Raw genomic sequence first — 459339 nt, 5'->3', positions numbered from 1 at the left:
CTGCTGCGGTGCCGGACGGCCTTTCTTCGTATTTCAGAGCAACAGCTCAAACGACCCGATCATCAGCGGCATGGTCAGGATGGAAAGCAGCGTGCTCAGGACATAGATCGCACTGGAATGAGAAGCATCGCGGTCATAGAGCTGAGCCATGGAGGTAACAGTAGCACAGGCAGGGGTGATGGCGGCAAGGTAGACCGTCATCAGGATGTTCTTGCCGTCCGGTATCCAAAGGGATGCGTGAACTGCCCAAAGCAGCAGAACGATGACCAGCGGAACACCCAGCAGACGCAGAAATACCGGCAGATAGTTGCGCGGGGTGCAGAAAACCTTTTTGAGGGGGACTTCCGCAATGGCCATGCCTGCCAGCAGCATTCCCATGGGGCCGATCATATTGCCGACACTGCTCAGTGTGCTGGTGATCGGGGCAGGCAGCGAGATGTGCAGCAGGTACAGCAGTGCACCGGCTGCAATGGCAATCAGGTTGACATTGGTAAGGAGCTTGCGCCATTCCAGCTGTGCAGAGCCCTGCAGGCAGGCACTGGCATGGGTCCAGAGCAGCACCAGCTGTACAATGACAAAGGCGCAGGAGTAGACAACATATTCCTCCCCCAGCAGGGCCTGCACGATGGGAATGACCAGCGCGGCGGCATTGCTGTAAATGATATTGACCTGCTCCACGGCGTCCAGCTTGAGAGCTTTGCGGAACAGCGCATTCAGAAGCAGAAATACAACGTGCATTCCAACGGCGATGCCCATGGAATAAAGCAGCCCGGTGCGGATCTCCGGTGTATCCTTGATCTGAAAGGCGTTCAGAACGACACAAGGCATGACCAGATAGACAAAGACCACAGACAGCACCTTACTGTCCGATGCCTTCAACAAGCCGGTTTTCACAACGGCATATCCCATCAGCAGGATCAGGAACAGCTGCGCAATCTGCTGCATCAATAAAAGGCTGATTTGCATTTAGATCTCCTCTTTTGCAATTCGTTTTTGCAGCACCATCCTACTCCATTGGAGGGACATCGTCAAGAGAATCCAGAGAAAAAACGTGTTTCAGAAGGCTGGCATAGAGCATTTTTATGCTCAAAGCAAAAGGCAAAGGGAGTTCTGCCCGGACATTTGTCCGCGACAGAACTCCCTTTTTGATTCGCAGAGTAAACCACAAGCGATGCTTGTGCATTAAAAACACAAACTGCTATAAACTACTTCATTCTCCTTTTTTTTCGCTGTTTACAATAGCCTGTACCTTGGTGGGCAGACCATAGATGCTGATAAAACCGGTAGCATCACTCTGCTTGTAGTCGCCGCCGGCAGCAAAAGTTGCAATGTCCTCACGGTAGAGGGAATACGGAGACCAGACACCGGCATTGATCATGTTGCCCTTGTACAACTCCAGACGCACCTTACCGGTAACGTTTTCCTGCGTGGAGGTGACGAAGGCACTCAGAGCTTTGCGCAGGGGGCTGAACCACTGGCCGTCATAGACCAGTTCACCAAATGTGATGGCCAGCTCGCGCTTTTTGTGGGCAGTGAGCTTATCCAGAGTCAGAGTTTCCAGCACCTCATGAGCCTTATAGAGAATGGTACCGCCGGGCGTCTCGTACACACCGCGGCTCTTCATGCCCACCAGACGGTTCTCCACCACATCGTACAGGCCGATGCCATTGCGGCCGCCGATCTCATTCAGCTTGGCAATGAGGACGGCGGGCTTCATCTTTTCGCCGTTCAGGCTCACCGGCACGCCCTTTTCAAATGCCAGCTCCACGAACTCGGACTTGTCCGGTGCGGTCTTGGGGCTGACACCCAGCTCCAAAAAGCCCGGCTTATCGTACTGCGGCTCGTTGCCCGGGTCCTCAAGGTCAAGGCCCTCATGGCTCAGGTGCCACAGGTTCTTATCCTTGGAGTAGTTGGTCTCGCGGTTGATCTTCAGCGGGATGTGATGTGCCTCGGCATAGTCGATCTCTTCGTCACGGCTCTGGATATCCCACTCACGCCACGGAGTGATGATCTTCAGGTCCGGTGCAAAGTGCATGATGGCCAGTTCAAAGCGCACCTGATCGTTGCCCTTGCCAGTGCTGCCGTGGCACACGGCATCTGCACCCTCGGCACGGGCGATCTCCACCACACGCTTTGCCAGAATGGGTCGTGCAAAGCTGGTGCCCAGCAGATAGCCCTCGTAATCGGCCCCGGCCTGCATGGTGGGGATGACGTAATCCTCCACAAATTCATCGGTCAGATCTTCTACGTACAGCTTGGAAGCACCGCTTGCCTTGGCGCGCTCTTCCAGACCTTCCAGCTCGCCCTTCTGGCCCACATTGCCGCACACTGCAATGACCTCGCAGTTGTTGTAATGCTCTTTCAGCCATGGGATGATAATGGAAGTATCCAGACCGCCGGAATAGGCCAGCACGACCTTTTTGACCTCAGACATAGGAACTGCCTCCGTTCAAACCAACTTATATACTTTTCGATTTCCCTCGTGCAATTTCATGATTGCAGTGTCCATTATCCGGGCACTTGGAAAATGTGTAAAAAGTGTTCTGCATATAGCAGCAATATGAAAGCAGTATTTCACAGTGTGGCATTATGAATCTATAATAGGTAGCTGGAAATAAACAGAAAGAGGGTCTTTTTGATGGCAACGATATTTCCAAGAGAAGAAAAGGCAGAGGCACTGTTCGGGGAGATCCTGAAAAATCCAGAAGCCTGCCACCGCCTGATGGATACCTTCAACGACTCGCTGGACATGGCAGACGTACTGGATGCGCCGGCCGTGAGTGCACAGCAGTTTGCCGCAGCACTGTTCAATGCCTACGAGAACAAGGATCTGTCTGCCTTTCTGATGGCGATCTGCCAGCACAGTATGTTTGACCTGCTACGGAACGCTGCCCTGATCCCGTTCAAATTCAACGCCGATGGTCAGCCGAACCCGGTGATCCTGACGGATGATGCCGGCGTTCTTTTGCCGAACAACAAAGTTGCCGTGAGCAGCAAAGTATACGACCGGTTCATCCGGGTGTTCCAGAAGCAGGAAAAGGTAAAAATGTACCTTGCCAGCGGCTACTGCAAGTATCACGGCTACGACGAAGGCTCGATGGATGTGGTGGAGTACCACTACAACCAGCATTTGGGGCTGCTGCTGATCTACGAACTGCCGGACACCGTGAAGCAGAAGGTAACGGAAGCGGAGGCCTACTCCACCGTCTGGGATATCCAGATGAAACTGCAGCACGCACTGCCCCGTTCCGTGGTCTACTATGGACAGGATACGCTCAAGGACGGAGGAACCCGCTACGATGAACTTGGCGTTTTTCTGCCGCTGGAACACTTTGCCGACCGGCTGGAACGCCATGTGGAAACTGCTACCAAGATCGTTTACGGCGAGTAAACGCCCTGTAAACGAACTCCTTTTATAAGTGCATCACAGCAAAACAAAACGCAGCGAACCGTTAAAAGATTCGCTGCGTTTTGCCTTATATGAGAGAATGGAAATGCTGCACATCAGGTGCAATAACGGAAAGTCTTGTCAGTGACAATACGGGCGAAGATCAGCCCTAACGGCAGTGCCACGATGATGAGAATGGCATCTGCAAACCATGTGGCGGAGTCCATCAGAGACAGGATGCCCAGATTATAGATGGCACGGTAGAAATACAGTCCCGGTACCATGATAACGATGGACGGCACGGTGACGGAGATGCGGGGATAACCGGCGGCGCTCTTCAGGCAGGAGGCCAGCAGTCCGGACAGCAGTGCGCCCAGAAACGCTGCAACAGCGGGCGGAAAGCCCGCAAGGCTCACCAGCTCCAGCCGGAACGTGTTCGTTACCGCACCGATAAGGGCGGCGCAGACTGCCAGGTTCCGGGGACTGTTGAACATGAGCGAAAAGCCGAACACACCGCCAAAACTTGCCAGCAGCCGGAACACGATCTCTTCCGGGAGTGTCAGGCTCAGGGCAGGGAACTGCACCGGCTGCAAATGCAGCAGCAGTGCCATGATCCAAGCCGTCATGGTTGCCACCAGAATGATGAGGACGGCGTAGGCCAGACGTTCCAGCCCGGAGCGCATATCCAGCTTGGCAAGGTCGATGCCGCTGGTAATGAACGGAAAGCCCGGAATGATGAAGAGCATGGAGCAGATATACCCCGCCTCGTGCTGCGCCGATACGGCAAACAGCACCTCTGCCAGCTTCAGCAGGATGGCATACACGAGGCTTGCTGAACAGACCGATGCCGTAATGCCCAGAAACAGGGTGAAATGGTGCTTTGTCAGCTTGCATCGTACAAAGTTGCCGATGCCTGCACCGCAGAAGGCACACAGCATTTCCACAATGCCGCCGCCCAGCAGAAAGGTGAAGCAGCTGCAGGCCAGTGCAGCTGCAAAGCCCAGTGCGATGGGCGAATACAAGCCGTGGATGCGCTCGATCTCATCGAGGTGGCTGTGCAGTTCTTCGCCGGTCATAAATTTTCCTTCCCGGTCGAAGTCGTTGACGAAATGCTCCAGTCGGTTCAGCCGGGAGGTATTCACGCCCGTATTTGTCAGACAGAGTGACTGGGTATAACACTGGTCACCGTCAAAGCAGGTGAACTCAATGGACAACAGGCCGATGTCCGCTGTTGTTGTGACTCCCAGCTCCCGCGAAAGGGTGTTCATGGAGCTTCGGACACGCCATGCGCCGGTGCCGCATTCCAGCAGCATCAGCCCGGTGCGTCCAATGACGGAGGCTTTTTCCACAAGCCCTGCCTCGGTAATGGGGACGCCCTTGCTGGCCGACGCATAGTCGTGCCAGTAGACTTCCATGTGATTTTTGATGATCTCACTTTGCCGTTGTCCCATACCGGAAAGCCTCCTTTGTGATATGGGAATGTTGCAGCCGTTTCAAGACTGCGGTGCTATTATAAGGGAAATTGCAGGGCGGGTAAAACGTATCTTGGATATGCCGGCAATGTTCGTTTGGTATTTCAAAGAAGAAAATACGTTGCGTTTTAGAAGTCGCATAGAAAGACATCCCGTCTGAGGGCAAAGCGAAGGTTTTGCTTTTAGGCGGGATTTTTTTTGCGTTTTCGAGGGCGTTGTATACAATACATGGACTAAGAGGGCGGGTAACTTGGACTACGAGTCCATAAACTTTTCTGCGAAAATACGATACAATTATGTCACGGAAACGGACCGGGCCCGAGAGGGAGAGGAAACCGGAGCCGACGAACCTTGAAAATTGAATATGCAGCTTCAGGTACTTCCAGACAATGAAACTTCCGTAATTCGCGGCCCGGCCATAAAGAAGGCGGGGTGGCCGAGAGGCCAATGGAGTGGTGCAAATCCACCGCCTGAATGTTTCCCTTTCTCAGGGGTGCCGGGGCAAATTAAGAGAGACCATACAAAACCTTTTCCAAACGCCGTTCAGGGGGAACCCGGACGGCGTTTTTTATATATCAGCGAAAAGGAGTATGCAAATGAACCGCAGAAATATCAGACAGGTGGACGAATCCACACTGACGACCCTGTGTGCGGTCTGCCGGGGAGCCTTTCAAAGTGCAAAAACCGTTCAGCTCCGCAGGGCAAACCCCAGACAGGTAAACAAGGATGTCTGCACCTATTGCCAGACACGCTACGGGTTTGACTATTACGTTTTGCCCGTTGTCCGCAGCCCGAAAATGACCGGAAGGAGGGAATACCGTGAAACTGAGCCATCTTAAGATCGACCCGGAGTTCCAAAGCAAGATCCCGCCGCTGCAATTCGAGGAAGAGCAGCAGCTTGAGCAGAACATCATTACAGAGGGCAGGCTCCTGAACCCCATCATCGTGTGGAATGGCTACATTCTGGATGGGCACACCCGCTACCGCATCCTGAAAAAGCATGGCTTCATCAAGTACGAAGTGGAGGAGATTCAGCTTGCAAACAGGTACGAAGCCCTTGCATGGATCTGCAAAAATCAGCTTGGCCGCCGGAACCTCAGCCCGGAACGGAAGAAATTCCTTCTGGGCAAAGAGTACGAATCGACAAAGCTGGCAGTGGGCGGGCAGCCCGGAAATTGCAATCCTGTAAAACGATGTGGTCAAAATGACCACATCGTTTCGGAAAAACGTACTTGTGAACGCATTGCTTCCGAGCACGGCGTTGGAGAAAAGACGGTGCGACGTGCCGAAAAATACTCGCGGGGTATAGATGCCGCTGAGGAAGCAGTGCCCGGAGCACAGGAGGAGATTCTGACCGGGCGCATCAAGGCAACGGATGCACAGATCGCTGCTTTGCCTGCGATCCCCAAGGAAGAACGTCCGGCCATTTTGGAGGAGCTTCGGAAAGGAAAAGACAAACGGAACGAGGCATTGCTTTCCAGATTGAAGCCGGAGCGTCCGCCGCCAAAGCCTGCGCCGCCGAAACCTCCGGAACCGCCGGAACCTCCGCGGAACGAGGAACCCGCAGCACGGGAGCCGGTGACACCCTCCCCACCGGAAGAGGAAATCGAACCTGCCAGCAACGGACCACCAAGTTTTCTTCAGAAGATACAGGGACACAAGCGCCATCTCTCGGAGGAGGACATGGTACGGTTGAAGGCATCGGTGGACAGCCGGTACCGAGACCGCATTGCAAAAAGTGGTTCCATCATGCTGTGCGAGCTGCAAGGCGCAGCAGAGGATTTTATGTTCCGATGGGGCGTTGTTTTTCAGAACTACCCGGATGTTTTATCCAATGAAACCAGCAGGGAAGAAGTTTCTGCACTGATCGACCGAATGACGACCTACCTGAACACTGTAAAGGAGATGTAAATATGTTGAATTCCAACCTGAACCTCAGCACCCTGCCCGAATGCACCTTTACCTACCAGATCGTGAACAGCGCATTGCTCTTCCCCTGCATGGAATACCAGCGCCTTCTGCACACGGAGAAGGTGGCATCCATTGCGGAGAACTTCTCGGAGTACATTGCAAATGATCCGAAGGTCAGTTTCCGGGATGGCCGCTATTACGTTTTTGATGGTCAGAACACGGTGGAGGCACGTCGGGCCTGCAACGGCGGTAAGGACCTGCCCATCCGCTGCAAGGTTTTCCTTGGTCTGAGCAAGGAGGACGAGGCAACGCTCTTTGCGCTGCAGACCGGCATTTCCAGCTGCCTGACGGCGGGCGAACGGCTGCGTGCCAATCTGGTGGCAAGAAACCCGGATGCGATCCACTTTGTGAGAGCCACCGTAGATACCGGTGTGGAGTTTGCCTACGACGGCATCCGGGCAGCCTGGAAGATCTATTGCATCGAAACAGCATACGAACTCTACAAGCAGTACGGCAGGGAACGCTACATTGAGATGTTGAACATCATCAACGAGGCGTGGAGGGGCAATGTGGATGCCTACCTTGCCGGGGTGATCCGGGGCGTGACTCGTTTTATCTCCGTCTATGAGGGCGAATACGACCGGGAGCGTCTGGTGCAGCAGTTGGCACGGACCCACCCCAAGACCATCACCCAACTGGCGCAGAAGGATACCGGCAGCTCTGCTAACCGTCATATGCGGCAGATTCTCCGCCTCTATAACGGTGCCAGCCGTAGATCGAGCCTGCCGCTGAAAAACTGACGATTTCATTCTACCTCCTGAACGACAGCCGTCGCTGGCACCAGCCTGCGCCGGCTGTTTCTTACATAAAAAGAAGGAGGTTGATTTTATGTTACCGAACAATTGGAGATATCTCAGGGGGGGGACATCTACTATGCAGACATGGAGCCGCGTATCGGCTCGGAACAGGGCGGGAAACGCCCTGTGGTAGTTCTGCAGAACAACATTGGAAACCGTCATTCGCCTACATTGATCGTTGCAACTGTTACCACCCGGACGGAAAAGAAGAAAAACCAGCCCACCCATGTGCTGGTGGATTCCAACCCGGCCTTTGAAGAACCGTCCATGATTCTTCTGGAGCAGATCTTCACGATCGATAAATCCCGCATCGAACGCTTTATGGGCTATGCCAGCAAGGCTGAAATGCTCCGCATTGATATGGCTTTGCTGGTCAGTCTGGCTCTGAACGTTCTGAGCGGAAACCACAGCGAATAGCGGACAACCAGTAACCCGTAAAAATGAGGTGATAGCGATGTAACCGGAGGTGAGTGAGCCATGCGAAAGAGTGCCCCCATTGAAGTGGTGGTACATTACCCCAAAACGAAAGAGGGATGGGACGAACTCGGAAAACGGGTCGCAACCGCCCACGCCAACTATGTGATCGAAAAAATCGACCGTCTGAACTGCCCCACATGGCAGAAGCTGGAACTGTATCAGGCAGTCATTGATACCACCAAGGGTACCTATAAGCCCAAGGAACACCAGAAGCCCGGCCGATAAGAAAAGCCCAACACAGGTGCTTTCTCATGGAACGTTCGTTGGGGAGAGGATAGCAAATGAGCTTCGGATGCACTTCCGGAGGGAGCGGAAAAGCGGGACCACCGTGTCGTTGCAGGAAACGCTGGAGGCGGGCAAGGACGACACGGCGCTGACCCTCTCGGACGTGCTGCAGGACAGCTTCTGCATGGAGGACAGCTGTGAGCAACAAGACGAGGCCCGGCGGCTGCGGCAGCTCATCGAAGGGCTTCCGGCGCGGGAACGGAAGCTGATCCTGCTGCGGTATGGTCTTTCCGGCCAGCCGCCGCTGACCCAGCTGGAAACTGCAAAACTGCTGGACATCAGCCGCAGCTATGTTTCCCGTCTGGAAACTCATGCGCTGGAACTTCTGCGGGAAGGGTGGGGCGGATGCCGGTAAAAATTTTGACCTTCATCGCGGAGTGCTTTCACACCGAGGCGAAAAACGCCGCCTGGAACGCATCCAATTCCTCGAACCGGTACAGGCGGTTCAGCGCTTCCACCAGCTCCTTTTTGGAAAGACGCGGCGGCAGGCCCAGGGCGTTGAGCAGCGCATATTTCCGCTCGGCGCTGCCCGGCCTGCCGGAAATCCCCCACTCGTAGAGGTCGGTATAGGTGATGGCCCGGCCCTCCGGGCGGGGGCAGCTGCACCAGCCTCGGCACCGAGGGCGTCTTTGAGCGCCTGCAGCACGATGGCATCGTCCACGCCCTCGACCCCCAGCAGGCCCTCCTTGCCGGGCTGCTCCTTGCGCTTTTCCTTGCCGTGGATCGCGGGCACATAAGCCTGAACCACATTCTTTTCTCCCACCAGATTGGTGATGTAGGTGCGGATGCGGAAGCCTGCTGCGTCCGAATCCGTGAGCAGGATCAGGCCGTTTTTCTGCGCCAGCGCCTTGAACAGCTGCTGGCGCTTTTTATCCTTATAAATGCCGAATCCGTCGGTCAGAAGGATCAGCGCGTCCGTCAGGTGGGAAAGGCGGGCCGCATCGTATTTGCCTTCCACCACCAGCACCCGGTCGGTGTGGAGAAGTTCTCGTTCACTCATCGTCCGCTCCCCGCCAGCGCCAGACGGCAGAGAGCTGCTTCCAGTAGTACCTCCGCGTCTACGGGCTGGCTTTTCAATGATCTGTCCAGATCCAGCAGGACCTGCAAGCAGGCTTCCAGCTGGCCGAGGGTGTAGTGGCTGGCGGTCTCGGCCGACCGCTTGAGCCGGTAATCACTGCCCTTATAGCCAAAATCCTTGAATACCGTGCTGTAGCTCTTGCGTCTGGCGCTGCCCAGCTTGACCCGGTACAGATCCACATAGCTGCCGATCATGGCCGCTGTAATGGCAATGGGCTCCTGCTGCAGCCGGAGCAGAGCCTGTAATTTTTTGCAGGCCCCGGTGGCGTTTTTGGCTGTGATCATCCGGGTCATCTCGAAGACATCAGCCTCCAGGCTCACGGTGCCCATCTCAGCCACCATGGCCGCAGTGACGGTCTGGTAGCCAGAGAGGGCGCAGAGTTTGTCCACCTCGTTTTCCAGCAGGAAGGGGTCCTCGCCGCAGCGTTCCAGCAGGGCAGTGGCGGCGCCTTCGGGCAGGGTAGCACCCTGCGCTTTGGCCCGCTCGATCATCATCACCTTGAGTTCATAGGGCTTGGGTTTGGCCAGCTCTTCGGCATAGCCGAGCTTTTTGCAGGCAGCGGTGAGCTTCTGCGCCCGTTTGCCGGTCTTGAGCTTGCCGCGCTCCAAGGGAAACACGCTGCCCAGCACCACCACAGCATTTTCCAGACTGGAAAGCGTTTCGCACAGCGCATCCAGATCTTTGTCGCTGTAGGCGGCGGGGTCCAGTTCGGGCAGGACCACCACACGCCGGGTACCAAAAAATGAGATGGTGCCCGCCGCCATGATGAGCTGTTCCAGCTCCGGGGCGGCACCGTCCAGCACGGTGGCTTCTTCGTCGCTGTCGGCCGAGAGCAGCCGCACGGCAGCCGCCACGGCCTGCCGCACCAGATACCGTTCACTGGAATAAAAATAGTAGACCGGACAGCCGCTTTCTGCCAGCTGCCGGAGCTTTGCTTCCGTTGCCAAAAGGGAGACCTTCTTTCGTTTTTGCGGGGGATCTTCTGCCCCGCAGATGCCGGGATATTCGATACCCATAGTGTAGCGGAGTTGCGGAGCGTTGTCAATGCGCAGTGCACAGGGGCCGGGCAAAAAATGCTGCCTGCCCGGACGCAAAAAATGCCGGGGCGGGGCTTTTCGGGAACGGAAAAACATGATATACTGAAAACGCTTTTCTCAAACATTCGGCAAAGAGGAAACGAACGGAAATGCAGGGTGCCGACCCTGCCGGAAGTAAAAAATGCCCGGCCTCCGCGGGCCGCGAAAGGATGAAGCCATTACGAAACGTGCCAAATTTACGTTGCAGCTGCAGTACAACTCCCCGGTGATCCTCACATTTTTCCTGCTGTCACTTCTGGTGCTGTTCCTCGACCAGTGGACGGACGGGTGGACGACGATGCATCTGTTCTGTGTCTACCGCTCCTCGCTGAAGGACCCGCTGTTCTACATCCGGCTGTTCGGCCATGTGCTGGGCCATGCCAGCTGGGACCACTTTCTGAATAACATGCTCCTGCTCCTCGTCATCGGCCCACCGATGGAGGAAAAATACGGCAGCATCCCGCTGCTGGAGGGCATCGTCTTCACGGCGCTGGTGTCCGGTGTGCTGCAATGCGCACTCTTCCCCCGCACGGCCCTGCTGGGCGCGTCCGGCATCGTGTTCATGCTTATCATGCTTTCGTCGCTGGCGGGCTTCTCCGGCGGCATCCCGGTCACCATGCTGCTGGTTGCAGCGCTGTACTTTGGTCAGCAGGTGTACGATATCATTTTTGTGCACGACAATGTAGCAAACTTCATGCACATTGTGGGCGGCTTATGCGGCACGGGGTTCGGCTACTTCTACGCCCTGCGCCCCCAAAAACGCCGCAAGGCGTCCGGGGCAAAGCCGGGCCTGAAATTTGAAAAGACCTCCCGGCACAGGAGCCGGTAAAGCAAAAGATCCCCTTCCGCGCGGCAGGACCATGCGGAAGGGGATTTTTGTGCAGATGCGTTACAGTGTCTTGCAGAACTCCTTCAGGTAAGCGCGGAATTCTTCGCCGATCTCCGGATGCTGCAGGGCCAGCTCCACCTGTGCCTCTACCACCTTGAGCTTGTTGCCCATGTCGTAGTGCTTGCCGGTGAACTCTACGGCCGTCATGCCGCCGCGGGTGCGGGCATACTCGGCCATGGCATCGGTCAGCTGGATCTCGCCGCCTGCGCCGGGCTTGGTGTGGGCAAGGATCTCGTAGATCTCCGGGGTCAGCAGCACGCGTCCCAGAATGGAGTAGTTGCTGAACTCCTGTCCCTTCTTGGGCTTCTCGATCATGTCGTCCACAAAGAAATAGTTGTCGTGGATGGGGGTGGTCTTCAGGCTGCAGTACCGGCTCACATCTTCCCATGGCACTGCGGAAACGCCTGCCGCCGGGCGGCCGAACTCCTCGTAGGCGCGGATCAGCTGAGCACACACCGGGTCCTCGCCCCAGATTACGTCATCGCCGTAGATGACAACGAAGGGATCGTCGCCGGTAAAGGCTTTTGCCATGCTCACGGCGTGGCCAAGGCCCAGGGTCTGCTTCTGGCGCACAAAGAGGATGTTTGCCATGTTGGCGATGCCAAGGCACTCTTCCAGCGCCTTTTCCTTGCCGGGCTTTGCCAGCTTTTCTTCCAGCTCAGGGCTGCGGTCGAAGTGATCCTCGATGATGCTCTGGTTGCGGCCCAGAATGATGAGGATATCGGTGATGCCGGAACGGACGGCCTCTTCCACCAGATACTGGATGGCGGGCTTGTCCACGATGGGCAGCATGCCCTTGGGCATGGCTTTGGTGGCGGGCAGCACGCGGGTGCCAAGACCGGCGGCAGGGATGACGGCTTTGGTGACTTTCTTCATGATTCAAAACTCCTTCGTAGAACTATCGCAGGCTGGGTGCATCAGCCGTAGACCAGATTGAGCAGGGCGTCCACATTGGGGCCCAGCAGCAGGGTGCTGGCGCTGCCGATGACCATCAGCAGCAAAAAGCAGCCGAACACCGCCGCAAAGCTGACGCCGCCCTGTGCGGCCAGAACGGCCTTGCGCTGGGCTTCGTCCGGGAATTCGGAGCGGATCTTCCGGATGCGGTCTGCCGCGCTCTTGCGGTAAAGCCACTTGCCGTACATGCCGCGCACGACCATGAGCAAAAAGCTCAGGGCCGAGCACAGGCGGGCCAGTATGACCATCGTGGAATCGCTCAGAGCGGGGGCCATGGTGCTGCCGGTGAGCTGCATCAGCTGCAGCAGGGTGGGCACGGCCAGCAGCAACTCAGCTGCCAGAAAGCCGAACGCGGGCTTCCATGCCTTGCGGTAAAAGAAATAGAACGGCCCGAACAGCAGTGCCGAAAAACTCATGGAGATCTTGCTGTGCGCCAGCTGCATCCGGCAGTAGGTGCTCAGGTAGGCGGGGGACGCAGGGCCGATGTAGCTGGCCCAGTCCTTGCAGGGGATGCCGTCCAGCATCTCGTCCTTGCCAAAGGCGGCCTCATAGGCCTGCCGCATGGGGTCCTGGGGCATGGAGCCGGTCTCCTGATACTGGCGGTACAGGCTGGAATAATCAAAATTGCCCTCGCCGGGGCCGGCCGTGCGGTCGGCAGGCTCTTCGGCCCCTTCCGGCGGAAGAACGGCACCGCAGCAGCGGCAGCGCTCTTCGGTGCGCAGGGTGCGTTCGCCGCAGGCAGGGCAGGTGCACAGCTCGGATTCCTGATACGGGAACTTCCATTCGTATCCGGCGGCATGAGCCGGGCTGTGGATGCAGCGGCCAAGCTTTTCGTAGCACTCGCGGTGATAGGGTGCGCCGCAGTCCGGGCAGACCACGATATCATCGGTCAGCGCCAGCGGTCTGCCGCAGCCTTCGCAGGGACAGCCATAATATTTCGGCATAACTTCCTCCCATAAATGGTACTTGATGCTATTATACTCCCATCCCGGAGAAAAGAAAAGGTGAAAATCTTCAAAATTCCAGCAGGATAATCCATTTACCCCTTTACTTTAGCATAGATTCTCGGTATACTAATGAAGTATCTGTGTATAAACTGTGTCTTTTTGTAGCCCTCTCAGCCATCGCTGCGCGATGCCAGCTCTCCCGCAGGGAGAACCCCTGGCGGCCGGCTTTTGTGTTTGCCAGAATGCAAAGCGCGATGGACCCATGAGAAATAAGGGCGATACTTCTTATTTTTGAGAGGATATTGAGAATGATCACGATTGACGAACTGAAGGTGCAGCTTGCCGATTACGGCAAGGCGGTCAAGGACTTGGAAGAAGCCCTTGCCATTGATGCCTCCCGCAAGCGCGTGCAGGAACTGGAGCACACCATGAGCCGCCCCGGCTTTTATGATGATGCAGACCTGAGCAAGAAGGTCTTTGACGAGGTGGGCGACCTGAAGGGCAAGCTGAGCCGCTTTGAAAAGCTGCAGGGCCTGTACGATGATGCCGAGACCATGCTGGAAATGCTGGATGAAGAATACGACCCCGCCATGATCCCCGAAGCAGAGGAGTCTGTGAACGCTGTGGGCAAGGCAGTGGATGAGCTGCAGCTGATGACCATGCTGAACGGTGAGTACGACCACAGCAACGCCATCCTGACCTTCCATGCCGGTACCGGCGGCACCGAGGCACAGGACTGGGCCGAAATGCTGTACCGCATGTACAATAAGTGGGCTTCCAACCACGGCATGACCGTGGAGGTCCTGGATTATCAGGACGGTGATGAAGCCGGCATGAAGAGCGCCTCCATGATGGTGAAGGGTGCCAACGCCTACGGCCTGCTCAAGAGTGAGAACGGTGTGCACCGTCTGGTGCGCGTGTCGCCCTTTGACGCCAACGCCCGCCGCCAGACCAGCTTTGCTTCGCTGGAAGTGATGCCCGAGCTGGATAACACCATTCAGGTGGATATCCGCCCCGAGGACATTGAGATGCAGGTGTACCGTTCCTCCGGTGCCGGCGGCCAGCACATCAACAAGACCTCTTCCGCTGTGCGTCTGATCCACAAGCCCACCGGCGTCGTGGTCAGCTGCCAGACCCAGCGCAGCCAGTTCCAGAACCGTGACTACGCCATGGAAATGCTGAAGGCAAAGCTGTATCAGATCGCAAAGCAGCAGCACATGGATAAGATCGACGACATCAAGGGCGTGCAGAACGAGATCGCATGGGGTCATCAGATCCGCAGCTATGTGTTCATGCCCTACACCATGGTCAAGGATCACCGCACCAACTACGAGACCGGCAATGTGGATGCCGTGATGGACGGCGATCTGGACGGTTTCATCTTCGCATACCTCAAGGCCGCAAGCCGCGGGGAATTGCAGGACACCTAAATCTTACCGATAAGCAAAAAAGCCACGCGAAAGCGTGGCTTTTTCTTTTGCATGTCTTACGCCAGATCCGCCAGGATGTCCGGCCAGAGAGCCTGCTCCTGGTGCATGACGGCAAATGCGCAGTCAAGAAACATCTTGTTGACGGCGGCGATGATGGTGCTGCGGAGCAACAGCTTCTCCTCTCCGGCGTCCGCGGCCAGATCCCGGATGGTGTGGGTCAGGCCGAACACATAGGGCAGGCAGTTTTCCACTTCCTCGCAGAAATAGTCGTAGGCCTGCGCGGCAGAGTAGTGCTGGCGCTGCATTTTGAAGAGGGTGTCGATGTTTTCCATCGAGAGCACCGTTTTGGAGACGACGATGTAGATCAGGCCGGCCAGCTGCTCACGGGTGTATTTTTTCTTGATGGGGTGGCCGATGATCCCTTTCTTGACGTAGTTGCTCACCATGGAAGCCGTGAGCTCCACCCCTGGAAATGCACGAAAATACCCATTGACGTACTGGACGGTCTGGTCGAGATACAGCCCGACGGAAGGCAGTTCTGCGTACCGCGGCAGGGCAAAATCCACGGCGCAGGCCGCTATGCGGCGGTTGGATTCATTGTTCATGCGGATAGTATAGCGTATTTTTCCGGCAGGGTCAACCGTCTTATGAAAACTTTTTGAAGATTTCCAAGAAACGGTTGACAGGTTTTTGAAAAACTGATATCATAGCTTCGACAACATGAAAAATGCGGCGGATTTTGCCGCTGGAATGGAGATACTGCTTATGAAGACCCGGATCGTTGTGGATTCTGCCGCAAGCCTGTATGCACTGGATGGCGTGGATTTTGCCTGTGTGCCCCTGAAGATCATCACCGATCACGAGGAATACCACGATGACGGCACGCTGGATGCGGTGGGCATGGCCACGACCCTGCGCACCTATAAAGGAAAGACCTCGACTTCCTGCCCCAACGTCGGCGACTGGCTGGCTGCTTACGAGGGAGCCGATGAGGTGTACGCCATCACCATCACCGGTACGCTGTCGGGCAGCTGCAATGCGGCCCAGCTGGCGGCGGAGGAATACCAGCAGGAGAACCCCGGCAAGCGGGTCTTTGTTCTGGACAGCCTGTCCGCCGGGCCGGAGCAGGTCCTGCTGGCCGAGCATCTGCGGGATGAACTGGCTGCCGGCAAGGAGTTTGACGCCGTCTGTGAAGAGATGCTGCGCTACCACAAGCACACACATCTGCTGTTTTCGCTGGAATCGCTGGCCAATCTGGCCCGCAATGGCCGTGTGAAGCCTGCTGTTGCCGCTGTGGCACGGATGCTGGGCATCCGGGTCATTGGTCAGGCCAGTGAGAGCGGCGAACTGGAGGTGCTGTGCAAGACCCGCGGCGAGCACGGTGCACTGGAGCGCATCGTGCTGGAGCTCAAGGAGCACGGCTACACCAACGGCAAGGTGAACATCTCCCACTGCGGCAACCCTGCCGCTGCCGAGCGCCTGAAGCACATGATCGAGGCCGTCTTTGAGGGGGCCAGAGTCGTGGTGACGGAGTGCGGCGGCCTGTGCAGCTACTACGCTGAGCAGGGCGGCCTTCTGATCGGATACGAGGACGGAGAGGCTTGAAAAATCACCCGGACCGCGCTATACTAACTCCATCTTAAAGGGCCGCGCAGCGGCGGGGGAGGTACAGCGTGTTCAGACTGCCGATCGTTAAATTTTTCAGCCGCATTCTGAACCGCGTCACCATCACGGTGGTGTTGGTGGCATTGCAGCTGCTGTGGCTGCTCTGGGCGTTCTGGGCCTTTACGGCGGGCCGGGTCTGGCTGAACGGCCTGCTCAAGGCGCTGAGCATCGTCATCGTGCTCTACCTCGTCCGGAAAGACGAGAACAGTGCCTATAAGATCGGCTGGATCGTCCTCATCGGCCTGCTGCCGCTGCTGGGCGGTGCGCTGTATCTGGCCTTTGGCAACAAGGCTCCGGCCAAGGGGCTCCGCACCCGGATGCGGAAGGTGGAGCAGGCCCACATGGCCGATCTTACGCCCCGGCCGGACCAGACCGACACGCTGGACCGCGTGGAGAAAAACCTGAGCCATTACGTGGAGACCTACGGCCCCTACCCGGCGTGGAAGCACACCGCCACTCACTATTTCCCCTGCGGCGAGGCCATGTATCCCAGGCTTCTGGAAGACCTGGAACGGGCGGAAAAATTTATCTTTCTTGAATTCTTCATTGTAAAGTCGGGCACGATGTGGGACGGCATCGAGGCCATCCTCAAGCGGAAAGCCGCCGAGGGCGTGGATGTGCGCCTGATCTACGATGATTTTGGCAGTCTGCTGGGTCTGCCCAGCGACTTCGTCATCCGGATGGAGCGCAGCCATATCCGCTGCATCCCGTTCAACCCGGTGATGCCGCTGCTCTCGCTGGTGATGAACCACCGCGACCACCGCAAGATCGTAGTCATTGACGGTACGGTGGCCTACACCGGCGGCGTGAATCTGGCAGATGAGTATATCAATGCGGAGCAGCGCTTTGGCTACTGGAAGGACGCCGCCATCCGGCTGGAAGGGGCGGCGGTCTGGAATTTTACCGTCATCTTCCTCAACTTCTGGAACGCCTTCCGCCCGCAGGAGACGGACTACGCACCCTTTGCGCCGACCCACCTGCCGGAAAGTTCGGACGGCATCGTGCAGCCCTACGCGGACAGCCCGCTGGACGAGGAACCGATGGCCGAGACGGTGTACCTGAACATCCTTGCGCAGGCACAGCGGTATGTTTATATCTACACGCCCTACCTTGCCGTGGGCGAGGAAATGCTGGACGCACTGAAAAACGCGGCCAAGCGCGGGGTGGACATCCGGCTGGTGCTGCCGGGCATCCCGGACAAAAAGCTGGTGTTCCGGCTGAGCCGGTCGTACTATCTGCCGCTCCTCCGGGCGGGCGTCCGCATCTACGAGTACACCCCCGGCTTCCTCCATGCAAAATGCTACGTCAGTGACGACCATCTGGCCGTAGTGGGCAGCATCAACATGGACTACCGCAGTTTGTTTTTGCACTTTGAGTGCGGGGCGCTGCTTTACAGCAACAGTCAGGTCATCGCCCTGCGGGACGATGTACGGGCCACGCTGCCGCAGTGCCGGGAGGTGCAGCTTTCCGACTGCCGGACTTCTCTGCCGGGTACCCTGCTGGACAGCATCCTGCGGCTGCTGAGCCCGCTGCTGTAAAACCCTCTCCGTCAACGCCTGATGGCGAGCGAAGCGAGACGGAGAGGGGAAAACTACTGACGAATAAGAAGGGCCCTGCCGGATATACTACTTCCAAACCCATCGGGAAAGGGAGCGTATCTATGAAAAAAAGCAAGGCTCTTTGGGGCTGTGTGCTGGCAGCAGCCCTGCTGCTGGCCGCCTGCGGAAAACCGAACGCCGGGTCGTCCGGCTCTGGAAGCATGAGCGGGAGCGGCGCGGCCTCGCAGACGACCGCCGCCTGGAAGACCGGCCTCGGTGTCGTCGTGGAAACGGAAGACGAAGACCGCACCGGGAGCATCCGGCTGGCGGCTGCGGCAGTGCTGCTGGATGGCGACGGCAAGATCGCAGACGTGGAGCTGGATGAGCTGGAAACGACCATCGGGGCCGACGGCACCGGCGCGGTGCACCTGCCCACAGATTACCGGACCAAGCGGCAGAAAGGGGCGGACTACCCGCTGGCAGAGGCCTCTTCGCTGAAAAAAGGCTGGGCGGAACAGGCGGATGCCTTCGCGGACTACCTGACCGGCAGGACGCCGGAGCAGGTGTCCCTGCTGAAACTGGACAACGACGGCAAGCCCACAGACGCTGACCTGCTGGCCGGCTGCACCATCGCGGTGGACCGTTACCGCGACGCGGTGGTCAAGGCCTGCACCAATGCCAGGGGGCTGGGCGCGGCCAAAGGCGACCGGGTGTCGCTGGGCGTGGAGGCGGTGAATGGCTCTTCGGATGTGACTGCGACCGATGACCGGGACGTCAACGCGGAAATCGACATCAGCCTTGTGGCCCTGACGCTGGACGCCGAGGGCCGTGTGACCAGCGCCGTGGCAGACATGGCTGAACCGGCCCTGACGGTGGCGTCCGATGGCGGCATCACTGCGCCGGACAAGGTGGAGACCAAGGTGGAACTGGGCGACAGCTACGGGATGCGGGGCGCTTCCTCCTTAAATAAGGAATGGTACGAGCACAGCGAGGGCTTTTGCGGCTACCTCAAAGGAAAGACCCGTGCGGAGGTCGCCGCCATCCCGGCAGACGGCTCGGACGCCGACCTGATGGCGCTGTGCACCATCTCGGTGACCGACCTCCAAAAGGCCGCGCTGGACGCGATGCGAACCAAATAACGCTGCAAAGCACTTCACAAGAGCTTTTTCCGGAAGGGAAAGGCTCTTTCTGTTTGCGCGATTCGCACAGAAAGCACACCGGAAAGAGAACGTATTCCGGCATTGTGCGAAAAATCGGCCTTCCCCCTTGCAAAATCGTGCCAAATGCGGTATCCTAGATGCACAGTTTAGCTCTTTATCATGGTAAAGCGATAAAACAAGGGCGCTAGAGGAGGACTTTGGGATGAGAATGAAACGATTCCTTTCGATGTTTGTGGCGGGTGCGATGGCACTCAGTCTGGCAGCCTGCGGCGGGGCCGCATCCACGTCTGCGGCTGCTTCGGCTTCCGGCTCTGCGGCAGGCTCTGCTGCATCCGCTTCGGCCGACAGCGACCTGGCCTACATTCAAGGCAAGGGCAAGATGGTCATTGGCTACACCGTCTATGAGCCGATGAACTACACCGATGCCGACGGCAACTTTACCGGTTTTGATACCGAGCTGGCAACTGCCGTGTGCGAAAAGCTGGGAGTCGAGCCGGAGTTCGTGGAGATCAACTGGGATACCAAGGTGGTGGAGCTGGATGCCAAGAGCATCGACTGCATCTGGAACGGTATGACCCTGACCGATGACATCATGGCCAACGCCGCAACCACCAAGGCCTACGCCAAGAACGCACAGGTCGTGGTCGTGAAGGACGGCACCGACTACAGCTCCACTGCGGATCTGGTGGGCAAGACCGTGGTTGCCGAGGCTGGCTCTGCCGGTGAAGCCGCCATTGAGGGCGACGAGAACCTTGCACAGGCCGATTACGTCTCCAAGAGCGTGCAGACCGACTGCCTGATGGAAGTTGCCGCAGGCACTGCTGATGCCGCTGTGCTGGATCTGACTCTGGCCAACGCCATGATCGGTGAGGGCACCGACTATGCAAGCCTGAAGATCGTGGACGAGCTGAACGCTGAAGAGTACGGCGTGGCCTTCCGCAAGGGCAGCGATACCGCCGCAGCTGTGGATGCCGCCTTTGACGAGCTGAAGGCTGACGGCACCATGCAGGCTCTGGCCGACAAGTACGATCTGGCTCTGGCCGACTGAGTTCTATAAGAATGTAATTACTCCTTCCGTCATCGCTGCGCGATGCCACCTCCCTCGGTGAGGGAGGCTTTTTGTTGCCGATATGCGTGAGGCTCCCTCATTGAGGGAGCTGTCACCGAAGGTGACGGAAGAAGTTCAAAAAACGGATTGATGGGTGTGTTCTTGTGTCTGTGATTCTGAGTCGCCTTTCCGGCGCGTTTCTGCTCAACTGTGAGCTGTTCGCTCTGACCCTGCTGTTTGCGCTGCCGCTGGGTCTGGTGGTGGCTTTCGGCTCCATGAGCCGGTGTAAGCCGCTTTCCGGCGCGGTAAAGACCTTTGTGTGGGTCATCCGCGGCACGCCGCTGATGCTGCAGATCATCGTGATCTACCTTGGCCCCGGCCTGCTGGGCATGAATAACCCGTGGCCCTCCGGCTCCGGCGGACGCATGGTGGCGGCGGTGGTGGCTTTTGCCATCAATTACGCCTGCTACTTCTCCGAGATCTACCGCGGCGGCATCGAAGCCGTTCCCAAGGGCCAGACCGAGGCCGGTCAGGTGCTGGGCATGACCAAGACCCAGATCTTCTTCAAGGTGACGCTGCTGCAGGTGGTCAAGCGCATTCTGGCCCCCATGGGCAATGAGGTGATCACCCTCGTCAAGGATACCTCGCTGGCAAATACCATTGCCAACAAGGAGATCATCATGATGGCCAAGGAGTACAGCGCAAAGGGCTTGATCTGGCCGCTGTTCTCCACTGCCATCTTCTTCCTGGTGTTCGTGGGCGCACTCACCCTGCTGTTTGGCTGGGCCGAAAAGAAACTGGATTATTTCCGCTGATGAAAGGGAGGAAATTGGATCATGGCACTGCTTGAAGCCTCCGGCATCGGCAAAAACTTTGGCGATACCAAAGTACTCAAGGATATCTCACTCACGCTGGAACAGGGCGAAGCGCTGGCGATCATCGGCTCGTCCGGCTCCGGTAAGACCACCCTGCTGCGCTGCCTGAACTTTCTGGAACGGCCGGACACCGGCATCATCAAGGTGAACGGCGAGACCATGTGGGATGCTGCCGACCCCGCCACCCAACGGGAAAGCGAGATCCGCAAAAAGCGGCTGCACTTTGGTCTGGTATTTCAGAACTTCAACCTCTTCCCGCAGTACACCGCCCTGCAGAACGTAATGCTGGCGGGTGAACTGCTGGCGAAGGAGCGCCCGGACTACAAGGCCAACAAAAAGGCCATCCATGCCGAGCTGGAACAGCAGGCACAGGAACTTCTGGCCCAGATGGGCCTTTCTGCCCGGGCAGGCCACTACCCGCACCAGCTTTCCGGCGGTCAGCAGCAGCGCGTGGCCATTGCCCGCGCACTGGCTCTGCACCCGGACATCCTTTGCTTCGACGAGCCGACCTCGGCCCTCGACCCGGAGCTGACCGGCGAGGTGCTGCGCGTCCTGCGCGACCTTGCCGACCGCAAGACCACCATGATCATCGTCACCCACGAGATGCACTTTGCCCGTGATGTGGCCGACCGCATCATGTTCATGGACGGCGGCGTGGTGGTGGAGGAAGGCCCCGCCAAGCAACTCATTGAGCACCCGCAGGAGGAGCGCACGAAGCAGTTCCTCGCCCACTATTCTGAATGACCGCATCTGCCCCCGGAGAGGTTGCCTTTCCGGGGGCTGTTTTGCTATAATAGATTCGAACAGGAAGGAGGGAGTTCCGGTATGACGACAAAACGAGAACAGGCTATGCGCAATGCGGTGGCGTCTGCGCGGATGGAGGGGCTTCCGGTCTCCAAACAGACGGAGCGCGATTGTGTGCGCTATCTGGAAGGACGAATCGATACGGCGACCCTTGTGCAGGAGATCCTGAACCGGCAGCGTGGGCAGGACCGGCCAGCCCGGAGGTGAAGCATGGGATATACCATTGATGCAACGGAAAGCGGCTGCTATCCGGGAACAACGGTTCTGGTCAACAAATTCGATCTGCGCAGTCAGAGCGAGCTGGATGCGGTCGAGGCTGCGCTTGTGACGGCAAAGGCGATCCAGTGGGAAGAGGCACCTTTGTGTGACAGCTTCGATTTTGCGCATTACAGAGCAATCCACAAACATCTGTTTGGGGAGCTGTATGATTGGGCGGGGCAGGTGCGGACCATCAATATCTCCAAGAAGGGGACGCAGTTCTGCCCGGCAGAAGAACTGCCGCGCGTTGGCGAGGCGGTTTTTGCGCGGGTGAGAAAAGAACACTTCTTCTGCGGTCTTTCGCGGGAACGTTTTGCAGAGGAGCTTCTGGACCTCTATGAACGGACCAATGAGCTGCATCCGTTCCGGGAAGGGAATGGGCGGACACAGCGTGTGTTTCTGGCCCAGCTGGCGCAGAACGCAGGCTATCGGCTGGATTTTTCCTGTGTGGATGCCGATGAGCTGATGATCGCAACGATATACGCCGCACAGGGTATCGACCTGCCGCTGAAAGATGTGCTGGACAAGATCATAAAAGAATGACCGCATCTGCCCCCGGAGAAGTTGCCTTTCCGGGGGCGGTTTTGCGCAGGTGCGCGGATTCTACTGCTGGTCGGTTGCGGGTCTGCGGAATTTCTGCTACACTGGAGCCAACAAGACCGGACAGGGGAGGACGACACGATGGAGCAGAACTTCGAACTAAACAAGCAGGCGTTCGGGGCGTTCCTGGCGCAGCTGCGGCGGGAAAAGGGCTGGACGCAGAAGGACTTGGCCGAGAAGCTGTATGTCTCGGACAAGGCAGTCAGTAAATGGGAGCGGGGAGTTTCCCATAGTTAAAGATACCACACCAAATATGATGAACCCACGCTTATACACTACCAGCTATAATAAACCGCAAGGACAGCAATTTGATGATACTGCTGTCCTTTCTTTTATAAAATTGCAGTACACATAAAAAAGCTGTAAAATGATAAATATATTTGTCCTTGTAACAATTCTCGGACATTTGCCTGTTATACTATCTGCAAAAAGCAAAGGAAGTGAGAATATGGAGCAGATTTTAATTGTCGAGGACGACAGTTTTTTGAATAAGATGTTAGACTATAACCTGACCGCAGACGGCTACGGCGTGACTTCTGCCCTAAATGCCAGAACCGCAGCCGAAGCCATCCGCCAGCGGGAATTTGATTTAGTGCTGCTGGACATCAACCTGCCGGACGGGAACGGTTTTGAACTGTGCAAGCTGATAAAGCCCCAGCACCCGGACACCATCGTAATATTCCTGACCGCCAACGATCAGGAGAGCGACCAGATACGGGGCTATGAGGTGGGCGCGGTGGACTACATCACAAAGCCCTTTGTAATCGGGGCCTTGCAGCGGAAGATCAAAGCCATGTTCGCCATGCTGGAACACCACAAACCGGCTAAGGACATTTACGATGACGGACGGCTGTTTCTGGACTTCTCGGAGCAGACGGCTTCCCTAAACGGCAAGCCCCTGACCCTATCCCCGATGGAGTACAAAATGCTGAACCTGTTTCGTAAAAATCCCCGGCAAGTGCTGACCCGTGGGCAGCTTTTGGAAAAGCTGTGGGATATAGACGAGAGGTTTGTAGACGAACACACCCTGACAACCTCCATCAGCCGGATTCGCAGCAAGATCGAATCCGACGGCGGCGCACCCTACATCAAGACTGTTTACGGCATGGGCTATCAATGGACGGGAGGCGAGGCAAAATGAAGGTTCAAAACCTCTCGGTAAAGCGGCTGTTTGGCCGGGTGGCAATAGGGCTTGTCCTCTCCATGTCCGGGATCACCATAGTCCTGTTTTTTGTGACAAAACAGACGGCGGTGCTGCTGACAGGCGGGGCGCTGCTGCTGTGTGCCCTTGTGGGGATTTTCGTACTGACGCAGGCGTTTGGAAAGCGGCTGTCGCAGTTTACCGCTGACCTGTGCCAGACCTTAGACCACATGATCGCCGGGAATGAAGCGCCCCAGCGCCCAGAGGACAGCGAAACCCAGCTTGCCAGAATTGGGCACCGTCTGGCAAGGCTCTACCAGATCATGCAGGAGAACCGCCGCCGGGTGGACGAGGAACGGCAGGAGTTACAGACCCTTGTATCGGATATTTCCCATCAGGTGAAAACGCCGGTAAGCAATCTGAAAATGGCGACGGACACCCTGCTGGAAAAGCCTATGGCCGAGGCAGAGCGCACCGACTTTATCCGGGGAATCCGCAGCCAGACGGATAAGCTGGACTTTCTCTTTCAGGCCCTTGTGAAAACCTCCCGTCTGGAAACAGGCGTGATCCAGTTGGACAAGAAACCGGGCCGCCTCTTTGATACCGTGGCACAGGCCATGAGTGGGATCGTGTATGCAGCGGAGAAAAAGGAAATCGCCGTGTCCGTGGACTGCCCGGAGGATTTGACCGTTTCCCATGACAGCAAGTGGACATCGGAAGCCCTCTTTAACCTGCTGGACAATGCGGTGAAGTACACCCCGGCAGGCGGGAAAATCGCTGTGTCTGTGGTGCTGTGGGAAATGTATGTGGAAATCAAAGTAGCCGACACCGGCAAGGGCATTTCCGAAAGCAATCAGGCCGCCATCTTCCGGCGCTTCTATCGTGAGGAAGAAGTACACGAACAGCAGGGCGTGGGCATTGGCCTGTATCTGGCCCGCGAGATCGTAACACGGCAGGGCGGCTATATCAAAGTGGTTTCGGAGCCGGGCAAGGGTTCGGAATTTTCCATTATGTTGCCGACTAAATAAAGCACACTTATAACAGGAGAAAACACCATGAAAAAAATCAATTTTTGCAAAGCAACAACAATCATCTTAATAATCAATGTTATTTTATCTATTGTTTTATTTTTCGTTGTTCCTGATAAAATAGCAATTCAATGGGTAGGTACATCCCCCAGCAATGCAGTAGATTCTTACTATGTATTTTTGGTGCCGGTATTGTCAGTGCTTTTTGCTTTTACGGGAAAACCTATTTTTACAATGTTCCTGTTTAGATTGTGGAATAGAACTAACGAGCATTTAGTGACATACTTAAATTTGTGTCTGCAAGTTGTATTTCTTACTTGTGAAATCTATATCGGATTATATAACCTATGTAATTTTAATGTTGCCATTAGTATAATTCTCATTGTGGAACTTATGATAGATGTGGTGATTGGATTGAAATTATTTCACAATCAATCTATCTAAAAGATTGTGTAGTATGATTCGGCGGACGACCATTTCCGGCTGTCCGCCGTGAATTTTTTGAAATGTCCGAGTGTTGTAACATTTCACCCCGATTTTCAATGAAATTTTTTGGCCGCTGTAACATTTCGCGGACATTTGGGTTTTACAATAGCCTTATCAACAAAAGCGAGGAGGCGACGCAATGGAACTGACCCCGACATTGATTTTGAATCTGGCGCTGCTGATCGTCCCGCCCGCTGTCCTTGTGCTGGTGTTCCGGCAATGGCTGGCCCGGCACATCCGCTGGACGGTTGCCTTGACTGCTCTCTGTGATGTTCTCCTGTTTTGGGATGAACTGTTCTACTATGAGAGCTTCGGCCTGTTCGCTGGGCTGATTCTGGTACAGTTGGCGGCCACCGGCGCGGCAGCGTTCCGCATTTACAACAAACAAAGAAAGGATTGAATTTTATGAGTATTTTACAGACTATCGACCTGAAAAAGTATTACGGCACAGAGACGAACATTACCCGCGCCCTTGACGGCGTGAACTTCTCCGTGGAGGACGGCGAGTTTGTGGCCGTTGTGGGAACCTCCGGCAGCGGCAAGTCCACCCTGCTTCACATGATGGGCGGGCTGGACACCCCCACCAGCGGAACTGTGATCGTCCGAGGCGAAGAACTGGCAAAGAAGAACGACGAACAGCTTACCATCTTCCGCCGCCGCAACATTGGATTTATCTTCCAGAACTATAACCTTGTTCCTATCCTGAATGTGTATGAGAACATCGTCCTGCCGGTGGAGCTGGACGGGGACACGGTGGATCAGAAGTTTTTGGACGAGATCGTTCACCTGCTGGGGCTGGAAGATAAACTGAAAAATATGCCGAACAATCTTTCCGGCGGACAGCAGCAGCGTGTGGCTATCGCCCGCGCCCTGATTACCAAACCGGCTATTGTGCTGGCCGACGAGCCGACTGGCAACCTTGACAGCAAGACCAGCGCCGAGGTGCTGGGGCTTATCAAGCGTACCAGTGCGGAGTTCCGGCAAACTGTTGTGATGATTACCCACAACAACGACATTGCCCGCCTTGCAGATCGGATTGTCCGCATTGAGGATGGCAAGATTGTGGAATAAGGAGGTGGCAGGCTATGACATGGCCTTTTGAAAATGATACCAGCGCCATTACAAAGAAGCTGGCAAAGAAAAGTTTGCAAAGCGAGAAGCGCCGGAATCTGATGGTAGTGATCGCCGTTGCGCTGGCGGCATTTCTGATCTGCTTTACGGGAATTGTAGCTACTTCCCTGACACAAATGCAGCGCAATCAGGTTGTCGATACTTATGAGGCGGTCTGGCTGGGCGTAGAGGAAAACGACATTGAAACCCTGAAAGGACTGCCGGAGTTTGAGCGCGTAGGCGGCTACTATATGCTCGGTGAGGAACTTTCGGAACAGGGCTATCATGCCTCTTATGTATATAATGACGCAGAAATGATGGAGATTGGGCGCGACCAAATGAAGCTATTGGAGGGGAATCTGCCCCAAAAAGCAAATGAAGTTGTCGTAAGCGAATACTTTCTCTCCACCTATGGAAACAATGCCAAGATCGGGGACAGTGTGACCTTAGATACCGAGAGTTTTCATGGTGATTATGTCGTTACCGGCATTATGGACAGCGTAAATGAAAAAGAAGCGAATACCTGCGCGATCATTCTTTCCAAAGCTGCCCTGACAGAATGGAAAGGGTTTGATCCGGCTGGGTATCGCGCCTATGTCCATTTCAAAAACAGCGACCAGTTGGGCGAGGAACTGATAACCTCTTATTGCAGGGAGATTGCAGAGGAATATCAGCTTCCTAATCCCAGCATGAACAACAAGTATTTTGCTTATGCTTCTAAATCCTTTGATTTTTTACCGATTGTTGGTGTGATTGTTATTGTTCTGATCGGCGGCTATATTGTGATTCAGAGTATCTTCCGTATCTCCATCAATGACAAAATCAGGAGCTACGGACAGCTTCGGACGATTGGTGCAACGCCAAAGCAAATCAAGCGGATTGTAAAGCGGGAGGGACGCAAACTCGGCAGTATCGGAATTTTGGTTGGTACAGTGCTGGGCGTATGCTGCGGTTTTCTTCTGTTTTCCAAGGGATTTAACGCTGTTTCCTATGTCGTTATGGTTTCCCTGACACTCATAAGCAGTTGGATCATGGTGTCTATTTCCATCCGTAAGCCGGTGAAAATCGCGGCAGGGATTTCCCCCATTGAAGCCGTCCGTTTTACCCCGGTGCAAAAGGACATCCGCAGCCGGAAAAAGAATATCAAGCTCAATCCTGTTTCAATGGGAATTGCGAATTTTAAGCGTGACCGCAAAAAGACAATCAGTATTGTAGCATCTTTGAGTATCGGCGGAATTTTGCTGATGGTGGTATCTTCCATTGTTTTAGTGCGCTCACCAGAACAAATTGCGAGATTATATTTTCCTGACAGCGATTACAAAATATATCTCCAAGATCTATCGGAAGAAATGTTAGTAAAAGGTAATCCGCTAAACGAGGAACTAAAGCAGGAAGTTTTATCTGTTGATGGTGTTACGGATATAATCGTAGCCAGACAATCGCTCCATACCAGCATTAAAACAGATGCTAACCAAAATTCAGGAATATGTGATACGCTGACCGACCAGAACTATGCTATGGTTGAGGCTGCATTGACAGAGGGAACGATGCCGACAGATTCTCATAGTATCGTAATTCACGACCAGATTGTAGCGTATTTTGAAGATATGGGCGTCGGTTCCACCGTTAAATTTTCTTCAATGGATGGTAAGCAGTCCATCCCTGTTACAATATCGGGAGTGTTTTCCCTTTCAAAAATGCCTGTGATTTTCGGGCATGGACGCGCTCATACAGATGGCTCTGTTTTCTTTGCTCCAAAAGATTTATTCTACGAACTGTACCCGGAAATTACTACCTTTGATTACTCATGGAGCATTGTAAGCAATCCGAAAAAAGCTGAAACTGTAAAAGCTGAACTGAAAAATATTGTAGCCGAACACAGTAACCTTGCTTTAGATGAAATAGATACAGCGATTGCGGCTGAAAAATCACAAAATTCTGCGGTGTTTGGTAGTATGCAGGTTCTTTCATGGTTGGTGTTCCTCTTTGGCGTTATCAACCTCATCAATACGACCCTCTCTAATCAGATGTCCAGAAAACAGGAAAACAGTGTTTTGCGTTCCATTGGTCTGACACAAAAACAGTTATGCAAAATGAATATATGCGAGGGTCTGTGCTATGCGTTCTTTGCAACATTGGCAATCCTGATTGTCGGATTTCCTATTTCTATTGTTGCAAGTAGAGAAATAAGTATAGCTACTTTTGGCGGAAATGTAGTACCTTACAAATTCCCAGTTTTGGAAATGGGATTGTTCATTCTGGTATTATTCGGAATGGAACTGATCTTGTCTGTATGGACAATCCGCAGACAGAAAAAACAATCCCTGATTGAACAAATGCGGGCAATGGAATAATCGTATGGGATCGGCGGGGCGGCGTGTGCTGCCCCGCTTTTTCCGCCATTTCTCAAAAAAATTTTTGAAATGTCCGAGCGTTGTAACAATTCAGCCTGTTTTTCTGTCGAAATCAAAGGCACCTCGGACATTTATAGTTCTTCCAAAAGTTTGATGATAATATTACCATTCATGGAAGAAGCAATCTGTTATTGCAATAATGCGAAATTGACGATAGAAAGTTTTTCATATCTCGGTCAGCTCAACAATTACATTACTCTGCTGATACAGCCAGTCCGTAAATTCTTTCGGGCTGGCCGTTCCTGTTTTTACAGCCTTTTTTCTCTGTAAGGCTTCTTTCTTAAAGTCGGAAAAGGAAGCCTGTATTTTTTCCAGACGGTCAGCCGGAAAGCCTGCGGTATTTTTTACCCGGTTTATTTTGTTGCGCCAGTTCTGGCATTCATTTTTATAAAGCAGGTCATAGTTATTTTCTCTTGACCTCTCGTCAAATTCCCGCTTGTTTTGAAGCGCCTGTGCTTTTCGGCACTTGTCGCTGCACAGCTCATACCGCTGGCTCTTTGCCAGAAAATATTTTCCACAAACCTTGCACCGCCGGAAGCAAAGCCCCCAGTCATTCAGCCTGTTCAGATAATAGGTAATCAACGGGTAGAGGGACGCATAGGCAGACACACATTCTTCTGTGCGCCGGTTGTCCGGGAACCAGAGGTCAAGCCGGGTATCTTCTGACGGTGCGCCTTTGAAATAAAGGCTGCCAGCTTGAAAATGTTTCGGTTTTCCTGTCTCCCTGTCAAAGCTCATGGTTTCGTTATGGAATACCCCGGTCAGGCTGCTCATTTTATCCATGAAGCGGTCACAGGCAGCGTTACGGTCACGGGGTTCTCTGGCAAGCAGATAGCTGTTCCAGATACGGAACGCTACATACATTTTCAGAGGATCGTTGCTAAGATATTTTCCCCAGAGAAATTCGCTTGCCGCCTGCTCCAGCTCCGGCTGTTTCCATCTGTTGGAGTGGAGGGCTTGCCGCAGCGGAGAAAGCCCATATAAGTTCCAATCTCTGTCCGTGTCATGCTCAAAGTTTATCAAAAAAGTTCCCAGTGGGCGTGTCATATCACAAAGCACCTCTGCGTTTTGGCTCCCGTTCAGCCGGAAGCGGATCTGCTGTTCTTCCCCAATCAAAATCCGCTCTTTCATTTTCTTCCTGTCCAGCGTCAGGACAAACAAAATCCTCTCAAAACATGGCTCATGCCGTATAAACTGATTCTCCATCCCTATCCCCTGCCTTTGTTTATGGTAATTATATAATTCAGTTATATCCGTTACACTCATGGTATCGCAGAAGTATTGTTTTGTCAAGGATAGTCCGCTATGATGATTGCAGTTGGTAATTTCGTGCCACACAGTACCTTGACAAGTGAATGACCGTCCAAAAGGGATATGACCGGCAGGAGAAGTGACGCATTCGGCGCACCAATGCAGGGAAACACCGCAGGAATGGGGCAGGAAAACGGCTTTTGGGGAGAACGGCAACAGGAAGCATTTTAACCTATTTGATTTATGGGAGGAACAGAATGAACGATAAAAAGAGATTGAACAGCTACGAGGATTTACCGCTGGTTCTGGATGTGGCGGACATTCAGCGGATTATGGGAATTTCAAGAGCGAGCGCCTATGAGCTGGTACACACACCCGGCTTTCCAGCGTTCCGCAGGGGCAGACTTATCAAGGTCAGCAAAATTGCTTTCTTTGAATGGATGGCAAAAGGCTCCGAAACCGTACCGGGAAGCGACAAATAAGCGTGAGGTATCATTCCCTGACTTGCAATACTGCCGCACTTTCCAAAGGGGCATACAGAGGGAAAAAAACTTAAAAATGATACCGAGACGCTACATCAAAACAGCCTATCTGCGTACATCAGATAGAAACGGAGAAAGGAGCCGGTTATGGCAAGAATGAGTAACAAGCGGCGGTTGGAATGGTCTTTCTTCTTAAATGACCGCAGCCGTATCACTTACAACGAACTGTGCCGGAAATGCCAGCACGAATGTAAACAGAGCTTCCGGGCGGTTGTGGTTGACTGCCCGAAGTATCTTTCCAAGCGTTCCAAGAAAAAGGACAAGACTGCCGGAAACGGCAAAATCCCTTAGGAACTAAGGGCGCACTTCTATACATAGTCTAAAGACCATGTATCGTGCGTCCTGCGGAGCTTACCTCTGCCGCTGATAAAATCAGCAATCCGAGGTCTGCGTTCGCTTCGCTCCGACAAGGTGGCTACACCCCCTTGCGCCGCTAAAGCGGCTATCCCCTGTGTACCCGCCGCAAAGAGAAATCCGCTCTGCGGTTTTCCCTTTTCATCGGGTTTTATAGAAGCACTGACACACGGACTGTCTGCGGATGGTCTTTCTTTATCTTATCAGCAAAGGATGTGAGAACATGGAAAAATCTTTGGAACAGTTGAAGCAGGAATATGAAAAAACCACTGTCCTGCTGGAACAGGAAAAACGGAAAATGCAGCGTTTGAAAAACCGGCAGGCGTATCTGGAAAGCGGTTCCCGGAAACAGAGGACGCACCGGCTGATTACCCGTGGGGCAGCTATTGAGAGCATTGCACCACAGACAAAGGAGCTATCCGAAGCGGAATTTTATTCCCTCATGGAAAGCATTTTGAATCTGCCGCAGGCGGAGCATTTCATCCGGTCTGCCACAGAGAACCACGCCCGTATTTCCGGGCAGGAGAAAGGCGGTGACTAAGGATAGCACTTTATCATTTTTCAATCGCACAGATCAAGCGCAGCGCCGGTCAGAGCGCCATTGCCAGCGCAGCCTATCGAGCCGGGGAGCGTCTTTACAGCAGCTACTATGGAGAAGTCAGCGACTACACCAAAAAGGGCGGCGTGATCGCTTCGGAAATCATGCTGCCGCCCCATGCGCCGGAAATATATCTTGACCGGGCGACCCTCTGGAATGCTGTGGAGAACTGCGAGAAACATCCAAAAGCACAGCTTGCCTATTCCTTTGATATTGCCATGCAGAATGAATTGACGCTGGAAGAAAACATGGAGCTGGCGAGGAAGTTCGTACAGGAGCAGTTTGTGACAAAAGGCATGATTGCCGACCTTGCTTTTCACAGCCCGGAGAAAGAGGACGGCGGCATCCCTAACCCGCATTTTCATGTGATGACAACCATGCGGCCTTTGAACCCGGATGGCACATGGGGACAAAAACAGCGTCGGGAATATCTTCTTGATGAAGATGGAAACCGAATCCGGGATAAAAACGGCGATTATATGTTTAACGCTGTCCATACAACAGACTGGCATGAGCCGGAAACGCTGGAACACTGGCGGGAGCAGTGGGCGGCTGCCGTTAATACAAAATTTGAGGAAAAAGGGCTGGATGTGCGTATCGACCACCGTTCCTATGTGCGGCAGGGGCTTGACCTGATACCTACTGTCCACGAGGGAGCTAATGTCCGGCAGATGGAAGCAAAGGGCATCCGCACCGAGAAAGGGGAACTGAACCGCTGGATTAAAGCCACCAACCGGCTCATGCAGGATGTGAGGAAGAAGATCAAAGCCCTGTTTGTCTGGATGGCAGAGGTAAAAGAAGAACTTTCCAAACCGCAGACACCGAGCCTTGCCGACCTGTTGATCGCTTATTACAACCAGCGCAACGCAGGGGCATGGAGCAATAAAGCCAGAACCGGAAACTTAAAGCAGTTTGCCGAAGCCGTCAATTATCTGACGGAAAACAAGCTGCTCACATTAGAGGATTTGCAGGAGCGTCTTTCCTCTGTCAACGAAGAATTTGAAGCGTTAAGCGACTCCATGAAAAAGAAATCTGCCCGGATAAAGGAATTGCAGGAATTGATACGGGAGGGCGAGAATTACCAGCGGCTAAAACCTGTTCATACGGAATTGAACAATATCAAGTTTAAGAAACAGAGGGAGAAATTTGAAACATCCCACGATGCGGAGTTACGGCTGTTTTATGCCGCCCGCCGTATTTTGAAAGAAAAACTGGACGGAAAACCCATTGCCCTGAAAGCATGGAAACAGGAATACGCACAGTTAAAAACAGAGTATGCCGAACTGTCTCCGCAGCACAAGCCACTCCGGGAGGAAGTCATACGGCTACGGCAGGTGCAGAACGCCGTAGATACCGCACTGCGCCGGAGGGAGCAGCCACAGGCAGTACAGAGAAAGAAACATGAGATGGAGCTATGATATAACCGGCAGCTTTACCGCTACCAGTATTTTTATGGAGGGAGCATTTGAATGTATTTGAAGCGGTGAAACAGTCTGTTACCACCCGGCAGGCTGCTTCATTCTATGGAATCCGGGTGGGGAGAAACGGCATGGTCTGCTGTCCATTCCACAATGACCGCACGCCCAGCATGAAAGTGGACAGCCGCTTTTACTGCTTCGGCTGCGGGGCTTCCGGGGATGTGATCGACTTTGCCGCTTTGCTGCATGGATTGGGGAAACGGGAAGCTGCGGTCAGGCTTGCGGAGGACTTCGGCGTTTCCTATGAGAAATCCGGCAATGCGCCGCCAGATAGGAAGCGTCACAACAGGTCACAGCCCCGACAAAAATCAGCGGAGCAGAGATTTCAGGAAACGGAACGGTATTGTTTCCGGGTGCTATGCGATTATCTGCGCCTGCTGGAGCATTGGAAAACAGCACACGCCCCACAGCCGCAGGATGCCATCTGGCATCCTCTTTTTGTGGAAGCGTTGCAGAGGATAAGCTACACAGAATACCTTTTGGATATTTTGTTATACGGAGAAATAGAAGAAAAAGCGGCATTGATCGCCGCACAGGGAAAGGAGGTGTTGCGGCTTGAACAGCGAATTTCAGAGCTTGCCGCCGGAAACGCAGGAAGCGGTCAAAAGGACGATGGACACAATGGAACCGGCGCAGACACCGGCAGAAATCCGGGAAACATTAGAGGGGACGCAGAAAGGCGGCGTGAAGAACAGCATCCGAAACTGCCTGACGGTGTTCCAGCGTGACCCTCTGTTTCGCGGGGCGCTGCGCCTGAACCTTTTGACGGAGCAGATTGACATTGTGAAGCCGCTGGGCTGGGAGCGCACCAGTACCACGCTGACCGACATGGACATGAACTACCTGCTTTTGTATCTGGAAGAAAATTACGGGCTTACCAGCGAGAAAAAGGTGCAGAGCGCCATCAAGATTGTTGCCAATGAAAACCGCTACCATCCAGTCAGGGATTACCTGAACAGCCTGCAATGGGACGGCACAGAGCGCATCCGTTACGCCCTGCATCACTTTCTGGGAGCCGATACGGACGAATACACCTATGAAGCCTTGAAACTGTTCCTGATGGGAGCCATCCGGCGGGTATTCAGACCGGGGAGCAAGTTTGAGGTCATGCTCTGTCTGGTTGGTGGTCAGGGAGCCGGGAAATCTACCTTTTTCCGGCTGCTGGCAGGCAGGGACGAATGGTTTTCAGACGATTTGAAAAAGCTGGATGATGAAAATGTGTACCGCAAAATGCAAGGGCATTGGATAATCGAGATGTCGGAGATGATAGCCACAGCCAATGCAAAGAGTATTGAGGAAATCAAGTCCTTTTTGAGCAGACAGAAAGAGACCTACAAAGTCCCCTATGAGACACATCCGGCAGACCGGCTGCGGCAATGTGTATTTGGAGGGACGACCAACCGGCAGGACTTTTTGCCCCGTGACCGCACCGGCAACCGGCGCTTTCTCCCCGTGACGGTGTACCCGGAACGGGCGGAGGTTCACATACTGGACGATGAAGCGGCGGCGAGGGCGTATATCGAACAGATGTGGGCGGAAGCCATGACGGTTTATCGCAGTGGGAAGTATAAGCTGTCATTCAGCATGGAAATGAACCGATACCTGAACGCCCACCAGCAGGACTTTATGCAGGAAGACACACAGGCCGGCATGATCTACGCCTATTTGGAGGACTACACCGGCGACAGGGTATGTTCCAAGCAGCTTTATGAGGAAGCGCTGGGGAACTTAAATTCCCCGGCAGACTGGGAGACACGGGCAATCTGCGAGATTATGAATACCGGCATTGCGGGCGGCATCATACAGGGCTGGGTAGCCTACAAAAGCCCGAAGCGGTATAAGAAATACGGTTCTCAAAAAGGCTGGGAGCGTGTCAACCAAGCTCCGCCGGAGGGGGACGGTTTTCAGGAAATCACGGAAGAAGAAGCCCGGCAAATGGAACTTCCATTCTGAAAAGCCACCGGTTGACAGTTTGGTTGACGCTTTGGTTGACAGCCGGTTGACGGGGAAAAGCCTGATATTTGGGGCATTTCTCTCCTTTGTCAACCATGTCAACCAAGAAATCAAAGAAAAAGTAAAAAGTAATAATAGAGCGCCTATGGATTGTTTTCAAAGTCTTTTCTGCCGGTTGACACGGTTTGGTTGACACGGAGACAGTCTGCGGCTGTACACCTGTCTGACATTCCCTTGTCGGGCATATTTCATTTATGGAGGTAACTGCCTATGGCAAAAAGCAAAAACGAGAGCAATAACAAAAACAGCGGCACCCTGCTTACCGAAAAAGACGGCACCCAGTATTTTGTCATGGGGAAAGTCCGTATCAAGGTATCGGAGCATTTCGCACAGGATGGGAAGCCGCTTGACAGCCTGCTGGAAGATGTGATCCAGCACGCTGCCGCCGCTTCCTGAAAAAATACGGAATAACGACTGTCAATCAGCCCACGCTTATGATATACTTGTACCAGCGAGTATTGTATAAGCGTGGGTTGTTTCTTTTAGAAGGAGGATTTTTAACCGTGAAACAACCATACAATACAACGATTTATAACACTGCACTATATTTGAGATTGAGCCGTGACGATGAATTACAGGGGGAAAGCGGCAGTATCCAGACCCAGCGCATGATGCTTAGACAGTATGCCGCAGAGCATGGGCTGACCGTTGTAGACGAGTACATTGACGACGGATGGAGTGGGACAAATTTCGAGCGTCCAAGTTTCCAAAGGATGATTGATGACATCGAAGACGGGAAAATCAACTGCGTTGTCACAAAGGACTTATCCCGTCTGGGAAGAAACTATATCCTGACCGGTCAGTACACGGAAATCTATTTCCCCAGCAAGGGAGTACGCTACATTGCCATCAATGACAATGTGGACACCATCAACGGAGAAAGCGAGCTTGCACCGTTCTTAAACATCCTGAATGAAATGCACGCCCGACAGACCAGCAAAAAGGTCAAGGCTGCCATGCACACAAGATTTGCCAATGGCGCACACTATGGAGCCTATGCACCGCTGGGCTATGTAAAAGACCCGGACAAAAAAGGTCATCTTCTGATCGACCCGGAAACACGCTGGATTGTAGAGAAGATTTTTGACCTTGCTGTACACGGGCGTGGAGCCGCCAGCATTACACGGATTCTGGTGGAGGAAAAAGTACCTACCCCCGGCTGGCTGAACTATGAAAGATACGGGACTTTCGCCAATATCTACGCCGGTGCGCCCGCAGAAAAAGCCTATGCGTGGACGATAGCACAGGTCAAGAGCATTTTGAAAGAGGAAACCTACATCGGTCACAGCATTCACAACAAGCAGAGCAACATTTCATTCAAGAACAAGAAAAAGGTGCGGAAGCCGCAGGAAGAATGGTATCGTGTGGAAAATACCCACGAAGCCATCATTTCTGAAGAAGTGTTCCAAAAAGTTCAGGAGCTGATTGCAAGCAGACGCAGGAAACGCAGAAACGGTACGACACAGATTTTCGCAGGATTGATAAAATGTGCAGACTGCGGATGGTCTTTAGCCTATGGGGAAAACAAGCAGAATAAGAACCCATACGGGTACTACCATTGCAGCAAGAACGGGCAGGGATTACGCCAGTGTTCCATGCACTATATCCGCTATGATGTACTGTATGCCTATGTGCTTGCAAGACTGCAATACTGGTCTATGCTGGCACAGAAAGACGAGGACAAGCTGCTGAAACGCCTGCTCAATGCCAGCGACAGGGAAAGAAACTCTGCGAAGAAAAAGCAGGCTGCGGAGCTGAAAAAGGCAGAGAAGCGTAAAGCCGAGGTTGACGGGCTGTTTGCTAAAATGTATGAGGACTGGTCTGCCGGACGCATAACCGAGTATAACTTCAATATGCTGTCCGAGAAGTACCAGAACGAGCAAAAGGAGCTTGAAACAAAAATAAGACAGCTTCACGAAACGATGGAAGCCGCCGTACAGACCGCAGCGGATGCTGAAAAGTGGATTGCCCTGATGAAACAGTATGTCAACCCTGTGGAGCTGACCGCCGAACTTCTGAACACTCTAATTGAAAAAATAACCGTCCACGAAGCTGTCAAGGGCGAGGACGGAAGCCGTGAGCAGGAAGTAGAAATCTACTACCGCTTCATCGGCAAAATCGACTGACCTTTCTTTTTTACCCAACAATATCTTTAATTAAGGGAGACGGGCCTGAGTGTGCCGGACGTTTCGCTGCTGCTGCCGCTGGCCGAACTGCTGGGCGTCTCGGTGACAGAATTGTTGGAGGGGCGGCGGCTGGAAGAAGCGGCCATCCCGGCCGACGAGGTGGAAGTGCTGGTGAAAAAGGCACTGACCCTCCCAACGGAACCGGCGGAAGTGAAACAGGAACGGGTGAAGAAATATCTGCCGGTGTATCTCGCCTGCAACGTGCTGGGTGCGGTAGAAGCACTGATGGTCTGGAATCTGGGGTGGATGGAAGAAAAGATGCAAATGCTGCTGTGGATGAGCTGCGGTTTTGGATTCCTTTTCGGGGCGTACTTTTTCTTTACAGAGGAAGTGCTTCCGGGTTACTATGATGAAAACCGTATCAACTACGTTACACAAGGGATTTTCCGAATGAATATTCCGGGGGTCTATTTTAACAACCGGAATTGGCCGGTCATTTTAAGATGGGGACGTATTTGGACGGTCGTGACGGCGGTGGCAATGCCGTTATTGCTTGCGCTTGGCACATGGGCAGGGAAGATGGTTGGAAAAGAACTTTGCCTGATGATCTGGTTGGTATATTTGGTGAGCATGGCATTTGCAATCATCGTTCCGGCACGGAAGTATGAATTTGGTGCACCGAAGAAAAAATGACCACATCTGCCCCCGGAGAGGTTGCCTTTCCGGGGGCGGTTTTGCACTCCATGCAGGAAAATCGCCTGGACGACCGTTTTATGGAGTGAAAGGATGTGGAACTCGATGAAACGGAAGCGTTCTGTGCGGAACCGCCGGGCACGGCGGTGTCTGTTTTTGATCTTGCTGGCTCTGCTGGCGCTGTTGCTGATATGGCCCCGGACGGTCCATCTGGAGGGGCTGGTCAGCCCGTATGCCATTCTGGTGGATGCCGGCAGCGGAGAGGCAGTGGCAGAAAAAGAGGGGGATGTGAGCATCTACCCGGCCTCGATGACCAAAGTGATGACGGCTCTTCTGGCCCTTGAGGCAAACCCAGACCTGGAACAGCCGGTGACGCTGCCGGAGGACATCTTCCCGGAATTGCGGGCCGAGGGCGCATCGATGGCGGGGTTTCGGCCCGGTGAGACGGCCACCGTGCGGGACCTGTTATACGGTGCGCTCCTGCCCTCCGGCGCGGAGTGCTGTGAGGCGCTGGCGCGGGAAGTGAGCGGTTCGGAGGAAGCCTTTGTGGAGTTGATGAACCAAAAGGCGGCAGAGCTGGGGATGCGTTCCACCCACTTCTGCAACCCCACCGGCCTGCACGACCCGGAGCATGTCTCCACCGTGCGGGATATGGCCCGGCTGCTGCGGGCTGCGATGCAGAATGAGACCTTCCGTGCCATCCTGAGCGCCGGGCGCTATGCCGTCCCGGCGACGGACCTGCATCCGGAGGGCTTTACAATGACGAGCACTTTCTGGGCAGAGCTGGGCGATGTCTCCCTGTGGAGGGGGCAGTTCCTGGGCGGCAAAACCGGCTACACCAGCGCGGCGGGGCTTTGTCTGGCCAGTGCCGCACAGGTGAAGGGAAAACGGTACATTCTCGTCACGGCGGGTGCGAAGGGGAACCACGGCACCGAGCCTTACCATATCGAAGATGCTGTCCGGGTCTACCGCCAGCTGACTCGCTGAGATATGAGCAGAATCACTAATTTTTATGATGAATCTTTGTTGAAGCTTATCAAAAGGAGACTCTTGAAAAATTACCGCAATCTGATATAATCACATTCGTGAAAACCACAACGTCCTGCCCTTTTTCCGGCAGGGCGTTTTTGTCGGAAAAAAATCGGTTTTGTTGCTTTTGATGACCCCCAAAGGAGGGCACTGACATGACAAAGGATATGACCCAAGGCAGTCCGCTCAAGCTGATCCTTGCGTTTGCGGTGCCGCTGATGCTGGGCAGCCTGTTCCAGCAGTTCTACAATCTGGCCGATACCATCATCGTGGGCCGCTTTGTGGGCGTGGAAGCGCTGGCCGCTGTGGGCAGCGTGGGCGGTTTGAACTATCTGGTGCTGGGTTTTGTGAACGGCATCGCCTGCGGTTTTTCCATCCCCATCTCGTGGACTTTCGGCGCAAAGGACTACAAGGAGATGCGCCGCTACACTGCCAACACCGTGTGGCTTTCCATCTTCTTTGCGGTGGTGCTGACCATTGTCACTGTGGCGCTGACCCGCTCGGTGCTGGTGTGGACGAACACCCCGGAAAACATCATCGACCTTGCGGATATCTATATCCGCACCATTTTTGCAGGCATCCCCTTCACTCTGCTTTATAATGTGACCAGCGCCCTGATGCGTGCACTGGGCGACAGCAAGCGCCCGCTGTATTTCCTGCTGGTGGCAAGCTTTTTGAACATTGGGCTGGATCTGGTGTGCATCATCATGTTCCATATGGGGGCATTCGGTGCGGCATTTGCCACTGTGGTCAGTCAGGCCGTGGCGGGTCTGGGCAGTCTTTTGTACATCCTGCGCCACTACCCGGAGCTGCGCTGGAGCAGGGAAGAGGGCTGTTTCAGCCTGACCCACTGCGCAAAGCTGTGCAGCATGGGCATTCCCATGGGCCTGCAATGCAGCATTACGGCCATTGGCAGCGTGGTGCTGCAGGGTGCGGTGAACGGTCTGGGCAGCGACATCGTGGCCGCGCAGACCGCCGGCGGCAAGGCGGCGCAGTTCCTGTGCGTGCCGCTGGAGAGTATCGGCACCGCCATGACCACCTATGCCAGCCAGAATATGGGCGCAAAGGACCTGAACCGTGTGGACCGGGGTGTGTACACCGCCCTCGGCATCGGCTGCGTATACAGCATTGCGTCCTTCCTCATCCTGCGCGTGACGGATAAGCTGCTCATCGGCCTGTTCCTGGATGCCAGCGAGACCGCCATCATGGCCAATGCCCAGAGCTTCATCTTCTGGAACAGCGTATTCTACATCCCGCTGGCGGTGCTCATTATCTACCGCTACACCATTCAGGGTCTGGGCTTCTCCGGCCTTGCCATGTTTGCCGGTGTGGCCGAGATGATCGCCCGCGCCATGGTGGGCTTCTGGTTCGTGCCGCTGTGGGGCTACTTTGCGGCCTGCATCGCAAGCCCGGTGGCATGGTTCTTTGCCTGCTTCTTCTTGATCCCGGCCTACATCGTGGTGTACCGCCGCCTGAAAAAGGAAAAGCTGGTGCCTCACGCAAACCTGTAAGACTCAAAAGAAGCGTTTTGCGATGACTGCATTGCAAAACGCTTCTTTTTATATTATACTGATTATAATTATGCCACAGAAAGGGCGGTGGAGCCGATGGAGCAGGAACTGGAACAGATCGAGGGCACCGTGGAGGACATCATCTACGAGAACACCGACAACGGCTACACCGTCTTTGAAATCTCCGGCGGCGGTGTGGTCACGGTGGTGTGCGGCATTGTGGGTGAACTGCACGCGGGCGAAAGCGTGGTCTGCCGCGGCCGCTACGAGAACCACGCCACCTATGGCCGCCAGTTCCACGCACAGGAGTGCGAGACCGACATGCCCAAGGATCTGGAAGCGGTGTACGCCTTCCTTGCCAGCCGGTCACTGCCGTACATCGGGGCCCGCACGGCCACGAAGATCCTCGACAAGTTCGGGGCACAGGCACTGGAGATCATTGCGAACGACCCGGCCCAGCTGACCACCATCTCCGGCATCTCGGCGGACAAGGCCGACCGCATCCAGCAGGAGTTCAAGCGGATGTTCGGCATGCGGGAGCTGATCGCCTATCTGGCGCAGTTCGAGATCAGCCCGCGCCGCGCGATGGAGGTGTTCCGCACCTTCGGCCCCGGGGCCATGCAGGCCATTGCGGCAAATCCCTATCTGCTCTGCGGCGAACCGCTGCAGCTGGATTTCCGCCACGCGGACAGCATTGCCCAGTATTACCACATGGAAGGCGACTGCGCCCAGCGGCTGGAAGCGGCCCTGCTGCGCACCCTGCGCCACAACGCGGGCAACGGCCACACCTGCCTGCCGCGCACCCAGCTGCTGGAAACGGCATCCAATTTTATCCATCAGCCGCCGGAAAAGCTGGCCAAAGCGCTGGACCAGTGCATCGAAACGGACGAACTCAGCGTCCGGATGTTTGAGGGCACACCCTACATCTACCTGCCCGACCTGCTGGCCGCCGAACAGGACATCGCCGACCGGCTGGCCCTGCTGGCCAAGCGGGAGAAGCAGACCGTCCGCGATCTGGACAAGAACATCCAGATATTGGAGCTGACGCAGGGCTTTGCCTATGCGCCCCTGCAGAAGGAAGCCATCCGCAAAGCCATGACCGAGAACTGCCTTGTGCTCACCGGCGGCCCCGGCACCGGCAAGACCACCACCGTCAACGCCATTCTGCAGCTGCTGGAAGATCAGGCGGAACGGGTGGCCCTGTGTGCGCCCACCGGCCGCGCGGCTAAACGGCTGAGTGAGCTGACCGGCCGCAAGGCCAGCACCATCCACCGTCTTTTGGAGGTGGACTACACCGGCGGCGTGGTCAGCTTTATCCACAACGACAAGAACCTGCTCAAGTGCGATGTGGTCATTCTGGACGAAATGAGCATGGTGGATGTGAAGCTGTTTCAGGCCCTGATCGCAGCGCTGCGCTACAGCTGCCGCATTATCATGGTAGGTGATGCCGACCAGCTGCCCAGCGTCGGCCCCGGCAATATTCTGGGCGAGATCATCCGCTCCGGGCTGGTGCCCACCGTGTGCCTGAACGAGATCTTCCGGCAGGCAAAGCGCAGCCTGATCGTGGAGAACGCCCACCACATCATCTCAGGTGAACCGCTGCAGAAGGGTGGTAAGACCGACGACTTCTTCTTTTTGGAATCAGACGGCGATGCGGCCCAGCGGTTGGTTTGTGATCTGGTCACCACCCGCCTGCCGCGCAGCTACGGCTTCGATCCGATCCGGGACATTCAGGTGCTGTGCCCCACCAAGCTTGGCCCTACCGGCACACAGGCACTGAATGTGGAACTGCAGAACCTGCTGAACCCGGAACAGACGGGCAAGCCCCAGCTGCAAAGCGCCGCCCGGGTGTTCCGCGTGGGCGATAAGGTGATGCAGGTGCGCAATAATTACGAGATCATCTGGAACCGCATTGGCGGGGAGCAGGGCGTGGGTGCCTACAATGGCGACATCGGCATTGTGGAGAGCATCAACACGCGGGATCGCTCCATGGTGGTGCGCATGGATGACAAGCGGCTGGTCTACCCGGCAGAGAACCTGGGCGAGCTGGAGATCGCCTATGCCATCACGGTACACAAAAGTCAGGGCAGCGAGTTCCCGGCGGTGATCCTGCCGGTGGCGCAGGTGCCGCCGCGGCTGTGCTACCGCAACCTGTTCTACACCGGCGTTACCCGTGCACGGAAGCTGTGCATCGTGGCGGGCCGCAGGGACGTTGTGAACCGCATGATGGGCAACATCCGCCAGAACCTGCGCTACAGCGGCCTGTGCATCCTGCTGCAGCAAGCCCTGCCCGCTGAACAGCAGAAACTTGAGGAATGACGCAGGATGCCGCCGTTTCGTGCAAGAACGCGGGTGTACTTTTCCGCACGGTTATGTTATACTATAATGTGTTTGATTACCCGGCCGGGGAGCCCGGCATTCAGATAGGAACAGGGAAAGCAGAGAAAGGATCTTCGTATTATGGCACAGAACGATATCGGTATCGATCTTGGTACCACTACCATTATCATTGCGCAGGAGGGCAAGGGCGTTGTGCTCAACCAGCCCAGCGTTGTGGCAATGGATACCCGCAAGAAGACCGTGCTGGAAGCAGGCGATAAGGCCCTTGCTATGGTGGGCCGCACCCCGAACTATATTTCTGCCATCTTCCCGCTGAAGGACGGTGTGATCAGCGACCACACCATGACCCGTGAGCTGATCTGCCGTTTTGTCAAGCAGGTGTACAGCTCCCACATGGTCAAGCCCCGCGTGGCCGTCTGTGTGCCCGCCGCCATTACCGGCATTGAAAGCGATGCTGTGGTGGAGGCTGTGGTGGCCGCTGGTGCCCGTCAGGTGTACCTGATCGACGAACCCATTGCCGCTGCCCTTGGTTCCGGCATCGACATCACCCAGCCGGAGGGCCGCATGATCATTGATATCGGCGGCGGCACCACCGATATTGCAGTGCTTTCTCTGGGCGGCAAGGTCAAGGCCACCAGCGTGCGCGTGGCCGGCAACCACTACGACGAAGAGATCCTCAAGTTCGTGCGCAACAAGTACAGCGTTGCCATTGGCCAGCGCACCGCCGAAGAGCTGAAAAAGAACGTGGCCTGCTGCCCCCAGAAGACTGATTTCCACGAGACCATGGAGATCAAGGGCCGCAGCCTGCTCACCGGCCTGCCGGTGCGTGTGAATGTTTCCACTGACGACCTGTACGACCCGGTCATGATGCTCAGCGAGCAGATCGGCACCGCGGCCCATCAGGTGCTGGAAAAGACCCCTCCGGAACTGGCAGGCGATATCTTCCGCAATGGTGTCATGCTGACCGGCGGCGGTGCACAGCTGCACGGCCTTACCGAGTACCTGAGCCAGGAACTCAAGGTCAACGTGGAGGTCTCGCCCGATCCCGTCAACTGTGTGGCACTGGGCACTGCCATGAGCCTGAGCGTGCGCGACCGGCTGGAGACCGGCTTTACGGACGCGACTCCCCGCATCGGCCGCCGCTGAGCGAAAAGACGTACTTCACGGCTTTGAAAAAATTGCGATATTTTTTGTTCATCGTTGTTGAATCGGGCCGGAAAATATTGTATAATATTTTCAAATCGGTTTTTGCGGGCGGAGCCATGCGCTTTGGCCGCAGAAGAATAAATGACTAGGAGGAAGAACATGAATCTGGGTTCTGATGTGGTTATCACCATTACCGGTATCGTATTGGTGTTTGCCATCCTTGTCCTGCTGATGGCGATCATCACGCTGGAGGGCAAGATCTTCGACGGCATGAATGTCAGGAAGGCAGCAGCAAAGGCTGCACCCAAGGCTCCCGCTGCAAAGCCGGCCGCACCTGTTCAGCAGGCTGTTGCTCCTGCTCCTGTGGTGGAAGAGGGCATTCCCGGTGATGTGATCGCCGCCATTATGGCAGCAATCCATGCAATGGGCAACGGCAAGTACACCCTCAAGGCTGTGCGCCGCAGCAAGAACGGCTGGGGCAATGCGGGTGTAAACGACACCACCGCACCGTTTTAACAGAGGAGGAAGAGCATGACACAGTTTATTGATACTCTGGTCGGTATTTTCCAAAGCTCCGGCTTTGCGAAGTTTGGCGAGCCGGGCGGCTACCTGTACGCAGTTATGATCTGCGTGGGCTGCTTTTTGCTGTACCTGGCCATCGTCAAAGAGTTTGAGCCGCTGATCCTGCTGCCCATGGCATTCGGCATGATCCTGGCAAACCTGCCCGGAAGCGGCGTTATCCACATGCAATATTTCGTCGGTGACGGTCTGGAACACCCCATGTGGGTGGAGATCCTGAACAACGGTGGTCTGGCCGATATGCTCTACATGGGCGTTAAGCTGGGCATCTACCCGCCGCTGATCTTCCTGGGCATCGGCACCATGACCGACTTCGCACCCCTGATCTCCAACCCCAAGAGCCTGCTGCTGGGCGCTGCCGCTCAGTTCGGCATCTTCGGTACTTACATGGGCGCTCGCCTGCTGACCGCTACCGGTCTGGTGGACTTCACCCAGAAGCAGTCCGCTGCTATCGCCATCATCGGCGGTGCAGACGGTCCTACCGCTATCTTCGTTACCTCCCGTCTGGCTCCTGAGCTGCTGGGCTCCATCGCTGTGGCGGCCTACAGTTACATGGCGCTGGTGCCTGTTATCCAGCCGCCCATCATGAAGGCACTGACCACCAAGAAGGAACGTACCGTCGTGATGAAGCAGCTGCGCACCGTCTCCAAGACCGAGAGGGTCATCTTCCCCATCATGGTCACCATCATCGTTTCCCTGATCGTTCCGGATGCCGCCGTTCTGGTGGGTATGCTGATGCTGGGCAACCTGATGAAGGAGTGCGGCGTGGTGGATCGCATCCAGAAGACTGCCGGCAATGAGCTGATGAACATCATCACCATCTTCCTGGCACTGTCCGTTGGCTGCACCACCTCTGCAAACACCTTCCTGAACACCCGCACCCTGTTCATCATCGTGCTGGGCCTGATCGCATTCTCCTTCGGCACTGCCGCTGGTGTGCTGTTCGGCAAGCTGATGTATGTGCTGACCGGCGGTCAGGTGAATCCGCTGATCGGTTCCGCAGGCGTTTCCGCTGTGCCTATGGCCGCTCGCGTTTCCCAGAAGGTTGGTCAGAGCGAGAATCCCTCCAACTTCCTGCTGATGCACGCAATGGGTCCCAACGTGGCCGGTGTTATCGGCTCTGCCGTTGCTGCTGGTATCCTGATCAACATTTTCAGCTAAGCCCTGCTTTGGCAAATTGAAGATTCCAAACCGCCCATCTGTCGGCACTGCGCCGCAGATGGGCGGTTTTTTATGCGGTAAACTCTGTGCAATAGGGATGAAATGTGATATACTATATCTTAGTGATTCATGGAAAATAGCTTAAAGAACAGGTGAAACAATGGCAATTGATCTCAGGCAGGAATTTTGCGCTCTGCGCGATACCTATATCGAAAAACAGTTTGGCCGCCTGAACGATATGCAGCGGCAGGCAGTGTTTACCACCGATGGCCCGCTGCTCATCCTTGCTGGTGCAGGCAGCGGCAAGACCACCGTGCTGGTAAACCGCATTGCAAACCTCATCCGCTTTGGTGCGGCGCACGGCTCCCAGTGGGTGCCCCGCGAAGTGACCGAGGACGACGTCAAGGCGCTGCGGATGGCCATCATGACGAACACCGATGCCCCTTCCTGGCTGGACGGGATGCTGCGCCAGAACGCTGTGCGCAGCTGGAACGTGATGGCCATCACCTTTACCAACAAGGCAGCAGGGGAGCTGAAGGAACGTCTGCGCCGGATGCTGGGCGGCGAGGAGGGCGACGAAGTGTTCGCTTCCACCTTCCACTCGGCCTGTGTACGCATCCTGCGCCGCTGGGCGGAGGAGATCGGCTACCCGCGCAGCTTTACCATCTACGATACCGATGATTCCCAGCGCGTGATGAAGGCTGTCTACAAAGACCTGAATGTGGACGATAAGTTCCTGCCCATCAAGGCTGCGATCAACCAGATGAGCCGCTGGAAGGATCAGCTGGTCAGCCCGGAACAGGCCCTTGCCAGCCCCGCAAAAGATACCAAAGGCGCGCTGACGGCCCGCATCTACGCGGCCTACGAAAAGCGCCTGAAGGAAGCCGGAGCATTCGACTTTGACGACCTGATCTACCAGACTGTGCAGCTGCTGGCCGAGCACAAGGATGTGCGGGATTTCTACCAGAACAAATACCGCTATCTGCTGGTGGACGAGTATCAGGACACCAGTGTGGCGCAGTTCCGTCTGGTGAGCCTCCTCACCGGCCCGGAAAAGAACATCTGCGTGGTGGGCGATGATGACCAGAGCATCTACCGCTTCCGCGGCGCTACCATTGAGAACATCCTTAATTTCGAGCGCATTTACCCGGGCACCAAGACCATCCGTCTGGAACAAAATTACCGCTCTACGTCCAATATCCTGAACGCTGCGAACTGTGTCATTCAGCACAACACCGAGCGCAAGGGCAAGACCCTGTGGACCAGCAATGGCGAGGGCGATAAGGTGCAGGTGTACACCGCCGAGAACGAGCAGGACGAGGCCAGCCACATCGCGGATGTGATCGGCCAGCACCTGAAAGAGGGCGGACATCTGGCCGACCACGCCATCCTCTACCGCATGAACGCCCAATCGGCCCCCATCGAAAGCTACTTTACCCGTGCAGGCATCCCCCACAAGATCGTGGGCGGCCAGCGCTTCAACGACCGCAAAGAGGTCAAGGATATCCATTCCTACATGTCCATCGTGGCGAACCCCCGCGATGATGTGCGCCTGCGCCGCATCATCAACGAACCGGCGCGGAAAATCGGCAACACGACCATCGAGGTCATCGCAGACCTTGCCGCGCAGGAGAACACGAGTATGCTGGAGATCATCAGCCACGCCGACCAGTACGCGCGGCTGGCCCGCTCCATCATGCCGATCCTGAAATTCTGGCAGATCTACGAGAAATTGCAGGAGTCGCTGGAAACACGGACGCTGGATGAGTTCGCGTCTGACGTCATTGAGCTGAGCGGGTACAAGGCCATGCTCGAACAGGAGATCGCCAAGGGCCACGAGGATGCGGCTGACCGCCTGCAGAACCTTGGTCAGCTGGTGAACAACGTCAAGAACTACTGCGACCAGCACGGTGAGGAAGCCACGCTGGAAGGCTATCTGGAAGATATCGCCCTCATCAGCGATATCGACAGCTATAACGAGAGCGCCGATCAGGTGGTGCTCATGACCATCCACTCCGCCAAGGGTCTGGAATTTCCGTATGTGTTCCTGATTGGCATGGAGGAGGGCGTGTTCCCCAGCGAGATGAGCAAGTATTCCGAGGCTGATCTGGAAGAGGAGCGCCGCCTTGCCTACGTGGGCATCACCCGCGCCAAGAAGGAGCTGTATATCTCCAACAGCGTTTCCCGGATGCTGTATGGCCGCACCCAGCGCAACGAACCGAGCCGCTTTTTGCGGGAGATCGAGCCGGAGTATATCGAGGAGACCCGCAGCCCGGTGCTGGAGCGCCGCTCTCAGCTGGGCGGCTGGGGATCGGCTTACAGCGATACCGTGCCGGGCGGCGCATCGGGCTACTCCGGTGCCTCCGGCTGGGGCCGGACCGTTCCGGCGGTTCCGGTTCCGGCAGCCGCTCCGGCTACCTGAATGCCGAATACAACGGCGGCAGCCGGGGCTTTGGGTCTGACTATGCCGGGCGGGGCGCGTCCGGGTCCGCCAGCATGGACAGCCGCAGCCGTTCGGGCGGTTTTGGCTCCGGTTATGGCCGCGCCGCAGCCCCCAAGGCTCCGGCGAAACCGGTGCAGTTCACCGGGGCACCGGCGGCAAAGCCTGCCGCCAGCACCCCGAAACACTACGAGCCGGGGGATATCGTAGAGCATAAAGTGTTTGGCCGCGGCAAGGTGCTCAAGGTCAAGCCTGCCGCCGGAGATCAGATCGTGGAGATCAACTTTGAAAAGGTGGGCATCAAAAAGACCATGGCCAATTTTGCGCCCCTGACCAAAATCACTGCGGAGGAATAACACACTTATGATGACTGTTCGTTTGATCGCACATACCCCGGAACCGGAAAAGGTGGTGGCTGCAGCGGCAAAGCTCTGCTATTCCGATGCCCACATCACCGACCTGCTGGACGGCCTGACCGAGGAAAAGACCGCGAAGTTCCTGACCATGCTCAGCGATCTGGGCCATGCCAGCCCCATTGAACATGCCAGCTTCACCTTTGGCATCGAGGGGGTCAGCCGCACTTTGCTGGCGCAGATCACCCGCCACCGCATTGCATCCTTCAGTGTGCAGAGCCAGCGCTATGTGCGGCTGGACGATTTCCGCTATGTGGTACCGCCCGAGATCGAAGCCATCCCGGAAGCAAAGGAAGCTTTCCTTGCCAGCATGGAAGAGGACGCAAAGCGCTACCTCGACCTTGCCCACAAGCTGGAAGAAGGCCACACCGCCCGCCTGATGGCTGAAGGAATGCCGGAAAAGCAGGCCCGCGCCAAGGCCAGCAAGCAGGCCAACGAGGATGCCCGCTTTGTACTGCCCAACGCCTGCGAGACCAAGATGGTGGTCACCATGAATGCCCGCAGCCTGCAGAACTTTTTCCACCTGCGCTGCTGCAACCGCGCCCAGTGGGAGATCCGGGAGCTGGCCGAAAAAATGTTTGAGCTGGTGTACCCGGTGGCACCGCATATCTTTGCAAAGTCCGGCCCGGCCTGTGTATCCGGCCCCTGCCCGGAGGGAAAAATGTGCTGCGGGAAAACCGCTGAGGTGCGGGCGCAGTACGCCGCTTTGAAGGGGGAACCCGTATGAGCCACGGAAAACTCATCGTGCTGGAAGGACTGGACGGCAGCGGCAAGGCCACGCAGGCGAAGCGTCTGGCCGCAGCACTGGCCGCCGAGGGCAGGCTGGTGCGGGAGATCACCTTCCCGAATTATGCCAGCGATTCGAGCGCGCTGGTCCGGATGTATCTGGCCGGGCAGTTCGGCGCGAGACCCGACGACGTGAACGCATACGCAGCATCGAGCTTTTATGCGGTGGACCGCTATGCCAGCTACAAAAAGGACTGGGGCAGTTTTTACGAGAATGGCGGCATCGTCATTGCCGACCGCTACACCACCTCCAACGCGGTGCACCAGTGCTCCAAGCTGCCGCCGGAAGAATGGGAGCAGTTTCTGCACTGGCTGTTCGATTACGAGTTCCATCTGCTGGGTCTGCCCGCACCGGACTGCGTGATCTACTTACAGGTAGACCCCGCCGTGAGCCAGAAGCTTATGACCCAGCGTTACCACGGCGACGAGAGCAGGAAGGATGTGCACGAGAAGGATACCGAGTATCTTGCCCGCAGCCGCAGAGCGGCTGAGTTCTGTGCCGCTCACCTGGGCTGGCAGACTGTGCCCTGCACCTGCGGGGACGGGATGCGCAGCATTGAAGAGATCGGGCAGGAGGTCCGCCGGCGGGTGGACGCGGCCCTTGCGGAATAACGCACAATCGACCTGTGCCGGGCAGGCGCAGGGATACCCATGCGTAGGAGGTAGGTGTTTTTATGTACCGTTTGATGCAGCCGTCCGACCGGGCGGAGATCCTGGCGCTGTGGCAGCGCGAACATGGGGAGGACGAAACCTTCCTCACCAACGCCATCGAGCGCTTTGCCGGGGAGCAGAATGTCTATGTAGCGGAGGAAAATGACCACATTGAGGCCGTGGCCATGGCAGTGCCGGTCTCGCTGCAGGGGCGGCCCGGCTGCTGCCTGTACGGCCTGACCGGGCAGGGCAGCCTGATCCTGGCGGGCCTGGTAGATCACCTGTGCACCCAGCAGAAACTGAAAGGGGCCGGGTTCGTGGTCGTTGTGCCCAGCGGGAATGAGCAGGCGGCGCTATTGCAGGATAAGGGCTTCCAGTGGGCCTTCGCCCTGCGCTGTCTTCCCCGCGAGGTGGAGCGCAACCTGTGGAGCCAGGCGGAGTTTGACTCCGTCACCGCCAAAAAGCTGTGTGAGCTGCGGGAGCGCTTCTGGCCCGATACCGTGCAGCTGACCCCGGAGCGCATGGCCGTGGTGCTGGGAGATCTGTACTCCTCCGGTGCCACCATCGTTTCCAGCGCCCACGGCTATGGTATTTATTTCCGCAAGGAGGATACGCTTTACTTTGTGGAGATGATGGCCACCGGCGACCGCGCCGCAGAGATTTTGATGGAAGCCGCCCGCGAAAAGGAAGTCATTGTGGAAAAGGCGGTCATTACCGTGGGCGCATCCCAGCCGCTGTTCCTCGGCGAGGGCACCCGGCAGGACTACGGCATGATCCGCTTTGATGCCGAACCCTTTGATGTGAGCGAGAGCTATATGCGGCTGATGTTGGACTGAAAGGAACATGCAGATGGCAACTAACCATACCAGACCCCGCAAAAAAGGCGGTGCGCTGAAGATCCTGCTCGTGCTGCTGGTGCTCGTGCTGGCGGCGGCGGGCGGCGCATTCCTGCTGGCAAAGCGCGAGATCGACGGCGGCACCCGGCAGGGCGCCGTGACCGTGGAGATCGCGCAGGGCAGCGGTGTGAGCACCATTGCCCGGCAGCTGAAGGAAGCGGGCGTCATCCGGTTTCCGCAGCTGTTCCGCTGGTACGTCGGCCACAAAGACGCGGCGGCGAAGCTCCAGTATGGCGAATTTTCGCTGGAACCCGGCAGCTCCTACGATGCGCTCATCGAGGCGCTTTCTGAATATGCCAAGGCGGAGAGCGTCCGCCTGACCTTCCCGGAGGGTACGACAGCCATCGCCATCGCGCAGAAGATGGAACAGGCCGGGCTGTGCACCGCAAAGGAGTTTCTCGAAGAGGCCAACACTGGCGATTTCAGCGAATACACCTTCTGGCAGTACGTGCCGGACGATGCCGACGCGCCGGACCGCTTTATGAAGTGCGAGGGCTATCTCTTCCCGGAAACCTACGAATTCCTCGCGGATGATACGGTGCACAACTACGTTGCAACGTTCTATTCGCATTTTGACCAGCAGTTCACCGACGCGATGTACAAGGAGCTGGACCAGCAGGGCCTGAGCCTTTCGGAGGTCATCACGCTGGCTTCCTTCGTGCAGGAGGAGGCCGGAAACGACCAGGACAACAATGTGGCACAGGTATTCCGCAACCGTCTGGCAGAAGGCTCGCCCTACCCCAAGCTGCAGAGCAACACCTCCAGCTATATCCAGAGCGACAGTGACAACAATTACCTCTGGAACTGGGTGGCACCCTACTATGGCGGCTGGGAGAAGATCCCCGAAAACATCCGCAATGCCTACGACACCTATACCTGCACCGGCCTGCCTGCCGGGCCGATCTCGAACCCCGGTCTGGCCGCCATCCGGGCTGCACTGGCCCCCCAGCCCGATGCGGAGGTCCAAGACTGCTACTTCTTCGTGACCGACCTCAGCGGCCAGTATTACTACGCCCGCACCTATGCGGAGCATCAGACCAACTGCCAGAAGGCAGCGGATGTGAACCGCTCGATCGCGGCAAAAAAATGAGAGCGAAGCCCTTGTGCTGACGGAAAACGCAATGGTTGACCGGTTTGCCAGGGGCGCTCCCTTTGGGAGAGGGTAAGCTCGTTTAGGAGAATGATTATGTTACAGATCCCGGAACTGCTGGCCCCGGCAGGCGATCTGGAACGCCTGCGCTATGCCATCAACTACGGTGCCGATGCCGTTTACTGCGGCCTGCCTGAATTTGGAATGCGGTCTGCTCCGGCCAACTTTACGCCGGAACAGCTGGCCGAGGGTGTCATCTACGCTCACGCCCGCGGCCGCAAGGTCTACCTGACCATGAACACCCTGCCCACCAACGAGGAAGCCGACCGCCTGCCGGACGCCATCCGGAGCGCGGCCGCAGCGGGCGTGGATGCCTTTATCGTGGCAGACCTTGGTGTGCTGGATGCCTGCAAGACCTTTGCACCGGACATCGATGTGCACATGTCCACCCAGACAGGCATCACCAACTGGGCTGCGGCCCGCGCCGCCTACAACATGGGCGCAAAGCGCGTGGTGCTGGCCCGTGAGCTGACCTTGCAGGACATTGCCACCATCCGGGATAAGACACCGCCGGAGCTGGAGATCGAAGCCTTTGTGCACGGTGCTATGTGCATGAGCGTTTCGGGCCGATGCCTGCTTTCCAACTACATGGCGGGCCGCGACGCGAACCGCGGCCAGTGTGCCCAGCCCTGCCGCTGGAAATACTATCTCAGCGAGGAGACCCGTCCGGGCCAGCTGTACGAGATCGGCGAGAACGAGAACGGCAGCTACATCCTCAACGCCAATGATATGTGCACCGCGCCTTTCCTTGATCTGATCTGCAAGGCCGGTGTGGACAGCCTGAAGATCGAGGGCCGTGCCAAGACCTTCTACTATGTGGCAAGCGTTACCGCCGCCTACCGCAGGGCGCTGGACGCTTATCTGGCCGACCCGCTCAACGACAACTTTGAGTTGCCGGACGAGGTGCTGGCCGAGCTTACCCGTACCAGCCACCGCCACTACTCGCCGGGCTTCTACTTTGGCCGCGAGCAGGCCAGACAGGCCACCGACAGCGCTACTTACATCCGCGAGTGGGAGTTTGTGGGCACGGTGGACGGCTGGGAGAACGGCGTTGCCTCCTGCCAGCAGCGCGGCAAGTGGAGCCTGGGCGACACTCTGGAAGCCCTCTGCCCGGATGGCCGCAGCATTCCGCTGAACCCTGAGTGGATCCGGAACGAGGCGGGGGAGAAGGTAGAGTCCACGCCCCATGCCATGGAAAAATACACCATTCCCACGCCGGAGCTGCCGCCCATGAGCCTGCTGCGGCGCAAGGTCTGAGATTTCCGTTCCATACAGCAAAAAAATCCCGCCATTTGGCGGGATTTTTTTCGTCAGAGCGTATCCAGAACGTTGCGCGCCTTCCGGATGGTCTCTTCGCTCGTCTGCCACAGCTCGAACTCGGAGAAGCCGGGCAGGCCCATAGGGACGCCTTCCCGGCGGAAGGTCATGCGGCTTTGCAGCACCTGCTTGCCGGAAAGGTGGAAGCTGTGCGCACCGGTCTGTTTGGTCAGTGCAGGGAGGTTGGCCGGGGAGACGCCTGCGCCCACCAGAATCTCGATGCGCCCGGCGGCGCAGTCCACAAGCTGCCGGAGCAGGGGTGCCCCGGCGGGGGCGCTGGCGGCCTGGCCGCTGGTCAGAATGGTGGAAAGCCCCAGAGCACAGGCCGTGTCCAGCGCCGCGAAGGGGTCGCGGCAGACGTCAAAGGCGCGGTGGAGGGTGAGCGCAACGGGGCGGCCCGCTTTGGCAGCGGCTTCGCGGGCGGCCTCGTAGATGGGGCGCAGGGCCTCTGCATCCAGCGCACCGTCCGGGGTCAGCACACCGGTCACGATGCCGTCTGCCCCGGCGGCGACGAGTGCGGCGGCAGATTCTTTCATCTGCGCCAGCTCCCAGCGGTCGTAGCAGAAATCACCGAAGCGGGGGCGGAGCAGGGCGCGGACGGGCAGGCCGGTGGTCTCCTTGACCTGACGCACCAGCGCAAGGCTGGGCGTTGTACCGCCCACGATCAGGTCGGCGCAGAGCTCCAGCCGGTCGGCTCCGCCGCGCTGGGCCGCAAGGGCACTGGCGGTGCTGTCAACACAAACTTCTAATGTATAGGGCATGAAAAACCTCCTTTGATACAGCTGCCGGAATGGTCCATCAACAAGACCCGTCAACAGAAACTGCTGACGGGTCTTGTTCAGGAACAACAGGTCACTTTACGGATTCGAGGAACCGCACAAAGCCTGCGCGGCCAGCCTCGTCCATTTTATAGACACCGGCATCGGCCAATACCTGAGCGAACACATGGCCCACCTCGTCCTGCAGGATGAGGTGCACGGTGTCGCCGTTCAGTTCCGGGTGACGGGCAAGAATATCCTCGGCCCAGGCAGCGTGTTTTTGCAGGGCTTCGGGGTAGTCGGCCGTGGGCACATGCGCGGTCAGCAGGTCGGCCAGCTCAAACAGCTCCTTTTTCAGGCGGCTGGGCAGCACGGCAAGGCCCATGACCTCGATCAGGCCGATGTTTTCCTTTTTGATGTGATGCAGCTTTGCATGGGGATGGAACACGCCCAGCGGATGCTCCGGGGTGGTGATGTTGTTGCGCAGCACCAGATCCAGCTGATACTTGCCGTCCCGCATCCGGGCAATGGGGGTGATGGTGTTATGTGGCTCGCCGTCGGTCTCGGCAAAGATGAAGCATTTTTCGTCCGAGTAGCCGCGCCATGCGGTCAGAATTTTATCGGCCAGCTCCACAAGACGGGCATCATCCTCGCTGGTCAGGCGGATGCAGCTCATGGGCCAGTGCACGATACCGGCATCCACATCCTCAAAACCGGGGAAGACCCACTTTTTCTCGACGGGAGCCTTTGCCATAGCGAATTCATAGTGGCCGCCCTGGAAATGGTCGTGGCTGAGAATACTGCCGCCCACGATGGGCAGGTCGGCGTTGCTGCCTACGAAATAGTGGGGGAACAGGCCCACGAAATCCAGCAGCTTGCGGAAGGTAGCACGCTCGATCTTCATGGGAGTGTGCTGGTTGTTGAACACGATGCAGTGCTCGTTGTAGTAGACGTAGGGGCTGTACTGCAGGTTCCAAGCGCTGTCGTTGATGGTGAGAGGGATGATGCGGTGATTCTCGCGGGCGGGGTGGTTCATGCGGCCTGCATAGCCTTCGTTCTCGGCGCAGAGCTGGCACTTGGGGTAGGCGCTCTGGGGAGCCAGTTTGGCGGCGGCAATGGCCTTGGGGTCTTTTTCGGGCTTCGAGAGGTTGATGGTGATATCCAGATCGCCGTAGGGGGTCTTGGTGACCCATTTCAGGTCGCGCTTGATGCGGTAGCGGCGGATATAATCGGTGTCCTGACTGAATTTATAGAACCAGTCGGTCGCGGCCTGCGGGCCTTCGCTTTCGTAGCGTTCCTCGAAATTGGCGCGCACGATGCTGGGCCGCGGGGTCAATACGCCCATGAGCTTTGTGTCGAACAGGTCGCGGGCGGTGGAGTTGTCCTCGCACACACCGCGGGCAACGGCATCATCTACCAGCGTTTTGAGGATGCTTTCCAGATCGGTATAGCACACCTCGTCCTCCGGCGCGGTAAAGTCGTCCAGCTGCATGGTCATAAGCAGCTGGTTGCGGATGTAAATTTCATCATCGGGCAGGATAAGACCGGTGTCCAGCCCGTAATTCACAAGCTGCTGAATGGCGGTGGAGATCACAGCACTGCGCCTCCTTCCGGGCGGATGGAGAGGATGTGGCAGCGGCCCTTGCCGAGGATGGCCTCCATCTCAGCCTTGAAGGAATCGAGCCGGGTCAGCGGTACAAAGGCCTGCACGGTGCCTGCGAAGCCGCCGCCGTGCACGCGCACAGCGCCCTTGCCGTTCAGATAATGCTTGGCAGCTGCAATGGTCACGCCCATCTCCTGATGCTCCTTGTAACCGGCGGGGATCACGTTCTGCAGATACTCCCAGCTGCTCAGACCGGACTCGGTGACCAGCGCAAGGAAGGTCTCGAAGTCGTCCGCGCGGAGGGCGTCCACCTGCTTTGCGACCCGGTCGTTGTCGGCGTAGACGTGGAAAGCGCGCAGAACGGCGCGGTCGCCGCACTGCTTGCGGCACTCCGGAAGCTTTGCAAGGAAGGTCTCAAACGGCACATCCCGCAGCACTTCGCCGCCGCACACAGCAGCCACGGCGCGGCACTCGGCGGGCACCGCGGCATATTCGTCGGTCAGGTCGGCATGATCTGCGCAGGAATCCAGAATGCACAGGGCAAGGCCTGCCTTGGAGAAATCGACCTGTACAGGCTCGACCACGGGGTGGGCCGGATCGGCAAAGTCGATGGTAATGATGTTGCCCACGCTGGAAGCCATTTGATCCATCAGGCCGCAGGGCTTGCCAAAGTAGACGTTCTCTGCCCACTGGCCGATCTGCGCGATCTCGATGGGGGAGACTTTATCGGTCATGAAGCAGTCATTCAGGATCACGCCGATCAGCACTTCAAAGGCGGCGGAGGAAGAAACGCCGCTGCCCTTGGGCACGTTGGAGGAAATGTACACATCCAGACCGGAGAGGCTGGCCCCGCGCTCCTGGAAGGCCTTGCACTCGCCGCGCAGGATGGCGGCGCTGGTGTTTTCCTCTTCCTTGCGGGCAGCAAGGTCATCAAGGCCGATCACACACAGGTCGTAGCCTTCGCTCTGCACGCGCAGCTGGTTCAGGGTGTTGGGCGCGGCGGCAGCGATCATATCAATATTCACGCTGCCGGCCAGCACGCGGCCATGCTGGTGGTCGGTGTGGTTGCCGCCGATCTCGGTGCGGCCGGGGGCACTGTACAGCCCGGCCTCGGTGTGGGCACCAAACGTCTTTTCCAGCCCGTCCAGCACAGCAGCGTAGCGGGCTGCCTGTGCGGGGGTCTGTTCGGGGGCGCAGCAGTACAGCGAGGCCAGACGCTCGGTGTGGGCGCCGCCTGCCAGCTCCTGCTTCCAGACAGAAACGGATTTCATCATGGCGAGTTCCTCCTCTGAACAAATCGTGCAAACTTCGTCACAGCCCATGCGGCGGGCCGTGGTGGATCTTTCGATACTCCTATAATAAAGAATCTGTGCCCAAAAGACCATGTGTTATTGTTGCATCTGGATGAAAAGTTGCCAGAAAATCCGGCACGAAATTTGTGCAGAAATTCCTGCAACAGAGCTGAAAAAATCCTCCAAACCGGAAAAGCATTGGCCACAACCCACAAAGAACGGTCGGCTGCGGGTCAATCAGGGCCAGAGTTCCGATATGGAGGATTGGATTTTGCCAGCTGGTCAGTGGAAGTCCGGGCCGGTGAGGCCGTCGAGATTCAGCATCCCTTCCAGTGCGGCCACATCTGCCGAAACGTCCAGTGCGTCGGACTGGAACAGCTTGTCCAGCTGATTTTCAAAGGCGGTCACCAGCAGGTCCATGCTGCGCTCGATGTTCTTTTTGGCATCGGCGATGTTTTCCCCCTGCACATCCTGCGCAGGAAGGCTGGGCGTAGGTGTTCAGCAGCTTGAGGGCGGTGGGCAGATAGTAGTCCATGAATTTCTGCAGCTGGGCTTTTTTATCCGGGTCTTTCTTGGCCAGAGCAAAGATGCGGGCACTGACCGCTTCCAGACGGCTGATCTTGGTGGTCATCACGGGGTCCGGGATGGCATCGTTGGCGCGGCGCAGCTGCTGCTGAAGGGAGGCGTACAGGTCTTCCGGTTCCGCTTCCGGCTCCGGCTGCGGGGCCTTGGGCGGCTGGGGTGCGGCTCCGCGCACGACAAGGGTGTCGGTGCGGTAGTCGATGTAGGCATCGGCCCCGAAATAGCCGTGGTCGATGGCGTGTTCCACCGCAGCGCGGCCACGGACTGCGTCGATGCCGACCGCCGCGAACAACTCGCCCAGCGCGATGTTGTCCCGGTCGCCGACGATCTTGTCGAGCTTGCGTTCCAGCTTGCGGGCGCGGTCCATCCGCAGGCCGGTGAAAAGGGCTGCGCCGCCGCCGATGGTCTGGGCCAGCGCCGTCAGCAGCTCACCCCAGTCGGTCTCATGGCCCCAGAGTTCCTCCATGGCATCGGCCAGGTCGCCGATGCCCACCAGCAGGAAGATGGCACCGAAGATGGTGCACAGGGTGGTGAGGGTCTTGTGCCACTGCTTGGCGCTCTTCTGCTCGGCAGTGGGGATATCCTGGTCGGAGGCCATCTCGCTGCGCTGGCCGGGGGTGGCGCTCTGTGCGGTGCGGGCGTCCTCTGCGTGGCCGTCGCGGGCGGGGTCGGCGTTGGTCTGCTCCTTTTTCTCGGCATCCCGGTCGATGGCGCGCAGGATGAAGAACAGGATGCCCAGCCACGGCGACATGGCGAACAGCACCAGCAGAAGGATGGTGGGGAGATGGGCAAGGAAATGGTTGCTGCGTTTTGGCTCCATGGGGCAAATTCCTCCTAAAATGAAAAGAACCGTGTTCCACCTTATTATAGCGGAACACGGCTCTTTTGTTAAGGGATAATTTATCTGGGAGTAAAAGCCTTATTTCATCAGGCTGCAAACAGCTTCGGCATACGCGGCGGGATCATCCACCGGCAGGCCTTCGATCAGCTGAGCCTGTGCGTACAGCAGAGCACTGTACTTCTTGAGCTTGTCGGTGTCACCGGCCTCCTGTGCGGCCTTGAGCACGGCAAACACGGGGTGGTTGACATTCAGTTCCAGAACCTTATCGCTCTTTACGCCTTCGCTGCCGGGCTGCTTGGACAGCACTTTTTCCATCTCAATGGACAGCGGGCCGTCAGCACTCAGGCACACAGGGTGATCCTTCAGGCGGGTAGAGACCTTGACCTCTTTCACCTTGCCGTCCAGTGCGTCCTTCATGGCATCGAACAGGTTCTTGTTCTCAGCGGTAGCGTCCTCGGCGGCCTTCTTCTCTTCCTCGGTCTCAAGGCCCAGATCACCGCTGTTGACATTCTTGAACTCCACGGTGCCGTCCTTGCCTTCGGCATCCTTGCGGGGATAGGTGCGCAGGATCTGCAGGCAGAACTCATCCACATCCTCGGTCAGCAGCAGGACGTCATAGCCCTTATCCATGACCAGTTCAGCGGCGGGCAGCTTTGCCAGACGGTCGGTAGAATCACCGGCAGCGAAGTAGATATACTTCTGCTCAGCGGGCATCTTGTCTACATACTCCTGCAGAGTGACCATCTTCTGCTCCTTGGCAGACCAGAACAGCAGCAGGTCGCGCAGCAGCTCGGCGTGCATGCCGTAGTCGGAGTAAGCACCGAACTTGATCTGACGGCCGAACTCTTTCCAGAATTCCTCGTACTTCTCGCGGTCATTGGCCAGCATGGCGTGCAGCTCGTTCTTGATCTTTTTTTCCAGAGCGTTGTGGATCAGCTTGAGCTGGTTGTCCTTCTGCAGCATCTCGCGGCTGATGTTCAGGCTCAGATCCTGACTGTCCACAATGCCCTTGACGAAGCTGAAGTAATCGGGCAGCAGGTCGGCGCACTTCTCCATGATGAGCACGCCGGATGCGTACAGGGCCAGACCCTTTTCATAATCCTTGGTGTAGAAGTCGTAGGGACGGTGGCTGGGCACGAACAGCAGGGCATTATAATTTGCAGTGCCCTCGGTGCGGCTGACGATGACGCGGGCGGGGTCGGTATAATCGCCAAACTTTTCCTTATAGAAGTTCGCGTACTCCTCGTCGGTCACTTCGCTCTTCTGCTTTTTCCAGATGGGCACCATGCTGTTCAGAGTTTCCAGCTCGGTGTAAGTCTCCCATTCGGGCTTATAGTCCTCCGGCTTGGGATCGGGTTCCGGCTTCTGGCGCTCGTGCTGGCGCTCCATCTGGATGGGATAGCGCACATAGTCGCTGTACTTCTTCACGATGGCCACGATGCCGTACTCATCGAGGAAGTTGTCGTAGTGGTCCGTCTCAGTATCCGGCTTGATGTGCAGGATGATCTGGGTGCCTGCGGTGTCCTTCTGGGCGGGGGTCATTTCGTAGCCGTCCACACCGGAGGACTCCCACTGCCATGCTTCATCCGAGCCATAAGCCTTGGAAATGACGGTGACTTTATCGGCTACCATGAAGGAAGAGTAGAAGCCGACACCAAACTGGCCGATGATATCGATGTTCTCGTCCTTGTTGTCCTTCTTGAAATCCAGAGAACCGGAGTGAGCAATGGTGCCCAGATTCTGCTCAAGTTCCTCTTTGGTCATGCCGATGCCGTTATCCTCAATGGTCAGGATGCGGTTCTCCTTATCGCGGGTGATGAGGATGCGGAAATCGCCCTTGTTCATGCCCACAGAAGGATCGGTCAGGCTCTTATAATAGAGCTTATCGATGGCATCCGATGCGTTGGAGATCAGCTCGCGCAGGAAAATTTCCTTATTGGTGTAGATGGAGTTGATCATCATATCCATCAGCTTTTTGCTTTCAGCCTGAAATTCTTTCTTAGCCATAATGCAAAACCTCTTTTGTTCAGATTCGGTGCCAGAAAGCCGGAGTTCGGGATGACGGCTTAGCACTCGTAACTTTCGAGTGCTAATATACACCGCTTCGCATCAAAAATCAAGGGCTTTCATAAAAAGTTCAGAAATGTTTGCGGTTCTCTTTGCATTCCGGCTCCAAACCCATTATAATAGTCCCGCCAAAGTTGGAAAGGATGACTTCGATGCAGTTTGAAATGTGTGCGCTTCCCGGTGGAGGGAAGCTGGAACTTTATCTGCGCAGCCCGGACCCGGCCATGCCGAACGCGCTGCGCCGTCCGCTGGTGCTGGTGGTGCCCGGCGGCGGCTATACCCATGTGAGTGCCCGCGAGGGCGACCCGGTGGCGCTGCAGTTTGCGGCGGCGGGGTACCACACCGCTGTGCTGACCTACAGCGTGGGCGAGGGGGCACGGGATCACCAGCCGCTGCGCCAGCTCCGCGCGGCCATCGGGCTGCTGCGGCAGAACGCAGAACGTTGGGGCATCCTGCCGGACCGGATCGCCGTGTGCGGCTTTTCAGCGGGCGGCCACCTGGCCCTTTCCGGTGCTGTGCTCGACTGCCCCGGCGAGGCGGCAGACCGCAGCCGGAAGCCGGATGCCGTGCTGCTGGCTTATCCGGTCATCACGGCGGGGGAGTATGCCCACCGGGGCAGTTTCGTGCAGCTTTCGGGCAGCGAAGACCGGGCGGAGCACCAGAGATTTGGGCTGGAAGGGAAGATCACGCCGGATACGCCGCCGGTCTTCGTCTGGCACACGATGGAGGACGCCACCGTCCCGGTGGAAAACACCCTGCTCCTCCTTGCAGCGCTGCGGAAGAACCATGTCCCCTGTGAGGCGCATCTGTTTGAGAAGGGGGTCCACGGCACCAGCATCTCCACCGCAGAGGTGGATGCCGCCAGTGCCCACCGCGCCCATTGGGTGCAGCTGGCGGTGGAATGGCTGAACGACACCTTCGACTTCCATCTGGAATAAACTGGATTTGTACAGTTCTACAAAAAATTCATGAAAAAATAGTTGACCTGCAACAAATTTTAGCGTATACTGGTCAGCGAAAACAAACGCCGGGCATACCGCCCGGAAGGAAGAGGGAACATTTATGGCAATGCGGCCGGAAATTTCTGTCAAGAACCTGATGATGCAGGCATTCCTGACGGGCTGGGAGCTCTCCGACAAGAGCATCTCGCAGGATGAATATCTTCAGAGCGCCATTCAGGTGATCGAAATGCTGCAGGTGGAACCGGAAAACCTTTATGCCGAAGAAGGCCTTGGCCTGCCGGACGGCGAAGAAGTGGATCATCTGGACGACTGGCTGCGTGCCGACGGCCAGTGGCTGTACTACGGTGTAGAGGAAGAAAATTTCTTCCTGATCCAGTGGTACCCGGATGTGGAGTCCGCCAAGGCCAAGCTCGCGGAGCTGGACGCCATGGGCGACGGCAGCCGGCAGTATCTGGTGGACATGAGCCTGAAGCGCGAGAACCCCAGCAGCGCCGAGAACTTCGGCAATTCCAATCCGGTCCAGCTCCGCTCCTGATGTTGATTTTTAAGAGGAAAGGGACCCCAAGCAATGCAGCTTTCTCAGACTGAACGTGAGCAGCTTTACACCATTCTGGAACAGTACGACCACCATCCCAAAGTGCAGGAGATGCGGGAGTACATCCAGCACGGCTCTGTCACCACCTACCAGCATTGCAAGAATGTGGCGCTGGTGAGCTTCTGGCTCAACCGCCGTCTGCATCTGCACGCTGACGAGACCTCGCTGGCAGTGGGTGCCCTGCTGCATGATTTTTATCTGTACGACTGGCACAAGACGAACAGCTTCCGTGGCATCCGCCGCCTGTTTGAGATGCACGGCTTTTCGCACCCCGGCTCGGCCTGCGTGAATGCGGAGCACTACTTCCACATCACGAAGAAGGAGCAGGACATCATCCAGAGCCACATGTGGCCGCTGACCTTCCGTCATGTGCCCACCTGCCGCGAAGCAGTCATCGTCTGTCTGGCCGATAAGTACTGCGCCGTGGTGGAAAGCATGTTCCGTCGCGCCAAAGTCGCCACCACCGTGGGTGCGGATGGGGCCGACGACACTGAGTGGTAAAATAGAAAACCCTCTCAGCTTCACTTCGTTCACCAGCTCCCCCGAAAGGGGGAGCTTTTCTTGTGCCGTAAAATACAGCACAAGACCTCGCCCATCGGGAGAGGTGGCATTGCGAAGCAATGACGGAGAGGGTCTTTCTTTTTCAGCGGCTTATTCCGACCGCAGGGCCTTGACGGGGTCGGAACGGGAAGCGCCCTTGGCGGGGATGAAGCCGCCGAGGATGGTCAGCACGGTGGCCAGAACGATCAGCACAAGGGCTGCGTTCAGCGGCAGGCGGGCGACCACGTTGGTGCCGTTGGAGATCTTCTGGATGAGCATGTTGCCGGGGATCAGCAGGATCTCGCTCAGCACGACGCCGATCACGCCGGAGCACATTCCGATAATGAAGGTTTCGGCATTGAACACCTCGGAGACATTGTGCTTGGATGCACCGATGGCACGCAGAATACCGATCTCCTTGCGGCGTTCCAGCACGCTGATATAGGTGATGACACCGATCATGATGGAAGAAACCGCCAGCGAGATGGAGACGAAGGCGACCAGCATGTTGGAGATCATGTTGATGATCTCGGTCACGGAGGTCATCAGGGTGCCGACGACGTCGGTGTACTGGATGACCTTGTCGTCCGCGCCCTGGGACCGCATGTTGTCGTTATAGGCGTCGAGCTTGGCCACGACGGACGCCTTGTGGTCAAAGTCCTGCGGATAGATCTTGATCTGGCTGGGGGCGTCGAGGTCGGCATAGCCCAGCGTCTGCAGGTTGCTGTCATAGGTGGCGGTGGAGGAGAGCATGGCCGACTTCATCAGGTCGGTCAGGTCGTCCTCGCTCATGTTGAACTGGATGGCCTTCTGGAAAGCAGCAGCGTCGATCTTCAGCGCGCTCTCCATCTGGCTGCCCAGCTGGGAAAAGCTCTGCTGCATCTGACTCTGGATGTTCTGGCTCATCTGGGTCATCAGCTTGGTCATGGCCGTCTGCATCGCGCTGCCCAGCTGGGTTTGCAGCGTCTCGGAGATCTGCGACGAGTAGCTTTCCATGAGGGTGGACATCGCCGTCTGCATGGCCTCCGAGAACTGGGCCTGCAGGGCGTCCTGGTCGAACAGTTCGCCCATGGCGTCGTTCATCAGGGTCTTGAAGGCATCGCTCTTGAGGTACTGGGAGAAGCTGATCTTGTTCAGGTTCAGGATGCCGTTCCCGATGACATAGTCCTTGTAGCCGACCAGAACCTTCTGGGCCAGCTCCTGCATCTTGTCTTCGGAGACGGAAAGGTCCATGTTGGCAAAGAGGTCGGTCAGGGTGCTCATGTCCAGATCAGGCGTTTCGGTCAGGTCCAGATCCAGCTGGAAATCGTCGGGGTCGAGCAGCGAGCCGAGATCGACCGAACCGTTGTCCAAATCGAATGCACCGCTGAGGTCGAAATTCAGCTTGCTGGTGTCGAACTGGAAGGCGCTCTTGAGCATGTCGGTGTCGATGCGGAACAGGCTGCTCATATCAAAGGCGGAAGCGTCTTCGGTGCCGAAGGGTTCGCCGTTCATCACATTGATGGCAGGGGAGGCCAGCTGGTCTTGGACCATCTGGGAGTCGGCTGCGGTGGCGATGACGTGCTGGGTGAGGGCGGCCGGATAGGCGATGCCGGAGGACAGCATGGAAGCAGAGGCATCCTCTTTGGGCTGCACGACGCCCACCACGGTCAGGGTCTCGCTGGATGCGACAAGGCTCTTCATAAAGTCCTTGTCGTCGGATTTGTCCACCCAGGCGTTGTGGTCGTCGTCGCGCAGATAGCGGTCGGCCGCGTTGACCAGTTTGAACTGGATGCCGATGAAATCGCTGTACCGATAGGTCTTGAAGTCGGTGGGAACATCGACGTTCTGGTTCTGGGCGAACTGCTGGATCATCTTGTCCAGCTCAGCGCTGTCCCGCAGGCCGAGGGCGTACAGCGCATAGTCGGTGATGGTGCCGTCGGCACCCAGCACGGCAACGCATTCGTTGTACTTCTCCGGCCAGCGGCCCGCCTTGACCTCGTACTGGGAGTTGTAGAGTTCATCGCTTTCGGGCAGCTGATAGAACACGCTGGTGTTCATCATGGAGGACATCATGCTGTTGGTGGAGCTTGTGGAGCTGATGCCCAGGCTGGAGAGGGAGGAATCCGGGTTCACCTGACGGATGGAGCCATCGGCGTCTTCCCGGTAGATCTGGGGCTGCACATTATAAGAATACTCGATGGAGGTGGCATCCTCGGCAATGGTGCAGTCGTCGCTTTCGAGATAGGTCTTGAGGGACTTCAGGTCGTTGGAGGTGATGCCCGCCACCATCTGGGTGATGAGCTGCCGCACCGGGACCATCCCTTCCTCGGCGGTCGTGCCGGAAGCGGACGTCGGCGAGCCGGAGGTGAGCATCGAGGTCAGGTCCATGCCGCTGCTGAGAATTTGCAGCGGATATTCCGAAAGGGTGGAGCGTTCGGTATCGTCGATATACTGGTTGACGCCTGCCGACAGGGAGATGATGAGCGCAATGCCGATGATGCCGATGGAACCCGCAAATGCGGTGAGCAGGGTGCGGGTCTTTTTGGTGAGCAGGTTGTTGAAGCTCAGGCTCAGCGAGGTGAGGGGAGACATGGACGAGCGGCCCATGCTCTTGTGCACCGGCGGGGCAAGCTGGGCGGCGTCCGGCTCGAAGGGGTCGGTGTCGGAGCGGATGACGCCGTCCTTCAGCTGGACGATGCGGGTGGCGTACTGGTGGGCCAGCTCCGGGTTATGGGTGACCATGACCACAAGGCGGTCTTTGGCCACCTCCTTCAGCAGCTCCATCACCTGAATGCTGGTGTCGCTGTCCAGTGCGCCGGTCGGCTCGTCGGCCAGCAGGATGTCGGGGTTATTGACCAGTGCGCGGGCAATGGCCACACGCTGCATCTGGCCGCCGGACATTTCGCTGGGGTGCTTGTGCAGCTGGTCGCCCAGACCTACCTGCTCCAGCGCCTTGGTGGCCCGGCTGCGGCGCTCGGCACCGGAAATGCCGGAGATGGTCAGCGCCAGCTCCACATTGGAAAGCACTGTCTGGTGTGGGATGAGGTTATAGCTCTGGAACACAAAGCCAATGGTGTGGTTGCGGTAAGAGTCCCAGTCGCGGTCGGTATATTTTTTGGTGGAGATGCCGTTGATGATCAGATCACCGCTGTCGTAGCGGTCCAGACCGCCAATGACGTTCAGCAGGGTGGTCTTACCGGAACCGCTGGGGCCGAGAATGGCGACGAACTCGCAGTCGCGGAGATTCAGGCTGACCTTGTCAAGGGCTGTCTGGACCAGGTCGCCGGTCTTGTACTGCTTGTGGATCTTTTTGAGTTGAAGCATGGATTCTGCCTTTCTGCAAACACGGCTGAGGGGAGTGCCAAAGCCGCCGGAACAAAAATATCACTTTATTTTATCAGAAAAATGTGAACAAATCGTGGCATCCCGACGGCTCCCGACAGGGGAAGTTCTGGAAGATAAGAGAAAATTACGGTCCCTTGCTTTTGGGCGGAAAAGGTGGTATCCTTGACAAAGAAAAGCAGTTTCCATCGGCTTTTCTCTGGCGAAAAACGCGAGGTGAACCGGGCAGAGCAAACACCAAAACGACACATTTTGACGCTTTTTAGGGGATTGCATCTCTCTGTGCTGCTCTATAAAATAGGAATGAAAAGCCATAGACCGGAAGATTATGGCAACCACAGCAGCAAGGAGGAGTCTTTTATGGAACGAACGTATGCCCCGTTGATCCGGCAGTTCTCGTCGATCAAGGGCTATCAGGCCGCGTATACGCTGGTCTACGCGCTGGATGCGTCAGAAGGCGGCTGCCACCTGACGCTGGACCGGAAGGGCGAGCGGGAACAGCAGGTCAGCGAGTTTGTTCCGCTGCATCCGGAGGCAGGCTACCGGCTGCTGCAATATCTGTGTGAAAATGCCGTGTAGCCAGAGATCTGGGGCGATGTGATCGCAGACTGGCTCCCGGTGCTGGAAGCAGAGCAGAACGGAGGTGCCGCAGGTGCCCGGTGAGCGGGATGCGGAGAACCTGCGCGTCGCTCTGATGAGCTACGACGACCGGGAACTCCGCATCCGGAAGTTTTATCTGGAAGAGCAGAGCACCATCATCCGATGCACCTGCTTCCAGAGCGGGGAGCCTGTCCTGCAGGCGCTGCGGCAGGAGCGGTGCTTTGATGTGCTGGTGCTGAGCAGCCAGCTGGAGGATATGGACAGCCTGACCTTCCTCGAAAAGCTCAACCGCCTGCCCAGCCACCCGCCGCTCCTGTTGCAGGGCGACGGCTGGGCCGACGACATCACCGCCGCCCACCTGCAGCCGGGCAGCCGCTTTTACGGCGTCGGGCACGACCATCTGCGGGATCTTCTGCGGGGGCTGCTGGGCGTCCCCGGCCGGAACTCGATGCAGATCGAGCGGTTCTGCACCCACCTGTACGAGCTGTGGAAGCTCCCGCAGCCGGACACCAATTGCGAATACCTCACGCTGGCGGTACAGATCGCCTGTTCAGCCGATGGAAAACTGGCGCTTCGCAAAGAAATTTTGCAGGGCGTCGCGGAACAATATCACATCACGGTGGCCGCTGTGGACAGCGGCCTGCGCCGTCTGGTCGAAGGGCTGGAGACACGGCACCCGGTGGAATGGGAGCACTTCAAGGCGGAAAACGGCCTGACCGGGCTCAAAGTCACCACCGGCAGGCTGGTCTACTCGCTGCAGCAGACCGTGCTGCGGCGCGGCATCATCGTGCGGGAACAGCGGTAAGGAGGAACGGTGGATATGTGCAGGCAGGACGAAGCGGGATTTCCGCAAAAACAGTTGGAAACAGCGTTTCTGCACTCACTGCGCCTGCTGGAACAGAACCGGGAATATTTACAGATGCACTTGCAGCCGCTGAAGGATGCCCGCACGGCTCAGGCGCTGGAGGACATGGAGCAGGAAACAGCCCGGCTGGAACGGACGTTCCGGGAGTTGATGGAGCTTTCGGCTCCGGAGGAACCGGTGCAGAAGCGGCCGGTGGACCTGTGCCGCCTGCTGGCGCAGCTGGAAGGGCTGCGCGGCGAGATCGACGCCCAGAGCAGCACGAAGCTCACCGTAGACTGCGGCGGGCTGGAGCAGTGCCTTGTCTGGGGCGACCGGGAAATGGCCGAACAGATCTGCTTTCACCTGCTTTCGAACGCCCTGCGTGCCGCCGCGCCCGGCGGGAACATCCAGGTGTGCCTGCGGCAGACCGGGCAGGACATCCGCCTGACCATCGAGGACGATGGCTGCGGCCTGCCGGAAGGGGAGGGCTGGCTCGAAAACCGCCGCCGCTTTCTGGGCGGTGCGCAGGCGGGGCTGCTGCTCTGCCGCCGGTATTGCCGCCAGCTGGGCTGGGAGCTTGCCCTGCTGCCCCGCACACCGCAGGGTGTCCGGGCAGAGCTGACACTGCCGCTGCCCACCCGGCCGTTCCCCATCGAAACGACGGTCGAGTTCCGCTCGCAGCCGTCCCACCCGGACGAACACAGCACCACCGCGCTGCAGCATCAGCTCCGCCGCGAGCTGTATCTGCTCACCCGCAGGCACTCAGGGAATTGACCGCAGATTCCAAAGCCGTCCTGGGGCGGCTGCTGGACAAGGCGGTAGAAGAATATCTTGCAATGTGATTATGAACGCGCTGCGCATCGGGCGGGATGGACTGCCCACCGATGCGCAGCGCGTTTTGTCTGCCAAAATCCACTCTCAGTAAAGAATCTTAGCTGTTTTATGGAAAAATGCGGCCGAAAGTTCCGTGAAATTAACAAAATGTTTAACTTTTTGAGCGGAAAATACTATTTTTTCTGTGTAAAATGGGGAACACTAATTGATTGTTTTCGCATTTTTGAGTATAATACAACTGTATGCGAGTCCTGCAGATGATTCGCTAACGAACTACTTTTCGGGCAGAGCATGGCAGAGCGGCCCTGCCCGAAAACTGGCAGGAAGTTCCTTCAGGAGGAAAGAAAAACGTGAGAGTAGGTCTTGACATCGGCAGTACCACCATCAAGTGTGTGGTGCTGGATGAACATGATGCGCTGCTGTATTCTACATACGAACGGCATTACAGCCATATTCTGGAAAAGGCGCAGGAGCTGCTGCGCCGCATCGATGCCGAGCAGCTGCACGGTCAGAAGGCGCTGCTGAGCATTTCCGGTTCGGCGGGCATGGGTCTGGCCGACAGCTGCGGCGTGCCCTTTGTGCAGGAGGTATTCTCCACCCGCGTGGCGGTCAAGCGCTTTGTGCCTGCCACCGACTGCGTGATCGAGCTGGGCGGTGAGGATGCCAAGATCCTGTTTCTGACCAACGGTACCGAGGTGCGCATGAACGGCAGCTGTGCCGGCGGCACCGGTGCCTTCATCGACCAGATGGCCACCCTGCTGAAAATGGGTGCCGACGAGATGAACAAGGCAGCAGAGAACGCACAGCGCACCTACACCATTGCGTCCCGCTGCGGCGTGTTTGCCAAGAGCGACGTGCAGCCCCTGATCAATCAGGGTGCCCGTACCGAGGACATTGCTGCCAGCATTTATAAGGCTGTGGTCAACCAGACCATTGCAGGCCTTGCACAGGGCCGTCCCATCAAGGGCAATATCCTGTATCTGGGCGGCCCGCTCACCTTCAGCAGTGTGCTGCGCAAGAGCTTTGACGAGGCGCTGAACGTGACTGGCACCTGCCCGGAGAACAGCCTGCTGTATGTGGCACTGGGCGCTGCCCTCTATGCCGACAAGGCTTTCGTTCTGTCTGAGGTGGCCGATGCGCTGGATCGGTACGCTGCCACTGCCACCTATGCCAGCGAGCCGCCGCTGTTCGCCAGCAAGGAAGAATACGAGGCCTTCCACGCCCGCCACATGTCCCACAGTGTGCCGCGTGTGCCGTTCAGCGCGCAGTGCGGCCCGGTGCATATCGGCATCGACTCCGGTTCCACCACCGTCAAGCTGGTGGTGGTGGACGAGAAGAGCCAGATCCTCTACACCAACTATCAGCCGAATCTGGGCAACCCGCTGCCCCTCATCCGGGAGCAGCTGCTCAAAATTTACAAGGAGCACCCGGGCCTGCAGGTGGCCAGCGTGACCACCACCGGCTACGGCGAAGAGCTGGTGAAGAACGCATTCCGCTGCGATTACGGTCTGGTGGAAACGGTGGCGCACTTTACCGCTGCAAAATACTTTATGCCGGATGTGGATTTCATCATCGACATCGGCGGTCAGGATATGAAGTGCTTCAAGATCGAAGATGGTGCCATCAGCAACATCTTCCTGAACGAAGCATGTTCCTCCGGCTGCGGCAGCTTTCTGCAGACCTTTGCACAGGCACTGGGCTATGACGTGAAGAAATTTGCAAGCCTTGGCCTGTTTGCAGACCGCCCGGTGGATCTGGGCAGCCGCTGCACCGTGTTCATGAACAGCTCGGTCAAGCAGGCCCAGAAGGACGGCGCAAGCATCGAGAACATCTCGGCTGGTCTGTCCATCAGCGTGGTCAAGAACGCACTGTACAAGGTCATCCGCGCATCCAGCCCGGAAGAGCTGGGCCGCAAGATCGTGGTGCAGGGCGGTACCTTTTATAATGAAGCCGTGCTGCGCGCCTTTGAAAAGGAGATGGGCGTGGAGGTCATCCGCCCGGACATTGCCGGCTTGATGGGCGCTTACGGTGCGGCTCTGTTCGGCCTGCGCCAGAGCGCCAGGAACCACAGAGAGACTTCCTCCGTGATGACGCTGGAGGAGCTGAAGAGCTTCGACCAGAAGGTGGTCAGCGTCAAGTGCGGCGGCTGCGGCAACCACTGCCAGCTCACCGTCAACACCTTTGCGGATGGCCGCAAGTACATCTCCGGCAACCGCTGCGATAAGCCCGTGACCGGCAAGAGCGCCGACGACAGCCTGAACCTCTACGCCTACAAGCAGCAGCTTCTGGCCGAGTACAAGCCGGTGGCCGGCAAGCGCGGCTCCATCGGCATCCCGCTCTGCCTGAATATGTATGAGATGCTGCCGTTCTGGCACACCTTCTGGACAAAGCTTGGCTTTGCCGTGCACACCAGCCCAGTGTCCAGCCGCGGCCTGTACCTCGCCGGTCAGGCTACTATCCCCAGCGATACCGCCTGCTTCCCGGCAAAGCTGAGCCACGGCCACATCAAGGCCCTGAGCCAGATGCAGCTGGACGCTATTTTCTACCCCTGCCTGACCTACAATGTGGACGAGGGACTGGGCGACAACCACTATAACTGCCCGGTGGTGGCCTACTACCCCGAGGTTCTGGCAGGCAACTGCCCGGAGCTGGAGGGCACCAAGTTCATCTATGACTATGTGGGCATCCACCGCCCTAAGGACTTTGTGCACAAGATGGCAAAGAACATCCTGCCCAAGTACTTTGGCGGTATCTCCGAGAAGGAAGTGCAGGCCGCAGCGGATGCCGCCTATGCGGAATACGAGTCCCACATGGCAAAGATCCGCGTGAAGGGCAGCGAGATCATCGATGAAGCCCGCCGTCAGGGCAAGCGCATCATCGTGCTGGCAGGCCGCCCCTACCATGTGGACCCCGAGGTGAACCACGGCATCGACCGCCTCATCACCCGCCACGGTGCTGCCGTTGTTACCGAGGACAGCATTTCCAACCGGGTGCAGAAGTTCCCTACCAGTGTGCTGAACCAGTGGACCTACCACAGCCGCCTGTATGCCGCCGCCAAGTACTGCACCACCCAGAAGGATATGGATCTGGTGCAGCTGGTGTCCTTCGGCTGCGGCGTGGATGCCATCACCACCGACGAGACCCGCGAAATTCTGCAGGAGGGCGGCAAGCTCTACACCCAGCTCAAGATCGACGAGATCACCAATCTGGGTGCCGTGAATATCCGCCTGCGCAGTCTGTTTGCTGCTCTGGACGAGCGGGACGAGGTGGCCGCAGAAAAGGCAGAATAAAATAGAGATAGAGCAAAAAGCTTTTTAAGAAAGCAACATAGGAGGAACCTATGGAATACAATTATCCCAAATTTACCCCGGAGATGAAGAAGACCCATACCATCCTCATCCCCAACATGGCCATTACCCAGTTCCGCCTGCTGGAGTACGCCCTGCGTTACGACGGCTACAAGTGCGAAATTCTGGGCAACTGCGGCAGTGCCGTGGCACAGCTGGGCCTGAAATACGTCCACAACGACACCTGCTACCCGGCTCTGCTGGTCATCGGTCAGTTTCTGGATGCGCTGAACAGCGGCAAGTATGATCTGGATCACACCGCCCTGCTCATCACCCAGACCGGCGGTGGCTGCCGTGCCTCCAACTACATTCATCTGCTGCGCAAGGCACTGGTCAAGGCAGGCTATCCGCAGATCCCGGTGGCCAGCCTGAACTTCTCGGGTCTGGAAAAGGACAGCGGCTTCCAGATGACCCTGCCGCTGGCCCGCCGTGCGCTGGCCTGCATCTTCTACGGCGATATGCTGTGCGCTTTGCGCAATCAGGTGGCACCTTACGAGAACGAGAAGGGGGCTGCCGATAAGATGGTAGACCTGTGGGTGGAACGCTTGGGCCGCGTGCTGCTGGCAGGCAAGGGCTACACCTCCAAGGAGATGAAGCACACCTTCCCCCTCATCGCAAAGGACTTTGCTGCCATCCCCGTTACCCGGGTGCCCAAGGTCAAGGTGGGCGTGGTTGGCGAAATTTACGTCAAGTACAGCCCGCTGGGCAACAATGACCTGCAGAAGTTTCTGGAAAGTCAGGACTGCGAGGTGAACTTCCCGGGCCTGATGGGCTTTGTGCAGTACTGTGCCTTCAACATGGGCGAGGATCATGTACTGTACGGCGGCAAGCTGGCTGTGAAGATCGGCATTGACCAGTTCCTGAACTGGCTGGACGGCATCGAGCGCGCCATGCTCAAGGCTGAGGCCGACGCAGGCTTCTACGCCCCCGGCCCCTTCAAGGAGCTGGTGGAAAAGCCCAAGGGCATCATTTCGCTGGGTGCCAAGATGGGCGAGGGCTGGCTGCTGACTGCCGAGATGATCGAGCTGGTGCAGGGCGGCTACGGCAATATCGTGTGCGCCCAGCCCTTCGGCTGCCTGCCCAACCACATCGTGGGCAAGGGTATGGTGAATAAGATCCGCGCCCTGTACCCCAGTGCCAACATCACCCCCATCGATTACGACCCCAGCGCCACCAAGGTCAATCAGGAAAACCGCATCAAGCTGATGCTGGCAGTGGCCAAGGAGCGCCTGAATGCCCCGGTGGAGGCAAAGCCTCTGACGGCAGAGGAAATCGCAGGCGGCGCACCCAAAGTCGGCGCGGCGGTCTGATGTTCTAAAGCGGAAAATACCGAAATGCAAAAAGCCCGTCCGGGCCTAAAACTCGGACGGGCTTTTATCATGCCTTGAGAAAAATCAATGCAGGAGAGATCACTTCTGATTCTTCATGTAGATGTGGTGGGGCAGACCGGCAATGTACAGCGGGGTCAGCTCGGCCTGGATCAGCGGGCGGGCATAAGCCAGGAACTCATCGGTCATCTGGGTGTGGTTGGCGTTCATCCAGCTCAGCGGCACCTTCTTTTCGAGGTTTGCAACTTCGCTGATGGGGTGCAGCTCGGTGGTGCACTGGTACGGGCTGTTGGAGATGCGCTTCAGGGCCACCATCTGGCCGGTAACGCCCTCAAAGGCAGCCTTGGCGGCAGCACCGCCCACCTGATAGGCTTCGGTGATGTCGGTGCGGCTGGTCAGATGGCCTGCGCAGCGCTGCAGGGTGGAAAGCTCGATGCAGCGGGTCTTTGTGTCCAGATTGCGGGCCACCACATTTGCCAGATACCGTGCGGTGCCGGTCAGGGCCTTATGGCCGAAAGCGTCCACTGCGTGCACATCGTCGGCCAGCTCACAGACGTAGCGGCCATCTTCCAGCTTCACGCCTTCGGAAACGGCGATCACGATGCTGGGCTTCTTCTCCTGCATCACGCGCACCTTCTCAATGAAGTGTTCCACATTGAAGGGCACTTCGGGCAGGCAGATCATGTCTACACCTTCGCAGTCGTCACTCTTTGCCAGAGCGGCGGCAGCGGTCAGCCAGCCGGCGTTGCGGCCCATGATCTCCACCACGGTGACGTACTTGGTGCCGTACACGGTGGCATCGCGGATGATCTCCTTCATCACCACGCCGATGTACTTGGCAGCAGAGCCGTAGCCGGGGGTGTGGTCGGTGACCATCAGGTCGTTGTCGATGGTCTTGGGCACACCCATAAAGCGGATGTCGCTCTGGATGCGTTCGCCGTACTCGGCCAGCTTGCCGATGGTGTCCATGGAGTCGTTGCCGCCGATGTAGAAGAAGTAGCCGATGTTCAGCTTTTCCAGAATGGCGAACAGCTTTTTGTAGACGGTCTCGTCCTCATGCCAGTCCGGCAGCTTGTAGCGGCAGCTGCCGAGGAAGCTGGACGGGGTGCGCTTGAGCAGCTCGATGTCCAGATCGTCCGTCAGCACGGTGGAAAGATCCACCACCCGCTCCTCCAGCAAACCGGCAACGCCATTGCACATACCGTAAACGATCTCTGCGCCGCGGTTCTTGCAGCTTTCAAATACGCCTGCAAGGCTTGCATTGATGACGGAAGTAGGACCGCCAGACTGACCAACGATTGCATTTTTACCCATGATGATTTCTCCTTTTTTGTTTTTCTGTTTCGGCAATATAATATTACGTGCAGGATGCACGAAAACAGACGCGGGAAAAGGGATTACAGACGGATGTGGCGCGGGGTGCCGTTGACATAGACGGGGGTTACCTCGTCCAGGATCAGCGGGCGGGCATACTCCTCAAAGGCAGCAGTCACCTGCATCCCGTCGGGGCTGATCCAGTCCAGCGGCACCTTCTTTTCAAGGTTTGCCACCTGCTGCACATCCACCGACTCGGTGATGCACTGGTAGGGATAAGCGGAAATGCGCTTGAGCGCGATCATGCGGCCGGTCTCGCCCGCAAAGGCGGCGGCTGCTGCGGCACCGCCCACAGCGTAGGCTTCGTTCACATCCGTGCGGCTGGCCAGATGGCTGGCGCAGCGCTGCAGGGTGGAAAACTCGATGGCACGGCTCTTGCAGTTCAGCTTGTCGTGGATGAGGTCGGAGAGATAACGGCTGGTGCCGCTGAGCACGGCCTTGTGGCCAAAGGCATCCAGCTGGCCTGCGGTGGACACCAGATCGCATAGATAGGTGCCGTCGGCGGTCTTTACGCCCTCGCTGGCCGCAATGATCACATTGGACTTGCGGCGCTGCAGCTCGTCCACCTTGGCAAGGAACTTGTCCTGATCGAAGGGCACCTCCGGCAGCAGGATCAGATCCGGGCCTTCGCAGTCGTCGCCGCCCGCAAGGCAGGCCGCACCGGCAAGCCAGCCCGCATGGCGGCCCATGATCTCGGCCACGGTCACGCTGCGGATGTCATACACGGAGGAATCCCGGATGACTTCCTTTAAAATAGTGGCAATGTACTTGGCGGCAGAGCCGTAGCCGGGGGTGTGGTCGGTCAGGCACAGGTCGTTGTCGATGGTTTTGGGCACACCGATGAACCGCACGCTGCTGCCCACGCGCTCACCGTAGCGGGAAAGCTTTGCGATGGTGTCCATGGAGTCGTTACCGCCAATGTAGAACACCGCGCAGATGTCGTACTTGTCAAACAGGGTGAACAGTTTGATGAAGGGTGTGGAGTCCACATCCGGGTCCGGCAGCTTGTAACGGCAGCTGCCAAGGTAGCTGGAAGGCGTGCGCTTGAGCAGTTCAATGCTCATGCGGTCGTCCAGCAGGACGTTCAGCTCCAGCATTTCTTCCTTGAGCAGACCTTCGATGCCGTATTTCATACCGTACACCTTGTCTGCACCCAGGCTGCAGGCGGCTTTGTACACGCCTGCCAGACTGGAGTTGATCACGGCGGTAGGGCCGCCGCTCTGGCCGATGATGACGTTTTTCGCCATGAGAACCTCCTTCTTATCCAAAAAAACGGTTACGTCCCGCAAAACGGACGGCTGCGTTTTGAAACTGTTTCGGGTGCCCTGCACTGCTCCCGGAACAAGCGCAGCCATTCGCCGCAAGTCGTACAAAAAGAATGCAGGATGTGCAAGCACTTCAATGAAAACGGCACAATTCCTGCTACTCTTCTATTGTAAACCATTTGCCTGTTGTATGCAAGACCTAATTGGTTGCACAGGCAAAAAAATTATGATAAAATAATGGTCATATGGCACAAAAAACGGTGCGATCCCGGAATGCGATGCAATTTTTGAGGGATACTACCCGTAAATATAAAAAAGGCAAGGGGAACGACGATGGGAATTTCACACGAATATCATTCGGCGCATGGCCGCGCCAGGCGCAGCCGTGCAGGGACCGGGCTGCGGCTGGCAGGGGTCATTGCAGCCATTCTGCTGCTCTCGCTGGCCGTGACGGCCATTCTGGAAAACGGTTCAAAGGAGAGCGAGCAGCCGCAGACTGCGACTTCCAGCGGCATTGCCGAGAACATTCTGGCACCGCTGCCCATGCAGGGCGAAGCGGCCGACAGCACAGCGGGGGAGAGCGGGGAGACCGCCGCGGACTCCGGCAGCGCGGGCAGCACGGCGGACTCCGGAGCCGCGGCCGTGACGCTGGAGACCTTCGGCCCGGCCCGGCAGACGGCGGGCGGCTACACGGTCAAGGCGCACGACAGCAGCACCATCCGCCAGCCCAGCTGCGGGCAGGTGGACTTGAGCTACTTTGCGGACGCAGCCTTTCTGGGCGACAGTCTGACGGTGGGCTTCTCGGATTACCAGATCAATCTGGACGGGGCACTCATCTGCGGCTATACCGGCGTTGGCCCGGATGCCATTGTGAACCGCAGCGCAGTCAAAAGCCCCACCCGCGGGCAGGAGGTAGCGCTGGATGTGCTGGCCGCTGCCCGGCCCAAGAAGCTGTATATCCTGCTGGGCACTAACACCCTCACCACGCTGGGCGCTTCGGACCGCTTCCTTGCCTACTATGGCCAGATGCTGGATATGCTGCGCGAGGCTTTGGGCGAGGACTGCGTGATCTACGTGCAGTCTATCCCGCCGGTGCGCCCGGCCGCTGCGGCGGAAAAGCCCGGCCTTGTGTCGGACGTCATCCGCTCGGTCAATGAGCAGCTGGCCCTGCTGGCAGCGGACAAGGGATGCGTTTACCTTGACCTGTGGGAGACCCTTGCCGACGGCGAGGGCAACCTGAAAGAGGTGTTGGCCGCTCCGGACGGCATCCATTTCTCGGCAGGCAACGGCTACGGCGCATGGGTCACCTACCTGCGCAACCACGCAAAGTATTCGGCTGCCAATGCCTGGACGCAGGGCAGCGCCTACGCGGCAAATTAAGCACAAAAAGGAACGGCACACCGTCTGGTATGCCGTTCCTTTTTTGCGCCTGTTTATTCGGCCCAGAACACCCGGCCGTCCCGGCGGGGTGCGGGCTGCGGGGCTTCGCCGTCGATGGTACCGACGACGCAGTGGCCGATGCCTTCCCACTCGCCCTCGACGCCGAGGTCTTTGAGCAGCTGCTTGTACTCCGGGCGCTCGAACTCCTCCTTGGCGCGGTGGATCCAGATACTGCCCAGGCCCAGCGCGTGTGCGGCCAGCATCAGGTTGCCCATGACAAGGCTGCCGTCGTAGATGCCGGTGGGGCAGCTCTTGTCTGCCAGCACGATGAGGACCGCCGGGGCACCGTAGAAGGGGTCTTTGCCTTCCGGGAAGCCGCCGATCTCGCGGTTCAGGGCGGAGAGCCTGTCGCGCAACTCCCTGTTGGTCACGGCCAGAATGATCGCGCCCTGTCGGCCTCTGCCGTTGGCGGCGTAAAGACCGGCCTCGATGATCTGCTGAAGATCTTCCTTGCGGGGCATGTCGGGCTTGAACTGCCGGATGCTCCGGCGGGTCTCCATGGCCTGAATGATGTCGTTCATAACAAAACCTCCCTGTTTGTGTCTTTCACGCGGCACAGCGCCGCAGTGAGATGGAGTTTTCTTTATTATACAGAGAATGGAGCCGGTTTGCAAATATAGCAGTTTGCGTTTTTAATGCACAAGCAACATCCGCAAACTGCATATCGCAAAGATGCCGTTTTGATTGGCACTATTTTTGAAAATTGCGATAGAAAGGCAGACAAACACAAAAAACGGCACCGCAGGCCGTGGGGCTTGCGGTGCCGTTGAGCTGTTTTGGAATGGAAGAAGGGGAGCGCTTATTTCAGCTTGCTCTTGGCCTTCATGCGCTGCTCGTGGTTCAGGATCTGCTTGCGGATGCGCAGATTTTCAGGAGTGACCTCCAGCAGCTCGTCCTGTGCCAAGAATTCCAGGCAGCCTTCCAGGCTGAGCTTGCTAATGGGGATCAGGCGCAGAGCATCATCGGAGCCGGATGCACGGGTGTTGGTCAGGTGCTTGGTCTTGCAAACGTTGACATCCACATCCTCGCCGGAAGCGGTGTAGCCAATGACCATGCCTTCGTAGACCTTTTCACCAGCGCCCACCAGAAGGGTGCCGCGCTGCTGAGCATTGAACAGACCGTAGGTGACAGCCTCGCCGGTCTCAAAGCTGACCAGAGAACCGGTGGAGCGGTTGGCAATCATGCCAGCCCAGACATCGTAACCGTCGAAAATCTGGTTGATGATGCCTTCGCCGTGGGTATCGGTCAGGAACTGGTTGCGGTAGCCGAACAGGCCGCGGCTGGGCATACGGAACTCCAGACGTACGCGGTCGGTGCCCAGAGATTCCATCTGCTGCAGGATAGCCTTGCGCTGGCCCAGACCGGTCATGACAGCGCCCTGATACTGGGTGGGCACATCGATGACGACATGCTCCATAGGCTCATAGGTCTTGCCGTCGATGACCTTGGTCAGAACGTGCGGGGGAGAGACCTGCAGCTCATAACCTTCACGGCGCATGGTCTCGATCAGGATGGACAGGTGCATCTCACCACGGCCCATAACGCGGAAGGAATCGGTAGTGGCGGAATCCTCCACCTTCAAAGCGACATCCTTCAGCAGCTCCTTCTGCAGACGGTCACGGATCTGACGGCTGGTAACATACTTACCCTCGCGGCCGGCCAGCGGGCTGTCATTGACGGAGAAGGTCATTTCCACGGTGGGGTCGTTGATCTTCACGAAGGGCAGCGGCTCCACATTGGAGGGGCTGCACAGGGTATTGCCGATGGTAACGTCGGGCAGGCCGGAGAATGCCACGATATCGCCGGCGGTGATGTTATCGCACGGCTGACGGCCATTGGCCTGGAAGTCGTACAGCTTGGTCAGACGGCCGCGCATCTTCAGATCCTGATTGTGCCAGTCACAGACGACAACTTCCTCGCCCACCTTGGCAACGCCGTTCTGGATGCGGCCAATGCCGATGCGGCCCACGAAGTCGTTATAGTCCACAGAGGACACCAGCATCTGGAAGGGAGCCTCGGGGTCGCCCTCAGGCGGCTTGATGGTGCTCAGCAGAGTATCGAACAGGGGGATCAGGTCGGTGCCGGGCACATCCGGGTCCAGGCTTGCGGTGCCATCACGGCCGCAGCAGAACAGCATGGGGCAGTCCAGCTGCTCATCGGTAGCGCCCAGATCCATCAGCAGGTACAGAACTTCGTCGATGACTTCCTTGATGCGGGCATCGGGGCGGTCGATCTTGTTGATGGCCACCACCAGACTCAGGTTCTGCTGCAGAGCCTTCTGCAGCACAAAACGGGTCTGGGGCATGCAGCCCTCGGCGGCATCCACCAGCAGCAGAACGCCGTTGACCATCTTCAGCACGCGCTCCACCTCGCCGCCAAAGTCGGCATGGCCCGGAGTATCGACAATATTGATCTTGACACCCTTGTAGGTGCAGGAGCAGTTCTTGGCCAGAATGGTAATGCCACGCTCACGCTCGATATCGCCGCTGTCCATGACGCGCTCAGCCACGACCTGATTATCGCGGAATGCGCCGCTCTGACGCAGCATTGCGTCCACCAGGGTGGTCTTGCCGTGGTCAACGTGAGCGATAATGGCAACGTTGCGCAAATCGTTACGAACCATAAAATTCAACCTCTCTATTATTAAAACTCATAAAATACGAACGAACGTCATACAAGTTTAAGTTTATAACAGGAAGGGGTGGTTTGTCAAGATTGTATAAAAAATTTTTCAACCTTTCGGCAAAATGCCTGAGAAAAGCCATGCGATTTGTGCGGCGTGTACCTTTAGAATATGCTATACTAAGGATACAGAAGAAATAAAGCCGGAGGTGTTTTTATGAAGATCACATTTCTGGGCGCGAACCATGAGGTCACCGGCAGCTGCACTTTGATCGAAGCGGCTGGGCAGCGCTTTTTGATCGACTGCGGCATGGAGCAGGGCAAGGACGTATACGAGAACCAGCCCATCCCGGTGGCACCCGGCGAGATCGACTGGGTGCTGGCCACCCATGCACACATCGACCATACCGGTATGCTGCCGCTGCTGGTGCGCAACGGCTTCCGCGGCAAGATCTATGCCACGAACCCCACGGTGGAGCTGTGCGGCATCATGCTGCGGGACTCGGCCCATATTCAGGAATTTGAAGCGGAGTGGAAAAACCGCAAGGGCCAGCGCTCTGGCGCAGAACCGGTGGAACCGATGTATACTGTGCAGGATGCTGAAGCAGCCATGAAGCTGTTCCGGGGCGTGGATTACAACACGAAACTGGAACTGGCCCCCGGCCTTGTGATCGAGTTCGTGGATGTGGGCCATCTGCTTGGCTCGGCCAGCATTGCGATCTGGGTGACGGAGAACGGCACCACCACCAAGCTCGTCTTCTCCGGCGACATCGGCAACCAGAACCAGCCCCTCATCAAGGACCCGACCTATTTGACCGATGCCGATTATGTGGTGATGGAGTCCACCTACGGCGACCGGCTCCACGGCCCCCGCCCGGATTACATCGGCGAACTGGCCAGAATATTGCAGCGCACCTTTGACCGGGGCGGCAATGTGGTCATTCCCAGCTTTGCGGTGGGCCGCACGCAGGAGATGCTCTACTTTATCCGTGAGATCAAGGAAAAGGGCCTTGTGAAGGGGCACGGCAACTTCCCGGTGTACATTGACAGCCCGCTTGCCATCGAGGCGACCCGCATCTTTAAAGATACCGACCCGGACTGTTTTGATGAGGCGACCCGCGCCCTGCTGGCCCAGGGCATCGACCCCATCCAGTGCCCCGGCCTGCGGGTCAGCGTGACCAGTGATGAATCCCGCATGATCAATGCAGACCGCGTGCCAAAGGTCATCCTCTCGGCCAGCGGTATGTGCGAGGCAGGCCGCATCCGCCACCACCTCAAGCACAATCTGTGGCGGCCGGAGTGCACCATTCTGTTCGTGGGCTATCAGGCGGTGGGCACGCTGGGCCGCACCCTCATTGAAGGTGCTACCGATGTCAAACTGTTCGGCGAGGCCATCGAGGTGCGGGCGGAGATCTGCCAGCTGACCGGTCTGTCCGGCCACGCGGACAAAAACGGCCTACTGGCGTGGATCAACGCCTTTTCGCCCAAGCCCAAGCGGGTCTTCATCGTCCACGGCGACGACGAGGTGGAGAACATCTTCGCCCAGACCCTCACCGACGAAGGCTTCACTGCCTGCGCACCCTACAACGGCGCACAGTGGGCCATCGGAGCCGAGGGAGCCGTCTGCCTGCAGGAGGGCACCAGAGTGCGGGTCGAGTGTCGGACCAGTGAGGGTGCCAGCCGCGCCGCCACGGTTTTCCAGCGGCTGGTCAGCGCCGGCAAGCGCCTGCTGCGGGTCATCGAGCACAACGAGGGCGGCGCAAACAAAGACCTTGCCAAGTTTGCCGACCAGATCAATGCCCTGTGCGATAAGTGGGACCGATAAGAAAAAACAGCAAAAGCCACGCGAAAGCGTGGCTTTTGTCTTACGTGGAAGGACGGTAGCTGTCCTTTTCCACAACATCATAAATGCTGCGCCCGGCAAGCTGCTCAAAATGGGCTTTCAGGGCAAGGTTCATGTCCCATTTGTTCTGGGGGTAATCGCCGTAGCGGCGCTTGACATCAGCCATCCGCTCCTCGATATCCACGACGCCGGTCGCATCCGCCAGTGAGTCGCAGAGCTGAATGAGCCGGTCGTAGTCGTCGTAGACCATGGTGGCGAGCTCCCGCTCAATAAGGGCCGTTTCTTCGGGTGTGGTGTCCCTGTGGCCGACATAGCTGGCAAGGGATTGGTCGTTGAACGAGTGGCTCATGCAGACACGGGCCACTTCGTCATAGCCCAGCTCCATCATATAGATGTAGCCGTCCGATACATGGCCGAGGTGCCGCTTGCCGTAGCGGCGGCCAATGTCGTGCAGCAGGCCCAGCACGAACGCCTTGTCCGGGTCCAGCCCGACGGCTGCGGCGATCTTCTCTGCGCAGTGGGCGGCGGTGCGGCTGTGGTCGCCCCAGGGACCGGGGGTGTGCGGCTCGGCCTCCGCCAGCAAGGCAATGGCTTCTTCACGGGTGGGGTACATACGCAGCCTCCTTTTTCACGGCTCCAGCGCGTCGATGGACGCCTGAAGCGTCTGGTAGAATCTGCCGAGGTGGATGCCATCGAGGAAGCGGTGATTCACCTCTACCGACATCCCCAGCGTCTCGCGGCCTGCGCCGTCCGGGACGTACTTTCCCCAAGCGATGCGGGGGATGTTGTCGTCGCGGTCAAAATCGCGCTCGTTGGTCAGGGCCGTGAGGTCGAACCAGGGGGTGCAGGAAAAATAGATGAGGGCATCCAGCTCTTTGTCGTCCTGGTCGAGGAAGTGGGCCTGTGCCTCGCTGCGGGCCTTGGCAGCGGCGCAGAACTGCTCCAGCGTTTCTTCCTGCGGCAGTGTGACGATGTGGAACTGCTCACTGCCGGGCTTCAGGTCGGTCAGGCTGGGGATGCGCTTATCCAGCAGCCAGACCTCGCCGTCCCGGATGGTATAGCGGAAGTTCTCCACGGCATTGACGGCGTTCGTCGCGAGATACACGAGCGCATAGTAAAACGAGAGCCCGCGCTGCTTGGTGTAGGCGTGGAGATTCGTTACGTCCACCCGGAAGGTGACACTGTAAAACGGTTGGGACACCGCCGAGAAAAAGCCGAACTTTTCCGCGCGGGGCCAGGTGGAACGGTCGATCTTCTGCATGGCAATGCTCGCTTTCTCTTAAAAGGCGTACCGCTCCATCGTCTCCGGGCTGCGGAACTCGTGCTTTTCGTAGTAGCCGATGAGGGTGCCGTCGGCGTCCCGCAGGGCGACCATGTAGACGTCCTTGTTCTGCTTTTCGTTGTGATAGGTGTAGATGATATTGTGCTCCGGGCTGGCCGCGAACCAGTCCACGACTTCCTGAATGCGGCTGTTCGAGCTGGCATTGTGGCAGTGGAGCAGGCTGCGGCCGATGAGCGCCGCGCCGCCGTGCTTGGCGTAATTGCGGATGGCGGCAGGGTTCATGTAGACGATGGTATGGTTCAGGTCACACAGGACGACCGATGCGGTGTCCTGGTCGATGACACTTTTGAAATAGGCGTTCAGGTTTTCCATGGAGAGTCTCCTTTTATTCTTTGCTCCGATCCAGCGCGTCGAACTGCTTTACGATCTGGGGGTCCTTCAGCTTGACGACCTTGCCGGAGAGATAATGCAGGGTGTTTTCCTCGGGAATATCAAGGAAAGTGACCCGCACAGCGCACAGGGCCTGCGTTTTGGTGCCGGTGCGCTCGTTCATCTTGCGGTTGCCGTACTTGATGTCGCCCAGAACCGGCTTGCCGAGGTAGGCGAGGTGGGCGCGGATCTGGTGGGTGCGGCCGGTGACAAGGCCGATCTTGCACAGGGCGAACGGCCCGGCGGTGCGCAGTACGTCCACGTCCGTAATGATCTGCTTGCGGCGCTCGTCCTGCGACTGGTGTGCATGGATGCTTACCTTGTTGTTCTTCTCGTCGTGCTCCCACCATGCGGTGAACCGCCCGGACTGCGGGATACCCACCGTGATGGTGTAGTACTCCTTTTTGAGTAGGTCAGTGCGGATGATCTCGTTCATGTCCCGCAGGGCGGTGTAGCTCTTGGCGGCGATCACAAGGCCCTCGGTGCCGCGGTCCAGCCGGTTGCAAATGCCGGGCTTGAACCGGTTCTCGCCGTGGGGGTCGTACTCGCCTTTTTCGGCCAGATACTGGGTAAAAGCATCCACAAGGTTCGCATCGCCGGTGCGGTCACTGTGGCACAAAAGGTGGGTGGGTTTGTACAGCACAGCAATGTTTTCGTCCTCATAAATGATATTGACCTTGGGCTGATTGGGCTGCTTTTTGGGGGCTTTCGGTGCGGGCTTCGCCCCTTCCGGCGGGAAAAACTCGTCGTTGATGTACAGCTCGATCAGGTCGCCTGCCTGAATGCGGTACTCCGGCACGCCTTTTTTCCGTTTACCTTCACGCGCTTATTGCGGAAGCTCTTGTACAAAAGGCTGGTGGGAAAATCGCGGGTCACGCTCTGCACAAAGCGGGAAAGACGAACGCCGTCGTCGTTGGCGGTTGCGGTATATTGTTTCATTCTTGTTCTGTTCCTCATGTTGAAGCGCGGATGGGCCGCGCATGGATGCGATATCCCTATAATAAACTACTCGTTTTCTGAAGTCAACGCGAAAATTTAGGCCGGGCCCTTGTGTTTTGCAGAAAATCGGGTACTATTAAGAGGAGAAAGCGCGCGAAAGGAGCCGACTTATGGCGGAAGATTCAAAGATCCATACCGGGCACCGCAGGCGGATGCGCAGCCGAGTGGCAGAGAACGGCTTTTCCAGCCTGGAACCGCACGAGGCGCTGGAATGCCTGCTGTACATCACCAACGCGCGGAAGAACACGAACCGGATGGCCCACGAGCTCATCGACCGCTTCGGTGATTTTGCCGGGGTGCTGGATGCCTCGGAAGAAGACCTGATGACGGTGGAGGGCGTTGGCCCGGCCACGGCCCGGATGCTGCATCTGATGCCCGATGTCTGCCGATACTATACCCAGTGTCGCACCGGCAGAAACGGCTGCCTGAAGACGACGGAACAGCTGGCGGAACACCTGATGGGCCTGTTTGCCGGGGCCGCGCAGGAGCGCGCCCTTCTGCTGGCGCTGGACAGCCGCAGCCGGGTCCGGGCGACGCTCTGGCTCAAGGACGGCACCAGCGACCGGGTGAGCCTTGCCATCAAAGACGTGGTGGCGGCAGCCTTGAAGGGCGGCACCGACCGGGTCGTGCTCTGCCACAACCACCCAAACGGCGTGGCGCTGCCCTCGCGGGAGGACATCCAGGCCACCGAGAACATCGTCCGGGCGCTGGGGCTCGTCCATGTTCTTCTGCGGGACCACATCATCCTGACCGAGACGGAGTATTTCTCCATGCGGGACGCAAACCGCCTGCCGTTCTACGACCTTGCGACCGGGGAGATGTTAAGGCCGTACTGAGATGCAGGAAAACTCCCCTCGTGCGGCAGGGGCAGCTGGCAGGATGTCGGGTGGTCTCCCAAGCAAGTGTCCGACGGGTGGGACCCTGTTGCCGAAGGCAATAGGGCGGGGTATGGAATCCCCGTCTCACTTGCGGGGAGACTGCCCGATGTCCTGCTCTGTTCAAAAAACTTCTTGTTTACTTTATAAAATAGTTGTGCTATACTGAACACGAAAAGCACAACTATTTGTGGTTCCATGACAATCGAAAGGAGAGAGCGGCATGGCAGATGAAACCTTCCATCTGGTCTCGGACTATGCCCCGACGGGCGACCAGCCGCAGGCCATCCAGCAGCTTGTGGAGGGTGTGGAGCGGGGCGACCGCTGCCAGACCCTGCTGGGTGTTACCGGCAGCGGAAAGACCTTTACCATGGCAAATGTTATTGCAAAATGCAACCGGCCCACGCTGGTTCTGGCCCACAACAAAACGCTGGCGGCCCAGCTGTGCACCGAGTTCCGGTCGTTTTTCCCCAACAACGCGGTGGAGTATTTCGTCTCCTACTACGATTATTACCAGCCGGAAGCCTATATCCCCAGCACGGATACCTATATTGAAAAGGACAGCGCCATCAACGATGAGATCGACCGCCTGCGCCATTCGGCCACGGCGGCGCTTTCGGAGCGGCGGGACGTGATCATTGTAGCATCGGTTTCCTGCATCTACTCGCTGGGCGACCCCATCGACTACCGCAGCATGGTCATCAGCCTGCGCCCCGGCATGCAGATGGAGCGCGATGCGCTGTGCCAGAAGCTGGTTACTCTGCAATATGAGCGCAACGACGTGAATTTTGTACGCAACAAGTTCCGTGTGCACGGCGATATCGTGGACATCTACCTTGCCTATATGAGCGAGCTTGCTATCCGGGTGGAATTTTTTGGGGACGAGATCGACCGCATCACGGAGTTCAACCCTCTCACCGGGGCCAAACAGAATGTAGTCAAGCATGTAGCCATCTTCCCGGCCAGCCACTATATCGTCAGCGCCGAGAAGAAGGCGGTAGCGCTGGAAAAGATCCGCGCCGAGTGCGACGCGCAGGTGAAGCAGTTCACCGCCGAGGGCAAGCTGATCGAGGCGCAGCGCATTGCCCAGCGCACCAATTACGACATTGAGATGCTCAACGAGGTGGGCATGTGCAAAGGCATCGAGAACTATTCGGCGGTGCTTTCGGGCCGTGCGCCGGGCAGTATGCCCACCACTCTGCTGGATTATTTCCCGGATGATTTTCTGCTGTTTGTGGACGAGAGCCATGTTACCCTGCCGCAGGTGCGCGCCATGTACGGCGGCGACTATGCCCGCAAAAAAACGCTGGTGGAGTACGGCTTCCGCCTGCCGTCCGCCTTCGATAACCGCCCGCTCAAGTTCGAGGAAGTGGAGTCCAAGCTGAACCAGATGATCTTCGTTTCGGCTACGCCCGGCGACTACGAGCGGCAGAACAGCACGCAGGTGGCGCAGCAGGTCATCCGGCCCACCGGCCTTTTGGACCCGCTCATTTCGGTTCGCCCGGTGGAAGGGCAGGTGGTAGATCTGTTGGGCGAGATCAATACCCGTATCCAGCGGCACGAACGCGTTCTCGTGACCACGCTGACCAAGAAAATGGCTGAAGACCTGACCGACTACCTTACCGAACAGGGCATCAAAGTCAAGTATATGCACCACGAGGTGGACACCTTTGAGCGCATGGAGATCATCAAGGACCTGCGCCTTGGCTCCATTGATGTTGTGGTGGGCATCAACCTGCTGCGCGAGGGTCTTGACCTGCCCGAGGTGAGCCTTGTGGCCATTCTGGATGCCGACAAAGAGGGCTTTCTGCGCAGCGAGACCAGCCTGATCCAGACCATTGGCCGCGCGGCCCGCAATGCCGAGGGCCTTGTCATCATGTACGCAGATGTCGTCACCGACAGCATGGACCGCGCCATCACCGAGACCGAGCGCCGCCGCGCCATCCAGATGGCCTACAATAAAGAACATGGCATCGTGCCAAAAACCATCGTCAAGGCCATTGCAGACAGCATCGAGATCAGCGATAAAGCGGAGAACGCTAAGCTGAACACCCGCCGCATGGGCAGGATGGAGCGGGAGGCCGCCATCGAGCGCCTGACCCGTGAGATGAAGGAAGCGGCGAAGCTGCTGGAGTTTGAACACGCGGCCTTCCTGCGTGACCAGATCGACCGACTGCGCCGGGGCGAGAACCCGACGGTGGACTCTGCGGCAGAAACGGAGCGCAAACAGAATCATTCACAGACACAACGAAAAGGGAGAAAATACCTTGGCAAACGATAAAATCGTCATCAAAGGTGCCCGCGAGCACAACCTGAAAAATGTTAACCTGACCCTCCCGAGGGAAAAGCTGATCGTCATGACCGGCCTTTCCGGTTCGGGCAAGTCGAGCCTTGCGTTCGACACCATCTATGCCGACGGCCAGCGCCGCTATGTGGAAAGCCTTTCCAGCTACGCACGCATGTTTTTGGGCCGCATGGACAAGCCCGATGTGGATGAGATCACCGGTCTGTCACCGGCAATTTCCATCGACCAGAAAACCACCAGCCACAACCCGCGTTCCACCGTGGGCACCGTGACGGAGATCTACGATTATCTGCGACTTCTGTACGCCCGCGTGGGCGTGCCCCACTGCCCGGTGTGCGGGCGGGTGATCAGCCAGCAGACCGTGGACGAAATGGTGGACGCGGTACTCAAACTGGACGAAGGTGCGAAGTTTCAGGTGCTGGCTCCTGTGGTGCGCCAGCGCAAAGGCACCCAGCAGAAAGAGCTGGATGCTGCCCGCCGCGGTGGCTATGCTCGTGTGAAGATCGACGGCAACCTGTATGATCTTGACGAAGAGATCAAGCTGGAAAAGAACATCAAGCATACGGTGGAAATCGTGGTGGACCGCCTTGCCATGCGCAAGGGCATCCGGGGCCGTCTGGCAGATTCGCTGGAAACCGCGCTGGCGCTTACCGGCGGCATCGCCGAAGTGGACGTGATCGGCGGCGATTGTATGACCTTCAGCCAGAACTTTGCCTGCCCGGAGCACGGCATTTCCATCAGCGACCTGTCACCCCGGCTCTTCTCCTTCAATAACCCGCTGGGAGCCTGCGAAAAGTGTACCGGCCTTGGCACTTTTATGCGAGTGGACGAGGAACGCATCCTGCCCAACCGGAACCTTTCCATCCGTGAGGGTGCCATCAAGGCCAGCGGCTGGTACTATGCCGAGGGGTCTGTATCCGAAATGTATTACCTTGGCCTTGGCAAAAAGTACGGCTTTACGCTGGATACGCCCATCAAAGAGATGAGCACCGAAGCTGTCAATGCGTTGCTGTACGGAACCAATGGCGAAAAAATTGAGATGCATCGCACGAATGAGTTCGGAAGCGGTGTGTATTATAATACCTTCGAGGGCATCGTGGAGAACCTTGAGCGCCGCTTCCGCGAGACCAACAGCGAGTGGATGAAGGAAGAAATCGGCAGCTTCATGTCCGGCGTGGAGTGCCCGGACTGCCACGGAAAGCGCCTGAAACCCGTGGTGCTGGCTGTGACCATCGGGGATAAGAACATCAGCGATTTCTGCGAAATGTCCATCCGGGACGAGCTGAAATTCATTGCCGAGAACGAACCGAACCTGACCGAAAAACAGAAGCAGATCGGCGGCCAGATCATGAAGGAGATCCGGAACCGCCTGCAGTTTTTGCAGAGCGTGGGTCTGGATTATCTCACGCTGGCCCGCTCAGCAGGCACTCTTTCCGGCGGCGAGAGCCAGCGCATCCGCCTGACCACTCAAATCGGCAGTGCGCTTTCCGGCGTGCTCTATGTGCTGGACGAGCCGTCCATCGGCTTGCATCAGCGCGATAACGACAAGCTCATTGCCACCCTGAAAAATCTCCGCGACCTCGGCAACACAGTCATTGTGGTGGAGCACGATGAAGATACCATGCGCAGCGCGGATTATATCGTGGATGTAGGCCCGGGCGCAGGCGTGCATGGCGGTGAGATCGTAGCCGCTGGCAGCGTGAAGGACATCTGCAAGGCAAAGCGCAGCATCACCGGCGATTATCTCTCCGGCCGCAAACGCATTGCCGTACCGCAGACCCGCCGCACCGGCAACGGCAATTACCTTACTGTACGGGGTGCACGGGAAAATAACCTGCACAATATCGACGTGAAATTCCCGCTGGGAGAGTTTATTTGCGTTACCGGCATTTCCGGCTCCGGCAAGTCCAGCCTCATCAACGAAATTCTGTATAAGACGCTTGCCTGCGAGCTGAACGGTGCGCGTTCCCGCGCAGGCAAATGCGATGGGGTAGAAGGGCTGGAATTTGTGGATAAGGTCATCGGTATCGACCAGCAGCCCATTGGCCGTACGCCGCGCTCCAATCCGGCCACTTATACCGGTGTGTTCAATGATATCCGCACGGTATTCTCCCAGACACAGGATGCCAAAATGCGCGGTTACGGCCCGGGGCGTTTCAGTTTTAATGTCAAGGGCGGCCGCTGCGAAGCCTGTGAGGGCAACGGTATTCTGCAGATCGAGATGCACTTCCTGCCGGATGTGTACGTGCCCTGCGAGGTATGCAAGGGGGCGCGTTACAACCGCGAAACGCTGGAAGTGAAGTATAAGGAAAAGACCATCTCCGATGTGCTGAACATGACCGTGGAGGAAGCAGTGGTATTCTTTTCCAACCAGCCCAAAATCGCCCGCAAACTGCAGACCCTGCTGGACGTGGGTCTTGATTATGTAACACTGGGCCAGAGCGCCACCACCCTTTCCGGCGGCGAAGCACAGCGCGTGAAGCTGGCCAATGAGTTGGCCCGCCGCAGCACTGGCAAGACCGTGTATATTCTGGACGAGCCTACTACCGGCCTGCATATTGCAGATGTGCACCGCCTGATCGAGGTGCTGCAGAAGCTGGTAGATGCGGGCAACACGGTTATTGTCATCGAGCACAATCTGGATCTTATCAAGTGCGCCGACCATATCATTGACCTTGGCCCTGAAGGCGGTAGCGCAGGCGGCCTGGTCATCGCAGAGGGCACCCCGGAGCAGGTGGCCGAAGCAGAGGGCAGCTTCACGGGCCAATATCTCAAGCCGCTGCTGGAAAAGGATAAGCTGCTGCGCCAGCAGGAGGCCGAGGCAGCACAGAACGCGCCCGCCGCAAAGAAATCAAAAAAGAAAGAACGTACTCCAGAGGATTTTACAAAAATATAAAAAATCTTCAAAAAACTGTTGACAAACACCCGTGATTCGCGTATAATATCTCATGTCGCCACGCTTCGGTAGGGAAGCGGCGGTCGATATCCGGGTGTAGCGCAGTTTTGGTAGCGCGCTTGAATGGGGTTCAAGAGGCCGTGAGTTCGATTCTCGCCACTCGGACCAAACAAAAATAATCCGAACTTGTTTCCGATAGGAGATGGGTTCGGATTATTTGTTTTCTTCGGAAAACTCAATATGGGTGTCCGTGGAAGATGAAATCCGAAATCATAGATTGACCGACATAAGCCACAACATGATTTCAGGAGGACATGAACGTGAAGTACGATGCAAGAGCTTGCCATTTCAACATGGACACCGGATGCGTGGAGCTGCTGCTCCGGGATGGAAGAAAAATTTCCATCGACTGCACCGGGGTCGAGGATGCGTTGAATGTGACCATGGCGCAGAGGTCAGAACTGGATTACCTCATCTACAATGACCCACTGGGCTATGCCGATTTGATTCTGAATGGCGATCCGGAGGAATATTTGAAAGGAGTATTAGGAAGTCGCGAATTAGAAGATTAACAAAATAGTGGCTACTGCAAAATGATTTCCTGAAAAGAATTGAATAAACCCCGGAACCTTTTAGCGTCAAGTTTGCTTAAATAGTTCCGGGGTTCTCTTTTTATCTTAGTCCTTCGCGAAAAAAGTTCTTTATTTGCATTCTAAATCCTTGATATGAGGATTTAGCGATATAAACTTTTTACAGTCGTTCTTCATTAGTTCTGAAGCATTATCCCAAAATGCAAGAGTATATTGCTTCCCCTCCTCAAGAATAGCTTCTGCTACGGGATGATGATCGCTATCTCCAACAACCAGAATAATTTCATCATCAGGCCCAATTACGCCCTTATATAAATCTTTCAAGACTTCTTTATCAAAACCTGTGTCAACACGCTTTTCTTTATTGCTCGCATTACGAGGGGGTGTGAAAACTTCAAATCCTACTTTTTTAGCAGCATTCCAAAGACTGTCGTTATCTGTAGGCCTAGAACCGTATAAAACAGCTCTCTTAATATCGGAGATATCACCATCACAAACAATATTAAGCAATTTACCAAAGTCGTAAGCCCACGGCATGTCACAAATTCTGTTATCATGTGCTTCATAAACATCTGCAACCATACCCTTAGAAACGGCAGAATGGTATTTACCCTCAATCCAAACATTAGAATTGTCAACGTAAACGCATTTTCCCATTTGAGATACCTCCTATTACTTCTATGTGTTCAATATATCATAGGATAGAAGATTTTACAAGGTTAAATGGGAAAGCCGTAGTGAGTCAATAAATGGAAAAACAGGGTGCGCCCACCCGGACGCACCCTGCCAAAAGCCACAGACAACAGCGATATGTACAGCAGGGAGCTCCCCAGAGCAGAGTTCCCATAAAACAGTATTTGCAAAAGTTCCCTAAATGGGGAAGATTTGGCGTGACTTCGGTCACGCCTTTTCTTTTGCTTCCAGTTCATCCAGAGGGATGTACCCCAGCCCGTCGTACTTGATATGGATGTGCTGCACCCGCTTTCCGCTGGACTTATCCGGGGCATCTACATAGATAGCCGACACCAGTTCACGGAGAGCATAGGGAGTGAGTTCTTCAATATGAACGTACTTGTGCGCTTTCTGGACGAATTTTTCAATATTCTCGATTTGCTGTTCCTGTACTTCGATTTCCTGTTGGATAGAGAGGGATTCCTCTTCCAGCTGCTTCTGTTCGGCATCGTAGCTCTGGCTCATCATGTCGAAGCGGTCATCGCTCAGCTTTCCATTGGCGTTGTCCTCGTAGATTTTCATGAACAGCCGTTTGAGGTCTACAATCCGCTTCTCATTCCGGGCAAGCTGCTTCTTCAGGACGGTCAGCTTTTCGCTGCTTTCCACACGAAGCTGCTCCTCCATGACCTTGCGGAAGTAGTTTTCATGACGGAGAATGTAGTCCGTCACCCGCTGAACATGACTCAGCACACGTCCTTCCAGAACCTTTACCCGGATGAAATGTCCCTTGCACTTGCTCCCGTTCTTCTTGTGCAGAGAGCAATCAAAGAAGTCTTGACTGAAGTCCCTGTTATTGGACGAACCATATTGCATCTTGGAACCGCAGTCAGCGCAGTAGACCATACCGGAGAAAATGCTGCTCTTGCCTGTTCGGGTCATACGGTGACGCTGGCTGCGAATCTCCTGAACCTTTTCAAACACATCATCGTCAATAATGCGCTCATGTGTATCCGGGAAGATAGCCTGATTTTCCACAGGATTCAGATGTCTCTTTTTATCCCAGATAGAGTTAGTATAGGTCTTGAAGTTGACTGTGCAGCCAGTGTACTCCCGGCGTTCCAGAATCAAACTTACTGCTCTTTTATCCCAGCGATAAGGGTCTTCCGGGGCAGGTGCGTTTGTGCTCCGGCCATGGCTCAACTTGTAGGCGGTAGGAGTCAGAACTTTATCTGCCCACAGTTGGTTCGCAATTTGGGTCGGCCCACGTCCCTCCATGCACATGGAGAAGATGCGCTTCACAATCGCAGCCGCTTCCGGGTCAACAAGCCAATGCTTCGGGTTCTCCGGGTCTTTTACATAGCCGTACGGAACATTAACCGTCAGCGGTACTCCACGCTCTCCCTTGGCCTTCTGAACGGCCCGAATCTTGCGGCTGGTATCGCGGGCGTAAAACTCGTTGAACCAGTTCTTAATGCCCGCAAAATCGTTGTTTACGCTGTTCGGGTCAATGGTGTCGTAGTTGTCGTTAATGGCGATGTAGCGAACGCCATACTGGGGAAAGGTGAAGTTGGTGTACAGACCAGTCAAGGCAGAATTGCGCCCCAGTCGGGACAAATCCTTCGTGATAACGATTCCTACACGCCCTGCTTCGATCTCGACCAGCATACTCTGAAAGCCGGGACGGTCATAGTTCGTGCCGGAGTAGCCATCATCCACAAAGAACACCGGGTTCGGGAAGTGGTTCTTTTTGGCGTATTCCAGAAGGATGACCTTCTGGTTCTCAATGGACAGGCTTTCGCCGAGCCGTGCGTCCTCTTGCGACAGTCGGCAGTAAAGTGCGGTGATTTTATTCGTTGCTCCAGACATTGTTGTGTCCTCCTTATTCTGTGGAGCAACTGTCAGTACAGGATTGGTTACCGGATCAAGTATAGCAGAATTGGACGCAGTTGTCATTCGTCTGCACCCTCATCTTCAAATTTTTGCTGGGCGTTCTTGGCAACAATGCGCTCCAGTTTCTTCAAAAAGGATTCCTTGCCCTCATAGCTGCCGGTCACGGTGTAGGTGGTGTGACCGACTTTCTCCGTGGTGGTCAGTTCAGGAATCCAGAATGCAGACAGGTTCTTGACATGGAGATTGCCGTTCTCATCTACATAGGAGCCGTGCTTCTTCTGCTCTTCGGTCAAGGGCTGCCGCTTGAAATAGATTTCGTTTTCGGAGATGCTTACGGTTTCGCTGGCTTGCTCCTTCGGGGCATCGTCATACAGCTGGGCAAAAAATGCCAGTGCATCTTCGGGTGAGTCTTCCTCCATGAGCTGCTCGAAAACTCGCTGTTCCTCTGCCGAGAGGTTATTCCATGCGGCTTCCAACTCCTGCTCGTTGGCTGCGTTGACGAAGGCTTCGATCTCTTTTTTCATGGTGCATCCTCCTTTGGCTGCGAAAAGCGGATTTTCAAAAAGTATGGGTTTTCGTGAGAGCAAGAATCGTCCCGTGGCCACAAATTTTCAATTCTTGAAAATTCTTGCCACTTTGGGACAGCTTCTTGTTGGGGCGTGCCTGCCCCAAACCCTGCTTAGGAGTGAGTGCGATATACTAGGAATTTATTTATTGCTTGCATCGGTTTTGTCGTTTCCCTTTTTCTTACGAGACAAACCTAAACAAAGATGCGTCGAGCCAAGGCAAAGAAATGATGAACCAAGACACAACCATACAACAGCCATAGAATTATCATTTCCACTTATGAAGCTAATAAGTGAAGCCATATATAACAGAGCAGAAGCTGCATAGAATAAGATAGATTTCTTGGTTTCTTTTTTCATAAATAATCGCCTCCACAAATCGATTTGTTGAGTCAATTATACCACGTTCTTTATCGAAATTACACCCTCTACATGGGAGAACTTGGCCGATTTACTGCGTACGTGCGTACCCATCTTCCGTATACACGTATGCGGCGATTTGCCCGAAACGCACTCTATACAGCCGTTCCCCCTCGGAGAGCCCACTACACTTTGCAGACCACAGGGATGAAAGTGTCATAGTGGGTTATTACACTTCCGCAGAAGTGCCTTCTCCTCGCCGCAGACAGCCGGGTGTGCCTTTTGTGAGAGCTTTCTGTGCGGCGAATCTACATCGCCCACAGGCGATGTAAGCAGGGATTCCAAAGGGGCGCAGCACCCTTGGCACACGACTTTGGTACAAAGTCTAGTGTGTTACACCTTTCCAGAGGTGTATACGTTCCTGAAATGCAAAAAGCCCCATACCCAACACCTTAACGGTGCGGACATGGGACTTGATGCTTCCTCGGCCTAGCCGGGTACTCCGTAACCAATCCTGACAGGCAGTTGCCGTGTCATTTTTCGAAAACTGTTTTACGGATACCCAGCAAGCGGGAACTTCCTGTTTTTCGTTGTTTGCATGATGAGCCTGCTCCGCCTGCCATGCGGCAAACTCCCGCTGTCCTTCCTCGCTGTTCCAGCAGGCAAGGATGGCCGGGTAGAATGCCCGTGCCAGACGGTCGATGACTTCATCGGGATAAGGGGAAGTGTTTGTGGACTTTTTCTTTTTGTTCAAACGCACGCTCCTTTGATCGTCCCACCGCAGCAAAGTCGGGCGAGAAAATCAAAGTTCCAATTTTTATCAGGCGCAAGGGCGCGGATGCTTTCCGCCCTGCACTTGCGGCTGGTGGCTCGTTGATGGCTTACAAGTGCCTGTCGTTATGCGATTTCTTCATCATTCAGCATTTCTTCAAACTGTGCCATATACGCCTTGTGCTGCTTGAGGATTTTTAGCGTTTCAGTTTTGGCGTAGGAATCGTCCGGTAGCTTAGGCAAGTATCTCATCAAAAAATCAAAGTCCTGCTGAATCCGCCGGACGGCGACTTCCAGCGCGGAGTAGTTGATTCCAGAGTAGTGTGAGTAGCTCGATTGCGGAGCGGGACGGTCTTCCGGGTGCAGAATCTCGTGCACAATCTGCTTGCGGTTCGGAAAATCGGCTCTGGCAAGGCGGTGCATATCAGCATCACGGACTTTGAATTGCCCGGACAGGATCTTTTCTTTTGTACCGGGCATCATCTGCTCCATGATCTCCACGCCCCGCATGAACTTTTCAGAACGGGCAACGTAGGATTCGCTGACATTGTTCCGCTCTGCAATCTGCTTACGAACGCTTGCGTCTGTGGCAGTGGGAGGAATTGTGTCAAATTGACACAATTCCTCCGGGGCGGTTTTCTTGGCAGCAGCCGTGTGCTGGTTGTTGCCGTTTCCACCGGGCTTCCGATGCTCCACACTGTACTGTTTTCCAATGAGGAACTTCTTCTGCTCCGGTGTAAGGTTGCGCCGCCCCAGCTGATTCTTGCAGATCCATGCGAGGACTTCTTCTCTGCTTTCAAATCGGAGCGGCATGGTGGAAAAGCAAATCTCCGGGTGCTTCTGGAGAATTGCATAACGATTGTGGCCGTCAACGAGGGTGTTGTTCCAGACGATCAAAGGAGAGAGCAGCTTGCCTTCCTTGAGGATGTTTTCTTCAAGCTGCTTGAATTCATCATCGGTCAGAGGCGGAATCTGAGACTGGAACTCCGGGTCGATTTTCAGATTGATCATACGCACACTCCTTTATCTCTCCTGCTGCGCCGGTTCTTCCTCCCGGAAAAAGGACGCAACATTCTGCTTTGCGGTTTTCAGCTTGAGCAGCTCGTTCTTGGCTTCCTTGTACTGCTCGTAGAACTGTGCCTTTTCGGATGCCAGCTGCGCATACTCGGCTTCCAGCTTCTTCGGGCTGGGCAGCTTGGTGATGTCGTTTGCCTTGAAATAGGCTGCTGCTGCCCGGTATGCTGTCAGCTCTGCACGGTGCTGTTCTTCAAAGGCTGCGGGTCGTTTGGCAGCTTTCCGTTTCTGCGCGAGCGGTCGGTACTGCTTGTAGGCAGTAGCGTGACTGCGCAGATTCTTGTTTTCTGCCATGCGGGTTTCGAGGTCTTTCACCACCGCCAGCGAGTCGTGATACTTGGTTTCCAGTTCAGCGATGCGCTGGTTCAGGGCGTCCTCGTCGGTCAAGCCCTTTTCCTGCAGAAGCTTCACGGCTTGTGCCATAACTTTGAGATTGTGTTTCGTGAGCCAACGCTTATAGCCGATGCCCTTGTCCTCGGTCATCCTCGACTGGATGTCGATCAGTTTCCCGATGGTATCCTGCTTGAACTGCGCCGTGGGCTTGCGTTCGGCTTTTGCCTGCAACGTGGCAAGCACTGCTGCCTTATCGAACTTGTCACCGAGATGTTTCGCTCGGATGAACTTTGTTCTTCCAGCAGGCAGATAACTTAGGCATCCGCGACTTTCCTTGACGGTGATGCTATACTGCTGCATGAGCCTGTCGGAAAAATCCTCAAAGCTGGTAGCACGGTACAGCACCGAAGAAATCTGTTTCCGCAAGATGTCCTTTACGGTTTCAAACTTCTTCTGCTGGGGTGGTTGTCCGGCTGCGGCAAAGGCTGCGTTTGCAAGGTCGAGCTTCTGCTGCCCACGCCGCCTTGCCCAATACTCAGCTTCGCTTACGCGCTCTTTCGAGCCGTTGAGCAGGTCGATCTGGTACAGTCCGGCACCTTCGCACAACTCCATGACCTCGACACGCAAGTGCCGCATGGTCTGGGCAGTGCTGGAGTGCTTCATACCCTCACGCCAGTCGCGGGGCTTCTGCATATAGGGCTTGCGTTCCACTTCTCGCATTCGGATGCTGCCGATCACGATGTGGACATGGATGTTTCCCGAATGGTTGTGCCCATCGGGGTGAGTGCAGACGATGGCGGGATGACCGGGAAAGTTTTCTTCGCAGAATTTCAGACCAAGGGCCTGTGCCTTTTCCATGGTCAGCCCGTTGTCGGCTGCATCTCTGGGGTCAAAGCTGATGATATACTGGTGGCTTTTAATATCACCATGCTGGGTGTTCTTACCATACTTGCGGTTTGCCAGCAGACAGGCCGTTGCAAATGAGAAATCACCGCACTCAAGGGTGTCGAGCAGGTAGGATTCCCGCAGCTTCGGCTTGCCCTGTTCATCCAGAAGCTGCTTTCCGGTGAACTCATCGTGTTGGTAGATCAGGTACGCTTCAATGGCGGTGTAGTCCGAGTTCTTAGAGGCGATATGCTTGAGCGTTGCCATACAGTTCACCCAGAACTTTCTCGGCGCTGAGCCGGAATGCGGTCAGGTCTGCAAGTTCGTCAAGGATTTTCGCTCGAATCTGCTCGGTGTCTGCACCGCCGGAGTTGAAGTGCCTTGCAAGCTGGTTGAGGTTGGTGCCCACCTTGCTGCACTGAGCAAGCAGGGTGGAAACGGCGGTCAAGGCTTCTTCTCCGCCGTCGGCAACGATGACTGTTTTCTCGATCTTGACATTGTGGATGGCACGGCGGATAAAAGTGGAGAGGGAGAGATTCAGGAGTTTTGCAGTACATTCGAGTTCCAGTTTTTCATTTTCCGTTACCCGGAACTTGATGACGTGCGTTTTGATGTTCGGCGTGTCGTGGTGCTGGGAATTGCTAGGGGTCGATTGAACATTCGTTTTGGTCATTGTACCTCCTGTCTGTTCGATAACTCCTCGGTGAAGTTATGTAAGCACGACACGCCGTTGCTGTTCGCACCGTCAGGTGCGAACCATGAGCAGGGTTTGGGGCAGGCACGCCCCAACAAGATCACTTCGGAAATGCAGACGCATTGTAGAAGTGAAGTCCCGGATGGACAGAAAATTTTCAAGAATTGAAAATTTGTGGCCACGGGACGGTTCTTGCCCTCTACCGCTGCGCTCAAAACGTATTTTCAGTGATTGTTTCCGAATTGTTAAGACGCAAAAATAAGTAGAGAGTTCCGCTGCTCGTGTATGTTGATCACCGTTTGCTCCGAACGAAGTTCCTGCCCCTGTTTGTGCAGCGGCGTTGACGGAAAGTCGGTATCACGTTCGGTCGGCTCATGAAATTTTCAAGGTACAACTCCCGTAAAGAAAAATACCACCCTGCAAGACAGGCGAAAATTTTGTCGGGTGAATCGGCGGCAAAATGAATCGGGTGTGTTGCGGGGCGGTAAATCTTTCAGGGATAATCCACGGTGAGGCAGTGTTCAAAATGAACACGACCACATTTTGTGGGTGGCTTCAAACCAATCCACAAAGACGGTGGGATTTGTGACAGAGAATATCATGGTTTGCAGGGTGCGTCAAGATGGTTTTGTAAAATTTATTGTGCTAAAGCGGTAATAGTAGGACTTATCTACTGGAAATTGAAGCATCTTGCAAAGAATTTATGCGCACAAATTGGAAAATCGAGCTATCTGTGTTATACTCAAGTCAGAATTTGTTGAGCAAAACGGAGGTACTGAGCTATGGCAGAGAAAAACACCGCCGACATTGGATTTGAAAAACAGATTTGGAATGCGGCCTGTGTACTTCGGGGCAACATGGATGCTTCGGAGTATAAGGGCGTTGTTCTTGGTCTGATTTTCTTGAAATATATTTCGGATCGTTTTGAAGAAAAGTACAATCAGTTAGTTGCAGATGGTGATGGTTTTGAGGAAGATCGTGACGAGTACACATCGGAGGGAATCTTCTTTGTGCCTGCTGGTGCGCGTTGGAGCGATGTTTCTGCAAAGGCACATGACCCGGAAATCGGTCAGGTAATTGACGATGCAATGCGCGCTATCGAAAAAGAAAACGCGCGCCTAAAAGATATTCTGCCAAAGAATTTTGCGCGTCCGGAACTGGATAAACGTCGGTTGGGCGAAGTCGTTGACCTGTTTACGAACATCAAAATGATTGAACATGGCAGCGAAAAGGATATTCTGGGACGCACTTATGAATACTGCCTGTCTATGTTTGCAGAACAGGAAGGCAAGCGCGGCGGCGAGTTCTTTACGCCGTCCTGCGTTGTGCGGACGCTGGTAGAAGTGCTGCAACCGTTTAAGGGACGAGTGTATGACCCTTGCTGCGGCAGTGGTGGTATGTTTGTTCAGTCTGCAAAATTTGTAGAGAACCATAGTGGAAATATCAACGATATCTCGATTTATGGACAGGATTCCAACCCGACCACATGGAAACTGGCACAGATGAACCTTGCCATTCGTGGCATTGAACCCGACCTTGGCAAGTATGCAGCAGACACATTCCTCGATGATCAGCATCCGACCATGCGGGCAGACTATATTATGGCGAATCCCCCTTTTAACCTGTCGAATTGGGGCGCAGAGCAGCTCAAAGATGATGTACGCTGGCAGTATGGTATGCCGCCTGCAAGCAACGCGAACTTTGCATGGCTTCAGCACATGATTTATCATCTTGCACCGGGCGGCCGCATGGGTATGGTGCTTGCAAATGGTTCTCTTTCCTCTCAGTCTAGCGGTGAAGGTGACATCCGCAAAAATATTGTGAATGCTGACCTTGTGGATTGCATCATTGCCATGCCGACACAGCTTTTCTATACCACACAGATTCCGGTTTCGCTTTGGTTTATCTCCAAGCGCAAGAAACAGGCTGGTAAAACGCTGTTTATTGATGCCCGGAAGATGGGCGTTATGGTGAGCCGTAAGTTGCGGGAACTAGCCGATGAGGATATTAAAAAGATTGCCGATACCTACAATGCTTATGTTAGTGGTACACTGGAAGATGTAAAAGGTTTCTGCGCAGTTGTTGATACGGAGAAAATTGCAGAGCAGGATTATATTTTAACGCCGGGTCGTTATGTTGGTGTTGAGGAACAGGAAGATGATGGTGAATCGTTTGAAGAAAAAATGGCTCGGCTGACTTCTGAACTTTCGGATTTGTTCAAGCAGTCACATAAGCTGGAAGCAGAAATTAAGGAGAAGTTGGGGGCGATTGGGTATGAGTTATGAAACGTATCGCGTTGCCGACCTAATTGATGAAATTGCGATGGGTCCATTTGGCTCAAATATTAAAGTATCTTGTTTTGTGGACAGTGGAGTGCCTGTCTTAAATGGCAGCAATCTTGAGGGCTTTTCTTTGTCTGAAAAGGCGTTCCGCTATGTCACAGAGGAAAAAGCTGATTCTCTTAACAAAGCGAATGCACATCGCGGAGATATTGTAATAACACATAGAGGAACGCTTGGACAGATAGTTTTTATTCCGCAAGATTCAAGATATGACCGGTATGTGATTTCGCAATCTCAGTTTAGGGTTAGATGCAATGATAAAGTTTTGCCTGAATATCTTGTCTATTACTTTCACACTCCGATAGGGCAGTATAAACTTCTTAGCAATGCCTCACAGGTTGGTGTCCCTGCACTGGCAAGACCGTCTTCAACTTTTCAACAAATCGAAGTTACGCTACCTGAACTGAGTATTCAGAAACGTGTGGTCGAGATTATCACCACAATTCAAAGAAAGATTGAGAATAATCAGGAGTTAAACGATAATTTAGCAGCTTAGAGCTGAACGGAAGAGACGTCAATCTCACCAGACATTAGCTTGGGCAACAGGAAATCCCGTAGTGTTGAAAGCCGCAAGTTTTCGATGCTATTGTTAAGCATCTCCTGAAACATTGGCTCTGCAACACAGAGAAACGCTTTAGCATCATCATCAGATAGCTTCATGATTTGCTCTGAATCAAAATCTCTAGTGGTAATCGCATCAAATACAGCTCCACTTGCTTTATGCTTAAGTCTATCAACAGCTTTGAGGGTGTAAAAATAGACAAGAAGCTGATGTGTTTCCTTGCCGACAAGTGCATAACAGGATTGATTCATAGCCATCGGAATTCCGGACAGACCAACTTTGCCAACAGTACCTCTTGCCGTAACGAAAACTGTATTCACAGGATATAGTCGGCTATTGCAATGTGAAAGTCCCTCTTCTGTAATAGTCTTTTCTGTGATAAATGTATATGGTGTGCCAACATCTTTTGGAGTAAAGAAAGCAATATTACCGTTCCAATACGCGGTTTCGCCTGTCTTGGGGGTTCCACCGCCGAGTATTTGTATTAAATCGGTGTATCTAACCTCAGTATTTGATCGATTATAGAGGCTTGAAAACAATGCGGCGGCTTGCTGCTCTAAATTATCGTTTATCATAATTTTAATAACTCTCACCAGTGGCGGGAGATTCTATGGAGAAACTGCCACTGCCGCCGTTCTCTGAAATCGTAATAAGGAGATACGGCGATGAAAAATCAGATTATCAACGAGATACAGCGAAAAATGCTGCCGTATCTCAATAACGAACAGTTGCTGCATTTGAAAGCAGTGCTGGAAGCGTCATTTCAAGGTGTCACAATTGAAATGGGTGAAGAACAGCCAAAGGCTGAGGAACAAGATTCGGCAGTAGCGTTTATTACGGCAAAACGGATAGAGGGCTGTTCCGAGAAAACATTGACCTATTATTCAAAAACTATTGCAGCGATGCTGAATGGTGTGGGAAAATCACCGCAGCAAATTACAACGGATGATTTGCGAAAATATCTGATGGATTATCAAACACGGCGGCGGTCGAGCAAAGTTACGATTGATAATATCCGGCGTATTCTTTCCAGTTTCTTCTCGTGGCTGGAAGATGAAGATTTTATTGTGAAAAGCCCTGTTCGTAGGATTCACAAAGTAAAAACTGCGAAAATCATCAAGGAAACGTATACGGATGAAGCGTTGGAGCTGATGCGTGACAACTGTTCAACAGTACGAGATTTGGCGATTATTGATTTGCTGGCATCTTCTGGAATGCGTGTCGGGGAATTGGTGACACTTAATCGGGAGGATATCAATTTCAACGAGCGCGAATGTGTTGTATTTGGTAAGGGCAACAAGGAACGATTGGTATACTTTGACGCACGGACGAAGATCCACCTTCAAAATTATCTGGATGAACGGTCAGATAGCAATCCAGCACTCTTTGTGACGCTGAAAGAGCCGCACGAACGATTGATGATCGGTGGTGTGGAAACGATGCTTCGTGAATTGGGGCGGCGATTAAAGCTAAATAAGGTGCACCCGCACAAGTTCCGGCGTACATTGGCAACATCAGCAATTGACAAGGGAATGCCGATTGAACAGGTGCAGCAGCTTTTAGGACACCAGAAAATTGACACAACGATGCACTATGCAATGGTAAAACAACAAAATGTGAAATTGGCACATAGGAAATTTATTGGTTGAGGTACAAACATGGCAATATGGAAAATAGATGAGCTTGGAGAATTTGTTACCCTGAAAAGAGGATATGACTTGCCCCAGCAAAAGAGGAAAAATGGCGAGATTCCAATCTTTTCCTCTTCCGGTGTAACGGGAACACATAATGAAGCAATGGTTGAAGCACCGGGAGTAATTACAGGACGATATGGAACGATCGGAGAAGTTTTTTTTGCAGAAACATCTTTTTGGCCATTAAACACAACTCTGTACGTGGAAAATTTTCATGAAAACGATGAAAAATTCGTGTACTATTTTTTGAAGACACTTGAATGGAAAAAATTTGCATCAGCAAGTGCAGTTCCTGGAATCAACCGAAACACTGTGCACAAAGAAATTGTTCGTTTTCCAGATTTTGAAACACAGCAGAAGATTGCATCTGTTTTATCAACGATAGACAAGAAAATCGCAGTAAATAAAGCGATAAACGATAATTTAGAGCAGCAAGCCGCCACCTATTTTCAAGAATTATTTATCAACAATGCAAATCCCATGTGGCAAATCAGCACAATAAGTGACCTTGGAACTGTTGTGGGCGGTAGTACGCCTTCAAAAACCAAGCCTGAATACTATACCAATAATGGTATTGCGTGGATAACGCCAAAAGATTTATCTATCAACAAGTCCAAATTCATATCTCATGGCGAAAATGATATCACAGAACTTGGTTTGAAGAACAGCAGTGCAACAGTCATGCCCAAAGGTACAGTATTGTTTTCATCACGTGCTCCCATCGGATATATTGCAATTGCATCTAATGAAGTTACAACCAATCAAGGCTTTAAGTCTGTTATACCTTACTCGGAAATTGGAACAGCGTTTGTATACTTTTTCTTGAAACACAGTCTTCCGGTTATTGAGAGTGCAGCATCAGGCTCGACATTCAAAGAAATTTCAGGAAGTGCCATGAAGAATATCCCCGCCATCATTCCTGATCGGAACACACTTGACCAATTTAATAGTTTCTGTGCGCCAATCTTTGCGCAACAAAAAATCTTGGAAGAGCAAAATCATTCACTTGCTATGCTAAGAGATAGTCTGTTACCTAAACTAATGTCTGGCGCAATTGATATCGCGAGTATTCAGCTTTAAGCCGCTAAATTATCGTTTATAAAAGAAATGAAGGGATAATATGGATAATTCGGACAAAACACGAACCAGTAGCCATGACAGTTGGGTTGTCTGGGATCTGAATGGCTATTTGGACGGAATTTCGCTGATAAAGAATGAAATGGCTAATGTGGAACCCGAAGAGAGCGCGAAGCATTATTTCTTTCGAGGACAAGCCAGCTATGATTGGAATGTTATGCCGGGAATATTTCGTAACGGAATGTTGGCGCACGAGTATGATATGATTCGTGCTGCGTACATACGGAACCCAAGAGACTTCGGCGATACGATAACGGCGTTTGAAAAGCTTGCAAAGTTGCAGCATTACGGACTGCCAACAAGACTATTGGATGTTACAGAAAATCCATTGGTTGCTCTGTTTTTTGCGTGCCAGACCAATCAAGATATATCGATTTCAGATGGGAAGACTGTGTTGTTGCCGCCAACAGACGGACGCGTTTATTTTAAGCAGGAGTATGGAAAATCGTATGACGATGACGAGATTAAGGTTCTGTCCTATTTGGCAACAGAAAAGATAACAGGAAACTTCAAGTTGGAAACGTTACTCGACAAGCTTCAGAAGGAAGGCATCTATTCAAAAGCTGATGCGGTCAATTGCAGAAAAAATGGATATAAGAGTATCATTGAAATCATTCAGAACAACTATTTTGTTTTATCAAATCTTAATAACGAACGTTTGAAAAGGCAAAATGGCTCATTCTTGATCTGCGGACAATATAATATTCAGATCGCAGGAGAGGGGGCTGGAGAATACATTATAAAAAGAGCCTATAAAAATGTTCGGGACGAATTTGATGAATTCAGCTTTAGGATCCCGGCAGAATCAAAAGAGCACATTCTAAGGGAGTTGGATTTTTACAATATAAACGAAGGAAGCTTATTCCCTGAATTGGAACACCAAATGGCGTATATAAAAGATGTTCATGTAAACATGCCATCCCTACAAGATGAGCCATTTGAAATGTTTGATGTGGCTTCAATGAATGGTGATACTGCAACACTGGAGAAAACACCACATGTCGAAGATAGTCAAATCGTTAGAGACATTTTGAAAAAGAAAATCAATCCGATTCTTTTTGATGAATGTTATGTTGCAGTTCAGGAAAGCTTGATTCCTGATTGGTACAACAAAGAAATTGGGCAGAGTAAGGCACGAAAAGCCTTAGCAGATACCTTACAGAAATATTCATCGATGGAACGCCCTATGGCAAAAACTGTGTCAAAGTCAATCATTGACGATATAGTTGATGCCATCACAAAAGAGCTCGAAAAAAATCAAGATTGATTTATTGGTGGAGAAAGAATATGCTTTTCAATGAAGACACCTTTGAACAAGCCATAATCGAATTGTTTGAGAACATGGACTACACCCACATTTATGCTCCTGATATGAACCGGACGGATTACAGCCGCCCGCTACTGGACGATGTTTTGCGGGATTGTCTGGTGCGGCTGAATCGCAGCCTTCCGGCTGTGGCAATTGATGAAGCCATCCTGAAACTGAATGATTTTGATGCAGGAAGCCTATTGCAGAAGAATATTATTTTTATGGACTATCTGCAAAACGGCATCACTGTCAAATATGCAGTCAAGGGTGAAGAACGGTCTTCGGTAGTAAAGCTGATTGATTATGCAGATGCAGACAAAAATGATTTCTATGTGGTAAACCAGTATACCTTCGTGGAAAATGGAAACAACCGCCGCCCGGATATTATTTTGTTTATCAATGGCTTGCCGCTGGTTTTGATGGAACTGAAAAGTCCTTCCAAGGACGAAGTGGGCGCAGAAAACGCATACAACCAGATTCGGAACTACATGAAGGACATCCCTTCGATGTTCTATTATAATGCAATCTGCGTAATCAGCGACCTTTCGACCAATAAGGCGGGAACAATCACTTCTGGACTTGACCGTTTTATGGAGTGGAAAACAAAGGATGGCGATTACGAAAATACGGCGTATGCGCAGTTTGATACCTTCTATGAGGGGATGTTCCAGAAAGCCCGGTTGCTAGATATTCTGAAAAATTTTATCCTGTTTTCCGGCGATGGGCAGAAGCCGATTAAAATTTTGGCTGGATACCACCAGTATTTTGCAGTGCGAAAAGCTATCGAAAAGGCCAAGATTGCCACTAAAACGGATGGCAAGGGTGGTGTGTTCTGGCATACGCAGGGCAGCGGGAAATCGCTGTCGATGGTATTCTACGCCCATTTACTGCAAGAAGCTTTGGATAGCCCCACCATCGTTGTGATGACGGACCGCATTGACCTTGACGATCAGCTCTACACGCAGTTCGCCAGGTGCGCGCCGTTTTTGCGCCAGACACCTGTACAGGCAACCAGCAAGGAAAATCTAAGCAAGCTGCTGGATGGCCGAGAAGCAAACGGCATCATCTTCACCACGATGTTCAAGTTCGAGCGTGGCGAGAAGCCGCTCTCCGAACGGCGGAATATTGTGGTGATGGCCGATGAAGCCCATCGCGGACAATATGGTTTTGATGAGAAAATTGTCATCAAAGAAAATGAACAGGGTGAAAAAGAAGCACATACAGTGATTGGAAATGCCCGAATCATCCATGATGCCCTGCCGAATGCAACCTACATAGGCTTTACGGGAACGCCGATTTCGGCAAAAGATAGAAATACGCGTGAAGTTTTTGGTGATTATATCGATGTTTACGATATGACACAGGCGGTGGAAGATGGTGCAACGCGTCCGGTTTACTACGAGAGCCGTGTTATCAAACTCCACCTCGACCAAAATACGCTGGCCTTGATTGATGCGACCTACGATGCGCTGGAACAGCAATCGGACGCTGCAACGATTGAAAAAAGCAAAAAGATGCTGGGGCAGATGGAGAGTGTGCTGGGGGCAGATTCTACCATTCAATCCCTGTGCGAAGATATTGTCAACCATTACGAAAAGTACCGCGCTAATCTTTTGACGGGCAAGGCGATGATCGTGGCGTATTCGCGCCCGATTGCGATGAAGATTTATCGAAAACTTCTGGAGCTGCGCCCGACATGGAACGAAAAAATCGGCGTAGTTATGACGGGTGGCAACAATGACCCGGAGGATTGGAAGGAAATCATCGGTACAAAATCTCACAAAGAAGAACTTGCCCGGAAATTCAAAGACAACGATGACCCGATGAAGATTGCCATTGTTGTGGATATGTGGTTGACAGGTTTTGATGTGCCTTCACTGGCTACGATGTATGTTTACAAGCCAATGCACGGATACAATCTGATGCAGGCCATCGCGCGTGTCAACCGCGTGTTTAAGGACAAAGAGGGCGGCTTGATTGTAGATTACGTTGGCATTGCATCTGCCCTCAAAGCCGCTATGAAGGAGTATACCAAGCGTGACCAGTCCCGATATGGCGATATGGACATTGCCAAAGTTGCTTATCCAAAGTTTCAGGAAAAGCTTCAGGTGTGCAAAGATTTGTTGCACGGCTTTGATTTCAGCGGATTTATTGGCGGTTCTCCGTTGATGATGGCAAAGCTGGTCACTGGCGGCGTAAACTTTGTTCTGGACGCAAAAGCACCCAAGCGCAAAGATCTGTTCCTGCGAGAAGCTCTGCTGCTGAAACAGTCGCACTCTCTGTGCTCTAGCATGACCACGGAGCAGGAGCGACATGAAGCGGCCTATATGGAAGCAGTCCGTTCTACGGTGGTGAAGATCACCTATGGTGGGAGTGGCGGCAAGACACTTTCTTTGAAAGAAATCAATGCTCAAATCAATGAGTTGCTAAAGGCGAGTATCCAGAGCCAAGGCGTTATCAGCTTGTTTGACAGCAAGCAGGCGGATGAAAATATCAGCCTGTTTGACCCGGCGGTGTTGGATGAAATTTCAAAAATGAAGGAAAAGAACATTGCCGTAGAAATTTTGAAAAAACTTATGGCAGAGCAAGTTTCACTGTATAAACGGACAAATGTTGTGCAGTCTCAGAAGTTTTCAGAAAAGATTACACAGTTGATGAACTCTTACTACAATGGCTTGATTACAAACGAGGAGGTCATCAAGGAACTTCTGAAAACGGCACAGGAGATTACAGAACTGTATAACAACGGTAAAAAGCTGGGCTTGACGCAGGAAGAACTGGCTTTTTACGATGCTCTGACAAAGCCGGAAAACATAAAGGACTTCTATCAAAATAATGAATTGATTGACTTGACCAGAGAACTTACGGAAATGCTGCGCAAAAATCGGACGATAGACTGGCAGAAAAAAGAAACTGCCCGTGCGAGTATGCGTAAGATGGTGAAGCACTTGCTGAAAAAATATAAGTATCCACCGGAAGATTATGATACGGCAATCAGCACGGTCATTAGCCAGTGTGAGATGTGGACTGACAACATGGTAGTATGAATTGTATGAAATGTCGTTGATTTGTGCTTGACAATCAGATTTCCTTCCTGTAAAATAATTTTAGAAAATACTATTATTGAAAATACGAAAGGTTGTTTTATGGGAAAGATGATTTTAGATGACCTCCGCAAGCGTCTGGAACGTCTGGACGAAGACGCAGACCTGATGATCGACAATAACGACCGCTATCAGATGGTGATTGTGGGTGGCAGTGCGTTTATTTTGTTGGGCAAGCTGACCCGCGCTACCCATGATATTGATGCCTTGAGCGTTCCAAAAGAACTGTACAGCTTGCTCGGTAAGTACGACATCAACACCGATGTGGAAGCCTATATCGACAATTTTCCGTACAACTTCCAAGACCGGCTGCAGCCGCTGCCCTTTGGTGGCACAAAGGTGCAGTTCTACACACCCAGTCTGGAAGACTTAGTGATTGCAAAGCTCTGCTCTTTCCGGGACACCGACAAGGTAGACGTAGAGAGCGAAGCTGTGCGGAACTCTTTGGATTGGGCCTTGCTGGAACACCTTGCAACGGATGAAGATGAACTGAAAGCCAGCATCTTGAACGACTGGCGATATCGGGATTTTTATATCCGCTATCAGGAGTATGTGGAGAGGTGGAGACCATGCGAAAGCTGACATTCGAAGGCTTTTTGAAGCAGTATGTGGCAGAGCTTGCCGGGGTGCAGACGGCAAGCGTCCATAAGCTGGCAGATTGTCTGAGCGAGAATCCTCGCCTGAAAGAACCGCTGTTTCTCTATACGCTGACCTTTGATAAAGTGGATTTGTTGCTCCGCTATACCGCAAATAGTGCTGTTGCTGCGGAATATGAGCAGCTTTCCAACCGCTACTCGCTGGCGCAAATGCTGCTGCTTTTAGAAAACCAGTCCCATGAACTGCCGGAAGGCTATTTGAAGGTTTGGCGCAGCTATTGTTCGGTGCGGGATGCCGTCCTTGCAGACAATGATACAAAAGAGCTAATCCATCGCCGGGTATTGGAGCTCCAAGAAAAAAAGAAACTGACGAATTATCGCCTTTACACAGACTTGAAGCTGAATCCGGGCAATGTGAATGCATGGCTCAAACACAACGATTCCAGCAAAATGAGCCTTGACTGTGCACGGCAGATTTACAAGTATGCAAAAAGCTACCCGTCTGTTCGATAAGAAAAAGGAAGTGAGCCTATGACCGCCGTAATTTACGCCCGCTATTCATCGGATAACCAGCGCGAAGAATCCATCGAAGGACAGATTCGGGAATGCACGGCCTATGCGGAAAAAACGGTATCACGGTCATCAAACACTACATTGATCGTGCATTCTCCGCCAAAACAGACAATCGCCCGGAGTTCCAGCAGATGATCAAAGACAGCGGCAAGAAGCTGTTTGATGTTGTTCTCGTCTGGAAATTTGACCGCTTTGCCCGAAACCGTTTTGATAGCGCAAATTACAAGATGATCCTGAAAAAGAACGGTGTCCACCTGATTTCCGTTATGGAACCCATTGCTGAGGGTTCACAGGGCATTCTGGTGGAAACGCTACTGGAAGGCATGGCAGAATATTATTCGGCAGAGTTGTCCGAAAAGGTGATCCGTGGTCAAACTGAGAACGCTCTGAAAGGGAAGTGCACCGGCGGTACGGGAACCATTGGCTATAAAATCGACGATGACAAGTTTTATCATCTTGACCCGCTGACCTCGCCGTTAGTGCTGGAAGCCTTTCAGAGGTATGACAACGGCGATAAAATGGTGGAGATCGTAAACTTTCTCAACGACAAGGGTGTCCGCAATATGCTGGGCGGCAAAATGACCCACAGCAGCGTGAATACCATGCTGAAGAACCGCCGGTACATTGGAGAATTGTCTTTCCGGGATATCGTTGTGCCGGGAGCGATTCCGGTTATTGTTCCGAAAGACCTGTTTGACCGGGTGCAGAAGCGTCTGGATAAGAACAAGCGTGCCCCTGCCTGTGGCAAGGCAGACGAGGAATATCTGCTGACCACCAAGCTGTTCTGCGGCAAATGCGGTGCGCTGATGTTTGGCGAAAGCGGAACCAGTGCCACCGGACGCACCTACTATTATTATAAATACGCCAACGTCAAGCGGCGCAAGGGCTGCAACAAAAAGACCGTGCAGAAGGATTGGCTGGAAGATCTGGTCGTCCGGGAGACCATGAAGCTGATTCAGGACGATGCGGTGATCGACAAGATCGTTCAACTGGTCATGGATGTCCAGAATCAGGAGAACACCACGATCCCGCTGCTGGAAAAGCAACTGCGAGAGGTTAACAAAAAGCTGGACAACCTGATGAAGGCGATCGAGGACGGCTTGTACACCCGGACAACGAAAGAGCGTCTGGAAGCACTGGAAATCCAGAAAGATGAGCTGACTGCAAAAATCGCAGACGAAAAGTTGAAGAAGCCTAGCTTCAATGAGGATTTCATCCGATTCTGGCTGATGAAATTTAGAAAGTTCGATATCTCGCAGAAAAAGCAACGAAAAGCGTTGATTGAAATTTTTGTCAATGCCATTTTCCTGTACGATGACCGGATGCTGATCACGTTCAACTACAAGGATGGCACCCAAACCGTCCGTTTTGAGGACGCTTTGACGGCTGATTGCGGAGAAAAAAGTTTGCGTTTGCGAAGCAACGAAAGCCCCAGTGGGGCTTTTGAGCAACAGAACGGTCTTGCGCAAGCAAGATGGAGGGGCCGTGCCCCGACAAGTTCGGATTTGTCCAGCTCTGCTGGACCATAAATCCAACGATTTCACGTTAGAAATCGTTGGATTTTTTTGTTTATAGGCTGGCCTCATTTGGTTTTGACCACAATTTTGACCACAATGCCAAAGATTTTATCTGGTCTAATTAGTGCCGTTCCGTCCAATTTTCAGGCCGAAAACGCCTCGCTGAACAACTGGACCGCACTCTGCCGAATGGATTCCTGAACATGGAGATAGCGTGAACGCTCGTTGCTGGCGTGTTCCATGCGGTGGGAATCGTAGATAACCTCCGCAATCTCGGCAGAAACAGTAATATTGACACTTTCACCAGTGACAAACTCGTAGTGAAGAATGCGAGAGTCCATGTGTAACCTCCCAATTTTCGATAAAACGTGAAATATCGAAAATTGGGAGATACTACGGATATTTCGCCGCTTGGGGTAGCCATGAAAAGAGGGCAAACATAAAACCTGCTCCTTTTCGGGAGCGGGCTTATCTGAAGCTATAAAAAATAGCCGGACAACAGCCGACTGAGGGATTCTCAAGCGAAAATCTCTCAATTGAGCTGTTGCCCGGCTATTTGGTGCTACGTTTCATACATCACCCGGAGGTGACGGCCCGTTGCTCGGTGCGAACAGTCCATATTCAGGGTGCAATGCGGCAGTATTCATATCAACCGTTGCGCTTTTATCTATGAAAAGGTCTTCTACGCTGATGTCCAGACCCTTGCAAATACGTTTGCGGGCAATCATCAGATGCCACGGAACGTAAAGGTGAACTCCACAGGCTTGGTTACATCAGGAATATACTCCGGGTGGACATTGGCACCCCAGCTGTCATCGCCGCCAACGCCCATCTGCTCGCCCATAGCACGGATGACCGTGTAATGGACCGGGGGCAGCTCGTAAGGATGCTTGGCACTCTCCATTTCATGGGGAGTGTAGGGCAGCGCAGAGAAGAACATGGGCTTTGCGGCATCTGCGGTAAACAGCAGCCCGCGACCCTTGCGGTCCACTACCTTTGCCCAGCGCACAGCGGTCTTTGCACCGCACTCCTGCGGCACAAGGTACTGTGCCATGTTGTCTGCGACCTTGTTCTGGTAAATGCCCAGCTTTGCACCATGCTGACGATCCCAGTAGGTCTCCGCAGGGCCGTTTCCGTACCACTCCACCGTGTCGTAGTCAGCGTCGATCTTGAACAGTACGCCGAACTCCGGCATTGCTGCAAGTCCTTCCACCGGGTCATAGTGCAGGGTGGTCTGGATGCGGCCATCACCGAACACGCGGTACTGCAGGCTGCACTCTGCTGCGGGGCTGGTCTGGAGGTTATAGAGATAGGTCACGACCACGCTGTCGGCTTCCACCTCGCAGGTGGGGTTCTGGAGGATGGTGCCGCCATGAACAGACGGGATCTCCTTGCCGATGCCCTTGGCGGTAGCGTACAGGCTTGCCAGCTTCCACTGACCGCGAACGCCGCCCATGTTGTTGCCGCAGTCGTTGTCGGTGGGAGCGCGCCAGAAGTTGGGCCGGGGGATCTCCTGAATCATCTCCTTGCCGGCATAGCGGTAGGAAGTCAGGCCGCCGTTCAGATCGGAGAACAAAACATCGAAATTCTCACCCCGGACACCGATGTTGTGTGTACCGTGCGTAACGGTAAACGGCGTGACCTTCTTGCTGGGAATGGAACGAACCACAGCGATCACACCCTGTCCAAAGGCGACTTCATGACCTTTCTTTGCCCAGCTGGTGTCCTCCTTCAAACGGAAGCTGATGGTCACTGCATATTCACCGGGGAGCGCAGGGACCATAAACGGCAGCGGGAAGCTGGAACGCTCTTCGGGAGCAACATCAATATTGGTCAGTTTCTGCTGCTGATACAGCTTTCCATCACGATGCAGCAGTGCAACGCAGTCGAAAGCATCCGTAGAGGTGAACAGGTTCTTGTTCCAGACTTCAAAGCCAGAGTTGTCGATGGAAACGGCGATGTTCTGATAGCAGAACTTGACCTCCTGCATCTTGGGAGAAGGAGCACGGTCACCACCATAGGCAATGCCGTTTCCGCTGAAATTATAGTCGGTAGGACGCTCACCGAAGTCGCCGCCGTAGGCTTGGAACCACTTGCCGTAGCGGTCTTTTTTCCAGATGGACTGGTCGATATAATCCCAGATGAAGCCGCCCTGATAGCCGCAGTTCTTCTGGTCGGCAAGTTCCGTGTACTTGTGCAAAGCACCGTTGGAGTTGCCCATAGCATGAGAATATTCGCACTCGATATAAGGCCGCTTATCGCCCTGTGCCAGATACTCTTTAATGTCCTTCACCGTGCTGTACATGTGGCTCTCGATATCGGTGGTTTCGAGGAAGCGGGGATCATTGACCACACCTTCGTAATGCACCAGACGGGTGTCATCAAAGCGGCGGACCATCTCTGCCATCTGGAGCAGGGTCTCACCGCCAAACGATTCGTTGCCCAGAGACCAGATCAGAACAGCAGGATGATTTTTGTCACGCTGGTAAGTGGAATTCATGCGGTCAAACAAGACAGCTTTCCACTCCGGCTTATCATTGGGCAAAACGCCCTCGATGCCGCGAATGCCAGCCTGATGAATATCCCATGTGCCATGGGATTCCAGATTGTTCTCTGCGATCAGATACAGACCATACTCGTCGCACAGGTCGTACAGTGCATCCTGATTCTGGTAATGGCTGGTACGGATGGCATTGATGTTGTTCTGCTTCATGGTGATGATATCCCGAAGCAGTTCCTCATGGGTGTGTACGCCCACAGCACGACCCGTAATGGAGCTGAAATCATGACGGTTGGCACCCTTGAACACGATGCGCTTGCCGTTGAGCAGCATCCGATTGTTCTTCAGCTCGAACTTGCGGAAACCGACTTTCTGCCCGGTCACCTCTGCCGGATGGCCTGCATCGTCCAGCAGCTCGATTTCCAGTTCATACAGAGCCGGGTCCTCTGCACTCCACAGGTGGGGGTTCTCCACCGCATGGCTGAACAGAGCAGAGCCGCCGTTCAGTGCGATTTTTTCGGAGAACACTTCCAGTTCACTGCGGCGCAGGGTCAGACGGGCTGCGCCCTTACCCTCCACCTGCAATGCAACTTCCAGTGTGGAATGAGTAAAATCATCCCCGGCAAACAGCGTTTTGACGGATATATCTTCCAGATGCACGGTGGGGATGGCGTACAGCCACACGCTGCGGAAGATGCCGGAGAAGCGGAAGAAGTCCTGATCTTCGCACCAGCTGGAGGAAGTCCACTTGAACACCTGCACGGCAAGTTTGTTCACGCCCGGCTGGAGATAGGGAGTCAGGTCGAATGCGTGTGCGGAGAAGCTGTCCTCGGTGTAACCCACATAAGACCCGTTCAGCCAAAGAGCCATGCCGCTTTCCACACCCTCGAACTCGATGTGGACGGGCTTGCCCTGCATGGATTCCGGCAGCTCGAAGTATTTTACATAGCTTGCCACCGGATTGAACCGCTGCGGGATCTCACCCGGCTGTACTTCTTCACGGCCATCCCACGGATACTGAATATTCGCGTACTGGGGAATGTCGTAGCCCTCCATCTGGATGTGTGCCGGAACATGAATGTCATCCCAGCCGCTGCAATCGTAATCTGTCTTTTCAAAGCCGGGGATGGCACTGGTGTAGTTCTTTGCGTAGGCGAATTTCCAGATACCGTCCAGCTTCAGCGCCAAAGAAGAGGAGCCTGTCCGATATTCTTCGCGGGAAGCGTAAGTACGGAAACTTGCATGAGCATTCAGCACGTTTTCCTTGAAAAAGGTGGGGTCTTTTACTTTTGCAAAATCAAATGCAGCCATAGTATTTCCTCATTTACCTTTTATAATTTTATAATATTTCTCCAGCCTCCCCGGAGGAATCGCTGGATTCCTCCGGGGAACAGCAGATGAAGGAGAAATGATAATGACTTGTTATCAGACTGCTGCACGCAGTTTTTCATTTGCTTCTTCAACTTTCAGATGAGACAGAATGAAGGTGATGATGGCATCCAGAGCAAACGGAATCACCAGATACATGATCTTCAGCATCGAGATGCAGGATTCGGGCTGGACAGCCAGCGCACTATCGAAATGGCTTGCAGCCAGCAGCCAGCCGGTGATGGCAGTACCCAGACCGCCGCCCAGCTTCACACCGAGAGAAGTGCAGGAGTACATCGTGCCATCCACGCGCTTATGCTTCGTCAGCCAAGTATACTCAGAGCAAGCAGCAATCACAGCGTTCATATCGCCCTGCCAAGGACCCTGACCAAGAGCTGCGATTGCAGTAAAGAGCAGCATCAAGGTCACATTGCCGCTGCCCATGTAACCAGCTACAGCAACCAGTGCACGAGAAATCGTTGCCAGAGTATAGCTCATTACATTCAGCTTATACATTCCATTCCACTTTGCAACCAAGGTCGGGGTGAACACCAGTGCGATGATCAGAGGAATGTTGATTGCCCAAGAGAATACACCGAACAGATTCTGGTTGCCAAGGATGTAGGTTGCATAGTAGGTGCCCATGCTGATCATGGCACCGTAGATCTGCTGCAAAATGTAGGTGACGCAGATCATCATATAATATTTGTTACCAGCAAGCAGCTTTGCAGCCTGAACCAGATTGTACTTTTCGTCCTGCTCGATTTCCTTTTTGTTGGTGGTATCCACCAATTCGCCTTCCGGCAGTTCCTTCACGGAGAAAACGGAGAGGGTGTTGACAAGCAGACCGATGATGGCGTAGATGATTGCAACAGTGCGCCAACCGGCAGCACCACCGCCCAATGCCGTAACAGCACCCAGCGTGATAGACTGGATGAGCAGGCTGGTGGCAAAGGCGAACATGAAACGCCAAGAACCCATCTCGACCTGTTCGGCACTGTTCTTCGTGACGAGAGCAGTCAGTGCAGAGTAAGCAATGTTGTTGGCAGTGTAGAATACAGCGTTCAGCAGAGTATATGCGATCAGAAACCATGCGTACTGTGCAAACTGTCCCAGATTGGTCGGGATGGCGAAAATTGCCACCAGCGTAATGGCACAGCCAATGTAGCCGTACAGCATCCAAGGACGGGCTTTGCCCATCTTAGAATGCGTTTTGTCAATCAAAGAACCAAAGAAAATGTCCGTCACACCGTCCAGCAGTTTGGAAACTGCAATCAGAGTGCCGACAATACCGGGGTTCAGGCCAACGGTGTTGGTCAGATAGATCATAACGAAGGAGGACAGGAATGCATACACCACGTTGCCTGCAATATCGCCTGAACCATAGCCGATTTTATTATACCACTTTAGATAACGTTTCTCAGTCATTGTGCTTTCTCCCATCTTGCTTGTTTTGTGTGGGCGCGACCAATCTGCTGCGCACTTCAGACTGGAATTCTCATTACGCAAGTTGCCCAAATCTCTTGCGTTCCGTCTGAAAATATTATAGAATCTAATGGAACGAAAAGATATAGACAAGATGGAACAGAATATGCACAAAATCAAAGAGTTTGTAATTTTTTGATAGAACATTTACCAAATCGCTGTAAAATCTCTGAAGATGAGGAGGACGCAGGGATGTATTTCAACTCAGGATATTTGAACAACTCCCGTTTGGATTTCAAAGACTACTCAAAGCCGCTGGTCGTAGGCAGCTGCGGCACTTATCGCTTGAAAAAACGCCCTAAGCTACCTACTTTTTGGGCAAAGGGTCGCAGAGACTATCAAATCCTCTATGTGGCATCTGGTAAAGCACACTTCTGGTTCGATGGTGTTGAGGAAGTGGTGACTTCTGGACACATGGTGCTTTATCAGCCGAAAGAAATCCAGAAGTATGTCTACTATGTAGAAGATCATCCAGAGGTGTTCTGGATTCACTTTACAGGATACGATGTCAAAAACATCCTGAACTATCACGGAATACCATTGGACAAGCACGTTTTTTACAGCGGCACACTGCCGGATTACAAAATGCTGTTCCGAAAGATCATCCGGGAACTGCAACAATGTGAATATGGCTATGAAGACTATATTGCTTCTCTCTTCAACATCATTCTGCTTTTAGTAAGCAGGCAACAGCAGGAAAGCGAAAAAACAACTACAAGCATCCCGGAAGAAATCGAAGCCGCCGTTGCCTACTTTAACGAGAATTATAATACAAAGGTCAGTGTGGACGATTACGCAGAATCGCTGCATATCAGTACGAACTGGTTTATCCGTAATTTTAAGCTGTACATGAAAATAAGCCCTGCACAATACATCCTGTCCCTTCGGATGGTAAATGCACAAAGCTTATTGGAGAACACCGAATACAATATTGGAGAAATTGCAGAGATCGTAGGGTATGATAACCCACTCTATTTTAGCCGGGTATTCAAGAAAGAGTATGGTGTCAGTCCGGCACAGTACCGAAAGAATCTGGAAGAATCTACTGAAAAATGAGAAAGATTCCTTATAAATAAGGAGAGTAGAACCATGCCGATAAAAAATGCGATCCACAGCCAACAAGTCTACGACCCAACGGATGAATCCATCATGGCAGAGCAGGAACTTTGCATGGAACGGCTATTGGAACAGCTCCCGAATGGATACAGCGACCATTATGTGCCGGATGGCTTTGTACGAGATTAGAGTGTATACAAGGAGGTCTCTTTATGTTAGAGCATTTTTTCAAATCGCTAGTTGCAACAGTTTCTGACCCTTACCAATGCAATCGCATCACGGATGCGTTGGCGGCAGCTGGAATTAAATTCTATTGTAAATCCAAAGATGTCAATCGGCATAACACATTTGATCAAGCAAGAATTGGAACCCTCGGCATAAAACCGCAGTATGTCACAGAGGTGTTTGTGGACAAAGAAAATGCTGATATGGCTCTGCACATTATACATACCCTGTCATAAGCCCAGAGTTCCCCTGCGAACAAAATATTCCGATATAAAAAGGACGCTGCCGCCTCTGGGTGAGAGGTTGCAGCGTCCTTTTGGCATCAGAGGGCGAATGACCTGTCAGACCGAACGGCTTCCAACGAATAATATACTTTCAGCTTGCGTCTTTCTGTTCGTCAAGAATGCGCCAGCCGTCCATCAGGTCTGAATTTTCCATAATAAAGGTGTGGGCAGTATCCTGTCCCCACGAGTTGTCGTATTTCAGCATCAGATAATCGCTCAACTCGGTCCGATTTTTGAACTTCAACAAGCGATACGGCTCCTGAAAAGCGACCTTTTCGACGAAATATACCGCATCCGATGTGGGAAGCATAACGCCGACATGACCGATCATAAGAGAATTGTCCGTTTCAGAGAACTGATCGTGCAGGACTACGGAGACGAGACGGATCTTATCATCTTCTACGAAGGAGAGACCGCGTTTCTTCCATTCCTGCTGAATCGTTTTCAAATGGGTAGGAATATCGGTCGTATTAGTGGTTTTAACCGGGGCAAAAAGCGCATCAAACTTTTGCCGTTCGTCGCCGCAAAGGGATTCTGGATCGGAATCCAGTGTTTCATAGTCCATAAACAGGGTGTCCTCGGCTGAGTCAAGGTCTGCCTTGCCCGTGACAGTGATAAAATCACCGAACAGCCCACAAGCAGTGATCCGACAGTTCCAGCCGGGGAAGGTGTCATATTTTTCCGTCCATGCGTCCTGCATGGAGTAAGGATCGTATTTCAGATCCGAAGGCTTGGCATTTTCAAACCCTGTGGTGAGCCATGCCGGGTCCACAGCATTGTTGAACTTTTGCACATGATCAAAGAAGGTCTGTATCCGCAGGTCGGATACGCCGGCATCCTGCAAAAGCTTGGAAAGAAGAGCTTGTGTATCCGAATCTGCCAAATTGGAGTATTCAATTTGCTGAAGGACGGGCTGAGAAGTTTTTTGAGTGCAGCCTCCTGCCAGAAGCGCACCGCAAAAAAGTGCAGCGGTGCAGACAAGAAAAGTTCGACGTTTCAAAAATGGTCACCTCGTTGTGTTTTTCGGAAAATTTCTTTGAGTGCCGGAGTCTCCACCATAGGCGAAGATAGCAACGCCGTTGGTCTCGTAACGAATGGTATCACAGATAAACAAAGAAAATCAATGACATCTGTCGTATTTGACCATATATAATGTTGCAGTATCCATATCCCATACGGCTAACGCCCATTTGGGGAAAGACAATGCGGCAGTTTTCTGAACGATTTTCTTCATGTCGGACACAACAGGAGTATACCCAAGTTGGAATAAGAATTTTCCGTTTTTTCCGAATGGAAGGTTCAAATCGCTTTCCAGATAGACGGAGGATACCAACTTGCGAAGTGCGGCACGGCAATCCCATAGATTTCCCCATGCTGCAGTGTGAGAATGAAGAAAAGTCTCGTCCATATTATAATAGGCCGTAATTGCGATGTGTGTGTGGCTTTCCTCCATATAGGATTTGAAGAGCCAGGAAGACCGATAGGACATCTTTTCCAGACCGATTTCACATAGATAATGCTGCTCCTCAGAGATGGGGTTCTTCTTTTTTATACATTCCCTCGCTTGTATAATGCCGGGCAGATGTTCTTCGGCGGGACTTCTTCCAAGAAAAATCACTCGTGAAGATTGAAACGGGAGCTTTACGGTACGCAGTGTCAGCAAGCAATGCAGACGTATATACATCTGCTTATTTTGCTTTGCAAAACGCTTGTTGGGAACACCCAAACCCTTGAACTACATCCCGTGGATGCAGGCTGTTTTAAGCAAACAAAAAGGGAAAACTGTTTTACTTCTTGCGGAATTCCCCATACAGCCACTCTGCCAATGCCGACATAATAGCCTTATACTTGCTGGTGTCCTCAAACAAGGAAGAGAAGGTGTCCTGCGCTTCGAGATAGCTGTCCTGTGCGGCAGTATCAAAAGCCTTGGGGAAGATGCTCTCGGTAAAGATCTGCGGGTCGGAGCTGCGCGCCAGCTTTGCCAGCTTCGGGTCGGCCAGCAGACGGTCATGCAGGGCAGTAAGCAGCACCCGGTCGGCGTTGGTGAACTCGCCCTTGAACTTCTCGTTGATCTTCAAAATGATCTCGTCCAGCGGCTCCTTGGGGTCGTGGCCGAGAGCACCCTTCTGGGTGACCGGCTCGTAGACGCCTTTGGCGTGTTCCAGCTCGATGGCACCGGCAAAGGTCTTTTGCAGCTTGTAATACTCCAGCTGCAATTTGCCCTCCAGATCCAGCGGAGAGACCTCGTCCGGCGGCAGCAGTTTGAGCAGGTAAGCGCAGAATACGTTCTCCTTGTGCAGCTCTTCATCGAACATCCGTGCCACCTGCGAAACGTAGCCGTACCACTTGACAAGGCTGCGCAGCAGGCGGCGGAACTGGTACCGCTCGGCCTGCGTTTTCTGGTTGTAGCGGTCTGCCACCGGCTTCAAGACGCTGCTCATGCGGCCCACGGCGTTTTTATCCTGCTTGGTGCTGCGGAAATACTCCTTAGCAAAGGCTTCCACGTCTGCATCGGAATAGACGGCAAAGCTCCGCAGCTCCTTCTGGGTCTTGTAAATGAGGTCGGTGTTGACCTCCTGCTCCAGAAACGTCTCCTGATAAAAGGGCTGAAATGCCTCCCGGATGTCCTCTGCCTTGTTCACAAAATCCAGCACAAAGGTGTCGGTTTTGCCGGGGCAGGTGCGGTTCAGGCGGGAGAGGGTCTGCACCGCCTTGACGCCCTTCAGCTTTTTGTCCACGATCATGGTGTGGAGCAGCGGTTCGTCAAAACCGGTCTGGTATTTTTCTGCCACGATCAGCACATTGAAGTTGTTATGGAACTCCTTTTTGGTCTGGCTCTCTGCAATGTGGCTGCCATCGGCGCGGACGTTTAGGGACTGCTCCGTGTACTCCACGCCGCCGTCCGGTACGGCACCGGAAAACGCCGCTAAGATCTGCACATCGTCATAGCCCTGCTCGGCAATGTAGCGCTTGACCTCGTGAAAGTACCGCACCGCCGCCAGCCGGGAGGAGGTGACTACCATCATCTTGCCCCGCCCGCCGATCTTGTGGCTGGTGGTCTCCCGGAAGGTCTCTACAATGATCTTTGCCTTCTGGCTGATGTTGTAGGGGTGCAGCTCTTCATACTTGCGGATGAGCTTCGCCGCCCGGCTGGCGGGCAGGTCGGGGTTGTCCGGGATGGTCTTGGCGATCTTGAAGCAGGTGGAATAGGTCATGTAGTTTTGCAGCACATCCAGAATGAACCCTTCTTCAATGGCCTGCCGCATACTGTAAATGTGGAAGGGGTGGTGGCTGCCGTCCGGGTACTCGGTGCCGAACAGTTCCAGCGTAGCGGCTTTTGGGGTGGCGGTAAAGGCAAAGAAGGACAGGTTCTTGTGCCGTCCGTGGGAGGTCAACTCCTTCACCAGTGCATCCTCCGGGTCGATCTCGTCCTCCGCTTTGCCTTCCAGCTCGGCATATTCCCGCAGCGCATCCTCGGTGTCGGCAAGGGCTGCTTTCAGCTTTAAAGCGGAGGTGCCGGTCTGGGAGGAGTGCGCTTCGTCGATGATAACGGCATAGTTCTTCCCGGCGGTCTTGTTCACCTCGGTGTAGATGACCGGGAACTTTTGCAGCGTGGTGATGATGATGCGTGCGCCGTTGTTGATGGCATCCCGCAGGTCGCCGGAGTTTTTGTCCTCGCCGATGGCCTCCACCGCACCCAGCGTATGGTCGAAGCCGGAGATGGTCTCCTGCAGCTGTGCGTCCAGCACGGTGCGGTCAGTCACCACGATGACGCTGGCAAACACCGGCTTGTTCTCGGTGTTGAACAGGGAAGCCAGCCGGTACGCTGTCCATGCAATGGAGTTGGACTTGCCCGACCCGGCGCTGTGCTGGATGAGATAGTGCTGCCCGGCACCCTTCTGCCGCACATCTGCCACCAGCTTGCGCACCACGTCCAGCTGATGGTACCGGGGAAAAATCAGGGTCTTGCCATCCTGCAGGCTCATGAACTTTTGCAGGATGTCCATCATGCTGTCCTTCTGGAACACTTCTTCCCAGAGGTAGGCGGTAAGGTAGCCGTTGGGGTTGGGCGGGTTGCCTGCGCCGCCGTCACGCCCGGCACCGTTGGAGCCCTGATTGAAGGGCAGAAAGCGTGTGTCCTTGCCTGCCAGCCGGGTGGCCATCCACACCTCGGTCAGGTCTACGCAAAAGTAGCCCAGAATGCGCTTATTGAACTGGAAACACACCTCCCGCGGGTCCCGGTCGTGCATCCACTGCTGCTTGGCGTTCTCCACGGTCTGCCCGGTGAACTGGTTCTTCAGCTCAAAGGCGAACACCGGGATGCCGTTTACTGCCAGCGCCATGTCCACCGAGTTGTGGGTGGTGTCAGAGTAGAACCACTGCCGGTTGCAGGTGATCTCGTTTTGGGCGTAGCGCTGGGCGTCCTTCTGGTTCAGCGCGGACTCCGGCTGAAAATAGCACACCCGGAACCGCCGTCCCCGGTGCTTGAACCCATGCCGCAGCACCGAAAGCAGCCCATCCGCATCGCAGGCATTGTTAAAGGCCGTGCAGAACTTCCGCACCGGGTTTACCGGGTTCTGCTTTTCAAAAAATGCCCACTCGTTGGGCTGGGTCTTTTGCACAAAGCGGATCAGGGTATCCACAAACAGCCCCAGCTTGGGGTCGTAGCAATCCCCGTTGCGGGTGTAGCCCCCGGCAGGGGAGAGCAGCGCCGCTGCAATGTCCGATTCAAACTGCTTTTCGGTGGTGTTGAGGGGCATGGTTAGACCTCCTTTTCAATTGCGAAGATTTTTGATTTTAAAGACATTCTTTTTGCCATACTGTAATTGATATCTACTTTGCTTGAATTCTTCTATAAGCCCCTGAAGTATCATTAGGGCAGTAAATGCCGGATAGATTGCTTTTTCACAAGTGTCAAGAGTTTCTTTTGATACATAAAAATCAATGGAGCATTCCTTTTTGATTTGATTATCGGCATCAGAAATAGCGCGTTCAGCTTGTTCAATATCGGATAGTGTAAACGTGAAACATTTAGGACGATATGGAAGAATTTTGTCTAAATATTCAAGAAAATTGAGGATGACAAAGGATGTATTGGAAACAAAATGCCAAGCGTCAAAACAATCCTCAAATCTTTCTTGTTGAAAGTATATGCTGACTTTATTGCAGTATTGGAAATAGGCATCGTGCATATTTTTGTATTTGCGCTCTAAATCTGGAATAATATCTGAATAAAAAGCTGCGTTTCTGTCTTTTATCGTGGTGAATATTAACAGGACAATACTGGCGACTAAGCCAATGGAAAAACTCATGGATAAATTACTGAGCCAGTTCAAGAACCAAAAACTAAAACGTTCGTAGAAATATGAGCAAATAAATGACAGAAGGAGAAAGAGTGTAACTAGAACTGTACACCAGAAAATCATTTTTCGTTGACTAAAAGGTTTTGGAGTGTTGGTATAAGGACTTTCTTCTGGAATGGAATCGAGGGGAGATTCAACATCGCCTAAATATTTCTGAAACCATTCTTCATAGTCGTGTTCACTAGTTAGCATAGTTTACACCTCCCTCTTCCCCGTTACAACCTCATAAATCAAACTTTTCTTATAGCTTTCCAGTTCCTTCACCAACTGTTCTTTTTTCGCAATCAGCCTGTCAATTTCGGCGCACTTAGAACGGATATAGGTTGCAATCTCCTGCTGCTCTTCAAGACTGGGGAGTGGAACCCAAATGTTTTGTAAATTCTCTTGACTGAGTTTAGGCTGTGCAGAACCGGTAATATAAGGGTTGATATCCAACCCTTCAAGAGCATAGAACAAATAATAAAAATCAACTCGTTCGGTTGGTTTGAGGATGTGTGCATGATTGTTGATCCATGCTTTACCATTGACTTCGTACATTAACGGCAAATTACGCATTCGTAGATTTGCACCATCTTCACCAATCAACATGACATGATCGTCAATCGTGTAATCATCAATTTTATCGATGGCACCGGATGCTCCATAATAATCATAGAGAACGGAACCAGATTGACTGCGCTTATCAGCAGAAATAGGCTTTCGGTATTGGTCTAAGATAGAACAGATGTATTTTAGTTTAATGAGTGAAAATCTATGATTGATTTCCCCGATCCACTCAACCCCGCTTTCTTTCATCTCCCGCTCACCGCGCACGCCTTTGGTAACAGCTTGCGTAATAACTGCCTGCTTGAGTTTTTTGTATTCTTCAATGCTGGAACGGGATTTGGACAGCAAATCGTCAATTTGCTTGCACTCCAAATCAAGAAAAGAAACAATCTTGGATTGAATATCTTGAGGTATTACGGGAATTGGCAATGCGATGAATTTTTCTTTTGAGAAATGAGCTATCGTTGCCTTGTTGCAAATGAGATCAATATAGCCGTATGATTTTGCAGTCATAAGCCAGTACCGCAAGAACGCAACGCTTTCATTATGCAAAGGACGAACGCGATGTAAGGCGTTTTGAAAGAATAGGTTTCGAACAGGAGTTTCAATGATAGCACAGCTTGCAACATCTCCGCCTTCGACTACGAGTAAATCTCCCTCTCTTAAATCAAATTGATGCTTTTCAGTTTGGGAAAACCACATGGTTTTAAGCGTATCAAGGGACAAACTGTTCTTTCCAACATTAGCAGCACACAGATACTTTTCTTCTGTGTCTGTTTCGGATTTCTTTTGGGGTTGGAGCATTTTTCCTAATTGAACTTCGTAGAAATATGAAACTTTACTGATTTCCCACCCCTCCGGAATCTCCCCAATCCATTCAATGCCGCTGTCTTTCATTTTACGCATTTCCAGCACCATGCTTTCCGTATTCTGCAACCAGATAGTTGACGATTGCACTGCAAGTAACCATCATGAATTTAGCTTCTTCAAATGTAACAGTACTTTCAGTTTCACGCTCAGCATGACGAATACCACCTTCATCAGAAGCATAGCCATATAAAGCCAAAATAGCAGATTTTAGACTGCCATGAATATTCATGCCATTTGATATTAAAGATTTTAAGGCTTTACCTAATTCGGCTTTTGGATCGTTAGCAAGCACCTTGCAAACAGATTCTACTGCACTAATGCTTTCTTTTACGCAGTTTTTGTAATCAGGATGTTCTCTGTCAGATAGAAAACCAAGAGCCTTTTGAAGTTGGGTGCGGGCACCGTCAAAAGGAGTATGGCAGGCTTGTTCAATTTCTTTCGCTTCATTTTCGTCTGTAATAGGAACAATCTTTCCAGCTACAAAGCGATAACCTACATATTCTCGTTCAAATAGTGTATTAAAAGATTCATAGATGGTGTGCATTACATCAGTTGCTGTTATATGGTCTGATATCCAGTGGCATATATACCAGACAAGGTCTAATACTTCATTGTAAGGAGCATCAGAGATAATCTTTACAATGGTGTCATAATTTTTCTCCCATTCATAATATGCGTTAGAGGGAAGATGAACCGGTACATTCATAACTTCAGATAGAATGTCTTTGTAAAAATCACTGCCCATTTCTTTACTTGGAGCATCGTAAAAATCACGATAGCAACGAATACCAATGGAACGGGCTTGAGAAAAAACAGTACAAAGAACATTATATAGATGATTTCCAATAAGTGTCCGAGTTCTACTATCAAATTCGTTGAGTTGAATTTGAGTTGTACAAGTATTAAAGCCTATTTGTTCACTGAATCCTCCACGAACTTTAATCATACTTTGGTGTATTGGCTTTTCATTTACAGAATGTTTGTTTTTTCCTAAGAAAAACATATAAATTAGCCCTCCTTATGGAACAACTCTGCCAGCCCGGCGGAGATATCCTGTTCCAGTGCGGTGATGCGCGTCACGATATCCTCCACGGTTTCCGGTGCCTGATACTCGTAGAAATAGCGGGTCATGGGGATCTCGTAGCCCACCTTGGTCTTGCTGTGGTCGATCCATGCGTCGGGGGCGTAGGGCAGAACTTCGCGGGCAAAGTAGGCGTCAATATCCTGCACCAGCGGCACATTTTCGGTGTCCCGCAGGCTGGTGTCCGGCACAGGCTTGCCGCGCTTCAGGAGGATGTTGCCTGCTTCGTCCCGCTGGGGGCATTCCACAACGATTTTGTTGTAACCGAACTCCACGCTCTCGAACACCTTGCTCTCGCAGTAGATGCCGTTTTTGTCGCCGTACACCTTGCCGTTGGCAAATTCGCCGTAGGCGGTGACGATCAGTTTCCGGCAGGCATCGGTGATGTCGTTGCGCTTGGTGCCGATGCTCTTGCGGCGTGGCTCGAAGCAGTGGCTGGCGTCAATAAGCTGCACCTTGCCCGCACGGTGGGCGGGCTTATCCTTGCTGAGCACCCAGATGTAGGTGGAGATGCCGGTGTTCATGAACATATCGGTGGAAAGCTGGATGATGCAGTCCAGCCAGTCGTTTTCCAGAATATACTGCCGGATGTTGCTGGGCCCGCTGCCGGCGTCGCCGCTGAACAGGGGAGAGCCGTTCTGGATAATGGCCATCCTGCCCTTGTTTGCCAGCTTGGCAAGACCGTTCAGCACAAAAAGCTGCTGCCCATCGCTGATCTTGGGCAGACCGGGGGCAAAACGCCCCATCTCGCCGCGGGCGGCCTCGGCTTCCACCGCCTTCTGCTCCCGCTTCCAGTCAATGCCGAAGGGCGGGTTGGAGATGATGTACTGGAAGGTGAATCCGGGAAATTGATCCTCCGACAGAGTATCACCGAACCGCATATTGTTGGGGTCGCCGCCCCGGATCATCATGTCTGCCTTGGCAATGGCGAAGGTGGAGGGATTGAACTCCTGCCCGAAGCAGGTCACCTCAATGTCGCTGTTCAGCTCGTGGATGCGCTCCTCCATGCAGCTGAGCATCTGGCTGGTGCCCATGGCCATATCGTAAACGGTCATGCTGCTGGTGTCGAGGTCGGCTTCGGACAGCAGCAGGTCGGTCATCAGATAGATGATATCCCGGCTGGTGAAGTGGGCTCCGGCTTCCTCCCCAAAGCTCTCGGAGAACCGTCGCACCAGGTCCTCAAAGATGTAGCCGCAGTCCACGGCGCTGATCTTGTCCGGGCCGAGATAGCCCTTCTCAGAGCCGAACTCCTTGATAACGAGGTAGAGGGTGTTGCTCTCTACCATCCGCTTGATGATGTTGTCAAAGTCGAACTTTGCCAGCACATCCTGTGCGTTGGCAGAAAAGCCGGACAGGTAATCCCGGAAGTTGGACTCAATGTTGTCCGGGTCTGCCAGCAGGGTCTCGAAGGTGAAGCGGCTGGTGTTATAGAACTGGTAGCCGGAGGCCTTCTGCAAAAAGCCGTCGATGACCTGCAGCTTTTTCACCTTTTCGTAGGTGTCCAGCACTGCCTGATGGGTGGGCAGCAGGCAGTCGTGGAACCGCTTCACCACGGTCATGGGCAGAATGACCAGACCGTACTCGTGGGGCTTGAACGGCCCACGCAGCATATCGGCTACGTTCCAGATCATGGCGGCTTTTTCGGCAATGTTGGCACCTACGGCGGTGATCTTATCGTTTGGCATACGTTGCTCCTTGTTTTTTGTGATAGGTGGACATCCTGATTTTACAACAATGGGTGTACCATAAATTGGACGGAAGACTGCTTTTCCTGAAAAATGATTCTTGCATCTATTGTACCACGATAAAAATAGAAACACCATATTCCAACAAAAGAAAATGCCCGCCTGAAAATCAGACGGACATACTGTAAATCAAATCATCTGAAAATGCTTTAATGCTTCCACAATCGCATCCTCTTTTTCCTTCGGACACTTGGGCTGCTTCGCATTTTCATTTTTCGCTTTATGGTAATTCTCTCGCTCAATAATGCCGCGTTTCTGCTTCACCTGTGCGATATAGAGATTGGATACCTTCAACTGATGGTGTTCCCACACATAATCCCGAATCTCGTTGTAAGTCGCCTTGCTTTCTGCAGCAGTCACATCCAGTTCATCCATGCTGACGTCCACTTCGATGTGCCGCTCGACATTGAGTTTGGTCAAAAGGAGAACCGCTTCGACATGCTTCGTCCTCGGAAACAGATCCACCGGCTGGACCTTCTCGGTGCGGTAGCCTTGTGTTTCCAGCCACTTGGCATCTCTTGCGGCGGTGGCGGGGTTGCAGCTGACGTAGACCACCCGGCGGGGAGACATGCGCACGACAGCGGAAAGGGTGGCTTCGTCGCAGCCCTTGCGGGGCGGGTCGAGGACGATGACGTCGGGGTGGAGGCCCTCGGCGGCGAGCTGAGATGCGGCTTTGCCCGCGTCGGCGCAGAAGAAGCGGCTTCTGGCGGCGACGGCTTCGCCCATGCGGGCCGCGTTGGCCTTGGCGCTGTCGATGGCTTCGGGGACGATCTCCACGCCGATGAGCGAACGGCAGCGGTCCACCATCGAAAGGCCGATGGTGCCCATGCCGCAGTAGAGGTCCAGCAGCAGGTCGTCCGGGGTAAGCTGAGCATACTGGGCGGCAATGCCGTAAAGATGCTCGGCAGCAAGGGTATTGACCTGATAGAAGGAAAGCGGGCCAAGCTGCACCGGAACACCGCACAGGGTGTCCTCGATGAAGCCGGGGCCGCAGAGGGTGTGGGTCTCTGTGCCCAGAATGACGTTGGTGTTCTTGGGGTTGACGTTCACGAGGACGGTGGCAATGTCCGGGAACTGTGCGGTCAGCTGCTCGACGAGTTCGGCGCTGTGGGGGAGCTTTGCGCGGGTGCAGACAAGGCAGACCATGATCTGGCCGCTGTGCGCACCCCGGCGCAGGAAGATGTGCCGCACCAGGCCCTTGCCGGAAGCCTCATCGTAGGGCTGGATGCCGTGTGCACCGAAAAAGCTGCACAGTGCGTTGCCGATGTCGTTCAGGATGCCGGGCTGGAGCTTGCAGTCCGGGCAGGGGACGATGCGATGGGTGCGCCCGGCGTAGAAGCCGATACAGGGCTTGCCGCTTTTGTCCACGCCCACCGGGAACTGCACCTTATTGCGGTAGCGGTTCACTTCGGGGGAGGGGAGGGCGTCCAGCACCGGCACATCCAGCCCGCCGATGCGGCGGAACGCATCGACGACGTTTTCCTGCTTGGCGCGCAGCTCGGCAGCATAGTCCAGATGCCGCAGGCTGCAGCCGCCGCAGGGGCCTGCCACGGCGCAGTCTACAGGGATGCGGTCCGGCGAGGGGGTGCGCAGGGTGTCCAGAATGCCGAAGGCATAGCGGCCGCAGTCCTTGACGATGCGGATGTCGGCTTCGTCGCCGGGGGCAGTGCCGGGCACGAACACGGCCTCGCCGTCCGGCGAGTGTGCCACGCCGCTTCCGTCGTTGGAAAGCCGCTCGATGGTCAGGGTCAGCACCTGATTTTTCTGTAAGGGCATGGGGATTCTCCTTTTGTGGTGGGGTTATTCCGAGGCTTCGGGGGCGTCGGTCTGGGACGCCAGATACTTGCTGGGCGGCACGCCCTTGGCGCGCTTGAATACCCGTGAGAAATAGAACTGGTCAAAGAAGCCTACCGACACCGCGACCTCGGCAATGGAAAGGTTGCCTGCGCGCAGCAGCTTGCAGGCTTCGTTGATGCGGTATTCGGTAAGATAATCGATGGGGCTTTTGCCTACGTTCAGCATGAACACGCGGTACAGGTGACTGCGGGAGACACCTACGCTTTTTGCCACATCATCAATGGAAATATCGTGTGAATAATTGAACTGGATGTACTTGATGGCGTTGAGCACATACTGGCTGGAAGAGGAAGCCGTGTGCGGTTTGCCAGCGCTGGTCTCCTTCATCAGAGAAGCGATGAAGAGATAAAGGTAGCCCACCATGGCGGCTTCATCCTGCGGCTGCAGCCCGCGGGAGGAATAAATGTTGGTCAGGGCCGTCCGCATCCCTTCGGGGTCGCTGGTGTGGTGGACGGGGCGCTCGTCTGTAAAGGGGAGCTGCGCGGCCAGTTTGTGGGCACACGCACCGTTGAAGCCTACCCAGCTGTACTCCCAAGGCTGCTGCTCATCGGCAGTATACCGGATCAGCTGGCTTGGCCGGGCAAAGAAGAGGTCGCCGGGGACCACCTCAAACGTATGACCGCCCACCTCAAAGGTTCCCTTGCCGGAAAGTACCAGATGGATCAGGTAATGGTCGCGGATACCCGGCCCCCATGTTTGGCCCGGAGCACACCGCTCCAGGCCGCAGTTAAAGATGGACAATTCGATGTTGTTGGTGTAATTCTGCTTGAAGGACTGTTTGTAAACGTCTGCCATGTGGCTCTCCTCCCATCCGCTGCATTCGTAGCTCCAGTATATCATAATTGAACCTGCAAATTCAACAAAAGTACATCCGAATCTTTGACTTTCGCGCCAAAATTTGTTTTTTTGCAAAATCAAATTGCAAAATGGGGACGCTTCGATTACAATAGAGTTATCTTTTACAAACAGACTGCGGGTTTTCTTTGGGGAGGAACAGCCATGGCGACCAGTATGCAGCTCAGACGGGAGATCCTGGCAGGCGGGCGCGACGCCGCACTTGCCGCACTGTATGGAGCAGACCCGGCGGTGTTGGCGCGGCAGCGGCAGCGCTACGCGGACGCGCTGGAACAGTTTGAGCTGTACTTTGGGCCGGGCAGGCAGGTGCAGGTTTATTCGGCACCGGGCCGCGCAGAGCTGGGCGGCAACCACACCGACCACCAGCACGGTTATGGCCTGGCGGCAGCTGTGATGCTGGACCTGATCGCTGTGGCGTCCCCCAGTGACGACGGCTTCATCCGGGTCAAATCCCGCGGGTTCAACAAGCTGGATGTGATCGACCTGACCGTGGAGGGGCCGCAGGAAGGGGAGAGCACCCACTCGGCCAGCCTGATCCGCGGCATTGCCGAGGGCTTCCGGGCCAGGGACAGGGCCGTGAATGGTTTTGATGCCTACACCGCCAGCGATGTGCTGCGGGGGTCGGGCCTGTCCAGCTCAGCAGCGTTCGAGATGGGGATGGCCGTCATCCTGAACGGCGAGTACGGCTGCGGCCTGCCGACGCCGGAACTGGCAAAGATCTGTCAGTATGCGGAGAATATCTATTTTGGCAAGCCCAGCGGCCTGCTGGATCAGCTGACCAGCGCAGTGGGCGGCATTATCTTTGCGGATTTTGCCGACCCGGCCCAGCCGGACATCGAGAAGATCCACGCCGACGGCCTGCTGCCGCCGGGCATGAGCCTGTGCGTTACCGATACGCGCGGCAGCCACAGCGAATTGACCGGTGAGTTTGCAGCCATCCGGCAGGAGATGGAGGCGGTGGCGTCGCAGTTGGGGGCTAAGGTTCTGGGGCAGGTGCGGGAGGCCGACTTCTGGGCGGCGCTGCCCCGCCTGCGCACTGCCTGCGGCGACCGTGCCGTGCTGCGGGCCGCCCACTACTTTGAGGAGAACGCCCGCGCACTGGTCCAGCGGGATGCGCTGCGGGCTGGGGACTTTCCGGTCTTTCTGAAGGCCATTGCGGCCAGCGGCCATGCCTCCTACACCCTGTGCCAGAACGTCTACTGCAGCACCGATGTGCGGCATCAGGGGCTTTCGGTGGCACTGGCGCTGAGCCAGAGTATCCTGCAGGGCAGCACGGGAGCCTGGCGGATGCAGGGCGGCGGCTTTGCAGGCACCATTCAGGCCTTTGTGCCGCAGCGGCTGGTGCAGATTTACCACGACGCCATGGAAGGTGTCTTCGGCAAGGGCAGCTGCTACATTCTGCGTCTGCGGGAGCAGGGGGCAGTCCGCGTCATCTGAAATGTGCAAAAAAAGAAAGTGCTCTGCTGCCAAAAACAGCGGAGCACTTTGCTTTTGGAATAGAAAACGGACAGGTTCAGCACGGGTGAACTGACGCCGAAGGCGGCTCTGAGAAGGCTCAGACCCCGCGCTCCTGGCGCTTCTGGCGCATATCGTCGGTGTAGCTTTGCAGTGCCGACAGGGTGTCGTCGTGGAAGCCGAACCAGTTGACGAGGTTGTTGTAGGTGTTCTCTGCGAAGTCGTAGGCCGAGCGGAACACATGGAACAGCAGCATCGGCACGAATGAGAAGGACAGCGAGAGCACACCGCCGCTGAAGAAGAGATCGTCCAGACGGAGCCGGTCCGTGAAGTCATTCCACGCATCGGCCAGCTCACCGCCGCCAACAATCTGAAACTGCTCTGCTTCCGGGATGCGTCCGTAGGAAGCGGGCATCTGCAATTCTTTCATAGAAAAGCTCCTTTCTGTGTCAGAGTCGGGTGGTCAGGCAAAGGATCAGGCCGCCGTCAGCGCGGCCGTGGAGGCTGCGGTGGGGTCGGTCGTGGTGGTGCCGGTGGAAGAACCATCGTGGTAGTAGTTGTCCTTCACGTCGGTGTAAATGCCCAGTGCGGTGTTGATGAGCTGGACGGCATAAATGTAGACCGCATAGCCTGCAAAACCGGTGAAGAGCACCGTAGCAGCCTTGCCAACGGTGGTCTGGCGGCCCCAGTAATGCTTGATGGAACCGCCGACGGTCAGGCCGTCGTTGCGCATGTTGATGAGGCCGGTGACGGCACCGGTGAGGGCAGCCTGACCCAGCAGGCGGATGAGGTTGGTGACGAGGTTGTATGTAAACTGCTGCGGCGAGATGACATCGGCACCGCCCTCGATGTAGATCATTTCATCCTCGGAGATGGGAGCATAGGCTGCCGGAAAATGCAGCGAAGTCGAACTGGTATATTCCATGGCGGGAAAACTCCTTTCGTACATCAGAACCGCCGGAAAGCGGATCATAAACTAAGTGGATTATAGCATATTCCACCAAAAACAACAAGAGAGCGAAGGTTTGAAAGCTATGGGGGTTTTGTGAACGGTTTCAAAGCAAAACTCAAAAAACAAACGCAGGGAAGCGGAAAAACAAAAGCGCACATCCCAAGACCCTGGTGAAAAAATGTTGTGTGAAATTTGTGCCAAAAAGGAACGGCGGGCCAGATGCAGTGCCACAATGCAGGGCACCGCACGGCTCGCCGTTCGGGATGGGGAAGCTATCAGAAGGAGAAAAACGCTTACTCTGCCGCCGGGGCCCGGTCATACAGGACCGTCAGATCGGCGATGTGGTCCGCCAGTAGGCTCGTCAGGGGCGTGGTCAGACGCCACTGCCAGTTGGAGCCTTGGGTGCTGGGAGTGTTGATGCGGGCTTCAGCACCGAGGTGGAGCCAGTCCGCCATCGGGATGATGGCCATGTCCGACACGCAGGAAAGGCAGGCCGCGATCATGGCTTCGGTCAGGTCTTTGGGGGCGCAGCGCAGATACCGGCAGGCGTAGTGGACATCCTCCGGGCTGGCAGTCGCCCGCCAGCCTTCGGCGGTCACATTGTCGTGGGTGCCGGTGTACACCACGCTGTTGCGGTGGTAGGTGTGGGGCAGGTAATTGCCGGATTCCCGGCTGTCAAAGGCAAACTGCATGATCTTCATGCCCGGGTAGCCGCTGGCGGAAAGCATGGCCTTGACCTCCGGGGTCAGGTAGCCAAGATCCTCGGCAATGATGCCGCCCTCGCCAAGGTTTTCGTGCATGGCGTTGATAAAATCGCGGTCAGGGCCTTTTTCCCAGTGACCGCCCGCCGCCGTTTTGTTCCCGGCGGGAATGGAGTAATAGCTCTCGAAGCCGCGGAAGTGGTCGATGCGCACCACATCGTAAATGGAGGTGGCGTGCTTCATGCGCTGCTTCCACCACGCAAAGTGCTCGGCCTCGTGGCGGGGCCAGTCATACAGGGGGTTGCCCCACAGCTGGCCGTCTGCTGCAAAGGCATCCGGCGGGCATCCGGCAACCTGCGTCAGGTGCATCTGGCCATCGGTCTGGAACAGTTCCGGGTGGGTCCACAGATCGCTGGAATCCGGGCTGACATAGATGGGAATATCGCCCACCAGACGGACGCCCTTGCCGTTGGCGTAAGCCTTCAGGGCGTTCCACTGGGTGTAGAAGAAGAATTGCACCGCCTTGTAGTAATCCACCGCATCGGCCAGCCGCACACGGGCGGCGGCCAGAGCCGAAGGCTCACGGGTGCGCAGCGCGTCGGGCCAGTCGGCCAAACCCGCCTGCCCCTGCTCAGCTTTCAGAGCCATGAATAGGGCGTAATCCTCCAGCCAGAAGTCCTGCGCGGCGCAGAAATCGGTGTAGGCTTTGCTGGGCTCGGCCAGAAGCCGGTCTGCGGCCCGTTTCAGGATCACAGGCCGCTCGTTGTACAAGGCACCGTAATCCACGGTGCCGACCGGCACCGGAGCGGGGACCTCATCGGAGGTGAGCCAGCCGTCCTCGGCCAGCAGGCGGTAGTCAATGAAGTAGGGGTTACCGGCAAAGGCGGAAAAGCTCTGATAAGGGCTGTCGCCGTAGCCGGTGGGGCCGATGGGCAGGATCTGCCAGTAGGTCTGTCTGGCGCGGGCCAGAAAATCCACGAATGCAAAGGCCTCCGCCCCCAGAGTGCCAATGCCGAAGGGACCGGGCAGGCTGAACACGGGCATCAGGATACCGCTTGCGCGCATGTGAAACCCCTCCTCTTAACCCTTGACAGCACCTGCCACAACGCCCTCAATGATGTACTTCTGGCAGGTCATGTACAGGATGATGATGGGGATAATGGCAATGATGATGCAGGCCATCATGGGAGCCAGCTCCACACGGCCGTAGCCGCCGCGGAAGTACTGGATGGCCATGGGAATGGTGCGGTATTTCTTGATGTCCAGCACCAGAGTGGGCAGCAGGTAGTCGTTCCACACCCACATAGTCTCGAGGATGGCGGTGGAGATCATGGTGGGCTTGAGGATGGGGAATACGACCTTGAAGAAGATCTGAATGGGGTTGCAGCCGTCGATCATGGCCGCTTCCTCAATTTCCATGGGCACGCTCTTCATGAAGCCGGTGAACATGAACACGGCCAGACCGGCACCGAAGCCCAGATAGATGATGCAGATGTTCCACGGGGTGTTCAGATTGAGCTGGTCAGCGGTCTTGGACAGGGTGAACATGACCATCTGGAAGGGCACGACCATGGAGAACACGATCAGCAGGTTCATGAACTTGCTCAGCTTATTGTTCACGCGGGTGAGGTACCAACCGGTCATGGAGCAGCACAGCAGGATCAGCGCCACACTGGTAACGGTGATGACAAGGCTGTAGCCAAGGCTGGAAAGGAAGTTCATCTTGAAGATGCCGTAGGTGTAGTTCTCCAGGCCGACAAAGGTCTCCTTGGTGGGCAGTGCGAAGACGGTGGAGGTGGTGAAGGTGCCTTCCTTCTTCAGACTGTTGATGAAGATCAGGGCGATGGGGTAGACCCACAGCAGGCAGAGCAGAGTCATTATAACGGTGAGCGCATTGTCCCACATATGTTTACGTTTGATCATTACTGCTGCACCTCCTTGGAACGGGTAAAGTGGAGCTGGATCAGAGAAATGACCACGACGATCAGGAAGAACACCACAGCCTTCGCCTGACCAATGCCCTTCCACTGGGCACCGGAACGGCCATAGAAGGTGTTGTAGATGTTCAGGGCCAGCATTTCACTGGCGTTGGCGGGTTCGCCTGCGGTCAGGGCAACGTTCTGGTCGAACAGTTTGAAGCTGTTGGTCAGGGTCAGGAAGGTGCAGATGGTCACGCTGGGCATGACCATGGGAATTTTGATCTTGAACAGGATCTCGCGGTCGTTGGCACCGTCGATCTTGGCGGCTTCGATCAGGTCGCCGGGCACGCTCTGCAGGCCGGCAACGTAAATGATCATCATGTAGCCGATCTGCTGCCAGCACATCAGGATGACCAGACCGACGAAACCGGCCTTGGCATCCAGCGCCAGCAGAGGTTTCTGCAGGTTGGCCAGCACACCGTTGAGCAGGATCTGCCAGATGTAGCCCAGCAGGATGCCGCCGATCAGGTTGGGCATGAAGTAGACGGTACGGAAGATGTTGGTGCCGCGGATGCCGCGGGTGAGCACCAGCGCAATGGCAAAGGCGCAGACGTTGATGAGCACGGTGGATACTACAGTGAACGCTGCGGTAAAGCCGAAGGCGTGCAGGAAGGTGGAATCCTGAAATACGTTGATGTAGTTCTGGATGCCCACAAAGGTGGTCTTGCTAACAGTAGTGAACCGCTGGAACGAAAGGTAAATGCCCCAGATGAAGGGCCAGATAAAGCCGATGATGAACGCGAGCAGCGTGGGCAGCACGAACACCGGCCAATATTTGCTGATGGCTTTTTGCATGATGTACCTCCTATATGCGGAGTGGTTAACAAAAAAGGGGAGGCGGGGCGAACTTCTTCGCCCGCCTCCCTGTTCAGTTCTTTTTTATAGACCGATCAGGAGCTTAGCCGTTTGCCAGCTTGTATTCCTTAGCCCAGCCATCGACGAAGGCGGTCACAACGCCGTCCCAGTCGCCGGTGCCTGCTGCGTAAGCGGTCAGAGCGCTGCCCAGGCCGTTCTTCCACTCCTCGGAAGGCATGGTGGAGAAGCACCAGTCCACACTGGTCTTGCCGTCGGCCACATACTGGTTTGCAATGCCGATCAGGGGGTTGGTGGAGTCCTTAGCCTTCTTGAAGGGGATGACGAAGCCCATCTTGTCAGCCATCGCGCTGGTGCCGGTCTCAGAGGTGACACACCAGTACAGGAAGTCCAGAGTAGCCTGAATGTCGGCATCAGAAGAATTGTTGTTCACGCACCAGAAGTTCTCGGAACCGGTGCACAGGCCCTGATTCTCCTCGCCATCCACGCCGATGTAGATGGGCAGCATACCCAGGTTGTCGTCGCCCAGATCCTTCACGTCATTGTAAGCCCAAGTGCCGTTCTGGTAGAACACAGCCTTCTTGCCCACAAACTCAGCCACAGCGTCGTCGCCGGTCTTGGAAGCCAGCAGGGTAGGATCGCAGGTGGAATCGGTGATGTACAGATCCCAGATCTGCTTATAGTTGTCCAGATAGGTGCCCTTGATGGCATCGGTGGAGCCGATGCCGTCTGCCTTGTACTCGTAGTAGATGGGCAGGTTTGCCAGATGGGTCTTGAAGCGCCAGTCAGAAGAACCGTCCATGCCAGCGGAGGTGAAAGCACCGTCCACACCCAGCTCAGCCTTGCGTGCCTGAATATCGTCAGCGACCTTCTTCAGATCAGCAAAGCCCTTGATATCGTCCTGCGTGTAGCCGGCGGCGCTCAGCAGTTCCTTGTTATAGATGATGCCGTAGGTCTCGATGACATATGCGATGCTGGTAACAGCGTCGCCATCCTTCAGTGCGAAGGAATCGCTGGTCAGCTCACCGTACAGCTGGCTGCCGGACAGATCGTAGCAGTAATCCTTCCAGTTTGCCAGACCCACAGGGCCGTTCACCTGGAACAGGGTGGGAGCCTCGCTCTTCTCCATCTCGCTCATCAGGGTGGTCTCGTACTGGCCGGAAGCGGCGGTGACAACGGTCACAGGCACGCCGGTCTCCTTGGTGTACTCAGCGGCCAGATCCTGCCAATCCTGATCCTGCTCGGGCTTGAAGTTCAGGTAGTAGACCTTGCCGCCTGCCTTTGCAGCGGTGCTGGAAGCAGCGGTAGAACCGGCAGCAGAGGAAGCGGTGCTGCTGGAGGAGCCGCCGCAGGCAGCCAGACCCAGAGCAGCGGCGGAAACGCCAGCGGCCTTCAGGAAGTTACGACGAGTGATCATTTTCTTCATAATAAGTTCTCCTTCTTATTGATTGCTTATCTATCGCACCGCCCCGATGGGCGGAGTTAAACGGATTCAAACCGGCGGCGGCAGGGGCAGACGCTTTCGCCCTGCTGCAACTCCGGCTGCAAGGTGATGGTCTGGGCCGGTGCACCGTGCTCGATCTGCCGCACCAGCAACTCAATGCTCTGCAGCGAGATCTGTTCACTGGGCTGCACAACGGTAGTCAGAACAGGCACACAGTAACGGGACATCGTGATGCCGTCAAAGCCGATCACCGAAACATCCTCCGGCACCCGCAGCCCGGCGCTCGCCAGCGCGCGGATGGCACCTAAGGCAATCACATCGCTCATGGCGAACAGGGCGGTGAAGTCGGCCCGGCGGGCCAGCAGGCTGTTCACGGCGTGATAGGCAGACTCAAAATCGTAGTTGGACAGGCCGTACAGCTTGTTGTCGAAGACGAGGCCCGCATCCTCCATGGCGTCCTGTGCGCCCAAACGGCGCATCCGGCTGGGGAAACTTGTGGCCGGGCCGCCCAGCACAGCGATCTTGCTGTGCCCCTGTGCAATGAGGTGGGCGACCGCAGTGCGGGCAGCCGCCCGGTCGTCCACGCCGACCATCGACAGATTGGGGAAGCTCAGGTCGTGGGAAACGAGGGTGGCCAGCACCGAAGGAACGGTGATGTTGGAAAATCCATTCTGGAAGTTGCTCACGCTGCCGCCCAGAAAGATCATACCTTTGGGCTTGATCTCCCGCAGGATCTTTTCGGCGGCATCGATCTCGTTGGCGTTTTCATCCAAATAGGAAACGATGCCATTGTAGCCATACAGGGTGGCGGCCCGCTGCAGCTGGACTAAGAAGTCCGAGAAGAAGAGATTGCGGGTGCCTTTGACCACGAACACCAGACTGCGGGACTGCTGGATCTTCAGCTGCCGTGCATTGGTGTTGGGCACGAACCCGGCCTCCCGCATTACCTTGAGTACATGCTCCTTGGTCTCAGGCCGGACATCGGGCCGGTCGTTGATGACACGAGAAATGGTGCTTACCGAGCAGCCGCTGATCCGGGCAATGTCCTTGATCGTCATGGCGCATCTCCTCACTTTCTGTAAAACCATCGGGAACGTTGTCGGGAACGTTTTCAGTGACTATAGTATGGCACATTTTGTTCAAAAAATCAATCATGTTGGAGCAATTTCGTAAAATGTGTACAAAGAATCGGTTCGGCGTTGTGCAGTTTGATTTGCAACCACGTCAAAACCATGACTTATTTCAGAAATTCCCGGAAACGAGTCAAAATAGACCGGGATAACCGTACCGCTTTGTAACTTTTTGACCGCTGGATGCACATTCCCGGATAACTGTGTTGTGTGCCAAGGCCTCTCGTGCTATACTGGAAAGCGAAGGAGGGGAAGAGCAATGATTTTATCCTTGCAGGGCTGCATGGCGGTAGGGAAAACCACAGCGGCCCGCTATCTGCAAGCGCATGACCCGCAGCTGCATGTCTGCTTTGAGGACAACGCGGCGGTCATCGCCGAAGTGAAACACCGGGGGCTGGATAAAAACTGCTATGCGGATTATCTGGAGATCCAGCGGCTCTTTCTGCAAAATGAGGTGCGCCGGTGGCAGGAAGCACAAAAATACCCCTGCACCGTGATGGATTTCGGCGCAGAGGAGATCGTGTTCTATACGCTCCACTATCCCAAAAGCAAAGGATTGGATTGGGGTGTGGAGGAGCTCCGGCGGGCATTGGCACCGGAACTGGCGGCGGCCCAAGGGTGTATGCCGGAGCACATTTTGTTTTTGGATGCGTCCGACGAGACGCTGCGGACCCGCAAAGAGGGGGATACCGCGCGCACAAGGGGATTCTTTGAACATTACCGGAACCAGCTTCTGCCACTGAAGCGGGAATGGTTCCGGAACCGGGAGGACACGACCTTTTTGCAGACCGACGGCCTGACGGCAGAGCAGGAAGGGGAGGCGGTCCTCCGTTGGTGCACACAATGGATCGGGATGAACCGCTGAGCGGAAAAAGGCCCCATCTCCGAGGGGGCTGTCACCGCAGGTGACTGGGGGAGTTTATACAAACAAAAAGCGCCTTCCCTTTGTCATCGGGGAAGACGCTTTGCTGATTGCTGATTATTTTGAACTGGGTTGATAAAGTTCTGAAGATTAGTCACTGACGTAGGGCATCAGAGCAACGTGACGAGCACGCTTGATGGCGATGGTCAGTGCGCGCTGATGATAAGCGCAGGTGCCGGTCACACGGCGGGGAATGATCTTTGCACGCTCAGAGACGTACTTACGCAGACGGGGCACGTCCTTGTAATCGATGGTGTCGATACGATCGACACAGAAGCTGCAAACCTTCTTGCGGCCGCGACGCATGGGGCGTGCGGGGCGAGAGCCTTCGGTTCTTTCAAAAGCCATTGCTTATTACCTCCTATTGGATTTTTTAACGGATTGACCGTTTCGTGTCAGAACGGCAGGTCGTCGCTGTCGTCGATGACGGCGAAGTCGTCTGCATTGCCGGCAGAGTAGCTGGGAGCTGCCTCCACAGCGGCCGGGCGGGCAGGCGCTGCGTTCTGGTAGGCGGGAGCAGAATGATGATTCTGATAATTTGCTCCGCCGCCTGCATTGCTGTTTTTGGGGCCTGCAAAGTTGATATTGTTGGCTACCACTTCCACAGCGGTGCGGTTGTTGCCGTTCTTATCCTGATACTGGCGGGTCTGAAGACTGCCTTCAATGGCGATCAGACTGCCCTTTTGGAAATACTTGCAAACAAACTCTGCCTGCTGACGCCATGCAACGATATCGATGAAATCGGCCTGACGCTGCTCGCCCTGACGCGCAAAATTGCGGTCACAGGCAATGCGGAAGCTGCACACATTGGTACCCTGCTGGGTGGTGCGCAGTTCGGGATCCGCCACAAGACGGCCCATGATGGCAACAACATTCAACATTTTACGGTCTCCCTTTCTGTCACAGAAGAATTACTCCTCGTGAGCAATGATCAGGCTGCGCATAACACCTTCAGTGATCTTGTACACACGGTCCAGCTCAGCAGGGAAGCTGGGCTCGCTGGTGAAGTCGATCACGGTGTAAACGCCTTCCTCCTCGTCGTTGATGGGGTAGGCCAGACGGCGCTTGCCCCACTCGTCGATGGAATCGATCGTACCGTTAGCCTCGATCAGGGACTTGAACTTACCAACCAGAGCGGCGGTAGCCTCCTCGTCGAGAGCGGCGCTGGTAATCAGCATGGTTTCGTACTTTGCCATTTTGTAGCACCTCCTTTTGGACTTGAGGGCCTCAAGGTTATGAGGCCAAGGTACACGATCCTGCGGTTTCACAGGACTGTGCGGCGTGTCTGTTCAGACAGCAATTTATTATAGCAAGTGTTTTGCACTTTGTCAAGCATTCTGGCAAAAAAATCTGCACGAAAATAAAACGGGTCTGCGGCTAAACTTTAGTCGGATTTTCGCCGGGATGGTTTTGATTTTCACAAGCCGACAAGTTATAATGTAAAATAGGGTAGGCCAGGACGCGCGGTCGGGCCTGCCGGGCGTGAAAAACGCAAAATTGAGTAAAGGAAGGTTATTTGAATGTATTCGGTTTTCCGTAACCTGGCAATCATCATCCTCAGCGCAAAGTTCTTTGGTCTGGTGGCCCGCAAGTGCAAGGCCCCGCAGGTGGTGGGTGAGATCCTTGCCGGTTTGATCATCGGCCCCTGTGTGCTGAATCTGGTGCAGACCAGTGATGCCATCTCCACCTTTGCGGAGATCGGCGTGGTCATGCTGATGTTCACCACGGGCCTTGGCACCAATCTGAAGGAACTTATCAAGGCCGGCCCCATCGCCACCCTGGTCGCCTGCGTGGGCGTAGCCGTTCCGCTGGTGGGCGGCACGCTCCTTTATAGCATCTTCTATGGGTTTGCTGCCGTGGGCAGCACGGAGTTTTACAAGGCGCTTTTCATCGGCACGATCATGACCGCCACCAGCGTGTCCATTACGGTGGCGACCCTGCAGGAGCTGGGCCACCTGAAGAGCTTTCTCGGCACCACCATCGTCAGTGCCGCCGTCATCGATGATGTCATCGGCATCGTAGTCCTCACCTGCGTGCTGGGCGCAAGCTCCGGCACCGGCACGGGTCTGGGCAAGGTGCTCATCAATACGGTGCTGTTCTTTGCCACTGCCGTGGGCGTGGGCGTTGTGGCTCACTTTGCTATGACATGGCTGGACAAGCGCAATCCCCACACCCAGCGCATCACCATCGTGAGCATGGCGTTCTGCTTTGCCATGGCCTACATCGCCGAGGAATACTTCGGCATTGCAGATATCACCGGTGCCTATATCGCCGGTATCGTTCTGTGCACCATGGACGATGCCCCCTACGTGGAGCGCCGCGTGGATATCAGCAACTATGTGCTGTTCGCACCGGTCTTTTTCGCGAGCATCGGCTTGAAGACCGACATCAGCGGCCTGACGCCGGAAATCTTCCTGTTCTGTGTCTGCTTCGTCATTGTGGCACTTATCACCAAGATCATCGGCTGCGGCCTTGCGGCCAAGATCTGCCGCTTCAACTGGGGCGACTCCCTCAAGATCGGCGTTGGCATGATGACCCGCGGCGAGGTGGCGCTGATCGTGGCCCAGAAGGGCCTGGATGTCGGCGTGGTGGACTCGGTCTACTTTACCGCTGTGATCCTGCTGATCGTGGTGTCCAGTGTGGCAACTCCGCTGGTGCTGAAGGTGCTCTTCACCAAAGCCCCGCCGACACCGCATCCGAGCCAGAGCGAAGCATAAAAATGGGAGGTCCATCCTGGGGATGGGCCTCCTGTTTTTATGTTGGACGCGGAAAATGGCACAATTTCCGAAGAACGATGGATTCCGGCCGGAAGATAGTGTATAATGAAAAATAAATGTAAAATCCGGAAAGGACTTTTTCGTATGGGAATCGTAGTCATCGGCGCAGTTTTTGTGGACATCAAGGGATATCCGCTTTCGACTTACATCCCCGGCGGACGAAACGCCGGGCGTGTGGAGCAGGTACACGGCGGAGTGAGCCGCAACGTGGTGGAGGATATCGCCAATGTAGAGCTGCGCCCTACCTTTGTCAGTCTGGTGGACGACACCGGCATGGGACAGGATGTGATCAACAAGCTGGAGAACCACAAGGTGAACACCAAGTACATCCAGCGCGTGCCGGACGGCATGGGCACCTGGCTGGCCATCTTTGACAACGACGGCGATGTGCATGCAGCCATTTCCAAGCGGCCGGACACCACCCCGCTGATTGGGCTGCTGGAAGAGCAGGGAGACGAGATCTTTCGGGACTGCGACAGCATCGCGCTGGAGCTGGACCTCGAAAAGGAGACCGTCAAGCAGACGCTGCGCTACGCCAAAAAGTACGGCAAAAAAGTGTACGCGGCGGTCTCCAACATGAGTATTGCCATGGAGCGCCGGGATTTCCTGCAGCAGATCGATTGCTTTGTGTGCAACCAGCAGGAAGCCGGGCTGCTGTTCTCCGATGATTACGGCCATCTGGCCCCGGACGAGATGTGCCGGGTGTTGGCGGCCAATGTCCGGAGCGCAAACATCCCCTGCATGGTGGTCACCATGGGCGACAAGGGCGCAGTCTATGCCCAGGCGGACGGGGACTGCGGCATTGTTCCGGCCAAGAAGGTGGATGTGATTGACACCACCGGCGCAGGCGATGCCTTCTTTGCCGGCACCACCATCGGCCTGACCTACGGCAAAACGCTGGCCGAGTCCTGCGAAATCGGCAGCCGACTGGCCGCATCGGTCATCTGCATCACCGAGAACGTCTGCCCCCGCTTCCGCCCGCTGGAATTCGGGCTGGACGTGCCGGTCGTGGATTGAAACGTATCAACAAGAACGAGCAGGGGAGAGCGCACTGAAAGATGCAAAATGAAATGAAGATCCGTAAGGCAGAGGAAAAAGACATTCCCAGACTTCTTGCGCTGCTGGGGCAGGTATTGCAGATCCATGCAGAGATCCGACCGGATGTTTTTATTCCCGGCACCACCAAATACACGGTCTGCGAGCTGGCAGAGCTTTTGAAGCAGGAGGACAAACCCGTCTACGTTGCCGTGAACGAGGAGGATGTGTGCATGGGCTACGCCTTCTGTCAGATGCGCGAGCAGCCATTTTCCACGAATATGGTGCCCTTTAAGTCACTGTTCATCGACGATTTGTGCGTTGACCAGCAGGCACGGGGACAGCACATCGGAGAAAGCCTGTTTGAATATGTGAAGCAGCAGGCAAAAGAGCAAGGCTGCTATGAAGTGACGCTGAACGTCTGGGCAGGAAACACCTCGGCGGAGCACTTCTACGAAAAAATGGGCATGAAGACGAAGGAACGGCAGATGGAATATATCCTGTGAACCGGGCGGCAAACATTCTTTTTTGAAAACGGTGTAACGTCAAACGTTGAGGGTGTATCGGAACCGCCTGCAAAAAGCCTGAAAACGGTGCAGGCGAAGCAATGCACCACCAAAAAAACTGGCTTCAGCAAAAAGAAAAGCACCATGCTTCCTACGAAGTACGGTGCTTTTTTTGTGGAGAATACCGGGACCGAACCGCTGACCTCTGAGGAAGCAAATCAGTTTCCAGATACCTCCCGATGAAACCGCCCTGCGGGAACTGTCGGAGGGTGTTATCGAAAAGCTGAAACTGCTGACCGATGCAGAGTTTGCCGAACTGGAATTTCCACTGGACTGATTTTTGCCGCCTGCGGGCGGCGTACATAAAGTATTTTGTTCTTCCAAAAGATATGCTATAATCAAATTAGACAAAATTCCTCTCTTCAAGCGATTTCTCCGCAATTTTCCTGTGGCTCTGCTCGTATCAAAAATAAGGGACTGAATTTTAATTGTCAGAACGGAGGAACCATTATGGCAATCTTTGAAAAGACCATCCGAAACAAAAACTTTGACAAGCTGCTTCGGAAGCTGGAAAATGAAATCCCGGACAGCAGTTGGTCGGAAGATTTAGAGGCAGGCAGTGATTTCAAAGAGGGCGATGCCCGGTGCAGTGTCCGTGTATTTGAACGGTACAGCATGATGGGCGGCAACCGCCTGAGTCTGACACTGACCATGTTCCAGAATGCGGACAGTCCGATCCGGCTGTCTGCCATCACCGCATGAGGCAGTCAAGCGGTGTTCTTCAAGGTGAACACCCTCGGAGAAGAATCTTTTCTGGACGATGTAAAGGACCTGCTGGAAGAAATTTGGGAGGAATAAGATGTTTTACGCTGGAATTGATATGCTGTTCAGCATTCTGTTTCCCATCCTGTTCCTTGTGGTTATGGGCATGATCCTATACACCATCATCGGAAATATCAGCACATGGAATAAAAACAACCATTCGCCGCGGCTGACTGTTCCGGCAACGGTTGTGGCAAAGCGAACGGAAGTTTCTCGCCACCATACAGACAATACGATGGCGCATACGTTCACGACCTATTATGTGACCTTTCAGGTAGAGAGCGGCGACCGCATGGAGCTTACCGTAAGTGGTTCGGACTACGGAATGCTTGTGGAGGGCGACATTGGAAAGCTGAGTTTTCAGGGCACCCGCTATCTTGGGTTTGAGCGGAGCTAATTGCAGCACAATATAAGATGCCTAAAAAGCTATCGAAATTTCAGAATATGTTGTTTCGACTTATGCCAAATTCAATGTTCAAACAAATTGGTTTCAAAAAAGCAGATGTAATCAACTTGTGCAACACGATGTCTGAATTGGATTTCAGCGATTCGTTATGTACTGAACTCGACAACTCGGAATTTGTGGAGAGATTTCCTGAACTTTCCTTATTTTACAGGCTTTTCAGCCCATTAAATAGTGAAATGATATGTATTTTCCCTTATTTTTGCCCTTATGCGGAATCCGCAAGGGAAATAAGGGGAATTTTTGTCGCATTGCATATCAATAATTGGTTCAGTGAACCAATTTTGATTTAAGCATTGCTCGCTACTTTATCAAGAAGTCTTGCGGAATCCCGTTTTGCTTTTCTTGTTGAGTGAGCGTAAATATTCATTGTGGTACTGACATCAGAGTGTCCTAACAGTTCCTGTACATCTTTCGGTGCAGCCCCATTGGAAAGCAGATTGCTGGTGTAGGTGTGACGTAACTGGTGGAAATGGAAATCTTCAAATCCTTCCAGTTTCTTTGACACTGATCTGCATACAATGCCGAGTGTACTCGGCAGTTCCAGGGAGCCATCCGGTCGCAGGCAGACAAAGGAGATTTCTTTGTAATCTGCCGGGACTTCCTGTGTACCGTCAAGATGATAGTATTCATAATAGACCCTGTTTTTCACATGCACTTCTTTGTAGTAATTGCGGTGATAGAGTTCGCTATACTGCATCCGGTTTTTGAGCTGCTCTTTTCTGGTAGCTTTCAGTATTTCAGTCAGAGTATCTCCAAAATCAACAATTCTTACTTTTTTCCGTTTCGTTGGTCCAATAATGTTTTTGTGTTTCATGCCGTCGTAGCGGATACTGCGTTTTATGGTCAGGCATTGTTCTTCAAGGTTAATGTCCTGCCATGTAAGACCACAGGTTTCCCCGATACGGAGTCCAGCATAATACGCAATCTGAATCGGCAGAATGGCAGGTGGGTTTTTCTTTTCCAGATACTTGATAAGTCGCTCATAATCCTCGTGTGAAATCGGCTGTGTGCTTTCTTCCACTTCATCATCAGAAAAGAGGTCAACTTCCTCTGTCTGTCGTTTCAGCTTGATATATTGCATCGGATTGAAACTGATTAACTGTTTTGGAAATACTGCAAAACGGAATGACTGCTGTAACACTGCGGAAAAAGAATGGATATAATCTTTGCTGTATCCTTTTCTTACTTTCCCATCTGGAAACTCACCACCAAATGTAAGCAGGTCGAGGAAACCCTGTAAATGTTCGGCAGTAACTGTTTTCAGCTTTCGGTCTGCAATCGGGTGTTTCTTGATACATCGGATTGCACCAAGATAATTTTCCACTGTACCGTTGCTGAGTGTCCCAGTTTTCAGTTCTTCTTCTGCCCACATGTCCAGAAGTTCCCCTACGGTAAGATTATCTGCCTTTGCAACAAACTTCTTATCTTCGTAGTCTTCCAGTGCCTTGCGGAGAAGCTTTTCCGTCTCACTTTTACTTTCGGTTCCGGCATATTCTTTCTGAACCATTTTTCCGCTTGCGTCCTCTACATAGAAGCGATAGTACCATTTCTTTCCTTTTTTTCTAACAGATCCTTTTGCCATAATCGTATGTCTCCTTTCGATATCAGACAATCGGAACTGTTGAAATGCTTCTTGCGTGTAGGCATCTTATGGACAAGTCCATAAGCCAATTCGCCGCTCGTCAAATCTGTAAACAGCCTGACTCGCTTGTGCTCATTGTATCACAACTCCGGTTGCCTTACTATACCGATTCAGAATCGTCATACATAACTTCGGATAAAAGATTTGCAAGCCTTTGTTCTGCCGCTTCCGGTTTCTTTGAATAGAGCCTTACAACATCTGCCATATCGTTAAATGCGTTGACAGTATGTGTGATCTCCCTGAGAAACATAATCTCATTATATTCATCTTTCGATTCAAATCCCATTACTTTAGCAATGTCCACATCTTTAGTACTGCCTTTGTAATTTTTACAGGCGAACTGAAACGAATCCAGAAACAGTTCATATTGCTTTAACATTAACAGCAGTAAGTCTTTAGAAAAAGCGTCTTCTGTTTTATTAAGATCAAGAGGTAACTGTTTAAGAATATCGCCCATCACATCACGAATCTGCAATTCTTTCTTATCCGTAATATCAGTTTCATATTCATCGGTTTCCCCTTTGAGCCATTCAATCGATACATGAAGTGCTTCCGAAAGACCTTCCAGTACCATCTTTTTGGTATTGTCAATCGAACCATTCTCATAACGCAGGATTGTGGAAGCGGTAACTCCCATCTTCTCTGCGACATAAGGCTGTGTCAGATTTAATTCCAGACGGCGCTGTTTTGCCCTGCTGCCGATCAGCTTGCGTAGTTCTTTATCTTTCATGCTGATGTGCCTCCTTTTTCGGTATGTCATTACTATACCACGCAACAAAATATATTGCAATATGCAATTTTAAGAAAAGCAGCAAAATTTCATAATGCTTGACAAAGCAATATAAACACGCTATACTGACAGCACAAATGAAATTGCATAATGCAATTCGAAAGGAGGTGGTCATATGACGCAAAGAAAGATTGCCTTATCTATTGAGGAAGCTGCTGATTATACGGGAATTGGCAGGAACACCCTGCGAAAGTTGGTAGAGTGGAAGAAACTTCCGGTATTGAAGGTTGGGAGAAAAGTCCTGATCAAAACGGATATGCTGGAACTTTTTATGGAAGCCAACGAGGGCAGGGACTTGAGGGATAAGGGAAATGTGAAAGCAGTCACAAGAAACGGTTCAACTTAAAAAAGCGGTTCCCGAAGAAACCGCCAAAGGTTCTATCAGACCGGAGTCATGATATACCTACACGCAAGCAGATTATACCATGTACTTCGTCTGACAGACAACAGGAAACTTATGTTTGGAAAAAAAGAAAGGACGATGATATTTATGGCAAGATCAACAAAGAGTTATGAGGAGCGTATGCTCCAGTTGGAAAAGAAAGAACAGGAAAGCCTTGAGAAAGCAAAACAGTATGCAGCACAGAAACGGGAACTGAAGAAACGTCAGAAAGATGTGGAAACCAAAAAACGGACACACAGGCTCTGCCAGATTGGCGGTGCAGTGGAATCGGTACTGGGTTCTGCGATTGAGGAAGATGATATCCCAAAGCTGATCGGCTTCTTAAAAAGGCAGGAAGCAAATGGGAAATTCTTCTCAAAGGCAATGCAGAAAGAGCCAGTTGCAAATACGGAGGAAGTGTAATGCCGGAGGGAGTGGAGTTTCCATTCCCTTCATTGCTTTTTTATGAAGGGCGCACTTATGGACAACCAGAGGTCGTCCGTATAAGTTTGCCACAGGTGGCAACCGGTCTGTGCTTACGCTTGCCGGGCTCGTTCCGTCGGCGGGGCTTTCAGCCAGACCTGCTCATGCCGCAGGAGGCACTCTTCGCCAGAGGGGCACATTCCATGCAGGCTGTTATGCACAGGGCACTCTTACGCAGAGGGTGCTCCGGCAGATACCATTTTCTTTTAGGAAAAACGTTACCTGCCGGAAATCAAAGCCGGATACGGCAGAATGGGGGAAACGGAGCATGGCGATTTTTCATTATACAGTAAAGATTGTTGGACGCAGCAAAGGAAAATCCATCATATCGGCGTCTGCTTATCTCAATGGCGATGTGATGAAAAATGAAGAAACAGGCAGGATCAGCTACTATACTTCAAAAAAAGAAGTCGTTTATACCAGCCTGCTGATGTGTGAAAATGCACCACAGGAATGGCAGAATGTACCTGCTGAAAATATCAGACGGTTCCAGAAATCTGTCCGATATAAAAGGGCAGATAACCAAAATGCTGCACTGGAAAAATTCAAACTTACTTTTCAGAAGCAGCGTTTATGGAATGAAGTCTTGAGGATAGAAAAAAGTTCAGATGCACAACTCGGCAGGTCATTTGAGTTCTCACTTCCGAAAGAATGGAGCCGACAGGAACAGATTGATTATACAACTGAATATATTCAAAAGACCTTTGTAGATAAGGGAATGTGTGCGGATTGGAGTATCCACGATAAAGGAGATGGTAATCCCCATGTGCATTTACTGGTGACGATGCGACCATTCAATTCAGACCACTCATGGGGTAACAAAGAAATCAAGGATTGGGAGTTTGTCAGAGATGAAAATGGAAATATTGTGGTGGATGAATCCCATCCGGACTGGTGGCAGGATAAAAAGGACCCTGACCGTCATGGAATCCGAATCCCCGTACTTGATGAAAATGGAGTCCAGAAAGTCGGGACAAGGAACCGCAAACAGTGGAAACGTGTATTAACCGATGCTACCGGGTGGAACAATCCGAAAAATTGTGAGCTATGGCGGAGCGAATGGGCAAACGTCTGTAATGCACATTTGAAAACGGAAAATCACATTGACCACCGTTCTTATGCAAGGCAGGGAAAATTAGAGATACCGACGATCCATGAGGGCGCAGATGCCAGAAAAATTGACGAGAAATTTCAAAACGGACAGACATCCTCTACTTCATGGAAAGTAGAGGAAAACCAGATCATAAAAAGACAAAATGCACTGCTGGATAAAATACAGATTTCTTTTGGAAAAGTATCCAGTGCATTAACACAATGGAAGGAGCGATTGCGTGACATTAGAAGAAAGCCGGGAAGTCATTCCCATGATGGAGACAATGATAAACCAGATCGAGGAACAGCAGAATATTATGGCAGAGATGGTACAGGAATTGCAGGAACGGGACAGGCAGCTCCTGTCTTTTCAGGAGCAGAACCAGAGTTTAAAAAGCTTAAACAGCGAATTATCCAGGCTGCTAAATCTTTTGCCAGATACAGAAGAACTGCTCTCACAGATCGAGCAACAGAAAACCAGAATCGAACAGTTGGAAAACGAGAATCAGCAATGGCAGGAATTAACGCAGAAGCTGAACAACGAGAACAGCTTATTGCAGAAACAGAACAGCGAATTGCTGACCTTAAACAGCAGATAGAGAAAGCGAGGGAGATCGATGAGCGAATGCAGAAACTTAGAGAACGTCGGGCAGGTGGAAGAACTTCTGCTGATGACCGAACAGATGCAGGACGAACTGGATCAGAAAGACCAGACAATCCAGGAACTAAACAGGCAGCTAAGCGAATCGCTGACCTTGAACGAGAAATTGAACAGCGAAAACAGAGCCGAGAATATCGAAGCATTGCGGACAAGATTAAGGCAAACAGAGGAACGATTGACCAGCGAGACAGACAGCAGGAAAAGAGCCGACGCAGAAGCCGTGGCATGGAAATTTAAGTATGAAAAAGCAGAGCAGGAAAAACTTTATGCACAGACACACCAAAAGACGGTAGAGGTAGCTGTTGAGAAAAAAGTGCCTTATGAGAAATGTGAAAAATGTGACCGTACTGCTTACCGGAAAGCAAAAGAAAAATGCGATAGCCGTAAAAGCCAGTTAGAAAAGAAATATAAAAATATGACGATTGGTTATGAAAGTATCTTGTTTCTACTGGCATGGTACAGCATAACAACAACACTGTTTACTGCGATTCTTTCGCCGGTTTTCCTTAACGACTGTATCGTCTTTTTCGGTGCGTTAGGAAAAGGAATGGGAAGTTTATTTCGGGAGTTTGTGACAGGTGCAGACTCTTTCGGACAGTTAAGCAGTGGAATACCTAACAGTATTCTTTCCGGGATTGTGTACTGGCTGATTGCCGGTACTGTCATGGCAATTTTATTCGTAATAACCGGGTGGCTGATAATCGGGATTGGTTATCAGGTAGGAAAAATCTACCGGAAATATTGTTGGGATATCATCAGTATCGTGGTAGCGATAACGAGTACAGCTGTTGTAATTTACTTTGGAGAATGGATTAAAAACGCTAATCCGATAAATCTTATTGTATTGCTATTACTGTCGCATATTATTTATATTGGAATCAGATGTTATGTGAAAGACTGGATGGAAGAACGAGGATATTATTAAAAGAGGGCAGGGAAATTTCATAATCTTCTTGTCCTTAGTAAGGGACTATTGATTGTTTATATAAAGAAAAAGTATATAAATAAATCTTGACAATTAGTACGAACTCGGACTATAATATAAAAGTCCGGATTCGTACTAATTTAAGGAGGAAAAAGATGAGAAAAGATAATAATATTATAATACAGTTGCAACGATATTATGCTTTATGGAAAGAATGTACAGCAATGTATGAGGAATGGTCAAAGGATCAGGGACTGTCTTCAAATGGAGTTTTTGCTTTGCATTCATTTTATGAAAGTAATGGAAGATGCACGCAGAAAATGATAAGTGAAAAATGGAATATACCTAAGCAAACGGTAAATACGATACTAAAAGATTTTCAGAAAAAAGGATACATCAATATGGTATCTGATGATTCAGACAAGAGAAATAAGCTGATATGCCTCACAGAATCAGGAATGGAATATACGAAAGATATCATAGAAAAACTGCACTCAAAAGAAATATATGTAATCGAAAAAATGGGATTAGAGAATATAGAAAGTCTTAATGATAATACAGAACTGTTTATCAGACTTTTCAAGGAAGGAGATTGTAAGAAAAATGAATCATAAATCATTATTTTTTAAATATGTTATTCCATCTATTATAGCATTTGCATTATCAGGAATATATGCGATAGTGGATGGATATTTTGTAGGCAATACCATAGGAGATGCTGGACTTTCGGCTATTAATATTGCATATCCGATTGAGGCTTTGATTCAGGCTCTTGGAACAGGAATTGGTATGGGAGGAGCTGTTTATTACTCAATTAATGCAGCAGAAAAGAAAGGAAAACGGGCAGAAGAATTTATTGCTACAAGCTGGTGGCTTCTTGTAATAGTAAGTGTTATCAGTACCATAATTATTTACTCCTTTTCGTCTAAAATTTTAGGATTGCTTGGAGCAGATGGAATTATATTAACAAATGCGACAGATTATATCAAAATTATAGCACTTGGAGCAATATTGCAGATTCTTGGAACTGGAATGATGCTATTCATTAGAAATTATGGAAACTCTTTCTGGTCAATGTTTGCGATGGTTGGTGGATTCATAACCAATATTGTTCTGGATTTTATCTTTGTATGGATATATGAAATGGGCATGAAAGGTGCAGCCACAGCTACAATAGCCGGACAGGGTGTGACTGCAGCAATTGCAATCATATACGCATTATATAATAAAAAGTTTTATGTGTATGTATCCTTAAAAAATGTAAAAGAAATGTGTGGCGCTATATTCAGAGTAGGTCTTGCACCATTTGGGCTAGCATTGACTCCTAATATTTCATTGGTGTTTATAAACCGATTCTCCGCTTCTTATGGGGGAGAAAAAGCTATTGCAACTTATGCATGTGTATCCTATATTATCTGTATCATATATCTCATATTGCAGGGCGTAGGTGATGGAAGTCAACCTTTAATGAGCCGTTTTTATGGTGAGAAGGATCAAGAAAGCCTGAGAGGAGTTCAGAGAATGGCATACATTTTTGCAATAATTCTTGCTGTTTGTGGTGGAATTATCATGTATGTAAACAGAGCAAATATTGGAGGGGTTTTCGGAGCTTCTTATGAAGTAAGTATTGAGATTTCTAAAATTGTACCTATATTTTTAGTGTCATTACCATTTGTTGCGATTACCAGAATAGCGACAGCTGGATTTTATGCTACTGAAAAAAGTGGATTGTCATACATTCTTATATTCATTGAACCAGTATTGATGCTGATATTTATGCTTGTTTTACCACCTTTATTTGGTGGACAGATTATGATATGGTGGAGTACGGTATTGGCACGTGTTTTTTCAGCGATTCTGGCATTCATACTAATAAAATATTGCGAAAAGGGAGATTTGCAATATGGAATACAGAAAATTTAACAATCAGATAGTAGCAAGAATAATCTAGGTTTATCTATTGTATTTTTAAGGACAGCCTCATAGCAATAGGGCTGTCCTTTTAAAATTATGAAGCTAATTTTTAATAAATTCTAGTAGATTTTGATTGGAATAATCATAACTCTAATGAATCTTCAGCATCTACCCACATCTGTAAATTCCCATCAAGATATAACCTTGCATATTCTAATGGCTCATCGATTGCAAGCGATGTCAAAGCACAATCAGATCCAGGTGTGGTTCTTAAATTTTTTTCTGCTTCCCAACAATCAATACGGAGTATATAGCCCGTATTAGTATATACATCAATGCTGTTGCACTGTGGATTGTATTCTGCAAATATTGTTCTCATCGTATCCCATCTCCTTATCATTTAATCAATCAGTAGTAGCAAAAATTAAGAAGCATTTCAATCAGTTCACCATGTCACTTTTATTTTGTGTTATACTGTCTTATAGATTTTTCTTGCCCTTGTATTTGCCCTTATCAGAGTGCATAAACACTGATGGGACGATATAACACAAGGGAAATAATAAGGGAAAGCTCACCTGCGACAAATCCAGTGTTTTCAAGGGGTTGCGAAGAATTTAATAATAAAATATAACAGTTATTAAATTTCTTAAAACAGGTGAAATCTCAATCGGAATTTGACAAAGGAGTGTGATTATATGGGTAAAGCGATTTTGGCAGCAATCGTTACATTGATTGTTGGTTATTTAGGTACGGTCGTAGGACTTGAACTTTTAGGTAATTGGGTTGAGTTTGGATTGCTCATTGCTATTGCAGTAATGGGTGCTTTTATCATCTACTTCAATGACAAGAAGTAAGACAATTCCAGTTTGTCGATGGTTGTCAACTGGGATAGTGTCATAAACTATCGCTCTAAAAAAATCATAACCCGCAAAAAAGTGGTCTTGATAGCCGGAAGAAAAGCAGACCTTTGACCGTCTGCTGGAGATGGCAGAAAAGTTTGCCGCAAAACACGAATAAACTACCATAGATTCCATAAGCGAGTGACCTGAAAAGGCCGCTCGCTTTTTTGTTTCCAACGAGATTGAAGGGAGGAACGCTACCCCAACGCCAAAAAAGTGACCAAGGCAGAATAAATCCCATATTTCCCCTTGCGCTTTTGCTGGAAAACAGGTATAATATTCTCTGGATAAAAGGGAGTAAGGGGCGTACTTTAGTTGAAAAACGGGTGCGCTGTGCTGCAGCGACACCCCCGGCAGAAATGCCCGATGCAGTACCAGAAGCTTGAGACTTTTATTACACTTTCCCGTTTCTGGGCAGGATGTAATAAAGGTCTTTTTTTGTGCCTCTGCCGCTATTATTAAAAAGGAGAGATATTATGCTGATCCCTGTTCTGTTATTTATCGTGGGCCTGCTGTGCCTCATCAAGGGCGGTGACTGGTTCGTGGATGGTGCCACGGGCATTGCCCGCCGCTTCCGTGTGCCGGAGCTGCTCATCGGTGCCACCGTGGTGTCCATCGGCACCACCCTGCCGGAGGTGATGGTCTCCACCACCTCGGCCTTTACCGGCCACGGCGAGATCGCCTATGGCAACGCCATCGGTTCGATCATCTGCAATGCATCGCTCATTGCGGCCCTCACCATTGCGGTGAAGCCGGGCAAGGTAGACCCCAAGAGCCTGCGCACGCCGGTGCTGTTCTTCTTTGTGGCAGCGGCCTTCTATGCCGGTGTGGCCTACACCACCGGCTACTTCTCCCGCCCGGTGGGCCTGATCCTTCTGGCCATGTTCGCAGCGTATATCATCTGCAACGTGATGGCCATGAAGAACGCCCCCGCCCCGGAAGAGGAAGAGCAGGCTGAGGAAGGCTCCTTTGCCAAGGAGCTGGGCCTGCTGGCCGTGGGCGCGGTGCTCATTGCCGTGGGTGCCAACCTGCTGGTGGATAACGGTACCCTGATCGCACAGGCACTGGGCGTGCCGGAGTCGGTGATCGCGCTCACCTTTGTGGCACTGGGCACCTCGCTGCCGGAGCTGGTCACGGCCATCACCTCGCTGGCAAAGGGCCACGGTGCACTTTCGCTGGGCAATGTCATTGGTGCAAACGTGTTCAATCTGGTGCTGGTGAGCGGTGTTTCCGCCACGGTGGCACCCTTTAGCATTCCGCAGAACTCCACCATCGCAGGCATGAACGCCTCGCTGGTGCTGGAGTTCCCGGTCATGTTTGCCGTGATGCTGCTGCTCACCCTGCCCGCTCTCTTCAAGGGCAGGCTGAGCCGCCCGCAGGGCATTGCGCTGCTGTGCATCTATGCCGCCTTCTGCGCCGTGCAGTTCAGCATCTGATCTGTTGTAAACGTAAAATATTTAAGGCTGCTGCACAGGGTTTTGTGCAGCAGCCTTTTTATGTGGGATGATTTTGAATGCGCCCCGCTTAAGCCTTCCCCCGGTGGGTGAAGGCTTAAGCGGGGCGGTACAGTTCCCGGCTGACCCGTAAAGTTTCCGGGCGTGTCCGCTCTCCCCTTGGGGGAGCTGGTGCGGGAGCGCCTGAGAGGGCGAGGCAAAACCCTGACGGCTTTGCCTGAGAGGGTAAAAAAGTGGGTCAGAAGCGACCACAGGCGTTTCTGACCCACAAATAGAACGATATTTTTGTTTTACAGCTGGCAGGCGGTATCGTAGCCGGTGCGGATGGCGTTGGAGATATCCGCAGCCTTGCCGGCGGCATCGCCAATGGAATACACCGGGATGCTGGCAGCTTCCAGCGCAGCAGCGTCAAATTCGTTGGAGCGTGCGCCCATAGCCAGCACGATGTAATCGCAGGGGATGGTCACCTCTGCGCCGTCCTTGTTCTCGCAGACGACGGCGTCCATACGGAACTCCTTGACCTTGTGGCTGGGGTACTGCTCCACGCCATAGGTCTTATAGTTTTCCAGCAGGGTGGGCAGAATGGTGGTGCTCTCGCCTGCGGCGATCTTGTCCATCATCTCGATAACGGACACCTTGCAGCCGCGGGCAGCCAGATACTCTGCGGTCTCGCAGCCCACCATGCCGCCGCCGATGACGGCAACCGTGCCGTACACCTGCTGTTCACCGGCCAGAACCTTCCATGCATCGGCCACGTTCACGCTGTCGATGCCGGGGATGCGGGGTGCGGCGCTGTGTGCGCCCACAGCGTTGATGACGGCCTCAAAACCGGCATCCTTCAGCTGCTCTGCGGTGCGGGTCTGACCCATGCACAGGTGCACACCGGCATTGCAGACCGCGTGGATCAGGTCCTGTGCGGCGCGGCGCATCTCCTCCTTGCGGGGAGGTACGCAGGCAATGTTCAGCTGGCCGCCCAGAGTGGTGGTCTTTTCAAACAGGGTCACGTCATGGCCGCGCAGCGCTGCCACACGGGCGGCTTCCAGACCGGCAGGGCCGCCGCCGAGGACGGCGATCTTCTTTTTCTGCGCTGCGGGCTGGATGCTGCGGGTGTTCTCGTAGCCGTTCTCCGCGTTCAGCACGCAGGAGAGGAACTGACGGTTCTGGATGGCATCGGTGCAGCCCTTGTTGCAGCTGATGCAGCGGCGGATATCGCAGGCCTTCCCGGCAGCGATCTTGGTGCCCCAGTCGGGGTCTGCCAGCAGCGGGCGACCCATGGCAACTATGTCGGCCATGCCGCTCTCGATGACACGCGCAGCCATGTCGGCATCCACGATACGACCCACGGCGCTGACCGGCACATTGACGGCCTTTTTGATGTCCCCGGCGATTTTGACGAAGAAGCCGTAGGGCTGTACGCCCATGGGAGGAATGGTGTCGGCCATGTTGCCGGTGTGGTTGGCCTGCGCAACGTGGAACATATCCACGCCGTCCTCTACCAGCCACTGAGCAAACTGCACGGCGTCGGCTTCGTCAATGCCGCCCTTGCCGCGCTGCGGGGTGACGATGGACAGCTTGTAGTCGATGACCATATCCGGCACAGCCTTGCGGATGGCGCGGGTCAGCATGCGGGCAAAGCGGACGCGGTTCTCCAGACTGCCGCCGAACTTATCGGTGCGGTGGTTCATGCGGGTGGAGCACAGGCAGCCGTTCAGGCGGTCGCCGTGGATCTGGATGACGTCCACACCGGCCTTCTGTGCACGCACTGCGCAGGCGCACATCTTATCGATGATGGCCATCAGCATCTCCTCGCTGACCTCATCGGTGAAGAACATCATGTCGTGATGCAGGCGCTGACGCATCTCATCAAACTTTTTCTGCATAAACAGACTGTTGATGGCGTCTACGTCGTACTCCGGGTGGAAGAGCTGGACGCCCAGCTTGGTGCCGTAGGCGTGTACGCTGTCGGCCAGTGCCTTGAAGGCAGGGATCTGGCTGTCGTCAAACAGCTTGGGGGTGGGAGAAAAGCTGTTGATGGGTGCCACATCGCCCATAACGATGTAACCCACACCGCCCTTTGCCAGACGGGTGTAGAAGCCCATGTCCTGCTCGCTGATCATGCCGTTTTTCTCGTAGCCGGTGGTCAGCGGGGGGAACATGATGCGGTTTTTAAAGGTCTGTCCGCCCACCTCGATGGGCTGCAGAATCACGTTTTGCATACGAAATCCTCCTTGCAGATACGCTTTGCTTTACAGATTTGCTTTGATGAATGCTGCGGTCTTTTCCTCCACGGCGGCACGGGCTGCCAGCGTGGCAAAGTTGTGGCCGCCGCCTGCAATGGTGTCCACATCGGGTGCGGTGTACACCTGTGCGTAACGGTTGCAGGTGCCCTCGTCCACCAGACGGTCATCGTCGGCGCGCAGCAGCAGCACCGGGCCGTTGTAGCCCTTGGCCTCGGTAAAGGGGTCGGGGTGCTTTGCCATCTCGTAGTTAAAGGCCATCTTGTAGCACAGACCCTCCATGTCGGCGTAGTCCTTGCCGGTCTGCATAATGCCGTCGGCGCGCTGGGCGCAGCCGAACCACATCCCGGCGCCCGGGCACAGCAAAATCAGGCCGTGGGGCTGGATGACCGGTGCGCAGGAGGCGGCAATGTAGCCGCCCATGCTCTGGCCGGAGAGGAACAGCTTTTCGCTGTCCACATAGGGCTGTTCAGCGGCCCATGCAAAGATATCCTGTGCATCGGTGTGCAAGCCGTCAAAGCTCATATCCTCGAACTCGCCGTCGCTCTCGCCGTTGCCGTAGAAATCGAACCGGGCGCTGCCGATGCCCTGCGCTGCCAGAGCGCGGGACAGATGGGTGTACATGGACTTGTAGCCGCTGCAGCTGCCGGCAAAGCCGTGCAGATGCACCACAAAGGGTACCTTGCCCTCGGTGTCGGGCAGGGTCACGATGCCGCGCAGGGTGTGGCCATTGCGGTTTTTAAACTGAACCTGTAAGATCTTCATGGTTTACTTGCTCTCCTTTGCGGCGCGGCGAGCCTTCAGCTCGGTCAGCATCTCAGCAGTCTTCTGCTTGGTCAGGGGGTAGACGAAGAACAGGATGGCAACGGCAATGCCATAGCCCAGGAAGTAGACGCCGGTGTAGCTCTTCCAGATGGCGTTCACAACGCCTGCGGTCTGCACAGCGCCTGCGGTAACGTTGTAGCCGATGGCACCCAGCACAAAGCTGGACAGGCTGCCGGAAATGGCGCTTGCAAGCTTGCGGAAGAAGGAGTAGGTGGAGTAAACGATGCCCTCGTTGCGCTCGCCGGTCTGCAGCTCGTGGTAGTCGATGGCGTCGTTGACCATAGCCCAGATCAGCACCTGCATGCCGGAAGCGCCCAGATAGCAGATACCGTTGATGACGATGAAGATCACAGGGTTGTGGACGGGGAAGAAGAACAGGATGCCGAACACGATGGCGGCAAAGCCAGCGCCCATGCAGCACCACTCCTTCTTGCCGAACTTGTTGGCCAGAGGCTGGGTGATGGCAAAGGACAGCACAGCGTACAGCACGCTCAGCATACCGGAGACAGCCTGAATTTTAACGTTGCCGAAGAAGTCCTTATACAGGTAGGTGTTCAGACCGTTGACCACGGAAGCACCGATCATGCCGGTCAGGCTGAAGAACATAACGCCCAGCAGAGCCTTATTGTGAGAGATCTCCTTGAGCACATGCAGGTAGTTCAGCTTTTCGCCCTGCGGACGCTCGGGCACTTCCACGCGCTCCTTGCACCATACGCAGGTGATCTGCAGGCACAGCAGACCCAGCATAGCGCAGATGCAGGCCAGCATCAGGAAGCGGCCAGCCACGGGCTGGTTGTCCACATACAGGAACAGGGGGCCGATCATGACCATAACGGTCATGAAGATGGTGCCGCCAAGGCTGCGGTAGCGGGACAGTGCGGTGCGCTGGCTGACATCATCGGTCATCACGCTGGACAGAGTACCGAAGGGCACGTTGACGCAGGTGTACAGCGCCTCGTACAGAACGTAGGTGACGAACATGTAGGCCAGACGCAGGCCGTAGTTGATATTGCCTACATTGACAAAGCCAAGGATGCACAGCACTGCCATGGGGAAGGAGAAGGCGCGGATCCACGGGATGAACTTGCCGCCCTTGGTGGCCTTGCGGGAGTCCACGATGGCACCGATGATGGGGTCATTCACGGCGTCCCAGATCTTGGTGATCAGCAGCAGGATACCCACGTGGAAGGGGTTGACCTGCAGGATCAGGGTGTAGAAGATCGATAGATACATGGCGCGGTACTGCTCGGTGAAGCAGCAGCCCAGATCGCCCAGCGTATAACCGATCTTGTCCTTCATGGAGAAGGGTCGGATGGTCTTTTTCTGGTCCATTGTGTTTTATCCTCCTTAAAAACAGTGAAACCACGAGACTTTTCACACAAGTCTCTTTTCTACGTTTGCATTATACGTTAATTTTTCATCAATACATATCCAAAAAATGATTGAAAACTATCGCAAATTGATGTATTATGCAATTATAACAGATGTACTTTTCTGTTGTGTACAACAATCTGTTACACATGACAGTTTCATGGAGGACTTTTTGGTGAATTATACAGCCAAGCGTTATCTTTTTGAGCAGAGCGCCGTCCGGGAATTTTATTCCGGCGCGTATTATGATTTGTTTCTGGTCATGCGGGGCAGCGGTGTGTTCCGGTGCAGCGAGGTGGTGCTGCCCGCACAGCAGCAGAATCTCATCATCTTCAAGCCCGGTCAGGGCGGCAGACTGGAATACGCCGGTGCTTACGGCCCGCTGGAACTTATTCGGGTGCAGCTGCCCCCCAGACGCTGGCGCAGCTTTCGGACGCAGATACCGACCTTGAAAAAAGCTTCAACGTGGTGCCCTTCCGGCAGGTGGCTGTGCGCCCGGACAGCCAGATCTATATGCTGCTGAAAAACCTTGCCCGGAAGCTGCTGATGCTCCCGCAGGAGCGCACCCAGTTCGGTGCAGCGGTGTTCGAGCACGGTATTTTGCAGATGTTTGTGGTGCTGGCGCTGCGTGCCTGCATCCATGCGGAGTTCCACACCGCATCGGTCAGCCGCCACCACCTGATGCTGGACGAGGTGTTTTTGTTTATTCAGGCGCACCTTACCGAGGAACTGACGCTGGAGCGGCTGGAAAAGGAGTTCTTCGTCTCCCAGGAACATATTGCCCGGGAATTCAAACGCCAGACCGGGCAGACGGTGCACCGCTATATCGTAAAGGCGCGGTTAGACCGCTGCTGCACCCTCATCGAGCAGGGGCTGCCCATCACCGAGGTGTACAAGACCAGCGGCTTTGGCGGTTACAACCACTTTTTCCGCGCCTTTAAAAAGGAGTACGGCATGACCCCCAAGGAGTACTTCCACACCACCCGGCAGGACGCCCGGGGATGAATCCGGCAAAAGCAGCGCCGTCTGCGCCTGTGAAAAAAGCCGCCCGGTTCGCATCCGACTTCAGGGTTCGGAGCCCGGCACGGTCTGCCAAAGTTTTTTGGACATAAAAAACGCCGCATCGTACAAAACGATGCGGCAAAAACGAAAGTCTCCCCGGTAGACATTCCTATTGATTGGGACCCGCAGGCTAAGCAACAGCAACGGGCTGCGTTAGCTGATTTTTCCGCAGCCCCTTGGCAGGGCTTTGAAAAATCAGAACGCGGCCCCAACAGCTCCTCCCTGTTTCAGCCACTGGCTGCGGTCGTCGCCGTTGCACTGGGCTGATTGCTTACCCTGCTGCGCAGGGCCGTGCTGTTCGAATCCCTCCAGGTCCCAAAGCCAGCGCGCGGCTTATGTGTACGCAAAAGAAAAAGCAGCAGCGTTAAAATTACGCTGCTGCCAAAAGTGGACCTAGAGGGATTCGAACCCTTGACCTCTCGGATGCGAACCGAACGCTCTCCCAACAGTCTCGCTTTTGTGCACACCTTATGCACCGTGAGAAAAGAAAAATCAACGTATATTCGTCCATATAAAACGACCTGCCATCCCAACGGCCTTTCTTGGTCGCAAGTGTGGTTTCCAATCCGCTGATTTTCAAAAGGAAGCGATTTGGGATGTAATATGGTTGGCGGACAAGTGAGCTACAGGCCCTTGAGATGTAACTCACTTGGGGTTCAGATGTATCGCATCTCAATTTACAATAAAATACGATGTACCGTAAAAGCGCAACTTCTACTCGGAAAGAATGAAAGCTGCGCTTTTATTTTTACCCACAAAACATTTCAAAAGGAGAATGCCCATGGATAAAGACTTTATGCTGAACTACTACGACAAAATGGTACGTCCAATATGGACGGAGCTGATGAAGACACCTCGCTATCAGAGGGTGGCTTGCGAACACGACAAGCTCGAACGTGAGTTCCGGCGGCTGTTGGATGAAAAGCTGGGGCGGAAGTATCTTGAACTGGACGATGCACTGTTCCGAGTGATGGATGACATCGCAGAAGCTATGTATATGAAAGGTGCCGCAGACCGTGAGTTGATGATCCGTTAATACCATGAGTTACGACTACTTCTATGGGCAGTCGGGCGAACTGTTTTCCTACTTCCGTATTCCGAAAGCACTCTTTCAGGACAGCCGTTTCCGGCAGCTTTCCACGGACGCCCGAACACTGTATGGCATCCTGCTTGACCGTATGAGCCTTTCCGCAAAGAACAACTGGTTGGATGAGCAAGGGCGCGTGTATATCATCTACACTGTCCGGGAAGTGCAGGAATCTCTCTGCTGCGCCGAACACAAGGCGGTCAAGCTGTTCCGGGAACTGGAACAGGCCAATCTTATTGAGCGCAAACGGCGAGGGCTGGGCAGACCCAGCTTGATCTATGTCAAGAACTTTTCGTCTGGACTGCCGCCAAAAGCACAAGTACAGAATTGCGCAAACAGCAATTCTTGTGCTGCTGAAAATGCAGTTCAGGTGCAGCCAAAACCGCAATCTAATAAGACTGATAAGAATAAAACAGAGAGGAACAATCCTTTCCTCCCGGATGAATCGGACAGAGAACAACTCGAAGATTATTTTTATCAGGCATTGGAGGTCGAACTGCTGCTCCGGCTTTGCCCGGATGATGAGGACACCATCTATCAAATTGTGGACTTGCTTGTGGACACCTGCTCCACCAAACGCAAGATGTTGAGGATTGCCGGGGATGATAAGCCCACCGAAGTGGTGCGCAGTCGGCTGAAAAAGCTGAACGCAGACCATATCCGCTTCGTGCTAGGCTGTCTGGCAGAGAACACTTCCCCAGTGCGAAACATGAAGCAATATTTGTTGGCAGCACTGTTCAATGCGCCCACGACCATGAATCTCTATTATCAGAACAAAACGAACCACGACTTTGCGCGTGGCTCTCCGGGGAGGTGATATTATCGCAAAGAAAGCAACCACAATCGCCATCGTCAACCAAAAAGGCGGCACGGCCAAAACCACCACCTGTGAAAATTTGGGCATCGGTCTGGCTATGGAGGGGAAGAAAGTTCTGCTGGTGGATGTTGACCCGCAGGGTTCACTCACCATTAGTATGGGCTGGCAGAAGCCGGACGAACTGCCCGTTACTCTTTCGACCCTGATGCAGAAAGCCATAAACGACCAGTGCATTCCGCCCGGTGAAGGTGTGCTGCACCATGCAGAGGGTGTAGACCTCATCCCGGCCAGCATTGAGCTGGCAGGGCTGGAAGTTGCCCTTGTCAATACCATGAGCCGGGAAAAAATGCTGAAGCAAGTCTTGGACAGTGCCAAACGCGAGTACGATTATATTCTACTGGACTGCACTCCTTCGCTGGGAATGCTCACCGTCAATGCGCTGGCTGCGGCAGATACCACGTTGATTCCGATGCAAGCGCAGTACCTCTCTGCCAAAGGACTGGAACAGCTCTTGCAGACGATTGGAAAAGTGCGGCGGCAGATAAACCCAAAATTAAAAATCGAGGGTATTTTGCTCACCATGACGGACAGCCGCACCACCTATGGAAAGCAGATCGACAATTTAATCCGGCAAGGCTATGGCCGGAAGATCAATGTATTCGAGCAGACGATTCCCCGGTCTGTCCGTGCCGCTGAAATCAGTGCGGCAGGAAAAAGCATTTTTGCCTATGACCCAAAAGGAAAAGTGGCAGAAGCCTACAAATCTCTGACGAAGACTAACTATTAAAAGTCAAGCCCTAAAATAAAAAAATCCGCCAACCATCCGCTGCCCATGACAAACATCATTCAAATGCTGGCCTTGGAGTAGCGAGGGTGACGGAGAGAACAGCAAAGCAAGCCCAGCCAACCCTCGCAAAAACAGAATAGCATTTGAATGCTTCGGTTTGTCAAGGGTTCGCTGCGCCAGCTAAGTTGTTCTTAGGTTTAACTCAAGCTCTGGAGAAAATCAAGTGATGGCAAGATATGCTTTACCGGACTTCTGCAAAGCGTAAATAAGTCGTACGAGTTTCTTTGTGGCATGAGATAGGGCAACATTGTAGTGCTTGCCTTCAGCTTGCTTTTTGGTAAGGTATTCAGTAAAAACAGGATTCCAGTAACAGACGTATTTGGTTGCAGTGTAAAGAGCGTATCGAAGATAACGAGAGCCACGCTTTTCCATGTGTGCATAGCAGTTTGTGAGTTTTCCTGACTGGTATGTGGACGGAGAACATCCGGCATAAGCCAAAACTTTATCAGGAGAGTTGAAATTTGAAAAATCCCCCACCTCTGCAAGAATCATCGCAGCAGAATAAAATCCCATTCCGGGAATCGAAAGGATTGGCGGTTTCAATTCATCCATGATTTTCCGAATGGCATCTTCTATTTCGTTGATTTCGGAGGTGAGTTCTTGAATGAGCTTAATGGTGTGCTTTAATTCCAAAGACTTAGCAGGCATAACAGAACCAATGGATGTTCTGGCTGCATCTCGGATATGAGTAGCTCGGTCTTTTCGGTAATGGCCTCTGGATGTTGTCACGAGGATGTTAGCCAATCTGGTCAGATGAGCTTCTGAAATCTGCTTTGCACCGGGATATTCACTGAGAAGAGCATAGATTGAAGTGCCGTGGATAGACGAAACAAGCTGTTCTAATTCTGGAAACAGGATCGTAACCAATCTGGACACCGACTGCTTTAGTTTGGCGCGTTCCTGAACTTTATCAAATCGGTATCTCGTGAGTGACTTTAGTTCTTCGTTGTGATATGCTGTATCTGTGTAGGACTTGAGGTCTACATCGGACAATAGCATAGTTGCAATCGTTTTTGCATCCACACGATCGGTTTTAGTTTTGCGAAGACTGAGGCTCTTTCGATACAGGTTGGTATGCAAGGGATTCATGACATAGACGGGCAGGTCGTTGTCAAGAAGAAACCCAAGGATATTGCAGCTGTAATGTCCGGTAGCCTCAAGCCCTACTTTTATTTTGTCTGATTTTTGAGTACAGTCTTTAATCGTTTGCAGCAGCCTTTTAAACCCATCTAGGTTGTTGGGGATGGTAAAGCAGTCAGCGAGGGTTGTTCCTTCTGAATCAAGGATGCAGCAGTCATGCTTATCTTTGGCAACGTCAATTCCAACACAGATCACTTTTGATACCTCCGCTATAGTATTTAATGCTGCTTAGGACCACAGACTTCTTTGCAGTTGTAACCTCGTTCTAAATAAACCGTCTGGCGGTATCTAACTGATTAACATTTCAACAAAGAAGCTGTGGTTGGAGCCTTTGTCAAACCGTCTTTGCGGTAGGAGGTGTTCACCAATCCACAGCATCCTATACAGTGTAGCATACCGCTGGAGAGCGGTCTATAAATACTACTCTTTTATAATACGAGGAGGTGCTGGCCGATGCCGATAGACAGCGGAAACTTAGCTCTGAAAGGGCTAGATGAACTTTTCACTACGGAGGAAAAGCGACAGGAAGAGCAGCGCGAACAGGTGCAACAGATTCCCATTGATGAGCTGCATCCGTTCACCAACCATCCTTTCAAAGTCGTGGACGATGAAGCCATGACCCGGACGGTGGAAAGCATTGCCCAGTTTGGTGTGCTGGCACCGCTTATCGCAAGACCGTGTCCGGATGGTGACGGATATGAGATTATCTCTGGCCACCGCCGCCAGTTCGCTGCAAAGATGGCTGGACTGGAAACGCTGCCCGTCATTGTGCGTGACATGGACGATGATGCCGCCACGATTTTAATGGTCGATTCCAACTTGCAGCGAGAACACATCTCGCCCAGTGAAAGGGCTTTTGCGTACAAAATGAAGATGGATGCCATGAAAAGAACTGCTGGTAGACCACCAAAAGAAAATCCCCGACAAGTTGTCGGGAATTTTGAAACAGCCGATCTTATCGGTAAAGAAAGTGGTGAAAGCGGCAGACAAGTCCAGCGATTTATTCGTCTGACAAACCTCATCCCCGAACTTCTGGATATGGTAGACGAGAAAAAAGTATCGTTCAATCCTGCGGTTGAACTGTCCTATCTCTCGCACGAACAGCAGCAAGAAGTGATAAACGCAATGGACGACACGCAAAATGCGCCTCATTCTCACAGGCAAAGCGCATAAAGAAGCTGGCGCAGGAGGGCAATTTTACTTCAGAAGCCGTAGTCGATATTATGGGCGAGGAAAAGAAAAGCGAGCAAGACACTGTAACCATCAAAAACGAAACTCTGCGCAAATACTTTCCTCGCAGTTATACGCCCCGGCAAATGGAAGAAAAAATCATTCAGCTTTTGGATGCGTGGCAGAAAAAGCGTCAGCGTGACAATGAGCGTTGACAGCGCATGAACCGATAAGACCCGGTTGGGTCTTTTATTTTTGCAAAAATTCAGGAGGTAACGCCCATGAACAATACGATTGATTTCAATACCGCAAAGACCATCGGCACCATGAGCAAGAAAATCGACCATATCAACGATACAGTGTCCAGCTTCTTCTCTTTCATGCACATGGTCATGCAGAACGAACTTGGCAATGCAGAGCCATACTTTGCAGCAACTTCTCCCGTTCTGGATTTGACCGTGATCCGGCCTGACGATGCGCCGCATATCCTGCCCTGCTTCGATGAAGCAGATGAGGGCATCAGCATTTCCGAAGATGAACCGCTGGGCTTCCGCTACAACCCCAAGCAGGTCATTAAGCTGATGGGCAAGCGGTATCTGGTCGGCCCGGTGATTTTCCATCGCTTCGATGATGACGGGAATTTTGCATCCCTGACGATGAGCGATATGTACGCCATCCAGAAATATCTGGAAAGCAGCAGTGTCACTCTGATGATCGACCGCGACAAGCTGACCTGCATCTGCATCGACTGAGGTGTGCATGAAGAAGTTTGATGTAGAAATCACAGAAACGCTCCAGCGCACGGTTTCTGTCGAAGCCGCTTTACAGGAAGAAGCAGAGAAAATCGTCACGAAAGCGTGGAATAATGAGGACGATGTTCTCGACTCCGCAGATTTTGTCGGTGTCGATTTCAAAACTGTTGGTGAGCAGGAACTTTCTGAAAGCAGAAAAATGGAGGTTCTTCTGGTTCAACCCGGTATGTATCCGCAGAAAGCCACCATCGGCACGGAACTGAAAGATTTTCAGGATGCTGTCGGTGGCACCATTGCGGCAAGCTACCCTTTCGATGATCCGGTTGCCATCGTTTACAACGATGAAGGAAAGCTGACGGGACTGCCCCTGAACCGTGCCTTGCGAGATGAGGATGGGCGGATGTACGACGCTGTTGCTGGAACCTTTCTGGTGGTGGGGTTGGGAGAGGAGGATTTTGCATCACTTTCCCCGGAGTTGGCACAGAAGTATGAGAAGCAATTTCACCAGCCGGAAACTTTTTTGAAATTGGGGAATCGCCTGTTGGTAATTCCTGTCCCGGACGATGCTGTGAAGTCTGCCGAGAATAAAGTCGTGATCAAGCCCCCAGCGGAACATGACCGTTAAATCTAAACTTCTGCACGGGAGGTGGTAAAATGCAGGAAGAAGTCGAGCAGAAAACATTCAACATCGTGGTGTCTACTACAAAGTTGACCGCCCGGACAATTCTTAATGCCGGAAAAGCTGCCATTCAACAGCAGCAAGCGAAGATGGCTGGCGGCAAACAGAGCGTCCGAATGCTCCTGCGGCAGAATCGGGGTGTTTCCAGTGTGGAAATCGACAAAACAAATATCCGTGGGTTTGAACGGTATGCAAAAAAATATGGCATTGACTATGCTATTCGCAAGGACAACTCTGAAATGCCGCCCCGGTATCTGGTCTTTTTCAAAGCCCCAGATGTGGAGGCATTTAATGCGGCTTTCAAAGAATATTCCGCATCCCTTCTGAGTAAAACCAAGCGACCCTCTGTACTGGAAAAGCTGCATGAGCTGGTGCAAGCCGCAGCAGAACTTCCCGGCAAGGTGCGCCGTAAGGAACAGGAGCGTGGGCTGTGACAACAAAAAAGCTGACGAAGCTGCTTGCGCTGTATCTTCCCTATATCCTGCTTGGACTGGTGGCAACAAACTTCGGTGAAGCATGGCGGCTGGCCGAGGGTAAGGAGCTGGGCGACAAAATTATGGCGATGATGGGAACTATTCCGCTGGCCTTTGCAAACCCTCTGCCCAGTCTGCATCCGCTGGATTTGCTTATTGGCTTTTCCTGCGGCGCAGGGTTACGGCTCGCCGTATATTTGCGGAGCAAAAATGCAAAGAAGTACCGTCATGGAATGGAGTACGGCTCTGCACGATGGGGCACCGCCAAGGATATTGAGCCTTTTCAGGCTCCCAAGTTTGCCGATAACATCATCCTGACAAAAACGGAACGTCTGATGATGAGCAATCGCCCACCTGACCCCAAGAACGCCCGAAACAAAAATGTGTTGGTAGTCGGTGGCTCTGGCAGCGGTAAGACGCGCTTTTGGCTGAAACCGAATCTCCTGCAATGCCACAGCTCCTATGTGGTCACTGATCCGAAAGGAACGATAGTTCTCGAATGTGGGCAGGCCATGTTGAAGAATGGCTACAAGGTAAAAATCCTGAACACCATCAACTTCAAAAAGTCGATGCACTACAACCCCTTCGCCTATGTCCACAGCGAAAAGGACATTCTGAAACTGGTCACGACCCTGATGACCAACACCAAGGGCGAAGGGTCCGGCGGGGACCCTTTCTGGGAAAAAAGTGAACGTCTTTTGCTGACTGCGCTTATCGCCTATCTGTATTATGAAGCCCCTGTCGAGGAACAAAATTTTGCTACCCTGTTGGAAATGCTCAACACGATGCAGGTTCTGGAGGACGATGAGGAGTATCAAAACCCGGTTGACCTCCTGTTTGAAGATTTGGCAAAGACAAAGCCAAACAGTTTCGCAGGGAGACAGTATAAGTTGTATAAGCTGGCGGCAGGTGATATATGCTCTAAGTGACTTCTTAATCATGATTTTGTCATGGTTAGTGAAGCAATCACTTAGAGCATTTTTGTTTCAGGAGGTACAGCCATGAGAAATGAAAAAATTACCCCACTGTACGAGCGCCTGAGCCGGGACGATGAGTTACAGGGCGAGAGCAACTCCATATCCAACCAAAAACAGATGTTAGAGGATTTTGCCCGCCGGAATGGGCTGCCAAACCCTACGCACTTTACCGATGATGGTATCTCAGGCACCCGTTTTGACCGCCCCGGATTTTTGGCGATGATGGAGGAAGTGGAGGCAGGGCGTGTAGAGGCAATCGTCATCAAGGACATGAGCCGGTTAGGACGCGACTATCTGAAGGTCGGTCAAGTTATGGAGGTTTTGCGGCAGCGAGGCGTTCGTCTGATTGCCATCAACGACGGTGTGGACAGTCTGAAAGGCGATGACGATTTTACCCCGTTCCGCAACATTATGAATGAATTTTACGCCCGTGATACCAGTCGGAAAATCCGCTCTGTGTTTAAGTCAAAAGGCATGAGTGGCAAGCACCTGACCGGTACTGTGATTTACGGCTACTTGTGGGATGAAAAGCGGGAACATTGGCTGGTAGATGAGGAAGCCGCCGAAGTGGTACGCCGTATCTTTTCCCTCACGCTGGAGGGATATGGGCCTTATCAGATCGCTTGCAAGTTGTCCGCAGACCGGATTGAAATTCCTGTCGTACACCTTGCCCGATTCAACGAAGGTGTGAACCGTTCAAAGCCGGTCAAAGACCCCTATGGATGGGGATCATCTACCATCGTGAACATTTTGAAAAAACGAGAGTATTTAGGGCATACCGTCAATTTCAAGACCCGAAAGCACTTTAAGGACAAGAAAAGCCATTATGTCCCGGAGGACGAATGGACGATTTTCGAGAATACCCACGAAGCCATTATCGACCAGCAGACCTTTGATTTGGCGCAGAAAATCCGCAGCAATGTACGGCGTTATCCAAACGGCTGGGGCGAAGCTGCTCCCCTCACAGGCTTGCTCTACTGTGCCGATTGCGGCGGCAAGATGTATGTCCACCGCACTAACAACGGCAAGCGGGTTTCTCAATATACCTGTTCCAATTATACCAAAGTTCCGTGTGGGACACTATGCCCTACACAACACCGTATCAATGAGAGTGCTGTCCTGACATTGGTTTCCGACACGCTCCGGGCTATCGCTGAATATTCGAGAAATGACCGGACGGAATTTATTCACACTGTTCAGGAGATGCAGGTTGCTCAACAGAGTGCCGATATATCGAAAAAGCGCAGGCGTCTGGCTGCTGCCCAAAAGAGAGCCGGAGAACTGGAAAAACTGATTTGCAAAATCTATGAGGACAATGCCCTCGGCAAGCTGCCGGATGCACGATATAGGGCGCTTGATGCACAGTATGCCAAAGAGCAGGACGCACTTGAGATTGAAATTGCGGAGCTGGAAAAGGCTGTTACCGGCTACGAGCAAAGCCAGAAATCAGCGGAGAAATTTATAGCCCTGATTGATAAGTACGAGAATTTTGACAAGCTGACAAATACCATGCTCAATGAGTTTGTCGATAAAATCCTTGTCCATGAGCGAGCCAGAAAAGGTAGTCAGGACACCACGCAGGAAATTGAAATCTACTTCAATTTTTTAGGACGCTATATCCCACCATCCTTACAGCCGGTTCCTTTAACCCCGGAGGAACAGGAAGAATTGCGGAAAAAAGAAGAACGCAAGGACAAACTTCATCAGAACTACTTGAAGCGTAAAGCCAGCGGTGCCCAGAAGCGTTATGAGGACAAAATCAAGGCGAAGAAAAAAGCGGAAATGGACGCTAAGAAAGCCCTGATCCGGGCTGAGGATATGAAAAAAGGTATTTTTTCTACTGTCGGGCAGCTGCCGAAAGAAGAACCGCACAAAGGTAGCATAGCAACCAGCGCAGCAGTCTAATCATCATGGAGCAAAGGAGAATGAATATGAGTAAGTTGACTTACATTCGTTGTGGAGATTATGATATACCCAACCTAAAACTTTCTGAACAGCCGGAAACTTCTATCGGCAAGTACGGCAGGATGAGAAAATCCTACCTAAAGAAACATCGCCCCATTCTCTACAACCAACTGCTGATGAGCGAGAAGCTGTATCCACACCTGTTAGAGATTGACCGGACAGCGCAGGAGCGCGTGGACACCATGTTGCCTCACATGATGGAGACTGCGGGTGTCACGGAAGAACTGAAAGCCCGTGACCCTATGCGCTGGGTGGGGCTGATGAACACGCTGAAAGCGCAGGCAGAGGAAATCATACAGGATGAACTGATTTACAATTAGTTTTTTAGGCAGAGGCTTCGGCCTCTGCCTGATTTCATGTATAATTTTGCTTATTTCCTGCCTTGTACTATTCGAGAAAACGAATTATAATGATAAAGTTGGAGGTGCAATATGGACTATATGACATTAAAGGAAGCTGGCGAAAAATGGGGTGTGACTCCTCGTTGGATAAATTATTACTGTTCTTCGGGCCGTATTCCCGGCGCTGTGAAAATGGGAACTGTCTGGCTAATTCCAAAGAACACAGAAAAGCCCATTGATGGTAGAACAAAAAAAGCAAGGAGCAATCGCAATGGAAAATAAGATTATATTGATTGAAGATGACGAAGAAATCAGAAGCATGGTGAAAGACTATTTATCAGGAGAATTTCAAGTGCTTCCTTTTAGTGAGGGGAAAACAGCCATTCACACTGTTAAGAATTACGATGAATACTCTCTTGCACTCATAGACCTCATGCTGCCGGATATGAGTGGTATGGAGATTATTAAGACTATTCGACAGGTCAGCACGATCCCGATCATTATTATCACCGCAAAGGACAATGATACCGATAAATCGTTGGGGCTGAATTTGGGGGCCGACGATTATGTTGTAAAGCCATTTTCTCTGATTGAGCTTACTGCAAGAATTAAGGCCAATATTCGGCGTGCCAGAACCTATCAAGCCATACCGAGCGATGCAGGTGTCAAGATAAAAGATTTAGAGATTGACCCAATAAGTCATACTGTTAGCCACCAAGGAACCTTGATAGATTTAACGCCCATTGAATTTGAAATCTTGCATCTGCTGGCAACCCATCCGGGACAGGCTTTCTCAAAAGAACGCTTATACGAACTCATTTGGAGAGAGCCATATTTCGGAAATGAAAATGTACTAAATACTCATATCAATCGACTGCGGCTGAAACTAAAAAACGGTGAAGAAGATACGACAACCTATATTAAGACCTTATGGGGAATAGGTTACAAGATGGAGGATAAATAAATGTGGGTTCTGTTTGCTGCGCTTTCAGCCGCTTTGCTACTCACCTGCATTTGGCAGAGAATACAGTATGGGAAATTGCAAAAAGAAATCAACTATATCAGTAACCGACTGGAAACGCTTTCTATTACTTCTGAAAATGGCTTTGTTCTTCTCCCTACCGATCATGCCTGCATGAAAAAATTAGGGGCTACGATTAACACATTGCTTCAAAATTTCTATGAAAAGAAGTCAGAATATGAACAGGCACAAAAGGCGATGGCACAGGTTCTTACCAATATCTCACATGATATTCGTACCCCTCTGACTGTGCTAAAAGGAAACAGTGAAATGTTGGCTGCTAAAGTGGATGATGTATCTGTGCCGGAGGTCATTCATACTATGGCTACCAAAATTGACCGTAAAGCAGATGATTTGATAACAACGATAAACGACTATTTTACAATGTCCAAAATTGCTTCCGGCGATCTTCCTCTGAAACTGCAAAAGGAGAATGTTTCAAGATTATGCCAAGACACCATTTTGGAATATTATGATCTGCTTGAAAAGCAGCAATTTGAGGTGGATATACAGATACCTGCTACGCCGATTTATGCAGACACAGACCGGGACGCCTTGCAGCGTATTTTGAAAAACCTGATAGACAATGCAATCCGGCATGGCGGTGATGGAAAGTATATTGCCCTGCGTCTTACAGCAAAAAAAGGCAAAAGTGTCATTGAAATAGAGGATCACGGAAAAGGAATGTCGCCACAACAGCAAAAACAGATATTCATAAGAAACTATACGACTGCCCCGAAATCATCAGGAAATGGTCTGGGATTGGCGATTGCGAAGAAACTTTCTATGCAGATAGGAGCAGAATTGCAGGTTCACAGCATACAGAATGAGCAAACGGTTTTCTCAGTCATTTTGAAAAGTTAGAATAAAGTTAGATTTCAGGCAGAGAAAAGAGAAGTCTGTTTTGTATAATGGGAGCTGTACAGGAGGAATACAAAGTGGATTATATCATGGAAACCGTAGGGCTGCGAAAGTCCTACAAAGGAAATGTCGTTGTAAACGATGTGAATATTCATGTCCCCAAAGGGGCTATTTATGGCTTTGTCGGGCCGAACGGTGCCGGTAAAAGTACGGTAATGAAAATGATCCTGAACCTTATCCAGCCAGAAGCCGGAGAAGTTCAGCTTTTTGGTGAGAAAGTCACCGATCAAAGTTATGAAGTTTTCAAACGGGTGGGTTCCATTATCGAAAATCCGTACTTTTACGAGAAAATGACGGCCCGCCAAAACTTAGAGCTTCATTGCGACTATATGGGATTTCCCAATAAAGAGCGCATTGATGAAGTTCTGCAAATGGTTGACCTGCAAAATGTAGAGGGAAAGCAAATCCGCCATTACTCATTAGGTATGAAACAGCGGTTAGCAATCGCAAGAGCTATCCTTGCAAAGCCAGAATTTCTAATTTTAGATGAACCGATTAACGCATTAGACCCCGAAGGTATCCGCGAAATGCGGAACCTGTTCCAGCGGCTTAATCAGGAAGATGAGACGACCATTTTTATTTCCAGTCATATCCTATCCGAAGTTGATCTAATTGCTGATACGATTGGAATTATTCAACATGGCAACCTGCTGGCAGAACTGCCCATTGAGGAAATCCATAAGCATCAAACGGAGTATATTAGTCTACAAGTTGATGATGTAGCCCATGCAGCAACTTTATTGGAACAGATGGACATTACAAACTTTAGCGTATTGGATCAAGAGTTCATCCGGATTTATGACTCGAACATTTCTGGCAAAGTTTTGTCAAAAGCCCTCATTGAAAGTGGTGTTGGTTTAGAGAGCTTAGGGCGTAAACAGGACACTCTGGAAGATTATTTCTTTCAGCTCACAGAGGAGGGAAAATAAAATGGCACACCTTATTAAACTGGAATTGAAAAAATTTGGGACTGCTCGAAATATAATTTTTACGTTTGCCGCAATTCTGTTCAGCATACTGTTCATTACCGTATCTTTATGGGATAGTATGACAGACCCGGAGCAAACCAAAGACACATTTGAAAGTACATATCTTGTTATTGGCTTGCTGATGTCCTTTATTTTCCTTGTGTACTCGTCGGTTTTAACTGCACGTCTAGTAATTGGAGAATATAGTCAGCGGACAATCACGATTATGTTTTCCTATCCTTTGAACCGCATGAAATTGATTGCCAGCAAATTGATTATCATTATGGTTTATACGGCAATTTCAATGGCGATTGGATATATTTGTTGCAGCGGTTATATCGTGCTTGTGGACAGATTTTTTGATATGCTGGAGGGAACATTCCAAATCTCCATGCTTCAAACATGGATACCAATGGCAATAACCACAGTAGTTGTATGCACGGTACTATCGCTCTGGCCATTTATCATTGGCATGATACGAAAATCTGTTCCCGCTACAATCGTTACTTCATTGGTTGTCATTGTGTTCCGGCAACTCATTATCAGCAAAAATATAACATATCAGGAGTCCTTGCTACAAATTCTTTTGGTTGCATTCATTACGTTTGGAGTGGCTCTATTTGCTTTCAAGAAGAAAGTGCCAGAACTATATTAATTCCATCTGCCGGGCGACGGCAAAGAAAAAAAGCCGTCGTTCGACAGACACTATCCACGCTTATTTATTGCTACGGCGGCTTTGACAAAATCAAGGCCGCCGTTCCTTATGCCCTCAACAAAGGAGTGATGCCTATACGCTGACACGGCGGCTTTAGGAGGGAGCCGCTATGAAAGAACTTGCCCGCCGACAAATTCAGACAATATTTGCATTATCGTCAAAAAAAGCCCAGCCACCGAACTGGCCTCGTCTGACAGCCGGTGCGAAAATTGTCATTCTGCAAGTGAATATTGGAGTTTTTGCGCTCGAATAGCTTTCTGCTGTCCGGGCGCTTTTTTGTCTCTATGGAGCCGGAACATCGGGTCAGCATGGCCCGAACTTTATCCCCGGTGCCGCTCCCCGCCGCCTCATTCAGATTTACCAAAAAAATCTGAATGGAGGAAAGGCAGATGGAAGTTACCATCAATTATAACGGACAAGCTGTGACCGTGGAGGTCACGCTGGAAGTCTATGAATTTCTTGACCGGGCCGATCACAAAACGGAGAACCTGTTCCATGAGCAGCGGCGGCATTGGGATGGCCGGGAGTTTGACGAGTACATCATTACCACCGAAGGCGTAGGAGCCTACGGAGAAACGCCGGAAGAATATCTTTGCCACATGGAAACGCTGCATGAGCTGATGGCTGTTCTGGACACCTGTACTGAGGCCCAGCGCCGCCGGTTCCTGCTCTATGCGCTTGAGGGACTGAGCCTTGCAGAGATTGGTGTGCTGTGCGGCTGCTCCAAAGTGGCTGTTTATCAAAGTGTAGAGGCGGTCAGAAAAAAATTTATAAATTTCTTTGAGAACAGGCTTAACGAATGACCTGTTTTCTGGCTACCAAGTGAAAGGGATCATTTCCCTTATCTCAGCGAGGGGCGGACAGCGGACGAGCTGCCCGCCTCTCCGATTTTCAGGAGGTAAGCCTATGAAAACAATCAATCTGCGGTGGATGTATCCCCACTACCGGCATGACGAGTTTGTGGATGTTACGGACGAGGTATGGGCAGCGATGTATCAGGCCCAGCGGGAGATGGAGAACTATGAGCGTCGGAAAGTCTACCACCGCGCCTACTACTCTCTGGACGCATACAGCTGGCTGGAAAATTACGCACTGGAACACAGCAGATCGTCGGAAGATATTTTGCTGGAACGAGAAGAAATGACCACCCGCCTGCACCTGATTGCAGCTCTGCCTGCGGCTCTGGCTCATGCCACTCCGACACAGGCCCGCCGTGTTCACGCCTACTACATTGCCGGTATCAAGCAGCCGGAAATCGCCCGGAGAGAGGGTATCCATAGCAGTAAGGTCAGCGTTGCCATCCACCGGGGGCTGCGGAATATGCGCCGCTGCTATGATGACCTTTTTCAAACAGAGTGAGGGCGTGCCTATGCAGACCATAAATCTCAAACAATATTATCCATTTTGCAAAGAGGACATTTTTGTGGAGGTGTCCGATGAGATCGTCGAAGCGTTTCTTCTGGACAAGAGAGCCGAGGCCGCCAGAGATCGCAAGATGTTCCGGTATAAGGCGTTTTATTCCCTCGATTGTAACGATGGAATCGAAAATGCCGCCATCGGCTGGGCGCAGCCATCGCCGGAGGACTACCTGATAGAAAAAGAAGAATTAGCCGAATACGAAGAATTGATACGGCGATTGTACGAAGCCATTTCTTCCCTGCCGCCTATGCAGGCTCGCCGTGTCCATGCCCGCTATATGCTGGGTATGAAAGTGAAAGATATTGCCGCAATGGAGGGTATCACGCCATCACAGGCGGGAAAATCCATCCATGCCGCACTGCGGAGGCTGCGCCGGTACTTTGCTCGACAGAAATGGGCGGTCAATCTATGAGTATTTCCAAAGAAAAGAGGTGCCTAACATGAACGAAAAAATTACAGCCCACCCTCAAAAAGAAGAACGGGAGAAAGTCCTGAAGGAGATTCGGCAGCTTGAAAACCGAAAGAAGATTTTGGAGAACAAGCAGCGGAACGAAGAACGCAGGGTTCGCACCCGCCGCCTGATTGAGCGCGGAGCCGTTTTGGAGGGGATTTTCCCGTTGGCTCCTGACCTTTCCGGCGCAGAGGTCAAAGCATTTCTGATTACCCTGTCCCATCTTCCGGGGGCTGCGGAATTGACTGCAAACCTGCCAAAATCCGGGGACACGCCATAAGTCCCTTGTTTACAAGGGCGCACTTATACACCGTTGCCGGTGCTGTGCGCCCTGCCGGGGGCTGTTGCGCTCTCCGAGCGCGATGGGGCGCTACGCTCCCCAAACCCCTTGTGCGCTCTGCACAGCCAAACACCCGCTTTGCGTTTGTCCGGCTCCACAGAGCCTGTTATCCCCTCACTGAAAGGAGGTGTTCCCCATAGATTTCTGTCATATCCCCGTCAGTATCATCAAGCGTAGCGCAGGCCGTTCTGCTGTTGCCGCAGCTGCTTACCGCAGCGGAACCAAGCTGACAAATGAATGGGATGGAATGACCCACGACTACACCCGGAAAGGCGGCATTGTCCATGCGGAGATCATGCTGCCTGCCCACGCCCCGCCAGAGTTTGCAGACCGCTCCACCCTCTGGAACAGCGTGGAGCAAATCGAGAAAGCAAGGGACAGCCAGCTTGCCCGCGAGATCGAAGCAGCTCTGCCCCGCGAACTGTCCAGAGAACAGCAGCTTGCCCTTGTCCGGGCCTATGTGAAGGACAACTTTGTGGACAAGGGGATGTGCGCCGACTTCGCCATCCACGATAAGGGAACCGGCAACCCCCATGTTCATATCATGCTGACCGTCCGGCCCCTGAAAGAAAATGGCGCATGGGGCGCAAAGTGCCGCAAGGCATACGACCTGGACGAAAACGGCCAGCGTATCCCGGACGGGAAAGGCGGCTGGAAGAACCACCGGGAGGACACCACCGACTGGAACGACAAAGGGAATGTGGAGATTTGGCGGGCGGCATGGGCGGCCTGCACCAACCGGGCGTTGGAATCTGCCGGTAGACCGGAGCGTATTGACCACCGCAGTTACAAGCGGCAGGGCATTGATAAGATCCCCTCTGTCCATCTGGGGCCAGCCGCCAGCCAAATGGAAAAGCGCGGTATCCGCACCGACAAGGGAGAATTCAACCGGCAGATCGCCGCCGACAACAAGCTGCTGAAAGAAATCAAAGCCCGCATTACCCGTCTTTACAACTGGTCTAAGGCCGAAGCCGAAAAGCCGGAGGGCCAGCAGCCCAGCATGATTGACTTGTGGGAGGCCCAGCAGCAGCTCAAGCGGCCTGACACCCGCACCGGCAAAATCCGGGCTTTGCAAGAAAGCGCTGCACTATTCAGCTTTTTACAGGCAAACGGCATCCAGTCTATGCAGCAGCTTCATGAAAAAATCGCTGATATGAACAGCCGTTACTATGACCTGCGCGGAAAGATCGTCAAGGCCGAGCGCCGGATCACTACCCTTACCGAGCGCGGGGAGATGTGGGAACAGTACAACCAGTACAAGTCCATCCACAAGCAGCTTGCCAAAGTAAAGCCAGAAAAACGGGAACAGTTTGAACAGCGCCACAGCCGGGAACTGATTCTGTATGACGCAGCGGCCCGGTATCTGAAAGAATTGAAAGACAGCGACGAGGCAATCACCCCAAAGGCATGGCAGCTGGAAATTAACCAGCTGGCCGCTGGAAAGCAGACGGACACGCTTGCCATGAAAGCCATGCGGGAGGATTTGAAAGCAGTGGAACGGCTCCGCAAAACCGCCGAGCAGCTGTCCAGACAGGAACGGGACAAGTCTCACGACCGGGAGCCGGAGCGGTAAGGGCTACCGCGTTTTGGCGTACCCCTTTTAGGTGCGTCGCGTTTCACGACACCCTTTTGCGCACAGAAAAACCGCCGTACAGGTTTCCCCATACGGCGGCAGTCGGTTTATTTGCCGAACAAGTCGCTGTGTGTGCCGGTGCGGGCCAGCGTCAGCACCAGAACATCATCTTCTATGCGGTAGACAAGCAGCCAGTCCGGGAGAATGTGACATTCCCGATGGTCTGCCCAATCGCCGGACAGGTCATGGTCACGGTTCTTATCTGGCAGCGGTTCGCCCATTGCCAGCAACGCTACGACCTGCTCCAGCAGTTCGATCTTCAAGCCACGCTTGATGGCTCGTTTGTAGTCTTTTTTGAAACTGGTCGTGTACTTGACGGTATATTTGGTTTCTTTCATCTTTTCAGGTCAGCAAACAACTCGTCAAGGTCATTGTAGCCCTTTACAGACGGGTCTTTTGCAATCCTTTCCGCTTCCAGCATGGCAGCAACCGTTTCTTTGTTCGGCTGTTCCAGCCTTACTTCAAAGGGAATGCCGCCTTCACGAAGCGACTGGCGCACAAAGATGTTAAACGCCGTAGTCAGGTTCATGCCAAGTTCAGTAAACAGTGCGTCCGCCTGCGCTTTCAAATCTGCGTCCATGCGGATACTGATGTTTGTGGTATTTCCAGCCATACGATCAACCCCTTTCTGCTGGTACTTTTAGTATATGCCATTTGCACGAAGAAAACAATACTTTGCACGAATATTTAATAATAAATTCATTTGAGGAGGTTACCGGCTTTATGAAAGAAATCATTTATGAAGAACAATAAGTCTGAACCTATCCCCGTCATGGATTACCGCCAGTACCGCAGAGTGCGGAGGCTGGTGCATGAGTGCTGTAACTACATCGACGGAAACTGTATCGCCCTGGACGATGGGGAGGAATGTGTCTGTGTCCAGTCTATTTCCTACTCCCTGTTGTGCAGGTGGTTTCGGGCGGCGGTATTGCCGCAGGATAAGGAACTGGAAACGGCGCTGTTCCACCGGATGAATGCGAAGAAATGCGCCGTATGCGGGGCGCTGTTTACCCCCGGTTCCAACCGGGCCAAATACTGCCCGGAATGTGCCGCACGCATGAAGCGGATCAACGCCGCAAAGCGCAAGCGGAAACAACGGGAGAAATGTCACGCTTTAGGGGCTGAAAAACCCTTGTAAATCAAGGATTTTTTCGAGGGTGTCAAAGGCAGGCTGATAGATTTATCCTCTGACCCCTAAAACGGCCTTAAAATGCGTACAGAATCCCAAGAGAAACCCCAAGGAGGAACCCTATGTCAGACAACCGAAAATATTATTACCTGAAACTCAAAGAAAACTATTTTGACGATGATTCCATCGTGCTGCTGGAAAGTATGCAGGATGGTGTGCTGTATTCCAACATTCTGCTCAAGCTGTATCTGAAATCGCTGAAACATGGTGGACGGCTTCAACTTGACGAGGACATTCCTTACACGGCGCAGATGATCGCCACCATTACCCGCCAGCAGATCGGCACTGTGGAGAGAGCCTTGCAGATCTTTTTGAAGCTGGGTCTTGTGGAAGTGCTGGACAGCGGCACATTCTACATGAGCAACATCGAACTTTTAATCGGCCAGTCCTCTACCGAGGCCGAGCGAAAGCGGGCTGCAAGGCTTCAAAATAAGGCTCTTTCTGCGCCCCAGACAAACGGCGGACATTTGTCCGACATTCGTCCACCAGAGATAGAGATAGAGTTAGAGAAAGAGATAGAGATAAAGAGAGAGATAGAGAAGGGACGCTTCGCCCGCGCCTATGGCCGTTACCAGAATGTTTTCCTGACGGACGAGGAACTGGCAGGCTTGCAGGCCAGTTTTCCCACTGTATGGGGCCAGTACATCGAAAAGCTGTCCGAATACATGGCCTCTACCGGCAAGCGGTATCAGAGCCATGCCGCCACCATCCGGCGCTGGGCCGGTGAGGACGCGAAAAAGGCGGCCACGCCCACCCGCAACCGGGATTACAGCGTAAAGGAGGATGAAACTGTATGATTGAGATTACCGCAGAAATCCGGGCGCTGATCGACAAGGCAGCCGCCGGTGTGGAACTGGCTGGGGACGAGTACATAGACCCGGCAGACGGTCTCATCCACTGTAAGAAATGCGGCGGCCAGAGGCAGACTGTTGTGCCATGCTTCGGGAAATCCGGCTACTTTATGCCGCGCTGCATCTGCCAGTGCCAGCGGGAGGCTGAGGAGCAGCGCAAGGCTGCTGAAGAACGGCAGCGCCGCATGGAGCATATCAAACGCCGAAAGGCACAGGGTTTGCAAGACCGTTATCTGTACGACTACACCTTTGCCAACGACAACGGCCAAAATCCTCTGATGGACAAGGCCCGCGCCTACGTGGAGAACTGGAAGGAGGCATACAGGAACAACACCGGCCTGCTTCTGTTTGGGGATGTGGGAACCGGCAAGTCCTTTTTCGCCGGTTGTATCGCCAACGCCCTGCTTGACCGGGATGTGCCGGTGCTGATGACGAACTTTCCCACCATCCTGAACCGTCTGACCGGGATGTTCCCTGAGGACAGGTCGGAGTTTATTGCCAGCTTTGACGAGTATGACCTGCTTATCATTGACGATCTGGGCGTAGAGCGCAGTACCGAATATGCTATGGAGCAGATGTTTTTCATCATCGACAGCCGCTACCGCAGCCGCAGGCCCATGATTATCACAACAAACTTGAAACTGTCCGAGCTGAAAAACCCGCCTGATCTGGCCCACGCCCGTATCTATGACCGTATTTTGGAACGGTGTGCGCCGATTCTTTTTGACGGGAAGAATTTCCGGGAAGAAAATGCCGGTGCTACCCGACAGACAGCAAAAGACATTGTAAACAGTAAGCACGATTGATTTTTTACCGGGCGGCACAGACCCGTTCGGAGAAAGGAGCGCCATGAACAAAGAACCCTGTACTATGCAGGTGTCAGACGCCGCTACTGCGTCCAGAGCGCCGGAAAACACGCCGGCGATGGTAAAGAAAATCGGAAAGACAACCTACAAGGTTCATGTCCATTTCAGCAATACCAGCACAGAAACCATGAGCGATAAAATCAAGCGTATGCTCAAAAATGAAATTCAGCAAATGTGACAGACTGATAAACGAAGCCGCCTTGTGCTAAACTGATGATGGTACGCACCAAAATTTTTGTCAAGGAGGACACGAAAATGCTTTACACAGAAAAAGAGAAGCATGAAATTGAACGAGTAAAGGAGGTCTTTGCGGAACATCTGCGGCAAAGCCCTGATTTTGAACTGCTCTGGTCGGACAAGGTAGGCTATGTCTGGCTGACGATTGGCGTAAATCCAGTCTATGTGGATACCGGTATCAGAATCGAATCAGCCGCTGATCTCTGCGGTAGATGTTTGGATGATGTTGCTACGGATGTTTTGTATATGACGGGCAACGATCACGCGCTGGAAGCAGCCGATCCGCTGGAATTGGCCGAAATCAAGCGGCGCTGGGAGCCATATATCAACCAACTGCCAGACTATGCGTATCTCTGCAAAGACCTGCTGAACAGAAAAATGTAATCTATCAAACGAGGTGTCAGGAGCCATACGGTGCTTCTGGCACCTTTTTTGTGAATTTGATTAAAAAGTCCTTGACAATTTGTCTCTGGTAAGACTGCAAAATCTATCCTCATCTCCTGTGGCGCACGGCTTGCACCCTTCGATATTCAGGAGCTGCGGGACCTCACCATGTACGATGAGCTGCAATTGGACACGTTGGGCGATAAGAAAACGGCCTTATTCCTCATTATGTCGGACACGGACAGCACCTTCAACTTCCTGATTTCGATGGTTTACACCCAGCTTTTTAACCTCTTGTGCGATAAAGCGGATGATGTATACGGTGGAAAACTGCCCATCCATGTGCGGTGTCTCATTGACGAGTGCGCCAACATCGGGCAGATTCCCAATCTGGAAAAGCTGGTGGCGACTATCCGCAGCCGTGAGATCTCAGCTTGCCTTGTTTTGCAGGCGAGAAGCCAGCTAAAGGCTATCTACAAGGACAATGCGGACACCATCGTAGGCAACATGGACAGCCAGATATTTCTGGGCGGCAGCGAGCCTACCACTCTGAAAGATCTGTCCGAAATGCTGGGCAAAGAAACAATTGATTCGTTTAACACTTCGGACACCCGTGGCAACAGCCCCAGCTATGGCACTACGTTCCAAAAGATGGGGCACGAATTATTGAGCCGGGACGAACTTGCGGTGCTGGACGGCGGCAAGTGCATCCTGCAACTGCGTGGTGTCAGACCGTTTCTTTCAGACAAGTACGACCTGACCCAGCACCCCAATTACAGGCTGACCTCCGACTATGACCCCAAAAACACCTTCGATATTGAAAAGTATCTGAACCGCAAAGAAAAAATCCACCCCGGTGATGAGTTCATCGTGGTGGACGCTGATTCGCTCCCGTCTGACTGATTCGGTAGGCGGCTTTATTTTTACCCGGCCAGAGAGGTACACCAGCAAGTCAACTCCCACCGCAGCTTGCGGCTCAACTATTATGGCTTCAGGTGTGTACGAACGGTCTACAACTTTCATTTATAAAGGAGAAACGACTATGGAATTCTTTAACTCTGCTATCGAAGTTCTTCAGACTCTGGTTGTCGCTCTGGGTGCCGGTCTCGGCGTTTGGGGTGCCGTCAACCTGATGGAGGGTTACGGCGGCGATAACCCCGCCGCAAATGCTCATGTACGGTAAGGAAGCAAGCAACCGAAAACAAGAGATAGACCGCCAGCACTACACTATTCCGAACCAAAGACCAAAAGATAAGCATTGTGGGAAAATCTAAACTTTTGGATTTTCCTACAATGCCAACTACGGCGGAATCCCTCCCACTCCTTATATCTTTCTGTATACATTGAATTTGTATTTAGTAAAATGCAGACAACACCACGGATCGGCTTTTGGTTGGACAATTCCAACCAAACACCACAGCAGACAGCAGAAAACATTCTGAACGCTAGGAAGCCGGTATGATTGTTACATATAAGGGGAAGAAAAATTTCTTTTAGGTACTTGCTTTCCTAAAACTGATGTGATACAATGATTTAAACCAGAAAAGGAGTAAAAAATATGCGGCAAGGTATTCTTAAATAAAACTATAATCAAATAGTGGGAACAAAGGATTATGATAGCTCCTTTTGTAGGGGCTTAGTTTTTTGTACCCAATTTAAGAATACTTTTGCCTTATCAATTTTGACATATCCCCAAAAACAGCAATCACAAACAGGTGTATGCTGTATATGTGTATGTCCGCAACTTATAATCCCCAGTGGTAAAAGTATTTTACTGCTGGGGATTTTTATGCCCTTTGGGGCTGTAAAGGGAGGACAATCACATGAAAATAATCAATATTGGAATTCTTGCCCATGTAGACGCTGGAAAGACGACCTTGACGGAGAGCCTGCTATATGCCAGCGGAGCCATTTCAGAACCGGGGAGCGTCGAAAAAGGGACAACGAGGACGGACACCATGTTTTTGGAGCGGCAGCGTGGGATTACCATTCAAGCGGCAGTCACTTCCTTCCAGTGGCACAGATGTAAAGTTAACATTGTGGATACGCCCGGCCACATGGATTTTTTGGCGGAGGTGTACCGCTCTTTGGCTGTTTTAGATGGGGCCATCTTGGTGATCTCCGCTAAAGATGGCGTGCAGGCCCAGACCCGTATTCTGTTCCATGCCCTGCGGAAAATGAACATTCCCACCGTTATCTTTATCAACAAGATCGACCAGGCTGGCGTTGATTTGCAGAGCGTGGTTCAGTCTGTTCGGGATAAGCTCTCCGCCGATATTATCATCAAGCAGACGGTGTCGCTGTCCCCGGAAATAGTCCTGGAGGAAAATACCGACATAGAAGCATGGGATGCGGTCATCGAAAATAACGATGAATTATTGGAAAAGTATATCGCAGGAGAACCAATCAGCCGGGAAAAACTTGCGCGGGAGGAACAGCAGCGGGTTCAAGACGCCTCCCTGTTCCCAGTCTATCATGGCAGCGCCAAAAATGGCCTTGGCATTCAACCGTTGATGGATGCGGTGACAGGGCTGTTCCAACCGATTGGGGAACAGGGGGGCGCCGCCCTATGCGGCAGCGTTTTCAAGGTTGAGTACACCGATTGCGGCCAGCGGCGTGTCTATCTACGGTTATACAGCGGAACGCTGCGCCTGCGGGATACGGTGGCCCTGGCCGGGAGAGAAAAGCTGAAAATCACAGAGATGCGTATTCCATCCAAAGGGGAAATTGTTCGGACAGACACCGCTTATCAGGGTGAAATTGTTATCCTTCCCAGCGACAGCGTGAGGTTAAACGATGTATTAGGGGACCAAACCCGGCTCCCTCGTAAAAGGTGGCGCGAGGACCCCCTCCCCATGCTGCGGACGACGATTGCGCCGAAAACGGCAGCGCAAAGAGAACGGCTGCTGGACGCTCTTACGCAACTTGCGGATACTGACCCGCTTTTGCGTTGCGAAGTGGATTCCATCACCCATGAGATCATTCTTTCTTTTTTGGGCCGGGTGCAGTTGGAGGTTGTTTCCGCTTTGCTGTCGGAAAAATACAAGCTTGAAACAGTGGTAAAGGAACCCTCCGTCATTTATATGGAGCGGCCGCTCAAAGCAGCCAGCCACACCATCCATATCGAGGTGCCGCCCAACCCGTTTTGGGCATCCATAGGACTGTCTGTTACACCACTCTCGCTTGGCTCCGGTGTACAATACGAGAGCCGGGTTTCGCTGGGATACTTGAACCAGAGTTTTCAAAACGCTGTCAGGGATGGTATCCGTTACGGGCTGGAGCAGGGCTTGTTCGGCTGGAACGTAACGGACTGTAAGATTTGCTTTGAATACGGGCTTTATTACAGTCCGGTCAGCACGCCGGCGGACTTCCGCTCATTGGCCCCGATTGTATTGGAACAGGCATTGAAGGAATCGGGGACGCAGCTGCTGGAACCTTATCTCTCCTTCATCCTCTATGCGCCCCAGGAATACCTTTCCAGGGCTTATCATGATGCACCGAAATACTGTGCCACCATCGAAACGGCCCAGGTAAAAAAGGATGAAGTTGTCTTTACTGGCGAGATTCCCGCCCGCTGTATACAGGCATACCGTACTGATCTGGCCTTTTACACCAACGGGCGGAGCGTATGCCTTACAGAGCTGAAAGGATATCAGGCCGCTGTCGGTCAGCCGGTCATCCAGCCCCGCCGTCCAAACAGCCGCCTGGACAAGGTGCGCCATATGTTTCAGAAGGTAATGTAAAGATACATAATCGTCAAGACGGCAACAATCAGAAGTTATGGAGGGTAACAATGGAATATAGTAAGGAAGATTTAATGGAAGCAAAAAAGCAAATTTGGGGAGTGGGAGAGAACATGGGAACAGAGGAAAGTAAAAAAATCTGGGAGGAGAACGCACAATTTTGGGATAATGCAATGGGTGACGAATCTAATGAATTTCACAGAGAGGTAGTGCGTCCCAAAGTAACGGAACTTCTATCTCCTAATCCTGCGGATTACATTTTGGATATTGCGTGTGGCAATGGAAATTATTCTTCGTATCTTGCACAAAGAGGCGCTTCGGTTGTCGCTTTTGATTACAGCAAAAAAATGATAGAATTGGCTAAAAGACGGCAATCACAATATGCAAAACAAATTGAATTTTGTGTGGCGGATGCGACCGATAGAAAAAGTATATTAGAATTAAAAAGAAATCGAGCCTTTACGAAAGCAGTTTCTAATATGGCAATTATGGATATTACGGATATTGAACCACTTCTTATGGCTGTTTATGAACTGTTGCAGGAAAGCGGAATTTTTGTCTTTGCAACGCAACACCCTTGTTTTGTCACGTTGACTGAAAAATATATGACACCGCACAGTTACTATGATATAGCGATTGAAGGGCAACCGAAAGAGCAGATTTATTATCATCGTTCCATACAAGATATTTTTAACCTTTGTTTTAGAGCTGGATTTGTCATTGATGGATTTTATGAAGAATGTTTTAAAACCAACAAAGAAATTCCTATGGTAATGATAGTAAGGCTTAAGAAGGTAAAACGTGATAGCTTAAAATAAATTCAAGTTTGTCGGGTAAATAGCAAACCCAGCCGAGCCAGTCAACGGTCAAGATGAACGGCGCATCTGCGCAGCCGTTGACAGCCCCGCCCGCCTTTGCTGGTAGGCAATCAAGGGGCGACAGCAAGAAGTGCCACCGCCCCGCACTATTATTCAGAAAGGGGAATTTCCATGACCGAAGATGAAGCCTACAAGGTGCATATCCAGTACACATTCAATGCCTTTTGCAAGGTAGTCATTCGTCACGCAGCCATAGATAAAATCTTGAAGCTGCGCCGGAGGTGGGAACGGCAAGTTTCCCTTGACTATCTGATGAACGAGAAGTTTGTCCAGTTTGCCGAGCCGGAGTAGCTTGAAGAATATCTTTTTACCGCCTGCGGCCAGACCGCCGTTCTGTATCATGCGGAGCTTGCCGCCGCCCTTGCCCTTTTGCCGGAGCAGACGCGGGAAGAAATCCTGCGCTATTACTTTCTGCGCCAGCCGCAGCGCGTGATCGGCGCGTGTATTGGCCGGTCACGCAGCACAGCGGGGCGGCATATCCAGCTTGCCTTGCAGCGGTTAAGGCGGCTCATGGAGGGAAATGACTATGAGTAGACTTCTCCCCTATGAAACAATCCTCAAAGCCCGTGAGGGCGACCCGGACGCAATCGACACCATTCTTTCCCACTATGCCGGATATATCCGCTACTGTTCCAAAGTACACGGGAAAGTCAACGCCGAAGTTGAGGAACATATAAAGCAACAGCTCATTGCCGCCCTGTTCAAATTTCGCTTTGACCGATAAACAAAGAACAAACACTGGCTGTCATTAGCGGTTTCACTCCAGCCAGTTTACAATTCATCTATTCCTAAAGGAAGCAGGTCATAGTATAATAGAACCAACGACAAATATACTTTTAGGGGAGATATAGCAATATGAAAAGTAATAAATACTTAACTATTGGCTTATTAACAGGATTTATTGTCGGTGGTTGCATAGGTGTGTTGGCATGGGCGTTTTTGCAAAATCTTTTTGCTATTTCTATTTGTGCAGGTATCGGAATGTTGATTGGAATTGTTATAGGTACATTGATTGATTATGAAAAAAATAATCATCAAGAGAAATAGAAAAAATGCACAATGCCTTAAAGGGAAAACAGGAATTTATTGTGCTATCCATCATCGGGCCAACCTGACCTGAACTTTCAAAACTGAATATCCACCGCCCATCGGCGGCCAGCGAAAGCAGTAAGTCTTGAAAAAGATTTACTGCTTTTTTCTTTATCCGTTTGGCAAAATCGCAAAGTCATCCGTAGTAGGTAGGTGAAGCCGGAAACAAAAAATTTTCTGCGGCGGTAGCCAAATCTGCATTTTCTGTATTTCTAAGGCAAAGGAAAATTTGAGAAAATTCCCGGCAAGCGGGTAGCTGGCGGCCTTTGAAATGTATCTTTAGCGGAAAGAAAGAACTGCGGGTAAAAATCGCCCCACGCCGTAAGATTTTTGCAGAAATCCGGCCAAAACAGGCGGCAGCTATACGAGTAGTAAGTGCAAGGGGAAATCTACGGCTTACTTAGAGCAAGTTTCTACCACGGTGCCAAAATCCGCAATTCTGCGGTTTTGCCCCTCGCGGGAAACTTGTTGGGGAGTGCCTTCCCCAAACCCTGCTATGCGGCTTACGCCGCAAAAATATTTCTGTCCGGCAGACAGGAAATGCCCCGAAAATAGCTAACAGACCAGCCCATTTTTTGTGATAAGTGAAAGGAGGTTTACAGCCCATGCCGAAGCGATACAACACCCCCCACCGCAGCCATGTTGTGAAAACCCGGCTGACCGATGAAGAATACGCCGATTTTACCGCCCGGCTTGCCCCTTATGGTATGAGCCAGTCCGAATTTATCCGGCAGGCCATCCGGCGCACTACCATACGCCCCGTACTCCATGTGTCGTCAGTCAATGACGAGCTGCTCTCCGCTGTCGGGAAGCTCACAGCCGAGTACGGCAGGATTGGCGGCAATCTCAACCAGATTGCCCGCACCCTCAACGAGTGGCATAGCCCCTACCCGGCTATGGCAAAGGAATTGCGGGAAGCGGCCGCCGACCTTGCCGCCCTCAAGTATGAAGTCCTAAAGAAAGTAGGTGACGCCGTTGGCAACACTCAAGCATTTAGGCTCTAAGAACGCCGACTACGGAGCCGCCGAACAATACCTGCTCTTTGAGCATGACGAATTTACTATGAAGCCCGTCCTTGATGAAAACGGCAGGCTTATCCCCCGTGAGGATTATCGCTTGTCCACGCTGAACTGCGGCGGCGAGGATTTCGCTGTTGCCTGTATGCGGGCTAATCTCCGCTATGAGAAAAACCAAAAACGGGAAGATGTGAAAAGCCACCACTATATCATCAGCTTTGACCCACGGGACGGGACAGACAACGGCTTGACCGTAGACCGGGCGCAGGAGCTGGGCGAGCAGTTCTGTAAAGAGCATTTCCCCGGACACCAAGCCTTAGTCTGCACCCACCCGGACGGGCATAACCACAGCGGCAACATCCATGTGCATATCGTCATTAACAGCCTGCGGATTGAAGCTGTCCCGCTTCTGCCCTACATGGACAGACCAGCGGACACGAAATGCGGCATGAAGCACCGCTGCACAGACGCAGCTATGCAATATTTCAAGTCCGAAGTCATGGAGATGTGCCACCGGGAAGGACTTTACCAAATCGACCTCTTGAACGGCAGCAAGAACCGTGTCACAGACCGGGAATATTGGGCGCAGAAAAAGGGACAGGCCGCACTGGACAAGCAGAACGCCCCCATGATTGCAGGCGGTATCACGCCCCGGCAAACCAAGTTTGAAACCGACAAGGCGAAGCTGCGGCAGACCCTACGGAAAGCCCTTGCCACCGCTGCCAGCTTTGACGAGTTTTCCTCTCTGCTGTTGCGGGAGGGTGTGACCGTCAAGGAGAGCCGGGGGCGGCTGTCCTATCTCACGCCGGACAGAACCAAGCCCATTACCGCCCGGAAGCTGGGGGATGATTTTGACCGTACCGCCGTCCTTGCCCTTTTGGAGCAGAACGCCCAGAGGGGCGTAACGGTTCGCTACACCCCGCAGCACCAAGCCGCCAGAGCCGCCGAACAGACCGCAGCCATACCCGAATACCTACACGCCGGGAAAGGCCGCTTACAGGGCGAAAAGACAGGGAAAATCGACCCCAGACAGGACAGTGTGCAGCGGCTTGTGGACATTGAGCAGAAGATGGCCGAGGGCAAGGGCAAAGGCTATGAACGATGGGCGAAGATACACAATCTGAAACAGGCCGCCAAGACCCTGACCATCTACCAACAGTACGGCTTTTCTTCCCGGAACAGCTTGAAGCCGCCGTTGCTACCGCCTATCAGGAAATGCGCCAGACCAGCGGCGAACTGAAAGCACTGGAAACGAAGCTGCAAGGGAAAAGGGAGTTGCGGCAACAGGTACTTGCCTATGCCAAGACCAAGCCCATCCGCGAGGGGCTGAAAGCGCAGAAATCCGAGAAAGCCCGCGCCGCATACCGCCAGGCAAACGAGAGCGATTTTATCATAGCCGAAGCCGCCGCCCGGTATTTCAAGGCACAGGGGCTTACCAAGCTGCCCGGCCGAAAAGCGTTGCAGGCCGAGATCGAGCAGCTTATCTCCGAGAAAGACGGCCTGTACAACACCTATCACGAACAGAAGCAGCGGTTCAGGGAGTTGCAGACCGTCAAGCGGAACATCGACCAGATTTTGCGCCGGGAAGAGCCGCACCGCAGAAAGGAGCAGAGCCATGAACGATAAGCCGTCCCGCATGGACTACCGCCAGCACCAGGCAGCCCGCCGCCTTGTGCATGAGTGCTGTAACTACGACGAGGGGAACTGCCTGCTGTTAGACGACGGGGAGCCTTGCGTGTGCGTCCAGAGCATTTCCTATTCCCTCATGTGCCGCTGGTTCCGTGTGGCTGTCCTGCCCCTTGACGGGGAGCTGGCCGCAGCCCTCTTGTACCGGGGGAGCCGGAAACGCTGCGCGGTCTGCGGGGCGGCCTTTGTCCCCAAATCCAACCGGGGAAATACTGCCCCGGCTGCGCCGGGTGCATGAAGAAACGCAAAGCCGCCGAGAGAAAGCGGAAACAAAGGCAGAAATGTCACGCTTTAGAGCCTTTCAAACCCGCATAAATCAAGGCTTTTTTCGTGGGTGTCAAAGGGTATGCGATACATTTATCCTTTCCCCCGGAAATGCCGTCCTAATGCGTGACAAAGCCCAAAAACGACACAACACAGAGGGAGGTGATACTATCGCTGATTATATCAGGGCAGACACCACGCTGCCCGCCTATCTTCCATACCCCCGTTTCCTGCTGAAAATGGAGATTTCACAGACCGCCAAGCTGCTGTATGCGCTTTTATTAGACCGCTCCACCCTGTCACAGAAGAACGGCTGGCAGGACGGCGAGGGCAGGATATTCATTGTCTACCCCGTTGCGGAGATAGCGGAAATGCTGGACAAGGGTTGTACCGCCATCAAGGGAGCCTTGAAAGAACTGGACGCAGCCGGGCTTTTAGAACGGGAACGGCGGGGCTTCTCCGCACCCAATCGGCTTTATGTGAAAGTGCCGCCTGTCCCAGTGGTACGGTTTTCCGACCAACTGATGGCCGGAAAAGCGACCCTCATACAGTCGGAAAAGCGACCTTATGACGGTCGGAAAACCGACCCCTAACAAAACTAATATAAACAACTTAATAGAGAACCAAACAATGAGAGCGAGTGGGGAGCCGCCCACAGCTTATGGCCGATATGAGAATATTTTTCTGTCAAAGGACGAATATGACGAGTTACAGGCAGAATACCCGGACAGGCTGGAACGGCTGATTGAGGAAATGAGCCATTACCTTGCCGCCAGCGGGAAAGCCTACCAGAATTATGCCGCCGCCTTGCACAGATGGGCGGCCAATGACAAAAAGGGAGCCGTAAAACAGGGCATCCCCGACTATACCTGTATGGAGGGAGAAAGCTTATGACAAGTGAAATCAAAGATATTTTGGAGAACATGACAACCGCCGCCCCGGAGATGGAGGACTATATCGGCGAGGACGGTCTGCTCTACTGCGGCAAGTGCCGGACACCGAAAGAAGCCTATTTCCCGGAGGGTAAGGAGCTGTTTGGCCGTGACCGCCACCCGGCAGAGTGCGACTGCCAGAGAGCCGCCCGTGAGCAGCGGCAGGCCGCCGAGGAACACCGCCGCCATGTGGAAGCCGTGGAAAATCTGAAACAGAGGGCTTTTGCCGACTCAGCCATGCAGCAATGGACATTCGAGAACGACAACGGCAGAAACCCGCAGACCGGGATTGCCCGGCGGTATGCGGAGCATTGGGAAGAAATGCAGGCCGAAAACATCGGCTGCCTGTTCTGGGGGAACGTCGGCAACGGGAAAAGCTACCTTGCCGGATGTATCGCAAACGCCCTCATGGAGAAAGAAGTCCCCGTATATATGACGAACTTCGCCGTTATCCTGGGCGACCTCTCTCCCGGCTTTACAGGCCGGAATGAGTATATTTCCCGCCTTTGCCGCTATCCGCTGCTTATCATTGACGACTTCGGCATGGAGCGTGGCACCGACTATGGACTGGAACAGGTATTCCATGTGATTGATACCCGATACCGCAGCAACAAGCCGCTGATCGCCACCACCAACCGCCCGCTGGACGAGTTGAAAAAGCCGACAGACACGGCCCATTCCCGGATTTATGACCGACTGCTGTCCATGTGCGTCCCGATACGCTTTACTGGCGTCAACTTCCGGCAGGAAACCGCAAAGCGGAAAATGGAAACCATGAAGAAACTGCTGGCTGAATGAAAGGAGTATTGCCTATGGAGAATATCAAGCAGCACGACCACCGTACCACCCGCCGCCCCGACTGCGTGACGGAAATCCGCATGGGGAACTCTGTTCTTGTCGTGTCCGGCTTTTTCAAGAAAGACACCACCAGCACCGCCGCCGACAAGATGGCGAGGGTACTGGAAGCGGAAGCCGCTGCTACACAAAAAAAGGCGATTTGACAAGCTGTAAAGAAGCAGATTTATCACTTTTACCGCTGTACAGCCGCCCCTGTTCCGTGGTACAATGAAACCACGGAATAGTGGGGCTGGCTGTCGGAAACGGAGGATTTTATGTTAAGACAAGCCACCCAAAACCTTATTACCGCCCTTTATCCGAGATTATCCCATGAAGATGAACTGCAAGGGGAAAGCAACTCTATATCCAACCAAAAGCGCATTTTGGAAACCTACGCCAAGCAGAACGGCTTTACCAATCTCTGCTGGTACACCGACGACGGTTATTCTGGTGCGAACTTCCAAAGACCCGGATTTCAAGCCATGCTTGCAGACATTGAAGCCGGGAAAGTCGGCACCGTCATAGTCAAGGACATGAGCAGGCTGGGGCGTAATTACTTGCAGGTGGGATTTTACACGGAAATGCTGTTCCCTCAAAAGGGCGTGCGTTTTATCGCTGTCAATGACAACGTGGACAGCGCAAACGGCGGCATGGACAATGATTTTACCCCTCTGCGGAACTTATTTAACGAATGGATGGTGAGAGATACGAGCAAAAAAATCAAGGCAGTTAAGAAAGCAAAAGGCATGAGCGGTAAGCCTGTTACCAGCAAGCCCGTGTACGGCTACCTCATGGACGAGGACGAGAACTATATCGTTGACGAGGAAGCCGCCCCGGTTGTCCGGCAGATTTACCAGCTTTGCCTTGCGGGAAATGGCCCGACCAAGATTGCCCGTATGCTGACGGAGCAGCAAATCCCCACGCCGGGGACGCTGGAATACCGCAGGACGGGCAGCACCCGACGCTACCACCCCGGCTATGAATGTAAGTGGGCGACCAATACCGTTGTTCATCTGTTGGAAAACCGGGAATACACAGGCTGTCTTGTGAACTTCAAGACGGAGAAGCCCTCTTACAAGGTCAAGCACAGCGTTGAGAACCCCATCGAGAAGCAGGCTATCTTCCCAAATCACCATGAGCCGATTATCGACACGGAAACATGGGAACGGGTGCAGGAGTTACGCAAGCAGCGCAAACGCCCCAACCGCTACGATGATGTGGGCTTGTTCTCCGGCTTGCTGTTCTGCGCCGACTGCGGTCATGTGATGTACCAGCAGCGGTATCAGACCGACAAGAGAAAGCAGGATTGCTACATCTGCGGCAGCTATAAGAAGCGCACCGCCGACTGTACGGCGCACTTCATCCGAACCGACCTTTTGACGGCGGGTGTGCTTTCCAATCTCCGGCAAGTGACGGAATACGCCGCCAGGCATGAGAGCCGCTTTGTAAAGCTGCTCATCCAGCAGAACGAAATCGGCGGCAAGAGAAAGACCGCCGCAGCCACGAAGCAGCTTGAACAGGTGCAGAGCCGCATTGCAGAACTTTCCCGCTATATCAAACGTCTGTATGAGGACAATGTAAACGGGAAAATCAATGACGAGCGTTTTATGGAGCTGTCGGCGGACTATGAGCAGGAGCAGCGGGAACTGAAAGACCGGGCTGCCGCTTTGCAGGAGGAACTTTCCAAGTCGCAGGCCGCCACCGTCAACGCCGAGAAATTCATGGGGATTGTGAGAAAGCACCTTGCTTTTGAAGAATTGACCCCCACCCTCTTGCGGGAAATGATTGAGAAAATCGTCGTGCATGAGTGCAGCTATGACGAGAACGGCACCCGCAGGCAGGACATTGATATTTATTATAGCTTTGTCGGCAAGATTGACTTGCCCGAAGAATAAGCCCGACCTATCCGACACCCTGCGCAAGTGCCGGATAGGAACGGCAAAATTTTTTACACTTCTATTACTTCTTTATCACACATAAGCAAAGAGTCAGGGTATGAAGCAGCTCATGGCTGGCGGCGGTGTCGCGCTGGTCGGCATTACCCTGATTCCTCTGCTGAGCGGCCTGTTCGGTTAAGAACAGCGGGCGGATTTATTCCGCCTGTACATACGCAATCGCTTCAATCCTCGCTGTGGATAACAGCCCCTATTATAATAGGAAGTGAATTGCTGCAAGACTATCCACCCATCAACGAAAGGCGGTGCTATTATGCAGATTCTGACCCACATTATTTTTGTTCTGAACCTTCTCAAGACCCTTATCAACCACTTCACCTAAAGGACGGTGACTGCTGAATGGAAACCGTTCTCAAAGCCATAGCCGATTGGATAAAGGGTATCCTGACGGCTGGCATCATGTCAAACCTGTCCGGGCTGTTCGATGCCGTAAATGAGCAGGTCGGTGACATTGCGCAACAGGTCGGCACACGGCCATCGGCCTTTGAACCACGCGTTTTTGCGATGATCGAATCGCTCTCCCGGAATGTGGTTCTGCCGATTGCGGGCATTATCCTCACATTTATCGCCTGTTACGAACTGATTGAAATGATAACCCAGCATAACAACATGGCGCAGTTTGAGCCAGCACTTATTATGCGCTGGATTTTCAAGACCGCTGTTTCAGTATGGTTCATCTCCAACACGTTCGATATTGTGATGGCAGTCTTTGACCTGACGCAGAAAGTCGTGTCCGATTCCAGCGGCATTATTGCGGGCAATACTCGCGTCAATGAAATCGGCCTGTCAATGCTGGAAGCCAGTCTGATGCAAATGGATGTCGGTCCACTCTTCGGGCTTTTTTTGCAGAGCTTCTTCATCGGCATCACCATGAGAATCCTCTCAATCGTGATTTTCGTCATTGTGTACGGACGCATGATTGAGATCTACTGTATGGTGAGCCTTGCGCCGATTCCCATGGCAACATGGGGCAACCATGAACAGAGCCACATGGGACAGAACTATCTGAAATGCTTGTTTGCGCTGGGATTTCAGGGCTTTCTCATCCTCATCTGCGTGGCCATCTATGCCGTGTTGATTCAGAATGTGGCGATTTCCGGCGATGCCATCAATTCGATCTGGGGCATTGTTGGCTACACCGTCTTGCTCTGTTTCAGCCTGTTCAAAACCAGCTCCGTGACGAAATCTGTTCTCGGAGCGCATTAAAGGGGGTGCTTTATTGGCTGCGTATATTTCTGTTCCTCGCGATTTGACCAAGGTGAAGTCAAAAGTGGCTTTCAACCTGACAAAGCGGCAGCTCATCTGCTTCGGAACGGCGGCACTGATTGGAGTGCCGCTTTTCTTTTTGCTCCGGGATTCCGGCGGCAACTCTGCCGCTACCCTTGGCATGATGGCAGTTATGCTCCCGGCTTTTTTTCTCGGCATGTACGAGAAAAATGGACAGCCGCTGGAAAAGCTGCTGTCATATTATGTCCGGGCGCGATTCCTGCGCCCGAAAATCCGGCCTTATAAGACCGAAAATTACTATGCGCTGCTCATGAAAGGAGGCATGAACCATGATTCCGTTTTGGAAAAAGACCGATAAAGGCGGCAAGAAAACGCCGCCGAAACCCGCTATTCCTCACACGGCACAGCAGTCCATTCCCATGCAGCGGATGTTTGAGGATGGAACCTGCCGGGTGAGGGCAAACTACTACACCCGGACGATTGCCTATCAGGATATTAACTATCAGCTGGCACAACAAGAGGACAAAAACGCGATTTTCGAGGAATGGTGTTCGTTCCTCAACTTCTTCGACAGCTCTATCAAGTTTGAGCTGTCCTTTGTGAACATGGCAACGGACAGTTCAGAATTCGAGAAAAGCATCCGCATTCCATTCCAGAAAGACGGTTTCGATGATGTGCGGGCTGAGTATTCGCTGATGCTACGCCAGCAGCTTGCCAAGGGCAATAATGGTCTGACTAAGACCAAGTTCATCACCTTTGGCGTGGAGGGCGAGAGTATGCGTCAGGTGAAAACACGGCTCGACCATGTGCAGAACGATCTGCTCAACAACTTCCACCGTTTGGGTGTTCAGGCCAAGCCGCTGAATGGTACGGAACGGCTCAAGCTCATGCACGATATGTTCCACATGGACGGTGAATCGAAGTTCCGTTTTGAATGGAATGATCTCGTGAAAAGCGGCCTTTCGGTGAAAGATGCCATTGCACCGACTGCTTTCGCCTTCAAAAATTCCCGGACGTTCCAAATGGGCGGCATCTACTGCGCCGCCAGTTTTCTGAGCATCACGGCCTCCGACATCAGCGACCAGCTTCTGAAAGATTTTTTGGATATGGATTCCAGCCAGATTGTCACCATGCACATTCAGAGCGTTGACCAGAACCGCGCCATTAAAACGGTCAAGCGCACGATTACTGAACTTGATAGAAGCAAGATCGAGGAGCAGAAAAAGGCAATCCGCGCCGGGTATGATATCGACATCATTCCGTCGGATTTGGCAACCTACGGCAGAGATGCAAAAGCCCTGCTGAAAGAATTGCAGAGCCAGAACGAGCGAATGTTTTTGGTGACATTCCTCGTGCTGAACACCGGGCGTACCGAACAGGAACTGGAAAACAATGTCTTTCAGGCAAGCTCCATCGCACAGAAGCACAACTGCAATCTGTGCCGCTTGGATTACCAGCAGGAACAGGGGCTTATGTCCTCTCTGCCGCTGGCCGATAATCAGATTGAGATTCAGCGCGGCCTTACTACCAGCAGTACGGCCATTTTCATTCCATTCACCACACAGGAGCTTTACCAGTCCGGCAAAGAATCTCTGTACTACGGTTTGAATGCTCTCTCCAACAATTTGATTATGGTGGACAGAAAGAAGCTGAAAAATCCGAATGGACTTATCCTCGGTACTCCCGGCTCCGGCAAAAGTTTCTCGGCAAAGCGTGAAATCGCAAATGCCTTTCTGGTGACGGATGATGATATTATCATCAACGACCCCGAAGGCGAATATTCCCCACTGGTAAACCGACTGAAAGGACAGGTCATTAAAATCAGCCCCAACAGCACCCAGTTCATCAACCCGATGGACATTAACGCCAACTATTCGGAAGAAGATAATCCGCTGTCCCTGAAAGCGGACTTTATTCTTTCTCTGTGCGAACTGGTTGTCGGCGGCAAGGAAGGTCTGCTCCCGGTGGAAAAGACGGTCATTGACCGCTGTGTGCATCTGATTTATCGGAAATATTTTGCTGACCCCTGCCCGGAGAATATGCCGATTCTGGAGGACTTGTACAACGCCCTGCTCCAGCAGGACGAGAAAGAAGCCCATCATGTTGCAGCTGCTCTGGAAATCTACGTCAAGGGCAGTCTGAATATCTTCAACCACCGCACCAACGTGAACGTCAATAACAGAATCGTCTGTTATGACATTAAAGAACTGGGCAAGCAGCTGAAAAAGCTGGGTATGCTCATCGTGCAGGATCAGGTCTGGGGCCGTGTGACCGCCAATCGTAGTAGCGGAAAGTCCACCCGATATTATATGGACGAGATGCACCTCCTCTTAAAAGAGGAGCAGACTGCGGCCTATTCTGTGGAGATTTGGAAGCGGTTCAGAAAATGGGGCGGAGTGCCGACTGGATTAACGCAGAACGTCAAAGACCTGCTTTCTTCGCGTGAGGTCGAGAATATTTTCGAGAACAGCGATATGATAATCATGCTGAATCAGGCCGCTGGCGACCGTCAAATCCTCGCAAAGCAGCTCAACATCTCGCCCCATCAGCTTTCCTATGTGACGCACTCCGGTGAAGGTGAAGGACTGCTTTTCTTCGGCAATGTTATTCTCCCGTTCGTGGACAGATTCCCCACCGATTTGGAACTGTATCGCATCATGACCACGAAGCTGGGTGAGGTTTCGGAGGGCAAAAAGGAATGAGCAATCCGAAGCTGAACTTCAAAGAGGAAACGTCAGCCAAAAAGACACGCTCTCCCCGAAGAAAGCGAAGGTCGAGCAGTCCACGCCCAAAAAGAAGAAGCTGAAACTCGATGCGGACAAGGCCGCAGAAAAAAACCAGCATTTGCGATTTGGCAAGGCAGAACTGACCCCGGACGAACTGAGCCGTTTGAGCAAAGCGCAAAAGCGCGAGATGTACGCTGCCAATGCCGCCCGGACTGCGGTACATCGGGAAATTGACCAGTATGAGGAAGATAATGTCGGTGTGCAGGCGTTGAGCGAGGGTGAAAAGGCCGCTGGAAATGTCCGCGATATTTCCAAGAGCCGCTATGCCCGGAAACTGAAAAAGAAAGCCAAGGTGCAGGGCAAGAAAAACTCCAAAACCGCAAAATCTTCTGCGCAAGAACCAACTGCATCACAAAATGCAGGAGATTCCGGTATCGGTACCCGTGAGGGTGGTTCCAATTGGCTCTCCCGATGGCGGCAGAAACATGACATTCGACAGAGCTACTATGCCGCAGCCCGGTCTGGTGGCACAGCGGCACAGACCGTTGGAAGCAAAAAAGCCGTATCCGGCGGTGCATCTGCCGCACGGTCTGGTGTAAAACGAGTAGTGGACAAGGGAAAATCTGTGGTCGGTTCGGCAGTAAACAGCCTTATGACCGCCGCAAAGAGTAACGCGCACGTTCTTGTGATCGTGGGCGTTTTTGTTTTGCTCATCCTGATGGTGATGTCTGGTTTTTCCTCCTGCGGCATCCTCTTTTCGGGCAGTACCCAAGTATCCGGGCAGACGATTTATTCTGCCGAGGACAGGGACATTCGCGGTGCAGAACAGGATTACAAGAAGCTAGAAAAGGAACTGGACAAAAAAATCAAGCGCACTCCGCAAGACCATCCGGGCTACAACGAGTACCAGTACCATCTTGACCCCATCGAGCATGACCCGTGGCAGCTCACTTCCTTTCTGACTACTCTGTATGACGATTATACCCGGTCGGAAGTGCAGGGCAAATTGAAGGAAATCTTCAAAAAGCAGTACAAGCTCACCACATGGGTAGAAGTGCAGATTCGGTACAAGACCGTATGGGTCATTAGTCCTGCGGGCATCCCGGTTCCTACACAGGTGCCGTATGAGTACAAGATTTTCCACACCAAACTGGAAAACAAGGGTCTGGAAGTTGTTATCCGGGAAGAGCTGACCGAAGATCAGTGGAAACGCTATGAGATCTTTCAGGATACGCTGGGTGGTCGGCCTTATCTGTTCAACGGCGGTCTGCCGCCCGGTGGCTCCGATGGCTCCGGCACACCCGGCATCGACTACACGGTTCCTGCGGAAGCTCTAACTGACACGGAGTTTGCCGCTATCTATGAGGAAGCCAAAAAATATGTTGGCACTCCCTATGTTTGGGGTGGCTCCACCCCGGAAACAGGCTTCGACTGCTCCGGCTATGTCTGCTGGGTCTACAATCAAGCTGGTTATGATGTTGGGCGCACCACCGCAAACGGATTATGGCAGAAGAGCCAGCATATTTCCGAAGCCGAAGCAAAGCCCGGTGACTTAGTTTTCTTCAAAGGAACGTATGATACGCCGGGGATGAGCCACGTTGGAATATATCTCGGTAACGGAAAAATGGTCAGTGCTGGCGACCCCATCAAATATGCTGACATCCACTCGTCCTACTGGCAACAGTATCTTGCCGGATTCGGACGGCTTTCAAAATGATTGGAGGGTTCTATTATGAGCGAAAAACTGGAAAAACTGCGAGCGATGCTCGAAAAAGAGAAGGAACGGCGCATCAAGATCAACAATCGCATCGAAAGTCTGGAGCGGCGGATTCAGGAGGCCGAAGCCGCCGAGGTAAACGAAATGGTGCGTAGTGCAAAGGTCAGCCCGGAACAGCTTGCTGCTCTGCTGCGGCAGTCGGCCAACGCCACCCCGAACCCGGCTGCGCTGGCCGTGGTCGGTGCTGTATTTGCAAAGGAGGAAGATACCAATGATGAAGATTAAGAAATTCGGCGCACTGCTGGTATCGGCAGTGCTGTGCATCGGCATGGCCGCTCCTGCTTTCGCCTATGAGGGCGATACCACCCCGGTAGAAGAACCTGTTTTGCCGGAAATCGTGGAGGAAGAAGATGCTGTCACCATTACGGATGAGGAAACGGGCGCATTGACCCCGGAAGGCAATCTGACACTGGTGGACGATTACTACACCAATTATTCGGACGGCTCCGGCCAGCAGTTCATTACGATGGTGAGCAAGTCGGGTGCCACCTTCTATCTGGTAATCGACCGCAATGCCAAAGGACAGCAGACCGTTCACTTCATGAATTTGGTGGATGAAGGCGACCTTTTGACCCTGATGGAGGAAGAAGATGCAGAAACCTACAATGCTGAAAAAGAAGCGGCGAAGCAGGCTGAACTGGACAAGCTGAAAGCCGAGGAAGAAGCAAAGAAAGCCGCAGAGGAAGCGGAAAAAGCGGCAGACGCTCCAAAAGAAAACAAGGTGACAAAATATGCTGCGGCGTTTCTCGGTGTCGTGGCACTGATCGCGCTGGTAGCGGGCGGCGGTTTCTATTTCTTCATCCAGCAGAAGCAGAAAAAACAGGCTGAAAAAGAAGCTGTTGACCCGGACGCAGACTACACCGAGGACAATGGCGACTTCGAGATTCCCCCGGAGGATGATTCGGACGATGAGGATACTTCCGAGGAACAGGATATAACTCCTATCTGATTTTAAGGCGGCGGTTGCCGCCTACATACCATAATCAGAAATAGATTGGAGGGATTTCTTATCGCAAAATTGATCGTGACCGAAAAGCCATCCGTTGCCATGTCTTATGCCAAAGTCTTAGGTGTGCATGGGCGGCAGGATGGCTACCTTGAGGGCAGCGGCTATATCGTGAGTTGGTGTATCGGCCATCTGGTAGAACTGGCTCCGCCCAGCACCTACGATGAAAAGTACGTCAAATGGAATGTAGCCGATCTGCCTATCCTGCCGCAGAAGTGGCAGTATCTCGTGTCTGCCAGCACCAAAAAGCAGTTTGGCATCCTGCAAAAACTTATGCACTGCCCGGATGTGGACAGCGTGATCTGTGCTACGGATGCAGGATAGTGCGGTTGGGTGACTCAAGAGAAAGAAAAAAGAGACCTCATCTCGTCAAAAAACTAAATCATAAAAGCATCAAAGAGGGCATTCAAATGAAACAAAATCGAATTTTTGACCAGAATAGTTCTCAAAAAGCACGTTCTTGGCACTATAATATGGACACCAACCGAGCGGAAGCCCAGTTCGCTGATGGCTCTGCCATTGCCATTGACTGCCTTGCCATCGAGGACGAATACGGCAATACCCCGGCACAGCGAGCTGAACTTGATTGGCTACTATACAACAAGCCCTTGGAGTGCGTCCAGCTTGTGCTGAGTGGTGAGATTGAGCATTATCTCTCACTTGGCTGTGACCATGGCAAACTGAAAGACTAACCTCTAAATAGGCCAAACAACCCGCTACTTGCAGTCGCTGCAAATGGCGGGTTGTTTGCTTATTTTAAGTTTTTCCTTTGCTCATAGTAGTGCAAAATCAATGTAGTGCAAAATCAATGGCCCAACGGTCAAAGAAATCACAAATATCAGGCAAATCTACTGGTTTCTTATAAATGTCATTCTAAAATTCAATGGATTTTGCTATTTCTAGCACTTGTTTTTTCGACACGAAAGTCGATTTAACCCTATATTTTATGTATCTCTCGATGATTTCAAGTTTGCCATTTTGGGGGCTTGATTATTGAGAAAATTCTAAATTCCAAAAAGGTCTATCATTTTCATCAATCGCATCGTTATTGAGAATAAGCACTGCACCACCACTTAACAGAGGAGGCAGCTGTAAATAGCTTATATTATTTATTGAGAAAATGAAACGCTATTGCAACAGTTGAATACTGTATATTTTATCAAATTGATACGGATCTGATAGCAACACCTTACCGTTTGATATCACAAGAATGCTTTCGCCTTCTTTAAGATACGACAACTGAAGATTTCCTTTCAAGTAGTTTGATACGCCATAAATTATATAATTGTCATCCGTATCATATAATTGATTTTTTGCAGTCGCATAAATACAATTGTTCTTCAGGTCAACTTCTTCAATTATAAGTTCCGATTTTTTTCTTCCGAATGTATTCGATTGAAATAGAATGCAGAGAACCACTGCCACAAATGCTATGCCAACCATAATCTTCCGTTTGCATTTCATTTTATCAACCTCTGTATGAAAGGAACAGCGTATAAAGCGATTGTGTTATTCTCAATGCCCCTGTATAAGAAGTTGGATATGAAGAACCATCAATTGTGCTTCCATCTTTATGGATTCCGATAGCTACATACCCAGCTCCAGAAATATATTCTACAAGAGGACCACCACTAAAGCCACCTGTCAAATCCCAATCGCCCTTGAGATATTTTGAAGTCTGACTTCTAATATACCCAGAAGATTTACACATCCGATATCTCGCATCGGCACCATTTATTTGGCTCGGATAGCCATAAGCATACACCAACTGTGATGATGAATAATTGCTAGACTGCCAATGTAACCCAAGCCATCCCGTTTTCGTTCCTAAATTATTCTTGAGCGTAATAATCGCCCAATCCTCCGAACTTGTTCCAGCAAGATAAGAATCACTAACAATCATCGAACTTGCCGATACATTTTCGCTTCCAAAAGGTTTACTATTATCAGATCGAGCAGGTGCGACATTTACCGACTTAACGTAGGCTTTTTCCTTTATACTGTATAGATTATGTGCTGCTGTTGCAAGTGCATTAGGCCCAATCATAAATCCAGAACCATAATTTGTCCCTCCATTATTGGTCGTTATCTGTAGGCATACCGTACTACAATATGGTGTTGCCGTTGGATTATCAACAACAGTGATATCATTGCTTCCGATAATCGCATACAGATCGGATAGATCAATATCCGAAATCTTTCCATTTGGAAAATAGCCTGCAGTTGTCTCTCCATCCGTGAAGGAATTGGTTTCAACTATAATTTCCTCTATAGATTCTTCTTTTGTATCAAAATCGTATCTATGGTATCTCTCGATATGAGATTTGCTTCCATCACTTTGATTATCTGCAAAAGCAGTCAGCCCAGAGTTAAGCTCCATTGAAGAAAGAGCCACAATCCCACTTGCTTTCAAAAAAATTCTACGAGATATTTTTTCACTAGCTATTTTAATTTTCCTTCTTTACTTTTAGAGTATACACAAGATTTCTTATACATCAGTTGCTCTGCATTGGAAACACCTCCGTAAAATTTTTCATACGTTAGAGCCATCCTTATTTTAGATTTCAACTTTTACTTTCGCAAAAAAATAAATACCACTGATTTTTTATCCAATAGCCGTGCTAAGATTTATCTCTATGGGATTCAACACATGCGTCTGCTGGCACAACCAAGCCCAATTGTTCACTGTAGTAGTAAACAAGTCGTCATAGTTGTTGTCATATGCAAAATCAAATGTGTCATGAACGGTAATCAAGTAATACATTATAGAATTACCAATCATGAAGCCTGTTCCAGAGGTGCTTACCCTATGCAATGCATAGAATAAATCTGCATTATCAGACTTTTGAATTGTAAAAGACCAACTTCCTCCACTAAAATCTTTCAAGCCACTATTAAGTACTTTGTTTTTATAATTATTAAAAACTGTTGTCGTGTTTAACTTGTCAAGCAATGGCGTCGAAGAATCCGTCACACTCTCAGAATAGTCAATATTATATACAGAGAATTCAACCATAAGAGCCGCACATTCATATCCCTTATCCCGTGCAATTTGCGCAGCTGCCAACCATGCAAGCTGTGTATTATTTAACAAATTTCCAGATGCACGTGTTTGATCTTCATCTTTCATCTTATCGATAAACTTATTTAATTCATCTATCGACATTCCCGAAAAATCAACATGATACTTATCATTCATGCTTTGAATAACAGGATTGCTAGCTTTACGGCTGCTTATGTTAGCAGCATAAGACACAGTATTTATCGAAAACAAAAAACACACTGAAAGAATTAATGATACGAACCTCTTCATAACGAACCTCCTTAAATTCTGTACTCTACTATATAAATTGTGTGCTTCTCATCATCCCAGACAACGAGACTAAAATTCACATCTTCAGAATGTAAAAGCAATGTATTCATTTCGGCTTCCGAGCGTAGTTCCTTATGCTGACTATTATCATAAAGAAAAAAATTTCCACTTGCAATTTCAGGAATCACAAAATCTAATCCAAAATATGACGACACATTTTTTAATATAGAAGATATGGTTGGAGAATCATTAATTTTCTCCCATGAATCGAGTTGATGAATAATTTTGGCTGCATCCACATCGTAGTATACCGCTAACATTATCCCATCATTTTGCAATCCGCCATAAGCCTCATATATCAACGATTCAGAGTATGTTGCTTTTCCAATTTTGAATTGTTTCAAATAATCTCGTTTTTCATATTTGCTTTTTCTTCCAAGCATAAAGCCCAAAAGCAAGCACAGTGCGACTATAGCTAGGTATCGGATAACTCGCGTTGGTCTCGCCTTTATAATTACCTCACACCTTTCTAACTTGCTGAAATATATAACAAACTCCACTTATCTACTGGTACTTCCGGTAATGGTTTCGCTCCGTCCATCGGAATAGCTAAAGGTCGCAGAATACTCAAGCCTATAAGATTTTCCGGGCTTAGTGTTAAAGCTACTGCTCACCATGCAGGTTGAGGTCGTGCTGCTGTTTGAGCAGCTACTTACTTTTTGCCATGTTCCAATTGTCCCCTTTTCATAGAGAACGCCTGAAACGCTGATTTTCTTTACTCCAGTTCGAGTCTGGGCATCAACCTGATAGTATGTTTGGTAAATAGATCCGTTGACCGTACTATCGCCTACATACCGTTCAGACTTTTCAGCGGCCATTGCGGTGCAGGCAAAGCTCAAGAGAATCACCGCTGAAACAACAATGGACAACAAACGCTTTTTCGACATAGACATACACCTCCGTTTTTTTGCTCCCATCAAGAGCCTTTGTATAATCAACGCAATTCGCATTCGCTTCGTTTCAATTTTCAGGAGAAAATTTTTCAAATTTTCCATCTTTGTAAGTTCAGACAAAAAGAAAGCCAGACATTTGTGAACTCTCACAAGTGTCCAGCTTTCTTAACGGATACCTTCCGCAATTTTCATAATCTCATCGTATGGAATGTTTCCCATAACGGTATGTGTAATCCCCCGATGTTCCCAACTTAGAGTATAAACATTCTTTCCATGTTCATCCGTACTGGTTCCAAGTACACCATCTGCTTCTCCGACCTTTACGGTTTCGTACACTGTATGCTCATTATCAAACAGGGACTGCTGCCCTGGCTGGATAATTGAGCAACGGACTGTGTAGCTTTCCTCTGTTTCTTTTGACGAGTAAACATGTAAAAAGTTTTCTGCTCGCTCAAATTTCTGCACATCGTCCATTTCAAAGCCGTTCGGCACATAATGGTCGCTGTATCCATCCGGGAGCCACTCCAGCGGTTCGCCATCCACCTGATAAGTCAGCTGCATCTCAATGGGCAGAAATTTTTGAATCATCGTATAGACTGCCCTGCGGAAATCAGCGCTGACCGCAAGAGCACCAACCGTCAGCATTACGAGTGTCAATGCCGCAATTAGTACTCGTTTCAACACTGGGTGGTGCTTTTTCTTCTTTAAGGCCTCTGTCATTCGTTCGTCCCATTGGGACGTATCTGGGTAGATTTCCTCAAACTGCTTTGGCGTTGGAAGCGAATCCAGTTCTCTTTGCGCATCTGCACGAAGTGCCATCATCAAAGCCGCATCAAATGAAATGTCTGTCCGCTCACTCATGGCTGTTCATCTCCTTCCATAATAGTTTTCGTCCTCGAAAGAGCCGTGTTCGTACCACTTCATCCGTTAATCCCAGCGATTTTGCAATCTCACGGTTTGTATATCCCATTGCCAAAAGGCGTAGCGGATCACGGTACATCGGTTTCATTTGGCCAATCAGTTCTGTTAGACGTTCAATGTTATCGGTGCTAACTGCTGCATCATCCGGCACCGGAGCGGCATCTGGTTCGTTTGGGACATCTTCCAGCAATTCTTCTCGTTGTTTGCGAAGCATATCATATGCACGGCTTCTACTACAACTAACGAGATAAGCAGCGAGTTCGTGACAGTTTTCTCGATGAATTTTAGAAAAATTTTTTGCAACGTACAAAAATACCTCTTGTAGCACATCCTCTGCCAGATACGAATCATCCATGATTTTGTAAGCGGTATGGTAAACCAGCCGTTTGTATGTATTGTACACCTCGGTAAAATCTTCTTCAAAGTTTCGATCATCAAGCACACTTAGATATAACGCAAGCAACGCAGTCACCTCTATTCACATTGATTGTGTGTAGTGTACCACGAACCAATAAAAATGTCGAATACAACCAACTTTTGAAAAGGAGCGTGATGCCATTGACCCAACCGAAAACCGATCTCGCCTATCTCCGCAGCGAGAAAGCCAAAGCAGAACAGCAGCTGCGCTACTACCAGCACCGGGAGAAAATTCTGGAACACCAGATACCGGAGCTGACCCGCAAGGCCCGTGTGCATCGGCTGTGTACCCGTGCCGGAATGCTGGAAAGTTTTCTGATTGCGCCGGAAGAACTCACCAACGATCAGGTGATGGAGCTGCTGAAAATTGCGTTCCGTCAGCCGGAAGTTGCGCTGGCTCTTGCAAAGATGATTCACGACCTGCACGAAAGCCGCAGCGTTCCGCACCCTTTAGAATAAAGGGCGCAATTATACACCGTTCCGGTGAAATTGCGGTCTTGCAGACGGCTCGATGAAATCGAAGCTGGCGTTTGTGCGCCAGCCCGATTCCATCCCAAGGAAAACTGCATTTTCCTTGCGCTGCTTTGCAGCTATCCTTTTGCGGCTCCCGCCTGAGATCGAAGCGCATGGCACTCCGTTCTAAGGCGGCGAGCAAAACCGAATACAATTCCAGACCGTTCACCAAGAGCAATCTTGCTGGGCGGTCTTTTTGTTTGGGGGTGATGCCTATTCCGTGTCCGCATTTCAAAATTACCATCGTCAAGCGCAGCCAAGGGCAGTCCGCTGTTGCCGGGGCCGCTTACCAAAGCGGCGAACGGCTGTTCAGCGAGTACGACCAGAGAACAAAATTCTACAACAAGAAGAAAGAGCTTGTCCACGCTGAGATCATGCTGCCATCCTATGCGCCGCCCGGATATGCAGACCGGGCGACCCTCTGGAACGCCGTAGAAGCTGTGGAGAACCAGTGGAACTCCCAGCTTGCCCGGCGCATCGTGCTGGCGTTCCCGGTGGAGGTGCCGAAGGAGCAGTATTTGTCCATGATAAAAGAGTTTTGTCAGGAGCAGTTTGTTTCCAAAGGGATGATTGCCGACTTTGCCATCCACGACAAGGGAGATGGAAACCCACACGCTCACATTCTGCTGACGCTCCGGGCAATAGATGAACACGGCAAGTGGCTCCCGAAAGCCAGAAAGGTGTACGACCTTGACGAGAACGGTGAGCGCATCCGGCTCGCTTCCGGCAACTGGAAGTGCCACAAGGAAAACACGGTGGACTGGAACGACCAGAAGTATGCCGAGGTCTGGCGGCATGGCTGGGAGACCATTACCAACCGCTATTTGGAAGCGGCTGGCCGCCCGGAACGTGTTGACCTGCGCTCCTTTGAGCGACAGGGCATCCAGCAGATACCGACCGTGCATCTCGGTCCCGCCGCACACCAGATGGAAAAGCGTGGAGTGGAAACTTTTCTCGGCAACCTGAACCGGGATATTCGCGCCGCCAATAGCCTGATGCAGTCCATCCGCAGTGCGATTCGTGGGCTGCAACGCTGGATCGCAGACCTGAATGAAAAGAAGCAGATTCTTTTGGATGCACTGGAACAAGCCAAGGAGCCAATGCTGTCCGACCTGCTGGTGGATTACTTCAACCTCCGCAACGAGCAGCGCAGCGATTGGTCTGGCAAGGCAAAACTGAAATGCACTGTCCGAGACTTTGAGGAAGTCAAACGGGCGGTGGACTATCTGAAAGCCCATTCTCTGAACACCATCGAGGATCTGGATACCGCAATTTCTAACCTGAACCAGACCGCCGCCCCTCTCCGTAGGCAGTTGAAGCAGAACGAAAACCGTATGCGGGCAATCGCCCAGATCAAGGATGCTGCCGCCGCCCATGCCAAGCTGAAGCCCATCCACGACACCTTTATCAAGAAGAACTTCAAGTTGACCAAGGACGCTTATGCCGCCCAGCACAAAGAGGAGCTGGACACCTTTAATAAAGCTGTCCGCACTCTGATGAAACTGAACGGCAGCACAGCGGTAGATTTTTCGGCATTGGATGCCGAATTTTCTGCGCTGCAATCCGGCAGCGCAGAACTGCGTACCAAACTGGAAACCTTGCAGCCGGATGTCTCTGCCCTGAAAAATATCCGCAAGTATATCGACATGGTGCTGAATAAGCAGCAGCTTTCCACACCGGGCGGCAAGCCCCCGGAGAAGGAATCGGTGCTGAAACAGCTGGAGCAGCTTCAGCAGAAAAAGTCCAACTACAAAACGATTTCTACCACCCCAAACCGCGAAGAATCGCTCTAAACGATCTTTCTGTCACCGATATGCCGTTGCAATCAGTGGCAGAAGTACATAATTCATTTGTTTTTTGCTGGCTTTTGGCTATTCTCGCTGGCTAGTGAGTAGAGGCGTACTTTTAAGGCAGAAATTTTCTCCAACACCCCCCATTTTAGGCCACTTTTTCTGTTAATAGTAGAAGCGCCTCTTTGAAAGCCGGTCATTTGTGACCTTTTTGTTAATTCTCAAAAAGATGGTTGTCTTTGGGCTGTTTTCGTTGCCTACCTATTGAGAGGATTTTTTCAAAAGCGGAGATTTGGTCTCAAGAATTACAATTCAATTACAAGTTTCTCACCAATGCTACGAAACAGGCGTTCTCGATGCCTACCAAGTGTAGGGCATCTTTTTCAAGACCATTCTCGGACTATTATGACGTTTTGTTTACAAAATTGCTTGCAATGCTACGAAATGGCCTTTTTCATCGGCTACCAAGTAGAAGGATGTTTTTCGTCCGTCAAAGTCCAGAAATCTTCCATATGTTCCTTGACAAGTGAATAGTTCAATCGTCCGGTACTTCACAAAAGGTACTTCTGTAACTCGCAGCCCGGTCATAACGAAGACGGGGTGGCTGAAATGCCAATGGTGCGGTGCAAGCCCGCCGCCGGACGATTCCCCACTCCTAGGGAAGTCGAGGACCAATATGGGAGACCTTAACTTATTAACGCAGTTGAGCACTTGTTTCGTGCTTTTCTGCGACTGGAGAATTGGAACCCTCCAATTCTCGTTACATACTCTTTGTTCCTGATTTCTGCTTCAGCTGGAGGTGATCAACATTTCAGAATATCTTACCACGCAAACTCCGCTGCCGCCGTTTCTCCCATACCCACGCTTCCTTTTGGAACTTGACCTGAGTCAGACTGCAAAAATGACTTATGTGTTGCTACTCGACCGTGCCACACTCTCGCAGAAAAATCTCTGGATAGATGAACGTGGATTCGTGTTTGTCATTTTTACGATTTGCTCTTTGGCTGAGCAGCTAGGGCGCAGCACTGTCAGTGTTTCCAGTGCGCTTAAGGAATTGGACGCTGCGGGATTGATTGAGCGCAGACGAACGCGGTTTTCTTCGCCCAATCACATCTTTGTGAAAATTCCAAATGTTGAATAGTTCTGCGTTTTTCACGATTCAAGAACCGCCAAAATCACGATTCTGTGATGCAGATTCTTAATGGCATCTGCAAAAGATATTTTTCCTATGCAGTATAGCAGCCTTTAAGACTGTATCGAAGAAAACTTTCACCTAACCAACGTAATAAAACAAAAAGAGAAAAACGAATAGAATCCATCCATTCCTTTCCGTATTTGCACCACATGAATGAGGAGGTCTGCCCTTGAACAAAGAAAAATCTGAGAAGAAGCCCACCACACGCAAACGTGCGCCGAGAAGTCCGAAGTCCGTGCGCCTGATCGTGGAACGCCATTATATCGGCAATGTGCCGATGAATACGCTTTTTCAGCGGCTTGTGGAAGAAGAAATTCGTAAAACTGCCGAATCGTATCTCGCCGCTGGCTAATTGGACGTTTTACTGCGGAAAAGGGCTTGCATCGTCACGCAGCATCCGCTACAATGTGATTGATGAGGTCTCTTTTCCATTATGGAGGTACACATGGAAAAGGACAAAAAAGTAACTGCTTTATACTGCCGACTGTCAAAAGATGACGGTTCAAACAGCGAAAGCCTGAGCATCCGCACTCAAAAGTCAATGCTTATGGAGTATGCCACACGCAACGGTTTCGGGAATTGCCAGTACTATGTTGATGATGGTTACAGCGGTACGAACTCTGACCGCCCTGCCTTTCAGGAACTTCTGGATGATATCCGGGAAGGAAAGGTGGCAACAGTCATTACCAAAGACCAGTCCCGACTTGGACGCAACCACATCGAAACCGGAACGTATATGGAAATCTTCTTTCCTGAACACGGTGTCCGCTATATTGCAATCAACGATGGTTATGATTCCAACGAGCAATCTCAGATGGATATTGCCCCGTTCCGAAACATCATCAATGAAATGTACGCCAAAGACACTTCCCGAAAGATCAAGAGTGCCCTTCGGACACGCAAGAAAAGTGGAAAGTATATCTCCAGCGGCGCACCGTTTGGCTACCAGAAAGACCCTGCCGACCACAATCACCTTGTGATCGACCCGAACACCGCCCCCGTTGTTGAGTATATCTATTCAATGGCAGAGGAAGGGCTGGGGCTTCACCGCATCGCCAAGCGGCTCCACGATGAAAAAGTCTTGAAGCCGTGTTACTACAAGAAAGAGATGTTTGGCCGCTTTATTGATGATGAAAAGATGTATGATTGGGACAGTGCCTATATCAGTCAGGTTCTGCACAGCCCAGTCTACGCCGGACACATCATCTACGAAGCCAAGCCCACCGTGTCCATGAAATCCAAAAAGCGGCGTTATATTCCGTTTGAAGAACGCGCTATCGTTCCGAATACACATGAAGCAATCATCCCACAAGACCGTTGGGAGAACGTGCAGCGAATCCTTTACAGCCGTTCCAGTAGTTTTATGTGCGATAAGACCGACTACGACAATATCTTCAAAGGCATCGTCCGCTGTGCAGACTGCGGCAGAACGATGTTAGTCAAGGTCGAGCACAGGCGCAAACGTAACAGTGTTCTGGATCAGACCTTTTATTGTTGCAGCACTTATCGGAAATATGGTGCGAAAGCCTGTGACTCGCATAATTTGGAAGCCCGTGTTCTGCATGAAGCTGTCTTTGCGGACATTCAGGCACACGCAAAGGCCGCTGTGAGCAATCGGGAAGCCCTTGTGAAGAAGATTGCAAATCAGATGCACCTCCGGGTGTCCTCTGACCGGGCGCAGCACAAACGGGATTTGAAGCAGTGTAAAGCACGAATCGCAGAAATCGAAGACCTGTATGCAAAACTTTATGAGGACGTATCAAAGGGACTTCTCCCGGAGAAACGTTTTCAAATGCTTGCAGATCGCTACGACAAAGAACAGGCTGAACTGACCGAGAAGATTGAGCAGTACGAGCGGGAAGGCCGTGCTGAACACGATCAGCTGGACAAGATTCAGGATTTTATTGATGAAGTCAGCAAGTACGCTGGTATCACCGAACTGAACTATAAGATTCTGCATCAGCTGATTGACAAGATTCTGGTATCCAGAGCGGAAAAGGTCGATGGCGAATACGTCCAGAAAATCCAGATTTTCTACCGCTTTATCGGCCCATTGGATGCCATCGAGTAACAAAGTCAGAAAAGTCACCTCCGAGAACTATCCTACAGATGCAGGGCGTGAGGGCGAACTGATTTTCCGACTGGTTTACGAACAGGCTGGGTGTAAAAAGCCTGTTTCCCGGCTGTGGCTGTCCAGCATGGAGGACAATGCCATCCGGGAGGGCTTTGCAAATCTGAAACCGTCAACAGAATATGATGCACTGTATCAGGCTGCACTCTGCCGGGAACGTGCCGATTGGATGGTCGGCATCAACTGTTCCCGGCTCTTTTCATGCCTGTATGGTCGGTCTTTGGCGGTTGGGCGTGTTATGACCCCTACACTGGCGATGGCCGTGCAGCGAGAAGCAGCTATTGCTGCATTCACCCCGGAGAAGTTTTACACGGTTTCGCTGGCATTTGAGGGCGACGGCACAGCGTCCAGCAAGCGATTCTCGCAGAAAGAGGATGCGGAAACTCTGCTTGCCAACTGCCGAAAGGAGGTCAGCACGGTGGTGCAAAAAGTAGAACGCAAAGAAAAAAACGAAAAGCCGCCGCAGCTCTATGATCTGACGACGCTCCAGCGGGATGCCAACCGTTTGCTGGGGTTTACTGCACAGCAGACCTTGAACTATGCGCAGAGCCTTTACGAAAAGAAACTCATCACTTATCCCCGAACAGACAGCCGCTTTCTGACGGAAGACATGGCAGCATCCCTGCCGGGGCTGGTGTCGGCTGTTGCGGGAGCCTTTTCCGTGGGGGAAGCTGTACCCGTCCATGCAGAACAGGTAATCAACAACAGCAAGGTCAGCGACCACCATGCGCTGCTGCCTACTGCAAGCATGGTACAGGCCGACTTTTCAGCTTTGCCCGCCGGGGAACTGAGCGTCCTGCGGCTGATTGCGGCACGTCTGCTCTGCGCCATGGGAGAACCTCACCGCTGTGCAGAAACCGTCCTGACCACCATCTGCGCCGGGGAAGAATTTACCGCAAAAGGCAAGGTGGTTTTGGACGAGGGCTGGAAAGGCATTGAGCGCAAAATGCTGGACGATCTGCTGGACAAAAAGAAAGAGCCTGCTGCTCTGCCGGATGTGCAGGAGCAAAGCGAGTGTGGCATTTCTGGTGCTGAACTGAAAGAGGGACAGACATCCCCTCCGAAACACTTCACCGAGGATACTCTGCTGCACTCTATGGAAACAGCTAGCGCGGACAGTATGCCAGAGGATGCAGAGCGTCAGGGCATTGGAACTCCGGCTACACGAGCGGCTATTATCGAAAAGCTGGTGGCAAAAGGCTTTCTGGAGCGCAAGGGCGACAAGAAAACCAAGGTGCTGCTGCCCACCGACAAAGGTAAAGCCCTTATCACCGTAATGCCCGAAGAAATCCAGTCCGCCGACATGACTGCTGACTGGGAAACAAAACTGCTGCGCGTGGAGCGTGGCGAGATGGAGCCAGAAACTTTTATGACTGAAATCAACGATATGATCTCCTCGCTGGTAAACACCACCGAGGCCGTGAAAGGAGCGAGTGCGCTTATGAAAAATAAAGTGATTGGTGTCTGTCCGAACTGTGGCAAATCTGTTGTGGAACGTGAAAAAGGCTGGTTTTGTGAAGCCAATCCCTGCCGCTTTATTCTGTGGAAAGACAATGCTTTCTTCAAGCGGTTGGGCAAACGGCTGGATGCTCATGTAGCCGACAAGCTGTTGCGCGATGGCCGTGTCCGGCTGAAAGACTGCAAGAGTGCCAAGGGCAAGGTTTACAACGCCACCGTCCTGCTGTTCACCGAAGCCGACGGTCGCAGTAAGTTTTCGCTGGAATTTGAGGGTGGCCGCTGATGAGTGTGCTGGACGAAGCTGTTTATCTGCTGAATAACGAAAAATACCTGCATTTGCGGGAAAACACCTCCGGCGTTGGCTACGCCACCTATGACAAGCTGACCCTGCTGCCGTTGGAAAAGGGACAGATTCCCTTTGAGTATCTGCCGCCCGATGGCAGAAATGCCATTCCTGCCGCCCGGAACTGGTTCCTTTTTGAGCTATCCGATGACCCCCGCAGGGCTATTCAACTGGAAAGCGTGAGAATCCTCGACAACATCCCGGATTCCGGCATCCGTAAGCGGCGCATCTGGGAAGATCCGTCCATTCCTAGGGATGATGTGCGGCTCATCGACAGCAGCTATAAGGATTTGTACCGTGTTCCCAATGGCGGTGTGATTCAGGTGGACTACCCGGATGGCCGAAGTTTCACGACACGGCTGGAACATTGGGACGAGTATCATTTTGATGTTGGTGGACTGGGTGATATGTTCCACATCTGCCAGTTTGCAGAGGTCATGGAGCGCAATGGAGCCAGCTATTACCCGGAAATCCAGACACAGGATGAAGTAGGTGCATGGGAACTGGGCGGAAAAGGCTATATTGCTATCCAGTCCTGTGACGATGGCTGGGATTACACCCTCTATCACAGCGATTACTCTGTGATGGACAGCGGCCAGATTGACGCGCCGGAGCTGACGATTCAGGAAGTCCGGGAAGAAATTCTGGAAGCACATCACATGGAAAAAGGTCGGCGGCTGATACAGGACTACGATTTTATCATGGACAGAGCCGCCGAAGCCGAAGAACTGGGCGCAAACCATCGCCCTTCCACGCTGGAAAGGCTGGCTTCACTGGCTAACGCAAAAGAAAAATGCGATGCCCCGGAGTGCAGCCCCGTTGGGTGCCGGAAAGTGAGGGATGCTCGTGAACTTTAATGGCGAAGAATTGATGCTGATGATGCTCTACAATTCCGGCTCCCGGCTGGGTTTGATGCAGGAGCTGCGGCTGATGCAGTGTTACCTGATGCCTGATGAAACTGCCCTGAGAGAACTGTCCGAACAGGTCATTGAAAAGCTGAAACTTATGACCGATGCCGAGTTTGCCGAACTGGAATTTCCGCTCAACTGATTTTTACCGCCTATGGGCGGAATTATATACTATTTCTCGTCATTACCTTGTCAACATAAAGAAGAATCGGTATAATTAAAATAAAAGTAATAGTTTCCACTCAACCAAGGAGGAATAAATGAGTGTAACATCAAAAACTGGGCCTTGTCCCATATGTCAAACCTCAGTAGAAGTTATAGAAGATTTGACAGAGTACAGACGAGTATTTAGTTGTCCCATCTGTGGACGATTAGAATTCTATCCTGCTGTTTCTACCTTTAAGGATTTTAATTGGAATCACTTATCTGTTTATTTGGCATACAATGGTTACCCGCAAAATGATCTGCGCTATTTTTCAACACGTTCAAAAGAATACTGCGCCGAAAAAAAGCACGAGTTTGAAACGAACAAATCCAACTTTGGCTATCCTGTTCATTTGACTCCTCTTGATGTTGAAAATTGGTATCCTAAACGTTTTTCTGAAAAAGTCGATTTCATTTTGCAATGGATAGAGTCTCATACACCTTATTGGGGGAGTCCCGTTCTCTTGGAAAATGACAGAGTTTATGCAAATTTCTTTGTCGAACAATTTGAGTACATTGATGATAGGTGGATGCCACGTCCTACAGAATTGCGTAATGAGCAGCTAAAGTACATCGTTAACTGCCTTGTCAAACAAGAGTATATTGAAAGTCCTACATCGTATACGGGAAGAAAGCGTCCCATAACATTAACCCCAAAAGGATATTCAAGACTTGATGACATTAGAATTGAACTAAATTCTCAAAAAGATGTGCTTGTTGCAATGAAATTCGGCGACGACACTCTCAAGTTGCGTAATTCTATTAGAAAAGGCATCCAAACTGCTGGCTATCATCCGATTTTTATTGATGAAGTAGAGCACAACGACTTCATAACCCCCGAATTGTTGAAATATATAAAAAACAGTAAGTTTATTGTTGTCGATTTAACTCACCAAAATAATGGTGCATATTTTGAAGAAGGGTATGCAATGGGACTTGGTAAACCTGTAATTCAGCTCTGTAAAAAAGACGTGAAACTTCATTTTGATATTGCCCAAAAGAACACAATATTCTGGACGACTGAGGATGAGATCACAGACAGGCTTCCCAAAAGGATTTTAGCTACAATCGAATGATTTTTGTTTTTGAGCGGGCAGTGGCTGGAGCTGCCCGCTCTTTTTATACCCTGAAGCTGAAAGGAGGAACGCAATGCCAAACAAAACGCAAGAATACCTTAACCTCGCCCAGCAAACGGCAAAGGAACTGACCCGATATTGGGAAAACTGGTCGGACTACCTGACCACTGCATCCCGGCTGTACAAGTACAACTATGCAGACCAGCTCATGATTTACGCCCAGCGTCCTGATGCCACCGCCTGCGCCAGCTTCGACCTCTGGAATGATCGCATGAATCGCTATGTCCGGCGCGGCTCCAAAGGCATCGCCTTGTTAGACCAGTCCAGCAGTGTGCCGCGTCTGCACTATGTTTTTGATGTGAGCGATACCGGGGTGCGCCGCAATTCTCGTGACCCTGAGGTGTGGCAGCTCGGCCCTGATCTGGTTCAGCCTGTGTCAGAAATGCTTGCCAGAGAATACGGTGTCCGGCATGAACGAATCACCCAGCAGATCGCGGACATTTGCGGCAAGCTGGTGGATTCCTATTGGGATAACAACAGCGGTGACATTCTCGACATCGTTGACGGCTCGTTCCTGATGGATTATGATGAAGCCGGACAGGAGTTCCAGTTCAAAAGTGCCGCTGCAATCAGCATCACCTATGCTGTCCTTGAACGATGCGGTTTTGAGCCGGAAGGACATTTTGACCGGGACGATTTTCAGGCCATCTTCTCCTTTTCCACTCCTGCCGCCGTGTATGCGTTGGGCACCGCAGTCAGCGAGTGCAGCCGGGATGTGCTGCGCAACATCGAAAGAACCGTAAAGACGACAATCCGCCGCCGCAATGTAGAAAGGAGCCAGTATGAATATGAACAGCAGGAACGTGACCTACTCGACCATCGGGGATTATCAGCTCCCGAACCTGACCCTGCCCCGGCAGGAGAAAACACTGGGCAAGTACGGGCGACTGCGCCGGACTTACCTGATGAAGCATCGCCCGGTGCTGTACAACACGATGCTTCTGTCGGGAACTCTGCATCCGCACCTGTTGGAGGTGGAGCAAACCGCAGAGAGCCGGATGCGGCAGACCATGCAGGAGTTGCTGAAACAGAACCCGGCCCCGAACAAGGAGCAGTATCAGATGGAGTGGGTGCAGCACATGAACAGCCTGAAAGCACAGGCCGAGGAACTGGTGATGAACGAGCTGATTTACAGCTAAGTTTCTTCGATGCACACATTCCCACCGAAGCTGAACAAATTGAATCCATCGACCAAGCGGAGAGCGAAAAATCGCCCTCCGCTTTCTCTTTGTCACAGGCTGAGATCGAAAACGCGCTGCGGAGAGGTTCCAATGTTGAAGGCAGCAAACTTCGGATATGGAAAATTTATCAGTTGCAGCCTGACCGAAAACTCCGGGCAAAAGCTCTTGCCAACGAATATGCACCGTATGGCCCCGGCGGTTCTTCACACACTTATCTGGACGGAAGCAGTGGTTGGCTTGACCATGACAGCAAGGGGCTGACGTTTGAGCATTATCCCGACCATCAGAAAGTGCTTCTCCGCTGGAATCAGGTCGAAAAATATATTCACCTGATGATTCAGTCTGACCGCTACCTGTCGGACAAAGAAAGAAGAGTCAACGACTTTCCCCTTGAACTGAACGCCGCCAGTGCAGCCGAATACACTGCATTAAAGGCGCAGCACCCGGATACTCTGGTTGGATTTGAAGCTGGTGGCAATTTTATGTTCTATGGAGAAGATGCTGCCAAGGTCGCAAAAGTTCTCAACAGTGCTTTGTTTACGAGAGAAACAGCACTGGGCGAAGTTCAGGTCACAGGCTTTCCACCTAGCTTATGGGCAAGAAAGTCAAAAGAATTGTGGTCTGCGGGCAATGATGTTTACCTTGCCGGATTGAACGAAGATGGGACTCATTACCAGACTAAACATCTGCACAAAGAGGACTATCTGCCCATCGGCTCCATCATCAATATGGATGGCCGGAAATTTCGGATTGGCGGAGTGGATTTTGATAAGGGCAAGGTTTCCTTGCAGGATATGGCACTGGCCGACCTGCGGATGCCAATTTTTCGGGAAGAACCGCTATCTGTTGTCCGGGAATTGTACGAACAGCAGGACGAGGCCCTTGACGCTGCTCCCGAAAAGGCCGTTGACTATAAGGTCGGGGACGAAGTTGTAGTAGACCTTCCCACCAGAACGATTGAAGGAACCATCGGCTATGTTGGCGAAACCGATGTGCGCATCGACACCAGTGCGCAGGGCTATTCGTGGAGCAACGAGGTACTCAACAAGCAGCAATTCGAGGACGGTCTGCGGCGGGATGAACCTACACCTGATGAGGAACTGGACAAGTTGCCTATCTCTGTGGAGGTCAATGGCGAGTGGCAGACCTTCCCGGATGCCGCTGCCTTGGATGAAGCCCTGAATGCTGAACCTGCGCCGGAGCCTGCCGGAAACTTCCGTATCACGGACGACCATCTGGGCGAGGGCGGCGCAAAGCAGAAATATGCCCGGAACATTGAAGCCATCCGCACCCTGTTCAAGCTGGAACAGGAGCACCGAGGAGCCACCGCCGAGGAGCAGCAAGTGCTTTCGCAGTATGTGGGCTGGGGTGGTCTGCCGGATGCCTTTGACCCGGATAAGAGCAACTGGTCAAAAGAGTACACGGAACTGAAAGGGCTGCTCTCCGAGGACGAGTATGCCGCAGCCCGCAGCTCCGTGCTGAACGCCCACTATACCAGCCCTACCGTCATCCGTAGTATCTACGATGCCGTGGAGCGCATGGGTTTCCACAGCGGTAACATTCTGGAACCTAGTATGGGCGTGGGCAACTTCTTTGGAATGCTGCCCGAGAGCATGGCAGACAGCCGGCTGTACGGCGTGGAACTGGACAGTATCACGGGCCGGATTGCCCAAAAGCTGTACCCGGAGGCCAACATCAAAGTGGCCGGATTTGAAACCACGGATAGGCGGGATTTCTACGATTTAGCGGTCGGCAACGTACCGTTTGGCAATTACAAAGTCAACGACAAATCGTATAACAAGCTGAACTTCAGCATCCACAATTATTTCTTTGCGAAAGCCATCGACCAAGTGCGTCCGGGCGGCGTGGTGGCGTTTGTTACCAGTCGTTACACGCTGGACAGTAAAGATTCTTCTGCCCGCAAGCACATGGCAGAACGAGCCGATTTGCTGGGGGCCATTCGTCTGCCCAACAACGCTTTCCGTGCCAACGCTGGCACGGATGTTGTCAGCGACATTATCTTTTTGCAAAAACGTGACCGCCCCATCGACCACGAGCCGGACTGGGTGCAGTTGGGCAAAACAGAAGATGGCTTTGCCATCAACCAGTATTTCGTAGACCACCCGGAGATGGTGCTGGGCGAGCTGACCACCGAAAGCACCCAGTACGGACGGGAGGAACTCACCGTTGCACCCATTGAGGGTGCAGTGCTGGCAGACCAGCTTGCAGAAGCGGTGCAGCATATTGAGGGACTGTACACGGAAGTTGAGGTCGAAACACCAGATATTGCGGATGCAGAAAATGAGCGACACATTCTCCCTGCTGACCCGGATGTGAAGAACTTCTCCTACACCGTGGTTGACGGTGAAGTGTATTACCGCGAAAATTCTGTTATGACACAGGTGGAGCTTTCCGACAACGCCAAAGGCCGTGTAGCTGGTATGGTGGAGTTGCGGCAGATCGTCAATGAGTTGATTGACCAGCAGCTAAACGACTACCCAGATGCCGACATTCAGGCTACGCAGGAAAAGCTGAATGCCGCCTACGATGACTTTTCTGCAAAATACGGCTTGCTGAATGACCGCAAAAACGGCAGATTATTTGAGCAGGATTCTTCTTACTATCTGCTGTGTTCTCTGGAAAATCTGGACGATCAGGGGCAACTCAAAAGCAAGGCGGCGATGTTCACCAAACGCACCATTCGCCCGGAACGTACTGTCACCAGCGTGGACACTCCCACGGAAGCACTTGCAATTTCCATCGGAGAGCGTGGCCGGGTGGATTTGCCCTATATGGCAGAGCTGCTCGGCACTCCCGGCGACTATGAGCGAATCACCAGCGAACTATCCGGCGTAATTTTCAAAGACCTCGGCACAGACCCTACTGACCCAGAAGCGGGCTGGCAAATGGCGGATGAATACTTGTCCGGCAATGTCCGGGCAAAACTGCGCATGGCACAGCTTGCCGCCGAAACCAACCCGGAGTTTGCAGTCAACGTCACCGCATTGGAAAAGGCGCAGCCGAAAGACCTTGAAGCATCTGAGATTGATGTACGTCTGGGTGCAACATGGCTTGCGCCGGAGATCATCCAAAAGTTTATGGCAGAAACTTTCCAGATTCCCTACTATCTGCGTCATGCAGTTAAAGTGAGATATTCTCCCTATACCGCAGAATGGCGCATTGAGGGCAAGTCGGCTATGGGCAGAGGCGACATTACCTCCACCGAAACCTATGGCACATCCCGCGCCAATGCCTACAAGATTCTGGAAGATACGCTCAACTTGAAAGATGTGCGCATCTATGATGCCATTGAAGATGAAGAAGGCAGACCGAAGCGCGTCCTGAACAAAACGGACACCATGCTGGCGCAGCAGAAACAGCAGGTAATCAAAGATGCTTTCGCCAACTGGATCTGGCAAGACCCCCAGCGGCGCATTGCACTGGTGAAGCAGTACAACGAACTGTTCAACAGCAACAGACCGCGCGAATACGATGGTTCCCACATCCATTTTGTCGGTATGAACCCGGAAATTTCGCTCCGGGAACACCAGCGTAACGCCATCGCTCATGTGCTTTATGGTGGGAATACGCTGCTTGCACACGAGGTGGGTGCCGGCAAAAGTTTTGAGATGGCAGCTTCGGCAATGGAATCTAAACGTCTGGGCCTGTGTCAGAAAAGTCTTTTTGTCGTGCCAAACCATTTGACGGAACAATGGGCGGCAGAGTTTTTGCACCTATACCCCAATGCCAAGCTGCTGGTAGCTCAAAAAAAGGACTTTGAAACCGCCAACCGCAAAAAATTCTGTGCGAGAATTGCGACTGGGGACTACGATGCGGTCATCATCGGTCATTCACAGTTTGAGCGCATCCCGTTGTCCTATGAGCGGCAAGAACGCATTATTCAGGAGCAGATTGATGAAACGCTTGCCGCCATCAACGAACTGAAAGCCACTGCCGGCGAAAATTTCAGCATCAAGCAGATGGAAAAGACACGCAAAACGCTGGAAATCAAGTTGGAAAAGCTACGCTCCGATGCGAGAAAGGATGATGTTATCACCTTTGAGCAGTTGGGCGTGGATAGGCTTTTTGTGGATGAGAGCCATTTTTACAAGAACCTTTTCCTCACGACAAAAATGCGCAATGTCGCTGGTTTGTCTACAAGTGAAGCGCAAAAATCGAGCGATATGTTCGGAAAGTGCCGCTACTTGGATGAGATCACAGGTGGGCGCGGCGTGGTGTTTGCTACGGGAACGCCCGTGAGCAACTCCATGTCGGAGCTGTACACGGTCATGCGCTATCTGCAATATGGCACGCTCCAGCAAAAAGGGCTGACACACTTCGACTGCTGGGCCTCTACTTTTGGTGAAACTACTACTGCCATCGAACTTGCGCCCGAAGGCACCGGATACCGTGCACGCACTCGTTTTGCGAAGTTCTTCAACTTGCCTGAACTGATGGCGATGTTCAAAGAAGCAGCAGATATCAAGACCAGCGACCAGCTTCATCTCCCGGTGCCTGATGCAAAATTTGAGACGGTGGTGGCGAAACCGTCCGAAATTCAGAAAGAAATGGTGCAGGAACTGAGCAAGCGCGCTGCGAAAATCCACTCCGGCGCGGTGGATGCGTCCGAGGATAATATGCTCTGTGTCACCAACGATGGCCGAAAGATCGGTCTGGATGTTCGCCTGATGAATCCCTTGCTGCCCGATGACCCCAACAGCAAGCTGAACGCCTGCGTTCGGAACGTGCTGCAAATTTGGGAAGATGGCAAGGAGCAAAAGCTGACACAGCTTTTGTTCTGCGACCTCTCGACACCGAAGAATGATGGCAATTTCAATGTCTACGATGATATTCGCACAAAGCTGCTTGCCGCCGGGGTGCCGGAAAGCGAAATTGAGTTCATCCACGATGCCGATACCGAAGCAAAAAAGGCTGCATTATTCTCCAAAGTGCGCTCCGGCGATGTGCGGATTCTGCTCGGAAGCACGGCAAAAATGGGGGCAGGAACGAACGTGCAATCGCGGCTTGTGGCGGTGCATCACTTGGATGTTGGCTGGAAGCCCAGCGACATGACCCAGCGCAATGGACGCATTATCCGGCAGGGCAACCAAAATAAGCAAGTCCGGATTTATAACTATGTCACGGAGGGTACGTTTGATTCGTACTTGTTCCAGACCCTTGAGAATAAACAGCAATTTATCAGCCAAATCATGACCTCCAAATCTCCGATGCGCTCCTGCGATGATGTGGACGAACAGGCTCTTTCGTATGCAGAAATCAAGGCATTGTGCGCAGGAAATCCGCTCATCAAGGAAAAGATGGATTTGGATGTGCAGGTCGCAAAGCTCAAGGTGCTGAAAGCCGACCATCAGAGCCAGAAGTTCCGTCTGGAAGATAAGCTGCTCACAAAGTTCCCGGCTGACATTCAGGAAACCACCGCCTATATTGCTGGCGTGAAATCGGATGCCGAACTTGCCGCCGCACACCCACAGGTGCAAGAGGGATTCTGCGGCATGACCATCAAGGGCATGGTGTACGATGACAAAAAGGCTGCAGGCGAACGGCTTCTTCTCGCTTGCTCCGAGCTGCCTAACAGTGAGGAAAAAGTGATCGGCAGTTATCGCGGCTTTGAACTGTCGTTGCGGTTCGACACCTACCACAGCGAATATCAGGCTCTTTTGAAAGGTCAGCGGAAATACCCGGTAGCACTGGGCAAAGACCCTCTTGGCTGTATCATCCGTCTGGATCATTCTCTGAACGATTTCCCGGAACGCATCACTTCTGCTGAATATGAACTGGCCACGCTGAAACAGCATCAAGCGGCGGCGCAGATCGAAGTGGAAAAGCCGTTCCCGCAGGAAGAAGAACTGGCTGAAAAGTCGGCTCGTCTTGCCGAACTGAATGCCCAGTTAGATGTGGACGAAAAGCACCATGAGCCGGAGCAGGATGAGGAAGAAAGGGAGGATGAACCTCGCCGCCCCTCTGTGCTGGCAGCTCTGGAAGAAAAGGCAGACAAAACAGAAATCGTCAAGCCGTTCAAGAGCTATCTCGACAAGGATGGTGATGCCCGGTGAACGACCGTCGCGACCAGCAGCTCCATTTCCGGGTCAGCAAGCAGGAGCTGGAACGGATTCGGAAGAAGATGGAATCCAGCGGCATTTTAAGCATCGGTTCTTATCTGCGCAAGATGGCACTGGATGGCTACTGTTTGCATCTCGATTTGCAGGAGCTGCGCCGCATGGCCTATCTCCTGCAAATGTGCAGCAACAATCTCAACCAGTATGCCAAAGCCGCCAATGAAAACGGTCAGGTCTATGCCGCCGATTTGGAGGATTTGCGCACTCGGTTGGATAAACTGATTGATATTGGCAAGCAGATTCTTTCCCGGCTGGCTGACCTCTGATTTTTTGCCCTGCGGCTTCGGCTGTGGGGCTACATATTATAAAGATAAAACTGTGGGAGGTGGTGGACATGGCCGCAACACGTTTGATTGCGCTGCACAAAAATAAGGGGAAAACCGTTGTGGCCTGCTTGAAAAGCCGCACAGACTATGTGCAGAATCCAGATAAGACCGAACAAGGTGAACTGGTAAGCTGCTACGAGTGTAGCCCTCTGACAGTCGATGAAGAATTTATGCTTTCCAAGCGGCAGTATGAACTTGCTACCGGGCGCAGACAGAAAAGCGACATCATCGCCTATCAAATTCGACAGTCTTTCAAACCCGGTGAGATCACCGCCGAGGAAGCCAACAAGGTGGGCTATGAACTTGCCATGCGGTTTACCAAGGGCAAATACGCTTTTATCGTTGCCACCCACACAGACCGGGAGCATATTCATAACCACATTATCTACAACTCCACTGCACTGGACAGCACCCGGAAATTCCGGGATTTTTTCTTTTCCGGTCTGGCCGTGCAGCGGTTGAGCGACTTGATTTGTCTGGAGCATCAGCTCTCTGTTATTGAAATAAAGCCCTACCGGGAACGGCAGAAACGTACCCTCTATCCACCCAAAGAAAGCAATCGTGACCGTCTATGCAGCGTGATCGACACCATTCTGGCCGGCAAGCCTAAAGGCTACGAAGATTTTCTGCAAAAACTGGAACAGCAGGGCTATGAAGTCAAACGCGGAAAATACACTTCCGTCAAGGGCGCACGGCAGAAGCGGTTCATCCGCTTCAAAACGCTGGGTGCTGGGTACAGCGAGGATGAACTGAAAGCTGTGATTGCTGGAAAAGCCGAACACCGTCCGCGCCAGAAGCAGACGGTGAAAGAAAAACCGTTCAATCTTCTGGTGGATGTGCAGGCAAAGCTGGCCGAGGGAAAGAGCTGCGGCTATGCGCAGTGGGCGAAAAAATATAATCTGAAAGAAATGTCCAAGACGCTGATTTTCTTGCAGGAGCACAAAATCGGCAGCGTAGCGGAAATGCAGGAGCGCGTGAACGCTGCTACTGCTCGCTATCACGAACTGGGCGATTCAATCAAGGCAGCAGAAACACGGATGGCGGAAATTGCTGTGCTGAAAGCGCACATCGTCAACTATGCCAAGACCCGGCCTGTTTATGATGCCTACCGCAAAGCCGGGTACAGCAAGCGGTTTCTGGAAAGCCATCGTGCGGAGATCACACTGCACAAGGCCGCAAAAGCCGCTTTCAATGAATCTGGCCTGAAAAAGCTGCCCAAAGTGAAAGAACTGGACGCAGAATATTCCAAGCTGCTGACAGAGAAGAAAGCAGCCTACCCGGATTACCGTAAAGCGAAAGACGAGGTGCAGGAACTTCTTCGTGCGCAGCGTAACGTAGATTTGTTCTTTGCCGAAGAAAAGAACCCCACCGAAAAAGCACAGTCCCGATAAACGATGACAGCCTAGGATTCTTCCTTGTGGGAGAGTCCTAGGCTGTCCTTTTTGTTATAGAAGCGTTTTGAAAAAACGCGCAGCCTGCATCGGCACGATGCAGAATAAAGGGGTTTGGGCACAGCCCAACAAGCATTTTGAATTTAGATTTGAAAAATCCGATTCAAAAATCGCAAGTTGGTACCAACTTGCCCTGCTTGCTGGTACAATGTCATCGATGAAACAAAAATAGTTTCATCAAAGACGGTTATATGGTTGTGCCGATTTCCAAAACATAGTAATATTGAAGTACTAACTGGGGCTGAAAGTGGCAAAACTGCTTGCTTGGTTTCCATTCAGGAATTACTAACAGCGTAGACCGTCCGTTCGCTTCGTAAAAGATTCAATGTTTTGATTGGTTGGGTCGGCACAACCGTTACCCGTGTCAACAACGCGCCTGTTACTTTTGCGAAGAAGCGAAACTGCCCTGAAAGGAGAGGTGTATATGAGTTATTGTCCGGTAGCTGGAATTGATGTCAGCAAACAATTCAGTGATATGTGCATTTTGTCGCCAGACAACAAAATCTTTGCGCAAGAAAAGATTTATCACGACGAAACATCGATAAATCGAGCGAACGCCCTACTCCAAAAGGCTGAGCGGCTTTTTTTCAGTAAGCCTGTTATTGTGATGGAGTCCACCTCACACTACCATTTGATCCTCTTTCAATTTTTCTCAGAGCATGGATATGACGTGATCGTGGTGAATCCACTTCAAAGCAATTCGATGAAGGACTTCTCTATCAGAAAGAGGAAAACCGATCGTGTGGATGCCTTCAAACTGGCAATGATGTATCGAACAAAGACATTGCGTCCTTCCCAAATTCCTCAAACGGCAACGCGTGCGCTACGCCAGCTCTGCAGACATCGTGCGGAATTGTTGAACGACGTTTCGAGTTATAAAAACCGATTAACAGCCCTTTTGGATCAGACCTTTCCAGGCTATGATAAGGTCTTTTCCGATGTGGGAGGCGTCACTTCCTGCGCTGTGCTTGTACGTTTTCCAACGCCGACCATTTTGCTTGTAGAGGAAGAATCAGAACTGGTTGAAGTGATTGCTGCTGCAAGCAAGTCTGGTTATAGTTTTGCTAAAAAGAAAGCCGGATTGCTAATCTCCGCAGCACAAAAAGCGCAGACATTGGGGATTCATTCATGTGCCGATGAAACACTCATTGTGTGTACCATTCAAATGCTTCGTACATTGTCCGAAAGTGTGCTTCAAATAGAAACCGCAATAGATAATTTGATGGCTCAGATAAAAGAAATGCGAAACAACGTTTCTTTACTGCAAAGCACCCCTGGTATTGGTAGTCATTCGGCAGCCCTTTTACTAGGAGAAATCGGAGATATCTCGTTGTTCAAGAAGCCGAAACAGCTTGCAGCATATTTTGATTTAGACCCAACAGAGCGGCAATCCGGATCATTCAGAGGAACAAAGAACAAGCTCTCAAAACGTGGCTCTCCCTATGCAAGAGCTGCACTTCACATGGGAGTGGTTAATTCGATTTGTAAGCGCAGAAAGGACTCTGCAGCGAACCCCGTACTGCTCAGTTATTATGAAAAGAAATGTAAAAACAAACCGGCAAAGGTTGCTCAAGCAGCGTCAATGCACAAACTGGTCTTTATAATCTTTGCAGTCTTGCGTGACCAGAAGCCCTTCGAACTGAAAACGCCAGAGCAGCATGCTGTTGAACAGGGATTTGTAAAAGCAGCCTGAAGTTTTTGAGAGATTCAAGCCCTGAAGCAAACACAGGGCCTTATTTGGTATGCGAAAAATTTGAATTTGGCATCTTTCACTGCCCTTGTTCTTTACTTGGTGTAAGCGATGGCAGAGTTATAAGCAGTGAATGCTGAACACAAACCGTTCGATTTTGTTCTTATCAGCCACACGTGCTATTGACTTTGCTTAATTGGTCTATCGAAACCCTACCTTCTATTTCTCCCTCTACTAATACTACAATCTGGAAAGGGTAAAATGGCTGTATCCGCAAAGAAAAACAGAAAAAGGCCACGGCTGAACCTCCATTCATGGTGTGATCCATCATGGCTCTGGCTACACAAGGAATACAAATTGACTTTTCCGGGTTGGTGTTGTAAACTGTTATTAGCTTTAGCTAACCATAAGGAGGGCGCTCATACATGACAAATCAATACATGAATAATCTTTATCGTGATCTGCTCTCTAATTCACCGCAGACGATCACCATAGATATTCCGACAGACATGGGAACCGGTCAGATTTCGCAGATCGTCACGAAACAGGGAGCAGTTGTTTCAGACTGGAGAATGAATTACTTTTCGGATATGAACGTGCAGGGAGTGAGCAGTGAAGAATACATACAAATGCTGTTCTGCTTCAATGACGGCGTTTCCTGGAATATTGCAGACAACCGGCAAAGTGCCAGCATACAAAAGGGTGAATCCTGTATTTATCGCGGCCACGGGAAAATGGAATATCTGTGCTATTCTAAAAAGAGCGATTTCCTTTTCAAAAATGTGAAAATACCTCTATCCTATTTCTATAAGATTCTGAATGACTACTTTGAGGCTGGTGAGATCGAGGTCTATCAGAAAAAATTATTGGACGGCATATCAAAGGTGAATATCACGCCCTATATGGAACACATTTTTGCGGAGCTGCAAGACTTCACGCAATATCGCGGCGGGTTGGGATACCTGTTTCTGGAAAGCAAGGTCTTTGAGTTGTTGTCGGTATATTTGAGCGAGGTCCTGGAGCTGAGTATTCTCGCGTCAACCTACGTTGCAATTTCCAGAAGTGACCGGGATTCCATCATAGAGGCAAAGCGAATTATTGACAGCCAGCTTGCCCTGGCTCCGAGCTGCGAGGAATTGGCGCGGCAGGTCAATATCAGCACTTCAAAATTGACGAAGGGCTTTTCCTCCCTGTTCGGAACATCGGTTCATGCGTATGTCATCGACCAGCGGTTAGAAAAGGCGGCAAGCCTGCTGTTAGAAAGTAATTTGAATGTCAGCCAGGTGGCTATACTGGTGGGATATTCAAAAGCGAGCAATTTCGCAGCGGCGTTCAAAAGGAAATACGGAGTGAATCCGAAAAACTATAAAGCAGAAGCTACGATTGGATAAATGCAAAAATACTGATTTTGGGTAGAATAAAATTGGTTTTGGGTTGGAATCGTGGGCGCAAATTGCTATTATATGTGGTGTGATTAGAGGAAGCTAACCACACCACATTTTCATTTTCTCAGAGATAAGGAGGATACTGGTATGAGTTCCCAGAAAAAAAGTTCCCGGCTTGAGGGAAAAGATTTAATTACTATCGGCATCTACACCGTCATCTATGTCGTGATTGTTATGCTGGTGGCGATGCTTGGCTTTATCCCCGTTTTTATTCCGCTGATGGCGGTGCTGTGCCCTTTGATTGGCGGCATCCCCTATATGCTGTATGTTACAAAGGCTAAAAAATTCGGGATGACTGCAATCATGGGTTTCCTGATTGGCCTAATCATGGTGTTCTTCGGCAACGGCTATCTTACTATGGTAACTGGTCTCGTTGGCGGCCTGTTGGCCGACGTGATCCTGAAAAAGGCGGACTACAAAAGTGCAAAGAGCACAGTTTTTTCCTGCGGCGTGTTCAGCATCTGGGTGTTTGGCAACTTTGCTCCCATTTTCCTGAACCGTGAAAGCTATATGGTAATGTTGACTGAAGGATACGGCGCTGAATATGCAGCTACCCTTAATACATATATGCCTATGTGGATTGCGCCTATTCTGCTGGTTGCCTGCTTTGTGTTTGGCCTTGTCGGAGGTGTGATTGGGAAAGCCATTTGCAAAAAGCACTTCCAGCGTGCCGGTATTGCATAATGGCGCGGGAAATTCTGCTCAGCAAAAAAACAGAACAAGGGTTACGGCTCGATCCGCGTACAAAACTGTTGCTCATCTTCATCATAAGCATTTTTGTCATGGGTGGAACAGGCGGAGAAGCTATGGGGCTGATCCGCCTTGTTCTTTGTACGGTTCCGGCTATATTGCTGCTTACCTCGAAACAATGTGCAAAAGCTGTGGGCTATATTGCTGTGTTTTCTGCTTTTTATGCTGTTCAAATTTATGTTTTGCCGCACCTTACGGGAATATTGAATTTCCTCGTTCTGTTTACAACAGGATTCTTCTGCCGAATCCTTCCCAGTGTTGCGATTGCTGCCTATGCAGTGAAAACAACAACGGTCAGTGAATTGATTTCCGGCATGGAAAGAATCCATATGCCTAAAGAAGTGACGATCCCCTTAACGGTCATGTTCCGCTTCTTTCCAACTGTCTTTCAGGAGTCAGAAGCAATCAGTGACGCTATGAAAATGCGTGGGATTAAACTTGGAGGGAAAAAACCTTCAAAAATATTGGAGTATAAGCTGATCCCGATGATTACCTGCTCCGTGAAAATCGGTGAGGAACTTTCCGCCGCGGCAATTACCCGTGGCCTCGGTGCTCCTGTCAAACGCACAAACATTTGCCAGCTTAAATTCAGTTTTGCCGATGTGGTGCTGATCTTGTTTTGTTGCTTTGTAGTGGTTTGGGCGATTGCTTCCCCGATAATTTCCGCAGGAGGGATTTTGCCATGATAGATTTTCAAAATGTTTCTTTTTCTTATGGTGAAGAGTCCAGCGGCGGAGGGATTAGAAATGTCAATCTCACCATAAACACAGGGGAATTTGTTTTACTCACGGGAGAATCCGGCTGCGGGAAAACAACGATTACCCGTTTGGTAAACGGGCTGGTGCCTCATTATTACGAAGGTAATTTAGAGGGCGATGTCCTTCTGGACGGAAAAAGCGTATCAGATACGCCGCTTTATGACTTGGCTGCTATGGTGGGATCTGTATTCCAGAATCCCAAAAGTCAGTTTTTCAACGTGGATACGGATAGTGAATTAGCCTTTGCCTGTGAAAATTTAGGCTATCCCCAGGAAGATATCCTGAAAAGGATTGACCGTACAGTTTCCGATTATCATATTGAAGATTTGATGGGGCGAAGCGTGTTTGCTCTGTCCGGGGGCGAAAAGCAAAAAATAGCCTGTGCTTCATCAAGTGTATTGCTACCGGGAATTATGGTCCTTGACGAACCATCTTCTAATCTGGATATGGCTGCTATTGATGACCTGCGGCAGGTCTTGAGCCTCTGGAAAAAGCAGGGCAAAACAATTCTGATTGCAGAACACCGCCTTTACTACCTTCACGATCTTGCAGATCGTGTGCTGTATGTAAAAGATGGGGAGATTGAACGGGAATACACGCCTGCTGAATTTGACAGTTTATCGGATAGCACTCGAAAAGAAATGGGGCTGCGGCCGTTTTCTCTCTCGAAGTTGAAACCCGCGAATCAGTATCAGGCGCATACAGCTAAACTGATGGAATTTCAAAATTTCTGCTTTGCGTATAAAAAGCGGGAACCGGAAAGCCTCCATATTCCGAGTGCTGAACTGCCTGTTGGAGAAACGATTGCCATTATCGGCCTGAATGGCGCTGGAAAATCTACTCTGGCCCGCTGTATTTGCGGACTGGAAAAGAAGTGTGGCCTTTTGCAGGTTGACGGGAAAACCCTTGATTGGAAAGCCCGGCTCAAACATTGCTACATGGTAATGCAGGATACCAGCCATCAGCTATTTACCGAAAGCGTGACGGATGAAGTGCTTCTGAGCATGGACAACGAGGATGAAACTGTTGCAGATGAAATCCTTAAACAGTTTGATCTGCTGGAATATAAAGACAGGCACCCGCTTTCTCTTTCCGGCGGGCAAAAACAGCGGGTAGCGATCGCATCTGCCATTGTGAGTAACCGGGAGATCATTGTGTTTGACGAACCAACCAGCGGGCTTGATCTCAAACATATGCGGGAAGTTGCGCGGAGTTTGAAGTCACTCGCGGATCAGGGCAAAACGCTTCTTATTATTACGCATGATCCGGAGTTGGTGATGGCGGGATGTTCGTATGTAGTCCATATGGAAAAAGGGCAAATAAAAGAAAGCTATCCATTGGACGAATCCGGCAGTAAAAAGGTTTTGGATTTTTTCCGAATCCGCCAGTGAATTTTAGAAATTATGAATGTCAGGGCCGCCTTGACTGGACAGAAAGATAATGATAAGAGGCCGCTTTACTTTGGCGGCCTCTTGTTTTTGAAGCACAGACAGTACGGCTCAATATAAGGAGGGCTTATGTTCAAAAAAATCTTTGAGTACGCAGGGCCATATAAGAAAAATATGTATGTGGCCACGGTCGTTGTACTGGTCAGTGTTCTGCTGGGTGTTTTTCCCTTTGTGCTGGCATATCAGGTAATTGCACCGCTGGTCATGGGGGAGGCAATCACTGCTTCCTTTATCATCCAGCATGTCATACTGGTCTTGGTATGTCTGGTGCTGCAAGCTCTTTTCTATGGCTGGGGCCTGAATCTCTCTCATAAAGCAGCTTATGACACGCTACTCCGCCTGCGGACGGCTCTGCAAAAACGGTTTGAAAAACTGCCGCTGGGTGTTATTCAGGACAAAGGCACTGGCACCGTGAAAAAGCTGTTCGTGGACGATGTAGACAGTCTGGAAGTTCTGCTGGCACACTCTATGCCGGAGGGCATCGCCAACCTGATGGTTCCCATTGCAGTTTATGTGGCAATGTTCTTTGTAGACTGGAAGCTGGCACTGTTATCTTTGGCATCCATTCCGCTTAGCTTAGTTGCCATGATGACGATGTATTCCGTTGGTATGAAGAAAATGGGACCTTACTATATGGCCGGGCAAAAGATGAACAATACCATTATTGAGTACATCAACGGTATGGAAGTCGTCAAGGTTTTCAATAAAGACGCAGATTCTTACGAACGGTTCCGCAAAGATATATCAGATTATCGGAACTATACACTGGCATGGTATAGGGCGGCATGGCCGTGGATGGCGATTTACAGCAGCCTGCTTCCTTGTACCATCATCCTGACCCTGCCTGTGGGTGCATGGTTTGTCCTCTGCGGCTGGTCGGCTCTGCCCAATTTGATTTTGGTGCTGTGTCTTTCTTTGAGTATCGGTATGCCGCTGCTGAAATCTCTTGGCTTTCTGCCAACCATGCCCCAGCTCAACTATAAAATCTCCGCATTGGAGCAGGTGTTGGATGCGCCGGAACTTCAGCAGACGAATGATAGATTCCATGGAATAGATGACACCGTTACTTACGACCATGTTTCTTTCGCTTACCAGACAACACAGCCCGGCCCGGATGGAAAGCCCGCGGTGGTTGAGGATGAAGTTCTCCATGATATTTCCTTTACGGCAAAGGCTGGACAAAAAACTGCTCTTGTCGGTGAATCTGGCTCCGGCAAGAGTACCTTGGCAAAACTGCTGATTCACTATTATGACCCGCAAAAGGGCAGCATTTCCATCGGCGGACAGAAACTTTGCGATATGAGCCTTGAAGCATTGAACAGTCGTATCTCCTATGTGGCGCAGGATCAGTATTTGTTTAATACTTCTCTGCTGGAAAACATCCGGCTCGGTCGGTTGACTGCAACGGATGAAGAAGTAATAGAGGCCGCAAAGAAAGCTCAGTGCATGGAGTTCATTGAAAAACTTCCGCAGGGCATTCACTCCATGGCAGGCGATGCCGGAAAAATGCTCTCCGGCGGTCAGCGTCAGCGTATTTCTCTGGCGCGAGCAATCTTAAAGGATGCCCCCATTGTAGTTCTTGATGAAGCAACAGCCTATGCTGACCCCGAAAATGAAGAAAAGATGGAAGCAGCCATTGCAGAACTTGTAAAAGGCAAGACCCTCGTGGTGATTGCTCACAAACTGCCCGCCATTATGAATGCCGATCAAATTTGTGTCATCGACCACGGAAAATTGGTAGCAGCGGGTAAGCATCAGGATTTGATTCGCTCCTGCCCTGAATATCAGAAATTGTGGAAAGCCGCACAGGACAGTGCCGAATGGAAAGTACACACTGCAAAGGAGGGAGCCTAAATGTTTGCGATGTTTTCAAGAATTTTGAAACTCTCCGGCCGTTATAAAGGCCGTATTCAAGGTGCATTCGTTTGTGCGTTTTTGGAATCCATTTTGTCAAAAATGCCAATCGTTCTTGCCTTTGTAGTTTTAAGCCGCTTTGCAGCTGACACACTGACCAGCCAGACTTGCCTTTATATCGGCCTTGGACTTGCCGCAGCAGTGTTGGTGCAAATGCTTGTTCATTACCTCAGCGACAGCCTGCAAAGTGCCGCAGGATATTTGATGTTTGCGGATAAACGCATGGAACTGGGCAGCCATCTGCGGAAACTTCCGATGGGCTATTTTACTTCCGGCAACATTGGCAAAATCAGCTCTGTTCTTAGCACGGATATGGTATTCATTGAAGAAGTCGCTATGAGTACGCTGGGCAACATGATGGGCTATCTGCTGTCCTCCTTGATTCTGCTGGTATTCATGTTTTATTTGAACGTACAGCTTGGTTTGATTGCTGCCGCCGTCACGGTTCTGGCATGGCTGGTGTCAAAAGGAATGAACAAGGTTTCCCTGCGGGAAGCCGCAGAGCGGCAGGAGCAGAGCGAACGGCTGACCGATGCGGTGCTATCCTTTGTGGAGGGCATTGGCGTCATCAAGAGCTACAACCTGCTGGGCGAAAAATCAGAAGAATTGACTGACAATTTCCAGCGTTCCAGAAACACCTCCCTTGCTTTTGAGCAGAAAATGACACCATGGACAATGAGTCTGAATATCCTTTACGGCATTGGTATTGCGGCGATTTTCGGCTTGTCGATTGTATTGGAACAGCGCGGCGCACTTCCGCTGGCCTATGTGCTTGGTGTTCTGCTGTTTGTGTTTGACCTCTTTGGACCGCTGAAAGCTCTTTATGGGGAAGCATCTCGCCTTACCGTTATGAATGCAGCTCTTGACCGCATTGAAGCAGTCCTGAATGAGCCTGAACTTCCCGACACGGGCAAGCAGCATCTTCCTGCACAGGCACAGCCGGGACAGCCAGAAGTTCAGTTTAACGATGTTGTATTTGCTTATCAGGACAAAGAAGTTCTGCATCATATCAGCTTTGCCATGAAGAAAGATTCTATGACTGCTTTAGTCGGACCTTCTGGCAGCGGAAAGTCTACTATTGCCAATTTGCTGGCTCGGCTTTGGGATGTAAAATCTGGCAGCATAATAATAAGAGGTATGGACATTCGGAACGTGCCTTTGGCAGAGCTGATGGAGCAGATCAGCATGGTATTCCAGCGAGTGTACTTATTCCAAGATACCATTTACAACAATATCAGCATAGGCAAACCGGACGCCACAGAGGAAGAAGTCTATGCAGCTGCTAAGAAGGCCCGCTGCTATGATTTCATCATGGCGTTGCCTGATGGATTCCAGACCGTAGTTGGTGAAGGCGGTGCTACACTCTCCGGCGGTGAAAAGCAGCGCATCTCGATTGCACGCTGCATCTTGAAAGATGCCCCTATCATCATTTTGGATGAAGCTACCGCAAGCGTAGATACTGATAACGAAAGCTATATTCAGGAGGCCATCTCGGAACTGGTAAAGGGCAAGACAATTCTCGTAATCGCCCACCGTCTGAATACCATCCAGAATGCCGATCAGATTTTGGTCATTGACAACGGCCAGATTGCACAGCAGGGCACGCACGAAGAACTTTTGAAGCAGCCTGGCATTTATCAGGAGTTTGTCAACATCCGAAAGAATGCGGCTGGATGGAGCCTTGCTTAACAAAATTCAGCGTATGCGATGCGGAGCATTAAATGTCTGTGAGAAGTTGTTCACCAAAGATTCTAGAAGAATTCTATGCAAAAAATTGAAGTTATTGTTCGTATCACGAAGGGCCACTGCCCTCCTCAAGAGCAGACGATTTTTGAGTGGATTGAAATGAACCGTGCTGCGCCAGACACTTTGAATTATCCCGGTCTGGAAATAAACTTAGAACACCGTCGTGTTTTCAAAAACGGACAGGAAGTGTACATGAGCCGTTACGAATATGGCGTTTTAAGTTTAATGGCACGGCATCCGGGGCAATTGTTTACAAAAGAGCAGATATTTGAAGCCGTGTGGCATCAGGATAGTGAAAGCTGCCTGACTGCTGTTACCAATACAGTTGGACGCATCCGGCAAAAAATCGAGGATGATAGAGCTGCACCTGTCTATATCCGAACGATCTCCAACCTCGGCTACCAATTTATGCCGAACATTTCAGTGAAAAAAGATTCCTTATAACGATAAAAGCCATACTCAATGGGTAACTTAAACCTTGAGTATGGCTTTTATCGTTAGCTGGATAGATAAAAATTGACATCCTTGCAATCGGAAATAATCTTTTCTAAAATATAGAAAAAAGATTTTAGGAGGCGGTAAGATGCAATCCTTCGAAGATGTTCTGAGAGAGTTTGAAGATTTTTTGCAAACGGCATCCTATTTAGAGGTTCTCCCATGTCAATGGGGGTATGTACGGCTTTTTAATGAGGGTGCTCCTATCAACTTCTACGCAGTCTTATGCCGTACCCCACAAGAACTATATGATACGCTAGAAAATGATCTTGCCATTGAAAAAGAGGTTCAAAATCCACAACGAGACTGATTACGAGAAAATTATTGTGTAATTCGTTTGCTTTTCGTGCGCTTTTATTGAGTGGCCTGATAGAATATTGCGTATTCGGACAAGAGAACGCCAGAGAGGGTCGTAACGTCCCACTCTGGCGGCTTAGGTGTTTTTGTTCTGTTCTGAAAGTTCTGTCAAATGGATTGCAAGTGACCTTGTGGCGTCCAACAGAGTTTTTCGCATTTCTGGAGGACAAGCAAGATAAATCGATTCCAACTCTCGGCATTCATGCTCTGCTTCTGATAGGTTCGGGTTGATAACCGAATCCAAGGAAAGTGGCAGAACATGGAGAATTGCACTTAAAATGTCAAAAGAAGGATTCTGTTTTCCATTTTCAATATTGGCGATATACTTCACCGAAACATTACTTTTCAGTGCCAGTTGCTCTTGTGTCATTTTCATCGCTTTTCGGACAGCCTTTATATGCTTCCCCAGAGCGATTGCATCCGCATTCGGCATCATCATCACCTCAATAGTATTGTATCGTTCTTGCGGAAAGAGCGGTATAACATCATCGTTCCCGCGATTTTGTCCTATTGTGCCGATTTTTGCGTTTCCCGGTCGAGTTATAAAAAAACGGTAACTCGTCCGGGCGATTTCACGCGCTATTCGATCACAGTTGCCGTTTGTGGAGGTAACTGTGATTTTTTATTGGGGTAACGCATCAAAAAAAGCCTGTCTGTTGCTGTAGACCAGAATGCCAACAAACCGGCACAATTGTTCTACTTCACCACCCACAATCGTGCCGATATGCTGTACTGCGCCAGCTTCCCTCAATGGGAGGCTGGCGTTTTTGCGCTTTTAAGGGCAAGGTGTCGTGGGCCACCACGATCCTTTTTGTCCGAATGCTCACATTCCGTAAAATAACTGGAGGATTATTGATAATGAAATCGACCTATTTGCTTCCGTGGTTCAAGATGACCACATGGTACTTCCGACTGTCTCGATTGCTGGAAGTTTCCAACGTCAAAAAGCGCACCAAAAATCATAGTGCTGATGCCGACCGTATTTTCATGTTGGTGAAAAATCATGTGCTGGCCGTATCCGGCATGGGAGATGAAGCTCCGCCCACTCCCGGCGGAAGAAACGGAGGGAGTGATGTATTATGATCCTGCTGCAACGGGTGAACGAATCCAAAACCTCCGAAAAGACCGTGAAGTGACACAAGAACAGCTTGCCATCGACCTGAACATCAGTGACCGCTACATGAGAAATCTGGAGAAGGGTGAGAAAGTTCCGTCTGTCGACCTCTTTGTGGAGCTGCGGGAGCGATTTGGCTCCTCGCTGGACTACATCGTCTTAGGTGTGTCTGCGTCCCAGCGGGAGCAGGAACTGCAAGATCAGCTGCAAATGCTCCGCAAAGAACTGAAAGAAATGCAGCGGCGGATTCTTGTTATGCTGGAAATGCTGGGCGAATCTGCTTGATCAAACGCTTTACTGTTGTAAACCGGAACGATTGGTTCCGGTGAAAATGGCAAAACCGGAACTACTGGTTCCTAACGAGAACTTCAGTTTTCAGGTACACTATGGTCACAGCAAGGGCAGCCCCCCTAACAGGGGACGACAAACCCGAAACTGTACCGTGTACCTTGAAAATTGAAGAAGCAGCTTTTCGGCACTTCCAGACAATGAAACTTCCGTAATTCGCGGCCCGGCCATAAAGAAGGCGGGGTGGCTGAGATGCCAATGGAGCGGTGCAAATCCGCCGCCGAAAAGTTCCCAACTCCGGGGTGTCGAGGACAAATAGGAGAAAAACAGTATTTTTCAAACCACCAGTTGAGGATTTCTCGGCTGGTGGTTTTACATTTCCCATCAAAATACCGATATGGAGGAAATCTATATGAGTCGATTTTATAACAACTGCGTAGACGAAGCCAGCTTGACTACCCTCTGCCCGATTTGTCTGGATTCCTTTCAGGGGGCAAAGGGCGTTCGCGTCCGGCGCGCAGACCCTAAGCAGAAGATCAAGGATGTCTGCACCTACTGCCAGATTCGCTATGGTTTCGATTATTATGTACAGCCCGATAAGAACGCTGGGCAGTATGTGAAGCGAGGCCATTTCGATGATGAATCTGAATGCGCTTAAGATCGACCCGGAGTTTCAAGGCAAGATCCCGCCCCTGAATTTTGAAGAAGAACAACAGCTTGAGCAGAATATTCTCCACGAAGGGCGGCTGCTGAATCCCATTATCATCTGGAATGGCTTTATTCTGGACGGGCATACCCGCTACCGCATCCTGCGGAAGCATCCGTTCATCGCCTACCAGATACAGGAGATCGAACTGGATAACCGTTACGCGGCTCTTTCATGGATCTGCCAGAACCAGCTTGGACGCAGAAATCTTGACCCAGAACGAAAGAAGTTTCTGATGGGCAAGCTGTATGAATCCGAAAAGCTGGCACGGGGCGGCTCCAAAGAGCGGGCACACGATGAGAACGGACGGTTCACCTCAATGGTTCAAAATGATCCATTGAGGGCAAAGCAGCTCTCCACCTGTGAGCGCATTGCCGCACAAAACGGCGTTGGGGCGGCTACCGTAAAGAGAGCAGAGAAGTATGCCAAAGGCGTAGACGCTGCGGAAGATGCAGTCCCCGGTGCAAGAGAAGAAATCCTGACCGGGCGCATCAAGGCAACGGATGCAGAAATCACCGCCTTGGCAAAAACGCCAAAAGCAGAAATCCCTGCGGCTCTCGCAGAATTGCGGAAGCCAAAGCAGGAACGTCAGCCCCGAAAAGCCGAAACATCTTCTTCAAAACAAACGCTTTCTGAAATCAGCAAAAGCATCCAAGGGCATCAACGCCAGCTTACTGCCGAAGAAAAAACTTCTCTGAAAGCATCCATCGACAATCGCTATCAGGAACGGGCCGTTGCAAACGGCTCCCTGATGATGTGCGAGGTACAGGGTGCGAAAGAGGACTTCATTCGCCGCTGGAATAGCATTTTCAAAGAATACCCGGATGTTTTTGAAGATTCGGACTGCCGCAAGATCATTCATGACTTGACCGAAGATGCCGTACAGTATCTTCTGAAAATAAAGGAGAAAACGCTATGATGCTTTCTAACCTGAACCTTTCCAGCCTGCCGGAGTGCAACTTCGAGGTGCGGTACGTTGACAGCGTTCTGCTGAACCCCTGCGCCGAATATCAGCGGCTGCTCCGCATGGGCAAGGTTGCAAAAATTGCAGCAAACTTTTCGGAGTACATCGCCAATGAGCCGAAAGTCAGCTACCGGGATGGCCGCTACTTCGTCTTTGATGGTCAGAACACCATTGAGGCACGGAAAACGTGCAACGGTGGGCGTGACCTCCCGATTCGCTGCAAGGTCTTCTACGGCCTTTCTAAAGAGCATGAAGCTCTGCTGTTTGCTGTGCAGACAGGCATTTCCAGCGAACTGACCGCTGGTGAACAGCTTCGTGCCAAACTGGTGGCACACGAAGAAAACGCCTGCGATTTTGTTTCGGTAACGGAGGACACAGGCATTCGGTTTGCACTGGATGGGATTCGCGCTCCATGGAAAATCTACTGCATCCGTTCGGCCTACTACATCTACAAGAGCTACGGCACAGCCCTCTACCATGAAATGCTGAGTGTTCTCGTAGATGCGTGGGGCGGCGATTCTGATTCCTTCCTGTCGGGCATCCTGCAGGGCATGGTTCGCTTTGTGGCTCTGTATCAGGGCGAATACAGCCGGGAACGGCTGATTCTCCGGCTGCGCACAGTGCATCCCAAGACCATCACCCGGTTGGCACAAAACGACACTGGCAATGTGGCAGACCGCCACATGAAACAGATCCTGTCCATCTACAACGGTGCTGGCCGTACCCATAATTTGCCCTGCAAGCGGTGATGAACATGATTCCAGTCAACCGAAAGTTTCTGCGCGGTGATATTTACTACGCCAATCTGGAGCCGCACCTTGGCTCCGAGCAGGGCGGTATCCGCCCTGTGGTCGTGGTGCAGAACAACACCGCAAACTGCTATTCGCCCAACCTCATTGTTGCGCCTGTTACATCCAATACTGCAAAGAAGCCCGATCACCAAGCCCACGTTCTTGTGGACGGTAATCGGGCTTTTTTACAGCCCTCTATGATCTTGGCAGAATCTGTCCAGACTATCAGCAAGGGACGGCTGATCCGCCCGATGGGGCGGTTGAGCATCCCGGAACTCATTCGGCTCAATTATGCGCTGCTCTATCAGCTCGATCTGAACGAATGGGTATGGAGAAAGGAGGCCTATGAACGCTATCTGCGATACCACCGCTAAATCCGAAACTCTTTCCGTCAAAGGCTGCAAAGTCAAGATCACCTATGCGTCTGCGGATACGGACTGTCTGGATGCGATCCAGAAGCTGCTGCAAACCACCATCCTGCGCACGGCAGGGCACACCGCTGCCTGACATCCTTGTGTTCCTTGAATGCGTGAGATAAGATAAAATCGAACTGAACCTTGAAAACAAAATATGGACGAAACACGTTTGATTTTTCCTTTCTCACTCAAAGAAAGAGAGATTGAAATGAAAAAACGTGTCTATACCTTATACCGTGTTTCGACAAAGGGACAGGTCGAGAAAGACGACATCCCCATGCAGAAAGAAGCCTGCCGCAACTTTGCAGAAAGTCAGGGCTGGGAGATCGTCAAGGAGTTTTCCGAGAAAGGCGTTTCCGGCTTTAAGAAGTCTGCCAAAGACCGTGATGAACTCCAGAAAATCCAACAGGCCGCGATGGAGGGCAAGTTTGACATCCTGCTGGTGTTCATGTTTGACCGTCTCGGTCGCCGTGATGATGAAACGCCCTTTATCGTGGAATGGTTCACGAAGCAGGGCATCGAAGTCTGGAGCGTGAACGAGGGACAGCAGCGATTTGACACCCATGTGGACAAGCTGATGAACTACATCCGCTACTGGCAGGCATCCGGCGAAAGTCTGAAAACCTCTGTCCGTACCCGCACAAGGCTGGAACAGCTCACCGGGGAAGGCCACTATACAGGCGGCACCGTGGCTTTTGGCTACAAGCGTGTCCGCCTTGGCCGGGTGAACAAGAAGAATCAGGAAGTCTGCGACCTTGTGATTGATGAAGCGGAAGCTGAGATCGTCCGGCTGATTTTCCACAAGTACGTTTACGAGGGCTACGGCGCACAGAAGTTGAGCCACTATCTTTATGAACAGGGAGTCGTAGGACGGAACAACAAAAATATCCCCAACACCAGCATCGTTCGGATGATAAAGAATAAAGGATACACGGGGTACCTCATCAACGGTGCGGTGGAGACGGAGTGTCCGCAGCTCCGCATCATCGAACCAGAGCTGTTCGAGCAGGCACAGGAACTGCGGCAGGCACGCACCTGTGAGCGTGGCGGCACTTCACTGGGCACCAGTTCCAAAGCTCTGTTGACCGGGCTAGTTTACTGCGGTCACTGCGGCAACCGCCTGAGCCTGACCAGCAGCGGACGGACACACACCTACGCCGATGGGCATACGGTGAAAGAAGTCCGGCCCCGGTATAGCTGCTTTTATAAGATTCGGCATCCGGGTGACTGCGATGGGCAGTCCGGCTACGGTGTTTCCAAGCTGGATTCCATTGTGGAAGAAGTTGTCCGGCAGATCTTCGCACAGTTCCGGGAGGTTTCCCGGAAGAAGCTGCTGGAATCGGTCAAGACCAACGATGCCGCTCGCATCCAGAAGAAGGTCAAGAAAATCCAGAAAGACTTGGAAGCCAAGCAGAAAGAGCTGGACGACCTGAAAGCCGAAACCATTCTGGTCATTCGTGGCGTAAGTGCTTTGGACAAAGAACTGCTCGGCACACTGGTGGTCGAAGCAAAAGATGCACTGGAAACCCTGGAAAAGCAGCTCGTGCAGGCACAGGAAGAATACGAAGAAGCCACCAAAACGGCAAAGCGTAGCAACTACATCTGCAACGAGCTATTTACATGGGCGGATGTTTACGACACCGCCAACCACGATGAACGCCGCGCCATTTTGCAGCAGTTCATCAAGAAGATTCGCGTCCGAAAAGACTATGAGATCTCGATTACGCTGAACGCCAGCTTCAATCAAGTGGAGCAGCTCAAGGCTGTGTCAACCTACGATGGTGCGGAGATTTTTGAAGAAATTTCCGAGAAGGGGGCATAAAAGCGATGCACTTGCCCGCAGCACTCTGCAAAATGCAAAGAAAGAAGCGTGAAACCGATGGATTTTCAAAAAGTACATGGATGACCCCGCCCGGTTCGCATCCGACTTCAGGGTTCAGAGCCCGGCACGGTCTGCCAAAGTTTTTCAGGCATAAAAAACGCCGCATCGTACAAAACGATGCGGCAAATTGGTGGACCTAGAGGGATTCGAACCCTTGACCTCTCGGATGCGAACCGAACGCTCTCCCAACTGAGCTATAGGCCCATATTTAGGGGCGTGACGCGGTTGGGCGACCAACCGACATACTCCCCATTTGAATGCCCACAACTCCGTGGGGCACAAAAGCGATACGCTTGCACTCCCAGCTGAGCTATAGGCCCATATTTAGGGGCGTGACGCGGTTGGGCGACCAACCGACATACTCCCCATTTGAATGCCCACAACTCCGTGGGGCACAAAAGCGATACGCTTGCACTCCCAGCTGAGCTATAGGCCCATATTGACAAGATGATTTGCGACGCTGTTAGTTTACCTCTTTTTGGAGAGTTTGTCAAGGAGTTTTGTGAGGCGGCGAAGGAAAGGGGATGAAAATGGTTGTAATTTCCGGAAAAGTGCGGTAAGCTGGAAGCAAGTCCAATCAAAACTGTACGGCCCCGGCGGGCCGTCAAACCGGAAGTGAGGAGAACCAGGATGCTCAAACAAAGTCAGATCGACCTCTGCGGGCGGGTGGATTTTACCCGCGAAGTGCCACTGCTGGGGCGGGATGAGGCGTTTTCGTTTGCCTGCGCGGGCTGCGGGGATTGCTGCAGGGGCGGGAGGACATCGTGCTGTCCGGATTCGATCTGTGGCGGATCGCGGCGCGGCTGCGGCTGCCGACGCGGACGGTGGCGCGGGCGTTCTGCAAGGCGTCCATTGGGCAGGTGAGCCATTTGCCGGTGCTGCGTCTGGCCCCGGTGAAGGAGAACCGGAACAACTGCCCTTTCCTTACGGGAGACCACTGCGCCATCCACGATGCCGAACCGCTGGTGTGTGCTCTGTACCCGCTGGCGCAGGAGATCAGCAGGAAAGGACAGGTGAGCTATTTTCTGCAGCCAACCGGCTGCGGCGGGCAGGTGATCGAGGCAAGGGTGGAGGACTATCTTGCTCGTTACGATGTCCCGGCCCGGGAACAGACCGATGTGCGCTGGGCGCAGACCTGCCTTGCGTTGGAAGACCGGGTGGAGGCGCTGGAAGCGCTCTTTGAACCGGTCTTCCTCCGGCGGATGCAGCAGAAATTGTGGCAGGCGCTCTATTATCAATATGAGATCACGCAGCCGTTTCTGCCCCAATTGGAGAAAAATCTCGTCTGGCTGGAGGCGGAATTCGAAAAGCTGTCCGCGCTGCAACGGCGCAGGAACGCGCGTTTTGATGAATCCATCGAAAAAATCGAACGATAAAATTACTTCCATCGATAACTTGGGCTGCGGACGGATTGTATTCGGGCAGGAAATGTGCTATACTTCACGAGTGTAAAGCGGACGTGAAAAGCCGCTTGAGAAAACGCTTTCCTGCGGCATCCTGTGGCCGCGAAACGGAAATTGAGGGAGTAATCATTATGCGTAAAATCACTCGTCGTTCGTTTCTGGCTGCTGCCGCTGCCTGCGGCGCAGCTGCTGCCCTGACTGCCTGCGGCGGTTCCGCCTCCAGCGCAGCCTCCTCCACGGCTTCGTCTGTGGCTTCCACGGCCGCTTCGGCCGCAGCTGACGGCAAGAGCTATACCATCGGCATCTGCCAGTTGGTGCAGCATGCCGCTTTGGATGCCGCTACGCAGGGCTTTGAAGACGCCCTGACCGAGCAGTTCGGCGACAACGTGAAGTTCGATTTCCAGAATGCACAGGGCGATTCCGCTACCTGCGCTACCATCACCAACGGCTTCGTTTCCTCTGGTGTGGATCTGATCATGGCCAATGCTACGCCCGCTCTGCAGGCTGCACAGTCTGCTACCGACAGCATTCCGGTGCTGGGCACCTCTGTTACCGAGTACGGTGTGGCTCTGGGCCTGACCGATTTCGACGGCACCGTGGGCGGCAACATTTCCGGCACCTCTGATTTGGCCCCGCTGGATCAGCAGGCTGAGATGATCGTGGAGTGGATGCCGGAGGCCAAGAAGGTTGGCCTGCTGTACTGCTCTGCTGAGGCAAACAGCCAGTATCAGGTGGATGAGGTCCAGAAGTATCTGGAGGAAAAGGGTGTCACCGTTACCCAGTACGCTTTCTCTGATTCCAACGACCTGTCCTCTGTCTGCCAGAAGGCTGCCGACGAGAACGACGCACTGTATGTGCCCACCGATAACACTGTTGCTGCAAACACCGGCATTGTGGACGGCATCTGCCGCCCGGCCAAGAAGCCCGTGTTCGCTGGCGAAGAGGGCATCTGCGCCGGCTGCGGCGTGGCTACCCTTTCCATCAGCTACTACGATCTGGGCTACACCACTGGTGAGATGGCAGTGAAGATCCTGAACGGCGAGGCTGATATCTCCACCATGCCCATCGAGTACACCGATGTGACCAAGAAGTACAACAAGACGATCTGCGACGATCTGGGCCTGACTGTTCCCGACGGCTACGAGGCCATCGAGGGGTGATCCGCACAGCGGGCGGCAGAGCAAAGGCTCCGCTGCTGCGGAAAACAGGATAAAATACAGCGGAGGAGAGCGGAAAACGCGCTTCTCCGCTTTTCCCGTGTGAACGCGGGAACGAAAAAAGTGTATCGTTTGGAGGTTTTATTTTGGAACTGCTTGCTAGACTTGCCAATCTGCCCGGTGCGCTGCCCGGCGCCTGTGCACAGGGCCTTATCTGGGGTATCATGGCCATTGGCGTGTACCTGACCTACCGTATTCTGGATGTGGCCGATCTGACCGTGGACGGCTCCTTTGGCACCGGCGGTGCAGTGTGCGTCATGTGCCTGCTGTCCGGTATGAACGTCTGGGCGGCGCTCTTCGTGGCGCTGCTGGCGGGCCTTGCCACTGGTCTGGTCACCGGCCTGCTCCATACCTTTATGGGCATTCCGGCCATCCTTGCCGGCATCCTGACCCAGCTTTCGCTGTATTCCATTAACCTCAAAATCATGGGCAAGGCCAATCAGGCCATCAACGTGGACAAGTACAACCTGTTGATCTCCCTGCGCTGGGTCAAGGAGTTCGCTCTCCACAACCCTATCGTTATGATCATCATTGTCACAGCGGTGCTGATCGGCATTCTGTACTGGTTCTTCGGCACCGAGCTGGGCTGTGCCATCCGTGCCACCGGCTCTAACCCCGCCATGTCCCGTGCGCAGGGCATCAACACTAACTTCAATATCGTGCTGGGTCTGGCTGTGTCCAACGGTCTGGTGGCGCTGTCTGGCGCTCTGCTGAGCCAGTATCAGGGCTTTGCAGATGTCGGCATGGGCCGTGGCGCGATCGTCATTGGTCTGGCTGCTGTCATCATTGGCGAGGCTCTGTTCAGCCGCATCTTCCACAACTTTGCACTCAAGATGGTTTCTGTCTCTCTGGGTGCCATCATCTACTACATTGTCATCCAGCTGGTGCTGACTCTGGGTTTCGATGCCAACCTGCTCAAGCTGCTGAGCGCTTCTGTGGTGGCTGTTTTCCTTGCCGTGCCGTACTGGAAGGGCAAGTACTTCTCGAAGCCGGTGAAGAAGGCAAAGGAGGATGCAAAAAATGCTTGAGATCCAGAATGTTTCCAAGACCTTTAACGCTGGCACGGTCAACCAGAAAACTGCCCTGAACGGCCTGAACCTGAAGCTGAACGAGGGCGATTTCGTTACCGTGATCGGCGGCAACGGTGCAGGCAAATCCACCATGCTGAACGCAGTTGCCGGTGTGTGGCCGGTGGACGAAGGCAAGATCATTATTGACGGTGTGGATGTGACCCGCCTGAGCGAGCATCAGCGTGCCGCTTACATCGGCCGCGTGTTTCAGGACCCCATGACCGGCACTGCTGCCACCATGCAGATCGAAGAGAACCTTGCCCTGGCTGCACGCCGCGGCAAGCCCCGCACCCTGCGCATTGGCATTACCAAAGCAGAGCGCGAGCAGTACCGTGAACTGCTCAAGACGCTGGATCTGGGTCTGGAAGACCGCCTGACGGCCCGTGTGGGCCTGCTTTCCGGCGGTCAGCGTCAGGCACTGACCCTGCTGATGGCTACCATGAACAAGCCCAAGCTCCTGCTGCTGGACGAGCACACCGCTGCGCTGGACCCCAAGACCGCGCTCAAGGTGCTGACCCTCTCGGCCAAAATCGTGGAGGAAAACCATCTCACCACCATGATGATCACCCACAACATGAAGGATGCCATTAAGTATGGCAACCGCCTGATCATGATGTACGAAGGCCATATCATCTATGATGTTTCCGGTGAGGAAAAGAAGAACCTGCACGTCTCCGACCTGCTGGCAAAGTTCCAGATCGCCAGCGGCGGCGAGTTTGCAAATGACCGCATGATTCTGTCCTGATTTGATTCTGAAGAAGGGGCGTCCTGCCTGTGCATGGGTGGGACGCCCTTTTTCTGCGCCCAGATTGCAATCATAAGAAAAAAAGTGTACAATAAGGGTAGATTTTATGATTTACACGAAAGGAGGAAACCGGATGAGTCGCGAGATCGTAAACAGTGTGCTGCTGTTGTGGGGCAGTCTGTTCTGTGCGGTGTCGAGTCTGTACTTCTGGATCACAAAAAATTATCGGACGGAGAAGCGAGGCTGGATCTACCGGATGCAGGTCTCGACATCGGTGCTGCTGTTCTGCGATGCGATGACGAACCTGTTCCGGGGCAGGCCGGACCTGCTGGGGTTCTGGATGGTCCGTATCAGCAATTTTTTCAACTTTTTTCTCGTGGAGCTGACGCTGCTGCTTTTTCACTATTACATCTGCGCAATGCTCCTGACGCCGGAAGAAAACGCAGCCCTCAAGCGGGTGAAGGTGGTGCGGGTCATTTGCTGTGTGGGCCTTGCGCTGGTGGTCGTATCGCAGTTCACCGGACTGTACTATACGTTCGATGCGTCCAATGTCTACCACCGCACTGCAGGGTATCCCATTTCCATGATCGTTCCGGTGGTGGCCATGGCGCTGGACGGCAGTCTGCTGCTGCAATACCGGGCGCGCATCAGCCGGGGCATGTTTCTGGCGACGGGGTCCTATCTGGTGCTGCCGCTGCTCGCGATCTCGATCCAGATCGTGCACTATGGCCTGGCGCTGGTCGATCTGGCCATCGGCGTTGCAATGGTCCTGATGTTCCTGGTCTCCATCAAGGAGCAGAACGAAGAGATGCTCCGGCTGGAAACGAGCCGGGCGCATCTGGCGGAAAAGCTGGACATCGCCACGGTGCTGAACCGCTGCGTCGAGAAGCTCTCCGGCGGCGGGCACGATCTGGACAAGGCGACCCATGACCTGCTGGGCGTCATCAATGATTATTTTTGTGCAGACCGCAGCTATGTTTATGAGCTGAACGCAGCCCACGGCATCGCTGTGAACACCCACGAGTTCGTCCGGGACGGTGTGAGCGCCGAAAAGGACAACTTGCAGAAAGTTCCGGTGGAGATCATTGCCTCCTGGCTGGAGGCCTTTGAACGGGACGGGATCTATTTCATGGAGGATGTCGGGCAGATAAAAGGCACGGAGCTGTACGCGATGATGCAGCGGCAGAATGTGCAGCGCCTGCTGGCGGTGCCACTGCGGCGGGAAACGCGCATCATCGGCTTTCTGGGCGTCGATAACCCCAGAGAACATTCGCATGACCCGACGCTGCTGTCCTCCCTCCAGTTCTTCGTCACCAACAGTCTGGAACAGAAAAAGGTGCAGGAAAAGCTGTATCGCCTGAGCTATCGGGATACCCTGACCGGGCTGGACAACCGCAACCGGTATATGGAGCTGCTGGAGGCAGGGAAGGAGAACGCGCTGAAACAGGTGGGCGGCATTTACATGGATCTCAACGGCCTGAAGCGCTGCAACGACTGCTTCGGCCATGCAGCGGGCGACGCCCTGATCTGCCGTGCAGCTGATGCGCTGAACGATGTGTTCCCCGGTGAAGCCTGCCGCATCGGCGGGGACGAGTTCGTGGTCATCTGCTGCCCGGTCACGCAGGAAACATTTGAACAGCAGGTGGAAGCTCTGCGGGCGGCACTGGTCCGCCATCAGGTGGATGCAGCCATCGGCTCGTTCTGGCAGTCGTTGGTCGAAGACCTGCCCGCCTTCCTCCGCGAAGCCGACGACCGGATGTATAGGGAAAAGGAACGCCAGAAGCGCGCAGCGCGGCCCTCGGTTTAGGCGGACCGTTCTGGATACAATAATAAATAAGCAGCGCCCGCCGGGAGATCTCCTGGCGGGCGCTGCTGTGTTCAGAGGAACGTTATTTTTCTTGTCTTACTTTGCGGCATCCACCAGCACACCAAGTGAAGAATGATAAATTGGTGTCAATTTGTGACGCTGACGGCATAAAAAACCGGAAACCAACGTACAGCGGTCGGTTCCCGGCAGACGGAAGCGCTGAGGCGAAACTCAACGCTTGATATCGTAGTTCATGTTCATCAGATTGCGGATAGTGCTCACATCATCGGTGATGTTGGCATCGCCGTGGATGGTGTGCTTGATGGCACTGCTTGCCACCGCAAAGTTGATCATATCCATGGCTCTGTAGTTGTGCAGCATGGCGTAGATCAGGCCGCTGGCAAAGGCATCGCCGCCGCCCACGCGGTCAAGGATATTAAAGGTGAACAGCTTGCTCTCGAAGGTGTGGCCATCGTACCACATGAAGGCCTTCAGGCTGTTCTCGCTGCCGCTGTGCGCATAACGCACATGGCGGGCAATGCACTTGAGGTTGGGATACCGCTCGATGAAGTGCTGGAAAATCTCGTCCTGCTGCTCATAGCTGGGCTGCAGAGGCACGCCGTCCTTCCAGTCGCCCTTGGAGTGGTCGCTCTCATCCTTCCACAGGTGGTACGGCTCAATGCCAAGCAGCACATCCACATAGGGCAGGCACTCGGTGCAGAAATCGCGGGCTTCTTCCCAGCTCCACAGGGTGGAGCGGAAATTGCCGTCGAAGCTGACGGTCAGGCCCTTGTTTTTGGCGACCTTGAGCATATCCAGAATGAGGGTGCGGCAGTTGGGTGCCAGTGCCGGGGTGATGCCGCTCAGGTGCAGCCAGTCGTAGCCGTCCAGCAAAGCATCCAGATCCACCTGAGAGAAATCGTACTCAGTAATGGCACTGTGCTTGCGGTCATAGATGACCTTGGACGGGCGGATGCCGTAGCCGGTCTCCAGATAATAAGTACCCAGACGGTTGGAAGGAGTCTCGTTCGGCTCGGTCAGGATCATAGGGGTGCAGTGCACGTCGTTGGAACGCAGCCATCGCACGGCGCTCTTGCCCAGACTGTTGTTGGGCACCACGCTGAAGAAGGTGCTGTCCACACCAAGGTTCGCCAGTGCCAGTGCAATGTTGGCCTCGCTGCCGCCGTAGCTGGCCTCAAAGCCGGATGCCATACGGATCTTCTCGTAGTTCGGCGGGGTCAGGCGCAGCATGATCTCGCCGCAGGTGATGAATTTCTGGCCGGTGGTATCGTTGCCAAGGATCGGGTTGAAATGTTCCATAACGCTCCTCCTAAAAAGTCGTTGCTTTATACCGTAACGATGTGAGAACACATTGTTGTATCCATTATACCGCACCCCGAAGCAGATAGCAAGCAAATGCCGCGGATGAAAAGAGAAAATAAGCGGGGATTTTTGGCGGTTTTGACGAACCCTCTCCGTCGGCGGTGCCAACTCTCCCGAAGGGCGAGGCCAACCTCTCAGTCTGCTTCGCAGACAGCCTGTTCTCAGAGGGCAGTTTTTTCTTCGTACAACCTCTCAGTCGGGCTTACGCCCGCCAGCTCCCCTGGTAGGGGAGCCACTGGCGAGCCGGTAGTGGCCGTGCTGGACGAGCGAAGTTTTTCGCGTCCGGAAACGACCGGGCTCCGCGGTTGAGATTCACGGCTGTTTGCCAAGCGCCCTTTATCAGAGCATTGTTCCGCTGTTGCTGCCCATTCGGACAGGGCCCGGCGCTTTGCGCCCAATTGGGCCCAAGCGAACAGCAGGGCCTACCCGGCCTGCCAAGGGCTCCCCCTTTGGGGGAGCTGTCACCGAAGGTGACGGAGAGGGTCACACCCCCGTCAGATCAAAGCTGGGGGTATACTCTTCCTTCGCGCTGCTCTTCTGCTGCATGTAGCCCTGCGCCAGTCCCTTGTCCATGGCATAGTTGACCACCCGGCGGTATTCATAGGTGGTAATGCGCCGTCCGATGCCGTGCTCTGCGGCTTTGTAAAACGGTGTGTACTGGCTCATGACGCTGGGGATGAAGCATCCGGGGTCTGCATCGTTCCACGCGGCCATCTGGTCAAGCACCGCAAAGCTGTCGTCAACATGGCCGGGCAGGGCAAGGTGCCGCAGAATGACCCCCTTTTGCAGGATGCCCTCTGCATTGAACACCGGGTGCCCGGCCTGTGCCATCATGGCTTCGATGCCGGGTCTGGCCACCGCAAAGTAATCCGGCGCGGCCGAAAGCTCGGCGGACAGGGCAGGGGAGAAGTACTTCAGGTCGGCCAGCCAGATGTCGATATACCCCCGCCAGCGCTCAATGCTCTCCAGCGTCTCGTAGCCGCCGGTGTTGCATACGATGGGGAGGTGCAGCCCCTGCGCCCGCGCCAGGTCGAGCGCCGCAATGATCCAGGGCCGCCACTGGCCGGGCGTGACCAGATTGATGTTGTTGGCACCCTGCTCCTGCAGATTCAGGAAAATCTCTGCCAGATGTTCCACGCTGATCTCCTTGCCAAGGCCCTCGGCGCTGATGGGATAGTTCTGGCAGAAGCAGCATTTGAGGGTGCAGCCGGAAAAGAACACCGTGCCGCTGCCCTTTGTGCCGCTGATGCAGGGTTCTTCCCAGAAATGGAGGGCGGCGCGGGCGGCTTTCAGCGCACCGCCTGCCCCGCAGAAGCCGACCCGCCCGGCGGCGCGGTCCGCGCGGCACTGCCGGGGGCAAAGCGTACAGGTTTTGGGTGCGAAGTTGGTGGTTTTGGGCATACTATCCAAGTCCTTTGCGAAAGTTTTGAACAAATTGCTCGCTTCTATTATACCATTTTTGGGCGCAGTTGTGGTATACTATGGTTGAATATTTCATGCGATGAAAGAATACTGCATAATTTGGGGAGGACGCTATGCGCACTGAAAATGAGGAGATCCGAGACCACCTGAAATATCTGGCCCTGCTGGCGCGGGATTATCCTTCGCAGGCGGCGGCAGCCAGCGAGATCATCAGCACGCAGGCACTGCTCAAGCTGCCCAAGGGTACCGAGCACTTCATGAGCGACCTGCACGGCGAGAACGAGGCCTTTGTCCACATCCTGAACTCGGCGTCCGGCGTCATCCGCGAAAAAGTCGATATCGTGCTGGGCGATACCATCCCGGAGGCGGCCCGCGCCGAGCTGGCAACGCTGATCTATTACCCCAACGAAAAGCTGCCCCAGCTCAAGGCACGCTGTACCAGCGAGGAAGCGCTGGATCAGTGGTACACCGAAACGCTGCTGAGGCTCATTGATATCTGCCGTCTGGTGTCCTCCAAGCATACCCGCGACCATGTACGCAGATGCCTGCCTGCCAGCTGCGGCTACATTCTGGACGAGCTGCTCCACGCCCATTTTGAGGATCACGACAAGGATCTGTACTACGGCCAGATCGTGGGCAGCATCATTGAAAATGGCCGCGCCGACCGCTTTATCGTGCGGCTGTGCGAGCTGATCAAGCATCTGGCAGTGGACAAGCTGCACATCGTGGGCGACCTGTTCGACCGCGGCCCACGCCCGGATATCATCCTCGATCTGCTCATGCGCCACCACAATGTGGATATCCAGTGGGGCAACCACGATGTAGTATGGATGGGTGCCGCTGCGGGCAGCCCCATCTGCATCTGCACGGTGCTCAAGACCACGCTGGCTTATCATAACCACGGAATGCTGGAGGACTGCTACGGCATCAACCTGCGCCATCTGCAGCGCATGGCCGAGCAGTTCTACGGCAATGATGATCTTTCCATCTGGATGCCTCATACCGATGCAGCCCGCGGCCCCTATACGCCCGGTATGCTGCACCGCTGTGCCGTGATGCACAAGGCCATCAGCATTCTGATGTTCAAGCTGGAGTGCCATGTCATCGACCGCAACCCCGATTTTAAGATGAAAGGCCGCGGCTTCCTCCGCCACATCGACTGGGAGAAGGGGACCGTCACCGTAAACGGCAGTTCATATCCCCTGCGGGATACGAGCTTCCCCACCGTAGACCCCGCCGACCCCGCCCGGCTCAATCCGGACGAGCAGGTGGTGCTGGACAAGCTGGTGCAGTCCTTCCGCCAGAGCGAAAAACTGCAGCAGCATGTTGAATTTCTCTATGCAAAGGGCAGCGTGTACCACATTGAGAACGGCAACCTGCTCTACCATGGCGCTGTGCCCATGACCAGCCGCGGCACCTTTGCCATGGAGCGCTTTGAGGGCCGCTACTACTCCGGCCGCGCACTGATGGACTACTGCGATGCCCGCGCCCGCCGGGGCTACTTTGGCCCGGAAGGCTCTCTTGCGCGCCAGAGCGGACAGGATTTTTTGTGGTATCTGTGGTGCGGCAAGCTTTCGCCGCTGTTTGGCCGCAGTGCCATGACCACCTTCGAGCGGCTCTATGTAGAGGACGCTTCCACCCACACCGAGGTGAAGGACCCCTATTATACATGGTATAACGATGAGGCCGTCTGCCGCCGCATTCTGGCCGAGTTTGGCCTGCCCGGTGCCAGCCACATCGTCAACGGCCACGTGCCGGTGCGGGAAAAGAACGGCGAAAGCCCCATCAAGGGCGGCGGACGGCTGGTGGTGATCGACGGCGGTTTCTGCCGTGCCTACCACGAAAAGACCGGCATTGCGGGCTACACGCTGGTGTATTCCAGCCGCACCATGTCCCTGCGCACCCATCAGCCCTTTGAAAGTGCCGAGAAAGCGGTGAAGGATAATCTGGATATCATTTCCCAGAAAAACATTCTGGAGACCGAAAATCATCGCATTCTCGTGGAGGACACCGACGAGGGCGAGGTGCTGCGGGAGCGTGTGCATGACCTGAAACAGCTGGTCAAGGCCTATCAGTTGGGCTGGCTCAAGGAGACACATTGCGAAGACTGCGTCTGGTAAAGGCGGCCTGCTTCGTGCAGCCTGACAAGATTTTTGTAAAATTTTTGAAAAAACAAACAAAATAACTGAATATCTGCGCTTTTTCTGGGCAAAACAGAAAATAATCCCTGCTGTGCAAATGGGTCTTTGCTTTTTGGCCGAAGTCGTGTATAATAAGATAGCATATCTTGAGAGCGTATGCCCAATGGAGTGCATCGGATTTTATTGTGACGAGAAACAAAAGCCCTTTGGGGGCGCACACGCAAGCCCCACGACAAGGAGATCATAAAATTGGAGAAATTTGTTATTACGGGCGGCAAGCCCCTGCACGGCGAAGTTACCATTTCGGGTGCCAAAAATGCGGCGGTGGGCGTCCTGCCTGCAACCATTCTGGCAGCGGATGTCTGTGTGATCGAGAATCTGCCGGATATCAGTGATGTGGCGGTGAGCCTGAAGATCCTCAGCGTTCTGGGCGCACAGATCAAAATGATCAACCGCAACACCTACGAGATCGACACCACCCATCTGACCGGCACCAACGTCCCGGACGACCTGTCCCGCCAGATGCGCGCCAGCTACTACTTTCTGGGCGCACTGCTGTCCCGTTTTGGCAAGGCTCAGGTGGCCATGCCCGGCGGCTGCAACCTCGGCCCCCGCCCCATTGACCAGCACCTGAAGGTGTTCAGTGCTCTGGGCGCAGAGGACAGCGTGGACTACGGCATGATCACCGTGCGCGCCAAGGAGATGAACGGTGCACACATCTTCTTTGATAAGGTCAGCGTGGGCGCTACCATGAACGGTATGCTCTCCGCTGTAATGGCCAAGGGCCAGACCATTCTGGAAAACTGTGCCAAGGAACCCCATGTGGTGGATCTGGCAAACTTCCTGAATATGTGCGGTGCGAACATCCGCGGCGCAGGCACCGATGTGATCAAGGTGCGCGGTGTGGAAAAGATGCACGGCTGCACCTACAGCATCATCCCGGATCAGATCGAGGCTGGCAGCTACATGGTGGCTGCTGCTGCCACCGGCGGCGATGTTCTGGTGAAGAACGTCACCCCCAAGCATCTGGAACCCATTACCGAAAAGCTGCGCCGTGCAGGCGTGGAGGTGGAAGAATTTGACGATGCTGTGCGTGTGCGCCGCACCGGCGATATTCTGCCGCTGAAGATCAACACGATGCCGCATCCCGGCTTTCCCACCGACATGCAGCCCCTGATGGGCGTGCTGCTGAGCGTGGCCAAGGGCACCAGCACCGTGACCGAGAGCGTGTGGGACAACCGCTTCCGCTATGTGGACGAGCTGCGCAAGATGGGTGCCAACGTGCAGGTGGACGGTCAGGTGGCTGTGTTTGAGGGCGTGGATAAGCTCACCCCTGCACCGCTGCGCGCACTGGATCTGCGTGCAGGCGCTGCCATGGTGGTGGCTGCGCTGATGGCAGACGGCACCAGTGAGATCGAGGAAATCGGCCACATCGAGCGCGGCTACGAGAATATCGTGGAAAAGCTGCGCGGTCTGGGTGCAGACATCAGCAAGGTGGAGCGTATGCCCGCTGCACTGGAATCGGCCATGTAACGGAATAAACCTCTCCGTCATCGCTGATGTGATGCCGCTTCTCCGGATAGGGGAGCTGGCGGGCGAAGCCCGACGGAGGGGTTGTACAGAGAATCACAGAATTTGAACCAGCCTGCTGCGTCTTTGCAGCGGGCTGCTTTTATGAGGAGACCAATGGCAGAATTCATCTCGTTATATTCGGGTTCCTCCGGCAACAGCAGTGTGGTGCGCTGCGGGCAGCGGTATCTCATTGTAGATATGGGAAAAGGCGTCCGCACCACAGGTGCGGCCCTCAAAGCGATGGACCTGAATATCAGCGACTGTGCGGGAATCCTTGTCACCCACGAGCACAGCGACCATGTGAAGGGGCTTTCCACCTTCCTCAAAAAGAACACGCTGCCAGTGTACGGTGCAGCGGCAACGCTGGATTTTCTGGACAGCAACGGCATCGTGCCCGTTTCGTGCGAGATGCACAGCGTCTCCGGCGGGGAAGAGGACATCGGCGATTTCGGCGTCACGGCTTTTCCCACCAGCCACGATGTGCCCTGTGTGGGCTACCGCATCCACACCCCGGACGGCAAGACCATGACCATTGCAACCGACCTTGGTGTGCTCACGCCGCCGGTGCACGAGGCGCTTTCCGGCTGCGACCTTGTGGCACTGGAGAGCAACTACGACCTGCACATGCTGCGCAGCGGGCCGTACCCCTATTACTTACGGGCACGCATTGAAAGCACCCGGGGCCACCTTTCCAACGACGAGTGCTCGGCAAAGCTGCTGGAACTCATTCAGGAAGGGTGCAAAAAGTTTGCGCTGTGCCATCTTTCGCAGGAAAATAATACCCCCATGCTCGCGCTGCAGACGGTCTTCAACACCTTTGGTGCAGCCGGTGTCATCCCAGAAAAGGACTGCGTCGTCCAGACCCAGCGGCGGAATGAGGTTAGCCCGGTACTGGAATTTTGAGAAATAACGTTAGAAAAACACCGAAAAATGGCCCAACTGATGCACTCTGCCGCGATTGGATAGAAGATGAAATCCAAGAAAATGAAGGAAATTCAAATTTCCTTGAAAAAACTTGTAAAAAAGTGTTGACATCCACCCCGGTGTATGGTATTATACTTGAGCGCCAAGCGCTGAGACAAAAGAATGACTTCTGAAGTCCCAGCTGAGAAGCGAAAGAAAAGAACCAATAGACGCCGAGAAGTTCCGGTTTGTTCCGAGAAACTTGAAGCGATCCAAGTTCAAAACGTTCGAAACGCTTCGAAAAAAGTGCTTGACAAAAAATCACTTCTGTGATAAAATGATTAAGTCGTCAGCCGGTCGGCTGAGGCGCATAGGACCTTGAAAATTGAACAATATCGAAAAACTTGTAACGGAACCTATTTTCGTGTTGGAAAAACACGGTAAACAATTCCAAACAAAGTAATTCACACAGGACGCAAGCGATTGTGTGCTGAGCGAAGAAGATTTAACACTTTTTAAGTGATAAATATCATTTATAAAGAGTTTGATCCTGGCTCAGGACGAACGCTGGCGGCGCGCCTAACACATGCAAGTCGAACGAGAGAGAAGGAGCTCGCTTCTTCGATCGAGTGGCGAACGGGTGAGTAACGCGTGAGGAACCTGCCTCAAAGAGGGGGACAACAGTTGGAAACGACTGCTAATACCGCATAAGCCCACGGCTCGGCATCGAGCAGGGGGAAAAGGAGCAATCCGCTTTGAGATGGCCTCGCGTCCGATTAGCTAGTTGGTGAGGTAACGGCCCACCAAGGCGACGATCGGTAGCCGGACTGAGAGGTTGAACGGCCACATTGGGACTGAGACACGGCCCAGACTCCTACGGGAGGCAGCAGTGGGGAATATTGCACAATGGGGGAAACCCTGATGCAGCGACGCCGCGTGGAGGAAGAAGGTCTTCGGATTGTAAACTCCTGTTGTTGGGGAAGATAATGACGGTACCCAACAAGGAAGTGACGGCTAACTACGTGCCAGCAGCCGCGGTAAAACGTAGGTCACAAGCGTTGTCCGGAATTACTGGGTGTAAAGGGAGCGCAGGCGGGAAGACAAGTTGGAAGTGAAATCTATGGGCTCAACCCATAAACTGCTTTCAAAACTGTTTTTCTTGAGTAGTGCAGAGGTAGGCGGAATTCCCGGTGTAGCGGTGGAATGCGTAGATATCGGGAGGAACACCAGTGGCGAAGGCGGCCTACTGGGCACCAACTGACGCTGAGGCTCGAAAGTGTGGGTAGCAAACAGGATTAGATACCCTGGTAGTCCACACCGTAAACGATGATTACTAGGTGTTGGAGGATTGACCCCTTCAGTGCCGCAGTTAACACAATAAGTAATCCACCTGGGGAGTACGACCGCAAGGTTGAAACTCAAAGGAATTGACGGGGGCCCGCACAAGCAGTGGAGTATGTGGTTTAATTCGACGCAACGCGAAGAACCTTACCAAGTCTTGACATCCCTTGACAGACATAGAAATATGTAATCTCTTCGGAGCAAGGAGACAGGTGGTGCATGGTTGTCGTCAGCTCGTGTCGTGAGATGTTGGGTTAAGTCCCGCAACGAGCGCAACCCTTATGGTCAGTTACTACGCAAGAGGACTCTGGCCAGACTGCCGTTGACAAAACGGAGGAAGGTGGGGATGACGTCAAATCATCATGCCCTTTATGACTTGGGCTACACACGTACTACAATGGCGTTAAACAAAGAGAAGCAAGACCGCGAGGTGGAGCAAAACTCAGAAACAACGTCCCAGTTCGGACTGCAGGCTGCAACTCGCCTGCACGAAGTCGGAATTGCTAGTAATCGTGGATCAGCATGCCACGGTGAATACGTTCCCGGGCCTTGTACACACCGCCCGTCACACCATGAGAGCCGGGGGGACCCGAAGTCGGTAGTCTAACCGCAAGGAGGACGCCGCCGAAGGTAAAACTGGTGATTGGGGTGAAGTCGTAACAAGGTAGCCGTAGGAGAACCTGCGGCTGGATCACCTCCTTTCTAAGGAGTCAGGCAGGAAGGAAGCATCGAAGATGGTTTCTTCCTGGAACAGGTGACAGAGACAAGTAGAGTAGATATTGTTCGATTTTGAGGGCCCTGAAAAGGACACTCAAAGACGTACCTTGAAAACTGAATAATAACTGCGAAACAAAGATTATAGTAAGTTCTTTTTAAGAAATATTGCAATTTCAAAAGGAAGGGTAACAATAATCTTCGTTGGCAAGAGAGAATCAAGAGGATACCAAATGTTCCAAGAGAACGTTTGAAAGGTCAAGCGAACAAGGGCGCAGGGCGAATGCCTTGGCACTGGGAGCCGATGAAAGACGTGATAAGCTGCGATAAGCTTCGGGGAGCTGCAAATAAGCATTGATCCGGAGATTTCTGAATGAGGAAACTCACCTGGGTTCATACTCAGGTACGTTATACTGAACTTCAAAATAGGTATATCGAGGGAACCGCCTGAACTGAAACATCTAAGTAGGGCGAGGAAGAGACATCAAACGAGATTCCGTAAGTAGTGGCGAGCGAACGCGGAAGAGGGCAAACCGAGAGTAGAAATACTTTCGGGGTACGGACTGCATTTAGGACTTAAGTTGTTAACCGAACGGCATGGGAAGGCCGGTCAGAGAGTGTGAGAACCACGTAGGTGAAAATGACAAGAGCTGAGCAAGTTCCAGAGTACGGCCAGACACGTGAAACCTGGTCGGAATACGGGGGGACCACCCTCCAACCCTAAATACTACCCAGTGACCGATAGCGTATAGTACTGTGAAGGAAAGGTGAAAAGCACCCCGGGAGGGGAGTGAAAAAGAACCTGAAACCCTGTGCCTACAAGCACCTAGAGCACGTCAATGTGTGATAGGGTACTTTTTGTAGAACGGTCCGGCGAGCGATTGTATGCAGCAAGGTTAAGGACTTAAGGTCTGGAGCCGAAGCGAAAGCGAGTTTGAAAAGGGCGTTAAGTTGCATATAATGGGCCCGAAACCGGGTGACCTACCCATGGTCAGGTTGAAGTGGAAGTAAAATTCCATGGAGGACCGAACCGACCTCCGTTGAAAAGGCGGCGGATGAACTGTGGGTAGCGGAGAAATTCCAATCGAACCCGGAGATAGCTGGTTCTCCCCGAAATAGTTTTAGGACTAGCCTCAAGTTAGATACCTGGAGGTAAAGCACTGAATAGCCTAGCGGCCGAGAGGTTAGCGAAGCTTATCAAACTCAGAATGCCAGAGTATTGATGCTTGGGAGTCAGACAGTGTCAGATAAATGTCATTGTCAAAAGGGAAACAGCCCAGATCTACAGCTAAGGTCCCAAAGTCAGGTTAAGTGGAAAACGATGTGAAGATACGTAGACAACCAGGATGTTGGCTCAGAAGCAGCCACTCATTCAAAGAGTGCGTAATAGCTCACTGGTCGAGCGTCTTTGCGCGGAGAATTTAACGGGGCTAAACCTGACACCGAAGCTTAGGCAATACAGCAATGTATTGGGTAGGGGAGCGTTGTATACGCGGTGAAACAGTAGCGCAAGCGGCTGTGGAGTGTATAGAAGTGAGAATGCCGGAATGAGTAGCGCGAATGCAGTGAGAATCTGCATGGCCGAAAGCCTCAGGTTTCTGGAGGAAGGTTCGTCCGCTCCAGGTCAGTCGGGAGCTAAGGTGAGGCCTAACGGCGTAGCCGATGCACAGACGGTAGAGATTCCGTCACCACCAAAAGAGTTAAACACAGGGACACATATGAAGTCTCGGAGCCGGGTGTTGGTTCCGGTAGCGATCGAGGGAAGTTAGTACCGAAGTCCGAGATGGAAGATGGCGAGAAAAGCTGTGTGAATTTCTGCGGTGCCCGTACCGCAAACCGACACAGGTAGGTAGGAAGAAGATTCTAAGGCCAACGGGAGAAGGGTTGTTAAGGAACTCGGCAAATTGACCCCGTAACTTCGGGAGAAGGGGTGCTGCAGCAATGCAGCCGCAGAGAATCGGCCCAAGCAACTGTTTACCAAAAACACAGGTTTGTGCTAAATCGAAAGATGACGTATACGAGCTGACGCCTGCCCGGTGCTGGAAGGTTAAGAGGAGATGTGCAAGCATTGAATCGAAGCCCCAGTGAACGGCGGCCGTAACTATAACGGTCCTAAGGTAGCGAAATTCCTTGTCAGGTAAGTTCTGACCCGCATGAAAGGCGTAATGATTTGGGCACTGTCTCAACAGCCCGCCCGGCGAAATTGTAGTACCGGTGAAGATGCCGGTTACCCGCGACAAGACGGAAAGACCCCATGGAGCTTTACTGTAGCCTAATATTGGGTTTCGATGTTGCATGCACAGGATAGATGGGACTCAGGGAAGTGATCGCTTTGGCGGTCATGGAGAGGACGTTGGGATACCATCCTTGCGATATTGGAATTCTAACCTGCGCCTTTGAATCAAGGCGGGGGACATTGTTAGGTGGGCAGTTTGACTGGGGCGGTCGCCTCCTAAAAAGTAACGGAGGCGTTCAAAGGTTCGCTCAGCTTGAACGGAAATCAAGCAAAAGAGTGCAAACGCAGAAGCGAGCCTAACTGCGAGACTGACGGGTCGAGCAGTAACGAAAGTTGGAGTTAGTGATCCGGTGGTATGTGAGTGGAAATGCCATCGCTCAACGGATAAAAGTTACCCTGGGGATAACAGGCTGATCTCCCCCAAGAGTCCACATCGACGGGGAGGTTTGGCACCTCGATGTCGGCTCATCGCATCCTGGGGCTGTATTCGGTCCCAAGGGTTTGGCTGTTCGCCAATTAAAGCGGTACGCGAGCTGGGTTCAGAACGTCGTGAGACAGTTCGGTCCCTATCTGTCGTGGGCGCAGGATATTTGATGGGAGCTGTTCCTAGTACGAGAGGACCGGAGCGGACGTACCTCTGGCGCACCAGTTGTTCTGCCAAGAGCATAGCTGGGCAACTATGTACGGATCGGATAAACGCTGAAAGCATCTAAGCGTGAAGCCGACCCAAAGATAAGATATCCCACTGATTTGATCAGGTAAGACCCCTTGAAGACTACAAGGTTGATAGGCACGATGTGTAAGTGGAGCGATCCATTCAGCAAGCGTGTACTAATAGGTCGAGGGCTTGACCACAATTCGCTTGAGACTCTGAGAGTCAACGAAAAAATGTGAGCAGTGATTATTCAGTTTTGAAGGTACGTCCTTCTAAAAACACTGGACGAACAGTAGACCGTATGGTATACTGAACCAGTCATATGGTCGGTGACGATGACGGTGAGGTCCCACCTGTTCCCATTCCGAACACAGTAGTTAAGCTCACTCGTGCCCAAGATAGTTAGCTGGAAACGGCGCGTGAAAATAGGTAGTCGCCGACTTGATCGAAACGCTCTAAGAGAAATCTTAGGGCGTTTTTTGTTGCAGAGAGAAGGAGAGAAACATGAGAACAACGCATGTCGTCGTTTTGCCCTATGATCCCAAATGGAAAGAGGATTTTTCCGCGATCCGGGCGGAGCTGGAAGACGCGATGGGAGAGCTGGCTCTGCGCATCGAACATGTGGGGAGCACCTCCGTGGAAGGAATGTCGGCAAAGCCCTGCATTGATGTAGACGTGGTCATCCCGGACAGGACATGCCTGAAGGCGGCCATTGAGCGCCTTGCATCCATTGGATACGTGCACGAGGGAAATCTCGGCATTGAAGGGCGGGAAGCCTTTTGCTATACCGGCAAACCGCATTTGCAGCTGCATCATCTGTATGTCTGCCCGGCAGATTCCGAAGAACTGCGCCGTCATATCACGTTCCGGGAATTTCTGCGCCAGAATCCGGACGCTGTGAAGTGGTACAGCAGCGTAAAAGAACAGGCTGCACGGCGTTTCCCCGATGACATCGAACGGTATCTGGAATATAAGTCTCCGTGCATTGCGGAGCTTTACCGGATGTGCGGTCTGGAAGAGTGAAACAAAAACCGCCCCGCCGCTGGGAGTGCATCCCAATGCGGCGGGGCGGTCGTGCTTTCAGGGCAGGCTCAGCGCTTTGAGACAGCTCTGCGGTAGACGACGAAGGCGATGGCGGCAGAGCAGGCCTCCGTGATCCAGAAGGCGTGCCAGACGCCGGTGGGGCCAAGGGTGCGGCAAAGCACCCAGGCCAGCGGCATAATGAAGAACACATAGCGGCAGAGGGAGATGACCAGCGAGGGCACCCCCTTGCCCAGACCCTCCAGCGCGCCGGAAGAGGTGGTGGAGACTGCCGAGACAACGAAGCCCAGGCAGATGATGCGCAGGGCCGTGGTGCCGATGGCGATGGTCTCCGGGTTGGAGCTGAACAGGCCGATGAGGGAGCCGGAGATGGTCAGGCAGAGGACGGTGCCAACGGCCATGATGGCGGCGCTCAGGCCCAGCGTCAGGTTGTAGAGCCTGGCGACGCGGCCATGCTCCCTTGCACCGTAGTTATAGCCGACCAGTGGGCGCATACCCTGTACGATGCCGTTGGCGGGCAGATACAGGAAGGTCTGCAGCTTGTAGTAAATGCCCAGCACCACCACGTAGCTCTGGGAAAAGCCCGCCAGCAGGCCGTTCAGGAAGGTGACCAGCAGAGATGGCAGGGCCAGATTGAGGATGGCCGGCACGCCGATGGCATACAGTTTGCCGTCCAGTGCGGGATCAAAGTGCAGATGCCTGCGGCGCAGCCGGACCGGGAGGTCGGAGGTGGCGTAGCAGTAGAGGTAAATGCAGAGGGTGACGAGCTGGCCGAGGTTTGTGGCCAGCGCTGCACCCGCAATGCCCATGGCAGGCACCGGGCCAAGGCCGAAGATGAGCACCGGGTCCAGTGCAATGTTGCAGATGCAGCCTGCGATCAGCGCGATCATCGTGGTGTTCATCCGGCCTACGGCCTGGAACATCTTCTCGAAGGCAAGGTCGGCCATGTTGACGATGGAGAACAGGAAGACGATGGTGGCGTAGAGAACACCCATCGAGACCAGCGACTCATCCGAGGTGAACCGGCGCAAAAAGCCCGGCATGATGGCGATGCCCGCCACGGTGCACAGCAGGCCGTGCAGGATCGAGAGGGCCATGCCGTGGGTGGCGGAGATGTCCGCCTTTTCGCGGTCGCCTGCACCGAGGTGGAGTGCGATCTGCGCGTTGATGCCGATACCGAAGCCGATGGCGATGGCGTTGGCAAAATTCTGGATCGGGAACACCAGCGACAACGCAGTCATGGCGTCTTCGCTGATGCGGGCCACGAACAGGCTGTCTACAATGTTGTACAGACTGTTCACCAGCATGGAAATAACATTGGGCAGCGCCATGGATACCAACAGCGGCAGCACCGGTCTGGTTTTCATAAAGGTATCGTTCATTTTCTGCTTCCTTTCTGAGGAAATCAAACGGACACGGCCCGCGGTGCCCCCAAAAAGGCGCAAAAAAACGCCGCACAATGGGGCGCTTCCGCGAACCATTGTGTGGCGAAAAGTAGCTCTGAAATGAATGCTGTAAAAATCCACACGATATTTTAGGAACCCTAGAATATCACGTTGGAAGGCGATTGTCAAGAGGGTCAGCCGAAGAGTTTGCTCTTGAGAGAATTGTAAGTGCTGCTCTTCTGGGACTCGTAGGAGGCGAGGGCCTGATCAGCAAGTGCGGTGCTCTGGCCGTTCTCCCGCAGCAGCTTGCGCATCTTGTTCAAGATTGTATTGACCTCGCTGTCGCAAGAGGATTGCAGATTCTTCAGCTCAGAAGACTTGCTCATGACGATGGACAGTTTGCGGGACTGGGTCTGCTCATTGGAAGGCAGAGCGTAGTATTCGCTCTTGGCGGACTGGATGGCGCTGTTCAGTCCGCTCTCAGCGCGGGCCTTGACAGCGTAGAGCTGGTCGATGAGATCCTGCAGCTCAGCATCGTAAGAGGACGGCGCAGCAGTCTGCTCGGTAGAAGCGGCAGTTGTGGTGGAGCTGGAAACAGTCTCTGCAGTGGAAGCAACAGAAGATGCAGTGCTCTCCGAGGAAGCGGCCGGAGTGGTTTCGGGCAGGTTAAAACGTTTCTTCTCCATCTCAGCCAGCGTGGTGTTGCCGGAGATCAGCTCCTCCATCTCCTGATGGGTCAGGGAAGAGAGAAGCTCAGACGTCTGCGCAGCCGTTGCGCCGGTGGCAGTCTTCGTGATGGCAGGCTGAGTGGGAGCGGTAGCAGCCGTGGTAGTACTCTGCTGGGTGGAAGTGGCTTCGGTGGTGCTGCTGGCTGCTTCTTCTGCACAGCCGGTGAGGAGCACGGTTGCGCCAAGGGCCAATGCGGTCAGGGAAATCAGGGCATTTCGGGTACGTTTCTTCATATCAAAACCTCGTGGTAAAATCGTTTTTGGAAAAATACAACATCTATACTGTACCACGATTCCTCCATTTTGGCAAGAGACGATTTTTCGTGGCTGCGACAAATGCTTGACAGCCCGCAGCGCAGACCCTATAATGGGGCCAACGGAACTGCAAAGGAAGATGGAACGATGAAATGGATGATCGCATCCGACCTGCACGGGTCGGCCAAATACTGCCGCCAGATGGTCGAGGCGTTCGAGCGGGAGGGCGCAGACCGCCTGCTGCTGCTCGGCGACCTGCTCTACCACGGCCCCCGCAACGACCTGCCGGAGGGCTATGCCCCGAAGGAGGTCATCCCGCTCCTGAACGGGATGAAGCCGGCGCTTTTGTGCGTGCGGGGCAACTGTGACGCTGAGGTGGATCAGATGGTGCTGAGTTTCCCGGTGATGGCGGATTACTGCATCCTGCCGGTGGGGGAAAAGCTGGTCTACGCCACACACGGCCACATTTATAATAAGAAAAACCTGCCGCCGCTGGCTCCGGGGGATGTCCTGCTACATGGCCACACCCACATTCCGGCGTGGGAGAGCTTTGGAGACGGGAACCTCTACCTGAACCCCGGTTCTGTGAGCATCCCGAAGGAGAACAGCCCCCACAGTTATATGACGCTGGAAGACAGCATATTCCAGTGGAAGGAGCTGGCGAGCGGGGAAGTGTATCATGAGGTGACATTGTAAGCAGGCGGGCGTGGCCGCATCTCCGGGAGCTTTTCTCTCCTTCCGTCATCGCTCGCGCGATGCCACCTCCCTCAAGGAGGGAGGCTTGGACTGCGGGGTAACGCAAAAAGGCCCCCTCACCGAGGGGGCTGGCTGCGAAGCAGACTGGGGGAGGGCGGTTACTCTTCGTCCTTCGGGTTATCAAGTTCCTTGCGGCGCTTCTCGGCGACGTGCATACAGACTTGCAGGAGCACGAAGCTGAGAACGCCGGTGATGACACCGGGAATGAGCGCGATCAGCCAATAGCCGTAGGCAAGGCCGGTGACAACGGTGACTGCGACGCATGCAAGCAAGGAACCTGCCACGTTGGTGGTGGTATTTGCGCAGATGTGGCGGTCCCACAGGCCGTTGCGCAGGCACTCGATGAGAGAGTAGCAGCAGCCGACCATGAAGACAACGGACTCGCCGACCCACTGACTGCTTGGTGTGCGGAGAACGATCTGCACGAGGATGGCGAGGAGCAGCCCTGCCCACAGCAGCCAGAAGCCCCGTGCTTCGATGCGGCGCATGGTTTGCTCCTGCATCTCGTCAAACTGATTTTTCTTGCTGTACAGTGAAAATTTCATCGTTTATTCCTCCCAGAATAATTCGTCCAGTGTTTTGCCCAGAATTTTGCAGATGCTGCGGCAAAGGTTGATGGTGGGGTTATACTCGCCCTTTTCGATGGCGTTGATGGTCTGGCGGGAGACGCCCGCCGCCTCGGCCAGTGCGCTCTGTGTCAGATCCTTTTCAGCGCGGGCCGCTTTCAGTTTCAGATTTTTCGGCATGTTGTCACCTCATACAATGGGATGGGAGGGTGAGCTCGTACCCTCTGACCAGAGCATATCACTTACACGACAAAATGTCAAGTATAATTTACAAAATGTCAGCGATACTGGGTTGCGTTTCGCAGGGAATCGTGGTATGATAGCACTGAAAAAAGAAGGAGGAGCTTCTTACCGGCGGCATTCTGTGCGGGCGGAAGGACGAAGCCTTTTTTATTTCTGCGAAAGTTAGCGGCAACTAACAAAATGACGAAAACCGGACATCATGGCCCGGTCTTGATGCGATCCAGAGAGGAGAACCGAAATGGTGGAAACGATCTTGAAAGTCCAAGGGATGATGTGCGGCATGTGCGAGAGCCACATCAACGAGGTGGTGCGCAAGACGGCGCAGGTGAGCAAGGTGTCGTCTTCCCACACCAGAGGCGAGACGGTCATCGTCTCGGAGCAGGAACTGGACATCGAAACGCTGAAACAGGCCATCGCCGCCACCGGCTATACCGTGACCGGTGCCGAGACCAGACCCTACGAGAAGAAGGGCTTCTTCGCATTCTGGAAGAAATAAAGGCCCGCGGGCAGTTCCGGTCAACGGCTGCTTCCCTGCCCCCAGAAGCGGTCCAGCTCCTCTTTGAGGGCCTCGGTGCCGTTCAGGTACTTGAGGTGCTGCCAGTGGCGGGGGAACAGGCGGGTGTACTCGCTGCGGGCGAAGCGGTCGTCCAGAAGGAGGACGACGCCCCTGTCTCCGGCGGTGCGGATGACCCGCCCAGCGGCCTGCAGCACCTTGTTCATGCCGGGATAGCGGTAGGCGTAGTCGAAGCCGGTGCCGGACTGCTCGTCGTAGTAGCGGCGCAGGATCTCCTGCCGGGGGTTCACCTGCGGCAGGCCGACCCCCACGATGGCACACCCGATGAGCCGGTCGCCGACCAGATCGACGCCCTCCCCGAAGATGCCGCCCATCACCCCGAACCCCAGCAGTGTCTGCGCAGGGTCCGGGGTGAATTTTTGCAAAAATGCCGCCCGTGCCGCGTCGTCCAGGCCGCTCTCCTGCGCCAGCGTGGCGATGCCCGGATACCGGACCGTGAAGTCTTCGTAGACCCGGCGGAGGTAGGCGTAGCTGGGGAAAAAGGCCAGATAGTTGCCCACTTTTCCGCCGGCCAGCGCCGCCAGTGCGTCCGACACGGCGGGGATGCTGGCTTCCCGGTCCCGGTAGCGGGTGGAGATGCCGGGCAGGCAGTACAGCCCCAGATGGTCGGGCGGGAAGGGGCTTTCCAGGGCGACGGCGCGGGCATCCGGACAGCCCAGAACGCCCCGGTAGTAGCCCGGTGGGGTGAGGGTGGCGCTGAACAGCGCCGCCGCCCGCCCGCAGCCAAGGCTCGCGTCCACAAAGGCGGAGGGGTCGAGGCAGAGCAGTTCCAGCTCCAGCTCGCTGCCGCGGGCCGTGAGCTGGGTGACGAAGTGGGTGTCGTACCGGTCAGCTGCGCGGGTGATGTCCTGCACGGCGAAATAAAGTTCCAGCAGCTGGGCGTGGGCGTCGGCATCGGGGTTTTGCTCCAGCCAGTCCTGCAAAGGTGCCTGCAAGGCGTGGAGCGGCTTAAGCAGGGCGTCGGGCAGCTCCCGGAAGAAGACCGTGCCCTCCTGCGCCAGCAGCGGTTCGGGCAGGGCGATGCCCGGCGCAGGGGCCTCCTCCAAAAGGCTGGTCTGCCCGGCGGCGTCCGCTGCGGGAGGGGAAACGCCCCGGCGGGGAGCCAGCACGGCCACCTGCTTCCGCGCTTCGAGAAAGGCCTGGTCGGCGCGGGAAAGGGCTGTTTTCAGGCTGCTTTTGCCCCGGCCGAGGGCGCGTTTGGCGTCGGTGAGGGCAGACTTTGCGAACCCTGCCGAGTACATCGCGCGGGCCCGGTCGGGCAGATTGTGCGCCTCGTCGATGAGAAAGAGCCAGTCGCCCGCCGCATCGAAGAAGCGGTGGAGCCGGACCACAGGGTCAAAGAGATAGTTGTAGTCACCGATGACGACATCAGCCCACGCGCTCAGGTCAAGCCCCAGTTCGAACGGGCAGACCGTGAACTGACGGGCGGCGGCTTCCAGCGCGGCGCGGTCGAACCGCGGGGCACCGTCCAGCAGGGCGGCAAGGGCATCTTTGATCCGCTCGTAGTAGCCGTTGGCGTAGGGACAAAGCTCCGGCAGGCAGGCGGGATGTCCCTCTGCGTCCTGATGCAGGCAGACCTTTTCCTTGGCGGTCAGCGTCACACTGCGCAGGGCCAGCCCCGGTGTGCTGGCGTGGAGCCGCGCGAGGGCATCCTCGGCGGCAGTCTGGGTCGTGTTGCGGGCCGTGAGATAGAACAGCTTTTCTCCGTTGCCTTCGCCCATGGCTTTCAGCGCGGGGAAAAGCGCGCTCATGGTCTTGCCAATGCCGGTAGGAGCCTGACAGAACAGCCGGGTGCCGTTTTTCTGCCCGCTCCGGCCCGCGATGCAGGCGCGGTAGATCTCGCCCGCCATAGCCCGCTGTCCGGGCCGGTAGGCTGGGAAGGGGAATGTCAGAGCCGTCAGGCTGGCGGTGCGGGCCTCGGCCCAGGTCATCTGCCGCCGTGCCCAGGGGGCGTACTGCCGCAGCAGGCCGGTGAGGAAGGTGTCCAGCTCCCCGGTGGTGAAGTGCCGGATGTAGCGGGTGATCTCGTCGGTGTCGATCTGGTAATAGGTCAGCCGGACGCTGAGCCGCTCCAGCTGGTTCTGCGCGGCGTAGATGGCCCCATACACCATGCCCTGTGCCCAGTGGCAGGGGTTCCGGTCTTCGGTCAGTTCCTCGGTGGGGAGGGCTGTGGTCTTGATCTCGTCGATGACGACGGTGCCGTCTTCGTTCTGGAAAATGCCGTCGGCGCGGCCTTCCAGCACAAACAAAAGGCCCTCCACCTCGCGCTGCGCTGTCAGATAGACCTCGGCAGCGTAGCCTTCACCCGCCGCTTTTTGCAGCCTGCGGTGGATGCGTGCTCCCTCGTTGGCACGGTCGAAGCCGGTGAAGCGGCTGTCAATGCTGCCGGTCCGCAGCAGAAATTCCACCAGCTGCCGGATGGGCAGACGGATTGGTTGAGGGGAGGGCATGAACATTACCTCACTTTTACAACATTGCTTTGATCGTTTCCTCCGTCACCTTCTCGACTTCGGCAAAATCGACGGCGGCGCGGTAATAGGTCTCCAACTCATCGTGGCAACTCTTGGCCTGCGCCATCAGGGCGACGGCCTGGTCCAGCAGCTCGGTGGCGGCCCGCTCGTTGAAGCGCAGGCGGGCGCGGAACCCGGCCATGTGCTCGCGGTCAAGGAAGCGGGTGCACCGCACAGCCTGCACACCGGAGATGTGCACCGGGTGCCAGGGGTTATCCGTTAAAAAGGCCAGCCGCAGCGATGGGATGAAGAGATGGTCGATCTTATCCTCCGGGTGCATGGCGCATGGACAGGTAATAATGTGGTAGCCCCGCGTCAGGGCTTCGGCGCGGATCAGCTCCAGCAGCAGGCGGGAGATGGCTCCGTAGTCGTCGCGGAAGACGATATGCCGGTCGGCCAGTGCCTGCACGGTGCCATGGTAGAAGACCGGCCCTTTGGGCGTGATGGCCGACAGCAGCCGCAGCTCCTCGCCGGGGCGGGCCGTGTCGGGCAGGCGGGGGAGCATTCGGGTACAGAGGCGTTTGGCGTAGCGGCGCACCTTGTCAAAATTGGCGCTGCAGGCTTCGGCGCGGCGGCTGTCCAGCAGGAGGCTCCCGGCTGAGGCGATATACCGCGCCGCCCGGCTGCGCAGGGAAGCGTTCCGGGCAAAGAGCGCCTTGACTTCCTCGCGGTGGAGGGAGAGCTTCGCAGCGTCGATGGTGTGGTACAGGCTCACCACGATCTCGTCGGCACCGGGGGCGTCCGGCTCCATCGTGTGGGGCGCGGTGGCGTCCAGGATGGCCTGCCGCTTTTCCGGGAAGATGACGCCGTCGAGGCTGTCGGGGTCGCTGGCGCAGTGGATCTTCTCGATGCGTTCACCCTTCTGTTCGGCAGCCTGTGCGATGTGCTTCATCAGGGTGGATTTGCCGCAGCCCGGCCCGCTTTTGATCAGGTACATCTGCATACCGGGTTCGTGGCGCAGCGGTTCAAAATAGCCCTTGAAACCGGCAGGCGTTGTGGCTCCGAGGAAAAAATCGACCGAATCGGTCCGGATGTTTGTCATAAGGAACACCTCACTTTTGTTCTAGAATATGCAAAACAAAAGGAAAGTGTCACGGAGAAGGGCCGCTCAGTAGGTGTGCTCGCAGACCTCCTGGATCTTCTCCCGCAGGGCCAGAAAGTCGGCGAAGGCGTCCGGCTTGCTGCGGGGCTGGCGGAGAAGAGCGGCGGGGTGGTAGGTGGCCATGAAGAGGATGCCGTTCTTATTGTAGAACTCGCCGTGCTCCCGGACTACCGAAAAGTCCTCCCGGATCATCCGCTGGGCCGCCACCCGCCCCAGGCAGACCACGATCTTTGGCTTCAGCAGGCGGAACTGCTCCCGCAGCCAGGGCATACAGGCTTCGCTCTCAGCAGGCTGGGGGTCACGGTTCTGCGGCGGGCGGCACTTGACGATGTTTGCAATATAGCAGTTCTTCGTGCGGTCAAGGTCGATGGCAAACAGATATTTGTCCAGCAGCTGGCCGCTGCGCCCCACAAAGGGCAGACCCTGCTCATCCTCATTCTGGCCGGGGCCTTCGCCCACAAACAGCACCTCAGCGTCCTTGGCACCCTGACCGAACACCACGTTCGTCCGCGTTTCGCACAGCCCACAGTTGTGGCAGGCAAGGCACTGAGCCTTGAGTGTTTCCCATTCCATATTTCGTTAAACCTCTCACAAACTAAATGACATTTTCTTAACGATTGAACGTTTTATCTTCTGCTACAAAATATACCACAAAATTGCGGTTTTGTCTTGAAGTTTCCAGAGGTTGTGCTAAAATAAAAAAGAAGGGCAGGTCTGTGCTGCCCATGAATAATTGCAAAGTAAATTCGGAGGTAATCACAATGGCTGATATGTTTGCACCGCTGGTAGCACAGCTGAAGGCAAATCCCAAGACGATCGTTTTCACCGAGGGCAATGATCCCCGCATTCTGGAGGCCGCTGCAAAGCTGCTGGCCGAGGGCGTGCTGAAGGTCGTCATGGTGGGCAACGAGGCTGAGTGCAAGGCTGCTGCTGCCGCCGGTAACTTTGATATTTCCGCTGCCGAGATCATCGACCCCGAGAACTATGCCGGTTTCGATGAGATGGTCAACACCATGGTGGAGCTGCGCAAGGGCAAGCAGACCGCTGAGGAGTGCACCGCTCTGCTGAAGAAGTCCAACTACTTCGGCACCATGCTGGTGAAGATGGGCAAGGCTGATTGCCTGCTGGGCGGCGCTACTTACTCCACTGCCGACACCATTCGTCCCGCTCTGCAGCTGGTCAAGACCAAGAAGGGCGCACATCTGGTCAGCTCCTGCTTCATTCTGGACCGTGACTGCGGTGAAGAGGGCCTGAAGCGCATTGCCATGGGCGACTGCGCTGTTAACATCGACTATACCGATACCATTGATAAGGCTACCGGCGAGGTCAAGATCGCCGCTTCTGCAAAGCTTGCTGAGGTTGCTATCGAGACCGCTAAGACCGCAAAGTTGTTCGGCATCGATCCGAAGGTTGCTGTGCTGAGCTTCTCCACCAAGGGCTCCGGCAAGGGCGGCACCGTTGCTTTGAGCCATGACGCTGTGATCAAGGCTCAGGAAATGGATCCCGAGTTGGCTGTGGACGGTGAGCTGCAGTTTGACGCTGCCGTTGCTCCCGAAGTTGCACAGGTCAAGTGCAAGGGCAGCAAGGTGGCTGGTCAGGCCAACACCTTCATCTTCCCCTGCATCGAGGCCGGCAACATCGGCTATAAGATTGCTCAGCGTCTGGGTGGTTATGCAGCTTACGGCCCCATCCTGCAGGGTCTGAACGCTCCCATCAACGACCTGTCCCGTGGTTGCAACGCCGACGAGGTCTACAAGATGAGCCTGATCACTGCCTGCCAGTCTTGAGCTTTTTTGAAGTAAGCATCCCAAGCCCCCGCCGGCCCGCCCGACGGGGGCTTTTGCGTTTTGCGGGGGCATACCAAGTCCAGCGTTCACAACAGAGAAGGGCTTGCAATCTCCCTCCCGATATGTTATAATAATCAAGCACAAATTGTGCCTTGTCGGACAGCGCCTGCTGCGTGGTTCGGCATACGGATGCGGGTCCTGTACGATGGATTCGCTGTGAACCAGGTCAGGTGGGGAACCAAGCAGCCTTAAGCAGTGCGTTCGTGCGTTTCAGTAAGCCTGCATCCGTATGCCGAGTTACGCAAGGCGGGGACAAAACCCCGTCAGCGCTGTCCTTTTTATTTTGCAGGAAAGGGGAGAAGCGGATGTATCGCGCGTTATACCGCAAGTGGAGGCCCCAGCGCTTTGAGGACGTGGTTGCGCAGCGCGGCATCGTGACGGCACTGCGCAACCAGATCGCCGCCGGCCGCGTCGGCCATGCCTACCTGTTTACCGGCGTGCGCGGCACCGGCAAAACCACCTGCGCCAAGATCTTTGCAAAGGCAGTCAACTGCCTGCATCCGGTCAATGGAGACCCCTGCGGCGAGTGTGAGATCTGCAAGGGCATCGATAACGGCAGCATTCTGGACGTGGTGGAGATGGATGCGGCTTCCAACAACGGTGTGGACGATATCCGCGACCTGCGCGACGAAACAGCTTACACTCCCAGCGCCTGTAAATATAAGGTATACATCATCGATGAGGTGCACATGCTGTCCACGGCGGCATTCAATGCGCTGCTCAAAACGCTGGAAGAACCGCCTGCCCACGTCATCTTTATTCTGGCAACCACTGAGATCCAGAAGGTGCCCGCCACCATTCTTTCCCGCTGCCAGCGGTACGATTTTACCCGCATCGGGCCGGAGGATATCGCCCGCCGGGTGGAATATATTGCCGGGCAGGAGGGGCTGGAGCTGACCACCGAGGGCGCGGAACTGATCGCCCGTCTGGCCGACGGTGCACTGCGCGATGCGTTGTCCATTCTGGATACCTGCGCAGGCGTGACCGCCAAAGTGGACGCCGACGTGGTCCGCCGGATGGCGGGCGTTACTGACCGGAGCTACCTGTTCCGCATCTCGGACGCCATCGCGGCGCAGGACGCACCCACCGCACTGGCGCAGCTGGCCCAATTGCGGCAGCAGTCGGTGGATGTGAAGCGCCTGACCGAAGAACTCATCGCCCATTACCGCGCCCTCATGCTGGCGGCGCTGCCCGGCGGGCAGACGCTGCTCTCCGGTGTGTCGCCGGAGGAAGAGGCCCGTTACCTCGAAAAAGGGCCGCAGCTGGGCCAGAAGGAGGCCATCCGGGCCATCCGCACACTGGGCAACGCCCTCGAACACATGACCCGCGGCAGCGACCAGCGCATTGAGCTGGAACTTGCCCTCTTCAGCCTGTCCGAGCCGCCCCAGATGATGCAGCGGGCAGCGGTGGAAGCCGCACCCCGCCCGGCGGCCCCGCAGGAAACGTCCCGCCCCTTTACAGCCGCGGCCCCGCCGCAGCCCTTTGTGAGCGTTCCGGTGGCCCCGGCAGCACCCGCTGTGGAGCCTGCCGCACCGGTAATACAGACCGCGCCGGAGACGGCCGCGCCTGCCTCCATGGCAGACCCGGAACCGCAGCCGGAACCTTCGGTCAAAGCGGCCCCCGCTGAGGACGACCTGCCGCCGCTTCCGGAGGAACCACCGGTACAGGACGCTGCCCCGCTGCCCTGGGATGAACCGGCCCGGCCCGTGCCTCCGGCCCAGCCCGAAGCAGCCTCGTCCGCGTCGGCAGAAAAACCGGCTCCGGCCCCGGTGCAGTCCAGCGCCGAGCATCCGGCAGACCCCGCCCTCAACAAGCCCCGCAGGGTGGCAGCAGAGGGGATCAACCCCTTCCCCCAGTGGGATGAGGTGGTCCGGCTGCTGCAGGAAAAAGATCCCATGCTCTACACCTACCTCAAAAAGTCGAAGGGCTACTTCGACGGCACCCGCGTGCTGATCGACGGCGGCAAGACCTTCCGCGATTTTATCCGCGCCAACAAGGACAGCCAGCGCCTGATCAAAAAGCTCATCGCGCAGGTGTCCGGCGTAGCCGTGCCCATCGGCCCCTACGAGCCGAAAGCTGTCCACCGCTCTGCCACCAACGCCGAGGAATCCCTCCGCCGTCTGGAACAGCTGGGCGTGGATGTGAGCATTGAGGAGAGTGCGAAAAAGAAAAGATAAGATGACCCTCTCCGTCAGCGCTGGCGCGCTGCCAGCTCCTCCAGAGAGGTTGTACAAAGGAAAGCGTATTCTTTCAGAACAGGCTGTTATAGTAAGCCCAACTAAGAGATTTCAATATCCAAAAAATTCTATAGGATAATAAAGGAGAACTACGAACGATGAAAGCAAGAATGCCCGCAGGCTTTGGCCGCCCCGATATGAACGCCCTCATGCGTCAGGCACAGAAGATGCAGGAAGATATGAAAGCCAAACAGGCCGAGCTGGAAGCTGCCGAGTACACCGGCAGCGCTGCCGGTGAGATGGTCACTGTTAAGATGAACGGCAAGCACGAAGTGCTGTCCATCACCATCAAGCCCGAGGCTGTGGACCCGGACGATGTTGAAATGCTGGAAGATATGGTGGCTGCTGCCATCAACGCAACCGTCAAGCAGGTGGACGAAACTGCCGAAGCTGAAATGGGCAAGCTGACCGGCGGCATGAACATCCCTGGCCTCTGAGCCGCAGGGAGGCGTCGCCATGAGTTATAATGCAGCCCCGCTGGAAAAGCTGATCGAAGAATTCAGCAAGTTTCCGGGGATCGGGCGCAAGGGCGCTACCCGCATGGCGTATCAGGTGCTGAGCATGTCGGACGAAGATGCCGCCGCACTGGCGGGAGCCATTCAGGGTGCCCACACCAAGCTCCATCGCTGCCGTATCTGCCAGAACTATACCGAAGCCGAGCTGTGCCCCATCTGCGCCAGCGCCAAGCGGGACCGCTCGGTCATCTGCGTGGTGGAAACGCCCCGCGATGTGCAGGCGTTTGAACGCACCCGTGAATACCGGGGCCTGTACCATGTGCTGCACGGTCTGCTCAGCCCGATGGACGGCATTACTGCCGAACAGCTGTGCGTCAAGGAACTTCTGGCCCGCCTGGGCGACGGCAAGGTGAAAGAGGTCATCATGGCCATGAACCCCACGGTGGAGGGTGAAGCCACCGCCATGTATCTGGCAAAGCTTATCAAGCCTCTGGGCATCAAGACCACACGTCTGGCCTATGGCCTGCCGGTGGGCGGCAATCTGGAGTACACCGACGAGAACACCCTGTACAAGGCGCTGGAAGGCCGCGGGGAGCTGTAAACCTGGCAAAAGTTTACAATTTCTTCAAAAACAGCCCTTGCAAAACCGCAAAAATGTGATATACTAACAAAACGAGACCAGAACAGAAAGGAGGCGTGCCCCATGGCACCTGCAAAAGAGCGTCCGGCAACAAAAACCATTGCCACAAACCGTGAAGCGCGCCATGAATACTTCGTTCTGGAAGCGCTGGAAACCGGTGTTGAACTGAAAGGTACGGAGGTCAAGAGCCTGCGTGCCGGAGGGGTCAACCTGAAAGACAGCTGGGTCGATATTGAGGATGGTGAACTGCTGGTAAAGGGAATGCATATCAGTCCCTACGACCACGGAAACATGTTCAATCAGGATCCGATGCGCGTCCGGCGCCTGCTGGCACACAAAAGTGAGATCCGGCGGCTGCATCAGCAGTGCAAGCTGCAGGGATATACCCTTGTGCCGCTTTCGCTCTATTTCAAACATGGCCGCGTGAAAATGGAAGTGGGCCTTTGCAAAGGCAAAAAGCTCTACGATAAGCGTGCCGATGCCGCCCAGCGCGATGCAAAGCGTTCCATTGACCGTGCTATGAAGTCCAACGGCAAATACTATTGATTTTTTCAGACCGCTTCCTGAAGCGGAACTTTTTCAAAGCTTTTTGCACACCGCAAGGTGTGCTTTATAAGGGGGCGTAAAGGTTTCGACGGGGAGAGCGAGGTCTGGGCAGCGGGTAGCAGTGGGGGAACTGCTCTATAACTCCTCCAAAAAATTAACTGACAATAACAATTCTCAGTTGCTCGCAGCCTGAGTGCTGCGCGTTCCGCCCACTCTTGTGTCGTGTGGGGCCGGGGCGTCCTTTAGACACAGCACCTGAACGGACTTAAGCTTTGCGGACCGGCAGGAACTCATGAAGCTACCAATGCGCTAGCCTGACGATCGGCGTGGCGCGGCGGGAATGTTGTAGATCGCCTGCACCCGGAGATACCTACACTGAACTCTTTTCGGACATGGGTTCGACTCCCATCGCCTCCACCAAACAAGAAAAATCCGAACCAGTTTCCACTTGGAGAAAGGTTCGGATTTTTCGTTTTCAGATGTCAGAGGAGTGCAACAATAGAAACAGACAACAAAAAAACGGCAGAGCATCTGAAATTCAGACACTCTGCCGCTTTATTTTGGAGCAGGGTACGGGACCCGAACCCGCCGCCTGCTGCTTGGGAAGCAGCCGCTCTACCGGATGAGCTAACCCTGCAAGCTACCCCATTAGTTTAGCAAAGGTGAGCGGGTTTGTCAACTGTTTTTTGATTCATTTTTTCTTCTTTTCTTCATCGGAAAATCATCTGGATAATGCCAGAGTGCTGGAATTTCACGAAAGACAGACCATTGCATGTGAAGTCAAACCGGACATGCGCGGAATGCCGAAAGTTAAGTGGCTGTAAATCCAAATCATTTTGCCGCAGGGGTTCTTTTTTGAACCTCTGCGGCTTTTCTTTGTCTGCAAAAAATGCTATACTAAAAAGGACAATCTGTTTTTGGAGAGAACCTGTATCATGATCTTTGTCCCATTGCTGCACTACTTCAAGTGCAAAAATTCATACAGCGGCAGCGAAGCCGGGATGCGGTATCTGCTCACGCCCGGCAAGCGCACGGTGCCTGACCCGGAAGGCGGGGAGGGGGCCGAAAAGAGGAGGCCATCCTCACGGTGGACATCTGGCCGGACCCCTGGGCGCTGGACCAGACCGACCCCGCGCTGCGCCGCCGCGAAGTCTTCCCGCTGAGCGACGCGGGCCGCGCCGCTGCCGCGCAGTGCATGAAGGAGGCCTTTGAGGCCGAGCCGGAGCGCTGGAAGAACACCCCCTCCATCCTGGATTGTGAGCCGTGGGCACCGCCTGCGCCGGAGGAGGAAAAAACTGAATGATCTACCGTTTGAAAGAGCAGAAGGGCGATGTCATCGCCGTGCCGCAGCTGGTGTTTTCCAAACTGGGCATCGCCGAAGAATACAATGTGCGCGTGGCTCTGTATGTGCTGGCGACCGGCATCACCGACCCGGACAAGATCTGTGCCGACCTCAAGCTGCGCAGCCGCATCAGCGCCGAGAGCGCCCTCTCCTTCTGGGCAGGCGCTGGCCTGCTGGAGCGGTACGAAGAGAACGCTGCACCGGGCGAGGAACCCAGCGCCCCCGCACCCATGACCTGGGCCGAGATCGCTGCGGCCAGCCGCACCGACCCCATGATCTCCAGCCTGATCGACTGCGCACAGACCGGCTTTGCCCGTCCGCTGACCCACAGGGAGATGGAAAAGCTGGTCAATCTGTACATCGTCGAGGGCTTTGCGCCGGAGACTGTCATGCTCTGCGTGGCCTATGTGGCCAGCCGGGGCAAGCGGACGATGGGGGCTGTGAGCCACGAGCTGAAGGTGTGGCGCACCGAGGGCGTGGAGACCGGTGAGCAGGCCGATGCGCACTTGCAGCTGCTGGCCCTCCGCGCCCAGCGGGAGCAGTACGTCAGCGGTCTGCTGGGCATTGCCGAAAGCGAACTGACCCTTGGCGGGCGCAAGGCCATTGCACGCTGGTACGAGGTTTACGGCTACGACGATGCCATGGTGCAGGAAGCTGCCGTGCAGGCCGGGGCCAAGCGCGACCTGTGGTACTGGAACAGTATCCTCAAAACATGGAACGCCAAGGGCCTGCGCACCGTGCACGATGTGCGCAGCCCGGTGGCCGGAGCGGGCGCCAGCCGGAACCTCCGGGTGGACCGTGAGACGCCCAGCGGAAACGACTTCCTCAAAAATGCTGTCCGCCGCCGCTCCCTGCGGAAACAGCCGGACGAAGCATCGCAGTAAGGAGAGATTATGCGTACCAAACGTGAACTGTATCAGGAGGCGATGCGGGCCGTCGCGCTGCGGCGTCAGACCGCGCGCGCCAACGCCGAGGATGCCCGCGCCGAAGCCGAAGCCGCCATTCCCGCCCTGCGCCATGCAGAAGAAGAGGTGCGGGTGCGGGGCATCCGCTGCGCACTGGCCGGTGCTGCGGGCAAGGACCCCACCGAAGCTGCCGCCGCCCTTGCCAAGGCAAAACAGGATCTGACGGCCCTGCTGGCGTCCAGCGGACGCCCCGCCGATGCGCTGGAACCGCATTTCACCTGCAAAAAATGCCAGGACACCGGCACGTTCGAGGGGCACACCTGCATCTGCGTCCACAAGCTCATGCAGAAACTCCGCCGCAAGGAGATCGAGGCGCTGTCCAGCCTGTCCATTGCAAGCTTTGACACCATGGAGCTGCGCTATTACCCGAACACCATGGACGACAAGCTGGGCGAGCCGGTCCGCAGCTACATGGGCGGTCTGCTGGCGGAGCTGCGCGCGTATGCCGAAGAGTTTGACCACCACAGCGAGAGCCTGATGCTGTTTGGCAATGCGGGCCTTGGCAAGACCCATGCGGCCCTTGCCATTGCGGGCATCGTGCTGGAAAAGGGCTACGATGTGATCTATGTTTCCAGCCCGGACTTTTTCTCCAAGCTGGAAGGGCTGCACTTTGGTGCTGACCCAGCAGGCGAGGAGGAAACGCTGATGCAGACCGCTGCCGGGGCCGACCTGCTCATTCTGGATGATCTTGGCTCGGAGTTCAACTCCGCCTTCCTCATCAGCAGCCTGTACAGTCTGCTCAACAACCGGCTGGGTGCAAAGCTGCCCACCATCGTCACCACCAACATCACCGACGGTGCTCTGCTGGAAAAGCTGTATACCGAAAAAATTTCCAGCCGCCTTTCTGCCTTTGTCCCCTGCCTGTTCGCTGGGCAGGATATCCGCAGCCAGAAGGCGCAGGAAGTATAAATGTTCATAAATAAGGTGTATCCTGAACAGGCTGCACCGCAGCGATAGAAAATGATCCAAAGAGATGGGGTAAACTGATATGCAGAAACGATCGCCCGCCAGGCGGATGACCTACCGGGAGTGGAAGATCCGCAAATGTCTGCGGCTGGCGCGGAACTGGGTGCTTTTTCTGGCCGCATGCGGCGGGGCCGTGGCGCTGATGGCCACCGGCATCCTCTGGCTGCTGCCCAAGGCCCACGCCCTGGTCGCGGGGCCGGTGCCCTTCACGGCGCGGAACTACGACAGCAGCTCCTATGTGTTCGACGCCGCCGACGACCGGCTCGTGGTGGTGAACGCCAACCTCGCGCTGGAAGAAGAGCCTGCGCCGGAGCTTGCAGTGGCCGATGACGCCACCGGCGAGCAGCTGGAGGCCGAGGCCGCTTCCGCTTACCGCAGCATGGCCGAGGCCGCGCAGGCGGACGGAGTCGAGCTGAACCTTGTGACCGGCTGGCAGGATGCGGATGCCCGCACCGCCGCCTACGAGACCCGCCTGACCGCTTACAGCGCCGAGAACAGCCGCCTTTCGGCTGAGGAAGCCGCCGACCATACGGCCTCTTTGCAGCCTGCGGCCAGCACCAGCGAGCAGGGGACCGGCTACTGCGCCGACATCCTCTCGCCGGACTGCACCGAGAAGACGGCAGCTTTTGCCGAGACCCGCGCCTACGAGTGGCTCACCGCCTACGCCGCCGAATACGGCTTTATCCTCCGCTGGCCGGAGGACCGCCAGAGCGCCACCGGCATGGTCTACGCCCCCTGGCACTGGCGGTATGTGGGCGTTGAAAATGCCTGCGCCATCCGGGAGTCCGGCCTTGCACTGGAAGAGTTCCTCGCGCTGGAACGCGAAAAATCATAAATCCAAAGGAGAAACCATTGAAACGAACCGAGATCGCGCCCGGCGTCCATCTTTCCTGTGACCCGGCGGAAAAATTCAACCGCTGCCGCATCAGCGTCCACTTTGCCTTTCCGGCAAAGCGGGAAACGGCCACAGCACATGCGCTGCTGCCGCTGGTGCTGGAGCGCGGCTATGCCGACTGCCCGGATATGACCCGCCTGACCAAAAAGCTGGCCCGCCTGTACGGCGCAGACCTGACCGTGGACGCCCGCCCGCTGGGCGCGAACCACAACCTCTGCGTCAGCGCCACCGGCATCAAGAACCGCTTTGCGCTGGAAGGGGAGGACCTCACCCGCGAATACGCCGCACTGGCGCTGGGCACGGCCTTTCACCCCGCCTTTTCGGGCGGCGTGTTTGACCCGGAGGCCGTGGCCATCGAGAAGCAGATGCTCCGCAAATCGCTGGAAGATGAAGTGAACGAAAAGCGCATCTACTGCCAGCGGCAGGCCAACCGGGAATTCTTTGGCGACAGCCCGGCGGGTGTGCGGCAGGAGGGCTATCTGGAAGAGGTGGACGGCCTGACGCCGGAGACCCTGACCGCCGCCTACCGCGAAATGCTGGAGACCGCACAGATCGAACTGCTCATTCTGGGCTGCGGTGAGGCAGAGACCCAAGCTGTCACGCAGGCGCTGCTGGGGGAGCTGGCCGCGGTGGCCCGCCGCCCGGTGCCGCTGTGCGAAAATCTGGCGATGCCCCGGCAGGAGGCCGTGCGGAAGACGGAATGCTTCGACACCGTGCAGGCGAAGCTCTGTATGCTGTTCACGCTGGGCGAGCCGATGCAGCCGGACCAGATGGCGGCTGTCCGGCTGGCCATGGCGCTTTATGGCGGCAGCGTCACCAGCCGCCTGTTCCTGAATGTGCGCGAGCGTGACCACCTGTGCTACTACTGCTCGTCCTCGTTCCAGAGCTTTACCGGAAGCATGGCTGTGAACAGCGGCGTGGAGCACGCCGACGCAGCCCGGGCAGAGCGGGCCATCTTGAAGGAGCTGGACGATCTGCGCACCGGGCCCATCACCGAAGAGGAACTGGAAGACTGCCGTCTCTCCCTGCTGAGCGGGATGGCGGGCATCGAGGACAGCCTGGGCGGCATCGAGACCTGGTACTATATGGAGGTGCTGCGGGGCGGTGCCGTGCAGACCCCGGACGAGGCCCGTGCGGCCCTGCGCGCCGTCACCAGAGAAGACGTCCGCGCCATCCTGCGCCAGCTGACGCTGTCCGTGAGTTACCTGCTGACCAGAGAGGAGGGGCCGGCCCATGTCTGAATTGCAGAGCAAAGCCCTCGCGGAAGCGGCGGCAGACCAGTGGAAGGTGCTTCCTTCCGGGCTGACGGTCCTCGTGCGGCCCATGCCGGGCTATTCCAGCACTCATGTCATTTTTGCTACCCGCTTTGGCTCCATTGACCGGGATTTCCGCCTGAACGGGCGGGAGGTGCATCTGCCCGCCGGTGTGGCGCATTTTCTGGAGCATAAAATGTTCGAGGATCAGGACGGCGATGCCTTTGCAAAGTATGCCAAGACCGGTGCCAATGCCAACGCATTTACCAGCTTTGACCGCACCTGCTACCTGTTCACTGCGACCCAGCAGCTGGACGAAAGCTTGGATGTGCTGCTGGGCATGGTGACTCATCCGTACTTTACCGAGCAGACCATCGCCAAGGAGCAGGGCATCATCGGGCAGGAGATCAAAATGTACGATGACAGCCCGGACTGGCGGCTCATCACCGGCCTGTTCGAGTGCCTTTACCACAGCCACCCCATCCGCAGTGACATCGCGGGCAGCTGCGAGAGCATTGCGGAGATCACCCCCGGAATGCTCTACGACTGCTGCGAGGCATTCTATGCACCGGGCAATATGGTGCTGGCGGCTGCCGGCAACACTACCATGGAGCAGATCCTGGCTGCCTGTGAGCGCCACGGCCTGCTGGACCCCCGCCCCGAAGAGCGGGTGCAGCGCCTTTGGGCCGACGAGCCCATGACGCTGGCGGCTGCGGAAAAGCGCATCCGGATGCCGGTCTCGAAGCCCTGCTTCGGCCTCGGCTTCAAGGAAGCGCCCCTTGCACCGGACGACCTGCGCAGCGAGATGCTGTACGACCTTGTCCTCTGCTGCATCTGCGGCGGCATGTCGCCGCTGTACCGCCGCCTGTACGATTCCGGCCTGACCAATCCCGGCTTTGGCGGGGAAGTGCTGCGGGTGGACGGCTGCTGCTGCATCCTGTTCACCGGCGAGAGCGACGAGCCCGACACCGTGAAGCAGCTGCTTCTGGATGAGATCGAACAGGTCCGCCGTGCGGGCATCGACCGGGAGGTTTTCACCCTGTGCAAGAACGAAAAGTACGGCCAGCTGATCGAAAATCTGGAAAATGTGGAGGACTCGGCCAGCCAGATGGCAGACTTTGCCCTCTCCGGCCAGACGGTGGCGCAGCAGATCACCATGCTGGCGGGGCTGACTGCCGAAGACGCCGATGCCGCCTTGCAGACCATCCTGCAGCCGGGCCGGATGGCAGCGATGTACATCGACCCGGACGGTACGGCGGACCTGCCCGACACGGACGACGAAGCAGAACTGGAGGACTGACATGACGCATTTGACGAATCTGGTAGAATTTCCGGCACTGGGGCTCAGCTTTCCGCTGAACCGTGTTGCCTTTTCCATTGGCGGCATCAACATTTACTGGTACGGTGTCTGCATCGCGGTGGGCATGTGCCTGGCGCTGGTGTTCGCGTTCCGCCACGGGGTGGAGTTCGGCGTGGACGCCGACGCCATGGTGGACGTCATCCTCATCGGTGTCGTGATGGGCATCCTCTGCGCCCGGCTCTACTATGTGGCGATGGCACCCTACAATTACGATTCCCTGTGGGAGGTGCTGGCCATTCGGGATGGCGGCCTTGCCATCTACGGTGGCATCATCGGCGGCTTTCTGTTCGGCGGCTTGGCCTGCAAACGGCGGGGCGTGCCGGTGCTGCCCATGTTCGACCTGACCGCTATGGGTTTTCTGCTGGGACAGGGCTGCGGCCGCTGGGGCAACTTCTTCAATCAGGAGGCCTTCGGCTGCAATACCACCCTGCCGTGGGGCATGTTCAGCGAGGCTACCCACGACTATCTGCTCAGCAGCGTGGTCACAGCGCCCAAAGGAGTGATCATTGACCCGAATCTGCCGGTGCATCCCACCTTCCTGTACGAAAGCATCTGGTGCTTCGTGGGGCTGTTCCTGCTGGTGCGGCACATCAAAAAGCGGAAGTTTGCGGGCGACATCGCCCTGCGCTACCTCATCTGGTACGGCGCGGGCCGCTTCTGGATCGAAGCCCTGCGCACCGACAGTCTGATGCTGGTGCCCTCCATTGGTCTGCGGGTATCGCAGGTGGTGGCGGCCGTTGCCGTTGTGGGCGGCATCATCGCCGAGGTCCTTCTGACGAAAAAGTACAAGGGCAAGCCGCTCATGGTGCCGCTGGCCCTTACCACCGAGAACCGCGCCCTCGCCGCAAAGGCGAAAAAGGCAGACCCCGCGTTCCGGCTGGAGCCGGAAGAGTTGGCCGCATCCAGCCCGCGCGCCCTCTTTGTGGAGCGCACCGAGACCTACAACAAAACGGTGAAGGAGCAGCTGACCTCCGCATCCTGAAAAAACTTTGCGGGAATGCGCAAAACCCCTTGCAATCGGCTCATTTTTTTGCTATAATATTCTAGCCGCATGGTGTGGGCGCCTGAAATGGCCCAGTGTAAGGGCCTGCCTTTACGACCAGCGAGTACAACGAAAAGGAATGAACAAAATGTACGCAATCATTGTTACCGGCGGTAAGCAGTACCGCGTGGAGCAGGGCGACATCGTCTACATCGAAAAGCTGGACGTTGAGGCCGACTCCGAAGTGAAGTTTGATCAGGTTCTCGCTATTGGCGAGGAGGGTTCTGTGAAGGTTGGCGCTCCTGTTGTTGAGGGTGCTACCGTTACTGCCAAGGTCATCAAGAATGGCAAGGGCAAGAAGCTGAACATCATCACCTATCGCGCAAAGAAGCACAGTGCTCGCCGTATGGGCCATCGTCAGCCCTTCACCAAGGTTGAGATCACTGCGATCAACGGCTAAGGAGGTAAATTACAATGGCACATAAAAAGGGCGTAGGCAGCACCAAGAATGGCCGCGATTCCGCAGCACAGCGTCTGGGCACCAAGCGTGCAGACGGTCAGTTCGTTCTGGCCGGCAATATCCTGGTTCGTCAGCGTGGCACCCACATCATGCCGGGTGAGAACGTTGGCAAGGGCAGCGATGACACCCTGTTTGCTCTGGTGGACGGTACCGTCCGTTTCGAGCGCGTGGGTAAAGACGGCAAGAAGTGCAGCGTCAAGCAGTAACTTCTTTCGGATAACTGCAAAACGTAGAGAGCCGGACCCTCGTGGCCCGGCTCTTTTTGATGAAAAGAACCCTCTCAGGCCGCGCTCTGGCGCGTCCAACTCTCCCGAGGGGCGAGCTGAATAGAGGTAAAAACTAAGGAGGGGCTGTATGGCAGCACAAACCAACTTTATCGACATCGCCACGATATGGCTCCACGCGGGCAAGGGCGGCGACGGTGCGGTGAGCTTTCACCGTGAAAAATTCGTGGCCGCTGGCGGCCCGGACGGCGGCGACGGCGGCCGCGGCGGCGATATCATCTTTGTGGTGGACGATCACCTGACCACCCTGATGGATTTCCGCTATAAGCGCAAGTATGTGGCCCCGGAGGGTGGCAAGGGCGGTGCAAGCCTGTGCCACGGCAAAAACGCGGAGAACCTTGTCATCAAGGTGCCGCTGGGCACCGTCATCAAGGATGCCGAGAGCGGCCTTGTCATTGCGGACCTGTCCGACCACACCCCAGTCACCATTGCAAAGGGTGGCCGCGGCGGCTACGGCAATGCGCATTTTGCCACTCCCACCCGACAGATCCCCAAGTTTGCAAAGCCCGGTATGCCCGGCGAAGACATTCAGGTGACGCTGGAGCTGAAGCTGATCGCCGATGTGGGTCTGATCGGCTTCCCCAATGTGGGTAAGTCCACCCTCATTTCCACCATCAGCGCAGCCAAGCCTAAGATCGCAAACTACCACTTCACCACGCTGGTGCCCACGCTGGGCGTTGTGTCCGTGGCGGAGGGCGCAAGCTTTGTCTGCGCCGACATCCCCGGCCTGATCGAGGGTGCCAGCGAGGGCATCGGTCTGGGACATGACTTCCTGCGCCATGTGGAGCGCTGCCGCCTGCTGCTGCATGTGGTGGATGTTTCTGGCAGCGAGTGCCGTGAACCCATTGAGGATTTTGAAAAGATCAACGAGGAGCTGGCAAAGTTCAGCCCTGTGCTGGCTGAGCGCCCGCAGATCGTCATTGGTAACAAGTGCGATCTGGCCACCGAGGAGCAGATCGAAGCTTTCCGCAAGTATGTGGAGGGCAAGGGCTTGACCTTTGTGCCCATCTCTGCCGCTACGATGCAGGGCGTGAAGGAACTGCCGGGCCTCGTGTATAACCGCCTGAAGGATATCCCGGCCATCCCGGTCTTCACCGCAGAGTACAAGAAGCCCGAACCCAAGGCCAACGACCGTGCGTTTGAGATCAAGCGCATGGAAGCCCATGTATGGAGCGTGGAAGCCCCGTGGCTGGAATACATTCTGGCCGGCAGCAATGTGGACGACTACGAAAGCCTGCAGTTCTTCCAGCGTCAGTTGGGTGAGAGCGGCATTCTGGACGCTCTGGTGGCAAAGGGCGTGCAGGAGAACGACACCATTCTCATTGGCGATTACCAGTTCGATTATATCTTCTAATCATACCGCAATTTGGCTCCCCTATCAGGGGAGCAGTCAGCGCCTGATAGCGCTGACTGAGAGGTTTGACTCCAATGAATGAAATGGAAACCATCGACCCCCGCGAGCTCAACCCGCTGGCACTGGCCTTTGTGGGCGACAGCGTGCTGGAACTGCTGGTGCGCACCCGTCTGGCACGGCATCACCGGCTGTCGGCAGGCAAACTGAACACCGAAAAGGTCAAATACGTCTCGGCCCGGGCACAGTTCCGGGAGGAACAGCTGCTGGAGCCGTTGTTCACTGAGGACGAACTGGCCGTGTTCAAGCGGGGCCGCAACGCCAGCAAGGCCAGCGTGGCAAAACACGCTTCCCCGGAGGAATACCGTGCTTCCACCGGCTTCGAGTGCCTGCTGGGCTGGCTCTACCTCACCGGCCAGATGCCGCGCGTCGAGGAGCTGTTCGAGAAGCTGTGGGCCGATTTTGACCCGAACCAGAAGTAAAACGCGAAAGCCCGCTGCTTTCCGCACTGGAAAACAGTGCCGGAGGGCAGCGGGCTTTTCTCTGTGAAATGGGCACTGGCACGCGAAGCGTGACGGAGAGGTTCTGGTTACTTGCCCTCGTCGTCGGCACCCTTGGTGTACTGGTTGGGGTGCTTGTGCTCGTTGGTGGCACGGTTCTCGGTGCGGTCGTCCGTGCGGTTCTCGGTGCGGTTGGAAGTGCGGTTCTGGCTCTTGCAGTTGTTGGTGCGGTTGCTGGAACGGTTTTCGGTGCGGTCGTTCATCGTCATGTCTCCTTTCGCGAGGGGGTCTGCCCCTCACACCCTTAGTCTTGCCGCCCGATGCGGCTTTATACATGGGAGGAACGTTCATGTCTACGGAATATTTTGAGCGCCGGGAGCGGGCGCTGCTGGGCGGGCGGTACGAGGCGCTGTATGCGGCACCCACCGAGAACGCAGCCCGCGGGGTGACGGTCTCGGCGCTGCGTACAACGCCGGAGGCGTTTGCCGGGAAGGCCGACTTCCCGCTCCGGCCATCGCCGTTCTGCAAGGCGGGCTTCGTGGTCGAAGAGGCTGCCTTCAAACCCGGACGCCACCCATACCACCATGCGGGCGTGTTCTACTCGCAGGAGCCGTCTGCGTCCTCGGCGGCACCGCTGCTGGGCGTGCAGCCCGGGATGCGTGTGCTGGACATGTGCGCCGCGCCCGGCGGCAAAAGCAGCCAGCTGGCTGCCGCACTGGGCGGCTGGGGCCTGCTCGTCAGCAATGAGTATGTGCCCGCCCGCGCAGAGGTGCTGAAGAGCAATCTCGAACGGATGGGCGTGGCGAATGCCGTCGTCCTCAACGAGGACACCGCCCGCATCGCTGCCGCCCTGCCGGAGTTCTTCGACCGTGTCCTCGTGGACGCGCCCTGTTCCGGCGAGGGAATGTTCCGCAAGGAGCCGGTGGCCCGTCAACAGCACTGTGAAGCGCTGGTGAAGCAGTGCGCCGCGCTGGGTGCGCAGATCCTGGACAACGCCGCCGCCGTCCTCGCGCCGGGCGGGGAGATGATCTACTCCACCTGCACCTTTGCACCCGAAGAGGACGAGGGACAGGTGGCGGCATTCCTGGCCCGGCACCCGGAATTTGCGCTGGCGGATGTGTTCGGCAACGTGGACTACACCTTTGGCAGTGAGGGCGAAGCCAACCGCACCGGCGGCCTGCCGCTGGATGTGAGCAAGGTGCGCCGTATCTGGCCCTGTCAGGGCGGCGAGGGCCACTTTATGGCCCGGCTCGTCAAAGCTGGCACTCCCCGTGCTTTGCCCGCACCGGGCTGTTATCCCCCCGAAGAGCAGCTCTGGCTGGCGGCTGCCGCCGAGCAAAACCGGAAGCAGAAGCCCGGTAAGGGCAAGCCTGCCCGCCCGGAGCGCGGCGATGCCCGTGCATCCCGCCGGGAGAACGCCCGCGCCCTCCGGGATGCGGTGCAGGGCAGCCGCCGCCGCGAAAGCGCCGGGGCAGGGGAGAGCGTGACGCCCGCCCAGAGCCTCGCGGCCTGGAATGCGTTCGCCCAGCAGTATTTTCCGGCCCTCGCAGACCGTCCCGCCGTGGTCCATGGCGGCGGTGTGCTGCTGCCGGTGCCGTTCCCGCAGACGAACCTGCATGTGCTGCGGGCGGGCGTATTTGTGGGCAGCGTGCAGAAAGGCCGCTTTGTGCCGGAGCACCATCTGTTCACGGCGTTCGGTGCCCAGTGCACCAACCGCGAGGAACTGGCGCTTGCCGACCCGCGCGTGGTCGAGTACCTGTCGGGCCGGGAGATCGCCGCTGCCACCGCCGCCGACGGCTGGTGCTGCGTGACGGTGGACGGCTGGCCGCTGGGCGGCGGCAAGGTATCCGGCGGGCGGGTGAAAAACCATTATCCCAAGGCGCTGCGGCTGCTGTAAAACAGGCGTCGGACCCTGCTTTTTTGCCGGATTTTGGCGCAAATTCCCCGGATAAGGCTTGAACGCGGTAGGGGATTGTGCTACAATAATAGAGTTAGATTTTGTGTGCTGCCACAATGCGGGCGACCACAGCCCGTCTGCCCGCAGGCGGAGATTTGAGAATATACAGGAGGCTCTTTCCCATGTCTGGACATAGCAAATGGAACAATATTAAGCGCAAGAAGGAAAAGACCGATGGCGCAAAGGCAAAGGTCTTTACCAAGATCGGCCGCGAGATCAGCGTTGCCGTGCGTACCGGCGGCCCGAACCCTGCTTCCAACAGCAAGCTGGCTGACCTGATCGCCAAGGCAAAGCGCATGAGCGTGCCCAACGATAACATCCAGCGCATCATCAAGAAGGCTGAGGGCGGCGATAAGACCGAGTATGAAGCAATCACCTACGAAGGCTACGGCCCCGGCGGCGTTGCTGTCATGGTGGAGACCCTGACCGACAACCGCAACCGTACCGCTGCCGACCTGCGCCACTACTTCGACAAGAACGGCGGCAATCTGGGTGCTATGGGCTGCGTGGGCTTCCTGTTCAGCCAGAAGGGTGTCATTGACATCTCTCTGGAAGATAAGGATGCCGACGAGGCTATGATGGATGCTTTGGATGCTGGTGCCGAGGACTTCGATGCCAGCGAGGATGCAGCCGAGATCACCACCGATCCCGAGAACTATTCTGCTGTGGTCAAGGCCATGGAGGAGAAGGGCTACGAGATCCTCTCCGACGATCTGGCCATGGTGCCCATGACCACCACCCGCCTGACCGACCCCGACCAGCTGAAGCTGATGGGCAAGCTGCTGGATGCGCTGGAAGACAATGATGATGTCCAGAACGTCTGGCACAGCCTGGAGAACGAAGAGGATCTGCCGGAATAACCTTCCGCAAGGCTCTTTGCTCCTGAAATAAGACGATAAAAAGCCGCTTTTTGTGCTAATTGGCACGAAAGGCGGCTTTTGCTGTATGGCGGGAGCGCGCAAAAACGCTGGCTTGCTGTGACAGACGGGCAGCGGAAAAGAGAAAAAACGGTCCTCGGCCCGCACGGCCCTTTTGCTGTGGGCCAAGATGTGTTATAATAACAGAAAAGCACATCCGAAGGAGGCCTTTCCATGACCATCATCTGCCCTTACTGCCTGTCCGAGCTGAGCGAGCGCACGGCGGCCTGCCCGCAGTGCGGCGGGCGCTTTGAGGGCCGCAACCCGGTGGGCACTCTGCCGGTGGGCACCGTGCTGGCCGGGCGGTATACCGTCGGCGAGATCGAACAGGTGGACGGCGAGGGCATCCTCTACCGCGGCGCAGAGAATCTGGGCCGTTTCCGGGTGACCATCAAGGAATATCTGCCCCTGACGCTGGCGGCAGAGCGCAGCACGGATGCAACCCTGCGGCCCAAACTGGGCAGTGAGGTGCTGTTCAAAACCACCCGCATGGATTTTGCGGACCTGTACCGCTCCATCCAGCGCATCACTCCGGCCAATGGTCTGGAAGCCGTGCTGGATGTGTTCGAGGAGAACAACACGGTCTATGCCGTGATGGAAAATCCCGGCGGGGTGCCGCTGGGCCGCTGGCTGGAGACGCATCCCGGCCGGTTGTCGCCGGAGCAGGTCTGCGCGATGCTGCAGCCAGTGTTTGACGGTGTGGCGGCGATGCACCAGGTGGGCCTGGTGCACCGCGGTATCTGCCCGGAGAACATCCGCGTGATGGAAAATGGCCGTGCCCGGTTAACGGGCTATGCCACGGTGGGCCTGCGCACGGCGGGCAGCGGCCTGCACGAACAGCTGTATGAAGGCTATTCCGCCCCGGAGCAGTATTCCACCGCAGAGTTCGAGGGCCGCTATACCGATGAATACAGCCTTGCGGCCGTGTTCTACCGCATGGTGTGCGGGCAAAGCCCGGTCCCGGCAGCGCAGCGGCTGGTGTCGGATTCGAACCCGCGCGCCCGCACACTGGAGCCGTCGGTGCCGGAGTACCTCTCTGAGGTGCTCTGGCTGGGCCTGAAGCTGAAGCCGGTGGAGCGCATCCAGACCGTGCCGCAGCTGTTCAAGGCACTGACCTCGCAGGAGTATACCGAGGAGCTGACCCGCAGCCTGCCGCGCCCTGCGCCCCGGCAGCCGACCCTGCCAGACGAGGAGCAGAAGCAGCACATGCTCAGCCTGCGGAACCTGCTGGCGGCTATCCTCGTTCTGCTGGCCATTCTCATCCTGCTGATGCTGTGGGGGATGGTCTCGCAGGGGCTGCACACGGCCACACCGCCTGCGGCGTCCTCGTCGGTGTCGGCACCGGAAAGCACCGTGCTGGAAGAACCCGTCACGCTGGCACCGAACTTTGTCGGGATGGATTACGACGCGCAGGTGCGGAACAATCACAACTATGTGGGCGACTATCTCTTCTACGTGACGATGGAATACAGTGACACGGTGGAAAAGGGGAAGATCATCCGGCAGGAGCCGGAGGCAGGCGATGTCATTGAGAAGGGCGGCACCGTGAGCCTGGTGGTCAGCAAGGGGCCGCAGCTGGTGCAGATGCCCGATGTGATCGGGTTCACGCAGGAAGGGGCCGTCAGCGAGCTGGAGAGCCGGGGACTGACGCCCAGCTGCTTTATGGTGGTGAACGATGGCTCCTATGCGGCGGGTTGCGTCGTCTCGTGCAGTGTGGACGCAGGCACCTCGGTCGAGGTAGGCAGCGTCATCACCGTGTATATTGCGGCAGACCCCAGTGTGGAGATCACCGCTGAACCGCCCGCCGCGTCGGATTCCGACAGCGAGAGCAGCGCCTCTTCGGGGGAAACACCGGCAGACGACACCTAACACCTAATATGATACGGATTGAAACAAAACAGCAGAAGCGGGAGCCTCGTGGGAGGCTCCCGCTTCTGCTTGTTTAGGATAGGAAAGAGAATGGCTTAGTTAGAGATTGGTGTAGCCCATCAGGTAGCGGTCTACCTCGGCGGCGCAGTCGCGGCCTTCGCGCAGGCCCCACACCACAAGGCTCTGGCCGCGGCGCATATCGCCGCAGGCAAAGACCTTTTCCACATTGGTGCGGAAGTGGTCGGTGTCCACACAGCCGCGGCCCGTCAGGCTGACGCCGAAGGCATCGGCTACGTAGTTTTCGCAGCCCACGAAACCGGCGGCGATGAACGCCAGCTGGCAGTTGTAGGTAAATTCTTCACCGGTGGGCACCATGCTGGTACGGCCGGTCTCGGGATTTCGCTCCGGCTTCAGGTAGGAGATGATAGCACCGGTCAGATTGCCTGCATCATCCTTCAAAAATTCCTTCACGGTGGTCTGGTACACGCGCGGGTCCTTGCCAAACTTTGCAAGGCACTCGGTCTGGCCGTAGTCCACCTTCAGCACACGGGGCCACTCCGGCCACGGGTTGGAGGCTGCACGCTCCTTGGGCGGCTGCGGCATCATTTCCAGTGCCACCAGATCGGTGCAGCCCTGCCGCAGGGCCGTGCCCTGACAGTCGTTGCCGGTATCACCGCCGCCGATCACCAGAACATTCTTGCCCTTGGCATCGATGGCCTTGCCGTCCGCGAACTGGCTGTCCAGCAGACTTCTGGTCACGCTGGTCAGGTAGTCCACGGCAAAGTGCACGCCGTTTGCATCGCGGCCGGGCACATTCAGGTCGCGGGCCTTCTTGGCACCGCAGCACAGCACCACAGCATCGTAGCCGTTCAGCAGCTCTTCGGCGGCAACAGCCCCGCCCACATCCATGTTGGTGCGGAACTCCACGCCCTCAGCCTGCATGATCTTGATGCGGCGCTCGATGACGGATTTGTCCAGCTTCATGTTGGGGATGCCGTACATCAGCAGGCCGCCCACGCGGTCGGCACGCTCGAACACAGTCACGGCGTGGCCGCGCTTGTTCAGGTATTCGGCCACCGAAAGGCCGGAGGGGCCGCTGCCCACCACGGCTACGCTCTTGCCGGTGCGGGAGGGCGGCGGTGCGGCGTGCAGCCAGCCCTTGGCGTAAGCCGTTTCGATAATGGCGTGCTCGTTCTCGCGCACGGTCACGCTGCTGCCGGTCACATCGCCGCAGGTGCAGGCCGCTTCACACAGGGCAGGGCACACCCGGCTGGTGAACTCCGGAAAGCGGTTGGTGGCCATCAGCCGATGCATGGCCAGCTCCCACTTGCCATGATAAACAAGGTCGTTCCACTCCGGGATGAGGTTATTCAGCGGGCAGCCGGAGGCCATGCCGCCGATCATCATGCCGGCCTGACAGAAGGGAACACCGCAGTCCATGCAGCGTGCTGCCTGCGTCTGCTGCTCCTCGCGTGAGAGCCAGACGTGAAATTCGTTAAAGTTTTCAATGCGTTCCAGCGGCGGAACATCCGTGCTGGTCTTGCGCGTATAGTCGATAAATCCAGTTGTCTTACCCATAACGCTGCCCTCCTTACTTCTTCTTCTGCACCGTGTAGAATGCTTCGATCTGTGCCTGCTCGCCGTCCAGACCGCGCTCCTCAACGGATGCGATCACACGCAGCATACGGTCATAATCGTAGGGCAGAACTTTCTTGAACTTGGGCAGGAATTCGCTGAAGTTGTCAAGAATCTCTTTGCCGCGGGGAGAGCCGGTGGCCTCCACATGTTCGCGGATCAGCTCTTTCAGGGTGGCAACATCGTACTTGTGCTCCACAGGCTCCAGGCTGACGGTCTCCTTGTTCACGCGCTGGTAGAAGTCCCAGTTCTCGTCCAGCACGTAGGCGATGCCGCCGGTCATACCGGCTGCAAAGTTCTTGCCGGTCTGGCCCAGAACCACCACCGTGCCGCCGGTCATGTACTCGCAGCCGTGGTCGCCAACGCCCTCCACAACGGCGGTGGCACCGCTGTTGCGCACGGCGAAGCGCTCACCGGCCACGCCGGAAATGAACGCCTTGCCGCTGGTAGCACCGTACAGGGCCACGTTGCCGGTGATAATGTTCTCCTCGGGCTTGAACGTGATGCCCTTGGGCGGACGCACGACGATCTTGCCGCCGGACAGGCCTTTGCCCATGTAGTCGTTGCAGTCGCCCACAAGGTCCAGCGTCAGGCCGCCCGGGATGAAGGCACCAAAGCTCTGGCCGCCTGCACCCACACAGTGGGCGGTGTAAACATCATCCGGCAGGCTGTTGCCGTATTTGCGGGTGATCTCGCTGCCAAAGATGGCACCAAAGGCGCGGTCGGTGTTGGAGACATCCAGCGTCACGCTCTGGGCATTCTTGCTGCTGAGCTTGAACTTCTTCATCAGCACCTTCATATCGAGGGTGTTTTCCAGATGGAAGTCGTAGGTGTCCTCCTTCACGAAGTGAACATTGCTGTTCTCGATGGCAGGGTTGTGCAGGATGCAGTCGAGATCCATCTTGGAAGCGCGGCTGCCGGGTGCGGCAGGCTTGACCTTGAGCAGGTCGGTGCGGCCCACCAGTTCATCGATGGTGCGTACGCCCAGCTTTGCCATGTACTCGCGCAGCTCCTCGGCCACAAAGGTGAGGTAGTTGATGATGTATTCCGGCTTGCCCTTGAAGTTCTTGCGCAGCTCCGGGTTCTGGGTGCAGATGCCCATGGGGCAGGTATCCAGATTGCACACACGCATCATCACGCAGCCCTCGGCCATCAGCAGGGTAGTGCCGAAGCCGAACTCCTCTGCGCCCAGCATACAGCTGATGGCAACATCGCGGCCGGAGAGCAGCTTGGAGTCGCTCTCGATGCGCACGCGGGTGCGCAGGCCGTTCAGGATCAGGGTCTGATGGGTCTCGGCGATGCCCAGCTCCCACGGCAGGCCAGCGTGCTTGATGGAAGTACGCGGTGCTGCACCGGTGCCGCCGTCGTAGCCGGACACCAGAATGACCTGTGCGCCGCCCTTGGCAACACCGGCCGCAATGGTGCCAACGCCGGCCTCACTGACCAGCTTGACATTGATGTTGGCGCTGCGGTTGGCGTTCTTCAGGTCGTAGATCAGCTCTGCAAGGTCCTCGATGGAGTAGATATCGTGGTGCGGCGGGGGAGAGATCAGGCCCACACCGGTGGTGCTGTGGCGGGTCTTTGCAATCCACGGATATACTTTGGCACCGGGCAGATTGCCGCCCTCACCGGGCTTTGCGCCCTGTGCCAGCTTGATCTGGATCTCTTCCGCAGAAACGAGGTATTTGCTCGTTACACCAAAGCGTGCGGAAGCCACCTGCTTGATCTTGGAATTGCTCTCGCTGTGGTAGCGCTCTTCGGGTTCGCCGCCCTCGCCGGTGTTGCTGCGGCCGCCCAGACGGTTCAGGGCGATGGCAATGGTCTCATGGGCTTCACTGCTCAGGGCACCGTAGCTCATGGCTGCGCCCTTGAACCGCTTGACGATGGAGCTTACCGGCTCCACTTCTTCCAGCGGGATGCCGCCGTCAGGAGCATAGTTGAAGTCCAGCAGGCTGCGCAGATGCACGCCGTCAGCACCCATATTGTCCACGGTGCTGGTGAACTGCTTGAAAGCCGAGTAGTCGTTCGTCCAGCAGGCTTTCTGGAACAGGTGGATGGTCTGGGGGTTGAACAGGTGTTCTTCCTTGCCGCTGCGGAACTTGTGTGCGCCGCTGTCGGCCAGCTCCATGTTGATGTCCAGACCCAGCGGGTCGAAGGCTGCGTTGTGCTGGGCTTCCACATCGGCCTGAATGTCCGAAAGGGTAAAAGGGTAATGCCGCCCACACGGCTCACCGTGCCGGTGAAGTATTTGTCGATGACATCCTTGGAGATGCCCACGGCCTCAAAGATCTGGCTGCTCTGGTAGCTCTGGATGGTGGAAATGCCCATCTTGGAGGCAATCTTCACAATGCCGCTGAGGATGGCGTTGTCGTAGTCCTCCACGGCTGCATAGTAATCTTTGTCCAGCAGGCCTTCGTCGATGAGCTGGCCGATGGTCTCATGTGCCAGATAGGGATTGATGGCGCAGGCACCGTAGCCCAGCAGAGCGGCAAAGTGGTGCACCTCGCGCGGCTCTGCACTTTCCAGGATCAGGGCCAGTGCGGTGCTCTTCTTGGTGCGGATCAGGTACTGCGAAACCGCGGAAACTGCCAGCAGGCTGGGAATGGTCACGTGGTATTCATCCACATCGCGGTCAGAAAGGATGATGATGTTTGCACCATCCTTGTAGGCGCGGTCGACCTCCAGAAATACACGGTCGATGGCCTTTTCCAGACTGGTATTCTTATAGTAGTTGATGGACACCGTGGCTACCTTGAAGCCGGGCACGTTCATGTATTTGATCTTGAGCAGGTCGGTGCTGGTCAGGATGGGGTTGTGCACCTTGAGCACCTTGCAATTCTCGGGCTTGTCCTCCAGCAGGTTGCCGTGTGCGCCAATATACACGCTGGTGGAAGTGACCACCTTTTCGCGGATGGCATCAATGGGCGGGTTGGTGACCTGCGCAAAGCGCTGCTTGAAGTAATTGAACAACGGCGGATGCTGGTTGCTCAGCACAGCAAGCGGGGTGTCGGTGCCCATAGCGCCGGAAGGCTCTGCGCCTGCCCGTGCCATGGAGAGGATCATGGTGTTCACATCCTCATACTTGTAGCCGAACACCTTCTGCAGGCGGGTGAGCTGATCGCCGGTGTAGCTTTCCACCTTTACGTTGGGAATTTTCAGCCTGGCCAGCTCCACAAGGTTGCGGTCGATCCACTCGCCGTAAGGCTCACGGCTGGCGTAAAACTCCTTGAGCTTTTCGTCGTCCACCACTTCGCCCTTCACGGTGTCCACCAGCAGCATTTTGCCGGGGCGCAGACGATCCTTGACCAAAATATTATCCGGCTCGCATTCCAGCACACCCACCTCGGAGGACAGGATCATGCGGCCGTCCTTGGTGATGTAATAGCGGCTGGGGCGCAGACCGTTGCGGTCCAGCACAGCGCCCATCACGTCGCCGTCCGAGAAGAGGATGGCAGCGGGGCCATCCCAAGGCTCCAGCATGGTGGCATAATACTGGTAGAAATCGCGCTTTTTCTGGCTGATGTTCTTGTTGTTCTCCCACGGCTCGGGAATGGTGATCATCACGGCCAGAGGCAGATCCATGCCGTTCATCACCATGAATTCCAGCGCGTTATCCAGCATGGCGGAGTCGGAGCCGGAAGTGTTGATGATGGGCAGGATCTTGTTCATGTCGTCCTGCATGATGGAGCTGGAGATGCTCTCTTCACGGGCCAGCATGGCATCCGTGTTGCCCTTGATGGTGTTGATCTCGCCGTTGTGCAGGATGAAGCGGTTGGGGTGTGCGCGCATCCAGCTGGGGTTGGTGTTGGTGGAGAAGCGGCTGTGCACCATGCCGATAGCGGATTCATAATCCTCGTCCTGCAGATCGGTATAGAACAGGCGCAGGTCGTGCACAAGGAACATGCCCTTGTACACGATGGTGCGGCTGGACAGGCTGGGCACATAAGTGCCGTTGCTGGCCTGCTCGAACACGCGACGCACAATGTACAGCTTGCGGTCAAAATCAATGCCCTTGCTCACCTTGGCGGGCTTTTTGATGAAGCACTGCCAGATAGCAGGCATACAGTCGCGGGCTTTCTGGCCCACGGCATCCGGGTTCACGGGAACCTTGCGCCATGCCAGAAATTCGAGGCCTTCCTTGCGGGTGACCACCTCGAACAGCTTCATGGCCTGCGCACGCATGTGCTCGCTCTGGGGGAAGAAGAACATGCCCACACCGTACTCGCGCTCGTTGCCAAGGCTGATGTTCAGTTCTTCGGCCACCTTGGAGAAGAACTTGTGGCTGATCTGCAGCAAAATGCCCACACCGTCGCCGGTCTTGCCCTCGGCATCCTTGCCGGCACGGTGCTCCAGCCGTTCCACAATGGCCAGTGCATCGTCCACGGTCTGGTGGCTTTTGCGGCCCTTGATATCCACCACAGCGCCAATGCCGCAGGCATCGTGCTCAAACTGGGGGTCATACAGGCCGAGGGGCGTGGAGTTTTCCGTATAATGTTCCATTGCCTTTCCCATCCTTGTCGTAAAATCAAAATCCTCACCACTGCGGCACATTCCGCAGCGTCTGACACGGAAAAACAAAAAAGACGCCCCAAAGGGGCAGACTCTGCCCCTTTGGAACGCCTTTGTTCCGGTAACTATTATTATACTGAACGCTGAAAAATCTTCAAGTGACAGCTGCACCAAACGTGAAAGCACAATCGCAGCGCATCTTGTGCGGTTTGATGATGAGATGAAACGGATTCATCCTTCGCCCAAAATCGCTTTCAGGTCCTGCTCCGGTGTCGTGACGGCCATCAGATTGTACTTTTCCTGCAAAACGCGCACCACGCCCGGCGAGAGGAACGGGGGCAGGGTAGGCCCCAGCCGGATGTTCCGGATGCCCAGCGCCAGCAGCGCGATGAGGATGCACACGGCCTTCTGCTCAAACCAGCACAGTACCAGCGAGAGGGGCAGGTCGTTGACGCCGCAGCCAAAGGCGTCGGCCAGCGCCAATGCGATGCGGATGGCGCTGTAGGCGTCGTTGCACTGGCCCACGTCCAGGATGCGGGGCAGGCCGGTGCCCGGCACGGTGCCAAGGGGCAGGTCGTTCAGGCGGAACTTGCCGCAGGCCAGGGTCAGCAGGATGGTGTCGGGCGGGGTAAGGCGGGCAAACTCGGTGTAGTAGCGGCGGCTGGGCCGGGTGCCGTCGCAGCCGCCCACCAGAAAGAAATGGCGGATCTGCCCGCTTTTCACGGCCGCAACGATCTCATTGGCGTGGGAGAGCACAGCGCTCCGCGCAAAGCCGGTCACGACGCTGCGCCCGCCGTTGATGCCGGGCATGGCGGTGTCTTCCGGGTAGCCCCCCAGTTCCAGTGCTTTGGCAATGACGGGGAGAAATCCCGCTCTGGTCCGATGTGTGGGACGCCGGGATAGGACACCACCGAGGTGGTGAACACCCGGTCGGCGTAGCTGGCGCGCAGGGGCATGATGCAGTTGGTGGTGAACAGGATGGGCGCGGGGATGTCCTCGAACTCCCGCTGCTGGTTCTGCCATGCGGTGCCAAAGTTGCCCTTGAGGTGGGGGTAGCGGCGCTTCAGCTCCGGGTAGCCGTGGGCGGGCAGCATCTCCGAGTGGGTGTAGACGTGGATGCCTTTGCCCGCTGTCTGCTCCAGCAGGCACTTCATGTCGTAGAGGTCGTGGCCGGAAATCACGATAAACGGCCCCTTTTCAATGGTCAGGGGCACCTGCACCGGTTCCGGATCGCCAAACGCGCCGGTGTTGGCCGCGTCCAGCAGCTCCATGCAGCGGTAGCTGGCCTTGCCGGTCTTCTGCACCAGTGCCCAGAGGGTGTCGATGGAGCATTCGCTGCCAACGGCCTGCAATGCTTCGCAGAAGAACCGGTCCAGCTCCGGGTCGATGCGGCCCAGCACCCGGGCGTGGTAGTTGTAGGCGGCCATGCCCCGCAGGCTGAACAGGACGAACGATTTCAGACTGCGGATGTCCTCGTCCGGCTCGTGCCAGAGGTTTGCCATGTCGTAGTCGAACCCGATGCCGGGGCAGGCCGTGTGGACGCTCTCGGTCAGCTGGTCCACGGTCTGCGGGTCAAAGTTCACGTTGGTAATGGTGGTGAACAGCCCCTGCATCAGCAGAAGTGCCTGTTCCGGGGCGGGGGCCCGCCCCTCGCCGATGAGCTGGCTGGCGTAGGAGATGAGTGCGCCGGTTAGGCGGTCCTGCGCCGCTGCCGTGTCCGCGCTTTTGCCGCAGACACCGGCCTTACCGGTACAGGCAGTGCAGTGCGCCGCCTGCTCACACTGAAAACAAAACATCTGCTCGTCCATTTCAGAACCCTCTCTTCGCTTGATGTGGTCAGTATGGACGGGTTGGCGGGGCTTTATACAGGCCGCACGAGGGGAGTTTTCTCGGCGAGTATCCGAGGTGGGGCCCCGCTTGCGGGGCGGGCATGGAATGCCCGTTGACTCGCCGGGAAAAGCTCCCGGAGATGCGGCCAGCGAATAGATACAAAAAGAGCCGCGCTCTTGCGAACGCAGCTCTTGAAAATGCTTTGGAACAATTAGTAGGTGATGCCCTGTGCCATCATGGCAGTAGCGACCTTCAGGAAGCCGGCGCAGTTTGCACCGACCATCAGGTTGCCCTCGGAACCGGCAGCCACAGATGCATCGTAGGAAGCATGGAAGATGCCCTCCATGATGCCCTTCAGCTTGGCATCGACCTCTTCAAAGGTCCAGCTCAGACGCTCAGAGTTCTGGCTCATCTCCAGACCGGAGGTGGCCACGCCGCCTGCGTTGGAAGCCTTTGCAGGTCCGTACAGGATGCCGTTGGACAGGTAGACCTCGATGGCCTCCGGGGTGCTGGGCATGTTGGCACCCTCGCACACGACGGTGCAGCCGCCCTTCACCAGAGCCTCAGCGGACTCCTTGTTGATCTCGTTCTGGGTTGCGCAGGGCAGGGCGATGTCGCAGGGGACCGTCCAGACCTTGGTGCAATCTGCAACATAGGTTACACCCTCGTGGGTCTCGGCGTACTCCTTGATACGGCCGCGGCGCACTTCCTTCAGATCCTTGACGTAGGCCAGATCGATGCCGTTGGGGTCGTAGACGTAGCCGTTGGAGTCGGACATGGTCACGACCTTGGCACCCAGCTGGGTAGCCTTCTCGCAGGCGTAGATCGCAACATTGCCGGAACCGGAGATGACCACGGTCTTGCCCTGGAAGCTGTCGTTGCGCATGCACTTCAAAGCCTCAGCGGTGAAGTAGCACAGGCCGTAGCCGGTAGCCTCGGTGCGGGCCAGAGAGCCGCCGAAGGTCAGGCCCTTGCCGGTGAGCATGCCGCCCTGGAAGCTGTTGGTCAGGCGCTTGTACTGGCCGAACAGATAGCCGACCTCACGGCCGCCGACACCGATATCACCGGCGGGGCAGTCCACGAACTGGCCGATGTGGCGGTACAGCTCGGTCATGAAGCTCTGGCAGAAGCGCATCACTTCCATGTCGCTCTTGCCGTGGGGGTCGAAGTCAGAGCCGCCCTTGCCGCCGCCCATGGGCAGGGTGGTCAGGCTGTTTTTGAAGGTCTGCTCAAAGCCGAGGAACTTCAGGATGCCCTGATTGACAGAGGGATGGAAGCGCAGACCGCCCTTGTAGGGGCCGATGGCGCTGTTGAACTGCACACGGTAGCCGCGGTTCACCTGAACCTTGCCCTGATCGTCCACCCAGGGCACACGGAAGGTGATGATGCGCTCCGGCTCGACCAGACGCTCGATCAGAGCGGCCTTCTCGTACTCGGGGTGCTTCTCAACAACGGGCTGGATGCTCTCCAGAACCTCGCGCACAGCCTGCAGGAACTCAGGCTCGTTGGCATTGCGCTTTTCCAGACCTTCGTAAACGCGCTTCAGGTATTCATTCGTCAGCATAGTAGAATACTCCTTTTCCCAGTATACTTTCACCGGTTCTGCCAAACAACTTGCAGAACACTTTATCATTATAAAGCTTTCTGTGGCGATTTACAAGAGAAGCGGAGCAGAAAATGCTTCAAAAAAACAGATGAAAAGTTGAGACCGCTTCACAAAAACATCCGGCCGCTGCAAAAACGGCGCAGCAGCTTCTATTTTGCGGCAGACCGACACCCAAAAAGAATGCCTTTTGCGGGGAAAAGGCCCGGCGCAAAAGGCAGAGAAACCAACGTGTTTACTTCTTCAGCAGCTTTTCGCAGGCATCTGCGGCACCTTCCAGATATTCGCCGCCGTAGGTCTCGATCATACCGGCATCGGAAAGCGCAGCCAGCTGGGGATCGATGGGGCACTTTGCCAGCACGGGCAGGCCGTGCTTTGCAGCCACCTCATCCACATGGCTCTCGCCGAACACATTGATGTGCTTGCCGCAGTCGGGACAGACGATGTAGCTCATGTTCTCCACAATGCCCAGCATGGGCACCTTCATCATCTCAGCCATGTTCACGGCCTTGGCCACGATCATGCTCACCAGCTCCTGCGGGCTTGCCACCACAACAATGCCGTCCACCGGCAGGCTCTGGAACACGGTCAGGGGCACATCACCGGTTCCCGGGGGCATGTCCACGAACAGGAAGTCCACGTCCTTCCAGACCACATCGGTCCAGAACTGCTTGACAGCACCGGCAATGACCGGGCCGCGCCACACAACGGGGTCTTCCTCATTTTCCACCAGCAGGTTGATGCTCATGACATCGATGCCCATGCGGCTCTGGATGGGCCAGCAGCCCTTGTCGTCGGCCATGGCACGGCCATGGATGCCGAACAGCTTCGGGATGGAAGGGCCGGTGATGTCGGCATCCAGAATGCCGCAGTGGTAGCCGCGGCGTGCCATGGCGCAGGCCAGCAGAGCGCTGGTCATGCTCTTGCCAACGCCGCCTTTGCCGGACACAACGCCAATGACCTTTTTGACGCTGCTGTTGGGGTTGGGGGCGTCATGCTTGGGCGCTGCATCGCGGGAAGAACATGCTGCTCCGCAGCTGGAGCAGTCATGGGTGCATTCTTCGCTCATACTCTCATAAGGCCGGTCCGGGTGGGATGCGGCCTTTCCTCCTTCGTTGATGTTTTGAAAAAATCTCTTGACCGGCTCCTATCATACCATAAAACCAGAAGAGAAACAACCCACACGGCGGCTCATATTTTGCAAAGCGGTGCCCATATAATAAAAGGAAGAAGGGGAGGTGCGGCGATGCGTCCGAGCTACCTGAAGAACGCGGCCCTGCTCACGGGGGCGGATGTGGTGCTGCGGCTGGCCGGCATGGGCCTGCGCATCTGGCTGGCAAACGAGCTGGGCGGCGAGGGGATGGGCCTTTACCAGCTGGTGCTGGCGGTGTATTCGCTGTTCGTCACGCTGGCAACAGCGGGCGTTTCGGTGGCGGCTACCCGTCTCATGGCCGAGGAGCTGAGCCGCAGCCGGGCCGAGGCCCGCGGGATGCTGCTCCGTCTGCTGGGGGCGGCGCTGCTGCTGGGCAGCGCTGCGTGGGCGGGGCAGTTCGGTCTGGCGGAGTTGGCCGCAGCGTGGTGGCTTGGCGATGTCCGCGCCGCCGGTGCGCTGCGGGCGGCGGCATTCGGCCTGCCCTGGATGGCGGTCTCAGCGGTGCTGCGCGGCTTTTTCATTGCCCGGCGGCAGGTCGGCCCCAACGTGGTGAGCCAGCTCGTGGAGCAGACGGTCCGCATCTCGGCCATCTGGTTCGCGCTGGAGCGGGGCGGTGCGCTGGACGTTGGCGGCAAGTGCACGGCCGTTCTGGCGGCAACGGCCCTCAGCGAGACGGTCTCGGCCTGCCTGATGCTTCTGTTTTACCGGCGGGAGGCGGTGTCCGCATTCGGTGCGGGCCCGGCCCGACGCCCCATGGACCCGGCAAAGCGCCTGTGGGAGATCCTGTGGCCGGTGGAGGGCGGGCGCTGCCTTGCCAGTGCGCTCCACACGGCGGAGAACATGCTGGTGCCCGCCTGCCTTGCGGTCTATCTGCTGGATGCCGGGGGCCGCAGCGCCGCCGTGGCCCAGTATGGAAATCTGAAGGGGATGGCCCTGCCCCTGCTGACCTTTCCGTTCGGGCTGCTGGGGAGCCTTTCGGTGCTGCTGATGCCGGAGATCACGCAGGCTCATATCCGGGGCGAGACGGGGCGGCTTTCGGCGCTGCTGGACCGGATGCTGCGGCTCACCGGCTATTTTTCCGCGCTGGCAGGGGTGCTGTTCTGGGTGTGGGGAGCGGCGGCTGCCCGGTTATTCTACGGGCCGGATGGGTCCGAGGCAGGCTTCTATCTGATCGTGCTCGGCCCGGCGATGCCGCTGATGTATCTGGAAAGCATGGTGGACGGTGCCATGAAAGGGGTAGGAGAGCAGAAGGCCGTGTTCCGGTACAGCCTGTGGGATGCCGTGCTGCGCATCGCGGGGGTGATGGTGCTGCTGCCCCGGTTCGGGATGAAAGGCTTCCTGTTCGTCATCCTGCTGTCCAGCGTATATACCTGCCTGGCCAACACGGCCCGCCTGCTGCGGGTCAGCGGGATGCGTCCGGCGCTGATGCGCTGGCTGGGGGCACCGCTGCTGGCGGCGGGCGTGTCGGCCGGGGCGGGAGTGTTTTTCCGGGAAATGCTGTCCGGCTGGCGGGCCGGGGAGATGCCGGAGCAGCTGGCGGCGCTGTGCATCGGCTGCTGCGGCATGGGGCTGGCGGGGCTGGCCGCCGCCTGGCCGCTGGGTCTGGGTGCCGAGGTGCGGGCCGCGCTCCACCCGGACCGGGCCCGGCAGAAGGCGAAAAAAGCGTGAAATTGACCCGGACGATGAAATCTTCTGGACACCGGGGCACGAAACGAGTATAATACAATGGATACCATGGCGCAGCAGGCTCTTTTCCCGCTGGCCTGGAAAATGAACCGGCGCAGAACGAGCGCCGAAGATAAAGAGGATTTTCTGTGAAGAATATCAAAAAAATCACGCCGCAGGTCGGGCTGCGCCGGACGTTTCTGGTGGTGCTGGACGCGGCGCTGATCCTGTTCAGCTTTTATTTTGCGCTTCTGCTGCGGGCAGACGGAGCAGTGGAAGCTGCCTGGTGGCCCCACAACCGGGCCCTGCTGTATGAGAACCTGCCCTGGATCACGGCGCTCTATCTGATCAGCTTTCTGGTGGGCGGGCTGTACTCCATCTTGTGGAAGTACGCGGGCGAGCGCGACCTCATCCGTCTGGCGGGCATGATCGCAGTGCCCACGGCAGTGGTCTACTTCGTGAACCATGGCCTCATCCACGGCGTGCTGTTCAACTCCGCCAACTGTATGGCGGCGGTGCTCATCTTCCTGCTGGTGGGCGGCAGCCGTCTGGCATGGCGGCTGTTCCTGAACCACCCCATCGGCGAGCGGGTGCGCGGCGTTCCGTCCAAGGACCCCAATCGCCCGGTGATGATCGTAGGTGCAGGCGAAGCCGGTGCATGGGCCATCAACGTGTGCAAATCCAACGAGAGCTACGGCCACCCGGTCGCCGCTGTGGACGATGACCCGGCCAAGTTCGGCCAGACCATCCACGGCGTCCCGGTGCGGGGCACACTGGAGCAGATCCCGCAGGTCTGCGAGAGATACAACATCCACAGCATCATCATCGCCATTCCTACCCTGAAGGGCAGCAAGCTGAACCATGTCATCGATCTGTGCGTCAGCACCCATTGTGCGGTGCAGGTGCTCAGTGACCCGCAGCTGGTGGGCAGCGGTACACCGCAGCAGGGAGCCTTCCGCGAGTTGAACCCGGCGGACTTCCTTTCCCGCGAGGAAGTGACGCTGGATACCGATCAGATCTCCGGCTACCTCACCGGCAAGACCGTTCTGGTCACGGGCGGCGGCGGCTCCATCGGCAGCGAACTGTGCCGTCAGGTGATGCGCTTCAAGCCCGGCAAGCTGCTTATTTTTGATATCTACGAGAACTGCGCCTATGAGCTTTTGATGGAGCTGCAGCAGAAGTACGGCCGGGATATCCCGGTAACGGTGCTCATTGGCTCCATCCGCGATAAAAAGCGTCTGGATGAGGTTTTTGAAACATATCATCCCACTGTGGTGTTCCATGCGGCAGCACACAAGCATGTGCCGCTGATGGAGGTCAGCCCTGCAGAAGCGGTCAAGAACAATGTTCTGGGCACCAAAAATCTGCTGGTGAGCGCCAGCGAACACGACGTGGAACGGTTCGTGCAGCTTTCCACCGATAAGGCTGTGAACCCCACCAGTGTGATGGGCTGTACCAAGCGCATCTGCGAAATGCTCATCCAGACCTTTGCGGGCAACACGGATATGAAGTGTGTGGCTGTGCGTTTTGGCAATGTGCTGGGCAGCCACGGCAGCGTCATTCCGCTGTTTGAGGCCCAGATCAAAAAAGGCGGGCCTGTCACCCTGACGGATCCCAACATTGAGCGCTACTTTATGACCATTCCGGAAGCGGCCCAGCTGGTGCTGCAGGCTGGTGCGCTGGCCGAAAGCGGCAATATCTATGTGCTGGACATGGGCGAGCCGGTCAAGATCATGGATCTTGCCAAGCAGCTCATCCGCTTTTACGGCTATGAGCCGGGCGTGAATATGGAGATCAAGATCGTGGGTCTGCGTCCGGGCGAGAAGCTCTACGAAGAATTGATGATGGACGAGGAGCAGGATAAGATGCGCCGCACCCAGCACAACAAGATCTTCGTTGCGCCGCCGAAGGACATCGACCTGGCCCGGTTCTACGTGCAGCTGCAGGATCTGAGCGCGGCAGCGGCCCACAACGACGAGGGTGTGGTGCAGCAGCTGGCAAAGATGATCCCGACCTTCACCCCCACCCGCGGCAACCTCAAGACCTGATACCGCACCGACGTGTCGGTGACACTATAAAATGTGAGGGAAGTATATTATGGAAAAGAAACCGTTTCTGACCGAGGCGATGGCACAGGAGATCATTCAGGATGTGCCCACGCCGTTCCATGTCTACGATGAGAAGGGCATCCGTGAAAATGCCCGCCGCATCAACAAGGCATTCAGCTGGAACAAAGGCTTCAAGGAGTATTTTGCCGTCAAGGCTCTGCCGAACCCTGTCATCCTGCAGATCCTCAAGGAGGAGGGCTGCGGCGTGGACTGCTCGTCCCTGACTGAGCTGATGCTCAGCGAGGTGTGTGGCTTCTCCGGCAGCGATATCATGTTCTCCTCCAACCAGACTCCCGTGGAAGATATGAAGAAGGCCTACGAGCTGGGCGCTTATATCAATCTGGACGATGCCACCATGGTGGAATTTCTGGAGCGTGTCGCCGGTGTGCCGGAGAACATCTTCTGCCGCTATAACCCGGGCGGCACCTTCAGTCTGGGCGAGAGCGAAGAGGGCTTTCAGGTCATGGACAAGCCCGGCGATGCCAAGTACGGCATGACCGAGGAGCAGATGATCGAAAGCTACAAGAAGCTGGCCGCCAAGGGTGCCAAGAACTTCGGCATCCACGCTTTCCTTGCTTCCAATACCATTTCCGATGAGTATTACCCGGAGCTGGCAGGTATCCTGTTCCAGCTGGCTGTCCGGGTGCAGAAGGCCACCGGTGTGCACATCGGTTATATCAACCTGTCCGGCGGTGTGGGCATCCCGTACCGCCCGGAGCAGACCGAGAACGATATCATGGCCATCGGCGAGGGTGTGCGCAAGAAGTTTGAGGAAATTCTGGTGCCCGCAGGCATGGGCGATGTGGCCATCTTTACTGAGATGGGCCGCTTTACCACCGGCCCCTACGGCGCACTGGTGGCAACTGCCATCCATGAAAAGCACATCTATAAGGAATACATCGGTCTGGATGCCTGCGCAGCCAACCTGATGCGCCCGGCCATGTACGGCGCTTACCACCACATCACTGTGCTGGGTAAGGAAAATGAGCCTTGCAACCATATGTACGATGTGGTGGGCGGTCTGTGCGAGAACAACGACAAGTTTGCCATTGACCGGATGCTGCCCAAGATCGACATTGGCGATATCATTTATATCCACGACACCGGTGCACACGGCTCTGCCATGGGCTACAACTACAACGGCAAGCTGCGCAGCGCCGAAGTGCTGCTGTGCGAGGATGGCACCCACCGTTTGATCCGCCGTGCCGAGACTCCGCGCGATTACTTTGCAACGCTGGATTTCCTGCCCCTGATGAAGCCGCTGTTCGAGGGCTACGACGACTAAACTGGAACGAGGTGCGCTATGTTTTTCGGATTTCAACTGACCTGCGGTCTGATGATGGTATTCTACGGCTATTCGGTCATGAAAAATCCCCGTGTCTGGGGAGATCAGGGCCGCCGTGCCGTCAAAGCGGAGCACTTTGAGGAATACTGCCGCCAGAACGGCCTGTTCTTTTTGAAGGCAGGCTGCATCATGTCGGTCATCGCCGCGCTGGACGCCCTGTTCACGCTGGATGCCCTGCTGTACGCTCTGCTGTACCTCTTCGGTCTGGCCTTCGCGTTCTATCCGCTGGTCAAATGGTGCCGCGAGAACGAGGGTTTCTCCTGGCCCTGGCCCCGCGTCGAAAGCGAGAAAAAGCGCATCCGGAAACTCCGCGCAGAGCAGGAGCAGCAGAAATCGAAGACGGAAGAAAAGTGAACCCGACCGTCTGAATCAAAGCAAAAGCCCCTGGTTTTGTACGAATAAGCGTAAGAATCAAGCAGTATCAATCCCCAAAACAAAAGCATGTGCAACAGATTTTCTCGAAAATCAGAAATTTTCGATGGATTTGTGATGCACATGCTTTTTTTGAATTGTTTGATGAGATGCTTGGGTTTTGAAAATGGCTGCTGCACTTTCGGCTAAAACGATGTGCAGCAGCCCCGGACGAACGAATGCAGGACGGAGAGGGTTTCTTTTACAAAATCACGTTCTTGATGAGCAGCGAGACGCTGCCGTCGGGGTCATGGAGAAACTCCACTTCCGACTCGGAGGACAGGATCTCAGTGGGAATCTTCACCTCAATGCCGTTGGCGGTGTGGATGCTGCGGCTCTCCATGCGGCGGATGCGCGCAGGGGTCACGGTCACGGGCTGCTCGAACTGCTCAATGACATCGCTCTTCTCCACGTAGTCGTCGAAAGGGACAGCGGCCAGCGGGTATTCCTCGGCCAGCTGGCGGCGCACCTGCTCCACCGAGACCTGGTTGTCGTTGTCGGCGGCCTGGTTTGCAATGAGCATGGCGACCTGTGCCTCGGCGTGGGGCTCATCCTGGTAGGCGTCCATCACGGCCTGCACGGCGGCTTCCTGAATGGCCTGCAGCTTTTTCTTTTCCGGCTGGGCGGTGGTGTACTGGAACACTACCGTGGAAAGGTAAAAATCCTTGTGGCCGTCGATGTCGAACTTTTTTTCCAGCAGCTTCATGGAGTAGTCGGTCAGATTGACAAGGGCACCTTCCTCCACCTTGCCGCTCTGGCTGGGCAGGCAGGCCCGCTGCTGGATGATGGAGTTCACCGGGGCACCCTCCACATTCTCGGTGTAGTGGGTGTAGCCGTTTTTGTAGTTCAACTTCAGGATGCCCAGCCACGGCTCACCATCGCGGGTAAAATCCACCACGGCAAGGTCTGCCCCCGGAATGGTGGTGTGCGCGTGCATGTAGTCGAACAGAACGCCCGCGATGCGGCAGGAGAGGTCCACAAAATCGTGGTTGTGCTCCAGCTCGTTTTTAAAGGCAGAATCCGGCAGCGGGCGGCACTGGCGGATATCGTCGCTTGCAAGCAGCTTTTCGATGTGGTACTGGAAATAGGCGGTCTTTTCGGCGGTCATTTCCATGCCGCTTCCGCTGAGTACAGGCGCATCCATGGTGGTGTCCAGCACGTGCAGAATGGCCTGATGAATGATGATCTCCATGGGGATACCTCGTTTCAAAGGATGATTTCAGGATTCTGCTCCAGTATACCACAACCCACTCCGGATTGCGAGAGGAAAACCCGCTTGTCAAAGCCCGCCGGGGGTGCTACAATGGAACCAACGACCACGCTGAAAGGGGATAGAACTATGGAATTTCGGGACAAGCCCATGCAGAACCTCATTCGCATCAAGGAGAAGGAGATCTGCAAGAATGTGCAGGCGCTTTTGCTGGACGGCGAGACCATCGTGGGCGCATACAAGACCGTGCGCGACCAGGCGGTCTTTACCTCGCACCGCATCTTTCTGGTGGATATGCAGGGGGTCACCGGTACTCGGCAGGAGATCTTTGTCCTGCCGTACCGCAAAGTGCTGCACTTCGGCGTCCAGACCGCAGGCTTCGGCGACCCGCTCCAGACCTCTGAGCTGACGGTCTGCTTCGCGGATGAGCACGAGGCAAAGTTCGGGTTCATCGGGCAGGACGAGCTGCTGAATGTGGCCCGCGCCATCAGCCGGTGCATCCTGTAACACCACACAAAAACGCAGCGCGCCCGCTCCGGCTTCTGACCCCGGAGCGGGCGCGCTGCGTTTGCTGTAATATGCGAATAACGGAGAATGGCGAACGATCAGCCGGCCACACGGTCCATCCGGCCTGCCTCCAGCATGTAGCGCAGGAAGCCGGTCACGTCGGCGGGGTCGGTCACGGTGATGTCAAAGCCCTTTCTGGGGGCGTCCATCATCCGGAGGATGGAGGATGCGGTGGCATCCTCTTTCAGGTCACAGGTCTTGCCGTTGTCCAGATGCAGCAGCACACTGCCGTGGCTGGCGGAAACCTGACGCATGAAACGGTCTTTATCAAAATATTCGATACGAAGCATAAAAATACCTCCTGTCAGAAAATTGTTTATTTGCACGCCGTCTTCCGGGTGAGCTGCTCGTGCATGACGATCATCAGGATCAGCAGCGCCAGCAGATACACGGGGAAGAGGGCAGGGGCAACGTTGTTTGCCAGCAGGCCGAACAGCGGCGGCATGGCCAGATTGCCCAAATAGGCGCTTGCCATCTGGATGCCGATGACCGCCTGCGATCTGTCCGCGCCGAAGTGTTCCGGCGTGGAGTGGATGATGCTGGGATAGATGGGCGCACAGCCCAGCCCCACGAGGACGAGGCCGGCCAGCGAGAGCGCCTGCGGCCCCGGCAGAAGCAGGGCGGCCACACCCACGGCCAGAACGGTCTGCCCCAGACGGATCATCTGGGTGTCGTTGAACCGGAGGGTGACGAAGCCGCAGAAGCCGCGCCCCACCGTGATGCCCAGATAGAACAGGCCCGCAAAGGCAGCGGCCGTGTCGGCCGGGACGCCCTTGCTCAGTGTGAGGTAGCTGCTGGCCCACAGGCCCGCCGTCGTTTCGAGGCCACAGTAGCAGAAGAAGCACAGCATCACTTCCTGCGCACCGGGGATGGCCAGGATCTGGGGCAGCGTCAGCGGCCTGGCCGGGGTGCCGTCCGCAGTCTCGGCGGCCGGGCGGCCTTTCCAGAGCGGCAGGCTCAGCACCAGAACGGCTGTGATGCCGACCTGGATGAGGGCTACGATGCGGTAGCCGCCGTTCCAGCCCTGCCCGCCGGTCAGGGCCAGGCTCATCAGCACCGGGCTGATCATGGTGCCGATGCCCCACATGCAGTGCAGCCAGCTCATGTGGCGGCTTTTATAATGTAAGGCAACATAGTTGTTCAGGGCCGCGTCCACGCTGCCTGCACCCAGCCCATAGGGCACGGCCCACAGGCAGAGCATCCAGAACGCGCTCGCCGCCGAGAAGCCGAACAGCGCGGCAGCTGTCATGGCCACACTGAGGGCGGTCACTTTTCCGGTACCCAGCGCACGGGTGAGCCGGTCGCTGTTCAGGCTGGAAACAATGGTCCCACAGGAGATGATCATCGAGACGATGCCTGCGTAGGATACCGGCACCCCGAAAGCGGGGTAGAGGTTCGGCCAGGCGGAGCCGAGAAGCGAATCCGGCAGGCCGAGGCTGATGAATGCCAGGTAGATGACCGGCAGAAGAAGCTGTGCCATGGGTTGTGTTCCTCCCGTTTCGGTGTTATACTGGACTTGCGGCCTCTGATGAAATAATACCACGAAACCAGCGGCTGTGGTAGGAGAAAATCTGAAGTTTTGTACAACAAAACCGGCATTGATAAAAAATGTTCAAAGATTTGCGGAAAGGAACTGGTCAATATGGCATATCGAACGAGCTGTGCAACAATCGTCCATGAGGGTGGCATCCACTGCGAGACGGACATCGTGGCCGACGCCGAAGGGCGCGAGCTGGTGCAGCACGGCAGCGCACTGTTTCCTATTGCCTGCTACGCCGAAGACCTGGCCAGCTACTCGGTAGCATGGCATTGGCATGAAGAGTTTGAATACATCCTCACCATACAGGGCCCCCTCCATGTGGATGTGAACAAGACCCGCCTGACGCTGCAGACCGGGCAGGGCGTCTTCCTCAATTCGGGGGCGCTGCACTCGGTGGAGCAGGCGGAGGGCACCGCTCTGCTCCACTCCGGCGTCTTCCAGCCCCGGCTGGTGGGCGGCATGGATACCATCTTCTGGCAAAAGCTCGTACACCCGCTGCTTCAGCCGGGAGCACCGGCGTTCTTTCTGCTGGACGAGGCGGTGCCCTGGCAGAAACAGGTACTCGTCTTCCTGCGGGACGCCTGGAAAGAGGTGGCGGACGAGCCGTTCGACTACGAGAACCGGGTGCGGTATCATCTCTCGGCGGCGCTGCGGCTGCTGAGCACCCAGTGCGTGGGCGGCAAGACCAAGGTCTCGGAGCAGGAGCAGATCGCCTCGGAGCGGATGAAGCGGATGCTCCGCTACGTGGAGGAGCACTACGCTGAGGAGCTGACGGTGGAGAAGATCGCGGCCTGCGTGGCCCTGAGTGAGAGCGCCTGCCTGCGCAGCTTCCGGCAACTGCTGGGGATCACACCCATCCAGTATGTCAAGCAGTACCGCATTGAAAAGGCCGCCGAGCTGCTGCTTTCCACCAGCATGAAGATCGGCGAGATCGGTCTGGAATGCGGGTTCTCGGACGGCAGCTACTTTATTAAAACGTTCCGGGAGATCAAGCACTGCACCCCCCGCGAATACCGCACAAAATTCTGTTGAGATCTGGAAGAGGAAAAAAATCGGAAGACAATGTGTGCATAACCAAACAGCCGGGAGGCGTTCCGAAACGGAAGCCTCCCGGCTGTTATGGTTCAGAGGGTCTTATTGCAAAAGACTGCTGGAATCGGTGCCGCCGACCGTCAGGCGGGCCTGGATCCCGTTGTGCGTCCAGAGGATGTCGGCTTCATCGACCCCAAGATTCAGAAGTGCGTCGATGGAGACCGAAGTCGGACGGTACAGCAGTGTGCAGAAACGGATGGTTTCTACCCCCTGCGCTTTGAGCGTCCGGAGCGTATCCATGGTGAGATGTGCGGTGGCCACAATGCTGTTGACGCGAATGGTAAGGACCTTGCCTTGGACATTCTGTGTGCAGCTGTGCGTGATTTGCTTTCCCAGTGCATTGGTGACGGAAAGCCCCTCTACCGTAACGAGATACTCTGCATCCGAGGCGGTCAGCTCTTCGGCCGGAGCGGAAGTCGAGACCGCACCCGACGGCTCAGAGGGCTGCTCCGGGTTAGGATTCTCCGGGTTGGGGTTAGGTTTCTCCGGGTCGGGTTTCTCCGGCTCCGGCTTTTCCGGTTCAGTGGGCTTGTCACCCTCTTGGGTAAGATCCACACCGTCCGAATCTTTTCGTGTGATAACAGCACCTACTGGCAAACCGGCAAACTTCTTTTCTTGGAGCGGTGTATCGCCAATGGCAATTGCATCGCCCTTGGCAATGCTTCCGCCTGCGGTGGCATCAATGGTCACTTTGCCTTCAATGGTAATATCAGACTTTACCTCAGTAGCACCGTCAGCAACACTGCCGCTGCCGATGGCCGCAGCACCGGGAAGAGAACCATCGCTAGCTCCACCGCCGGTGGCAGTGATATCGGGCGAACCAGCTTCGGTGCTCTTGATGGAAACTTTGTTTCTGGTATCCTCGGTGTCGGGTTGTGTTTCTGCGCCGCCACCGATACCGGCAGCACCAGCGCCGCCCTGTGCATTTTCGATGGTGACATTGCCCTCGATGGTCACGTCACCAGTGCCAAGAGCACCGCCGCCGATACCGGCACCTTCTTCACCGCCGGTGGCGTTTCCGATTTGAGCGTTGCCTCTAATGATTACATTGCCGATGCCAATGAAACCGCCACCAATACCGGAACCACCAGAGCCACTTTTTGCATTTTCGATTCTAGCGTTTCCTTCGATGGTCACATTGCCGACAGAGGGAACGAGGGCACCATAACTAGTTGTGCCTTGGCCGCTGCCGATGCCAGCGCCGTTTCCGCTACTTTCCGCATTTTCAATGACTGCATCACCTCTGATGATGATCTCGCTGTCACCACGGGTGCCACTGCCGATGCCGGCTCCAGCTGCACCGCCCTGTGCGTTTTTGATGACGGCAGCACCTTCAATGGTCACTGTGCCCAGACCCTGAAAGCCGCTGCCGATGCCAGCAGCCATATAGCCACCAGAGGCTTCGGTGATGGTGCCGCCGCTGATGGTGACAGTGCCATTTCCTCCAATGAGGGTGCCAGATGGTTTCGGTTTCGCGCCATAACCGCCACCAATACCGGCACCATAGCGGCCCGTAGCCTTTGCGGTAATATCGCCGTCGGTAACTGTGACAGTACCATTGCCGTAGGCACCGCCGCCAATACCGGCACCCAGACTGCCGCCCGTAGCGGTGATCGTACCGCCGGAAATTGTCACATCGCCGTCACCGCCGACGGCGTCCGTGTCACCGGCACCGCCGCCAATACCGGCACCCCCATTACCACCCGTGGCAGTGATCTCACCGCCCGTAATGGTCACTTGGCCGTCGTGTTCGTCACTGCCGCCGATGCCAGCACTGTGGTAACCACCCGTGGCAGTCAAACTGCCAGTAGTATCGGACGCACTTCCCTTTGCGGAGCCATCATCATTCTTTTCGTCCTGAATCGTCAGCGTGCCGCTGTCGTCGGTCTTGTTATGCTCCAGACCGGCGTGGCCATATCCGCTTGTCAGCGTGTTGTTGCCGTTCAGCTCGATGTTCGTATTGCCGCTGCCGGTCACATCCACAGCGGCCTGGGCTGTCGAGCTGGCGTTGATCTCCACATTTTCCAAGGTGACATGGGCCGTCTGGTCTTTGTCTGCGTCGATGGTGACCGTGTTCCCCGTGCTTGTGCCGGTGATGGTGATGTTGTTGTCCGGACGATCTTTGATGTCTCCGTCGCTGTCGCTGACGTATTCTTTTTGTTCCCCATTCATAAACCACTGGCTGATGAGCTGGCCGCTTTCCGTAGCGTGGATATCAATGGAGCCGCTGTCAATATCATACGTAGCAGCAAAAGCAGGAAGGGCCATGCCGGTCATCATGGCACAGGCGAGAGCGAGAGCTGCGATCCGTTGTGCGGCAATGCGGGGAGGGGGAGATGCCTTTTTCTTGCCGAAAGGCACCGGAACATGCCCCAGGACGCGCATGGCGAGTCTGCGATAAGAGACCATTGAGAATACCTCCTATTACATATATTCTATAGTATATTGGAACCGGACAGGGCGGTGCGCCACCGTCCCTTCCAACTCGTACCACAACATGGATTGGGGAACCAGAAAACAGAGGTTGCTTGCTAAGCTAAATATAGCATGGGGGAGGGGAAACACGCAAGACGTTTCTGCGTGAATGGGGGTGTTTCCTGCGTGAAACATGGGAAAATTCCAGAAATTCCCTTTTTGCGATAGCTCACGCAAGCAACGTCGAGCCGGATGCTTTTTGGGCAGAAAGGGCGAGGCGGCAGAAAAACGGGCCGGAACAAAACAGCAGGAGGCATGAAAAAGAACTGCAAAAACGGAAAAAACCGGCCGCAGAATCTTGACGAATGAAGACGAACATGATAGAATAAAAAAGTAGTCAGGGAGCCGCACGAACGGTGGCTGGACTGTGATGCAAGATCTACTGAATTGAATATTCTCGGCAAAGCAGTCGAAAGGCTGTGACGCAAAGCTATAGGGCCTGTAAAATGGCAGCCAGTTGCTTCTCAAATCGGGCACGATGTGTACCCGTCTTTTGAGTGACCTTCATCTGAACAACAGGTGTCGATTTGCCGAGTTTGCCTTGGCAAATCGACACCTTTTTCATTTCATGGGGGTCACGCAAAAGAGGAATGCCCGATGGAGGAAACCGGCGAGGGCGAGAACCTCGGCTGGGGCCACCAGTGGGTGCAGCTCTTCGTCTGAGCGAGGGCGCTTTCAAAATGACATCTCCGTGCTTCAAATAAATCCGGGGAAGGCCCGACACGAGCAATGCTTGTGCCGGGCTTTTTCTTTCCCCGGATTTATGGTATACTGTTTTGCAAGGAACACAACAAACAGGAGGAGTCAGCGTGGAGGATTACCGCACCATCCATGGCACGGCCACAGGAGAATACGAAGAAAAGAAGAGCCGCTTCATTGCGGCGCTGTCATTTGCGGACAGCGAAGAAGCTGCCGTTGCATTTCTGGAACAGGTGCGTGCGGCCAACCGCACCGCCCGCCACAATGTGTATGCCTACCGCCTGCGGGAAGGCAACCGGGAACGCTATTCAGATGATGGTGAACCGGCCAAGACGGCGGGCACACCAGCGCTGGAGGTGCTGCAGCACAGCGGCCTGACGGATCTGATCGTGGTGGTGACCCGTTACTTTGGCGGTGTGCTGCTGGGCACCGGCGGCTTGGTGCGTGCATACACCACGGCTACGGCCCGTGCACTGGAAAATGCCGAGGTGGTCACGGTGCGCAGCGTGGTGGAGCTGGAAGTGACGGTGGACTACGCACTCTACGAGCGGGCCGCGCTGCTTATCCACGCCGCCGGGGCCAAACTCGCCGACCCGCAGTTCACGGATCGCGTGACCCTGTGCTGGCAGATGCCGGAACACACCGAAGGCCCGCTGCTGGAACAGCTGCGGGAGCTGACGCGGGGCGGGGCCGAGGTGAGCGTCTCGCAGCCGTTCTACGCGCCGTTCTGATGCCCCTCTCCGTCTCGCATTCGCTCGTCCGCTCCCCCGAAGTGGGAGCCATGGGCAGTCGGATGGGCTGCATGGCCGCTGCGCTCTGGGCGCAGCAGCACCGAGAGATTTTTATTTTTATAGGATAATTTTGGACAGGACAGGAAGATTCCCCCTTCGACAGAGCAATTCTGCTACAATAGCTGCGGGCGCAGCTGCGCTGGGAAGGGGGCAGGAACCAGCATGAAAGTGAGGGATACCGGATGGATGTACGCCAGCGTACCGAAGAAATCGAGCGGCTGACCTTTGCCCCCTGGGCGACCTTCAGCGATGCAAGCCGGGGCCGGGCCCGGCCGGAACCGCAGGACCCCATCCGCCCGGTGTTCCAGCGCGACCGGGACCGCGTGATCCACTGCAAGGCGTTCCGCCGCCTCAAGCAGAAAACGCAGGTCTTCCTCTCGCCGGAGGGAGACCTGTACCGCACCCGACTGACCCATACGCTGGAGGTCTCGCAGATCGCGCGGACCATTGCCCGCGCCCTGCGGCTGAACGAAGATCTGACCGAAGCGATCAGCCTTGCCCATGATCTGGGCCACACGCCGTTTGGCCATGCCGGGGAGCGCGCGCTGAATGAGCTGTGCCCGGACGGCTTCAAGCACTACATGCAGAGCCTGCGTGTGGTGGACAAGCTGGAAAAGGACGGCCGGGGCCTGAACCTGACGTGGGAGGTGCGCAACGGCATCGTGACCCACACAAAGGGCACCTGGGCGGCAACGCCGGAAGGGCGCATCGTGCGCATGGCGGATCAGATCGCCTATGTGAACCACGACATTGAGGACGCGGTGCGCGCCGGTGTGCTGGACCCAGCTACCCTGCCGAAAGAATGCACCGCCGTGCTGGGCGAAACGAAATCCCAGCGCATCACGACCATGATCCAGAGCATCCTCGCCCACAGCGACGGTGATGTGGCCATGGGCGCAGAGGAAAACGAAGCCTTCCTTGCGCTGCGGGATTTCATGTATGCCAATGTCTACAACGACCGCACCGCCAAGCGCGAAGAGCAGAAAGTGGAAAAGGTCCTCACGGAACTGTACGAATACTACCTGACCCACATCGACCAGATGTCCAATTTCTATTTGCAGCTGGCCTATCAGGAGGGCCGTGACCGCGCCGTGACCGATTACATCAGTGGCATGAGCGATGAATTTGCCATCCGCACTTTTGAGGAATTGTTTGTGCCCCGGAAGTGGCACGTGTTATAAAAGGAAGCAGGAAAAAAGATCCATGATCCCACACGAATACATTGAAGAACTGACCCGCCGCACCGACATTGTGGAGCTGGTGGGCAGCTATGTGCAGCTCAAGCGCAAGGGACGTTTGTATGGCGGCCTGTGCCCCTTCCACAGCGAAAAATCGCCTTCATTCTACGTCTACCCGGACACCCAGAGCTTTTACTGCTTTGGCTGCGGCGCAGGCGGCGATGCCATTACCTTTACGAAAAAGATCAACAGCATCGATTACCCGGAGGCCGTTAAGTTGCTGGCAGCGCGGGCCGGTATGCCGGAGCCGCAGGAGGACGACAAAACAGGCCGGATGCGCAGCCGCATCCTCTCCATGAACAAGGAGGCGGCACGGTTTTTCCACGCCTGCCTGAACTCCACCGTGGAGGAAGCCCGGCAGGCCCGTGCCTACTGGCGGCGGCGCGGTCTGGACGACAAGACGATCGTCCGGTTCGGGCTGGGCTATGCGCCCAACGACGGACAGGCGCTGTATCAGTTCCTGCGCGATAAGGGCTACAATCAGCAGGAGCTGGATGCCAGCGGCCTGTTCAAGCGCAGTGCGTCCGGCCGCATCTACTGCCTGTTCTGGAAGCGGGTGATGACCCCCATCTTTGACCTGCGCGGCAACATCATTGCGTTTGGTGGGCGCGTGCTGGACGATTCCAAACCGAAATATGTCAACAGCCCGGAAACGCTGGTGTACCACAAATCAGAGACGGTGTTTGCGCTGCAGATCGCAAAAAAGAGCGCGGTGCGCCGGTTCGTGCTGTGCGAGGGCTACATGGACGTGATCAGTATGCATCAGGCAGGCATCGACACAGCAGTGTGCGCCTGCGGCACGGCCCTGACCCCGGAGCAGGTGCGGCTCATCAGCGAGTATGCTGACGAGGTGATCCTGAGCTACGATTCGGACGAAGCAGGCCAGAAGGCCACGCTGCGCTCGCTGGAACTGTTCCGCAACAGCCCGGTAAAGGTGGGCGTGCTGCAGATCCCCGGTGCAAAGGACCCGGACGAGTACATCAAGCGCTATGGTGCCGACCGTTTCCGCGCCCTGCTGGACGGCGTAGGCAACGCGCTGGATTTCCGGCTCAAGCGCCTGCGGGATCAATACGACCTGACCCAGGACGCCCAGCGGCTCGAATACATCCGCGATGCCGTGGATCTGTTGGCCGAGCGCTCCAACCCTACCGAGCAGGAAGTGTATGCGGGGCGTCTGGCTGAGGAGACCAACATCTCCAAAACAGCTATCATGACCCAGCTGGGCACTGCCGTCAAAAAAGCGGGCAGCAAGCGACGGCGGGAGGAGAACCGCTCCCGCCTGCACTCCGGTGAGATGGATCAGATCAATGTTCCTTACAGCGCAGGCGGCTCGCAGGCGCTGGGTGTGGCCTCGGCTGAGCAGCGACTGCTGGCGGCCATGCTGCGGGAGCCAAGCTACATCCCCAGGGTGCGGGCCGCACTGCCGGCGGAAAAGTTCCTCCTGCCCCAGCAGAAGGAGCTGTATCAGGCCATGCTGGACTGCCAGGCGCAGGGCATCGAGGTCAGCCTTTCCACCCTGCGCGGCTTTGTGCAGAGCGAAGAAGCGCTGAATGAACTGAGCCATCTTGCGGCACAATACAGCGATGTCAACTGTACCACCGAGGATATCAACTTTTATCTGGAACGCATCGCCCGCGGCACCCCGATCGCGAAGAAGGCGGCCCAGATGTCCAATGAAGACTTAGAGCAGTATCTCCAGTCGATGCGCGAAAAGAAGCAGGGAACTCTCCCTGCAGAAGACTGAGAGCTCCCTTTCCTCCCGGCTGGAGCTGGAAGGAGAAGGAATCATGCGGAAATTGTCGCAGACGGAAGAACTTGCAAAGATTTTGGCGAGCCGTGCCCGGCACCACCTTCTGACACCGGAGCAGATCAGCCGTGCCATGGACGAACAGGATTACGATGTCGCCGGGCTGGACGCGCTGTATGAGGCGCTGGAGGCCCGCGGCATCCGGGTGGAGGAAGAGGACGCCGACCTCCCGCTGCTGGACGATGCCCAGATCGGCAGGCTGGAACATGAGCTTTCGGCAGAGGGGGTGGCGCTGGACGACCCGGTAAAGGCCTATTTGAAGGAGATCGGCCGGGTGCCGCTCCTCTCGGCAGAAGAGGAACAGACGCTGGCCCGCGCCGCCAGAGCAGGGGATGCGGACGCCCGCCGACGCCTCAGCGAAGCGAACCTGCGGCTGGTGGTGTCGGTGGCAAAGCGCTATGCAGGGCGGGGCCTGCCGTTTCTGGATCTCATTCAGGAAGGCAATCTCGGTCTGATGAAGGCGGCGGAAAAGTTTGAGCCGGAGCGCGGCTTCAAATTTTCTACCTATGCCACGTGGTGGATCCGTCAGTCCATCACCCGCGCCATTGCAGATCAGGGGAGGACCATCCGCATCCCGGTGCATCTGGTAGAGCACATCAACCGGGTCCGGAAGACGGCAGGGGAGCTGCTGCGGAAAAATGGCCGGGAGCCTACTGCGGAAGAGATCGCTGTTCAGCTGGACATGGAGCCGGACCGTGTGCGGGAATTGCTGCAGCTGGCGCAGGACCCCATCAGCCTGGAAACGCCGGTGGGCGAGGAAGAGGATGCCCACCTTGAAGATTTTATTCAGGACGAGGATGCAGGCGTCCCGGTGGATGAAGCCGGGCGGCAGCTGCTCCGCCGGGAGTTGATGAGCGTGCTCAAGAGTCTGACGCCCCGCGAAGAGCGGGTGATCACGCTCCGCTTCGGCCTCGACGACGGCCGGCCCCGCACTCTGGAAGAGCTGGGTAAGGAGTTCAACGTCACGCGGGAGCGCATCCGCCAGATCGAGGCAAAAGCCCTCCGCAAGCTCCGCCATCCCAGCCGGGCCAAACGGCTGCGGGATTATCTGGAATAAAGCTCCCGAAGGGGCACCCAGTACGCCGGGTGCCCCTTTCGTCTGCCCGGAAGCACAAGAGCAAACCTGTACAAAATGCACAAGGGTGTTTTTGGTGAGAACGTGCAAAACTCAAAAAGCAATACCAAAAACGCACAAAGTGGACACGGAACCGTGTGTTCTACAAAAGCGGGGGCTTGACAAAAAAATCGGCCCGAAATGGGAAAAATGGCTTGACAGCAAGGCTTTTAGGGTGTATACTGCATTAGTATCACATAATGGACTAGTGCGCCAAAAAGGGAGCTTCGGTTCGGTCAGCCCAAGGGGCAGGCACGAAAAGTTTGTAAAAAACGCCGAACTTCCTCTGAGGATACGGGTCGAATTATGTGTGTCTGCTCAAATTTGACCCGTGTATACGACATCCCGTAGAGTATAAAAGTAAGGAGTGGTTGATTTTATGATGAAAGTCAAGCCCGTAAAGCTCGGCAAAACCGAGCGCATGAGCTTCTCCCACATCGACGAAGTCATCAGTATGCCGAACCTGATCGAGGTCCAGAAGAACTCTTATCAGTGGTTCCTGGACGAGGGCCTGAAAGAGGTCTTCCACGATATCGGCACCATTGAGGACTACACCGGCAATCTGGCACTGAGCTTTGTGGACTTCCGCCTGGATAAGGAGCCGAAGTACAGCATCAAGGAGTGCAAGGAGCGCGACGTGACCTATGCAGCACCCCTGCGCGTCACCGCCCGTCTGCTGAACAAGGAGACCGGCGAAGTGAAGGATCAGGAGATCTTCATGGGCGATTTCCCGCTGATGACCGATGCCGGCACCTTTGTGATCAACGGTGCAGAGCGTGCTATCGTCAGCCAGCTGGTGCGTTCTCCCGGCGTGTTCTACGGCGATGCCAAGGATAAGGTGGGCAACGACCTGTACAGCGCCACCATGAACCCCAACCGTGGTGCATGGCTGGAGTACGAGACCGATGCTTCCGATGTGTTCTATGTCCGTATCGATAAGAACCGCAAGCTGCCTGTCACCGTGCTGTGCCGTGCACTGGGCCTGTCCACCAACGAGGACATCCTGAACTTCTTTGGCGACGATGAGCGCATCCTCGCTACTCTGGAAAAGGATACCACCAAGAATCAGGAAGAGGGCCTGCTGGAAGTCTACCGCAAGCTGCGCCCCGGCGAGCCTCCCACGGTGGAGTCTGCTACCAGCCAGATCAACATGCTGTTCTTCGACCCGCGCCGTTATGACCTGTCTCGTTTCGGCCGTTATAAGATGAACAAGAAGCTGTCTCTGGCACGCCGCATCACCGGTCAGGTGGCTGCTGAGAATGTGGTCGCTCCGCTCACCGGCGAGATCCTGATCGAGGCTGGTGCCAAGATCACCCGCGAGCTGGCTGAGAAGGCTGACAATGCCGGTGTGAATCTGGTCGTGCTGAAGCTCGACGATCCCATGAAGGAAGAGAGCCGGAAGATCAAGGTCATCACCAACGGCTGTGTGGATGCACAGGGCTTCTTCTCCTTCGACGTGAAGGAGTGCGGCATCAACGAGCGCTGCTCCTTCGATGAGATCAAGAAGATCCTCGACACCACCTCTGATGTGGAAGAGCAGAAGGAGATGCTGCGCCGCAACCACGACCAGCTGATCGGCCGCACCGTTACGGTCGCCGATATTCTGGCTTCCATCAACTACCTGAACGGTCTGGGCCACAATATTGGCACCACCGATGATATCGACCATCTGGGCAACCGCCGCATCCGCAGCGTGGGCGAGCTGCTGCAGAACCAGTTCCGCATCGGCTTCTCCCGCATGGAGCGCGTCATCCGTGAGCGCATGACCCTGCAGAGCCAGGATCAGAGCGTCATCACCCCGCAGGCCCTCATCAACATCCGTCCGGTGGTGGCAGCCATCAAGGAGTTCTTCGGTTCTTCTCCGCTGTCCCAGTTCATGGATCAGAACAACCCGCTGGCTGAGCTGACCCACAAGCGCCGCCTGTCTGCTCTGGGCCCCGGCGGTCTGAGCCGTGACCGCGCAGGTTTCGAGGTCCGCGACGTTCACTACAGCCACTACGGCCGTATGTGCCCCATCGAGACTCCTGAAGGCCCCAACATCGGTCTGATCTCCTATTTGGCATCTTACGCCAAGATCAACGAGTACGGCTTTGTGGAAGCTCCGTACCGCAAGGTCAAGAAGATCTATGACGAGAACGGCAACCTGAAGGAACAGGTCGTCACCGACGAGGTCGAGTATATGACCGCTGACGTCGAGGACGAGTACGTTGTGGCACAGGCCAACGAGCCGCTGGATGAGGGCAAGCACTTCATCCGTCCCCGCGTTTCTGCCCGCCGCCGCGACGAGATCCTTGAAATTGATGCAGAGAAAGTCGATTACATGGACGTTTCTCCGCGAATGATGGTCTCTGTTGCTACCGCCTGCATCCCCTTCCTGGAGAACGATGACTGTAACCGTGCTCTGATGGGTTCCAACATGCAGCGTCAGGCAGTGCCTCTGATGGTCACCCAGCAGCCCATCGTTGCTACCGGTATGGAGTACAAGGCTGCTACCGACTCCGGCACCGCTGTTCTGGCAAAGAATGACGGTATCGTTGAGAAGATGGATGCCGACCATGTTGTTGTGCGCAACAACAAGGGCGAGCTGGAGGATTATCCTCTGGTCAAGTTCGCACGCTCCAACGCAGGCACCTGCATCAACCAGCGTCCCATCGTGGAGGTCGGCGAGAGCGTCAAGGCCGGTCAGGTGCTGGCCGACGGCCCTGCAATGCGCAACGGCGAAATTTCTCTGGGTAAGAACGCTCTGATCGGCTTCATGACCTGGGAAGGCTACAACTACGAGGATGCCGTTCTGCTGAACGAGAAGATCGTGCGCGAGGACGTGTACACCTCCATTCATATTGAAGAGTACGAGACCGAGAGCCGCGACACCAAGCTGGGACCCGAAGAGATCACCCGTGATATCCCCAACGTTTCTGAGGATGCACTGAAGGATCTGGACGAGCGCGGCATCATCCGCATCGGTGCCGAGGTCAAGAGCGGCGACATTCTGGTCGGTAAGGTCACCCCGAAGGGCGAGACCGAGCTGACCGCTGAAGAGCGCCTGCTGCGCGCCATCTTCGGCGAGAAGGCACGCGAAGTGCGTGATACTTCTCTGCGCGTGCCCCATGGTGCATACGGCATCATCGTGGACGTCAAGGTGTTCACCCCGGAGAACAGCGACGAACTGCAGCCCGGCGTGCGCGAGGTCGTCCGCTGCTATATTGCCCAGAAGCGCAAGATCAGCGTTGGCGATAAGATGGCAGGCCGTCACGGCAACAAGGGTGTCGTTTCCCGCATTCTGCCGCAGGAGGACATGCCCTACCTGCCCGACGGCACCCCGCTGGACATCGTGCTGAACCCCCTGGGCGTGCCTTCCCGTATGAACATCGGTCAGGTGCTGGAAGTCAACCTGGGCTACGCTGCCAAGGCATGCGGCATCAAGGTCATGACTCCCGTCTTCGACTCTGCTCGTGAGAACGACATCGGCGATACCTTTGATACCGCCCGCGAGATGTGGCATGGCGAGAATGCTCCTGCATATCCCACGAAGCTCCCCAAGATCATGGGCGAGAAGGGACACATCATCGACTTCTCCAAGATCGAGCTGGACCGCGATGGCAAGACCACCGTTTACGATGGCCGCACCGGCGAAAAGTTCGATAACCGCGTTACCGTCGGTTATATGTACTACCTGAAGCTGCATCACCTGGTCGATGATAAGATCCATGCACGTTCTACCGGCCCCTACTCTCTGGTCACTCAGCAGCCTCTGGGCGGCAAGGCCCAGTTCGGCGGCCAGCGCTTTGGCGAAATGGAAGTCTGGGCACTGGAAGCTTACGGCGCTGCTTACACTCTGCAGGAGATCCTGACCGTCAAGTCCGACGACGTGGAGGGCCGTGTGAAGACCTACGAGGCCATCGTTAAGGGTGAGCCGATCCCGCAGCCCGGCATCCCCGAGTCCTTCCGCGTTATGCTGAAGGAACTGCAGTCTCTGGGTCTGGACGTTGTTGTTCAGGACAAGGACGGCAACGAGATCGACATGCGTCAGAACTTCGACGACGAAGAGACCGGCTTTGATATGCGCGATGTTGCCGGCACTGAGAACGTCGTGCAGGAGAGCGAACTGCTCAACGATTATAATATTAAGGATGCCGATGCCGGTTTCGATGATCCTTCTGTGCTGGAGGACAATAACTCCGGTGCCGAAGCTCCCGCTTCTTCTGACGAAGTAGATTTCTGATCAGACAAAGAACACAAGCCTTAAGCCCCCTGTTCCGCGTGCTGCGGCAGGGGAGAGGGGCCTGTGGTCTGAACAAGAAAGCCGCCTGTATCATCGAGACAACTAGAGATTAAGAAAGGGTTCGTTTCATGGAAAACAACGTTTTCGATTCCATCAAGATCGGCCTTGCCTCCCCGGAGCAGATCCGCAACTGGAGCTACGGCGAGGTCAAAAAGCCTGAGACCATCAACTACCGTACCCTGAAGCCGGAGCGCGACGGCTTGTACTGTGAACGCATTTTTGGACCTACCAAGGACTGGGAGTGCCACTGCGGTAAGTATAAGCGCATCCGCTACAAGGGCAAGATCTGCGACCGCTGCGGCGTTGAAGTGACCAAGGCTAAGGTCCGCCGTGAGCGCATGGGCCACATTGAGCTGGCCGCTCCCGTCAGCCACATCTGGTACTTCAAGGGCATCCCCAGCCGCATCGGCCTGATGCTGGACATCAGCCCCCGCCTGCTGGAGAAGGTGCTGTACTTTGCAAGCTATATCGTCACTGATCCGGGCGCTACCCGTCTGGAAAAGAAGCAGCTGCTCACCGAGAGCGAGTATCGTGAGATGCGCGACCACTACGGTGATGAGTTCGAGGCTGCTATGGGCGCTGAGGCCATTCAGGATCTGCTGAAGGAGATCGATCTGGATCAGCTGAGTGAAGAGCTGACTGCCGAGGTGGAAAAGTCCTCCGGCCAGAAGCGCGTGCGCATCCTCAAGCGTCTGGAAGTAGTTGAGGCATTCCGCATTTCCGGCAACCGTCCTGAATGGATGGTCATGGATGTGCTGCCTGTTCTGCCGCCTGACCTGCGCCCCATGGTCCAGCTGGACGGCGGCCGTTTTGCCACCTCCGACCTGAACGACCTGTACCGCCGCGTGATCAACCGCAACAACCGTCTGCGCCGTCTGCTGGAGCTGGGCGCTCCCGACATCATCGTGCGCAACGAGAAGCGTATGCTGCAGGAAGCAGTGGACAGCCTGATCGACAACGGCCGCCGCGGCCGTCCGGTCACCGGCCCCAACAACCGCGCACTGAAGAGCCTTTCCGATATGCTGAAGGGCAAGCAGGGCCGCTTCCGTCAGAACCTGCTGGGCAAGCGTGTTGACTACTCCGGTCGTTCCGTTATCGTCGTCGGCCCTGAGCTGAAGATGGACCAGTGCGGTCTGCCCAAGGAAATGGCTCTGGAGCTGTTCAAGCCCTTTGTCATGAAGGATCTGGTGGAGAAGGGTATTGCCAACAACATCAAGTCCGCCCGCAAGATGGTGGAGCGCGCTAAGCCCGAAGTGTGGGACAGCCTGGAGACCGTGATCAAGGGCCACCCCGTTCTGCTGAACCGTGCACCTACCCTGCACCGTCTGGGCATTCAGGCTTTCAACCCGGTGCTGGTGGAGGGCCGTGCAATCAAGCTGCACCCGCTGGCATGTACCGCATTCAACGCCGACTTCGACGGCGACCAGATGGCAGTGCATCTGCCTCTGGGCGAGGATGCCTGCCGTGAGGCCAAGATGCTGATGCTGGCTTCCGGCAACCTGCTGAAGCCCTCTGACGGCGCACCTGTTACCGTGCCTACGCAGGATATGATCCTGGGCAGCTACTACCTGACCACCGTTCGTGAAAATGACGAGGGCGCAGGCAAGGTGTTCCGCGATGAGAACGAAGCCCTGATGGCTTATGCAGAGCACATCGTTACCCTGCACGCACCCATCAAGGTGCGCCGCACCATGACCATTGACGGCGTGGAGCGCACCGGTCTGGTGGAAACCACCGTCGGCCGCATCATCTTCAATAACCCTGTTCCTCAGAATCTGGGTTATATCGACCGTACTGATCCCGAGCACTGGCTGGAGTACGAGGTCAGCTTCCGCGTGACCAAGAAGACTCTGCCCGACATCATTTCCCGCTGCATGACCCGCAACGGCACCCGCAAGTGTGCAAAGATGCTGGATGCCATCAAGGCGCAGGGCTACAAGTACTCCACTCTGTCTGCGATCTCCGTTGCTGTGTGCGACGCTGTGATCCCGCCGCAGAAGCAGGAACTGATCGCTGAGGCTGACCAGCAGATCGCAAAGGTCGGCAAGCTGTTCAACCGCGGCCTGATCTCCGACAACGAGCGTTACAACCAGACCATCGCCATCTGGCAGGCTACCACCGATAAGGTCTCCAAGGCTCTGGCAGACAACCTGCCCAAGGACAACGAGATCTATATGATGGCTGACTCCGGTGCTCGTGGTTCTATGAACCAGATCAAGCAGCTGGCCGGTATGCGCGGCCTGCTGGCAAACACCGCTGGCCACACCATCGAGATGCCCATTCGTGCCAACTACCGTGAAGGTCTGAATATTCTGGAATATTTCGTTTCTGCCCGTGGCGCCCGTAAGGGTCTGGCCGATACCGCTCTGCGTACCGCTGACTCCGGTTACCTGACCCGCCGCATGGTCGATGTCTCTCAGGATGTCATTGTGCGCGAGATCGACTGCGGCACCACCGACGGCCTGTGGGTGTCTGAGATCCACGAGGGCAAGGAGAAGATCGAGAGCTTCCGCGAGCGCTTGATCGGCCGCTTCGCTGTGGGCGATGTGGTCAACCCCGTCACCGGCAAGGTGATCGTGCCGGAAGGCAAGATGATCGACCTGTACGATGCAAACGAGATCGAGGCTGCTGGCATTACCAAGCTGAAGATCCGCAGCCTGCTGACCTGCCGTGCAAAGACCGGTGTCTGCGCACGCTGCTATGGTTCCGATATGGCAAACGGCGAGCCGGTCCGTCTGGGCGAGTCTGTCGGCGTTATCGCCGCAGAGTCCATCGGCGAGCCTGGTACTCAGCTGACCATGCGTACCTTCCATACCGGCGGTATCGCATCTGCTGAAGATATCACGCAGGGTCTTCCCCGTGTTGAAGAGCTGTTCGAGAGCCGCCGTCCCAAGAGCATGGCCATCATGAGCGAGATCTCTGGTGTCGTTTCTCAGGACGATACCAAGAAGAATGTCGTTATCAAGGTGACCGGCAAGGACGAGAACGGTGCCGAGGTCGTAAAGAGCTACTCCATCCCGTTCACCCAGCATTCCCGCGTGATGCCGGGCGACCGTGTGGAGAAGGGCGACATCATCACCCGTGAAGGTGTTCTGTATCCGCAGGATATTCTGGCAATCAAGGGTCTGGAGGATGTCCAGAACTACCTGATCAACGAAGTTCAGAAGGTCTACCGTCTGCAGGGCGTTGAGATCAACGATAAGCATATCGAAGTCATCGTCCGTCAGATGTGCCGCAAGGTGCGCGTGACTGATTCCGGTTCTTCCAACCTGATCGGCGGTGCACTGGCAAGCCGTCTGGAAGTGGAGAGCATCAACGCCGATCTGCAGCAGCGCATCGACGCTGGTGAAGAGGGCCTGAAGCTGGTTGAGTACCAGCAGGTGCTGCTGGGCATCACCAAGGCTGCTCTGGCAAACGACTCCTTCCTGTCCGCTGCATCCTTCCAGGAGACCACCCGCGTGCTGACCGAAGCTGCCATCAAGGGCAAGGTCGACCCGCTGGCCGGCCTGAAGGAGAACGTCATCATTGGTAAGCTGATCCCCGCAGGTACTGGTCTGCCGGAAGTCCGTGAGGATCTGAAGAACCGTGAGGCTGAGCGCGACGAGGCTGTCGCTGCTGAGATGGCTGCTGCAAACGAGCAGTAAGCGCCCGGAACTGAAATTCAAGCACTGCAATTGCCGCCCTGTGGGGATCGCCCCGCAGGGCGGCTTTTTGCGTCGTTTGCCTGTTCAGCTCCGGCCATCGGCAGGCTGGGCAGGGGACAGGAGCGCAGAAAAAGCCGGGTGTTGCGGCAAAACGGAAAGAGAAGAGAATAATTGCAAATTTTTCTGGAAAAACTGTTGACATTCCAAATCAAAACGAGTATTATATAACTGTTGCGCATCCCTCATGGGGATAGTGCGGCAAAAAAGTCGGAAAAAGTCCGATGTGCATTATTAAGAAAGGAGAAACAAAATGCCTACTTTTAACCAGCTTGTACGCAAGGGCCGTCAGGTTCTGGCTACCAAGAGCACCGCTCCCGCACTGCTGAAGAGCTACAATTCTCAGAAGAAACAGTATTCTGATCTGAACAGCCCCCAGAAGCGTGGTGTCTGCACTGCTGTTCGTACCATGACCCCCAAGAAGCCCAACTCTGCTCTGCGTAAGGTTGCTCGTGTCCGCCTCACGAATGGTATCGAGGTCACCTCTTACATTCCCGGTATCGGCCATAACCTGCAGGAGCACTCCGTCGTGCTGATCCGTGGCGGTCGTGTTAAGGACCTGCCCGGTGTGCGTTACCACATCATCCGTGGTACCCTGGATACTCAGGGTGTGGCAGGCCGTAATCAGGCCCGCTCCAAGTACGGCGCAAAGCGTCCTAAGGCCGGTGCTGCAAAGAAGTAATTGAGGACAACCGCCATAAACGGCTTTCCATTATATAAATAACAAGTCCGCTTGCAAAGCGGAGGGCAACAGTTTATGTAAAAGGTCAGCTCTTTGTGACACAACGGGAGTTTTATTACTTTCGAGTACCGATGATATCATTCTGTGAAGGAGGGAAGAAAGATGCCTAGAAGAGGTAACATTGCTAAGCGCGATGTCTTAGCTGATCCTATTTACAATTCCAAGATGGTCACTCGTCTGGTCAACAGCGTTATGCTGGACGGCAAGAAGGGCGTCGCTCAGAAGATCGTTTACGAAGCTTTCTCCATGATTCAGGAGAAGACCGGCAACGATCCTCTGGAGACTTTCGAGAAGGCGATGGAGAACATCATGCCCAGCCTCGAGTGCAAGACCCGCCGCGTTGGCGGTGCTAACTACCAGGTTCCTCTGGAAGTCAGCCCGGCTCGCCGCGAGACCCTGGGTCTGCGCTGGCTGACTGCCTACAGCCGCAGCCGTGGTGAAAAGACCATGGCTCAGCGTCTGGCTGCTGAAATCATGGATGCTGCCAACAACACTGGTAACGCCGTGAAGAAGCGTGAGGATACTCACAAGATGGCAGAGGCTAACAAGGCTTTCGCTCATTTCCGTTATTGATCTGTTCTGTAGGAGGTTAATTTCATGGCTACACCCAGAGAAGTTTCTCTTCAGATGACGAGAAATATCGGCATTATGGCCCACATTGATGCTGGTAAAACTACTACTACCGAGCGTATTCTGTACTACACCGGTATCAACCACAAGATCGGCGAAGTTCATGATGGCGGCGCTACCATGGACTGGATGGTTCAGGAGCAGGAGCGTGGTATCACCATCACTTCCGCTGCTACCACCTGCTACTGGAGCCACTCTGAGACCCAGAAGGATCCGGTTGCATTCAAGAAGAACCGTCACCGCATCAACATCATCGACACCCCGGGCCACGTGGACTTCACTGTTGAGGTCCAGCGTTCCCTGCGCGTGCTGGACGGTTCTGTGACCGTTCTGGCTGCAAAGGGCGGTGTTGAGCCGCAGTCTGAGACCGTTTGGCGTCAGGCTGACGAGTACAAGGTTCCCCGTATGGTGTACGTCAACAAGATGGACACCATGGGTGCCGACTTCTTCCGCTGCATCAAGATGCTGCACGATCGTCTGCACGCAAACGGCGTGGCAATCCAGCTGCCTATCGGTCAGGAGGATACCTTCCGCGGTATCGTTGACCTGGTCGATATGAACGCTGAGGTCTACTACGACGACATGGGCAACGACATGCGCACTGAGCCCATCCCCGAGGATATGCGTGAGCAGGCCGAGGAGTACCACAACATTCTGATCGAGGCTGTTGCTGAGAACGACGAAGAGCTCATGGAAAAGTACCTCGAGGGCGAGGAGATCACCCGTGCCGAGCTGAAGGCTGCGATCCGCAAGGAGACCATCGCTAACACGCTGGTTCCCGTTGTCTGCGGTTCTTCCTACAAGAACCGTGGTGTCCAGAAGCTGCTGGACGCTATCGTTGACTATATGCCCGCTCCTACCGATGTCCCTGACATCAAGGGCGTGAATCCCGAGACTGAGGAAGAGGAGACCCGTCCGTCTTCTGACGACGCTCCCTTCGCAGCTCTGGCCTTCAAGATCGCTACCGACCCGTTCGTTGGTAAGCTGGCATACTTCCGTGTTTACTCCGGTAAGGTTGAGGCAGGTACCACTGTCTACAACTCCGTGAAGGACAGCAAGGAGCGTATGGGCCGCATCCTGCAGATGCATTCTAACCACCGCAAGGATATCGACTGCTGCTACGCAGGTGATATCGCTGCTGTTGTCGGTCTGAAGAACACCACTACCGGTGACACTCTGTGTGATGAGAATCATCCCATCATTCTGGAGTCCATGAAGTTCCCCGAGCCTGTTATCCGCGTTGCCATCGAGCCCAAGACCAAGGCCGGCAACGAGAAGATGGGCATCGCGCTGGCAAAGCTGGCCGAAGAGGATCCGACCTTCAAGACCTACACTGACGAAGAGACCGGTCAGACCATCATCGCCGGTATGGGCGAGCTGCACCTGGAGATCATCGTTGACCGTCTGCTGCGTGAGTTCAAGGTTGAAGCAAACGTGGGTGCACCTCAGGTTGCTTACCGTGAGACCATCCGCAAAGAGGCCAACCAGGAGACCAAGTACGCACGTCAGTCCGGTGGTAAGGGCCAGTACGGTCATGTTAAGATCAAGATCGAGCCCAACGAGCCCGGCAAGGGTTACGAGTTCGTCAACGCCATCGTTGGCGGTGCCATCCCGAAGGAATACATCCCGGCTATCGACAACGGTATCCAGGGTGCTATGAAGTCCGGTGTTCTGGCTGGCTATCCTGTCGTTGATGTCAAGGTTACCCTGTGGGATGGTTCTTATCATGAGGTCGACTCCTCTGAAATGGCCTTCTCCATTGCTGGTTCTATGGCGTTCAAGGATGCTATGCGCAAGGCTGATCCTATCATCACTGAGCCTATCATGAAGGTTGCAGTTATCGTTCCCGATGAGTATCTGGGCGATGTTATCGGCGACCTGAATGCACGCCGTGGTCAGATCCAGGGCATGGAAGCTATGGCTGGTACTCAGCGCGTCAATGCATTTGTGCCTCTGGCTCAGATGTTCGGCTACGCTACCGACCTGCGCTCCAAGACTCAGGGCCGTGGCCAGTATGTCATGGAGCCGTCTCACTACGAGCCGGTGCCCAAGAACATTGCTGACCAGATCATTGCTGGCCGCACCAAGGGCTGATCGCCTTAAAATTTAAAGTGAATTTTGCCGGGGTAGTGTAGCCTCGGCAAAATTTCCTGTAAAAGCACTTGATTTTACAGGGCAAATTTAGTAGAATAGCCTTGCAATGCAATGTCTGCATCTTGCAGGGTTGTTGTAACCAAATATCAAAACCTAAATTAAGGGAGGATATTCCAATGGCTGAAAAGGCAAAGTTCGACCGTTCTAAGCCGCATGTGAACATCGGCACCATCGGTCACGTTGACCACGGCAAGACCACTCTGACCGCCGCTATCACCAAGTACCTGGCACTGAAGGGCGACGCAGACTTCATGGATTATGCCAACATCGATAAGGCTCCTGAGGAGCGTGCTCGTGGTATCACGATCAACTCCGCTCACGTTGAGTATCAGACCGACGCTCGTCACTATGCTCACGTTGACTGCCCGGGCCATGCTGACTACGTTAAGAACATGATCACTGGTGCTGCTCAGATGGACGGCGCTATTCTGGTCGTTGCTGCTACCGATGGTCCCATGCCCCAGACCCGTGAGCACATCCTGCTGGCTCGTCAGGTCGGCGTGCCCTATATCGTTGTGTTCATGAACAAGTGCGATATGGTCGACGACGAAGAGCTGCTGGATCTGGTCGAGATGGAGATCCGTGAGCTGCTGACCGAGTACGACTTCCCCGGCGACGACACCCCGATCATTCGTGGTTCCGCTCTGAAGGCTCTGGAGTCTACCTCCACTGATCCCAATGCTCCCGAGTATGCTTGCATCAAGGAGCTGATGGACGCTGTTGACACCTATATCCCCAACCCCGATCGTGAGGAAGACAAGCCCTTCCTGATGCCCATCGAGGATGTCATGACCATTTCTGGCCGTGGTACTGTTGCAACCGGTCGTGTTGAGCGTGGTATTGCTAAGGTTGGCGATGCTATGGAGATCGTCGGCATCAAGCCCGATCGTCTGAGCACCACCATCACCGGTCTGGAGATGTTCCGTAAGTCTCTGGACTTCGCTGAGGCTGGCGATAACATCGGCGCTCTGCTGCGTGGTGTTGATCGTACCCAGATCGAGCGTGGTCAGGTTCTGGCTAAGCCCGGTTCCGTGCACCCCCACAAGACCTTCGAGTCTCAGGTGTACGTTCTGACCAAGGACGAAGGCGGCCGTCACACCCCGTTCTTCTCCAACTATCGTCCTCAGTTCTACTTCCGCACCACCGACGTGACCGGTATCATCACTCTGCCCGAAGGCACTGAGATGTGCATGCCCGGCGATAACGTCATGATGCACGTTGAGCTGCTGACCCCTGTTGCTATGGAAGAGGGCCTGCGTTTCGCTATCCGTGAGGGTGGCCGTACCGTTGGTTCTGGCGTTGTTGGCAAGATCATTGAGTGATTTTGACCCTTCGCGCCTTTCCTAAGGCTAAAGGTTAAACTTACGAGAGACCTTCCCATTCCGGAGAGTGGGAACGCTCTTTTTGTTTATACCAGCCCTTCTGCGCCTGTCGCAGAAGGGCTTTTTCGTTTTGATAAAAAGCAGCTTTACAAATTTTGGTTGTTGTGATACACTTGAAACAGAATAAATCTCCGGAGGGTGTAAACGATGGCCTTTGATTATAAGAAAGAATACAAGGAATTTTATCTGCCGCCGAAGCAACCAACGCTTGTGACCATCCCGCCCATGAATTTTGTGGCGGTGCAGGGAAAAGGCGACCCCAATGAGCCGGATGGCGAATACCAGGCAGCGATGGAGCTGCTGTACGGCATTGCATTCACCATCAAGATGAGCTATAAGGGGAGTCACAAGATCGACGGTTACTTCGAATATGTCGTTCCGCCGCTGGAGGGCCTGTGGCATCAGGCAGGTGTTGATGGGGTGGACTACGCCCACAAGGAAACATTCGAGTGGACGTCGATGATCCGCCTGCCGGAGTTCGTGACGAAAGCTGAGTTTGACTGGGCTGTGCAGGAAGCGACCGCCAAAAAACGGAAGGATTTCTCGAAGGCGGAATTCTTCCATTATGACGAGGGGCTTTGTGTTCAGTGTCTGCACCTTGGTCCATACGACAGTGAGCCGGAAACACTGCGCCAGATGGACGCTTTTGCGGAGGCACAGGGATACGCAGTTGACTTTGCAGCCCGACGCCACCACGAGATCTATCTCTCCGACCCTCGCCGCACGGATCCGGAAAAGTGCAAGACAGTCCTGCGGCACCCAATTCGAAAAAAATAAATCCGGTCAAATCCACAAAAGATGTCGATTTTGGTTGTGAAATGTGCTATACTGTTCTTATCTATAAAAGCACACCTGCAACAGGGAGGAGAATATCATGCAGCATGAAACTGTCATCGTGCTGGACTTTGGCGGCCAGTACAATCAGCTGATCGCGCGCCGCGTCCGCGAGAACAATGTCTACTGTGAAATCTATTCCTATAAAACCGATCTGTCGGTTATCAAGGCAAAGAACCCCAAGGGTATCATCTTTACCGGTGGCCCCAACAGCGTTTATCTGGAGGATTCCCCCACGATCGACCCTGAGATCTTCAACTGGGGTGTGCCTGTGCTGGGCATCTGTTACGGCAGCCAGCTGATGATGCATCTGCTGGGCGGCCATGTCTGCCGCGCACCGGAGCGCGAGTACGGCAAGACTGAGGTGTTCGTGGACACGAACAGCAAGATGTTCACCGATGTGCAGCCCTCCACTATTTGCTGGATGAGCCACAACGACTATATTGAGCAGGCAGCGCCCGGCTTTAAGATCACTGCTCACACGGTCAACTGCCCGGTAGCTGCGGCAGAGAACGCCGAGAAGGGCCTGTACGCGGTCCAGTTCCATCCGGAAGTGCTGCATACTGCGGAAGGCAAGAAGATGCTGCGCAACTTCGTGTACAACGTCTGCGGCTGCACCGGCGACTGGAAGATGGACTCCTTTGTGGAAAACAACGTCAAGGCCCTGCGTGAGCGCATCGGCGATGGCAAGGTGCTGTGCGCCTTGTCCGGCGGCGTGGATTCCTCCGTTCTGGCAGCTATGCTGGCTAAGGCCATCGGCAAGCAGCTGACCTGCGTGTTCGTGGATCACGGTCTGCTGCGTAAGAACGAGAAGGAAGAGGTCTGCTCTGTATTCGGCCCGGGCAATGCCAATGGCTTTGATATCAACTTTATCTGTGTGGATGCCCGCGAACGCTACTTTGCAAAGCTGGCTGGTGTTACCGAGCCGGAGCGCAAGCGCAAGATCATCGGCGAAGAGTTCATCCGTGTGTTTGAAGAGCAGGCCAAGAAGATCGGCAAGGTGGATTTCCTGGCACAGGGTACCATTTACCCGGATGTCGTTGAGAGCGGTCTGGGCGGTGAGTCCACTGTTATCAAGAGCCACCACAACGTCGGCGGTCTGCCCGACACCGTGGACTTCAAGGAGTTGGTGGAGCCGCTGCGCAACCTGTTCAAAGACGAGGTGCGTCAGGCCGGCCGTGAGCTGGGCCTGCCCGAATATTTGGTCAGCCGTCAGCCGTTCCCCGGCCCGGGTCTTGGCATCCGCATCATCGGCGAAGTGACCCCGGAGAAGGTGGCTATCGTGCAGGATGCCGACGCGATCTGGCGTGAGGAGATCGCAAAGGCAGGTCTGGATAAGGAGATCAGCCAGTACTATGCAGCCTTGACCAACATGCACAGTGTGGGCGTCATGGGCGACGAGCGCACCTATGATTACGCTGTGGCGCTGCGTGCTGTGACCACCACCGACTTTATGACCGCGGAGAGCTATAATATGCCTTGGGATGTTCTGGGCACTGTTACCAGCCGCATCGTCAATGAGGTCAAGCATGTGAACCGCGTGTTCTATGATTGCACCGGTAAGCCGCCGGCAACCATTGAGCTCGAGTAATCTGCAAACCCTGAAAAGTATTGATGCAATGCAATATTTTGAGAGCCAAAAGGCTCTCTGATACTGCTTTGATACTATCAGGCGATTATTCATAAAGAGAGACATGAGAATGCCCTCTGAGAAACGGTAAGTTTTTCAGAGGGCATTTTTGTGTCTTTTATTCTTTACGCCACTTTTTCTTCGGCTCGTACCGGCCGCAGCCGTCGGCGGTCTGAGGCCAGTTGAGCTTCCATTCCAGATACTCTTCCTTGGTGATCTCGCCCTCCCGGAGCTGCTTCTTACGGAGCTGCCACTCCTTCAGGAAATCATCCAGCAGGCGATAGCGGAAGCTGACTGCCATGTGCTTTTCCGGGAGATCCGGGTCGGTGGTGTCTGTGACCTCATAGAGCCGGGTGCCGGGGTAGTGCTCGTCCAGCTCGAACAGAGTGTACATCACATCCTCTGCGGCGTACAGGGTCGGCTCATAGAGGGAACGGTAGTTCACGTCCAGCACCTCCGCAATCTTGCGGAGCAACTCTTCTTTAGGAGTGCGGGTGTTGCTTTCGTATTGTGCGATGCGGATGTCTGCGCTTTTCTCCTCAAACCCGATGGCAATGCCCAGTTCTTTCTGGGTCATACCTCGGAGGTTGCGGGCACGTTTGATGCGGTCACCGACTGCCATGCGATTGCCTCCTGACTTAAACATATTTGTTGAACCCAGTATAGCACAGAAAAACAGGAGGTGCAATAGAAAATAAACAAAAAAGTTTAAGATTTTACCCGAAAACCTCTTGACTTAACGGAATGTGTTTAGTATAATGAGAACACAAAAAGATAAGCAAAAATGCTTAGTAAAATTGAATGACCGCCAAACTGACCCAAACCGCCAAGACCTTCCGAAAGGAAGCGAGCGCTCCGTAAGGGGACGGCACAGCACCGCAAAGGGGATATGCCTGCCGGAAGTCAGCGAGGATGAAGCGGCACCGAAACGAAACCGACAAGGAAAGGACAAAAAATGGCAAACAGCATTTTTATCAAGGCAGACGAGCTGGCAAAGGAACTGGACATCTCGCAGGGTCTGGCGTACAAGATGATTGCCCAGTGGAACGAGGAACTGAGGGCCAAGGGCTACACGACCGTGGGAGGCCGGGTAAGCAGGAGGTACTATCAGGAGAAAATCTACGGGGCAGGGGAGGAGTGATAGGATGCCAGCCTACAAGGACAACAGGCAGGGCACATGGTACGCTTCCTTCTACTTCGAGAACTGGCAAGGTGTGAAGCAGAAGAAGCTGAAACGGGGGTTTGCCACCAAGAAGGACGCTCTGGCGTGGGAGCGGGAGTTCCTTCTTCAGCAGGCGGCAGACCTGACCATGACCTTTGAAGCCTTCGTGGAAATTTATATCACGGACAAGAAAAAGCGACTCCGGGAAAACACCTGGTCTACCAAAGAGCACATCATCCGAACGAAAATCTTACCGTATTTCAAAGAAAAGCGGCTCAGCGAGATCAAGCCGCGGGATGTGATCGCATGGCAGAACGAGATGCTGAACTACCGGGACAAAAACGGCAAGGCCTACTCGCCGACCTACCTCAAGACGCTCCATGGACAGCTCAGTGCCATTCTGAACCACGCCGTCCGGTTCTACGGGCTGAAATCAAACGCAGCGGCCACAGCCGGGTGCATGGGGTCGGAAAAGCACAAGGAAATGCTCTTCTGGACAAAGGAGGAGTACCTCAAGTTCGCGGAAGCGATGATGGACAAGCCGCAATCCTATTACGCTTTTGAGGTCCTCTACTGGTGTGGCATCCGGGAGGGCGAGCTGCTGGCTCTGACTCCGGCAGACTTCGACTTGGACAAGGGGCTGCTCTCCATCACCAAATCCTATCAAAGGCTGAAAGGCCGGGATGTGATCACCGACCCGAAAACACCCAAGAGCGTCCGGGTCATCCAGATGCCGCAGTTTCTGACGGACGAGATCAGAGACTATCTGAAATCCCTCTACAAAGTCCAGCCAGACCAGCGGATCTTTGAGGTGACCAAGAGCTACCTGCACCACGAGATGGACAGGGGAGCCAAGGAGGCCGGGGTGAAGCGGATACGAATCCACGACCTGCGGCACTCCCATGTATCACTGTTGATCGAGATGGGCTTCTCGGCTCTGGCAATCGCAGACCGGGTGGGGCATGAGAGTGTGGACATCACCTATAAGTACGCCCACCTCTTCCCCTCAAAGCAGCAGGAGATGGCGCAGAAGCTGGACATGGAGCGAAGGGAGGGATGAAGATGGAACGAGTACTCGACCAGCAAGGCCGCTGGCGGAACAAGGTGGTGGCCTTCCGAATGTCCCCGGAAGAGGACGAGGTTCTGGAAGCCAAAGTAAAGCTCTCCGGGTTGACCAAACAGGAGTATATCATCCGCCGCCTGACTGACCGGGAGATCACCGTGGTAGGCAACCCAAGGGTCTACAAAGCCCTACGAGGCCAGATGGAGCTGATCTATCAGGAATTGCAGCGGCTGGCCGTGGATGAAGAAGTCCCGCCGGACTTGCTGGAGACCCTGCAAATGGTAGCTCTGACGTTGAACGGACTTAAGGAGGAATGCGAATGACGGACAATAGAAAAACGACCGTACCGGGTGCATCTGTTGGCGCAGATGCGGTACAGTCGTCTTCAAAAATCAACACCAATATTATAACAAATTCGGACAAGCAAATCAATCTGCAAGCCGCGAAAAAGTCAAACAATTTCGGGCTGAACACGGTATCAATGACCGAGCTGTACGACACGGTGTATCCACCCCGGAAACCCATCGTGAACGACCTGCTGTACAGTGGCACCTACCTCTTTGTAGGTGCGCCCAAGGTGGGCAAGTCCTTCTTCATGGGGCAGCTCGCCTACCATGTGGCGATGGGGCTTCCGTTGTGGGAGTACGAGGTGCATCAAGGCACCGTCCTCTATCTGGCGTTGGAGGATGATTACGCCCGGCTGCAGCGGCGGCTCTCCCGGATGTTCGGGGTAGAGGAGACCAACAATCTCTACTTCGCAACGCAAGCTAAGTCCGTGAGCGAGGGACTTGACCAGCAGTTGGAAGGATTCATCCGGGAGCACCCGGATGTACGGCTCATCATCATCGACACCCTGCAGAAGGTGCGGGAGATCGGCGGTGACCGATACAGCTACGCCAGCGACTACGAGATCGTGACCAAACTGAAAACTTTCAGCGACAGGTACGGCATCTGCCTGCTGGTGGTTCATCACACCCGGAAGATGGAAGCCGAGGACAGCTTTGATATGATCTCCGGCACCAACGGTCTGTTGGGTGCAGCGGATGGCGCGTTCATCATGCAGAAGAAGCGGCGCACGGACAACACCGCACTACTGGACATCGTGGGGCGTGACCAGCCGGATCAGGAGCTGACATTGGAGTTCAACCGGGAACGCTGCGTGTGGGAGTTCCAAGGAGCCGAAACGGAACTTTGGAAGCTGCCGCCCGACCCGCTTCTGGAAGCGGTGGCAAAGATGCTCACCCCGGAACAGCCAGAGTGGAGCGGTACGCCCACGGAGCTGCTGGAACGTCTGCCGGGTGTGAGCATACAGGCAAACATCCTGACCCGGAAGCTGAACGTGAGTGCCGACAGGCTCTACAACGATTATGGAATTCGGTACGAAAGCAAGCGCACCCATGAGGGCAGAGTGGTCAAATTAACGCTGGAAAATTCTGGGGCGTGACGATTCGTGACGGTTGTGACGGTATTTTTGCTACTATGTAAAATACCGTCACAATCGACACAACCGACACGGGATGGTGATAATGATGAAAAATGTGCAGATTTCGCAGGAACTTTTCGTCGCCTTGCTGCATTATCATTTGAGCGGCGAAAATGAGTACGAAGAGGTCATTGAGCAGGGTCTGGAGCAAAAATTGGATGCGATGCTGCGGCATGAGCTGTATGCCCAGTACAAGACAGCACCCACCGAGGAACAGCGGGAGCAGGCTCGGCAGGAGTATCTGGACAGACGAGGCGTGCCAGAAAGCTTCCGCTGGTGAGTCCCTCTATTGGCAAAGTACAGGAGCGTGTCACGCTCCTGTGAATGCAATCACGCAGGAAGGTGGTGTTGGACCGGGCAGCGGCGAGGTACAGCGAAACCCCGTCCGCAGACGGAAGCCCCCGGCAGGGCGCAAAGGCATCTTTTGATGGACGGAACGTCTGTCAAAAGTGCTTTTGCGTTACTTTCGACGAAAGTAACAAAGCCTTTGCCGTGTCCGGCACCAGTTACTTCCACAGAGAAAGGACGTGCGATTGAAAAGAACCATTTCCGCAATGCGGGGTCCCGGCTCCCTCAACCATAACCGGAGAAGTTTCACCGCTGAAAACGTTGACCCGAAGCGCAGCAGCCTGAATGTCGTGTACCGGGATGAGCCGATTCAGAAGGTGTACCACGAACTGTTTGACGAGGCAGTGAAGCGTTACAATGCCAAGCAGAAGCGCAAGGACCGCTGTATCACCGACTACTATGAGCACCTGCGGACAGGCAAGCAGGAAAAGCTTTTCCATGAGCTGATCGTCCAGATCGGCAACAAAGATGATATGGGTGTCCTGACCGAGAATGGCGCACTGGCAAAGGAACTGCTGGACGAGTATATGCAGGGCTTCCAAGAACGTAACCAGACACTGCGGGTGTTCGGAGCGTTCCTCCACATGGACGAAGCCACGCCCCATCTGCACATCGATTTCGTGCCGTATGTGTCCGGCTGGAAGGGCAAAGGATTGGACACCAAGGTTTCCCTGAAGCAGGCTCTGAAGGCCTTGGGCTTTGCAGGCGGCTCTAAACGGGAATCCGAGCTGAACCAGTGGATCAACGCCGAGAAAGAGCAGCTTGCCAGAGTCATGGAACGGCATGGCATTGAGTGGGAACAGAAAGGCGCCCACGAAGAACATCTGTCAGTGCTGGACTTCAAGAAGCAGGAGCGCACCAAAGAGGTGGCTGCGCTGGAAGCGGCCAAGCAGGAGTGCCAGACCGACCTGACCGAGATGCAGGAACAGCTGGAAACAGCGCAGACAGCCGTAGAAGCCGCTGAACAGCGGGTACAGAAAGCAGAGCTGACCTACCAGAAGCAGAGCCAGAAGCTGAACAAGCTGGCTCCCATTATGGAAGGTTTGGAAAACCTGTCAGCGCAATACTCCCAGCGGCCAGAAGAATGGGTGCCAGAAGCAGCCACATTTGAGACCGCCAAGAGCTATCGGGAGAAGAAGGCCATGCCGCTGATCCAGAAGTTGGTGAAGGTACTCTTTGCCCTCCATCGGAAGTACTGGGAGGTCAAGGATGAGAGGGATAAGTATCTGCACTTCTATCAGGACGAGAAGAAAGCTACCCATCATCTAAGCCAGCGGCTGAAAGAGGCGGAGGCTGAAAACTCTCAGCTCTATGCGATGAAACGTGATTTCAGGCGAGTATGGAACTATTTCGGTGCCGAAAAGATGCAGCAGGTCATTGGGCTTATGAGGGAGCAGGAGCAGACCGCGGATAGAAGCCAGAAGAAGAACAGACAGAACAGCGTAGAGCTGTAAGCATAGCAGACCCCCGCCAGCGGATGTTGGCGGGGGTCTGTACATATAAGTGATATTTTACTCAAAAAGTTCCGGGGCAATATCCGTCAGAGCAAATCCGGGAATGTCTTTCTCGTCTTTGTAGGTGCCATCTTCAGCCAGAAACTCGACCTTTGCAAAGTCCGCAACTGGAATCTCAGATTCACAGACATACCAGTTCAGGTAGTCATTAGCGGTTTGTTTGAGGGTTGAGGCAACGCTGCGGTCAGCGTTATACTTGTCGCAGAAAGTGCGCCAAGGCAGATATCGCCAGATTTTACCATTGGTCTTGATGGTAATGCGGCACATGATTTTGTCGTTGGACAGACCGGTGTTTTTTGCACCGGCATGGTCATTGGCAGTCAGCCAGACGACAGGATGATAGTTTTCATATTTGTCAACGGCTTTGATGCCAATTTCATGCCCATTGAAGTACAGCGGCTCCTGATGGAAAGTTGCACCATCGTACTTTAGGTTGGAAGGCGTCAGCACTAATTTCCCAGTGGCCGAAATCATCCGATATTTGATAAGGCTGGTGTAGTGATACAGGTTTTCAGGCAGCTTGGTCTTTTTCACTTTCATTTGTTTCCCTCCAAAATCGTAGATGCTTACTAATACGAAACACCGTCTGAGATGCAGATAGTGGACGAGATTGAAAAAAGTGTACACTATCTCGCTGAAAAAAGCAATAGAAATTTTTATCGGCTTGCAATCACGGAAAAGCTGTGGTACGCTTTACTAGGATAGTATAAAGGGAAAGTATATCCTTTTTGGGAAAAACACCATGGTGTACCAATAGTGGTACATTTACTATGTTAAAATGAAAGAAAACAATGCGGAAATCCGCATTTGATGGAGGAAATAAAAATGGTAGACACCAAAAAAGAGCAGGAACGCGAAGAGCTGCACCGTGCAATCTGGGCGATTGCGGATGATCTGCGCGGCGCAGTGGACGGATGGGATTTTAAGAGCTACGTTCTCGGTACGATGTTCTACCGTTATATTTCGGAGAACATCGCCAGCTATATCAATCAGGGCGAAATTGATGCAGGCAACCCGGATTTCCGCTATGAAGATATGTCTGATGCAGAGGCAGAGCAGGCACGGGAAGGACTGGTACAGGAAAAAGGGTTCTTCATCCTGCCCAGTGAGCTGTTCTGCAATGTGCGGGCAAAAGCGGCCAGCGATGAAAACCTCAACGAAACGTTGGAAACGGTGTTCCGGCACATTGAGGAATCCGCAAAGGGCAGCTCCTCTGAGGGACAGTTTGCAGGGCTGTTTGATGATTACGATGTCAACAGCAATAAGCTGGGTGCGACCGTTGCCAAGCGCAATGAGAAGCTCGTGAAACTGCTGAACGGCGTGGCAGATATGAACCTTGGCGATGTGAAAGAGCATGACATTGATGCCTTTGGCGATGCCTACGAATACCTGATGACCATGTACGCCAGCAATGCAGGCAAGTCCGGTGGCGAGTTCTTTACGCCTGCTGATGTTTCGGAGCTGCTGACCCGGCTGGGTACCGTAGGCAAGAAGGAAATCAACAAGGTATATGACCCGGCCTGTGGTTCCGGTTCGCTGCTGCTGAAGGCAGAAAAGGTGCTGGGACGGGATGCCGTGCGCAATGGTTTCTTTGGACAAGAAATCAACATCACAACGTACAACCTGTGCCGCATCAATATGTTCCTGCACGACATTGAATTTGACAAATTCGACATTGCCTGTGAGGACACGCTGACCAATCCGCAGCACTGGGATGATGAACCTTTTGAGCTGATCGTATCGAATCCGCCGTACTCCATCAAGTGGGCCGGTGACGAGAATCCGCTGCTCATCAATGACCCTCGCTTTGCTCCGGCAGGTGTGCTGGCTCCGAAGAGCAAAGCGGACTTGGCGTTTATCATGCATTCGTTGGCATGGCTGGCTTCCAACGGTACGGCAGCAATCGTCTGTTTCCCCGGCATCATGTACCGTGGCGGCGCAGAGCAGAAGATCCGCAAATATCTGGTGGACAACAACTTCATTGACTGCATCATTCAGCTGCCGAGCAACCTGTTCTTTGGTACCAGTATTGCCACCTGCATCATGGTGCTGAAAAAGGGTAAAACGGACAATAAGGTGCTGTTCATTGATGCTTCTTCCGAGTGCGTCAAGGTGACGAACAACAACAAACTCACCCCGGAGAACATTAACAAAATAGTGGACACCTTTGCACAGCGGGCAGAAGAAGCACACTTCTCCCATCTGGCGGAGTATTCCGAGGTGCAGGAAAATGACTATAACCTGTCGGTTTCCACTTATGTGGAGGCTAAGGACACCCGTGAGAAGATCGACATTGTAAAGCTGAACGCTGAAATTGCACAAATCGTAGCACGGGAGAATGAACTGCGAGCCGCCATTGACCAGATCGTGGCAGAAATCGAGGGCTGAGATGGAAAGCAAGAAGAAAGATTCTGCATTGGTACGTTCTTCTGCGGCTGAATACCTGACCTTTGTTGCCTCTACGGGTGAGGACAAGGACAGCATTGAGATGCGCTACGAGGATGAAAACATCTGGCTGACGCAAAAGATGATGGCGACCCTTTACGATGTGGGGCTTCCGACCATCAATGAGCATATCAAAAAGATTTATGCTGACCATGAGCAGGACGAAGCGGCAACTATTCGGAAATTCCGAATAGTTCAAAATGAGGGTGGCCGACAGGTTGCTCGCAGCGTGAACCACTATAATCTGCAAATGATTATTGCGGTCGGCTTCAAGGTGAACAACCAGCGGGCGGTGCGGTTCCGTGTCTGGGCAAATCAGATCGTGGAGCAGTATACTATCAAGGGCTGGGCAATGGACGAAGAACGCCTGAAAAACGGTGGCACAGTCCTGACCAAGAAATACTTTGAAGAGCAGTTGGAGCGCATCCGGGAGATCCGCATTTCGGAGCGCAACTTCTACCAGAAACTTACTGACATTTACGCTACTTCGCTGGATTATGACCGCAATGCGCTGACCACAAAAGAGTTCTTTGCGAAGGTGCAGAATAAGATGCACTATGCCGTGCATCGCCATACGGCGGCAGAACTGATCTATGAACGTGCCGATGCCGAAAAGCCGCACATGGGGCTTCACACATGGAAGGACGCTCCCAACGGCAAAATCAAAAAGAGCGATGTTTCGGTAGCGAAAAACTACCTGACCGAAGATGAAATGAAGTCCATGGAGCTGATCGTTTCGGCATACCTCGACCTTGCCGAGAACCGTGCCCGCCGTCATATTCCCATGACCATGGAGGACTGGGCCAAGCGGCTGGACATCTATTTGCAGGCAGATGATCTGGAAGTGCTGAAGGATGCAGGCAAAATCTCGGCACAGCTTGCAAAGATGCACGCCGAAACGGAGTTTGAAAAGTACCGTGTGGTGCAAGATCGGCTGTACCAGAGCGATTTTGACAGGTATTTGGAGGAAAACCTAGAGTAAAGATGAGCCTTGAGATTTGGAGTTTCGTAGTGGATGTGCTCTCATTGATTGCAACAGTTGTATTGACAGTTGCAATCTATTGGCTACAGCGCTCACATGAAAAAGAACGTGAGCAAATGGAAGTGGAGGCGCAGAAAAAGGCTGCTGCTGAAGCGGCAAGAGTTTTTCTGATTGATAATGAGGATGAAATAGAGTATTTGCCGTTGTCGGCGATTGCAAAGAGTCTGAAACTCAAAAGAAAGCATCATAGAGCGATAACGACCAAGTTTTTAAGATGTAGTGAGGAAGTCCAAAAGGAAATCCTCAAGCAAGCCAATTTTCAGCCAATAGAAGTTTCCAAAGAACAGATAAGTGCTGCGTTGAAACTATTAAAAGACGATATTAAAACATACTATTTTGGTCGAGATGTTTTGTATGGTGGAGCTAAATACTTTCATTGGGGCATGGAACGTTATTCGGACGAAAAAACTGAAATAGTAAATCCATACAGATTTGAGGACATAAGGCGAACACACTTTTATCAAGGCGATTCACTCCGATTATTAAAAGACACGAGCTATAACGGAACGCTATACGGATATATGTATGATTACCTTCACTCCGCAGATTTGGGAAAGTCCAAATGGCTACTGCAGCCACCAATTGATATGGTTTGGTCGCAATGCAATTTGGCTGGATGCCCGGAAGAAATAATGACATTCTGGACGATGCGAATCGTTATTGACTGTTGCCGGGTATTTGCTGAATCAGAAGAAGATATTATTTTCGATGAAGATTTGATCGAAACACAGGAAGATATGTATTATTATGCGGTGATGGCGTTGTATAGTACTTACATTGCAAAGAAAGTAGAGAGTGCGAATGAGTAAGCTGGAAGAACTGATTCAGGAACTTTGCCCGGATGGTGTACAAGTATTTCGCTTGGAAGAAATAGCGCATTACGCAAAGACCAGAATAGATTGCAAAACTATAAATGAAGATAACTATGTTGGTGTAGAAAATCTTCTTCAGAATAAAGCCGGAAAAACGAAAGCAACTTCAGTCCCAACAACGGGAATGGTGATTGCGTATCAAAAAAATGATATTTTGATTGGTAATATCCGGCCATATCTCCGTAAAGTTTGGCTTGCAGACTGTGAAGGCGGCACAAATGGAGATGTGTTGACCGTTCAAATTGAAGATACAGAAAAAGTACTTCCGCAGTTTTTGTATTATGTGCTGTCATCTGAGAAGTTCTTTTTATATGATATCCAGAACTCAAAAGGTGCCAAAATGCCAAGAGGAAGCAAAGACGCGGTAATGAAGTTTGAGGTTCCACTTCCGCCGCTTGAAATTCAGCGTGAAATTGTCAGTATCTTAGACAATTTCACGGAGCTTACAGCGGAGCTTACAGCGGAGCTTACAGCTAGAAAGACACAGTATAGCTTTTACCGAGAAAAGTTGTTAGATATGACTAAAGTGAAAGCGATGATGGTTGAAATTGCTGATCTTGGAAAGTGGTCTGGCGGCAAAACTCCCTCGATGGCTGAAATGAAATACTGGGAAGGTGGTACGATTCCGTGGGTATCTTCAAAAGATGTTAAGCAGCCGATTTTGTCAGATACGATTGACCACATCACGAATGCAGCGGTTGATGAAGCATCTATGACGGTATATCCTGCTGGGAGTGTGGCAATCGTTACACGGTCAGGAATTTTGAGGCACACATTCCCGGTTACTTATATTCCGTTTGAAACGACGGTAAATCAGGACATTAAAATTCTGGTGACAAAAGAAGGGATATCTTCTCGGTATGTTTCCCATGCGTTGCAAGCCTATGGAGAGAACATTCGCAGAACGACCAAGAAACAGGGCGGGACAGTTGATTCTCTTGATTTTCAGAAAGTTTTGGCCTATAAAATTCCCGTTCCACCTCTTGATGTCCAAAATCGCATTGTGAATGTGCTGGACAACTTTGAGAAAATTTGCTCTGACCTCAATATCGGCTTGCCTGCTGAAATTGAAGCCCGTCAAAAGCAGTACGAGTATTACCGAGATAAGCTCTTGACATTTGCAGAAACTGGTAACACAATCTTGAGCAGAGCAGAGCAGAGCAGAGCAGAGCAGAGCAGAGCAGAGCAGAGCAGAGCAGAGCAGAGCAGAGCAGAGCAGAGCAGAGCAGAGCAGAGCAGAGCAGAGCAGAGCAGAGCAGAGCAGAGCAGAGCACTGATTAAGCTCTTGCAGTATGTGTTTGGCTATGCGGTTGTTTCTCTGCAAGATGTAGTAAAGAACAGCTGCTCTGGCGGAACACCGAAAAAAGGCGTATCAGAATATTACGAGGACGGGAATATTCCTTGGCTGAGGACGCAGGAAGTGGTATTCCGGGATATTTGCAAGACGGAGTGCTTCATTACGGAGAGTGCAGTAAAAAATTCTGCGGCAAAGTGGATTCCAGAGAACTGCGTAATAGTTGCAATTTCGGGCGCGACTGCTGGAAGATGTGCAATCAATAAAATTCCGCTGACAACAAACCAGCATTGTTTGAATCTTGAAGTTGACCCGGAGATGGCGTTGTACAGATATGTGTACTATTGCATCTGTGCAAAGCAGGAAGAACTTCTTGCGAAAAAGGAAGGCGCACGCGGAGATTTGAACTCGACTAGAATTTTGAGTCTGCAAATTGATCTTCCGGCCCTTGAAGAACAAAAACGAATTGTTTCTATTCTTGACCGTTTTGATGCTATCTGCAATGATTTGACCAGCGGCCTGCCCGCGGAGATTGAGGCAAGGCAAAAGCAGTATGAGTACTATCGGGATAAGCTTTTGACATTCGAAGAAAGAGGATGATGGTTGTGGGATTAGAACAAGTGGCCTCAGTTGTTATATCATTGATATCTCCAGTAGCAGTTGCTGCTGTGACTGCTTTTCTGACATCCAGGAACGCTAGAGAAAATGAAATGAGAAAGCTCCTCCATGAGAAAAGACTTGAATTGTACATGAGCTTTTATGAACAAGTGGAGCGATGCTTAAAGAACAGACAAATTGTCTTTGAACAGGAATATTTTCAGAAGATTGGGACTTACAAAGCGAAAATGACTTTGATGGCCTCAGAAAACACAAGAAAGGCATTTGACGAATTCTTTTGGCTCATTCGGCAAAAGTGGACGGATTATCATAAATATTCCTTGGGAAATGATCCTGCGTTCGATGAAAGTCGCCACCATACGACATATGATGAAAATGGAAACGAATCGGAATGGGTAGATGTTAGTCGGGAAGAATTGGATGCCTTTAATGATGAAATTCGGCGATATAAGAAAACAAATAAACCGGCGAAAGAAGTCATAGAAAAATATGCGGAAGAAATATATCAGTCTATGAGAAATGATTTGGGAAGCAATCTGAAGTAGGAGGAATTTGAAATGTCCTTTTTCAATATCGTTGCGGCTACCAATGAGGATACCGTTGTTGCTGCCTATGAACCCTCCAAGGTGCGCTCTGACAGCTACCAAAGAGAGGCGGAACTGGAAAAAGAGTTTATCCGGCTGTTGTGCGAGCAGGGCTACACCTATCTGCCGCTGCATACCGAGGATGAACTGATTGCTAACCTCCGCAGCCAACTGGAAGAGCTGAACCACTACCGGTTTTCCGATACGGAGTGGCAGCAGTTTTTCAGTGATGTAATTGCCAACCCCAACGAGCATATTCCCGAAAAGACCCGGAAGATTCAGGAAGATAATGTGCAGGTATTGCACCGGGATGATGGAAGTTCCAAAAATATCACACTGATCGACAAAAAGAACATCCACAACAACCGCCTGCAGGTCATCAATCAGTATGAGGTAAAACAAGCAGACGGCGCACGGCATGATAACCGCTACGATGTGACGATTTTGGTCAACGGCTTTCCGCTGGTTCATGTGGAACTGAAGCGGCGCGGGGTGGCCATCCGGGAGGCGTTCAACCAGATCAACCGCTATCAGCGGGATTCGTTCTGGGCGGGCTGCGGTTTGTACGAGTATGCGCAGATTTTCGTGATCTCCAACGGCACAAATACCAAGTACTACTCCAACAGCACCCGCTACAATGCCATCAAGGACGCCAAACACGGCAAGACGAAAAAGGAAAAGACCAGCAACAGCTTTGAATTTACCTCCTACTGGGCCGATGCAAACAACCGCGTGCTAACGGATCTGATCGACTTTACCCGGACATTCTTTGCAAAGCACACGATCCTGAGCGTGCTGACCCGGTACTGTATCTTTACCTCAGAAAAGATGCTGATGGTGATGCGCCCATATCAGATCACGGCAACCGAGAGGATATTGAACCGCATCGAGATCGCTAACAATTACAAAAAGTATGGCACTATCGAGGGCGGTGGCTACATCTGGCACACCACTGGATCCGGCAAGACGTTGACCTCCTTCAAAACGGCACGGCTGGCATCGCAGTTGCCCTACATCGACAAGGTGTTGTTTGTGGTAGACCGCAAGGATTTGGACTACCAGACTATGAAAGAGTATGACCGCTTCGAGAAGGGCGCGGCAAACTCCAACACCAGCACCACGATTCTGAAACGCCAGTTGGAAAACCCGGAAGCACATATCATCATTACCACCATCCAGAAGCTGGCGACCTTCATCAAGAAAAATCCGGGGCATGAAGTCTACCAGAAGCACGTTGTAATCATCTTTGACGAGTGCCACCGCAGCCAGTTCGGTGATATGCACAAGGCCATTGTTCACAATTTCAAAAAGTACCACCTGTTCGGCTTTACAGGAACGCCGATTTTTGCAGTCAACGCAGGAAGCTCCACTGATCCACGCTATTTCACCACGGCGCAGACGTTCGGCGACCAACTGCACACCTACACTATCGTGGATGCCATCAACGACAAGAATGTGCTGCCATTCCGTGTGGATTACATCAAGACGATGGATGCAGAGCCAGACATGGACGATAAACAGGTTTGGGATATCGACCGGGAAAAGGCATTCATGGCTCCCAAGCGTATTTCTCTGGTGACAAAGTACATCCTCGACCACTTCGACCAGAAAACCTATCGGGGAGACAAATCGTATGAGTTTAATCTGCTGACGAATGTGGCAGAGGTGGCCTCTGCCCAGCGTGGTGCGGTGGAGGAAATTAAGCAAAAACAGCGCGTCAGCGGTTTTAATTCGATTTTCTGCGTGGCTTCTGTGCCGATGGCAAAGCTGTATTATCAGGAGTTCAAAAAACAGATGGCGGCAGACCCAACCAAGCGGCTGCGCATTGCTACCATTTACAGCTATGGAGCCAACGAAGCGGAAACGGATGGCATTCTGGACGAGGAAAACCCGGAAGATACCTCCAACCTTGACCAGAGCAGCCGGGATTTCCTGGACGCAGCCATTCAGGATTACAACGAGATGTTCCACACGAACTACTCGACCGATGGCGAACGGTTCCAGAATTACTACAAAGATGTATCGCTCCGCATGAAAAATAAAGAGCTTGACCTGCTGATCGTGGTCAATATGTTCCTGACGGGCTTTGATGCCACGACCCTGAATACCCTTTGGGTGGACAAAAACCTGAAGATGCACGGTCTGATTCAGGCGTTCAGCCGGACGAACCGTATCTTGAACAGCATCAAGACCTTTGGCAATATCGTCTGCTTCCGCAATCTGCAAAAGCGGGTGGATGCGGCAATTTCGCTGTTTGGAGATAAAAATGCGGGCGGCATCGTTCTGTTGCGCAAATATGCGGACTACTACCACGGTTATATGGACGAGCAGAGAAAATACCATCAGGGCTATACGGACATGATCGATGACCTGACGCAGAAGTTCCCGCTGACAGAGCCGCAAATCAACGGGGAGCAGAACCAGAAGGACTTTATCGTGCTGTTTGGTGCACTGCTGCGGATGCGGAACCTGCTGTCCTCCTTTGATGATTTCAAGGGCAACGAACTGATCTCTGAACGGGATTTACAGGACTATTTGGGCCGCTATCAAGATTTGCGGGATGAATGGCGTAACAAGAAGCACGATGAAACCAAAGAGGACATCACGGATGATGTGGTGTTCGAGGTGGAACTGATTCGGCAGGTCGAAATTAACATTGACTACATTCTGATGCTGGTCAAAAAGTACCATGACACCCATTGCGATGATAAAGAAGTGCTCATCACGATTCGCAAGGCGATTGATGCCAGCCCGGAACTGCGTAGCAAAAAGCAGCTGATTGAAACGTTTATTGCAGGGGTCAGCGATGTGGATGACGTGATGGCAGAGTGGAATACCTTTGTGTCCGAACAGCGAGAGAAAGAGCTTACAAAGATCATCCAAGAGGAAAAGCTAAAGGAGCCGGAGACGCGCAAGTATCTGGCCAATGCGTTCCGTGATGGCGAGATCAAAACTGTGGGCACTGACATTGATAAGCTGATGCCGCCTGTTTCCCGTTTCGGCGGCGGTGGCCGGGCGCAGAAAAAACAGGGTGTGATCGACAAGCTGAAAGGATTCTTTGACAAGTTCTTTGGGATTGGTGAAAGTTCATTTGAGGAGGGAAAACATGACTAAATGGTATAGAGGATAGTACTATAACGGTAACATCGATAATGGTGAGTAGAGAAAAATGGATATTTTTTCAACCAGAGAATTGGCAACGGCTTTTTGGGTTGGTGCGATTTTGATAGCTGTAGGAATGGCTATAGTTACCAATAAAAAGATAAGGCAGGGGTTTATAGGAGTTCTGAAATGCTTCTTCAACAGGAAGCTAAGGAAATTATGGGAAATATATTTCTTGTACATCGGAATAATCACGCTGATGTTTTCAAGGTCTCCAATATGGAAAAATATATATTTAAAAGATATTATTCTTTGGACGCTTTTTTCTGGATTGACTATTTGTATGAATGCAGTCGCTGGCGAAGCTGACGAAAAGTATATATCTAAAGTCCTTAAAGACAATATCAGATTTACTGTAGTCACGGAATTTCTATTGAGCACTTTTACATTTAGTCTTTGGGTTGAACTGATAATAATTCCGATAATGACAGCTATTACTTTGCTTGATGTAGTTGCAGCACAAAAAAGTGAGACAGTGGCCGTACATAAACTACTTCAAAGCGTGATAGCCTTTATTGGGCTATGTTTGGTATTTCAAACAGTAAAAGTGGGAATTCGGGAATATCGAGAACTCAATATGGTAGATACATTGGTGAGTTTTTTCATTCCGATGGTCTATTTGCTTTTTGTCACACCACTGGAATATGTTTTTGAACTATATTCAAAGTATGAAATGTTATTTATACGGATGTGTTTTAAAGAGCCGCGGGATAAAAAAGTGAAACGAAAAAGACACTTGAAGGTGATAAAAGCGTGCGGATTATCCGTTAGGAAAATTATACTGTTTCAAAAACAGTGCATACCACGAATGTATGTTTCAATGTCTGATTCGGAATTTGAGGCGTTGATAAGTCAGTTGGAAGAGATTTGTCAATAAAGTTAAAAGCTTGAAAATGTGTGAGCAATCGATTATAATATTGATAGAGGGTTCATTGGTTGTGTGATACTATCCTGATACTAAAAAATCAGCAAGCCACATCTAGCACAGCAATCTCATGAAAAAGTGAACATTCAAGAATAGCCTTACTAAACAAATTTGTTTAGTGAGAATCCGAGCTTACCGAGCTCGAGTAATGGAATATAAGAAAATAAAGCGTGTCTACGATTGAAAAATGATGAATTTCGGAAGAATGACATCACTTTGACATCACCTGCGGCAAAAAGCACCTGCTGGATGTGCCGGGAAATGGTAGCACGGTTTATTATCGAAGAATAATTTGAAAGCCCCGGAAAGTTACGAGAAATCGAAACTTTCCGGGGCTTTTTTGACATCATGACATCACAAAACAGACCGTGACATCACCTGTTTTCGGCCTAGCCGAGTGACATCAAATCGGATTCATCGTCATTGGAAGAGGGGGAGCCGATGGCCTCCAGCTTTGACACAAGCTCCTGCTGCTTGTTGGGGTACAAATGGGCATAGGTTCGCATGACGACGGGAACGGTGTCGCCGATTCGCCTTGCTACCAGAACGACGGAGTAGCCCAGCTCAATGCAGAGGGAAACATGACTGTGTCGCAGGTCATGAACGCGAATATCCGGCAGATAGGTGAGCTGAGTGCAGCGGGTCAGCTCCTTGTTGAGCGCTGTGCACGTCATGTAGAATACGCGGTCGTCCGGGGTCAGCCCGTAGAGCCGGGAACAGTAGGTGCGGAACTCTTCGGCCAACCAATGCGGAATAGGCACATTGCGGTTTCCGCCTTTCTTGCTGTTCTTAGTGGGGCCGAAGATGTCCTGCCCCTTTTTCTGTGGTAGGTCTTGTAGATGCGCAACTGGTCATCATCGGTCAGGTCTTTGGGCAACAGCGCCAGCATCTCGCCCTCGCGGCATCCCGTCCAGAACAGAATATCAAATGCCAGAAGATAGGCCTCGTTGCGGAATTCTTTCCGCAAAAGCTCGTACTGGTCTTTCGTGATGATAAGCATTTCTCCGGCGACGGAGGAACCCATGTAGCCAGCGGCATCGCACGGATTGAAACGCAGGCCGTAGAACGTCTGGGCATAGTTGAAGAGCGCGGTCAACTGTGCGTGGATGGTGTAGAGGTATGTTTCCGAATAGGGGAGGCCAGTGGCTTCGCCCATTTCTTTGATTCGCTGCTGCCAATCTCGAATATCAAGAGCAGTGATCTCGTTCATTTTCCGGTTTCCGAGAAGCGGAACGATTTTGGTGTCAAAAATATTTCGCTTAGTGTCCATTGTGGTGTCGCGGACATGGTGCTCCCGGTCATCGAAATATAGCTCCACGAAGCTGGCAAGAGTCATATCACAGCTCTTGGCCTTTTGCAGATGGAATTCGCGCTCCCACTCCTGCGCTTCACGTTTGGTTTTGAAGCCGCGCTTGCGCTTCTGTTTTCTTTTTCCGGTGAAATCAGCGTAGCGAAATTGGCAGTACCATGTGCCAGTTTTTTCGTCCTTATAGCAGGGCATTAGAATATACCTCCTGACGTGTTTAGAAATCCCCGACCATTTTTATAATGGCCGGGGTCTTTTGCTTTATAAAATAACGAAATTCGTTATGCTATTACGGAATGCGTGATGCAAATTTTAATTGCGACGATATCTGGCGTCAAAACGGCGGTTATACGATTCCACAACATAATCAAGTGAGTCAAATGGCTCATTCAAATAACGCATGAATAAGTCATAGGCCTCTTCTTTTGAACAGATACAATCGGGAAAAGCATCGTCTTGGTAAGCAGAATCGAATATTTGAAATAAATCATTTTTGGTTAGGGAAAGCTCTTGAACACACTTTTTTATATTTACGATGATTCCAGGAGCAATCATGGCTTGCGACTTCACGGGAAGCCCGTGCCCAATACTGCATAAGTACATCTGATAATCCCACATGGTTTGAAAATAGAATAAGTCAAACCTATAAATTTGAATGCCTGAAAAAAGAGCCTCGCGCCATGCGTTGTTCGTAAGGTGAATATCCATGATGTCTTTGGTAGCATCCCTCCAATAGTCGTAATCGTTGTTTTTGCGATGATTCTCAGCGAGCATAGACAATTCTGAAACCTTATCGCGGCGTGAATTTTGTATTGCTGTGATGCCGGAATCTGTAATGCGAAATTTATTGGGGATGAGCCTGTTCATCTTCAAAAAGGAGAGAGGAACAGATCCTACAATCCGCTTAATTAAATCGGATTTTTTTCCAGAGACATCCAAATTGTTTTGCAATAAAATAGATTTTAACTCATCGACTTTGAAAGCAGAGAGATCCGCTTCCAAAGGAACAGAAACGATATATCCTGCACCCCATAAGTGGTGTAGCAAAGAGTTAAAATCAATGTGGTGTGCCGTCGTCCAGTAGCGCCCAATGGATGGTTTGTTGAATTTTATTCGTTCAATCTGTGCGAGAAATTCAATATCCCAGTATGAAAAATTTCCTGTATAAGCAGGGGATAAATCGATATTTGAAAGGTCGATTTTTGATAGATTTGCTGCATGATCGTTGTTGAGCTTTTCGATTTCTTCTTTCGTTTTAGGTTTGAACTGGCTGAATGGAATAATATTGCGCCGGGGACGGGGGCCAAGCGATTCAAATGTTATGGCTTCATTTTTCTTTGGGTGAAACAATTTACTTAGGAACCCCATAACCTCACAACCCTTTCTGTTATTTATTCACGGATTTCGGTAGATGGCTGGAATCTGCTTGTAAGCTGTCTTACTCTTTCCAATGGCGTGCTTGCGCCGGGAAGGAGTGAGAAGATGCCTGCATCGGATGAGCGCTCCAGACATGGAAATGTGCTTGATGATGTTCTTCGGGAAGAAATCAAGGATTTAACCCCGGAACAGGTCAAGCGGGTGCTTGAGTACATCGAAACGCTGAAACAGCAGTAACGAGCACCGATGGCGCGGACAGGCCCTCTTTGGGAGCCTGTCCTTTTGTTATTCGCGCAGGAATTTGACGAAGCGGACGTACTCTATTACCTTGCGCATTTCATCGTCCGTCAGATCGTGCGTGGAGTCCATGAGCCGCCTCTGCAAAGCGGAAAGATTCGACTCCGGGAAATCTACCTCCCCCCGGAGATAGGCTTCAGACACGCCATAGCGGGCGGCAATAGTGGCGATGTCCGAAGCGGTAGGAACAGATTTTCCCGCTTGCCAGCTCGCAACAAGGGTTCTACTTTTCCCGCACAGGCGCGACATAAAAGCGCCCGATGAACCGTAATATTCCATCAATTCGACAATGCGTTGGACAGTAATCGTCATCCTTTTTACCAGCTTTCTTTCTGAAATCTTGTGTAATACGCTGAAATCCAACACTTGTTAGATTTGCGGTCTTGTCGTCTAACAGGTGTTGGATTATTATATAATCACAGTCAAACATTTGTTGGACTGCATGAGCAACAACGGAGGTCGAAAAAATATGAAAATGGTAACGTACAAAGTGCTCAGCAAAGCAATGCGGGAGCTGACAGAGCAAGTCACAGAGCTGGATGAGTCCATTGAAATTCGCTTGGTATTTGGTGAAAAAGTTGAGATCAGCATTTCAATGGACTGGGCGACAATGGATGCAGCACGGGCCGCAGAACTCGCAGAGCATCTGGCAAAAGCGGCTGAACTCGTGAAGAACTTCAAGTACGCTGGTTATACGATTGTTAGATAAAGGGGGATGGCCATGAAGTATTCAGACATCAACAAGATGTTCACGACAGAGGTGAACAAGTACTTGGCGCAGGGGTATTACTTCAACACCTCGACAATGCCCGGAAGCCAAGGTGAGCTTGGCAAGGTGGACTTGACCAATGGCGTCGAAATCATCTGCGTGGTTCTTGACCGTTTCTCGGAGGGGTGGGACAAGAAAGGCGTTGAGCTGATTGTTGGGCGGGTACGGGAAGAAGAGGGCGTAGAACCCAATGCCCCTAAGAGCAGCCGGACAATCTGGCTCAAACGGCTTGAGAGAGTCAGCGCCCAGCGTTTCTATGACGTCAGTGGTATCGGTGATACAGAGCCGTACTTCGGGACAGAAGCGGACGCAGAAGCCGTCAGCAAGAAGCGCCTTTATCGCTACTCCCTGCGGCCAAACCGTGACCGAAAGGATTTGACCAGCGCCGAAACCATCAAGATTGTGGTGCCGTTCATTTGCCGAAAACTGGCCGTCAAAAATGTGGACAAGAAGCGCATTGCTGTGTTCCGCACACCTGACCATAGCTATATCATCGAATACCGCGGTAAAGCCTATCAGCTCAACAACAAGGAGGTTTGACTTATGTACTGCAACAAGTTTTTCAAAACCGAAGAGGAGGCCAAGGCTTTCAAGAAGTCTCACGGCGGGGCGCTGTATAAAGGCGTCAAGGGGAGCCGCACCCGGCAAGCGTACCGGGTCGAAGTGATGATGGCCGTGCAGGGCGGCTGGCTCCGCAGCACAGAGGTGGATTCGTACCCGTTCTGTGTTGCATGGAATGGTGAGCCGCTGTCGGCCGGAAAGGAGATTTGAATCATGAAAGCGCTGAAGATTGAGCCGGGAAAGGCCCCGGAACGCATTGATATTCACAACGAGCTTGCAACCCTGCAAGACGCCGTGGGCGGCTACATTCAGGTGGTCTACCCGGATCCGCACCGCCCGGTGGGCCTGGTCTGCAATGAGGAGGGCAAGTGCTGCGGGCTTGAACTGAACAGAGCCTTATACCAAAACGGTAAGCCCTACGACATCATTGCCGGCACGTTCTTGGTAGTTGGGCTCTCGGCAGAGGACTTCACGGATCTGCGGGAAGAGGATGCAGCATATTTTGAGAAGCTATTCCATTCGCCGGAGAAGTTTAAGTACTTCGCAGGGCGGCTGGTCATTTCCAAGGTGGTTTCTGGCGGGGCTTGATGGCCCCGCTTTTCTTAAATATTAAGAAATTATGAAAACCCACTGGGTTTTCTAGGTTACGTTAGGTTATTCTCGGTTCTTTGGGTTTTCTTGGGTTTCTGAAAAAGTGAAGTCAGAACAGTTAAAATTCAAAATAAGGGTGAAATTTGAGGGTCAAAACTCAAATCCTAAGATGCAAACTTGAAATCCTCGTCAAAATAAAAGGATGCAAGAACGTGTAATTTTATTAAATGTTAAGAAATTGTGAAAACCCACTGGGTTATTTTTGGTTTCAGAGAAAACCCAGCAAAACCCAACGAAACCCAGAACGCCCAAGATTAAGAATAAGATTAAGAATAAGATTAGATGACTTCGTCATCATCACGCGCGGGCGCGCGTTATATAGCCGACGACGACGAATCCAGTTGATGGAGAACGGGGTCATCCGTGCGGCCAAGCAGGTAGTCAATGGAACAGTCTAGCCTATCAGCAAGGAGTATAAGCGTTTTTCCCGATGGAGGATCCTCTGCATTTTTCCAGCGTGTAACAGCACCAGAAGAGATGCCCAGTTCCTTTGCGATTGGGTTTGGCTTTGTGCCTCGTAGAGCGCACATCTGATAGAATCGCTCCCAAAATATCAAAAATAGGACCTCCTTTTTGTGCAAAAGCATGAATCTCACTAAAATGAGATTATCGTATTGCTATCTCATAAAAGTGAGATTATAATATATCTAACAAATGATTCAAACACCTGTTAGATAGAAAGGACAATACCATGACGAATGTTTACATTGACAGCCGCCGGGATGGGTACTCTCCCAGCCAGTGCCACGACACCATGACGGTGGGGGAGTTGATTGACATCCTGAGCCAGTACGACGAAGACCAGCCCGTCTACATTCGCAACGACAACGGCTACACCTACGGGAGCGTCCAGATGGACAGCGTTACCGAGGGAGAGGAGGACGAGGACGAATGAGACTTCTTGTTGAGTACACCTCGCATGGCCGCGGCCCGGCAGCGCCGCAGACCTACACCACCACGCTGGACATTGTGGACGATGTGGCGGAACGGCTGTTAAAGGCCAAGACGCCGTACACGTTCCGGGAACGGAAGCGCTGCACACGGGAAGCTCTGATTCTTGCGTTCCTGATTTACGACATCGAGAACCTGCAGGAACGGAGCTTCGGAGACAACGACCAGATTTTGAGCATCCGGCGGGATAGCAGGAGCTGAGGGAGGACCACATGGTGAAGTTTGTAGCGCCCATGGCTACATGGGAAATCGTGGGCGGCGACCTGCCACCTGTCCGAGTTCGAGCCCGGACGTTCGATGAAGCACTTGCAAAGGCAAGGCTTCGTGATCCCGGCTATTGTGCCGGATGGGTCGTTGAGGAGGGCTGAACCATGGAAATCAAAAACGTGCACTGCGAGAAGCAAGCGCTGGAGCTTTTCAGGATGATGCCGGACAACAAGAAGTCATCTCTCCACAATGCGTTGAGCCGAAACCTTGAGTTTACCACTTCTTGGGGACTGGAACTTGGCGAACTCCGTGCTTATCAGAACGGTGTTTACATCACTCTCCAAGGTACGCGCTGCAGTTTTTCCGTGTATGCAGAGTTGGTGAACGGAAAGCCTGTTTTCAAGCGCAAGCCCCCTGAAAGCAAGCTCAGCCTGAAATTCAGAAGCGGCCTACTGTTCGATGCTGGAGATTTCAACGAATTCTAAACAATATTGGGAGGACTAAACCATGTTTGAGATCACCGACGCCGAGAAGCTGAGAGACGCTTACACCCTGCTGGCATTCATCCGGGACGACGTTCCCACCACCACCGCCGAGCAGAAGACCGGCTTGGCCGCCTTTATGGTCAGCATCAAGAAGGAGATCCGGGCCTACAACAACCGCCCGGCACCTGACAGCCGCATTGTCGAGGAGCGCGGCATTGACGGCTACATTGAGCTGGTGCAGCTCCCGGACGAGCTGGACAAGGTCAACGAGAACGATGCCGCCGAGTGGTTCCGGGCAAATCGCTACTATGAGTTTTACCCGACGGCCTATGACTGCTCTGGGCAGCGCTTTACAAACTGGTACAAGCTGCACCGCCGCTGCGGGCACTGGTTCGCATATCATTCGGTCAGCTTTGACGTTTAATCAAATTGGAGGTCTGAACGATGAAAAAGATTGCAAACAAGTCCATTCCACTTTTTCAGCTGGAAGAGAGCCATTTGGAGAGCAAGTACCGCAGCGAGGGCTTCACGTATATGATCGTCAACGGCTATGAAGTCCGCTGGCCGAGGTGGGAGAACTTCGTGGCTGCGCTTGAAGATCGTACAGCGGAGTTCTTTCTCCCCGGTGGGACATGGGAGACACTGGGCGATGAAAGACCAGACTACTAAGACCCCGCCTGATGATGGCCGCTGGTATCGGCCGAACCCATTTTTGTGGCATCACGAAGATGGTCGCGGGAACCAACACCGCAAACCAAGGAAAGGAAGATTCACATGAAGTATGAGATCTACCAGCTGAAAGAGGACACCGTGGAGCAGGTAAAACTGCGGTTCATGGCATCCGATCAGGCCGCACAGCTGGGCGGCATCCACCGGGAGAACTACCGTCTGGTGTACGAGGGTAAGGCGGAAACCCGAAAGGATGCACAGCAGACGCTTGATGGCCTGTTCCGCAGGTTCAACATAGACAGGCCCGCAGGCTTCGAGGGCCACAGCTTGAGCGTGTCGGACATCATTCACCTCGCCGATGAGGAATCCTCCGACTGGTGGTTCTGCGATGCCTACGGCTGGAAGCTGCTGAGTGGGAAAGAATGGGGGCAGACCTGATGCGCCACTACACAAAAGCGGAGTGGCGTAAGATCCCGGAGGCCTACAAGGGCCGCTGGGAGCCGACGCCGCTCAACCTTGAGCGGGTGAAGAGCGGTGAGCTTCCGGCAGAGTACATCGGCAAACGGAACACCATCGTCAATGACGAGCATCACGGCACGGTGCTTATCACCGAGGGCGCGCACTTCGTAATCGACGAATGAGCACAATCGCTCAAAGAGGCGATTTGAGCCGCGTTTTGCATCAAACGACAAATTCCTTGCGGAAGAATCAAAAACGCAAAATAGAGCCATCTGAGCAGCTCTGAGAACTATTTCCGCTGACTCAGAATGAACTGAAGATAATCTGTAACCTTTTGGCGTTCATCATCTGTCAGATTCATCCGTTTCACGGCGGGGTCAACAGTGCGCCCCATGAGGAAGTCCATGGAGCAGTCGAGGTAGTCAGAGATGCGGGCAAGGCTATCAGCCGCCATCATGCGGCCAGTGCGTAAGTTGGAAAGGGTGCCTTTGCTCATTCCAAGTTCGGCAAACATATCTTTCAGCTGGACATTGCGAGCTTTTGCTTGAAGCTTGATGTTTTCTGCAAGGGTTATAGAATCATACAAATTTTGGGTCGGCATTTTGTGTATCCTCACAAAACCTTGCAATCGCAATGATTTTGCCTTGAAATATTGCAATCGCAAGATTATAATACACTTGTACAAAACAAATGTCAGATTGAAAGGGTCAGCGCTTTCCATTCAGCGCGTTCCCCGAAGCCCCTCTGCAAAGGGGCTTCAACGTACCACGCAGTACAAACCATGCAAGTTGATTCCTCCTAATGACAGGCATCGCTGCAAAGCGCAGCGCCGATACTGCAAATCGGCGGTGCGCAGGTAAAGCGATTACTCCCCAAGAGCTTCTGCTTAACAGCTTAAAGGCGGGGGGAACGCGTTGAATGGTGGGTACTGGCCCTTTTAGTCTATCAAAAATCAAACAAGTGTTCAATACATTTGTTAGATAAATCTTTGTCGGGAAGGAGAAAAAACATGAAGAAAGTTCCGCTGCCGGAGTGGTGCGTGTCGGTCAAAAAGGCAATGGTCGAGCGCGACGACATGACCGTTACCGAGCTGGCAAAAGAAATCGGGTATTCCCGCGCACACGTCAGTCAGGTCATCAACGGCACGATGGTGCCGTCCGCGAACATCAAGTCTGCGATTGAGTCCTGCTTGGACCTGCGGGCGTGATTTCTTACATCATGAGTCTATCAGAAAGGAGAGTTGTGCGAAATGGCGGTTGATTGCCAGAATATCTACAAAAACGCGCGGAAATCTGCCGGAATGACGCAGGAAAAAGCCGCACAGCTTTTGAACGTGTCAGTCGATTCTCTGCGGGATTATGAGCAGAGCCAGCGCCCGGTACCCAGCGACGTGGCAAGCGCCATGTGCGATGTGTACCAAGCCCCATATCTTGCAGTTCAGCATCTGCGCCTGTCTTCAGAGCTGGGCAAGCGGGTGGTTCCGGAGATTCAGCTGAAGGACCTGCCGGAAGCTGTTCTCAGCGTTCTGGCGGCGGTTCAGAGGTTTATCATAAAGCGCGATGCGATGATAGAAATTGTCGCAGACGGAAAAATCGACGAGGACGAACAGGCCGAGTGGGACAACATCATTGACCGGATGAACGACCTGAACGTGGCCATGAACAATATGCGTTTCTCGAAAGGAGGGCGTCGGACGTGAAAGAATCGTACTTCATCGGCGCGAGCGAAGTAAAGGAAATCGTCGGGTGCAGCAAATCCAGAGCCTATCAGTTCATCCAGCAGATGAACAAAGAGCTGGAAGCCAAGGGGCTGCTTACGTTTCCGGGCAGAGTGCCCCGGCGGTATGTGTTCGAGCGGTTCGGTATTACGGAGGTTCAGGATGATGCGAAAGGCAATAATCCCGCTGGTGGCAACAGCGGCGGCGCAACTGCTGGTAATCGGAAGCATCGCCGCGGCGTTCGCTTTCCAACCGGAAGCGGCGCAGCTCCCGATAGTGACGATTCCTGTGCGGGCTGATATCGAGCAGGGCGAGTGCATCCGGCAAGACCCGGTCCCCTATGAGCCGATTACATACCATGTGCCGCTGGATGCGGATTTACAGCAGTATACAGCCGAGATGTGCGACTTGTACGAAGTTCCGCTGGAGCTGGCTTACGCCGTCATGCAGGTCGAGAGCGGTTATACCGCAAACGCTACCAGCTCAACCGGAGATTACGGTCTGATGCAGATCAACGACATCAATGCAGGATGGCTCAAGGATGAGCTGGGAGTCACGGATCTGCTGGATGCCCGTCAGAACATCAAGGCCGGGTGCTACATGCTCGGAAGTTATCTTGCCCTGTACGATGGAGACATCAACCGAACTATGATGGCGTACAACCTTGGGAAGAGCGGGGCAGAAAAGGCTTGGAATGCAGGAACCCGCAGCACTGCCTACACCGACAAGGTGTGGAGCGCAATGGTTGGCCTTTTGGAGGAAGAAAGGGATGTTTCGTAAGGTGATGCAAATGATTCAGGATTACGCGGAGAAGAAGCTGCTGGATGAAGTCTTTGCTACATACCTCGATGTGCAGGATGCCGCAGCTGAGATGGCGCAGGTGCTCCCGTGTCCCCGGTGTGGGAAGCTGACCATGAAGATGCGCTTGCACAGCAACGCTCTTTCCCGTCAGGTTCCGGGCATCACGATTTGTGACCAGTGCGGAACCGAAGAAGCGCTGGATGCAATGGCAGGGAAGCCAAAGGATGCCCATGAATGGGCGCTGGTCAAAACTTACATGAAAGGAGCAAACCTCAAATGAAGCGCAGGGAAAAGAAGCTGAGCGTGATGGATTGGGTACTCGTAGGACTGCTGGACACGCTGGCCGGGGTCGTAGCCGGAGGGCTGATGGCAATATGGCAGTTGCCGAGTGCCTACCGCTGGCGTGGCTACTGGGCAATCGGCGGCGAATGGCTGCTTGTCATCATTGCAATCATCATGGCGGTGCGGCTGACGCACGCATTCCAGATGTTCATGATTTTCGGAGGAAAGAAGCATGGTAAGATGCGCTCGGTGTCACAGGGTCATTACAGATCCGGCGGCAATCGAAGCGGGGTACGGCGCAAAGTGTTACGCCAAGGAGTTCGGCAAGAAGCTGAAATCGCCCGCAAGACCTCGCAAGGGAAAGACCGCTACACAGCCTAAGAGCACCGCTGAGCGCCAAATCATCGGCCAACTCACGGTATATGACATACTCGCCGCACACGAAAAAAGCGCTGACCAGAACGGCCAGCGCGCTACAAATGGATAGAGACCCGCACATTCCGTTGGCGCTTGATGCAGGAACATCAAGTCGGAAAATGCAGGTCTCCACCACACACAACCATATTGTAGCATATTCGGTTGGATTTTTCAACAGGTACGAAGCGGCGGGAAAGGACTATCCTTTCTGCCGTTTTTCTATGCAAAAATTAGGAGGTACAACATGGAAAAAGAACTTACTACCGCCACAACCACGCAGGAGCCGATGTTGGCCGAGAGTCTGATTGTGGTGCAGCAACTTCCTGTTATCAAAGAGCAACTGCACAGCATCAAGGCTCAGGCACAGGCGTCCGTGACGGAAGCGCTGGCGCTGGTTTGCACGGAAGAGACGCTCAAGGTCGTTAAGGAGCAGCGGGCAAAACTGAATCGTGACCGCAAGGATTTGGATGACCGCCGTGCAGTCGTTAAGAAGCAGATCATGAAGCCTTTTGAGGACTTCGACAAGGTTTACAAGGAATGCGTCACCGATGTCTATGGCCCTGCGGATGAAGCGCTGAAAGGCAAAATCACGGACGTGGAAGCCGGCTTGAAAGCTGACAAGGAGAAGAAAGTGGTCGCTTACTTCGACGAGCTGGTCAAGGCAAACGGGGTCGAGTGGGTCAGCTATGGGGACGTCGGCATTGCCGTTACCATGACGGCGAGCCTGAAATCTTTGAAGAGCAAGGTCAAGGATTACGTTGACCGCGTAGTGGCTGATGTGAACTGCATCAATGGCATGGAGAATGCCACGGAGGTCATGGCCGAGTATAAGCAGTGCCGCAATCTGGCCGTTGCGATTAACAGCGTGAGCCAGCGCAAAGACCGTGTGGCCCGCGAGGAAGCTGAACGGAAACAGCGCCTTGAAGCCCAGCTTCGTGCGCAGGAAGCAGAGTCGGCGGTGCTGGATGCGGTAGAAGAAGATCTGGCCGCGCCGCAAGTCATGGGCGCCGAGCCTCCGGTTATGGATGAGCAGGAGGCCGAAGAAACCCAGCAGGAGAGCAAAGAACAGATCATGACGGCCAAATTTGCTTTCATGGGCCGCACGTTCCAGTGCCACGGTACATTGACCCAGCTCCGGGAGCTGAAGTCTTTCGTAAATGAAAAAATCGACGAAATCCAGAAGCATATGGATTCCGTCGGCATTGAGAACGAGGAGGTAAGCGATAATGGCTAAAGCTATGCAGCCACAGAAATTGTACTTCTCTCAGGCAATGCAGACCGAGAAATACAAAAACCTCATAAATAATACCCTAGGCGACCCGGTACGCGCGGCACGATTCGCTGCAAATATCACTTCTGCTGTGGCAGTTAACCCTACCTTGCAGGAGTGCGATGCGGGTACTATTTTGGCGGGTGCCCTTTTGGGCGAAAGCCTGCTCTTGCAGCCCTCCCCGCAGTTGGGCCAGTTCTACTTGGTGCCGTTCAAATCCAAAGCAAAACGTGACCGGCAGGGTAATGTGATTGAGCCGGCGTGTCTCAAGGCGCAATTCGTTTTGGGTTACAAGGGATACATCCAGTTGGCTCTGAGAACGGGCCAGTACAAGCGCCTGAATGTCCTGGAAATCAAATCCGGGGAACTGGGCGGTTGGGATCCCTTTGAAGAGCGTTTCCATGAAATGCACTTCATCGAAGATTTTGAAAAGCGTGCAGCAATGCCGACTGTGGGCTATATTGCCCACTTTGAGTATATCAATGGCTTCGAGAAAACTCTGTACTGGACGGCAGACCAGATGATGTCTCATGCGGACAAGTACTCCCCGGCATTCAGCGCCGCCGCATATAAGAAGCTGCTGAATGGTGAAATCCCGCAGGAAGATATGTGGAAATATTCCAGCTTTTGGTACCGGGATTTTGACAGTATGGCAAAAAAGACTATGCTGCGCCAGCTGATTTCCAAATGGGGAATCATGACTGTTGAAATGACTACCGCTTATGAACGAGATGGTCGAGTGATGGTTCCCAACAGTGCGGATGACGGACTTCTGCCGGAGACGCCGGATTTCGCAGATGCCGGACAGAATGGACTCGGCGAGCAGAATCCGCCCAAAATCGAGCGGACGGCCAAGACTATGGATTTACCGGAGCCGGAAGCAGATGAAGTAAAAGCGGCTGTTGACTTGGCGGCACTCTGATGGTCAAGTACAACATTATCAGCACCGGAAGCGACGGCAATGCCACGATTTTGGAAGAATTTGTTCTGATAGACTGCGGCGTTCCATATAAGGCACTGGAGCCGTATGTGCCGAAGCTGAAGTTGGTCCTACTCACCCATATCCACAGCGACCACTTCCAAAAGCGCACCATCAAGCGGCTTGCCGAAGAACGGCCAACGCTGCGTTTTGGGTGTTGCCGCTGGCTGGCACCGCCGCTTTTGGCCGCAGGAGTACCGGAACGTCAGATTGATGTGCTGGAACCCCGGACAATGTACGGATACGGCTTGTGCAATGTGATTCCGTTCATGCTGACTCACAATGTACCGAACTGTGGGTACAAGGTACATTTTCCATCTGGCAAGGTGATCTATGCCACCGACACCAACAATTTGAACGGTGTGCAAGCGCTCGGATATGACCTCTATTTGATAGAAGCCAATTACAGAGACGAGGACATTCAGGCCAAAATCGCAGAGAAAAAGGCTGCTGGACAGTATGCCTATGAGATGCAGGTGCTCAAGAATCACCTATCGGAAGCAAAGTGCAATGATTTCTTGGTGAGAAATATGCAGGCGAACAGCGTGTATATTCCTATGCACGTTCATGTTGACAAGGAGAAAACGGATGGTCGTAACGGCGAAAATTGAAAAGCTGGAAGATGGAAAGCTCGTCCTGAAGCCCGATACGGACATCAGCCGCTTTGTGGAGCAGAAACGCCCCCGGCGGGTGGAGGTCCGGTTGGATGATGGGCGCACGATTTCTGTTGACCAGCGCCGAAAGATTTTTGCCATCATCCGTGACATTTCTTTGTGGTCCGGCCACGAGCCGGAAGAGCTTCGGCAGTATTTGGAATGGGATTTCTGCTCCCGCGCTATGCGGGAGTGGTTCTCCCTCTCGGACTGCGACATGACGACAGCACGAGAATTCATTACCTACCTGATTTCATTTTGCTTCCATTGGGGTGTTCCGACAAAGGATAGTCTGCTGACACAAACGGACGACATTGGAAAATACCTGTATCTGTGCCTTGAGAACCGCCGCTGTGCAATTTGCAACCGTCCGGCGGAGGTACATCATGTTGACCGTATCGGCATGGGCATGGACAGAGAAAAGGTCGTCCACGTTGGCTTGAATGCAATCGCGCTTTGCCGAGCGCACCACGAGGAAGCACACCGCCGGGAGAACGCGCTGTTTGCTGATTACCACATCTACGGAATCAAACTGGACAAGCACCTGTGCAAAGTGCTCTCCCTCAATCAAAAGCCGAAAGGGGAGGTGAAGCGTGGCGGCGAATGAGTATGTAAAACTGTGGATTGACGATTACCGCCTTCTCCTTGAACCGTACAGCATGGAAGAAGGGGACGAATCATCTGGGCGATGATGGATTATAAGGCGGATGGAGCCGAGCCGCGGTTTGATGGCAATGAGCGGTATGTATGGCCTGCAATAAAAAGCAGACTTGACGCTGAGATAGCGGCCTATGAACGAAAAGCGGCCATAAGCCGTGAGAATGGGGCAAAGGGCGGAAGACCACCAAAACCTAAAGAAACCCAAGAAAACCCACTGGGTTTTGAACCTGCCGAAGAATCAGAGGATGCAGACGAACAGCAGGAGACATCAACTGGCCCGCCCGACGGAAAGCCGGAATCCTACTGGGTCTGGGCTGGATGCGATAAGATGCTCACGCCTTATATGGCCTCAGAATTCCGAGACCTGCGGGAAGCTGGTATAGAGGACGCCTTAGTGGTGGCCGCGCTGAAAGAAGCGATGCGCCATCAAGCAAAGTACCCTTGGGTCTATGCTAAGCGTCTGCTCGACCAAGCAGCAGCACAAAAAATCACAACGCTGGAAGCGTGGGAAAAAGTACATATCACATACAAAGGAAACCGGGTAGACCGGGAAACGCCGAGTGGAAATAGCTTCCTTGGCCTTGATAACAGCTTGGATCGCCTAAAAAGGAGACCTCTTAGAAAGCGGGTGGAGGAAGTTCCACCAGACTAAGGAGGTTTTCTAATGGGAAGCGACGTTCGCCATGTCCGCGGCGAGGCCCAGAAAGAGCTTGTAAAAAAGTTTGAAGTATTTACAAGCAAGGGGCGGTCAAGGTGGCAGGTTTGGAGCGACTGGATTACGATAAGCGCCATTGCCGTGTCCAACGCGACGGACAAGAGCCACTTCGATGAGCGGGAGCAGCAGTACATGACTATTGTGAAAAAGTACACGAAGCAGGAAGTGGACACATTCGCGGATATGTTTTCGATTCTGGTTATGGCGTTGAAGGACAACTCGGAACAGGATTTCCTTGGCGAGCTGTATATGTGCTTGGGGCTTGGAAGTGACCACGCGGGCCAGTTCTTCACGCCTTACCACCTTTGCGAGTTTATGTCTGCGGTGACGACCCCGGCAGAAGAATTTCAGCAGAAAATCGGAGACAGGGGATGGGTCGCGGTCTGTGACCCGACCTGCGGCGCGGGGGCCTTGCTAGTGGCGTTTGCAAACGAATGCAGGAAAAAAGGCATCAATTATCAGACGGATGTGCTGTTTGTGGCGCAGGACATTGACTACATCGTGGGTATGATGTGCTATCTGCAAATGAGTCTGCTTGGAATGCCGGGATATGTCGTCATCGGTGATACGCTTGCAAGCCCGTCTACGTCTTATGACAAAAGAGGGCTGCTTCCGGTTGACAACGGGAGCGTCTGGTACACGCCGCTGCTCAGGATCCCGGTTTGGCAGTATCGAATCTTTATGGCGCAGATGGAGCTGGTCACCCAGCCGATAAAGGAAGAATATGCTGCGGATGCGCCAAAATCCGAACCACAGAAAGCCCTTGAAGCCACAAAAAAGAGTAAGCAACCAAAAGATACGGAAAAGCCAAAAACCGCTAAAATACCGCCCAAAGAGCCGGAGCAGGAACCGATGTTCTCTGAGGGCAAGGGCGGGCAGTTGAGCTTTTTCTGATAGGAGGACAATATGGATTCCACCACACACACCACAACCACAGTAGAGTTCGTCGATTGGCGGGCCAAGGCAAAAGAGAAGTTGGAGGCAGAGGACAAGATGTTCAAAGGCGGGCGCGCCGCCGCGAGCGTTCAGAGCTATGTGCTGCGGCGCTGCTGAACTTTGCAGATCAGGAGCCGCGCTTTGCCGAGGTCGTTTGCAACACGGAGCGCACATTCTCGGAATGCTGCGCGGCAGTCGTACACAATGCGGGAGAGGTTTTGTCTGACCTTGAAGCGTATCGCAAGGCCGTGCAGTTCTACTTCCCCAATGCCGAAATCTCGTTTTCGATGAACATCAATCTTACCGGAACGCCGCCGACGGAAGAAGAGATGCGGGCGCCGGCAACCATTAAACCGGAGAACGCCACCCCGAATATTCCGAAACCGCAGGAGCCGGCAAAGGAAAAGCCCGACCAAAAGAAGCCGAAACCGGAGAAAAAGCCTGCAAAGAAGAAAGAGAAGCAGAGCGAGGATTCGATGCAGCTTTCCTTGGAGGGATGGTTCTGATGATTTTGGGATTCAAGGGATTCAAGCCGGGGCTGGTCGCAACGCTTGGAAACGGAAAATTCCAGTATGTTCCGAACGAGCTGAATGAGACGAAAAAGGCCATGTGCGCCAGCACCGGGTTCCATTATTGCTTAGACCCGTGGGATTGCCTGAATTGGTACACATGGAACGGCAAGAATGAGTTTTGGGCAGTTGCGGCCGGGGGCGATGTTGACGAGGATGGCTACGGAAGCCGGAGCAGCTGTACGAAGCTGGTTCCTCTCCGCAAGCTGACAGCAGAAGAATTTTTGCTGATGCACGCCAACTATGTGTTTGAGCATCCTGCGGAGAAGTTTGAGGACAGCTATAAAGGGCCATTTCATGTCGCATATGGCCGGGATAAGAAGCTGGCCGGAGAACTGGGAGAATGGCTCTGCTTCATCATCCAAGATCAGCAGGAGTCCATCTGCATTGCACAGCCGATTGACGGCGTGAAGATTTTGCCGGGGAAGAACTACACGGCGGAGAGTTTGGAGGCGGCAGGCAATGAAAAAGGCTGAAGAATTGAAACTTTATGCGCCGGAACCGAAACGGCCGGAGCTGGATGCGGCGCTGTCTATGTCAGTTGCCGAGGGGCAGGGCGTGGGCCGCTATATCAAGGGAAAGGTGCTGACGGTGGCCGTCTGGGACAAAAAGGAAAAGCCGCTGGTCGTGTGGCGCTTTTTCAAAGATTACTGGACGGGAGAGCTTCGCGGGAATAAGAATCCGACCAAAGGCGAGCTTTCGCCGCTTCAAATCGAGGTCAAACCCTGCCAGTGCTTGACTTGGAGAACCGAAGTGTCGGCAACAAAGGAAGAATCGGAGCTCCTACAGAACTATTTTGATGACCGCAGACCGGGCTGTCTGATTGGCATTGTGGAAGATGCGCTGTCGGCTCATGCCAGGAAGAAGCGCGAAGAGCGCAACGCACGACAGGCGGCTGAGACCAAGAAGCTCTTTGAGAATCTGCCGGAGCCGCCGGAAGATCTCAGTAAACAAGTTTTGAAAGTGTGCAGTGATGCGGGCTTTCTCTGGGTCACCAATGATAAACAGAACGTAATCGAACCCGGCGGCGTTGAGAAGAAAATCTCGATTCAGCGGGCAAGGTGCGATAGCTGCGGTGGTGAATATACGCTGTCGGAACTGCTCAAACACAAGAGCACAGCGACGTGCGAGTGCTGCGGGGAGAAAATGCAGGTTCGCAATACCCGCTATTCGGTCAAAAGGTTATGGGCCGCAAGGACATTCCTTTGGAGCAAGCCGCAGGGGGATGGAGTCTGGATTCGCCGCTATCTGGTGTATTTCGATTTCAGAAATCATCGGGCAGAACCGGAATTTCACGGCCGTGGAATCTGGTGGACGGACGGAAAGACCATCAAGCAGTGGAAACGCAGCTGGAGTGAAAAAGAGGAATATATTATGTGCCAGCGCCCGAAGTTATCCGCAATGCTGCTGGCCCCCTCTGGCCCGTATCAGCCGTACACGTTGGCATCCCATACTGACCAATTTGAGAGTGATATTCGGAAAGTGCTGAAATCTGAATGGATGTACCAGTACGATAAGCACCTCAATTTTCCGTGGGAAGTTCGTCAGTGGGAAATCGTGAATCGGTATCCGATGGCCGAAAGCCTTGTGAAAACGGGCTGGGCTGATGCGCTGTGCTCTCAGGTGTACGACGAATATGAACACAGCGCCCGCATCAATCTTCGTGCAGAGACCTATTACGGCGTGTTTGGCTTAAATCGTCAGGAGCTGGCTGCGGTCGCACGAAGCAAAAAGTCGTTCCGCGAGGTGGATGATGCGCTGAAGTGGAAAGAAGCCGGCCTTGCAATCAATGACAAGAACATGAAGATGACGGCCAACATCCGAAACCTCTCAGGAATGGCCAAGACATTGCAGGAAAGCGGAATGACGCGGAGCTTGAAATATCTCCGCCAGCAGACAAGGCGAGTCACCGGAAGCTACAACGGCCAGATTGCTCTTCAAGTCGCATCGGACTGGTTGGACTATCTCGATATGGCCGGACAGATGAAGATGAACTTGAATCTTGAAAAGGTTCGTTTCCCGCTGGATCTTAAACGCCGCCATGACGATTTGGTTCTGGAGCGCAATAAGCGGCGCCGAAAGGATGCGCTGAGAGGTGCTGCAAGCAGCATCAAAAAGGATGCCAAGGAACTGGAAAATCAATTCCATATCGAGAACATCTACAAGAAAATCCGCAAAATCTACGAGTACGATGGAGCGGAATACATCATTCGGGTACCGGATGGAGCAAAGGCCATTTTGGAAGAAAGCAGATTTCTTGACCACTGCATCCAGCGCGGAACCAGATACTTTGAGCGTATTGCCAAACGTGAGAGCTACATCTTCTTCATGCGGCGCAAGGCTGACCCGAATACCCCGTGGTATACCTTGGAGGTGGAACCGGGCGGCACTGTCCGCCAAAAGCGCAGCTATAACAACGACCAGTACGCCGATTTGGAGGACGCGAAACCGTTTATTGCGGAATGGCAACAGGTCGTGCAGGGCCGCATGACAGCGGCGGAAATTGACTTTGCACGGCAGTCCAAGGAAATCCGTGCACAGGAGTTTGCAGAACTCAAGGAAAACGGAAACATTATCCGCACGGGAGCAAATGCTGGAAAGCTGCTCGTGGATGAACTGATGCACGACTTGATGGAGGTGGAAAAACGTGTCGGCTAAAATTGAACTTTCTCTCGCGCCCGCCAAAGCAAAAGGTCTTTCGGAAGATGAGCGTCTGGATTTGGGGCGCCTGCTCCTGAAAGCAGGATACCGAGTTGATATTGTACGCCGTCGTCCGAATACCAATCCGGGCACCAATTACGATTATTTCATGGTTTTGGACAAAGGAGAGAACAATGCCTGATACTCGGAAGAACCACAATCCCAGCGGTGCGCCGGACCCTACACGAGTCCGGGCAGAGAGCAACATCCAGAGGGAAGAAGCTCGTGTGAGCGAGCTTGTCCACGTCCTGCGTTATGTGGCAGGTGCCGCCGGGTTTGAAATTGTGGAGCGAATCGTTCTCGTGGATAACCAAACGGGGAGGATCTATCGGTGAACAGAACGAAGAATGAGTTGGCCGATTATGCTTGGAATCCCGTGACGGGCTGTTTGAAGGACTGCCGGTATTGCTACGCAAGGAAAAGCACGTTGAGGTTTGCAAGCGATTGGCGACAAAATCTGGCGGAAAGGCCGAAAGTTCAGCAGGTGGGAGAAAAGCTCTTTGAGCTGGATACCCCTTGGAAAACGAAGAGCAAGCGCTTCCTGAACAGTCCAACGGGATTTCTGCCCACCATGCACAAATACCGTTTCGACTGGCCGCAAAAGGTCAAAGTTGGCTCAAGCATTATGGTATGCACGGATGGCGATTTATTCGGGCCGTGGGTTCCTGAAGATTGGATTCTTCGGGTGTTTGCGGCGGCTGATGAAGCACCCCAGCACCAGTACATTTTTCTGACGCAGTATCCGGAACGCTATAAGCAGCTTGTGAATCACGAGAAGCTGCCCCAAAACAAGAATTTCTGGTACGGTTCGACAGCGACGGTCAGAAAAAGCAGCGTATGGGCGAACGAACACTATAATACGTTCGTTGCGATAGAGCCGCTCCTTGGCCCGTTTGAGGGCGACGCGACAAAAGCGTTCCAGAAGTTGAAGTGGGTCATCATCGGCGCGGAAACAGGCCGAAATGCAGGAAAGGTCATTCCTAAAGCGGAGTGGATTAAAGACATTCTTGCGTCAGCGGATGCAACCGACACACCTGTCTTCATGCGGAGCAGCATGGAAAGCGTGGTGGGCGCTGAGAATATGCGGCGCGAGAAACCACAGCCGCTTCTTCAGAGAGTTCCCAGTGACGTGCAGAAAGAGCGTCTGTGGGAGTATTGCACGGTCTGCGGCAAGTACAGACCGATGAAAGAAATGTACGCGCTGCTCTTGCGCAGAAAACGTGGAGATAGCCCGGAGCGGGTGGCTTATATGTGCCCGGAATGCTATGAGCAGTTCAGCAGAGACAATTTTGAGAAAGGAAAAGACGATGAAGTTTGAACGAAGCGAAATTGGAGCACTGTTCTCCAAGCTCCGAACAGCAGTGCCGGAAGTTCGCGCAGTGGGCAACGATAGCACGGGAATCCTGCTGAGTGGCCCGGATGCGTTCGCAACGAATTTGGAACTGAGCATTCGGGCAGAACTTTCCAGCCCGGTTCCGCAGGGCGTTGTTATTCCACCGCGTGGAGTGGATTTTATCAGCGGAGCAGTAGCCCCTGAAATCAACATCAACGTGACAAAGAGCGGGTTGGTCATAGAGTCCGGCACGGCGCGGGCACGGTTGAGCACGACGCCGGCAGAGAATTACCCCACATTTGATGGTCCGGGAAAGGATGCGAAGCGCTGCGTGGTGAGAGCGAATGATTTGAGCTGGGCCATCTCAAAGGTTCTATACGCTGTGTCCAAGGAGGATCGGCATCCGGCGCACAAAGGGCTGTGCTTTTCCCACAACGGCGACGATACTTTGGAAATCTGCGCCCTGGATGGGTACAGAATGGCCATCAGCCGAATCGACTGCACCGCCGATGGCGATTTCAAGTTTGTGCTTCCGGCGGCAACGGCAAAGGCGATTGATACGCTGGGCCTTGATGGGAGCGTCAGTATTGAAAGAGACCGCAAAAAGGCCGTTTTCAGTGACAACAATTTTGAGGTAAAGTCTCGCCTGATCGCAGAACCGTTTCTGGATTATAGCAAAATTGCAGCCCAAAAGAGTGGGGGAACCAGAATCGTGCTTGACAGAAAAGAATTGCTGGGCGTTCTGGGACGCGTCAAACTTGCTCGGTCCGCAGACGCAAAGGAAAAGAGCACCTTGGTGATGGATCTGGAACCCGGCGGCACAGGTAGAGCATCGATGCGTAGCACGATTGCGCAGATGAATGAGGAATTTTCCTTCAACGGAAAGCTGGATGAGCGCCTGCGAATCGGCTTTAATCTGGAGTTCCTGAGTGAGGCATTGAAGTCGATGGAAGGAGACGCGGTCAGCGCATGGGTGGTCGGTCCTCTATCCCCCGTAAAGCTGATTGAGCCGCAGTATGAAGCGCTGGTGCTTCCTGTCAAGGTCAAGGAGGAAGCATGATGCAGGGTAGAACTTTTCGTGGGCAGTCCCCAGATGGCACTTGGCATGAAGGATTCTTGATTCGCTCCCCGGTGTGAAGAACAGTCGCCCGGGTGAGGGCTGGTACATCAACTCCGAGCAAGAGCCGGCATACGCCCATATCGTCAAGCCGTTTACGATCGGCATGAACACGACTCTGACGGACGGAAACGGGGCACCTGTTTTTGAGGGGGACATTTTGAAAGACGATCGATGCGGCAAAGATGTGATTTTTGCCGTAAGATACGGCGAATACATCGACTACGGCGTAGGCCATATCGGATTCTACGCAGAATTTTCGGAGAACCGAAAGGAGTTTGTCGAGCATGGTCTTGCAAGCTTGGTTCTGACCGCAAAGGTGGTTGGAAATGTAGTGGACACGCCGGAGCTGATGGACATGAGCACTGGAAAGGAGCAGCAACATGAAGTGGATTGAGACGATTACCCCGAAACAGGCGGTTGAAGAGCTGGGAGTACCTTATCACGGCTGGATGAGGGAGATGGATCGGGCATGGATCAGCGAAGACCAGAAGTACAGCGTGATGTCTCGTTTGCTCCGCACGGAATGGGGCAAGGTCGAACACGTCACGATTACGGCGGCAGAGGGCGTTGGCCGGAGTGACGGCAGAGGGGATATCCCGTGGGCCGTCAAGATGGAAATTAAAAACGACCTGTTCGGCGAGAAGCGAGTTGCCGTCGAAGTGTTCCCAACGCAGGACCGGCTGGTGGACGTCTGCGACTGCTATCACCTCTGGGTGTTTGAGAAAGGTTTCCAGCTTCCGTTCGGCATCCACCCGCGCGATAAGAAAACGGTGACGGTCAATCGCGGCAGTACCAGAGTTCGGGCCATTGACGGCGCGGGACGCGAACACAGCATCAAAGAGCTGCTGGAAGAGAATGGTGCGGCAGACGTTCCTAAACAGGCATATGCACAGGCTATGGCCGGGTATATGATGAAAAATCTTCTGGGAGGGTGATGCAAAATGTGGCTTTGGATTGTGCTGGTGGTTCTGGCGGTGATGGCTGCACTTCTGATTTATGCGGCGTGCTGCGTGGATGGTGATATAGACCGCCAGAGCGAAGCGCACCCGCCGAAACCAGAGAAAGGACGAGACGATGGCAAAGTATGAGATGCTTATCGCTGCATCCGGGAAACGTGGCTCTGCACTCCTGCCGTGCGTTGTTGTCGATGAAAAGGGCATTAAGCGTGCTGCTGTACGGGCTAAGGCGATGGCTAGAGCTTGCTACCCGGAGTATGAAAAATTCAATGTGGTGAAGATGAAGGTGATTTCAGATGAATGAAAAGGGATTGATGGAACAGTCGAACGCAGCGATTAAAGCGGCGCTGGAGCTGTACGCGGCTGACCATGGGAAGTTGAACGATGGTGACAGCTTTACGACAAAGCTCAATAACTGTGTGCTCACCATTTCGCTGAAAGATGGGAGCTTGGACGTACAGTTTGACCCGGACGCAGACGTCGCGGTGGACACCCCGTACACACTGGACATGAAGCTCGACATTTATGAGGAGGAAGACAATGGCTGAGTTCATCAACCGTGAGGACGTATTGAAATGCCTGGAGTATAACACGATTCAGAAGCCGAGTGCGAATGATGTTGTTTCTGCGACTCTCCGGGTAGCGCGGGAAAAGGTCGAGAAACTTCCTGCTGCACAGGAAGAAACGCTATTTTCTTTCTGGCGCGACCCCGACAAGGATCCTCCGAAAGTTGAGACGGAAGTGCTGATTCTGTTTGAAACAGCCTGCGGCGGATATGGGATTACGACGGCCCACTACGAAGATGGCACTGTTTTGTCCGAAAAAAGCAAGTTCTACTGGGAAGAGGTTTTCGAGTGGGGAACCTACGATGAAGAAAGCGATGATTACTTTATTCCTAAAGGCTGGTGGGAATATCGTTATTTCAACCCGGAGGATGTTTACAACAACCGTGTTGATTCTCCTGTGGTTGGGTGGATGCCTTTGCCGCCGAAGGAGGTAGTAAAAAAATGAGAACGCTTAACGCTGACCAGCTGAAAGCTGTGCTGAGCATGGAAAGTTCACTGGGACATATTCACACGCTGGCAGATGTCGAAAACACGATTGATTATCTTGCCAAAGAAGAACCGGAAGCCGTAGCCGGTGTAGAAAAATTCAACATTTTCGATACCATGTGGTCAAGGAAAATTCAGGCGGCGTTTCCGCAGTCGTTCGTGAATATGCAAAATGAACTCATTTTCAGCCTGAGAACTGATTCCGGCTTCAGTCTGAAAGATGTGACCGACGAAACCCAGCTTAAAGCAAAAATTCTGGAATGGCTTACGCGGACTGCAATTAAGGCAGTTTCGCCAAAGGAAAGAAAACTTCATTTTGAAGGCATCAACAAGCTGCTGGGCACGAATTTCACGTTGGAGGAAATGACGGACATCTATACATATCTCGGAAATGGAATCAATCACGACCTTTGCGTGAAGTTTGTGGAGAGCGGCTACGATATGACGATGATTCAAAAAGAAGGGTGAGCAAATGGATAAGCAAAAGATTAAGAGCGTTCCGAGGCTGACGACCGACAACCCGGTGGACAATTTTCAGACTGCCCTCAACTTTACTGACGTCAGCGAGGACGGCTGGGTATGGCTGCGGCAACCTGAAATGGCACTGACCGAGTATGCGCGGCAGCTCGTCAAGGGCCATGACAGCAGCATCGATCTGGGCTGCAACGATATGGAGCTCTCCGAAAGTCTGACCGATCACCTCTTCGACGACCCGAAGCAGAGCATTGACGGACTGATCGCAGAGCACTACACGATCTTGTGGGCTTATGCGACCCTGCGGGAAAAGCTCAAATGGTACGAGGATGCGGGCATCCCGGCCATTCCTGATTATGGCCTGAGCACCATCCGGCGGGCAATCAATCGGTACGGCACCACCCCGCAACTCCAGATGGCGATTGAGAAAATATCGGAGCTCACGAAAGCAATCTGCAAACTCCAGAGGACCGTGACATTCGACTTCCGCAACGGTGCAAAGATCAAGGTTGCCCATGAGAGCGTCAGGGAAGAAATCGCGGACGTCTACGTCATGCTGGCTCAGCTTATGGAAATCATCGGCAAGCCGGAAGAAGTACAGCAGATAGTGCTCGAAAAGCTCGACCAGCTCAAAGAACACCTAGACAACGGGGAGGTGCACAATGAGTAAAGCCGTCTTGCTGAGCATCCGGCCAAACTGGTGCAAGCTGATTTGGGCCGGGATGAAAACGGTTGAAGTGCGCAAGACCTGCCCAAAGCTCGAAACGCCGTTTAAGGTGTACATTTACTGTTCCGGCAATAGCGGATGGCTAATGAGGTCACCAAAGGGCTTGCGGAAGATGGACAGAAAAGTAATTGGTGAGTTTGTCTGCGATGAGGTTTACAAGGTCGATAGAGATAGCGTGGGGTTCAATTTTACAGCCCCAAGTCTGGATTTGCCGGTTTACACCATGCCAGAAAATAACGATGAGTACCGAAATGTCCAGCGAGAGGAACTTACTACTTGCCTGACCGACGAACAGCTCTCTAAATATCTTGGGATACACCCCGGCTGGGGATGGCACATTTCCAACCTGAAAATTTATGACCGACCACTCGACCTGCGAGAACTCACTGGCTTGCAAGAGACACGGTTTGGTATGCGGCATGTGGAAATTACCAGCCCACCCCAGAGCTGGCGCTATGTGGAGGATGCAGAATGTACGTCATGAACAAAAAATGGGACTCCATCACGAACATTGCCCAGTGCACCAGTGTGTATGTGAGCCCCGAACACGAAATCAAAGCGGTTCCTACGGGCGGCGGTGCGGTGTATCGGCTGGGGCAGTATGAAACCGCAGAAATTGCCCGTGCTGTGCTGAATGACCTGTATATGCACATTTCGACTGGCTGTGTCTACCAGATGCCGAATGACCAGCGAGCGCTGGTGCTGGCCCGCGGAATGAGCGACGAACGGCCTGACAAGTTTGCCGGGAATGGTAAGAAGCCGGTGCGCAGGGGAGGATCCTGATGACTAAGAGACATCATTATGACCGAAAAGGCCAACCACAGAAGCGGTGCAATCCCGACACTTGCCCGAACTGTATGTACATTGGAGAGGGCGACAGCTGGTGCGACAAAATTGGTGAAATTGTTCTTTCTGACTGGGAGCCTACGGATTATTACATGGGGTGTTGTAAGGGGGCAAGAGCAAATGAAAGCACACATCGAGCCTAAGAGCAAGGAATGCCCGTTCTGCGGCGCATCTACCTATGAAGTTATGAGTGGTACGGGCGTGAAATGTATTCGGTGCACCAATAAGAGAACTTGCGGTGCCATCGTCGGTTTCAACAACAAAGACTGTGATGAACGCGGAGTTTCCCCGGTTAAGTACTTCAATCGGCGGACGGAAAGGAAAGTGCTCCAATCGGCGTGCGGAAAGGGAGCAAAAAATGAATCTGATTCGTGAAGTTCTTTCAGACCAGACGGTGACGGCGGTGGCATCTATCATCCTGATCGTGGCCGCGCTGCCTATGGCTGGATGGTCTTGGGCCGTAAATCAAATGGCCGGAAAATCGGCCGGAAGAAAAAGGAGGGTACATGAAAGCGCATCTGTCGTTCCTGTGCAATGGTCAGTGTCGGTGGTGCAAGAGCTACTGGGATTGCAGTAAGCACAAGAAAATCCTGGCAAAAATTTTCGGATGCAAAGATTGGAGATGGAGAATATGAGCAAGGAAATCAAACAGCAGCGCATGAATGCCCGTGATGAAGCGTCGCAGCTGTTTTGCTGGTGCATCGTTACGGCCATGAACCAAAAAGAAGGCATTGGTGCGGAACGGCTTCGGCGGGCCTGTAATGAGATGCAGGCATTCCAAGCCCGCTACAAAAGTAAAATCGACTCTGGGAACCGGAGAACGGCCACTGAAGCCATGCGGGACGATTTAAGGGAAATCTGTGATTTCACGGTACGTCTGCCGCAAAATCGAGCTCCGCGTAATCACAGGGAAGAGCAACTTCGCATGGCGCAGGATGAGGGCGCTGAGATCGCATGGCTGGTTATGGCCGCGACGGCGCATCTGACGTTTGGCTTTGGCAAGGAGCGCCTTGCACGGCTGAAGAAAGGAGCTATGGACGACTATCGACAGTACATCGGATGGGTCAAGACAGACGGCGAGGACTGCGCCAAGGAATGGCTGAAGCGCTGTGTGGAACAGGCCTTGCATGAAGAGCTTAAAGTGAATGACATCCAGAGCGGGAGCCGCCCGCCGAAGCAGTACTATTCGTCTGGAGTTGACGTGGCAGATATGATTCGCGTGACGGGCGCTGTGTCTGCGAAGATGGCGGCAGAGCGGGGCATTAAACGTGTGCCGCTGGCGGTTTTGAGTCAGAGCGAGGTGACCCGCAGGATGAAAACTATCTGAGCAATAAAAAGAGGATCGCTTGCGCAATCCCCCGATAGAACAAATCTATTATACCTAAATTGATGTATTTTGGCAACGATAGAACAGGAGGGTGCGCAAAATGACTATCCCGGAAGAAATGATGGCCGTTATTCAGGAAACCGCAAAAAAAGCTGCTCGTGAGGGCGCCAAGGAAGTTATCGCAGAACAGACCCGCAAAGCCGCAGGCCGCTGTGACCGTCGGCTTCGGAACACGAAGCTGTTGCTGAAAAACTATCGGATGTTCAAGAAGCACTGCACGGGTGCGGTCTATACGGACGAAACAGGCGACCATGATGGCAAGGAAGAGGAAACCGCACTGGAGCTACTGGACATGATGCTTCAGCGCAATAACGCGATTACGGTCGAATCAATCCGCAACTCCTGCCGCCGTACAAAAATCATGGTTCGTCATATTGATTCGATGCTGGCCCTGTACGAGACGTACTGCGAACAGAGCAAGAATGAGGCCCATAAGCGCGGCTACCGCATCATCAAAGCGATGTACATTGACGACGAGGCCAAGTCCATTGAGCAGCTTGCGGCGCTGGAGGGTGTGAGCACCCGTCAGGCATACCGAGACCACGACGCGGCCGTTGAAAAAATCTCGGCGCTCATGTTCGGCATTGATGCCTTGGACATGGAGTAGGCCAATGTCAAAATCATGTCATTTACACGGCATGAAAAATGTGGTAGAATAATACCGTAAAATTCTAATCATAGCGCATTGCCCGCCCGGTTTCGCCACCGAGCGGGTATTTTTATGCCCGGAAAGGAGGCAGAAAACCGCCGCTCCCCAATTTGACCCGCAACGCCAGCGGGATAGCAAAGAAGGGAGAAAAAATGAATCAGCAAGTAGTGTATCAGGATATTTCGCAGATCCATCCCTATGAGAACAATCCCCGGAACAACGAAGCGGCCATTGAGCCTGTTGCGCAGAGCATCAAGCGGTTTGGCTTCCGTGTCCCCATCCTCATCGACGGAAAAGGAACTATCATCGCAGGACACACCCGCTATGAGGCCGCAAAACGGCTTGGCATGGACAAAGTGCCGTGTATTCGGGTCGATGACCTGACGGATGAGCAAATCCGCGCATACCGCATCGCAGACAACAAGGTGGCCGAGGCTTCTTCGTGGAATGATGATGTTCTCCGCGCCGAAATGGACGCGCTGAAAGCCTTGGACGTTGATTTGACGGACACGGGTTTCAGCGAGGTGGAGCTTGATGGGCTTCTTCGGGAAGTGGAGGATGCCGACTTCGAGGAGTTCTTTACGGAACCCGTCCAACAGCTGCCCAAAGCGGCCGATGCAGAGCAGAGCGCCGAGACCCAGCAATCTACCCAACCGGAATCTTCTCAGCTCGCTGTGCCGCAGCAGAGCGGCTCTAAGCTCATCCAATGTCCGCATTGCGGAGAATGGTTTGAGACATGAGGCTATGTCTGGCAGGTACATTCCCAGCCGAGAAGATTGTGAAAGAGTACCGCCCAGAATACGTTCTGGAGAGCTTCTTTTACATCCGACCATGGCAAATCGAAGAAATTCCAAAATGGAAAATGTTCCTGCTCGACAGCGGGGCATTTACTTTTATGCACGGTATAGAAGCGTCTTCAAAGCCAGTAGATTGGGATGGATACCTGAGTCGGTACATCGACTTTATCAACCGCAACAACGTGCAGCATTTCTTCGAGCTGGATGTGGATTCCATCGTAGGTTATGACGCTGTAAAACGCATGAGAGCGCGCCTTGAAGCAGAGACAGGAAAGCAAAGCATTCCGGTCTGGCACCGCTCCCGTGGTCTGGACGAGTTCAAGCGCCTGTGTAGGGATTATCCCTATATCGGCATCGGCGGCTTCGCAATCAAGCACATACAGCCCAGCGAGTACGGCTATATCCGTCGTTTGGTGCAGTATGCAAATTCTTGCGGGGTGCGGGTGCATGGTCTGGGGTACACCAAAAAGGATGCAGTGAGTTTCGGCTTTTACAGCGTGGACAGCACGACATGGACCACACAGGTCAATTTCGGAGGGCTGTCATACTTCAATGGCACAGAGATGGTCGTGGTCAGACCGCCCAAGGGGATGATCGGCGCAGACTATCGCCGCCGCCGGGAGTACTCGTTGAGAGAGTGGATAAAGTACCAGAAATACCTTGATACGAAAGGAAAATGGCGTGGATAAAGAAATCGTCTACCGCGTCGAGGATGGCATGGACAGGGAAAAGATTCTCTGCACCACCTACCAGATGCGGAATTTTTATATGCAGTTCAGAGACGGATTTTTCACCAATCTGGACGTTATGAACTATATCCAGCACCTCGCCGCCGCCCATATGGCGAAAAAGGGGATGAACGTGCTGGATGTGTGCTGTGGGCGCTCTCTGATGCTCCCGCTGCTGCGCTACTACGCAAAGGACATTGCATCCTACACTGGAGTGGACATCAGCAAGGCGAACATCAAGGAAGCGATGCGCGGTGCAACTGCAAAGAACCTCGAACCCAAGGATTTGGCCTCCTACTACCCGTTCCGGGTGGGTTGGAAGCTGGGCAACGTTGCTGAGATGTCGAAAGTCATCCCGGCGGGGTTTGCCGATTTTGTGATTTACACCTCTGCCATTGAGCATATGCACCCTACGGACGGCGCAAAAAGCCTTGCAGAATGCTACAAGGTGATGAAGCCGGGTGCAAAGATGTTTCTCTCCTGTCCGAACACCCCTGGCAATGGGTATCAGACCCAGTACCGCGCTCATGTCTATGAGTGGGGCTACGATGAACTGAAAGCCAAGCTGACCGAAATCGGATTCAGTATTGTGCAGGAGGTCGGTCTGGTCACCAGCGTCCGCGAAATGGATGAGTTTTATTCTAAACAGCCGCCGGCGCTCAAGGATTTCTATGAACGCATGAAGTCCTATGTCCCGTCTGCGTTCCTCACAGCGTTTATGGCTATCCCATTCCCGCGTGAGGCGAAAGAGCTGTTGTTCATCGTCCAGAAGCCGAAAGGAGAGAAAAATGCCTAAGTTCAAGAATGAGTATGGGGTGTCGAAAATCAAGTACACCCAGAAGTGTAGATGCTTTTGCCCTATCGGAAAGGCAGACTACACGAACAACTTCACTGTGACCATCACCCCGAAGAAGTGGATCCCGGACTACTGCGAAATCGATGAGTTCATCCGCGAGCAGCTGGATGGTAAGAGCCTTGTCATTGAGGACGCCGTCTGCAAGCTGAAGCAGTGGCTCACGGGGGAGATTCATCCCTACTGGGTCGAGGTCGAGTCGGATGTGACCGACGGCGTGCACGGCCATGTGACGGTAACGGCATAAGGGAGGGGCGCAAGATGAGAAATACTCGTGCTCTTTGCCAGACCGCCGTTGTCGCGGCGCTGTATGTGGCGCTGACCACCTTGAACCCCCTGTCGTGGGGCGCAATCCAATTCCGGGTTGCAAATATGCTCTGTGCGCTCCCGTTCAAAGACAAGAGATATGCCCCGGCGGTTCTGCTGGGAATCGCAATCGCAAACGCAACCAGCCCGTTTGGACCTGTCGATGTGGCTTTTGGCCTGATGGCCGAGGGAGCAGCGTATCTCCTTGTTGTTTGGGGACCGTGGAAAAAGCTGGGGATTTTGTGGAAAGCTGTTATCCTCTCTTTGTCCGTGGCTCTGTTCATCGGAGTGGAGCTGCACGCAATGGTGGGAGCGCCGTTCCTGCTGACGGCCGCAGGGCTGTTCGTTGGCACTTTCTTAGCCGTGGAACTCGGCAACATGATAATTTCTAAAACCGCTCTTGCAAGAATCGTGTAAGAGGGGGCGCGGCGCTGGCTCTGCAAAGAGCTGGCGCTTTTTCTTTGGAACAACATAACCGTCCGGCCAAATACCGGGCGAGCAGAACAAAGAGGGATAGTGGTGGCGATGTAGATGGAAACGCGAGACAAGGCGTTCACCCTTTATAAGAAAGGGATGGGATGCACCGAAATCTCAAAGAAGCTGGGCGTATCGCTGAACACGGTCAAGTCTTGGAAAAAGCGGTATTGGGATGCACAAAAGGGTGCACCCAAGAAGCGCACCCCGTCGCACCCAAAGGGTGCATCTTCAAAATGCACCCAGCAAGACCCGGCGGCTCAGCCTAAGAAGAGACCGAATCTCGGCGGCGCGCCGAAAGGGAACGTCAATGCTGTTGGCAATCATGGCGGGGCACCGCCGGGAAATCAGAATGCGCTAAAGCACGGCGGTTGGTCTGCCGTGATGTTTGGCGCGTTTTCCGAAGAAAACCAGAAAGCTATACAGGACTGCACGAAAGACGTGGATGCAGAGGACCTGCTGATACAGGAGCTTCAACTGCTGACCGCCCGCGAAGCATTTCTGCTCCAGCGCATCACGGCGGCGCAGGAAAAGAAGCAGCACATCCAGTCGGTGCATACATCAAAATCCAGCAGGTCTTTTACCCGGCTGGATGAGGATAAAGAAAAAGAGGCCCACGACAAGGAGGTTTACATTGAGCGGATAGATGCAAAGGTGCAAAGGGAAGAGCGCCTTCCTGGCACCAGCGTTGAGACATCAACCACCACCGAATCAAGCTACCTTATCGTGGAGCGCTTAGAGCGGCTGTTGACCGATGTACAGCGCCAGAAGTCTAAGGTGATACAGCAGCTTGCCGACCTGCGCAGAATGAGCAACAGCGGCAAGAATAAGCTGGTAGACGACTGGGTAGCGGCAGTCGAGGCGGCGGACGCAGAAGTGGAGGGTGAAGACGATGGCGCTGAGACAACGTGAAGTCTTCGCCAAACGGCTCCCACTGTACCGCAAAGACCCCTGCTTGTTCTTCAAAGAGGTCACACGCTTCAAGCCGGATAGATGGCAAAAAGAAGCGGCCACGGCCATTGCACAGCACCGCAAAGTTTCTATCCGTTCAGGACAGGGCGTTGGAAAAACAGCTTTTGAAGCAAACTTGGTGCTCTGGTTTTTGGCTTGCTTCCCGTATCCCCGCGTCGTGTGCACGGCACCGACCCGCCAGCAGTTGAACGATGTGCTCTGGGCTGAGATTGCCAAGTGGCAGGAGCGCAGTCCTGTCTTGCAGACCATGCTTGTATGGACAAAGACCCGTGTCTACATGAAAGGACATGAGAAACGCTGGTTCGCCGTGGCCCGTACAGCCACTAAGCCAGAGAATATGCAGGGCTTCCACGAAGACAATATGCTTTTCGTGGTGGACGAAGCATCCGGCGTTGCTGACCCCATCATGGAGGCCATACAGGGCACATTGTCCGGCGATAACAACCGCTTACTGATGTGCGGAAACCCAACGCAGAACACTGGCACATTCCACGATTCGCACACCGTGGATGCCCAGTCCTACTACTGCATGAAGGTGTCCAGCAGGGACAGCCCCCGCACGAATAAGCAAAATATCGCTGACTTGGAGCGAAAGTTCGGCAAGAACAGCAATGTGGTCCGCGTCCGTGTTGACGGCGAGTTCCCGGAAAATGAGGACGACGTCTTTATTCCGATGGCGCTTGCCACAAAAGCGGTCAATACTGAACCGCTTGAGCACAGCATTCCGGCCAGAATCTCCATTGGGTGCGACGTGGCCCGCTTTGGCAACGACGACACCGCCATTGCGAAGAACATTGACGGGGACATTCAAAAGCTGGTCACGCGCCACGGCCAAGACCTGTACGCGACAGCCGATGACATTATCGAAATGTACAAGGCCCTGCGCACAGCATATCCGCAGTATCGCGGTCTGATCTATGCGATTATTGACGATACGGGTGTGGGCGGCGGAGTGACGGATATTCTCAACAGGGAGAAGATTCGGCAGAAGCTGAACAAACTCATGGTTGTTCCTGTCAATTTCTCGTCTGCTGTTCCTGACAAGGAAGCCGCCGGGAGATATGCCGATATTTCAACATGGATGTGGGCTGTCCTGCGCGACATGGCGGCGTCTGGTCTCCTGCATTTGCCGGATGACGCGACCTTGATAGGTCAGCTCACGACCCGCAAGTACATCTTCAGCGGCGCGCCCTCCAAGCTGAAACTTGAAAGCAAAGAGGCGCTAAAGAAGCGCGGCCTGACCAGCCCGGACCGGGCTGATGCAGTTGCGCTGGCATTATACGAGGGCGGAATTTTTGATGTCCACAGCCTGATTTAACGTAATCGGAAAGGAGAAAGCGTGAAAAAAGTTATTCCCGGAAAAATTAAAACACAGCTGCGCCTTGACGGTTACTATAATGTGCTGAACAAGTACGGCACCCAGCACGACAGCACGGAGTACTACCAGTGGGCGTCTGGCTCTGCGGTAAGCGATACGGAGCTGGCCGATCTCTACGCAGGAAACGGGTTGTTTTCAACCGTTATTGATGCCCCGGCTGACGACGCAACCAAGAACGGCATCGACCTCGGCATCAAGGACAAAGACTTGCAGAAGCAGATCGACAACCACTTGCAGACCATCCGATACCAGAGCAAATTTGCCAAGGCTTTGCGCTGGGCGCGGCTCTTTGGCGGCGCTGCTGTGGTGATGCTGGTTGACGACGGGCGGCTCCTGCAGGATCCTTTGAACTGGCGCGACGTGCACGGCGTCGAAGAGCTGTTGGTATATGGCCGCAACGAAATGTATCCTCTTTGGGTCAATGGATATGAGAATAACCCGGACGATGAGGATTACCGCCGGGGCGGCACTGGCATCCCGGAGTACTACCAAGTCAACAGCGTGTACGGCAACTATGTTGTGCATTCGTCCAGATGCCTTGTTTTCCATAACTCGGACATCCCGGAAAGCTCCACTATGGCTAATCTCTACCGCACATGGGGCATCCCGGAGTATCTGCGCATTCGTGAAGAGCTGAGAAATGCCAGCATAGGCCCCGGCTATTCTATCCGCCTGCTGGAACGGCTGTCGATGGTGACCTACAAGATGAAGAATCTTGCTGGTGTGCTTTCCACGGCAGACGGCGAGGATACGGTTCTACAGCGTATGGAAATGCTTGACCTTGCCCGTAATCTGCTGAACATGGTCATTATTGATGCCGACGGCGAGGATGTGGGCGTTCAATCCCTGTCTGTTGCTGGCGTTAAGGACATTCTGGACAATGCCTGTGCGATGTTGTCTGCTGTATCTCATATCCCACAGACGCGGCTTTTTGGGCGTTCCCCGGCGGGCGAGAATGCCACTGGAGAGAGTGACCTTGAGAATTACAAGGAATTCGTCGGGGGTCTCCAAAACGGTGACCTCCGCGATAACACCCGTACCCTCGTTGAGCTGATTCTTCGCGGCATGGTTTGGAACAGGGAAGTCAAGGAGATACCTGAGTACACCGTGACCTACAAGAGCGCGTGGAGCCCGTCTGACGATGAAAAGGCAGCACAAGACCAAGCTGCTGCTGCGGCACAGCTCACCAGAGCACAGACCGCTGGCACATACGTCACAAATGGAATTGTCGAAGCTGAAGAAGTTCGAACGCGCGATGGTTCGTGACGAACAGTTTGACCCAGAGAACATTCTCACGGAAGCGGACATTCACCAAGACTGGGGACTTGGCGGAGCCGATACCCAGCAGGAAGCCGCTGATAGCCAGCAACAGAATGCCACGGATGCCAGCGGTCTTGTTACCGATGAAGGAGACTGCGGCTATGTGGCGGGCTTTGTCGTGCAGGACGGCAAGATCCTCTGCGGGCGCCGCTCTGATGGCCAAGGCTGGTGTGGCCCCGGCGGGCATATCGAGCCGAAAGAAACGCCGGGGGTGGCCTTCCGCCGGGAAGCCAAAGAAGAGTTTGGAATTGACGTTGGAAATATTACCTATCTTGGTAACTGTAAAGGAAAACCAGAAGAAATCCTCCCTGTGCAGATATACCGCGTCAACGACTATGCGGGAATCCCGGTGTGCGATCAGGAAGAGATGTTCACCGCCACATGGTTCACCCCAGAACAGATTCTTGCCCAAGAGGTCCCCGGCGGGCTGGTGTTCGACCCATTCCGCAGGAGTGTGGAAGAATATCTTGAACAACTGGGCCTGACGCTGGATGACTTCGACCCAAGCAAGCACAAGCGCGATGAGGACGGAAAGTTCTCCAGCATGGGGAACACAACGTCAAAAGATGAATCGGGCAAGGAAAATTCGTCAAAAGACTTGAATGATTCCCAAAGTCATGCTAAAATAAATTCTAACGCAGTTTCGGCAAAAGGCGCAAACGCTTTCAAAGTGAAAGGGTTTCCAAACAAGCAGAAGCTGAATAACCACTGGCAAAACGGAAGAACCCACGCCGCCGAGTACGCTCCCGATGGCATTACGACAAAGGAGCAATACGAAAAGCGGGCGGTTCAACTTCTGGAAAGCCCCTGTGGGAACGGCATCAAGGGCTATAAGACAAAAGATGGCCTTATATGCCGATACGATTCAAAGAAAAATGACTTTGCGAAAGGCTCCCCGGAGAAAGGCGTAAGAACGATGTTCAAGCCCGATGATGGGGAAGAGTATTATAGACGCCGACTTGAGGCTGAGGGAATAGAGAACGATGAATGACGAAACCATTTGCCCGCTGTGTGGGCAGCATCACTTTGAAGAGAACGATGATTTTGAGGAATGCCCCGTGTGCGGTTGGGTAAATGACGGCGTACAGCGCGCAGATCCCGATTATCGCGGCGGGTATAACCGCATCAGCCTGAACGAAGCAAAAAAGAAATTTGCCGCAGGCAAAAAGGTGTTTGATTAACAATAACGGCGTTGAGAGCCTTTGCAGGTGACGCGAGAGCGTCCTTTGCGAAGGCTCTTTTTGTTTGCAGTCATAGCTCAGTTGGTAGAGCGCCTGCCCTCCAAGCAGGATGCCGCGGGTTCAAGCCCCGTTGACTGCTCCATATCGAGGGTTGGCCAAGTTGGATAAGGCATGGGCCTTTGACTCCCAGACCGCCGGTTCGAGTCCGGTACCCTCGACTTATGCTGGTGTAGCTCAGTTGGACAGAGCAGTTGATTTGTAATCTTCAGGTCGTGGGTTCAAATCCCATCCCCAGCTCCACCCACCGTACACCGTAATCGGCACCTCGATGGCATGAGGAAGCGCCGACCCCGCTCCCAACAGACCGCTGCGAAGTGTTCTGGCCTGTTCCATGACTGAGCCAGCGCGGAGCCATATGCCGCGTTCCTTCCGCTTCGCCTTGGACGGATGCGCGCTGTAAGCAAAAAGGTCAAACCAATTCAAGTGCTGCATGCCATGAACGTAAAGGCCCTGTATCTTCAATGATGCAGGGCCTTTTTGATGCCGGCAGAGGGAAGATTCCCGGAAAGATAAAGAGGTGTTTATGCCAGTGAAAAACAACGGCCCCGGCGGAAACAGTCGGGCTTCTACGACAAGAAAATCAAAGGTCGAGCCGGAATACCCGCAATGGGCAGAAAGTAAGATGCGGGCCATTGAGAACAGGCGCTTAAAAGAGCTTCAAGCTGTTGTGCGCGATTCAATGCCTGAGATACTGGCTATCGTTGCGGATGAAATGGATACGGCTTCCGAAAGCATCAGAAAAGATGGATACAGCGACATGGTGCGCCGCATCCAAAATAGATTCCGCATTATGCGTGATCGGCTCAGTCGGCGGCTGAAAACCGATCCGCTGGAACGTGATGTCCGCCGCTGTGCGGATTATACAGACCGCCGCCAGCTCCAAGAATGGCAACGCAGTGTCCGGGCCACACTCGGCATCGACATCAGCAAGGACTTCTTCATTGGTGAGCGGTATGAGCAGATGCTTTCAAGGTGGGCGGAGCAAAATGTTTCTTTTATAACCAGCATCGAGAGCGATTGCTTTGATGATATGGAGAAAATCATTATTGACGGCTTTACAAAGGGCCGAACACCCGCCGCAATTTCAAATGAGATACAGCGGCGCTTCGATGTGACCAAATCGAAAGCGAACCTTTTGGCCCGCGACCAGATTGGCACATTGAGTGCAGACCTGACTCGGACTCGGCAGGAGTCCGCCGGGGTAAAGGAGTACATCTGGCGTTCGTCCGGCGACGAACGTGTGCGCGCGTGCCATCGTGAACTTGATGGTAAGACGTTTCGTTATGATGACCCGCCAGCAATGTGGTACATGACGAAGCGAGGGAAAATCTACACCGGGAGACACTGCAACCCCGGCGAGGATTACCAGTGCCGCTGTGTTGCAAAACCCGTTTTTGACTTTAATAGGCTCAATTCTCAAGCCTTTAAGGAGAAGAAACAATGAATCAGAAAAATCCGCCGCAAGTCCTTCGGAGCGAAATGCGTGCTGACAGCGTGCCTGTCGATGAGCATTACAGCACCGAGGGATATTTTTATGATAACCCCATCCTGACCCGCACGGGCATCTTCAAGTACAAGCTGGAAGATGGTTCGGAACGTCGAGAACTGCGCAGGCCGGAAGATGTGTTTGACCCGGCGAGCCTTGCAAGCTATGAGGGAAAGCCCATCATCATTACCCACGACGCGCAGGTGATAGACAAGGACAATGCCCGCCGGGAGAGAGTGGGAACAATCCTGACTCCCGGACAGCAGGACGGCGAGACCGTCCGTGCCAAAATCGTCATTGACGACCCCGATGCTGTAAAGGCGTCGGGCCTGCGCGAGCTGTCCGTTGGATATTATCAGGATCTTATCATGGAACCCGGAGAGTGGGAGGGGGAGCCTTACGATGCAATCCAGACCCACATCCGCGTGAATCATCTTGCGCTGGTTGCCGTCGCCCGCGCCGGAGATGATGCAAGACTGAACATGGACGGCCAAGACAATGGAGGTACTGACCCTATGGATGACGAGAACAAGAAGACCTGCACCACCATGGACGACGATGCTACCGTGGAACCCGATAAGCAGACTGCGGATGATGGCGAGGGCGCTTCCCCTGCGGCATCGTCCCTTAACCCTGCCGGCATCGAGGCGGCTATCAAGGCATATCTGGCCGCTACTGGCGGTGCAACTGCTGACGATGAGAACGACCCGGCGGCGGGTGGTGACCCCACCAAGCCGACTGAGGACGATGGTGAAGATGATGCCACCACACCCGACGTTCTGGCGGACATTACGGCCCGCCGGGATGCAATGGAGGATGGTCCCGCAAAGTCTGACATCAACACCCTGCTGTCTATGCTGGAGGCTGAGAAAGCCCGTGCGGATGCCGCTGAAGACGATGTCAAACAGCCGCCCACAGAAGATGAGGACGACGCCTCTGACAATGACAGCGGCCAGCTGAACCATGATAGTCTCGACGCCATCGTCAAGAAGAAGGTCGGCCAGCGCATGGAACTGTGCCGTCTGGGCGACAAACTGCATCTGGATGGCATGGACACCCTGCCTGTGATGCAGGCAAAGAAAAAGGTCATCAGAACTGTTCTGCCCGGTATGCGTCTGGACGGGAAAGGCGACGCATACATCAACGCGGCTTTTGACATTGCCAAGGGCAAGGTCAATGGCCGCAAGACCGTGAACGATCAGCGTCGGCAGGTGTTCAATGCGGATTCCGCAAATGCGGCGACCCGCAATGCGAACGCCAAAAATGACCCCGACGCCGCTCGTACCCGCATGATCCAGCGTCACGCTGGCGAAAAGGAGGACTAAGCTATGAGCAATATGGCTGTACAGATGAATTACGGTGAGCCGAGCCGCGGCATGCCCGGTGGCCTCTATGACCGGGCCGAGTATGAAGCCGTGACCCGCCGCAACAGCGCAGAGGATAAGGCGCTGTGCTTCGGATACGGTGTCGTGCAGGGCGCAGAGCCGGGAAAGGACATTGCGCTTCCTGCAACGGGCTCAACTGCTGACAAGTTCGAGGGCGTTGTGATGTACAGCGCCAATGTCGAGATGGACGATGATGGTGCCGTACTCCTGCGGAAGAACCAGATCGTCGATGTCTGTCAGTCCGGCAAGCTGTGGGTGCAGCTGGTCGATTCGGTGGAGCCTGCTTATGGCCAGCCCGTGTACCTTGTGACCACTGGCACAGACGCCGGAAAGTTTACCCCGACCAAGGGAACCAATCTGGCAGTGAAGGCGCGCTTCATCGGCGCGGCCGTGAACGGCATCGCCCCTGCCCAGTTCGTGACTCAGCTTTAAGGAGGTAGGAACCTATGTCTAAATTCAATCCTTTCGACCCCGCAAACGGTTACAGCGAGGAGGACCGCGTCGCTCTGGAGACGAAGTGCGCCTCGCTGATTAACCGCGCCTATCGGAACCCGTTCCCTGGCGCTTCGCTTCGTCACGATGGTGCGGACAATGCGGGCATCTTCTTTGCCAAGCAGCTGGCGCACATCAAGACCAAGGCATACGACAAGGAGTTCCCGGAGCTGTCCGGCCTGAAGCTGTTCCCCCAGACAAGCGATACGGATGAGGGTGCAAGCTACATCGAGTACTACTCCTATGAGCCTGTCGGCTTCGCTGCCATCATCGCGAACTACGCTTCGGACCTGCCCCGTGTTGATGTGAAAGGCACTCCCCATCGTGCCGAAATCGTCAACATCGGTGATAGCTACGGTTACAACGTGCAGGAGCTGCGCGCATGCCGCCGGAACGCCGTTCTGGGCATTATGAAGTCTCTGGATGCTGTCCGCGCCGAAGCCGCCCGCCGGGTCTATGATGTCAAGGTGAACCACCTGATCTGGAACGGCGACGAGAAGGCAAAAATCGTCGGTATCCTTTCTTCGGATAACAATATCCCCATCTACACACTGAAGAACGGCGCTGGTGGCAAGGCTGACTGGGCAAGCAAGACTGCCGATGAGATCGCCGCCGACATTGCCGGCATCCTGAACTATATCGACACTCTGACCCAGAGCGTTGAGCACCCGGATAGCTGGGTTATGCCGAATGACCTGTACACTGCTCTGAACCTGCGCCGCATTGACGGTACTGGCGAGTCTGTGCTGTCTTACATCAAGGAACACACCCCCCAGATTAAGAACTGGGAGACCGCTGGTGAGCTGTCCAAGAGCAACAAGGACTACAACACCACTGGAAAGAACATCGGTCTGCTGTACACCAAGGACGCCGATAAGATGTACCATGATGTGCCTATGGCATTCCTCCAGCATGCGCCGCAGGACCGCAACCTCGAAATCGTCATCAACTGTGAGGGCCGCGACGCCGGAATGGTCATTCCTTATCCGCTGTCCGCCTGCCTCGTCTACGGTCTGTAAGATAAGAAAGGAGCCTGCTTATGAAAATCAAGAATATCAGCGTGAAGCCGATTCGCATTGGCGATGTCTCCCTGCTCCCCGGCGAGACCGCACAGGTCGAGGCTGTCTATGCTGATGCAGTGGCGTTCTACATCAGCATGGGCTATGTGCAGGAAGTTGCGGAGAAGAAAACCCGTGGCAAGGCAAAGAATCCCGATGCAGAGCCTGACGCCATTGCGGAGGACACCGCAGAGGATGAGTCCTGATGGATGCCGTCGATGCAGAGGCAATCACCAAAATCGTGAAGATGGTGGGAGCTGAGTTCAAAGGGGCGTCCGATGAGGATATCAAGTTCTGGATTGAGCTTCAAGCCCCTGTTATTTCCCGAAAGAAGTTTGGCGCTGATTATAATTTGGCGCTGGCTCTTTTAACGTGCCACGCCATGAAGATGGCCGGCAGCGGCGACAACTCGCTGGGAACCATCGCCAACACTGGACGCCTTGCCAGTGTATCCGAAGGTGGCGTAAGCATTTCCTTTGCGACGTCTACTGCGGGAACAACGGGGGACGCAGCCTATCAGCTCACATCGTATGGGTTGCAGTTCATCGAGATTCGGAACAGGCATATCGTTCCCATTATGATTCGGTAAGAGGGTGAATGTATGGCTATTGCCGGAGAATTTGGGCTCGAACTGACCCCGGAGGGAAGAGCAGCACTGTCAATGCTGGATGAACTGGAAGACATCGTTGTTGAGGTCGGATACCAAGCCGATCAAATGGCGATTGACGGCGAGACCTCGCTGGCAGAGATTGCCTATTGGAATCACTACGGGACTTTGCATAAGGATGGTTCCGTGATGATTCCAGCACGCCCGTTCATGGATGCACTTCAAAAGCACCCCGATGAATTGGCGGAGTTCTCACAGCAAGCGGCGTCGAACCTCAATACCGCTGAAACTGTGGCAAGCGCAATCGGCGCCCAAGCCAGTTCTATGATTCAGGACGCTATCAGAGACGAAGATTGGGCGCCTAATGCGCCGATTACGGTTGAGGGTGGATGGATGGTAAACGAGTACGGCAAAAATGGCCCTGTCCCGGTTCATATTGACGGAAAAGGCTCTACAAAGCCTTTAATTGACACTGGAACCATGAGACAGCAGTGTGGATTCCGCCTTATGAAAGGGGAAAAATGAACATCTTCAAACGGCCTTACAAAGTGCGGCGGTACGGAAAAACCAGCTGGGAAGATGGTGTGGCGTCCGCCGGGTATGAGGATGTGCGGCTTATGCTGGATGTCCAAGCCAAGACGAGAAGGAACCAAGATGACCCGGCGGGCCGGACAACCACGGGAACGCTGACGGTGTACAGCGATATGGAGCTTCACCCGGCGGAGTCTGACGACCAGACAGACGGTGACCGCCTGTTCTACATGGGAAAGTGGTACGTCTGCAAGTCGTCGGTTTACTGGGGAAACACCATCCTGTCACACTGGATTTCGGAGTTTGAAGCAGTCGATGGCGAGAATGAAAGGGGGAAGAGAGACGATGACGGAAGCTGAGTGCAGGGCCGAGATTCGGAAGTTTTTCATGGAGCTTTACCCTGCCTGCACGGTCATTTACTCCTACCCCGGCAATGCGGCCCGCCCGCCTGCGCCCTACGTCGTGCTTGACTTTAATGCTGCCGACAGCTCTCAAATTGACGAGTACGTTGATGATGGAATTTTGCAGCAGACGTGGTACATGACCATGCCGTTTTCTGCGGAGCTGGTTGCGCAGAGCAAGGTGGTTCATGGCGGCGGAGTAAAAAAGGCTCTGCCGTCAACAGTTGTTGACGACCTTGCCCAGAGCATCCGCTTTTTTCAAAGCCCCTACGCAGAGGACAAAATGCGCCTGCTGAACATTTCGGTAACGGCCACAGGAAACCTAGAGCAAATCTATAACAGCGTGTCCGGTGTGGAACGGGCGCGCTGTTCTTTTTCTGTGGATTTCATCCAGAGCACGAAGGAGTATGCAGCACTGCATCCGCAGGACGGTGAATACATCGCAGACCACGATAGTGCGGCATCGAAAAAGCTTGCAGATATGCAGGCTGGATATTTCACAGAAGTTGAAATTGAACCACAAATCAAGGAATAAAGGAGTGAGAGCATGACCATTGACCAAATCATCAAGGTCGATATTGCCATTTCGGAAGCAATGGCAATCGACGGCGGCTATGACACCATCCTTATCATCGGCCCCCTGCCGAAAACTCCCGGCGGTCATATGACTCCCGATGTTGCTGGTTATACCGGTACGCAGGATCTGAAGAGTGCCGGCTTCTCGACGGACGACCCGGTTTATATCTCCGCCTCTAAGGTCTTTTCGCAGTCGCCCAAGCCCAGCATGGTGATGGTGGCCGTTCAGAAAACCACCTCTGGTTCGACGGAAAAGGTGGACGTCACCCTTGACCGTGCAAAGGCGGTGCCGGGGTGGTACTGCATCTGCCCGGCGGGCATCAAGGAGGACTTTTACCAGAGCATTGCGGACTGGACAGAATCCAACGAGAAGCTCTGCGTCTGCGAGACTACGGGCATTTCTGCATCGCCCGTTTCCGATGCGATGTTCCGAACGGCCGTTATTCATGCAACGAAGGAAAACGACTGCGTGAATGCGGCATATGCGGCCAAGTTCTTGTCGTATGAGCCGGGTAGCGAACTGTGGGCATATAAGTCCCTCAGCACGGTCGAGGCGCAGAGTCTGTCCACCACGGACATTTCCAGCTTGGAAAGCCGCAACGTCTCGTACTACACCACTATCGGCAGTCAGGCAATGGTGCAGGGCGGCAAGGTATCTGCAGGCGAGTGGATTGATACGATTCGCTTCCGCGACTGGCTCAAGACTCGGATTCAGCAGAATGTTATCAACCTGCTGCTGTCTCTGTCCAAGGTTCCTTACACGGATCCCGGCATCGGTCTGGTTCAGAATGCCGTGACTGCGGCGCTGGATGCGGGCGTGGAAGCTGGCGGCATTGCACGGCCCTCCAGCGATGAAACAACCGGAACGGTCACCCCGTCCTATACCATTACCGTGCCGAAGGCTGCAGAGCTGGATGCGGCGACACGCAAGACTCGTGTGCTGCCGAAAGTAAAATGGACAGCACAACTGGCGGGTGCGCTGATTGCAGTGGAAATCGGCGGTACGCTGAATTATTAAGCGAAAGGAGATGTGCTAAATGGCTCGTGGCAGTGTTCACGTTTATTCTTTTAAGAATGTCATCTGCGCAATCGGCTCCCATATGCCGAGCGGCTTTGCGGCTGATAACTGCATCACCATCACGGAGCAGGGCGACGGCATCACCGATGAGGCGGGTGCCGACGGTGAGGTTGTAGTCTCCAACTCCGACGACCCCCGTTATGAAGTTAAGATGAACTTCAAATACGGCTCCAAGACAAACGCAGTGCTACGCAAGTACTACAACCTGCAAAAGCAGTCCACCGGCGGCTATTTCTTCCCGCTGATGATTCGTGATTTGGGAGATAACCCCCAGTTTACGGCATCTAAGGCATGGGTGTCCAAGCCCGCGCCCATCGTGTACGGCGCAAAGGGCGGCGATCAGGAGTGGACCATCCGGTGCGTTGGCGAGTTTGCCCCGGAATAAGGAAAGGATGATGTAACATGAAAATGAAACGGATGGAGATGCAGGAAACGGTAGTTGGAGACTATACGTTTCGCATTCGCCCTCTGGGTGCTATGAATGCGGCATACATCTTCGGTGATGTCGCGGCGGTGGTTCTTCCCATCATTGGCACGGTGGCACTGTCCAGTGGAGACGAGGAAAGCGCAGACCTTGACATTTTCGAGGGCGTTGACCTTGATACGAAGTCTCTGGTTACAGCGCTGAGCAACATCAACGGAAAGACGCTGACTCGGTTGATTTCGGAACTTCTTTTGGAGCACAGCAATGTCAGTTTCTTCGATAAAGATGAATCGAAGTGGCGTCCTATGACAGAGGATGACTTTGACGAGATCTTCTGCATGGCCTTTGCTGGCGCGCTTGGCCTGTGCGCCGCAGTGATTCAGCAGAATTTCAGCGGTTTTTTCGGCGATATCGGCACCCTCTTTGGACGCCTCATGAGCGCACGCAAGGGGATGCGCTTGAAAAATACGGAGAGTTTGACCGAGCCCAAGTAACGGGCCTTGAGTGGATACTGTATACGCTCATCCGGGAACGAGTGGCAACAATGACCGAATTAAAAGAAGAGTACAACCTCGACGAAGCGCTGAAATTGTACGATTTGATGATGATGGAGCGTGATATAGAATATCTGAAATCCGTATATGCCGAGAGGGAAGGACGGTGATTGAATGGCAGCGAAAGAAATGGTGATTGGAAAGTTTATCAATCAGATCGGATTTCGCATTGACCGCAGCACTGTCCAGCAGGTGAAAAACACTGTTGAAAGTGTAAAGTCTGGAATAAAAACCGTTCAGGGCGTTGCGGATGAAGTGAAAAAAAGCGTCAATGACAACATTGACGAAATCCAGAAAAAGGCTCAAAAGGCACGGAGCGAAACGGAAAAGCTTCCTGAGTTTAAGCCGGACCAAAAGGGCACACAAAATGCTAAAAGTGCGATAGATGAAATCAAGGATTATGCCAAGAAAACGCTTGGAGCGCTTGGCATAGGATTCTCTCTGGCGCAACTCAGGAGCTTAGCAGAAGAATTTGGTGGCATTAACGATGCGATTCGTGGCGCAACCCGCGAGTTGGGCGACCAATCGGAAATTCAGCAGAAAATTCTGAAAGGTGCGCAAGACTGTCGGGAAGAGTATGGCGCAATGGCTGGAAGCGTTACAAAGTTAGTCCAGCAGAACGGCAAACTTTTCCCTGTGGACGATGCTGTGAAATTTGTTTCGCTGGTTGAAAAGCTCGAAAAGGGTGCTGGCCGGGAAGCGAACATAGACAGCACTATGGACGTTTTGACCGAGGCCATGTCCTCTGGAAAGCTGGACAAAACTGGTTTTGCGAATTTGAAGTCAAAGGCCCCGGAGGTCGTCAATGCCATCTCTTCCGCAGCGGGAGTATCGGAGGCCCAGCTTCAAAAGCTGGCAGAGAGCGGAAAACTTTCGGCCAAGCAACTGAAAGATGCGTTCTTCGCGGCAGAAAGCGACATTCAAAAGAACTTTGATGAACTTGGCTTTGGAATTGGAGACGCTCTTACCTATGTCAGAAATCAGTGGGGACTTTGGATTGCGGGCATGGACGATATGTTCAATATTACGACCCGCATTGGAACCGAAATAAAAAATATAAGTGATTTTCTGATAGGGAAAGCGCAGAAATTTACATCGTGGCTCAAGAGCGTTTCAGACAAGCTGGGCGGCGTGGAACAACTGCTGAAGTTAATTGCGCTGGCGGCAACGGCACTCTTCCTTGCAACAAACGGGAACAAGGTGCTGTCGTTTCTTAGCGGGGCCGTAAAGCTGCTGAAAGGATTTAATGTCCAAACGGCGCTCGCGGCCGCAAAATGGCTTCTGCTGTTCTTGGTGCTTGAAGATGTGTTCACGTTCTTGCAGGGCGGGGATAGCGTCTTAGGGCGCTTCTTAAGCGATGCTGGCGTGGATGTCGATGCGCTCAGGGACAAAATTTCTAATTTCTTCTCTAATGCAAAGCAATTCGGCAAGGATGCCCTTGGCAATCTAAAGCAATTTTGGAACGAGCACGGCGATAGTGTGCTTGCAGTTCTGCAATGGCTTTGGCAGGGATGCACGTCTTTGGCCGCAGACCTTATATCTCTTGGCGGGCATTTCTTTGGTTTACTGGGCAGTCTCCTTACTGGATTTCAAACTAAGGATTTCACGCAATTTCTCCAAGGGTGCAAAGATTTATGGCAGGACTTCCTTGATTTGCTGAATGATGCAGGGCGAATTGTCTTCGGTGAATTGTGGGATCCGCTGGTGGATTCTATGAATGGCGCATGGAATTTGCTGAAAGGATTCTTTAATTGGTTCGGAGAGAAAATTCAGTGGGCTAAAAATCTTTGGAGCGGAATCAAGGGATTTTTCGACGGAAATGATGGCGATGGGGATGGCGACGGGACGACGAAGCCAAATCCTAAGAAGCGCAATAATGGCTCTTCTGGCTCTGGCATTGGAACGGCTGTTGGAGCACTTGCATCGGGCGGAAATGCTGTCTCAAGCAAGACCGTGATGACGGCACCTTTGGCATCCCAGACCACCAACAATAAGTCAATAAACGTGAAGCAGGAAAATAAGCAGCAGTACACATTTCAAGTCACGGAAAGAGCTGCTGCTGACCGTCTGAGCACTACGGTGCGTTCGCAGGAAACACAGTCCACGGATGAATTGGCAAGAGCGTTAAATTACGGGAGGTGATGCGCTGTGCTGGCAAAGCAACCTGCGTCCCTCGGCGGATTTGAGTTCGATGCAATCATCAAGAGGTCGGAAACGATGACCAGTGATGTGCCGGAGTATGCAACAGAGGAAGGATACTCCATCACGGACAACATCTGCCTAAAACCCCGTGAGCTGGAAATCGAAGCCATCATTACCAACAGCCCTGTCACATGGGCTGAGCAACACGCGGCATCGTCAAGCCGTGTTGAGACGATGATTGAAGAGCTTCGTCAGCTGTGGCTGAAAAAGACTCCGGTGCAGTTTACCGCGGCTGGCGACAGCTACGAGAATATGTGCATCACGAGTATTACGGCCCCTCGAACGGTTGAGGACGGCAGTAGTACCCGGTTGACCATCAAGCTGAAGCAAGCGTCTATCAACTCCACCGATATGGCAAATATCAGCGTGAAGTACATTCGCGGAGGAACATCTAAGAAAAACACGGGCGCTGGACAGAAAAGCTCATCGTCTACATCTGGTACACAGAAAGACGAAAAAGCCACAAAATCTAGCATTTTGTGTTCTGGCGCAAAAGCCATTGGCCTTTTCAAGTGAGGTGTGCAAATGGAATACTACGAGATTTCTGTTCCAGACCGCAATGATTCGGTAATGCGCGTAAACCTTGACGGCACATACTACTACCTCCGGGTTACATGGAATGCTTACGGAGAGTTTTGGATGCTGAGTACCTACGATGCAGATATGCAGATGAAAATCGGAATGGCAAAGCTCGTGCCGGGGACGATCTGGAACTTCTACTATCTCAACTCGAACGGCCCGCCGGGAATCCTTGGCGTTCAAACGGACAAGGAACGCATCGGGAGGCAGGATTTTGTTGATGCGGTGGCTCACCTATACTATCTGCCGGCTGAACAGATGGGGGTGCAGTGATGGAAAACTTTGACCGTCAGTACAGAGTACGAATCGGAAAGAACAATTCCATGGGCCGAGAACTCGGCAAGCCGAATGAGTCAACAGGCAGGGCGCTTCGGTGTCAATTCTCCTGCGAAGTTGGTGACAGCTCAAGCTCCAACACCGGAAAAATTACGCTGTGGAATTTGGCAGATGAGACCCTGCGCCTACTGGAACAAGAGGACTGCTTGATTGAGCTGAGTGCAGGGTACAAGGACGACCTGCCCACGATAATGGGCGGAACGCTGACGTACTTTGAAACTGAGCAGAGCGGCGCCGATCAGCAAACCACAATAGAGTTTGTGGACAGCTTTACATCGTGCCGAGACAACACGGTAAGCCTCAGCTATTCCGGTACGGTTTCGGGAGATAAAATCGTGCGTGACGCGGCGCAGATTATGGGCTGTGAGGTTAAATTCTCAAAGTCCGCTAAGTTGATAGACTTCACGAATTTTGCGTTTGTAGGGGCAGGAAAGACCTTGATTGAAAGGGTTTGCAACCGCAGCAAAATGCGCTGGAGCTTGCAAAACGGAATTGTCCAAATCTGCGCATTGGACGAGCCGATAACGATGGCCGCTTATGTGCTGTCCGCAAGCACGGGCCTCATTGGCTCTCCGAAACCCGTCTTTGAGTCTGCATCGACGAGCGATAAAAAGAGCAGTAATGCTTCCAAGCGTAAGGCGAAAAAGGGCATCGAAGTCACCTATGCACTTAATGGTCATATCCAAGTGGACGATTATGTGAAAGTTGACTCGAAGCCGTACAAGGGCAATTATCGGGCGTCCAAAATCAAATTTACTGGCGACACAGAGGGCGACGACTGGAAATGTGTAGCGCTGTTTGTGGAGGTGAAGTGACGTGAAACAGGATTTTCTTGATGCAGTATCTTCCCTTGTTGGGCGGCTGATGGAAGATTCGATTCATACCTCTGCACCCTCCAAGGTTGGAAAGGTAGAGAATAACCATACTGCGAAGCTCACCCCTAACCTCAAGGTGACAACGGATGATGGCCGAGAAGTTCCTTACCCGGAAATATCAGGCGCCATCATTCTGATGCCCTGTGGAGCAGGTGGAACGGTCGGCTTTGCCTTTCCAGTGAAGTCGGATGACGGGTGCCTTGCTCTCTTCAACGAGGGCGGCTCAGGAACAGACCTCAAATGGGATCTCTCGAATGCGGCTTTGCTTCCGGGCCTTTACCAGTCGCCGGGTGAGCAGGTGAAAAAGGCCGGGAGCGAAGAAGCGGCCATAATGTTTGCACCCAGCTCCACTATCACGGTCACGAAAGACAAAATCGAAATCAAAAAGGATGATACCAAAATTACGGTGACATCTGATTCCATAAAAATGGAAAAAGGCAGCACGACTGTTACGGCATCATCTTCGAGTGTTGATGTGACGTCTCCGAATTTGAACATCAAGGGGAATACCAAGGTGAATGGCAATATCTCGGTGACGGGAAACGTGACGATTTCCGGTACATTAACGCTCGGCGGAATTGTGATGAATACGCACACGCACGTCGGTGTGCATGGACCGACTGGAGGACCTGTGTAATGGCTTTGAAAGACCTTGCGCTTTCCAAAAGCGGAGACCTGCTGATAAACGAGAGCGGAGATTTTACAATCATCGACTCGGTTCGGCAGGGCATTCAAATCAAGCTGAGGTGGATTAAAGGCGAGTGGGTCTTTAATCCTGAAATGGGTGTGCCTTATTTTGAGTCGATTTTAGTCAAGACGCCAAACCAAGCACTTATCGAAAAAACGCTGCGTGACCAGATTTTAAGCGTGTCTGGTGTTACAAGCGTTGGTTCGATAAATCTTGCAATGGACAAGAAAAAACGAACTCTCTCTGCGAAGTTTACCGCAAAAACGACGGAGGGAGAGGTGGAAAGTGAGGTGGAGCTTTCTCATGGAGTATGGAATAACAGCTGATGGCTTTTCGATGCGGCGGCTGGACGAAATCTATAATGACTCCTGCAAAAGATTTGAGGATGAAATCGGTGTAAACCCGTCCGAGAATCCGCAGAGCCTTATGAATGTGCTTTTTACGATTTTTGCCGATGCCCCGGCAGAATTGTGGGAAGCATTTGCGGCCAGCTATCAGCAGCTCTTCCCGAATACCGCCGAGGGAATCGCACTGGACAACGCCATGCAGATTGGCGGCGTCAACCGCATCGGGCAGGCGCGCACAAAATATACGCTGTCCTGTACCGGGCGTGAGGGTACGGTGATTCCGGCGGGCGCTTTGGTGCAGTCGAGTACATATCCACAGCGCCAGTTTCAGGCAAAAGGAGTGTCCACGATTTCCAGTGCAAACTGGAGAAGAATCGGCATTCGGCCAATCGAAAGCGTGAGCGGAACGATTACGTTTGAATTTGGCGTGTCCAGAAATGCGACTTCGGGTGAAGTGGGAAGCTATTCCGAGTCGGCCAGCATCACAAAACAGCTTTCGGTGAGTTCGTACAGTGATGCTTACACAAAAATCCTGGCAGAGCTTCAGAAATTCGATGCGCTCACGAAGTTTGGAATCAAGGTCGAAGATTCCACGGATGAACAGGGAAACCACACGATTGTGCTGTCGGCTTCTGGTGCGGCTGACAGCTTTTCTGCGTCTCTTTGCAGGTACATTACGGTTGTTGACGTGACCAGCAATATCCTTTTCGAGAGCGTCGAATACGGAAGCTATGTGCAGGCAGATAAAACCATTAACCAAATTGTGACTTCTGTTGACGGTTGGGATTCCTGCATAAATGAGATCCCGCCCATAAAGGGCAGGTTGACCCAGAAAGACTCTGAGGCTCGCACCAGCTATACCAACCGCGTGGCAAGCCGCGGTACAGGAACAGTCAATGCCATTGTATCGCTGCTTTATAGCGACGTAGAGGGTGTGACGTTCGCCGCGGGCTATCAAAATGACGATGATGAAAAGGATGCGGCTGGTCGTCCGCCGCATTGCATCGAAATTGTTGTGCAGGGCGGTTCGGATGAAGATGTTGCGGGCATCATCTGGGAAAACAAATCAGGCGGAATTAGGGCGTATGGAAGCCATTACGCTTATGCCACCGACATAAACGGAACGCGCCAGTATGTTGAGTTTACCCGCGTCAACGATGTCTATTTGCTGCTGTCGATCAAAGTCACGAGCGCTGGTGGTCTGGATGACGATTTTGAAGCGAGAATCAAATCCCTGCTGATGGAAGAAATTCTTTCGGCGGGAACATCGGTTAGGCTACAGAAGTTCATCCGGCCTATTATGGAGAACGTGTCCGGCGTTGATTATATCGAGATTCGGGGGCTTCTTTCCGAAAGGCCGGATATTGAGGGCGTGGAGGACAGCGCTATGCTTACGGGCGTCGTCCCGGTCAGCATCAACCAGCAACCGGTTGTCACTATGAACGGAATTCGGGTGGTGAAAGCATGATTTCGGCGTATAAAGAAATGTACGCTAAGCTCCCGACACAATTTCAACTGGAAGCGTATGAAGAAAGCTGTTTGGGAAATTATGTGTGCGACACGCTGGAGGACTTGAAAAATCTTCCTGATAACTGCGTGATGGGCAGTACCGCAAGAGTGATTAGCCCGTTGACCATTTACCGAAAGAATTCTGAGGGAAAATGGATTCTGCAAAGAACGGCGAACAGGGGGTGAAACGGTGGCATTTGAAGCACTGAGCGAAAAGCCGCTTAGAGTAGAGAAAATGTCTGTGCTGGATGGAATCGTTTGGGCCTTTGCGCCTGAGTACGAACATTTAATGCTCGCACTGGGCGGGTTTGAGTGGATTAACAACATCGACAAGTGCAACGGCGTTTTGCTCAACCGAATTGGCCAGCTGGTATGCCTTACTCGTCAGCAGGCTGGGGCGATGATTGGAAGCCGTGAACTGGCAGACAACGATGATATTTATCGCGTCTGCTTGAAGTACAAGGCTTACGTCAATTCGTGCCGCTGTACGCCGAACGAGATTATCGAAGCAACCAAAATTATCTTTGGAGCGACAGAAGTTGTATACAGTGAGCGTCGCGATGTGCCTGCGACCATTTACCTTTCGATTTCCGCGCCGTTCTCGGATTTGGTTCTGTCCATTTTGGGAACGCACGACTTGGTGGTTCATCCGGCGGGCGTAAGAGTCAGAATCAACTGCTCAACGGAGGATGCAGAGACGTTTGGCTTTGTGGATCTCAATCCGCGAGTTGCAGGATTTGGCGAGGGAATGTTTGCACAGTCCATCAATTAACAGGGGGTGATTCTATGGCGGATGCGCGTTCGGGGGCAGAGCTGACCGACTATTCCAAGGTGGCGTTCTCGGCTGATGGCGTTCGGCAGGAAATTTCGATTGACGATTGGCGCAATGGATGGGCCGCGATCGTTGGCGGTTTGAACGGCAAACCAACAAGCCAACAGTTTAACATGGTGTTTTATGTTCTGTCTGTGCTCATGAATCAGAACATTTCGGATGTTTCAGCGGTCAAGAACACAGCAAATGCAGCATTGCCGAAAGAGAGCTTTACGGCGAAACAGATTGTAGCCCTGCTTTCCAAGTATGGGCTTATGTCTGGGTGCAACGCGGATATGCTGGATGGAAAGCATGCGGACGAATTCGCTGCGGATAAGCACAGTCATGCAGCAAGAGACATTACAAGCGGAAATTTGCCGATCGAACGTGGTGGCACTGGCGCGGGAACCTCTGCTGATGCGTGTCGCGCTCTTGGAGCCATGCGGAACACAGGCGGCACCTTTACGGGAACGGTCTATTTTGCAAATGGTACGATGCACTACGTCGGCTCTGCGGGAGATGCGCATTTTAGGTCGATGACTGCGAGTGAGGACATTCATGCGAAACGAGTGTTTGAAGCGGTCTACAACGACTACGCGGAGCTGATGCCCCGCGGCGAGGATACTGAGCCGGGTGACATTATTGCACTGGATACTAACAGCCAGCAAGAAAAATATGTCAAAGCCACAAATCTTTCGAGCCGCATTGCCGGAATCCATTCGGACGAATACGGGATGCTGATCGGCGGAGAGCAGGTCAATGATGGGGAGGATTTCTTGGAAAAGAATCTTCCCCTTTTTATCCCGGTTTCGCTTGCCGGACGTGTCCACACAAAGGTTATTGGCCCGGTGAACACGGGAGACTGCATTGTACTTTCCCATATTCCGGGTGTTGGTCGTGCGGCGAAACCGTGCGAATATGTTGACCCGTGCAAAGTGGTTGGTTATGCGGTCGAGGGTGACAATCTGACCGAACAACGGCGGCTCAAAGTCAGAGTGAGAGGTGCTTAATGGCTAACTGGGGGCAAAAAGTCTACCCCTCGGACTATGCGGAAATCAAAGCCTTGCTCAAGGCCGAGGTAGGGAGACGCGGAAAAACAGAGGGAACAGCACGAGGGCAGAGCGTTGGCAGTATGGCGAGTTATAACGGCTCTGCATACGACTTCTCGACGCAACCGACGGCTGGAGCGTACATCAAAAACGAACATATCCAAAAAATTACAAAGCCGCTGGATGCGATCAAAGGAACATCGATCACACCCGAAAATGGGGCGCAGATCACAGCGAGCAGGCTGAGCCAAGCGGCAGCAGTGCTAAGCGAGCTGAGCGCGATCCCGGAAAATGCTGCATCAAGCGGGTGCTCTGGCCGCTGCTCTGGCTTGTGTTCCACGGGATGCAATACGGCTTGCACGAGTTGCACCGGCTCCTGCACGGGGAGCTGTACTGGGTCTTGCGTGGCATCGTGCGCCAATGATTGCGCTGGCGGATGCAAGGGGAGCTGCCAGGGAACGTGCACGGGGTCCTGCACGGGAACCTGCACTAGAGCGTGTGCCAATAACTGCTCCAGCACTTGCACGGGGTCCTGTACGGGGTCCTGCACGGGTTCGTGTACTGGAACGTGCACAAAGGCGTGTGCGAATGATTGCGCCGGCACTTGCGCGGGGTCCTGTACGGGAAGCTGCACGGGAAGCTGCACTGGAAGTTGCACCGGAGGCTGTAACACAACTTGCACGAAGAATTGCGCAAATAACTGTTCTGGTTCCTGCTCCGGCGGATGTTCGGGCGGCTGCTCTGGTTCGTGTGATGGGTGCTCTTCGACTTGTGAGGGCGGCTGTGGAAGCAGCTGTTCTGATAATTGCTCAAGTAAATGCATCCAGCAATGCAGTTCGACGTGTGCGAATGACTGCTCCGGCAGCTGTGTGAACCTTGGTTGTGCATTCAACTGCGGAAGTGACTGCTCTAACCATTGCTCCGGCGGCTGTTCTGGAGGCTGTGGCTCTCAATGCAGAAGCGGCTGTGACGTCTTTTGCACGGGGTGCAGTTCAACGTGCGCAGATGACTGCTCCGGATCCTGCAAAGGTGGTTGTAGTGGCTGCTCTGGCTTCCTGTGGAGCAAATCGTAATGAAAGGAGAAATCCAAATGGAGACAACGCTTCATTTTGCACAGAATGCAGATGCAGGAACGGAAGAATCCTATCTCAGGAATCTTCCGCTTCTGAAGCTGCTCGCAAAAGAGAACATTGAAGCAGACGATTGGAGCGTCCTGCTTGCGGCAACGCCGAATAATGAGGACAAGTTGTTGTGGTGTCTTGGTTACACGGGTACCCTCTGTGCGCTGGACGCAACGGACTTTGATGATTGGGTGGTTTACTGCTCTACGGTGGTTCTGTCTGCGCTGGAGGCGTGCGGGGTTGAAGCGCCCGATGAACGGAAGAATCTTCTGTCCATCGGGCTGGCGGCGCGCACATTCAATTTTTCTGGCAACCCGGTGACAAAAAATCTGAAATGCGCAGAAACGATTCAAGGCGCGGCAAGCTATAACTGCACTGAGGATGCCGACATTTTTTCGATGTGGTATCTTTTGCAGGTGCTTACTGAGTATCTGCGGCTGGACTTCAACGGCAATCTCCGGGAACTGATTGACGCTATGAAAACCATGAACAAGATTCGTGACCGTTACCGTCAGATCGCAGACCGCCTCCCGAAGATGGATGCCTGCTAAGGAGAAGAATATGAAAGCCATTAAATTGACCACGGCGGAAAGCGAAGCAGTGGAGCGAGCTTACTATGAAGCAAGCTCTTTTGAAGCGCTGATGGCGGTTCTGTGCCGTCAGCTTAACGCAGATGCGAATTCGGAAACTGCAAAGGTGATCCACCATTATGCAGAACTGTGCCGTGCGGCTCAAATGAAGCTGAAGATGGCGCAGGAAATGGTGCTTTCCCGGCATCTTGACCCGCAGACGTCGGCGGGTGTGCAGTACAGGTTTGATTTTGTTCGAGAGGAGGTCGTTCTCCTTGAAGCAACGGCGAATTGAGGATTATGGAAACATGGTCCAAAGGCTGTACGCACGCGATACTGCGGCTGAGAACCGCGTCTGTTGCCGGAACATTACGTTTCAGGTGACAAGCGGGTGTAATCTCAGATGCTCATACTGCTATGAGCACCACAAGAGCGTTGAGAGAATGAGCATCGAGACCGGGCGAAAGATTGTGGATTATATCCTTGACCTGTACGAGAAAAACGAGTCCGATTTCGTGAACCAGAATACGCAGGCTGTTGTGCTGGATTTCATTGGTGGAGAGCCGTTACTTGAAGCCAAGTTGATTGAGCGAATCTGTGATTACTGGTTCTCGGAGTGCTACCGCCGCGAGATTCCGCTTGCACCGTTCACGAGAATCAGCTTTGCAACAAATGGAAAGCTCTGGTTTAGTCCGGAAGCCCAGCACCTTTTTGAAAAGTACCATGAAATGATGTCTGTGACCGTCAGCATCGACGGCATTCAAGAACTGCACGACAAGTACAGAGTGGATGAGCATGGGGTTGGCAGCTTTTCGCTGGCATGGAAAGCATTTCAGGCAGGAAAAAAGGATTTTGGGTGGCTTACGTCCAAAATGACCTTTGTTCCGGGATCTTTTCAGTACATTGCCGACAGCATCAAAATGATGCTGGATGAGGGATGCGTGGAAATCGCCTGCAACTACGCTTATGAACCCACTTACACTCCCGAAGACGGTCGCGCACTGTATGAGCAGATGCAGACGGTCTCTGACTACATTATTTCCCGACGAATGGATGTCACAATTACGATGCTGGACGACCTTTTGGGCGGACAGGCAAAGGATGATAATAACTTCTGCGGCGGCACCGGTGCGATGTTGAGCTTTGCGCCGGACGGGTCTGCTTATCCCTGCATTCGATATGCCCCGATTTCCATTGGCGAGGAAAAATCGCAGAAAGTCCGCTTCGGCAGTGTCTATGATGGTCTGTATACCACGGAAGCTCAGCGTCAGGCAAAAGCAGAGCTGGACGCCATCACGCGTACATCCCAATCTCCGCAGGAGTGTTTAGAATGCCCTGTATCAGCTGGCTGTGGCTGGTGCAGCGGCCTTAACTATGAATTATTCGGTACGGCCGATGAACGCTCCACAGCCATTTGTTGGGCGCACAAAGCGCGCGTTCTGGCAAGCTGCTACTATCACAATCGCCGTTATCTGGAAATCGGAGACTGTCTCCCTATCGAGGTGAGACTTCCGGCCGAAGATGGGCTGAAGATTCTGCCCGCCGAGAAATGGGCGGAATTGATGCACATTGAGACGGCGGCGCTTATGAAGCTTGCTGATGAAATCGGGATTAGCTGAAAGGAGGGAGTGCAATGGCAATCCTCATTGCCGATACCAAGCTGGAAACAGAAACTGATGCTTGGTATCAATTTTATGTGGATAAGATGTCTGACATCGCGGACCTGCCTACAAGCCAATCGACGGGTGCATCGTACAAGGTGAAGAAGCTTGCCCGTCCGACGAGCATTGCATACTGCATTGAGATGGCGGCTGTGTATGCTCTGGATGGAGCGGACCAGTGGCGGCTCATGTATGCTTTGCGCGAGGATGTGGCAGACGCTTTGCTGAAAAGCGTTGAGGAAATCAAGCGGCTTGTGGCAAACACCAGTGCTTCAGAACAGGCGGCAGCAAATAGCGCTTCCTCTGCTGAAGCCAGTAGGATCGCGGCCAATAAGTCTGAGAAAATTTCCGCCGAATGTGCTTCATCGGCGTCGGCAAATGAACGTGCGTCGAGAGACAGCGCGGCAGAGGCACGAGCTGCTGAGGGAAACACGTTGAACTACATGAATAGGACGCTTGATATTGCAAATCAAGCGGCGGGTTCTGCGTCATCCACCAACTTTGCATTTGGGCCGGATGCCGATGGGCGATTCTCGTTTTTTATCCGGAGAAGCAGCTGAAATCACAGATTCCGTGATTTTCTAACAAAAATCAGACATACAGATGTCACATGGCTATAATCTGGAAAGGAGTTTCTATGTTCAAAGTTATGCAGCAGTACGGCACCGCAGCCCAGCCGGCTACGGTGTACTACTGTGACGATGAAGCGGATCTGCAGAATATCAATTCCGCACCGATGGGGGCGCAAGCGCTGGTTATCCACACGGGCAATATCTACATCGCCGATTCTACCGGGAAGTTCTACCCGATGTAAGGATGGTGGCGTATGATTGATATTTTGACCTACGCAATCGCCCGCAGGAAATCAGCAGCAAAATTGGATGAACTGTATAGTCAGACAAAAGCTGTTGCGGATGCGGCAAAAGATAGCGCAGAGACCAGCAAGGCCGCTGCTGAGACATCGAAGGATCTGCTGAACAAGACGACGGCTGCGGCCCAGCAGGCTGCGGCAAGCGTTGCTTCTGCAAGCTATGCACTTGGCCCGGACGAGAGTGGCCGACTGTCGTTTTTCATCAAGAAAAGCACCTAAAAAAAGGGGGTATAAGAAATGGCTGACACAACATGGGAACTTATCAATCATCCTATGAGCGATGAAACCGGTCTGGAACTGGCCGCTCAAATGAAACGCCAAAATGACATTTTGGCAGGTATTGCTGCTGGCACTGCCGGCGCGGAATTCGTGGATGCAACATTCCGCGGTCTGCTGGATGGCAAAAATACCACAGAAATCTTCTGGAGCTGGTGGCCGCTGTCTGCCGGTGATGGCGTGACGAAGTATCAGCGTCTGGAACGCTTTGCGAAAATGCTCGCAGAGAGCGCTCGCAGCAAAACCTACACTGTTCGCTTCTACAGTGATGATGTGAGTGGTGATTACACCGGTACCCCGCTGGATGATCTGGCAGACGGGCGTGAAGCGGCACCACTTCTGACTGACACCAGCCCGGAAACCGCAGACTGGTCGGAAGAAGATCCTTTCACCTGGTACATTCGCGCCAATGCACTGTCCTTGGAAGATGGCACCATGAATGTGCTGGCAGTTGAGGGCGAAACTGGCTTTGACCTTTCTGGTGAAACTACACCTGTCTACTGCTTCGCTCTGTCCTTGATGCTGAAGGAGTGGGAGGATGGTGCCTACATCTATAACAGCTGGCGCACCTTCTCTGGCGGCGGCTATGAACCTATGGCTGGCGATGTGGCCCCGGATAAGAGCCGTCGCTGGCTGACATGGCATCCTGCATTCTACGGCGGCAAAAATTCCAAGGGCGGAATGACCAGCGGTGCTGGACTGCCCCCGATGCCGTGGACAAGCGCCAATGCAGCTATCCCTCTGGCTCGTAAGATTACCGCTTATGATGCCCTGTGGACTGACTGCGACCAGCAGTATGTTCTGGCCCAGTGGCGGCTGCGCCATTGGACGCTGAGCAACAGCGGCAAGCTGGAGGGCTGCACGGGCTATAATTACCAGTACAGCCCTGCTGTGGCGGAAACTGGAGTAAAACGAGTGCTCGTGACGAAAGCGCAGGGGGCAAATTTCCTCGTGGGCTCTGCTGTGTGTATGGGTGAGCGTGGCGAGAATACGGGAACAGACCGCAACGCGGACTATAATCACAATATCTTTAACTGGGCCAAGATTTCCAGCATTACCAATGTGACCGTGAGCGATACCGAGTATGTGGCTCTGAACCTTGAGCTGAATGCTCCCATTGACACTACAACCACAATGCTGGTCTCTACTATGCCGTGGGAGTCCGGCACGACTGAGGGAGTTCCGGGTCACAGTGATGGATGCTGTGGCAATTTGACAAATGGCAAATATCCGTACCGTGTGGCGGGCATCGAGATGCAGATTGGCGCATACGTCGAGCAGCTGGACCCTCTGTGGAAAGCAAGCCTCGTCGATGATGACCATTGGCATTACGATGTGTTCTCCTGCAAGAGCGGTGAGAAGCAGGTTGGTTCTATTTCTTCGGACTATGCCCAGATCGGCTCCTTCGACCTGAACGACAAGGCAACTTGGTCGTGGCATTATATCCGCAAGCTGGGCAAGCTGGGCGCGGAAGCCATGATGTATGAAAAGTTCAATGGCAGTGGCTCTACCTATGTACGGGCTGCGTTCTGTTCGCCCGGTTCGGCGGGCGTGTACGCCCCTTGGCGCGGTGGCGCCCTGCTTGACGGTGCTGTCTGCGGCCTGCCTTGCGCGTTTGGCGACCTTTCCCCGGCGTGCTCGTGCTGGGCCGGCGTGCCCCGGCTTGCTGGATCGGGCAAAAAGAGAGGGTGAATATGTGCCGTAGGCACATAGAGGGGGTGTAACCCCCGAAACCCCCGTAGACGATTTCTCCCGCTTGTGGCGATGGTTTACCATCGCCACAAGCCGATTGTTTTTGGAGCAATGAAGCGGCGTGTGGCTGCGTTCTGTTCGCCCAGTTCGGCGGGCGTGTACGCCCCTTGGCGCGGTGGCGCCCTGCTTGACGGTGCTGACTGCGGCCTGCCTTGCGCGAATGGCAACAATTCCCCGGCGAACTCGAACTGGAACGGCGTGCCCCGGCATGCTGATGATAAAATAGCCCTCAAAAGGGCATAAGCGTTTCATTGCGCCTGTGGCTTGACCACTAAGATCATGTTATACCGACACCACGCAGCCGCGCGTTTCGAGAGATACGAACGCATTGGTGAGAGCGTGGCCGCAGTTTTTGGGACTGCGTGGCGGCGAGTAGTAGAAATCCGTTCTGCCTGATTTAAGGCCGGGGACGGCAACCGAAAGTCGTTGAACATCAGCAAGTTTGGAGGCTTTAAGGATATGAAAACAAAGAGGTTCTTACAGCTCACGCACGCAATGTGTGAGCAGGCTGTCCTTGAAGCGTTTGATAAAAAATGGTTCCGCCGGGATTACCTCGCTACGGTGGAGAAATATGGAGGTGTGAGCCGTGCAGAATTATCGCGCGCCGCCCGGTTAAACGACTGGAATCCGCGTTTGGAAGCAGTGAACAGCATTGCTCTCGAAATGGAACAACGCGTGGAAGACCTTGTGGAGGGCGAGACGGACGACCTCGACCTTGAACCTGTGAGCGTATTTTATCGAATTGATGGAATCAGCATGAAACGGCGTGAGCTGTCCAACTGCCACCCGATGCACCAAGCCTTTGGGCATTTGGCGGTGATTGGACTGCGGCCGCTGCTTCGCGCAAAATTGCTTCCATATCAATTCGCCAGCATCCCCGGAAAGGGACAGATTGCTCTAAAACGTCAGGTTGAACGTTGGCTTCGCAGGAAAAGTCTTGGGATTCAACACGCAGTCAAGCTGGATGTGCAGGGGGCGTATGCCCATACGAAACAGGCTGTCGTGATGGATATTCTGCGGCGTGAGATTCCGAGTGCGACATGGTTGCTGGCGGTCATCAACTGCTTGCTGGCGATGGCACCGGGCGAGGGACTGCTCATTGGCGGATACCTCGAAGCGTGGCTTTTCAACCTTGTTGCCAGCTATATGCTGGTAAAGGTGTTGAGCTATGCAAAGACTCGCCGAGGAGCGTCTACGCCGTTTGTGACCCGCAGCGGTAGCTATATGGACGACCTTGTTCTACTTGGGCGACGATGGGCCGATATACAAAGTGCGGCCCGGAAATTGACTAAGTGGGCGCTGGCTGAATTTGGGCTGACCATAAAAACCGAGTGGGTTCGGGTGGATTTTCTAAGCGCGGCTGAAGAACATCAGCGCCGACACATGACTGGAGCGGCGAAAGGGTGTCCGGGCTTGGATATGGCTGGCTATGTGATGCACCGTACCTACACCACGATACGTCCCAGAATTTTTCTGAGGGCTCGGCGGCAGTACATTCGAGCCAAGGCTGATGTTTCACGAAATGGATATGTGCCGGTCTGGCGGTCATACAAGCTGGTCAGCTATAACGGCTATTTTGACTGGACAAAATCTCGTGCAATCAGCGAAGCCCTAAAACAGAAAAAGCTGTTCACGGCCGCAAAAGTAGCAATCCGCGTAACGGCACAAAGAAATGCAATGAAGAAAGTGAGGATAACAGCATGATTTTTACCGAGAACCTTGACCATAATCCGCAGGCGGTAACGCTGGAAAAACTGCCGGATGGTACGGCTTGGCTGTACCTGCGTAAGGACGCTCATGAGGTGCGAACCGAGGCTCCCGAAGGAGAGCAGGGCGGTACTTCGTGGGAGTGCACCACGGCTCTTTGCAAGTTGGGTTCCGATTATGCAGAGGAAACCGTGGAAAGCATCACGGCGGCGGCTGATGATTGGTGGGTCTATGCAGAAGCATGGACGACCGCTGATGAAGCTGCGCCCTCTCTGGAAGAGCGTGTGAGCGTGCTGGAAACTCTGTTTATGGGAGGCGAACTGTAATGGGCAAGGAGCAATTTTATCGCACCATGTATCGCATGAAGAAAATCACCGCCGTTGGCGTATGGGAAAAAGTGGATGAGGGCGAACTGACGAAAGCTCAGGCACTCCGCATCTGCGGTCCGCGCCCGAAAGAGTCCTGACGGGAAGGTGCTTTGATTGAGCCGAGAACAAAAGCTCGAAGCTCTATTGGCATCTGCGGTTCATCTTCTGGATTGCTGGGAGGATATTTCAGTTGAGACAGGAGAAGAGCCGGAAAATTATGGTGAGCAGAGAGCAATCCTGCAAGCCGAATACGATGCTATAAAGTGTTGAGAGAAGCCGTGCTGATGGTCAGCGCGGCTTTTTTGTTTGAAATGGAGGTGGATTGATTTTGATTTCCCCGTATAAGAACACTTTCAGAGTATCGCAAGCATATAGGCATCTGAGGTCAGATGGCACATATCACCAAGGCTATGATCTCGTTGGCATCGGAGACAAGCACATTTACTCTCCTGTATACGGTACGGTCATTCGCGCTGGATGGGAGTGCGCAACGCTCCCCAAAAAAGGTTTTGGCCAGCGCGTTGTGCTTAGGGTAGGGCGCACGAACTACTATATGTATTTCGGGCACTTGTCGCAAATCAATGTGGCTGCAGGTCAAAAACTGAAGCCGGGCGATTTGATTGGTGTTGAAGGGAGCACGGGTCACAGTACTGGAAGCCACCTGCACTGGGAAATTCGCATCAATGACATTAAGACGGGCTATGTGTCGGTGTATCATTATGCAGGAATCCCCAACATGCCGGTTCGGCAGCGTATACGTCTAACTGGGCGGCTGAAATCTTCGGCCCCGGAAATCTGAAGAAATCGACCAGTGGTTATCCGCAGCGGCTATACAATGCCGCGCTTCAAGGAGCACTGGGCATCAACCAAGACGGCATCTTCGGTGCAAACACTGAAAAGGCCGTCAAGGCGTTCCAAGCAGCGCACAATCTGACTGCGGACGGCATCGTTGGAACGCAGACAAAGGCGGCGCTTTCTAAGCTGCTTTGAGAAAGGGGATAAGGTATGAATACTGCTACTATCATTACGGTTGCTATTATGGCTGTGGCGTTGGTCGTTGTTGCGGCCTGCATGATTCGTCTGGGATACAAGGCCCTGCTGGCCGAATGGGCGATTGAGGCCATCACCAAGGCCGAAAAAGAGTTCGTTGGCACCAAGCTGGGCGAAGCCCGTTTGGCGGTTGTCGTGTCGTGGCTGCGCGCAAAGGTTCCTGCTCCTTTGCGTTTCCTGGTCACGGACAGCCTGATTCAGAAAGTGGTGCAGGTGACCTTTAATGCAGCCAAGGCAGGGCTGGAGGTGCTGAAGGATGCTTAAACGGTGCGTGGAATGGCTCTTAGACCGTCTCCCCGTCACGAGATGGATTGAATTGCTGACACTCACCGACGACTGAAAGGAGGATACAGGTGCTTGCAGGAACAGCCGAAGTGTTTACTGTCACCGTTCCGGCGTGGCTCTTGGCGGCGCTGGCGTTCTTAGGAACTGTTTTGGGCGGCGCGATTTCCTTTGCCGTGAATCAGCTTCTTATCAAGGGCGCGGCGGACCGTGCGGCCAAGAAGCGCGAAAAGGAAGATGAACAACGCCGTGAACGGTATATTTTGCAGATGGACAGCCGCAAGGCTACATTCGACCTGCTATCCTGCATTTGTGCCGGCATTGAGCGGATGGAAACGGAAACTGGGCAGATTTACTGGAACGGAGAGCTGAAACGCTGTCTCTCCCATTTGGAAGGCGTGGGAGAACGGTACAGAGAATCAGACCAGCGGCAGCTTGCTGAACTGAATACTCGGAACAAATGACAACACCCCCGTCACCTGTCAGATGAAAAGTCGAAACAGGTGACGGGGGTGTTTTTTGCTTTTATGCAATAAAGAATCACAAAATTCGTGATAATCTAACAATCCCCTGATTTTTCCAGAAGAAAAGAATATCTTTTATTGTAAGGAGCGAGCGAGTATATGATTAGAATTTTACTGTCCAAGAAGCTAGGCGAGCTGAAATGGACGCAAGCAGATCTGGCACGCGCCACAGGCATTCGGCCGACTACAATCAGTGATTATTACAACGAAATCGCGGAGAGGATGAATCTGAATCATTTGGACCTCATCTGCGAAGCGCTGGATTGCGAACCAGACGAAATACTTGTACGTGTTCCAAATCCTGAGCCAAGGGTAAGGAATCGTACTGGCTTTGAGAAACCCGCGACGGAATCAAAAGTCGGTATATAAGGGAAAGGACGGCTTTCGGGCCGTCCTTTTTTCTGTTGCGTGACATTTGTATGAAACAAATGTATTATAATAATGTATATGGCAGTTGAATGGAGCATTTGATGGTCCGCCGGGGTGAATTTTGTGCTACCTTGAAAAAAGTACGGTTTTGTGGTATTCTTTATGTGACAAATGATTCATTCAAGTGTTATATAAAAGTAGGTGAGCCGATGGGAGAGAATAAGACGCCGCAGGAGTTGGACTTTGAGCGGAAGCATGAAGAGTATCTGCATCGGATTCAGAATCTTCGCCTTATTGACGATAACTTTATGACGAAGGTTTTTGAAGATAAGGAGTGTTCGGAGTTTCTGCTTCAGGTGATTTTAGACCGTGATGACCTGACAATCCGCGAAGTTCACAGTCAATACGGCTTGAATAATATTCAAGGTCGCTCGGCCCGCTTGGATATTCTGGCTGTTGATGAGCAGAATAAAGCCTATAACATTGAGATCCAGCGCAACGACCGCGGCGCAGAGGTCAGACGAGCTCGTTACAACAGCGGTTTGATGGATGCCAATATTACGGAGCCGGGTGATCGTTACGACCAGCTATATGAAACCTATGTGATATTTATTACTGAAAATGATATTTTGAAAGCCAATCTCCCGATTTATCATATCGAACGGACAATCCAAGAAACAGGAATGCCGTTCGGAGATGGAGCACATATCATCTATGTGAACTCTCAAATCAAGGATGATACCAAGCTGGGCCGTTTGATGCAGGATTTTACCTGCACAAACCCGGATGATATGAATTATCCGGTACTGGCGCAGCGGGTACGCTATTTCAAAGAGGACACGAAAGGAGTGGCAACTATGTGCAGAGCTTTTGAAGAAGTAAGAGAAGAAGCGCTTCGCGAGGGAGAGCGTAAAAAGGCATTGAAAAGCGCATTGGAAATGTTGGCAGATGGCGTTCCTTGTGACAAGGTTGCCAAGTATACGGGTCTGACGATTTCGGAAGTAGAAGAACTTGTTGGCAAAAAGCCCGCTTGAACAATGTGCTATCTGATTGCGAAAAATAAAAATGGGCATGGTTGCTATGCGTTGAAAACGACACATGGCAAGGCGCTCGTTGAATTGAAACGCGGACTTAATAAGACAGCAGCTCCAAAGGGAATCCAGCTGGTGACAATCAGCCGCCCGAATGCGTATGGCGAGTATGCGCCATACCGTTTTGTGCGGGATGAAACCGAATTCATACACGCAGTTCACGAATTGTGTAAGTGAGAGTGAAAACTATGTGCAGAGCTTTTGAAGAAGTGAGAGAAGAAGGCAAGCGTGAACAGGCGGTTGAGTCCACCCGCTCGATGTTGGCAGATGGTATGCCGTATGAAATCGTGGCAAAGTATACGAAGCTCTCTGTTGAAGAAGTCAAGGCATTTGACACGAAGCGGTCTGCCTGATGCCGTGACATCATTTTGACAGCAATTTTCGTTGTAGTCAAAAACACACAATGGACGGAGCGGAAAATACACTTCGCCAAACTGGGAAGCTGTACCTGTTACAACCAGAAAACAGCTTTCCAGAATCGAGCTCGAATAACGTTTCACAAAAATCAATCACAAGCCCCCGCCAGCAGGTGTTGGCGGGGGCTTGTGCATCCAGCGGGCCTTGATAAGTCGCGGCGTATGCTATGATTTTAGCAGTCATAATGTGTTCCGCTGCGACGTCCCGCCATTCAGCGCGGGCTGCGGATGGCCAATCGCCGCCGCAAGCCCGACCGGAAACGGCTCGGACGGCACAGCATGAGAAAGGGAGAGAAAAAACATGGCACAAACGATTCGAACCGCAGTCGAGCAGGATCTCGACGCCATTGCAGCGGTGGAGGCGGCCTGCTTCCCGGCGGCAGAGGCGGCGACCCGTGCAGAATTTGCCGAGCGGCTGCAGTATTATGGGGACCATTTCTGGCTCCTGTGGGAGGACGAAACACTCGCAGCCTTTGTGGACGGCATGGTCACGGACGCGGCAGACCTGACCGATGCAATGTACGCAGATGCCTCGCTCCACAACGAAAACGGTGCCTGGCAGATGATCTTTGGGGTAAACACGCTGCCGGAATACCGGCGGCGCGGCCTGGCTGGGCAATTGCTGGAAACGGCCATTGCAGCGGCAAAACAGCAGGGAAGAAAGGGCCTTGTGCTCACCTGCAAGGACAAACTGGTGCATTATTACGCCCGATTCGGCTTTGTGAACGAGGGCGTTTCCGGGTCTGCGCACGGCGGTGTGACATGGTATCAGATGCGGCTGACGTTCTGAATGCTATCAAATTCCGCTCCTTTTAGAACGGTCAAAAATGAATCTTTTTCTCTTCTGAAACGTCATGCGACTCCTCCCCAATGGGGGAAAACTGTGATATAATAATTCTGTTGTGCCCGGCTGCAAGCTGCAAAAGGCAGACCGGGGCAAATGGATTACAGAGGAGAACATTTTATCATGGAACGTGAGACCCTAAAATCGCGGCTGGGCTTCATTCTGCTTTCAGCGGGCTGTGCCATCGGCATTGGCAACGTGTGGAAGTTCCCTTATATTGCCGGTCAGGGCGGCGGCGGCGCGTTCGTGCTGTTCTACCTGATCTTCCTCATCATTCTGGGCCTGCCCATCATGACCATGGAGTTTGCGGTGGGCCGCGCTTCCCGCAAAAGCCCGGTGCGGGCCTATCAGGCACTGGAAAAGCCGGGCCAGAAGTGGCACATCCACGGCTACCTCACCCTCATTGGCTGCTATCTGCTCATGATGTTCTACACCACCGTGGCAGGCTGGATGCTGCACTATTTCTACATGACCGCCACCGGTAAGCTGGCAGGCCTGAACGCCGATCAGGTGGCTGGCAAGTTTACCGAAATGCTGGCAGACCCCGGCGTGATGACCTTCTGGATGGTGTTCGTGGTGGCACTGGGCATCTTTGTATGCGCCAAGGGCCTGCAGAACGGCCTTGAGCGCGTGACCAAGGTCATGATGATCGCCCTGCTGGTGATCATGGTGGTGCTGGCCGTCAACAGCCTGTTCATGCCCGGCGCAAAGGAAGGCCTGAGCTTCTTCCTCGTGCCCGACTTCGGGCGCATGAAAGAGGTGGGCGTGGTCAACACGCTGGTATCCGCCATGAATCAGGCCTTCTTTACCCTGAGCCTTGGCATTGGCGCAATGTCCATCTTTGGCAGCTACATCGGCAAGGAGCACTCCCTGCTGGGCGAGTCCGCCCGCATCGTGGTGCTGGATACCTTCGTGGCCATCACCGCCGGTCTCATCATCTTCCCGGCCTGCTTCACCTACGGTGTGGACCAGACCAGCGGCCCCAGCCTGATCTTCATTACCCTGCCCAACATCTTTGCCAACATGGCCATGGGCCGGTTGTGGGGCTCCCTGTTCTTCCTGTTCATGGCCTTTGCAGCGCTTTCCACCGTGCTGGCCGTGTTCGAGAACATCATCTGCTGCGGCATGGAGCTGACCGGCTGCAGCCGCAAGAAGTCCAGTCTGGTGAACCTGTTCCTCATCGCGGCGCTGTCCATGCCCTGCGTGCTGGGCTACAACGTGTGGGCATGGGACGGCTTTGCCGTGTTCGGCGGCGCTGTGCTGGATTTGGAGGACTTCCTCGTGAGCAACCTGTTCCTGCCGCTGGGCAGCTTGGTGTACCTGCTGTTCTGCGTTACCAAGTACGGCTGGGGCTGGGACAACTATAAAAAGGAAGTCAACACCGGCGAAGGCCCCAAGATGCAGGACTGGATGCGCGGCTATCTGACCTATGGTCTGCCGCTGATCGTTCTGTTCATCTTTGCCTTCGGCCTCTACGACAAATTCTTTGCGTAATGTACATTCGAAAGGGCGGACTCTTCGCATCGGGGAGCCCGCTTTTTTCAAAAGAAGGGGACACCGACCATGCACATGTTGATCTGTGATGACGACGCGCGGTTTGCCGCACGGGTGGAGTAGCTGGTCCGGGCCTGTCTCGGCCAGCGGGAGATCCCTGCGGAGATCGTGGTCTGCACCAGCGGCGAAGAAGCACTGGCCGTGCCGGATCTGGAACTGTATCAGGTGGCGCTGCTGGATGTGGATCTGGATACCATGAACGGCATCTCGCTGGGGCGTCAGCTGCGGGAGCGCAGCCCGGAGATCTGCCTGATCTACATCTCGGCCTATCTGGAATTTGCCCCGGAGGGCTACACAGTCCAGGCGTTCCGGTACATCCTCAAACGGGACATGGAACGGATGCTGCCCAGCTGCCTGGAGGCGCTCTTCCACGAAAAGATCGCCCGCAGCCGCAAGGTGCTGACCATCCGGCAGAACCGCACCAGCATCGAGTTGCCCTACGACAGCATCTACTGCCTGGAAAGCGACCTGCGCAAGGTCAATGTCTATGGGGATGTGCCGCATCAGCCGCTCTGCTCCTATTACGGCAAGCTGACCGATCTGCCGCAGGCGCTGTTCGAGAACGGCTTTCTGCGGGTGGGGCGGAGCGATGTGGTCAACATGCGCTACATCCGCCAGATCAGCGGGTACAAGGTCACGATGCGCAACGGGGTGGAACTGAGCGTCAGCCGGAACGGCTATGCGGCCATCCGGGAGACCTATCTGGAATGGAAGGGGCAGTTTGGCGATGAATGAGATATCCTGGCTCTTCATCGGGCACATGGTCTGCGTGTCGCAGTGGGCCGCCTTCCTGCTGGTGGATCGCGCTTACCTCGGCAAAGGGCGGGTGAAGCATGTCGGGTTCTGGAGCGTTGTTCTGGTGGCCGGGATGCTGGCGTTCAGTCTGATCTTCCAGATCGGCTTTTTCACGCTGGAGACCGTCTGGTACAATGTGGGCTATGTGCTGCTGTCCACCCTGCTGTTCGGCGGGACGCTGCCCCAGAAGCTGACCGCCGCCCTCATCAACGGCACCATGTGCCTGCTCTCCGAAAACACGGTCCGCTATGTGGTCTCCTGGGTGACCGGAACGTCGCTTCAGGTGGTCTGGCAGCGGCCCGGATGTCTGGTGACCATGACGCTCACGAACCTCATCGTGGGCGTGGTGGTGGCCTATTTCTCGCACCAGTGGAAGGATGAGCGGGCGCTCGAATCCCCGCAGGCGCTGGTGATGTCCTTTTTTCCCGGCATCGTCGTGGTGCTGAACGTGGTCCTGATGATCTCGGTGAAGGACGAACCCGCCGACTCCCTCATGGTGCTGCTGACGCTGGGCCTGACGGTGGCGGTGCTCCTCCACATGTACATCGTCCAGATGTTCAATCAGCAGATGGCCCGGCAGCAGGAGCTTCATGTGCAGACGGCGCTGGAGCGGGAGCGGGCCGAAGCGCTGATGGACTCCTACACCACCCAGCGCCGCCTGACCCACGAGTTCACCAACCACATCGAGGCGCTGACGCTCTTGCTGCAACAGGGCGAATACGAGGAAGCCAAAGCGTACCTTGCCACGGTCACAAAGATCATCGCGGCCCATACCACCATCATGGATACCCACAACCCGCTGCTGGATTCCATTCTGAGCAAAAAATACGAGGAGGCCACCCGCAAGGGGGTCATGCTCTACTTTGACCTGCCCGACCTGCGGGCGATCCCACTCGAAAAGACCGACCTTGTGATGGTCGTCTCCAACCTGCTCAACAACGCCATCGACGCCGCAGCCCAGGCCGACCCGCCGGAAGTCTATTTCCGGATGCGGAAAACGGAGGAGGAACTGCTGCTGTCCGTTCGCAACCGGGTCCGGGAGGATCTGGACCTGCCGGACGATCAGCTCCCGCGCAGCACCAAAAAGGAGCCGGGCCACGGCATCGGCCTGTGGAATGTGACGGATGTGCTCCGCAAGTATCAGGGAGAGTACGCCATCAGCTGCCGGGACAAATGGTTCCGGTTCACCTGTTCGGTGCCGGTGCACAGAATATGACATCTTCCCCCGCAGAATATGACATTTTGCGTGAAAATTGCGTGAATATTTGCTATAATCTGGGCAGGAATAAGGCAGAGAGCCAAGAACGGCGCATTGCGGCCGGGGAGCGATCCGGAAGCGCGGAACGGGTTCATGCGGCACCGCAGAGCGTGTGGCGGTGCAGGCGGCCTTGTCTGGTAAAAGTCCTGACGAAGCTCTTGATGGTGATCGGGGGATTGCTGTTCATAGAGACTCTTCCAAATGCTGCTTCTTCCGGCATCGTTGTGTGGGAACGGGATGTCGGAGCAGAGAGGCAGCAGCGATGAGAGCTTCGGATGGGACTTTTTTGTTTGAGATCAGGCCGGAGCCCTTGTCAAAGAAGCTCCGGTCTTTTATAATGGAAAAAATGGCTTTGCCAGAAACAAGAAAGAAGGAACCTGATATGGATCTGCCGGAAAAGAAACAGCGCTGGGTCTTTCATGCGGATGCTCTGCCCCAGCCCGCAGGCGCGGGGGTCACCCGCCGGGTGCTGGCCTATACCGATGGCCTGATGTGTGTAGAAAACACGTTTGAAACGGGTGCGGTGGGAGCACTGCACCACCACCCGCACACCCAGATCACTTATGTGGTGTCGGGAGCGTTCGCGTTCACCGTGGACGGTGTGACCAGAACGGTCCACGCCGGGGACACCATCTTGAAAGAAGACGGTGTCGAGCATGGCTGTGTCTGCACCGAAGCGGGCATCCTGCTGGATATCTTCACCCCGATGCGGGAGGAGTTCGTCAAGTGAAACAGTTTGGAGCTTTTTGTAACCGTAGCAGCAAAAAGGCAGTGCGCCGCGTGGGGCGCACTGCCTTTTGAGTTTGTGCCGATTGTTCCGGTTATTCCGGCTTTACCTGCAGCTCCTGCTCGCAGTAGATGCAGCGGTATTTGCCGTTGGAGCTCAGCTCAAAGATCTGGTCGCACTCTTCCTCAATGGAGGAGATGCAGCGGGGGTTCTTGCACCGCACGATGTTGACCAGACGCTTGGGGGGCTGGGGCTTCTCCTTCTTGACCGCCTTGCCATCCTGGATGATGGTCACGCTGATGCCCGGGTCAAGGTAGGCCAGCACATCCAGGTTCAGCCAGGAAGCATCGCCCTCCACCTTGATGATGTCCTTGCGGCCGCTGGCGGTCTTGTTGCTGCGTGCATTCTGGATCAGCGCCACGCTGGCGGTGCGGTTGCCCGCAATGCCCAGCAGGTCCATCAGGCCAATGGCGGTGCCTGCCTTGATGTGGTCGATCACGATTCCGTTCTGAATTTCATCGATGTTCAGCATATCAGTTCTCCTCCTTAGGTGCCTTGGGGTCGCGCAGGCCCAGCAGGGTCATGATCAGTGCCATACGCACATACACGCCGTTCTGCACCTGCTCAAAGTAGGCGGCGCGGGGATCGTCGTCCACGTCCAGTGCGATCTCGTTGACGCGGGGCAGGGGATGCAGCACAGCCATATCCGGCTTTGCAAGGTCCATCTTTTCCTTGGTGAGGATGTAGCTGTTCTTCAGGCGGATGTAGTCCTCCTCGTTGAAGAAGCGCTCCTTCTGCACGCGGGTCATGTACAGGATGTCCAGCTCCGACATGGATTCCTCCAGACTGCGGGTCTCCTGGTAGGGGATGCCGTTGGCCTCCAGCACGTCCTTTACGATGTAGTCCGGCACGCGCAGCTCTTCCGGGCTGATAAGCACGAACCGGATGTTCTTGCAGCGGGCCATGGTCTTGATGAGGGAGTGCACGGTGCGGCCGAATTTCAGGTCGCCGCACAGGCCGATGGTCAGGTCATCCAGCCGTCCCATGCGGCGGCGGATGGTCATGAGGTCTGTCAGGGTCTGGGTGGGGTGCTGGTGGCCGCCGTCGCCCGCGTTGATCACCGGGATGCGGGAGTAGCGGGAAGCGCGCAGCGGTGCGCCCTCTTTGGGGTGGCGCATGGCCACGATGTCCGCATAGCAGGACACCACGCGGATGGTGTCGGCAACGCTTTCGCCCTTGCTTGCGCTGGACACGTTCTCACTGGGAAAGCCCAGCACATGGCCGCCAAGGTTCAGCATGGCTGCCTCAAAGGAGAGGCGGGTGCGGGTGGAAGGCTCGTAGAACAGGGTAGCCAGCTTTTTGTGGGCCGCGACGTCCTGGTAAGCAGCCGGGTCGCTGCGGATGCGGTCAGCCAGGTCCAGCAGGGAAGTGATCTCTTCCGGGCTGAGATCCAACGGGTCGATCAGATGTCGCATGGATTTTTACCTCCGTCAAAGTAATTTTCGCAGAATGGAAAAATCAAAGAAGTTCGTGTAGTAGCTCAGCGAACGCATCACCGGGCGGCACAAACGATTGAAACACACTTCGTCCAGCAGCAGCATGGCCTCGCCCGGAGCAAGGCGCATGGCGGAGCGGATGGCATCGTCGCCGCAGCTTGCCTTCAGGTGGGCGACGTTGGAGGAGATCTGCTGGTGGCACTCCCGTTCCAGAATATCGAACACGCCGCCGGTCAGGTCGATGCGGGTGTAGTCTCTGGCACCGAACAGTGCTCTGGGCAGGTAGTCGATGGAGTAGATCACCGGGGTGGTGTCGGCCAGAATGCGCTTTTTAATGCAGATCACGTCGTCGCCCGGCTCAATTTCCAGATCGCGGGCCAGCTCTTCACCGGCACGGATGGGAAATACCTGAATGCCGTCGGCGTGGGGGTAGCTGCCAAAGCTGCGGATCAGCGGGTAGTATTCCAGCTTCTGGTCCAGCCGGCTGCGCAGGCTCAGCACAGCGCGGTTCACCACCGTGCCAATGCCGCGCACGCGCTCCACATAGCCTGCGCGCTCCATCTCGCTCAAAGCATCGCGGATGACGGTGCGGCTGACGCTGAGCTGTGCAGCCAGATCGACCTCTGCAGGCAGACGGTCTGCGTCGGCGTAGCGCCCGGTGCGCAGTTCCTCCAGCAGGGCCGACACAATGCGGTCGCTGATGACGGCCCCGCCCAGGCGGATAGACGAAGAGCTGGAATCTTTCATAGGTTGTATCCTCCGGTTCACGGGCGGGAAGCTCCCGCCTGGACTTTCCGAAAAACTGCCCGGCAACCCCAAAGTTTTACTGGACAAATTTTCTTGTATTCATTATAACATAAGATGAGATGATTTCAAACGGCAATTCTACTGGAATCCGGAAGAAAGTATGATTTTATTTTGGAGGGTCTTGGAAATGGAACTTCTGCTGAACAAAGTGTGCGGTCAGCCCGCCGCACTTCTCGTTGCGGTGCGTCGGTGCGGCCCGGCGGACGCCGCCGCGTTTTACGCGCTGCAAAACGAGGTGCGCGCCGCCATGCCGGACCCGGAGCAGTTCGTGCCGGACACGCTGGAAAACATCACGGCCTATCTTGCACACGACCTGTGCCTGGGCGTGTTCGATGGAGAGCGGCTGGGGGCTTATTTCATCCTGCGGTACTGTGGGCAGAGCGAACACAACTATGCGGCCTTTTTGGGCATCCCGCAGGCCGAGTGGGAGCACTGGGCCAATGCGGACAGCGCTGTTGTCCACCCGGACTGGCGGGGCAACGGCTTGCAGCGGAAGCTGCTGGAAGCCGCCCTGCCGCTTCTGCGGCCCGGCATCGTGGGCATCGGGGCCACCGTCAGCCCGGAAAATCAGTACAGCTTAAACAACGCGCTCGCCTGCGGCTTCACCATTGCGGCCCGCCGGGAGATGTACGGCGGCTATGACCGGTATCTGCTCGAAAAAAGGATATGAAAAAGCAGGGCTGTTGCTTTACTCCTTCCGACATCGCTTACGCGATGCCACCTCCCTCAATGAGGGAGGCTTTTAGGCCCCCTCCCAGAGGGGGCTGGCACGGCGAATGCCGTGACTGGAGGAGTACGCAACAGCCCTGTTTTTTTGAGTTTAAGCCGCGATCTTTGCCGGCTGCCCTGCGTTGTTCATTTTGTGCCGCACCACCAGCAGGCAGGCCAGGTGCACGGCAGCCGTCAGCACCCAGCTGATGGGGTAGCTGATGTACAGCATGAACGGTGTGCGGTTCAGCTGGAAGATGGTGGCGATCCACACCAGCCGCAGCAGGCAGCTGCCCACAAGGCTCACCACCATGGGCAGCACGCTGTAGCCAAGGCCGCGCAGGCTGCTGGCCAGCGTATCCATGATGCCGCAGAGGAAGTAGCTGGTGCAGATGACCTTCATCCGGGCCAGACCGGCGGCGACGACCGTTTCATCGGTGGAATAGAAGTGGAGCAACCCCTCACCGGCAAGGTAGGCACCGCCGCCCAGCACGATGCCGACCACCACGGCGCAGAGCAGGCAGTTCCGCATGACGCGGTCGAGGTTGTCATACCGGCGGGCACCCACGTTCTGGCTGGTGAAGGTGACTGCGGCCTGGGCAAAGGCGTTCATGCCGGTGTAGATGAAGCCCTCGATGTTGGCAGCGGCCGAGTTGCCCGCCACGATCGTGGAGCCGAAGGAATTGACCGCCGACTGGATGACCACGTTGGACAGGCTGAACACGGTGCTCTGCAGACCGGCAGGCAGGCCGATCTTCAGGATCTGAATCAGCGCACCTTTGTGGAAGCCCAGATGCCGTAGGTCGAGGTGAAGGGGGCCTTCTTCTTTCATGAGCAGGACGGTGACCATGAGGGCAGAGACCGTCTGACTGATGATGGTAGCCAGCGCCACGCCTGCCACGCTCATGGAAAAGGCAATGACGAACACAAGGTTCAGCACCACGTTGATGATGCCGGCTGCTGCCAGACAGTACAGCGGGCGCTTGGTGTCGCCCACGGCGCGCAACAGCGCACTGCTGAAGTTGTACAGCATGGTCATGGGCATTCCGATGAAGTAGATCTTCAGATACAGCGTCGAAAGGTCAATGACGTCTTCCGGGCAGGACATCAGTTCCAGCAGGCCGCGTGCTGCGAAAAAGCCGACAAAGGCCAGCAGCACACCGCTGACGAGGCTCAGCGTGACAGAAGTCTGAACGGTGTTCTGCACCCCGCGCTCGTCTTTTGCACCAAAGCAGCGGGCCGCCACCACGTTTGCGCCCAGCGAAAGCCCTACGAACAGGTTCACCAGCAGGTTGATGAGGGAGCCGTTGGAGCCGACGGCCGCCAGTGCGGTGCTGCCCGCAAAGCGGCCCACGACCACTACGTCCGCAGCGTTGAACAGCAGCTGCAGAATGCTGGAAGCTGCCAGCGGGATGGAAAACAGGATGATCTTTTGCAGCATCGGGCCGCTGGTCAGATCGCCCGTCCGGGTCAGTTGTGCCATGAATCGCTTCCTCCTTGCATCAGGCTGGGATTAAAAATTCGTTGTTTGTCATCAGAAAGCGCCGCCTTCCGGAGAGGACGGCACAATTTCTTATTATAGTCCCTGAAAACGTAAATTACAAGGAAAATTTGGATAAAATCGAGCCGAAAGGCTGCGTTTCCGGTGCGGACGGCTCAGCTCCGGATGAGCCGCCAGTGCTCCGGCGCGTTGTAGTCGGTGGTGAAGCCGTCGTCGGTGTACATCCGGTAGGCAGCAGAGCCTCCGTCCGGGAGATAACTCCACAGGGTCAGCTGCGTGTCGTCCAGCTGGGCGATGTTGTCGGCCGGTGCTGCCACCGGCACGATGCAGCCGGGCCGGAGGAAGAGCAGCACCTCATCCAGCGCACAGCGCAGGTAGTGGTGCCCGGCGGGGAGGACTTCCTCGTCGTAGTCGTCCACGCTGCGCAGGCGGAGCATCTTCATGGGCTCCGGCAGATAGACCATCCGGCCATGGGCATTCTGGGTGTAGATGGGCGCGGCCATCAGCCCTTCGCCCAGCAGCAGCTGGTCCTGCACCTCGCGGGCATCCGGGTCAGCGGGGTAATCAAAGGCCAGCGGGCGGAAGTAGGAGCCATTTTCAAGCGCGGCCTTCATGAATTCGCTGTACAGGTATGGCAGCAGGGCGTAGCGCAGGTGCAGCATCCGGCGGATGGCGGGCAGCATCTCCGGGAAGCGGTAGTATTCCTGCATCCGGGAGCCGTCGGTGGCGTGGTTGCGCATCAGCGGCGTGAACAGGCCGAACTCCAGCCAGCGCAGGGCAAGGTCCGGCGTGGTGTCAGAGCTGAAGCCGCACAGGTCGGCACCGGTATAAAGAAAGCCGCACAGCTGCACGTTGGGCATCATCTGGATATTGGCCAGAAGCTGTGCCCATGTGGAAGCGTTGTCACCCAGCCAGATGCCGCCGTAGCGGTGCGAACCGATCACGCTGGAACGGCTGTACAGCAGCATCCGCTTTTCCGGGTGCTGTTTTGCGAAAGCTTCGCCCGCTGCGCGGGTCATATTGCCGCCGTAGAGGTTGTGCACCCTGTCATGGCGCACCCGCTGGCCGTTCACATCGTGGTAGAAGCTGGCGTAATCCTCGGGGGCGTTCATCAGGCCCAGCGCGCCGCCCACGACCTGGCTGAAAAATTCCTCCTGCTCGATGTTGTCCTTTTCGCGCAGAGCGGCCATGGAGTCCAGAAAGGCCCGGAGCCGGTCCGGCGTGTAGAAGAGGGACGGTTCGTTCATATCGTTCCAGAAGCCCTCGATGCCGCAGTCGGTCAGTGCCTTGTACTGCCGGCCGAACCACTCCCGCACCTCCGGGCGCAGGAAGTCCGCAAAGTAAGCCTTGCCGGGCCACACCGCCGCCACAAAGGGGGTGCCGTCGGCCTTTTTGCAGAAGTAGCCTTTTTCCAGCCCCTCTTTGCAGGTCGCGTCGGCATCGTCGATGCGCACACCCGCATCGATGATGGGCACCAGCCGGATGCCCTCCGCCTTCAGCTCATCGGAGAGCTTTTTCAGGTCGGGGAAACGCTCCCGGTTGACGGTAAAATCCGCGTAGTCCTGCATGTAATCGATGTCCATGCAGATCATATCCAGCGGCAGATCGTTCTCTTTGTACTGGCGGGCCACCTCCCGCACGTCCTCAGCGGTCTTGTAGCCAAAGCGGCTCTGTGCCAGACCAAAGGCCCACTTGGGCGGGATATAGCTGCGGCCGATGAGGGCACGGAACTCTTTGCAGAGCGCGTTCTCGTCCCCGCCGGAGAGGACGTATAGCTCGTAGTCCGGCTCCTCGGTGTGGAAGCACAGCGTGTCGTGCCGGGTGTAGCCGATGTCATAATGGACTTTTCCGGGGAAATCCACAAAGAGGCCGAAGCAGTCCTCCCCGTTCCGGATGAGCAGAAAATTGTGCGCACCATAGTAGGAAAGCTTATCCTCGCTGTGGCGGGCTTCATCGGTGTTGTTGGTCACGTAGTGCCAGCCGCGCTTGTTGATGCCGCGGGGCATTTCGCCCAGGCCATAGACGACGCAGTCTTCCTGCATCCGATACGTCCAGCCTTCGGCGGCCGGGGTCAGAAAGGGGACGCTGCCTCCGCAGAGGGGGAGCACCTGCTCGACGCTCCCGGTGGGGATGGGATGACCGAAAGAAAATCTCTGGATCATGATGGGACCCTCCTTTATGATAAAAAACGCACGACGTCATTCCAATGGTATGATACGGCAGAACACCGCCCGAAACAAGGGGGAAAACCGGCTGAAAAATGCAACAAAACCGGCGTTTGCCCGGCGGCGCGCTGCCCATACTCCGGATGCGGGTGTTCCGGAAAACCTTGCGCGATGAATTGAAAAATGTCGGAGAGCTTGGTATACTAGAACCGTTCCATCCACACCAATGAATAAGGGAGAGAAAGTTCTATGTATCGTAACGGCATCAAGCGGCTGCTGGCGGTGGTGCTGTCGCTGTGCGGCATGATCGTGTTATCGCCGCTGCTGCTCATCCTCTGCATCGCCATCAAGGTGGATTCGCCGGGCCCCATCCTGTTCAAACAGAAGCGGGTGGGCATCCACAAACGGCATTTCAACATCCTCAAATTCCGCACCATGCGCATCGACACGCCCCACGATATGCCCACCCATCTGCTGCACGACCCGGACCAGTATATCACCCGCATGGGTCATTTCCTGCGCAAGACCAGTCTGGACGAGCTGCCCCAGCTGTGGAATATCTTTGTAGGTGATATGGCGGTCATCGGCCCGCGGCCTGCTTTGTGGAACCAGTATGATCTGCTGGCAGAGCGCGACAAGTACCATGCAAACGATGTGCGCCCGGGCCTGACCGGCTGGGCACAGATCCACGGCCGCGACGAGCTGGAAATTGCCGAGAAGGCCAAGCTGGACGGCTGGTATGTGGAGCATCTGAGTTTTGGCTGGATGTGAAATGCTTCTTCGGCACCATTGCCGCGGTGCTTAAGCACGACGGCGTGGTGGAGGGCGGCACCGGCACTCTGCACGAAAAGAAAAAAGGATAAGGGACAGCGCAAAGCGTGAATGAAGAGGCCGCAGCGGGGAGAAGTTGCGGACGAAGATGGGGGTTTTGGGTTGATTTCTCCCACAAAAAGGCTATAATAAAAAAGTACACAAGAATACGAAGGAGGATTTCCATGAACCGCACCTACATCAACGAGGTACAAAAGGAAATTGGCAATACGGTCAAGGTGCAGGGCTTTATCGAGAACCTGCGCAACAGCAAGTATATGGCCTTTATCGTGCTGAAGGATATTACCGGCAAGCTGCAGATCACGGTGGAAAAGGAAGATCACCCCGATCTGGTGGATACCATCGATCAGCTCACCCCGGATTCCGTCATCACCGTCACCGGCAAGGTGGTGGAGAACGACTACGTCAAGATGGGCGGCGTGGAGATGATCCCCGAGAGCATCGAGATCGAGAGCATCGCCAACGCTCTGCCCATCGTCCGCAAGGAGATCGCAGCCACCAAGAAAAAGAAGGCTGTGGAGCGCTCCAGCATCGACCAGCGCATCGATTACCGCTGGATCGACCTGCGCACCGACGAGAACCAGCTCATGTTCAAGGCACAGAGCTGCTTTGTGAACGCCATGCGCAAGTTCCTGCTGGACCGTAACTTCATCGAGATCCACACCCCAAAGCTGATCGCTGCTGCCAGCGAGAGCGGCTCTGAGGTGTTCAAGGTGGACTACTTTGACCGCAACGCCTATCTGGCACAGAGCCCTCAGTTCTACAAGCAGATGGCCATGGCTGCAGGCTTTGAGCGCATCTTCGAGACCAGCCCTGTGTTCCGCGCCGAGAAGAGCTACACCAACAAGCACTCCACCGAGTTCTCCGGCTTCGATCTGGAGTTCAGCTACATCACTTCCTATAAAGACGTGATGAAGATGGAAGAAGAGCTGCTGACTGCCGGTCTGCAGGCTGTCAAGGACAACTACGGCGACCAGATCAAGGAGATGTTCGGGCAGGAAGTGATCGTTCCCACCACTCCGTTCCCGGTGGTCAAGCTGGCAGACCTGTACAAGGGTCTGGAAGAAGAGTTCGGCTACACCGTCGATGAGAGCGAGAAGGGCGACCTGACCACCGAGGCCGAGCGCCTGAGCTATGAGTGGGTGAAGAAGCATTACGGCCACGAGTTCCTCTTCATCACCGATTATTCCGCCGAGAAGCGTGCGTTCTACCACATGCGCGACGAGAACGGTGTGCCCCAGGGCTACGACCTGATCTGGCGTGGTGTTGAGATCACCACCGGTGCCCAGCGCGAGCACCGCTACGAGGTGCTGAAGAAGCAGGCCGAGGAAAAGGGTCTGGCCGATGATGTCAAGTTCTATCTGGAGTTCTTCCAGTACGGCTGCCCGCCCCACGGCGGTTTCGGTCTGGGCATCGACCGCCTGACCATGCTGCTGTGCGGCCTGACCATCAAGGACGCCGAGTTCCTGTTCCGCGGCCCCAACCGTCTGACTCCGTGATTTCGGGGACGCTATCATGAACGCCGCAGAACATTATACCACCCGCTACCTCGAACCGAAGGATCTGGACCAGTACAACGCGTTGCTGCGGTATACTTTTCAGGTCACGGAAGAGGAACTGACCGCCACCGGCTGGAAGGACGATGAGATCAAGCAGTCCAAGTTCCCGGTGCTGGAGCGCGCCGATGTGCTGGGCTGCTTCGATGGCGAAGACCTCATCTCGCAGTTTGCGGTCTACCCGCTGAAGATGAACATCTACGATACGGTGTACCATGTCGGCTTTGTCACCAGCGTCTGCACCTACCCGGAGTACACCGGGCAGGGCATCATGAAAAAGCTGATGATCCAGGGCCTGACCCAGATGCACGAGGAGGGAAAATCCTTCGCGCTGCTCTACCCGTATTCCATCCCGCTGTACCATCATCTGGGGTGGGAGATCGTCTCCAACAAGATCTCGTTCAACATCAAGGACCGGCAGATCCCCACCAAGGTCAAAGCGCCCGGCTACGTCCGCCGCGTCTCCTGGGACAACACCGAGTTCCATGAGCTGCACTCCCACTTTGCGTCCATCACCCATGGGTGCCTGTTCCGCAACAGCCTCGCGTGGGAGGAATATTGGCGCTGGGATGAGGACGACACCAATGTGGCCGTCTATTACAACGTCAAGGATAAGCCTTGCGGCTACATGGTCTACCTCATCAAGAACGACATCATGCACATCAAGGAAATGGTCTATCTGAACCGCGAGGCGCAGAAAGGCCTGTGGGAGTACATCCACGCCCACGATTCCATGATCGACGAGGTGCACGGCAGCACCTATTTCAGCGAACCCATCGCCTTTGAGATGGACGATGGCGACATCAAAGAGAGCATCCGCCCCTATGCCATGGGCCGCATCATCGACGTGGAAGATTTCCTCGCCGATTATCCCTGCGACCCGGACGGCGGCACCCTGACCATCGCGCTGGAAATCGAGGACAAGCTCCTCCCGTGGAACGACCGCACCTTCACGGTGAAGTTCGAAAACGGCGAATGCACCCAGACGCGGGAACCGCCGGAGCATCATCTCAAAATGGGCATCGGCACCCTTTCCACCCTGCTGCTGGGCTATAAGACGGCAGAACGTCTGTATGAGCTGGAGCGCATCGAGGGCAGGGAAGAGGCCGTTGAGCGTCTGGACGATGTGCTCTTCCACAAGATCCCGTACATCTCGGATTACATCTGATCGAACCATAAAAACCCTCTCCGTCATTGCTTCGCAATGCCGCCCCGCCCAAAGGGCGGGGTCTGGTGCTGTATGTTACGGCATCAAAAAGCTCCCCCTTTCGGGGGAGCAGGCATGCGTCAGCGTGGCGGAGAGGGTTTTTTTATTCGCTCAAAGGAGCGTCGGCACCACTTCGGCCAGCTTTTCAGCCAGCTGTGCGTGGCCCTTGCGGGTCAGGTGCATGAAGTCCACCTTGTTGAACTCGCACCCCTCTGCATCGAGGAAATGCACGTGGTTGCGTGCGGCGATCATCTGGAACTGCGCGGCCACCCCACGGGACTTCTCCACGCAGCCGTCGCCCATGACTTCGTCGTGGAAGCCCTCCTTGATGCGGGGCGGTGCCACGATGAGGATGTTGGGCTGCTTGGTGCCCCAGCAGTCCACGCTCTTGGCTTTGAGGATCAGCCGCTCCATGCCCGCAGCGATGCAGGCGGCGTTGGCACCAAAGCGCTCCTTGACATCGTTCGTGCCCAGCATGATGATGAGCAGGTCGATGACCTCATGACTCTTGAGCAGGGCATAGATGACGCTGAGGGCATCCATGGATTCGTGGATAGGGTCTTCGAAAACGGTCGTCCGGCCGGACAGGCCCTCTTCGGTGACGAGGTACTGGCTGCCCAGTGCGGTCTGCAAACGGCAGGTCCAGCGCTCCTCTTCATTGAAGCGGATGCCGTGGTCGGCGCAGTCGTTCGGGTCGGCACAGTAGCCGTGGGTGTTGGAATCGCCTAGGCAGAGAATGTGAGTTTTCATCGCAAATACACTCCTTTTTGAGTTATCGTTCCGGATGGCTCTGGCGGAAATAGTAGATGGCGCCCACCATACCGGCATCGTTGTGCAGCTGAGCGGCGCGCACTTCCAGCCCCTCTGCAAAGGCGGGCATGACCGATGCTTTCACCTTTGCGGCAATGGGTTCGATCAGCAGTTTCTGCTGCGCGCTCACGCCGCCGCCGATCAGAATGAGCTGCGGGTTGAAGATGTGCACCATGCCTGCAAGGCCCTGTGCAATCTCGTCCGTCCAGTGGTCCAGCAGGGCAAGAACTGTCTCGTTGCCTGCCTGCGCGGCGGCGAAGATCGCGCGGCCGTTCGTCCAGGCGGGGTCTTTCTCCTGCGCAGCACGGACGAGTGCAGTGGTGGCAGCGTAGCGTTCCCAGCAGCCCGCAGCTCCGCAGGTGCACGACACACCATCGAGCGCGTGGAGCCGGTAGTGGCCCAGCTCACCGCCCAGACCACGGGCACCTTCCAGCAGGCGGCCCCCGGTCAGGATGCCGCCGCCCACGCCGGTGCCAAGGGTCACACCGATCACGTCCGTATAGCCCTGTGCAGCGCCGACCCACACTTCACCCAGTGTCATGCAGTTGGCGTCGTTGGCCACTGTGACGGGCAGGCCGAACAGCGATTCGAGTTCCGCTTTGATGGGGGAGCCGATGTAGTGGGGCAGATTGCCGCAGGTGCCGACGACCGTTCCGGCGCGGCTGTCGATCTGACCGGTGGCCGAAACGCCCACGCCGACAAGGGCGGCAGGGGAGAGGTTCTGCGCTTCCACAAAGGCTTTGGCTGCCTTGCACACCGTGGTCAGGATGGGCGTTTCGTAGCCGTCAAAGCTGACGCTCTCCTCGGCTTTGGCCAGCACGGCACCGGTCTCATCCACGATGCCCAGCTTGACGGCTGTGCCGCCGATATCAATGCCAAAATACTGTTTTGTCTTCATAAAAACGTCTCCGCGTCAGTGGTTCATGGCGTTGATGGCACCGGTAAAGCGGGCCGTGATCTCTGCCGGGCGGGTGATGGCACCGCCCACCACCAGTGCGAATGCACCAGCTTCCAGCGCCTTGACCGCCTGCTCCGGGTAGTGGATGTGGCCCTCGGCAATGACCTTTGCCGGGCACTCTGCGGCCAGCTTATGGACAAAATCAAAGTCGATATCGTCAATGCCCTTGGTCTCCGGGGTGTAGCCGCGCATGGTGGTGCCCACAAAGTCGGCACCGGCTTCGGCGCAGGCCATGGCGTTCTCAAAGTTGTCGCAGTCGGCCATCACCAGCTGGTCGGGATACTTTGCCTTGATGGTGCGGATGAACTGGGCGGAGGTGGAGCCGTCCGGGCGAAGGGCACCGGTGCCCTGCACGGCAAGAATGTCCACGCCGCACTCCACCAGCTCGTCCACTTCCTTCATGGTAACGGTGATGTACATGGGCGTGCCGGGGTAGTCCTTTTTGATGATGCCGATGACCGGCAGATCCACCACCTGCTTGATCTGGGTAATGTCGCGCACGGTGTTGGCACGGATGCCCACAGCACCGCTCATGGCGGCGGCTTTTGCCATCAGCGGCATCACGCCGCCTTCTTTCGTGTACAGGGGCTCCGTCTCCAGTGCCTGACAGGAGACGATCAGACCGCCCTTGATCTGAGCAAACAGCTTTTCCTTATCCATGGTATTTATCCTCCATTCTGATCTTTACGACTGCTTTGCGCACATTCCTGCAATCGGGCTGTGCAACGCCGGGTTTGTGCAGCTCGCCGGGGAAGAAGAGCACGAACCGCCCGCCGCCCAGGGTGCCGAACACGGCGTCCGGGCTGTCCTGAAAGCCGATGTCCGGGGCATAGGGCTTCACTTCGGTGCCGGGTGCGGTCTCGTAGCCCCAGCCCTCGCTGCCGGTCAGGTCGATCTGCAAATCGGCGTAGATGCGGTGGTATTCCGGGTGCGAGCCTTCGTTGGGGTGGAGTTCGGCATCCATCACGTTGATGAACACCGTGTCGCCGTCCACTTCGGTGCGGCCCAGCGGCAGGGTGTTCAGGTCGCAGGCCATCAGGAAGGTGATGGCCGTGTCGAGGTTCTTGTGGAAGCCCTGATACAGGGTCAGGTGCTCCAGAGTATCGCAGATCATAAGGTCCCTCCATCAAAAAGAGCGCCGACCCTCTCCCCTCAGAAACGAGACGGAAGAGGGGGCGCTTTTTCAGTTTACAGATTTACAGTTTCGCAATGGCAGCTTCGATCATGGCCTGTGCTTCGGCCACGATGGCTTCATCTTCCGGGATCAGGCCGGGCATCGGCTCACGCACGCCGCCCAGCTCCAGACCGTACATCCGGCGCAGGATCTCCTTCTGCACGGCGTACAGGTTGCCGTGGGCTTCGCACATCTTGTAGATGATGCGGTCGGCATCGTACTGGATGGCGCGGGCGGCTTCGATCTCGCCCTTGTTGATGTGGTCGTTCATGGCCAGATACAGCTCGGGCATGACGGCGTAGGTGCCGCCGATGCCGCCGTCTGCGCCGATCACGCGGCCGGAAACAAACTGCTCATCGGGACCGTTGAATACCACAAAGTTCCCCTCGCCGCGGGCGGCGATGCCGGCATCCTTGAACATCTGGATGTCCTGGGTGGGCATGGAGCTGTTCTTCACAGCCACTACATTGGGGTTCTTGAGCATTTCCTTCAGCAGGCTCATGGTCAGGCCGGTGCCTGCCAGCTGCGGGATGTTGTAGATGACGAACTCGGTGTTGGGAGCAGCAGCGGACATATCGTTCCAGTATTTTGCAATGGCGTACTCCGGCAGGTGGAAGTAGATGGGAGGAATGGATGCAATGGCATCCACGCCCACGCTCTCGGCATGGCGGGCCAGCTCCACGCTGTCGGCGGTATTGTTGCAGCCGACATGCGCAATGACGGTCAGCTTGCCCTTGGCTTCGCTCATCACGGCTTCCAGAACGGCCTTGCGCTCATCCACGTGCTGGTAGATGCACTCGCCGGAGGAACCGCCTACATACACGCCCTTGACGCCTTTGGCGATCAGATGGCGGGTAAGGGCCTTGACGCCCTCGGTGGAAATGTTGCCCTCTGCGTCGTAGCAGGCGTAAAAGGCGGGGATGACACCCTGATATTTTTTGATATCTTTCATGTTCCAAACCCTTCTTTAAAAATAGTAATAAATACAGATGAAATGGTTTTGCATCAAGCTCGTACGCTTTCTGTTCCCGGGCAGCGGCATCAGCGCCCTCTTGCGGTGCCCTGCATCCGCTTCGGCCCTTGGGCGGGCCTTGCGTCTTGCAGACCGCTGCGCCAAAAATCCCTCCCTGTTTCCGCCGCAGGCGGCGGTCGGGATTTTAGCCCTTAACAGCACCCATAGCGATGCCCTTGGTAAAGTACTTCTGGAAAATGAGGAAGATGATGATGATAGGTACAGCAGCCAGTGCGGCACCTGCCATGATCAGGCCAAAGTCGGTGCTGTTCTCCGCCTGCAGCTTTGCAATGCCCAGCGAGATGGTCAGGTTGCTGGTGCTGGACAGCATGATCAACTGCATGAAGTAGTCGTTCCAGCTGTTGATGAAGGTGAAGATGGCCAGTGCGCCGATGCCCGGCTTGACCATGGGCAGCACGATGTCGATAAAGGTCTTGGCCTCGCTTGCACCGTCGATGCGGGCTGCTTCCAGCATCTCAGTGGGGATGCCCTCACTGAACTGCTTCATCAGGAACACACCAAAGGGCCAGCCCACGATGGGGAAGATGACGGCCCAGATGGTGTTGTACAGGTTCAGGCTGCTCATTTCGCGCAGCAGGGGGATCAGAATGACCTGCTTGGGCAGAGCCATTGCACACACGATGAGAGTGAACAGCAGCTTGCGGCCTACAAAGCGCTTTTTTGCCAGTGCATAGCCGGCCATGGCGGCTGTGATGCAGGTGAGGATCATGGACATGACGGCCATGAACACGGTGTTGATCATCCAGCGGATGGCAGCGGGAGCGGTGGGGCCTACCGAGAAGTAGATGGGCTCGCCGTTAGCGCTGAACTTGGAGCCAAAGGGCACAGCCAGCTGCCACAGCGGGGCGCTCTTGCCGGAAAACAGCTTCTGGTAGTTGGTCAGCACCCACTGGCTGGGCCACCATTCCGGGGTGGTGGCGTTGATGGCGGCACCGGTCTTGAAGGAACCGGTGATGATCCAGTACAGCGGGAAGGCGAACAGCACCGCAACGATGCTGATGAGGATCAGCGTCAGGATCATGTAGGCGCTCATTCTCTTGAGCTTGCTGGGGTGACGCTTCAACGGTTTTTGCTTTTTTGCAGCGGCATTTGCACTCATTGTCCGGCACCTCCTTTAATTATCCTGGTTGCCCAGCTTGAACTGGACAGCCGACAGAATGGCGATGATGACTGCCAGCACCACACCCATTGCGTTGCCGTAGCCGTAGCGGTACAGCTTGAAGGCGGTGTAGTAGATGTAGTACATGATGGTATCGGTGCTGTGGTTGGGGCCGCCGGAAGTCAGCAGCTGGATCAGCGCAAAGCACTGGAAGGAGTTGATGGTGGTAATGACCAGAATGTACAGGGTGGTGGGCATGATGGCGGGCCACTTGATCTTCCAGAAGCACTGGAAATCGGTGGCACCGTCCACTTCTGCGGCTTCCACGATGGACTGGTCCACATTGCCCAGAGCGGAAACGTACAGCACGATGGGCTGGCCCACAGAGGTGGTGAGCAGGATCAGGATGATGCAGCCCAGAGCAAAGCGCTCATCGCCCAGCCAGTTGATGTTCTTGTCAATGAGGCCCAGAGTCTTGCCCAGATAGTTGAAGATGCCATAGTAGTTGTTGTACATCCACTTCCACACCACGGTAACAGCCACAGAGCCGGTGACCACGGGCAGGTAGAACACGCAACGGAAAAGGCTGGTAGCCCACTCGGGCAGGTCTACGATGGCAGAGGAGACCCACAGCGAGAAGGCGCAGGTCACGGGCACGGACACCACCACGATGATGAAGGTGTTCTTTAAGGCACCCAGAAAGATGGGGTCTGTGAACAGTTCCTTATAGTTTGCAAGGCCCACAAAGATATCGGCACGGTTCATGGTGGAATCGAAGAAGCTGGTCACCACGCACAGCACCATGGGGTAAATGACGAAGCCCAGAAAGAAGATCAGGCTGGGCAGCAGGAAGCAATAGGAAGCGAAGGTCTCGCGCCGTACCAGCGCACTGCTGCGCTTAGGCTCTTTGATCGCCGTTTTTGCAGCCAAGAGGATCACCGTTCCTTTCGGTTATGATTTTTTTTTACAAATAAAGCCCCTCCCTCGTCGGGATCTTCGAGGAAGGGGCGAAGCGTCAATAATTATCTGCCCCCGGCAGAGTGGATGGGCTTATGCCTGTGCGGCAGCGTTTGCGTTGTCCACAAAGGTCTTGACGGCAGTCTCGACATCTTCACCGGAGCCGACGCGCTGCAGCATGTTCCACCACTCGGTACGTGCGGTTGCCCAGCCCGGAGTGATCTGGTAGTAGTCGCCCAGATAAGCCATGAACTTGCTGTACTCGCTCATGATCTCGTTGTCGGCGTAGATATCGCCCACGCTGGTGCGGACCGGGAAGTAGGTGGAAGCCAGCACACTGTCCTTGACCTGATCGGGGTCGGCAGCGATGAAGTCGATGAAGGTCCTGGCTGCTTCGATCTTGGCCTCGTCGCCGTTATCAAAGATGCCGAAGCCCCAGATGCCGCCGCACAGCTTCGGGTCGCCGCTGTCGGTGGGAAAGGCCATGGGGAAGATCTCGTCGCCATCGTTGGTCAGACCGGCGTCGTTGTTGTCGCTGTTGGCCTGCTGTGCAATGTTCCAGCAGAAAGCCATCTGCAGGGTGCCGTTGCGGAACAGGGTGATCTCGTCGCCGCCTGCGATGGAAGCGTCAAAGTTGATGCCCTTGGTGTCGTGCAGGGTCTGGATCGCCTTGATGTTCTCGGCGGAGTCGGCAGTGTACTTGGTGTGGGCTGCATCGGTAAAGGTGCCGCCGTACATGTTGTTGATGATGGCGCGGGTGCCCTGGTCGCCGCCCTGACCTGCGCAGTAGATGGCTGCAACGTTCTCGTAACCGCCGTTGTACAGGGCATCAACGGTCTTCAGGAAGCCGTCAGTGCTCCAGGTATGCTTGTCGGTATCAATGTACTGGTCAGCGCCTACTTCCTTGACCTTGGTCATGTTCACGGCCATGCAGTGTGCGGTCATGCACAGGGGATACTCGTAGTAGTTGCCGGCAGTGTCCTTGCAGGCGGACTCAACGGACTCGTAAATGTCCTTCTTGGCATCGTCGGTCCACAGGTCGTTCAGCGGAGCCATAACGCCCTTTGCGCCCCAGTTTGCAACCAGACGCTCAGGACCTTCCATGATCAGATCAGGTGCGCTGCCACCCTCGATAGCGGTGTTCACCTGATCGTCGCCGTTGGTGTAGTCCAGATACTCCACAGTGACCTTGATGTCAGGATACTTTGCGTTGAAGCTGGAAACCAGACCCTGAACGGTCTCGTCATTGCCCCAGCCGCCGATGGGGTATGTCCACAGCTTGATGCTTGCACCGGCAGAGGCGGTGCTGGAAGCAGCTGCGGAAGAGGCGGTCGAAGACGCTGCGGTGCTGGAAGAAGAGGAACCGCCGCATGCGGCCAGAGCGCCGGCTGCGCCCAGAATGCCAGCGGCCTTCAGGAAGGAGCGACGAGAGATACAGTTTTTCATAACGAAATTCTCCTTGCATATCATATGTTTGCGGCTTATCGTGTCGAGCCGCTGTTGTTGCCTTTATTATAGAAAAATATTTTCATTTTGTCTATCTATGTAATACACAATTTTGAAAAAACTTTCTTGTGAACAACTACCAAATCAAGCGAAGAGAACGACTCTTTTTCAGAAACAGCGGGATTTTTGGTGATTGTAGCCATTTTGTAACCATTGCAAAAACACGGATTTTACATAGCCTGAAAAAAGTTTTCGAAGACAAAAGGGGCGTTTTTGTCTGATTTTGAAAAGAATTTTCGGAAATAAGTCGCACTTTCAGGCTGAAATTGGACGCTCTGCACAGAAAACGGCGGTGATTTGTGGTGAAAGCCGCTCTTGCCAAGGAGGAAAGATTCTTTTATACTTTCATTAAGAAAGAGTCCCGGCAAAGGCGTCACAGCGCCGTGTGCGGCGGAGCAGACGCAGATGCCGGGGAAAAAGTAGGAGAGAAAGCTGACATGTCTACTAATTTCTGGGAGCTGCTGCACCAGCGGCAGGACGAGCTGACCAAATCTGGGCGGATGGTGGCGGATTACCTCATCCACCATGCCGACGAGGCGCAGTATCTTTCGATCTCGTCGCTGGCGCGGGAGTGCAAGGTGGCCGAGGCGACCGTTTTCCGCTTCTGCCGGGCGCTGGGGTTTGAGGGCTATCATGAAATGCGCATTGCGCTGGCGCAGGCCAATGCGACCGCTTCGCTCATCAATCAGCAGGAGCCAGAACCGGGCACGACCACCGACAAGCTCTGTGAGCATGCGAGCGCGTTGTTCATCACGGCCATCAATGGCACCCAGAGCGCCCTTTCACCGGATGCGGTGGACAAGGCCGTGGATCTGCTGCGGGCAGCAAGGCAGGTGTTCTGCTTGGGGCAGGGCGGCAGCATGCTGCTGGCCAATGATATCTGTGCCCGCTTTTCCAGCCTGTCCAACAAGTTCCGCACGGCAGGAGACAGCCACTTGCAGCTTCTCTCCGCCAGCCTGATGACGCCGGAGGACGTCGTGCTCTTCGTCTCCTATTCGGGCGCGACCCGCGACATGATGGAGACCCTGCGTACCGCAAAGGCATCCGGTGCAAAGATCGTCCTGCTGACCCACTACGAGGACTCGCCGGGCGCTGCGCTGGCGGACGTGGTGCTGCTCTGCGGCGCACAGGAAAGCCCGCTGGATTCCGGCAGCATCCCCATCAAGGTGTCGGTGCTCTACGTGGCTGAGGTGCTGCTGCTCCGCTACATGCTGGATGACCCCCAGCAGGCCAACGATGCCCAGGACCGCACGAGCGAGGCCGTGGCCATCAAGCTGCTCTAATAAAAAGGAAACCCTCTCCGTCAGCCTTGTGCGCTGGGAGAGGGTTCTATTTTTGCGTTTTGAGAATATAGTGTCTCTGAGAACGCCAGATGCGGACAGGAGGAGACCATTTTGGAAAAGCAGGAACGTTTGGAAGCCACGGTCTGCCGCGAGATCGGCGCACGCACCGGCGGCGAGATCCTGATCGGAGTGGTGGGCCCGGTGCGCACCGGCAAGAGCACCCTCATCAAGCAATTTATGGAGCAGCTGGTGCTGCCTGCCATCGAGGAGGACGACGCCCGCCTCCGTGCCCGGGACGAGCTGCCCCAGTCGGCAGCAGGCCGCACCATCATGACCACGGAACCAAAATTCATCCCGGAAGCAGCCGTGCCCCTGCAGTTGGAGGGCGGCGGCGAGTGCCGGGTGCGGCTCATCGACTGCGTGGGTTACATGGTGGAAGGGGCTATGGGCCACGAGGAGAACGACAAGCCCCGCATGGTCAAAAGCCCGTGGTTCGACCACGAGGTGCCCTTCGACCTTGCCGCCGAGACCGGCACCCGCAAGGTGATCTGCGAACATTCCACCATCGGCATCGTGGTCACCACCGACGGCACCATCAGCGAGATCCCGCGGGAAAACTATCTTCCCGCCGAACAGCGGGTCGTGGAAGAACTGGATGCGCTGGGCAAGCCCTACATCATCCTGCTCAACAGCACCCACCCGGATGCGCCGGAAACGCAGGCCCTTGCGGCGCAGATGGAGCAGGCGTATGGGCGCAGTGTGCTGCCCGTGAGCTGCATCGACCTGGACCGCGCCGCCCTGCACGAGATTCTGCGACGGGTGCTCTACGAGTTCCCGGTGCAGGAGCTGGATTTTGCCCTGCCGCGCTGGGTCACGATGCTGGACCGGGGCCACTGGCTCCAAACGGAGATCTACACGGCCGCGCTGGATTTTTCGGAGAAGATCTCCCGCATGAAAGATGTCCCGGCCCAAAACAGCGCCGGAGCCCTTGCCAGCGATTCGGTGGAGCGCTCTACCCTCAGTGGCATGGATCTCTCGGAGGGCATCGTGCGGGTGACCGTTCTGCTCAAGCCGGATGTGTTCTACCGGGTGCTGAGCGAGCAGACCGGCCTTGCCATTGGCGACGAAGCGGGCCTGATGCCCTGCATCATGGAGCTTTCCAGAGCCAGACGCGAATATGAAAAGATCCGCAGTGCGCTGGAACAGGTGGAGGCCACCGGATACGGCATCGTGATGCCCACCATCGACGAGCTTTCGCTCGAAGAACCGGAGATCATCCGGCAGGGCGGGCGGTACGGTGTCCGTCTGGAAGCCTGCGCGCCCTCCATCCAGATGATGAAGGCCACCATCCACACCGAGATCAGCCCCATCGTGGGCACCGAAAAGCAGAGCGAGGACCTTGCCCGCAGCCTGCTGGCCGGCTTTGAGGACGACCCGGAAAAGCTGTGGGAATCCAACATCTTTGGCAAGAGCCTGCACGAGCTGGTGAACGAAGGGCTGCAGAACAAGCTGCTGCACATGCCGCAGGAGGCCCGCACCCGCCTGCAGGAAACGCTGGAACGGGTCATCAACGATGGATGCAGCGGCCTCATCTGTATTTTGCTGTGAACCGCTCCGTCATCGTAGCCTGCCTGAGAGGTTATACTCCCTCAGGCACCGCGCAAACCCCTCCTGCGTGGAGCAGAAGGTGATGCCCTGCGCGGCGGCTTTGCAGCCATCCATCCGCAGGTTGCGGTGCCAGTCGGTGATCTCGATGGCAACGGAAATGCCCAGCAATTCCGCGAACTGCCGTGCGGTCTCGACCATGCTGCGGTCGTTGTCGCTGCCAAAGTTGTACACACCGCCGGGCAGGGAGAGCGCCGGATACAGGTTCTCGATGACCTCCCGCACAAAGCTGATGCCCCGCCAGTCGTGGGCGGAAAACTGCACCGGCGTCCTACGCAGAGCGGCACGCAGAAGATTCAGCGGCAGATTGCCGCGGATGGGCAGCCCATAGCCGGGCAGGTCATACATCCAGGGTACCCGCAGAAACACGGCGTCCGGCAGGACTTCCAGCACCCGCTGCTCGGCTTCCAGCTTGTGCTGCCCATAGATGTTGGAGGGGGAAAGGGACAGCGTTTCGGGCAGGGGGCCTTTCTGCGCTGCTCCGGAATACACCTGATCGGAGCTGAACGCCACGAGTTTCGCGCCGGTCTCGGCCGCGGCCCGCGCCATCCAGAGCGACACGTCCACATTGGCGCGGCGGGAGTCTTCCGGGTGCTGCTGGCAGTAGCCGGTGTCAGAGAGCGCGGCCAGATGCAGCACGACGTCCGGCTGCACCTGTGCAGCAAAACGGCAGAGGTCTTCCTGCGTGGCCGCCGCCAGAAACCCGCGCGGAAACGCAAAAAGCTCTGCTTTTTCACGCCATTGCTGCATCACGCGGGCCCCGACAAAACCGCCCGCACCGGAAACAAGGATCTTCTGCATCTTCATCACCGTACCAAAAACAATTCCAGAACAAACACCACGGCGCAGCAGGCGACCGACACCTGGAACAGGCTGGCCCCGAACCAGGCGGCGGCGATGCCCACTACCAGCGCAGCCGCACCGGCCAGAGGGCTCTGGGTGGCGTTGACGATGGCCGGAAAGGTCATCACAGCCAGCGTTACATAGGGCACATAAAATAGGAACGACTGGATGAACCGGTTCTGGATGGGCTTGCGGATGAGCGTCAGCGGCAGAACGCGGATGGCGTAGGAGACCGCCGCCATCACGGCGATGTAGACCCAATTGTTGTATGTCATTGTTCAGCCTCCTCAGCTTGCGTGGGAACCGGGAACAGCACCGCCGCCCCGCAGGAGATGAGCACCGTGAGCAGGATGGTGCGGGTGCCGTCGGAGAGCGATGCGATACCCGGCAGGTAATTGCACACAAAGCTGAGGGCGAAGCTCAGCGCCACCAGAACGGCCACGACCTTGTTCTTCCGGGCCGGGGGGATGATGATGGCAAGGAACATGCCGTAAAGGGCAACGCTCAGCGCACTGACAGCCCGCAGCGGCAGCAGATTGCCCGCAATGATGCCCAACGCCGTACCGATGGCCCAAGCCGGTGCCGCCAGCAGAATGGCACCGTAGGTATAATATGGGTTCAGGCTGCCGGGCCGTGCAATGGTGATGCCGAACAGCTCATCGGTGACATCGTAGCCGATGATGAGCCGATGGAAGAAGGGTGTGCCCGGCGCAAAGCGCTGGGCCAGTGCGCAGCTCATGAGCAGATAGCGCGCATTGGCAATCAGTGTGATGATAGCCACTTCCAGATAGGCGGCCCCGGCGGCAATGAGCGAGAACGCCGCATATTCTCCGGCGGAAGCATTGTTGAACAGGCTGGCAACAAACCCCTGGATGGGGGTCAGGCCCGCGTTTCGGGCCGCAATGCCCAGCGAGAAGGAAACAGCAAAATACCCCAGTGCGATGGGCACACCGTCCCGCATCCCTTCGCAGAACACCTTCCGGCTGAATGCGTAGGGCTTGACTGCAGTTTCCATTGAGTTCCAGACTCCTTTCCTACTTCAAGAAACGAAAACAATTATAGCACATCCGCCCGGCAAAGACAAAAGAAAATGCCTCAGCTTTTGGAAGGAAAGCTGAGGCATTTTCACAGAGAAGGGAGCTGTGGCTTACTCCACCACGTCCTCGAACTGGCTGTTGTACAGGTCGGCGTAGAAGCCGCCTGCTTCGATCAGCTGGTCGTGGGTGCCCTGCTCCACAATGTCGCCATCTCGCATCACAAGGATGAGGTCGGCGTCCCGGATGGTGGAAAGACGGTGTGCGATCACAAAGCTGGTGCGGCCCTCCATCAGGCGATCCATGGCGGTTTGGATGCGCTGCTCGGTGCGGGTATCCACACTGCTGGTGGCTTCGTCCAAAATCAGGATGCGGTTATCTGCCAGAATGGTGCGGGCGATGGTGAGCAGCTGTTTCTGGCCCTGACTCACGTTGGAAGCGTCTTCGTTCAGCTCCATCTGGTAGCCGCCGGGCAGGGTGCGGATGAAGTGGTCAGCGTTGGCAGCCTTGGCGGCGGCGATCACTTCTTCGTCGGTAGCATCCAGACGGCCATAGCGGATGTTCTCCATGATGGTGCCCTTGAACAGCCATGTGTCCTGCAGCACCATGCCGAAGCCCTCGCGCAGAGCGCTGCGGTCAAAGTCACGCACATCGTGGCCATTCAGGGTGATGGAACCGGAATCCACATCATAGAAGCGCATGAGCAGCTTGACCATGGTAGTTTTGCCCGCGCCGGTAGGGCCGACGATAGCCACCTTCTGGCCGGGCTTGACCTCACAGCTGAAATCGTGGATGACGGTCTTGTCCGGGGTGTAGCCGAAGCGGACATGACTGAATGTCACCTGACCGTTGATGCAGCCGGGGTCGGCCCGGCGGGCCGGGTCTGCCTGCTGATCCTCTTCCGGCTCGTTCAGAAACTCGAACACCCGCTCAGCGGCAGCGGCCATGCTCTGCAGCATGTTGGACACCTGAGAAAGCTGCTGGATGGGCTGGGTGAAGTTCTTGACGTACTGGATGAAGGCCTGAATGTCACCGATGGTAATGGTGCCGTTTGCCGCAAAAATGCTGCCCACGATGGCCACTGCCACGTAGCCCAGATTGCCCACAAAGTTCATAATGGGCATCATCAGGCCGGAGAGAAACTGGCTCTTCCATGCGGATTCGTACAGCTTATCGTTGGCGGCGTTGAAGTCGTTCAGCACCACGGCCTCACGGTTGAAGGCTTTGACCACGTTGTGGCCGGAGTAGACTTCTTCCACCTGACCGTTCACAACGCCCAGAATGGCCTGCTGTGCCTTGAAGTATTTTTGGCTGAACCGAACTACGATGAGCACCAGCACCAGCGAGACGGGCAGGATCAGCAGGGCAATCAGGGTCATCTTCGGGCTGATGGACAGCATCATGACCAGCACGCCGATCATGGTGGTCACACTGGTGATGAGCTGGGTGATGCTCTGGTTCAGGCTCTGGCCCAGCGTGTCCACATCGTTGGTGATGCGGGACAGCACCTCGCCCACGGTGCGCTTTTCAAAGTAGGCAAGGGGCAGGCGGTTGATCTTTTCGCTGATCTGCTTGCGGAAGTCGTAGCAGACTTTCTGGGAAAGGCCGGTCATGAGCCAGCCCTGAATAAAGCTGAAGGCGCTGCTCAGCAGGTACATGCCCAGCAAAAACAGCAGGATGCGGCCGATATACACAAAGTCGATGCTGCCGGTGCCGCGCAGCTTGGCGATCCAGCCGGTGGCAAGAGCCGTGGTGGCCTTTGCCAGCACCTTAGGGCCTGCAATATTGAAGATGGTAGAAAGAATGGCAAATACAATGGCGGTAACGAGCGAAAGGCGGTAGCGGCCAAGGTTGCGCACAAGCTGCAGCAGGGTGCCCTTGAAGTCCTTGGCGCGTTCGGTCGTCATGCGTCCGGGTCTTGGCATATCACTCACCCTCCTTTTCGGTATTCAGAGATTTGAGGTCCAGCTCCTTCTGGCTCAGCTGGCTGCGGGCGATCTCCTGATACTCCGGGCAGGAAGCCATCAGCTGGGCATGGGTGCCCTTGCCCACCAGGCGGCCTTCGTCCAGCACCAGGATCTGGTTTGCGTGCAGCACAGTGGAGATGCGCTGTGCCACAATGATAACGGTAGCGTTATCGGTCTGGGCTTTCAGTGCACGGCGCAGGGCAACATCGGTCTTAAAGTCGAGGGCAGAAAAGCTGTCGTCGAACAGATAAATTTTGGGGTCCTTGGCAATGGCGCGTGCAATGGAAAGGCGCTGCTTCTGGCCGCCGGACACATTGGAGCCGCCCTGTGCAATGGGGCTTTGGTAGCCCTGCGGTTTTGCGTCGATGAACTCGGTGGCCTGCGCAATGGCAGCGGCCTTTTTCACATCGGCATCGGTGATGTGCTCCCCGCCGAACTTCAGGTTCGAGTCGATGGTGCCGCTGAACAGCACGCCCTTCTGGGGTACATAGCCCAGCAGGTCGTGCAGCTGTGCCTGCGGCATATTGCGCACATCGATGCCGTCCACGGTCACGCTGCCGCCGGTGACATCATAAAAGCGGGGGATGAGGTTGAGCAGGGTGGATTTGCCGCAGCCGGTAGAGCCGATGATGGCGGTGGTCTCGCCGGGCTTTGCGGTAAAGCTGATGTGCTCCAGCGCATCGCTGTCCGCACCCGGGAAGCGGAAGCTCACATCGTGGAACTCTACCTCACCCTGCCAGTTTTCGTGCTCCTGCGCGGGCTTTGCAGCAGCTTCGTCCGGGTCGTTGATGGTGGCCCTGGTGCGGATCACCTCGTCGATGCGCTCCGCAGCCACACCGGCGCGGGGCAGCATGACGGCCACCATGGCCAGCATCAGGAAGGACATGACGATCTGCATGGTGTAGGTGATGAATGCGATCATCTCGCCCACCTGCATGGTGCCGTTGTCCATGGCCTTGCCGCCGAACCAGACGATCAGCAGGCTGGTGCCGTTCATGATGAGGGTCATAAAGGGCATCATGGCAACCATGGCATGGTTGGTGAACAGCTGGGTGCTCATCAGGTCTTTGTTGGCCTTGTCGAAGCGCTCCTCCTCAAACTTTTCACGGCTGAAGGCACGCACCGGCATGATGCCAGTCAGAATCTCGCGGCTGACGAGGTTCAACCGGTCCACCAGCTTCTGCATGATCTTGAACTTGGGCATGGCCACACTCATCAGGAAGAGGATGAGCAGCAGCAGAACGGCCACATCCAGCACGATGATCCAGGAAAGGCCGGTGCTGCTGTTCAGCACATGCAGCACGCCGCCAATGCCCAGAATGGGCGCATAGGCCACCATGCGCAGCAGCATGACGCAGACGAACTGCACCTGCTGGATGTCGTTGGTGGTGCGGGTGATGAGAGATGCGGTGGAAAAATTCTCGATCTCTGCATTGGAGAAATGGATGACGGAGGAGAAGGTCTGCCGACGCAGGTCACGGCCGATGGCAGCCGACACGCGGGAGGCGATGAGGCCCACCAGAATGGCGACCACCACCATCAGCAAAGTCAGGCCCAGCATCTGGCCGCCCACTCGGAACAGATACTGCATCTGGACGTCGTGCGCGACGCCCTGCGCCTCGTATTCCAGGCTGACCAGCAGGGTGGCCTGGCTGGCCATGCTGGAAAGGGTCGTCTCGTCGATCTGTGCCATTGCGCTGGCAAGCTGCTGCTGGATCATCTCGCGGGAGAAGCCCGGCATCTGCGCCATGGCCGCAAACTGGGCGCATACGGTGTCCAGATCGGCAGCAGTGGGGGCTGCGGTATCCTCAGTGTTTTCCGAGGAGGCTGCGCTCTCAGCGGCCTCGCTGGAAGCGGCCGGATACTCCGAAAGGGGAGCCATGCCCTGCGCGGGCATCCCGGTGCCGTTGGCAGCCTGCGAAGCGGCCATATACAGCACGATGTCCGGCGTGGTGACGATCTCTTCCAGAGAAGCACGCTCCTCGGCGGTCAGGTCGGTGCGCAGCTTCAGCACGCCGTCGTCCTGAAGATAATACCCGTAGGCGTTCTGGAGCGCATCAGCGTCCTCTTCGCTCATCAAAAGCGACAGCGCATCCCGCGTGGAGGAGCGCAGGGTCTGGGGCAGGGGGCTTTCAATGCCGCCCTGCTGGATGCCGGTGTCCACGATCCTGCTGGTGTAGTCCGGCAGCGAAAGATCGCAGTACGCCTGCACGAACAGCAGCGCGAACACCACAAGACAGACGGCCCAGTGCCGGGCCAGCTGCTTGAAGATCTTACCCATTTTGATTGTCTCCCTTCGATTTGGTCTGGAATTCCGCATTTTCGGCCATCACCGCATCCAGCAGAACATCCTTCAGTTCCTGCAGCTGGGTCAGCTGCTGGGGCGTCAGGCGGCGCGCCACCCGGTCGAAATACCCGCTGAGGGCCAGCTCGCACTGGCGGCTGGAAGCAAGGCCTTTTTCGGTGACGTGCACCAGTGTCTTGCGGCGGTCGTTCGGGTCGGTGATGCGTTCGATCAGTCCATCCTGCTCCAGCTGGCGCAGCCACCGCGAAACGGCGGGCATCGGCTGCCGGACGGCAGCGGCCAGGTCGGAAACATAGATGCTTCCATCCGTTCCGTGCTGTTCAATGTTCGCCAGAACGCCTTCCAGCATCACGAAATGACACCTGGGGCACTCTTCCAGGGATGCCTTCATCCCGCGCTTGGCTTCGTCGCTCAGCTGGTGGAAGTAGTGGAACAGCCCGAACAGCTCCGGGGCGTTTTCCTTCGGCATGGGGAACCTCCTTGTTTGTTATCTACTGCAAATATTTAACGCTTGATAACTATTTGCGTGTGATAATAATATACCCGCCTGCACCGGAATGCAAGCGGGTCAGATTTCTTTTTACAATTTCTTCATCACTGGGCAGGGGAGCGGGTCACTCGTGGAGAGCACGGTCATGTTTCAGCCCGTCACGCATTCCGTGAATGCGGCCCAGCCCGTAAGCCAGCAGGGCGGCGCACAACAGGTTGAGCCAGCCCAGGCGGCTGCTGGTGGCCCCGGTACAATTCGCAAGGCCAATCACGATATTTGCCATACAGAGCAGGAACAGCGTTTTGCCGATTTTGTCCAGATGGGCGATGCGGGAGTCGATGTCGGAGAACATGTCGAACTCGCCCAGTTCCGCTTTGCGGCGGAAGTAGCCCCAGCGGAAGCAGCGGCCAACGGATTCGGCCCCAAGCTCCTCCATGAAATTTTCAAAATCAGAAGAGTTGTCCAGTGTTTCTACCCGGATGATGTATTCGCCCGGTTCGCATTTTTCGAAGGTGTAGGTGCAGAAGCCGCCACACGTCAGCGCCCAGCCCTCCTGTGCCATCTCGTTGAGCCAGCGTTCTTCTTTTTCAAATTCCCAGACCCAGAACCATTTGTGCAGGGTTTTCGTCTCACTCATGACAATTCCTCCTTCAGGATGGTGCGGCCATTCGCGGCCAGCTCTTCCAGGCGGGCCAGCTCCCGCTTGAGCACGGCCAGGCCCGTTTCCGTCAGTTGATATTCCTTCTTGCGGCTCCCGCTTTCCATGGGCAGGGGAGAGATCCAGCCTTTTTCGCACAGTGCGTTCAAAGCACCGTACAAGGTCCCGGCGGCAAGCCGCACTCGCCCGCCAGAGAGCTGTTCAGTTTGCTGCATGATGCCGTAACCGTGTTGTGGGTGGTAGAGGGAAAGCAGGATGTAGTAAGTGGATTCCGTCAGAGCCAAATTTTCCATTGTATCGCCTCACTTTGTATCGGCACACGATATATCGTAATTGCATTATATCGTACGTCGATATATCTGTCAAGAGCTTTTTGGCAGGAAACCCTCTCAGTCACGCTTTGCGTGACAGCTCCCCAAAGGGGGAGCCATTGGCAAGCCGGTTTTGGTTGTGCTGACGGAACAAAGTTCAATAAAACCATAAAATAGAGTGCTCCGCTGTTTTGATTCACAGCATCTATCCAAACGCTCTTTGTCAAAGCGCAGTACAGATGCCGCTGATCTTTACAGCGGAGCACTTTTGTTTACGATATCAAAATACTTTCAGCGTCCAGCAGAAACCGGGCCGATTTGCCAAGGGCTCTCTCTTCGAGGAAAGACTCTCCCCGGCCGGGGAGAGATGTCGCGCAAGCGACAGAGTGGGGAATCTGGCGCGAAGCGCCTGAGAGGGTATCTTACTTTCTCAAAAACTTATTGTCCACCCAAATGCAGACGCAGGCACCGAGGATGGAGATGACAAAGGAGCTGAAGCTCCCGGTCGCGTGGATGCCGACCAGGCCGAACAGAAACTCGCCGACAAAGCTGCCCAGCACACCCAGAACGGCGTTGCGGGCAAACGATGTCTCGGTGCCCATAAAGCGGCCTGCGATGTACCCGGCCAGTGCGCCCACCAGTACGCCGATGACCAGCGAGGCCAGCAGCCCCACAAGGGAGAACAGGCCCATCAGGCAGCCAACCAAAGCGCAGATGAGCGCGATGACGATCAGGATCGAGAGTGTGATCATAATGAGACCTCCTATTTGGTTTGTGCAGCTGCCTGCTCTGCCGCATACCGGCAGACATCCTTCAGGCAGCAGCGTTCACATTCTGGTTTGCGCGCATTGCACACTGCCCGACCATGCATCACAAAGCGGTGGCACAGGTCGCTGCCTTCTTCCGGAGGAACGATCTTCCACAGGGCCATTTCCACCTTCTGCGGTTCCTTGATGCCGTCCACAAGGCCGATCTTGTTGCACAGCCGGATGCAGTGGGTGTCTGTTACGATAGCAGGCTTGCCAAACACATCGCCCATGATAAGGTTTGCGCTCTTGCGGCCTACGCCGGGCAGGGCGAGCAGCTCCTCAAAGGTGGTGGGCACCTGACAACCGTATTTATCGCGCAGCACCCGCATACAGGCGGAGATATCCCGCGCTTTGGAGTGTCCCAACCCGCAGGGCTTGACGATGGCTTCAATGTCTTCGGGTTCTGCAGCAGCCAGCGACGCCACATCGGGGTACTTTGCAAACAGGTCTTCCACCACAATGTTCACGCGGGCATCGGTGCACTGGGCTGCCAGACGCACGCTGACCAGAAGCTGCCAGGCGTGGTCGTAGTCCAGTGTGCAGCCTGCGTCCGGATATTCCTGTTTCAATCGGTCAATGACCGTGCGCGCCAGCGCCTTTTTGGCGGAAAGGTCTTCCGCCGGGGAAGCTTTGCGCATGAGATCGCCTCGTTTCACATAAGGATAGCCTGATGATACCATGTTTCGACGAGTTTGTAAATGAATTTTGCGATATCGGGGCAGGCCCCTGCCAAAGAAGCGCTTGTCCTCAGCGGGGAAATGCGGTATACTATGATAAACAGGAAATTGTCTCAGATGAGCAAAGAGGAGGAACGACCGATGAACGAACCGCTGGCACAGCGTCTGCGGCCCAAAACACTGGCAGATGTCTGCGGTCAGCAGCATCTGTTGGCACCGGGCAGGGTGTTCCGCCGTACCATCGAGAGCGGACGCATCCCGAACATGATCTTCTACGGCCCGTCCGGTACCGGAAAAACGACGGTGGCACGCATCATTGCAGAAAACAGTGGTATGACGCTGCATAAGCTCAATGGCACTTCCTGCGGCACCGGGGACATCAAGGCGGTGCTCAAGGATATCGGCACGCTGGCAGGTGCGGGAGGCATCCTGCTGTATCTGGACGAGATCCAGTACCTGAACAAAAAACAGCAGCAGAGCCTGCTGGAATGCATTGAGGACGGCTCGGTGACGCTCATTGCATCCACCACCGAAAATCCATACTTCTACATTTATAATGCGCTGCTGTCCCGCTGTACGGTGTTTGAGTTCAAATCACTTTCGGCAGCGGATGTGGAGCGTGGGGTGCACAATGCACTGAAAAAGCTTTCGGAAGGGGAGAGCACAAAGGTCTGCATGGACGAGGATGCCTGTGCCTACCTTGCCGAGAGCGCAGGCGGCGACCTGCGCAAGGCGCTGGGCTGTCTTGATTTTGCGGTGACGGCAGCTCCCATTGAGGATGGGGAAAAGCACATTACGCTGGAAATGATCCAGCAGGTCACCCGCCGCACTGCCATGCGGTATGACCGGGAGGGCGATGACCACTACGACATCGTGTCAGCCTACCAGAAGTCCATGCGCGGCTCCGACCCGGATGCGGCGCTGCATTATCTGGCCCGTCTGCTGGAAGCAGGAGATCTGCCCTCGGCCTGCCGTCGCCTAATGGTATGTGCCTGCGAGGATGTGGGCCTTGCCTATCCACAGATCATCCCCATTGTGAAGGCGGCAATTGATGCCGCCAACATGGTGGGCCTGCCGGAAGCACGGCTCCCGCTGGCAGATGCCGTCATTCTGGTGGCCACCAGTCCTAAGTCCAACAGTGCCCATGATGCCATCAACGCGGCCATTGCGGATGTGCAGGCGGGCCGTACCGGGCCGATCCCGCGCCAACTGCAGAACAAGCACTACGACGGTGAGGATGCGCTGGTAAAGGGACAGAATTACAAATACGCCCATGATTACGCCCACCACTGGGTGGAGCAGCAGTACCTGCCCGATGTGCTCAGGGATGTCCGGTACTACACCTTTGGGGAAAACAAAAACGAACAGGCGACCCGCGCCTACTGGGCCCGCATCAAGGGCGAAGACAAAGTATAAAAACCACAACAGGAGGAACTTATGCGTTATTCCAAGCAGCGCGAGCTGGTTTTGCGGAAGGTGGAAGAACTCTGCGACCACCCCACCGCGGAAGAGATTTTTGACAAAGCTGCACCGGAGTGCCCCGGCCTGAGCCTCGGCACGGTCTACCGCAACCTGAACAGTCTGGTGGAGGCGGGTCGGGTGCGCCGCGTCTCCATCCCCGGCAAGGCCGACCGGTTCGACCACACCCTGTGCTGGCACAGCCATCTCTACTGCAACGCCTGCGGCAGCGTCGTGGACGCCGATGTGGACGAAAAGCAGGTGATGAAGCTGGTCCGCAGCCAGAAGGGCGTCGTGCAGGACTGCGCGGTGGTCCTGTTCGGCCTGTGCGAGGCCTGCGCCCAAAAGCAGGCCGAAGCCTCCGTCTGAACCGAAAAATTCGCACTTCCTACTTGCCCTGCGGCGCAAAACAGGGTATACTAAAAAGAGCTTTCTGAAAATATCGAACCGAAGGATGGTTTCATCATTGGAGTACATTGCATTTGAACACAACGCCACCGCCGCCGAGCTGGTGCGCAAGACATACGACACCCCGCCGCTGGCCTTTGTGCACAGCTATGGCTGTCAGCAGAACGTGAACGACGGCGAGCGGATCAAGGGTGTGCTGATGGACATCGGCTATGGCCTGTGCGATAAGCCCGAGGATGCAGACCTGATCCTCTTCAACACCTGCGCCGTGCGTGAGCATGCTGAGCAGCGTGTGTTCGGCAACGTAGGTGCCCTGAAGGGACTCAAGGAAAAAAAGCATGATCTCATCATCGGCCTGTGCGGATGCATGGCCAACCAGAAGCACGTGGTAGAAAAGCTGCGCCAGAGCTATCCTTACGTTGACCTGGTGTTTGGCGTGGACGGCATCGACACCCTGCCGCAGCTCATTGCCCAGAAGCTGCAGAAGCATAAGCGTGTGCTGATGGAGCCCGCCCAGCGCCCGGTCATCGTGGAGAATATCCCCATCCGGCGTGAGAGCGAGTTCCGCGCATGGCTGCCCATCATGTACGGCTGCGACAACTTCTGCACCTACTGCATCGTGCCTTATGTGCGCGGCCGCGAGAAGAGCCGCAAGCCCGGTGATATCCTTGCTGAATTCCGCGGTCTTGTGGAGGCAGGCTATAAGGAGATCACATTGCTGGGACAGAACGTCAACAGCTACGGCAAGGGTCTGGAAGAAAAGGTGGACTTTTCTGATCTGCTCAACCTGCTGTGCACGGTGCCCGGCGATTATCACATCCGCTTTATGACCAGCCACCCCAAGGATGCCAGCCACAAGCTGATCGACACCATTGCCGCCCAGCCGAAGCTGTGCAAGCACCTGCACCTGCCGGTGCAGTGCGGCTCGGACCGGATACTGGCCCAGATGAACCGCCATTACACCGTTGCGCAGTACCTCGAACTCATCGAGTACGCCCGCAGGACTGTGCCCGGCATCACCTTTTCCAGTGACATCATCGTTGGCTTCCCCGGCGAGACGGAGGAGGATTTCCAGGGCACCCTCGATCTGATCCGGAAGGTCGGTTACATGCAGCTGTTCACCTTTATCTATTCCAAGCGCACCGGCACCAAGGCTGCCGAAATGCCGGACCCCACCCCCCGTAAGGAAAAGACCGACCGCATGACCCGCCTGCTCAAGGTGCAGGACGAGATCGCCATGGGCCTCGTCAAGGCACAGGTGGGCCAGACCGTCCGCGTCCTCGTGGAGAGCTTTGGCCGCAATGAGGGCACCCTCTCCGGCCGTCTGGACAACAACCTGACCGTCGAGTTCGCCGCCGACCCCGGCTGGATGGGCCGGTATGCCAATGTGCACCTCACCGGTGCCCGCGCCACCGTCCTGCTGGGCGAGCTGGCAGATTGACCAAGATTTCCCGGAGCGGAACGGCTCCATCAAATGAAAAGAACATTAAAGGAGACTATTCTTATGGATTGCATCGACCTCTTTAAGCGTGCCGCCATGGCACTGCAGACCGACCCCCGCTATCTGGCCCTCGACCAGGCCCGCAAGCTCAACGACAACGATGAGGAGCTGCAGAACCTGATCGGCGAGTTCAACCTCGCCCGCATGGATCTGAACAATGAGATCGGCAAGAGCGAGCGCAACGATGCCCGCATCGCCGAACTGAACGAAAAGGTGAACAGCCTGTACGGCCAGATCATGGGCAACGAGGGCATGGTGGCTTACAACGAGGCCAAGCGTGACTGCGAGAACCTCGTGAACTATATCGATGCCATCATCAACACTGCCATGAATGGCGGCGACCCCATGACGGTACAGGAGCCTTCTGCTTCCTGCACCGGCAGCTGCTCCACCTGCGGCGGCTGCCACTGAGCACATGTGAAACGGAAAACGCGGCTGCGCTTTGCAGGCCGCGTTTTCCTTGCAAAAGCGGTTACTCCCTGCAAACCAGAGCAGACGGCATCTCACACACAGGCCGGTTTTCCCGGCGTGATGTTTCAAAACTGCGCTAAAACAGGGATTCAATGCAAGAAAGGTGGACTACCATGGCAGAGCTGTCGCCCATGATGCAGCAATATCTTGAGATCAAAAAACAACATAAGGACGAAATTCTGTTTTACCGCATCGGCGATTTTTATGAGATGTTCTTTGACGATGCCCTGACGGCATCCAAGGAACTGGATCTGACCCTGACCGGCAAGCAGTGCGGCATGGAAGAGCGGGCACCCATGTGCGGCGTGCCCTTCCACAGCTACGAGGGCTATGTGGCGCGGCTGATCGCCAAGGGCTACAAAGTAGCCATCTGTGAGCAGGTGGAAGACCCGGCCAAGGCCAAGGGCCTTGTCAAGCGGGACATCATCCGCGTGGTCACACCCGGCACGGTCATTGAGAGCAGTATGCTGCAGGATGACCGCAATAACTATATTGCCAGTATCTTCCTCAAAGGAAAGAAAGCAGGTTTGTGCTTTGCCGATGTCTCTACCGGCACGGCCCATATCACAGAGCTGAATGCAGACAAGATCGCCCCGGCGGTCATTACGGAGCTGTGCCGCTACCATCCCAGCGAAGTGCTGATGAATCCGGGTCTGCTGGACTGCCGCGAGGTGACGGCGTACATCAAAAAGAATATGACTTGTTCGGTGGAGCTGATCGAAGAGGAGCGCTATGCACCGGGCCTTGTGGCGGCATCGCTGGAAAACCAGTTTGGCCGCGACTGGGTGCAGACCACCGGCATTGCAGCGGACGGCCTTGTGCGCTTTGCCATGGCGGCACTGCTGGAATATCTGCACGATACCCAGATCAAGGGCGTGGAACGTCTGAAAACGGTCATAACCTATAATAAGGCCCAGTTCATGCGTCTTTCGCCCGTGACCCGCGCCAATCTGGAGCTGACCGAGACGCTGCGCGGCCGCGAAAAGCGGGGCACGCTGCTCTGGGTGCTGGATAAGACCAGTACATCCATGGGCAAGCGTATGCTGCGCAGCTGGATCGAGCAGCCGCTTATTTCCAGTGCACTCATCAACCACCGCCTGAACGCTGTGGAGAGCCTTGTCAAGCAGACCATGGCCCGCGGCGACCTGACCGAAGAGCTGGGTTACATTGCGGATATGGAACGCCTGATGACCCGCACGGTTTACGGCTCTGCCACACCCAAGGAGATCTATACGCTGGCCCAGACCTGCGACCGGCTGCCCGGCCTGCGCAGGCTGGCTGAGGCCTGCGGCTGCCCGGAGCTTGCTGAACTGGCAGTACAGATCGATCCGTTGGAGGACATCAAGGCCCGTATTTATGCGGCGGTGGACCCGGAAGCGCCCTCTACCCTCAAGGATGGCGGTGTCATTGCCAAAGGCTACCATGCCGAGGTGGACGAGCTGCGTTCCATCCGCGACAATACCAAGGGCGTTCTGGCGCAGCTGGAAGCCCGCCTGCGGCAGGAGACCGGCATCCCCAAGCTGAAGATCGGCTATAACCATGTGTTTGGCTACTTCATCGAGGTAAGCAACTCCTATAAGAACATGGTGCCGGAGACCTACATCCGCAAGCAGACCCTGACTTCCGGCGAACGCTACATCACGCAGGAACTGAAAGAGCTGGAAAGCAAGATCTTAGGTGCCCACGAACGGCTCATCACGCTGGAGCACCGCCTGTTCAGCGAACTGCTGGAAAGCATCAGCGCTCAGCTGGACCGCATCCAGCGCACGGCCAATGCGGTGGCCCAGCTTGATGTGCTCACGGCGCTGGCGCAGGTGGCAGCGGAAAACAACTACTGCCGTCCCATCGTGGACGACAGTGATGAGCTGACCATCACCGAGGGCCGTCACCCTGTGGTGGAGCAGATGCTGAAAGGCAGCCTGTTTGTACCCAATGATACCACCCTGAACTGTGGTGCAGACCGCTGTCTGATCATCACCGGCCCCAACATGGCAGGTAAATCCACGTACATGCGCCAGAATGCACTGATCGCGCTGATGGCGCAGATCGGCTCCTTCGTCCCGGCCAAAGAATGCCATGTGGGTGTGGTGGATGCCATTTTCACTCGCATCGGTGCGTCGGACGACCTGTCTGCCGGTCAGTCCACCTTTATGGTGGAGATGACCGAGGTAGCGGAGATCCTGAAAAATGCCACCGCCAAAAGCCTTGTGGTGCTGGACGAGATCGGCCGCGGCACTTCCACCTTTGACGGTATGAGCATTGCCCGCGCCGTAGTGGAGCACATTGCAGACCCCGCCAAGGGCCTTGGCTGCAAGACTCTGTTTGCCACCCACTACCACGAGCTGACCGAGCTGGAAGGCGGCGTGGACGGCGTAAAAAACTACAATATTGCAGTAAAAAAACGCGGCGAGGACATCACCTTCCTGCGCCGCATCGTGCGCGGCCCGGCGGATGACAGCTACGGCATCGAGGTGGCAAAGCTGGCAGGTCTGCCCGGCAGCGTGACCCGCCGCGCCCACGAGGTGCTGCGCACGCTGGAAGCAACTGCACCTAAAAATAAAGTAGAGCAGATGGATTTTGATGCCCTGCAGGAGTATAACTCTCCGGCTGTGCCCAGCGAGATGATGGACAAGCTGGAAGCTCTGGATGTGGAAACACTCACCCCCATTGAGGCTTTGAACTTCCTCTACGAGCTGAAAAAGACCCTGAAGGGTAGCCTGAACAGATGAAACTGACCAGATACCAACGAAAAGGGGAGGGAACCTATGGCAGTGATCCATGTTCTGGATAAGCACACAGCCGAGCTGATCGCAGCCGGTGAGGTGGTCGAGCGTCCGGCTTCGGTGGTCAAAGAGCTGCTCGAAAACGCCATCGACGCCGGTGCCGCCCAGATCACGGTGAGCATCGAGTCCGGCGGCGTCAAACTGATCGAGATCAGCGACAATGGCACCGGCATCGAAGCCGCCTACATCCCCACGGCGTTCATCCGCCATGCCACCAGCAAGATCCAGACCGAGGAGGACCTGAACCATATCCACACCCTCGGCTTCCGGGGCGAAGCACTGGCCTCCATCGCCAGTGTGGCGCGGGTGGAGGTGCTGACCCGGACCGAAGCGGACGAATGCGCCTCGGTCTACCGCATCGAGGGCGGGGAAGCCTATCCCATCGAACCCGGTGCCCGCAGCGTGGGGACCACCATCCGGGTAAAGGATCTGTTTTACAACACGCCTGCCCGCATGAAGTTCCTCAAAAAGGACTCCTCCGAGGGCACCTTTGTGTCGGATACAGTTACCCATGTAGCGCTCAGCCACCCGGAAGTCAGCGTCAAGTTCATCCGTGAGGGCAAGCTGCAGTATGTCACGCCCGGCGACGGCCAGCTGCGCGGTGCAGCCTATGCGGTGCTGGGCCGGGAGTTCAGCCGGGACCTCATTGAGCTGGACAACCGCGAGGGTGTCTACCGGGTGTGGGGCCTCATCACCCCGCCCAAAAGCTGCCGCGCCAGCCGAAGTATGCAGCATTTTTACATCAATGGCCGCTATGTGCGCAACCGCACCATGATGGCCGGTATGGAGATGGCGTTCAAGGGTACCATGATGCAGGGCAAGTTCCCGGGCGGCATTCTGCTGCTGGAAATGCCGGCCGACCTTGTGGATGTCAATGTGCATCCGGCCAAGATCGAAGCCCGCTTTGCCCGC

General features: G+C 54.2%; 448 protein-coding genes, 6 tRNA genes, 3 rRNA genes, 2 other RNA genes, 19 pseudogenes and 1 riboswitch (1 of these 479 running past the window's edge). Of the genes and pseudogenes, 352 read left to right on the top strand and 126 right to left on the bottom strand.

The features are described 5' to 3' along the window. Nucleotides 1–33: 33 nt before the first annotated feature. On the bottom strand, nucleotides 34–966 hold the full coding sequence (locus tag ACNQFG_RS13775; RefSeq protein WP_423405274.1) for an AEC family transporter: 933 nt from the start codon (nucleotides 964–966) through the stop codon (nucleotides 34–36). 244 nt (nucleotides 967–1210) lie between these two features. Further along, complete coding sequence (locus ACNQFG_RS13770) at nucleotides 1211–2434, bottom strand: argininosuccinate synthase (RefSeq protein WP_423405273.1); 1224 nt, start codon at nucleotides 2432–2434, stop codon at nucleotides 1211–1213. Nucleotides 2435–2638: 204 nt separating this feature from the next. Between ACNQFG_RS13770 and ACNQFG_RS13765 the strand changes: the two genes are divergently transcribed. Continuing rightward, on the top strand, nucleotides 2639–3391 hold the full coding sequence (locus ACNQFG_RS13765; RefSeq protein ID WP_097781449.1) for a DUF4866 domain-containing protein: 753 nt from the start codon (nucleotides 2639–2641) through the stop codon (nucleotides 3389–3391). Nucleotides 3392–3504: 113 nt separating this feature from the next. Here ACNQFG_RS13765 and ACNQFG_RS13760 read toward each other — a convergent pair whose 3' ends face one another. Next, the gene (locus ACNQFG_RS13760) at nucleotides 3505–4839 is read right to left on the bottom strand and encodes a threonine/serine ThrE exporter family protein (protein WP_005942733.1); all 1335 of its coding nucleotides are present in this window, start codon (nucleotides 4837–4839) and stop codon (nucleotides 3505–3507) included. Between the two features lie 840 nt (nucleotides 4840–5679). Here ACNQFG_RS13760 and ACNQFG_RS13755 point away from each other — a divergent pair. From ACNQFG_RS13755 to ACNQFG_RS13735, 5 genes are all read left to right on the top strand, one after another. Further along, on the top strand, nucleotides 5680–6771 hold the full coding sequence (locus tag ACNQFG_RS13755) for a hypothetical protein (RefSeq protein ID WP_302275725.1): 1092 nt from the start codon (nucleotides 5680–5682) through the stop codon (nucleotides 6769–6771). Between the two features lie 2 nt (nucleotides 6772–6773). Beyond that, nucleotides 6774–7571 (top strand): DUF6551 family protein, encoded by a 798-nt coding sequence (locus ACNQFG_RS13750; protein ID WP_423405272.1) that lies wholly within the window; start codon nucleotides 6774–6776, stop codon nucleotides 7569–7571. Nucleotides 7572–7673: 102 nt separating this feature from the next. Next, nucleotides 7674–8045: a type II toxin-antitoxin system PemK/MazF family toxin gene (locus ACNQFG_RS13745; protein WP_423405271.1), complete on the top strand. Its 372-nt coding sequence runs from the start codon at nucleotides 7674–7676 to the stop codon at nucleotides 8043–8045. Between the two features lie 60 nt (nucleotides 8046–8105). Further along, a complete protein-coding gene (locus ACNQFG_RS13740) occupies nucleotides 8106–8330 on the top strand; it encodes a hypothetical protein (RefSeq protein ID WP_423405270.1) in 225 nt (74 codons plus the stop codon). Between the two features lie 16 nt (nucleotides 8331–8346). After that, nucleotides 8347–8745, top strand: coding sequence for a sigma-70 family RNA polymerase sigma factor (locus ACNQFG_RS13735; RefSeq protein WP_423405269.1), 399 nt, complete (start codon nucleotides 8347–8349; stop codon nucleotides 8743–8745). A gap of 28 nt (nucleotides 8746–8773) precedes the next feature. On the opposite strand, the gene ACNQFG_RS13730 is transcribed toward ACNQFG_RS13735, so the two are convergent. From ACNQFG_RS13730 to holA, 3 genes and pseudogenes are all read right to left on the bottom strand, one after another. Next, nucleotides 8774–8935: a DUF4093 domain-containing protein gene (locus tag ACNQFG_RS13730; protein WP_423406595.1), complete on the bottom strand. Its 162-nt coding sequence runs from the start codon at nucleotides 8933–8935 to the stop codon at nucleotides 8774–8776. A 272-nt stretch (nucleotides 8936–9207) separates the two neighbouring features. Beyond that, nucleotides 9208–9390, bottom strand: a pseudogene (locus tag ACNQFG_RS13725) (DUF4093 domain-containing protein); the annotation flags it as partial. Then, entirely contained in the window at nucleotides 9387–10415 is a 1029-nt protein-coding gene (gene holA / locus ACNQFG_RS13720) for a DNA polymerase III subunit delta (protein ID WP_423405268.1), read from the bottom strand. The gene holA and the pseudogene ACNQFG_RS13725, both read right to left, overlap by 4 nt. A gap of 271 nt (nucleotides 10416–10686) precedes the next feature. On the opposite strand from holA, the gene ACNQFG_RS13715 reads away from it, so the two are divergent. Next, nucleotides 10687–11373, top strand: coding sequence for a rhomboid family intramembrane serine protease (locus ACNQFG_RS13715; protein WP_423405267.1), 687 nt, complete (start codon nucleotides 10687–10689; stop codon nucleotides 11371–11373). A gap of 60 nt (nucleotides 11374–11433) precedes the next feature. Here the strand turns inward: ACNQFG_RS13715 and ACNQFG_RS13710 are convergent, their stop codons facing one another. Continuing rightward, nucleotides 11434–12309 carry a UTP--glucose-1-phosphate uridylyltransferase gene (locus ACNQFG_RS13710; protein WP_423405266.1) on the bottom strand — a complete coding sequence of 292 codons (876 nt, stop codon included), beginning with the start codon at nucleotides 12307–12309 and terminating at the stop codon, nucleotides 11434–11436. Nucleotides 12310–12350: 41 nt separating this feature from the next. Further along, entirely contained in the window at nucleotides 12351–13331 is a 981-nt protein-coding gene (locus ACNQFG_RS13705) for an RING finger protein (protein WP_423405265.1), read from the bottom strand. A 311-nt stretch (nucleotides 13332–13642) separates the two neighbouring features. Between ACNQFG_RS13705 and prfB the strand changes: the two genes are divergently transcribed. Continuing rightward, on the top strand, nucleotides 13643–14764 hold the full coding sequence (prfB, locus tag ACNQFG_RS13700) for a peptide chain release factor 2 (protein ID WP_097775423.1): 1122 nt from the start codon (nucleotides 13643–13645) through the stop codon (nucleotides 14762–14764). A gap of 56 nt (nucleotides 14765–14820) precedes the next feature. On the opposite strand, the gene ACNQFG_RS13695 is transcribed toward prfB, so the two are convergent. Then, on the bottom strand, nucleotides 14821–15369 hold the full coding sequence (locus ACNQFG_RS13695; RefSeq protein ID WP_097793335.1) for a DUF1836 domain-containing protein: 549 nt from the start codon (nucleotides 15367–15369) through the stop codon (nucleotides 14821–14823). A 160-nt stretch (nucleotides 15370–15529) separates the two neighbouring features. Here ACNQFG_RS13695 and ACNQFG_RS13690 point away from each other — a divergent pair, with 160 nt between their 5' ends. From ACNQFG_RS13690 to ACNQFG_RS13620, 15 genes and pseudogenes are all read left to right on the top strand, one after another. Next, on the top strand, nucleotides 15530–16369 hold the full coding sequence (locus ACNQFG_RS13690) for a DegV family protein (protein WP_423405264.1): 840 nt from the start codon (nucleotides 15530–15532) through the stop codon (nucleotides 16367–16369). A gap of 68 nt (nucleotides 16370–16437) precedes the next feature. Next, nucleotides 16438–17967 carry a cardiolipin synthase gene (cls, locus tag ACNQFG_RS13685; RefSeq protein ID WP_423405263.1) on the top strand — a complete coding sequence of 510 codons (1530 nt, stop codon included), beginning with the start codon at nucleotides 16438–16440 and terminating at the stop codon, nucleotides 17965–17967. Between the two features lie 122 nt (nucleotides 17968–18089). Then, nucleotides 18090–19106 carry a hypothetical protein gene (locus ACNQFG_RS13680; RefSeq protein WP_423405262.1) on the top strand — a complete coding sequence of 339 codons (1017 nt, stop codon included), beginning with the start codon at nucleotides 18090–18092 and terminating at the stop codon, nucleotides 19104–19106. 229 nt (nucleotides 19107–19335) lie between these two features. Beyond that, nucleotides 19336–20175, top strand: a complete 840-nt coding sequence (locus tag ACNQFG_RS13675; protein ID WP_423406594.1) for a transporter substrate-binding domain-containing protein — start codon at nucleotides 19336–19338, stop codon at nucleotides 20173–20175. Between the two features lie 170 nt (nucleotides 20176–20345). Continuing rightward, nucleotides 20346–20990: an amino acid ABC transporter permease gene (locus ACNQFG_RS13670; RefSeq protein ID WP_005938622.1), complete on the top strand. Its 645-nt coding sequence runs from the start codon at nucleotides 20346–20348 to the stop codon at nucleotides 20988–20990. Nucleotides 20991–21011: 21 nt separating this feature from the next. After that, nucleotides 21012–21794 carry an amino acid ABC transporter ATP-binding protein gene (locus ACNQFG_RS13665; protein ID WP_005938624.1) on the top strand — a complete coding sequence of 261 codons (783 nt, stop codon included), beginning with the start codon at nucleotides 21012–21014 and terminating at the stop codon, nucleotides 21792–21794. Between the two features lie 81 nt (nucleotides 21795–21875). After that, nucleotides 21876–22061 (top strand): antitoxin VbhA family protein, encoded by a 186-nt coding sequence (locus ACNQFG_RS13660; protein ID WP_158577517.1) that lies wholly within the window; start codon nucleotides 21876–21878, stop codon nucleotides 22059–22061. A gap of 3 nt (nucleotides 22062–22064) precedes the next feature. Further along, complete coding sequence (locus ACNQFG_RS13655) at nucleotides 22065–22655, top strand: Fic/DOC family protein (RefSeq protein ID WP_423405261.1); 591 nt, start codon at nucleotides 22065–22067, stop codon at nucleotides 22653–22655. Nucleotides 22656–22793: 138 nt separating this feature from the next. Beyond that, nucleotides 22794–22940: pseudogene (locus ACNQFG_RS13650) on the top strand (helix-turn-helix domain-containing protein); the annotation flags it as partial. Nucleotides 22941–23160: 220 nt separating this feature from the next. Further along, nucleotides 23161–23853, top strand: coding sequence for a response regulator transcription factor (locus tag ACNQFG_RS13645; RefSeq protein WP_035394423.1), 693 nt, complete (start codon nucleotides 23161–23163; stop codon nucleotides 23851–23853). Continuing rightward, nucleotides 23850–24881: a sensor histidine kinase gene (locus ACNQFG_RS13640; RefSeq protein ID WP_118412049.1), complete on the top strand. Its 1032-nt coding sequence runs from the start codon at nucleotides 23850–23852 to the stop codon at nucleotides 24879–24881. Before ACNQFG_RS13645 ends, ACNQFG_RS13640 begins: the two co-directional genes overlap by 4 nt. 27 nt (nucleotides 24882–24908) lie before the next feature. Then, nucleotides 24909–25325: a hypothetical protein gene (locus ACNQFG_RS13635; RefSeq protein ID WP_004611616.1), complete on the top strand. Its 417-nt coding sequence runs from the start codon at nucleotides 24909–24911 to the stop codon at nucleotides 25323–25325. 181 nt (nucleotides 25326–25506) lie between these two features. Next, a complete protein-coding gene (locus tag ACNQFG_RS13630) occupies nucleotides 25507–25767 on the top strand; it encodes a hypothetical protein (RefSeq protein ID WP_008816373.1) in 261 nt (86 codons plus the stop codon). Nucleotides 25768–25772: 5 nt separating this feature from the next. Further along, a complete protein-coding gene (locus ACNQFG_RS13625) occupies nucleotides 25773–26438 on the top strand; it encodes an ABC transporter ATP-binding protein (protein ID WP_271935575.1) in 666 nt (221 codons plus the stop codon). Nucleotides 26439–26452: 14 nt separating this feature from the next. Beyond that, nucleotides 26453–28831, top strand: coding sequence for an ABC transporter permease (locus ACNQFG_RS13620; RefSeq protein ID WP_227616236.1), 2379 nt, complete (start codon nucleotides 26453–26455; stop codon nucleotides 28829–28831). Between the two features lie 225 nt (nucleotides 28832–29056). On the opposite strand, the gene ACNQFG_RS13615 is transcribed toward ACNQFG_RS13620, so the two are convergent. Further along, nucleotides 29057–30097 carry a DUF6076 domain-containing protein gene (locus ACNQFG_RS13615; RefSeq protein ID WP_423406593.1) on the bottom strand — a complete coding sequence of 347 codons (1041 nt, stop codon included), beginning with the start codon at nucleotides 30095–30097 and terminating at the stop codon, nucleotides 29057–29059. 302 nt (nucleotides 30098–30399) lie between these two features. On the opposite strand from ACNQFG_RS13615, the gene ACNQFG_RS13610 reads away from it, so the two are divergent. The 21 genes and pseudogenes from ACNQFG_RS13610 to ACNQFG_RS13510 all read left to right on the top strand — a co-directional run bounded on the left by ACNQFG_RS13610 (nucleotide 30400) and on the right by ACNQFG_RS13510 (nucleotide 53305). Then, on the top strand, nucleotides 30400–30624 hold the full coding sequence (locus ACNQFG_RS13610) for a helix-turn-helix domain-containing protein (RefSeq protein WP_005362423.1): 225 nt from the start codon (nucleotides 30400–30402) through the stop codon (nucleotides 30622–30624). 147 nt (nucleotides 30625–30771) lie between these two features. Then, nucleotides 30772–30975, top strand: coding sequence for a hypothetical protein (locus ACNQFG_RS13605; protein WP_004614949.1), 204 nt, complete (start codon nucleotides 30772–30774; stop codon nucleotides 30973–30975). 286 nt (nucleotides 30976–31261) lie between these two features. Further along, nucleotides 31262–31579: a DUF3847 domain-containing protein gene (locus tag ACNQFG_RS13600; protein ID WP_008816380.1), complete on the top strand. Its 318-nt coding sequence runs from the start codon at nucleotides 31262–31264 to the stop codon at nucleotides 31577–31579. 2 nt (nucleotides 31580–31581) lie between these two features. Next, complete coding sequence (gene mobQ / locus ACNQFG_RS13595) at nucleotides 31582–33054, top strand: MobQ family relaxase (protein ID WP_074104019.1); 1473 nt, start codon at nucleotides 31582–31584, stop codon at nucleotides 33052–33054. Nucleotides 33055–33101: 47 nt separating this feature from the next. Continuing rightward, nucleotides 33102–33842, top strand: coding sequence for a CHC2 zinc finger domain-containing protein (locus ACNQFG_RS13590; RefSeq protein WP_014079457.1), 741 nt, complete (start codon nucleotides 33102–33104; stop codon nucleotides 33840–33842). Continuing rightward, entirely contained in the window at nucleotides 33727–35067 is a 1341-nt protein-coding gene (locus ACNQFG_RS13585) for a VapE domain-containing protein (RefSeq protein WP_423405260.1), read from the top strand. Before ACNQFG_RS13590 ends, ACNQFG_RS13585 begins: the two co-directional genes overlap by 116 nt. A gap of 270 nt (nucleotides 35068–35337) precedes the next feature. After that, complete coding sequence (locus tag ACNQFG_RS13580; RefSeq protein ID WP_004849804.1) at nucleotides 35338–35523, top strand: hypothetical protein; 186 nt, start codon at nucleotides 35338–35340, stop codon at nucleotides 35521–35523. 107 nt (nucleotides 35524–35630) lie between these two features. Further along, entirely contained in the window at nucleotides 35631–37253 is a 1623-nt protein-coding gene (locus ACNQFG_RS13575) for a recombinase family protein (RefSeq protein WP_008791695.1), read from the top strand. A gap of 51 nt (nucleotides 37254–37304) precedes the next feature. Continuing rightward, the gene (locus tag ACNQFG_RS13570) at nucleotides 37305–37946 is read left to right on the top strand and encodes an XRE family transcriptional regulator (protein ID WP_423405259.1); all 642 of its coding nucleotides are present in this window, start codon (nucleotides 37305–37307) and stop codon (nucleotides 37944–37946) included. Nucleotides 37947–38051: 105 nt separating this feature from the next. Next, entirely contained in the window at nucleotides 38052–38933 is an 882-nt protein-coding gene (locus ACNQFG_RS13565) for a D-alanyl-D-alanine carboxypeptidase family protein (RefSeq protein WP_423405258.1), read from the top strand. 197 nt (nucleotides 38934–39130) lie between these two features. After that, nucleotides 39131–40486, top strand: coding sequence for an MATE family efflux transporter (locus tag ACNQFG_RS13560; protein WP_423405257.1), 1356 nt, complete (start codon nucleotides 39131–39133; stop codon nucleotides 40484–40486). A 96-nt stretch (nucleotides 40487–40582) separates the two neighbouring features. Beyond that, on the top strand, nucleotides 40583–42805 hold the full coding sequence (locus ACNQFG_RS13555; RefSeq protein ID WP_423405256.1) for an ATP-dependent RecD-like DNA helicase: 2223 nt from the start codon (nucleotides 40583–40585) through the stop codon (nucleotides 42803–42805). Nucleotides 42806–42946: 141 nt separating this feature from the next. After that, the gene (locus ACNQFG_RS13550; protein ID WP_423405255.1) at nucleotides 42947–43972 is read left to right on the top strand and encodes a rod shape-determining protein; all 1026 of its coding nucleotides are present in this window, start codon (nucleotides 42947–42949) and stop codon (nucleotides 43970–43972) included. Between the two features lie 159 nt (nucleotides 43973–44131). Beyond that, nucleotides 44132–44488 (top strand): OadG family protein, encoded by a 357-nt coding sequence (locus ACNQFG_RS13545; RefSeq protein ID WP_423405254.1) that lies wholly within the window; start codon nucleotides 44132–44134, stop codon nucleotides 44486–44488. 15 nt (nucleotides 44489–44503) lie between these two features. Next, on the top strand, nucleotides 44504–45712 hold the full coding sequence (locus ACNQFG_RS13540; protein WP_154256136.1) for a sodium ion-translocating decarboxylase subunit beta: 1209 nt from the start codon (nucleotides 44504–44506) through the stop codon (nucleotides 45710–45712). A gap of 160 nt (nucleotides 45713–45872) precedes the next feature. After that, nucleotides 45873–48508, top strand: a pseudogene (locus tag ACNQFG_RS13535) (ATP-dependent helicase). A 7-nt stretch (nucleotides 48509–48515) separates the two neighbouring features. Then, a complete protein-coding gene (thyX, locus tag ACNQFG_RS13530) occupies nucleotides 48516–49292 on the top strand; it encodes an FAD-dependent thymidylate synthase (RefSeq protein WP_423405253.1) in 777 nt (258 codons plus the stop codon). Next, a complete protein-coding gene (locus ACNQFG_RS13525) occupies nucleotides 49289–49963 on the top strand; it encodes a dTMP kinase (protein ID WP_423405252.1) in 675 nt (224 codons plus the stop codon). The genes thyX and ACNQFG_RS13525 overlap by 4 nt, the downstream gene beginning before the upstream one ends. Before the next feature lie 62 nt (nucleotides 49964–50025). Beyond that, complete coding sequence (locus ACNQFG_RS13520; protein WP_423405251.1) at nucleotides 50026–50838, top strand: hypothetical protein; 813 nt, start codon at nucleotides 50026–50028, stop codon at nucleotides 50836–50838. Between the two features lie 13 nt (nucleotides 50839–50851). Beyond that, on the top strand, nucleotides 50852–51988 hold the full coding sequence (gene mltG / locus ACNQFG_RS13515) for an endolytic transglycosylase MltG (protein WP_423405250.1): 1137 nt from the start codon (nucleotides 50852–50854) through the stop codon (nucleotides 51986–51988). A 96-nt stretch (nucleotides 51989–52084) separates the two neighbouring features. After that, on the top strand, nucleotides 52085–53305 hold the full coding sequence (locus tag ACNQFG_RS13510) for a peptidase U32 family protein (RefSeq protein WP_423405249.1): 1221 nt from the start codon (nucleotides 52085–52087) through the stop codon (nucleotides 53303–53305). Between the two features lie 53 nt (nucleotides 53306–53358). Here ACNQFG_RS13510 and ACNQFG_RS13505 read toward each other — a convergent pair whose 3' ends face one another. The 6 genes from ACNQFG_RS13505 to htpG all read right to left on the bottom strand — a co-directional run bounded on the left by ACNQFG_RS13505 (nucleotide 53359) and on the right by htpG (nucleotide 60448). Continuing rightward, nucleotides 53359–54126 carry a copper homeostasis protein CutC gene (locus ACNQFG_RS13505; protein WP_423405248.1) on the bottom strand — a complete coding sequence of 256 codons (768 nt, stop codon included), beginning with the start codon at nucleotides 54124–54126 and terminating at the stop codon, nucleotides 53359–53361. 91 nt (nucleotides 54127–54217) lie between these two features. Next, nucleotides 54218–55717: a UDP-glucose--hexose-1-phosphate uridylyltransferase gene (galT, locus tag ACNQFG_RS13500; RefSeq protein WP_423405247.1), complete on the bottom strand. Its 1500-nt coding sequence runs from the start codon at nucleotides 55715–55717 to the stop codon at nucleotides 54218–54220. Beyond that, the gene (locus tag ACNQFG_RS13495; RefSeq protein ID WP_423405246.1) at nucleotides 55714–57000 is read right to left on the bottom strand and encodes a galactokinase; all 1287 of its coding nucleotides are present in this window, start codon (nucleotides 56998–57000) and stop codon (nucleotides 55714–55716) included. The genes galT and ACNQFG_RS13495 overlap by 4 nt, the downstream gene beginning before the upstream one ends. Nucleotides 57001–57300: 300 nt before the next feature. Then, complete coding sequence (locus ACNQFG_RS13490) at nucleotides 57301–57438, bottom strand: hypothetical protein (protein ID WP_423405245.1); 138 nt, start codon at nucleotides 57436–57438, stop codon at nucleotides 57301–57303. Further along, on the bottom strand, nucleotides 57413–58420 hold the full coding sequence (locus ACNQFG_RS13485) for a 5-bromo-4-chloroindolyl phosphate hydrolysis protein (RefSeq protein WP_423405244.1): 1008 nt from the start codon (nucleotides 58418–58420) through the stop codon (nucleotides 57413–57415). Before ACNQFG_RS13485 ends, ACNQFG_RS13490 begins: the two co-directional genes overlap by 26 nt. Before the next feature lie 99 nt (nucleotides 58421–58519). After that, complete coding sequence (htpG, locus tag ACNQFG_RS13480; protein WP_097781712.1) at nucleotides 58520–60448, bottom strand: molecular chaperone HtpG; 1929 nt, start codon at nucleotides 60446–60448, stop codon at nucleotides 58520–58522. Nucleotides 60449–60660: 212 nt separating this feature from the next. Here htpG and ACNQFG_RS13475 point away from each other — a divergent pair, with 212 nt between their 5' ends. From ACNQFG_RS13475 to ACNQFG_RS13465, 3 genes are all read left to right on the top strand, one after another. Then, nucleotides 60661–61446, top strand: a complete 786-nt coding sequence (locus tag ACNQFG_RS13475; protein ID WP_423405243.1) for an alpha/beta hydrolase — start codon at nucleotides 60661–60663, stop codon at nucleotides 61444–61446. Nucleotides 61447–61570: 124 nt separating this feature from the next. Continuing rightward, a complete protein-coding gene (locus ACNQFG_RS13470; RefSeq protein ID WP_423405242.1) occupies nucleotides 61571–62005 on the top strand; it encodes a hypothetical protein in 435 nt (144 codons plus the stop codon). Between the two features lie 33 nt (nucleotides 62006–62038). Further along, complete coding sequence (locus ACNQFG_RS13465; RefSeq protein ID WP_423405241.1) at nucleotides 62039–62566, top strand: HD domain-containing protein; 528 nt, start codon at nucleotides 62039–62041, stop codon at nucleotides 62564–62566. Between the two features lie 150 nt (nucleotides 62567–62716). Here ACNQFG_RS13465 and ACNQFG_RS13460 read toward each other — a convergent pair whose 3' ends face one another. Then, entirely contained in the window at nucleotides 62717–65911 is a 3195-nt protein-coding gene (locus ACNQFG_RS13460) for an ATP-binding cassette domain-containing protein (RefSeq protein WP_423405240.1), read from the bottom strand. Nucleotides 65912–66289: 378 nt separating this feature from the next. Here ACNQFG_RS13460 and ACNQFG_RS13455 point away from each other — a divergent pair, with 378 nt between their 5' ends. The 5 genes from ACNQFG_RS13455 to ACNQFG_RS13435 all read left to right on the top strand — a co-directional run bounded on the left by ACNQFG_RS13455 (nucleotide 66290) and on the right by ACNQFG_RS13435 (nucleotide 72864). Then, a complete protein-coding gene (locus tag ACNQFG_RS13455) occupies nucleotides 66290–66508 on the top strand; it encodes a hypothetical protein (protein WP_423405239.1) in 219 nt (72 codons plus the stop codon). 73 nt (nucleotides 66509–66581) lie between these two features. Continuing rightward, nucleotides 66582–67334, top strand: a complete 753-nt coding sequence (locus tag ACNQFG_RS13450) for a response regulator (protein WP_223449835.1) — start codon at nucleotides 66582–66584, stop codon at nucleotides 67332–67334. Nucleotides 67335–67388: 54 nt separating this feature from the next. Next, nucleotides 67389–68147: a sensor histidine kinase gene (locus ACNQFG_RS13445; protein WP_423405238.1), complete on the top strand. Its 759-nt coding sequence runs from the start codon at nucleotides 67389–67391 to the stop codon at nucleotides 68145–68147. A 410-nt stretch (nucleotides 68148–68557) separates the two neighbouring features. Continuing rightward, nucleotides 68558–71497 carry an acyl-CoA dehydratase activase gene (locus ACNQFG_RS13440; protein ID WP_423405237.1) on the top strand — a complete coding sequence of 980 codons (2940 nt, stop codon included), beginning with the start codon at nucleotides 68558–68560 and terminating at the stop codon, nucleotides 71495–71497. A 50-nt stretch (nucleotides 71498–71547) separates the two neighbouring features. Continuing rightward, the gene (locus tag ACNQFG_RS13435) at nucleotides 71548–72864 is read left to right on the top strand and encodes a 2-hydroxyglutaryl-CoA dehydratase (RefSeq protein ID WP_337678698.1); all 1317 of its coding nucleotides are present in this window, start codon (nucleotides 71548–71550) and stop codon (nucleotides 72862–72864) included. Nucleotides 72865–72963: 99 nt separating this feature from the next. Here ACNQFG_RS13435 and ACNQFG_RS13430 read toward each other — a convergent pair whose 3' ends face one another. After that, entirely contained in the window at nucleotides 72964–74196 is a 1233-nt protein-coding gene (locus ACNQFG_RS13430; RefSeq protein ID WP_097781973.1) for a 6-phosphofructokinase, read from the bottom strand. 83 nt (nucleotides 74197–74279) lie between these two features. After that, on the bottom strand, nucleotides 74280–75503 hold the full coding sequence (locus ACNQFG_RS13425) for a 6-phosphofructokinase (RefSeq protein ID WP_005939849.1): 1224 nt from the start codon (nucleotides 75501–75503) through the stop codon (nucleotides 74280–74282). A gap of 351 nt (nucleotides 75504–75854) precedes the next feature. Between ACNQFG_RS13425 and ACNQFG_RS13420 the strand changes: the two genes are divergently transcribed. After that, a complete protein-coding gene (locus ACNQFG_RS13420; protein ID WP_423405236.1) occupies nucleotides 75855–76901 on the top strand; it encodes a GDSL-type esterase/lipase family protein in 1047 nt (348 codons plus the stop codon). Nucleotides 76902–76954: 53 nt separating this feature from the next. On the opposite strand, the gene ACNQFG_RS13415 is transcribed toward ACNQFG_RS13420, so the two are convergent. Together ACNQFG_RS13415 and typA are read right to left on the bottom strand one after the other, a co-directional pair. Further along, nucleotides 76955–77482 (bottom strand): nitroreductase family protein, encoded by a 528-nt coding sequence (locus tag ACNQFG_RS13415; RefSeq protein ID WP_423405235.1) that lies wholly within the window; start codon nucleotides 77480–77482, stop codon nucleotides 76955–76957. Nucleotides 77483–77760: 278 nt separating this feature from the next. Beyond that, on the bottom strand, nucleotides 77761–79584 hold the full coding sequence (gene typA, locus ACNQFG_RS13410; protein WP_005945857.1) for a translational GTPase TypA: 1824 nt from the start codon (nucleotides 79582–79584) through the stop codon (nucleotides 77761–77763). Nucleotides 79585–79800: 216 nt separating this feature from the next. Between typA and ACNQFG_RS13405 the strand changes: the two genes are divergently transcribed. Then, complete coding sequence (locus ACNQFG_RS13405) at nucleotides 79801–81408, top strand: MBL fold metallo-hydrolase RNA specificity domain-containing protein (protein WP_423405234.1); 1608 nt, start codon at nucleotides 79801–79803, stop codon at nucleotides 81406–81408. Nucleotides 81409–81448: 40 nt separating this feature from the next. Here the strand turns inward: ACNQFG_RS13405 and ACNQFG_RS13400 are convergent, their stop codons facing one another. From ACNQFG_RS13400 to ACNQFG_RS13380, 5 genes are read right to left on the bottom strand one after another with little or no spacing between them, the layout of a single operon-like run. Next, complete coding sequence (locus ACNQFG_RS13400) at nucleotides 81449–82039, bottom strand: HD domain-containing protein (RefSeq protein WP_423405233.1); 591 nt, start codon at nucleotides 82037–82039, stop codon at nucleotides 81449–81451. Nucleotides 82040–82054: 15 nt separating this feature from the next. Next, nucleotides 82055–82687, bottom strand: a complete 633-nt coding sequence (locus ACNQFG_RS13395) for a CatA-like O-acetyltransferase (protein WP_423405232.1) — start codon at nucleotides 82685–82687, stop codon at nucleotides 82055–82057. 18 nt (nucleotides 82688–82705) lie between these two features. Then, nucleotides 82706–83080, bottom strand: a complete 375-nt coding sequence (locus tag ACNQFG_RS13390) for a PAS domain-containing protein (protein WP_302275779.1) — start codon at nucleotides 83078–83080, stop codon at nucleotides 82706–82708. A 13-nt stretch (nucleotides 83081–83093) separates the two neighbouring features. Next, nucleotides 83094–83936, bottom strand: coding sequence for an RluA family pseudouridine synthase (locus ACNQFG_RS13385; protein ID WP_423405231.1), 843 nt, complete (start codon nucleotides 83934–83936; stop codon nucleotides 83094–83096). Continuing rightward, entirely contained in the window at nucleotides 83903–84076 is a 174-nt protein-coding gene (locus ACNQFG_RS13380) for a hypothetical protein (protein ID WP_423405230.1), read from the bottom strand. The genes ACNQFG_RS13385 and ACNQFG_RS13380 overlap by 34 nt, the downstream gene beginning before the upstream one ends. A gap of 170 nt (nucleotides 84077–84246) precedes the next feature. Between ACNQFG_RS13380 and ACNQFG_RS13375 the strand changes: the two genes are divergently transcribed. From ACNQFG_RS13375 to ACNQFG_RS13355, 5 genes are all read left to right on the top strand, one after another. After that, a complete protein-coding gene (locus tag ACNQFG_RS13375) occupies nucleotides 84247–84972 on the top strand; it encodes a JAB domain-containing protein (RefSeq protein WP_423405229.1) in 726 nt (241 codons plus the stop codon). A 262-nt stretch (nucleotides 84973–85234) separates the two neighbouring features. After that, nucleotides 85235–87292 (top strand): excinuclease ABC subunit UvrB, encoded by a 2058-nt coding sequence (gene uvrB / locus ACNQFG_RS13370; RefSeq protein ID WP_423405228.1) that lies wholly within the window; start codon nucleotides 85235–85237, stop codon nucleotides 87290–87292. Further along, the gene (uvrA, locus tag ACNQFG_RS13365) at nucleotides 87279–90212 is read left to right on the top strand and encodes an excinuclease ABC subunit UvrA (protein WP_423405227.1); all 2934 of its coding nucleotides are present in this window, start codon (nucleotides 87279–87281) and stop codon (nucleotides 90210–90212) included. The genes uvrB and uvrA overlap by 14 nt, the downstream gene beginning before the upstream one ends. Before the next feature lie 90 nt (nucleotides 90213–90302). Then, a tRNA-Pro gene (locus tag ACNQFG_RS13360) sits at nucleotides 90303–90380 on the top strand. Nucleotides 90381–90532: 152 nt separating this feature from the next. Continuing rightward, nucleotides 90533–90784, top strand: coding sequence for a DUF6061 family protein (locus ACNQFG_RS13355; protein ID WP_423405226.1), 252 nt, complete (start codon nucleotides 90533–90535; stop codon nucleotides 90782–90784). Nucleotides 90785–90913: 129 nt separating this feature from the next. On the opposite strand, the gene ACNQFG_RS13350 is transcribed toward ACNQFG_RS13355, so the two are convergent. The 8 genes from ACNQFG_RS13350 to ACNQFG_RS13315 form a co-directional block, all read right to left on the bottom strand. After that, a complete protein-coding gene (locus ACNQFG_RS13350) occupies nucleotides 90914–91459 on the bottom strand; it encodes an NYN domain-containing protein (protein ID WP_287644435.1) in 546 nt (181 codons plus the stop codon). A gap of 243 nt (nucleotides 91460–91702) precedes the next feature. Then, nucleotides 91703–93427 (bottom strand): recombinase family protein, encoded by a 1725-nt coding sequence (locus ACNQFG_RS13345; protein ID WP_097781440.1) that lies wholly within the window; start codon nucleotides 93425–93427, stop codon nucleotides 91703–91705. Next, the gene (locus ACNQFG_RS13340; protein ID WP_005924522.1) at nucleotides 93424–93888 is read right to left on the bottom strand and encodes a hypothetical protein; all 465 of its coding nucleotides are present in this window, start codon (nucleotides 93886–93888) and stop codon (nucleotides 93424–93426) included. The genes ACNQFG_RS13345 and ACNQFG_RS13340 overlap by 4 nt, the downstream gene beginning before the upstream one ends. 183 nt (nucleotides 93889–94071) lie before the next feature. Further along, complete coding sequence (locus tag ACNQFG_RS13335) at nucleotides 94072–94290, bottom strand: hypothetical protein (protein WP_080545308.1); 219 nt, start codon at nucleotides 94288–94290, stop codon at nucleotides 94072–94074. 385 nt (nucleotides 94291–94675) lie between these two features. Continuing rightward, nucleotides 94676–95050, bottom strand: a complete 375-nt coding sequence (locus tag ACNQFG_RS13330) for a hypothetical protein (protein WP_423405225.1) — start codon at nucleotides 95048–95050, stop codon at nucleotides 94676–94678. 137 nt (nucleotides 95051–95187) lie between these two features. Continuing rightward, complete coding sequence (locus tag ACNQFG_RS13325; protein ID WP_423405224.1) at nucleotides 95188–96072, bottom strand: hypothetical protein; 885 nt, start codon at nucleotides 96070–96072, stop codon at nucleotides 95188–95190. 12 nt (nucleotides 96073–96084) lie between these two features. Further along, on the bottom strand, nucleotides 96085–97620 hold the full coding sequence (locus tag ACNQFG_RS13320; protein WP_423405223.1) for a relaxase/mobilization nuclease domain-containing protein: 1536 nt from the start codon (nucleotides 97618–97620) through the stop codon (nucleotides 96085–96087). Beyond that, a complete protein-coding gene (locus ACNQFG_RS13315) occupies nucleotides 97592–98026 on the bottom strand; it encodes a plasmid mobilization protein (protein ID WP_097800183.1) in 435 nt (144 codons plus the stop codon). Before ACNQFG_RS13315 ends, ACNQFG_RS13320 begins: the two co-directional genes overlap by 29 nt. 803 nt (nucleotides 98027–98829) lie before the next feature. Here ACNQFG_RS13315 and ACNQFG_RS13310 point away from each other — a divergent pair. Together ACNQFG_RS13310 and ACNQFG_RS13305 are read left to right on the top strand one after the other, a co-directional pair. Beyond that, nucleotides 98830–100332: a type I restriction-modification system subunit M gene (locus tag ACNQFG_RS13310; RefSeq protein WP_423405222.1), complete on the top strand. Its 1503-nt coding sequence runs from the start codon at nucleotides 98830–98832 to the stop codon at nucleotides 100330–100332. Then, a complete protein-coding gene (locus ACNQFG_RS13305; RefSeq protein ID WP_117476683.1) occupies nucleotides 100322–100885 on the top strand; it encodes a restriction endonuclease subunit S in 564 nt (187 codons plus the stop codon). Before ACNQFG_RS13310 ends, ACNQFG_RS13305 begins: the two co-directional genes overlap by 11 nt. Here the strand turns inward: ACNQFG_RS13305 and ACNQFG_RS13300 are convergent. Next, complete coding sequence (locus ACNQFG_RS13300) at nucleotides 100882–101526, bottom strand: restriction endonuclease subunit S (protein WP_423405221.1); 645 nt, start codon at nucleotides 101524–101526, stop codon at nucleotides 100882–100884. The genes ACNQFG_RS13305 and ACNQFG_RS13300 overlap by 4 nt on opposite strands. A 90-nt stretch (nucleotides 101527–101616) precedes the next feature. Here ACNQFG_RS13300 and xerA point away from each other — a divergent pair, with 90 nt between their 5' ends. The 7 genes and pseudogenes from xerA (at nucleotide 101617) to ACNQFG_RS13265 (ending at nucleotide 110893) form a co-directional block, all read left to right on the top strand. Next, the gene (xerA, locus tag ACNQFG_RS13295; protein WP_332376078.1) at nucleotides 101617–102600 is read left to right on the top strand and encodes a site-specific tyrosine recombinase/integron integrase; all 984 of its coding nucleotides are present in this window, start codon (nucleotides 101617–101619) and stop codon (nucleotides 102598–102600) included. A gap of 9 nt (nucleotides 102601–102609) precedes the next feature. Then, entirely contained in the window at nucleotides 102610–103725 is a 1116-nt protein-coding gene (locus ACNQFG_RS13290) for a restriction endonuclease subunit S (protein ID WP_423405220.1), read from the top strand. 40 nt (nucleotides 103726–103765) lie between these two features. Then, entirely contained in the window at nucleotides 103766–105049 is a 1284-nt protein-coding gene (locus tag ACNQFG_RS13285) for an FRG domain-containing protein (protein WP_005927028.1), read from the top strand. Between the two features lie 20 nt (nucleotides 105050–105069). After that, a complete protein-coding gene (locus ACNQFG_RS13280; RefSeq protein ID WP_423405219.1) occupies nucleotides 105070–108138 on the top strand; it encodes a type I restriction endonuclease subunit R in 3069 nt (1022 codons plus the stop codon). A 99-nt stretch (nucleotides 108139–108237) separates the two neighbouring features. Then, nucleotides 108238–108777, top strand: a complete 540-nt coding sequence (locus ACNQFG_RS13275; protein WP_291016037.1) for a DUF6036 family nucleotidyltransferase — start codon at nucleotides 108238–108240, stop codon at nucleotides 108775–108777. A 26-nt stretch (nucleotides 108778–108803) separates the two neighbouring features. Beyond that, the gene (locus tag ACNQFG_RS13270) at nucleotides 108804–109304 is read left to right on the top strand and encodes a transcriptional regulator (protein WP_423405218.1); all 501 of its coding nucleotides are present in this window, start codon (nucleotides 108804–108806) and stop codon (nucleotides 109302–109304) included. 18 nt (nucleotides 109305–109322) lie between these two features. After that, nucleotides 109323–110893 (top strand): annotated as a pseudogene (locus ACNQFG_RS13265) (recombinase family protein). 131 nt (nucleotides 110894–111024) lie between these two features. On the opposite strand, the gene ACNQFG_RS13260 reads toward ACNQFG_RS13265, so the two are convergent. The 3 genes from ACNQFG_RS13260 to ACNQFG_RS13250 form a co-directional block, all read right to left on the bottom strand. Further along, nucleotides 111025–111222 (bottom strand): hypothetical protein, encoded by a 198-nt coding sequence (locus ACNQFG_RS13260; RefSeq protein ID WP_423405217.1) that lies wholly within the window; start codon nucleotides 111220–111222, stop codon nucleotides 111025–111027. Nucleotides 111223–111608: 386 nt separating this feature from the next. Then, nucleotides 111609–114692 carry a glycoside hydrolase family 2 TIM barrel-domain containing protein gene (locus ACNQFG_RS13255; protein WP_423405216.1) on the bottom strand — a complete coding sequence of 1028 codons (3084 nt, stop codon included), beginning with the start codon at nucleotides 114690–114692 and terminating at the stop codon, nucleotides 111609–111611. A 114-nt stretch (nucleotides 114693–114806) separates the two neighbouring features. Next, nucleotides 114807–116177, bottom strand: a complete 1371-nt coding sequence (locus tag ACNQFG_RS13250) for an MFS transporter (RefSeq protein WP_423405215.1) — start codon at nucleotides 116175–116177, stop codon at nucleotides 114807–114809. Between the two features lie 249 nt (nucleotides 116178–116426). Here ACNQFG_RS13250 and ACNQFG_RS13245 point away from each other — a divergent pair, with 249 nt between their 5' ends. From ACNQFG_RS13245 to ACNQFG_RS13235, 3 genes are read left to right on the top strand one after another with little or no spacing between them, the layout of a single operon-like run. After that, nucleotides 116427–117290 (top strand): helix-turn-helix domain-containing protein, encoded by an 864-nt coding sequence (locus ACNQFG_RS13245; protein WP_005941554.1) that lies wholly within the window; start codon nucleotides 116427–116429, stop codon nucleotides 117288–117290. Between the two features lie 33 nt (nucleotides 117291–117323). Next, on the top strand, nucleotides 117324–117479 hold the full coding sequence (locus tag ACNQFG_RS13240) for a hypothetical protein (RefSeq protein ID WP_337680276.1): 156 nt from the start codon (nucleotides 117324–117326) through the stop codon (nucleotides 117477–117479). Nucleotides 117480–117502: 23 nt separating this feature from the next. Further along, a complete protein-coding gene (locus ACNQFG_RS13235) occupies nucleotides 117503–117751 on the top strand; it encodes a hypothetical protein (RefSeq protein WP_005941557.1) in 249 nt (82 codons plus the stop codon). 139 nt (nucleotides 117752–117890) lie between these two features. On the opposite strand, the gene ACNQFG_RS13230 is transcribed toward ACNQFG_RS13235, so the two are convergent. The 9 genes from ACNQFG_RS13230 to ACNQFG_RS13190 form a co-directional block, all read right to left on the bottom strand. Continuing rightward, nucleotides 117891–118799, bottom strand: a complete 909-nt coding sequence (locus ACNQFG_RS13230; RefSeq protein ID WP_423405214.1) for a DUF4300 family protein — start codon at nucleotides 118797–118799, stop codon at nucleotides 117891–117893. 120 nt (nucleotides 118800–118919) lie between these two features. Continuing rightward, entirely contained in the window at nucleotides 118920–119525 is a 606-nt protein-coding gene (locus ACNQFG_RS13225) for a hypothetical protein (RefSeq protein WP_423405213.1), read from the bottom strand. 61 nt (nucleotides 119526–119586) lie between these two features. Then, nucleotides 119587–122559: a type I restriction endonuclease subunit R gene (locus ACNQFG_RS13220; RefSeq protein WP_423405212.1), complete on the bottom strand. Its 2973-nt coding sequence runs from the start codon at nucleotides 122557–122559 to the stop codon at nucleotides 119587–119589. Nucleotides 122560–122574: 15 nt separating this feature from the next. Then, nucleotides 122575–123354, bottom strand: coding sequence for a hypothetical protein (locus ACNQFG_RS13215; RefSeq protein WP_423405211.1), 780 nt, complete (start codon nucleotides 123352–123354; stop codon nucleotides 122575–122577). Nucleotides 123355–123357: 3 nt separating this feature from the next. Further along, entirely contained in the window at nucleotides 123358–124626 is a 1269-nt protein-coding gene (locus tag ACNQFG_RS13210; protein ID WP_423405210.1) for a restriction endonuclease subunit S, read from the bottom strand. Continuing rightward, nucleotides 124607–125581: an AbiJ-NTD4 domain-containing protein gene (locus tag ACNQFG_RS13205; protein WP_423405209.1), complete on the bottom strand. Its 975-nt coding sequence runs from the start codon at nucleotides 125579–125581 to the stop codon at nucleotides 124607–124609. Before ACNQFG_RS13205 ends, ACNQFG_RS13210 begins: the two co-directional genes overlap by 20 nt. A 5-nt stretch (nucleotides 125582–125586) precedes the next feature. After that, entirely contained in the window at nucleotides 125587–127344 is a 1758-nt protein-coding gene (locus ACNQFG_RS13200) for a type I restriction-modification system subunit M (protein ID WP_423405208.1), read from the bottom strand. Nucleotides 127345–127533: 189 nt separating this feature from the next. Beyond that, nucleotides 127534–129180: a 23S rRNA (uracil(1939)-C(5))-methyltransferase RlmD gene (gene rlmD / locus ACNQFG_RS13195; RefSeq protein ID WP_423405207.1), complete on the bottom strand. Its 1647-nt coding sequence runs from the start codon at nucleotides 129178–129180 to the stop codon at nucleotides 127534–127536. A gap of 24 nt (nucleotides 129181–129204) precedes the next feature. Next, nucleotides 129205–130056, bottom strand: coding sequence for an AraC family transcriptional regulator (locus ACNQFG_RS13190; RefSeq protein WP_423405206.1), 852 nt, complete (start codon nucleotides 130054–130056; stop codon nucleotides 129205–129207). A gap of 204 nt (nucleotides 130057–130260) precedes the next feature. On the opposite strand from ACNQFG_RS13190, the gene ACNQFG_RS13185 reads away from it, so the two are divergent. Further along, nucleotides 130261–131553, top strand: coding sequence for a galactokinase (locus tag ACNQFG_RS13185; protein WP_423405205.1), 1293 nt, complete (start codon nucleotides 130261–130263; stop codon nucleotides 131551–131553). A 118-nt stretch (nucleotides 131554–131671) separates the two neighbouring features. Here the strand turns inward: ACNQFG_RS13185 and ACNQFG_RS13180 are convergent, their stop codons facing one another. The 7 genes from ACNQFG_RS13180 to ACNQFG_RS13150 form a co-directional block, all read right to left on the bottom strand. Next, on the bottom strand, nucleotides 131672–132001 hold the full coding sequence (locus tag ACNQFG_RS13180) for a hypothetical protein (protein WP_207685363.1): 330 nt from the start codon (nucleotides 131999–132001) through the stop codon (nucleotides 131672–131674). Nucleotides 132002–132046: 45 nt separating this feature from the next. Further along, the gene (locus tag ACNQFG_RS13175; RefSeq protein WP_423405204.1) at nucleotides 132047–132496 is read right to left on the bottom strand and encodes a hypothetical protein; all 450 of its coding nucleotides are present in this window, start codon (nucleotides 132494–132496) and stop codon (nucleotides 132047–132049) included. A gap of 320 nt (nucleotides 132497–132816) precedes the next feature. Next, nucleotides 132817–134289, bottom strand: coding sequence for a 4-alpha-glucanotransferase (gene malQ / locus ACNQFG_RS13170; RefSeq protein ID WP_423405203.1), 1473 nt, complete (start codon nucleotides 134287–134289; stop codon nucleotides 132817–132819). A gap of 15 nt (nucleotides 134290–134304) precedes the next feature. After that, nucleotides 134305–135147 carry a carbohydrate ABC transporter permease gene (locus ACNQFG_RS13165; protein WP_423405202.1) on the bottom strand — a complete coding sequence of 281 codons (843 nt, stop codon included), beginning with the start codon at nucleotides 135145–135147 and terminating at the stop codon, nucleotides 134305–134307. After that, nucleotides 135147–135998 (bottom strand): carbohydrate ABC transporter permease, encoded by an 852-nt coding sequence (locus ACNQFG_RS13160; protein WP_005938991.1) that lies wholly within the window; start codon nucleotides 135996–135998, stop codon nucleotides 135147–135149. Before ACNQFG_RS13160 ends, ACNQFG_RS13165 begins: the two co-directional genes overlap by 1 nt. A gap of 103 nt (nucleotides 135999–136101) precedes the next feature. Next, nucleotides 136102–137442 (bottom strand): ABC transporter substrate-binding protein, encoded by a 1341-nt coding sequence (locus ACNQFG_RS13155; protein WP_423405201.1) that lies wholly within the window; start codon nucleotides 137440–137442, stop codon nucleotides 136102–136104. A gap of 56 nt (nucleotides 137443–137498) precedes the next feature. Next, nucleotides 137499–138518, bottom strand: a complete 1020-nt coding sequence (locus ACNQFG_RS13150; RefSeq protein ID WP_423405200.1) for a LacI family DNA-binding transcriptional regulator — start codon at nucleotides 138516–138518, stop codon at nucleotides 137499–137501. 331 nt (nucleotides 138519–138849) lie between these two features. Here ACNQFG_RS13150 and ACNQFG_RS13145 point away from each other — a divergent pair, with 331 nt between their 5' ends. Then, on the top strand, nucleotides 138850–139455 hold the full coding sequence (locus ACNQFG_RS13145) for an AAA family ATPase (protein ID WP_156072140.1): 606 nt from the start codon (nucleotides 138850–138852) through the stop codon (nucleotides 139453–139455). 147 nt (nucleotides 139456–139602) lie between these two features. On the opposite strand, the gene rpsR is transcribed toward ACNQFG_RS13145, so the two are convergent. From rpsR to rpsF, 3 genes are read right to left on the bottom strand one after another with little or no spacing between them, the layout of a single operon-like run. Continuing rightward, nucleotides 139603–139860, bottom strand: a complete 258-nt coding sequence (rpsR, locus tag ACNQFG_RS13140; RefSeq protein WP_015538096.1) for a 30S ribosomal protein S18 — start codon at nucleotides 139858–139860, stop codon at nucleotides 139603–139605. Between the two features lie 47 nt (nucleotides 139861–139907). Beyond that, entirely contained in the window at nucleotides 139908–140393 is a 486-nt protein-coding gene (locus ACNQFG_RS13135) for a single-stranded DNA-binding protein (protein ID WP_423405199.1), read from the bottom strand. 30 nt (nucleotides 140394–140423) lie between these two features. Continuing rightward, the gene (gene rpsF, locus ACNQFG_RS13130) at nucleotides 140424–140708 is read right to left on the bottom strand and encodes a 30S ribosomal protein S6 (RefSeq protein WP_005938979.1); all 285 of its coding nucleotides are present in this window, start codon (nucleotides 140706–140708) and stop codon (nucleotides 140424–140426) included. A 324-nt stretch (nucleotides 140709–141032) separates the two neighbouring features. Here rpsF and ACNQFG_RS13125 point away from each other — a divergent pair, with 324 nt between their 5' ends. The 6 genes and pseudogenes from ACNQFG_RS13125 (at nucleotide 141033) to ACNQFG_RS13100 (ending at nucleotide 145049) form a co-directional block, all read left to right on the top strand. Next, nucleotides 141033–142229 (top strand): cation:proton antiporter, encoded by a 1197-nt coding sequence (locus ACNQFG_RS13125; RefSeq protein ID WP_423405198.1) that lies wholly within the window; start codon nucleotides 141033–141035, stop codon nucleotides 142227–142229. A gap of 144 nt (nucleotides 142230–142373) precedes the next feature. After that, nucleotides 142374–143306: a carbohydrate kinase family protein gene (locus tag ACNQFG_RS13120; RefSeq protein ID WP_423405197.1), complete on the top strand. Its 933-nt coding sequence runs from the start codon at nucleotides 142374–142376 to the stop codon at nucleotides 143304–143306. Nucleotides 143307–143359: 53 nt separating this feature from the next. Continuing rightward, nucleotides 143360–143830: a GNAT family N-acetyltransferase gene (locus ACNQFG_RS13115; protein ID WP_423405196.1), complete on the top strand. Its 471-nt coding sequence runs from the start codon at nucleotides 143360–143362 to the stop codon at nucleotides 143828–143830. A gap of 235 nt (nucleotides 143831–144065) precedes the next feature. After that, a pseudogene (locus ACNQFG_RS13110) lies at nucleotides 144066–144167 on the top strand (transposon-transfer assisting family protein); the annotation flags it as partial. A gap of 173 nt (nucleotides 144168–144340) precedes the next feature. Next, nucleotides 144341–144688, top strand: a pseudogene (locus ACNQFG_RS13105) (DUF6054 family protein). 1 nt (nucleotide 144689) lies between these two features. Continuing rightward, nucleotides 144690–145049 carry a DUF2500 domain-containing protein gene (locus ACNQFG_RS13100; RefSeq protein ID WP_207699155.1) on the top strand — a complete coding sequence of 120 codons (360 nt, stop codon included), beginning with the start codon at nucleotides 144690–144692 and terminating at the stop codon, nucleotides 145047–145049. 355 nt (nucleotides 145050–145404) lie between these two features. Here the strand turns inward: ACNQFG_RS13100 and ACNQFG_RS13095 are convergent, their stop codons facing one another. After that, nucleotides 145405–146700 carry a tyrosine-type recombinase/integrase gene (locus ACNQFG_RS13095; protein WP_423405195.1) on the bottom strand — a complete coding sequence of 432 codons (1296 nt, stop codon included), beginning with the start codon at nucleotides 146698–146700 and terminating at the stop codon, nucleotides 145405–145407. 160 nt (nucleotides 146701–146860) lie between these two features. Continuing rightward, nucleotides 146861–147490: a helix-turn-helix domain-containing protein gene (locus ACNQFG_RS13090; RefSeq protein ID WP_002578308.1), complete on the bottom strand. Its 630-nt coding sequence runs from the start codon at nucleotides 147488–147490 to the stop codon at nucleotides 146861–146863. Between the two features lie 175 nt (nucleotides 147491–147665). On the opposite strand from ACNQFG_RS13090, the gene ACNQFG_RS13085 reads away from it, so the two are divergent. The 7 genes from ACNQFG_RS13085 to ACNQFG_RS13055 all read left to right on the top strand — a co-directional run bounded on the left by ACNQFG_RS13085 (nucleotide 147666) and on the right by ACNQFG_RS13055 (nucleotide 153016). After that, nucleotides 147666–147896, top strand: coding sequence for a helix-turn-helix domain-containing protein (locus ACNQFG_RS13085; RefSeq protein ID WP_002578307.1), 231 nt, complete (start codon nucleotides 147666–147668; stop codon nucleotides 147894–147896). Nucleotides 147897–148040: 144 nt separating this feature from the next. Beyond that, nucleotides 148041–148355, top strand: coding sequence for a DUF3847 domain-containing protein (locus ACNQFG_RS13080; protein ID WP_002578306.1), 315 nt, complete (start codon nucleotides 148041–148043; stop codon nucleotides 148353–148355). After that, entirely contained in the window at nucleotides 148355–148708 is a 354-nt protein-coding gene (locus tag ACNQFG_RS13075) for a hypothetical protein (protein ID WP_002594208.1), read from the top strand. The genes ACNQFG_RS13080 and ACNQFG_RS13075 overlap by 1 nt, the downstream gene beginning before the upstream one ends. Beyond that, nucleotides 148684–150405 (top strand): MobA/MobL family protein, encoded by a 1722-nt coding sequence (locus ACNQFG_RS13070; protein WP_022621741.1) that lies wholly within the window; start codon nucleotides 148684–148686, stop codon nucleotides 150403–150405. Before ACNQFG_RS13075 ends, ACNQFG_RS13070 begins: the two co-directional genes overlap by 25 nt. Then, complete coding sequence (locus ACNQFG_RS13065; RefSeq protein WP_021369328.1) at nucleotides 150389–151093, top strand: DUF6040 family protein; 705 nt, start codon at nucleotides 150389–150391, stop codon at nucleotides 151091–151093. The genes ACNQFG_RS13070 and ACNQFG_RS13065 overlap by 17 nt, the downstream gene beginning before the upstream one ends. A 155-nt stretch (nucleotides 151094–151248) precedes the next feature. Continuing rightward, nucleotides 151249–151707, top strand: coding sequence for a MarR family transcriptional regulator (locus ACNQFG_RS13060; protein WP_118085447.1), 459 nt, complete (start codon nucleotides 151249–151251; stop codon nucleotides 151705–151707). Beyond that, nucleotides 151697–153016, top strand: a complete 1320-nt coding sequence (locus tag ACNQFG_RS13055; RefSeq protein WP_195231684.1) for an MATE family efflux transporter — start codon at nucleotides 151697–151699, stop codon at nucleotides 153014–153016. The genes ACNQFG_RS13060 and ACNQFG_RS13055 overlap by 11 nt, the downstream gene beginning before the upstream one ends. Before the next feature lie 133 nt (nucleotides 153017–153149). Here ACNQFG_RS13055 and ACNQFG_RS13050 read toward each other — a convergent pair whose 3' ends face one another. Further along, nucleotides 153150–153386 (bottom strand): DUF6061 family protein, encoded by a 237-nt coding sequence (locus ACNQFG_RS13050; protein ID WP_002578301.1) that lies wholly within the window; start codon nucleotides 153384–153386, stop codon nucleotides 153150–153152. Between the two features lie 316 nt (nucleotides 153387–153702). On the opposite strand from ACNQFG_RS13050, the gene ACNQFG_RS13045 reads away from it, so the two are divergent. Both ACNQFG_RS13045 and ACNQFG_RS13040 read left to right on the top strand, forming a co-directional pair. Beyond that, the gene (locus ACNQFG_RS13045; protein WP_097774963.1) at nucleotides 153703–153861 is read left to right on the top strand and encodes a binding-protein-dependent transport permease; all 159 of its coding nucleotides are present in this window, start codon (nucleotides 153703–153705) and stop codon (nucleotides 153859–153861) included. A gap of 521 nt (nucleotides 153862–154382) precedes the next feature. Beyond that, a complete protein-coding gene (locus ACNQFG_RS13040; RefSeq protein ID WP_423405194.1) occupies nucleotides 154383–155342 on the top strand; it encodes a calcium/sodium antiporter in 960 nt (319 codons plus the stop codon). Between the two features lie 308 nt (nucleotides 155343–155650). Here the strand turns inward: ACNQFG_RS13040 and bilR are convergent, their stop codons facing one another. From bilR to ACNQFG_RS13025, 3 genes are read right to left on the bottom strand one after another with little or no spacing between them, the layout of a single operon-like run. Then, nucleotides 155651–157576 carry a bilirubin reductase, long form gene (gene bilR / locus ACNQFG_RS13035; RefSeq protein WP_423405193.1) on the bottom strand — a complete coding sequence of 642 codons (1926 nt, stop codon included), beginning with the start codon at nucleotides 157574–157576 and terminating at the stop codon, nucleotides 155651–155653. 30 nt (nucleotides 157577–157606) lie between these two features. Further along, nucleotides 157607–158362, bottom strand: a complete 756-nt coding sequence (locus ACNQFG_RS13030; RefSeq protein ID WP_097793439.1) for an alpha/beta hydrolase family protein — start codon at nucleotides 158360–158362, stop codon at nucleotides 157607–157609. 3 nt (nucleotides 158363–158365) lie between these two features. Then, a complete protein-coding gene (locus ACNQFG_RS13025; protein WP_423405192.1) occupies nucleotides 158366–159754 on the bottom strand; it encodes an MFS transporter in 1389 nt (462 codons plus the stop codon). A gap of 211 nt (nucleotides 159755–159965) precedes the next feature. On the opposite strand from ACNQFG_RS13025, the gene ACNQFG_RS13020 reads away from it, so the two are divergent. From ACNQFG_RS13020 to ACNQFG_RS13000, 5 genes are all read left to right on the top strand, one after another. Then, nucleotides 159966–160316: a hypothetical protein gene (locus ACNQFG_RS13020; protein WP_423405191.1), complete on the top strand. Its 351-nt coding sequence runs from the start codon at nucleotides 159966–159968 to the stop codon at nucleotides 160314–160316. Further along, a complete protein-coding gene (locus ACNQFG_RS13015; protein ID WP_423405190.1) occupies nucleotides 160259–160798 on the top strand; it encodes a helix-turn-helix domain-containing protein in 540 nt (179 codons plus the stop codon). Before ACNQFG_RS13020 ends, ACNQFG_RS13015 begins: the two co-directional genes overlap by 58 nt. An 838-nt stretch (nucleotides 160799–161636) precedes the next feature. Further along, complete coding sequence (locus ACNQFG_RS13010) at nucleotides 161637–161891, top strand: hypothetical protein (RefSeq protein WP_117930362.1); 255 nt, start codon at nucleotides 161637–161639, stop codon at nucleotides 161889–161891. A 4-nt stretch (nucleotides 161892–161895) separates the two neighbouring features. Then, nucleotides 161896–162759 carry a DUF6017 domain-containing protein gene (locus ACNQFG_RS13005; protein ID WP_423405189.1) on the top strand — a complete coding sequence of 288 codons (864 nt, stop codon included), beginning with the start codon at nucleotides 161896–161898 and terminating at the stop codon, nucleotides 162757–162759. After that, the gene (locus ACNQFG_RS13000; protein WP_423405188.1) at nucleotides 162740–163546 is read left to right on the top strand and encodes a ParA family protein; all 807 of its coding nucleotides are present in this window, start codon (nucleotides 162740–162742) and stop codon (nucleotides 163544–163546) included. Before ACNQFG_RS13005 ends, ACNQFG_RS13000 begins: the two co-directional genes overlap by 20 nt. A gap of 219 nt (nucleotides 163547–163765) precedes the next feature. Here the strand turns inward: ACNQFG_RS13000 and ACNQFG_RS12995 are convergent, their stop codons facing one another. Further along, nucleotides 163766–164941 (bottom strand): IS110 family transposase, encoded by a 1176-nt coding sequence (locus ACNQFG_RS12995; protein WP_156070816.1) that lies wholly within the window; start codon nucleotides 164939–164941, stop codon nucleotides 163766–163768. Between the two features lie 258 nt (nucleotides 164942–165199). On the opposite strand from ACNQFG_RS12995, the pseudogene ACNQFG_RS12990 reads away from it, so the two are divergent. The 19 genes and pseudogenes from ACNQFG_RS12990 (at nucleotide 165200) to mobQ (ACNQFG_RS12900) (ending at nucleotide 178511) form a co-directional block, all read left to right on the top strand. After that, nucleotides 165200–166131: pseudogene (locus ACNQFG_RS12990) on the top strand (ParB/RepB/Spo0J family partition protein). 66 nt (nucleotides 166132–166197) lie between these two features. Next, entirely contained in the window at nucleotides 166198–166668 is a 471-nt protein-coding gene (locus tag ACNQFG_RS12985) for a hypothetical protein (RefSeq protein ID WP_423405187.1), read from the top strand. Nucleotides 166669–166675: 7 nt separating this feature from the next. Beyond that, nucleotides 166676–166810, top strand: a pseudogene (locus tag ACNQFG_RS12980) (DpnD/PcfM family protein); the annotation flags it as partial. A 57-nt stretch (nucleotides 166811–166867) separates the two neighbouring features. Beyond that, nucleotides 166868–167293, top strand: a complete 426-nt coding sequence (locus ACNQFG_RS12975; RefSeq protein ID WP_423406592.1) for a DUF3846 domain-containing protein — start codon at nucleotides 166868–166870, stop codon at nucleotides 167291–167293. Between the two features lie 29 nt (nucleotides 167294–167322). Then, nucleotides 167323–167781 (top strand): PcfB family protein, encoded by a 459-nt coding sequence (locus ACNQFG_RS12970; protein WP_128117793.1) that lies wholly within the window; start codon nucleotides 167323–167325, stop codon nucleotides 167779–167781. Then, nucleotides 167778–168731 (top strand): annotated as a pseudogene (locus tag ACNQFG_RS12965) (type IV secretory system conjugative DNA transfer family protein); the annotation flags it as partial. The gene ACNQFG_RS12970 and the pseudogene ACNQFG_RS12965, both read left to right, overlap by 4 nt. 90 nt (nucleotides 168732–168821) lie before the next feature. Next, nucleotides 168822–170702, top strand: a complete 1881-nt coding sequence (locus ACNQFG_RS12960) for a DUF4368 domain-containing protein (RefSeq protein ID WP_423405186.1) — start codon at nucleotides 168822–168824, stop codon at nucleotides 170700–170702. Between the two features lie 26 nt (nucleotides 170703–170728). Further along, nucleotides 170729–171082, top strand: a complete 354-nt coding sequence (locus ACNQFG_RS12955) for a TnpV protein (RefSeq protein WP_423405185.1) — start codon at nucleotides 170729–170731, stop codon at nucleotides 171080–171082. A 111-nt stretch (nucleotides 171083–171193) separates the two neighbouring features. Continuing rightward, nucleotides 171194–171385: a helix-turn-helix domain-containing protein gene (locus tag ACNQFG_RS12950; protein ID WP_173692175.1), complete on the top strand. Its 192-nt coding sequence runs from the start codon at nucleotides 171194–171196 to the stop codon at nucleotides 171383–171385. Continuing rightward, the gene (locus tag ACNQFG_RS12945; protein ID WP_423405184.1) at nucleotides 171375–172067 is read left to right on the top strand and encodes a response regulator transcription factor; all 693 of its coding nucleotides are present in this window, start codon (nucleotides 171375–171377) and stop codon (nucleotides 172065–172067) included. The genes ACNQFG_RS12950 and ACNQFG_RS12945 overlap by 11 nt, the downstream gene beginning before the upstream one ends. Next, on the top strand, nucleotides 172068–172988 hold the full coding sequence (locus ACNQFG_RS12940) for a sensor histidine kinase (protein WP_423405183.1): 921 nt from the start codon (nucleotides 172068–172070) through the stop codon (nucleotides 172986–172988). 74 nt (nucleotides 172989–173062) lie between these two features. Next, the gene (locus ACNQFG_RS12935) at nucleotides 173063–173974 is read left to right on the top strand and encodes an ABC transporter ATP-binding protein (RefSeq protein ID WP_423405182.1); all 912 of its coding nucleotides are present in this window, start codon (nucleotides 173063–173065) and stop codon (nucleotides 173972–173974) included. Nucleotide 173975: 1 nt separating this feature from the next. Next, nucleotides 173976–174668 (top strand): ABC transporter permease, encoded by a 693-nt coding sequence (locus tag ACNQFG_RS12930; RefSeq protein ID WP_176856795.1) that lies wholly within the window; start codon nucleotides 173976–173978, stop codon nucleotides 174666–174668. 169 nt (nucleotides 174669–174837) lie between these two features. Beyond that, nucleotides 174838–174981: a hypothetical protein gene (locus tag ACNQFG_RS12925; RefSeq protein WP_423405181.1), complete on the top strand. Its 144-nt coding sequence runs from the start codon at nucleotides 174838–174840 to the stop codon at nucleotides 174979–174981. 136 nt (nucleotides 174982–175117) lie between these two features. Next, nucleotides 175118–175531 (top strand): RNA polymerase sigma factor, encoded by a 414-nt coding sequence (locus ACNQFG_RS12920; RefSeq protein WP_195591003.1) that lies wholly within the window; start codon nucleotides 175118–175120, stop codon nucleotides 175529–175531. Nucleotides 175532–175634: 103 nt separating this feature from the next. After that, the gene (locus tag ACNQFG_RS12915; protein ID WP_117567340.1) at nucleotides 175635–176087 is read left to right on the top strand and encodes an RNA polymerase subunit sigma-24; all 453 of its coding nucleotides are present in this window, start codon (nucleotides 175635–175637) and stop codon (nucleotides 176085–176087) included. A 10-nt stretch (nucleotides 176088–176097) separates the two neighbouring features. Beyond that, on the top strand, nucleotides 176098–176559 hold the full coding sequence (locus ACNQFG_RS12910) for an RNA polymerase sigma factor (protein ID WP_227976350.1): 462 nt from the start codon (nucleotides 176098–176100) through the stop codon (nucleotides 176557–176559). A gap of 28 nt (nucleotides 176560–176587) precedes the next feature. Beyond that, the gene (locus ACNQFG_RS12905) at nucleotides 176588–176878 is read left to right on the top strand and encodes a DUF3847 domain-containing protein (protein WP_062808218.1); all 291 of its coding nucleotides are present in this window, start codon (nucleotides 176588–176590) and stop codon (nucleotides 176876–176878) included. 187 nt (nucleotides 176879–177065) lie between these two features. Next, the gene (mobQ, locus tag ACNQFG_RS12900; RefSeq protein ID WP_423405180.1) at nucleotides 177066–178511 is read left to right on the top strand and encodes a MobQ family relaxase; all 1446 of its coding nucleotides are present in this window, start codon (nucleotides 177066–177068) and stop codon (nucleotides 178509–178511) included. 107 nt (nucleotides 178512–178618) lie between these two features. Here the strand turns inward: mobQ (ACNQFG_RS12900) and ACNQFG_RS12895 are convergent, their stop codons facing one another. Together ACNQFG_RS12895 and ACNQFG_RS12890 are read right to left on the bottom strand one after the other, a co-directional pair. Next, the gene (locus ACNQFG_RS12895) at nucleotides 178619–178909 is read right to left on the bottom strand and encodes a type II toxin-antitoxin system YafQ family toxin (RefSeq protein WP_423405179.1); all 291 of its coding nucleotides are present in this window, start codon (nucleotides 178907–178909) and stop codon (nucleotides 178619–178621) included. Beyond that, the gene (locus tag ACNQFG_RS12890) at nucleotides 178906–179184 is read right to left on the bottom strand and encodes a type II toxin-antitoxin system RelB/DinJ family antitoxin (RefSeq protein ID WP_005924829.1); all 279 of its coding nucleotides are present in this window, start codon (nucleotides 179182–179184) and stop codon (nucleotides 178906–178908) included. Before ACNQFG_RS12890 ends, ACNQFG_RS12895 begins: the two co-directional genes overlap by 4 nt. A 126-nt stretch (nucleotides 179185–179310) precedes the next feature. On the opposite strand from ACNQFG_RS12890, the gene ACNQFG_RS12885 reads away from it, so the two are divergent. The 29 genes and pseudogenes from ACNQFG_RS12885 (at nucleotide 179311) to ACNQFG_RS12745 (ending at nucleotide 201926) form a co-directional block, all read left to right on the top strand. Next, the gene (locus ACNQFG_RS12885) at nucleotides 179311–179709 is read left to right on the top strand and encodes a cysteine-rich VLP domain-containing protein (protein ID WP_423405178.1); all 399 of its coding nucleotides are present in this window, start codon (nucleotides 179311–179313) and stop codon (nucleotides 179707–179709) included. A 113-nt stretch (nucleotides 179710–179822) separates the two neighbouring features. Beyond that, entirely contained in the window at nucleotides 179823–180557 is a 735-nt protein-coding gene (locus ACNQFG_RS12880; RefSeq protein ID WP_423405177.1) for a phage replisome organizer N-terminal domain-containing protein, read from the top strand. Beyond that, entirely contained in the window at nucleotides 180554–181417 is an 864-nt protein-coding gene (locus ACNQFG_RS12875) for an ATP-binding protein (RefSeq protein ID WP_423405176.1), read from the top strand. Before ACNQFG_RS12880 ends, ACNQFG_RS12875 begins: the two co-directional genes overlap by 4 nt. Nucleotides 181418–181460: 43 nt before the next feature. Further along, nucleotides 181461–181655 carry a transposon-encoded TnpW family protein gene (locus ACNQFG_RS12870; protein ID WP_097784681.1) on the top strand — a complete coding sequence of 65 codons (195 nt, stop codon included), beginning with the start codon at nucleotides 181461–181463 and terminating at the stop codon, nucleotides 181653–181655. A gap of 77 nt (nucleotides 181656–181732) precedes the next feature. Next, on the top strand, nucleotides 181733–182098 hold the full coding sequence (locus ACNQFG_RS12865) for a hypothetical protein (RefSeq protein ID WP_270854624.1): 366 nt from the start codon (nucleotides 181733–181735) through the stop codon (nucleotides 182096–182098). A 75-nt stretch (nucleotides 182099–182173) separates the two neighbouring features. Continuing rightward, nucleotides 182174–183001, top strand: a pseudogene (locus tag ACNQFG_RS12860) (VirD4-like conjugal transfer protein, CD1115 family); the annotation flags it as partial. Between the two features lie 139 nt (nucleotides 183002–183140). Next, nucleotides 183141–183269, top strand: a pseudogene (locus tag ACNQFG_RS12855) (Maff2 family mobile element protein); the annotation flags it as partial. Between the two features lie 652 nt (nucleotides 183270–183921). Next, nucleotides 183922–185841 carry a tetracycline resistance ribosomal protection protein Tet(W) gene (tet(W), locus tag ACNQFG_RS12850; RefSeq protein ID WP_002586627.1) on the top strand — a complete coding sequence of 640 codons (1920 nt, stop codon included), beginning with the start codon at nucleotides 183922–183924 and terminating at the stop codon, nucleotides 185839–185841. Between the two features lie 50 nt (nucleotides 185842–185891). Continuing rightward, nucleotides 185892–186659, top strand: a complete 768-nt coding sequence (locus tag ACNQFG_RS12845; protein ID WP_002586626.1) for a class I SAM-dependent methyltransferase — start codon at nucleotides 185892–185894, stop codon at nucleotides 186657–186659. A gap of 171 nt (nucleotides 186660–186830) precedes the next feature. Beyond that, nucleotides 186831–187253 (top strand): annotated as a pseudogene (locus ACNQFG_RS12840) (sigma-70 family RNA polymerase sigma factor). Further along, nucleotides 187246–187443, top strand: a complete 198-nt coding sequence (locus ACNQFG_RS12835) for a helix-turn-helix domain-containing protein (protein WP_423405175.1) — start codon at nucleotides 187246–187248, stop codon at nucleotides 187441–187443. Before ACNQFG_RS12840 ends, ACNQFG_RS12835 begins: the two are co-directional and overlap by 8 nt. Nucleotides 187444–187574: 131 nt before the next feature. Next, nucleotides 187575–187766, top strand: coding sequence for a hypothetical protein (locus ACNQFG_RS12830; RefSeq protein WP_000841357.1), 192 nt, complete (start codon nucleotides 187575–187577; stop codon nucleotides 187764–187766). Nucleotides 187767–188413: 647 nt separating this feature from the next. Beyond that, nucleotides 188414–188812, top strand: a complete 399-nt coding sequence (locus ACNQFG_RS12825) for a plasmid mobilization protein (RefSeq protein ID WP_423405174.1) — start codon at nucleotides 188414–188416, stop codon at nucleotides 188810–188812. After that, nucleotides 188784–190450: pseudogene (locus ACNQFG_RS12820) on the top strand (relaxase/mobilization nuclease domain-containing protein). The gene ACNQFG_RS12825 and the pseudogene ACNQFG_RS12820 overlap by 29 nt, the downstream one beginning before the upstream one ends. After that, a pseudogene (locus tag ACNQFG_RS12815) lies at nucleotides 190440–190825 on the top strand (cysteine-rich VLP domain-containing protein). The pseudogenes ACNQFG_RS12820 and ACNQFG_RS12815 overlap by 11 nt, the downstream one beginning before the upstream one ends. Continuing rightward, a complete protein-coding gene (locus ACNQFG_RS12810; protein ID WP_423405173.1) occupies nucleotides 190741–191367 on the top strand; it encodes a replication initiator protein A in 627 nt (208 codons plus the stop codon). The pseudogene ACNQFG_RS12815 and the gene ACNQFG_RS12810 overlap by 85 nt, the downstream one beginning before the upstream one ends. Before the next feature lie 37 nt (nucleotides 191368–191404). Beyond that, nucleotides 191405–191668, top strand: coding sequence for a hypothetical protein (locus ACNQFG_RS12805; RefSeq protein ID WP_234908609.1), 264 nt, complete (start codon nucleotides 191405–191407; stop codon nucleotides 191666–191668). Next, nucleotides 191665–192504, top strand: coding sequence for an ATP-binding protein (locus ACNQFG_RS12800; RefSeq protein ID WP_423405172.1), 840 nt, complete (start codon nucleotides 191665–191667; stop codon nucleotides 192502–192504). The genes ACNQFG_RS12805 and ACNQFG_RS12800 overlap by 4 nt, the downstream gene beginning before the upstream one ends. A gap of 14 nt (nucleotides 192505–192518) precedes the next feature. Beyond that, on the top strand, nucleotides 192519–192707 hold the full coding sequence (locus tag ACNQFG_RS12795) for a transposon-encoded TnpW family protein (protein WP_423405171.1): 189 nt from the start codon (nucleotides 192519–192521) through the stop codon (nucleotides 192705–192707). A gap of 111 nt (nucleotides 192708–192818) precedes the next feature. Further along, entirely contained in the window at nucleotides 192819–194438 is a 1620-nt protein-coding gene (locus ACNQFG_RS12790; protein ID WP_423405170.1) for a recombinase family protein, read from the top strand. Nucleotides 194439–194523: 85 nt separating this feature from the next. After that, a pseudogene (locus ACNQFG_RS12785) lies at nucleotides 194524–194619 on the top strand (Maff2 family mobile element protein); the annotation flags it as partial. A gap of 218 nt (nucleotides 194620–194837) precedes the next feature. Continuing rightward, nucleotides 194838–195704: a VirB6/TrbL-like conjugal transfer protein, CD1112 family gene (locus ACNQFG_RS12780; RefSeq protein ID WP_118554115.1), complete on the top strand. Its 867-nt coding sequence runs from the start codon at nucleotides 194838–194840 to the stop codon at nucleotides 195702–195704. Between the two features lie 13 nt (nucleotides 195705–195717). After that, entirely contained in the window at nucleotides 195718–196083 is a 366-nt protein-coding gene (locus ACNQFG_RS12775; protein WP_035393630.1) for a PrgI family protein, read from the top strand. Continuing rightward, nucleotides 196055–198427 carry a VirB4-like conjugal transfer ATPase, CD1110 family gene (locus ACNQFG_RS12770; protein ID WP_423405169.1) on the top strand — a complete coding sequence of 791 codons (2373 nt, stop codon included), beginning with the start codon at nucleotides 196055–196057 and terminating at the stop codon, nucleotides 198425–198427. The genes ACNQFG_RS12775 and ACNQFG_RS12770 overlap by 29 nt, the downstream gene beginning before the upstream one ends. A 142-nt stretch (nucleotides 198428–198569) precedes the next feature. Beyond that, nucleotides 198570–200168 (top strand): C40 family peptidase, encoded by a 1599-nt coding sequence (locus tag ACNQFG_RS12765; protein WP_423405168.1) that lies wholly within the window; start codon nucleotides 198570–198572, stop codon nucleotides 200166–200168. 15 nt (nucleotides 200169–200183) lie between these two features. After that, on the top strand, nucleotides 200184–200453 hold the full coding sequence (locus ACNQFG_RS12760; protein WP_423405167.1) for a DUF4315 family protein: 270 nt from the start codon (nucleotides 200184–200186) through the stop codon (nucleotides 200451–200453). Continuing rightward, a complete protein-coding gene (locus tag ACNQFG_RS12755; protein WP_423405166.1) occupies nucleotides 200440–201177 on the top strand; it encodes a DUF4366 domain-containing protein in 738 nt (245 codons plus the stop codon). The genes ACNQFG_RS12760 and ACNQFG_RS12755 overlap by 14 nt, the downstream gene beginning before the upstream one ends. A gap of 60 nt (nucleotides 201178–201237) precedes the next feature. Continuing rightward, a pseudogene (locus ACNQFG_RS12750) lies at nucleotides 201238–201555 on the top strand (toprim domain-containing protein); the annotation flags it as partial. Between the two features lie 89 nt (nucleotides 201556–201644). Beyond that, nucleotides 201645–201926, top strand: coding sequence for a DUF6061 family protein (locus ACNQFG_RS12745; RefSeq protein ID WP_015536560.1), 282 nt, complete (start codon nucleotides 201645–201647; stop codon nucleotides 201924–201926). Between the two features lie 776 nt (nucleotides 201927–202702). On the opposite strand, the gene ACNQFG_RS12740 is transcribed toward ACNQFG_RS12745, so the two are convergent. From ACNQFG_RS12740 to ACNQFG_RS12715, 6 genes are all read right to left on the bottom strand, one after another. After that, a complete protein-coding gene (locus ACNQFG_RS12740; protein ID WP_223389532.1) occupies nucleotides 202703–203647 on the bottom strand; it encodes a trypsin-like serine peptidase in 945 nt (314 codons plus the stop codon). Nucleotides 203648–203839: 192 nt separating this feature from the next. Next, nucleotides 203840–204547, bottom strand: coding sequence for a hypothetical protein (locus ACNQFG_RS12735; protein WP_015536562.1), 708 nt, complete (start codon nucleotides 204545–204547; stop codon nucleotides 203840–203842). An 11-nt stretch (nucleotides 204548–204558) separates the two neighbouring features. Next, the gene (locus ACNQFG_RS12730; RefSeq protein ID WP_223383318.1) at nucleotides 204559–204951 is read right to left on the bottom strand and encodes a hypothetical protein; all 393 of its coding nucleotides are present in this window, start codon (nucleotides 204949–204951) and stop codon (nucleotides 204559–204561) included. A gap of 156 nt (nucleotides 204952–205107) precedes the next feature. Beyond that, the gene (locus ACNQFG_RS12725; RefSeq protein ID WP_223383317.1) at nucleotides 205108–205494 is read right to left on the bottom strand and encodes a hypothetical protein; all 387 of its coding nucleotides are present in this window, start codon (nucleotides 205492–205494) and stop codon (nucleotides 205108–205110) included. A 171-nt stretch (nucleotides 205495–205665) separates the two neighbouring features. Further along, nucleotides 205666–206361 (bottom strand): DUF4367 domain-containing protein, encoded by a 696-nt coding sequence (locus ACNQFG_RS12720; protein ID WP_005924698.1) that lies wholly within the window; start codon nucleotides 206359–206361, stop codon nucleotides 205666–205668. Next, complete coding sequence (locus ACNQFG_RS12715) at nucleotides 206354–206893, bottom strand: RNA polymerase sigma factor (protein ID WP_223383315.1); 540 nt, start codon at nucleotides 206891–206893, stop codon at nucleotides 206354–206356. Before ACNQFG_RS12715 ends, ACNQFG_RS12720 begins: the two co-directional genes overlap by 8 nt. 80 nt (nucleotides 206894–206973) lie before the next feature. Here ACNQFG_RS12715 and ACNQFG_RS12710 point away from each other — a divergent pair, with 80 nt between their 5' ends. The 21 genes from ACNQFG_RS12710 (at nucleotide 206974) to ACNQFG_RS12610 (ending at nucleotide 236167) form a co-directional block, all read left to right on the top strand. Continuing rightward, a complete protein-coding gene (locus ACNQFG_RS12710) occupies nucleotides 206974–207297 on the top strand; it encodes a DUF3847 domain-containing protein (RefSeq protein WP_005924694.1) in 324 nt (107 codons plus the stop codon). A 269-nt stretch (nucleotides 207298–207566) separates the two neighbouring features. Then, nucleotides 207567–209144: a MobQ family relaxase gene (mobQ, locus tag ACNQFG_RS12705; protein WP_044954172.1), complete on the top strand. Its 1578-nt coding sequence runs from the start codon at nucleotides 207567–207569 to the stop codon at nucleotides 209142–209144. A gap of 796 nt (nucleotides 209145–209940) precedes the next feature. Next, on the top strand, nucleotides 209941–210282 hold the full coding sequence (locus ACNQFG_RS12700; protein WP_005924687.1) for a replication initiator protein A: 342 nt from the start codon (nucleotides 209941–209943) through the stop codon (nucleotides 210280–210282). A 223-nt stretch (nucleotides 210283–210505) separates the two neighbouring features. Beyond that, nucleotides 210506–210688 carry a hypothetical protein gene (locus ACNQFG_RS12695; RefSeq protein WP_005945116.1) on the top strand — a complete coding sequence of 61 codons (183 nt, stop codon included), beginning with the start codon at nucleotides 210506–210508 and terminating at the stop codon, nucleotides 210686–210688. 81 nt (nucleotides 210689–210769) lie between these two features. Beyond that, nucleotides 210770–212407 carry a recombinase family protein gene (locus tag ACNQFG_RS12690; protein ID WP_097773931.1) on the top strand — a complete coding sequence of 546 codons (1638 nt, stop codon included), beginning with the start codon at nucleotides 210770–210772 and terminating at the stop codon, nucleotides 212405–212407. Continuing rightward, nucleotides 212394–214208: a DNA topoisomerase gene (locus tag ACNQFG_RS12685; protein WP_423405165.1), complete on the top strand. Its 1815-nt coding sequence runs from the start codon at nucleotides 212394–212396 to the stop codon at nucleotides 214206–214208. The genes ACNQFG_RS12690 and ACNQFG_RS12685 overlap by 14 nt, the downstream gene beginning before the upstream one ends. Further along, nucleotides 214208–215125 (top strand): LPD16 domain-containing protein, encoded by a 918-nt coding sequence (locus tag ACNQFG_RS12680; RefSeq protein WP_223474524.1) that lies wholly within the window; start codon nucleotides 214208–214210, stop codon nucleotides 215123–215125. Before ACNQFG_RS12685 ends, ACNQFG_RS12680 begins: the two co-directional genes overlap by 1 nt. Beyond that, nucleotides 215109–215318: a transposon-transfer assisting family protein gene (locus ACNQFG_RS12675; RefSeq protein ID WP_223474523.1), complete on the top strand. Its 210-nt coding sequence runs from the start codon at nucleotides 215109–215111 to the stop codon at nucleotides 215316–215318. Before ACNQFG_RS12680 ends, ACNQFG_RS12675 begins: the two co-directional genes overlap by 17 nt. 118 nt (nucleotides 215319–215436) lie before the next feature. Beyond that, nucleotides 215437–216456, top strand: a complete 1020-nt coding sequence (locus ACNQFG_RS12670; protein ID WP_223474522.1) for a hypothetical protein — start codon at nucleotides 215437–215439, stop codon at nucleotides 216454–216456. A 73-nt stretch (nucleotides 216457–216529) separates the two neighbouring features. After that, nucleotides 216530–223771 carry a DEAD/DEAH box helicase family protein gene (locus tag ACNQFG_RS12665; protein ID WP_423405164.1) on the top strand — a complete coding sequence of 2414 codons (7242 nt, stop codon included), beginning with the start codon at nucleotides 216530–216532 and terminating at the stop codon, nucleotides 223769–223771. Next, nucleotides 223768–224100, top strand: coding sequence for a plasmid mobilization protein (locus tag ACNQFG_RS12660; RefSeq protein WP_423405163.1), 333 nt, complete (start codon nucleotides 223768–223770; stop codon nucleotides 224098–224100). Before ACNQFG_RS12665 ends, ACNQFG_RS12660 begins: the two co-directional genes overlap by 4 nt. A gap of 68 nt (nucleotides 224101–224168) precedes the next feature. Next, on the top strand, nucleotides 224169–225551 hold the full coding sequence (locus ACNQFG_RS12655; protein WP_423405162.1) for a relaxase/mobilization nuclease domain-containing protein: 1383 nt from the start codon (nucleotides 224169–224171) through the stop codon (nucleotides 225549–225551). A 484-nt stretch (nucleotides 225552–226035) separates the two neighbouring features. Next, the gene (locus ACNQFG_RS12650; protein WP_423405161.1) at nucleotides 226036–227304 is read left to right on the top strand and encodes an IS110 family transposase; all 1269 of its coding nucleotides are present in this window, start codon (nucleotides 226036–226038) and stop codon (nucleotides 227302–227304) included. Between the two features lie 422 nt (nucleotides 227305–227726). Then, entirely contained in the window at nucleotides 227727–228692 is a 966-nt protein-coding gene (locus tag ACNQFG_RS12645) for a helix-turn-helix domain-containing protein (protein WP_154255331.1), read from the top strand. Between the two features lie 141 nt (nucleotides 228693–228833). Next, nucleotides 228834–229430 (top strand): MptD family putative ECF transporter S component, encoded by a 597-nt coding sequence (locus tag ACNQFG_RS12640; RefSeq protein ID WP_423405160.1) that lies wholly within the window; start codon nucleotides 228834–228836, stop codon nucleotides 229428–229430. Beyond that, entirely contained in the window at nucleotides 229430–230182 is a 753-nt protein-coding gene (locus ACNQFG_RS12635) for an energy-coupling factor transporter transmembrane component T (protein ID WP_423405159.1), read from the top strand. The genes ACNQFG_RS12640 and ACNQFG_RS12635 overlap by 1 nt, the downstream gene beginning before the upstream one ends. Next, nucleotides 230179–231645, top strand: coding sequence for an ABC transporter ATP-binding protein (locus tag ACNQFG_RS12630; protein WP_423405158.1), 1467 nt, complete (start codon nucleotides 230179–230181; stop codon nucleotides 231643–231645). Before ACNQFG_RS12635 ends, ACNQFG_RS12630 begins: the two co-directional genes overlap by 4 nt. Nucleotides 231646–231771: 126 nt before the next feature. Continuing rightward, a complete protein-coding gene (locus ACNQFG_RS12625; RefSeq protein WP_423405157.1) occupies nucleotides 231772–233556 on the top strand; it encodes an ABC transporter ATP-binding protein in 1785 nt (594 codons plus the stop codon). After that, nucleotides 233557–235305, top strand: a complete 1749-nt coding sequence (locus ACNQFG_RS12620; protein ID WP_423405156.1) for an ABC transporter ATP-binding protein — start codon at nucleotides 233557–233559, stop codon at nucleotides 235303–235305. A 75-nt stretch (nucleotides 235306–235380) separates the two neighbouring features. Beyond that, nucleotides 235381–235806 carry a winged helix-turn-helix domain-containing protein gene (locus tag ACNQFG_RS12615; RefSeq protein WP_423405155.1) on the top strand — a complete coding sequence of 142 codons (426 nt, stop codon included), beginning with the start codon at nucleotides 235381–235383 and terminating at the stop codon, nucleotides 235804–235806. Nucleotides 235807–235945: 139 nt separating this feature from the next. Then, nucleotides 235946–236167 carry a hypothetical protein gene (locus ACNQFG_RS12610; RefSeq protein ID WP_423405154.1) on the top strand — a complete coding sequence of 74 codons (222 nt, stop codon included), beginning with the start codon at nucleotides 235946–235948 and terminating at the stop codon, nucleotides 236165–236167. A gap of 123 nt (nucleotides 236168–236290) precedes the next feature. On the opposite strand, the gene ACNQFG_RS12605 is transcribed toward ACNQFG_RS12610, so the two are convergent. Beyond that, nucleotides 236291–236653, bottom strand: coding sequence for a helix-turn-helix domain-containing protein (locus tag ACNQFG_RS12605; protein ID WP_423405153.1), 363 nt, complete (start codon nucleotides 236651–236653; stop codon nucleotides 236291–236293). 419 nt (nucleotides 236654–237072) lie between these two features. Here ACNQFG_RS12605 and ACNQFG_RS12600 point away from each other — a divergent pair, with 419 nt between their 5' ends. The 8 genes from ACNQFG_RS12600 to ACNQFG_RS12565 all read left to right on the top strand — a co-directional run bounded on the left by ACNQFG_RS12600 (nucleotide 237073) and on the right by ACNQFG_RS12565 (nucleotide 242315). Beyond that, a complete protein-coding gene (locus ACNQFG_RS12600) occupies nucleotides 237073–237297 on the top strand; it encodes a hypothetical protein (protein WP_005939514.1) in 225 nt (74 codons plus the stop codon). Beyond that, nucleotides 237218–237613 (top strand): helix-turn-helix domain-containing protein, encoded by a 396-nt coding sequence (locus ACNQFG_RS12595; protein WP_097793462.1) that lies wholly within the window; start codon nucleotides 237218–237220, stop codon nucleotides 237611–237613. The genes ACNQFG_RS12600 and ACNQFG_RS12595 overlap by 80 nt, the downstream gene beginning before the upstream one ends. A gap of 415 nt (nucleotides 237614–238028) precedes the next feature. Then, nucleotides 238029–238274 (top strand): hypothetical protein, encoded by a 246-nt coding sequence (locus ACNQFG_RS12590; protein WP_097783479.1) that lies wholly within the window; start codon nucleotides 238029–238031, stop codon nucleotides 238272–238274. Continuing rightward, a complete protein-coding gene (locus ACNQFG_RS12585) occupies nucleotides 238252–239241 on the top strand; it encodes a hypothetical protein (RefSeq protein WP_423405152.1) in 990 nt (329 codons plus the stop codon). The genes ACNQFG_RS12590 and ACNQFG_RS12585 overlap by 23 nt, the downstream gene beginning before the upstream one ends. Continuing rightward, the gene (locus tag ACNQFG_RS12580; protein WP_423405151.1) at nucleotides 239238–240035 is read left to right on the top strand and encodes a DUF6551 family protein; all 798 of its coding nucleotides are present in this window, start codon (nucleotides 239238–239240) and stop codon (nucleotides 240033–240035) included. The genes ACNQFG_RS12585 and ACNQFG_RS12580 overlap by 4 nt, the downstream gene beginning before the upstream one ends. After that, nucleotides 240035–240451 carry a type II toxin-antitoxin system PemK/MazF family toxin gene (locus tag ACNQFG_RS12575; RefSeq protein WP_236132199.1) on the top strand — a complete coding sequence of 139 codons (417 nt, stop codon included), beginning with the start codon at nucleotides 240035–240037 and terminating at the stop codon, nucleotides 240449–240451. The genes ACNQFG_RS12580 and ACNQFG_RS12575 overlap by 1 nt, the downstream gene beginning before the upstream one ends. Further along, nucleotides 240423–240584 (top strand): hypothetical protein, encoded by a 162-nt coding sequence (locus tag ACNQFG_RS12570; protein ID WP_154244677.1) that lies wholly within the window; start codon nucleotides 240423–240425, stop codon nucleotides 240582–240584. Before ACNQFG_RS12575 ends, ACNQFG_RS12570 begins: the two co-directional genes overlap by 29 nt. Nucleotides 240585–240701: 117 nt before the next feature. Then, a complete protein-coding gene (locus ACNQFG_RS12565; protein WP_423405150.1) occupies nucleotides 240702–242315 on the top strand; it encodes a recombinase family protein in 1614 nt (537 codons plus the stop codon). A gap of 188 nt (nucleotides 242316–242503) precedes the next feature. On the opposite strand, the gene ACNQFG_RS12560 is transcribed toward ACNQFG_RS12565, so the two are convergent. Then, nucleotides 242504–242579 (bottom strand) — tRNA-Ala (locus tag ACNQFG_RS12560). Between the two features lie 560 nt (nucleotides 242580–243139). On the opposite strand from ACNQFG_RS12560, the gene ACNQFG_RS12555 reads away from it, so the two are divergent. From ACNQFG_RS12555 to ACNQFG_RS12535, 5 genes are all read left to right on the top strand, one after another. Next, the gene (locus tag ACNQFG_RS12555; protein ID WP_423405149.1) at nucleotides 243140–243751 is read left to right on the top strand and encodes a YkgJ family cysteine cluster protein; all 612 of its coding nucleotides are present in this window, start codon (nucleotides 243140–243142) and stop codon (nucleotides 243749–243751) included. 158 nt (nucleotides 243752–243909) lie between these two features. Next, nucleotides 243910–244938, top strand: coding sequence for an ABC transporter substrate-binding protein (locus tag ACNQFG_RS12550; protein ID WP_423405148.1), 1029 nt, complete (start codon nucleotides 243910–243912; stop codon nucleotides 244936–244938). Between the two features lie 143 nt (nucleotides 244939–245081). After that, entirely contained in the window at nucleotides 245082–246023 is a 942-nt protein-coding gene (locus ACNQFG_RS12545) for an ABC transporter permease (RefSeq protein ID WP_423405147.1), read from the top strand. Further along, a complete protein-coding gene (locus ACNQFG_RS12540; protein WP_005939014.1) occupies nucleotides 246016–246810 on the top strand; it encodes an ABC transporter ATP-binding protein in 795 nt (264 codons plus the stop codon). Before ACNQFG_RS12545 ends, ACNQFG_RS12540 begins: the two co-directional genes overlap by 8 nt. 133 nt (nucleotides 246811–246943) lie before the next feature. Continuing rightward, the gene (locus ACNQFG_RS12535; RefSeq protein ID WP_423405146.1) at nucleotides 246944–248617 is read left to right on the top strand and encodes a diguanylate cyclase domain-containing protein; all 1674 of its coding nucleotides are present in this window, start codon (nucleotides 246944–246946) and stop codon (nucleotides 248615–248617) included. A gap of 231 nt (nucleotides 248618–248848) precedes the next feature. On the opposite strand, the gene ACNQFG_RS12530 is transcribed toward ACNQFG_RS12535, so the two are convergent. Next, nucleotides 248849–249937: a sugar kinase gene (locus ACNQFG_RS12530; protein WP_005945787.1), complete on the bottom strand. Its 1089-nt coding sequence runs from the start codon at nucleotides 249935–249937 to the stop codon at nucleotides 248849–248851. Nucleotides 249938–250483: 546 nt separating this feature from the next. Continuing rightward, complete coding sequence (locus ACNQFG_RS12525) at nucleotides 250484–251401, bottom strand: radical SAM protein (protein ID WP_423405145.1); 918 nt, start codon at nucleotides 251399–251401, stop codon at nucleotides 250484–250486. A 134-nt stretch (nucleotides 251402–251535) separates the two neighbouring features. On the opposite strand from ACNQFG_RS12525, the gene ACNQFG_RS12520 reads away from it, so the two are divergent. The 8 genes from ACNQFG_RS12520 (at nucleotide 251536) to ACNQFG_RS12485 (ending at nucleotide 262007) form a co-directional block, all read left to right on the top strand. Beyond that, nucleotides 251536–253542, top strand: a complete 2007-nt coding sequence (locus ACNQFG_RS12520) for a fructose-1,6-bisphosphatase (RefSeq protein ID WP_423405144.1) — start codon at nucleotides 251536–251538, stop codon at nucleotides 253540–253542. A 270-nt stretch (nucleotides 253543–253812) separates the two neighbouring features. Continuing rightward, nucleotides 253813–255096, top strand: coding sequence for a UDP-N-acetylglucosamine 1-carboxyvinyltransferase (locus tag ACNQFG_RS12515; RefSeq protein WP_423405143.1), 1284 nt, complete (start codon nucleotides 253813–253815; stop codon nucleotides 255094–255096). Nucleotides 255097–255249: 153 nt separating this feature from the next. Then, nucleotides 255250–256038, top strand: coding sequence for an MBL fold metallo-hydrolase (locus ACNQFG_RS12510; protein WP_423405142.1), 789 nt, complete (start codon nucleotides 255250–255252; stop codon nucleotides 256036–256038). After that, a complete protein-coding gene (locus tag ACNQFG_RS12505) occupies nucleotides 256035–256232 on the top strand; it encodes a hypothetical protein (protein WP_423405141.1) in 198 nt (65 codons plus the stop codon). The genes ACNQFG_RS12510 and ACNQFG_RS12505 overlap by 4 nt, the downstream gene beginning before the upstream one ends. 338 nt (nucleotides 256233–256570) lie before the next feature. Further along, nucleotides 256571–258081 (top strand): 16S ribosomal RNA (locus tag ACNQFG_RS12500). 268 nt (nucleotides 258082–258349) lie between these two features. Next, nucleotides 258350–261184: ribosomal RNA gene (locus ACNQFG_RS12495) — 23S ribosomal RNA — on the top strand. Between the two features lie 125 nt (nucleotides 261185–261309). Continuing rightward, a 5S ribosomal RNA gene (gene rrf / locus ACNQFG_RS12490) occupies nucleotides 261310–261426 on the top strand. The 16S, 23S and 5S rRNA genes sit together here, the layout of an rRNA operon. 62 nt (nucleotides 261427–261488) lie before the next feature. Further along, a complete protein-coding gene (locus ACNQFG_RS12485) occupies nucleotides 261489–262007 on the top strand; it encodes a GrpB family protein (RefSeq protein WP_423405140.1) in 519 nt (172 codons plus the stop codon). Nucleotides 262008–262075: 68 nt separating this feature from the next. Here the strand turns inward: ACNQFG_RS12485 and ACNQFG_RS12480 are convergent, their stop codons facing one another. After that, nucleotides 262076–263407 (bottom strand): MATE family efflux transporter, encoded by a 1332-nt coding sequence (locus tag ACNQFG_RS12480; RefSeq protein WP_423405139.1) that lies wholly within the window; start codon nucleotides 263405–263407, stop codon nucleotides 262076–262078. 197 nt (nucleotides 263408–263604) lie between these two features. Then, nucleotides 263605–264372, bottom strand: a complete 768-nt coding sequence (locus ACNQFG_RS12475; RefSeq protein WP_423405138.1) for a hypothetical protein — start codon at nucleotides 264370–264372, stop codon at nucleotides 263605–263607. A 168-nt stretch (nucleotides 264373–264540) separates the two neighbouring features. Between ACNQFG_RS12475 and yfcE the strand changes: the two genes are divergently transcribed. Beyond that, nucleotides 264541–265089: a phosphodiesterase gene (gene yfcE, locus ACNQFG_RS12470; RefSeq protein WP_423405137.1), complete on the top strand. Its 549-nt coding sequence runs from the start codon at nucleotides 264541–264543 to the stop codon at nucleotides 265087–265089. A 158-nt stretch (nucleotides 265090–265247) separates the two neighbouring features. On the opposite strand, the gene ACNQFG_RS12465 is transcribed toward yfcE, so the two are convergent. Continuing rightward, a complete protein-coding gene (locus ACNQFG_RS12465) occupies nucleotides 265248–265694 on the bottom strand; it encodes a DUF6773 family protein (RefSeq protein ID WP_423405136.1) in 447 nt (148 codons plus the stop codon). Nucleotides 265695–265697: 3 nt separating this feature from the next. Continuing rightward, nucleotides 265698–265895, bottom strand: coding sequence for a helix-turn-helix transcriptional regulator (locus ACNQFG_RS12460; protein ID WP_097792410.1), 198 nt, complete (start codon nucleotides 265893–265895; stop codon nucleotides 265698–265700). Nucleotides 265896–266196: 301 nt separating this feature from the next. Here ACNQFG_RS12460 and ACNQFG_RS12455 point away from each other — a divergent pair, with 301 nt between their 5' ends. Further along, nucleotides 266197–266454, top strand: a complete 258-nt coding sequence (locus ACNQFG_RS12455; RefSeq protein WP_097792409.1) for a heavy-metal-associated domain-containing protein — start codon at nucleotides 266197–266199, stop codon at nucleotides 266452–266454. A gap of 20 nt (nucleotides 266455–266474) precedes the next feature. Here ACNQFG_RS12455 and ACNQFG_RS12450 read toward each other — a convergent pair whose 3' ends face one another. From ACNQFG_RS12450 to ACNQFG_RS12440, 3 genes are all read right to left on the bottom strand, one after another. Next, nucleotides 266475–268982 (bottom strand): ATP-dependent DNA helicase, encoded by a 2508-nt coding sequence (locus ACNQFG_RS12450; protein ID WP_423405135.1) that lies wholly within the window; start codon nucleotides 268980–268982, stop codon nucleotides 266475–266477. 16 nt (nucleotides 268983–268998) lie between these two features. Continuing rightward, the gene (locus ACNQFG_RS12445; protein ID WP_423405134.1) at nucleotides 268999–270084 is read right to left on the bottom strand and encodes a hypothetical protein; all 1086 of its coding nucleotides are present in this window, start codon (nucleotides 270082–270084) and stop codon (nucleotides 268999–269001) included. Nucleotides 270085–270150: 66 nt separating this feature from the next. Continuing rightward, nucleotides 270151–270717, bottom strand: coding sequence for a uracil-DNA glycosylase (locus ACNQFG_RS12440; RefSeq protein WP_423405133.1), 567 nt, complete (start codon nucleotides 270715–270717; stop codon nucleotides 270151–270153). Between the two features lie 188 nt (nucleotides 270718–270905). Here ACNQFG_RS12440 and pta point away from each other — a divergent pair, with 188 nt between their 5' ends. The 7 genes from pta to ssrA all read left to right on the top strand — a co-directional run bounded on the left by pta (nucleotide 270906) and on the right by ssrA (nucleotide 276289). Continuing rightward, nucleotides 270906–271931, top strand: a complete 1026-nt coding sequence (gene pta, locus ACNQFG_RS12435; RefSeq protein ID WP_005941982.1) for a phosphate acetyltransferase — start codon at nucleotides 270906–270908, stop codon at nucleotides 271929–271931. A 189-nt stretch (nucleotides 271932–272120) separates the two neighbouring features. After that, nucleotides 272121–272219: signal recognition particle sRNA small type (ffs, locus tag ACNQFG_RS12430), an RNA gene on the top strand. A 77-nt stretch (nucleotides 272220–272296) separates the two neighbouring features. Continuing rightward, complete coding sequence (gene dnaX, locus ACNQFG_RS12425; RefSeq protein WP_423405132.1) at nucleotides 272297–274168, top strand: DNA polymerase III subunit gamma/tau; 1872 nt, start codon at nucleotides 272297–272299, stop codon at nucleotides 274166–274168. A gap of 158 nt (nucleotides 274169–274326) precedes the next feature. Continuing rightward, nucleotides 274327–274665, top strand: coding sequence for a YbaB/EbfC family nucleoid-associated protein (locus ACNQFG_RS12420; protein WP_097774953.1), 339 nt, complete (start codon nucleotides 274327–274329; stop codon nucleotides 274663–274665). Nucleotides 274666–274684: 19 nt separating this feature from the next. After that, entirely contained in the window at nucleotides 274685–275284 is a 600-nt protein-coding gene (recR, locus tag ACNQFG_RS12415) for a recombination mediator RecR (protein WP_423405131.1), read from the top strand. Between the two features lie 102 nt (nucleotides 275285–275386). Continuing rightward, nucleotides 275387–275869: an SsrA-binding protein SmpB gene (gene smpB, locus ACNQFG_RS12410; protein ID WP_423405130.1), complete on the top strand. Its 483-nt coding sequence runs from the start codon at nucleotides 275387–275389 to the stop codon at nucleotides 275867–275869. Between the two features lie 70 nt (nucleotides 275870–275939). Further along, nucleotides 275940–276289, top strand: a transfer-messenger RNA (tmRNA) gene (gene ssrA, locus ACNQFG_RS12405). Nucleotides 276290–276430: 141 nt separating this feature from the next. On the opposite strand, the gene ACNQFG_RS12400 is transcribed toward ssrA, so the two are convergent. Continuing rightward, nucleotides 276431–276506: transfer RNA gene (locus ACNQFG_RS12400), tRNA-Gly, on the bottom strand. Between the two features lie 450 nt (nucleotides 276507–276956). Between ACNQFG_RS12400 and ACNQFG_RS12395 the strand changes: the two genes are divergently transcribed. The 11 genes from ACNQFG_RS12395 to ACNQFG_RS12345 all read left to right on the top strand — a co-directional run bounded on the left by ACNQFG_RS12395 (nucleotide 276957) and on the right by ACNQFG_RS12345 (nucleotide 286269). Then, nucleotides 276957–277172: a hypothetical protein gene (locus ACNQFG_RS12395; RefSeq protein ID WP_423405129.1), complete on the top strand. Its 216-nt coding sequence runs from the start codon at nucleotides 276957–276959 to the stop codon at nucleotides 277170–277172. Next, the gene (locus ACNQFG_RS12390; protein ID WP_423405128.1) at nucleotides 277169–278095 is read left to right on the top strand and encodes a DnaD domain-containing protein; all 927 of its coding nucleotides are present in this window, start codon (nucleotides 277169–277171) and stop codon (nucleotides 278093–278095) included. Before ACNQFG_RS12395 ends, ACNQFG_RS12390 begins: the two co-directional genes overlap by 4 nt. 9 nt (nucleotides 278096–278104) lie before the next feature. Then, entirely contained in the window at nucleotides 278105–279085 is a 981-nt protein-coding gene (locus tag ACNQFG_RS12385) for an ATP-binding protein (protein ID WP_423405127.1), read from the top strand. Nucleotides 279086–279164: 79 nt separating this feature from the next. After that, complete coding sequence (locus ACNQFG_RS12380) at nucleotides 279165–279977, top strand: M15 family metallopeptidase (protein WP_423405126.1); 813 nt, start codon at nucleotides 279165–279167, stop codon at nucleotides 279975–279977. Between the two features lie 17 nt (nucleotides 279978–279994). Next, entirely contained in the window at nucleotides 279995–281278 is a 1284-nt protein-coding gene (locus ACNQFG_RS12375) for a M16 family metallopeptidase (protein ID WP_423405125.1), read from the top strand. Further along, nucleotides 281271–282590 carry an EF-P 5-aminopentanol modification-associated protein YfmH gene (yfmH, locus tag ACNQFG_RS12370; RefSeq protein ID WP_423405124.1) on the top strand — a complete coding sequence of 440 codons (1320 nt, stop codon included), beginning with the start codon at nucleotides 281271–281273 and terminating at the stop codon, nucleotides 282588–282590. Before ACNQFG_RS12375 ends, yfmH begins: the two co-directional genes overlap by 8 nt. Before the next feature lies 1 nt (nucleotide 282591). Beyond that, nucleotides 282592–283632: a prolipoprotein diacylglyceryl transferase gene (lgt, locus tag ACNQFG_RS12365; protein ID WP_423405123.1), complete on the top strand. Its 1041-nt coding sequence runs from the start codon at nucleotides 282592–282594 to the stop codon at nucleotides 283630–283632. A 148-nt stretch (nucleotides 283633–283780) separates the two neighbouring features. After that, nucleotides 283781–284092, top strand: coding sequence for a 50S ribosomal protein L21 (rplU, locus tag ACNQFG_RS12360; protein ID WP_044954216.1), 312 nt, complete (start codon nucleotides 283781–283783; stop codon nucleotides 284090–284092). Between the two features lie 14 nt (nucleotides 284093–284106). Next, nucleotides 284107–284358, top strand: a complete 252-nt coding sequence (gene rpmA, locus ACNQFG_RS12355; RefSeq protein ID WP_005945908.1) for a 50S ribosomal protein L27 — start codon at nucleotides 284107–284109, stop codon at nucleotides 284356–284358. A gap of 148 nt (nucleotides 284359–284506) precedes the next feature. Beyond that, nucleotides 284507–285790 (top strand): GTPase ObgE, encoded by a 1284-nt coding sequence (gene obgE, locus ACNQFG_RS12350; RefSeq protein WP_423405122.1) that lies wholly within the window; start codon nucleotides 284507–284509, stop codon nucleotides 285788–285790. Nucleotides 285791–285864: 74 nt separating this feature from the next. Continuing rightward, the gene (locus ACNQFG_RS12345; protein WP_423405121.1) at nucleotides 285865–286269 is read left to right on the top strand and encodes a Mini-ribonuclease 3; all 405 of its coding nucleotides are present in this window, start codon (nucleotides 285865–285867) and stop codon (nucleotides 286267–286269) included. Between the two features lie 107 nt (nucleotides 286270–286376). On the opposite strand, the gene ACNQFG_RS12340 is transcribed toward ACNQFG_RS12345, so the two are convergent. Next, on the bottom strand, nucleotides 286377–286550 hold the full coding sequence (locus tag ACNQFG_RS12340; protein WP_187116972.1) for a hypothetical protein: 174 nt from the start codon (nucleotides 286548–286550) through the stop codon (nucleotides 286377–286379). Between the two features lie 86 nt (nucleotides 286551–286636). Here ACNQFG_RS12340 and ACNQFG_RS12335 point away from each other — a divergent pair, with 86 nt between their 5' ends. From ACNQFG_RS12335 to ACNQFG_RS12325, 3 genes are all read left to right on the top strand, one after another. Next, a complete protein-coding gene (locus ACNQFG_RS12335; RefSeq protein ID WP_423405120.1) occupies nucleotides 286637–288184 on the top strand; it encodes an RsmB/NOP family class I SAM-dependent RNA methyltransferase in 1548 nt (515 codons plus the stop codon). Nucleotides 288185–288366: 182 nt separating this feature from the next. Beyond that, complete coding sequence (locus tag ACNQFG_RS12330; RefSeq protein WP_044954219.1) at nucleotides 288367–289104, top strand: YebC/PmpR family DNA-binding transcriptional regulator; 738 nt, start codon at nucleotides 288367–288369, stop codon at nucleotides 289102–289104. A gap of 231 nt (nucleotides 289105–289335) precedes the next feature. Beyond that, nucleotides 289336–291030: a PASTA domain-containing protein gene (locus tag ACNQFG_RS12325; protein WP_423405119.1), complete on the top strand. Its 1695-nt coding sequence runs from the start codon at nucleotides 289336–289338 to the stop codon at nucleotides 291028–291030. 99 nt (nucleotides 291031–291129) lie between these two features. On the opposite strand, the gene ACNQFG_RS12320 is transcribed toward ACNQFG_RS12325, so the two are convergent. The 5 genes and pseudogenes from ACNQFG_RS12320 to ACNQFG_RS12300 all read right to left on the bottom strand — a co-directional run bounded on the left by ACNQFG_RS12320 (nucleotide 291130) and on the right by ACNQFG_RS12300 (nucleotide 301676). Then, a complete protein-coding gene (locus ACNQFG_RS12320; protein WP_423405118.1) occupies nucleotides 291130–292608 on the bottom strand; it encodes a glutamate synthase subunit beta in 1479 nt (492 codons plus the stop codon). A gap of 13 nt (nucleotides 292609–292621) precedes the next feature. After that, nucleotides 292622–297177: pseudogene (gene gltB / locus ACNQFG_RS12315) on the bottom strand (glutamate synthase large subunit). Between the two features lie 228 nt (nucleotides 297178–297405). Further along, a pseudogene (hcp, locus tag ACNQFG_RS12310) lies at nucleotides 297406–298970 on the bottom strand (hydroxylamine reductase). A gap of 245 nt (nucleotides 298971–299215) precedes the next feature. Continuing rightward, nucleotides 299216–300568, bottom strand: a complete 1353-nt coding sequence (gdhA, locus tag ACNQFG_RS12305; RefSeq protein ID WP_423405117.1) for an NADP-specific glutamate dehydrogenase — start codon at nucleotides 300566–300568, stop codon at nucleotides 299216–299218. A 274-nt stretch (nucleotides 300569–300842) separates the two neighbouring features. Beyond that, on the bottom strand, nucleotides 300843–301676 hold the full coding sequence (locus ACNQFG_RS12300; RefSeq protein WP_044953699.1) for an Mrp/NBP35 family ATP-binding protein: 834 nt from the start codon (nucleotides 301674–301676) through the stop codon (nucleotides 300843–300845). Nucleotides 301677–301853: 177 nt separating this feature from the next. Here ACNQFG_RS12300 and ACNQFG_RS12295 point away from each other — a divergent pair, with 177 nt between their 5' ends. The 4 genes from ACNQFG_RS12295 (at nucleotide 301854) to ACNQFG_RS12280 (ending at nucleotide 307232) form a co-directional block, all read left to right on the top strand. Continuing rightward, the gene (locus ACNQFG_RS12295) at nucleotides 301854–303428 is read left to right on the top strand and encodes an oligosaccharide flippase family protein (protein WP_423405116.1); all 1575 of its coding nucleotides are present in this window, start codon (nucleotides 301854–301856) and stop codon (nucleotides 303426–303428) included. A 146-nt stretch (nucleotides 303429–303574) separates the two neighbouring features. Continuing rightward, a complete protein-coding gene (locus tag ACNQFG_RS12290) occupies nucleotides 303575–305473 on the top strand; it encodes a polysaccharide biosynthesis protein (RefSeq protein WP_423405115.1) in 1899 nt (632 codons plus the stop codon). A 49-nt stretch (nucleotides 305474–305522) separates the two neighbouring features. Beyond that, the gene (locus tag ACNQFG_RS12285; RefSeq protein ID WP_423405114.1) at nucleotides 305523–306818 is read left to right on the top strand and encodes a diaminopimelate decarboxylase; all 1296 of its coding nucleotides are present in this window, start codon (nucleotides 305523–305525) and stop codon (nucleotides 306816–306818) included. 18 nt (nucleotides 306819–306836) lie between these two features. Further along, the gene (locus tag ACNQFG_RS12280; RefSeq protein ID WP_423405113.1) at nucleotides 306837–307232 is read left to right on the top strand and encodes a hypothetical protein; all 396 of its coding nucleotides are present in this window, start codon (nucleotides 306837–306839) and stop codon (nucleotides 307230–307232) included. A gap of 259 nt (nucleotides 307233–307491) precedes the next feature. On the opposite strand, the gene ACNQFG_RS12275 is transcribed toward ACNQFG_RS12280, so the two are convergent. Then, nucleotides 307492–308481, bottom strand: a complete 990-nt coding sequence (locus tag ACNQFG_RS12275; RefSeq protein ID WP_423405112.1) for a nucleoid-associated protein — start codon at nucleotides 308479–308481, stop codon at nucleotides 307492–307494. A gap of 111 nt (nucleotides 308482–308592) precedes the next feature. On the opposite strand from ACNQFG_RS12275, the gene ACNQFG_RS12270 reads away from it, so the two are divergent. Continuing rightward, nucleotides 308593–309006 carry a PH domain-containing protein gene (locus ACNQFG_RS12270; protein WP_423405111.1) on the top strand — a complete coding sequence of 138 codons (414 nt, stop codon included), beginning with the start codon at nucleotides 308593–308595 and terminating at the stop codon, nucleotides 309004–309006. 98 nt (nucleotides 309007–309104) lie between these two features. On the opposite strand, the gene ACNQFG_RS12265 is transcribed toward ACNQFG_RS12270, so the two are convergent. Then, nucleotides 309105–309356 carry a hypothetical protein gene (locus ACNQFG_RS12265; protein ID WP_097792486.1) on the bottom strand — a complete coding sequence of 84 codons (252 nt, stop codon included), beginning with the start codon at nucleotides 309354–309356 and terminating at the stop codon, nucleotides 309105–309107. Between the two features lie 26 nt (nucleotides 309357–309382). Then, the gene (locus ACNQFG_RS12260; protein WP_423405110.1) at nucleotides 309383–310546 is read right to left on the bottom strand and encodes an MFS transporter; all 1164 of its coding nucleotides are present in this window, start codon (nucleotides 310544–310546) and stop codon (nucleotides 309383–309385) included. A 162-nt stretch (nucleotides 310547–310708) separates the two neighbouring features. Between ACNQFG_RS12260 and ACNQFG_RS12255 the strand changes: the two genes are divergently transcribed. Beyond that, complete coding sequence (locus tag ACNQFG_RS12255; protein ID WP_423405109.1) at nucleotides 310709–311638, top strand: AraC family transcriptional regulator; 930 nt, start codon at nucleotides 310709–310711, stop codon at nucleotides 311636–311638. Nucleotides 311639–311740: 102 nt separating this feature from the next. On the opposite strand, the gene ACNQFG_RS12250 is transcribed toward ACNQFG_RS12255, so the two are convergent. Then, on the bottom strand, nucleotides 311741–314107 hold the full coding sequence (locus tag ACNQFG_RS12250) for a hypothetical protein (protein ID WP_423405108.1): 2367 nt from the start codon (nucleotides 314105–314107) through the stop codon (nucleotides 311741–311743). 455 nt (nucleotides 314108–314562) lie between these two features. Next, a riboswitch (cyclic di-GMP riboswitch) is annotated at nucleotides 314563–314638 on the top strand. 344 nt (nucleotides 314639–314982) lie between these two features. On the opposite strand from ACNQFG_RS12250, the gene ACNQFG_RS12245 reads away from it, so the two are divergent. The 12 genes from ACNQFG_RS12245 (at nucleotide 314983) to guaA (ending at nucleotide 335138) form a co-directional block, all read left to right on the top strand. Beyond that, nucleotides 314983–315603 (top strand): IMPACT family protein, encoded by a 621-nt coding sequence (locus tag ACNQFG_RS12245; RefSeq protein ID WP_423405107.1) that lies wholly within the window; start codon nucleotides 314983–314985, stop codon nucleotides 315601–315603. A gap of 242 nt (nucleotides 315604–315845) precedes the next feature. Next, a complete protein-coding gene (locus ACNQFG_RS12240; protein WP_423405106.1) occupies nucleotides 315846–316844 on the top strand; it encodes a deoxyguanosinetriphosphate triphosphohydrolase in 999 nt (332 codons plus the stop codon). 22 nt (nucleotides 316845–316866) lie between these two features. Further along, complete coding sequence (gene dnaG / locus ACNQFG_RS12235) at nucleotides 316867–318645, top strand: DNA primase (protein ID WP_423405105.1); 1779 nt, start codon at nucleotides 316867–316869, stop codon at nucleotides 318643–318645. A 43-nt stretch (nucleotides 318646–318688) separates the two neighbouring features. Beyond that, the gene (gene rpoD / locus ACNQFG_RS12230; protein WP_423405104.1) at nucleotides 318689–319765 is read left to right on the top strand and encodes an RNA polymerase sigma factor RpoD; all 1077 of its coding nucleotides are present in this window, start codon (nucleotides 318689–318691) and stop codon (nucleotides 319763–319765) included. 436 nt (nucleotides 319766–320201) lie between these two features. Then, entirely contained in the window at nucleotides 320202–324044 is a 3843-nt protein-coding gene (locus ACNQFG_RS12225) for a DNA-directed RNA polymerase subunit beta (RefSeq protein WP_097774836.1), read from the top strand. A 128-nt stretch (nucleotides 324045–324172) separates the two neighbouring features. After that, on the top strand, nucleotides 324173–327748 hold the full coding sequence (gene rpoC, locus ACNQFG_RS12220; protein ID WP_423405103.1) for a DNA-directed RNA polymerase subunit beta': 3576 nt from the start codon (nucleotides 324173–324175) through the stop codon (nucleotides 327746–327748). A 310-nt stretch (nucleotides 327749–328058) separates the two neighbouring features. Then, entirely contained in the window at nucleotides 328059–328487 is a 429-nt protein-coding gene (gene rpsL, locus ACNQFG_RS12215) for a 30S ribosomal protein S12 (protein WP_005940205.1), read from the top strand. A gap of 162 nt (nucleotides 328488–328649) precedes the next feature. Next, nucleotides 328650–329120, top strand: a complete 471-nt coding sequence (gene rpsG, locus ACNQFG_RS12210) for a 30S ribosomal protein S7 (RefSeq protein WP_005930552.1) — start codon at nucleotides 328650–328652, stop codon at nucleotides 329118–329120. Nucleotides 329121–329144: 24 nt separating this feature from the next. Then, complete coding sequence (gene fusA / locus ACNQFG_RS12205; protein ID WP_097774838.1) at nucleotides 329145–331271, top strand: elongation factor G; 2127 nt, start codon at nucleotides 329145–329147, stop codon at nucleotides 331269–331271. Between the two features lie 176 nt (nucleotides 331272–331447). Beyond that, nucleotides 331448–332653, top strand: a complete 1206-nt coding sequence (gene tuf, locus ACNQFG_RS12200) for an elongation factor Tu (RefSeq protein ID WP_005940209.1) — start codon at nucleotides 331448–331450, stop codon at nucleotides 332651–332653. 207 nt (nucleotides 332654–332860) lie between these two features. Then, nucleotides 332861–333490 carry a GyrI-like domain-containing protein gene (locus tag ACNQFG_RS12195; RefSeq protein ID WP_423405102.1) on the top strand — a complete coding sequence of 210 codons (630 nt, stop codon included), beginning with the start codon at nucleotides 332861–332863 and terminating at the stop codon, nucleotides 333488–333490. Nucleotides 333491–333587: 97 nt separating this feature from the next. Next, entirely contained in the window at nucleotides 333588–335138 is a 1551-nt protein-coding gene (gene guaA, locus ACNQFG_RS12190) for a glutamine-hydrolyzing GMP synthase (protein ID WP_044953447.1), read from the top strand. A 157-nt stretch (nucleotides 335139–335295) separates the two neighbouring features. Here the strand turns inward: guaA and ACNQFG_RS12185 are convergent, their stop codons facing one another. Next, entirely contained in the window at nucleotides 335296–335799 is a 504-nt protein-coding gene (locus ACNQFG_RS12185; protein ID WP_097774840.1) for a helix-turn-helix domain-containing protein, read from the bottom strand. Between the two features lie 333 nt (nucleotides 335800–336132). Between ACNQFG_RS12185 and ACNQFG_RS12180 the strand changes: the two genes are divergently transcribed. The 6 genes from ACNQFG_RS12180 (at nucleotide 336133) to ACNQFG_RS12155 (ending at nucleotide 340687) form a co-directional block, all read left to right on the top strand. Next, nucleotides 336133–336318 carry a hypothetical protein gene (locus tag ACNQFG_RS12180; RefSeq protein ID WP_015538532.1) on the top strand — a complete coding sequence of 62 codons (186 nt, stop codon included), beginning with the start codon at nucleotides 336133–336135 and terminating at the stop codon, nucleotides 336316–336318. Nucleotides 336319–336322: 4 nt separating this feature from the next. Further along, on the top strand, nucleotides 336323–337399 hold the full coding sequence (locus ACNQFG_RS12175) for a tyrosine-type recombinase/integrase (protein ID WP_423405101.1): 1077 nt from the start codon (nucleotides 336323–336325) through the stop codon (nucleotides 337397–337399). After that, entirely contained in the window at nucleotides 337396–337725 is a 330-nt protein-coding gene (locus ACNQFG_RS12170; RefSeq protein ID WP_097770292.1) for a plasmid mobilization protein, read from the top strand. Before ACNQFG_RS12175 ends, ACNQFG_RS12170 begins: the two co-directional genes overlap by 4 nt. Further along, a complete protein-coding gene (locus ACNQFG_RS12165) occupies nucleotides 337722–338846 on the top strand; it encodes an AAA family ATPase (RefSeq protein ID WP_423405100.1) in 1125 nt (374 codons plus the stop codon). Before ACNQFG_RS12170 ends, ACNQFG_RS12165 begins: the two co-directional genes overlap by 4 nt. 85 nt (nucleotides 338847–338931) lie before the next feature. Beyond that, nucleotides 338932–339165, top strand: coding sequence for a complexin-2 (locus ACNQFG_RS12160; protein WP_097778380.1), 234 nt, complete (start codon nucleotides 338932–338934; stop codon nucleotides 339163–339165). 274 nt (nucleotides 339166–339439) lie between these two features. Next, the gene (locus ACNQFG_RS12155; RefSeq protein ID WP_423405099.1) at nucleotides 339440–340687 is read left to right on the top strand and encodes a plasmid recombination protein; all 1248 of its coding nucleotides are present in this window, start codon (nucleotides 339440–339442) and stop codon (nucleotides 340685–340687) included. Nucleotides 340688–340744: 57 nt separating this feature from the next. On the opposite strand, the gene ACNQFG_RS12150 is transcribed toward ACNQFG_RS12155, so the two are convergent. Continuing rightward, nucleotides 340745–341287: a hypothetical protein gene (locus ACNQFG_RS12150; protein ID WP_113621066.1), complete on the bottom strand. Its 543-nt coding sequence runs from the start codon at nucleotides 341285–341287 to the stop codon at nucleotides 340745–340747. 285 nt (nucleotides 341288–341572) lie between these two features. On the opposite strand from ACNQFG_RS12150, the gene ACNQFG_RS12145 reads away from it, so the two are divergent. From ACNQFG_RS12145 to ACNQFG_RS12115, 7 genes are read left to right on the top strand one after another with little or no spacing between them, the layout of a single operon-like run. After that, the gene (locus ACNQFG_RS12145) at nucleotides 341573–343135 is read left to right on the top strand and encodes a type I restriction-modification system subunit M (protein WP_097777956.1); all 1563 of its coding nucleotides are present in this window, start codon (nucleotides 341573–341575) and stop codon (nucleotides 343133–343135) included. Nucleotide 343136: 1 nt separating this feature from the next. After that, nucleotides 343137–344174, top strand: coding sequence for a virulence RhuM family protein (locus tag ACNQFG_RS12140; RefSeq protein WP_154251402.1), 1038 nt, complete (start codon nucleotides 343137–343139; stop codon nucleotides 344172–344174). Between the two features lie 2 nt (nucleotides 344175–344176). Then, nucleotides 344177–345043: a hypothetical protein gene (locus ACNQFG_RS12135; protein ID WP_418265831.1), complete on the top strand. Its 867-nt coding sequence runs from the start codon at nucleotides 344177–344179 to the stop codon at nucleotides 345041–345043. Then, complete coding sequence (locus ACNQFG_RS12130) at nucleotides 345036–347000, top strand: restriction endonuclease subunit S (RefSeq protein WP_423405098.1); 1965 nt, start codon at nucleotides 345036–345038, stop codon at nucleotides 346998–347000. Before ACNQFG_RS12135 ends, ACNQFG_RS12130 begins: the two co-directional genes overlap by 8 nt. Nucleotides 347001–347005: 5 nt before the next feature. Next, complete coding sequence (locus tag ACNQFG_RS12125; RefSeq protein WP_423405097.1) at nucleotides 347006–347563, top strand: hypothetical protein; 558 nt, start codon at nucleotides 347006–347008, stop codon at nucleotides 347561–347563. A gap of 12 nt (nucleotides 347564–347575) precedes the next feature. Next, on the top strand, nucleotides 347576–350716 hold the full coding sequence (locus ACNQFG_RS12120) for a type I restriction endonuclease subunit R (RefSeq protein WP_423405096.1): 3141 nt from the start codon (nucleotides 347576–347578) through the stop codon (nucleotides 350714–350716). Nucleotides 350717–350771: 55 nt separating this feature from the next. Beyond that, nucleotides 350772–351641 (top strand): hypothetical protein, encoded by an 870-nt coding sequence (locus ACNQFG_RS12115; RefSeq protein WP_217296346.1) that lies wholly within the window; start codon nucleotides 350772–350774, stop codon nucleotides 351639–351641. A gap of 437 nt (nucleotides 351642–352078) precedes the next feature. Here ACNQFG_RS12115 and ACNQFG_RS12110 read toward each other — a convergent pair whose 3' ends face one another. The 3 genes from ACNQFG_RS12110 to ACNQFG_RS12100 form a co-directional block, all read right to left on the bottom strand. Next, nucleotides 352079–352432: a hypothetical protein gene (locus tag ACNQFG_RS12110; RefSeq protein WP_423405095.1), complete on the bottom strand. Its 354-nt coding sequence runs from the start codon at nucleotides 352430–352432 to the stop codon at nucleotides 352079–352081. Further along, nucleotides 352387–353190 carry an Arm DNA-binding domain-containing protein gene (locus tag ACNQFG_RS12105; protein WP_423405094.1) on the bottom strand — a complete coding sequence of 268 codons (804 nt, stop codon included), beginning with the start codon at nucleotides 353188–353190 and terminating at the stop codon, nucleotides 352387–352389. The genes ACNQFG_RS12110 and ACNQFG_RS12105 overlap by 46 nt, the downstream gene beginning before the upstream one ends. A gap of 117 nt (nucleotides 353191–353307) precedes the next feature. Next, on the bottom strand, nucleotides 353308–354345 hold the full coding sequence (locus ACNQFG_RS12100) for an SAP domain-containing protein (protein WP_423405093.1): 1038 nt from the start codon (nucleotides 354343–354345) through the stop codon (nucleotides 353308–353310). 132 nt (nucleotides 354346–354477) lie between these two features. Between ACNQFG_RS12100 and ACNQFG_RS12095 the strand changes: the two genes are divergently transcribed. Beyond that, a complete protein-coding gene (locus ACNQFG_RS12095) occupies nucleotides 354478–354609 on the top strand; it encodes a hypothetical protein (RefSeq protein ID WP_256466539.1) in 132 nt (43 codons plus the stop codon). Between the two features lie 48 nt (nucleotides 354610–354657). Here the strand turns inward: ACNQFG_RS12095 and ACNQFG_RS12090 are convergent, their stop codons facing one another. Further along, nucleotides 354658–354981, bottom strand: a complete 324-nt coding sequence (locus ACNQFG_RS12090; RefSeq protein ID WP_423405092.1) for a helix-turn-helix domain-containing protein — start codon at nucleotides 354979–354981, stop codon at nucleotides 354658–354660. Between the two features lie 157 nt (nucleotides 354982–355138). Here ACNQFG_RS12090 and ACNQFG_RS12085 point away from each other — a divergent pair, with 157 nt between their 5' ends. The 4 genes from ACNQFG_RS12085 to ACNQFG_RS12070 are packed head-to-tail and all read left to right on the top strand — an operon-like array spanning nucleotide 355139 to nucleotide 356587. Continuing rightward, nucleotides 355139–355378, top strand: coding sequence for a hypothetical protein (locus ACNQFG_RS12085; RefSeq protein WP_423405091.1), 240 nt, complete (start codon nucleotides 355139–355141; stop codon nucleotides 355376–355378). Nucleotides 355379–355390: 12 nt separating this feature from the next. Then, nucleotides 355391–355978: a hypothetical protein gene (locus tag ACNQFG_RS12080; protein ID WP_022257388.1), complete on the top strand. Its 588-nt coding sequence runs from the start codon at nucleotides 355391–355393 to the stop codon at nucleotides 355976–355978. A 3-nt stretch (nucleotides 355979–355981) separates the two neighbouring features. Further along, nucleotides 355982–356209 (top strand): hypothetical protein, encoded by a 228-nt coding sequence (locus tag ACNQFG_RS12075; protein ID WP_423405090.1) that lies wholly within the window; start codon nucleotides 355982–355984, stop codon nucleotides 356207–356209. Nucleotides 356210–356212: 3 nt separating this feature from the next. After that, complete coding sequence (locus tag ACNQFG_RS12070; RefSeq protein ID WP_423405089.1) at nucleotides 356213–356587, top strand: DUF3846 domain-containing protein; 375 nt, start codon at nucleotides 356213–356215, stop codon at nucleotides 356585–356587. 377 nt (nucleotides 356588–356964) lie between these two features. Here the strand turns inward: ACNQFG_RS12070 and ACNQFG_RS12065 are convergent, their stop codons facing one another. Further along, the gene (locus ACNQFG_RS12065; RefSeq protein ID WP_423406591.1) at nucleotides 356965–357180 is read right to left on the bottom strand and encodes a helix-turn-helix domain-containing protein; all 216 of its coding nucleotides are present in this window, start codon (nucleotides 357178–357180) and stop codon (nucleotides 356965–356967) included. A 161-nt stretch (nucleotides 357181–357341) separates the two neighbouring features. Between ACNQFG_RS12065 and ACNQFG_RS12060 the strand changes: the two genes are divergently transcribed. The 8 genes from ACNQFG_RS12060 (at nucleotide 357342) to ACNQFG_RS12025 (ending at nucleotide 359603) form a co-directional block, all read left to right on the top strand. Next, complete coding sequence (locus ACNQFG_RS12060) at nucleotides 357342–357545, top strand: hypothetical protein (protein WP_055188441.1); 204 nt, start codon at nucleotides 357342–357344, stop codon at nucleotides 357543–357545. After that, the gene (locus ACNQFG_RS12055) at nucleotides 357542–357802 is read left to right on the top strand and encodes a hypothetical protein (RefSeq protein WP_249247176.1); all 261 of its coding nucleotides are present in this window, start codon (nucleotides 357542–357544) and stop codon (nucleotides 357800–357802) included. The genes ACNQFG_RS12060 and ACNQFG_RS12055 overlap by 4 nt, the downstream gene beginning before the upstream one ends. 11 nt (nucleotides 357803–357813) lie before the next feature. Further along, nucleotides 357814–357969, top strand: a complete 156-nt coding sequence (locus ACNQFG_RS12050; protein WP_249257208.1) for a hypothetical protein — start codon at nucleotides 357814–357816, stop codon at nucleotides 357967–357969. A 3-nt stretch (nucleotides 357970–357972) separates the two neighbouring features. Then, entirely contained in the window at nucleotides 357973–358293 is a 321-nt protein-coding gene (locus ACNQFG_RS12045; protein WP_112089994.1) for a hypothetical protein, read from the top strand. 22 nt (nucleotides 358294–358315) lie between these two features. Continuing rightward, nucleotides 358316–358717 (top strand): hypothetical protein, encoded by a 402-nt coding sequence (locus tag ACNQFG_RS12040; protein ID WP_423405088.1) that lies wholly within the window; start codon nucleotides 358316–358318, stop codon nucleotides 358715–358717. A 20-nt stretch (nucleotides 358718–358737) separates the two neighbouring features. Then, nucleotides 358738–358962 (top strand): hypothetical protein, encoded by a 225-nt coding sequence (locus tag ACNQFG_RS12035; protein ID WP_112089992.1) that lies wholly within the window; start codon nucleotides 358738–358740, stop codon nucleotides 358960–358962. A gap of 105 nt (nucleotides 358963–359067) precedes the next feature. After that, a complete protein-coding gene (locus ACNQFG_RS12030) occupies nucleotides 359068–359400 on the top strand; it encodes a YodL domain-containing protein (RefSeq protein WP_423405087.1) in 333 nt (110 codons plus the stop codon). Next, on the top strand, nucleotides 359400–359603 hold the full coding sequence (locus ACNQFG_RS12025) for a hypothetical protein (RefSeq protein WP_158401675.1): 204 nt from the start codon (nucleotides 359400–359402) through the stop codon (nucleotides 359601–359603). Before ACNQFG_RS12030 ends, ACNQFG_RS12025 begins: the two co-directional genes overlap by 1 nt. Nucleotides 359604–359710: 107 nt before the next feature. Here the strand turns inward: ACNQFG_RS12025 and ACNQFG_RS12020 are convergent, their stop codons facing one another. Then, nucleotides 359711–360142: a helix-turn-helix domain-containing protein gene (locus ACNQFG_RS12020; protein ID WP_423405086.1), complete on the bottom strand. Its 432-nt coding sequence runs from the start codon at nucleotides 360140–360142 to the stop codon at nucleotides 359711–359713. Between the two features lie 288 nt (nucleotides 360143–360430). On the opposite strand from ACNQFG_RS12020, the gene ACNQFG_RS12015 reads away from it, so the two are divergent. The 67 genes from ACNQFG_RS12015 to ACNQFG_RS11685 all read left to right on the top strand — a co-directional run bounded on the left by ACNQFG_RS12015 (nucleotide 360431) and on the right by ACNQFG_RS11685 (nucleotide 404682). After that, nucleotides 360431–360628 (top strand): helix-turn-helix domain-containing protein, encoded by a 198-nt coding sequence (locus tag ACNQFG_RS12015; protein WP_423405085.1) that lies wholly within the window; start codon nucleotides 360431–360433, stop codon nucleotides 360626–360628. A gap of 42 nt (nucleotides 360629–360670) precedes the next feature. Continuing rightward, nucleotides 360671–361120 carry a helix-turn-helix domain-containing protein gene (locus ACNQFG_RS12010; RefSeq protein WP_423405084.1) on the top strand — a complete coding sequence of 150 codons (450 nt, stop codon included), beginning with the start codon at nucleotides 360671–360673 and terminating at the stop codon, nucleotides 361118–361120. Continuing rightward, the gene (locus ACNQFG_RS12005) at nucleotides 361117–361437 is read left to right on the top strand and encodes a hypothetical protein (protein ID WP_423405083.1); all 321 of its coding nucleotides are present in this window, start codon (nucleotides 361117–361119) and stop codon (nucleotides 361435–361437) included. Before ACNQFG_RS12010 ends, ACNQFG_RS12005 begins: the two co-directional genes overlap by 4 nt. Then, nucleotides 361427–361918 (top strand): transglycosylase SLT domain-containing protein, encoded by a 492-nt coding sequence (locus ACNQFG_RS12000; RefSeq protein WP_423405082.1) that lies wholly within the window; start codon nucleotides 361427–361429, stop codon nucleotides 361916–361918. Before ACNQFG_RS12005 ends, ACNQFG_RS12000 begins: the two co-directional genes overlap by 11 nt. Nucleotides 361919–361928: 10 nt before the next feature. After that, on the top strand, nucleotides 361929–362219 hold the full coding sequence (locus tag ACNQFG_RS11995; RefSeq protein ID WP_249247186.1) for a hypothetical protein: 291 nt from the start codon (nucleotides 361929–361931) through the stop codon (nucleotides 362217–362219). Between the two features lie 234 nt (nucleotides 362220–362453). After that, on the top strand, nucleotides 362454–362708 hold the full coding sequence (locus tag ACNQFG_RS11990; protein ID WP_423405081.1) for a DUF6011 domain-containing protein: 255 nt from the start codon (nucleotides 362454–362456) through the stop codon (nucleotides 362706–362708). Nucleotides 362709–362882: 174 nt separating this feature from the next. Beyond that, nucleotides 362883–363872: a DUF1351 domain-containing protein gene (locus ACNQFG_RS11985; RefSeq protein WP_423405080.1), complete on the top strand. Its 990-nt coding sequence runs from the start codon at nucleotides 362883–362885 to the stop codon at nucleotides 363870–363872. Beyond that, nucleotides 363865–364830 carry a recombinase RecT gene (locus ACNQFG_RS11980; protein WP_423405079.1) on the top strand — a complete coding sequence of 322 codons (966 nt, stop codon included), beginning with the start codon at nucleotides 363865–363867 and terminating at the stop codon, nucleotides 364828–364830. Before ACNQFG_RS11985 ends, ACNQFG_RS11980 begins: the two co-directional genes overlap by 8 nt. Further along, complete coding sequence (locus ACNQFG_RS11975) at nucleotides 364830–365498, top strand: MBL fold metallo-hydrolase (RefSeq protein WP_423405078.1); 669 nt, start codon at nucleotides 364830–364832, stop codon at nucleotides 365496–365498. The genes ACNQFG_RS11980 and ACNQFG_RS11975 overlap by 1 nt, the downstream gene beginning before the upstream one ends. Further along, nucleotides 365476–366147, top strand: coding sequence for a putative HNHc nuclease (locus ACNQFG_RS11970; protein WP_423405077.1), 672 nt, complete (start codon nucleotides 365476–365478; stop codon nucleotides 366145–366147). Before ACNQFG_RS11975 ends, ACNQFG_RS11970 begins: the two co-directional genes overlap by 23 nt. Nucleotides 366148–366216: 69 nt before the next feature. Continuing rightward, a complete protein-coding gene (locus ACNQFG_RS11965) occupies nucleotides 366217–366852 on the top strand; it encodes a DUF6291 domain-containing protein (protein ID WP_423406590.1) in 636 nt (211 codons plus the stop codon). 12 nt (nucleotides 366853–366864) lie between these two features. Then, on the top strand, nucleotides 366865–367809 hold the full coding sequence (locus ACNQFG_RS11960; RefSeq protein WP_423405076.1) for an N-6 DNA methylase: 945 nt from the start codon (nucleotides 366865–366867) through the stop codon (nucleotides 367807–367809). A 12-nt stretch (nucleotides 367810–367821) separates the two neighbouring features. After that, nucleotides 367822–367968 (top strand): hypothetical protein, encoded by a 147-nt coding sequence (locus ACNQFG_RS11955; protein ID WP_423405075.1) that lies wholly within the window; start codon nucleotides 367822–367824, stop codon nucleotides 367966–367968. A 101-nt stretch (nucleotides 367969–368069) separates the two neighbouring features. Next, nucleotides 368070–368357 (top strand): hypothetical protein, encoded by a 288-nt coding sequence (locus ACNQFG_RS11950; RefSeq protein ID WP_423405074.1) that lies wholly within the window; start codon nucleotides 368070–368072, stop codon nucleotides 368355–368357. Beyond that, nucleotides 368357–368896 (top strand): DUF7666 domain-containing protein, encoded by a 540-nt coding sequence (locus tag ACNQFG_RS11945; protein WP_423405073.1) that lies wholly within the window; start codon nucleotides 368357–368359, stop codon nucleotides 368894–368896. Before ACNQFG_RS11950 ends, ACNQFG_RS11945 begins: the two co-directional genes overlap by 1 nt. Beyond that, the gene (locus ACNQFG_RS11940; RefSeq protein WP_423405072.1) at nucleotides 368883–371078 is read left to right on the top strand and encodes a PcfJ domain-containing protein; all 2196 of its coding nucleotides are present in this window, start codon (nucleotides 368883–368885) and stop codon (nucleotides 371076–371078) included. Before ACNQFG_RS11945 ends, ACNQFG_RS11940 begins: the two co-directional genes overlap by 14 nt. Then, nucleotides 371068–371262, top strand: coding sequence for a hypothetical protein (locus ACNQFG_RS11935; protein ID WP_055188399.1), 195 nt, complete (start codon nucleotides 371068–371070; stop codon nucleotides 371260–371262). The genes ACNQFG_RS11940 and ACNQFG_RS11935 overlap by 11 nt, the downstream gene beginning before the upstream one ends. Then, nucleotides 371255–371455: a hypothetical protein gene (locus ACNQFG_RS11930; RefSeq protein WP_055188397.1), complete on the top strand. Its 201-nt coding sequence runs from the start codon at nucleotides 371255–371257 to the stop codon at nucleotides 371453–371455. The genes ACNQFG_RS11935 and ACNQFG_RS11930 overlap by 8 nt, the downstream gene beginning before the upstream one ends. Next, a complete protein-coding gene (locus ACNQFG_RS11925; protein WP_423405071.1) occupies nucleotides 371452–372438 on the top strand; it encodes a DUF5131 family protein in 987 nt (328 codons plus the stop codon). Before ACNQFG_RS11930 ends, ACNQFG_RS11925 begins: the two co-directional genes overlap by 4 nt. Continuing rightward, complete coding sequence (locus ACNQFG_RS11920) at nucleotides 372428–373513, top strand: hypothetical protein (protein WP_423405070.1); 1086 nt, start codon at nucleotides 372428–372430, stop codon at nucleotides 373511–373513. Before ACNQFG_RS11925 ends, ACNQFG_RS11920 begins: the two co-directional genes overlap by 11 nt. A 73-nt stretch (nucleotides 373514–373586) precedes the next feature. Then, nucleotides 373587–373967: a YopX family protein gene (locus tag ACNQFG_RS11915; RefSeq protein WP_423405069.1), complete on the top strand. Its 381-nt coding sequence runs from the start codon at nucleotides 373587–373589 to the stop codon at nucleotides 373965–373967. After that, the gene (locus ACNQFG_RS11910) at nucleotides 373954–374508 is read left to right on the top strand and encodes a DUF7694 domain-containing protein (RefSeq protein WP_423405068.1); all 555 of its coding nucleotides are present in this window, start codon (nucleotides 373954–373956) and stop codon (nucleotides 374506–374508) included. The genes ACNQFG_RS11915 and ACNQFG_RS11910 overlap by 14 nt, the downstream gene beginning before the upstream one ends. A 6-nt stretch (nucleotides 374509–374514) precedes the next feature. Next, nucleotides 374515–374661: a hypothetical protein gene (locus tag ACNQFG_RS11905; protein ID WP_022257359.1), complete on the top strand. Its 147-nt coding sequence runs from the start codon at nucleotides 374515–374517 to the stop codon at nucleotides 374659–374661. Next, nucleotides 374648–374833, top strand: a complete 186-nt coding sequence (locus ACNQFG_RS11900; RefSeq protein ID WP_112089967.1) for a hypothetical protein — start codon at nucleotides 374648–374650, stop codon at nucleotides 374831–374833. Before ACNQFG_RS11905 ends, ACNQFG_RS11900 begins: the two co-directional genes overlap by 14 nt. A 10-nt stretch (nucleotides 374834–374843) precedes the next feature. Continuing rightward, nucleotides 374844–375077, top strand: coding sequence for a hypothetical protein (locus ACNQFG_RS11895; RefSeq protein WP_158401693.1), 234 nt, complete (start codon nucleotides 374844–374846; stop codon nucleotides 375075–375077). After that, complete coding sequence (locus ACNQFG_RS11890; RefSeq protein ID WP_423405067.1) at nucleotides 375070–375540, top strand: hypothetical protein; 471 nt, start codon at nucleotides 375070–375072, stop codon at nucleotides 375538–375540. The genes ACNQFG_RS11895 and ACNQFG_RS11890 overlap by 8 nt, the downstream gene beginning before the upstream one ends. Beyond that, on the top strand, nucleotides 375537–376049 hold the full coding sequence (locus tag ACNQFG_RS11885) for a hypothetical protein (protein WP_423405066.1): 513 nt from the start codon (nucleotides 375537–375539) through the stop codon (nucleotides 376047–376049). The genes ACNQFG_RS11890 and ACNQFG_RS11885 overlap by 4 nt, the downstream gene beginning before the upstream one ends. Before the next feature lie 4 nt (nucleotides 376050–376053). Further along, the gene (locus ACNQFG_RS11880) at nucleotides 376054–376725 is read left to right on the top strand and encodes a hypothetical protein (protein ID WP_423405065.1); all 672 of its coding nucleotides are present in this window, start codon (nucleotides 376054–376056) and stop codon (nucleotides 376723–376725) included. Next, complete coding sequence (locus tag ACNQFG_RS11875) at nucleotides 376718–377266, top strand: hypothetical protein (protein WP_423405064.1); 549 nt, start codon at nucleotides 376718–376720, stop codon at nucleotides 377264–377266. The genes ACNQFG_RS11880 and ACNQFG_RS11875 overlap by 8 nt, the downstream gene beginning before the upstream one ends. Then, a complete protein-coding gene (locus ACNQFG_RS11870) occupies nucleotides 377254–377565 on the top strand; it encodes a hypothetical protein (protein WP_423405063.1) in 312 nt (103 codons plus the stop codon). The genes ACNQFG_RS11875 and ACNQFG_RS11870 overlap by 13 nt, the downstream gene beginning before the upstream one ends. Before the next feature lie 421 nt (nucleotides 377566–377986). Continuing rightward, on the top strand, nucleotides 377987–378205 hold the full coding sequence (locus tag ACNQFG_RS11865; protein WP_423405062.1) for a hypothetical protein: 219 nt from the start codon (nucleotides 377987–377989) through the stop codon (nucleotides 378203–378205). Between the two features lie 54 nt (nucleotides 378206–378259). Then, on the top strand, nucleotides 378260–378955 hold the full coding sequence (locus ACNQFG_RS11860; protein ID WP_055188371.1) for a hypothetical protein: 696 nt from the start codon (nucleotides 378260–378262) through the stop codon (nucleotides 378953–378955). Between the two features lie 100 nt (nucleotides 378956–379055). After that, nucleotides 379056–379622, top strand: a complete 567-nt coding sequence (locus tag ACNQFG_RS11855; protein ID WP_423405061.1) for a hypothetical protein — start codon at nucleotides 379056–379058, stop codon at nucleotides 379620–379622. A 194-nt stretch (nucleotides 379623–379816) separates the two neighbouring features. Beyond that, nucleotides 379817–380404 carry a ParB N-terminal domain-containing protein gene (locus tag ACNQFG_RS11850; protein WP_423405060.1) on the top strand — a complete coding sequence of 196 codons (588 nt, stop codon included), beginning with the start codon at nucleotides 379817–379819 and terminating at the stop codon, nucleotides 380402–380404. Between the two features lie 38 nt (nucleotides 380405–380442). Further along, on the top strand, nucleotides 380443–381150 hold the full coding sequence (locus tag ACNQFG_RS11845) for a hypothetical protein (RefSeq protein ID WP_423405059.1): 708 nt from the start codon (nucleotides 380443–380445) through the stop codon (nucleotides 381148–381150). Further along, the gene (locus ACNQFG_RS11840) at nucleotides 381143–381985 is read left to right on the top strand and encodes a class I SAM-dependent methyltransferase (protein WP_423405058.1); all 843 of its coding nucleotides are present in this window, start codon (nucleotides 381143–381145) and stop codon (nucleotides 381983–381985) included. The genes ACNQFG_RS11845 and ACNQFG_RS11840 overlap by 8 nt, the downstream gene beginning before the upstream one ends. Then, nucleotides 381978–382289, top strand: coding sequence for a hypothetical protein (locus tag ACNQFG_RS11835; RefSeq protein WP_423405057.1), 312 nt, complete (start codon nucleotides 381978–381980; stop codon nucleotides 382287–382289). Before ACNQFG_RS11840 ends, ACNQFG_RS11835 begins: the two co-directional genes overlap by 8 nt. A 14-nt stretch (nucleotides 382290–382303) precedes the next feature. Further along, nucleotides 382304–382765: a QueT transporter family protein gene (locus tag ACNQFG_RS11830; protein WP_423405056.1), complete on the top strand. Its 462-nt coding sequence runs from the start codon at nucleotides 382304–382306 to the stop codon at nucleotides 382763–382765. Between the two features lie 114 nt (nucleotides 382766–382879). After that, nucleotides 382880–383734, top strand: coding sequence for a helix-turn-helix domain-containing protein (locus ACNQFG_RS11825; RefSeq protein WP_423405055.1), 855 nt, complete (start codon nucleotides 382880–382882; stop codon nucleotides 383732–383734). Then, on the top strand, nucleotides 383715–385112 hold the full coding sequence (locus ACNQFG_RS11820) for a DEAD/DEAH box helicase family protein (protein ID WP_423405054.1): 1398 nt from the start codon (nucleotides 383715–383717) through the stop codon (nucleotides 385110–385112). The genes ACNQFG_RS11825 and ACNQFG_RS11820 overlap by 20 nt, the downstream gene beginning before the upstream one ends. A 21-nt stretch (nucleotides 385113–385133) precedes the next feature. Next, complete coding sequence (locus ACNQFG_RS11815) at nucleotides 385134–386438, top strand: DUF1073 domain-containing protein (RefSeq protein ID WP_423405053.1); 1305 nt, start codon at nucleotides 385134–385136, stop codon at nucleotides 386436–386438. Beyond that, nucleotides 386392–387483: an NUDIX domain-containing protein gene (locus ACNQFG_RS11810; protein ID WP_423405052.1), complete on the top strand. Its 1092-nt coding sequence runs from the start codon at nucleotides 386392–386394 to the stop codon at nucleotides 387481–387483. The genes ACNQFG_RS11815 and ACNQFG_RS11810 overlap by 47 nt, the downstream gene beginning before the upstream one ends. Beyond that, complete coding sequence (locus ACNQFG_RS11805; protein WP_055188351.1) at nucleotides 387476–387673, top strand: CPCC family cysteine-rich protein; 198 nt, start codon at nucleotides 387476–387478, stop codon at nucleotides 387671–387673. The genes ACNQFG_RS11810 and ACNQFG_RS11805 overlap by 8 nt, the downstream gene beginning before the upstream one ends. Nucleotides 387674–387739: 66 nt before the next feature. Further along, nucleotides 387740–387815, top strand: a tRNA-Gly gene (locus ACNQFG_RS11800). Between the two features lie 3 nt (nucleotides 387816–387818). Continuing rightward, nucleotides 387819–387891 (top strand) — tRNA-Gln (locus ACNQFG_RS11795). A 5-nt stretch (nucleotides 387892–387896) separates the two neighbouring features. Then, nucleotides 387897–387973, top strand: a tRNA-Thr gene (locus ACNQFG_RS11790). A 283-nt stretch (nucleotides 387974–388256) separates the two neighbouring features. Further along, nucleotides 388257–389177, top strand: coding sequence for a minor capsid protein (locus ACNQFG_RS11785; RefSeq protein WP_423405051.1), 921 nt, complete (start codon nucleotides 388257–388259; stop codon nucleotides 389175–389177). After that, entirely contained in the window at nucleotides 389174–390544 is a 1371-nt protein-coding gene (locus ACNQFG_RS11780; protein WP_423405050.1) for a DUF2213 domain-containing protein, read from the top strand. Before ACNQFG_RS11785 ends, ACNQFG_RS11780 begins: the two co-directional genes overlap by 4 nt. A 3-nt stretch (nucleotides 390545–390547) precedes the next feature. After that, the gene (locus ACNQFG_RS11775; RefSeq protein WP_423405049.1) at nucleotides 390548–391036 is read left to right on the top strand and encodes a structural cement protein Gp24; all 489 of its coding nucleotides are present in this window, start codon (nucleotides 390548–390550) and stop codon (nucleotides 391034–391036) included. Nucleotides 391037–391050: 14 nt separating this feature from the next. Continuing rightward, nucleotides 391051–392115, top strand: a complete 1065-nt coding sequence (locus ACNQFG_RS11770) for a major capsid family protein (RefSeq protein WP_423405048.1) — start codon at nucleotides 391051–391053, stop codon at nucleotides 392113–392115. A gap of 20 nt (nucleotides 392116–392135) precedes the next feature. Further along, nucleotides 392136–392360 carry a hypothetical protein gene (locus ACNQFG_RS11765; RefSeq protein WP_022257333.1) on the top strand — a complete coding sequence of 75 codons (225 nt, stop codon included), beginning with the start codon at nucleotides 392136–392138 and terminating at the stop codon, nucleotides 392358–392360. Then, on the top strand, nucleotides 392360–392743 hold the full coding sequence (locus ACNQFG_RS11760) for a DUF4054 domain-containing protein (RefSeq protein WP_423405047.1): 384 nt from the start codon (nucleotides 392360–392362) through the stop codon (nucleotides 392741–392743). The genes ACNQFG_RS11765 and ACNQFG_RS11760 overlap by 1 nt, the downstream gene beginning before the upstream one ends. A 12-nt stretch (nucleotides 392744–392755) precedes the next feature. Then, nucleotides 392756–393286 (top strand): hypothetical protein, encoded by a 531-nt coding sequence (locus tag ACNQFG_RS11755; protein ID WP_423405046.1) that lies wholly within the window; start codon nucleotides 392756–392758, stop codon nucleotides 393284–393286. Beyond that, nucleotides 393283–393651, top strand: coding sequence for a hypothetical protein (locus tag ACNQFG_RS11750; RefSeq protein ID WP_423405045.1), 369 nt, complete (start codon nucleotides 393283–393285; stop codon nucleotides 393649–393651). Before ACNQFG_RS11755 ends, ACNQFG_RS11750 begins: the two co-directional genes overlap by 4 nt. After that, on the top strand, nucleotides 393596–394228 hold the full coding sequence (locus ACNQFG_RS11745) for a phage neck terminator protein (protein WP_423405044.1): 633 nt from the start codon (nucleotides 393596–393598) through the stop codon (nucleotides 394226–394228). Before ACNQFG_RS11750 ends, ACNQFG_RS11745 begins: the two co-directional genes overlap by 56 nt. Nucleotides 394229–394240: 12 nt before the next feature. Continuing rightward, nucleotides 394241–395287, top strand: coding sequence for a DUF3383 family protein (locus ACNQFG_RS11740; protein WP_423405043.1), 1047 nt, complete (start codon nucleotides 394241–394243; stop codon nucleotides 395285–395287). Nucleotides 395288–395306: 19 nt separating this feature from the next. Then, nucleotides 395307–395732 carry a phage structural protein gene (locus tag ACNQFG_RS11735; RefSeq protein ID WP_022257327.1) on the top strand — a complete coding sequence of 142 codons (426 nt, stop codon included), beginning with the start codon at nucleotides 395307–395309 and terminating at the stop codon, nucleotides 395730–395732. Between the two features lie 17 nt (nucleotides 395733–395749). Continuing rightward, nucleotides 395750–396265, top strand: a complete 516-nt coding sequence (locus tag ACNQFG_RS11730) for a phage tail assembly chaperone (protein ID WP_423405042.1) — start codon at nucleotides 395750–395752, stop codon at nucleotides 396263–396265. A gap of 174 nt (nucleotides 396266–396439) precedes the next feature. After that, nucleotides 396440–398467: a tape measure protein gene (locus ACNQFG_RS11725; RefSeq protein WP_423405041.1), complete on the top strand. Its 2028-nt coding sequence runs from the start codon at nucleotides 396440–396442 to the stop codon at nucleotides 398465–398467. Nucleotides 398468–398473: 6 nt separating this feature from the next. Further along, the gene (locus ACNQFG_RS11720; RefSeq protein WP_022257323.1) at nucleotides 398474–399043 is read left to right on the top strand and encodes a phage baseplate protein; all 570 of its coding nucleotides are present in this window, start codon (nucleotides 398474–398476) and stop codon (nucleotides 399041–399043) included. 9 nt (nucleotides 399044–399052) lie between these two features. Then, on the top strand, nucleotides 399053–399379 hold the full coding sequence (locus ACNQFG_RS11715) for a phage baseplate plug family protein (protein WP_022257322.1): 327 nt from the start codon (nucleotides 399053–399055) through the stop codon (nucleotides 399377–399379). Further along, nucleotides 399379–400257 carry a phage protein gene (locus tag ACNQFG_RS11710; protein ID WP_423405040.1) on the top strand — a complete coding sequence of 293 codons (879 nt, stop codon included), beginning with the start codon at nucleotides 399379–399381 and terminating at the stop codon, nucleotides 400255–400257. Before ACNQFG_RS11715 ends, ACNQFG_RS11710 begins: the two co-directional genes overlap by 1 nt. 1 nt (nucleotide 400258) lies before the next feature. After that, a complete protein-coding gene (locus ACNQFG_RS11705) occupies nucleotides 400259–400954 on the top strand; it encodes a hypothetical protein (protein WP_423405039.1) in 696 nt (231 codons plus the stop codon). Beyond that, a complete protein-coding gene (locus ACNQFG_RS11700) occupies nucleotides 400954–401331 on the top strand; it encodes a hypothetical protein (protein WP_022257319.1) in 378 nt (125 codons plus the stop codon). Before ACNQFG_RS11705 ends, ACNQFG_RS11700 begins: the two co-directional genes overlap by 1 nt. Continuing rightward, on the top strand, nucleotides 401309–402820 hold the full coding sequence (locus ACNQFG_RS11695) for a hypothetical protein (protein WP_423405038.1): 1512 nt from the start codon (nucleotides 401309–401311) through the stop codon (nucleotides 402818–402820). Before ACNQFG_RS11700 ends, ACNQFG_RS11695 begins: the two co-directional genes overlap by 23 nt. Nucleotides 402821–403051: 231 nt before the next feature. After that, nucleotides 403052–403633 (top strand): DUF2612 domain-containing protein, encoded by a 582-nt coding sequence (locus ACNQFG_RS11690; RefSeq protein WP_423405037.1) that lies wholly within the window; start codon nucleotides 403052–403054, stop codon nucleotides 403631–403633. 14 nt (nucleotides 403634–403647) lie between these two features. Next, nucleotides 403648–404682 carry a hypothetical protein gene (locus ACNQFG_RS11685; protein WP_423405036.1) on the top strand — a complete coding sequence of 345 codons (1035 nt, stop codon included), beginning with the start codon at nucleotides 403648–403650 and terminating at the stop codon, nucleotides 404680–404682. A 130-nt stretch (nucleotides 404683–404812) separates the two neighbouring features. Here the strand turns inward: ACNQFG_RS11685 and ACNQFG_RS11680 are convergent, their stop codons facing one another. Beyond that, nucleotides 404813–405544 carry a hypothetical protein gene (locus ACNQFG_RS11680; RefSeq protein WP_423405035.1) on the bottom strand — a complete coding sequence of 244 codons (732 nt, stop codon included), beginning with the start codon at nucleotides 405542–405544 and terminating at the stop codon, nucleotides 404813–404815. 267 nt (nucleotides 405545–405811) lie between these two features. On the opposite strand from ACNQFG_RS11680, the gene ACNQFG_RS11675 reads away from it, so the two are divergent. From ACNQFG_RS11675 to ACNQFG_RS11565, 23 genes are all read left to right on the top strand, one after another. Beyond that, on the top strand, nucleotides 405812–406393 hold the full coding sequence (locus ACNQFG_RS11675) for a hypothetical protein (RefSeq protein WP_022257313.1): 582 nt from the start codon (nucleotides 405812–405814) through the stop codon (nucleotides 406391–406393). 10 nt (nucleotides 406394–406403) lie between these two features. Then, the gene (locus ACNQFG_RS11670; RefSeq protein ID WP_022257312.1) at nucleotides 406404–406706 is read left to right on the top strand and encodes a hypothetical protein; all 303 of its coding nucleotides are present in this window, start codon (nucleotides 406404–406406) and stop codon (nucleotides 406704–406706) included. Nucleotides 406707–406719: 13 nt separating this feature from the next. After that, entirely contained in the window at nucleotides 406720–408030 is a 1311-nt protein-coding gene (locus ACNQFG_RS11665; RefSeq protein WP_423406589.1) for a radical SAM protein, read from the top strand. 14 nt (nucleotides 408031–408044) lie between these two features. Then, nucleotides 408045–408632, top strand: coding sequence for a hypothetical protein (locus ACNQFG_RS11660; RefSeq protein ID WP_423405034.1), 588 nt, complete (start codon nucleotides 408045–408047; stop codon nucleotides 408630–408632). Nucleotides 408633–408709: 77 nt separating this feature from the next. Continuing rightward, the gene (locus ACNQFG_RS11655; protein ID WP_423405033.1) at nucleotides 408710–408886 is read left to right on the top strand and encodes a hypothetical protein; all 177 of its coding nucleotides are present in this window, start codon (nucleotides 408710–408712) and stop codon (nucleotides 408884–408886) included. A 12-nt stretch (nucleotides 408887–408898) separates the two neighbouring features. After that, a complete protein-coding gene (locus ACNQFG_RS11650) occupies nucleotides 408899–409162 on the top strand; it encodes a hypothetical protein (RefSeq protein ID WP_423405032.1) in 264 nt (87 codons plus the stop codon). 54 nt (nucleotides 409163–409216) lie between these two features. Beyond that, the gene (locus tag ACNQFG_RS11645) at nucleotides 409217–410911 is read left to right on the top strand and encodes a hypothetical protein (RefSeq protein WP_423405031.1); all 1695 of its coding nucleotides are present in this window, start codon (nucleotides 409217–409219) and stop codon (nucleotides 410909–410911) included. Nucleotides 410912–411397: 486 nt separating this feature from the next. Further along, nucleotides 411398–412675: a hypothetical protein gene (locus ACNQFG_RS11640; RefSeq protein WP_423405030.1), complete on the top strand. Its 1278-nt coding sequence runs from the start codon at nucleotides 411398–411400 to the stop codon at nucleotides 412673–412675. Then, on the top strand, nucleotides 412672–413004 hold the full coding sequence (locus ACNQFG_RS11635; RefSeq protein WP_022257305.1) for a hypothetical protein: 333 nt from the start codon (nucleotides 412672–412674) through the stop codon (nucleotides 413002–413004). The genes ACNQFG_RS11640 and ACNQFG_RS11635 overlap by 4 nt, the downstream gene beginning before the upstream one ends. Continuing rightward, nucleotides 413004–413144 (top strand): hypothetical protein, encoded by a 141-nt coding sequence (locus ACNQFG_RS11630; RefSeq protein WP_022257304.1) that lies wholly within the window; start codon nucleotides 413004–413006, stop codon nucleotides 413142–413144. Before ACNQFG_RS11635 ends, ACNQFG_RS11630 begins: the two co-directional genes overlap by 1 nt. A gap of 224 nt (nucleotides 413145–413368) precedes the next feature. Then, complete coding sequence (locus ACNQFG_RS11625; protein ID WP_423405029.1) at nucleotides 413369–413845, top strand: M23 family metallopeptidase; 477 nt, start codon at nucleotides 413369–413371, stop codon at nucleotides 413843–413845. Next, the gene (locus tag ACNQFG_RS11620) at nucleotides 413824–414036 is read left to right on the top strand and encodes a peptidoglycan-binding domain-containing protein (protein WP_423406588.1); all 213 of its coding nucleotides are present in this window, start codon (nucleotides 413824–413826) and stop codon (nucleotides 414034–414036) included. Before ACNQFG_RS11625 ends, ACNQFG_RS11620 begins: the two co-directional genes overlap by 22 nt. A 15-nt stretch (nucleotides 414037–414051) precedes the next feature. Beyond that, nucleotides 414052–414360: a hypothetical protein gene (locus ACNQFG_RS11615; protein ID WP_423405028.1), complete on the top strand. Its 309-nt coding sequence runs from the start codon at nucleotides 414052–414054 to the stop codon at nucleotides 414358–414360. Between the two features lie 89 nt (nucleotides 414361–414449). Next, entirely contained in the window at nucleotides 414450–414842 is a 393-nt protein-coding gene (locus ACNQFG_RS11610) for a hypothetical protein (protein ID WP_423405027.1), read from the top strand. Nucleotides 414843–415001: 159 nt separating this feature from the next. Then, complete coding sequence (locus ACNQFG_RS11605) at nucleotides 415002–415271, top strand: helix-turn-helix domain-containing protein (protein ID WP_022257300.1); 270 nt, start codon at nucleotides 415002–415004, stop codon at nucleotides 415269–415271. A gap of 89 nt (nucleotides 415272–415360) precedes the next feature. Further along, on the top strand, nucleotides 415361–416305 hold the full coding sequence (locus ACNQFG_RS11600) for a PD-(D/E)XK nuclease family transposase (protein ID WP_423405026.1): 945 nt from the start codon (nucleotides 415361–415363) through the stop codon (nucleotides 416303–416305). A 3-nt stretch (nucleotides 416306–416308) separates the two neighbouring features. Next, the gene (locus ACNQFG_RS11595; protein WP_423405025.1) at nucleotides 416309–416539 is read left to right on the top strand and encodes a DUF6718 family protein; all 231 of its coding nucleotides are present in this window, start codon (nucleotides 416309–416311) and stop codon (nucleotides 416537–416539) included. Next, nucleotides 416536–416715, top strand: a complete 180-nt coding sequence (locus ACNQFG_RS11590) for a hypothetical protein (protein ID WP_423405024.1) — start codon at nucleotides 416536–416538, stop codon at nucleotides 416713–416715. Before ACNQFG_RS11595 ends, ACNQFG_RS11590 begins: the two co-directional genes overlap by 4 nt. Before the next feature lie 364 nt (nucleotides 416716–417079). Next, a complete protein-coding gene (locus ACNQFG_RS11585) occupies nucleotides 417080–417568 on the top strand; it encodes a GNAT family N-acetyltransferase (RefSeq protein ID WP_423405023.1) in 489 nt (162 codons plus the stop codon). Nucleotides 417569–417745: 177 nt separating this feature from the next. Beyond that, entirely contained in the window at nucleotides 417746–419116 is a 1371-nt protein-coding gene (locus ACNQFG_RS11580) for a sodium-dependent transporter (RefSeq protein WP_423406587.1), read from the top strand. 123 nt (nucleotides 419117–419239) lie between these two features. Continuing rightward, the gene (locus ACNQFG_RS11575) at nucleotides 419240–419911 is read left to right on the top strand and encodes a LytR/AlgR family response regulator transcription factor (RefSeq protein ID WP_423406586.1); all 672 of its coding nucleotides are present in this window, start codon (nucleotides 419240–419242) and stop codon (nucleotides 419909–419911) included. Continuing rightward, nucleotides 419904–421187 carry a sensor histidine kinase gene (locus ACNQFG_RS11570; protein ID WP_423405022.1) on the top strand — a complete coding sequence of 428 codons (1284 nt, stop codon included), beginning with the start codon at nucleotides 419904–419906 and terminating at the stop codon, nucleotides 421185–421187. The genes ACNQFG_RS11575 and ACNQFG_RS11570 overlap by 8 nt, the downstream gene beginning before the upstream one ends. Nucleotides 421188–421611: 424 nt before the next feature. After that, on the top strand, nucleotides 421612–421959 hold the full coding sequence (locus ACNQFG_RS11565) for a cupin domain-containing protein (RefSeq protein WP_423405021.1): 348 nt from the start codon (nucleotides 421612–421614) through the stop codon (nucleotides 421957–421959). Nucleotides 421960–422050: 91 nt separating this feature from the next. On the opposite strand, the gene ACNQFG_RS11560 is transcribed toward ACNQFG_RS11565, so the two are convergent. Genes ACNQFG_RS11560 through ACNQFG_RS11550 form a run of 3 tightly spaced genes read right to left on the bottom strand, consistent with a single transcriptional unit; the run spans nucleotide 422051 to nucleotide 424199 of the window. Further along, a complete protein-coding gene (locus tag ACNQFG_RS11560; protein ID WP_423405020.1) occupies nucleotides 422051–422488 on the bottom strand; it encodes an aspartate carbamoyltransferase regulatory subunit in 438 nt (145 codons plus the stop codon). Nucleotide 422489: 1 nt separating this feature from the next. After that, nucleotides 422490–423431: an aspartate carbamoyltransferase gene (gene pyrB / locus ACNQFG_RS11555; protein WP_423405019.1), complete on the bottom strand. Its 942-nt coding sequence runs from the start codon at nucleotides 423429–423431 to the stop codon at nucleotides 422490–422492. Between the two features lie 15 nt (nucleotides 423432–423446). Continuing rightward, nucleotides 423447–424199 (bottom strand): GntR family transcriptional regulator, encoded by a 753-nt coding sequence (locus tag ACNQFG_RS11550; protein WP_423405018.1) that lies wholly within the window; start codon nucleotides 424197–424199, stop codon nucleotides 423447–423449. A gap of 187 nt (nucleotides 424200–424386) precedes the next feature. On the opposite strand from ACNQFG_RS11550, the gene ACNQFG_RS11545 reads away from it, so the two are divergent. Continuing rightward, nucleotides 424387–424929, top strand: a complete 543-nt coding sequence (locus ACNQFG_RS11545) for a GNAT family N-acetyltransferase (RefSeq protein ID WP_423405017.1) — start codon at nucleotides 424387–424389, stop codon at nucleotides 424927–424929. A gap of 150 nt (nucleotides 424930–425079) precedes the next feature. Here the strand turns inward: ACNQFG_RS11545 and ACNQFG_RS11540 are convergent, their stop codons facing one another. Continuing rightward, a complete protein-coding gene (locus tag ACNQFG_RS11540) occupies nucleotides 425080–426450 on the bottom strand; it encodes an MATE family efflux transporter (RefSeq protein WP_423405016.1) in 1371 nt (456 codons plus the stop codon). 173 nt (nucleotides 426451–426623) lie between these two features. Further along, a complete protein-coding gene (locus ACNQFG_RS11535) occupies nucleotides 426624–428630 on the bottom strand; it encodes a TIM-barrel domain-containing protein (RefSeq protein ID WP_423405015.1) in 2007 nt (668 codons plus the stop codon). Between the two features lie 252 nt (nucleotides 428631–428882). On the opposite strand from ACNQFG_RS11535, the pseudogene ACNQFG_RS11530 reads away from it, so the two are divergent. The 3 genes and pseudogenes from ACNQFG_RS11530 to ACNQFG_RS11520 all read left to right on the top strand — a co-directional run bounded on the left by ACNQFG_RS11530 (nucleotide 428883) and on the right by ACNQFG_RS11520 (nucleotide 432188). After that, nucleotides 428883–429496: pseudogene (locus ACNQFG_RS11530) on the top strand (sugar transferase). Between the two features lie 132 nt (nucleotides 429497–429628). After that, nucleotides 429629–430963, top strand: a complete 1335-nt coding sequence (aspS, locus tag ACNQFG_RS11525) for an aspartate--tRNA(Asn) ligase (protein WP_423405014.1) — start codon at nucleotides 429629–429631, stop codon at nucleotides 430961–430963. 16 nt (nucleotides 430964–430979) lie between these two features. Then, nucleotides 430980–432188, top strand: a complete 1209-nt coding sequence (locus tag ACNQFG_RS11520) for a GNAT family N-acetyltransferase (protein WP_423405013.1) — start codon at nucleotides 430980–430982, stop codon at nucleotides 432186–432188. Nucleotides 432189–432338: 150 nt separating this feature from the next. On the opposite strand, the gene ACNQFG_RS11515 is transcribed toward ACNQFG_RS11520, so the two are convergent. The 8 genes from ACNQFG_RS11515 to ACNQFG_RS11480 form a co-directional block, all read right to left on the bottom strand. After that, nucleotides 432339–432977, bottom strand: coding sequence for a GDSL-type esterase/lipase family protein (locus ACNQFG_RS11515; RefSeq protein ID WP_423405012.1), 639 nt, complete (start codon nucleotides 432975–432977; stop codon nucleotides 432339–432341). Between the two features lie 22 nt (nucleotides 432978–432999). Next, the gene (locus ACNQFG_RS11510) at nucleotides 433000–433935 is read right to left on the bottom strand and encodes an ROK family protein (RefSeq protein WP_423405011.1); all 936 of its coding nucleotides are present in this window, start codon (nucleotides 433933–433935) and stop codon (nucleotides 433000–433002) included. Nucleotides 433936–433950: 15 nt separating this feature from the next. Continuing rightward, nucleotides 433951–434655, bottom strand: a complete 705-nt coding sequence (locus ACNQFG_RS11505; protein WP_423405010.1) for an N-acetylmannosamine-6-phosphate 2-epimerase — start codon at nucleotides 434653–434655, stop codon at nucleotides 433951–433953. Beyond that, on the bottom strand, nucleotides 434648–435109 hold the full coding sequence (locus tag ACNQFG_RS11500) for a YhcH/YjgK/YiaL family protein (protein ID WP_097792077.1): 462 nt from the start codon (nucleotides 435107–435109) through the stop codon (nucleotides 434648–434650). The genes ACNQFG_RS11505 and ACNQFG_RS11500 overlap by 8 nt, the downstream gene beginning before the upstream one ends. Nucleotides 435110–435191: 82 nt before the next feature. Continuing rightward, the gene (locus ACNQFG_RS11495; protein ID WP_207698363.1) at nucleotides 435192–436121 is read right to left on the bottom strand and encodes a dihydrodipicolinate synthase family protein; all 930 of its coding nucleotides are present in this window, start codon (nucleotides 436119–436121) and stop codon (nucleotides 435192–435194) included. A 205-nt stretch (nucleotides 436122–436326) separates the two neighbouring features. Next, nucleotides 436327–437301 carry a carbohydrate ABC transporter permease gene (locus ACNQFG_RS11490; protein WP_005944590.1) on the bottom strand — a complete coding sequence of 325 codons (975 nt, stop codon included), beginning with the start codon at nucleotides 437299–437301 and terminating at the stop codon, nucleotides 436327–436329. Between the two features lie 15 nt (nucleotides 437302–437316). Further along, entirely contained in the window at nucleotides 437317–438240 is a 924-nt protein-coding gene (locus tag ACNQFG_RS11485) for a carbohydrate ABC transporter permease (protein ID WP_005944588.1), read from the bottom strand. Nucleotides 438241–438351: 111 nt separating this feature from the next. Continuing rightward, a complete protein-coding gene (locus ACNQFG_RS11480) occupies nucleotides 438352–439704 on the bottom strand; it encodes an extracellular solute-binding protein (RefSeq protein WP_423405009.1) in 1353 nt (450 codons plus the stop codon). Nucleotides 439705–440201: 497 nt separating this feature from the next. Between ACNQFG_RS11480 and ACNQFG_RS11475 the strand changes: the two genes are divergently transcribed. Together ACNQFG_RS11475 and spoIVA are read left to right on the top strand one after the other, a co-directional pair. Continuing rightward, nucleotides 440202–441047: a MurR/RpiR family transcriptional regulator gene (locus ACNQFG_RS11475; RefSeq protein WP_423405008.1), complete on the top strand. Its 846-nt coding sequence runs from the start codon at nucleotides 440202–440204 to the stop codon at nucleotides 441045–441047. 111 nt (nucleotides 441048–441158) lie between these two features. Further along, nucleotides 441159–442655, top strand: a complete 1497-nt coding sequence (gene spoIVA / locus ACNQFG_RS11470) for a stage IV sporulation protein A (RefSeq protein ID WP_423405007.1) — start codon at nucleotides 441159–441161, stop codon at nucleotides 442653–442655. Nucleotides 442656–442664: 9 nt separating this feature from the next. Here spoIVA and ACNQFG_RS11465 read toward each other — a convergent pair whose 3' ends face one another. The 10 genes from ACNQFG_RS11465 to ACNQFG_RS11420 all read right to left on the bottom strand — a co-directional run bounded on the left by ACNQFG_RS11465 (nucleotide 442665) and on the right by ACNQFG_RS11420 (nucleotide 451767). Then, nucleotides 442665–443513 carry an SDR family oxidoreductase gene (locus tag ACNQFG_RS11465; protein ID WP_423405006.1) on the bottom strand — a complete coding sequence of 283 codons (849 nt, stop codon included), beginning with the start codon at nucleotides 443511–443513 and terminating at the stop codon, nucleotides 442665–442667. Between the two features lie 5 nt (nucleotides 443514–443518). After that, nucleotides 443519–443830, bottom strand: coding sequence for an AzlD domain-containing protein (locus ACNQFG_RS11460; RefSeq protein WP_118552850.1), 312 nt, complete (start codon nucleotides 443828–443830; stop codon nucleotides 443519–443521). After that, entirely contained in the window at nucleotides 443827–444570 is a 744-nt protein-coding gene (locus ACNQFG_RS11455) for an AzlC family ABC transporter permease (RefSeq protein ID WP_423405005.1), read from the bottom strand. The genes ACNQFG_RS11460 and ACNQFG_RS11455 overlap by 4 nt, the downstream gene beginning before the upstream one ends. Nucleotides 444571–444702: 132 nt before the next feature. After that, nucleotides 444703–446514 carry an ABC transporter ATP-binding protein gene (locus ACNQFG_RS11450; protein ID WP_044954204.1) on the bottom strand — a complete coding sequence of 604 codons (1812 nt, stop codon included), beginning with the start codon at nucleotides 446512–446514 and terminating at the stop codon, nucleotides 444703–444705. A gap of 1 nt (nucleotide 446515) precedes the next feature. Then, the gene (locus tag ACNQFG_RS11445; protein ID WP_423405004.1) at nucleotides 446516–448837 is read right to left on the bottom strand and encodes an ABC transporter ATP-binding protein; all 2322 of its coding nucleotides are present in this window, start codon (nucleotides 448835–448837) and stop codon (nucleotides 446516–446518) included. Then, nucleotides 448830–449330, bottom strand: a complete 501-nt coding sequence (locus ACNQFG_RS11440; RefSeq protein ID WP_423405003.1) for a MarR family winged helix-turn-helix transcriptional regulator — start codon at nucleotides 449328–449330, stop codon at nucleotides 448830–448832. Before ACNQFG_RS11440 ends, ACNQFG_RS11445 begins: the two co-directional genes overlap by 8 nt. A 145-nt stretch (nucleotides 449331–449475) precedes the next feature. Continuing rightward, nucleotides 449476–449988, bottom strand: a complete 513-nt coding sequence (locus ACNQFG_RS11435) for a DUF2812 domain-containing protein (protein ID WP_423405002.1) — start codon at nucleotides 449986–449988, stop codon at nucleotides 449476–449478. After that, a complete protein-coding gene (locus ACNQFG_RS11430; protein ID WP_097792339.1) occupies nucleotides 449985–450302 on the bottom strand; it encodes a PadR family transcriptional regulator in 318 nt (105 codons plus the stop codon). Before ACNQFG_RS11430 ends, ACNQFG_RS11435 begins: the two co-directional genes overlap by 4 nt. 440 nt (nucleotides 450303–450742) lie before the next feature. Continuing rightward, nucleotides 450743–451072, bottom strand: coding sequence for a GlsB/YeaQ/YmgE family stress response membrane protein (locus tag ACNQFG_RS11425; RefSeq protein ID WP_097792338.1), 330 nt, complete (start codon nucleotides 451070–451072; stop codon nucleotides 450743–450745). Nucleotides 451073–451083: 11 nt separating this feature from the next. Continuing rightward, the gene (locus tag ACNQFG_RS11420; protein WP_423405001.1) at nucleotides 451084–451767 is read right to left on the bottom strand and encodes an endonuclease III domain-containing protein; all 684 of its coding nucleotides are present in this window, start codon (nucleotides 451765–451767) and stop codon (nucleotides 451084–451086) included. A gap of 180 nt (nucleotides 451768–451947) precedes the next feature. Here ACNQFG_RS11420 and ACNQFG_RS11415 point away from each other — a divergent pair, with 180 nt between their 5' ends. The 6 genes from ACNQFG_RS11415 to mutL form a co-directional block, all read left to right on the top strand. Continuing rightward, entirely contained in the window at nucleotides 451948–453222 is a 1275-nt protein-coding gene (locus ACNQFG_RS11415; protein ID WP_423405000.1) for a replication-associated recombination protein A, read from the top strand. Nucleotides 453223–453243: 21 nt separating this feature from the next. Further along, complete coding sequence (locus ACNQFG_RS11410) at nucleotides 453244–453633, top strand: Fur family transcriptional regulator (RefSeq protein WP_097792335.1); 390 nt, start codon at nucleotides 453244–453246, stop codon at nucleotides 453631–453633. Nucleotides 453634–453730: 97 nt separating this feature from the next. Continuing rightward, complete coding sequence (gene miaB / locus ACNQFG_RS11405) at nucleotides 453731–455113, top strand: tRNA (N6-isopentenyl adenosine(37)-C2)-methylthiotransferase MiaB (protein ID WP_423404999.1); 1383 nt, start codon at nucleotides 453731–453733, stop codon at nucleotides 455111–455113. 63 nt (nucleotides 455114–455176) lie between these two features. Further along, a complete protein-coding gene (locus tag ACNQFG_RS11400; protein ID WP_423404998.1) occupies nucleotides 455177–455584 on the top strand; it encodes a YlbF family regulator in 408 nt (135 codons plus the stop codon). Between the two features lie 173 nt (nucleotides 455585–455757). Then, complete coding sequence (mutS, locus tag ACNQFG_RS11395) at nucleotides 455758–458373, top strand: DNA mismatch repair protein MutS (RefSeq protein WP_423404997.1); 2616 nt, start codon at nucleotides 455758–455760, stop codon at nucleotides 458371–458373. Between the two features lie 36 nt (nucleotides 458374–458409). Further along, a protein-coding gene (mutL, locus tag ACNQFG_RS11390) for a DNA mismatch repair endonuclease MutL (RefSeq protein ID WP_423404996.1) crosses the window boundary here: on the top strand, nucleotides 458410–459339 show its 5' portion. 1260 nt of this gene lie beyond the right edge of the window; 930 of the gene's 2190 nt are visible here — the first part of the coding sequence; its start codon is at nucleotides 458410–458412; the stop codon falls past the right edge of the window.

The sequence above is a fragment of the Faecalibacterium prausnitzii genome, from assembly GCF_049532945.1.
Taxonomy (GTDB): domain Bacteria; phylum Bacillota; class Clostridia; order Oscillospirales; family Ruminococcaceae; genus Faecalibacterium; species Faecalibacterium prausnitzii_N.
Note: the sequence above shows the minus strand (reverse complement) of the source record. Positions and strands in the feature narration are given on the sequence as shown.

Coding starts and splice junctions, on each gene's coding strand:
- ACNQFG_RS11860 (WP_055188371.1), top strand. CDS start 378,260: ATGAGCAAGGAAATCAAACAGCAGCGCATGAATGCCCGTGATGAAGCG.
- ACNQFG_RS11940 (WP_423405072.1), top strand. CDS start 368,883: ATGAAAAAGGCTGAAGAATTGAAACTTTATGCGCCGGAACCGAAACGG.
- ACNQFG_RS12870 (WP_097784681.1), top strand. CDS start 181,461: ATGAACAAAGAACCCTGTACTATGCAGGTGTCAGACGCCGCTACTGCG.
- ACNQFG_RS11645 (WP_423405031.1), top strand. CDS start 409,217: ATGAGCGATGAAACCGGTCTGGAACTGGCCGCTCAAATGAAACGCCAA.
- ACNQFG_RS11955 (WP_423405075.1), top strand. CDS start 367,822: ATGGATTCCACCACACACACCACAACCACAGTAGAGTTCGTCGATTGG.
- ACNQFG_RS13485 (WP_423405244.1), bottom strand. CDS start 58,420: ATGGAGCCAAAACGCAGCAACCATTTCCTTGCCCATCTCCCCACCATC.
- ACNQFG_RS12450 (WP_423405135.1), bottom strand. CDS start 268,982: ATGCCCTCCCCTCAACCAATCCGTCTGCCCATCCGGCAGCTGGTGGAA.
- rpmA (WP_005945908.1), top strand. CDS start 284,107: ATGGCACATAAAAAGGGCGTAGGCAGCACCAAGAATGGCCGCGATTCC.
- ACNQFG_RS13345 (WP_097781440.1), bottom strand. CDS start 93,427: ATGACAACTGCGTCCAATTCTGCTATACTTGATCCGGTAACCAATCCT.
- ACNQFG_RS12085 (WP_423405091.1), top strand. CDS start 355,139: ATGAAAATGGTAACGTACAAAGTGCTCAGCAAAGCAATGCGGGAGCTG.
- ACNQFG_RS12610 (WP_423405154.1), top strand. CDS start 235,946: ATGCAATCCTTCGAAGATGTTCTGAGAGAGTTTGAAGATTTTTTGCAA.
- ACNQFG_RS13145 (WP_156072140.1), top strand. CDS start 138,850: ATGATTTTATCCTTGCAGGGCTGCATGGCGGTAGGGAAAACCACAGCG.
- ACNQFG_RS12950 (WP_173692175.1), top strand. CDS start 171,194: ATGGACTATATGACATTAAAGGAAGCTGGCGAAAAATGGGGTGTGACT.
- ACNQFG_RS11775 (WP_423405049.1), top strand. CDS start 390,548: ATGAGCAATATGGCTGTACAGATGAATTACGGTGAGCCGAGCCGCGGC.
- ACNQFG_RS12625 (WP_423405157.1), top strand. CDS start 231,772: ATGTTCAAAAAAATCTTTGAGTACGCAGGGCCATATAAGAAAAATATG.
- ACNQFG_RS12975 (WP_423406592.1), top strand. CDS start 166,868: ATGGAGGTTCTTCTGGTTCAACCCGGTATGTATCCGCAGAAAGCCACC.
- ACNQFG_RS13675 (WP_423406594.1), top strand. CDS start 19,336: ATGAAACGATTCCTTTCGATGTTTGTGGCGGGTGCGATGGCACTCAGT.
- ACNQFG_RS11830 (WP_423405056.1), top strand. CDS start 382,304: ATGAGAAATACTCGTGCTCTTTGCCAGACCGCCGTTGTCGCGGCGCTG.
- ACNQFG_RS12145 (WP_097777956.1), top strand. CDS start 341,573: ATGGTAGACACCAAAAAAGAGCAGGAACGCGAAGAGCTGCACCGTGCA.
- ACNQFG_RS12165 (WP_423405100.1), top strand. CDS start 337,722: ATGACGGACAATAGAAAAACGACCGTACCGGGTGCATCTGTTGGCGCA.
- ACNQFG_RS13245 (WP_005941554.1), top strand. CDS start 116,427: ATGTATTTCAACTCAGGATATTTGAACAACTCCCGTTTGGATTTCAAA.
- ACNQFG_RS13280 (WP_423405219.1), top strand. CDS start 105,070: ATGCTTTTCAATGAAGACACCTTTGAACAAGCCATAATCGAATTGTTT.
- ACNQFG_RS11825 (WP_423405055.1), top strand. CDS start 382,880: ATGGAAACGCGAGACAAGGCGTTCACCCTTTATAAGAAAGGGATGGGA.
- yfcE (WP_423405137.1), top strand. CDS start 264,541: ATGAAATGGATGATCGCATCCGACCTGCACGGGTCGGCCAAATACTGC.
- ACNQFG_RS13455 (WP_423405239.1), top strand. CDS start 66,290: ATGGAACGAACGTATGCCCCGTTGATCCGGCAGTTCTCGTCGATCAAG.
- ACNQFG_RS13190 (WP_423405206.1), bottom strand. CDS start 130,056: ATGGCAGACGTTTACAAACAGTCCTTCAAGCAGAATTACACCAACAAC.
- ACNQFG_RS11475 (WP_423405008.1), top strand. CDS start 440,202: ATGTCTACTAATTTCTGGGAGCTGCTGCACCAGCGGCAGGACGAGCTG.
- ACNQFG_RS12030 (WP_423405087.1), top strand. CDS start 359,068: ATGAAGTATGAGATCTACCAGCTGAAAGAGGACACCGTGGAGCAGGTA.
- rpsR (WP_015538096.1), bottom strand. CDS start 139,860: ATGGCTTTTGAAAGAACCGAAGGCTCTCGCCCCGCACGCCCCATGCGT.
- ACNQFG_RS12040 (WP_423405088.1), top strand. CDS start 358,316: ATGTTTGAGATCACCGACGCCGAGAAGCTGAGAGACGCTTACACCCTG.
- ACNQFG_RS12960 (WP_423405186.1), top strand. CDS start 168,822: ATGAGAAATGAAAAAATTACCCCACTGTACGAGCGCCTGAGCCGGGAC.
- ACNQFG_RS13505 (WP_423405248.1), bottom strand. CDS start 54,126: ATGCCCTATACATTAGAAGTTTGTGTTGACAGCACCGCCAGTGCCCTT.
- ACNQFG_RS11895 (WP_158401693.1), top strand. CDS start 374,844: ATGGAACAGTCGAACGCAGCGATTAAAGCGGCGCTGGAGCTGTACGCG.
- ACNQFG_RS13090 (WP_002578308.1), bottom strand. CDS start 147,490: ATGAAAGATAAAGAACTACGCAAGCTGATCGGCAGCAGGGCAAAACAG.
- ACNQFG_RS11410 (WP_097792335.1), top strand. CDS start 453,244: ATGCGTTATTCCAAGCAGCGCGAGCTGGTTTTGCGGAAGGTGGAAGAA.
- ACNQFG_RS12595 (WP_097793462.1), top strand. CDS start 237,218: ATGTGCTGGCCGTATCCGGCATGGGAGATGAAGCTCCGCCCACTCCCG.
- ACNQFG_RS13630 (WP_008816373.1), top strand. CDS start 25,507: ATGGAACTGACCCCGACATTGATTTTGAATCTGGCGCTGCTGATCGTC.
- ACNQFG_RS13695 (WP_097793335.1), bottom strand. CDS start 15,369: ATGAACAATGAATCCAACCGCCGCATAGCGGCCTGCGCCGTGGATTTT.
- ACNQFG_RS13045 (WP_097774963.1), top strand. CDS start 153,703: ATGGGTAAAGCGATTTTGGCAGCAATCGTTACATTGATTGTTGGTTAT.
- ACNQFG_RS12645 (WP_154255331.1), top strand. CDS start 227,727: ATGACAAATCAATACATGAATAATCTTTATCGTGATCTGCTCTCTAAT.
- ACNQFG_RS11425 (WP_097792338.1), bottom strand. CDS start 451,072: ATGATCACACTCTCGATCCTGATCGTCATCGCGCTCATCTGCGCTTTG.
- ACNQFG_RS13120 (WP_423405197.1), top strand. CDS start 142,374: ATGGGAATCGTAGTCATCGGCGCAGTTTTTGTGGACATCAAGGGATAT.
- ACNQFG_RS12915 (WP_117567340.1), top strand. CDS start 175,635: ATGAAAACAATCAATCTGCGGTGGATGTATCCCCACTACCGGCATGAC.
- ACNQFG_RS11770 (WP_423405048.1), top strand. CDS start 391,051: ATGTCTAAATTCAATCCTTTCGACCCCGCAAACGGTTACAGCGAGGAG.
- ACNQFG_RS12465 (WP_423405136.1), bottom strand. CDS start 265,694: ATGAAATTTTCACTGTACAGCAAGAAAAATCAGTTTGACGAGATGCAG.
- ACNQFG_RS12635 (WP_423405159.1), top strand. CDS start 229,430: ATGGCGCGGGAAATTCTGCTCAGCAAAAAAACAGAACAAGGGTTACGG.
- ACNQFG_RS12690 (WP_097773931.1), top strand. CDS start 210,770: ATGGAGGTACACATGGAAAAGGACAAAAAAGTAACTGCTTTATACTGC.
- ACNQFG_RS12080 (WP_022257388.1), top strand. CDS start 355,391: ATGAAGTATTCAGACATCAACAAGATGTTCACGACAGAGGTGAACAAG.
- ACNQFG_RS11615 (WP_423405028.1), top strand. CDS start 414,052: ATGAATACTGCTACTATCATTACGGTTGCTATTATGGCTGTGGCGTTG.
- ACNQFG_RS13185 (WP_423405205.1), top strand. CDS start 130,261: ATGGCGACCAGTATGCAGCTCAGACGGGAGATCCTGGCAGGCGGGCGC.
- ACNQFG_RS13075 (WP_002594208.1), top strand. CDS start 148,355: ATGCCGGAGGGAGTGGAGTTTCCATTCCCTTCATTGCTTTTTTATGAA.
- ACNQFG_RS11535 (WP_423405015.1), bottom strand. CDS start 428,630: ATGATCCAGAGATTTTCTTTCGGTCATCCCATCCCCACCGGGAGCGTC.
- ACNQFG_RS12550 (WP_423405148.1), top strand. CDS start 243,910: ATGCGTAAAATCACTCGTCGTTCGTTTCTGGCTGCTGCCGCTGCCTGC.
- ACNQFG_RS12800 (WP_423405172.1), top strand. CDS start 191,665: ATGACAAGTGAAATCAAAGATATTTTGGAGAACATGACAACCGCCGCC.
- ACNQFG_RS12770 (WP_423405169.1), top strand. CDS start 196,055: ATGATTCCGTTTTGGAAAAAGACCGATAAAGGCGGCAAGAAAACGCCG.
- ACNQFG_RS13620 (WP_227616236.1), top strand. CDS start 26,453: ATGACATGGCCTTTTGAAAATGATACCAGCGCCATTACAAAGAAGCTG.
- ACNQFG_RS12875 (WP_423405176.1), top strand. CDS start 180,554: ATGATTGAGATTACCGCAGAAATCCGGGCGCTGATCGACAAGGCAGCC.
- ACNQFG_RS13430 (WP_097781973.1), bottom strand. CDS start 74,196: ATGGGTAAAAATGCAATCGTTGGTCAGTCTGGCGGTCCTACTTCCGTC.
- ACNQFG_RS13380 (WP_423405230.1), bottom strand. CDS start 84,076: ATGAAACAATATACCGCAACCGCCAACGACGACGGCGTTCGTCTTTCC.
- ACNQFG_RS13610 (WP_005362423.1), top strand. CDS start 30,400: ATGAACGATAAAAAGAGATTGAACAGCTACGAGGATTTACCGCTGGTT.
- ACNQFG_RS11685 (WP_423405036.1), top strand. CDS start 403,648: ATGGCGGATGCGCGTTCGGGGGCAGAGCTGACCGACTATTCCAAGGTG.
- ACNQFG_RS13180 (WP_207685363.1), bottom strand. CDS start 132,001: ATGAAAGAATTGCAGATGCCCGCTTCCTACGGACGCATCCCGGAAGCA.
- ACNQFG_RS12270 (WP_423405111.1), top strand. CDS start 308,593: ATGGAACCAACGACCACGCTGAAAGGGGATAGAACTATGGAATTTCGG.
- typA (WP_005945857.1), bottom strand. CDS start 79,584: ATGGTTCGTAACGATTTGCGCAACGTTGCCATTATCGCTCACGTTGAC.
- ACNQFG_RS13390 (WP_302275779.1), bottom strand. CDS start 83,080: ATGGAAAACCTGAACGCCTATTTCAAAAGTGTCATCGACCAGGACACC.
- ACNQFG_RS11900 (WP_112089967.1), top strand. CDS start 374,648: ATGGCAAAGTATGAGATGCTTATCGCTGCATCCGGGAAACGTGGCTCT.
- ACNQFG_RS12585 (WP_423405152.1), top strand. CDS start 238,252: ATGATGAATCTGAATGCGCTTAAGATCGACCCGGAGTTTCAAGGCAAG.
- ACNQFG_RS11975 (WP_423405078.1), top strand. CDS start 364,830: ATGGTCAAGTACAACATTATCAGCACCGGAAGCGACGGCAATGCCACG.
- ACNQFG_RS11415 (WP_423405000.1), top strand. CDS start 451,948: ATGAACGAACCGCTGGCACAGCGTCTGCGGCCCAAAACACTGGCAGAT.
- ACNQFG_RS12805 (WP_234908609.1), top strand. CDS start 191,405: ATGAGAGCGAGTGGGGAGCCGCCCACAGCTTATGGCCGATATGAGAAT.
- ACNQFG_RS12140 (WP_154251402.1), top strand. CDS start 343,137: ATGGAAAGCAAGAAGAAAGATTCTGCATTGGTACGTTCTTCTGCGGCT.
- ACNQFG_RS11660 (WP_423405034.1), top strand. CDS start 408,045: ATGGCAATCCTCATTGCCGATACCAAGCTGGAAACAGAAACTGATGCT.
- ACNQFG_RS12265 (WP_097792486.1), bottom strand. CDS start 309,356: ATGCTTCGTATCGAATATTTTGATAAAGACCGTTTCATGCGTCAGGTT.
- ACNQFG_RS13645 (WP_035394423.1), top strand. CDS start 23,161: ATGGAGCAGATTTTAATTGTCGAGGACGACAGTTTTTTGAATAAGATG.
- ACNQFG_RS12570 (WP_154244677.1), top strand. CDS start 240,423: ATGAACGCTATCTGCGATACCACCGCTAAATCCGAAACTCTTTCCGTC.
- mutS (WP_423404997.1), top strand. CDS start 455,758: ATGGCAGAGCTGTCGCCCATGATGCAGCAATATCTTGAGATCAAAAAA.
- ACNQFG_RS12970 (WP_128117793.1), top strand. CDS start 167,323: ATGCAGGAAGAAGTCGAGCAGAAAACATTCAACATCGTGGTGTCTACT.
- ACNQFG_RS11605 (WP_022257300.1), top strand. CDS start 415,002: ATGATTAGAATTTTACTGTCCAAGAAGCTAGGCGAGCTGAAATGGACG.
- recR (WP_423405131.1), top strand. CDS start 274,685: ATGAGTTATAATGCAGCCCCGCTGGAAAAGCTGATCGAAGAATTCAGC.
- ACNQFG_RS12590 (WP_097783479.1), top strand. CDS start 238,029: ATGAGTCGATTTTATAACAACTGCGTAGACGAAGCCAGCTTGACTACC.
- ACNQFG_RS12655 (WP_423405162.1), top strand. CDS start 224,169: ATGGCCGCAACACGTTTGATTGCGCTGCACAAAAATAAGGGGAAAACC.
- ACNQFG_RS12905 (WP_062808218.1), top strand. CDS start 176,588: ATGAACGAAAAAATTACAGCCCACCCTCAAAAAGAAGAACGGGAGAAA.
- prfB (WP_097775423.1), top strand. CDS start 13,643: ATGATCACGATTGACGAACTGAAGGTGCAGCTTGCCGATTACGGCAAG.
- ACNQFG_RS11490 (WP_005944590.1), bottom strand. CDS start 437,301: ATGAGTGCAAATGCCGCTGCAAAAAAGCAAAAACCGTTGAAGCGTCAC.
- ACNQFG_RS12670 (WP_223474522.1), top strand. CDS start 215,437: ATGAGTGTAACATCAAAAACTGGGCCTTGTCCCATATGTCAAACCTCA.
- ACNQFG_RS11505 (WP_423405010.1), bottom strand. CDS start 434,655: ATGGATAAGGAAAAGCTGTTTGCTCAGATCAAGGGCGGTCTGATCGTC.
- ACNQFG_RS11510 (WP_423405011.1), bottom strand. CDS start 433,935: ATGAAGACAAAACAGTATTTTGGCATTGATATCGGCGGCACAGCCGTC.
- ACNQFG_RS13605 (WP_004614949.1), top strand. CDS start 30,772: ATGGCAAGAATGAGTAACAAGCGGCGGTTGGAATGGTCTTTCTTCTTA.
- ACNQFG_RS11875 (WP_423405064.1), top strand. CDS start 376,718: ATGAGTAAAGCCGTCTTGCTGAGCATCCGGCCAAACTGGTGCAAGCTG.
- ACNQFG_RS12135 (WP_418265831.1), top strand. CDS start 344,177: ATGAGCCTTGAGATTTGGAGTTTCGTAGTGGATGTGCTCTCATTGATT.
- ACNQFG_RS12835 (WP_423405175.1), top strand. CDS start 187,246: ATGAGTAGACTTCTCCCCTATGAAACAATCCTCAAAGCCCGTGAGGGC.
- malQ (WP_423405203.1), bottom strand. CDS start 134,289: ATGCGCGCAAGCGGTATCCTGATGCCCGTGTTCAGCCTGCCCGGTCCC.
- ACNQFG_RS11580 (WP_423406587.1), top strand. CDS start 417,746: ATGGAACGTGAGACCCTAAAATCGCGGCTGGGCTTCATTCTGCTTTCA.
- ACNQFG_RS11835 (WP_423405057.1), top strand. CDS start 381,978: ATGCCTAAGTTCAAGAATGAGTATGGGGTGTCGAAAATCAAGTACACC.
- ACNQFG_RS11570 (WP_423405022.1), top strand. CDS start 419,904: ATGAATGAGATATCCTGGCTCTTCATCGGGCACATGGTCTGCGTGTCG.
- ACNQFG_RS12295 (WP_423405116.1), top strand. CDS start 301,854: ATGCGTCCGAGCTACCTGAAGAACGCGGCCCTGCTCACGGGGGCGGAT.
- ACNQFG_RS13040 (WP_423405194.1), top strand. CDS start 154,383: ATGCTGATCCCTGTTCTGTTATTTATCGTGGGCCTGCTGTGCCTCATC.
- ACNQFG_RS12535 (WP_423405146.1), top strand. CDS start 246,944: ATGAGTCGCGAGATCGTAAACAGTGTGCTGCTGTTGTGGGGCAGTCTG.
- ACNQFG_RS11710 (WP_423405040.1), top strand. CDS start 399,379: ATGGAAAACTTTGACCGTCAGTACAGAGTACGAATCGGAAAGAACAAT.
- ACNQFG_RS12095 (WP_256466539.1), top strand. CDS start 354,478: ATGCCTGCATCGGATGAGCGCTCCAGACATGGAAATGTGCTTGATGAT.
- ACNQFG_RS12070 (WP_423405089.1), top strand. CDS start 356,213: ATGAAAGCGCTGAAGATTGAGCCGGGAAAGGCCCCGGAACGCATTGAT.
- ACNQFG_RS13095 (WP_423405195.1), bottom strand. CDS start 146,700: ATGGCAAAAGGATCTGTTAGAAAAAAAGGAAAGAAATGGTACTATCGC.
- rpoC (WP_423405103.1), top strand. CDS start 324,173: ATGGAAAACAACGTTTTCGATTCCATCAAGATCGGCCTTGCCTCCCCG.
- ACNQFG_RS12175 (WP_423405101.1), top strand. CDS start 336,323: ATGCCAGCCTACAAGGACAACAGGCAGGGCACATGGTACGCTTCCTTC.
- ACNQFG_RS11750 (WP_423405045.1), top strand. CDS start 393,283: ATGAACATCTTCAAACGGCCTTACAAAGTGCGGCGGTACGGAAAAACC.
- ACNQFG_RS11440 (WP_423405003.1), bottom strand. CDS start 449,330: ATGCCGAAGGAAAACGCCCCGGAGCTGTTCGGGCTGTTCCACTACTTC.
- ACNQFG_RS13205 (WP_423405209.1), bottom strand. CDS start 125,581: ATGTTTTTCTTAGGAAAAAACAAACATTCTGTAAATGAAAAGCCAATA.
- ACNQFG_RS13285 (WP_005927028.1), top strand. CDS start 103,766: ATGGATAATTCGGACAAAACACGAACCAGTAGCCATGACAGTTGGGTT.
- ACNQFG_RS12480 (WP_423405139.1), bottom strand. CDS start 263,407: ATGAACGATACCTTTATGAAAACCAGACCGGTGCTGCCGCTGTTGGTA.
- ACNQFG_RS12320 (WP_423405118.1), bottom strand. CDS start 292,608: ATGGGTAAGACAACTGGATTTATCGACTATACGCGCAAGACCAGCACG.
- ACNQFG_RS13300 (WP_423405221.1), bottom strand. CDS start 101,526: ATGATAAACGATAATTTAGAGCAGCAAGCCGCCGCATTGTTTTCAAGC.
- ACNQFG_RS11740 (WP_423405043.1), top strand. CDS start 394,241: ATGACCATTGACCAAATCATCAAGGTCGATATTGCCATTTCGGAAGCA.
- ACNQFG_RS11990 (WP_423405081.1), top strand. CDS start 362,454: ATGGTAAGATGCGCTCGGTGTCACAGGGTCATTACAGATCCGGCGGCA.
- ACNQFG_RS11430 (WP_097792339.1), bottom strand. CDS start 450,302: ATGGAAAATTTGGCTCTGACGGAATCCACTTACTACATCCTGCTTTCC.
- ACNQFG_RS11600 (WP_423405026.1), top strand. CDS start 415,361: ATGGAGCATTTGATGGTCCGCCGGGGTGAATTTTGTGCTACCTTGAAA.
- ACNQFG_RS13580 (WP_004849804.1), top strand. CDS start 35,338: ATGGCAAAAAGCAAAAACGAGAGCAATAACAAAAACAGCGGCACCCTG.
- ACNQFG_RS13640 (WP_118412049.1), top strand. CDS start 23,850: ATGAAGGTTCAAAACCTCTCGGTAAAGCGGCTGTTTGGCCGGGTGGCA.
- ACNQFG_RS12160 (WP_097778380.1), top strand. CDS start 338,932: ATGAAAAATGTGCAGATTTCGCAGGAACTTTTCGTCGCCTTGCTGCAT.
- ACNQFG_RS13255 (WP_423405216.1), bottom strand. CDS start 114,692: ATGGCTGCATTTGATTTTGCAAAAGTAAAAGACCCCACCTTTTTCAAG.
- ACNQFG_RS11865 (WP_423405062.1), top strand. CDS start 377,987: ATGAATCTGATTCGTGAAGTTCTTTCAGACCAGACGGTGACGGCGGTG.
- ACNQFG_RS13050 (WP_002578301.1), bottom strand. CDS start 153,386: ATGAGAACAATATTTGCAGAATACAATCCACAGTGCAACAGCATTGAT.
- ACNQFG_RS12680 (WP_223474524.1), top strand. CDS start 214,208: ATGAGTGTGCTGGACGAAGCTGTTTATCTGCTGAATAACGAAAAATAC.
- ACNQFG_RS12010 (WP_423405084.1), top strand. CDS start 360,671: ATGGCGGTTGATTGCCAGAATATCTACAAAAACGCGCGGAAATCTGCC.
- ACNQFG_RS11520 (WP_423405013.1), top strand. CDS start 430,980: ATGAACGCCGCAGAACATTATACCACCCGCTACCTCGAACCGAAGGAT.
- rplU (WP_044954216.1), top strand. CDS start 283,781: ATGTACGCAATCATTGTTACCGGCGGTAAGCAGTACCGCGTGGAGCAG.
- ACNQFG_RS13680 (WP_423405262.1), top strand. CDS start 18,090: ATGAAAAAAAGCAAGGCTCTTTGGGGCTGTGTGCTGGCAGCAGCCCTG.
- ACNQFG_RS13220 (WP_423405212.1), bottom strand. CDS start 122,559: ATGCCCCTCAACACCACCGAAAAGCAGTTTGAATCGGACATTGCAGCG.
- ACNQFG_RS13540 (WP_154256136.1), top strand. CDS start 44,504: ATGACACAGTTTATTGATACTCTGGTCGGTATTTTCCAAAGCTCCGGC.
- ACNQFG_RS12150 (WP_113621066.1), bottom strand. CDS start 341,287: ATGAAAGTGAAAAAGACCAAGCTGCCTGAAAACCTGTATCACTACACC.
- ACNQFG_RS13005 (WP_423405189.1), top strand. CDS start 161,896: ATGAGTTACGACTACTTCTATGGGCAGTCGGGCGAACTGTTTTCCTAC.
- htpG (WP_097781712.1), bottom strand. CDS start 60,448: ATGGCTAAGAAAGAATTTCAGGCTGAAAGCAAAAAGCTGATGGATATG.
- ACNQFG_RS13115 (WP_423405196.1), top strand. CDS start 143,360: ATGAAGATCCGTAAGGCAGAGGAAAAAGACATTCCCAGACTTCTTGCG.
- ACNQFG_RS12345 (WP_423405121.1), top strand. CDS start 285,865: ATGAATGAAATGGAAACCATCGACCCCCGCGAGCTCAACCCGCTGGCA.
- ACNQFG_RS12250 (WP_423405108.1), bottom strand. CDS start 314,107: ATGGTCTCTTATCGCAGACTCGCCATGCGCGTCCTGGGGCATGTTCCG.
- ACNQFG_RS12225 (WP_097774836.1), top strand. CDS start 320,202: ATGATGAAAGTCAAGCCCGTAAAGCTCGGCAAAACCGAGCGCATGAGC.
- ACNQFG_RS11960 (WP_423405076.1), top strand. CDS start 366,865: ATGGGAAGCGACGTTCGCCATGTCCGCGGCGAGGCCCAGAAAGAGCTT.
- ACNQFG_RS12195 (WP_423405102.1), top strand. CDS start 332,861: ATGGCCTTTGATTATAAGAAAGAATACAAGGAATTTTATCTGCCGCCG.
- thyX (WP_423405253.1), top strand. CDS start 48,516: ATGATGACTGTTCGTTTGATCGCACATACCCCGGAACCGGAAAAGGTG.
- ACNQFG_RS11480 (WP_423405009.1), bottom strand. CDS start 439,704: ATGAAAAACTGTATCTCTCGTCGCTCCTTCCTGAAGGCCGCTGGCATT.
- ACNQFG_RS13100 (WP_207699155.1), top strand. CDS start 144,690: ATGTTTTACGCTGGAATTGATATGCTGTTCAGCATTCTGTTTCCCATC.
- ACNQFG_RS13290 (WP_423405220.1), top strand. CDS start 102,610: ATGGCAATATGGAAAATAGATGAGCTTGGAGAATTTGTTACCCTGAAA.
- ACNQFG_RS12185 (WP_097774840.1), bottom strand. CDS start 335,799: ATGGCAGTCGGTGACCGCATCAAACGTGCCCGCAACCTCCGAGGTATG.
- ACNQFG_RS11985 (WP_423405080.1), top strand. CDS start 362,883: ATGGAAAAAGAACTTACTACCGCCACAACCACGCAGGAGCCGATGTTG.
- ACNQFG_RS13750 (WP_423405272.1), top strand. CDS start 6,774: ATGTTGAATTCCAACCTGAACCTCAGCACCCTGCCCGAATGCACCTTT.
- ACNQFG_RS13055 (WP_195231684.1), top strand. CDS start 151,697: ATGAATCATAAATCATTATTTTTTAAATATGTTATTCCATCTATTATA.
- ACNQFG_RS13545 (WP_423405254.1), top strand. CDS start 44,132: ATGAATCTGGGTTCTGATGTGGTTATCACCATTACCGGTATCGTATTG.
- mltG (WP_423405250.1), top strand. CDS start 50,852: ATGGCAACTAACCATACCAGACCCCGCAAAAAAGGCGGTGCGCTGAAG.
- ACNQFG_RS12880 (WP_423405177.1), top strand. CDS start 179,823: ATGTCAGACAACCGAAAATATTATTACCTGAAACTCAAAGAAAACTAT.
- ACNQFG_RS13215 (WP_423405211.1), bottom strand. CDS start 123,354: ATGCTAACTAGTGAACACGACTATGAAGAATGGTTTCAGAAATATTTA.
- ACNQFG_RS12330 (WP_044954219.1), top strand. CDS start 288,367: ATGTCTGGACATAGCAAATGGAACAATATTAAGCGCAAGAAGGAAAAG.
- ACNQFG_RS12390 (WP_423405128.1), top strand. CDS start 277,169: ATGATCTACCGTTTGAAAGAGCAGAAGGGCGATGTCATCGCCGTGCCG.
- ACNQFG_RS12910 (WP_227976350.1), top strand. CDS start 176,098: ATGCAGACCATAAATCTCAAACAATATTATCCATTTTGCAAAGAGGAC.
- ACNQFG_RS12575 (WP_236132199.1), top strand. CDS start 240,035: ATGAACATGATTCCAGTCAACCGAAAGTTTCTGCGCGGTGATATTTAC.
- ACNQFG_RS11670 (WP_022257312.1), top strand. CDS start 406,404: ATGAAAGCCATTAAATTGACCACGGCGGAAAGCGAAGCAGTGGAGCGA.
- ACNQFG_RS13665 (WP_005938624.1), top strand. CDS start 21,012: ATGGCACTGCTTGAAGCCTCCGGCATCGGCAAAAACTTTGGCGATACC.
- ACNQFG_RS13325 (WP_423405224.1), bottom strand. CDS start 96,072: ATGATCAATCTGAAAATCGACCCGGAGTTCCAGTCTCAGATTCCGCCT.
- ACNQFG_RS11735 (WP_022257327.1), top strand. CDS start 395,307: ATGGCTCGTGGCAGTGTTCACGTTTATTCTTTTAAGAATGTCATCTGC.
- aspS (WP_423405014.1), top strand. CDS start 429,629: ATGAACCGCACCTACATCAACGAGGTACAAAAGGAAATTGGCAATACG.
- ACNQFG_RS11760 (WP_423405047.1), top strand. CDS start 392,360: ATGGATGCCGTCGATGCAGAGGCAATCACCAAAATCGTGAAGATGGTG.
- ACNQFG_RS11445 (WP_423405004.1), bottom strand. CDS start 448,837: ATGGGTAAGATCTTCAAGCAGCTGGCCCGGCACTGGGCCGTCTGTCTT.
- ACNQFG_RS12940 (WP_423405183.1), top strand. CDS start 172,068: ATGTGGGTTCTGTTTGCTGCGCTTTCAGCCGCTTTGCTACTCACCTGC.
- ACNQFG_RS13010 (WP_117930362.1), top strand. CDS start 161,637: ATGGATAAAGACTTTATGCTGAACTACTACGACAAAATGGTACGTCCA.
- ACNQFG_RS12475 (WP_423405138.1), bottom strand. CDS start 264,372: ATGAAGAAACGTACCCGAAATGCCCTGATTTCCCTGACCGCATTGGCC.
- ACNQFG_RS12780 (WP_118554115.1), top strand. CDS start 194,838: ATGGAAACCGTTCTCAAAGCCATAGCCGATTGGATAAAGGGTATCCTG.
- ACNQFG_RS12600 (WP_005939514.1), top strand. CDS start 237,073: ATGAAATCGACCTATTTGCTTCCGTGGTTCAAGATGACCACATGGTAC.
- ACNQFG_RS13350 (WP_287644435.1), bottom strand. CDS start 91,459: ATGGGAAAATGCGTTTACGTTGACAATTCTAATGTTTGGATTGAGGGT.
- ACNQFG_RS11460 (WP_118552850.1), bottom strand. CDS start 443,830: ATGACATACAACAATTGGGTCTACATCGCCGTGATGGCGGCGGTCTCC.
- ACNQFG_RS13565 (WP_423405258.1), top strand. CDS start 38,052: ATGAAACGGAAGCGTTCTGTGCGGAACCGCCGGGCACGGCGGTGTCTG.
- ACNQFG_RS12510 (WP_423405142.1), top strand. CDS start 255,250: ATGGCAGAATTCATCTCGTTATATTCGGGTTCCTCCGGCAACAGCAGT.
- ACNQFG_RS13175 (WP_423405204.1), bottom strand. CDS start 132,496: ATGGAATATACCAGTTCGACTTCGCTGCATTTTCCGGCAGCCTATGCT.
- yfmH (WP_423405124.1), top strand. CDS start 281,271: ATGTCTGAATTGCAGAGCAAAGCCCTCGCGGAAGCGGCGGCAGACCAG.
- ACNQFG_RS11695 (WP_423405038.1), top strand. CDS start 401,309: ATGGAGTATGGAATAACAGCTGATGGCTTTTCGATGCGGCGGCTGGAC.
- ACNQFG_RS12240 (WP_423405106.1), top strand. CDS start 315,846: ATGGATGTACGCCAGCGTACCGAAGAAATCGAGCGGCTGACCTTTGCC.
- ACNQFG_RS12130 (WP_423405098.1), top strand. CDS start 345,036: ATGAGTAAGCTGGAAGAACTGATTCAGGAACTTTGCCCGGATGGTGTA.
- ACNQFG_RS12615 (WP_423405155.1), top strand. CDS start 235,381: ATGCAAAAAATTGAAGTTATTGTTCGTATCACGAAGGGCCACTGCCCT.
- ACNQFG_RS13740 (WP_423405270.1), top strand. CDS start 8,106: ATGCGAAAGAGTGCCCCCATTGAAGTGGTGGTACATTACCCCAAAACG.
- ACNQFG_RS11680 (WP_423405035.1), bottom strand. CDS start 405,544: ATGCATTTACTTGAGCAATTATCAGAACAGCTGCTTCCACAGCCGCCC.
- ACNQFG_RS12485 (WP_423405140.1), top strand. CDS start 261,489: ATGAGAACAACGCATGTCGTCGTTTTGCCCTATGATCCCAAATGGAAA.
- ACNQFG_RS11655 (WP_423405033.1), top strand. CDS start 408,710: ATGTTCAAAGTTATGCAGCAGTACGGCACCGCAGCCCAGCCGGCTACG.
- ACNQFG_RS11785 (WP_423405051.1), top strand. CDS start 388,257: ATGCCAGTGAAAAACAACGGCCCCGGCGGAAACAGTCGGGCTTCTACG.
- ACNQFG_RS13260 (WP_423405217.1), bottom strand. CDS start 111,222: ATGGACTCTCGCATTCTTCACTACGAGTTTGTCACTGGTGAAAGTGTC.
- ACNQFG_RS11665 (WP_423406589.1), top strand. CDS start 406,720: ATGGTCCAAAGGCTGTACGCACGCGATACTGCGGCTGAGAACCGCGTC.
- rlmD (WP_423405207.1), bottom strand. CDS start 129,180: ATGCCCTTACAGAAAAATCAGGTGCTGACCCTGACCATCGAGCGGCTT.
- ACNQFG_RS13655 (WP_423405261.1), top strand. CDS start 22,065: ATGGGATATACCATTGATGCAACGGAAAGCGGCTGCTATCCGGGAACA.
- ACNQFG_RS12065 (WP_423406591.1), bottom strand. CDS start 357,180: ATGTGCGCTCTACGAGGCACAAAGCCAAACCCAATCGCAAAGGAACTG.
- ACNQFG_RS11995 (WP_249247186.1), top strand. CDS start 361,929: ATGATTCAGGATTACGCGGAGAAGAAGCTGCTGGATGAAGTCTTTGCT.
- ACNQFG_RS12830 (WP_000841357.1), top strand. CDS start 187,575: ATGAAAAGTAATAAATACTTAACTATTGGCTTATTAACAGGATTTATT.
- ACNQFG_RS11595 (WP_423405025.1), top strand. CDS start 416,309: ATGTGCTATCTGATTGCGAAAAATAAAAATGGGCATGGTTGCTATGCG.
- ACNQFG_RS11820 (WP_423405054.1), top strand. CDS start 383,715: ATGGCGCTGAGACAACGTGAAGTCTTCGCCAAACGGCTCCCACTGTAC.
- ACNQFG_RS12665 (WP_423405164.1), top strand. CDS start 216,530: ATGCCAAACAAAACGCAAGAATACCTTAACCTCGCCCAGCAAACGGCA.
- ACNQFG_RS13555 (WP_423405256.1), top strand. CDS start 40,583: ATGGAGCAGGAACTGGAACAGATCGAGGGCACCGTGGAGGACATCATC.
- ACNQFG_RS12075 (WP_423405090.1), top strand. CDS start 355,982: ATGTACTGCAACAAGTTTTTCAAAACCGAAGAGGAGGCCAAGGCTTTC.
- ACNQFG_RS13375 (WP_423405229.1), top strand. CDS start 84,247: ATGGCGGAAGATTCAAAGATCCATACCGGGCACCGCAGGCGGATGCGC.
- ACNQFG_RS11880 (WP_423405065.1), top strand. CDS start 376,054: ATGGATAAGCAAAAGATTAAGAGCGTTCCGAGGCTGACGACCGACAAC.
- ACNQFG_RS12790 (WP_423405170.1), top strand. CDS start 192,819: ATGTTAAGACAAGCCACCCAAAACCTTATTACCGCCCTTTATCCGAGA.
- obgE (WP_423405122.1), top strand. CDS start 284,507: ATGGCAGCACAAACCAACTTTATCGACATCGCCACGATATGGCTCCAC.
- ACNQFG_RS13705 (WP_423405265.1), bottom strand. CDS start 13,331: ATGCCGAAATATTATGGCTGTCCCTGCGAAGGCTGCGGCAGACCGCTG.
- ACNQFG_RS12955 (WP_423405185.1), top strand. CDS start 170,729: ATGAGTAAGTTGACTTACATTCGTTGTGGAGATTATGATATACCCAAC.
- ACNQFG_RS12795 (WP_423405171.1), top strand. CDS start 192,519: ATGGAGAATATCAAGCAGCACGACCACCGTACCACCCGCCGCCCCGAC.
- ACNQFG_RS11945 (WP_423405073.1), top strand. CDS start 368,357: ATGATTTTGGGATTCAAGGGATTCAAGCCGGGGCTGGTCGCAACGCTT.
- ACNQFG_RS12115 (WP_217296346.1), top strand. CDS start 350,772: ATGGATATTTTTTCAACCAGAGAATTGGCAACGGCTTTTTGGGTTGGT.
- ACNQFG_RS11780 (WP_423405050.1), top strand. CDS start 389,174: ATGAATCAGAAAAATCCGCCGCAAGTCCTTCGGAGCGAAATGCGTGCT.
- ACNQFG_RS13085 (WP_002578307.1), top strand. CDS start 147,666: ATGACGCAAAGAAAGATTGCCTTATCTATTGAGGAAGCTGCTGATTAT.
- ACNQFG_RS13335 (WP_080545308.1), bottom strand. CDS start 94,290: ATGAAAAAAGAAACCAAGAAATCTATCTTATTCTATGCAGCTTCTGCT.
- ACNQFG_RS12035 (WP_112089992.1), top strand. CDS start 358,738: ATGAAAAAGATTGCAAACAAGTCCATTCCACTTTTTCAGCTGGAAGAG.
- ACNQFG_RS12710 (WP_005924694.1), top strand. CDS start 206,974: ATGCCATTGACCCAACCGAAAACCGATCTCGCCTATCTCCGCAGCGAG.
- ACNQFG_RS12090 (WP_423405092.1), bottom strand. CDS start 354,981: ATGACGATTACTGTCCAACGCATTGTCGAATTGATGGAATATTACGGT.
- ACNQFG_RS12335 (WP_423405120.1), top strand. CDS start 286,637: ATGTCTACGGAATATTTTGAGCGCCGGGAGCGGGCGCTGCTGGGCGGG.
- ACNQFG_RS12530 (WP_005945787.1), bottom strand. CDS start 249,937: ATGGAACATTTCAACCCGATCCTTGGCAACGATACCACCGGCCAGAAA.
- ACNQFG_RS11650 (WP_423405032.1), top strand. CDS start 408,899: ATGATTGATATTTTGACCTACGCAATCGCCCGCAGGAAATCAGCAGCA.
- ACNQFG_RS12170 (WP_097770292.1), top strand. CDS start 337,396: ATGAAGATGGAACGAGTACTCGACCAGCAAGGCCGCTGGCGGAACAAG.
- rpoD (WP_423405104.1), top strand. CDS start 318,689: ATGCGGAAATTGTCGCAGACGGAAGAACTTGCAAAGATTTTGGCGAGC.
- ACNQFG_RS11635 (WP_022257305.1), top strand. CDS start 412,672: ATGATTTTTACCGAGAACCTTGACCATAATCCGCAGGCGGTAACGCTG.
- ACNQFG_RS12520 (WP_423405144.1), top strand. CDS start 251,536: ATGCGCACTGAAAATGAGGAGATCCGAGACCACCTGAAATATCTGGCC.
- ACNQFG_RS13155 (WP_423405201.1), bottom strand. CDS start 137,442: ATGAAGAAAATGATCACTCGTCGTAACTTCCTGAAGGCCGCTGGCGTT.
- guaA (WP_044953447.1), top strand. CDS start 333,588: ATGCAGCATGAAACTGTCATCGTGCTGGACTTTGGCGGCCAGTACAAT.
- ACNQFG_RS12755 (WP_423405166.1), top strand. CDS start 200,440: ATGATGAAGATTAAGAAATTCGGCGCACTGCTGGTATCGGCAGTGCTG.
- ACNQFG_RS13635 (WP_004611616.1), top strand. CDS start 24,909: ATGAAAAAAATCAATTTTTGCAAAGCAACAACAATCATCTTAATAATC.
- ACNQFG_RS13025 (WP_423405192.1), bottom strand. CDS start 159,754: ATGGACCAGAAAAAGACCATCCGACCCTTCTCCATGAAGGACAAGATC.
- ACNQFG_RS13495 (WP_423405246.1), bottom strand. CDS start 57,000: ATGATGAAATCCGTTTCTGTCTGGAAGCAGGAGCTGGCAGGCGGCGCC.
- ACNQFG_RS11420 (WP_423405001.1), bottom strand. CDS start 451,767: ATGCGCAAAGCTTCCCCGGCGGAAGACCTTTCCGCCAAAAAGGCGCTG.
- ACNQFG_RS13525 (WP_423405252.1), top strand. CDS start 49,289: ATGAGCCACGGAAAACTCATCGTGCTGGAAGGACTGGACGGCAGCGGC.
- ACNQFG_RS13435 (WP_337678698.1), top strand. CDS start 71,548: ATGGAATACAATTATCCCAAATTTACCCCGGAGATGAAGAAGACCCAT.
- ACNQFG_RS11540 (WP_423405016.1), bottom strand. CDS start 426,450: ATGGCACAACTGACCCGGACGGGCGATCTGACCAGCGGCCCGATGCTG.
- ACNQFG_RS13615 (WP_423406593.1), bottom strand. CDS start 30,097: ATGGAGAATCAGTTTATACGGCATGAGCCATGTTTTGAGAGGATTTTG.
- ACNQFG_RS13585 (WP_423405260.1), top strand. CDS start 33,727: ATGGACACAATGGAACCGGCGCAGACACCGGCAGAAATCCGGGAAACA.
- ACNQFG_RS11500 (WP_097792077.1), bottom strand. CDS start 435,109: ATGATCTGCGATACTCTGGAGCACCTGACCCTGTATCAGGGCTTCCAC.
- ACNQFG_RS12675 (WP_223474523.1), top strand. CDS start 215,109: ATGCTCGTGAACTTTAATGGCGAAGAATTGATGCTGATGATGCTCTAC.
- ACNQFG_RS13320 (WP_423405223.1), bottom strand. CDS start 97,620: ATGGCAACGCTCAAGCATATCGCCTCTAAGAACTCGGACTACACCGCC.
- ACNQFG_RS13715 (WP_423405267.1), top strand. CDS start 10,687: ATGCCCGGCCTCCGCGGGCCGCGAAAGGATGAAGCCATTACGAAACGT.
- ACNQFG_RS12885 (WP_423405178.1), top strand. CDS start 179,311: ATGAAGAACAATAAGTCTGAACCTATCCCCGTCATGGATTACCGCCAG.
- ACNQFG_RS11565 (WP_423405021.1), top strand. CDS start 421,612: ATGGATCTGCCGGAAAAGAAACAGCGCTGGGTCTTTCATGCGGATGCT.
- ACNQFG_RS12020 (WP_423405086.1), bottom strand. CDS start 360,142: ATGGAAAGCGCTGACCCTTTCAATCTGACATTTGTTTTGTACAAGTGT.
- ACNQFG_RS12650 (WP_423405161.1), top strand. CDS start 226,036: ATGAGTTATTGTCCGGTAGCTGGAATTGATGTCAGCAAACAATTCAGT.
- ACNQFG_RS11560 (WP_423405020.1), bottom strand. CDS start 422,488: ATGCTGAACATCGATGAAATTCAGAACGGAATCGTGATCGACCACATC.
- ACNQFG_RS12060 (WP_055188441.1), top strand. CDS start 357,342: ATGACGAATGTTTACATTGACAGCCGCCGGGATGGGTACTCTCCCAGC.
- ACNQFG_RS12745 (WP_015536560.1), top strand. CDS start 201,645: ATGAAACAAAATCGAATTTTTGACCAGAATAGTTCTCAAAAAGCACGT.
- ACNQFG_RS12845 (WP_002586626.1), top strand. CDS start 185,892: ATGGAATATAGTAAGGAAGATTTAATGGAAGCAAAAAAGCAAATTTGG.
- ACNQFG_RS12280 (WP_423405113.1), top strand. CDS start 306,837: ATGTTTTTCGGATTTCAACTGACCTGCGGTCTGATGATGGTATTCTAC.
- ACNQFG_RS13165 (WP_423405202.1), bottom strand. CDS start 135,147: ATGATCAAACGTAAACATATGTGGGACAATGCGCTCACCGTTATAATG.
- ACNQFG_RS13395 (WP_423405232.1), bottom strand. CDS start 82,687: ATGCAGAAGATCGACCGTTCCACCTGGCCCCGCGCGGAAAAGTTCGGC.
- ACNQFG_RS13520 (WP_423405251.1), top strand. CDS start 50,026: ATGTACCGTTTGATGCAGCCGTCCGACCGGGCGGAGATCCTGGCGCTG.
- ACNQFG_RS12180 (WP_015538532.1), top strand. CDS start 336,133: ATGGCAAACAGCATTTTTATCAAGGCAGACGAGCTGGCAAAGGAACTG.
- ACNQFG_RS13765 (WP_097781449.1), top strand. CDS start 2,639: ATGGCAACGATATTTCCAAGAGAAGAAAAGGCAGAGGCACTGTTCGGG.
- ACNQFG_RS13760 (WP_005942733.1), bottom strand. CDS start 4,839: ATGGGACAACGGCAAAGTGAGATCATCAAAAATCACATGGAAGTCTAC.
- ACNQFG_RS11890 (WP_423405067.1), top strand. CDS start 375,070: ATGGCTGAGTTCATCAACCGTGAGGACGTATTGAAATGCCTGGAGTAT.
- ACNQFG_RS12015 (WP_423405085.1), top strand. CDS start 360,431: ATGAAGAAAGTTCCGCTGCCGGAGTGGTGCGTGTCGGTCAAAAAGGCA.
- ACNQFG_RS13470 (WP_423405242.1), top strand. CDS start 61,571: ATGGCAATGCGGCCGGAAATTTCTGTCAAGAACCTGATGATGCAGGCA.
- rpsG (WP_005930552.1), top strand. CDS start 328,650: ATGCCTAGAAGAGGTAACATTGCTAAGCGCGATGTCTTAGCTGATCCT.
- ACNQFG_RS11495 (WP_207698363.1), bottom strand. CDS start 436,121: ATGAAAGATATCAAAAAATATCAGGGTGTCATCCCCGCCTTTTACGCC.
- ACNQFG_RS13460 (WP_423405240.1), bottom strand. CDS start 65,911: ATGCTTCAACTCAAAAAGATCCACAAGCAGTACAAGACCGGCGACCTG.
- ACNQFG_RS12155 (WP_423405099.1), top strand. CDS start 339,440: ATGCGGGGTCCCGGCTCCCTCAACCATAACCGGAGAAGTTTCACCGCT.
- pyrB (WP_423405019.1), bottom strand. CDS start 423,431: ATGCGACATCTGATCGACCCGTTGGATCTCAGCCCGGAAGAGATCACT.
- ACNQFG_RS13030 (WP_097793439.1), bottom strand. CDS start 158,362: ATGAAGATCTTACAGGTTCAGTTTAAAAACCGCAATGGCCACACCCTG.
- ACNQFG_RS12275 (WP_423405112.1), bottom strand. CDS start 308,481: ATGGAGATCATCATTCATCAGGCCATTCTGCACGTGCTGGACACCACC.
- ACNQFG_RS13305 (WP_117476683.1), top strand. CDS start 100,322: ATGAGTTATGAAACGTATCGCGTTGCCGACCTAATTGATGAAATTGCG.
- ACNQFG_RS12825 (WP_423405174.1), top strand. CDS start 188,414: ATGCCGAAGCGATACAACACCCCCCACCGCAGCCATGTTGTGAAAACC.
- ACNQFG_RS13560 (WP_423405257.1), top strand. CDS start 39,131: ATGACAAAGGATATGACCCAAGGCAGTCCGCTCAAGCTGATCCTTGCG.
- ACNQFG_RS13070 (WP_022621741.1), top strand. CDS start 148,684: ATGGCGATTTTTCATTATACAGTAAAGATTGTTGGACGCAGCAAAGGA.
- ACNQFG_RS11725 (WP_423405041.1), top strand. CDS start 396,440: ATGGCAGCGAAAGAAATGGTGATTGGAAAGTTTATCAATCAGATCGGA.
- ACNQFG_RS11700 (WP_022257319.1), top strand. CDS start 400,954: ATGGCTTTGAAAGACCTTGCGCTTTCCAAAAGCGGAGACCTGCTGATA.
- ACNQFG_RS12630 (WP_423405158.1), top strand. CDS start 230,179: ATGATAGATTTTCAAAATGTTTCTTTTTCTTATGGTGAAGAGTCCAGC.
- ACNQFG_RS13135 (WP_423405199.1), bottom strand. CDS start 140,393: ATGTTGAATGTTGTTGCCATCATGGGCCGTCTTGTGGCGGATCCCGAA.
- ACNQFG_RS13080 (WP_002578306.1), top strand. CDS start 148,041: ATGGCAAGATCAACAAAGAGTTATGAGGAGCGTATGCTCCAGTTGGAA.
- fusA (WP_097774838.1), top strand. CDS start 329,145: ATGGCTACACCCAGAGAAGTTTCTCTTCAGATGACGAGAAATATCGGC.
- ACNQFG_RS13600 (WP_008816380.1), top strand. CDS start 31,262: ATGGAAAAATCTTTGGAACAGTTGAAGCAGGAATATGAAAAAACCACT.
- ACNQFG_RS13315 (WP_097800183.1), bottom strand. CDS start 98,026: ATGACCAAAACGAATGTTCAATCGACCCCTAGCAATTCCCAGCACCAC.
- ACNQFG_RS12300 (WP_044953699.1), bottom strand. CDS start 301,676: ATGAGCGAAGAATGCACCCATGACTGCTCCAGCTGCGGAGCAGCATGT.
- ACNQFG_RS13160 (WP_005938991.1), bottom strand. CDS start 135,998: ATGCAAAAAGCCATCAGCAAATATTGGCCGGTGTTCGTGCTGCCCACG.
- ACNQFG_RS13310 (WP_423405222.1), top strand. CDS start 98,830: ATGGCAGAGAAAAACACCGCCGACATTGGATTTGAAAAACAGATTTGG.
- ACNQFG_RS13210 (WP_423405210.1), bottom strand. CDS start 124,626: ATGGTGCTGGAAATGCGTAAAATGAAAGACAGCGGCATTGAATGGATT.
- ACNQFG_RS12105 (WP_423405094.1), bottom strand. CDS start 353,190: ATGCCCTGCTATAAGGACGAAAAAACTGGCACATGGTACTGCCAATTT.
- ACNQFG_RS11630 (WP_022257304.1), top strand. CDS start 413,004: ATGGGCAAGGAGCAATTTTATCGCACCATGTATCGCATGAAGAAAATC.
- ACNQFG_RS13690 (WP_423405264.1), top strand. CDS start 15,530: ATGAAGACCCGGATCGTTGTGGATTCTGCCGCAAGCCTGTATGCACTG.
- ACNQFG_RS11765 (WP_022257333.1), top strand. CDS start 392,136: ATGAAAATCAAGAATATCAGCGTGAAGCCGATTCGCATTGGCGATGTC.
- uvrB (WP_423405228.1), top strand. CDS start 85,235: ATGGCAGATGAAACCTTCCATCTGGTCTCGGACTATGCCCCGACGGGC.
- ACNQFG_RS13465 (WP_423405241.1), top strand. CDS start 62,039: ATGCAGCTTTCTCAGACTGAACGTGAGCAGCTTTACACCATTCTGGAA.
- xerA (WP_332376078.1), top strand. CDS start 101,617: ATGAAAAATCAGATTATCAACGAGATACAGCGAAAAATGCTGCCGTAT.
- ACNQFG_RS13550 (WP_423405255.1), top strand. CDS start 42,947: ATGGCACAGAACGATATCGGTATCGATCTTGGTACCACTACCATTATC.
- gdhA (WP_423405117.1), bottom strand. CDS start 300,568: ATGCTGACGAATGAATACCTGAAGCGCGTTTACGAAGGTCTGGAAAAG.
- ACNQFG_RS11675 (WP_022257313.1), top strand. CDS start 405,812: ATGGAGACAACGCTTCATTTTGCACAGAATGCAGATGCAGGAACGGAA.
- ACNQFG_RS12985 (WP_423405187.1), top strand. CDS start 166,198: ATGAACAATACGATTGATTTCAATACCGCAAAGACCATCGGCACCATG.
- bilR (WP_423405193.1), bottom strand. CDS start 157,576: ATGCAAAACGTGATTCTGCAGCCCATCGAGGTGGGCGGACAGACCTTT.
- ACNQFG_RS13405 (WP_423405234.1), top strand. CDS start 79,801: ATGAAGATCACATTTCTGGGCGCGAACCATGAGGTCACCGGCAGCTGC.
- ACNQFG_RS12440 (WP_423405133.1), bottom strand. CDS start 270,717: ATGGAATGGGAAACACTCAAGGCTCAGTGCCTTGCCTGCCACAACTGT.
- ACNQFG_RS11870 (WP_423405063.1), top strand. CDS start 377,254: ATGTACGTCATGAACAAAAAATGGGACTCCATCACGAACATTGCCCAG.
- ACNQFG_RS12565 (WP_423405150.1), top strand. CDS start 240,702: ATGAAAAAACGTGTCTATACCTTATACCGTGTTTCGACAAAGGGACAG.
- ACNQFG_RS11465 (WP_423405006.1), bottom strand. CDS start 443,513: ATGCAGAAGATCCTTGTTTCCGGTGCGGGCGGTTTTGTCGGGGCCCGC.
- rpsF (WP_005938979.1), bottom strand. CDS start 140,708: ATGGCAAAGTACGAAACCATGCTGATTACCAGCGCCGCTCTCGACGAG.
- tuf (WP_005940209.1), top strand. CDS start 331,448: ATGGCTGAAAAGGCAAAGTTCGACCGTTCTAAGCCGCATGTGAACATC.
- ACNQFG_RS12420 (WP_097774953.1), top strand. CDS start 274,327: ATGAAAGCAAGAATGCCCGCAGGCTTTGGCCGCCCCGATATGAACGCC.
- ACNQFG_RS13510 (WP_423405249.1), top strand. CDS start 52,085: ATGTTACAGATCCCGGAACTGCTGGCCCCGGCAGGCGATCTGGAACGC.
- ACNQFG_RS13625 (WP_271935575.1), top strand. CDS start 25,773: ATGAGTATTTTACAGACTATCGACCTGAAAAAGTATTACGGCACAGAG.
- ACNQFG_RS12685 (WP_423405165.1), top strand. CDS start 212,394: ATGCCATCGAGTAACAAAGTCAGAAAAGTCACCTCCGAGAACTATCCT.
- ACNQFG_RS12255 (WP_423405109.1), top strand. CDS start 310,709: ATGGCATATCGAACGAGCTGTGCAACAATCGTCCATGAGGGTGGCATC.
- ACNQFG_RS13710 (WP_423405266.1), bottom strand. CDS start 12,309: ATGAAGAAAGTCACCAAAGCCGTCATCCCTGCCGCCGGTCTTGGCACC.
- ACNQFG_RS12385 (WP_423405127.1), top strand. CDS start 278,105: ATGCGTACCAAACGTGAACTGTATCAGGAGGCGATGCGGGCCGTCGCG.
- ACNQFG_RS12890 (WP_005924829.1), bottom strand. CDS start 179,184: ATGGCTGGAAATACCACAAACATCAGTATCCGCATGGACGCAGATTTG.
- ACNQFG_RS13415 (WP_423405235.1), bottom strand. CDS start 77,482: ATGAACGACATCATTCAGGCCATGGAGACCCGCCGGAGCATCCGGCAG.
- ACNQFG_RS11730 (WP_423405042.1), top strand. CDS start 395,750: ATGAAAATGAAACGGATGGAGATGCAGGAAACGGTAGTTGGAGACTAT.
- ACNQFG_RS11910 (WP_423405068.1), top strand. CDS start 373,954: ATGAAGTGGATTGAGACGATTACCCCGAAACAGGCGGTTGAAGAGCTG.
- ACNQFG_RS13060 (WP_118085447.1), top strand. CDS start 151,249: ATGAGAAAAGATAATAATATTATAATACAGTTGCAACGATATTATGCT.
- ACNQFG_RS12620 (WP_423405156.1), top strand. CDS start 233,557: ATGTTTGCGATGTTTTCAAGAATTTTGAAACTCTCCGGCCGTTATAAA.
- smpB (WP_423405130.1), top strand. CDS start 275,387: ATGGCACCTGCAAAAGAGCGTCCGGCAACAAAAACCATTGCCACAAAC.
- ACNQFG_RS13475 (WP_423405243.1), top strand. CDS start 60,661: ATGCAGTTTGAAATGTGTGCGCTTCCCGGTGGAGGGAAGCTGGAACTT.
- ACNQFG_RS12025 (WP_158401675.1), top strand. CDS start 359,400: ATGCGCCACTACACAAAAGCGGAGTGGCGTAAGATCCCGGAGGCCTAC.
- ACNQFG_RS11515 (WP_423405012.1), bottom strand. CDS start 432,977: ATGAAAACTCACATTCTCTGCCTAGGCGATTCCAACACCCACGGCTAC.
- ACNQFG_RS11435 (WP_423405002.1), bottom strand. CDS start 449,988: ATGAGTGAGACGAAAACCCTGCACAAATGGTTCTGGGTCTGGGAATTT.
- ACNQFG_RS11810 (WP_423405052.1), top strand. CDS start 386,392: ATGGAATTGTCGAAGCTGAAGAAGTTCGAACGCGCGATGGTTCGTGAC.
- ACNQFG_RS11885 (WP_423405066.1), top strand. CDS start 375,537: ATGAGAACGCTTAACGCTGACCAGCTGAAAGCTGTGCTGAGCATGGAA.
- ACNQFG_RS12720 (WP_005924698.1), bottom strand. CDS start 206,361: ATGAGTGAGCGGACAGACATTTCATTTGATGCGGCTTTGATGATGGCA.
- ACNQFG_RS12930 (WP_176856795.1), top strand. CDS start 173,976: ATGGCACACCTTATTAAACTGGAATTGAAAAAATTTGGGACTGCTCGA.
- ACNQFG_RS11930 (WP_055188397.1), top strand. CDS start 371,255: ATGCCTGATACTCGGAAGAACCACAATCCCAGCGGTGCGCCGGACCCT.
- ACNQFG_RS13400 (WP_423405233.1), bottom strand. CDS start 82,039: ATGTACCCCACCCGTGAAGAAGCCATTGCCTTGCTGGCGGAGGCCGAG.
- ACNQFG_RS11455 (WP_423405005.1), bottom strand. CDS start 444,570: ATGGAAACTGCAGTCAAGCCCTACGCATTCAGCCGGAAGGTGTTCTGC.
- ACNQFG_RS11585 (WP_423405023.1), top strand. CDS start 417,080: ATGGCACAAACGATTCGAACCGCAGTCGAGCAGGATCTCGACGCCATT.
- ACNQFG_RS11920 (WP_423405070.1), top strand. CDS start 372,428: ATGAAGTTTGAACGAAGCGAAATTGGAGCACTGTTCTCCAAGCTCCGA.
- ACNQFG_RS12895 (WP_423405179.1), bottom strand. CDS start 178,909: ATGAAAGAAACCAAATATACCGTCAAGTACACGACCAGTTTCAAAAAA.
- ACNQFG_RS13425 (WP_005939849.1), bottom strand. CDS start 75,503: ATGGCGAAAAACGTCATCATCGGCCAGAGCGGCGGCCCTACCGCCGTG.
- ACNQFG_RS11850 (WP_423405060.1), top strand. CDS start 379,817: ATGAATCAGCAAGTAGTGTATCAGGATATTTCGCAGATCCATCCCTAT.
- ACNQFG_RS11715 (WP_022257322.1), top strand. CDS start 399,053: ATGGAATACTACGAGATTTCTGTTCCAGACCGCAATGATTCGGTAATG.
- ACNQFG_RS12050 (WP_249257208.1), top strand. CDS start 357,814: ATGGTGAAGTTTGTAGCGCCCATGGCTACATGGGAAATCGTGGGCGGC.
- lgt (WP_423405123.1), top strand. CDS start 282,592: ATGACGCATTTGACGAATCTGGTAGAATTTCCGGCACTGGGGCTCAGC.
- ACNQFG_RS13340 (WP_005924522.1), bottom strand. CDS start 93,888: ATGAAAAAAGAGATCGAAGCCTTCGTCAACGCAGCCAACGAGCAGGAG.
- ACNQFG_RS11805 (WP_055188351.1), top strand. CDS start 387,476: ATGAATGACGAAACCATTTGCCCGCTGTGTGGGCAGCATCACTTTGAA.
- ACNQFG_RS12920 (WP_195591003.1), top strand. CDS start 175,118: ATGGAAGTTACCATCAATTATAACGGACAAGCTGTGACCGTGGAGGTC.
- ACNQFG_RS13275 (WP_291016037.1), top strand. CDS start 108,238: ATGGGAAAGATGATTTTAGATGACCTCCGCAAGCGTCTGGAACGTCTG.
- ACNQFG_RS11450 (WP_044954204.1), bottom strand. CDS start 446,514: ATGCCAAGACCCGGACGCATGACGACCGAACGCGCCAAGGACTTCAAG.
- ACNQFG_RS13775 (WP_423405274.1), bottom strand. CDS start 966: ATGCAAATCAGCCTTTTATTGATGCAGCAGATTGCGCAGCTGTTCCTG.
- ACNQFG_RS12925 (WP_423405181.1), top strand. CDS start 174,838: ATGAAAGAACTTGCCCGCCGACAAATTCAGACAATATTTGCATTATCG.
- ACNQFG_RS11400 (WP_423404998.1), top strand. CDS start 455,177: ATGGATTGCATCGACCTCTTTAAGCGTGCCGCCATGGCACTGCAGACC.
- dnaX (WP_423405132.1), top strand. CDS start 272,297: ATGTATCGCGCGTTATACCGCAAGTGGAGGCCCCAGCGCTTTGAGGAC.
- ACNQFG_RS13420 (WP_423405236.1), top strand. CDS start 75,855: ATGGGAATTTCACACGAATATCATTCGGCGCATGGCCGCGCCAGGCGC.
- ACNQFG_RS12865 (WP_270854624.1), top strand. CDS start 181,733: ATGCTTTACACAGAAAAAGAGAAGCATGAAATTGAACGAGTAAAGGAG.
- ACNQFG_RS12460 (WP_097792410.1), bottom strand. CDS start 265,895: ATGCCGAAAAATCTGAAACTGAAAGCGGCCCGCGCTGAAAAGGATCTG.
- ACNQFG_RS12055 (WP_249247176.1), top strand. CDS start 357,542: ATGAGACTTCTTGTTGAGTACACCTCGCATGGCCGCGGCCCGGCAGCG.
- ACNQFG_RS13150 (WP_423405200.1), bottom strand. CDS start 138,518: ATGACGATCAAGGACATTGCCCGGATCAGCGGCTGCTCGGTAAGCACC.
- ACNQFG_RS12260 (WP_423405110.1), bottom strand. CDS start 310,546: ATGGCACAGCTTCTTCTGCCGGTCATCTACCTGGCATTCATCAGCCTC.
- ACNQFG_RS12045 (WP_112089994.1), top strand. CDS start 357,973: ATGGAAATCAAAAACGTGCACTGCGAGAAGCAAGCGCTGGAGCTTTTC.
- ACNQFG_RS12455 (WP_097792409.1), top strand. CDS start 266,197: ATGGTGGAAACGATCTTGAAAGTCCAAGGGATGATGTGCGGCATGTGC.
- ACNQFG_RS11550 (WP_423405018.1), bottom strand. CDS start 424,199: ATGAAAGATTCCAGCTCTTCGTCTATCCGCCTGGGCGGGGCCGTCATC.
- ACNQFG_RS12735 (WP_015536562.1), bottom strand. CDS start 204,547: ATGAAGAGGTTCGTATCATTAATTCTTTCAGTGTGTTTTTTGTTTTCG.
- ACNQFG_RS11970 (WP_423405077.1), top strand. CDS start 365,476: ATGGTCGTAACGGCGAAAATTGAAAAGCTGGAAGATGGAAAGCTCGTC.
- ACNQFG_RS12945 (WP_423405184.1), top strand. CDS start 171,375: ATGGAAAATAAGATTATATTGATTGAAGATGACGAAGAAATCAGAAGC.
- ACNQFG_RS13250 (WP_423405215.1), bottom strand. CDS start 116,177: ATGACTGAGAAACGTTATCTAAAGTGGTATAATAAAATCGGCTATGGT.
- ACNQFG_RS12605 (WP_423405153.1), bottom strand. CDS start 236,653: ATGATGATGCCGAATGCGGATGCAATCGCTCTGGGGAAGCATATAAAG.
- ACNQFG_RS13770 (WP_423405273.1), bottom strand. CDS start 2,434: ATGTCTGAGGTCAAAAAGGTCGTGCTGGCCTATTCCGGCGGTCTGGAT.
- ACNQFG_RS11755 (WP_423405046.1), top strand. CDS start 392,756: ATGGCTATTGCCGGAGAATTTGGGCTCGAACTGACCCCGGAGGGAAGA.
- ACNQFG_RS12285 (WP_423405114.1), top strand. CDS start 305,523: ATGGAAAAGAAACCGTTTCTGACCGAGGCGATGGCACAGGAGATCATT.
- ACNQFG_RS11905 (WP_022257359.1), top strand. CDS start 374,515: ATGTGGCTTTGGATTGTGCTGGTGGTTCTGGCGGTGATGGCTGCACTT.
- ACNQFG_RS12760 (WP_423405167.1), top strand. CDS start 200,184: ATGAGCGAAAAACTGGAAAAACTGCGAGCGATGCTCGAAAAAGAGAAG.
- ACNQFG_RS11545 (WP_423405017.1), top strand. CDS start 424,387: ATGGAACTTCTGCTGAACAAAGTGTGCGGTCAGCCCGCCGCACTTCTC.
- ACNQFG_RS13240 (WP_337680276.1), top strand. CDS start 117,324: ATGCCGATAAAAAATGCGATCCACAGCCAACAAGTCTACGACCCAACG.
- ACNQFG_RS12120 (WP_423405096.1), top strand. CDS start 347,576: ATGTCCTTTTTCAATATCGTTGCGGCTACCAATGAGGATACCGTTGTT.
- ACNQFG_RS12325 (WP_423405119.1), top strand. CDS start 289,336: ATGACCATCATCTGCCCTTACTGCCTGTCCGAGCTGAGCGAGCGCACG.
- rpsL (WP_005940205.1), top strand. CDS start 328,059: ATGCCTACTTTTAACCAGCTTGTACGCAAGGGCCGTCAGGTTCTGGCT.
- ACNQFG_RS13235 (WP_005941557.1), top strand. CDS start 117,503: ATGTTAGAGCATTTTTTCAAATCGCTAGTTGCAACAGTTTCTGACCCT.
- ACNQFG_RS13125 (WP_423405198.1), top strand. CDS start 141,033: ATGTATTCGGTTTTCCGTAACCTGGCAATCATCATCCTCAGCGCAAAG.
- ACNQFG_RS12640 (WP_423405160.1), top strand. CDS start 228,834: ATGAGTTCCCAGAAAAAAAGTTCCCGGCTTGAGGGAAAAGATTTAATT.
- ACNQFG_RS12525 (WP_423405145.1), bottom strand. CDS start 251,401: ATGCCCAAAACCACCAACTTCGCACCCAAAACCTGTACGCTTTGCCCC.
- ACNQFG_RS12540 (WP_005939014.1), top strand. CDS start 246,016: ATGCTTGAGATCCAGAATGTTTCCAAGACCTTTAACGCTGGCACGGTC.
- pta (WP_005941982.1), top strand. CDS start 270,906: ATGGCTGATATGTTTGCACCGCTGGTAGCACAGCTGAAGGCAAATCCC.
- ACNQFG_RS12380 (WP_423405126.1), top strand. CDS start 279,165: ATGCAGAAACGATCGCCCGCCAGGCGGATGACCTACCGGGAGTGGAAG.
- dnaG (WP_423405105.1), top strand. CDS start 316,867: ATGATCCCACACGAATACATTGAAGAACTGACCCGCCGCACCGACATT.
- ACNQFG_RS12580 (WP_423405151.1), top strand. CDS start 239,238: ATGATGCTTTCTAACCTGAACCTTTCCAGCCTGCCGGAGTGCAACTTC.
- ACNQFG_RS12445 (WP_423405134.1), bottom strand. CDS start 270,084: ATGACAAACATCCGGACCGATTCGGTCGATTTTTTCCTCGGAGCCACA.
- ACNQFG_RS11855 (WP_423405061.1), top strand. CDS start 379,056: ATGACTATCCCGGAAGAAATGATGGCCGTTATTCAGGAAACCGCAAAA.
- ACNQFG_RS13490 (WP_423405245.1), bottom strand. CDS start 57,438: ATGGACCTGCTGGTGACCGCCTTTGAAAATCAGCTGGACAAGCTGTTC.
- ACNQFG_RS11980 (WP_423405079.1), top strand. CDS start 363,865: ATGGCTAAAGCTATGCAGCCACAGAAATTGTACTTCTCTCAGGCAATG.
- ACNQFG_RS12725 (WP_223383317.1), bottom strand. CDS start 205,494: ATGTCGAAAAAGCGTTTGTTGTCCATTGTTGTTTCAGCGGTGATTCTC.
- ACNQFG_RS13660 (WP_158577517.1), top strand. CDS start 21,876: ATGACGACAAAACGAGAACAGGCTATGCGCAATGCGGTGGCGTCTGCG.
- ACNQFG_RS13200 (WP_423405208.1), bottom strand. CDS start 127,344: ATGCCAAACGATAAGATCACCGCCGTAGGTGCCAACATTGCCGAAAAA.
- ACNQFG_RS12340 (WP_187116972.1), bottom strand. CDS start 286,550: ATGAACGACCGCACCGAAAACCGTTCCAGCAACCGCACCAACAACTGC.